This window comes from Alteromonas mediterranea DE (assembly GCF_000020585.3).
GTDB lineage: Bacteria > Pseudomonadota > Gammaproteobacteria > Enterobacterales > Alteromonadaceae > Alteromonas > Alteromonas mediterranea.
Genome location: NC_011138.3, coordinates 3,515,142 through 3,976,514 on the forward strand (window position 1 = coordinate 3,515,142; position 461,373 = coordinate 3,976,514).

Below are 461,373 nucleotides of genomic sequence, written 5' to 3' on the forward strand. Positions count from 1 at the left end.
TTTTCTAAGCACGACATCCACGCAAAGTGGTGCTGATCGCATTCTTTTTTATTCATAAACCCCTGCTGCAAAAGCACTAAGCGCACTTGATTTTCTTCCGTTTCTTCAAAGTGAACGTCCACGGATGTCATAACAGACTCTTCCATGTTATCTTCCCATGCCCAAGAAAAAGACAGCTGCTCGTTAGCTAAAATAAGCACGTATTCACCGGTCAACGACATTTCTATGCCACTCGGGTACATCATTTTGATGCGGTAGCGCCCACCACTTTTAAAGTCGATCATGACTTGAGTCACCATGCAATCGCCAGGCGCAAACCACTGAGAAAGGTATTCAGGCTCATGAAACGCCGCAAAAACAAAGGGCAATGATGCATCTAGGGTCACATCAATTTTAAACTCGTGCATAACGCCGCCTTAGTTACGTTTAACTGTTAAGGGTATTTTATTTATTACTGTACACCAAAGGCCTAAAAGCGCTAAGCCCTATGTCGCTTTGATGCAGATAAAAAAATCCCGAGCCCGCGTAAGGAAAGGCCCGGGAGAAGGAGAACATCCTCATAACGGTATCGACAGCTTACAGCATTTTCTTAAGCTTAAACGTACACTTATGCACCTTTCATGAGCGAATCCATACTGGCTTTGCTGCTAAAGTGCTGTGAACATACTCTTTCGCTTACCGAGACGTACAATGCGTCAATATCAGCGTTCGCCATAAACTTCTCACAAAAGCCTGGCGCATGCGGTTCAATAAAATGCTTTGCGGCTAGCATAAAATGGGCAATTAACTGTTTTACATTGTCAGTCCCCATGGCGATACGCATTGTTGTAAGCTCTATGCCTGCCTTTTTCTGTTCATCGCTACTTAGCTCAGAGTGAGACGTAAGTGCAGGACATAAGACTATCGTATTGTTTTGACCTATGCTTACCTGATGGCTAAATGCCGGCTCTAACGCATCGAAGAAACGCACGAATACATCGCGAGGCAAGTTTGCGGGAGCCATATCTACGGTGAACAGCGTACAAGGCCAGCCATGCGTATGCTGTTTTTCACGAAGCCCCGCGTTTTCATGCTCTGGCATTGCGTGGCAGTTCACCCTAATTTGATTATGCGCGTTAAGGAAAGAGGTAAAAACCTGAGTATTAATGACTTTGGTCATCATGCGCTGTTCAAGGGTTTTCATGCCATTTAGCACATCAAATGCTTTTTCAGAATCAAGAAACGCGCCTTTAATGTAGTACACATCCCAAAACATGGTCTCAGACCAGTCTACCCCATTGACTGAACTTCCTTTAGGCTGAAACATACGATGCCCCTCGCCTATTACAACCCCCGCCGTTGTTGCCCCGCTACCACACAAGTCCTTGGTGTAGCTGTGAATAACATAGTCAGGCCGTGCAGCTTTATTTTTGTGTTGCAGCGGCTGGTGAAGCACGGGCGTTGCCAGCGTGGAATCTAACATGACTAATGCATTTTGCGCATGGGCTAGCTCACAGATTCCTGGCACATCCAAAACGTAACCATGGGGGTTACAAGGCGACTCTAAATAAACATGCATGTTAGCGCCATTATCTAGGCGATCAGCATACTCCGCTTTGGTTTGCTGCATAAATTTCGCAAAGCTTTGCGTGTCGTAACCGTCAAACCATGCTATTTGAATATCCATTCTGTTTTGTCGAGCGAAATAATCGTGAAGCAGTTGATACACGCCGCCGTAAACGTTTCGAGAAACAATGAGTACATCGCCATGGCTCAATACATTAGACAAGCAGGCGTCTATTGCAGCCATACCCGAATTAAAGTTCCACGCCAAATAGTCAGCAGCATAAGGGCCAGCTTCCATATCAACAATCGCATTAGCGAGCGAGATGTTAGTAGGATTTAATAAACGCGAGTAAATTTGATGGGTAAACTCTTTACCGTGAAACGCATCGTCTACCCATTCAGTACAGGCATACACATAGGTTGCGGTTCTAACTACCACAGGTGTTGCCGAAAACAGCGCAGTCACGTTATCAAATAAAGGATAGTGCCCCTGAGAGCCACTTCCGCTTGATAAACTTTGGTAAGTTGCGCGAAATGGGTTTTGTAACGTATCCAAAATTTTAGCGATTTGAAAAGATAGAAACTTTTTAGCATTGAAATATGCCACTCGGTCTTCTTTATCGAGCCCTTGCAGCGTATTGCTGGTAATGTCCCACAGCTGCATCACGCTCGCATGGGCGCCGTATAAATGATGGGCCGTATTCGCAAGGGCTTTGCCATACTCGCTTGAGGCATCAATGCCAAAATGAGAAAGCTGTTCTTCCACCAAACCTTCGGTGGTTTCAGCTTTAGTCGTGTTACGCTTAGGCGAAAGCACTTTAGCATTTTTTACATCAACATCGGTTGATACGGAGTTTTGATAGTTATTTTCTGACTGCATGGCGATTCCATTGCGAATTGACTTCAGATACGCGTTAGCGCGCACCAACACTATTTACAAAAATGTAAAACTTAAATCACATTTTTAGAACAACTAGTGCGACGATTTTACGTCCATGCATAGGAAAGAAAAGTTTACTTTGGGAAGGATAAGCGAATGACAGTAAGGGGTTCAAAGATGATTAAGCTGACAATTTTAAGCGATGAGGCTCATGAGATTGCTAAAGCACTTCGCGACAAACTGGCTAATAATCAGACGTTCAGACGAGGGGATGGCCAGCCACTTATCGAGCTTGAATGCGTTACCCATCGCCCTGACGCGGTCGATGCAGAAAATGTGACCGTATTACTCGCCGACCCCGACCTTACCGCTTCTATCATTGATAAGTGTTCAACATTGGTCTGGTGCCAGTCAACCTGGGCGGGTAACGCCCCGCTTCTCAACGCCACTAAAACAGACTACAACCTAACTGGGCTAAAAGGTATTTTTGGCAAACTTATGCGTGAATACGTTTTTGCCTATTTACTTCAGCATGCCAGAAACACAAAGGCTTTTGAGCAAAACCAGCGCGCCGGTGTGCCGAAATGGGAAGCGTCGCAACGCATTCCCCTACATGGCCAAACACTAGGCGTTGCGGGGTTAGGCAGTATAGGCCAAGCACTTATTCCTGTCGCCCACGCTTTGGGTATGAAGGTTGTAGGCTTAACGAGAAGTGGCGACAATATAAAAGGGGTAGAAAAGGTGTACACACCAGACACTATCACAGCGTTTGCAAATGCATGCGATCACGTAGTGAATTTAATGCCAGATACACCTAGCACCCATAATTTACTGTCTAATGACTTTTTTAGCGCACTGAAAAGCCATAGTGTTTTCATTAACGCAGGACGGGGCAGCGCAGTTGATGATGAGGCGCTGCTTAATGCGCTTAATAGCGGCGCCTTTGCCCATGCTGTGCTCGATGTATTTCGCGAAGAGCCGTTAGATACAACACACCCCTTCTGGCACCACCCTAACATCACCATTACCGCCCATACCGCCGCTGAGTCTCAGCCAAGTGACGTGGCAGACGTGTTTCTAGACAATGCCAAGCGCTACCTTGAAGGCCAACCACTTAAATACCAATTTGACTTTTCCCGTGGGTACTAGAGGAAAACCTAGCTTCGAGGGTCTGTGGCGGTAACTTCAATACGGTTGTGATGCTGTTCATGAAACTCCAGCAGTTGAGGGTAATCCTTCATGTCGTGTAGTTCTCTAAAGAGCACCCAATCAATCATGGTGTACAAGCAAATCTCTGGGTATGTCCAGCCGCTGAAGCCACCTGCATCCAGTTGTTCGGATAATGCGCTAAGCACTGCTTCAATGCGCTCGTTTTGAAGTCTGAAGTACATCTTATCTTGGCTAATGTCGAAATCAGAACGCTTGAGTAACATCAGCTGTACAAATGAATCGTTAGCCGCATCGATTAAGGTCAACTGGTTCTCTTCTTCCCAACTCAAGCCTTCGTGATCCAGCTTGTCAGCGAGGTAGTTATAAATAATACGGGAGTCAAAAATCATTTGGCCGTCATCTTCGAGGCACGGAACTTTAAGCGTTGGGTTACGAGAGACGAGTAGTTCGCGATCTTCACCTGAGAATATTTGAAGGTTTAAAAACGCATGCTCCGTAGACGCCAACACAATACGAATACGGCGAACATAAGGAGAGGTGGTAGAGCCATACAGTTTCATAAACGCTGTCCTAAACAGTTATCGTCGATGAATCAAGTGTAGCCACGAAAAGTAAACAAAGGAAAGACGAAAAGTGCGACAACCGATAGGCATACAGAATGTTGCGATGTATACCTATCTAAGTCTTCGCGAGTACAACTCAATAGCGCTAAACGCTGAAGCTTGCGCCACAGCCACAGGTTGTAGTGGCATTTGGGTTCTGTACTAGGAATCGAGAACCTTCCAGCCCATCCACATAATCCACTACACCACCTACAAGATATTGTAAGCTCATAGGGTCAACCACCAAGGTCACGCTGTCTTTTTCAATGGTCATATCGCCTTCATTTACTTTCTCATCGAACGTGAAGCCGTATTGAAAGCCCGAACAACCACCACCTGTTACGTATACACGTAATTTCAAATCAGGATTTTCTTCTTCTGAAACAAGGGTTTTCACTTTCGCTGCGGCAGCGTCGGAAAACTCTATTGGCAACGCCGTTTCTACAGACATACCCACCTCTACATTAACCTAGTGCGATTGCACTTTGTGCTTGGCCGCAATTATCTAATACTTGCGGATAGTTAGCAATTATTGGGGCGAAACTTAACGATTCAACCGTATGCTACCCCATCTCTCATGGTTAAAGGGTAAAACGGAAAGTATCTGTTTAAAACCGCCAAACTGCTAACGCTTGTACGGTGTTGTCCTTTTCTTGCGTACCCAGCTTGTTGTTCCAGTACTGATATTCAATACCAAGAAACAACCTGTCTTTAACGTCAAAAAACGCATTTCCTGCATCCCAGCGTACTTGTGCTTGTGCCAATACCCACGATTCGACAGTGACGCCCGGTATTTCAGAAGAACGCTCATCGATATACTCAACGTGGCCTTCGATGTAGAAGTGTTGAGATTTAATCGCTAATGGATATCGCCAAGCAAGATCTAGCATCCAGCTGTCACCTTCTTTTGGTGCGCCGCCTGCGCTAATGCCTTCGCTGTCGTCTATGTACCCAGCAATCAGAAGGTTTAAAAATTGGAAGCCGTCTACATCTAAATGTAGCTGAACACCTGGTAAATACTTAAGTACATCTGACTCGGGAGCCATATTCACGCCCATAACAACACTAATATCTTTCAATACCCCGCCGTAGGTACTGTCAAAAAGAGCGTGGGTACTCAGGCTTGGATACCACTCAGCGTAGAGAGAGTCGTCGTCCTCGGTACTGGCATAGTCTACGAAGAAAAAATGTTGGCCGTACTCCCAACCACTGGCATGCTGAAACGTGACTATCGTTGTATCTGATGTGGTGCCCGACACGTCGGCGAAAGGCTGGTTTAACTTGCCTTGCTGAATATGAAGTTCATTTTCGCTCCAAAGCGATGCAAAAGAAGGAGAGGAGAAGAGCATAAGGAATAAAAGAAAGAACGTGTAAACATTGAACTGCATGTTCTAATCCTGATAGCTTAAATTGACAGGTAAGTGTAGACGTTCTTTTTATTTCTGCACGGCTGGTCGCGAAAAATTAATAAAAACACTTATAGAATGAAATTACTCATTGAATAGTAAGAGATTTATTATGATAGATGGCGCTAAAAAACCAACCACCCCAAGTCTTTTTGACGATTTTGGAAGTTCTCGTTTTAAAAGTAAGGATGAATACAAAAACGCACTTGTAAGCTATCAGGAAGCGTTATTCCACGTGCAGCAGTCCTATTATCATCAAAAGAAACGAGCGCTTATTGTCTTTGAGGGGTGGGATGCCTCGGGTAAAGGTGGTGCCATAAGGCGGCTAACAGAAAAACTAGATCCTAGAGGTGTTTCTGTTTTCCCAGTGGCTAAGCCTGCCCAATCAGATCAGGAAAAACACTTTTTATATCGTTTTTGGAAACACATCCCGCCCCCTGGTTCACTTCATATATTTGACCGCTCCCATTATGGTCGAGTGCTTGTGGAACGAGTGAACAGCCTTATTGAACGCCCTATTTGGCAGCGCAGCTACCGCGAAATTAACGAATTTGAGCAAACGCTGAGTGATAACGGCGTACGCATTGTAAAACTGTTTATGCATATATCATCTAAAGAACAAAGGGAACGTTTTGAAGAGAGGTTACATAACCCATTCAAACGCTGGAAGTTAACTGAAGAGGACTTACACAATCGTCGAATGCGAAACGAATATATTGCCGCCGCAAATGAAATGTTTAAACGCACCCACACGTCTTATGCGCCTTGGCATATTATTAATGGGGAATACAAATGGCAGGCGCGTATAGACGTACTTGAAACTATCGTCAACGCGCTAAGCGAAGGTGTTGAGGTTGCGCCTCCGCCTCTTGATGAAAACCTTATTGCCCAGGCTTCAAAGCAGCTTGATGTCGACGAAGCACTCATTGCGCAAGCTAGGCGTAGTGATTAGTTTTTACTCACTTTCACCGCCTAGCTTGCCAAGCAATTGATTCGTGACTTTGTAATACCTTCAGCTGTTGCTATCAGGTAATGTAACGTTCAATTCTAGTACGCTGCACTCGTCGTTATTGTCTAGCTGCACCGACACCTGGTCATCGGCAATAGTGACGTATTTACGGATAACCTGAATAATCTCTTGCTGCATCATGGGCAAATAGTCAGGCTCGGTGCGCTTCTTACGTTCATGGGCCACAATGATTTGTAACCGCTCCTTGGCAACCGCCGCAGTGCTCGGTTTTTGCTTCTTTTTGAGTAAGTCAAAAATGCCCATTACTTCCCTCCTAGCAGACGCTTAAAGAACCCTTTTTTCTCTGCATCAAGGAAACGATGTGGAACAGTTTCGCCTAGCAGACGTTTAACGGCGTCAGCATAAGCTTGTCCTGCGTTAGCCTCTTCGTCAAGAATAACCGGTTGCCCTTGGTTCGATGCTTTTAGCACTGATTCTGACTCTGGAATAACACCTAATAGTGGGATAGCGAGTATTTCTTCAACATCAGCAACACTCAGCATTTCGGCGCTTTCTACCCGAGACGGGTTGTAGCGGGTCAAAAGAAGGTGCTCTTTTACCGGCTCGCCTTTTTCAGCACGCATTGACTTGCTTTGTAAAATACCCAGGATTCTGTCTGAATCGCGCACTGATGATACCTCAGGGTTTGTAACCACAATGGCCTCGTCAGCAAAGTACAATGCCATTTGTGCGCCCTGCTCAATACCTGCTGGAGAGTCGCAGATAATAAACTCGAAGTCCTTTTTAAGTTCATCGAGTACGGCCTGAACACCATCAACGGTTAGGGCATCTTTATCACGGGTTTGAGAAGCCGGTAGAATAAACAAGTTTTCTGTGCGCTTGTCTTTAATAAGGGCCTGCTTAAGCGACGCTTCTTTATTAATAACATTCACAAAATCGTAAACAACACGACGCTCACAGCCCATGATCAGATCGAGGTTTCGCAAACCCACATCGAAGTCGATCACCACGGTTTTGTGCCCTGCTAATGCAAGCCCTGTACTAATTGCTGCACTTGATGTGGTTTTACCCACACCTCCCTTTCCTGAGGTTACTACGATAATCTTTGCCATCTATTCTTTCCTATTAGTGCGTACAAAGCATTAAGCCAACGGCTCTATACGTAACGTTTCTTCTTCTAAAAATACTTGCGCAGGTTTCTTCCAGCATTCACCTTTCACGGTTTCGTGCATAATGAATTGCCCTGCAATTGAAATTAGTTCTGCATCTAACGACTGACAAAATACGCGAGCGCCGGTATTTCCCTTTACGCCTGCGAGCGCACGGCCGCGCAGTGTCCCGTAAACATGGATGTTGCCATCGGCAAGCAGTTCGGCCCCTTCACTCACGGATGCCGTAACTACTAAGTCGCTTCCTTCTGCATAAACTTGCTGACCAGACCTTACCGGGCGGTTAATCACCTTGGCAGGCTTTAGCGTAGCTACAGCAGGCGGGCTTATCGCTTCAGCCTTTGCCGGTGCGGCCGGCTCATTATTTTGAGATTGGGCAGACTCCGCATCGCTGTTGGTTGTGCTTTCGCTTTTAACCTCAGCACTTTGCGCTGTTTTTTGTGAACGAAGCGTACTATCTGTGAATTTACTTTGACTTACATCGGCAAGACCTAAGTCATTAATCGTTGGTTTTAGCTCTGCCACTTCCCCTTTAACCGCCATAGGCTGTAGCTGTAACCTGCGACACAGTGCAACAAGTAGTTCGAATTCAGTGGCCGATAGGGGCTTAATGAGGTGCAATATCAGTGAGGAACGCGTGAAAAACTGTGGCGCACTGGCAACCTTCTGAGACAACTGAGCTTCAAAGTTATCTGGCTCAAAATCTAATACTTCTAACACAATACTGGTGAGCGTAGTGCCCTTCATGCGAAAGCAAGTTTCTGTCATTTTTTCTTCCCGAAAAGGTGTTGCTTGTGACTAAGCTTTAAAGCAAAACCTATTAGCGCAATATGTTGTTGCTGTCTAACGCAGCTGTATAAATCTTTCAGTGTGTCACTGTATCAAAAATTGCGTGTACATACAGCAACTGTGCGGTGTGTTTAACACGTTATTGGCATACTTTTATTTCAAAGACTAAGCCAAGAACATGCCAACAAGCGAATAGTTTTTACGCGGCAAGGGGGGCTAGCATTGTTGCTCAGGTTTTTACGGCGGCGTTAAGACGAAAAAGTGCGACTCTCGGTCGCACTTTTTCGCGTTTAGGGGCATGTTTTATATTTAAGGCCGGGTTAACTTTTCAGGGTCTAACAGTTGTACCAACTCGTCTCTGGGAATATCTGTCATCGCCTCGGCCACATCGATAACCGGCTTGTTTTCCTTATAAGCGGTTTTTGCAATTTCCGCAGCTTTAGCGTAGCCAATAACCGGGTTTAGGGCGGTTACAAGTACGGGGTTTCGATAAAGCGCTTCTTCTAAATTATCCTGGTTAACGGTAAACCCTTTAATCGCCTGTTCGCCGATAAGGCTTGCACTGTTGGTCATTAGCGACAAACTTGAAAGCAAGTTGGTCGCAATCATTGGCAGCATCACATTAAGCTCAAAGTTACCAGACTGGCCGCCCACGGTTATGGCCGCATCATTCCCAATAACCTGAGCAGAAGCCATCGCCACGGCTTCGGGAATTACCGGGTTCACCTTGCCAGGCATAATAGACGAGCCAGGCTGTAATGCCGGTAACGCTATTTCGCCAAGCCCAGCTAGCGGGCCGGAATTCATCCAGCGCAAATCGTTCGCGATTTTCATTAACGTCACCGCTAAGCTTTTCAGCGCACCAGATAAGGTTACCGCCGTATCCTGCGAGCCGATAAGTGCAAAAAAATTATCTGCTGGCGTAAACGGAATATCAGTAAGTTCTTTTAACGTTTCAGAAAACGCTGGGGCAAAGTCGGCATGGGCGTTTATCCCCGTCCCTACTGCGGTCCCCCCTTGGGCTAGGGTTTGAATTGCGGGCTGCACTGAGCGAAGGGTTGCTAGCTGCTGTTTTAACTGCGCCGACCACGCCATTAGGCTTTGGTCCATACGAACAGGCATAGCATCCATTAAATGTGTACGCCCTGTCTTGCAGTATTGCGCCACAGACTCTGCTTTGACTTCAATCACCTCAATTAAGCTTTCGACCGCAGGGATGAGTTCGCCCGATAGGGCAATTGCCGCACTTACATGAATGGTGGTGGGTATTACGTCGTTAGAACTTTGTCCATAGTTTACATGATCGTTGGGGTGTACTTTTTCATTCGCGTTACGTGAGGCTAGCTGCGCAATCACTTCGTTCGCATTCATGTTAGTACTCGTCCCAGAGCCGGTTTGAAACACATCTACCGGAAAGTGTACTAATACATCATCCATTGCTAAAAGTTCATCACACGCGTTAACGATGGCTTGCCCGCGGTCAACGGTTAGTGCTTCAAGTTTCATGTTTGCTTGCGCCGCTGCCTTTTTAACGGTGATGAGTGCGCGAATGAATGCCTCTGGCATTTGCTGACCGCTTACGGGGAAGTTGTTTATAGCCCGTTGCGTTTGCGCGCCATATAGTGCGTTTTTGGGTACTTCAAGCTCTCCCATGCTGTCGCGTTCTGTGCGTGTCGCTGTCATTACTCGTGTCCTTGTATTGATGAAAATGGTTGAAAACTTAGGTACTGCGCTTAGCAAGCTTCCCCTGCTTTGAACCTGCTCATATCTATTGTTATCCGTGCAAAGCCTATTCGATCACTCTTTTTACTCAATATAACGGTTTGCGTTTCATTCTGACCGCTATAAAGCTAACTAGCGCCTCGATAAAGCCAACTGATTAGCTTGATGTTTAATTGGCGCGGCAAGCAGCATATCACCTTGTGTACGTTTACTTGCCGTTACACGAATGAAAGTACATTGAGCATAGCACCAATAAAAACAAATGATAACCATTAGCATTTGATTTGATCTAGTGGTACGCTGATACGTATGTAAGGATGAACCATTTCGTTCCACCAATAGGTGTAATTCATCTAAATTCAAGGACATTATCTATGATTAAGAAGTTACTTGGAGGCGCTACGTTTCTTTTCTTCGCTTCAAGCGCTTTTGCAAATGACTGTGCTGTTACCGTAGAAAGTAACGACGCTATGCAATTTAATACGTCAAATGTGGTTATTCCAGCAAGCTGTGATGAGTTTACCGTCACGCTTAAACATACCGGTCAGTTACCGAAACAGTCTATGGGCCATAACTGGGTTATGACAGCCAAGGCAGATGGACAAGCTGTAGCAACCGACGGTATGAGCGCTGGTTTAGACAATAACTACATTAAGCCTAACGATGAGAGAGTCATTGGCGCTACAGAAATTATTGGCGGCGGTGAAGAAACCTCTACCACGTTTTCAGTAAAAGGGTTGAGTAAAGATGAAGACTATATGTTTTTCTGCTCTTTCCCAGGCCACATTGGCATAATGCAGGGAACGGTTACACTAGAAAGTTAATAGTAAAAACGTGTTGGCGCGCCAGTAAACCGGTGCGCCTTTATCATTATGACTGTATTACGCTAAGCTAACGCTTCTCGATACAGGCTTTAGTTATAGTCATTAACTTGGAATTATTCCACGCCAACAGAAAGCGCCTTATTCCAAGGTACGCTTAGCTCATAGTTATCTTTTCGCGTTTTATATTGATACACAGTGGTAGATAACTCGATGGTTTCAATATCTATATCGCCGGGAATGTTGAGCGTTAGGTTAACCGCTTGGAAAAAGCGAAAGCGGTATTTCACATCCTCACCCAATGCACCTGATTTACCCGATGTTAGCGTTACCGGCTCGCCATTTCGCTTCCCTGTAATCACAATTTTTACATTGCCATTTATTACCGCTTTCTTCTGCTTCGCCTGAAGTAACACCATTCTTAGCTGGTAAGTCTCTTCAGCGACGGGAAAGACTTCCACCCCCTCAATGGCAAAGCCTGCATCAACTTTTTCTGGGGCCATCACCCGCTCGTAAAAGCCTAATAGCTCTTGCTGCGCTTCTAGCTCTTTTTTCTGCTCACTTAAGGTGCTGGTAATTTTTTCTGCTTCTAGTTTTGATAATTCTATAGCCACTTCAAGTTGATTTACTCTCGTGATCAGGGTGTTATTTTCGCTAGACAAAATGGCAATAGTGTCTTGCTGGGCCTGTACTTTTTTATGGTCTCCCTCATCAATCATTCGGGCGAGTTTATAACCAAACCCCACCATGACTAACATAATAAGCGCCACCAGCAGTGACCATTTATAATTGCCTAGTACTTCTTTTAACTGATCTGTTGTCATCTTCTCTACATCTATAAAAAACACTCAGTGCTAAAGCGTTCTAAATATTATGAATTTTAAGTGTTTATGGTAAGCTGCTAGCTACGTTAATCAACTGTACCACAACATGCGCTTGCAGGCTTTAAGAGAGGAAGTAGCTCACCCACGCACATCCATTCAGTTGTGCATGCTGGGCATTGTAGGGGGAACCTGCGCGGCGCTTATCATTATATTGTTTCGGCTCTGTGTTGAGTGGCTACAAGAAACCGGCGTATCGTCGCTTCAAGCTGTGCTTACCTACGACTGGTTAGTTTGGCTTATCATGCCTTTTATCAGCGTAGGGTTAATACTGTTCATCGCATTTCTTACTGGCTTCAAGCATTACCGTCTGGGTATCCCCTTCGTTATACACAGGGTTAAGTATTATTACGGCTATGTACCACTTAGAACCACAATAAACCAGTTTTTTGGCGGCATGCTTGCCTTAGTGGGGGGCTTTGTTGTAGGAAGAGAAGGTCCATCGGTGCACATGGGCGCTTCTGGCAGTAGCTTTTTAGGGCAATGGCTTAGGCTGCCTTACAACAGTATACGTATTCTGGCTGGGTGCGGCATTGCTGCAGGTATCTCGGCATCGTTCAACACCCCATTTGCCGCCGTTATTTTTGTTATGGAAGTGGTGCTTCGAGAATACAAAATTCATATCTTTGTTCCCATTATGCTAGCGGCCGCCTGCGGCTCTGTACTGACCAGAATAGTGTTTGGCGAAGTGAACGAACTGTCGTTTTTATCTTTTAACGCGTTCAGCCAGTGGATGTACTTTTACTTGGTGCTGTTAGGTGTTTTACTGGGCATGTTGGCGGTGTTATTCAACAGCCAGTTAATGAGCGTTATGACCTGGTTTCGCCCCGTTTCTATGGTGTGGCGCTTAGTACTTGCCGCGCTAATAACCGGTACAATCGGTATGTTTATCCCCGAGGCGCTTGGTGCTAATTTTATAGACGTAGAGCATTTGTTTGATAGCTCTCCGGGCGCTTTACTACTGGTATCTACCCTAATATTCAAGGTGATACTGGCGGTGTTCGCTATTGGTTTGGGAATACCGGGGGGCATCATTGGCCCAGTGATGGTAATTGGCATGCTGGCAGGCGCGGTGTTGTTATTACCGCTTTCCTACTTTATCAACGTTCCTGAGTTTACCAACAGCTTCGCTTTACTGGGCATAGCCGGCATGCTGACTGCGGTTTTGCACGCCCCCCTTGCTGCCCTATCTGCGGTTATGGAGCTTTCATATAGCCCGCAAATAATTTTGCCCGCTATGCTTGTCATTGTGCCTGCTTACGTGACCTCAACGCAGTTTTTCGGTAACCGTTCCATATTCATCCGTCAGCTCGACTACCAGAACTTACCTTACGCCATTTCGTCTATTCGCGAGGCCCTTGAAAAAACCGGCGTACTTGCGGCCATGAACACAGAGTACAAACTTTTTCACGATGCACCAGAGGCTGCACTTTTCAACTACTTAGAAAGTAATCCAACAAAAATTGTCATTCAGAAGTCAAAGTTTGAAATAGATGTGCAGTATAAACTGGTCCAATACAATGTCAGCTTGGAACACGATGCATCTGCCTTAAACTATTATGATATGGAAGGCATAAGTGCGCAGTCCACACTGCACGAAGTGTATGAACATCTCAAAAATTCGCGCTCTGGCGCTGTTTATATTTACGATCAGGAGCTTAACGATATTATTGGCGTAGTTACGTGGAATATCCTGCAAAGCTTCTTACAAAAGGCTCATTACTAATATGTACATTTTATGGTTTAAGGCACTGCATATCTTTTTCATGTTGGCATGGATGGCCGGGTTATTTTATTTACCTAGGTTGTTTGTCTACCATGCCACCACACAATCTCAAGTGGTAAAGGATGAATTTAAGGTGATGGAACGCCGGTTGTGGTTCTTTGTTACACCATTCGCCTTGTTAACTCTGGCATTCGGCGTTGCGCTTATTGTCAGCTACGGGGGCACGTGGTTTAAAATGTCAGGGTGGCTTCATATAAAGTTACTGTTGTTGCTTGCTATTTACGGGTATCACTTCTATTTGTTTAAGTTAATGAAGCAATTCGCACGGGACGAAAACAGACACACGCCCCGTTTTTATCGTTTTTTAAATGAAGCGCCGGTATTAATTATTCTCGCTATCGTTTGTCTCGCGGTGGTGAAACCTTTTTAGGGGTAACGCTAAAGCAAACACGTAAAATATACGCGCTAGACAGCACTTAAGGAAACAGTACTTATGGAAACTGTACTGCCTAGCAATAGTTAAGTAACTAAACGTGATGTTGATGTACACATAGTCGCCGAGTAGACCCCACTTCTCGGTTTTAATGAATTGTTCAGATCGGAAGACTTACCATGGATGATAGTAATCAGCACCTTAAACATTTGCTAAAGCAAACCGACCTCGCCTTCAAGGCGCTTATGAGAGAGCCTGCTTCTAGCCTGCTTAACGAGCAATATGAAAAAGCGAAGCTAGAGCTAGACACCTATACCGCTTCGCTTAAGCACACGCTAAATCAACGTCAGTATCAACGGCAGCGTTAATTTACTGCAATCAGCTACAGCACCATATAATGCTTTTCATTAAGTTATTTTGGTATACATTTCAAATTGATTAGGTAAGGAACTTGCAAGCTCCCCTGAAAGGTTCGTGTAATCTGCGAGTACCGATGGCAACTGCTTTACAAGCAGCCCCATGTTGCCTTTGAGCTCCTTCGCTTGCTTCTCATTTCGATATGAAAGTGCTAATTCCACGTTCGCCAGTGTAGAAAACAACTTTAAACACCGTGATAACCTTGATTCCGCAGGCTCTGCCTGCTCAGATGAAGCCGGTTTATCGTCTGGAGGCACTTCTTTACTAGCAGTGCTGTTTTTCTCTAAGTGCTGCCATGCATCTTCCCACACCGGTTCTAACTGTTTATGCACCTGTAATAGTCCATTTAACCAATTTTCTAGTGCGGGGGATGGGTAGGCGCTACCTTCTATTTCTAACGTTTTTAGCAATTCGCAAGGAAGGGGAGACTTTTCTTGACGCATAAAGTCTAAATGCGCGCGCAGGCCGTTCATGAGAGCGTCGGCTAACTTATCTACATCTTTATCGACCAGTTGGCTGTTGCTAGACTGAATAAGCCAAGGCATCCATTGTTCCGGCATCGGAATTTCAGGCGCCGATGCCACAGCGAATATCATTCCATCAATATGATGGGGACTTGGCAGAACCTCTCTAAAGCTAGGTAATGAAACAATATCGCTGATTGTATTTATTGGAAACCCGTCATTCACCATTACAGTCCTATTTTAATTTGCGTTCTCTTTCATGAAACGGTAGTCTGCGCGGCCACTTTGCAAGGGGGCGTTTTTAAAGCCTTATATCATTCATATAAGGCATAAAGTAAAGCACGACACTTGCATTGGGCACGCGACAATAGGTTTAAAACCAATCTGTTACTGTATTGGTTTAGCGGTACTGTTGCGTGCTCGCCTACCTATTGTCATGATAGCAAAACTTAACTAAGAGTCGTTGCAATGGCAAAAGATAAATCAGGATATATCATCGCGGCCGCCTTTATAGGCCCTGGAACAGTAACTACAGCCAGTTTGGCGGGTGCAAACTTTGGTTTTCACCTGGTGTGGGCACTGCTATTTTCCATCTTCGCAACCATCGTACTGCAAGACATGGCCGCTCGATTAGGCGTGGCAAGTGGTCAGGGCTTAGCCAGCGCTATGAAAAATATGGCGTATAAACCTTGGCTTAAAAACGCATTTATTGTGTTAATTGTTAGCGCCATTGGTATTGGAAACGCCGCCTATGAATCAGGAAATTTAACCGGCGCGGCTATTGGCTTAGATGCCTTTATTAGTATCGGCATAGGTCCATGGGCCAGCATCCTCGGCACAATTGCCATTGTTTTGCTTTGGTCCGGAAGCTACAAATGGATTGAAACCGTGCTTGTTTACCTGGTATTTATCATGGCGGGCGTGTTTCTGGTTACGCTTTTAGTGGCCAAACCTGACATTGCAGTCATGTTTAGTCAGCTTCTTTCACCGCGCCTCGACGCAGACGCCATTACGACAGTACTTGCACTTATTGGCACCACTATTGTTCCTTACAATTTATTTCTACACGCCAGCCTTGTTGCCAAGTCATCTCGGGGCCAGAACAAACAGGACGCGGTAGTAGCCTGTCGCAATCAGTCGGCGAAAGCCATAAGCATGGGCGGGCTAATTACACTTATCGTAATGGCAACGGCTATGATGGCGTTTTTTAATCAAGCCGCCACTATGGATGCCTCGAATATGGGCGAGCAACTTAAGCCTGTACTAGGTGATAAAGCGCAGTGGTTCTTTGCGCTTGGGTTATTCGCAGCAGGCCTTACCAGTGCTATCACAGCACCATTGGCCGCAGCTTATGCCGTAACGGGGGCACTGGGGCTGTCTGACGACATGCAAAGCAAGAGCTTTAAAGCGGTATGGTTTATCATCATCGTGGTAGGCGTAAGTGTGGCAGCGCTGGGCTTTAAGCCCTTACCAGCAATCTTGTTTGCACAAGCTACTAATGCCCTTTTACTGCCTATTATTGCCATTTTCTTGTTGGTTGTTATGAATAAAAGCACCGCACTAGGCGAATTCAGGAATACGTGGAAGAGTAACCTAGCAGGCTTTGTTGTAGTGGGTACCGTTATTGGGCTAGGTTTGTATAAGCTCATTGGGGTGTTTAGCTAACGTCAAGAAAACAAGAAAGGGGCAGAGTAATTTAGCCCCTTTTTTGGGTTATCGTCGTGAGTAACCAAGGTAACTGTGAACCCATGTGACCGATAGCCTCGCTGCATATGAGAAGGGCCAAAGGCATACTTTGGCCCTTTTTAACAACGCTCATAAGTTAGAAAAGTACTCTTACCCCTTCTCTTAGCTGGCGAGGCGTTGAAGAATGTCTTGGAGCATGGATTTGCTGCAGCCAAAGTTAATTCTAAAGTGGTCGGCTTTATGGAAATCAATACCTGGAGATGGACCAACGCCCTTCTCTTGTGCCCATTGCTGAACATTTTCTACGCCTAACCCACTGGCATCTACCCAAGCTAAAAATGTCGCATCGGCTTTAAGCATACGCAGCCCGTCTATGCTGTTAATAGTGTTAAATACCATGTCTCTATTTTCGCGAAGGTATGCAATTTGCGCCTGGTGCCAGTCGTCACACTGGGTAAATGCCGCTTCAGTCGCTGCCAGTCCTAGCACAGTAACCCAGGGCACAATGCCCGCCGCCGCATTAGTAAATGACTGGCGCAGTTGCCTGTTAGGAATAATGGCGAATGACGTGCCCAAGCCTGCAATATTAAAGGTCTTACTTGCAGCCATCAGCGTAACGCTATTATCGGCAAGATTGACTTCACGCCCAGCGGGTATGTGCTGTTTGCCCTCTTCAAGAATTAGGTCACAGTGAATTTCATCTGAACAAAGCGTAACGTTATTTGCATTACAAATGTCGGCAATGCGATCTAACTCTTCTTTAGAAAGTACCGAACCCACAGGATTCATTGGGTTACACAGAATAAACAGCTTACATTTAGGGTCTGCCGCTTCTCGCTCTAGTGCATCAAAATCTAGTGTATAGCGCGCGCCTTCCACTTCGTTAATCGTCTCTGAGCTATCGCCGTTATCATGTTGAACCACCGTACCAATATCAACGCGCTCTAAGCCGTTTAGTTTAGGTGCAGCTAACAATGGCGGATAATTGGGGGTCTGGATAAGCACCTTATCCCCTGGCTCGCAGTAAGCCTTGCAGGCGACATTAAAGGCAGGAACTACACCTGGTGTCCACACAAGCCACTCAGGCTCGATTTCCCAATTGTGTTTATCTTTAAGCCACTTAACTACCGCCTGAATAGCGCCTTCGTGATGCGCGGGCAGTATGTATCCCATATTTCCGTGGTCTACATAGCTTGAGATGGCGTCTAGAATTGGCTGAGCACAACGAAATTCGGTATCAGCAACCCACGCAGGAATAATGTCTTTTCCTTTGTACTTTTGCCATTTAAACGAGAAGGTATCTTTTCGAGGGGGAGTATTATCGAATAACGTGCTCACTTTACATCCTGTTGCATAAAAACTTGTGGCACCAGTGTAGAAGTTTCCTGCGCTATAAACTAGGGGGAGTACGGTGAATTAACACAATTTTGCTATATCGAATTGAACTTAAATAGAGGCGAATCCATGTACCTCGTATAACTAACTCGCTTGTGATACTGCATCTTTGGACTTTTGAATTAACTCATCCATATTTAAAGGTTTAGCTAAAAATCCGGTCACTTGCAATTTACGGGCTTCCATCACTAATTCCTTATTAGGGTCTGCGGTAATGAGTAAAAAGGGCACGTCTAAGCCATACGCTTGACAAGTTTTTAATAAGCTTAACCCGTCATAGTCAGGCATTACCTGGTCGCTAATGATAAGGCTTATGGAATCTGTCGTTTGTTGGAGTAAAAAGTCTCTAGCGAACTTGCTGCGGGTAAACGGGTACACGGTAGCATCTAACTGCGTTTCCAACGCATCGGTGATAAGGTCGAGTGTAATAGGGTCATCTTCAACTACAGCTACTGAAAACACGTTTTTCCCCTTAAAAGTTAGTAGTTATTCACTATCATACAACGACTTAGATAATGAATTAAATCAATTGAACTTGCAGATGTAAGCATAGAAGTCATACGAGAGTTTGACCACTAACCTTTGGTCGATATTTGGGCCGTTGTGGCCGTATATAGCCCTAAATGCGAAATAGTAGCTCAACAAAAAATGCCAGCATAAGCTGGCATTTTAAAATGATATTTTTTGTCTTGTTTTATATTAAGACTTAGGCGCTCGTGACGCGCGCTTACGCTCGTTTTCAGTAAGAAGCTTCTTACGAATACGGATAGACTCAGGCGTAACTTCTACTAGTTCGTCATCGTCGATGAACTCAAGCGCTTGTTCAAGTGACATCTTGATTGGTGGAACTAGAGTTTGCGCTTCATCAGTACCCGATGCACGAACGTTCGTTAGCTGCTTACCTTTAAGTGCATTTACGGTAAGGTCGTTATCACGGCTGTGAATACCGATAACCATACCTTCGTAAACTTCTACACCGTGACCGATAAATAGGCGACCACGCTCTTGAAGGTTAAACAAGGCGTTGGTTAGTGCTTTACCGTTTGCGTTAGCAATTAGAACACCGTTCTTACGCTTACCAATGATACCGCCTTTGTACGGTCCGTAGTGATCGAACGTGTGGTAAAGCAGACCAGAACCCGACGTCATTGTCATGAATTCAGTTTGGAAACCAATTAGGCCGCGGCTTGGAATAACGAAGTCGATACGTACACGACCTTTGCCATCTGGAGACATGTCTGTCATTTCAGCTTTGCGAAGGCCAAGCTGTTCCATGATAGAGCCTTGGTGCTGCTCTTCACAGTCGATAGTCAGTGTTTCGTACGGCTCCTGCGTTTCGCCATCAACTTCTTTAAGGATTACTTCTGGACGAGATACAGCAAGTTCATAACCTTCACGACGCATATTCTCGATAAGAATACCTAAGTGAAGCTCACCACGACCAGACACGCGGAATTTATCAGGATCTGGCATTTCTTCTACGCGAAGCGCAACGTTGTGTACTAGCTCGTCTTTAAGACGCTCAAGAATGTTACGTGAAGTTACGTATTTACCTTCTTTACCAGCAAATGGTGAGGTGTTTACTTGGAACGTCATGGTTACGGTAGGCTCATCAACCGTTAGTGGCGGAAGCGCTTCTACAGTGTTCACATCACAAATCGTGTCGGAGATCTTAAGTTCGCCTAGACCTGTAATGGCAATAATGTCACCCGCGTGAGCAGATTCAACTTCGTGGCGAGCTAGACCAAGATAACCGTAAACTAGACCAACTTTACCATTGCGTTTTTCACCTTCAGCAGTCACCACGGTTACTTGCTGGTTAGGCTTAACAGACCCACGCTTAACACGACCAACACCGATTACGCCAACGTATGAGTTGTAATCAAGTTGAGAAATCTGCATTTGGAAAGGACCGTCGATGTCTGCATCTGGAGCAGAAACTTGTTCAACGATGGTTTCAAATAACGCCGTCATATCTTCTTTTGGCTCATCAGCGTCATGTGACGCCCAACCGTTAAGCGCTGAAGCGTATACAACTTGGAAATCAAGCTGCTCGTCCGTTGCACCTAAGTTGTCGAACAGGTCGAACACTTGGTCCATAACCCAGTCAGGACGTGCGCCTGGCTTATCAATTTTGTTGATAACAACAATAGGCTTAAGGCCTTGAGCAAACGCTTTTTGAGTTACAAAACGGGTTTGAGGCATTGGACCTTCTTGTGCATCTACAAGTAGAAGTACAGAGTCGGCCATTGACATAACGCGCTCTACTTCACCACCGAAGTCAGCGTGTCCTGGAGTATCTACAATGTTGATACGGTAGTCGTTCCAGTTAATCGCTGTGTTCTTAGCTAGGATGGTAATGCCACGTTCTTTCTCGATGTCATTCGAGTCCATTACGCGCTCTTCTTGCTCGCCTCGTGATTCAAGGGTGCCAGACTGCTGTAACAGTTTGTCTACCAAGGTGGTTTTACCGTGGTCAACGTGGGCGATGATTGCGATATTACGCAATTTACTAATATCAGTGGTATTCATGCTTATATAGAGCCTGTGTAAATCGATGCCAACTTAATTCGGGAATCGAATAAGTCTGCATTAGATTTGTTGCAAAAAAATGCAGATAGAAAAATTTGCGCGGATTGTACAGAAAAACCACGACGTTTGCGCATCTTTTTTTAATTAGAAGCAAGTTTTATCACTTTAACCCACCCAGTTTAAAAAACGACCACCTCTATTGCACCGAATTGATCAGATTCGGTGGTGATGTGCTACAAACTAATCTAGGCTAAATGACGTACAAACCAGTACAAAGCACCAAAAAGAAGCATGATTGCACATTTTTGGTGCATAAACTATCAAAAGGAAGTGATATATGCCTGTCTATGCCGCTGAAATCGGCATGCATATAGATGGCATGATAATCGCTTTCACTTTTTCCACTGTTGGAGTGAAGCTGATCATTCCGCATTTTTACATTAAACCTGGAGGACACGATGTCAGTAGATAAGGCATTAGAGCTGATTAAAGAAAGTGAAGCGAAGTTTGTAGATTTACGTTTTACCGATACTAAAGGTAAAGAACAACACGTATCTATCCCTGCGAGCGTTGTTGATGAAGAGTTTTTCGAAGAAGGTAAAATGTTCGACGGTTCTTCAATCGCTGGCTGGAAAGGCATCAACGAATCAGACATGGTTCTTCTTCCAGACGCAGACAGCTGCGTTGTAGACCCTTTCGCAGAAGAGACTCAGGTAAACATTCGCTGTGACATCGTTGAGCCTTCAACAATGGAAGGTTACGAGCGTGACCCACGTTCTGTTGCACGTCGCGCAGAAGAGTACTTGAAATCAACAGGTATCGGCGACACATGTTTCTTCGGCCCAGAGCCAGAATTTTTCCTTTTCGACGATGTTCGCTTCCACACTGACATGGCAGGCTCGTTCTACAAGATCGATTCATCAGAAGCCAAGTGGAACTCAGGTGAAGAGTTTGAAGGCGGTAACATGGCGCACCGTCCAGGCGTTAAAGGCGGTTACTTCCCAGTACCACCAGTAGACTCTGCACACGACATTCGTGCTGCTATGTGTATGGTAATGGAAGAAATGGGCCTTGTGATTGAAGCTCACCACCACGAAGTAGCCACAGCGGGTCAAAACGAAATTGCTTGCGAATTCAACACGCTAGTTAAAAAAGCGGATGAAATTCAAGTTTATAAGTATGTTGTGCACAACGTAGCACACGCATACGGCCAAACTGCGACCTTCATGCCTAAGCCACTTGTTGGTGATAACGGTTCTGGTATGCACTGCCACCAGTCTATCTCTAAAGATGGCGTAAACATCTTTGCGGGTGACAAGTACGCTGGTCTTTCTGAAGAAGCACTTTACTACATTGGCGGTATTATTAAGCACGCACGTGCAATCAACGCCTTTGCTAACGCTTCAACTAACTCATACAAGCGTCTAGTTCCTGGGTTCGAAGCGCCGGTAATGCTTGCATACTCTGCACGTAACCGCTCTGCGTCAATTCGTATCCCTCACGTAACGAGCGATAAAGCACGTCGTATCGAAGTACGTTTCCCTGACCCAACAGCTAACCCTTACCTTGCGTTCTCAGCAATGCTAATGGCTGGCCTTGACGGTATTAAGAACAAGATCCACCCTGGCGATGCGATGGATAAAGACTTGTACGACCTACCAGCAGAAGAAGCGGCTGAAATTCCAACTGTTGCAAGCTCGCTAGAAATGGCACTTGAAGCACTTGATAACGACCGTGACTTCCTTAAAGCGGGTGGCGTTATGACTGACGACATGATTGATGCATACATCGACCTTAAGTCTGAAGAAGTCACTAAACTTAACATGACAACTCACCCTGTTGAGTTCGACATGTACTACAGCTTGTAATTACACCCTGTATAGCAACTTATACTAAAGCCCGCTTTGCGGGCTTTTTTATGGCTGCTAGTTATCAACCACGTTTTCGAGCCTGTTATTTACTCAACATTTTGCTGCACTATAAGATCAATTAACTGTATCAGCGCCTACGTAATTTACTTCTGCGTGCAGTAGCTATTGCACTCTAAGCTTGTTCACACTATGTTAGTTACTAGCCCACTGTCGTCATGCTTAAGGCCTTCAGTGGAAATAAGGCTAAAACTTATGACTATCGCGAACAGGTAAACCACACGTGCGAAATAAAACGGGAAAGATATTCTTCATATTATTGCTATTAACCTCGGGCAATTTACCGTTTAACGTTTATTCTGCAGCGCAAAACCAAGCCAATGACCAACAAGCGTCAGAACGACCCGATGACGAAATGAATACCAGCGATTCCGCGACACCGTCAAACGCGCCACCAAAAATCTACAAAGTGGTGGATGAGAACGGCGTTATTACCTTTACCGATAAACCTCAGCCAAACGCAGAGCCCCTATCATTTGATGGTCAAACACAGAATGTTGTAAAGGCAGCAAAGGTTACACCTCCCCCGCCTGCGCCCCAGAAAGCCCCTAAGCCGAAGTATAAGGTGGTAATAAAAAATCCGGCCCCCGAAGCGACCATCCGCAACAACCTAGGTGATCTCACCATTTCAGCGGCTCAAACTGGTGCACCTAAAGCCCCAATTTACCGATTAATTTTTGACGACGCCCCAATAGCTAGCAACAGTTCTGGCATTTTTAAGCTATCCGGTATCCATCGTGGGGCACATACTTATAAAGTTGAACTAACTAACAATACGGGCAAGACTCTTGCATCGTCTCCAGTACAAACCCTGTACCTTCATCAGGCATCAGCGTTAATTAATAACTAATAGCGTGCAATCACTGCTTTGTAAGCGCACCACAGAGGTTCAGTAACAATAATTCATTGACCTCTTTCATTCGCGCAACGCATCAATGCAAGCTACAATGCACAATAATGGTGCAAAGGAGACGAGCTCGGATGCATTCAACCGAGTTAGAGACACAACAGCTAATTAATAGCCTTAATACCGCGTTAGTGATGGTGGATAATAAGCTGACTATTGTTTACGCCAACCATGCTGGCGAAGCCTTGTTTGAAACGGGCTTAAAGCAACTTATCGGGCACCCTCTTCAAGATTTTTTTCTGCCAGGCACAATAGAAACAACGCGCCTAAAAGCCGCAATAAGAAAAGGCGAAGACTTTACAGAAAATGAAATTAAATTAGCGTTCAGAGATAATCGCTATGTATCTGCCGACCTCACGGTGACGAACTTACATTTCGAAGACGGGCCTAGACTGCTTTTTGAAGTTAAAAAAATTGACCAACAAAAGCGTATCTCACGGGAAAACCTACAAAATGCACAGCATTATGCTGCTCGAGAGCTAGTGCGAGGACTGGCTCATGAAATTAAAAATCCGTTAGGCGGAATTCGTGGTGCAGCCCAGCTGTTAGAAAAAGAGCTATCAGAAGAGCATAAAGAATTTACCCGCATGATCATTGAGCAGTCTGATCGTTTGCGCAATTTGGTGGACCGTTTATTAGGGCCAAATTCACTTCCTAGATTTGAAGAAAGCAATGTGCATCAAGCGTTAGAGAAAATACGTAGCTTGATGCGCTTTGATTCAGACAACCCGATTACTATTGTGCGCGATTACGACCCGAGTATCCCCCCATTATTGCTTGATCCAGACATGATTCAACAGGCGGTACTCAACATTGTTCGCAACAGTGTACAGGCGCTAAACGAAAGTCAAACACCACATCCAGAAATTAGGTTGGTTACACGTATTGAGCGCCAAATGACAATTCAAACCAAACGGTATGCACTTGTCGCGAAAATAAAAATTATTGATAACGGCCCAGGTATACCTCCCGAAATAAAAGACACGCTTTTCTACCCCATGGTCACAAGTAAACAAAATGGCTCTGGGCTGGGTTTGTCTATTTCTCAAACCCTTATTAACCACCACGGCGGCAAAATAGATGTAGACAGCTACCCTGGTCACACTGAGTTCGTAATTTATCTACCAATAGATCGTAAGGAGACAGACGATGACGAATGAGTCTGTGTGGATTGTCGATGACGACAGTTCTATTCGTTGGGTGCTGCAAAAGGCCTTACAAGCAGCAGATATAAGCTGCTTAAGTTTTGAAAACCCTGAAGATTTATTGCTTCAACTTCAAAGCGGTCAAGCACCTGAAGTCATCATTTCAGATATTAGAATGCCACAAATGGACGGCATGGCATTACTGAACGAAGTGCATGCTTCGCACCCCATGCTGCCCGTTATCATTATGACGGCGCATTCGGATTTAGATAGCGCGGTTAACGCCTATCAAAAAGGCGCATTTGAATATTTGCCAAAGCCATTTGATATAGACGAGGCGGTAACGTTAACCCAGCGTGCGCTTGCTCATTCCAGAGAGCAATCCACGGTTTCCAAAGCGCAAGTCGAAGACGTGGTAACGGAAATTATTGGCGAAGCCCCTGCCATGCAGGAAGTGTTTCGTGCCATAGGTCGCCTGTCTCGCTCTTCAATCAGTGTGCTTATCAACGGTCAATCGGGTACGGGTAAAGAACTCGTCGCGCACGCTCTTCACAGGCACAGCCCCAGAGCCAGCAAACCCTTCATCGCCCTTAACATGGCCGCCATTCCAGCAGACCTTGTAGAGTCTGAGTTATTTGGCCACGAAAAAGGCGCGTTTACCGGCGCACAAGCCGCCCGCCAAGGCCGCTTTGAACAAGCCGACGGCGGTACATTATTTTTAGACGAAATTGGTGATATGCCTCTTGATGTGCAAACCCGCCTTTTGCGCGTGCTAGCCGATGGGCAGTTTTATCGCGTGGGTGGTCACCAGTCAGTAAGCGTGGACGTGCGCATCATCGCCGCCACACACCAAAACTTAGAACAAAGGGTTGCTGAAGGTAAGTTCAGGGAAGATTTATTTCACCGCCTAAATGTTATTCGCGTGCATCTTCCATCACTCAACGAACGCCGCGAAGATATTCCGCTGTTAACACGCCACTTCCTACGCCGCGCTGCCAAAGAACTTGATGTTGAAGCCAAGAGCATATCGAAAGACGCTGAGCGCGTAATGTCGCAGCTTCCCTGGCCTGGCAACGTAAGGCAACTAGAAAACGTATGCCGCTGGCTAACGGTTATGGCAAGTGGGCAAGAGGTCCTTCCCAGCGATCTACCTCCTGAAATCCACAGCGATAGTTCGATTGAAAAGCCAAGTGCAGAATCAGGTGACTGGCCAGACTTATTAGCAAGTTGGACCGACAAACAGCTGCGCGACGGCCATCACAACATCTTAAACGATGCCATGCTTACCTTTGAGCGCGTGATGCTTGAGCGCGCGCTACAGCATACCCACGGCCATAAACAAGACGCTGCTAAGCGGTTAGGTTGGGGGCGCAATACATTAACCAGAAAGCTTAAGGAGCTTGGCGTTAATTAACCATTTACTCCCTGAGCGTTTATATACCAAGCGCTAATGCACTTAATCATTATGCATTAGCGCTTACGTACACAGCGACCGCGAATTAGGCTACTGACCTTTGGTTAAAAGTGCCGTCATGCCTTGGTTAAACAATCTTACCCACTTCATACTGAACTGCCCTTTTGCGCTGCGGTTAATTTCAATCACTGCGTCTTTCTTAGATAGTACGTTATCTTCATTGTGCGCTCTCGGGTGCGTCATTGCATCGTAGGTATCAACAATGGCAAGTAGTTTGGCGCCATCGCAGATATCGTCTTCCTTAAGGCCAAGGGGATAGCCAGTACCGTCTGTGCGCTCGTGGTGCTGCATCACAATCTTGCGTGCCATGTCCCACTGGTCCAGGTGTTCCAATAGCCGAGCACTTTTGTAAACGTGGGAGCGCATAAGATTAAACTCAATCTCACTTAACGTGTCGCCTTTGTGCAGTAGTTTCAACGGCATAAAGGCCATTCCAAAATCATGGACATAGCTGGCAACAGCAAGCTGATCTTCATCAATGGGATTTTCAGCCACATCATTTATATACATAGCCAATTTCGCAATACGATCACCTCTACCAGCCCAATAGTCTGATCGACGCTCTATCGATTGCATTAGATCGCGAAAGAACAATATATCTTGTTTTTTCTCGCTACTAATATCTTTTGGAATACCCGTAGCCGCTAAGGTTGGTGGCTTTATTTGAACACGTTGCGGGTCGTCGTCGCTGCTTACAACATCAAGTGCGGGGTTAAGTAAAAGCACTGCTTCGGTAAGGCGCTTTTCATGATCAGCGGCATTATCAGGCGTAACTCGGCTAATTGCTAAGACGAGCTGATTATGAAGGCTATCATCATAGTCGGCTTTACCATTGGCCATAACATTTTCAACGAAGGCTTTTACCCTATCCATCGTTAGCAGCACTAAGTCACTCATGGTGCTGGTATAGGCAACCTGCCCTTTGCGAAGGTAGTCTAGTAGGTCTTCAACATGCTGTAGAAGCGGGATCATAGGCGAAAAGTTAACTAACCCCAAATCGCCTTTAATGGTATGAATTGAACGGAAAAGCGCGCGCTGCAACTCGTTATCTTCAGGGCGAAGCTCTAACTCAATCAACGTTTGCTCACTTGATTCATAGAGTTCGTTAATTTCCTCCATTAGGTCAGCAAGAATATCCTCTTCTAGGTCATCTGGAGTAAATGTCTGCATATTGTTAATTACCGAGTTAGGTTCGCTTAAGCTTTCTATTATTGTAATCGGGTATCGGCAAAATTTCCTCATACTAAAGGTGATAAACACAACGACTTTTTCAACTTATGACCGAATGCATCAATAGACCTATAAAAACTCATCGGACAAGTGTACGCTGAAACTTCATCTATACTGCGCGCGTCAATTGTATCTAGGAGTTGTTTTGATCGCTTTATTCCGCATCCCCGCACTATTTATCGGATTCTTACTAATAAACATCGTGTTGCTGCTTGTTTGTATTGTAAGGCCATTTCATAAAGATAATGTGCATGCTGCAGGTAGCCTATATTCGCTAATGGCGAAAATCGTTGGGCTTAAGATTATTATTAGAAAAGATCCTGCCGTAAAAATTAACGAACCTTATGTATTTATTGCTAATCACCAAAATAGTTTTGACGTCATCACCATATGCAAAGCGGCCCTACCGGGTGTGGTAACAATAGGCAAAAAAAGCCTTAAGTGGATACCTATTTTTGGTCAAATTTACTGGCTATCGGGCAATATAATGATAGACAGAAAAAATTCAGGTAAAGCCCGAAATACGCTGGATATTGCAGCTAAACGTATTGCGAAAAAGAAGACGTCAGTGTGGTTATTTCCAGAAGGTACGCGCAGTTATGGCCGTGGAATACTGCCTTTCAAACAAGGGGCCTTCCGGTTAGCAAAAACCACTAACGAATCCGTAGTTATGGTTACTGCAAGCAACCTACATAAAAAAGTAAAATGGAATCGCTGGGATAATGGCATTGTGCTCATTGATATTGCAGCTCCTCAGCCGCTTACCGACGCGCATACCATTAAAGAATGGATGACCCATTTCAACGATGAAATGAAACAAAAGTTCGACGCGCTCAATACTCAGGTCGATGAACTGGAAAAAAGCAGGTAAACTTGCGTCAAAATTGCTAATGAGTATTTATTATGAATCAGTTCGATGAAAGAGAAGAGTGGTACGCGTTTAACCAAGAAACCATCGATGCCCTTCTAGAAGATGGCAGTCAAGCCGATGCCGACTATACCATTGAGCATCACTTCGCGAGTACCGACTTTGACGTGCTTGAAAAAGCCGCCGTCGACGCCTTCAAAGCGGGCTTTGAAGTCACTGATGCAGAAGAGTTAATGTTAGATGATGGCGAAACCATTTTTTGTTTCGATGCCGTGGTAGAAAGAAAGCTTGATATTGAAAAGCTCAATGCCGACGCTGACGCGCTGCTCAAAATTGCCGATAAGCACGACGTTACCTACGACGGCTGGGGAACCTATTTTGAACCTCGCGAAGAGGGTGAGTATGAGGAAGAGGAACATCACCTGAACGATTAACCATCTTGGGTTACACCCGATTGCTGATTAAGCGTTAAGTTAGCCTTCAGCTTTTGTTCATCTTTTTCCGTCAACAATGACAGGGTCATTATCGATTGGAAAAGGATGGACAGATGAAGAATTTACTTTGTGCACTAACCACATACCCTGCTGTGGCGGCATTGCATCTAGCACTCGTTACACCTGTGCATGCAAGTACCGAACTTGAACCACAAACTAAGACCGTTGAATCGAAAGAGTATCGTTACGATAAGCCCTTTACTCCTTCAGCTTCTCTTGAGCCTAAAACCACAGGCATTGTAGAGAGCGACGAGACAGTATCACAACGTGTTGATGAAGCCACACAACAAAGCACTCACTTAGTCAAAACCCAAACACATACGCAGCATCTCGGCGTAAATAAATCTTCTAGCGATATCGTGGTAAGCAGTATTAACGAGTTTTGGATTTATGAAAGCTGGGTAACGCTAAGTCAGGACATCGACTATGATGGCTATCATTCAACATTTTCTATCGAATTTGATGCCGATACGATTTTCACACGAGCGCCAGTGTACGCCGTACTGTATTTAGGCAAGAATGATGTCTATGAAGCCATTCACGTCACTTCAGATTTCTACATCTACTCAGAAGACTCTACCGACACTTTTACCATAGAAAGTGCGTTAGTCTCTGGCTACCCGTCGGACGAGTACGATATTTTATTAGAGCTTTATGATGCGGACACTGAAATGCTTGTCGTCTTTACCGACCCTTATGATGACAGCGCACTGGCTTACCTTCCCCTTGAAAGTGAAAACCACGAATTTGTTCAAGAGGACACGATTGTCATCGTCGAGGAACATGGCGGTACTTGGACCTTTCTAACGTTGTGCTTGCTAAGCGGCATTGCACTTATCCGTAGAGCCTCAACAGCGCGTCGTTAATAAACCGCTACAAACGCGAATGTTTTTTTAAAAAGCTGTGCCAAGACACAGCTTATGGCTATTTCTTACACTAAAGTCTATTATATAAGTTAAACCTTCTCTATCAATTAACGTTGATTCGCCAATGTACCCATAAAAACAGTACATACTGACGCTTTCAATTGGTGTAATGCTATGAGCATCGACAATGTTAACTTGTTTAATCTTCTGGAAAATACGCACATTGGCGTGGTTATTCACAATGAATCAGGTGCCGTGGAGTACGCTAACCCTGCGGCGTTGGCAATTCTTAACCTAAACATAGAGCAACTCAAAGAAAAAAGCCTGGATGTGGACGCTTGGGAGTTCATAGATATGCAAAATCGTACAGTACCGTACAGCGAACTCCCCATCTCCAAGGTATTAAACGCTGGTAGTGCTATTAATGAACAGATATTAGGTACAACCCACCATGAAACGGGCCAGATTACATGGCTTAGCGTCAATGCCTACTCAGAGAAGTATGAAGTCAATGGCAAGACCCCGTCATTTGTGGTGGTTTACTTCGTTGATATTACGAAAAAAGTGAACAACTTTTCTTATAAAGATATCGTGCAAAACGCACAGGATATGATTTTAGTCACTGAAGCAAAAAATATTGATGCTCCACTTTCTCCCAAGATATTTTATGCGAATGAAGCATTGTGCAGGCATACAGAGTATACGCTTGAGGAACTAATTGGTAAAACGCCGCGAATATTTCAAGGCACACTTACCGACAAAGAGGCGACTCAGCGCATAAGGCAAGCGCTACTTGAGCACCGACCATGTACTGAAACACTGCTTAACTACACAAAAACAGGTAAGCCGTTTTGGGTTCAAATGAATATATTTCCACTCACAAATGACTATGGCGAAGTTACCCATTTCGCGGCGGTACAGCGCGATGTTAGCGAGACGAAGTTTCAAACCGAGCAATTAGATAAGCGAAACGCAGAACTTAAAAGAATTAAAGATAATTTAGAGCAGCTCGTTAATAACCGCACTAGGGAGCTGCGCTCTGCTAACCTGAAGCTAGAGAAATTAGCTTATGTTGACGCGCTAACACACATACCGAATAGAAGAGCATTTTTAGACAGCCTTAAAAAATTCCTACATCTTGCCTGCCGAAATAAACAGGCGATTTTAGTTGGTATTGCCGATGTCGATCATTTTAAATCGATCAATGATCAATTTGGCCATGCATTCGGTGATGATGTACTCGTTACTGTTGCACAAACTCTACAAAAGCTATTTCGTCAGGAAGATTGCATAGGACGAATTGGCGGAGAGGAGTTTGCATTCTGCATGTCGCTACCTACACCAAGGGCTGCCAACCAGTTGCTTGAAAGATTTCGCGAAACGATATGTCACCTTCATACCACCCAACCAATATTAAAAGGCCGAAACGTAACCGTGAGTATTGGCGCGGTGTATACGCAAAAAACGGAAAATACAGAGATAAAAGCATTACTTAAAGCCGCAGATGATGCGCTTTATAAAGCCAAAAATAGCGGTCGAAATGCTGTTGAATGTACGCTAGATGTAGATGTTTTGGTGACGCCCAAATTAGTAAAAGAATGTAATTAAGGGTACGAAATAACAAGCCCTACCTACTTTATAGAAAGCAAAGCCCCGCAAACGCTACGGTGAACAAGCATAAATGGGGCATGCAAAAGGTTTAGAGACTGTAACTAATTTTGTGTGCTGTCATCTGAGTGAATTGAAGTGTCCACGTCTTCTACTTCTACGACAACTTTTTCAACGAGTTTGACTCGCCCGTGACTGACTAATGCCTGCCTCAACACATACTCTATTTGCGCATTTACACTGCGTAAATCGTCGGCTGCCCACCGTTCCATGGCGGCAAGCACATTTTCATTTATCCTAAGTGGATACGCTTTTTTCTTTGCCAAAACAAAAACCTTATGCGCCGCAGTACGCTGCGGTACGCCACTGTGACGCGGTAGATACAAATGTGAATTAGTAAATTGTGCCTGTGTTAATCACAGGTTGCGTTGATTTATCGCCGCACAAGACGACTAAAAGGTTGCTTATCATTGTTGCTTTGCGCTCTTCATCAAGCTCAACTACGCCCTTTTCATTCAAACGTTGAAGAGCCATTTCTACGGTTCCTACCGCCCCATCAACAATTTGTTTTCGTGCAGCAACAATAGCCGATGCCTGTTGTCGTTGTAACATTGCACTGGCTATTTCTTGTGCGTAAGCAAGGTGACTAATACGAGACTCTAGAATAGTTATGCCCGCCTTGGCTAAACGAGCCTGTATTTCTTGCTGAAGGCGTTCTGATATTTCAAGTGGATGACTGCGAAGCGCCACTTCTGCTTGTTCGTCGTCTCGCGGATCATACGGAAAACTGCTCGCCATATTTCTAATAGCCGATTCACTTTGTATTCTTACAAAGCTTTCGTAATCATCAACATCAAATACTGCTTCTGCGGTATCTGTTACTTTCCACACCACTATGGATGCAATCTCGATAGGATTACCCTGATTGTCATTCACTTTAATTTTTGCGCTTTCAAAGTTACGAATGCGAAGTGAGATATTTACTTTGCGAAAAAATGGAATAGTCCAACGTAAACCCACATCCGACACCGTACCTACATAGCTGCCGAAAAAGGTCATCACTTTGGCCTGATTTGGCTGAACCATAAAGAAACCACTCCACAAGCTAGCTACTAATAGGCTTAGCACTCCACCGGCTTCTGCATTCCCTCCCACCGCATAGAAGAACGCAGCGCTTTGCGCCAGTAACAGTACGCCAATCATCAAATATCCATTTATTGAAAACCCATTCTTTTCTTGCATAGCTCTTACCTTTGATATCATTTTGATATCTTTATAATAGAAAAAAACGAATTTGACGAACAATGAAGTGTTTCCATATGTGTCAAAATAATTTCTATTTTTAACTTTCCATCAACATTTTTTGGTAACTCTATGAAATAGATGCCAGAATAAACACAGGTCATCGTTTATTATGGACGTACGCATATGCCTGAAAAATCTAATAGCGAAAACAGCGCTTCTCCTATTCGCCGAACCCTATTGAAAGGCGGTCTTGCCTTAGGTTTAACGGCAGGCGTTACGCCATTTGCCATCGGAAAAGCGAAACCCACCTTGCGGGTAATGGGTACCCACGTAACTCTTCAAGAGACTATTCGCCAGCGCGCTATGGAAGACTTAGGCATTAACATAGCGTTCGAACCCGGAGGCAGTGCTGCCGTCCTACAAAAAGCCTCCATGATCCCAACATCATTTGATTTATATGAGCAGTGGTCTAATAGCATAAACGTATTATGGCGAGCCCGTGCCATTCAGCCAATTGAAAAAAAGCGTCTTCAATATTGGGAAGAAATTAACGATTTAAGTAAAACCGGGAAACTAACCAAAAATGCGCGCATGGGCGCAGGCGATGCGCCTCATAAAATTTTAAACGTTCAAGATGATGGCACGTTAGGCGAAAACCACACTGATGGCATAAGCTTTCTACCCTACGTTCACAATGTAGACTCTTTCGGCTACGATACGTCGAATCTCCCTACCGAACTTCAAGGTCAAAAAGAAAGCTGGGGGTGGTTACTAGACAGCCGCTACTCTGGCAAAGTAGGCATTGTAAACGACCCAACCATTGGCTTGTTCGACTTGGCGTTAGCAGCCCAAGCTAAAGGCTTCATGCAGTTTCAAGATATAGGAGCTATGACTGAATACGAGCTCGATGACTTATTTAATCTCCTTATCGAGCTAACCCAGTTAAACCACTTTAATGGCTTTTGGACATCGGTGCCCGAATCTGTAGAATTTATGAAAAGTGGTCGTGTTGCCATAGAAAGTATGTTCTCGCCCGCAGTATCTGCACTTAACGGTCAAGATACCCCCGTTACATTCGCGGCACCGAAAGAAGGGTACCGCGGCTGGCACGGCGTAATGTGTTTATCCTCGGCAACGAATGGCAGAATGAAAGATGTTGCATATGAATACATGAACTGGTGGCTTTCTGGCTGGCCAGGCGCGTTTATCGCCAGACAGGGCTACTACATCTCAAATCCACAGCGCTCTGCGAAATATTTATCACAGGCAGAGTGGAACTATTGGTACGAAGGAAAGGTTGCCTCGGAAGCGTTAAAAGGAACCGATGGCAAGATAAGCGTTAAAAAGGGAGCACAGCGAACGGGGGGCAGCTATGAATCGCGACTCAGTAACGTTGCGGTTTGGAATACGGTTATGCCAACCTATGAATATAGCTTGCAGAAGTGGTACGAGTTTATTACCGCTTAAATCTACGAAATTGGCCATTCGCTAAATAAAATAAGGTCTCGACAGCTCACATGTTATCGTCAATTCGAATACAGCTTATCACGGTATTTCTTGCTTTGATCACCTTAATATTAGTGCAAGGTTTCATTGCTAGAAAAAACCAAGAGGTGCTGAACGAGGGAATTTCTTTTGCCTCAAAAGCCGTTAACGACGTAGGTATAGTAAAAGAATTAGAGCGTGATGTGGTAGACCTTCAGCGCAACGTACTTATCTTTAAAGAAAATGCCAGCAAATCTGCAATAACGCGGTTTAGTCGGCTCATGGTTACCATTAACGCGAAACTCGATAAGCTGGCACAGGTTGATGAAACGGGCGAACTGCAAGATGGAAACTATATCCTTACGAGGATGAAAGAGCACCTTAATGCCTATCAACAAAACTTCACCCAGGTTGTCGACGCGCGCTCAGAACGAGACAACTTAGTTGCAAGGGGGACCCTTTCAGATATCACGGCGCTCGAGGCAACCCTGAACGACGCCCAAACCCAAGGAAAAGTGTCACCTGCAATGGTAGAAGAGGCAAAAATAACACTGGTTCGAGCCGAAAATGCCATGTTGAAATATATAATGAAGCCTGACATGCAGTACATAAAATCTTTCAACGAAGCTGCGGACTCACTAAAAGAATTAAACCTTTCCTCGGAACAGAAACTTACGCAAAGAATTGAACGCCTTACCGATAGAATAAAGAACGACTTTTTTAAGTTAACGCAAATAACCCAGGGGAATTTATTTCTCGTCAATGTTGTTATGGCCGGCTCTGCTAACGAGTTTCTTTATCTAAGTGGAGAACTCGCGAAGAAAGTCAGTACCGACTCTGAGGTAATAACTAAGCGAACCTATCAAACTGCCGAACAAACTCAGCGCAATGGCGAACTTTTTTCATTTATCGCTATTTTGCTCGCATTCGCTGCCGCACTCTTTTCCACATTTCGAATTCTTGAACCCATACGCTCTATTACAGAAGTGTTCAATAAGCTTTCTAAAGGCATTCAGATATCTAATATACCGGGAAGTAGACGCAAGGACGAAATAGGTAAGCTCGCCAAAGCAGCGCTTGTTTTCAGCGACAAAAACCGCCAGACCGAAAAGCTCTTAGATGAGTCGCGTAGCATGAACTCGCAGTTAGAGGGCTTAAATAAAGCGTTAACTGAATCAAAAATAAAAGCAGAGAAAGCGACTGCCTCAAAAAGCATATTCCTTGCGAACATGAGCCACGAAATTCGAACGCCCATGAATGGCATTATTGGGCTAATTGAACTTGCTCAGCAACAAGAGCTATCGCCCACTGTAAGGGGCTACCTTGATAAAGCGGCATACTCAGGGCAAATTCTTATTAGTGTAATTAACGACATACTCGATTTTTCCAAGATAGAGGCTGGTAAGCTGAAAATAGAAGAGGTGAGCTTCTCTTTACATTCACTGTTCGATAATTTGATAGCCGTGATTGCGCTGCGCGCAAAAGAAAAGAACTTATCGGTTCATTTTAACGTTAACCCTATGCTCCCGCCTCAGGTCATTGGTGATCCTTTGCGCATTGCACAAATCATTATGAATATTGGCAACAATGCAGTGAAATTTACCGAGCAAGGACGCATTGAAATAGCCTTCGACGGGACGCTGAATGAAAAAGGCAACCGCCTTAACCTTACTATGCGTATTACCGACTCGGGTATCGGCATGAGTAAGGCTCAGTTAGACAAGATTTTCAAACCTTTCACTCAGGCTGATGGCTCTACCAACAGAAAATACGGCGGAACCGGTTTAGGGCTTGCGATTGTAAGTCAATTAACTGAACTGATGAACGGCCGAATTGATGCGTCATCGACAATGGGCAAAGGCAGCACCTTCGAGGTAAACCTTCCGCTTAGAGCATTTAAAAACCAGCCTGGCGTATTAGAACAAACGCCTCAACTTCCTGTTGGTAGCGTGTATGTGACTGATGCGCCCTTACTGCCCACCTCTTATTGTACGCAAATTCAGCTTTCGAGCGAGAATGTACTGACGCTTGAAGAGGCACAAAACACTCCTTCTTTACCCGACTATATTATTGTGGATATCCATGAGTTTGGTGCCTTTAGACAGAACATTAGCTGGCTAAACAGTCTACTCGACACAGGTAAATCTGTGGGGCTTGTCATGGAAAGTGCAGGTAGCGCATTACAAGCTAAATACGATACGCTTTGGAAAGGCCCGTTAATCATGCATCCTTTTACGCCTGCGCAGTTTGAGCGCTTTGTGAACCAGGTTATCTCTAAAGATTCGAATTACGAGGGACAACACTTTAATGAGGAAGCTGAAGAAACCCCACTTGAAGGCCACATATTGCTAGTAGAGGACAATAATATTAACCAACTCGTTACGGGTGAAATGCTTACTAACCTAGGGCTTACTTTTGACATTGCCGAAGACGGGAAGCAAGCGGTACAAAAACTAGAAAATGCACCTCAATACGACCTTGTGCTAATGGACGTACAAATGCCGGTAATGGACGGATATGAAGCGACCCGTCAACTTCGAGAGAGAGGCTTTACTGATGTTCCGATTATTGGCCTATCAGCAAATGCCATGAAAGAAGACCGGCAAAGTGCTATGGATGCCGGTATGAACGACTACTTAACAAAGCCGATTAAGCAAAAATCGTTAATTGGCATGCTCAGGCGATACCTTGTGAAGACGGAAAGGTAGGTATTCACCGCTATTTTATGCAACATCGTTAAATAGCGAACTAAACGTTGTGCTGCTTTTTTTCAGCAGCTAGGAAAATAACAAAGCACAAAAAAAGGTTGCCTTGGTTGGCAACCTTTTTCGCGTTTACTTCACTGTAATGGCTTACAGCGCTTTTATGGTGTCGAACTGCTCTTTAAGTTTGGCTAGGGCTTTTTCGCCCTCTTCTAACTTACCGCGTTCTTTTTCAATAACCGCTTCTGGTGCATTACTTACGAACTTCTCGTTACCTAATTTGCCACGAGTACGAGAAACATCTTTCTCGATTTTCTCCATGGCCTTAGTAATACGAGCAAGCTCTGCGTCTTTATCGATAAGCCCTGCCATTGGGATAAGAATTTCCATCTCGCCCACAAGCGCTGTGGCGCTGGCTGGTGCTTCTTCACCGTCTTTCAATATAGTTACGGTTTCAAGCTTAGAAAGCTTATCGAGGAACGCTTTAGCCGCATCAAGACGACGCGCGTCTTCATCGCTTACGTTTTTAAGTAGCGCGTTAAGCGGTTTGTTTGGCGAAATGTCCATTTCACCGCGGATATTACGAATACCCACGATAAACTTCTTCACCCACTCGATATCAGCAAGTACTTTGTCGTCTTGTTTTGCTGCATCAACCTCAGGGAATGCCTGAACCATAATGCTGGCGCCCTCTTCCACCTTAAGCGCACTTTGTGGCACAACGCGCTGCCAAATAGTGTCGGTGATAAATGGCATTAGCGGGTGCAACAAGCGAAGCAGGCTTTCAAGCACATTGATAAGCGTATGGCGTGTACCGCGCTTTTCAGCGTCGGTGCTGGCATCGTTGCTAAGCACAGGCTTAGTCAGCTCTAAGTACCAGTCGCAGAACTGGTTCCAGGTGAACTCGTAAACCGTTTGCGCAGCAATGTCGAAGCGGTAGTCTTCAAGGGCCTTTTCAAACTCAACCAGGGTTTGTTGGAACTTCGCCCAAATCCAGCGATCGGCCATGCTAAGTACCATTTCGCCACCGTCACGACCTGTGTCGTGCTCTTCTGTGTTCATCAATACGAAACGCGATGCATTCCAAATTTTGTTACAGAAGTTGCGGTAGCCTTCAACACGGGCCATATCAAAGTTGATGTCGCGGCTGGTTGACGCCATAGCAGCAAAGGTAAAGCGAAGTGCGTCTGTACCGTAAGCCTGAATACCGTCAGGGAACTGCTTACGCGTGCGCTTGGCAATCTTTTCAGCCAGCTGCGGCTGCATCATGCCTGCGGTACGCTTAGTGACTAGCGACTCAATATCAATACCATCAATCAAATCGATGGGGTCAAGCACGTTGCCCTTTGACTTTGACATTTTATCGCCGTTCTCATCGCGAATAAGACCAGTGATGTAGATATCTTTAAACGGAATTTTGCCGGTGAACTTCTTGGTCATCATGATCATTCTGGCAACCCAGAAGAAGATGATGTCAAAGCCAGTTACTAGCACTGAAGACGGTACGAAGGTTTCTAGATCTGGCGTTTCTTCTGGCCAGCCCATGGTCGCGAACGGCCATAGTGCACTTGAGAACCAGGTATCGAGTACATCGTCGTCTTGTGAAAGGGTTACCTCACTGCCAAGGCCGTGCTTTTCACGTACTTCTTCTTCGGTGCGGCCAACAAAAACCTTGCCGTTTTCGTCATACCACGCCGGAATACGGTGTCCCCACCACAGTTGACGTGAAATACACCAGTCTTGAATGTTGTGCATCCACTGGTAATAAGTTTTGTTCCAGTTCTCTGGCACAAAACGAATTTCACCGCTTTCCACTGCTTCAATAGCTGGCTTAGCAAGAGACTCAACGGCTACATACCACTGGTCAGTAAGGTATGGCTCGATAACCGCTCCGGTTCTGTCGCCACGCGGCACTTTAAGCTCGTGCGGCTCAATCTTAACCAACGAGCCTTGGGCTTCTAGGTCAGCAACAATTTGCTTACGCGCATCGAAGCGATCTAAACCGCGATACGCTTCTGGCGCATCATCGTTAATTTTCGCATCGTCGGTAAGAATGTTGATCATAGGTAGGTTGTGACGCTTACCCATGTCGTAGTCGTTAAAGTCGTGAGCTGGCGTAATTTTAACGCAGCCTGTACCGAATTCTTGGTCGACATAGTCATCGGCAATCACAGGAATTAAACGGCCAGTAATCGGCAGCTTAATTTCTTTGCCGATAAAGCGTTGATAACGCTCGTCATCGGGGTGAACCGCAACCGCTGTATCACCTAGCATGGTTTCAGGGCGGGTAGTGGCTACCACTAGCTCACCGCTACCGTCAGCTAACGGGTAGCGCATGTGCCACATGTGGCCGTCTTCTTCTTCGTTTAGTACTTCAAGATCAGATACTGCTGTGTGAAGCACTGGATCCCAGTTAACCAAACGCTTGCCACGGTAAATAAGGCCTTCTTCGTGTAGTTTAACGAACACTTCCGTTACGGCTTTAGACAGGTCTTCGTCCATGGTGAACACTTCGCGAGACCAGTCAGGTGACGTACCTAAACGGCGCATTTGACCGGTGATCGTTCCGCCGCTGTGCTCTTTCCATTCCCACACTTTCTTGATGAAGTCTTCGCGACCTAAATCGTGGCGCGTCTTGCCTTCAGCGTTAAGTTGGCGTTCTACCACCATCTGGGTAGCAATACCGGCGTGGTCAGTACCCACTTGCCATAGCGTATTGTCGCCCTTCATGCGGTGATAACGGGTTAAGGCGTCCATAATGGTTTGCTGGAAACCATGGCCCATGTGAAGGCTACCGGTAACGTTTGGTGGCGGAAGCAAAATACAATAAGGGTCGCCGCTACCTGAAGCTTTAAATAAACCCGCCTCTTCCCATGACTTGTAGCATTGCTGCTCGATGGACTGCGGTTCGAAGGTTTTATCCATTACACACTCTCAAATTGAAGCTAAACGCGAATGATTTATGCAGATTTAAACTGCATGTTGCATCCAGCTTGCTGATAGTTTTTGTATCTTACCCGCGCGGCCTGTTTGGCGTTCTCGTCCACGGGTACAAAATCGATGATTTGACGATGCTGGTTGGGTGAAGGCACCATACCGGACCCCACATTAACCACCATTTGTCGTCTGGCTACCTGCTCTGGCCGCCAACAAATTTCCACCGGCGTTCCTGATTGCGGCCCTTCACCATAAAGGTTATGGGGAACAAAACGGTCAGCCGGCAGCTGCCACAACAATTCATCAACTTCTTCAGCCTGCGCCTGTGTATCGCACAGCACGCTAATCTTTTGCTTATTGGCAAACGCTGAGGCAATAACTTCGCTGGCGCGGCCTGCCACACCATTGTCACTGCTGGTAAGTTGATAAAATATCACTTGTGGCATGAATGATTAGTCCTCTAACTTGATATCAGCGCGGTTCATTAGGAACTGAGACAGCATAGGCACTGGACGGCCTGTTGCGCCTTTGTTCTTACCACTGCGCCATGCCGTACCGGCAATATCAAGGTGAGCCCAGTTGTACTTCTTAGTGAAGCGCGACAAGAAACAACCCGCCGTAATTGACCCTGCTGGGCGACCACCAAGGTTCGTCATGTCGGCAAACGGGCTTTCAAGCTGCTCTTGGTAATCGTCCCATAGCGGTAGACGCCATGCGCGATCTGAGCTTTGCTCTGATGCATTAAGTAGCTCGTGAGCAAGCGGATTGTGCGTGCTCATCACGGCTGTTGCATGGTGACCAAGAGCAATAATGGCCGCGCCAGTTAGTGTGGCTACGTCAATCACTAGCTCTGGGTCGAAGCGCTCTACGTAGGTTAGCGCATCGCACAATACCAAACGACCTTCCGCATCAGTGTTTAGCACTTCAACGGTTTGACCCGACATGGTAGTTAGAATGTCACCCGGACGGTACGCTTTGCCATCTGGCATGTTTTCACAGCCTGCTAATACGCCAATAACGTTAATTGGCAGGTTAAGCGCCGCGATAGTGTGCATAGTACCTAGCACACCTGCCGCACCACCCATGTCGTACTTCATTTCATCCATGGCTTCGCCAGGCTTTATTGAAATACCGCCCGAATCAAACGTAAGGCCTTTACCTACAAGTACAATTGGCGCTTGATCAGCAGGACCACCGCGATGATGCATAATACTCATCATGCTTTCGTTGTCTGAACCACGACCAACAGCTAAATACGCTTGCATACCAAGCTCGGCCATTTGGGTTTCATCCACCACTTCAGCGGTTACGCTATCGTATTGGCTAGCCAGTTCTTGCGCTTGCTGCCACAGGTACGCTGGGTTACAGATATTTGGCGGCATGTTCGCCACGTCTTTGGTTACTTTGGCACCACGAGCAACGGCCAGGCCATGCTCAATGGCACGTTCACCCACGGTAAGTTCACGGCGAGTAGGCACGTTAAATACAATTTTACGCAGCGGACGACGAGGCTCGCCTTTTTTCGTTTTAAGCTGCATAAAGGTGTACAGCGTGTCTTCAGTTGCTTCTACCGCTTGGCGCACTTTCCAATAGGTATCGCGACCTTTAACGTGAAGCTCGGTTAAGAAGCACACCGCTTCCATTGACCCTGTTTCGTTCAAAGTTTGGATAGTTTTCGCGATAATGTTTTTGTACTGGCGCTCGTCTAATTCGCGCTCTTTACCACAACCGACTAAAAGCACGCGTTCGCTGAGTACGTTCGGTACATTGTGTAGCAACAACATTTGGCCCGCTTTACCTTCTAAGTCGCCGCGGCGCAACAAGTTGCTGATATAACCTTCACTGATTTCGTCTAGTTGTTCTGCCACTGCCGTAAGGCGGCGCGGCTCAAAGACGCCCACAACAATACATGCACTGCGTTGCTTTTCTGGACTGCCACTTTTTACACTAAACTCCACGATATCACCTCGCTTTTCGTCGTTTATAGTTTGCACGATGACTAAAAAATCACGTAACGTTTCGCGCTGCTTTATGTTTTAATACGCAGCATAACTTTTTAGTTCGCTGCAATTTACGCTAACACCTATTGAATATAGGTTAAATTTGCGTCAAAACACCATGCAAACGGTTTATGATTGCAGGCAAAACTTGTAAAAACGGTAAGTTTAAACAAAATTGTGCTTTCTTTCACTAAAATTCCTAATTTTCCGGAAGGGCTGAGATGCTGATATTCCGCTATTTACTTAAGGAAACGCTGAAATCTCAGTTAGCGATTTTCTTCATCCTAATGGCCATTTTTGTCACCCTGAGGTTTGTGCGCGTTTTAGGCGACGCATCAGACGGTGATATCCCTGCTGGCCTAGTACTTGGCTTCCTAGGCTTATACGCCCCTATTCTCTCATCATTGGTACTGCCCATCAGCGCTTATTTGGGGATCATGTTGGCGCACGGTAGGCTGTATGTAGACAGTGAAATGACCGTGATGCGCGCCTGCGGCATTAGCGAATGGTATGTCACGCGAGTGATGCTGTTCTTGTCGGTACTTATTATGATTGTGACCGGCGCTATTACCCTTTATTTCGCGCCGCTGGCTGCCGAGAACGAATATCAACTGCGCGAAAAAGCCCGTAACGAAGCGGGTATCTCCGCGCTTATGCCGGGTCGCTTCCAGCAAACGGGTAACGAAAAAGCGGTTATCTTTGTCCACGATGTAGACAAGAACGACAAGCTTCAACGGGTGTTTCTATCGCAAAACCAAACCAGCGATAGCGAAGGTGATGTGCGCGTAGTTTACGCCCAAACCGGCGAAGTGGCGAGCAACCCCGATGGCACCCGAAACCTTGTTTTGAAGCAAGGCGTGCAGTACGAAGGTATACAGTCTGAAAAGGCCTACCGCAAAGTTGAATTTGATGAATACCAAATTCAAATTGCCGATAAGCCTGCTGATGAAACCCGTCGTAAGGTAAGCGTGCTGCCCACCAGCGAACTGTGGGAAGACGACAGTATTGAAGCCAGAGCAGAGCTTCAATGGCGAATTGCTATTCCGCTGTCGATTCCATTTTTAATACTTATTGCGGTACCACTTAGCGCCGTCGACCCTCGACAGGGGCGATTTGGCAAGATGTTCCCCGCCATTTTGTTGTACTTGGGCTATTTCTTACTGTTGTTGGCCAGCAGACGTGTACTGGAAGACGGAAAGATGCCGCCCCAACTAGGACTGTGGTGGGTACATACCATTATGTTGATTATAGGCATTACGCTTATCGTGCGAGATAGGAAAACTGGCACGCAGTTACGCGCATGGATATTGGGGAAGAAATAAATGTTTAAGATCCTCGATTTATACATCGCTCGAACGCTACTAAGTACGATCACTGTCACGCTAAGCGTACTTATTGGCTTAAGCGCGTTAATCAAGTTCGTTGAACAGCTGCGTAAAATTGGTGAAGGCGATTACGACATGCTCGCCGCCTTTATCTACGTGTTATTAAGCCTTCCGCGAGACCTAGAACAATTCTTTCCCATGGCGACGTTGCTTGGCGGCCTTATTGGCATGGGCGTCTTGGCCAGCAATAGCGAACTGGTGGTAATGCAGGCTGCGGGCATGAGCCGCTGGAACATCATTAACTCGGCCATGAAGTCTACCCTTGTCATGATTTTAGCGGTCATGGCGGTGGGCGAATGGGTCACGCCGTTCAGCGAGACCAAAGCTAAACAACTACGCACTGAAGCGATTTCTGGGGGCAGTTTATTTTCATCTGACAAGCTTGTTTGGGCCAAAGACGGCGATAGGTTTGTGAGTATTGGTCAGGTTATCAGCCAAGACTCCCTTAAAGACGTGAGCATTTTTAACTTTAATTCAGACCTGTCACTACAAAGCATTACCTATGCAAAAAACAGCACATATGATGGCGATGGCTGGTGGTTAAGCAACGTAGAAGTCACACAGTTTACGGAAACGCAAGTCTCGGTTGATGACACCGACCGTATGCGCTGGAACTCAACGCTAACCCCAGATAAGTTAGGCATTGTAGCGGTTAAACCCGAGGCCTTATCCATTACTGGCCTGCTTGATTACGTAAATTACTTAGACAATAACGACCAAGACCCGTCTCGCTATGAATTGGCACTATGGCGAAAAATATTTCAGCCTATTTCAGTGGGCGTGATGTTGTTGATGGCGCTTTCGTTTATCTTCGGGCCGTTACGCAGCGTAACTATGGGAGCGCGCGTGATCATGGGCGTACTCACAGGCTTTGGTTTCTTTATTCTAAACGAGGTTTTCGGCCCAGTAAGTTTGGTTTACCAATTGCCGCCCTTCCTTGGCGCATTGCTACCAAGCCTGCTGTTTGCTGCTGTCGCCGGTGTGATGCTTAGACGTTGATAAAGCTATCGGCGCTCGGCTAGTTAAACGGTCAAGTCCTATAAAAAGAGGCATGTTGACGCCTCTTTTTTTATAACTTTTTAGCATCCTTTAATGCTTACAATGCGTTATCACCAGCTCTTATGGTCGTTCGCTTCTTTAGTCAGCTTCAACACTTCTGTTTGTGCCAAGCGGTCTTGCAGCGATTGCTTGTTCTTGTAATCAAACAAAACAAGCAAAGTCCCTAAGCCGCCCAACGACGCAACAAGGCGTATGAACAAACGTGGCCAGGACATTGGCTCTTCTACGGTGCTGTAAATACGTAAACGCCATGCACGCATGCCCAGCGTTTGCCCGCCTCTTCGCCAAAACCACAAGAAGAAACCCGCTATCCATAAACCTACCCAGGTCTGAATAAGCAGTTTATAGCCTGAAGAAGCTTGAATTAAGTCGGCAGGTTCAGCATAACCTTGCAGATCAAGCGCACCATTTTTCAACATAACAACCAAGGTTATTATCATCACCATAGCCGCACACATTCCAACAGCTGTGGCCACTAGCGTATCGTAAATCATTGCCAATAAGCGTCTAACGAATCCAGCTCGCTGAAGCGCCGAGCTATCCGATCCCGCGCTGTTTGTGCTTAACTCATCCTTACTCTTTGGGCGGTTAGATGAGGAGGAGTTCTTCTTAGCTTTTTTATCGTGACGCGCCACAGGTTTCTCTTTACTTCAATAAATGACAATGCGTATTTTGACACAAGCCGCAGATAGCTTAAACAATATAAATGACACTTACTGGCTTTTAATAAAGTTGCAACTACCCGGTTTGCCCCAAGAAAATTTACTGCTTTTTGCATCTAAGTGTCATTGTTAAGCGTTATTACAATTACAAATGGATGACGGAAGTAGATTGCGGTGACGAATATAACTCTAGTAAAAACACTTATAGCAAGTTCAATTGCATTTAGCATTTCCCCTGCATTGGCACTAGATGACCCAGAGGGAGATATCGAGCACATCAGAGTGCGTGGTGATGCTTCCATTAAGGACGGCGAGTTTATCTCCGCTTCACAGGGATGGGTTTCAGGCGATACGCTTATCGAGCGGCCAATGCTTCGCGCTGGTGAGATACTTGAGTTTATACCCGGCATGATGGTGACTCAGCACAGCGGTTCGGGAAAGGCCAATCAGTATTTCCTTCGCGGGTTTAATCTCGATCACGGAACCGACTTTACCGTAAGCGTAGACGGTATGCCTGTGAATATGCGAAGCCACGGTCACGGGCAGGGTTATAGCGACCTAAACTTCATCATTCCAGAATTTATAGACAACCTTAGCTACTTTAAAGGCACGTATTACGCCAACATTGGTGACTTTTCCAGCGCTGGCGGGGCGTTCTTCAACTTGCGAGACGCTCTTGAACAGAACCAGCTCTTTTTAGGCTTAGGTGAATATGGGTTCAAGCGCGCCGTTGCTTTGAATCAGTTTAACGCTGGTGAGAGTCGCGTTGTTACTGCTCTAGAGTATCAAACCTATGACGGCCCATGGACTGACGTTGACGAAGATGTAAAAAAGAAGAACGCACATATCCGTTATATTACGCCCTTGCTAGACGGCCAACTCACAGTAACAGGCATGGCTTACGACAACAGCTGGAATGGCGCTGATCAAGTTCCTGAGCGCGCTATTCAAAGCGGCTTAATAGACCGGCTTGGCTCTATCGACACTCAAGTGGGCGGTGAATCCTCTCGCTATAGTTTATCTGCAAACTATACCAGCGACACGTGGAACGCCTCGTTTTATGCTATCGATACCGACCTCAGCCTTTTTTCAAACTTCACTTACTTTTTAGATAACCCTGCTCTAGGCGATCAATTTGAGCAAGCTGACGACAGACAAATTTATGGTGGCGAACTATTTACCACCCTCCCCCTCGCTATTACCGAAGGCAGTAGCCTGACATTAGGCGGCCAGTGGCGTTTTGATGATATTGATAACGTAGGCTTGTACCGCACGCAAAACCTTCAGCGTTTTGGCACGATTCGAGAAGATGCCATAGAAAGCAACAGCTATGCGTTATTTGCTCAGTCAAACATTGTATTAAGTGATGCACTTAGTCTGTCATTAGGTGGTCGTTATGATTACTTAGATGTAAACGTCAATAGCGATGTAAACGCAAACAGCGGTAGTGCTGACGATGGTATTTTTACGTTAAAAGCAGGCCTGAAATACTTGTTGTCTGAACAGCTCACCGCGTTTGCCAATATCGGTCAGGGCTACCACTCAAACGACGCTCGGGGTGCAACCATCAGCGTAGATCCGGTAAGTGGGGATGCAACCGAACCTTCACCGCTATTAGTAAAGTCTCTTGGTTATGAAGCCGGAGTCAATTTTACCGATAACAAAACTTATAACGTATCAGCTGCATTGTGGCGACTAGAACTAGACAGTGAGCTGGTTTACGTCGGCGACGCAGGTTTTACCGAGGCGAGCCGCCCATCGGAAAGACACGGCATTGAAGTAAGTGCCTACTATTGGATTAGTCACCATGTTACAACTGATATTGAAGCCGCATGGACAAAAGCGAGGTTTAGCGACAGCGTAGAAGGCGAAGGCCGCCATATTGACGGTACAGTTCCGGGCGTTGTGAGCGCGGGCCTGACGTATTTTCAAAACAGCAACCAGCTTGGGTTTAGCTATACGCTGCGAGGTCGTTATTTAAGTTCTCGCACCGTTGAAAGCTTCGATAAAATTTCACCGCCATCAACGTTTTTAATGAATGCACAGGTCGCTTATCGTCAGCCTGAGTGGGACCTAACTTTAGAAGTGCTGAATGCCTTAGACAGTGACGACCATGACATCGACTACTTTTACGCATCAAGGCTGCCGGGCGAGCCAGACGAAGGCGTGGAAGATTTGCATTACCACCCTGTCGAACCAAGAAATGTTCGACTTACTTTTACCCTGAAATACTAACCAGATAATAGTATTCAATAGCCATAGCGGTGCTGGCACTCTCGAGTACCGTTATTTTTTATGTGATTGTTCAAAAAGAGTGCTAGTTTAAATACTTAGAGGCAAATATCTGTGTTAACAGCACGTCTCTTTGTGAAGACAGCCGTAACAATAAAAGGTAGGAGCAACGATGGAACATGAAACTTTGTTCCCTCTGCTGTGTAAAACGGCAGACGGCGACAAAAAAGCCTTCGCAGAGCTTTATAAGATAACCAGTCCGCAGCTTTATGCGGTTGCTTTAAAGCTGTTAAAGCGACCCGAGCTTGCCGATGAGGCCACACAAGATGCCTATATTAAAATCTGGCATAACGCAGGAAATTACCAGCGTGGAAAAGGCACAGTACTTACGTGGATGGTAAGCATTGCACGCTATCGCGCACTAGATTTAATTCGCTATCACAATGTGAGAAACGAAGTTGAGCTTCACGATGACGCGCCATCGGGCGTTGAAGCCACTCAAGCTGTTAAGCTAGGTGCTGAACAAGCAAAATTAGCGACCTGTTTAGATGAACTTGAGGGCCCCCAACGACAAGCTATTCACTTGGCTTACGTGAATGGCATGTCGCATCAAGAAGTGGTGAATCACTTAGCATCACCACTTGGTACAATTAAAAGCTGGATAAGACGAGGCTTGCAAAGTTTGCAGAGGTGCCTATCACTATGAATTATTTAAAAGAAGAACGCTTGAACGCGCTGGCAGCGGAATACGTTGTTGGCACCCTTCGCGGTAAAGCGCGCACGCGCTATCAAAAGTTGATGATGCAGTATCAGGCAGTGAGCGATGCTACAGCACAGTGGGAGCAATATTTAACCGGCTTTGCAGAAACCCTTCCTCCGGTTACACCACCTGCCAATGTATGGGAGAGCATTCAAATAAAGCTTGGACACGAAGCGGCTAACGACGCTGGTATCGCTACTGGTGTAAATACGCCGAGTGATTCGGGTCAGGTGCTCGACTTTGAGAAAGAAAAACAAAAACGCTGGAAAAATCTATCCTTTCTTTCTACCGCTGCCGCATTGGTGTTGGCAGTATTGCTTTTTGTTATGCAGCCTATACCTGCACCAGAGGTATCGCATATTGCCGTGGTCAACAATGCGGACAATACGCCTTTGTGGGTGATAGAGGTCTCTGACGAAACTATGAACGTAAAAGTGACAGACGCCTTTGTTGCACTTGCAGATAAAGATTATGAACTTTGGATGGTGCCAGCAAACGGTGAAGCCCCAATTTCGCTAGGCCTTATGCCTGAAGCTAATGGTGATACAAGAGTGACACCAGATATATTGCTTAGCCAAAGCATTGCAGCACTGGCAGTTAGCCTAGAGGCGCCAGGTGGCTCGGTAACGGGAGCTCCTACAGAAGTGCTTTATATCGCGCCTATTGTTTCAGTATAATTTTCAAGAAAAATCTTACACTTATAAAGGCCACGCATGTGGCCTTTCTTGCTTTTAACCTTTTATAAAAACTTTTCTCTATTTTTTTAAACATTTTTGCATCCAATCTAAAACCTCGGTCGTTTGGTCTTTTGAACTCATAAAAAACAGAGAGACCCAACATGATTCAATTCAAACGCAAAACTTTGTCTGTAGCCGTCGCTGTGACTTGTGCTGCCATTACCGCTGGTGCTATGGCTTCTAGTCACAGAGAAGCGCCTAATATTACGCGCCACCCAGCACTGGACAGCACTGACTTCTATGCTTTTAATAGCTACGAAGAAGGCCGTGAAGGTTACGTAACCTTCATCGCAAATTATATTCCACTACAAGATGCCTACGGCGGCCCTAACTATTTTGCTATGGACCCTAACGCACATTACGCCATCCATATAGATAGCGACGGTGATGCGGTTGAAGATATCAGCTTTGTTTTTAACTTTAACAATACGCTTGCTGCTGACAATGAAGGTATTGCGCTACCGGTTGGCCCAGAAGGCGAGCAAAAAATGGTGAAAGTACCGCTTAAAAACGTAGGGAGTATTAGCGCTGATGATTCAAGCGCTGCAAATTTCTCTGAAATGTATAGCCTGACGATGGTTAGTGGCGATATGCAAACAGGCACACGCACCACGTTAACGCCAGCTATGGGCGATATGTTTAAAAAGCCGCTAGATTATATCGGTAACAAAACCTTCACGAGCGAAGCTGAATACGCCCGCTATGCCGAGAGCTTTATTTATTCATTCAACATTCCAGGTTGTGACGACATGGCTAAGGTGTTTGTTGGACAACGTAAAGACCCCTTCGTAGTTAACTTGGGTAAAACATTCGACCTTGTGAACTATGTACCTGTTGAAGGTGACAGCTCGCCTGGTGCTGGTGATGGCGAAGGGTTCCCGGGCGGTATTACACAAAGCCCGATGAACGATGATTTGGGTGACAAAAACGTGACCGCGCTTTCTATTGAAGTGCCCTCAGCGTGTGTAACTGATGAAGGCAATGGCGTTATCGGCAGCTGGACAACAGCAAGCTTACCACAAGCGCGCATACTTAACCCAGATGCCACCTTTGAAAAGCCTGAAACGAATGGCGGTGCCATGACGCAAGTGTCTCGTTTAGGTAACCCACTGGTTAACGAACTCGTTATTGGCATTGGCGATAAAGACAAGTTCTCTACATCTCACCCAAGTGCTGACGGTCAGTTTGCTGATTATGTCACTCACCCTTCACTACCTGAATTGCTAAATATTCTGTTTAAAGATGCGGTGAATACTACGTTAGGTACTGATATCGAAACCCTTGCACCCACTAACTTCCCGCGTATGGACTTGGTTACTGCGTTTTTAACCGGCTTTCCGGGTGTGAACCAACAAGCTACCGTAACCGCGTCTGAAATGCTTCGTCTGAATACAGGTATTCCAGCAACGCCCGCTGAATCACAGTCTACATTTGGTGTAGCAGGTGATGACTTAGCTGGCTTCCCTAACGGTCGTCGTCCAGGTGATGACGTGGTAGATATCGCACTTCGCGTAGTGATGGGCCGCTTATGCTACCCCATTCCGGTTGCAGGTGAAGATACAGACCTAGGGCTTTGTGCCCCCGAAGATGCAAGTGTAGGTAACGTACCTTTCACTGATGGCGCACCTGTGGATGCAAGTATGATTGACAATTCATTCCCGTACCTTAAAACACCGCTTGCGGGTTCTGAATAGGGAGTACCATTATGCCCATTACAACGAGTTTTTTGAAAAATAGTGCTGGTCAACGCCATTCAGTTAACCAAAGACACACACATCGATTGTGGATAGTTTCATCGTTGGTTCTTGCACTATCAGGCTGCTTTGATAGCGACGATGATGACGACTATCAAGCACCTGAAGAGAATGTAGCACCAGTAGCCGTTGATGAAATGTTGACGACTCAGGCTGATATTGCTTTTGACGGAACCTTAACGGCGACGGATGAAGACGGCGACCCGCTAACGTTTGGCTTAGGAGAAAATGGCAGCTTAGGCAACGCCGAAGTGAATGCTGACGGTAGCTTTACGTACACGCCTAATGCTCAGGTAACAGGTAGCGACAGCTTTACCTTTACCGTTTCTGATGGTGTAAACCCTGAGGTTACAGCTACAGTTTCTGTAACTATAGAAGCACAGCAAGTGTCGTTGTCAAGCTATACCCGAGACGCCTTTAACCAAGCGCCGACCGATGAACCTTTACCGATAAACGGCAGAGAGTTCACCCAAGATGCTGACGATTCTACATTCGATGACTTGTTGATTGATCAATAACAAGTACCGAATGCGTGCATTCGCTAGCGGGTTACCAATAGCGAAGAACCCGTGTCAACCGTGAAGCCAGGGACGGCTTTTTTAAGGGAAACATTAATGAAGTTTATTAACACGTTTACTTTACGCTTTCTTATTGCTGGCTTAGGGCTCGTTTTACCGTCTGCAGGAAGTTACGCTAGCTCGCAAGATGAAGCCATGAGCTACGACACCGTTATTGCCACTTGGCAGCCGCGACATGAATCGATTGCGCACTTAAATGAAGCTGAAAAAATACTTACCTCAAGCCGATACTTAACGGCGGGTGGAGATGAAAGAGAACGCGTGACGCGTTTTACAAATAGGCTACGCAACAATTTCGACACATTGAACGCAGGCCAAAAAGAGCGCCTTATTATTCTAGAAGCCCGGCTTCTTCAAGGTGTACACAAGTTTGAGCAAGCCAAACAACACTTATCTCAAATAACACATTATCGCTCTCCTGCCGCGCAGTTGCTGCTGGCAGATATCAATATTCAACAGGGCAATACCGCACAAGCAAAGCACTATTGCGAGCAGCTAGTGGGCCAAACCAGTTTTTTAATTGCCTTTACCTGCATGGTAAATGCCGATTTCTCGGAAAAGAAAGACGCGAAATTGCTCGAAAAGCTCAACGCTTTCGAGACATACACAAGCGCAGCTAGACCTGATGAAAAACAGTGGTTTTATGAAGTACTGGCAGACATGTCACTTCAACTCGGTAACGCCGAAGAGGCCATTCGCTACCTAAATCAAACGGCGTTTAACGCCCTCCCAATCAGCGCATTACTGGTTTGGGCTGAAGCTCATTTTAAGCTAGGCGAGTTTGACACCATTACGAACACTTTAGCGGCAGCAGTTTCTGATATATCAACGGTGGATGATGGTTTACTTTTAAAGTGGGCTAAGGCAGAACGTGCTCAAGGCATTACGTCTTCAAACGTCCAATCTCGCTTAGCGAAAAATATGGAAATACGCGTATGGCGCGAAGATAGTTCCCATGCTGCACAGGTCGCCACCTACTTCTTAGAGGTGCAACCTAACTACGCACTCGCCTTAAAATTTGCCAAGCTTAACTGGGAATACGCACAAACAAACAACGACAAACAATTGCTTGAACGCGCCCAAAAGGCAGTGGATGCCTAATCCAACCAACTATTTCAGTGACCGAACCATGATTAGACTTATCGCATTTTTCATTCTTACCGCTCTCAGTTTTCAAACGGTTTCTCATGAGTTAAGTAACGGTTACTTAACGCTTAAAAGCGTGTCTGAAAATACACTTTCAGGGGAGCTTTTGTTAAAGCCTGAAGACATCGGCCGTGTTGCAGGCTTAGACGTTAATAATGACGGGAGTTTGACATGGGGCGAGGTCAACAGAAACCATAATCTGGCAAGTCGCTATATTCAGAATAACGTCAAGGTAAGCAATAGTGGCACTTACTGCGCCATAAACGTTGCATCGCCAAGCATGCGAGATATATCTGCCGAGTCGCTTCTGGTATATCCATTAGAAGTGAGTTGCGCGTATTTAGAAGAGGTGAGCGTACAGTACACGGGTATCGTTACAGACTTCCCGACCCACAAGTTGCTCACCTCCATAACCATAAACGATCAATCCTTCGTGTATGTGCTTGACAGTGAGCGCGCAGCCATTACTGTTTCAACCCAAGACAGCGTCTGGGTCTCTCAGTTTGGTGAAATGGTGTATCAAGGTATCTGGCATATTTTCATAGGGCTCGATCACATTCTCTTTTTAGTCGCTACACTGCTGACCGTAAACCTTTACAGAAAAAATAAGCGCTGGGTGAAAGAACAGAGCAAAAAGCTCATTTTTAAGAATACCGTAATTTTAGTAAGCACATTTACGCTGGCGCATTCAATCACCTTAACCGCTACGGCTCTTGACGTTATAACCCTTGATAGCCGTATTGTTGAACTAGGGATAGCTATTTCCGTCGCAATTACCGCACTAAACAATGTATACCCTATGATCATGCGGGTAGGCTTTATAACCTTTGGGTTTGGCCTGCTACATGGTATGGGCTTTGCCAGCGTATTTGGTGATTTAAATGCCCAAGCGGGGAGTTTAGTGATGAACGTGCTGGCCTTTAACTTAGGGGTTGAAATTGGTCAACTTGCCATTGTTGCTATACTTTTACCACTACTGTTAGCACTTCGAAGTGTGAAGGTTTACGCCAAAGCGATAATGCCAATTGCATCATCTATCATTGCCGTTGTTGCACTTAATTGGACATTGCAAAGATGGTAAAAGTGAATATCACACTGAACATTCAGCAAATAGCCAAGACAATATGCGGTATTGAACAATCTTTCGGCACTTAACGATAAAAACCATAAAAAGTAGTTGTATAGGCGCGCCGCATCGCTATAATGCCAAGCATTGATAGCATATCTATCTACGCCAGAGTGATGAAATTGGTAGACATGACGGATTCAAAATCCGTTGCTAGAAATAGCGTGCCGGTTCAAGTCCGGCCTCTGGTACCATTCTCTTTTTATTTACTAAGAAGAGAAACAATAAACCGACCTTGAGTCGGTTTTTTTGTGCCTGAACGAAATTGAATCGGCACGCCTAAAGCGCGCCGTCCGAGTGTCGGTCCAATCAAAGCCCGGCCTCTGGTACCATTCTCTTTTTATTTACTAAGAAGAGAAACAATAAACCGACCTTGAGTCGGTTTTTTTGTGCCTGTGGTTCTAACTTTCTCGTTAAACCACTCCCACAATAAACACCAGGCAAACCTTAACTATTTTTGGGTAGGTACGTTCAGCTCGGTCATCACTCAAACGCTATAAGTACATCCATGCGCTGGTGCAATATTCTAGCGACCTCTATTCCAGCTTCGGTTTGCCAATAATATACAATGTGCTTTTGCGCGGGAAAGCTTCTAGCCGTTTCAAACAGTTCAGGTCTGTTTCTTCCCAAAGTTGGAGTAGTCGCAATCTGAATCATAGTTTCATGTAGCAGCGACACGTATTTTTTCGCCTGAGACAGACCCCATTTTTCGATGGTCTTGGCGGATATGAGTCGCAAGTCTTCCTCAGCAAGCTCAGATAATTTATACCTTGCCATCGATTTCTTTGCTCACTTCAGCAAAAATATCCAGCGCAGACTTATCGGAAGTTTGCCCATCAGACAACTGTTTAAAGCCCTTGCCAACCTCTTCTCTTAGTATCTCAAGTTGCTGTTGTTTCGAAACATCTTTTTCAAACAACAACCGTAAACCATCTCTGATCACCTCGCTTGCAGATGTGTAAAGTCCTGATGCAACTTTTTCATTGATGCGTTTTTCAAATTCAGAGCCAAGAGTAACGTTCATAAACACCTCCACATGTTATGCTTATATTATGCGCATGTTATGATCATTTTGCTAATCTAAAGGTAGACTTTTTACAAAGTAGTACTAATTGCGCAAATTGGCTGGAATCTTGGTTGAGAATCAAAGTAGTTATGCAAAGAATTTGCAAAGTTTCTTTTTTGTCTGATAGGTAATTGATTTTATAAAACTAAAATAGCCACCGTCTTTTCAAAATCCGTTGCTAGCGATAGCGTGGCGGTTCAAGTCCGCCCACTGGTACCAAACATTAAACCAACTTTTCAGTTGGTTTTTTTGTATCTGAATTTCAACAAATCGCCACGCAAGCGTGTCGGCCGAGTGTCGGTCCAATCAAAGTCCGCCCACTGGTACCATCTCTTCTTTATGAAGTAGATACTGAAACCGGCTCTACACCATAAACGGGGGATCAGTATTTATCCTGTTCTATTAATTTGGGGTAAATCAGACGAGTAAATTAACTTCAAACAAAAGCTTTTTCAGGTCTTGTCTAGAATCAAAAACTAGAAGAAGAATGACTGTCTTTGTAGACTCTTCAACTCGGTAAAGCACCACATTATGACTATCGACAAGAAGCTGCCTGTATTCGGTTAACCCTAACTCCAGGAGCCTGTCACTATGAGGCGCAGAATACGGATTTCCAGAGAGTTGAGACTTAACTTTCGATTTAATAGCTCGCTTGGCCTCGTTTGCAACATTGTGATTAAATTTTCTGATTAAAAATGCATCCAGTTTTTTCAAACAAAGTTTAAAAACCGGTGTCACTTTTATGCTGTATTCAATCGTCGTCAAATGCTTCATCCAGATCCAATAGCCCGTTCTGTCGCGCTCTGCGTTCTGACAAATTTATGAGTTTTAATAATGCTATAGTTTGTTGCTGTTCTTCGTAGTCATTCGCATCCTGAATAACATACTTTGGCTTGCCATTTTGCGTGACCAAAATGGGGTTATCCAATTCCAGATGATTCGCATGTTCCTTCATGTAAGATACAGTTTGAGTTTTCATGACAATTTCTATTGGTCTAAATATAGACTTATTATAGTCCGATAGACGAAAAATGAAACGGATAGATTTCCGAGTGGACCGCAATATTTTTATGATATGCCTATACCGGAACATTTATTTAATACTTCATTTCGCACTGCCTAACAATTGAAGAAACCAAACAAACCAACTAAAGTCGCTCAACATTAACTCTTCAAAACTCCTTAAAGGCTTTAATTAATGAATATCGAACGGATGGAAACCAAGCAGCGCATGAGTCGCATTGTGAAGCACAATGGCGTTATCTACTTATGCGGTCAGGTGTGCGCAGATGCCACGCAAGATATTACTCACCAAACGCAAACCATGTTAGATAAAGTCGACAGTCTGCTTATACAGGCAGGCAGCGATAGAAAGCATATGCTTTCAGCGACCATTTACCTTAAAACCATGGATGATTTTGCGAAAATGAATGAGGTGTGGGACAACTGGGTACCAGAGGGTTACGCTCCGGCGCGAGCTTGTGTTACAGCCGATATGGCGCGTGAGGCTCTGCTTGTAGAAATCTCTGTTGTTGCTGCTGAGATTGCAGAATAAATATAGAAAGCAAGAACTGATTTTAGGCTATATGGTTATTGGTATGCCGTCATTCATAGAGCCAACTATGATAAATTTATCCGAATTTTCCTCGCCGTCATATCTCTGAAATAAATATCCTATAGCGTATAAGGTTCTCTGAAAGTGCTGTCACAAGCACTATCTCAAAATGCACATTGCTCCGATATGAGTTTTCATGAAGAAATTGAAACGCTATCAATACGAACGATATGCCATCCTCTGTCAACTCGCCTACCCCGATGCCGACGCACAATATCAGAAAATACTAGACCCTTTTCATGAACGTCAACTGGTCGACAAATACGGCAGAATGAGCGTAAGAATATTGTGGGTAGAAAACAAAAAAGAAGTCATTATTGTTTTTCGAGGTTCGTTAGGTTTTAAAGACTGGTTCGCTAATTTGTTTTTCATACCCTATAGATTACGTCAGTTGAACAGAAGCTTTTTTGTTCACTGGGGTTTTGCGAGACTACTTGCTCAGCCGATGTATTCAAGTACAAAGACCTCAGAGGACGCCTTACCGCTAAGAGAGTTACTCGTTAAAGTACTAGAGCCACTTCGCGCCCAAGGTAAACGCTTTTCGTTTATCGGCCATTCATCAGGCGGAGCGGTTGCTGTGCTCATGGCCGATTATTTCCAAAGGCGAGACCCTAAGTCGGTAAAAAGAGTGGTGACTTTCGGCCAACCGGCGGTGGGCACGCGCTCGTGGTACAAACATTACACGCTACACCACAGGACCTACCGTATTTGCTGCGACTTAGACGTAATCACCTTTATGCCGCCCTTCCCTTTTTACTTTTGGCACGTAGGTAAAATGCTTTGGTTGCACGACGACAAAATATATGAAAACACACCCACGCATAGGCGCTTTTTTATATCCCTTCAAAGTTGGTTGTTGCGCCCTATTACCTACCACTACATGCGAAAATATATCCGTAACAAGACATTGTTTGACGAGCATTAAAACGATCATTTTTGGCCATTTACGCGTAATTTAAATGAGTTAATACACGCATTCCCATCCAAATAAATTAGTTGGCAGGCGAGAGGAAAGATGGCTTCATTAATCGTAGAACGCGCAAGAGCAGCACTTAAAAACGCATTTGTCGGCGACGCACTCGCTATGCCGGTGCACTGGTTTTACAACCCTGCAGATATCTACAAAGCGTTTCCGTTAGGAATAGAGCAGTTTGAGGATGCGCCATCCTTTCATCCCTCTTCAATAATGTCGCTGCATTCCACACAACAAGGTGGCCGCGCAAACAAGGCATCAGCTAGCCAAAAAGAAATAGTGGGCGAGGTCATTCTTAAAGGGAAAAGGCAGTACTGGGGCAAAGACAATGTGCATTACCATCAGGGTATGAAAGCAGGTGAAAATACGCTTAATGCCCATTGCGCCCGCATTGTTCTGACCTGCGCACTTAAAGGTTATGACGCAGATGAGTTTTTAAACCAGTACATTAGCTTTATGCGCGCCGATGTGCCAAAACACCCTGACACATATGCCGAGTCTTATCACAGAGGTTTTTTCGCGAACCTTGAACAAGGCTGTCCTGCGGACAAATGTGGAGCGGTTACCCACGATACAGCTTCGATAGGGGCTTTTGTATCAGTAACACCTTTAGCGGTAGTAGAAGCAGCTAAGAATGCTGCGCTTGAAGATATAAAACGTGTGTGTCGTGAGCACCTCTACTTGACTCATCCCGATGAGTCGTTAGCTTCAGTGTGCGACTGCTATGTAGAGTTGATTTACAAATTGGTTCACCGCGAAGATGAATCATCCAAGGATATTTTAGAAGAGGTGTCGGGTAAGTCAGCAGGGCTGAACTTAGCTGAGCTTACGGCAAAGAACAAAAGCGATATTGAAGTTGTTGGACGTATGTATTCGCCGGCATGTTATATCTCAAACGCCTGGCCCGCCGTATTATACTTCGCTTATCGCTATGCTGATAATCCGAGAAAAGCACTGATGGCAAACGCCAACGTGGGTGGTGACAACGTGCATCGCGGTTTTGTTTTAGGGGCCATACTAGGTTTAATGCACGGGACAGAGATAACCCCATGGTTTAGCGAATTAACTGATACGAAAAAGCTAAACTCGCTAATCGATTCTATAGGCGTTGAATGACGCAGGCAAGAAGCTTCGTATAATCAAAACGAAGCGAACGCCAAACGTAGCATTACATGAACAACGAATTTTTGATGCTTCGCTTTTGCCCCTGTTGAGCTTGGTGGTAAAACCTTACAGCCTAACTGTTTGACCCGTTTTCGCCGCTTCAGATATGGCGTTAACAATCTTAATATCAGCAAGCCCTTCACTACCAGGTACCATTGGCTGTCGCCCAGTTAATATGGCTAGGGCGTCGTTATCCATTTGAAGTGTTTGCTGCATACCGTCAATAGGTGGCAGTGTTTTCCCATCAGATGTTGTACCCGTAACACCGTTGTAGCTCTGCATTGGCTTTAGCTGATACCAACCGTCTTCACACTCAGCTTTGAAATAATTAAACCCTTTTACTACGCTAGTGCCGCAATCGGCCACCAGTCCGTCACCAAAGTCCATGGTGAATAAGGTCGTTTCATCAACTTCAGCAAACTTGTTTGGGAAGCACTGTGGAGGATGGCTGCCGGTAACAGATAAAGGCTCTCGCCCCGTTAAAAAGCGTGCACTGTTTATCGCATAAACGCCCATGTCATAAAGGGCACCGCCTCCCATATGCTTTTTCATGCGCCAGTTGTCTGCCGCCCTACCTTGCCCGGCATAACCCGCAAAGCTCGATACCGCGGTTATATCCCCATAGGGTTTAGTCTCAAGGTATTGATGAAAAGTGCGTGTGTTGGGTTCGTGCTGCATGCGATAGCCAATAGACAAGGTCACATTATTTCTATTACAGGCATCAATGATAGCTTGGCACTCCTCACTATCCATGGCCATTGGCTTTTCACACCACACGTGCTTTCCTGTATTTGCAGCCTGCACAGCAAAGTCTTTGTGCGTACCTGTGGGCGTTACAACATAGATAACGTCAATATCGTCGTTGTTGGCTATTTCTGCCATAGAGCCGTATGTATATACGTTGGCGTCTTTAATGCCGTACTTTCTTTGCCACTTGGGAATTTTTTCTTCGCTACCTGTGATGATGCCTCGCAGCTCGCAATGTTCGGTGTGCTGTAGCGCAGGCGCTAATAAATTTGTGCTGTAATTGCCTAAGCCAAGCAAGGCTACGCCTAGTTTCTTCTTAGGTGTCTGAGCTAACAAATAAGGGCTGTGAGCAACGAGTAAACCCGAACCCGCTATTTGAAGAAAGTGACGACGAGTAATACGAGGCATTAGCCCTCTCCATAAGACAATAATCCATGTATGCTTTTAATAGTGCTTTACTTGTCTATACAGATCACACAAAGATGACTAAGAAGGATAAGAAAGCTCAGGATTGCGACTATGAATATTTAAAAGGTAATTAGTTCTTCGCTATTGCCTTAAAACATTATCTGTTGAAGTTTGTTCTTTCGTTTCATAATACTAAGTACTGAACTTTAAATATGAAATTTTCGTAATATTTGTATTCATAATTCATCACGTTTACGAATAATCGCGTATATTTCGCTTCTCACCCAAGGCTAAGACATGGATAACGCTGGCTCTACTACTGAAAAACAAAAAAAGAATTTAACTGGTGCGTACCCTAAAATAGCCAAGCAAACTAAGTTGCTGAACACCCTAGTAATCTTTGCTTTTATTTACACCATGTATTTGGCGAAATCTTTACTTATCCCATTGTTCTTTTCCGCTTTTATCGCATTACTGTTAAGCCCACTCGTTGCCATTGCTAGGAAAGTATTTGACCGCGGACTATCTCAGCAGGCGCACTAATTGTTCTATTGATAGCCCCATTCACATTGCTTACTGTAGAACTTGCTGAGCCGGCAGAGCGTTGGATGCATTCTCTGCCAAAAATAGCCGCCGAAATTAGCGAAGAAATAGAAGAAATTAGCAGTAGTATTGATGCCTATACTACACCTCCTGCAGCTGAACCAGTTGAAGAGGAACCCTCTATTTTCAACTGGTTTGGCGACGACGATTCCCCAAAGCTGCCCGTAGCTCAACCTGATACCTCAAATTCGGTTACCGACAAGATTAAACAAAGCGGTATTAATATGGGAATAACCTTGTTTAGCAACGCGCCATTCTTATTAGCTCAAGTCATGGCATGTGTTGTGTTGATTTTTTTCTTATTGGTTTTTGGCCCTAATCTGTTTCACGTTTTCATCAGAGATTTCCCGGTGGTTACCGACAAAAGACGAGCACTGGTATTAGTCGATCAAATTCAGCGAGAACTTTCTGCATATATAGTCACAATCAGTATCATAAACACCTGTTTAGGGCTGGCTACAGCTGGTGCATTTTACTATTTGAATATTGAAGACGCGCTTTTGTGGGGCGCCCTTGTTGCTTTAATGAATTTTGTTCCCTACCTGGGCGGTATCGCAAGTAGCATGGTGTTGCTAGTAGTAGGAGTTGTTCAGTTTGGACTTACCAGCAGCGCATTTCTTCCAGCCGGTGTCTTTTTGTTTTTAAATATTATTGAGTCTCAGTTGATTACCCCAGCCGTATTGGGGCGCAGTATGCAGCTCAACCCGCTAATAATAATTATTTGGATAGCTATTACAGGCTGGCTGTGGGGCGTGGTGGGCGTCTTACTCGCAGTGCCAATATTAATGTGCGTTAAAATTATTTTGGAAAATCTAGGCGTTTTTGACCACTGGATAAGGCTTCTTGAGTCGAAGTAATTTTTCTGTCGTTCGTAGAATAGAGAAACCTTAGACCACTAGCTGTTGTTTACGATCCTTATCAACAATAAAGGCCTAATGGACATTTTATACTCCGTTAGGCCTTTTTATATTGCCATCAAGTGCTAACTAAAACGTTATTACGCTGAGAATGAAACTACTTCCCTGTTTTAAGAGTTAGCCTAGGTTACCCCGCTCAGTAAAAATGAAAATACCGAATGATGGAAGCCTTACTTTCCTGTTATTTATATGAACAGACTGCGTACACAACCCGTCTGACCATGCAAATAAACAATGAGGGTCGACCGGCACCCCTGATAACTGATAATCATCTATGTCTTCGCCCCCCAGATGCAGATACACCCACACCGACTCATTGGCGATGTCATTGAAACGGCGATAACCCAAGACTTTGTTTTTACTGTCTCGATGAACAACCTCTGTATTTGCGCCAGTTAGCCCGGTGGTAGCTTTATCTTCACCTTTACGTAAGTTAACCAGTTCCGTGATTGCCTCCAAGTATTCATCAAAACTATTGCGCCGTGACCAATCCAAGTCTTTTGTATCGTTAAACCACCCCGTCTCTTTAAATTCTTGCCCTTGAAACAGCATAGGAATACCGGCGCTTGTAAGCACCAGCGTGGCTGCTAACACGCCTTTTTGACGCGCAAAATAATCGTCATCTACATTTCCAGGCGCAACTTCTTCGACAAGGCGAGCTTTACCGTTAGCCACTTCATCGTGAGATTCGGTATAGACAACTCTAGCAAAGGGGCTAGCGCTGTATTGTTTGCATAACGCATCGACGAGTACATCAAGATTGACGTTTTCATCATCAGATTGAGTTAGTACTTCACGTACTGGGTGTACAAATGCAGCGTCCCATTGCGCAGTGTAACCGCAGCCTCCACCGTCTAAGGGATCTGTAATGTAATCGTGCTGGTGGAGGTCTTCAGCAATTGTCATTTTTTCACCGCATGCGTGTTGAATGAACCCATTTATTCCCTTAATTAGCTCATAAGCTTCTGGAATATCATCTTCCCCTGAGTCTGCACCAGAGACGGTACGCATGAAAGGCACCATATCCATACGCAGCCCATCTGCTTTAAACTCTTGAAGCCACATTAAGGCATTGTCGGTAATATAATCTCTTACTTCTTGACGGCCATAGTCAGGTCGCGTGTCTCCCCATGGGGTAGCGGAGCGTTCGTCGTTGTAGAAATAAATTCCCCCCTTGTCGTTCTCGCTCCAGCCGTCAAACTGCCAAATATCCAAGTCGCTTGGGCCGAAATGGTTATATACAACGTCCATTATTACGCCTATGCCGTGTTTATGCGCGGCGTCGATAAAGCGTTTTAGGCCATCTGGCCCACCATAAGCTTCTTCAACGGCAAATGGGCATGCTGGGTTGTACCCCCAACTGATATCGCCAGCAAATTCATTTACTGGCATAAGCTCTATCATATTTACGCCTAGCGAAGCTAAGTAATCAAGCTTCTCTATGGCCGAGTCAAATGTACCTTGCTCACCGTTTTTGCGGTGAAATGTGCCAATATGAAGCTCATAGATTATTCGTTGATGAATTGGAGCAGGTTTAAAGTCTTCTACCTCCCATCTAAAGGCATCGTCATAAATAACGCTATTGCCTACACTATTGGTCATCAACCGTGCCCTAGGGTCGTTTTTTAAAACGCTATCACCTTTAGCATTAGTCACGTCATACTTGTATTCATGGCCACATTTAGCATCATCAGTTTCACACCACCACACACCGTTATCTTGCCTCTGCATACTGATACCAGGGCGATTCCAGTCATTAAAATCTCCAGTTAGTGAGACGCTTTGTGCATTAGGCGCCCATACGGAAAAACGATATCCAGTTTGTGTTTTTACTACACCTGGACCTATTGAATTCTCACACATTTTATTAGCGCTCCAACGCGAAGGAATGAATAAAAAAGAGGATTGCATCGCGTAATTAGCGACGACTCTAATAGAGTCCGTTAGTTGTGCAACTGAAGTGCCAATAATGAAAACCGCCAAGCCCATGTAAAGTGAGGGCTATTTTTATTGAGCTTTACATAGTCATCATTTTTTACCGTAGTTTTTACACATTGCTTGGTAAATTCGGTGGCTAGTGAGGTAGGTCGAGAGTAAGTACAAAGCTTAGTAAGGTCGGATACGCTGAAGATCGTTGAGGTTAGGTGTTACCTCAGTTGCTTAACGATACACGCAAAGCCAGTATTGCATAGCGATTTAAATCAATAACCGCTACGCACGGCTCCATCCAGTAAGGTGAAAGAATAAGTGGTAACTAAGGCGTTTCTACATAGGGAATGAAGCGCCCCAATACGATAACGCTCAACCATAGCACGATAGATAACCAGGCAACTATCGCTGCCTCAGCGCCCGCTGTCTGCACTTTGTGAGCATTGTCTAATTGCGGTTTTACCCTTTTTACAAAGTAAAGTGTGTTAACGCCTGCTAACCCAATAACTAGCATCTTAAGGCCAAAAGCGATGTTAACTAAGTACCGTCCGGGGTCGCCAATTACAAATAAAACGCCAGTTATCGCATTAATAGCAAACCCAATAAGGGCGAAGCGAAGAAATGATTCAACATGGTTTATTGGAATTTTTTTAGCAACACCTATAAGCCGTAAATCAACTATGAGCAAGGCCCCAAACAGCATGCTTAAGCCTAAAAAATGCGCCATTTCTAATACTGGAAATACTACAGCGTTATCCATAACAAAATGGTTTAGCTGGCTTGTTTGAAGTGTGTCGATGACACTAAATAAAAAAGCTTCCATCATTTTAGCCCTCTAACCCATATAGCCAATTAATCGGCCAGCGATAATAGCGGCGACCCAACACAATAGCGTAGCAATAGCCATGACGTGCTCCAATAGATTCACACACCCAGTTAAGAGATAATTATCTCAACTGGAGTGTATATGAAAACCCGAAAAAGCTACTCGAAAGAATTCAAACTGGATGCGGTGAGTCTGGTTACAGAACAAAATTACAAGATTACTGAGGCTGCTCGCAGTCTTGGTATCAGTGCCAATATGTTAGGCCGCTGGCTTAAAGAGCAAGAATCAGAAGGGGCTCACGCATTTCGTGGCAATGGTAAGTTGACGCCCGAGCAGGAAGAAATTCGCCAACTGCGAGCAGAGAATAAGCGCCTGAAAATGGAGAAAGAGATCTTAAAAAAGGCAACGGTCTTCTTTGCCAAAGAAACCAAGTAAAATACGGTTTCATCACCCAACATAAGAAGACCTGGCCGATTAGCCTGATGTGCGAGATTCTTGGTGTCAGTCGCTGTAATTACTATAGTGCCGTGCGACGCAAGGAACACATTGAACCGGATCCGCAACATGATGAGTTAATTGAGTGGGTACAGAAAGTAGCAGATGCCAGTGACTTTACCTATGGCGTAAGACGTATGAAACGCGCGTTGAATTCGCTTGGTTATCCGGTTGGAAAACAGCGAACGAGAGCCTTGATGAAAGAAGCTGGAGTGAGCGTCAGACGACGTAGAAAATACAAAGTCACGACTAACAGCGACCATCAGCAACCTGTCTTCGATAACGTGCTGTCACGCGACTTTGATGCTCAAAAGCCAGACCAGGCGTATGTCTCTGACATTACCTACATCTGGACGCAAGAAGGCTGGCTGTATCTGGCCGTAGTGATTGACTTATTCTCACGAAAAATCGTGGGCTGGAGTATGGCATCGCGGATGAATGCCCAGCTTGTGTGTGATGCCTTAACGATGGCTTTGTGGCAACGTAAACCTAAAGTGGGCCTGATACATCATTCGGATCGCGGCTCTCAATACGCAAGCCGACAATTTAGACAGTTACTGACGCAATACAAGGTAACAGGTAGCATGAGCAGGAAAGGTGATTGTTGGGACAATGCCGTCGTAGAAAGCTTCTTCGGCACATTGAAACAAGAGCGAGTGCAGTGGCGTCACTACCAGAGTCGCCGTGCTGCCCAGCAGGATATTCTGCAATACATCACTATGTTTTATAACAGTCAGCGAATGCACTCATATCTGGATTACAAGAGTCCAAATCAATATGAGGCTGACATGGCTAACTTACAAAAAGCGGCTTAACTGGGTTGTGTGATTTTGGTTGACCACGTCACCAAGGGCTTATGGCCTTTTCCGCAGTCGCTTCCTAAAATAATTGCCCTTTTCACCATCAACTTAGTCAGGACAAGGCCAAGAACTACTAGGCCAATTTTAATCCGAAAAGCCAGATTAAAATAAAGCTCAGAGGCGTTACCGAAGAACAGCGCGGTTCCAGATAAAAAATTAATTACGAAGCCTATAAGCCCTATCGACCAATAGGGAGCAAAGGACGAAAGAGGTATGGTTGAAGTAAACCCTATAACGCGCGCACACAACATCAGTGAAACGCCCACCATAATCGCCATACCTATGGCGTGTAGCGACAACACAATGGGATAGCCCCATTGTGTGCTAGATATGGTTATTCCAATTGTTGAATCTTCCAGCGAATACAGAAACCCTTTTGCAGTTTCGCTAGATTCAATGTTATTTTTGGTGGCTCGCGTTACGCCTACCCCACCTAAACTGTCAGATCCTCGTTCAGCAGTAAGATCTTCACATTCATAATCAATGAACTTGTCGTTGGTGAAGGTTACCTCGTCTTGCCCTTCCATTGGTGACGCTAAATACAGTGGGTCTGTTATCGTATATTTTCGGGACAAAACAGTGCCGTCTTCACTTAATGTAAAGCGCTCTACAATCGTCATTTGTGCACTGTTCTTAGCTGGAGAAGGAGGGCCTGGTCTTCCCTCGGGGCCTCTTGTTCCTGCTCTAGGTATACCTTGTTCACCAGACGGACGAGGTGGTCGCTTTGCTCTTTCTTGCCCCGGTGGCGGCCCACCTGGATTACCTCCAAGAGGCGCCATGATCCACCCTTCATCAAACCCTGTGGTTGTCACAACTAATTCATCACCTTCCCATTTTCCTGTCGAAAAACCTGCACGATTGGGCTGGTAATTAGCGGGCATCGTAGTGCCATCTAGATAGATAGTGCGCTTTAAATTCATAAAGCCATAAGTCAACGTAATACGTTTATCTGTTTGCTCAATATGATTGACCATCATATCGAACCACCAATCCATAATGATGTTAGTCGGCTTACATTGGTACCGTGGGTTATCAGCTGACGTCGCGCCTTCCACTGCTTTCTGCCCTGCAGGTGTAAGCATAGCTCTACTGCCTCCTCCACCAGGAGGGCCTTCTCCCGAACGAACCATTACCCAGTTACCAGCCATATTCAAAGAACCATCTTCGCGAAGGCGCTCTCGCGAACTCAGGTCTACGGTCTGTTCTAATGGCGCGGTGTTAAGATGGCCGTCCTCGTCATGATGCTCATCGTCGTGATGGAAGTCTTCTTCGTGCTCTTCAGCGTGATATTCTTTTGAGGGCTCGCCATCCAAAGCGCCTTCACTTGTTACAAGAACGTTTCCATTTTCATCAAACTCGCTGTTTCGAAATGCGACAACACCATTTTCAAACGTGATTTCTTTCATGTAACAGGTAGTAGGATCGGTTCTGTCAGGTGAACCTTTGATGGAAATGAAGCTACCCGTTTTAAAGAGCGACTGGGTCCAGCCCCTTCGCTTTAACAAAGAACCAGACTGTAATTCACATCTTTTGTTCGTAACCTTACCTGCTTCATCAATTGAGTCGAAATACACGTAAGCGTGAGGGTTAACAAGACGAACCCTAGTGATATTGCCGCTAAACTCGACCGTTGCATTGGTATCGAACTGTCCGCTACTTCCGTGGTGGGCGAATGCAGGAAATGCAATAAATAAGGCAAAAATTACGCACAGGCACTGAAGATTTAGTATTGCTTTTTCTTTGCTAAAAGACGTCGGTAGTGTCATTTTTAGTTCAACTGATGTTTGAAAAGAAGAGGGTTGAAAACTTGAAGGCTCACATATGAATGATAGTGAAAGATTGCTTCTGGAGCTATAAAGTGAATGTAAAGAACGTTTAAATTTAACGCTGTTTTTTGTAGTAAGAACTCGCCTATTTACCCACTGCTACCTGATAACAGAGTGTTTGAGTAAGGATTTTCGCTATATCGCTTTTCTTTTGCGAAGTGTTTTTATACCAGTATCTGCTCTAATTAAAGTCAAAGAATATTTAAAAACTCTACTAATGCTGTAACTTCTTCTTCCGTTAAGTTAAGTGGTTCGATAAGTGGTGTTGTTACAGGGAAAAAAGGATCGCTGGCTTTACTTCCTCTAGCCTTCGGTCTAAATCCGCCTGCATTATATTGCTCAATCATAGGGCGAAACTGTGTGAATAACCCGTTGTGCATCCAAGGCCCTGTATTGGAAACACCAAGTAAGGAAGGTGTTCTGAATTTTCCGATATCCTTAACATCTTGGGTAAATTCGCTTCTTCCTAAATCCTCAAAGCGCCTGCCATATAGATGAAACCCTGTAACGTGGAACTCGTTATCACTAAGTAACGCACCTTCATGGCACGTCATGCATTGCGCTTTGGTTCTGAAAAGATGTAACCCTTGAAGTTCGGAGTCAGAGAGCATGCTTTGCGCTTTCTCTGGCAACGTTTCAGCCAAAGTAATGAAGTGCTGGTATTTACTTTTAGGCGGTGGAATGGTTCTTTCAAACGCCACTAACGCCATTGCAAGCATAGGCGATGTTATATCTTCTCTTCCATATGCGTTTTTAAACAAACTTGGGTATATTGGAGATTCATTTAATCGCTTTAATGCGTCCGCAATAGGTAAATCCATTTCTATGGGGTTTTCAATAGGCTTTAACGCTTGCTCAGTGGCGCTCTGGGCCCGCCCATCCCAAAAAAAGCTTTCCCAGTGATCAATACCAAAAATAGGTGGCGTATTCCGTTTACCTACTTGCTTTCTAACTCCAGTGGCACTTCGCCTGCCATCTTGAAAGTGACGCTCGCTAAAATGGCAACTAGCACAACTTACGCTGTTATCACGAGATAACAGCGGGTCGTTGAATAACCTTTCGCCCAATGCAATTTGCTGGGAGGTGGCCAGAGGGGCTTTGGGTTTTAATGGAGCTAGGGCAATAGCGGGCTGGCCGTCCGCGGTTTCTGCTGTTGGCCAACTTTTTATCGGCTTTCCGTACATGTGCCTTAAGTTGTCATTGGCGAACGTCGAAAACGCCAAAAGAGCACAAATAATTAGTGGGATAACCCTTAATGCCATTGATAACCTACTTCAAACCAAATTGAACGACCAGTTTCAATACCTGATTCACCAGGCGCCACTGAATAGGTTCGCGAATCTAAAAGATTCTGAACATCTACTCTAAATCGAAGCGCATGGTCCCCAATTACCTCAGGCACCCAAGTAGCAGATGCATTAACTAGGAAGCGGCTAGGAACGTTAACCAACTGATACACTGGAACATTGAGCACCTCTTCACCGTCGCAAATAGAGCAAACACGTAAAAGCTGTCCGCTAGACTGTACATCGTCAGTAGCCACATAATCATCAAACGCTTGGCGATAGGAACCTGTTAAGCTAGTGGTAAACGTGTCTGTCCACCCTGTGGTCCACCCTACGTTAAATGCCAAAGGCTGTGAAAACTCAGTTTCAGCAAGACTTAAGTTGTTAAGCGTCGTTTCGACATAGGTATAGCCAGTTTCTTCATCTCCACTACGTAAGAAGATAAGCTCATCGATAGGCGCAACATCTACGTCTTCTTCATCGAAACTGACTTCTTCACTTATTTGGTAGGTGGTATTAAACCAAAAACTACTGGTATTAAATTGCCATGCCCACGAAAGCGAAATACGGTCGTTCTGACCTTTACCATTATTAGTTTGAGTACGATAGTAGTAACCGTCTTCCGGGTTATAAACGGGGTCACCGCTAACGGAAATCTGATCGCGACGCCAGCGTTTCACATACTCAATGGCATAGTTACCCCAATCGGTAGCCTGTTTCCAACCAAGTACAATCTCATCGTTAAAAGGCGTATCTAAGTTATCAAAACGATAACGATAGTCGCTGCCTCCAGATAAAGGCGACCAACCTTGAAGTTCACCATTTAAGGAAATGCTTCGGCGCTCCAGTTGATAGGGCAACTGTGCTTCTCGTACTGCGTAAGAAAGCAAATTGGTATCGTAGTAGCGGTTTGCACCAAAGGTAATAAGTTTATCCCCATCGCCAAACAATCGGTAACCACCACTAATTCGAGGAGCAATGTTTAAGTTTTGAAGGAAATCATCGTAGTCAGCCCGCAGTGCAGCATTCAATGTGACATCACCCAAATCCATACTGTCGGTAACGTGAAATGAAACATTTTGTACATTCACATCTATGTATTCTTCAGGGTAAACACTTCGCAACGCAAAATACTGAGGTGACGCAGTGACAATATTTGAATACGCCAATACGTGATCGGGGTTTGTAAAATCTAAAGACTCGCCAAGCTGTGCCTCTAAATCCTCTATAGTCATTGATGTGGTTAACGCTACGCAGTCAAATACCGCGCCGTTACAGTTTAGATTACTTATCCCTGTAATCGGCGAGTTATACACATAGGTATCGTAATATCGCTGACGCTCAAGCGATTCATTATTGTACTGAAATCCAGCTTTTATACTATGCTCAATATCTATCCAATTAAACTCATTAAACCTGACTAAATTATCAAAAAAGATGGTTTGTTGCGTTTTATCTAAATCTCCGTATCCACCTTGGTTAGACACTGCTGCTTCTTGGGTGGGATCACCTATCCCCCACTCTCTTCCGATAGCTTTAGCTCATGGATAGTAATGTGGGTTGGCAGAACGCGTATTGTAACTCTCTGCAAAGCTAAGCTTCGATTCAAGGGCAAATTTATCAAAACTATGCTCTACTTTAATACTACTGCTGAAGCCCCCGCCCTCTATTTCAAAGTCGCTATCAATAGCATTGGCTATAATGTCGTTACTTGTATACGGCGAATAATTAGCCGTTAGCGTAAGCTTGTCCACCCATAGGTTTCGTTGGGTCAGTTTAACGAGAACGTTCGCATTTTCACGTTCAGTGGCAACCGGTTGGTTTAGACTTAGTTTTGATATTTCACTGGTTGTGTAATTTGCCGACACCAGCAAGTGGTAGTATTCGTTAAGCGCTTTGGCAAAATTAACGTTTAATATCTGTTTTTCGAAAGCGGGCTCATCAGGCGCTTCTTCATTACCTTCGGTCACATCTTCAGCTAAAAAAGTTTCGTAGTTATTCCAGTCGCTTCGAGACGTTCGGTAGTTAAAACTAAACTCCGTTTCTTTGTAGCTTTCCCGCGTCTCGACATCAACCACACCTCCACTAAAACTGCCGTACTGAGCCGGCACATTGTTTGTGTAGACCGTAATATTATCTATATTTTGCTGATTAATGTTGAAGGTTTGCGTTGTACCTTCAACATCATTTATAAGTGTTGTATTTGAACGGTAAAAGCTTGGATCTTGACGGCTGTTGAAGTTCATACCATCTAGAAAAAAACCGGTTTGCCATGCCTCAGCGCCCATAATAGATACCCGTTGCGCTTTAATTTCACCTTGCTCTGATGCATCGTATTGTTCGCCGCCCAACACTACGCCAGGCAATAAGCCAAGTAACTCGGTAAAATCACCGCCCGTTCGCGGCGTATACTCTATGAAGTTTCTATCGAGCGTAAAACGCCCTTCCACTTCTGGCACTTGCAGGCCGATAAAACGTCCTTCAACTAAAATACGCTCCATTTTTTTAGCGTGTTCTTTTTCTTCCACACACGCCAAACGTTCAGCATCGGTCATCCTGTTCAACGCGTCTTCAGAAATGCAAACATCATTCTTAGGCGCAACTACATCTTGCTGCTGTTGGGCATTAACAAGCGGGGCGTTTGCTAATAACGACAACAGCAGCCCGCTAGGGGCTGCATATTTCATAGGAAGTTACCTTATGCTTAATCTTGATCTAAAGGGTTAAGATCGTTGGGATCTTCAATGCCATCGTTATCAGCGTCATTGTCCGTACTAAGTCCAGACTGCGAGATAGCGTCATCACTTGCATTTAATAAGAAGAAGTTAGGAAGACCGTCGTTGTCAGTATCTACATTGGCTATTGTCGATGCCGGGAAGTCATCTTGCGTCGCCATTGTTTCAGCTATAACAGCAAATAAGGCTTCGCTATCTGCGGTGGTGTAAATCTCGTTAAGCGCCAGCCACTGGGCATTTTCGTAATTGCCTAACCATGAAAATTGCTCAATGAATGACTCGTAAAAATCGACGTTTTCACTGTCTGCGAACTCAGATGTTGTTGCCAGCAAACTTTCTAGTAAGGAAGCGCTCGTGGCTTTTACACTACCTATAGCCTGTGCGTATTCTTCATTTTTTCCAGCATGTTTTTTAGTGGCAAGTAGTAGGTGGTCGACGTTTAAAAAGGCGTTGCTGTCATCTGGTTCGAACACCGCTTCAAGTTCACCAAGAATATCGTCTACCGCATCGACTTTGTCTTCAATTGTGGCAGCGCTGGCTACAGCATCTAGCGCTTGGTCTGCGACAGTAGAAAATAGAGAAGCAGCGGTTTCAAGCTCGCCTACCGACGCGAAAGTATTGGCAATATATATTCGGTATTCGAATAAACTATCAATATCTTCGCCACCTTCGGCTAGGGCCGCTACATTCTCTTGTGCGGTATACATAGCACTTTGCATACCTTCATCGTCACCCAAGGTACGATAAATTAACGCAGCATTGATATACGCGTTCATTTTTTGCGATTCAGAGGCTTGACTGTCTTCACCAAAATACGTATCCACAATGTTCAAACACGTGCCGTAAAGGGAGCCTGTTGTTTCACTATCACCACCAAACTCTGTAAAAAGCTCTACGAATCGGCTACAGCCGTAGTTTTCTACTAGTTTGTCTACGTTAAAACCAACATCGTCAAAATAGGCTTGTGTAGATAGCACGTTGATAGCCGCTGTGGTCACTTGTTGAGCTTCGGCATTTAGACCTGCATAGTGTAAAAACCATGCTGCACGCTTATCTAGAAAACCAACATCGTCCTGCTCTACTAACGCTTCAACCACGTATTCGGTATCACTGTAGGTTTCAGTAAAGGTGTAAGTAAGCGCATCAATAAGTGGGGCAATATCTTCGCTGTTAAATGCACTAGTTACAATGCTGTAAGCATAGTGATCGCGATAGGCTCTTTTAGTGTCAGAGTCTGTAGATCCTTCTTCCTCTTCAACTAACATTAACGGTAAATTACCAATAGTAGTCTCGGTAGAGTTTGCCGCAATATAGTCTGGATACAGTGCTGCAAAAGGACCAGCGAGGAAGCTAAGGCCGGTAGGGTAACGACGCAAGGTTTCTTCTGCGTAATCGGCCACGTTAACGCGGTAATCATCGTCGTAATCAGCGGTAACATACATGGATATGGCTTGTGCTAATAAGGTTTTTGCCTTGTCAGTAAGTGCTATTTGCTGATTATCATCACCAATCAAGCTAGCTGCGTAGGCAAAACGCGTTGCCTCGACTAGAAGGTAGGTTCGATTGGTAAAGTAGTTGTTTCCACCTACTTCGTTAAAACTTGTGGTCTCTGCAATATGCGTAGCATAATCTATTGCGGTAATAACTGATTCGTAGTTTATGTCAGACTGTTCTTCAGCATAGGCTTCAATGCGACTTGCCAACAAGTCGGTGGCTAGAACTCCAAACCTGCCGTGTGCGGTGGTACGCTCTTGCGTCAAATCTGACAATTCATCGGCGTAGGCCTGGGTTATGTTTAGCACAACCTTTGCAGAGTCAAAATCATTCGCCGCTATATAATCTTCTACAAGCTCCCGATAGAAGTTGGCTTCGCTTATGTGGACTCCCCCTTTGTCAACAACATTAACCGTCAATTAAAGAATAAATGCGTGCTTATGTACGAGCTCTAACAGGGGAGCTATCCCAGGCTCTATGATATTTACGCGGACTTGTTGTCAAATCTCGATAGCGAGCTCTAAGCTCTGAGCGAAGCACTGACTAAACAAGCTGATTTTCATCTTTTATTGAGCATTATTATTGTTGTGCAACAACCTCTATTAAGCAGCGAGTAGTTCTGCTTTGTACTCTGTTCCATTCGCTAACATAGCGAATGCCGTTCTGACTGTTTTATTTGCTAGCGCGACCGCTGTGCAGCGCTTACCTCTGCGTTCAACCATCTGCTGGATCCACATCTCTTTTTTGGTTTTTGCTGGTCGTCTCATCGCCTGATTCACCGCTGACATCGCTCCACTGACTAAGCAACTTCGTAGCATATTATTTTTAACATACTTGCCCACCGAGCCCAGTTTCACTTTACCACCCGAAGAGTGCTGAATGGGTGTTAAACCAATACAAGCAGATGCATCGCGACCTGTTTCAAATTGCCCCATCTCTCCACAGCCCAATGCCATGTATAGATTCACAGCGTTTAACGGACCAACACCTTCTAGGGCCTGCAGTGATTTACATGTTTCGTGTTCGTTTGCTGCTTTTTCTAAATATAAGTCGTACTGCTTTATTGATTCTATGCCCTGTTGGAGGTGTTGCCAGCTTGTATTGAGGGCTTGCCTAAAGACCACTGAAAAACCGTTTTCCGCGTCTTCCAAAACCGCTTCAACAACACCGCTAAGCCCCCCCTGACTGGGCGACACTCGGATATTAAACTCTAACAATAAAGATTTGATCTGTTGCTGCACTGCGACTTTATGTTTGACGGCCAGCTCTCGTAGACGGACCAAGGTTTGCAACTCCTGTTGCTCTTTTGATTTGCCATTGATGAAAGAAACATCGGTGAGTTGCGCTGCTTGTGCAACCGCTAAAGCATCGTTTTTATCAGTTTTTTGGTTTTGTCGCACACTGGCAACCAATTTTGCTGAAATTAATCGAGCATCGTGCCCAAATTCAAGCGCTTTTTGTTTCCAATAGTTTGAAGTACTACATGCCTCAAAAACAATTGTCATTGGTTTTGACGACGCTAGCCAAGAAGCAAATTCTGTCGGTGTCATTGCCTGGTTTGACTGCACCTTGTTGCGTTTACAAACGCAAACCTGAATTTCTTCTTTCGCTAAATCAACACCTGTGATTATATTGTGCATGTTGGACTCCGTGATATTTTTGTGTGAGAACTAAAATATTAACCCAGCTCAATGAGTTGGGGGAGTCCAATTATCTCGAACCTAGGTTGTCTAGACCAAGCGCGGCAACATACGCATTTTGCTGAACTACGGCTTCGGTTCTGAAAGTTTTTGCAGTATCGCTTTCACCGATTCTTTCTAATTCGTTTGCACTTAAGCGAAACGCTTCTGCTTTACCTGGGCGGGTGATAATTTTTTCGTTGATGGTTTGCAAACTTAAGTCTGCGAAGCCAGCGAGTGCATAACCAACGGCAATATTGATATAAGAATCTTCTGCTACTTCTGCGTCGGTAATAACAACTTCATCGTCAGCGCTATCGCTTTCAACCAAACTTTCGGCGTTGGCAATGTGTGAGTGAGAGGAAGCGTAATAGTAAGTCAGTTTGTCTTCATTACTCACATAAGAGGCGCCTAAATCGATAGTGCCTAATACTGGCTCACCAATGCCATCAGACACACTCACTATAAAGCTATCGTCAACCGTAGCAAGTTCATTCGCGACGAAAGTAAACGCCCCAGTGTCGCTATCAATTTCCACCAGACCTTGCTCAGGCTGAGTATGAACAGTAAACGTTAATGCATCGCCATCAACGTCTGTGGCGTCAATAACGCCCGTTGTTTCACCATTGCTAACAACAACAAGTTATGAGGTTTGAATAACAGGTAAATCGTTTACATTGGAAACGCTAAAAGTAAGTGTTGCAGTTACTGCTTCGATACTGTCAGATACTGTAATACTTGCTGTATCTTCACCAAAGAAGTCGGCACTCGGCGTATAAACAAAGCTTCCATCCTGGTTTACCGTCAAACTTCCATTAGTCTGGCTTGCCCCAACCGAATAGCCTAGTGTGTCACCGTCTGAGTCGGACGCCACCACAGTTCCTGTTACAGCATTATCCTCAAGGGTAGTTATGGATAGACTAGCTTGGCTTAAGCTAGGTGCGCTATTACCGCCACTTCCGCCACCGCATGCAGACAACGCTAAAACGGACGTAGCTAAACACGCCAGTTTTCCACTTATTCTTATTTTATTTTCTTTGTTTTGAACGAACTTAAGTGCCATGTATGCCAACTCCAACAAAAAGGAAGCGCATACTAATAAATAATACGAATGATATTAATTCTCATTTGAAATAAATTCAAATCTTTACATTCTTTATTGGAGAATCAAAAGTGGGAAACGAGGATTGTTCTTAGGCTGCCAAGGAGATGATATAAACTTGATATTACTAACCCCCATTTTTTCTAACAGTGCGGGAGTAACCGTCCACCCTCTTGCCTTTTGTTTAACCGCTGCTTTGACTAGATCTTTCGATAAACCAATTGTAAGCAACGCATGGTCGGTTGAAATACGCTTAAAGAATTGCTTTTCGCGGACAACAGATTTTCGTGTGATATCATCATAGTGTTGTCGAAGTTCTTGCCATTCTTTGCTTTTCTCTTCGCCCTCTAAGTGGCGTACCATGGCATTGATATCGCTATCCCGCCAATACGCAGAAGCCGCATCCCCGTGCCAACCCAATATTGCATTTTCACCAAGCCATTTGTTTTTGCCCGCAGTGAATACGTAGTTTGCGCATGAGGAAAAGCAAAATGTGTTCACTTTGACATCTAAATCATGTTCCAGAATAAACTCGCCTAAGTCCATTCCTAAATCCACATTGCCGCCACCACTAGTAATCACTAGGGTCGATGGCTTATCTACCGCTGCTTCATAAAGCGTAATTGCACGCTCATTGTTTTTTGCGGAAATGGGCCCTTCATACACAAGCTCTCGATTTTCAATAGATACACCTGCGGCAGCTTCATAAGAAAAAAGACCAACAGCAACAAGTACAAATAGCTTTAGAAAACGAGTTAAAAACATAAAAGGTGCCTTGGTATCGACAACGAAATACAGAACCTAACTTTTATTGACAAAGAGAAGCAATCAATAAGCCCTATACCGAAACAGAATCTCGCACTATGACCTTGCGCCATAAATCCGAACACTGCTCAACAAACTGTTTATGAATTGGATGAGATTGGTATTCATTTTGGGCCTCGATACTTTCAAAAAACATGAGCTCAGAAACATCAAAGGAATTATCAATAACATCGCGCTTTAAAGTATTGGCGGGTACACCAATATGAAGGGAATGAATTTGCGGTATAGCTTTTAAGGACTCTAAGCCAGCTATCAACTTCGCTCTATCTTCATTAGAGCCAGGATTATTAAGCCAAAAATAAACCATATGGAGTATGGGGGGAAGCATACTGTTTTTCATGCTCGAAGACTTAGCAGAGGCTGAAGGCAAAGAACTTGGAGAGCTGGCACTAGCAGGTAATACAGCAAAAGAAGCCAGTGCACCAGCACTCGTTACAAACTGTCTACGTTTTATATCTGTCATCTTTGATGCTCCATGGTTAAGCGTTTTATCGAAGATCTACTTACCATGGCACTATGATGCATTTGAAGCAACTATAGCCAGCTACTATTTAGAACAGCCAGCTATGGTCAAAACTACAGCAGCTACGACACCGCTTTGGGCACATTAAGCGCTTCCCGTGCATCATTAGTCAGTTTAACCAACGCTTTTCGTACATCTGTTGACGAAACACACAGCGCCTCAAAAGGGACAAACCACGTTTGTTTTTCTGTACCGCAATGCATGCCTTCTGGAAATACGCTATGCATTATTGGCTCTTCAACGTTAACACCCTTTTTGTGCTGCAAAATAAGCTGCATCGCGTCTTGATGATCTTCGTTCATATGGTTAATCATACTCTCTGGCGCGCCATGCCAGTCTTGGGCTTCAACACTCCAATAGACTTTATCAACCCAATGGATTTTTCCGAAACCACCGATAAAGCGTACTCGTTCAGTGCGTATAACGTAAAAATTAAAATCGTGGGTTTGCTCGTATTTTTTAGCTTGCGGAAACAAACGAAAATACTGCGCTTTCACGTCGTTTTGGTTCGCAAGCTCAGCACTTCCCATAATAGTAACGCGACCATTCGCCTGAGAGTCATCCTCACCGGCATCGAAAATAGTTAAGCTTACCTTGTCGTTCGCTTTAATATTGCGAGTGTGAAGCGCGATATCGCTAATATAGATAATTGCGTCACCGGCTGGCGTTAGGTAGTAAGGTACAACCGAACCAAAAGGGTAGCCGGGCATTGATGTTGAATGCGTGCCCAATACACCGCTGTGATGGGTGCGGCTTAGCTGTTTTGCTTGAAATGCAATATCTTGCATGCTCATGGTTAACTCCGTTCTTGTTTTTCGGTTTTCGCGAAAATTAATGCGTCACGAAAACTTGTTTTTGTTCGTTTTTAATTAGGTTTAGCTGGGTGTGATAGCACCGAGATAGCATATCGGTAGTAAGAACCCGCGCGGGTGGTCCGTCGGCTAAGCACCGCTTTTCACCCAGTAAAATCAGTCTGTCGCAGTAAGGGGAAATCAAATTAAGGTCGTGGCTTACACAAACGATGCACAGCCCTTTTTCTCGTAGCGCGACCAGTTGCTGCATTACCAGTTTCTGATGCCGTAAATCAAGCGCCGAGGTGGGCTCATCTAACAGCAAAAGCTTGCCTTCCAAGCTCTCGTTCTGATCACTTGGTAATATTTGAAGAACAGCCTTGGCCAGAAATATCCTTTGCCTTTCACCGCCTGACAAGGTTTGTATATTTCGAGCAAGCAAGTGTGTAATGTCAAACTGCTCAGCTACAAGATTAATTAGACGACTCTTTTGTTCTAACAACTCAATATGCTGATATCGCGCTAAGTGAAGTAGTTCATCGGCAATAAAACCAAAAGGCGTCGATGCGCTTTGTGCCATTACAGCACGCTGCAACGCTAAATGGTTTGCGCTTAGCGAACTTATCGCTTGCCCGCCAAGGGTTAGCTCTCCATTAAACGGCGTTTCTACACCACTAAGCATACTTAATAGCGTAGACTTACCACATCCGTTTTCACCGGCGATAGCGGTAAACTCAGCGGTGTGGAAAGAAAGCGATAGCGGCTCTAGCAAGCGCTTCTTACCTCTGGCAATGACAACATCTTTTAATGTAAGCAACTCAGTGTTTAACCGTTTGCCATTATCGCTTTGCTCTAGTCTTTCAATTTTCATATCAGCTACACCCCACCACTAAATATACGGCGCTGCTGCCACAGTAAGTAAAGGAAAAATGGCGCCCCTACTGCAGAGGTAACAATACCAATAGGTATCTCCATAGGTACAAACAGCGTTCGCGCAAGCGTATCGGCGACTATCAATAGTAGCGCCCCTGTTAGCGCACTGGCAGGAATTAGAACCTGGTGATTTACGCCAAAGATTGCCCTGCACATATGAGGCACCACCAAACCTACAAAGCCGATAATGCCGCACAGCGCTGTCGCTAATGCCACGGAAAACGCCACCAACCATAAAACCCTTTGTTTATAGCGCGTAACATTTAGCCCCATGTAGGCTGCTTCTTTTTCACCCAGTGCCATTAAGTTAAGGGCATTACGGGACTTCATTAACCCTGTAATAGCAATAAAACTCGCTAAAGCGACCAAACCACAAAGCGTCCAGCTTGCTCCGGCTAAACTCCCCATAGTCCAGTAGCTTATTTGGCGAAGCGCATCGTCGCTTGCCACGTAACTAATAGCCCCTATGACTGTGCCGGTTAATGCATTAATGGCTACCCCTGCCAAAATAAGCGCGGCTACTGAAACACCTTGCGGACCATTTGAAAACCGTAAGACCGTCCATACAGATAGTAGTGCTCCACCAAACGCCCACATGGCTACCCATACCGATTCAAGTGCAGGAAGAAGTGGAGGCACAATGGTCATACTCAGCGCCGCGGCGGCGGCTGCGCCACCGGCAATACCGATTAAGCCAGGGTCGGCGAGCGGATTGCGCACTAGACCCTGCATGGCGCAGCCAGATACGGCTAACAGCGCGCCAATAAGCATAGTCATGATCACCCTCGGCAACCTTATTTCAGACAGCACATACCAATGGGTGGTGTTTGCTGCCGTATTTTCTACCGTATTTTTTACCGTATTTCCGCCGCTAATGAAGTATCTAAGTTGCTGTTCAATATCAATTGGTAAACTGCCGCGGGTTAACCCCACATAAGCACAGATCAATAGCAACAAGAGCAGTATTCCCATGCCAATACGTTTTCGCTGTGCGCGGGCATTAATAAGCTGAAGTACCACAAGCACCGATGAGTAATCGCTTGGGTTATCACTGTGCTTAGCTGCGGAAGATAACTGCATTATTGACTCGTTCCACTGTAAGCAGTCTTTTGCGTTTGCTTAATTTCAATGGCTTTTTCTGCATACTCTGCAACATGCTGAAGCGCCACATAAAAACGCGGGGAAAGGCCCAAGCTTATGCTGCTATCCATGGCTTCAACTAGGCAGTGTTTACCAGCAAACGTGGTAGCTAACGCGTGATGTGTACAAAGGGCCTCCTTTTCACTTTTGCCACGAAGCATGTGCCCTGCTGCAATCACGATATCAGCGTTTTGCATAAGCACAGACTCTGCATCCATCACTTTGTAGCCTTTTACTGATTCTCCTATGTTAACGATTCCAAGAGTATCGAATAGCGCTTGAGGCACGGTATCTTTACCAGCTACCGTTATCCCTCTGTCATTGTTCGCCACCACAAAGAGCGCTTTGATTTGTGTGTTGAACGCAGAGGTTTTATCGGCGTACCGCGCTTTTTGTTGCTCTACCTTCTTTTCTATATGGTGGATTAGTTCAATAGCCTGCTCGCTAGAGGCAAGTTTTTTGCCAATGTCTAGCACCAAGGCTTTCAAGCCACTAAGGTTTTTATCCACTTCAAAAGTAGTAACGTCTACGCCGGCGTGGGCTATTTGTTCAAGCGCAACACTTGGGCCTGCTGCCTCAGCTCCTAATAGCATTGTGGGCTGTTGGGCCAATACCCCTTCCGTGCTAAGCTGACGAAAGTACCCAAGCTTAGTTAAACTTGCCGCTTGTTGTGGAAACATACTGGTGCTATCGGTCGCGATTACCCAGTCGCCTCGCCCTAACGCGAACACAATTTCCGTGATACTGCCACCAGCGGTAACAATTCGAGGTGATGCAGTTTGAGTCTCTTCCAAAGGGGCGCTAAACGCCCCTAGTGCAAACAAACTCCACCCTGCCATCACAGCAGAAATCGCTTTTGCGGCTATTGAAGAAAATGAAAGAGCGTGTTGCGACATTTTTACTCTCCACTTAAAGGGTCAGCGCGGAAACTATAGGCACCAGATGTCCCCTCTTCATCGTAATAGCTGGTAATTTGAAACTTATACGTGGTGTCGCCAGCCTGAATTAAATAAACCCCAAACTGTGAGTAAAGTAAGTGACTGGTGCTGTCGTAGAAATACCAGTTATTCGTACTCATCGCGTACTCACTGACCGTCTCTTCACTGAAACCATAATACTGCGCCGCTTCTGTGTCCACGCCGTTATACGTTTGTGCATCGGTGCGAAGTGCAGTGGCGTCATCCGCAATAGTCAGGGCAAATTCCCCCGCGCCGTCTGCACATGGAATAGATAAGTCCCAGCCGTCAGTTTGTGTAACCACTTGCTGCATATCGAAGTCAACGTAAACGGCGTCGCTACAACCTACCGCATCAACGGTGAGCGTAACTTCTTCAGCAAAGGTAGTTTGCCCATCAAGAACACTTTGATGCATAACGCCAAGGGTTATTTCGCCAATACCTCGCCCTTCAGTGACGATATCGGTAACGTGAAATTTTGTGTAGTTGCTGTCTGAAAACACGATGTAATACGTCTCTTCATTTGGCGTTACTACGTGAGTGGTAAAGTCGTAATTGTAAAAGGTATCGCCGATGACTTGGGTTTCTGTATCTGTGCTGAACGCTTCAGCTTCTGGGATATCGCTTTCGGTAACAGCCAAGTAGTCGTCTAGTTCACTGTCAGCGGTCGCATTTAGGAACAAGTCAGACACTGGCGCGCCAGTATCATCATAAAAGTCGCTGTTATTTCCAGTAAAATAAAAGCTTACTGGCGTGTCTTGATGCGTATTTAAAAACACATTAGTACGTTTAAAACCAATATCCCACGCAGTATCTGTCGCAGCTTCTTCATCGGTGAGCGTAAGCTGCGTTTGTGTATCTAAGTCAAAGTAAACTGCAACAGGTGCTGATGTCGAGCCCGTACTGTATGGCCCATAAATGGTTGCTTCTTCGTTTCCACCGTCAGAACTTCCATCATCCGAACCTCCGCTACCATCGGTTACTTCGTCAGGTGTTTCAACTGGGGTGTCATCGCTACTTGAGCTACCACAAGCAGTTAGGCCGAATGTCATAGCAAGCAATAACGCTAAATAGGTTTTGTTCATGTGTTTTCCTTATTTTAAATTCGCTGTGTTAAGCAGCGGGTTTTATTTATTGGTTTAATTTGTTGGTCTAATTTGTTGGTCTAGGTTTTTAACCTAAGTTTTTGGGCCGTTTTTTTGGCCCGATTTTTTTGGGGCCGTTTTTTTTGAAAGTGGGGCCTCGTCAGTTTGATATCTGTCGTTAGGTGTTTTTTTGTTCTCAAACGTTTTTTTCTATGCCGGTGCTTTCGTTTTATGGTTATTTCAATACTGGTAACTCACGCCCAAATACAATCGCCTTGCAGCAATGGGCCTTGCGTCGAAAGCCCCCGCTAAAAGTGCCTCGGTTGAGCGATGTTCATCGGTGAGGTTTTCAAGTCCGAGGCGCGCTTGCCACTGAGGCGTGAACTGGTGCTGTACGACCGCGTTTAGCGTGGTAAAGCTATCTTTCGCTATTGAGCTATAGCCAATAGAAGGTGACACATTTCCCTCATGCACACCGTAAAGCTGTAGACTGGTGTCGGTATGACTAAACTGATAGGTAACAGACGCTTTAACTAAGTGGGTAGGACGTTCAGGCAAGCGCTGCGAACTGCCGTCTTCGGAAACTAGGTAGCTGTAATTCAATTGCCACTGCCAATTGTCATCTTGCGCGCTAGCGCTTAAATCAGCACCGTACAGGGTGGCTTCATCGAGGTTCTTATAGACTGAAATATCCAAACCCGCGTCTTGCGATGCATCCACGTCTACCGCCGTGGTAATGAAATCATCAGCTTTGGTGTAATGAAGGTTAATATCGACCTGATATAACCAATCACTTTTGGTAGGCGTTAATCTAAGGTTTGTGCCTACGTTAGCATTTAGCGCTGTTTCAGGCGTAAGTGCGTCGTTGCCAAGCACCATATAACCTAAGTTACTGTGGTCGAATACGTAATAGCGCTCCTTAAGGTTAGGCACGCGATAGCTACTGCCCACGCCAGCACGAAGTTGCCAAGAAGTATTTTCAGCGTTAAATGACTGGCTTGCACTTGCTTTAAACGCGGTATGCCAGCCAAAATCAGAATCGTTTTGTATTCTTGCGCCCGCTAAAAGCTGGGTGTGGTTTTGCTGCCAGTTCCCTTGTAAATAAAGCTCGGCACTTTCACGACTTACATCATCAACTTCAACCGTGCCCGTGCTGAGGTTTAGCTGGTCCAGCGAGTCGCCATGTAAAACAACGCCGCCTACCCACTCAATATCTTTGGTGGAATAAATTTTCTGCGCTTCCATTTCCGCAAGCTGGATATCGGTTTGACGCAACCCGTTGCTGTTACCGCTTTCTTCATCATGTGAAAGATAGCGCGTATTGATATGCCAATCATATTGCTGCTCAAGGCGAAAATCGTGTTGCCACTGGGTTACGTTAGACAGATAGCTGATGATAGTGGCTTGACCGGGTATTGATGATTGAGGCTTGTCTTTTTGTTCATCCAACCACTGCCCCTTGTATTGCACGCTCACGCTATTTATCAATGTAGATAACGACATTTGCACGAAGGATTTGTCTACCGCGCCTCCATCTTGTGATGTAGTTTCGCCGTCGTAATCAAAACCCGGGTTGGTAATGTTCTGAGCCGTTATGCCAAGCTGCCAATCACTAATTGCTTTCGCAGCAGTTATCCTAGACGTGTGCCCGATTTCATCACCTTCAATTGCATCATCGGTAAAGTATGATGCCTCGTAGTCTGCTGAAAACTGCGACCCTTCCACCTTCTCGGTAATGATATTGATAACACCACCCATGGCAGAGCTGCCGAAAAGTACTGATGCCGCGCCACGCACTATTTCAATTTGTTTAATATTGGCAACGCTAATTTGGTCAAGGTCGACGGAAGAGCCTGTGGGAGAAATGATGGGCTGGCCGTTGATTAACACCAATACGTGATCGCCATTGAACCCGTTTAGCTGAACGTTGTAGCCGTCTTTTTGACTTCGCCTCACCACAACGCCCGGCATCACCTCAAGCACTTGGCGCAAGGTACCTTTACTTAGTCGCGCAATCTCCGCTTTATCTACTACATCAATTTTTACGGGCGAAGAAGCCAATAGTTTAGGTGTCCTAGTACCTGTCACCACAACGCGCTCAAGGGCATCTTCTGCTAATACTGGAAAAGACAAAGGAAGGCTAGCGGCTACCACAAAGAAAGGTACAAAGCGGGCTCGTTTCATTGATAATTCTTTTAATGCAAATGATAATGATTTGCGTTTAATCTTATTTATTTAAAACCTTTTTGCAAGGAAAATTGTTAACCGCTCTCATGAAAAATGTCTAAGCCTCTAATAAATAGGACTTTTAAAATGCTATTTAGAGGGTGAAAAAAGAAATTGAGGAGTAAACAAACTTGGCAAGATAATTGATTTACAAAGTAGATATTAAGGTAACAACAACGGGATTTTGACACTATGCGCCTACCTACTAAACAACTTATCAATAAAATCGAAAACTTGTCTAATGGCCTAACACCAGAGCAGCTAACAAGCTTTCTCGATATTATTGACGCTATGACGGCACTGGTTGAGGAAGCTGGAGAGTAAAAAGCTGCTAGCGACACCAAAAATAATAGCCCCAGTACAGGGTTGTCCGTATTCCACTAGACTAAGGTTTACAGTGTTCACTGCCTTCAAGTAAGAGCGCTATAGCAATACCAAGAATGATGAATATTCGTTTTTGCTCACTTGCAGTTCGTTTATGTTCGTTTTATGATACGTCCCAATTAAATGTACATGGGAAGTTGCGTCAGAATAAGAACTAAACGGCCTGTTAGTTAGATGGACAGTTAGTGCAATATTGCGCAACATAAAACGCTTTTCTGCCTTCATTTTCCCTAACATAACTCTGTCGTTTCTTTTTCTGCACAGCGCGTTGTACTGGTTAAAGATTTAAAGGATGAATTATGTTACCTCTCACGGAACCAACGCTTTTCCGCCAGTGTATTGCTGAATTCATAGGCACGGCGATTCTGATTTTCTTTGGTGTTGGTGCAGTTGCAGCACTGGTATTAACAGGTGCTTCGTTCGGTCAATGGGAAATAAGTATTGTCTGGGGGTTTGGCGTAGCTGTTGCCATTTATTGTACTGCTGGGGTTTCGGGTGCACATATTAATCCTGCGGTAACCATTGCGCTTGCTCTTTTTCATGGTTTTGAAAAGCACAAAGTAGGCCCCTTCATCCTTTCTCAGTTTCTGGGAGCATTCGCTGCTGCCGCACTTATCTACGGCTTATATCATCAACTTTTTACAGACTATGAACTTACTCACAACCTTTCGCGCGATAGTGTAGAGGCTCTGGCGACCGCCAGCATTTTTTCTACTTTTCCTCACGAAGCCCTTTCATTCTGGGGTGCCTTTGGCGTTGAATTCGTTATCACTGCAGTGTTGATGTTTGCAATACTGGCATTGGGCGATGAAAACAACGGTGCATCACGTGGAGCCATGAATCCGCTACTAATTGGTATTGTCATTGCTGTCATTGGCTCTTCTTTAGGGCCGTTGACCGGTTTTGCCATGAACCCAGCTCGCGATTTTGGTCCTAAGCTCTTTTCCTATATTGCGGGATGGGAGTATGCCCTTGATGGGGCGAAAGACATCCCCTACTTTATTGTGCCTATTGTAGCGCCTATATGTGGAGCATGCTTTGGCGCTTGGCTTTACCCTGTATTAATAGGCCGCTCTCTTTCCCAAGACAGTCGCGCCTGTACTATTCCTAGCGATTGCGAAACTTCCGTTGTTACACAAACTTCTCAAGAGAGTTTTGATAGAGGGTAAGCTGACTGTTGATATACGAGCGGCAATGGCCTATTTTACGCCGCAGTTGAATTTACAAAGAAGCATAGCGCGTGTTTTATTTAATAACAGTTACTGTCCTGTGGGCATTTTCCTTTTCGCTCATTGGCGAGTTTTTGGCTGGCTCAGTAGACAGTTATTTTGCTGTTTTGACACGCATTGTGCTCGCCACACTGGTTTTCCTTCCCTTTCTTAAGCCGGCATTATTAAACCTTAAACAAAAGGCGATCCTGGCGAGTTTAGGTGCTGTGCAGTTAGGGTTAATGTACATCTTCTTTTATCACGCATTTTTGTTTTTAAGCGTGCCAGAGGTGTTGCTTTTCACCATTTTCACACCGCTTTACGTAGCCATTTTAAACGACGCACTCTTTAAGCGCTTCACCCCGTTTTACTTGTTGTGTGCACTTATCGCTACCACAGGGGCTGCCATTATTCGTTTTAACGGCATTAGCGATAATTACTGGTTTGGCTTTGCCGTTGTTCAAGGTGCTAACCTTTCCTTTGCGCTAGGACAGGTGGGTTATAAAAAACTCACCTCCACCTTCAAAACACAAGTGCCCTATCACAACGTGTTTGCGTGGTTTTATTTAGGCGCACTGGCTATAGCACTACCTGCTTTCTTCATTTTTGGTAACACTAGCCAACTGCCGCAGAATGCTCAGCAGTGGGGCATATTGTTGTGGTTAGGTATCGTGGCATCGGGGCTTGGGTATTACTTTTGGAATCAAGGCGCGCTGAAAGTATCAGGAGGCACATTAGCCATCATGAACAACGCGCTTATTCCAGCAGGGCTGGTGGTTAATTTACTGCTTTGGCAAAAAGACACTGATTTTTCTCGTTTGTTTCTTGGCGGTGCCATCATTGCCATTGCGCTTTGGATGTCTCATCAATACAGCAAGAAACAGAAGCAGCTCTAAGCCTCAACAAAGCCGACTCTACGCAGGGCTATACTCGCTAATCATGGTGTAGTCTTTGCGCGGCCCTTTGACCTGCCATGTTGAGCGCCACACTGGCAACTTTGCGAAGTCATAGTGCACTACGTAGTTGTCATCGCCGCATAAGTGTTCGGCATTCGGGTTGCTCGCACTAAATGTATGAAAATAACGTTCATCGTCAAACAAAACATCGAACACACCATGCTGTGACTGTTGCCAAAAATAGCGGCGCTCGGCAGGCATAATGTTTCCATTTGGCGCGGTTACTTCGCCCTGCTCGTAATAATTCAGCGTCGGTTTCTCCCACGCAGGCTCCCAACAAAAAGCAGCTGTCCCAACAAACGAAAAAGTATCCCCGTTTTGCTGGATAATTTTCCGACGCAAATGCCAGCGCCCTGCGAAGTCGTCAAGATTCGCGGTGCCCTTAGAAGGCGCTGACAACGTCGATACGCTGGGGCTAGATGACACCTTAGAGCCTGTCATATAATACATCCTATCACTTCATAATTAATCAGACTAAGCAATAGTAAGCACTTACAATAAGAGTACTTCCCTACTACCAAAAATAGGTCACGGTAGCCGAATACTGATCGCCCCGCCCTGGCGTACCGGGAATTTCTTCAAAACGCTCATCCCACAAATTATCAACTGCCAGTACTAGGTTTAACCCTTCAATTTGAGCCGGTGAATAGGTGAGTGTAACGTGAGAGAAGAATGCCGAATCACTACCGTTTCTAAGCGCGTTGATTTCTTGCTTGCGCCACTCGTTGTCTATGCGAACTTCAACCGTATCAGTTGCAAACCACACCAATCCAAGGGTTGCTCTATGCGGTGGATAGTTTAGCGCGTAAAAACTCGCATCCACACCATCAATTCCATAGTCTTCCGACTTATCTAGATAGGTATAACTGGCAACCACATCCGCATTATCAAAGCGCTTAATAGCAATTAGTTCAAACCCTAGCGTCTCAATATCTACGGGGTTTGCGCTGCGTGCCGAGGTGGAATCGAAGCTGTAAGTCCAGTCGGTCAGCTCGTTATCCCAGCGATAGAAAACGGCGGTATCAACTTTCCATGATTGCTCATCAAACGACGCGCCAAACTCGAGGTTTTTACTCACCTCACGCTGTAGCTGATTATTACTTCTGAACAAGCCACTCGTGGTGCTGCCGCCCACTGCAGTATAGCCGGCCACTTGAGTCGCTTCTGCATACGAAAGATATAAACTGCGCGAGGCATTATCGCCAGTTTGCGTATACCAGTTAATATCGCCCACAAAAGACAGCCGATCTTCATCGCGATTAGTATCATCAAACGCGCCACCTAAGCGTACGGTAATCGACTCCTTAGTGTTTAGCTGGGTACGATACTCTGGCACCACACTAATGTTGTAGTAGTCGCGGGAAGTGAAGTTATTTTCTAGCGTGGTCGATTCAATGTCGTCTGCAGTAATTTGCGCGGAGTAGTTGATACCCAATCTTGGCGAGAGGTTGTGAGTACCAGAAAGCGCGAGTGATTTTACCTGCGTTTCGTGAAACGCCTGAAAACTTTCTGGGTTTTCGCGCGAAAATACATAGTGGTCATCGTTTTCCCTGTAATAAGTCGATACCTCAAAGGCACTTTCATTACCCTTTTCACCGTAGCGCTGGTTATGATTTAGCATCACCAAACGCGTTTCAATATCTTCGGTTTCGTTAACGTCAAAGGGCGTATACAAATTAGGCCAACCGAAGAACTTTTGCTGATAACCATAAAACAAGTCGGTTTGCGAACACTCGCTTGCTAACTGAACGCGACCTGACGCGCGTTCAAATTGGTGATCTCCATTGGCAATAGTGCCATCGCTTTCAGAGCGAGAATACTCTCCTTCCACACCCACAGACCAAGCTGGATAGCTTTTAAGCTGTTGTTTTACTGCGCCGTGAACGCGCTGCAAATTGAAGTTATTGTTGCCCACGCCAACAGATACACTGCCCGCCTCTTGAATAAGTTTCCAACCGAAGGACACCGTACCAACAGAGCTATTTACACCATAAAGCGCGTTATCAACACCGGTGAAAATACTCGGCTTAGTCAACATTTCTGGCGCAATAGGAATTTCGGCAAAATAGTGCCCCGTTTGCGGGTCGATTAGCGTTGCGCTTCCCACTCGAAAGCCGGTGTTCTCGAAGATACCACCGCGGATGGTGACATCGGCCTGTGCTTCGGCCATGTTTCTTGATTGCAAATCTACCCGCGGGTCGTATTCCAAATTTGAAATGGGTGAATTAAACGTACCAACCGGCTTGTTATTCGCAGTTGCCGCCCCTTCAATCGTAATTTTTTCGACGTTCGCTTCAGCCTTTTCTGTGGATATAACATCTACGCTTTCCATGGCGAAAACAGATAAAGGAAGCGCAGATAAAAATAGAGGAAATGTTTTATGAAACATTGAGTGTCCTAGTTCCTAGTGCTAGTTCATATTCACAAACGCTAAACGCTTTTCAGACACCTGACATTTGCAGGTGCGTAATACGTACTATCACCGATACAGACTTTTATTACGTCGGTTTATAGTGCGTAGTGTAATTTATGGTTAAGTGTTGGCTTATCGCTTAAATAAGGTCGCGAAGTGTATAGCATATGTGAGCATAGGAAAACGTCACTTCGCTGAGTTTAGACCAGTCTCCAACTATAAATCACCTCGCCAAAAAAAATGAGATAACATAACATCACCCATGTTTACAAACCCTGCTGAAGACTCGTTAAACCTTCTTATGCTTAACTCTAAAATACCGTTTTTGTTTTCGTTAGTTGGACTATCGGTGAATGCCGCTGCGCAAAGTAGTAAAAGTTCCCTTCAAGATGCTCACGATGAATTAGAGCACATCGAAGTAAAAAGACACTTTCAGCCTTATCGTGGTAACGTACCGCTTATCGACACGCCGCAAGCAATTGACCGAATTACCGCCGATACATTAGCAAATGAAGGGATCACACGCTTCATCGATGCACTGGATTTTGCGCCGACTATCGTAAGGCAAAACAACTCGGGCGGTATGTTCGATAGCTTTGCTATTCGTGGCTTTTCTGGCGATGAAAACAATCCGTCGGGGTATCTGATAAACGGCTTTAACGTACGTGGCTACAGCGGCAATAGAAGTACGGTTAACGTTCAAACTATTGAAGTAATGAAAGGGCCAGGCTCTGCCCTTTATGGGCAAGGCGAGCCTGGCGGTACCATCAACATCATCACCAAAAAACCGCAGTTTGAAGAGCAAGGCTACGTTCAAGCCACCGTCGGTAATTTTGATAAGAAGCACGTAGAGTTCGATTATACGAACGGCATTAGTTCAGATATGGCGTATCGCATTAACGGTTCGTACGAAGACTCTGATACTTATCGCGATAACGTGTTTTTCAAGAATTTAAACCTTAACCCTTCATTTATTTGGAACCTCTCTGGTCACACCAGCTTAAGTTATCAGATGGAAATCTTAGATCAGGAAAAGCCGCTTGATCGCGGTGTATTTATCTTAAATAACGACTTTGACGCTGTAGATGCCGAAGACTTTTACGGTGATATCAGAGACAGTGCCCATGAAGTTAAAGCCTTTGGACATCAGCTAGTGTTAAATCACGAGTTGAATCACAATTGGCATTTTCTTAGTGGCTTCGCCTACAGAGACTCTTCTTTTGAAGGGCAGTCTTCAGATACTGAACTGTCAGATGGTCGTCAGCTTTTGTATACCGACCCATCTGTACTTTCAAGGCAGCGACGAACCCGCGACTATCAAGCGCAAGACTTATCGCTACGCTTTGAATTAAGTGGCGTGGTGGATGTGGCAGGCTTTGTAAACAACGTCTTATTTGGTTTGGACTACTACAACTACCACATAGATACAGACTATCGTCGTTGGCGCACGGCGTGGGGCGCGGGTGATACCACGTATAGTATCGACCCTGAAAACCCAGACTACACTATTTTCAGACCTGACGTGACGCCCACTACACTCACCGCCGAAAAGCAAAAAGGGTTAGGATTTTATGCACAAGACGTTATAGAACTTACCGATGCCACCAAGCTTTTAGTCGGCTTTCGTGTGGACAAGTTCGAGCAAGACATTTTTAATAAGCTGAGCGAAGAAGGGCAAGAACAAGACCAAACGGAAGTGACGCCACGCTTCGGTTTTGTGTATGAAATCAATCACGCTGTAAGTCTATACACGAGCTATGCAGAAGGTTTCAGACCCAATCCAGGGCTTGATTCAGACCGCAACGCCTTTGACCCTGAAGAGACCACCTCTTTTGAGGTAGGTGCGAAGTGGGAAAACATCGCCGATAGGTTCTCAGGCAGCATTGCGATTTTTGATGCAGCAAAGACCAATATGCTAACCGCTGAACCTAACACGGGCTTTTCAGCCACGCTCGGTGAAGTTGAAAGCCAAGGGGTTGAATTTCAGTTAACCACTGACCTTACTTCAGACATTCGTCTTGATATGGCCTACGCATACATAGATGCTAAAACCGCGAATGAAGTCAACAACTTGGATTGGGGGGTGTCTATTCCAAAGGGTTCACGCTTAATCAATATTGCTAAACATTCGGGGTATATCTCGCTTAACCATTTCACCCGCGTATTTGAAAAAGAAGCGTTCTTTGGTGTGACCATGCGTTACGTGGGTGACCGCTTAGGCCAAACCACCGATCCAACATTCATCTTGCCGTCTTACACCCTTGTGAACCTTGCAGGGTCGGTGAATATTAGCGATGCGCTCTCTATGAGGTTTGACGTGAACAATCTGTTCGACAGGGATTACTTTGAGAACTCATACCACCAGCTTTGGACCATGCCCGGCTCACCGACTAACTATACGGTAAGCGTTAAGTACCAGTTCTAGCAGTTCATTGCGAACACTTTTTGTTTGAGCAATATTTTTCAACTGCGCTAGATACAGGTTTAAAACCGTAAATAAAAGCCGGAAGTGTCTTAATCACACTTCCGGCTTTTCGGTTTTATAGCTTCAGCAAGAATAAAATTCGCTCGCCTCGCTACAAACGCTCTAAATCAAACGTGCCTTGCTTTGACAGCTTTTCATTCAACGGTTTCACTTCTTCGCCAAACAAGGTTTCTAGCTGCACTTTATATTGCTGCCACTTTGACTCTAAGTCTTTCAATCGCTTCAGTGCACCAGCTTGTGCCGGCGCCCCCGTTCTGTCGAAGTTATCCATTAAGAAACGCACTTGTCTGTCGAGCATATTCGGCCAGTTAATATCATCCTCAAAGGTTTGATGTTTAGGCTGAATGACCAGTGCTTCCCAGTCGTCGATTGCACTAACAATGCGCTCGATAGATGCAGACACATTGCTTGCCAGCATGACGTTATCTTCCGATAACATCACTCAACTGCGCGCGCACATCACGGGCTTTTTGCAAGTGTGCAAACAAATCGTTTAACAAGGTTTCTGTTGCCTGAATGCTCTTTTCAACCACTTGAAGCTGCGCTTTGTCGGCCTCTTCTCTTGGGTCTGGAAGCACTTTAAACGCACGGGTTTGTGCCTGTTCACCCACGGTGATCTTCGCCTTGTAGTCGCCCGGCATCACGCGAGCACCTTTCCAACCGCCAAACAGTTTTACATTCTCAATGCAGTTTAGTGGCTCACGGCGAAGGTCCCACACGAACGTGTTGTACCCTGCTTTGGTCGATGGGTGTTTAAATTTGATAGGGCTGCGAACGTCTTCGTTACCTTTTGCGCATTTCTCAAATGCACTCGGTGCTGATGACAGTGTGCGAACCAGCTCGTTATCTGCATTAAATATGTCAATGCGTAGCGTTTGGTCTTCTTCTAATGCATCTTTCAGGTAATAGCGGAAAGTCGCGCCACGGGGTGGATTTTTCGCTTGTGGCTGATCGGTCATGCCGCCGCCAGATAACAAGCGAACGCCATCAACCGGTTCAAATTGAAATAGCGCTTCATCATCAAGGGACTTATGCACTTCGCGCAGGGGGCTAATGTCATCTAAAATCCAAAAGCCTCGCCCTTGCGTTGCAACAACCAGGTCGTCACCCTTTACCTGCATATCGGTGATCGACACCGGCGGAAGGTTTAAATCTAGCTCTTGCCAGTGTTTGCCGTCATCGAAGCTAATAAACATGCCGCTTTCTGTACCCGCGAACAGCATCCCTTCACGCTCTGTATCTTCACGCACAACACGTACAAAAGCGTCTTCAGGGAGCCCTTCGTCAATACGCTTCCAGCGCTTGCCGTAATTATCGGTTTTGTAGATGTAAGGTGTGTAGTCATTTAACTTATAGCCTGCTACCGCAACGTAAGCTCTGCCTTGTGCATGAGGGCTTAGCTCAATAGCATTAACCTGCGCTTCTTTATTATGTGGCGTAACATCTTTCCAGTTTTTACCTTCATCACGCGTAATATGAAGCTTACCGTCATCAGCACCAACCCAAAGCTCGCCTTTGTTAACCGCTGACTCAGCAATATAGAAAACCGTATTGTAGTATTCTGCCCCGGCTTGTTCATTGGTAATCGGCCCGCCGTTTAGCCCCTGTTTTTCAGGCTCGTTACGGGTTAAGTCTGGGCTGATTTCTTGCCAATTTACACCGCGGTCGGTGGTTTTTAAAATCATCTGCGTGCCGTAATACACCGTGCTAGGGTCGTGCTTTGAAACCAGCACTGGCGCATTCCAATTCGTGCGGTACTTTTGATCCCTCGCATTGCGTCCAAACACATACTCAGGGTAAGGCATGATGGGACGTGTAAGCCCGGTATCGCGGTTGTATTCGGTTAGTGTTCCATTAATGGTAGTGGCGTAAATAAGCGTTGGATCGTCAGGGTTAAACGCAATATGCGCACTTTCGCCACCGCCAACAGCAAACTGATCTTCTATACCCATACCGTCACCCCAGGTTTCAGACGGCGTTGCCATAGTTGAGTTGTCTTGCTGGCCGCCATACACATAGTAAGGGTTTAAGTTATCAGTGATTACACGATAAAACTGCGCCGTTGGCTGGTTGTAAATGCTTGACCACGATTCACCACCGTCGAAGGTAACCGTTGCGCCACCGTCATTAGCATTGATCATGTTTAAGCTGTTTTCCGGGTTTATCCACATATCGTGGGTGTCACCGTGGGGCAGAGATTTAATTTCGAAGGTTTTGCCGCCATCAATGGATTTATGCAGCTGCACATTCATCACATACAGGGTATTTTCATCTACCGGGTCAACCTTAATGTGGTTGTAATACCACGCGCGAGCTTTAAGAATATTGTCGCCGTTCATTAGCTCCCATGATTTACCTGCATCATCACTGCGATATAAACCGCCTTCATCAGCCTCGATAATGGCGTAGAGGCGCTTTGGGTTAGACGCAGCAATATCAACACCTACTTTACCAATAAGCTTAGGCAGGCCCTTTTCTAGCTTGTCCCAGCTTTCACCACCGTCTGTTGATTTGTAAAGGCCACCGCCCTCGCCGCCTGATTTAATAAACCAAGGCGTTCTGCCGTGATGCCACATGCTCGCATAAAGAATTCTGGGGTTGGTTGGGTCAATAGCCAAATCAGCTGCGCCCGTGTCGGCATTCACTTTTAATACGTGCTGCCATGTTTCGCCGCCATCCGTCGTTTTGAATATACCGCGCTCTTCATTCGGCCCCCAGATATTGCCCTGCACTGCCGCCCAAGCTATATCAGGATTAGTGGGGTGTATGCGAATTTTAGGGATTTGACCCCGTTTATCTAACCCCATCAGCTTCCAGTTTTCACCGCCGTCAGTAGATTTATAAACACCTTTTCCATGGCTTGTGGTTACACCTCGAATAGGGCCTTCACCAGTACCTACGTAAATAACGTTAGGGTCTGAAGGCGCAACCGCGATAGAACCAATACTGCCTACTTTAAATGTTTTATCGGATATAGCTTTCCACGATAAACCCGCGTTTTCGGTTTTCCACACACCGCCACCAGCGGTACCCATAAAATAAAGGTTGGTATTACCTTCAACCCCAGTGACCGCCACCGAGCGCCCGCCGCGATAAGGCCCAATGAAGCGATACTCCATTTTGTCGAAAAGTTCAGGGCTAACCGTATCTTCAAGTGCGAATGCAGAATGCGAGAAACTAGAAAGTGCACTTACGCAAATAGCAAGCGCAGCCACCATTTTCCCAGAAATCAGTCTCTGTGAAACCATAGAAAGTGCCTTGTCGTGTTTTTTATTTTTAATAAGAAGAACTTCTTATACTGCTTTGTTACAGTCGTTATGGCAAAAGTTTTTGTAGTAGGCGCGTGCCTGAATAAGCCATTGTCATAGTACTTGAACGATTTCATTGTGCATAAAGCGCCTTCCCCTCTACAATGAAAGGCACTAAGTTGTTACAGCGCCGATATTCATAGCTAACACTGTGTAAACCAACGCCCTATTGTTTAAAGAGACTTATTATGAGACTTCTACTTTCTGTTGCGCTCGCTACCATTTTTGCTGGCTGCGCCACCCTTTCTCAACTATCGGTTTATACCGTATCCAATGCTGAACTAGAGCAAGTGCTTGATAGCCAGATAAGTACATTACAAAAAAAGACATCACTTGCCGGTATACCTTTGTTTTTAGATGTTGAGGATATGACCGCAACCATAGGCCCAGATGGCAGAGACGTGGTGCAGTTAGGCGCTATTGCTACAGCCCGGGTGAGCGCGTTTGGTTTGAACTATCCGGCTAAAGTCAGCCTGTCTTTAGAAGGCACGCCTTATTACGATAGCGAAGAAAAGGCGATTTTTGTGCGCTCGCTATCGCTGCTTGACAGCACCATTGATGCGGGCGGCTTTAAAGGTAACCTAGCCCCGGTGAGCGGCGAGTTTATGCAGCTTATTAATGGGTACTTGTCGACTAACCCAGTTTACCGATTAGATTCTACCAATAAAGCCGTTAGCTTACTGTCAGCGGTGCCATTGCAGTTGAGCGTAGAGAACGGTCAGCTTGCGTTAAGACCCAAGCAGTAAGCGTTGAGCCTTAACCTACAACAAAGGTTTAGAACGATAATGTTTCGTTCAAATGAGGTATTGTTGCTTCCCATCCCTTTTCTTTAATGGCGCTACACAAGGTTTGTTTAGCGCCCTCTTCACCATGCACCAAGTATATCTTCGGTGTTTTTTCGAAATGCGATAGCCAATTGATAAGCTGAGATTGACTGGCATGGGCAGAAAACCCACCTAAGGTATGGATTTGCGCGCGAATAGCAATATCCTCTCCGGCCATTTTGATACGCGTTGCGCCATCTACCATTTTTCGCCCCGGCGTGCCCATGGCCTGAAAGCCAACAAAAATTACATGAGATTGCTTGCGCCACAGGTTTTGTTTTAAGTGGTGGCGAATACGCCCGCCGTTACACATACCGCTGCCGGCAATAATTATTGCGCCACTCACCACTTTATTAAGCGCAATCGATTCTTCTGTAGAGGTGGTATAACTCAAAATAGGCAACAAGGAGTGTAAGCTTTGGTTGTGGCTGTGTGCTCGCTCGGCACTTTCTTCAATAGCGTCGAAGTCCTCTTCGTTGTACACATCTTGATAGCGATGGTAAATTTCCGTAACTGCAATGGCCATAGGGCTGTCTAAATACACTTTTTGATGGGTAAGTTTGCCCTGCTGATACAGCTCGCCCAGGCGAAAAATTATCTCTTGGGTACGCCCTACTGCAAATGATGGAATAAGAATGTTGCCGCCATTCTCACTGGCTTCAAGAATAACCTGTTCAAACTCATCGAGCGTCTCTTCCATTGAACGGTGATTGCGGTCACCATAGGTAGATTCAAGAAGTACCACATCGGCTTCAGTAACGATATCTGGGTCGCGAAGTAATGCAGCCTGTGAATTTCCAAGGTCACCAGAAAAGACCAACTTTTTACTCTGCCCATTTTCAGTGATAAATATTTCCACTATCGCTGAACCCAGAATATGCCCCGCATCGGCAAAATTAATTTCAACGTCTTGCGTGATTTTACGTTTGGTATGATAGCGAGTCGATTTACACTGCTTCATAACGCCGTCCACTTCTTCTTGCCGGTACAAAGGTTCGATGAGCGGTTTACCCGAGCGCTGGCGGCGTTTATTTTCCCATTCGGCGTCGCGCTCTTGTAAAGAAGCCGCATCCTTTAACAGCACTTCTATTAGCTCAACGGTCGGCCGTGTCATGTAAATAGGCCCGCAATACCCTTCTCGTAACAAAATAGGTAAACGGCCAGAATGATCTAGGTGTGCATGGGATAGAATAACAGCGTCAACTTGACTCACATCGATAGGTAGAGGCTCGTGATTTTTAGCTTCTTCATCTCGCCTACCTTGGTACAGACCGCAATCTAAAAGCAAAGTACTATGCTCAGTTTTTAGTAGGTGCATAGATCCTGTCACCCCCTCCACCGCGCCTAAAAAAGTTAGTGTTGCCATACCCGTTTCCTATAGACGCTTAGCGTCATGTTCGTCGGTTCGCGTTCGATATGATTAGCGTCGCTACATTATCCCTTGCTTACCCGTTGTGTATTTTGCAGTGTTAATTATTCGGCGCTTCCAGTTTCTAACGTAATTCGGCTTTGCGCGCCTTCATAAACGTATAGATAAGAGTACAATGCATAAATGCTGGTTTCCTTGTTCTTGGTCAATAAGCAATGGGAATAATCACGGCACGCAAAGCAACGTAAATGAAAGGTGATGTGAGTGACAGAACGTATTAAGACAATAGATGAGTTCGCAAAGCACGTAGACTATTCGCTGCTAGAAAGCTTAAATTGCGACCCTCAAGCAACCCAAGATGGTAACGACCACAACCCTCGTCAAGTTTTCTCCGGTCACTATGTGCCGGTTACTCCGACCCCATTAACTTCGCCCAAATATATTGCGCACAGCGAGACCCTGTTTGCCGAATTAGGGTTAGACGACAGTTTGGCAACATCTAAAGCGTTCACGCAGCTCTTTTCAGGGGATATGTCAGCAGTACCTGCACCTATGAAACCATTTGGCTGGGCAACCGGCTACGCACTTTCTATTTACGGTACAGAGTACACACAGCAGTGCCCGTTTAGAACAGGTAACGGCTACGGCGACGGCAGAGCAATTTCTATCGTTGAAGCAGTATTAAACGGCAAACGTTGGGAAATGCAGTTAAAAGGTGCTGGTCGCACGCCTTATTGTCGCGGCGCAGACGGGCGCGCCGTATTGCGCTCAAGCGTGCGCGAATTTTTAGTGCAAGAACACATGCACGCGCTTGGCATTCCGACCTCACGTTCGCTGAGCTTGTTTATGTCTGAATCAGACTCGGTAGACAGGCCGTGGTATCGCGAAGGGTCTCATTCCTATGAACCTGAAGTGATGGTAGAAAATATCACAGCGATATCCACCCGCGTTGCACCGTCATTTTTACGCGTCGGGCAAATTGAGCTTTTTGCACGACGTGCGCGCTGTGATGAACATGAACATGCACGGGACGAATTAAAAGCCATCGTGATGCACCTTATCGAACGGGAGTACGCGAAAGAAATTGATACAACTGCTCCGCTAGAAGAGCAAGTGATTAGGCTTGCTGAGCTATTTCGAGACCGATTAACCAACCTTGTCTCACAGTGGGTGCGCGTGGGTTATTGCCAGGGCAATTTTAATAGCGATAACTGCGCAGCCGGAGGGTTTACGCTAGATTACGGGCCATTTGGTTTTTGTGAATTTTTTGAAGCAGACTATCAACCATGGACAGGCGGCGGCCGCCACTTCTCGTTTTTAAACCAACCGATAGCGGCGCAAAAGAACTTTGATATGTTCTGTCGCTCACTGATGACTTTACTTGAAGAGAACAGTGCTCAGCTATCACAGCTTAACGCTATTAATGATGGCTTTTCCGGCGTTATGGAACGGGCGATGGAGAGCATGTGGGCAACAAAACTTGGCCTTGCGAGCTACGACCACGACTTGCTTATCAAGCTGCTGCAATTAATGCTGCGCACTGGCGTCGACTACAATATGTTTTTTAGAGAGCTATCGTCGATACCTGAAGATATGGCGAGTTTGACGAAGAGCTTTTACTACCCGCCTAAAGCAGAGGTGATGACAGAATGGGAGGCTTGGTTGCAAAGCTGGCGTGAGCGGATTGAAAAGGACGCAGAAGCACAGGGCAATCAAACAAACGCTATTGCTACTATTGCAGAGAACATGCAGCAAGCAAACCCTAAATTCACATGGCGTGAATGGCTTATCGTACCTGCTTATAAAGCCGCAGAGAAAGGTGACTTTACTCAAATACACGAACTTCAGAACATCCTCACCGCGCCTTATGATGAGCAATCAGAAGAGGTAGAGAACAAGTATTACCAACTGCGCCCACTTGAATTTTTCAGTGCTGGCGGTGTTGCACACTACAGCTGCTCTTCGTAATAAAGAGCAGCTTTAATTTAGTTTACTTACAAAGAGTCGATAGATTCACTAGGCTCAGTAAACCATACTGGGCCCTCGTCGGTCATATAGAAGTGGTCTTCTAAGCGAATACCGAACTCGTTTGGCACCACTATCATAGGCTCGTTACTAAAACACATGCCAGGTGCTAACGGATGAGGATTGTCTTTAACCAAATACGGCCATTCGTGAATATCCATACCAATGCCATGCCCTGTTCGATGGGGCAAACCCGGTAAATTATAATCTGGCCCTAAGCCGTCTTTCGCTAAGCTATCTCGGGCGGCTTTATCCACGTCACCACAAGGTACACCGACCTTTGCAGCGTTAAATGCCGCAAGCTGAGCGCGCTTTTCGCTTTCCCATAGTGCACGCTGTTTATCTGTCGGCTCACCGAAACAATAGGTTCGAGTGATATCAGAGAGGTAGCCATGTACTTTACAGCCAGTATCAATCAATACTAAGTCGTTTTTCTTTAATACTTGCGGGTCTTTAACGCCGTGGGGAAACGAGGTTGCTTTACCAAACAGCACAATGCAAAAATAGTTACCGCTGGCCCCCACTTTCTTATGCGCATCGTTAATAAATGCTTCAACTTCTGTGGTGGAAATACCTTCATAAAGCATACTGGCAGTGGCTTTGTGCACAGCAAGGGTCATGTCCATGGCCCGCTGAATTAGCGCAAGCTCATTTTCTGACTTGTGCATGCGGCAATGCGCGGTAACCTCTGAACCATTCACAATTTGCCAAGGTTCATTCAGCACCTTGGTAAACCCATCAACAATAAAAAATTGGGTAGATTCATCAACGCCTAATTTTATGCCACCCGCCGTATTGACGGTATTCAGAATAGACATGGCAAGTGCGTAAGGGCTTTCGTGCTCTTGCCAACCGATAATATCCCCTTCCACTACTTTGCGTTCGTTCAAAGAGTCAATTTCAAACGCAGGAGCTAGGTAAACAACGTTCCCCTCTGCGGGTAGAAGCGCCCCCACTAAACGCTCACTGGCGTACCACTGCATGCCTGTAAAATACGCTAAGTTAGTGCCCGCGTTTAAGTAAAGCGCGCCTATGTCATGCTGTTGCATGTAATGCTGTGCTTTGGCAATTCGGGCCTGATACTCAGCAAGAGTGATGGGTGTTAGGTCGCCTGTCATGTCGACAAGACTATCTAGTGCTTGTTGTGCTGTCTTTGTGCCGATAACTGTGTTCATCAAAGCCCGCCTTAGGTCTGAAATTTTAAAACGGGCTCACTTTACAACACTCAAAAATAATGTCGAGATAGCAGTCGCTCCCCCGACAATTCGTTTAGTTCTTGCGTATTAATTAGATTACACGCCTCACAGCTTGAACTTTAAAGCGCGCCTTTCCATGCCTTTTCAGGCAGTAAATAAAGGCCCTTTTCACTCTTCGCACCTTCATTGACGATAAAGCCTATACCAGCAGCCATAACCGCTAACGTCACGTCAAACGCATTGATGCTGTCGCCATAGCCCGCGGTTAAGTTAAACATAGAACCATCAGCCAGCAAATAAAGCGTTTTATCACCCAGTTTATAAGCATTTACATAAGGCATTGGCTCGCTGTGGGACGCGTTGTTTTTAAGGTACGGCACATCGATTTCTTGCGCTACATGACCTACGTTTAAAATAAACGCCCCGTCTTTCATGCTGTCCAGGTGTTTCGAATTTACTACGCCGTAGGCACCTGTTGCTGTGGCAATAACATCAGCTTGGCTAGCAGCCTCGTCTAAACCAACCACTGGCCAACCGTCGTATTTCGCCTGAAGCGCTCTTGCAGGGTCAAGTTCCGCTACTTGAACCTGTGCCCCAAACGCTTTAGCCGATGCCGCCACGCCCTGCCCCACTAAACCATAACCAATTACGACAACCAGCTTTTCGTGCAGCGTTAAATGGGTGGTTTGGAAGAAGGTTTGCCATGCACTTAGGCCCACCATGTGCCTGTTGTGAAGGCCTTCTTTTACAGGCAAATCGTCCCAGTTAAAGATGGGGTAATTGGGCGCCATACCGTTTAGTCGGTTAATGCCTGATCCCGTTGCTTCTAACCCCGATATAATGCTAGGGACTGGCTTGTTTGCTTTTACGTTTTCATGCAGTCGGGTAGTGAGGTCCGCGCCCATTTCACATAAATGGGTAGGCTGCCACGCCAGTGCTTTATCGAATGATTCAGACCAGTCAGCATCGCTCATATCACGCCATGCGTGGGCTGTTGCCCCTTTATCAACTAAGTAAGAAACCACATCGTCTTGCACCGTGGTAGGGTTGCAGGTAGTAAGGAATATATCGCAGCCACGTGACAGCAGCCCTTCAACTAAAGGCGCCATCTTTAAGTCTAGGTGCATGTTACAAGCAAGTTTTACGTTAGACAGGTCAGGTAAAGAAGCGATAGCGTGGCGAGTGCGCGGCATATGCAGGCTGGCCCACGTCAACTCTGCTTGAAAATCTTTGTACATGAGAGACTTACCTAGAAAAAAAGAAAACAGAATAATACGTGAGATTTCTGTTTTTATAAATCAGCGATTACTCTTTCCTCTCATTCCAAAGCACAACTTTATTTCGCCCTTGGGCTTTGGCTAAGTAGAGCGCTTGATCAGCCTCTTTTATCAAAACGTTTAGATCATCTTCTCCCGGGTACGAGCCAGAAACGCCAATACTCACCGTCACCCTAACCAACTTATTAATATCATGGCTAAATAGATGTAGCCTTAAGTTCTCTGCAATTTGCTTGGCGTAATTAGCCCGGGTATTGGGTAAAAACACCAAAAATTCCTCACCGCCCCAGCGAAAGGTTATATCCGACCCTCTCACTTGGCCCTTTATCTCTTTAGCCACGTTTTGCAGCACTTTATCGCCCATATCGTGGCCAAATTTGTCGTTGATACGCTTAAGCCAGTCTAAATCGATAAGTAAAACCGACATGTGTTTATTACTGCGTTTTCCTAATTCCCAAATGGGATAGACCAAATCTTCAAATGCCCGTCGGTTGTAAAGCGAGGTGAGCGGGTCTAATCGCGCATCTCGTTCGGCACTCAAGCGTGCCTGTTGTACTTGCTTGTAATTGAAGGCCAGAGAAATCGACAGCAAAGACATTTCTAAAACCATACCAATTTCGATACCGCGAAATGCCCATTTCGAATAGCTCACTAGTCCCCACGTAGCGAGACTTGATACCGTCGCGCCCCCAGTTCCACAGAGTACCGCAGCAGAAAAAACTTAGCCAGTGTATCGCCATTTCTGTAAGCAAAAATACCGATAGCTAACATCCAAAGTGAAATTGTAGTTAGCACGACAAGTTGTGACATAACAGCGAAAGAACGGCTACCGACTAAAATAATCAATACTGCCAGCGCCCCTAACCCTCCGTAAATGTACTTCCTGTTTCAGTAAAGCTTAGGTAAGTAAAGTTGAGTGTTGAGAAACTCAATGGTCAACCGTACGGCGCTAAAAAGGTAAAAGAACATTAGCGTGGGCATAAGCCCCTGCTGAAGGAATACAGAGTCAGACCATACCCACCAAAAACCGTGCCCCGTATAGGTGAAATTAAAAGCCAGAAAAGAAAGAAGGTACAAGGAATATAGTAAATACCTTCGCTCTTTTAGGTAGCTATATAAAACCAAGTTATAAACCAAAAGAATAACCAATGAACCGTAAAGCGCACCATAGAAATAGGCGTTTTCAGTAGACTTGTCGTTGGCGATGACGGGCTGGCCTAGATAAACCGGAATGGTCATGGGGTCTTGAGATGAGAACCTGAAAACAACGATAGTTTGTTGCTGGGTAAATCGATAAAAAACGGAAGGCATTCTAGCGCGCTCGGCCCGCGCGCTGTGTATTTGGTTATCGCCCAATGTAACGTGATGCTTTCTTTCGCCGTTTTCAAAGAAATACACGTCAATATCGTCCAACCAAGCGTTGTCTATTTCTATGACTAAAGGCAAGAAAGGAAAACTTTCTGATAGATTATGGGGATCGCTCGTTACGGGTTCACCGTAGGTATTGATATCAACAGGCAAAACACCCCATATAGTGTTGTTCGTAAACCCATAACTCACTTGCCCTGATGTGTTTTTAGTGAGCAACCGGCCTTCATATTTAGCCATAACCTCTTCGGCAGAGAGTGCACTGCCACTTTCCTGCAACATCCACAGCTTGTCATTAACTAGCTGCATCCCTCCTGAAGGGTCTATGCTTTTCGCATGCGCAAGTTTGCACAATAGGATGCTAATAACAACAAAACCAGCGAAGAAAAGAAAAGCTCTCATATATCTATTCTTTCTAATGTCGGGGTAATCTGCGGGACGATTCTCAATAACAGCAAACCTAACTCTTAATAAATATTAACTTACGCTTATTAAACACGTTTGTGAATACTTATTAATCACAAGATGTGGGCCACTGCGCATTTTTCTTGTCGTATCTTGAAATTTCTCTTATGCATCAAAGAAGAACGTTGGCATACTGTGTTATCACGCGCTGCACTTCAGTTCAGCTCCAGATCATTCTCTTTGAAATCCAATAAAAGGCCTGGTTCTTTTTATGCTCAGCTTTGTCACCAGTACGGCTTTGTTGCTTAATTCAGAGAGAAGACATGCCTGTCCTATAGTGCTTGATTCTTAAACGATATACTGAGTTTCAGGCATACCTAACCCTGTAAGCTTATTCAGCGCCTTGATCATAGCGTAAGTCTCGCCAACTTGAGCGTTGTAGTTTCTCAGGCTTAATTTCCCACCTAACAACTGTTTCACTCGATACATTGCTGTCTCTGATAGCGAGCGCTTGTGATAGCCGTACTGCTTTTTCCACATCTTGTTCGAGCCGTAAAGCTTCTGACAACCTACCGCTAAATTGCGAGGATGCCCACGTTCCCAGAAGGCTGCCCCTTCTCGTGGCGGGATAAGCGGAACCGCTCGTTTGATTCGTATAGCATCATAGCAACCCTTTGTGTCATAAGCACCATCACCTGATATCTCAATGATTTTACGACGTGTCTGCTTTAGCAAGTTAGGGAGCACTTCGGCATCGGTTACGTTAGACAAACTCAGCTCTGCTGCGACGATTTCGTGGGTGTGCGTATCTACTGCGATGTGCAGCTTACGCCATACTTTGCGCTTCCCATCAGTACCATGCTTCTTGACCTTCCATTCACCTTCGCCATAAACCTTAAGACCAGTAGCACCAATGGCTAGATGTTGTATTGGTCCTCTGTTTTTGGTTTTAAATGAAACCTCAACTTCCTTAGCTCGGCGGCTTATACAGGTGTAGTGTGGGCAAACAAGCGGGATGTTAGCCAGCTTAAATACTGAGTCTAGAAAACCTTGCAGCGCTCTCAATGGCATAGAGAAAACGCGCTTCACCATCAGTGCGGTAGTAATGGCTAAGTCGCTGAATCGGCGAGGTCTACCACGCTTGCCTTGTTTGTTTTGCTTCCACTCGACTATCGCTTCCTCATCAATCCAAAAGGTCAGAGAACCACGGTTAATTAAGGCTTTATTGTACTGCTTCCAGTTAGTTGTTTTATAACGAGGTTTAGGCATGAGGCTACGACGATTGATGGGTGTAGCCGATCAGATCGTCGCTTCTTGATTTAGTTCCATCGATTTAAGCAACAAAGCCTCGAACATGCTGAAAAAGATGATTTTTAAATCTGGATGTCGCTTCAAAAAAATCTTGGCTAAAACAAGGCCACTTTCATTTGAAAGGTTTATGTCTAGGATTAAGATCTCAATGTCACTACTGGCTAATAAACGATGGGTTTGCGCGCCGTTTTCAGCATCAAAAATACGACAATCAGGCATCATGGCGTTAAGCAATGCTTTGTAGCCCTCTCTTACCACGGCGTGGTCGTCTACAATGAGGATATTCATGCGACATTTGCGCCTAACATAGGCGGCTCTTTTCTAAGTGTTAGAGAGAGCGACACGGCAACTCCGCCTTCATCGGGCGATGCGACGCTACAATTTGCGCCAATACAGCGTGCCCGACTTCGCATTGACGACATTCCAATATTTTCTACTATATGATTTCCAAGGCCTCGACCATTGTCTTTAACTGTCACAGTGACGCTATGCGTATCGCCAAAAATTTGAATGCTAACCTTTGTGGCTTTAGCATGTTTAATTACGTTGTTAATGGCTTCTTGAACAAAACGATAAAGGTGGATGTCGCGCTCGGTATCCTCCTGATACCGCTTCAGGTTAATTGATACGTCCCATTGAGTGCCAGGTTGCGCTACTTCTTGTTCATATACTAAGCGCTCAAGCGATGCCTGTAGCGATACTCTATCTAGTACAAGAGGGTGAAGGTGAGCCGTGAGTTTTCTTATAGCGTCACTTATTTGGTGTGACATCACCTGCACTTTCTGAGCCGAAAGCTCTACCACCGAACGCTCTTTAGTGTTGACTAGAATATACGCATGAGCTTTTATCGTAGTCAGCAATTGCCCCACGTTGTCGTGAAGCTCCCTGGCTAAATAGTTTCGCTCTTGCTCTTGAAGTAGCGCCAATTGTTTGTCGATTTTAATCAGCTGCTTTTCTTTGGCATCTAGCGCGCTTTTTAGCTGCTGGAATTGGTTAATTACCCTGTTCATTTCAGCAATATCTGAGTGAGGAAGCGGCTGTGTGGCTTTACCTTCTCGTAACTTCGAAAGCGCGTCGCCAAGCTGTTTTAATGGCACAAGCCGCTGCCTGACGGCAATGCTTAATGTAAACAGTAGTAAAACAAATGTTGCAAAGAAAAGGCCTGCCACTAAAGCAAAAAACGTAAGGTTTTGGGTTAACTCCGTATTCTCGAAAGGAGTGACAATAAGGTACTGATTCTCTTTTATGGGGATAATAACGGGCACTAATACATTTTGCTGGTTAACGGTGTTTACTTGAGTTTGGTCTGTGCTCAAGCGCCCTGAAAAGTATTTGGAAGATAAATGAGGACTTGGCTTAACAATAGCCTCAATGTCAGAAACAGGTACATTGCGTCTGACCATTTCCCGCACTTGGTTAAGTGCGCCTGTCATTTCTTCTTCAATATTGTTTTGTATATGAAAATAAACAAGACAGGTAAAGAGTAAAAAGCAGCTAATGAAAACGGCCACTATCGCTGTAGATATTTTTGTAAAACCCGACATGACTGCCTCTGCAACCCCTTTAATACAGAGCCATGCTATACAGGCCGCGGTGAAAAGCACATCCTGCAATAGGGGCGAATTCATCCTACCAAGGTAGGATAAATGCCCCTTTAAATAGTGGAACGTAGGGCTTAGTCAGTTCGCTTAATCAATAAATCGCGATTGGTAACGCTCAACCTTTTCTTGAAGCCACTGCGTAAAAACTTGGAAACGGGCTTGAGAGTGAGTTTCCTTGTGCGTTGCCAACCAGAATGTGCGCTTAATGTGAATGTCGTTCTCGATTAGCCTAACTAAACCTGGCTGAGTTTCAGCCATAAATTTAGGCAAAATGCCTACGCCAGCGCCATTAATAAGCATTTGATACTGCGCGTTAATACTGGTGCTGCGAAGCGCACTTAACTGTGACAAAGCGGTCTCTTCAATGAACTTTAATTGCGGCGCGTACACCAAATCGGGTACATAGCTGACGAGGTTATACGATGTTAAGTCCTGCAATGTTTCAGGCTTTCGTTCTTTGATAAGTGACCGGTGAGTATAAAGATAAAGATTGTAATCGGTAAGCTTTTGAGTCACTAACAAGCCTCTACTGGGCTTTTCCAACAGGATAGCCATATCGGCTTCCCGCTTATTCAGATTTAAAAAACCACTGGTTGCTACAAGCTCAATACTTATGCCCGGATACCGCTTTTTAAAATCTGGCAGTAAAGGCGCTAAAAACCAGCTACCAAACCCTTCTGAAACGCTCACTCGAATAGTACCGGCTAAGTGTGAACGCTCATCGCCCAGTTCATTTTGCGCTTCTAAAAAATAATGCTCGGCTTTCTCAATATACGTGACCAACTCTGTGCCATGAGTGGTAAGTACATAGCCTTTTTTGGTTAGCTCGAATAATTTACAATTTAAAGAATCTTCCAGCTTTTTTACACGACGAATGAGCGTTGTAGGATCTACCTTCATCCCCTTAGCTGCAATAGCTACCCGCCCATTTCTTGCCAAACCAAGAAATAACCGCATGTCATCCCAATTCACTTAAGCACCTGCATTTTTACAGCATCATACTGCAAGTATATGTATTGCTATTGCAAACACAAGGTTTCAATATTGTTAAAAATTACAGGAGCCAGATCATGAGAAAGATTGTTCACTTTATTGCAGGTAAAGACTTTGAAGATAGCAGTGAAAATACCGCATCGGTATTCGCGCCTAATACCGGTGAAGTTCAGGCAGAAGTAAGTCTAGCCAATGCTTCAACGCTAAGCCACGCTATAGAGACAGCCCAAGCTGCACAAGTTGAATGGGCGGCCACTAACCCTCAGCGACGTGCTCGTGTCATGTTTAAATTTAAAGAGCTCGTTGAAGCCAATCGCGACCGTCTAGCGGCGCTGTTATCAAGTGAGCACGGCAAAGTGTTGGTTGATGCGCAGGGTGATATTCAGCGTGGCCTTGAAGTTATCGAGTTTGCTTGCGGCATTCCTCATGCGCAAAAAGGTGAATACACGGAAGGCGCAGGTCCGGGCATAGACGTATACTCAATGCGCCAAGCGTTAGGCGTTGTTGCCGGTATCACCCCGTTTAATTTCCCAGCCATGATCCCTATGTGGATGTTCGGCGTGGCCATTGCCTGCGGTAATGCCTTTATATTAAAGCCATCAGAGCGCGATCCTTCTGTTCCTATTGAATTAGCGAAACTTATGATAGAAGCGGGCCTTCCTGCAGGCGTGCTTAACGTTGTTCACGGTAACAAAGAAGTGGTAGACAGAATTTTAGATGATCAAACCATTAAAGCAGTAAGCTTCGTGGGTTCTTCTGATATTGCTAACTACGTGTATGAGCGCGGCGCTCGTGCAGGAAAGCGGGTTCAAGCAATGGGCGGCGCGAAAAACCACGGTATCGTAATGCCTGATGCCGATCTTGATCAGGTGGTAACGGACTTGGTAGGTGCTGCCTATGGTAGCGCCGGTGAACGCTGTATGGCACTACCGGTTGTGGTTCCTGTCGGCGATGAAACCGCCGAAAAACTCAAAGCTAAACTTATTCCGGCTATCAAAAACATCATGGTAAGCCATAGCGAAGATCCTAACGCCCACTATGGCCCTGTCGTTACCGCCGCCCACAAAGAGCGCGTTGAAAGCTATATCGACCTTGCGATAGAAGAAGGCGCAGAGCTTGTTTACGACGGCAGAACAAGTCAAATCCCAAGTGACAGCCACGGCTATTTCATCGGGCCGACGTTCTTTGATCACGTAACTAAAAACATGCGCTCATACCAAGAAGAGATTTTTGGCCCCGTGCTGCAAATGGTTCGCGCCAAAGATTTCAATGAAGCCGTTAATTTAGCAAGTGACCATCAATACGGTAACGGCGTTGCTATGTACACCCGAAACGGTCATGCAGCACGTGAATTTGCACAGCGCGTTAACGTGGGAATGGTAGGTATCAACGTACCAATTCCAGTGCCGGTTGCCTACCATACATTTGGCGGCTGGAAACGCTCAGCCTTTGGCGATACTAATCAACACGGTATGGAAGGTGTGAAGTTCTGGACCAAGGTTAAGACCATTACGCAGCGCTGGCCTGATGGCTCAGATACGAACGACAACGCCTTTGTTATTCCAACCATGGGCTAAGCGAGGAGACTATCATGATCACTGTTGCATTTATTGGCCTAGGTAACATGGGCTCAGGCATGGCAGACAACCTTGTTAAACACAATTTCAAGGTAATGGCCTTTGATTTAAGCGAAGCGGCACTGGCAAAAGCCAAAGATGCAGGCTGTATTATTGCACAAAGTACCGAGCAAGCTGTATCTGAAGCTGACATCGTCATCACCATGCTGCCTGCGGGTAAACATGTTAAGGATATCTATTCAAATCAGATCCTCGATAACGTGCGTGACGGCACCTTATTAATTGACTGTTCGACCATCGATGTAGAAACGGCCAAAAGCGTGTCAGAGCTCGCTGAGAAAAAAGGCCTTAAGATGCTTGATGCCCCTGTATCAGGTGGTGTTGCCGCTGCTGCGAGCGGCACACTTACCTTTATGGTGGGAGGAGATGCTGACGCGTTCGATAAAGCCCAAGGCGCACTTGGCGCCATGGGTAAAAAGATTGTTCACGCAGGCGGCCACGGCGCAGGGCAAGCTGCGAAGATTTGTAACAACATGTTACTTGGCGCGACCATGATTGCGACGTGTGAAAGCTTCCAGCTCGCCCAGAAACTCGGGTTAGACGCGCAGGTATTCTTCGATATCGCGTCAAATGCCTCGGGTCAAACATGGTCAATGACCACCTACTGCCCTGTTAAAGGTGTAGGGCCACAAACCCCTGCTGATAACGATTTTGCCGGCGGTTTCGCTTCTGCACTTATGCTTAAAGATTTAGGTCTTGCCATGCAGGGCGCGAAGGGCGTAAATGCCCAAGTACCTATGGGTGAGCTTGCTGCAAAGTGGTTTGAAATGCATTGCGATGAAGGCAATGCAGGGATGGATTTCTCATCGATAATTAATCGACTGGCATAGTATATAAGCTTTTATGTTTCATTACGATGAGCGTAATAACGGGAAAAAAGCGCTGAGGTCAACACCCAGGTACTAGGGGATAATAAGGGAAAGCAAGTTTGCTTTCCCTTTATTTTACAAGGTGTAAAAACGGCTTTGCTACCTTTCCGGTTTTTGCAGCATATCGTCGTAAGCATCCATTTCCCAAGGAAGTTCCCCTGGACTGGTATCAAGGAAATGCAAGTAGCTTTCAAACTGATCCAAGATATCCTTAGCTATACTCACCTTTTCATAGCCATAAATATCGTAGGCTTGACCGCCGCGACGCAAGAACACTTCAGCGCGATAGTATTTCTCTGACTCATCATCTTCTGAGCGCACTTCAGCATAGCTGAAACCTGGGACTAAATACTCGGTTATGCGGATATCATAGATGAAGTCCATATGATCATGTCGTTCCACAGTGAAGGTCGCCCTTACCATGTCTTCATCAAATTCAACGTGCGCTTTCCACTCCCGTGCCTTAAGCGCAGACTGTACGTCTCTCATCGCTTCAGTCACCGTATTTTTAATGAAGTCATGAACCACGTCACGACTAGGGTATTCGACCATCGCCGCCAGTCGCCCTTTGAGGTTTGCCGCTCGACCGCGGTTTCTGTTCAATGTATTAGCTTGCAAGCTGCTATTTCTATAGCCTTCGATGACGAGCGCGCGCCAAAGACCGGCGGCAGCGATCAGCATGATAAAAGCAAATGGCAAAGCACTGGCTATAGTCATGGTTTGAAGGGCGTTGAGCCCACCCGCTAAAAGCAGTACCGCTGCGACCGTACCTTCTAAAAACGCCCAAAATATACGTTGCCATACAGGGCTTTCTTCTAGACCGCCAGATGCAAGAGAGTCAATAACTAACGATCCCGAATCTGATGACGTCACAAAAAAGGTGATGATAAGTAGTACCGTCAGCCCCGACATAATTGACGCACCAGGGAGCAGATCGTAAAGCTTGAATAAGGCAACGGCTTCGTTTTCTTGGACGTCGCTAATAAGTGTTGTCACGCCCTGATTCATTATTGCATTAAGGGCTGTATCACCAAACACTGAAAACCAAAGGAAGGTAAAAATAGTGGGCACCAGCATGACACCGAAAACAAACTGACGAATGGTTCGACCGCGACTAATTTTGGCGATGAACATTCCCACAAATGGTGCCCAGGCAATAGTCCAACCGAAAATAAACAGCGTCCAGTTACCAATCCAGTCGCTGCGACTGTAGGCCTGCAGATTAAAAGTACGCTCGACAATCCCGCTGATATAGCTTCCAGTGTTCTGAAGGAAGGTTTCCAGAATATGAATGGTTTCACCCATAATAAACACAGTACTCATAAGAGAGACTGCCAGTAGCATATTAATAATTGATAGCCGTTTTATGCCCTTATCCATCCCGGCAATAACCGATATAGTGGCTGCGATAGTCACAATAGCGATAGTGCCTACCTGCACCATGATATCGATTGGGATATCGCCAGAGAGATAATTGAGCCCTGCATTTATCTGCGTAACAGATAGCCCCAGCGTGGTAGCAATACCAAACAGAGTACCGAGAATAGCGAATACATCTACCGCGTGCCCAATAGGACCATAAATTTTATCACCTATTAGCGGATATAGCGCAGAGCGAATGGAAAGCGGGAGCCCGTGACGAAAGGCAAAGTACGCAAGAACGAGGCCCACAAGCCCGTAAATCGCCCATATATGAAACCCCCAGTGGAAAAACGCGATTTGCATTGCCTGTTTTGCTGCATCAACCGTTTCAGCGGCACCGGCTGGCGGTGATGAGTAGTGTAGTACTGGCTCTGCCACACCAAAGTAGAGCAGCGCCACCCCGTAGCCTGCCGAAAATAACATTGAAAACCATTCTGGGAAGCTGTATTGCGCTTCAGCGTGGTCGGGACCTAACTTGATATTTCCCCATCCCGACGCTGCAACCGAGACAATAAACACAAGGAAAATTGCCACTGATAACATATAAAACCAGCCAAAGGTCTGAGTTATCCAGGCTAACGTACTGCTGAAAGCTTCGCCGGCAAGTTCAGGGTCACTGATTGTTCCAATAACCAGAAGTAAAATGATCGCGACCGCGGGGATAAATACAGGAAGCAGAATGGTAGAGCTTTGTACTTTGCCTTTCATATCAAGTCCTTTTTAATTGACAGGAAAATCAAACCCTGCAACTACATAATAAACTTCTTTTTTCTACTGAAAGGTGGTTAGTTTGGTTCAGATTGGTTTACGTGATGGGTTGATAGAACATGAGGCGGCTGACCTTTGTTTAACACAAAAATCAGCAGCCTTGTCGTATTTAACGCTTAAGTTAAGCCTAATGGTTTCCGCCGCAGCATCCGCCGCTCTGCTCGGCCCAATTTTTACGCTTGGTGGTTTTACCTATGCCCGGGTTGAAGCTGTTGGTAGGGTCTAACTCTCGGTAGAAGTTTTTAAGCGCGTCTTTCGCAAAATATTCGTGCCCCACGTTATGTTCTGCTGGGTATTCCGCGTTTCTCGCGTCAAAGGTTTCTAAAATTTTGCCTTTCAGCAGTTTGGCATCGGCCCCTTTTTTCAATACGTAGTTTTGGTGCATAACATGGCAAAACAAGTGACCATAATAAAGCTTAGTGTCAATCTGGTCGTCTATTTCTTTAGGCAAAACTTCAAACCAATCTGGGTCATTACGGCGAAGCGCGACGTCGATGGTCATCATGGCGCCCACTTCTTTACTGTGCATCACGTGGTAGCGACCAATCGCGCCACCGGCAACAAAGCGGTGTAAAATTGCTTTATCCGCTTCTTCTTGCGTACACTCGAAATAGCTACCTTCATTCGTTTTGAAGAATTCATCAAGGTAGGCTTTAGCTTCTTCTACCCCGACGTTACTCATTTCCAAAATCCAATGATGTTGATACTTGTCTCTGTACTCTTCCATGCGCTTAGGCAGATGACTTGGGAACAAGTAGCTCATATATTGCATAACACGGTCTGACATTTTGTTGGGTAGAAAACCAAGTTTGTCGGTAAATGCGTCGAACTTGCGTTTAAAAGCAAATAGCTTCGGAATAAATTTCGCGCCAAGTTTACTGATAACGATAAACATATCTTTGCCATACTTTTTAGATACGTCATAGCAGTCGCGGTGCAGATATTCACCTGAATCAGGTAAGTTTTTAAATGTAGAAAGTATGTCGCGACGCACCTTAGTGAAAACCGCAGCATCGTTAGACCCTACGTAAAACACCTGTTTCTTTTCAGGTATAGGGAAAGTGTCTAGTCTCACGGCAAACACCGCGAGTTTACCTGCACAGCCTGAAGCTTCATGAAGTCTTCTGCCGTCATTATTGAAGCGAGAAGGTGTTTCTGAATCAACGTCTCGAACTCGTTCATCATACTCGTTGTCTGATGCACGAGCGTCAGGGTGCTGAACGTCAGCTTCTTTGTAACGTTTGTTCTCAAGATTATTCAGAATTTCTTCTGGCTCACTACCTAGGTTAATCCCCAGATTGTTTACCAAAGATAGATTGCCATTAGCGTCGATTTGGGCAAAAAGCGCAAGTTCGGTGTACGCTGGACCCCGTTTAACCAATGCGCCGCCAGAGTTATTACAAATACCGCCCACAATAGATGCGCCAATGCATGATGAACCAATCACCGAGTGAGGCTCGCGCCCGTAAGGCGCTAGCGTTTCTTCCAATCCAAAAAGGGTACTGCCCGCTAACCCTACGATTTGCTTACCGCTATCCACTAACTGTATGTCGTCAATACGCATGGTGCTGATAATAACCAGCGGTCTGTCATAGTCTTTACCATCTGGCGTAGAGCCACCGGTTAGGCCAGTATTAGCTGCCTGCATGATAACTGCAACGTCGGCCTCGACACATAATTTGAGCACTCGCCAAATTTCGACAAGCGTACCGGGTCGCACCACCGCAAGCGCCTCGCCTGCACCAAAGCGAAACCCTTTGGTGTACGGTTGCTTTTTCGCTTGATCAGTTAACAAATAGGCTTGCCCTACTACATCTCGTATAGATGCAATCAAAGACTGAGTGTCAACATTTACGGTCATGGCTCTCTCTATGTTTCAAATGGGAAGAAATAATGTGGTTATGAACTATACACTAACGCCAATTTTAACAAAGGGGGCGAGCGCTTTTTCTAGAGATAATTTACTTATATTTAATGCACTGTGCTAACCTCACTACTGCTATTACGCCGGTTAACTTCTATGGCATTTTTCGGCTACTTTATTTATTTCAAACGCTTAACTATTTTGGTATTTATAAAGTCGATAGGCACTAGGTATGGTAGGTGATTTAAAGCGTTAAGCCGTGAGGCTTTTAAGCCAAGCCTACAGGTCTTTTTCACTGTAACATTTTGTTACGCTTTGGTCGGTCAAGTAAGGCTAATGGAGTATTGTAAAGACCTTGTATAGTTCGTAAGGTTGACAATCACGAAAAGGAGCTTTCATGTCACATCACGCGTTCGTACTAACAAGAAACAGTTACGGCGAAAATACAAGAAGGGACGAAGCTTATGAACGATTCCTTAGTATTTTACCGTCGTGTGGATTCAGCGTTACCAGTGGTGCTATACACCCACCACGTAGCGTTTTAAACAATACCTATACCTTCTTTATAGATGCCCAGTATTGCGACTCAGTCGCCATGCTCAACTTGCCCGTTGTTAATGATTATCCCGATTTGAACAAAGTTATTTTCAATGTTCCACAAGCCGATGTTGATTTTCATTACGCTGCGCTTCAGCATGGAATAAACGGCATTTTCCATATAGAAGACAATTTGGAATTACTCGTTCGCGGGGTTCAGCAAGTGCAAGCAGGCAACAAATGGTATAGCCGGGAGATTATGAGCCGCTATATTGATGCCAATTTAGTGCCAAAAACTAAGCCGGTTGCTGCGCTTCAATCGTCAACTACAGTCCTAACCAAACGAGAACTAGCCATTACGCGCAAAATTGCAGATGGCGCGCAAAATCAAGAGATTGCGGATTGTTTACACATCAGCGTCAATACGGTGAAAACTCATGTGTACAGTATTTTCAGGAAAACTGACTGCCGCAACCGCGTAGAGCTCATTAAGTGGTTCGATCATCAGTTTAGTCAGCCTCAGCAAGTAAGTTATTAAGTACTCTCCTTACTTGCGTGTGGCGCCTACGCTTTAGCGCGCCATACGCCCCTTTCCATGCCCTGCAGTACCAATTCGGTCACCGCTTTTTCTATACTTTGCTTAACGCACTCGAACATAGGCTCATTGGTAGTATACCCTGTCTCAGCTTCAAGCAGGCGCTTTAGCGATACATACCTAAAGAGCCCAGCTCTTACTTCTTGGCTCAAGACTTTTTTAGAGGTAGAAACCGACACTAATACTTGCCCTGTTCTTACATCAACCGCCCGCATATAAATGGAGATCTGATCTTCCCGGAATAGTTCACTTGCGCCAATGCCAAAATATTCCACGCCAGCGCCCCCTGTACGAATGTTCGTATCGTAGCTGATTATACCGCCTTCAATAATGATTCTAGCCGTGGTAAGAGGGGGCAATTCACTACCGTTGCTTTCATCTGCACGGATAATTTTTCGCTCGGTAAGAATGTTTTGTAAACCTTCACGTTCTACAGGTAAGAACCACGATGTTTCACTCAAGGTTTGAACAAGAATCGACGTAGCACCTTGCGTCACAGCTGTAGAAAAAGAACTGGCCCCCGTACTGGGTTTGTACTGGCCTGTCTGGTCTCTAAACGCATAAACGGAAACGGGGATTTGCCCCATAGGTGCGGGTAAGCTTTTTACTTCCGAAAGGGTTTCGCTGTCTTTAATGATCCCTGCCGCAGTCGTATCTGGCGGCAGCGTGTTGGTAATTGATTGGCAGCCAGAAAGTGCTATAGCCAATAATAAAAATACGGTACTTCTCATGTGTTTCCCTACCCAAACCGTGGAATTTCGACAACCGTAACTTCACCTGTTAGCAGGTTAGTAATATTCACTACAATGCTATCAGGGTTACTGGTAATCAGCTCTACCTGAAAATCACCACTGACGAATATGCTGTCTTGGTTAAATATACTATCTATGGGGTTTCCATCTTCGTCATATTCCTGCTCGCCAAAGGCGATATCAGTAATTTCGCGAACAATACGATTAATGTACGCACGCTCAAGTGACTCTTGTAAGCGTTCATCATAAGAGCGCTCACTTAGCGGTGCGCTATGCGCATTCTGTGAATTAGCTTTGCTAAGTAAAAATGACCCATTAAGTGGGTTGCCACCAAACGATGGGTTAATAGGCTCATAGACCAACTCTGTCGCAAAGGCACTGAACTGAAATACAGCCCCCAAGGTTATTAATGCGGTGATTAACGTCCTTTTCTTCATTACCATTCATCCCCTGCTAAATCTGGGCTTCTACTATCTATACTTGCGTTAGCGACAGCGTCTAAGACTAAAACGATAGCCTGCTGAACTTTCTCATCTAACGGTACTTGGCGTCGCCCCATGTATGTCTGGTAAACCACTTTATTGTCGTATACCACAGAGAGTAATGTTCCTGCTTGCGGCACAATAATTTCTTTAACGACAAGGTTTTTACCCGAACTATCAGGAACTTCGCGCCAATATTGGCTAATTTTAGAGGCAAATTCATGACCCTGGCGGCTAATGCTGTTATCTAACAACAGTCCACCCAGCCGAATTTCTTCTGCATGAATCGGAGAAAAGAGCACACTAAAAAACAGCGTGAAAAGAGAGAAACGATACAAGTACTTCATTATTTTGAAAATAGGCCGGGCTTGTGCCCGGCTACTCGCGCTTACATTTGAACAACTGTAGCTACGTTGTAATCACCCACTTGCGTAACACTTACTGTGCCGCCGTTGCCAGTTATACTACCTGTTACTAGGTTGTCGTTACCCATTTGCGTTACTTCAAACGTGTTCATATCACCTGAAATAACAAACTGACCACCCATATCATCTGTTACCCAGTTACCTGCGCCTTCTTGCATAACGCTGATGACATTGTCGTTACCATTAACCAGTAAATCCAACAAGTTTAGTTCACCCGTTTGGGCAACCATAATCTCGTTGCCACTTGATGTGATATCACGCGCTAACTCAACTGACGCTATATTCTCATTACCTTCTTGAGACATTTCAATTAAGTTGGCATCTGCGACATACGCTGCATCACCAATACCGGCTTGCGCCAGCGCTAAGTTAGCATCACCGTCTTGTTCAATTTCGACGGTGTTAAACCAACCATCAAAGTTCACTGTACTTATTTCGTTGGCATCACCTACCTGCGTTAGGTCAAACTCATTGAACAAGCCAATAACGCCTGCGTAGGCTACATTTCCTTCACCCACTTGATTAATTTCAAACGTATTAACTCCCCCGCCAATCGTTTCAACTGTAGCAAGGTTAACATCGCCAATTTGGTCGATATTCACTTCGTTATCTGAGCCTTCGAACACACCTGTGGTAATCTCATTACCGTCACCGTCTTGTTCAAATTCAAGTACGTTGCCGTCGCCAACCATGTTCCAAGTAATAAGATTTTCATCACCGTCTTGGTCAACTTCAACCTCGTTATCAGAACCTACCACCGTTAAATCAGAAATGTTATAAAACCCGTCTTGGATGACATCAATAAGGTTGGCGTCGCCACTTAGTTCACGAACGTAAGACTCATGCCAGTCGCCACTTTGATCTACAAAGACAGTGTTATCGTTTCCTGCAATCGCATTGTTAGCCCAGTTACCACCATCACCTTGATACACAGATAACGTGTTGCCGCTACCCGCTATGCTGTTTATAGAGCGGCTGAAAATAAAGCCAAATGGTCCACCGTCGCCTAATTGAACAAGTGAAACTAGGTTATCATCGCCCTCGACAACGAACTCTGCCGTGCTGTCTAAACTATCTTGCTCAGACTCCAAGAAGTTTCCGTTACCAGTAACGCTTGCAAAAAAGGTGTTACCCGATTGCATTTGCGATGCAAGCACTTCGTTAGCGTCACCGGTTACCTCTACAACTATAGCGTTAAGGTCACCTTCTTGGCTTAGAACTGATTCATTACCTACTTCGTTCCCTTCTGGCGCCGTTTGGGTTAGCGTAATCTCATTACCTTCTGCTGCGGCAACGAAATCCGCTGAAGCATTAAAGTCGACTGATTTGCTCGCTGGAATCTCTTGAGCTGATGCCCACCCTGTCGCTGCTACTAAAAGCAATGCACTCGCTATTTTTGTTTTTTTCATTTTCACGTTTGTCTCCCTATGGCAATTGCATCATTCTTTGTATTGCGTGATGTTAATTACCATTTCGTTCCCTATCTGATAAACAGTAAAAGACTGCTCACCCAGTTGATTAACATTGGCTACATTGTCAAACCCATCTTGGATAATCTCGAAGTAATTGTTGTTGTTTTGCTGCAATAGATTCACGACATTTCCCTCACCAAGTTGGGTGATGATCGCTTCATTATTACTGCCATTTTGAACAACATTTGATAGGTTTGCGCCGTTACCGCTTTGAATGATGTTAGTTATGTTATTTAACCCAAACTGGCTGACAGAGATGAAGACCGTTTCATCATCTATCGTAATAGCTTGGGCATTCAGACTCATTGAAAGAGAAGATTCCACCATGTCGGAGCTTGTTGATAAATCGGACTGTTGGGCATAGACAGGAGAATTGACGGTTAGAAGACCACATACCGTTAACGCTAAAAACGCTGTGGCTTTTATTGCTCCTACGTATGTAGCGAATTGGTATTTTTTAACCTTTAACTTCTTGTCCATGTGAACGACTGCTTCCTTGATTAACAACAAAGGTGACCCTTCTATAAAACGCCTTAAAAGCGCGAGAATCCATCACTATTAAGTTGTATTTATTACAATCGAAATAACATCAGCATCGGTTTCACTGGTAATTTCGCGGCTCAAGCTAATACCTTAGTACTATTTTTGTTCAAAAAATACACACGGAAAGATTTATTGGTAAGACCTCTTTAAAGGTTTAAACACAACACCTCACGTAAGACGCCTGTCTAATAATTAAGTACCACTTCACCATTTATTTATATTCGAGTCCTAGTGGTTAAGTTGTATTTTTGTACTAATTTGTGCGTTAAAGGTGGCAGGTTTTCAAAATTGAGTTATAAGTTTTAATCGTTAGTTATATCAGACCGAGCGAGAAGATTTCGTGATAACAGCACTATTGCTAATTATGGAATCTAATTATGAAAACAAAGCCTTTTAAAACAGGCCTTTCAGCATTGTCATTAGCCCTACTTCCGCTAATGGCGTCTAGTCATGCACATGCCGCAACAGCCGAAGTCTTCGATGATAGCGTCATCGTGGTTTACAAAGAGAATGTAAGCAAAGCGGAAAAAATGCGTGCCCGTTCATCGGTGGGTGCTCGAATTAGCGACGCCAATAGAGATGAGATTGACGATCGCTTTTCGAACCTTCTAAATGGTCGTATCGCTAAGCTCCAGCTTCGCGGTAAATCTGTTAAAGATGCCATTGAAACACTCAAGAAAAACCCTGCCGTTAAAATTGCAGAACCAAATTACCTGTACCGTAAAGCACTTGTGCCGAACGACCCGTCTTACGGTGACTTGTGGGGGTTAAACAATACAGGCCAAGCCGGCGGTACTGACGACGTGGATATTGATGCGCCAGAAGCGTGGGATATCACCACCGGTGACAGTGACGTGGTGATCGGCGTAATAGATACGGGTGTTGATTACACCCATGAAGATATCGCTGACAATGCATGGATGAACCCAGGCGAAATACCAGGAAACGGCATTGATGACGACGGTAACGGATATATCGACGATGTATATGGTATCGATACTGCAAACGGAGATACCGATCCGATTGATGACGACTCTCACGGTACACACGTCGCAGGTACCATTGGTGCTGTAGGCGGTAACGGTATCGGCGTGGTGGGCGTAAACCATGACGTATCAATTGCTGCGTGTAAATTCTTAGGCGCCGATGGCACAGGCTCTACAGCAGGGGCTATAGAGTGTATTGATTACTTTACCGACTTAAAAGAAAACCGCGGCATAAACATTAAAGCGACCAATAATAGCTGGGGTGGCGGCGGCTATAGTGAAGCGCTAGAAACTGCCATTGAAGTCTCTGGGCAGGCAGGCATACTGTTCGTTGCTGCAGCGGGTAACGCAGGGTCAAACAACGACAACGTAGATAACTACCCGTCTAATTATGTGACGACGACTAACAGCTTGATGGCTGTTGCCAGTATCACGCGTAACGATAGCGATAGTGGCTATTCATACGGCATTGAAACCGTAGATATTGCCGCGCCGGGTTCGGCAATTTTATCAACAATTCCAGGCGATAGTTATGCGGCTTACTCAGGTACGTCGATGGCAACGCCTCACGTTGCTGGTGCCGCTGCGTTAGTATGGTCGCTAAACCCAGAGCTTACGCCTTCAGAAATGAAAGAGTTATTGATGGCAACCGGTGAAACCAGCCTATGGGCTGACGGGCGCACAGTGTCGGGCAACCGGTTGAATGTGCTAAATGCCCTTGAAGAAGCAGATCCTACGCCAGGCTTTAAGCTCGGTATTACGCCGGGCTCTGCTGAGATTGAAGCAGGCGAAGCTTATACCTTCACCATCGAAGTCGGTTCTATTGCTGGCTACGAGGAAGAAGTTCAGCTATCTCTTGCTGAAGAGAGCGACATTGCTTCCCTAAGTGCTAACACTGCGATGCCTGGCGATACTGTATTACTTATGGTTGAAACCGCTGAAGACACGCCGTGGGGACAGTACAGCTTTACCGTTAACGGCGTGAGTGGCGAGATTGAAAAGTCCAAGTCGGCAAACTTGTATGTTTACCCTCAAGGTCTCAATGACTTCCCTTATAATTACTCGGGCGACCCCGTTCCAACCCTTCCTAACGAAGAAGATCCGGATGATGTGGGCGTAGACCTTGTTATTAACATACCAGATGATTTAACCGTATTCGGTATGCAGGCTTCGGTAAATATTACTCATACCTATAGCGGTGACTTGGTGCTTTCGCTTACTTCTCCTCAAGGTACAACTACCGTTCTGCGCCAAAACCAAGGCGGCGGTACTGACGACATTATTGAAAGCTACGATACCGACGCATTTAACGGCGAAGTTGCTACAGGCGATTGGACACTGAACGTACTTGATACCTTTAATGGCGATAACGGAACAGTAAACGATTGGAGCCTAGTAGTTACTGGCATTGGAGAAGTAGGGCCAACACCGCCAAACGCAGTATTTACTTACGATGCTTCTGGCTTATCGGTCAGCTTTACTAACAACAGCAGTGACGTTAACGACGATATTGTTAGCTATAGCTGGGACTTTGGTGACGGCGCCACATCAACAGAAGAAAGCCCTACCCACGTATATGCGGGGACTGGTGCTTACGATGTCACGCTAACGGTAACTGATTCAGAGGGGCAGACAGATGTCGCTACTAAAACTGTAGCCGTTTCTGATAGCAACATTGTTGCAGAAATTGACCGCGCTATGCTGTCTCGTTTCGGTTCACTAAGAGTTGACTTATCTTACAGCGGCTCGATGGCAGATACTGTTATGATTTATCGCAACGGTGAATTGCTTGAGGAAGTGAGCAACACTGGTCGCTATCGCGACAGAAGTCGAGGTGTTCAACCTGGTGAATATACTTATATGGTATGTGACGAAACATCAGCATGCTCTGCGCCAGTGACGGTAAACCTTTAAGGTTTTCTGTTTTAGCGAGATATGCCAAATATTGTTTAATCAAAATATAGGTTAAACCCCATATTGAGCAACTGCCGGCCCATGGAAGGGCCGGCTTTTTTGTGCGCTTACTTAATTAAAAGGCAAACGCGCCTAAGTCATCGGCTTATTCACTATAAGCCAAATTCAACGTAAACTAGATGCATTAAGTATCAGCAAGAATTTTTCATGAATATACTGATCATTGACGATCATGAGATAGTACGGGACGGAATCAAAGCGCTCATTGAACAAGAGTATGGCTGGCACGTTGTTTATGCGGTAGATTCGATAGGGGCGCTTCCCTCCTACGCATCGTTTGATGAAGTCGATGTCGCCATTTTGGATATCTCACTGGTAAATGAAAGTGGCTTCGACACCCTGGTAAAGATTAAGCAGCAAGCGCCTTTTGTAAAATGCTTAATGCTTAGCATGTACGAACATGTCGGCTATATCAGCAAAGCGCTCGAACTTGGAGCCGACGGCTACGTAACGAAAAACGCAGCGACGAAAGAGTTAATGAACTCATTAGAGTCGCTGGAAAGAGATGAAAACTACTTAAGCTCTGATATTAGCAAGAAATTAGCATTTGGAGACAAGTGCTTAACCTCGCTCCTCACCGATAGAGAAAAAGAAATTTTTCTACTTTTGGCAAAAGGGTTTCAGCCCAAACAAATTGCCTACCACATCGATACCGCCCCCAAAACGGTCATGGTTCACAGAACGAATATTTATAAAAAATTAAACGTAACCTCTCAGTTCGGATTGCTAAGAATTGCATTGGAAATAGGTTACCTTGATGTTTACGATGTCATTAATGACGATGCATTAGTCAAAACCATTTGATGAGTTTGAAACCGTACATAAACACTTCGTTTTTGTTCATGGGGTTGATGTACACCGCCCTATTTCACAGCGTATGGCTAATCAGCACCCAGTTCGAAATAATTGCCAGTACGGTAAGCTGGTATTTGCCCGCAGGCGTCCGCTTTGCTGCGTTTATGCTACTTCCCTTACGAAGCTGGCCTATACTGCTTTTTTCAGAAAAACTCACTCACTTTGTTTTATTTCACCCTGGTGGAATACTCGATAACACCGCATTTTTAAGCGGTAGCTTAGGGTGGTATCTTGTTCATTTACTCCTATCACCCGCTTTACTTTGTACTAGCGTTTATATCTTCAGACGCTGTTTTAAAGCACCTTATATCAGCAACATAAACAGCACGCTTGCCACACTCGGGGTCGGTTTAATTATTAGTGTTGTACTTGGGGCCGTCTTTATTGGAAGAAGGGCGATAGAGCTTCAAACTGATATCACGGTGTTTTTTCCCCTACTTTTTGATTTCTCATTAGGTGACTTTGTCGGCCTCATCGTACTGTGCCCTCTTCTCTTTGTATTATACGATCGTGAGCACTTACACCGGGTCAACACCACCCTGTATTGGATAATTGGCGCTTGGCTATTCTTGCTGTTACTAAGTAGCTATGCCTATAGCCACGGGACGAATATTAGCTACCAAGTAAAATACCTTGCTGTATTCCCCGCGTTGTTCCTATCCTATCGCTATGCAGTTACGGGCAGCGCTTTATCCTGCTTATTAGTGGGGGTAACCGCCTTTGTTGTGGCAATTCAAAGCGATTTGTCTCCGCTTGAACATCAATTTTATATCATCGCGCTGTGTGTAAGCTGCCTTATTCTAGGCGCTTCGGTGAATCACGCTGAGCAGATGGGTGGCGAGCGATTAATGGGCCCTGTTTTTAAGAAGGTCACTCATTTCATTGGGCGCCCTCATAACGATGATGAGTTCGTTGAACTAGAAGTATACGCGGGCGGCATGGTTGCTGTTGAAGCTGAGCTAGTATTCGAGTTAGGAAAAGAAGTTACTCCAGGTTCAATTGATACTAAGGTGCCACTTAAACACCTAATTAACGCAGTCTATGCCGGCGTTGAAATAGCCTCAAGCCCGGTAATAGACTTAAATAGCTATGGACCTACTGCAATCATCAGCGATTTTGGGGTTAACCAAGGGATGGTCGTTGGCGCACCTATCGAGCAATGGGATTCAGTGATTGAGAACATACAGACCTCTGTATTTATCAACAATGAACATATTAACTCTGCCCCTTCTAACAACGTATTGCGTGGCCCTATGGCTGCCGTGGCATATTTAATTGATCAAGCTGCGGCACGCAACATTACGCTACCTAAAGGCTGTATGATTTGTTCTGGTGCTATCACCGGTGTTCACGACACCGTTGTCGGGGCTAGCGCTACGGTAAGCTTTGAGGGCATTGGCAACATCAACATGAAGTTAATTCCTGTCACGCCATAGCGTTTCTGACAAAGCGGTAATCCGATACGGTTAATTACCGCTTTTCTGCCTCCTTTTGTGCTACATTGTCGTTGATTTCACACATATTTTGACAGTTTTATGCATAAAATCTCTTTTGTTAATTTCTGCTTTTTAACCCGCTTAGCTGGCCTTATTAAACCCAATTCGAGGCAGCTTATCGTTATTGCTTCATTTTTTATACTTGGTGGTTGTGTGAGTACGCAAGATACAACCCCTTATGCATACATATCTTCTCCTTCGCCCTATCAAGATGTTGTGAGCGCTCAACAAAGCGCAGTTAAGCAAGACAAACTACTATTAGTTGTGCTTGGTGCACAGTGGTGCCACGACAGCACTGGCTTAGCTGAGCGCTTTTCAACTAAAGAGATGGATCTTATCTTACGTGCCCATTACGAAACCGTATTTGTTGATGTAGGAACGCTAGAAGACAGAAGAAATATTACCGAGCGGTTTGATTATCCAATTTACTACGCCACGCCTACCGTTATGGTTATTGAGCCCCAGTCAGGCGCCTTATTAAACAGAGCATCTATGGATATTTGGGGGCGCGCTGATAGTATTCCTTTGGCAGAATACATGGCGTATTTCTCACGCTTTCCAGCTATGACAACATCGCAAAAAGCGAAGTTAATCCATTGGAAAGCAACAGAAGAAGTTTCGTACAGAACTACAAAAAGTCTTAGTAAAACGAACTGAAATAACGCTAGATCCTGAAGGCGGTAACGGCGTTAATACTAAACCAGCACTTCGCCATTACCATCCTTTCTCTTGGGAGCGAAACTAACGCTGCCTGCTCCCAAAAGAACGGCAGTGCTGCGAGGCCTTCGTACAACACTAAGCCCCACTAGTTTCGTCTATTTAAGCCTTAGCACTCGATGCACTGCTTTGGTTTGACACGTTACTGCTTCGGCGCTTTGATGGGCGACGAGTACCATTGCCCTCAGAGCCAGTATTTCTTTGCCTAACAGGTTTACCACTCGTATTTCCTCGTCCATTGGATTTACTTGAGCGATTACCACCGTTTCCGCTTCTGTTATTTGTACTTTGCCCATTTCTTTTACTTTGCGCGCCTTTTTCACTCTGGCTGCTACCTTCACCTTGGGGGGCTTTCGGCTTTTTCGCTTTCTTGGGCTTTTTCGGTTTAGATAGCGTTGTAGGCGGTACAACTTGCTGAGGCTCAAACCCTTCTAGCGTTTCACGAGGAAGCAATTTTTGAATAAGTGTCTCTATATCTTTAAGATTCTGTAGCTCTTCGGCGCTAACAAATGACCAAGCTTGGCCGCTGGCACCAGCACGTCCAGTACGGCCTATTCTATGTACGTAGTCAGCTGCCGTATTTGGCAAATCAAGATTTACCACAATAGGTAATTCACTGATATCAATACCACGGGCCGCAATATCGGTGGCAACCAGTACTTTTATATCACCATTTTTGAAATCAGCGAGGGCTTTTGTTCTCGCCCCTTGGCTTTTATTACCATGTATAGCTGCACTAGGAATTTTTGACCGAGTCAACTTTTCTGCAATGCGGTTGGCGCCGTGTTTTGTGCGGCTAAATACGAGTACCTGTTCCCACTTTTGTTGTTTTATCAAACAAATAAGCGCAGTGGTTTTTTTTGATTTATCAATGGTCACTAGATGCTGCTCTACAGCATCGACGGTAGTGTTAGCCGGCGCGGTTGAAATACTTACCGGGTTGCGTGTAATGGTTTTGGCCAGCGTGGTTATTTCGTCAGAAAAGGTGGCTGAGAAAAGTAAGCTTTGACGGTCTTCAGGCAACAGTTTAAGCACTCTCTTAATATCGTGAATAAAGCCCATATCTAACATTCTGTCGGCTTCATCTAATACCAAAACTTCAAGTTGAGAAAACTTCACCGCGTTTTGCTGATATAAATCTAACAACCTGCCTGGTGTTGCGATAAGTACATCTACGCCTTTGCGTAACTTTATCATTTGAGGGTTAATGCCTACACCACCAAATACGACGGCTGTTTTTAACGGTAAAAACTCGCTAAATGCGCAAATACTTTCTTCAACTTGGGCAGCTAATTCACGAGTTGGCGTCAAAATAAGCGCCCTAACGTTATTAGCAGACACCTTTGGACCCGACATCAATCTTTGTAGAATTGGAAGGCCGAAACCCGCCGTTTTCCCGGTTCCCGTTTGCGCCGCTGCTAGCACATCCTTCCCTTCCAATACTTCTGGAATTGCCTTTTCTTGGATAGGTGATGGTGTGCTAAACCCACGTTTTTCAATAGCTTTCAACAAAGGTTCAGCGAGCCCTAATTGGGTAAATGACATTAATAAACTCCTGTCATGGGTATTTTAATAAAAGTTGCCTACCGCAAGGTATAAGCGCTAGTGCTTTATTGCTAACCGCGGGGGTTATAGATTACTGGGGAAACCTAAAGAGATACGCCATCGCCAACTTGGCTTACTGGTGTTTGAAATCAAGAAAAGAACGTATGTATTTACTCTTACAAATTGCGCGCGGAGTCTACCACTAAACGCCCCACGCCACCAGCGCATTTTTTGTTCAACTCTACCAATCATTGTTTTTGTTAAAGAAAGCTATTTGTTTAAAACGCCGCTTTTACTAAAAAAGTGTAAAAAGAAATCTATCACCTGCGAGTGCATCGTATTACGGCCTTTTTTAGACTAATTGCTGATGAATTACACAAGAAAAAAAGATAAAACGTCTATACTCAATGGGTATTGGAGATGTTTTAAATTTTGCTGATTTACGTTCTCTCAATGCACGCTTTCTTCCGGTATCAACGACAACTAGAGTTTTTTTCTTGAAAAGTCTTCGTTCTCAAATTTCTTTCAACACTGTCACATCAATCGCGATTATTAGCGCGTTGATCATTACCTTATCAATTTACGTTTATGAAAAACTCTACATTGAATTTGTATCTACCGAAGTTAATGCCATTGGTGAAAATATCTCGGTTGATCTTATTGATTATATCAATGAGCCTGCAGGCAGCTTTAATCAAACTGAAGTATTGCTTAGGCTAGATGAGTATGAGTATGCGGAAACGGCTTACATTTTCAATAGCCAAGGGGAGTTATTGAACGTTTACATCGGGCAAGCGGGTTTGAAGGCGCGAGCTAAACCTAACGCATTTGAAAGTAACGTAGACGGTAGCCAGATTTTTAAAATAGATACATCATCAAAGGCCTCTAATGCGCTAGAAGACGTCAATTCGATCACCGCCCTCGCACTGGGTCTACACCACATTAATAACAAAGTGGTAATGGTGAAAACAATAGGTGAACCCATATACCCGCTTGGAAAGTTTATCCTAATTTTCAATCTCCAAGAGGCCTTAAGAGATAGTCGAGAACGCTATATCACCTTAGTTGCCCCTTCCGTTGTTTTTCTTATTTGCCTCTCTCTTCTTGTCTCGGTAAGAGCCCAACGCAAGGTGTTCAGACCTCTCAATACCCTTATTAAAACCATGGATAGTGTGGTTGATGATAAAAATTACGATGTAAAAGTAGAAGAAACGGAGAGAAAAGAAACCTTGCCCTTTCTCGCGCTTTTAACAATATGATGGGCAACATACAGGCCGAATCTGAAGCCAATCAGCAAAAGAATGCATTGTTAGAAAAGCAGCAGTCACAGATGGAACGCCTTGCCAATTTCGACGCGCTCACCGGTTTACCTAATCGACAATTTTTAATGAAAATCCTGTCTAGTGAACTGACTAAGGCGCGAACGAACCGTAGTGAACTTGGCCTTCTTTTTGTGGATATTGATGGCTTTAAGTCTATTAATGACTCATTCGGCCATGATACCGGCGATAAATTTTTATTACATATAAGCGTGATCATGAGCAAGCTGCTTGACGAAGCCTATACGCTAGGTCGCTTGGGGGGCGATGAGTTTATTATAATAGCACCAGATATAGGTGACCCAAAGACGCTAGAAGATATGGCTGCCAAGCTTGTAGTCGCAGTGTCTCGTACCCATAATTTTAACACATTGCGATTAGACTCAGGCGTAAGTGTTGGGCTTGCCCTCGCCAGTGACTGTAACTATGAGCTTTCAAGCCTCATAACCAACGCAGACGTAGCAATGTACAAAGCCAAGGGCAGTGGTAAGGCGAGGTTTATGTGGTTCAACGAGGAAATGCTTGCCGACACTAAGCGAAAAGTACTCATCTCGACCCGTCTATCTAGTGCATTAGAAAATGATGCGTTTTATCTGGCTTATCAAGCAAAAGTCGACGCTGAACAAAATATCATAGGGTTCGAAACACTTTTGCGTTGGCATGATGATGTACTCGGTCACGTGTCGCCCGCAGAATTCATTCCAATTGCAGAGCAAACCGACAAGATTTCATTAATTAGTATGTGGATTATAAAGCGATTGGAAATTGAAGCCCCCCGCTTAATCAAGTCCTTCGGTTCGCAAATTATTATATCGATAAACTTGAGTCCACAAGACTTAAATAGCGAAAAGTTAACCCAATTCATATTGAAGGGAATGAGAGAAAACAAGCTACCGGCAAAAAACCTTGAGATTGAGATTACCGAAACCGCGTATATGAATAACTTCAACGTGGCTAATAGCTTTTTCGAATCGATTAAGCATTATGGTTGTCAGCTTGCGTTGGATGACTTCGGTACCGGTTACTCATCGCTAAGTTACTTGACCAAGTTTGATATCGACACATTGAAGATAGACAGAAGCTTCGTCAACAACATTGGCATTTCTGAGCAATCAGAACTCATCACAAAAACCATTATAAAAATGGCAAAAAGCTTAAACTTCTCGGTCTGTGCGGAAGGCGTAGAAACCCGAGAACAGGCGACATTTTTACTTCAAAATGGGTGTCATGCGCTTCAAGGGTTTCTTTACAGTAAGCCCATTCCCCTTGAAGACGTTTTAGCTACCTCACGAAGGCGCGCCTTATAAGCAAGGCGCTTCCGTTGTATGAGGCTGTTTAAAGACTTTCGTATATCACAGTTAGGTGTTCAGGCAATTCAGTTTCAGCAGGTATATACCCCACGGCACCTTTGTTGTTAGAAATATACGCTAGCATTGCTTCCAACGTATCGAACTCTTTCGGTGGGGTCATACGACCGCTAAAACGCATTTGTGCCCAATAAGATTGAATGCGAGATTCAGGCAGAGTAATGATCTTGGCATTAAAAATAGAGCGCAACCGGTTACCGGGCGCCATAGCAACCGGATGTAAGCCCATTCCCTGTGTATAACTATTATTCATAAAAAGCGTTCTTACATCTGCTTTGGTAAACGCTAAGCTACTTTCTGAAACATTAGCCACAACCCAAATATTGTCTTGGGCGATTGCGGCGCGAGCCCCTAGTAACAAAAGCACTATTAGCGTGTATCTAAACATTAAAATACCCACTCGAGTGCTACTTGGTAAAGCGTTGCGTTTCTATCAAAGCGCTGGTCATCAACTACAAAAAAAGAGGTTTTCCCTTCTTTGCCATCTAGAAAGGAGACTTCAGCCTTAAGCGCAACATTTGTCTTTACGTCCCATCTTGCGCCGAGCGTCCACGTATCGAGATCGTCGGTTGGAAAGTAACTATTTAACTCCTCAACCGCATAATAAAGCTGGTCGAGCGCGGGTGTGACACCTACGGGTATCGTATTCTCAACGGTATTAATTGACTGATTTGAAGCGGCATAAGTGATATGAAATAACACGCTTTCACAGTAATAACCGTACGAAACATAGAAGCTTTCTAAGTTAGCCAGAACGTCGATATCAGATGATACTTTCATCCATTCCCCGCTTAAGTACCAGTTTAGCGTGTCATAGCTCGCGCCAAGAAGAAAAGCACTAGCACTGTCATTGATTTCAAATCGCTCTGAGATATCGTCAAAACCTGCCGCTTTCAGCCCTTGAATGAGAGGCGCAATTTCATCTATTGATGTTTCTACCTTCGGACCTTTGATTGTCGCGGTTCTCAATTGAAAACCACCGTAATTCACTTCTATGACGCCGCCATAGAGTTCATCTACTTCAACTTCAACATCAATACCACTTGAGATGAGATTATCTTTATAGCCTCCATAATACGCTTCAAAATCGACCACAGCGTCGCCAAACGTTGCACGATAGCGGGAACTAACCCCTTCGTACTGAGAAAACATGTAGCTGCTATACAACTGCTGTGGGGCATTTATCCAAGGGTATGCAAACCCTACGTCAATAACATCAGAATACTTCAGAAAAGGGGTTCGTAAACGACCAACGTTAAACTGCCAGTCTTCGACTGGGGCATAGGTAAGATATAACCATTCGACGCCAGACTTTCGGTCTTGGTCTGTATGAAGTAAAAACTGAACGGAAGCTGATAACGTTGATGAAAACCCATAGTCAGCTTGTACAGCAATAAGCGATTTTTCAGAAAAACTGACGCCACTATCGTAACCTTCATAGGTGGCAAGATTTGTATCTAACTTCCCACCTACCGCCCTGGCAAAGCCCGAAAGTTCGAGTTTGTCAGTGCCACCCATTCCCTCTAACGAGAATAAGCATGCGACTGTGGCCATCACGGCTAGTAACGATTTGTTTAAGGACATTGTATTAACTTCTAAACAGCCAATAAGAGGGCTTTCGTACTGTAATGATAGAGCGTAACTGGCATATCAGTAAATGATAGTGGTAGTTTGCTAAATCGACAATAGAGACTTTAGACAAAAGAGCCGGCAACGATGCCGGCTCTTTTTCGTGCTTTATTTTATTCTGTCTTTTACCTATTAAACCTGTAGGCACGCCTGTGTAATAAGGTCCCATTGCTTATCTGCAACCCATTGCGGTTTAGCAACCCAGGTACCACCTGCAGCAAATACGTTATTTAATGCAAGGTAATCATTAAAGTTGTCGGGCGATACTCCACCGGTTGGGCAGAATCGTGTGTCTTTAAACAAACCTCCTACGGCTTTTAGAAAAGCCGCGCCGCCAGATAGTGACGCTGGAAACAATTTCATTTCTCTAAAGCCATGTTCTCTTGCCAGTACAATATCAGACACGTTTGACACACCAGGAAGCACAGGTAACCCCGATGCTACTAGCATGGTAAGCAAACGTTCAGTTACCGCTGGTGTAACAATAAAGTCTGCCCCGGCATTTATCGCGGCATCAAGTGATGCTTTATCAATGACGGTACCAGCACTAACAATCATGTGCGGCAACGCCGCTTTAATAGCGCTAATACATTTCGCAGAGTGCTCTGTGCGCAAAACCACTTCTACGGTCGTCAGTCCCGCTTCTGACATTGCGCGAGCGATCGCCACGCCGTCAGCTTCATTATCTGCTTGAATGATAGGAAGCAATTGTTGCTTGCCCATAACTTCTGATATCTTTTTCATGTATCGTCTCTTGATATTGAGCGGGCCATCTCGGCCTGAATTTTTTAGTTAACGCGTTCCAGGGCTAAGCGAGCGAAGGGGAAAAGGATGAAACTAAATCAGAGTAGGATGCTTTATCCACTATAGCCCCGGGATGTTGAATGACGAAGCCTGCACACTGGACGGCTTTTTTAACACAGCTTTCTGGTTTTTCGCCCGAGAGGTAAGCACCTAGGAAAACACCGTTAAAAGCGTCCCCTGCTGATGTTGTATCTACGACGTTTTTGACAGGCGTCAATCCCACTTCAGAGACTTCCCCCTCGGCATCCACCAGTGTTACCGCGCGACTTCCGTTTTTAATAACTAGCAGCTTGAAAGAAAACGGGGCTAAAAACGAAACAATTTCCTCTACTGATTCAAACCCGTATAAGAAGTTAAAATCTTCAAGCCCTGGTAAAGCGATATCTGCAACTTCAAACGCTTTTTCATATAAGGCTTTTGCATCGTTTCTGCCTTTCCACAACGCTGGCCGATGGTTCATGTCGAAAACTATTTGGGTGCCGCTGTCTTTAAGTTTGCCTAGAGGCTGTTGATCTTTGAACATTATTTGTTCAGCAGTACATTGGTAGCCACATCATCATGAATGCCAATGCGACTGTACTGCTATAGTTTCGAGCTAGCTTGTCGTATCTTGTTGATATTGCCCGGTACCTTTTTATCCTCAAAAACGCGTTTTCAACAAGATGCCTATATCGATACAGGCACCAGTCCATATCGTCATTACCTAATTTGTTATTTCGTTTGCGTGGAATATTGGCATCTGCTCCACTTTCTTCTACGTAAGCTCTAAAAGCTTCACTGTCATAGCCTTATCAGCACAAACAATATCGGCTTGTGGGGAGTTTATTATCAGACTTTGTGCATGTACGATGTCGTTCACTTGACCACCGGATAGTTCAAAATAAACGGGCAGGCCACCGCTATCTACCGCAAGGTGAATTTTCGTTGAGTTACCACCTCGACTTTTTCCGATGGCCTCATCTTGTTTACCCGCTGCACCGCTACTATCCTGATGCGCTTTAACTATACTACCATCAAGAAACAACCATTCTGGGTCACCCTCGGAGGCTAAGCTTTCAAATAACTTTTGCAATATGCCTTTCTTCGACCATAAATTAAATCGTCGGTAGACCGTATTCCAGAGACCAAATTCAGATGGCAAATCCCGCCACTGAATGCCGGTACGCATTCGGTAAAGTATGCCCTCCAGGGTATTTCGGTGCTCATATTTGTTATAGACTCTGCCACTCTCCTTTAGCAGTACTTTTAGGATTTCCCACGCATCATCTGTTAACATCGTTCTTGGCATAGCAACATTACGGTTAATTATTTTTGGCGAAACAATTATACCTCGTTGCTATGCCGGCTGCTTTTCATACAAAGATCAACAACCTCTAGCCCATAAGGACAATGTTTTGTCCCTGATGGGTTTAAATAATCTTGCGATTACCAGTTAACGAACGATGGTTCTACATCAATGTTAATTGGATTAATGGGGGTATATCCAGATTCCAACAGGCGATTAGAATAGACGGGCTTTACATTATCAGCAGTAGAAACTGTGATATGAAATACCTGTCCATTAGACCGTTCTTTTTTACCATCAACTGAAACAACTAAAGCTTGCGCTTTATCGTCAGAAGCAACACCGATAACTTGGACATTATTGGGATTGGAAGGTAAAGGGGAATTATTAGGAATACCAAAATCTACGGTTATATGGTGCATAAAGTGATTACAGTGAACTGGTGAAGCAATGCGCTTGATTTGTTCGGGTTTCACTAAATAGCAAGAATAAGCCATATCATTAGTCCTATTGTGTAAGAAAAAACATATAGGACTCACCTGTTTGGTGTGTCCCAAACAGGGTTTCGTTTTGCATAAAGCTGACGAAGAACGAAGCTTCGGTTTAAGATTTTTTTCCGTTAAAGTCTCTACTATTTTGTACAATGCACAATGTAGTTGAGACACAAGTGACTTCTGCGCGGGAGTTAAATGACCATAATGGCCATAAAAAAAGTGCTAACAGAAGTGTTTTGTTGATTTAAGTTTAGACGAACCTGCGGCGAAGGTAAATACCACCAGCACGATATTTCCCCTAATTCAGTAACTAATACAGATATAAAAAACTCATACTTTTAACGTCGCACTATCAAAGTCAGAATAAAACAAATATTATTTCTATCTAGGTAGCGCATAGCCGTATTCGATTAAGCAAAGGAATGACAATGGGCGCTTTTACTCTCATACCATTTGGATTACACCTGAAAAGCAATCAGGTAGTAGATGTTGGCAGCGTTCAAAACGGAATTAAGTGCGACTGTATATGCCCATCCTGCAAAACACCTTTAATAGCGCGACATGGTTCCATCAAAGAGTGGCACTTTGCTCACCAATCAAGAGACGTAAAAAAGAAAACAGTAAAACCCTGTGATTATTCCTTTGCTGTATCGGTAAGGTTAATGATGAAACAGTTATTTGAAGAAGGCGCGATGCTTTGTCTACCTGCCTATTTAAAAAGCTTATCTTCCACCATTCCGGGGTCGGAGCACCCATACTCACATCGATACACTTTGACTGAGGAAAAAGTGGTTCAGTTCGACATTGTGGAATCAGAACTGATGCGCAATGGCGTAATGGTAGATCTTGTTCTTAAGATTGGTTCGTTCGAACTGGTTGTGTACATTACGTATGATGGTCGACGTATACCAGAACAACTCAAAAGCCCAGAAAACAATTCTGGGGTAATAGAGTTTAATGTAATGTCTTTAATGCAGGCTTTTGAAGAAACCAAGTCTGGTCAATATAAAGACGCTCTCATTGAGTTCCTAGCGCGTTCGCACACCGGTAAATATTGGCACTATCACCCTAGAGAAGTACGATTTCAGCAACGCCACGATGAGTTTGTTTGTGAAAATAAAGAAACATTACTAGCTGATATCGACACTCCAAGAGGCATATATCAGAACACGAACATTTATACAGGGCCTGCGACTCATACTAACACGACAGAAATCGCGAACGCCTCCCCAAAAACCTTAAGTACTTCAAAACAACAATCACGCATTTATGCGCTCGAAAAAGGGTCCGAATCCGTTTACGTGTTATTAGGTAGTCACAAAGCTTCCTATGAAAACGGTGAAGGATTTCGTGAAAATACCATGGGAAAATACACTGACTTCAGAGAATCTATGCTCCACCTTTGCATAAAGTGCGAACAGAGCTGGGAGGGGAAATCAAACCTATGCAATCAATGCCAAAGTTTTGAGTACACGCGCTCTGTTTTTTAACTTCTACGGGGGTTAAGGGTGCCCATAGTTTGCAGATTCGTATCACTTTTTTATTTTAAGCTTCAAATTTAAAATCCTCGCTGTCCTTATCAAGGCCCTGAGCATAAAGCATTGCGTCTCGTTTCAACTCAGCAAATGCAGCTTTCGCCATGTTTAGCTTGCTTGCATCCATCTTCGTTTCATCAAATACACGTTTATACTTAGAAAAGAATTCACTCTGATTTTTCACATTGGTAGCGTTCGATATCATCTGCCAAAATTTCTTATCCATGAACTCACCTTCCCCCCAGATGAAGTATTGCTCTGCTATAACATAAATTTCTTCAATGCTATAAGCTCCTGTATCACTGGTAGAATCAATCATCACTGCGATCCATTCGGTGCCCGAAGCTGAGCCTAAACGCTTCTTTAACTCTTCAAAATCTTCGTTAACCATATTTTTTGAATAAATCCTTACCGGTTTCGATAGAGAGGCCAAGCAAAGTAAAATAAATAACAAGCTATGCCATCATTGGAAAGGTTAACGCCTTTATTGTACAAAGTTGCGCGGCCTACAATGAGCCATGAGATAAGTAATGGTCCAAACAAATACCCATACAGGAAAAAAGCTACCATAAACACAAACATCATTACCAAATATTCTTTCATAAATTCCTCAGTCAGGGATTACTTCAATTAAAAAGACTGCGGAATATGTAAAACTGGACATTGTGTGTATTTTTATTATTTTCCATTAGCTCGATTCACGCATTTCTGCGTGATTAACGATGTGATTTTTAGGTAATTCGTCATCAACAGGTGACACATCACGCATTAATTCATCACGCAGCGACGCAAGTTCATTTTTTGCACCAGTGTAAAACGCGTTTACCAACGCTTTTTCTTTATCATTTAAAGCGTGAACAAGCTTTGCTTTTTGTTCTTGGCCTAAGTCGATTAAGCGCTTATCGATGTACGTGAATGTGTTCATTGCTGCCTCGTGTTTCCCATTTGCCTATTTCAGTAAAAATTGACTTTTGGTAAGCCATCCAATTGCGTCTTGACCAGTGTACTCAACAAGAAACTTTTCCTTTGACTGATCATACTCAACGATTACAGCAGAGCCGTAATCAGTAATAATTTCCTTGCCATTTATATTCGGTGCCATGTCTCTGTTTCCAATATCGTTAATTAAGGCCAAAACGGACTTTTCAGCCAGTCAGTTACAACGCTCATCTGCTTTTCATCCAAGTGAGCAGCTGCTTCGATGAAGTCAAAATTAAATTGATTGTTACCGCACCATACACCCGCAGCAAACCTTGCCATTATTTGCTCACCTCTCGATGCAACTTCACAGTACTCATCAACACTGCTTGAAATAAGCTCCCTCTTGCTGAAGTCAAACAACGGCCATAGATAAGGCATTTCTTCTTCAATCCATGTGGCGAATCTAGCTTGGCTAGATGACAAAGAGGTATTGATTTCCATTGTGTTTCCTATATCAGCTTACTAACGCACGAACACGCGCTAAAGCTTCACTAATCACGTTCTGGGGCGCTTTTTCGATAAACTTGATGCCTCGATAGTCATAGTCAATTGTCTTTACCTGTTGGCATAGAACAACCCCTTTTGTTTGCGTTTTATCGCCCAAATTAACTTCAAAGCCATGCCCTCTTACCGTCGATGTAATTGGTGCAACCAGAGCAAGTTGGATCTGCTTGTTAAATGGCTCCGGTGACAACACCAAAGCTGGCCTTTTATGCGCTTGCTCATGACCAGCAGATGGATCGAAATCAGTGAAAACAATGTCACCGTGAACAGGAATATACTTCTTAACCACTACAGCGCCTCTTTGCCAACGGGCGAATCGTTCAACCACGCCTTATCATCATCATCCAAAGTCATTGTCTCGGGACTGCACTGAGCCAGCAGCTCATCAAGGGAATACTCTAGCTGACGCATAGGCTCAATGATAATCCGCCCATTTTCTGTTTTAACGTCAATCTTTTCGTTAACGTCAAGATCCAATTCCTTCAGCAACGCAGCAGGAATAATTACCCCTTTTGAATTACCATACTTGCGAATTACAGTTTCCATAACACCCCCTCCACGTACCAACAATGTTTATACATTAACACAATCAGCCAACGTTGCAACTTTGTTGGTACTTTAAATTGTTTAGACAAAAAAAGCGCCAATGGCGCTTATTTCCCATGCCTAAAATTGCACTTTTTCTGAAGAAAAATATACTTTAGTAGTCTAAACATTGCCACAATTGGAGCAATTAAAATGGGCGATGTCGGAGACTGAACAAAAAACGTCACTATATGAAAACTGTAGACTTCATAAAGGGCTAATATATCAGAAAAAAATGATGCAAAACGAGATAAACTAGCCAACCCAGAAGCAAATGAAAGGCGAATGACTTGAACGCCACTAGCAGGGCTGTGGGAGCAGCTTATTATCCATGCTTTTTGCCGACAAGAGGGATAACCTGATTGAAGAAGCCCTCTTATTTTCCTAAACAATGAATTTATCCCATTTCCCGTAGCTTGCTCTAATATGACCTTTTCGTAAACTCAACCCAATTAGCAATGCGCCACATAGCAAGCTTGAAACAACTGAAACCAGAGGGGCACCGAGCAGAAATGGCGTGGTAAATAATGCCAGGCCTAGAGGAACAAGCGCATAACGTACCATGCGCCCAGACTCGGCAGTAGCAGTAACAACGACTGTCAGGACCAGAGCGCCCACCACATGATCAGCATTGGCCATGCTGCCCTCTGCCCCCAGCGTCAGACGGGTGAACATCAGCCAAACTCCGATAGGAATGCAAAGCGCAAGATTCCAGGGTAAAGTAACGCCACCACCAATCATGTCTTTAAATACCGTGATGGGGCCCCGTTCAAACTCTCTTTCATCACCCTTCCAGGCTCCTGTATCAGTATCGCCGGTAAAGAAAATACGTAGCAATGGGCGACCTTGCTTTTTACGACGCCATAAGAATTCAGCAGTTGCCACCAGTTCATCCAGCGAATAAGGAATTTGAATCAGCATGGCTGCTGCACCAATCAGGCAAAGTGTACACCAGGTTCCAATAACGATGGGCTGAATAATAATGAAGAAAATCGACACCACGCCTAATGGCACAATCATGATGCCGAACAGCATTACCAACCAGGGCATGGTGCGCCAGCGGCGGGTTGACCCCATCAGGCCGGTAAGAATTTCCAGCGCATAAGTCATAGCACCTAACCCGGCGTCGGGAACCGGCCACGCCTCAGATACCTCAGATGTGATAATTTCTTCGGTGCCATTTTTCGGGTCACCGCCCCCGCCTGCAAAAAACGGTTCCCATACCGCGTCTATATGTCCTAACTGGAAGGCACACAAATAGCGTGAAATAAAAAAACCTACAAATGCGAGCAAAATAATAGGCATCCGTTGCACCCAGCTTGACGGATTAAACTCCCAACCGGGCGGAATATTGGGGCCGGTCTCCGCCGCTATTAGTGATACACCGGGCGTTGGCCGCGAGCACACGGCAAAAGCAATAATCAGCATGCCCACTAACGTGCCGTTCAGATAGGCCCCCGCCGTAGGAGCCCAGAACACCAACGGTGCAGAGAGCACCCAAAATCCGACAATTCCCGCGGCCCAGCGAGCCTGGCTCATTCGCCATGACAGACTTAAACCGGCAAACACCAGCAGTGCCAGACCCGACCCCATGTCACTAATCGTCATTGCGCGGCTTTCATACCCCAACAAAAATGGCGCGGTTAACAACCAGAACGCCAACCCGATATTCATAAAGTGGGCCCAAATAAAGTTGCTATGGGCGTCACGATAATGATCTTCGTGCTTTTCACGAATTGCGTTGGCGTTAACTTCTTTTTCCTTCGCCGTTTGCATCCAGTCTGGCAAAGTGATGCCATTGGCTTTATACCAACCTGGCGGATCTTTTTTCAGATTGTCAATTAACCGTTCCAGTGCATCATAAATGTGGTGCTGTGGTCGCCAATTTAACTGTTCCTTTACCCGGCTGAGATTAAGGTCATAATGATCACTTGATAAATCAATCATGAATGGTTTGATGAACGGCTTTTCACCATGATCAAAGGCGTCAGGTACCACCGGCTCGGTTTTTTCTTCCAGCCAAGCTCCAGGTTTAGCAACATACTCCGGTATTTCGATGGTGTTCCACTCTCGTTCACCATAAATCAAATGACCAATTCGATTTTGCAGCGCCTGATAACCCATTACGCTGTCTTCGCCGGCCAATAGTACATTTTCTTTGGGCACTTCATGGCGCTTTTTAACCAGCTCGGTAAACAATGACACCATATCGTCTTTATGCAAAAAAGCTTGTCCGGCCATTTTATCGCCCGAGTACACCCAACTCTTAAATTGCCGCTCGTAAATGCGGGCGATCTGATAGCTTAAAGTGGGAACAGCGGTGTGGTCATCGTACAAGCCTGCCATTCGTAACAGGGTATAGGGAATTTTGCCATGATGGCTGCGAATGGCTTCTTCGGCATCGGCTTTAGACTGCGGATAGGTCCAGCCGGGCTCAATGGGCGTATCCTCGATAATTTTTTCTCCAGGGACCCCTGCCCGATGAATGAGCATGGTGGAGGAATAGATGAAATGATCCACATCAAAGCGCTGCAGTTCGGTTAGAAAATCCGCCGTCCCCTTTACATTGAGAGCCTCATACAATGGGTTGTCTTCGCCCGAGAAATCATAATAGGCGGCAAGGTGAATCACGCAGGCAATATGACTGCCATGTTTTTCATGAATTTTATACAGCGCAAGGGAAATGGAGTCTTTGGAGGTAAAATCGCACTTGTAACTTTCATCGGCACTTTCGCAAGGTGTCAAATCCAACCCAATAAGGTGATAATCTTTTTTCAGCACCTCACAAAGTGCACTGCCTACGCCGCCAGATGCACCAGTTATCAGAACAATCCGCTTTTCTGCTGCTTGTTGTGCCATCAATAAGTCCTTGCCTGAAACCTAAAATTAAGAGGGTTACTATTTAGTAACGAATCAACCCGCGTTTCGGGTCATTGACAGAGAGAAAACGATGAAAATAGACAAAATCTAATCAACTTCGGCAATTTAGGGAAACGCGCCGCGTCTGCTTGATAATCGATAATGCGGCGGGACAGTGTAAAACTTGCGAACGACAGGAATATACTTTGTAGTAAAAACACGATTGGTTTGGGGAGCCATCATGCAAGGAGCCTTTGCTGCCACACCGCGTTGGTTAATAAATGCCATAGACTAATGATTTTAATTGAATAAGTAAGATTGCACGACCGCAAAATGAAATTTAATGTTTTCAATGCGCGAATAGGAATAAAACTTGATGGTTTAGAGTCTCGCAATACTTCCTTGCTGGCACACGGTGTCGGCGCCCATTTGGATAAGGAGCCTCTCATGTCATTTATCTCAGCCGGTCCTGCAGACCGCCTTGAAAACCTCAAACCTAAACGCGTTACCCTTAACGATACAGAAATTCTTCTCATTCGTGACGGTGAAAACGTTTATGCCAGCAGCGCCGATTGCCCTCATAAAGGTGCGCCTCTTGAAGATGGTGCAGTATGTCGAGGCAAGTTGGTTTGCCCATGGCATAAAGGCACTTTTGATATCGCCTCTGCTGATGTATGCGAGCCACCTGCACTAACAGGATTATCTCGGTATGCGGTTGAAATACGTGACGGCGAGGTACTTGTGGATCCCGAACAGGCCACCGACAGCACCGATAAACGACAAAACCGATTAACTGCAGTTAACGCACATTCTCATATTGTGATTGTCGGCGCTGGCGCAGCAGGCGCTGCCGCTCTGCAAAGTCTGGTGAACAATCGTTACCACGGTCGGATCACTGTTGTTGATCCAGAAGCAGATGCACCTTATGACCGAACACTGCTTACCAAAGCTGTGACAGCGGGCGACATGGAACCTGATGAGGTAGACCCCCTTGTTAATCAAGACGACATGGATATCACAGAAGTTACACGCCTAGTGGCTAAAGTATCCGGAATTGATACTGCCGCCCATCAAATTGAGCTATATGATGGTCAATCGTTGGCATACGATCGATTACTTATTGCCACAGGCGGGATCCCCGTCCGGCCGGATTTACCCGGCGTTAATTTGTTGGGGATCCATACGCTTCGAAATATTGAGCATGTGGAAAGTCTATTAGCTGACGTTGAAAACACGAACAATATTACCATTGTTGGCAACAGTTTTATTAGTCTGGAAGTGGCCGCTTCATTAAAGCAGCGTAGCGACAATATACGGGTAAAGGTTATCGCACCTGATGCGGTACCGTTTGAAAAACAATTTGGAACCCAAATCGGGCAGTATTTCCGTGATTTACACGAGAAGCATGACGTCGAGTTTGTCGAGGGCACAGTAAGTGGATTTCATGGTACTGAAAAAGTAGCCGCAGTGAAGCTGGAAAGTGGCGAAATGTTGGAAACCAATCTGGTGCTGCTAGCTACCGGCATAACGACTGATAAAGATTTACTCAATAGCTTTACATTAACGCACCAGGGATTGGTGAAAGTGAACGAATTCCTTGAAGCTGCTGAAGATGTCTATGCGGTGGGTGATATTACCAGCTATCCGTATAATGGCGAAGAAATGCACATTGAGCACTGGCGACTAGCCCAGCAGCATGGTCGTTGCGCAGCAGAAAATATACTCGCGAGCCTAGCCTACCCTGCCGAACGTAAAGCATTTGATCGCACCCCTTATTTCTGGACACAGCAATTTGATGTAAAGTTTGAATACGTAGGTCATGCAAAAGAGTGGGACGAAATCGAAGCGGTGGGCACACCGGAAGATGAACAATACCTCGCTGTTTTTCGCAAAGATGGTAAGGAAATCGCCGTTCTGGCTAAAGGTTATCCTCAGCTGACAGCAAAAATGGTGATTGAGATGGACGACCATGTTGCGCTGTCATCGCTAAAAGCTGTACTTGAAGCTGCTTAATTAACAAGCTTTGATTTGGTGACGAGAAAGCGCGTAATGGCGCGCTTTCTATGACAAGATTGCTAACTATTCTCCGAGGCCGGTAGTCCTCACGTACAAATCCTTCTGATTAAACAGTCAGCGATTTTCGTTGTAGCTGTCTATACCAGCGATGCCCCACCCAAAATGCTGCGGTGATGTAGGGCACTCCGCCTACTACCCACATGATAAGTCCCGCTAATTGCTGATCGGCAAGGTTGCGGGATTCACCGTAAAAAGGAGTGCTGCCAAAGGTAAGAAACGCACCTAAAAAGCCCGTGTGCATTAGCGTCACCAACAGTGCCAGCAACGCATAGGGAACATTACGGGTAAAGGCATGTAAGCAGGCCCACCAAAACCATACCGCCGATATCAGAAAGCAGGCGTGTTCGAATACGTGAATCCAGGGATTCTCCAACGCCAACATATAAAATTTCGGGATGTGCCAGAACCAGATCATCATACCGTGAAAGTAGGTGCATACCATCGGATATTGAGTGATTTTAAATGCATATTTCCATAATCTTTCCCCATATGCTCCACAAGCCCTGTAGAACTGTGGCAATGGCCGAGCCAAAGCGAAAGCTGGCGCTATTATTACCATCATAAACATATGCTGGGTCATATGCGCAGCAGAGCTATGTTCAGCCCATTCGTCCAACGGACCCAAAATGGTAAAAAAGGTGATCAAAATGGTGATATGAAATAGCCATCTCCGCCATGCAACTGCGGTAGCGTAGCGGCAGCCCCATACATAGATTATCCAGAATATCAGTACTATCACCGCCGTAAGGCTAGCGGAAAACGCGTCCTGGCCACCACTGGTAAAGGGGTTGTGCGCCCATGCACCGGTTGACCAAAACAATAACGTTGCTACGAGAATAATTAAATACATGGTGCCATCGCCAAAAGAGGAATGCCAACAGCCAGCGTCGAAATGGCCGAAGCAAGATAACTTGTCGCCGCTACACGCAGTAAAAAGCGCGACTCATTTTCTGCATTTGCCGCTACGTGCCACGACTTAAAGGCGCAAATTCCCAAATAGATAACAATAAGAAACGTAGGAATTAAAAAACTAAGGTTTATCCAATTAAATGGGCCCGCCTCGGCCGCAGGTTTAGCCAGCTGACAAGCCACCGCGACACCGCCATATGTAAATACAAACCAGAGCGCCCAAATCACAAACCCGGCCACAAGATGCCAAGGGTGCGCGCGGGAAACTTTCATTTAGCCTCCCATATTGTTGGTAAGATCAAAAAGCTTGCGAAGCTTAGCCAAAAAATAACAAGTGTAAACAACCACATGGGGCTCATTACGACAATTTCATAGGACAGCTTTGTACTGATGTAATCATAACTAACCCGCAGTGCCTGGAGCGTAGTGGTGATCACGCTGATGATACTGTGGAAAAGCAAAAAGGCCAGCATCACCAACAATACGGCATCATACGCATTAGTCGTAAATTGCAGGTCACTCGAAACAGTGATGAAAGCCAATAGTCCAACATGACCCATTCCACAGACTGAAACGAGCCAAAGCCACTTAGCGAGCGACTTCTCTTGCTCACAGCGCAAATAGCGATTCAGACGGCGATACAAAGTCACTGCAATGGTCAGTAACGCACCACTTAGCCCCATTAAAACCGGCGAAATTGCCGACACGTCAGGTAAGGTTTTATTTGGTGAAACTGTCCACAAATATAACCAACCGAAAAGCAGCGACAAATATAAGGTGCCGTCAGCTAACAGAGTCACACACATACCCCATAACCCTGGCCCGTCAAAGGTGCGCGAGTGCAGAGGCGGCTCTCCCCGGCTCGCTTCTTCATCCGTCAGTGGTGCCATCGTCTTGTGCGTGCCGTTCTCCCAACTCCAGCGTAAAAAGAAGCCTAGACCCAATATGGCGAAAAAGATGCCGACCATATACGCTTTAGACACCAGGCTGATGCACAACCCCGCCAGGGTAGCCGCACAAATTAGAGGCCACCACGAATGGCTGGGAATATGAATAACTTCTTTTAGCTTGCCACTAATCGCATCTGTTCCATACAGTTCCCGTCGCCCGTGCTTAATACTTTTTAAGCCATGTTCGCCAGCTGGAATGCTATTAATCAACGACGGGTCGTCCCATAGTGGATGACGTGATTTTACCTCAGGGATACTGGCAAAATTGTAAGATACCGGCGGCATGCCCGTGGCCCATTCCAATGTATCAGCTTGCCAAGGATTAGATGAAGCCTTTCGACCATATCGAAAATGTAGCGTCACATCTAAGACGAGCATTAAAATACCAATCGCGAGCACGAAGCCACCAATGGAAGAACTCAGATTTAACCAATCCCAGCCCAGGCCACTTTCGTAAGTAAACACTCGGCGTGGCATGCCCAACAGACCAGTTAGGTGCATGATCAGAAACGTTGAATTAAATCCGACAAACACCAAGCCAAACGCCCAGCGTCCCATTCTCATAGACGGCATTCGTCCGGAAAAATGGGGCAACCAGTAATATAGGGCGGCGATCAGCGGAAAGAACATACCGCCAATAAGCACATAATGAAAATGTGCCACTACAAAGTGCGTATCGTGCACCTGCCAGTCAAAGGGCACCAGTGCTAGCATCACACCTGTCAACCCACCGCAAACGAAGATAAACAAAAAGCCAAAAATCCATAGCATCGGCAGTTCAAACCGCACACGGCCTACCCACAATGTCGTTAACCAAACGAAAATCTGAATGCCTGTGGGAATCGCCACCAGCATGCTGGCAATGGAAAAAAATGCCTGGGCCAAATGAGGGATCCCAACGGTAAACATGTGGTGTACCCATAAGCCAAAACTGATAAACCCAGTGATGATTACTGATAACACAACCCAACGATATCCCACCAGAGGTCGACCCGCGAACACTGGCAATATAGTGGAGACCATACCCGCTGCCGGCAGAAAAATAATGTAAACCTCAGGATGGCCGAATAACCAGAACAAATGCTGCCATAAAATAGGGTCACCACCAGCGTTAGGATCAAAAAAAGGCATTTGCGCTGCCCGCTCAAGCTCTAACAGAATGCTAGCCAGAATCAGCGGAGGAAAACCGAACACGATCATTAACGCCATCGCGAGAATATACCAGCAGAAAATAGGCATTTTGCTCAAACTCATGCCCGGCGCTCTCGTACGCAAAATCGAGACGGTAAGCTCAATACCTGCCGATACTGCAGATATTTCCACAAAAGTCACTCCGAGTAGCCAGAAGTCTGAGCCCGCGCCGGCGGAATAGTCGTCGCTGGATAAGGGTGTGTACATAAACCAGCCCGAATTAGGCGCGATGCCTAGCACCAGACTTGACAGCAAAATCAACCCTCCAAAGAGGTAACAGTAATAGCCTAAGGCGCTCAAACGGGGAAAGACTAGATCGCGCGTGCCGATCATCTTTGGAATAAGATACATCGCCGCGCCTTCCAGAACCGGAATGGCAAACAAGAACATCATAATAGTGCCGTGCATAGTAAAAACCTGTGAATACAGGTCGGCAGTAATGAGTGTCTGACCTGGCAACGCCAATTGCGAGCGGATCAGCATTGCCAGCAAAATGCCTACGAGAAAAAAGATCACCCCGGTTAGCATGAATCGCTGACTGATAGAAGTATGGTTTACCGCTGCAAGATTGCCCCACCCAGGTAGGTTATCCCACACCTTGGCAAAATTTTTGTGTAGTTCTGATTTGCCATTCATTGTGTTTTACCTTGTTGGACGAGCCATGCATCAAACTTCTCAGCAGAATGAGCAATGACTTTAAAATGCATTTTAGCGTGAGAAAGGCCGCAATATTCGGCGCATTGGCCACCGAACTCACCTACTTCATCGGCTTGCAAACGCACGATGTTCGTGTGCCCCGGGATCGCATCAATCTTTCCCCCTAGCCGTGGCACCCAGAAGCCATGAATCACGTCCGCACTAGTCACATGAATATCAATTGGCGTATCGACAGGAATATGAATTTCATCTGTTAGTTCAATATCATGTTGCGGATAGGTTACATCCCACGCCCATTGTCTGGCATGCACATCAATTCGCACAGCGCGCTCATCTGCCCAAGGCAGCATAATATTCCCGGCTGGAATACCAAAAATGAGCAATACGGTTATGCCCACCGTGGGTAACACAATACCGCCCCACAAAACCATACGAGTAAGAACGCGTTTTACATCTGCATCGCTATATTTACGATTGCGTCGGAAGCTGGCATACCACCAGAGTGAGCAAATCCCCAGTAATACCACGACTCCAACCGTGAGCATGCCCCACCAGATTGTGGTAACCGCCTTGGCTGACGGACCTGCAGGGGCGAGAATGGAATACGGCTCACTGCAACCTGCCAACAATAAGGCACTGGCAGTGAAAAGATATTCTGTTACTCTATTTACCAAACTCACTCCTTAAACGGTATTTAGGATCTGATGCTTCTATGTCGAATTCAATAATCAGCAGCCGCGCTTCACTTAGGGGGCATGCACTACATCCAGCCCTGATCCATTTTCCCATCGCGTTTTTGCTCATACTCATTGTCACAGATACTGTATTTATCCTTACCAGCGATCCTTTCTGGGCTGAAGCCAGTTTTTGGCTTACTGCTGCTGGACTGGCATTTGGTGTTTTGGCCAGCCTTGCCGGTGCCATTGATGTTTTTACTGTACATATTATTCGCCATATTGTCGCAGCCTGGGCTCACGCCGTTCTAGCAGTAATGACGCTATCGCTGACCACATTTAACCTTACCTTACGCTTAGGCGATAACCCCGGCGAACTTATTAATCCCTGGGGAATCTATGTCAGCGTTCTAGCTGGCATCCTTATCGGTATTACTGGTTTTTTGGGCGCTCAACTGGTTTTTGCTTACGGCGTAGGTGTTAACGAGCCTCAAAATAGTGAACGCTAAGTTGAGCCCTAGATTGGCCATGGCACAAAACCAGGTGCAGCAGGTTTTGCCAGGACCACAAACAGTATGCTTCCGACGCAGCAAAATATCGCTATCAGAAAGTACCAGCTAAAGCCTGCCAGATAACGCATTTCCTGGCGTTCAAGGCGCGTTATCAGTAGCCCAAGGCTCGCGTGCAATATCACCAGTATCGTCACAATGGTTAGTTTCACCATCAGCCAGAAAGTAAGGGTGTCGTTTATTACAAAGACCAATGTTCCCGCAATAATAGAAATGATAGCCGCGGGCGAAGCCACATACGCGAATATCAGCCGCGCTACCGACCTCATTCCAAATGGAATATCGATAAAGTCTTCGCGCATTTTCGACTCAGTAGCAATTAAGATTGGCAAATACAACACGGTTGCCAACCAGATCAGAAGACCGAAGATGTGAAGACCTAAAAGCCAGAGCATGAGCAACCTTACATTTATTTCATAATACTAGTTACAGCACTCGCCCCTGAAATGGTTTAGAAAAAAATGAATTTTTGCGATCGCACGTGACGAAGTGAAGTTAGCCGATCCCTTATTAGAGAGTAAATGAACAATATAATTCCAACCTACGGTCAGCGGTAGAATATTTACTTGTAGATAAAAGTTACTGTACATACGATCTATACACAGTTTCTCAAAGAGCAGAGATGATAAAAAATGAAATGTTCCTCACTTAACGTTGGAGCCTTTTACAAGTTAAGTAAGAGTAGAATAAAGCCTAGAGGTTGTTGATCTTTGTATGAAAAGCAGCCGGCATAGCAACGAGGTATAATTGTTTCGCCAAAAATAATTAACCGTAATGTTGCTATGCCAAGAACGATGTTAACAGATGATGCGTGGGAAATCCTAAAAGTACTGCTAAAGGAGAGTGGCAGAGTCTATAACAAATATGAGCACCGAAATACCCTGGAGGGCATACTTTACCGAATGCGTACCGGCATTCAGTGGCGGGATTTGCCATCTGAATTTGGTCTCTGGAATACGGTCTACCGACGATTTAATTTATGGTCGAAGAAAGGCATATTGCAAAAGTTATTTGAAAGCTTAGCCTCCGAGGGTGACCCAGAATGGTTGTTTCTTGATGGTAGTATAGTTAAAGCGCATCAGGATAGTAGCGGTGCAGCGGGTAAACAAGATGAGGCCATCGGAAAAAGTCGAGGTGGTAACTCAACGAAAATTCACCTTGCGGTAGATAGCGGTGGCCTGCCCGTTTATTTTGAACTATCCGGTGGTCAAGTGAACGACATCGTACATGCACAAAGTCTGATAATAAACTCCCCACAAGCCGATATTGTTTGTGCTGATAAGGCTATGACAGTGAAGCTTTTAGAGCTTACGTAGAAGAAAGTGGAGCAGATGCCAATATTCCACGCAAACGAAATAACAAATTAGGTAATGACGATATGGACTGGTGCCTGTATCGATATAGGCATCTTGTTGAAAACGCGTTTTTGAGGATAAAAAGGTACCGGGCAATATCAACAAGATACGACAAGCTAGCTCGAAACTATAGCAGTACAGTCGCATTGGCATTCATGATGATGTGGCTACCAATGTACTGCTGAACAAATAATGTTCAAAGATCAACAGCCTCTAGTAAACGCCAAAATTTATTAAGATCTTCTCTGTTTAACACCGCCAGAGAAATTCCAGAAAAAAGGACCATATCCATGGCGGTAAGCGACGCTGTATCTGATTCATTTAATAACGACATCAAACCCTTTGCTGCAGAGTCATTTCGCCAATAGGTAAATGAACGCTCACCGCACGCATCAGTATAAATTTTGTAAAGCCCGATATGTTTGTCTGGGTGAGCATATAAAAAGCGCGTATTGATTGACTCACCTCGAGTAAATTCCAGCATCTCTTTAGAAAGCGGGTCACTCCCTATCGCACTAATAAAATAACTCTCTAATGCTGGGAATGTGCGTTTTAAATAAACGGCAGAATTAAAGGTATCGCCTGCAAAACCTTCCTGCAGTAAACCATCCACTTTTTTAAGTTCAGCCATGCACTCGCCAATAAAACCAACTCTCATATATTCCACCCTACGAACTCATAGCTTTGTATTATTTGCTTGTTTTAACGTTATTCGGCGCTGCTGCAAGCAACGCCAATTGACTTACTCTAATGACTATAATTACTGACACTGGCAGCCGTCTTTAGCCGTTAGAAAATCTATAATTGACGGCTTATCGGTGTTACTAAAGCTATTTTGGCTGAGCGTCGTTTGTGGCTCACCGACCGTGTGTTCAATGCGTACCTTCGCACTAGAGTCGAACTTATTATTTCGAATGTTTGTTTTTTGGACGCCATGAAGGAAGATGCTTGCTTTGCGCTTATTTCTTTTGCCGTGACCCACCTTGGTCAGCGTATTATCACTCAACGTTACTTTGGGCCCGAATGTACTCTCATCCGTCCCCCCACGATAAATCAAGGCTAGTGCTCCGCTCACGTTTTCAAAAACATTATTGCTAATGTTGAGTACTTCAACGTTGTAGATACCCAAGTCATCTTTTTCTTTATTGAACGCAAATACGTTTCCAGAAATTGTTTCAAAATGGCTGTTCGTCACAGAAAAATGCGTGGCAAAGCTTCGCGCACCAGCAGAGAAGAAATGAAAACTATGATTAATGTCTACATCGACCACTTTCACGTTATCCATGGTGAAGCGGTAGTTCGTTAACATGCCCCATTTTTTGGTACGAATTAGTGTATTGCCTGCCGCATCAGGCGCATCTGTGCCCGCTAAGGTTACCCTTTGAAGCGCTAAAGCCCCATTGTCGCTAATTTCGAATAATGCAGAGCGTTGGGGTAAAATCGTAACCAAGTCAGGTGAAGCCCCTTCTATAGACAATACCTTTTCAACCTTAATGATTTTTTCTTCGCTGTATTTGCCTTCACCTAAGACAAGCACATCTCCATCTTCGGCCTGGGTGACCGCGTCGAAAATAGTGTTTACACCGGGATCTACCCTTATTTCTTTACCCGATTTAAATGGCAATTCATATTCTTTCTTTTGATACCAGCTTGGGCCTACCTCATCTTTTGATAATGCTTTTACGCTATCGTCTGCACCTACTTGCATACCGTCAACAGTCACATTTGTTGATTCACCAATATCAGTGCGCTTGGTAAAACCCGCTTCAATCTGACTTTCAACGCTGTAATTAGCAATATTGTTCGAAAACGTTTTACCGCTAGTATCATCGAAGAAGCTGAATGTAGTGGGAACCCTGTTAGCAACAACAAGGTTTTTCGTAAATACGCTGTCTACTGGGGCGCTGAACGTTCTTCATCTGCGCCAGCGGCTAGCTGTATGTGAGAAACATCAATAAAGGTGTTGCCATGAAGGGTGTTCCCACCCGACTTAACACTAATAATCTCTACTTCGCCATTACATCTATCAAATACATTGTTCTCAACGCGAGTGAACGAGTTTTCTAATGAATAATGACTTGTGCCAATTCTTAGTGTTTCCCCGCCATTTGAGCCCAGTTCAGGTCGGTAGCCAAAGTAGTTATTGTCAATTTGGTGGTAATTTTCAGTGCTATCCGCACTATCTAGTCGCACAGCAACGGTAACGCCACGATTGCGCTTACCAGCAAGATAGGAGTGATCGAAGCGATTGTGTTTTCCATAAAGCGCAACCCAATAGTCACTCTCAAATTTATCGGGTTTTGAATAGTCTTCAATAACCACTTCGGTAACGCGGGTATGGTTTGCCACATCATCTTTATTTACTCGAAAGCTAATGACCGAGCCTGAAGGCGAATAACCATTTTTAAATACTAACCCTGATACCACCACGTGGCTTCCAGCAATTGCTAAGTTAGATTGACCAGAAAAAACCACCTCGCCTTTTGTTTCAGCACGCAAAGTAACAGGGGCTTGTTTGCTGCCTTGGGCCTGAAACTTAATTTCGAAATCGCGATACGTTCCGTTTTTAAAAACAATATCGTCTCCCGGACCTACCTGGCTAACAGCATCGTAATAGGATGCTTTAGAATCTACGAAAAAGTCTTCAGCGTTAACAGTCGAGTTTAGCGTCAACAAAGTAACAACGCCGACCGCTGACTTAAAGATACTCTTTAACTTCATACATCCCTCTCCTTGCCGAGCAAGTATTGAAATTTTATTGCTCTAACCGCATTAATTGGTCACGTTGTTTTGCAAAAACGCAATTATGCTGTTATTTATTTGTTACCGATTGTTTTAGGATCCAACCAAAAACAACCAATCTGTTTTACCAATAACTAAATAAATGTATTACCAATTAGACTTTTTATCGTTTAATAAGCGTTAGTATTAACGATACATAAGGGACTTTGCGCTTTGCGCTAGTTTCGATATACAATGGTCAGATAGAATTCTTTTACCAATTGTGTACCCTCTACTTGGTAAGCAACAGGCAAACAAGGGCTGTAAATATGAAGACTCGTCGTCTTTTCTGGAGCATCGTTGAGAAACTCGAGGCGCTAATTGATCAGGGGATTTATCCTGAAGGTAGTCGATTACCCGCTGAAAGAGAGCTTGCAGAAACTTATAATGTTAGTCGCCCTACCATTCGCGAGGCTATCATTGCTCTTGAAGTGCGCGAGCGCGTTGAAGTAAAGACGGGCTCTGGCGTTTATGTACTGCATCAAAAAAAGCCTGGTCAGGTAACCAAGCCTATCAGTGCATTTGAACTCACACAGGCCCGTGCATTGGTTGAAGGCGAAGCGGCAGCGCTTGCAGCAGCAACCATTTCTAGTGAAGAATTAGAGGCATTGAAGCAAACCTTGGTAGAGATGAAATCGCCAGAGAAAGCGGATGAAGCCGACCAACGCTTCCATCAGATTATTTCTCAAGCAACCCGCAACAATGCAATTATGTTGTCTGTTGAAAACTTATGGGCACTGCGTAGAAGCGTTCCACAAGTTATCGCTGCATATAGTGACGTGTGCTCCCAAGGTGAAGAGCAAAGGCTTCAAGAACATACGCTTATCTACGATGCTATAGAAAGTAAAGATTCGGCCGGTGCACGCCGTGCAATGCATCAGCATTTTAATCGTTTGATCAATGCATTATTTGACGCAAGTGAAGCAAAAGCACTTGAAGAAATTAAACGAAAAACAGATGAAACCAGAGGGCTCTATTCAATTGCTCATTTAAGACAGTAGTGACAGAAGGTTTTCTGATTGTAAAATAAAACAGGCTTCTTATTTCTAAGAAGCCTGTTTGCTTTGTAGGGTACTCTTATGAGTCACTGTTTTTATTATTTTGCTTTAAGGCGTAAGAGCAAAGTTCTACTTCGAGGTAAATATTGAACCTAAAATACGGCCCGACACTTCCCCAAAACTTGCTTAAACGCGTAGATAAGCTTGTTCACATTCCGCTTTCTCAAGCAGCAGAAAACCATTCCATACTACATTCCGGCCTTACCAGATGCCAACCAATAATTATTACCAATATTGATAACCTGTTATTTTTGTGGATCTTCACGACAAATTTTTTACGAGTCCGTAGAACTTTTTAAGCAAGCCCGTTCACGCCAATAAAATAAAAACAGAGTAAAATCAAAACTAAGAAAAATAAAATCAATAACTTAGGATAACCACCCTTTAGTTCAAAGCCTCAGTACTTTAGCGTCTTATGCACAATAACAAGCTAAGATACCTATATGACCAAAAAAGTTAAACCTAGTTATATGGCACAAAGGTAAGAAAAAGCTTTACCATGTTTGTTATAACAGATAAAAAGCGCGAAATTACTTTATGCGCTAATAACACTCACGCTTACGCTGTGATAACCAAGTGAAATTAAAAGATGAATGTTGAAAGTTTAACCCAACATGCTGAAGAAAAATTGGCTCTCGTGAAAGCATCAGTTATGTCTGATAGCTTTATTATTCAGCTGACAACCATAGCGGTAATATATTGCATAGCCTTTTTACTTGCCAGGCAAGTGAAGAAGCCGTTTAAGTTTACTAGAGAAAAGCCCGAGCAAGGTGCACACACGATGCATGGGTTTCTATATAACTTAGGTGAGGCTCTTTTCCCGCTTATCACTATAAGTATGCTAAAGCTGACCACTGTGCTAGGCGCTCAGTTTCAGTTTGACGCGTGGCTATTAGAAATAGCGGTTGTCGTGGCATTAATGCTGTTTGTGAACTCACTCATTACCGGCTTTGTTGAAAATAAAACCATTGCAGGGCTTATGCGATGGGTAGGTTTACCGATTTTATTTTTGCACCTTGTTGGCGTGCTACCACTTGTTACAACAGCGCTGGCGTCGATAGCGATTTCAGTAGGGAATGTTGAGGTTTCTGCCTATGGGGTGACCCGAGTAGTGTTGTTTGGCGGGCTGCTCTTTTGGTTAGGTCGAAGTTCAAATGCCATCGGTCAAGATATCATACGAAACCACAAGTCCCTTGATGTATCCACCAAAGAGGTATTCGCTAAGCTTTTCGAAGTAGCCCTTTTCTGTATCGTATTTTTATTGTTACTTAATGTCATGGGGATCAACCTCACTGCCCTCGCTGTTTTCGGCGGCGCGTTAGGCGTGGGTCTTGGTTTGGGGCTTCAATCTATCGCTTCAAACTTTATATCAGGCATTATCATATTGTTAGATAAGTCGCTAACCGTAGGTGACTATGTCGAGCTTGAAGACGGAAAAAAAGGCATCGTAAGAGAATTTAAAATGCGCTATGCCGTGCTTGAAACCTTCGACGGGAAAGATGTACTTGTACCCAACGAAAAATTCATCAGCTCTTTACTCATTAATTGGACGCACAAAAATCAAAAGCAGCGTTATCGTATCGACTTCTCGGTTGCGTACAAAACAGATATTCGCGCAATGGTAGAAATTATTAAAGATACCGTGGCGGCACACCCGCAAGTGATCAGTGGCGAAGACATTCCTTTTGAAGAACTACCAGACTGTGAAATAGATAGTTTTGGCGACTCGGGCGTGAACATGTTTGTTGAATTCTGGATGGAAGGAATAGACGACGGCAAGAATCGTGTGGGCGGTGATTTGTTGCTGGCCGTCTTTGAAACCTTACGTGAGCATAATATTGAAATTCCGTTCCCTCAACGGGAAGTTCGCGTTATCAACGAGCAAGATATCGGTATCAGAAATACCACTTCGTAAGTCATTGAGTATTACCTTCGCGCTTGACTAAAACCTTGCGCGAAGCGTATCCCACTGCCACTCTTGTGCAATTAACCCTAGCGCTTGTGTAAACTTCTCGTAGTCGTTTTGCCCCATGGCCGTCGCGACGGTTTTAAGTTGAGATTTGGCTCTTATAGCTTTCACCTGAAGCAGCTCAAGACGCTTATCTGCGCTTGCATCGAAGTTATCAACTAAGATTGCGTTCGCCTTATTTGAGGCTTCCCATGCGGTAATGACATAGCCAACCAGCTTGGTATACACGCCTACCATGCGTTTTCGCTCAAAAATGGGGTCAAATAAAGAACCTTGCAGAATTTTATGGAAACTGGCTTCGGTTTCGAAAACAACAGTGGCCTCAGCGTTTTTCAATTCCTCTAGCACGCTATGTAAAAGATGAATGTGCGTGACGGTATTCAGTTCATCAGAAGATAACGCGTTAATATCGTCACTTAACATTTCTAAATTTACTAAAGCACGTTGAAGACTGGCCATTAAGTTATGTCATGGATGGAAAAATAAGGTTCAGTGTAGCGAATTCGAACACAGTTTTCGACGATTACTCGATGGTTTTGATACTGATGACGTAAGCTTAATTTGAAAGCTGTACTTTCACCTAAAGCTAGAAAGAACAATGTGACTTTTGCTTCGCTTTTTTACAAAAGCCCTAGGTACTGTATGGGCAAAGCGGATGTTTAAAGCTTGTACAAGCTTAAGTAATAAAAACATTTGCATAAAAAAGGGGCCCTCCTAAAGTGAAGTGCCCCCTTTTGTTAGCTATCAAGCTACGAGTTAACGAGTTTGACTTACTTCGCTAGCTTCGCATTGAGGTCATGACGTAAATCAAAACGGTCTAGCGTCATTACTTTGGTCCAAGCATCGACGAAGTCTTCAACAAAGCGGGTTTTCGCATTGTCGTAAGCATACACTTCAGCAACCGCGCGTAATTCACTGTTTGAACCAAACACGAGGTCTACAGGTGTACCAGTATACATAACTTCGCCAGTACTTCTGTTAACGCCTTCATAAACAGAAGCATCATCGGTTTTTCTCCACTTAACGCCCATGTCTAGCAACGTTACGAAGAAGTCATTGTTAAGCGTGCCCACGTTATCGGTAAATACACCGTGGTTAGTGCCACCAGTGTTTGCACCTAGAGAACGCAGACCACCTAGTAGTACCGTCATTTCAGGCACGGTCAGGTTTAGCTGGTCAGCTTTATCTACTAGCATATCGGTTGGTGAGCGATAGCTTGCTTCTGCGTTGTAGTAGTTTCTAAACGCGTCTGCGGTTGGCTCAAGTAGCGAGAAAGAGTTAACGTCAGTTTGCTCTTGCGTGGCGTCAGTTCGACCTGGAACCACAGGTACGCTAACTTCAACACCAGCATCAGCAGCCGCTTTTTCGATAGCTGCAGCACCGCCAATAACAATCAAATCAGCAAGCGATACTTTCTTCTTCGAGAACATACGCGAGTTGTAATCTTCTTGTAGTTCTTTCAGTTTAGCTACTACTGCTTTAACCGTTTCTGGCTCGTTCGCTTCCCAGCTCATTTGAGGCTCTAGTGCGATACGCGCACCGTTTGCACCGCCACGTAAATCAGAAGCGCGGAAGCTTGACGCCCCAGCCCATGCTGTTTTAACCAGTTGCTGTACTGTTAAGCCGCTATCTAAAATATCAGCTTTAAGCTTTTTAACATCTTTGTCAGAAATGGTTTTGTAATCAGCTTTAGGCACAGGGTCTTGCCAGATAAAGTTTTCTCTAGGGATGTCGTTACCCAGGTAACGTTCCTTTGGACCCATGTCGCGGTGCGTTAGCTTAAACCATGCTTTTGCAAACGCCGTCTGATACTCTTTAGGGTCGGCTAAGAAACGTTCTGCAATTTTACGGTACTCAGGGTCATACTTAAGCGCAAGGTCAGCCGTTGTCATCACTGGTGGGTTTTTCTTACCTTCCACGTGTGCATCCGGAACTGATGTGTGTAGTGACTCATCAGTAGGGACCCATTGAATAGCGCCGGCTGGGCTGCGAGTTTGCTTCCATTCAAAGCCTAATAAGTTCTGAAGATATAAGCTTGTCCACTTAGTAGGTAATTGTGTCCACGCACCTTCAAGGCCACTAGTTACGGTATCTTCAGCGTTGCCTTTACCACAGTTGTTTTTCCAACCTAACCCCTGCTCTTCTAGGCCTGCACCACCTGGCTCAGCTTCTAAGCAGTCTGCTGGTTTGTGAGCACCGTGCATTTTACCGAATGTGTGACCACCAGCGATTAGCGCTACGGTTTCTTCATCATTCATAGCCATACGAGCAAACGCGGTACGAATATTTTTTGCCGAGCCCATTGGGTCAGGCACACCTTTAGGGCCTTCTGGGTTAACATAGATAAGACCCATGTGCGTTGCACCTAGTGGACGCTGAAGTTTGCCTTCACGCTCTTCACGATCGCTTGCAAGCATTTCTACTTCAGGGCCCCAATACACCATATCTGGTTCCCAGTCATCAGTACGACCGCCCGCAAAACCATAGGTGTCAAAACCCATGTTTTCCATACCTACTGTACCCGCTAGGATCATCAAGTCGCCCCAAGAAAGGCTTTCACCGTACTTTTGCTTGATTGGCCACAACAAGCGGCGTGCTTTGTCTAAATTTCCGTTGTCAGGCCAGCTGTTTAACGGATCGAAGCGCATTTGGCCACCATCGCCGCCGCCACGGCCGTCTAGCGTACGGTAGGTACCGGCACTATGCCATGAAAGACGAATAAAGAATGGTCCATAGTTTCCAAAGTCTGCTGGCCACCAATCTTGCGATGTAGTCAGAAGCTCATTGATGTCACTTTTAACTTGGTCAAGGTCAAGTTTAGAGAATGCCTTGGCGTAATCGAAATCTTCGCCAAGTGGGTTAGAGCGGTTGTCATGGTCCCTTAGCGGCGACAAATCAAGTTGATCTGGCCACCAAAATTGGTTGCTTTTCGGTTGAAAAGCTTTTGTCATGCCCGTGCCTTTTGCACCGGCTGGCTTACTAATTTGATCATTAGCAATCGCGCCTGTGGCACCTAGCGAAAGTGCTACAAGTGCAGATAGCGTGGTTTTTCTAAACCTGTTCATGTTCATGGTTTTTTCCCGTCTGAGTTTGTTTTCGTTATCAAATTGCGGCAATAGCGTTAAACCGCAACGGTTAACATTTTGTTTACCTTGTAAGCAATTAAAAGATAGACGGGCTTACGCTTTATTTACAGTTGATAAAATGAATTCAACTGATTGGAAAATCCAATCAATGTAAAAAGACTTTAAAATCTGACAGTTAACTATCAGATTTATTTAAACGGATAAAAAAACGTTACGACTAACGAAGCGTACATATTAGTTAGCTAAGTGTCGTGAATCTCTTTCAGAGGCTGGGAAAATTTTTCCCGTCTTGTTTTCAATAGCACGAGACACCTTTTGTTAAGTGATTAAATAACAGGCGGAAATGCTTATCTCTCTGTAAAGTTTTCTTTTCTTTGAAGGTAATTTTGCAATTTCTACCATGGCACAGCACTTGAAACACAAGTAGTGCAATAAATCACACATTAACTTCAATAAGAAGTCGATGGAATGTTATAGAAGTAATGAGGATGAACTTATGAAAAACACACTTAAGACACTTACTGGACTAGCAACTGTTGCCTCTATCAGTGCAATGGCTTCGTTTGGTGCCCATGCTCAGTCTAACCAGATTGAAGCAAAAGACAGTGGTTTTTACGTAGGTGGTAATTACGGTTACCTACGCGTTGAAGGTGAAGACGACTTCGACGACGACAAAGACGTATGGCAAGGCCTTGTAGGTTATAAGTTTAACGAATGGGTAGCGATTGAAGGTGGCTACGTCGACTTTGGCGATTACGGTAACGATATCGCTGGCGCTGAAACAGATGGTTACACCGCTGCTATCAAGGGTATTTTGCCACTTACCGAGCGCTTCTCGCTTTATGCTAAAGCGGGTCAGCTATGGTCAGAAACTGAATACAACTTTGCAGGCGTATCACGAGATAACGACGATGAAAGCTTGTTCGTTGGTGCAGGTCTTAGCTACGCGGTAACAAGTAATTTCTTAGTAAACGCTGAATACACCGTTTATGATACTGAATTGGACGCAGATGAAGCGTTCGATGATATCGACGATACCGATTTTGAGACCGATCTAAAACAAGCAAGCATTGGTGTTGAATACCGCTTCTAAGACACGCGCTTGTTAGCGCATAAACTTAGTTAAATAGTTACAAAGCCTTTGCCCTGTGCAAAGGCTTTGTGTTGTTTGTCAGCCATCTATTCGCTGAATGAGTTCCGTCCACTCTCGTATTTTCGAGACTGTCGCTTTCGCAAGATTATCAATATTTTAAGAAGAAAGTGGTGAATTCCCTGCCAAAGCTCTCACTTTATCTTGAAGCTAAAATCGCACCGTCGATGGGTATATAGATGTAGTTTTCTGCGTTTATAAGCTGTGAATATTAAACTCGGTACATTGTGAAAATCTTACAAGCTTTTCTTTCTACTACTACTTCATCTCGAAAAGAAAAAAGCACTTATTATTATATATCATATACTTATACGCCTCATCATTGTGTAGATATCAGGTATGAATTCTGCAGTCTCTAATAGAGATTAATAGAATGAATAACAGGTAAAAGCACATGCAATCAGGTAAGAGCATATTCCAACCAGGCCAAAACTGTTGGGTCGAAAGCAAGGCCCGTTTCTCTACGCCACTCATTGATTGCGGGAATTACTATAAGGCGTTGCACAGTTCAATAGTTAAAGCCAAGCACAGTATCTTTATTGTAGGCTGGGACATAGACAGCCGAATTCGCCTACTAAGAGGCGATGACGAAGCCAATAGCGAAGCCCCCAGTGTAATTAGTGACCTGCTAAAGTGGAAAGCTGAACAACTCCCCGATATTAAGATTTACCTATTGCGGTGGGATTCATCGTTGGCATTTTTCGCTCAGCGAGAAATGTGGGCGAAAGAAGTGTGGGAAGAGAAAACGCCGGATAACGTACAAACTGAACTTGATGGCACAATTCCCATGGGCGGTAGCCAGCATCAAAAAATCGTGGTTATCGACGATGAATTGGTGTTTTCAGGTGGAATGGACGTGTCGACAAATCGCTGGGACACTCGCGACCACCCGGTTGTATCTGAAGAGCGCGACGGCCCAGACGGCGAATATGGCCCCCTTCACGATGTGCAAATGGTATCAAGCGGTCCCGTAGTAGAAGACTTTGCAAAATTAGTTAGATGGCGCTGGCAGCGCGTAGCCGAAGAATCTCCTATTGATATGAGAGAAGACGCGCGGATTGATGATAATGCGCCCCTTCCTGATGCGTGGCCTGAAGATTACCCGCCGCTTTTTGAAAACGTAGAGTGTGCACTTGCCCGTACTATTCCGTTTATGGATGAAGTAGAGCCAGCGCAAGAAGTACGTCACATGCTGCTTGACCTTATCGGCGAAGCCGAATCTGTTATCTATATTGAAAACCAATTCACAACCCGACAGGAGATAGCCGAGGCGCTTAATAAGCAACTTAAGTTAAAGCCTAATCTTTCGGTCATTATTGTGAGCTCTTACGAGCCCAAAGGTAAGTTTGAATGCGAAGCTTTTTGGGCGAGTCGAATTGAATTTAAAGCGATCTTAGAAAAGGGCATCGACCCAGAGCGAGTGAAGCTAACCTACTCTTCCATTGAAGACATGCAAGGCCGCCGCGCTTATAAGCGAATTCATTCAAAAGTGATGACCATTGATAACAAATATCTTGTGATCGGCTCTTCGAATTTAAGCAACCGCTCTATGACCTTAGATACAGAAATAGACACAGTGTTGTTTGGCAATAGCAAGGAAAATCAAGGCTGTATTGAACAGGTGCGTAATGATTTACTTGCTGAGCACACCGGCAGAGATATTGCCGACATGCCGGCTATTTTCGATAACGATTCACCGGTTGAAGCCTTAATGCAGGGGCAAATTGCACATGGCTATGTGCTAACTGAAGTACGTGATGAAGTTTTCACCGAACACTCCGGCCAAAATATGTTTCGTGCACTCTCAGATCCAGAAGAACCTTTGATCTCGGTGCCAACTTTTGATGGCGCGGCCCTACCTGCTCGCAATCCAAGACGTCGAAGCATTATGATTTTGATAGGTCTTGCAATAATTGCCGTGCTAGGTGGGTTAATGTTTTGGGCGAGTCAATCCATTCCGTGGTTGAGCTCGGACAGCATCAATGCCTTTTTAGAAAAAAGCAGGGGCACTTACTTTGCGTTACCCACGGTCCTATTAGTCTATGTTGTTGGCGGTATACTGTTCTTCCCGGTCACCGTACTATCACTGGCTGTCGCCGCTATTTTCGGTCCAATTTGGGGCCCTATTTACGGCATCATGGGGGCACTTATGAGCTCAGCCATTATGTTCGGTGTAGGCAAGCTATCGGGTAATGCTGGGCTTAGAAAAATAGGCGGCCCTAAGGTCGCGGCGGTCGATGAAAAACTGAAACGCAGCGGCATAGTTGGCGTAGCAGCTATCCGGATGTTGCCTGTGGCGCCCTTTAGTTTAGTTAACTTGGTAGCGGGTATTTCGTCAATAGGGATCTTCCAATTCTTGGTAGGGACGTTTTTAGGTATGTTTCCTCCCATGATTGCTAAAGGCTTAGTGGGTGATTCCATCGCGCAAATTTGGCAGAACCCATCGCCTGAAACAATCAGCTATTTAGTTGGCGGTATTGTACTGTGGGGCTTAATGATCTGGGGCTCACAAAAATTCGCTCGATTCTATCAAGCCCGTAAAGAAGCGAAAAGCGACAGCGAAAATGAAGATAGCAGTAGTAAAAGTGAGGTAGAAAAATGTGCCGCATAGTGACTTATAATATTCACAGCGGAATAGGTAGAGACAAAAAGCAAGATTACAAACGCATTGGGCAGTTTCTCGCAAGCAGCGGTGCCGATGTCGTGTTGCTGCAGGAAATGGACACCCGCCCTCCCGAGCGAGATACCGCACAAGATGTTAGAGACATATGTGCCGAAAATACCTTTAAGCTTATACCTTCGCCAGCCATCAGAGAAGCTGATGGCTGGTATGGCAACGCTATACTCACTCGCTACGACGTTTTATCAAACGACACGGTTGATGTAAGCCAAAGCGGGCGACAACCGAGAAATGTGCAAATTGTCGAATTAAAAACAGAGAAAACGCCGCTTACTGTCGTGAATACGCATAAGGGACTAAAAAAACTGGAGCGGCGCTCACAGTTCTCTTTGCTTCATGAGCACCTTTCTCAGCGTCTCAAGGAAAAGCAAACCCCGTTAGTACTGGCTGGAGATTTCAATGAATGGCAGTTTTTTTCTAAAGCATTTAAAGGTTTGAATTCTTTGCTTTTTCAACAAAAAGTCGGCGCTACATTTCCTAGCCATTTCCCCGTCTTTTCGTTAGATAGAGTTTGGGTTACCGATGATATAAAAGTTAAAGCCTGTAGGAAGCTTAAGAATGCTAAAACCAGAGTATATTCCGATCATCTGCCTGTGCTTATCGATATAGAATTGCCTGAATCTCCTGACTAATGACCTGGTTAATCACCCAGCTAGCAAGGTTTAGACAGGGCGTAATATTATGCCGATTGGGCAATAAACGTCGATGACGCAAATTCTAGCGTGCCGCACCAGTGGTTAAGGGTATTTTCTTGCGCCACTACCTGTCTTATAACATCAATGATATGGCCAATGTCTTGCGTCAACTTAACCTGTTTATTGGTTGCCGCTAAGACCGTTCGGTGCATTTCAGGCTGAGTGATTTTAAGCGTGGATACCAGCCCCGATTCTCTAAGGTGAAAGATAGCTGAAGTGGGCAAAATCATTACGCCTTCTCCCTGCATAACCTGTCTTAACCCCGTCATAAGCTGCCCCGAATAAGCCAGATCGTGCTTTAAACTTACCCCCGTCGCTTTTTCATAATCAGCGATAAGCTGGCCTAAGGCGTCTTTATTGCCTGGAGATAAAAGCGGCAGCTCGCTTATCTCCCAAAACTTGATGAACGACTTTTCTCTTAGCTCGGCGTACTGAGAATAGGCCGGTGAAGCGGTGAAAACCAAGTGTAATTCTTCTTGAATAAGCGGCGTTAGGTTCATGAACCTAGGTTCAATAGCCTGTTGGTAGGTCAGCGCGATGTCCACCTGCTTAGATTCAAGCCAATCATTGATAGTGTAAGAAGGCCCGGTACTGATCTCTACTTTTACGTGTTTGTGATTTTTTGTAATTTCAGTTAATAACGGCAGTGAAAGTACATTGCCAATTGAAGGCAGCATACCAATCTTAATTTTTTTGTGCTGTGCCGGGTGAAATGCCTCCATGGCTAACTTTACATTATCTATTTCATCTGCAATTTTCTCGGCGTGCTTGTAAAATACTTTTCCCGCAGGCGTAAGGTTAACCCCAGAAAAGCTTCTTTCAAGTAACGTGGCTTTTACTTCCCTTTCTAAACTTGCTATTTGCTGACTTATAGCCGGCTGCGCTATATCTAACGCTCTGGCGGCAGCCGCAATACTTCCCTTTTGTACCGTCGTTATAAAATAATGCAGCTGTTTAGAATGCACTCGTCCCCCTTAATAAACCCGCAGCAAATATAGATTGCGCTTGGCCCCAAATCGATTGATTTGACAGTATGCGCACTGTGGTTTAACGCAAGCTATATGCCATTCCACTCAGTTATATGCAGAAAATTTGTAAAAATTGCGGGGAAATGGGAGAGACAAAAAATCTGATGCAGCTTAATACTTAAGTCTAACACCAAGTAAAATGGGCCGTTCGCTTAGGGTCAATACTTTTCTTATACCCCTGAATATTCTTCTTTCTTCCGCGAGCGCGAAAGAGTTTTTAGCCTAGACCCTGTACACGAGTTACACAACAACAATAACAAGATGCAATACGCATCAATGTGGTGCTCGTGCGTGCCTAAAAAGAGTGCAGATTTAAACAATCCACATTCACAAATTAAGTAGCAATAAGCACGATTGGGAACACTGATGAAACAAAAGAAACTCCACACTGCAGTACGTTACGCACTTACCGGGTTAACCCTTTTTACCACGTCAATGCTTGCACAAGCGCAAGAAGTTACAGAAGAAACCGCCGAAGCGAAAGACTTAGAACGCATCGCCGTTGTTGGGGCGCGAGGCGCGCCACGGTCGGTGACCAGTTCTCCTGTGCCGGTTGATGTATTAACCGCAGAAGACGTAGAGGCAGTAGCTTTTACCGATATGAACAACGTTCTTATGACCTTGGTTCCCTCTTACTCCGTTGGCCGTCAGCCTATATCTGACGGTGGAACCTTTATTCGCCCCGCAACACTTCGTGGCATGCCTACCGATAAAACCTTGGTACTGGTTAACTCTAAGCGACGCCATAGAGCAGCACTTGTTTCTATTGGCGGCTCGGGTACACAGGGCCCAGACATTGCAACTATCCCCACAGCAGCCATTAAAACGGTAGAAGTACTTCGAGACGGCGCGGCAGCGCAATACGGTTCAGATGCTATCGCTGGTGTTATTAACTTCCAGCTTAAAGACAACACGGAAGGCGGTTCTTTTACCGCTGATTATGGCACGTACTATGAAGGTGACGGTGACCAAATAACCGTTACCGGCAATAAAGGTTTTGCCCTTGGTGACGATGGCTTTTTAAGTATCTCAGCAGAATATTCAGATAGCGAAGCAACATTTAGGGGTGAACAGTATTGTGAGCCGTGGTTCTGTGTTGACGAGCAATCAGAACAGTATATTGCCGATGCAACAGCCATGGCCAATAGTGTACATGGTTCAGACGTGGTACAGCCGTGGGGACAACCGAATACAAGCGGTACGCGGGTATTTGTGAATGCGGGCTACGCCTTGTCCCCTGAAGCTGAGCTTTATGCTTTTGGTAACTACTCAGAAAGTGAAGGCGATGGTTCGTTCTACTATCGCTATCCAGGCAACGGTACAATTGAAGATATTCGCCTTGAAGACGGCTCTATCTGGAACCCAACCGAATTCTTTCCCGGAGGATTTACGCCGCGCTTCTTTGGTGACGTAACCGATTACTCTTTTGTAGGCGGTATCAAAGGTATGTCGGGCGACCTTACCTATGATATTAGTGGACGTTACGGAAATAATGAAATTTCCTATACCCTTGCCAATACAATAAACCCATCATTAGGCAACATGTCACCCACCTCTTTCGAGCCGGGCGACCTCACCAATGAAGAAACACAAATACAAGCTGACTTTACCTACGACCTTAGCGAGTACGTTCTTGCCTTTGGCGCAAGTTACTTAGATGAGTCATATGAAATATCTGAAGGTGAAGAAGCATCGTACTTTGCCGGTCCTTACGCAACGTCCGACCCTTACGGATTCTGTGACGGAACCACAGCAACGGCTGCGGGCCTATCTGTCATTGCAGCAGGTTCCTCACTAGATTGTTCTGACCCAGACGACGCCGTTTATACTGTAGTAGGCGTTGGCTCTAACGGCTTCCCTGGATACTCTCCAGATTACTCAGGTTCGTACGAACGTGACTCCTATGCCGTTTATACCGACATTTCAGGTGATATTACCGATGAACTTTTTGCCCAGGCAGCACTGCGATATGAGGATTATTCGGACTTTGGTTCTGAGGTGGTATACAAAGTCGCAGGGTTCTACCAACTAACGGATGATGTAGGCTTTAGATCGTCATTTGGTACAGGTTTTAGAGCGCCTACACCCGGCCAGCAAGGCACAACTAACGTTTCTACTCGCTTGCCAGATGGCTTCCCTGTTGCAACAGGTTTATTCCCAGCGGGTGGTGATGTAGCGCAAGCCCTTGGTGCCGAAGCGCTCTCGCCTGAAAAGTCGACTAACTTCACGTTGGGTATGACTGCTAACTACGGCGACTTAACGCTTACTGTCGACTACTACAACATTAAGCTAGAAGACCGACTTTACTCGGTTTCTACACGCGATGTTTCAACCACAGTGGTCAGCGACCCTGACGCCGATGGCTATGATGCATACCAAAACTACCTTGCGCTTTCAGGTGCGAATGTATCGGGCGCCGAATCTATTGGTGGCGTGTTCTTCTTCCAAAACGCCTTCGATACGGTAACCGAAGGGGTCGACGTAGTTGCCACCTACAAAATGGAGTCTAAATACGGCGCTACAGTGTTAACCGGCTCTGTGAACTACAACAAAACAGAGTTTGACTCTGACCCTAGTGAATACCTTGATGCTGAAGATCAGTTCGACTTTGAAAACAGTCGCCCTGAAATGCGCGGTGTGTTCTCAGTGACACATAGCTACGACGTATGGTCTGCCGTTGCTCGCTTGAGTTATTTCGGCGAGTACGAAAATGCGGGTAGCGATGATGGAGAAAACGCGACGAGTATTCAAACATTCGGCGATGAGTTCATGTTCGATATTGAAGGGTCTTATCTCATTAACGAAAACCTCACGTTATCAGTAGGCGTGAGAAATCTCTTCGATAACTACCCCGACGTTAGCACTAATGGCGACGCCTGTTGTGGTGAAGTTTATGACTCTGGCTCGGTTGTCGATTGGCAAGGGGGGTATTATTACACCCGACTCGCCGCTCGCTTCTAATGCACTCTCGCTAACACCGACTGTTGTCGGTGTTAGCGTTTTAATTAACTGTATATAAGAAAAACGTTAAAGGTCACTCATGTTTTTAGCTAGCGTTTTAATTAACTGTATATAAGAAAAACGTTAAAGGTCACTCATGTTTTTAGCTGTTTTAAGCGGAGAAGAAAGCAGATGGAATTAGAACTACTGTGGTTTGTAGTTACTTTATGTATTACCGGTACTATTGCAGGCATTACAGCAGGCCTATTTGGTAATGGCGGTGGGTTTGTGGTTGTGCCGGCATTGCTTGCCGTTTTTCCCTTTTTTACTCCCCCTTCAGAAGCATTGGTTAAAGTTGCAATAGGGACGTCTTTAGCGTCTATCGTTGTTTCTAGTGCTCGGTCTGTGATGGCGCACCGTGCGAAAGGCGCTGTTGATTTTGACATTCTTCGCTCGTGGAGTATATGGCTTATTCTTGGCGTTGGCGGTGGGTTACTGATTGCTAACAACTCAAGCGCCAACGGGCTAACCGTTGTATTCGCTGCAGGCGTTCTACTATATTCGGTCTATTTTCTTTTCCCTGAGTTCGTCGTGCGACCCGGGCTTGTTTTCAACATGCCTAAGGGTATTGGTAAAGCTGTGCTGGCGTTTGTACTCGGCGGCTTTTCTGCATTACTTGGTATAGGCGGCGGCACCCCTACTGTTATCACCATGGTTATGTGTCAGCGAACCATACAGCAAGCGGTAGCAACCGCAGCTGGCGTAGGCTTTTTAATTGGTCTTCCAGGTGCGATAGGCTTTTTGTTCATGAAGCATCCCGACACTGCCTCACTTCCGGTAGGCACCATCGGTTACATCAATATTCCCGCCCTTGTTGCAATTAGTATTGGTGCGATCTTCACCGCGCCAATTGGCGCCAAGATGGCGCACAACTTCAGCGAGAAGAAGTTAAAACGCTTATTTGGTATTTACCTCGTTATTGTATCGAGCGCCATGTTTTATAAAGCCATATAAATAGTTTAAAAAGGAGAAAAACCGTGAGTTATAACCGTTCAAGACGTTTATTTATCGGTGGCTCTGTAGCCGCGTCGGCGATAGGCGCAAGTGGATTAAGCAATCTAGTTAGTGCGCAGTCTGTAGAAGCCGCTGCGAGTCAGCCCGCTGTTATATACGGCCCAAAGCCAGGCGTTGCAAAGCTCAATGCCAATGAAAACCCTTTTGGCCCAAGCCCTGCAGCACTAGAAGCAATTGCCACCGCGTCAGCCCAAGGTGGCGCTTATTATGCGTACCCCGCCGCTATGACACTTCTCGATATGATTGCAGAACGTCACGGCATTACGCGTAAGCATATTTCATTGAGTGCGGGTTCAAGCCCAATACTGTCTTATGCCGCCGTTGCAGCGAGTAAAAATGGAAAAATTCTTGGCCCAGATCTCTTTTGGGATACTACCTCTAAAGCCCCTGAAAAGCAGGGTGCACCCGAGATAATGAGAATTGCCAACACCGCCGAACTCGATATTGACCTTGATGCGATGTACGCCGCCATCGATGACTCAATTGGAATGGTACATATTTGTAATCCAAACAATCCGACCGGTAAAGTACTCGACCCTAATAAGCTACGAGATTTCTGCATAAAAGCATCTAAGAAAACCCTCGTATTGGTTGATGAAGCCTATAATGAACTTATCGACGAACCGCCAAAGCACACCATGATCCCGCTGGTTAAAGCCGGCCATAATGTCATTGTTGCGCGTACGTTTTCTAAAATCTACGGCCTTGCAGGCATGCGAGTTGGTTACCTCATCGCCTCTGAAGAAAACACTGAATGGATTAATCGCTATGGAATGGGCGGATATACATTAAACCAAGCCGGTCTTGCCGCCGCAATTGCTAGCTACAACGATGATGCCTTTTTAACTTTTTCAAAAGAAAAAATTTATGAGGGTAAGGCAATGGTTATGGACGCGGTTAAAGCCAACGGTTTGACGGCACTGCCATCAAGTACTAACTTTATTTTCGTGAACTTAGGCGATGGTAACGCTGAGTATTTTCGCCAAGCGATGGCTGAGAAAGACGTGCTAATACGAGGAATTTATCGCACTTACCATAATTGGTCGCGCGTAAGTATGGGTAAAATCGCCGACGTTAAACGTTATGTTGATGCCATGCCCGCGGCACTCGATAAGATGTACACCATGCAAAATACCTAAAATGTTGTGGTGTGTACCGGGTGTCGGTTCACACCCTTACTTCCCCCCTACAATTAACGCTTTATTCAATTCAACTAAAAGTCTAATACGCACAAAAGTCACCTCTGTCATATACTCAAGATGTTGTATTGCTGCTCATCGCCCCCCGAGCAATAAAATTTAAAGGTATTGTTGCAGTAACGCTAAAACTGCACATACTTTACTAAAACGGCATATCACAAAAATGCCAATAAAGGAGGCTGTAAATGTCACTTTCTGTCTTAGTTGCTGATGATTCAAAACTGTCGAGGCGTAGCGTTATACGGGCACTTCCCGAAGATCTTGAATACAATATTACTGAAGCAACCAATGGCCAAGAAGCTATAGATGCCTTATCAGAGAGTAACTTTGCGCTCGTTCTATTAGATCTCACTATGCCTGAAGTAGACGGTGTAGGCGTATTAGAGTTTCTGCACGAAAAGACAGACGCGCCGAATGTCATTGTTATCAGCGCAGACTTTCAACCTGAAAAGCAAAAAATTGTTTTATCTCTCGGAGCTAAGCGTTTTCTTCGCAAACCCTTAGATAAAGAAGAATTAGCAATGACGCTGTTTGAGTTGGGGTATCTATGAGCATCGTATTACCACTAGATGAAGAGCAAAGAGATGCGCTTCAGGAATTGCTGAATATTTCTATGGGGCAAGCGGCAAACTCGCTCGCTCAGTTAATTGAAACCAAGATAGATATTTCTATTCCCAAAATTTCGGCAGTCACCCCTACACAACTGTATGGACTATTGTTTGAAACTGAAGGGGCTTTTTACACCCGCCAGTCGTTTTTAGGAGACGTTCACGGTGAAGTGATGTCCGTACTCTCTCAGGCGGGTTTGACAGAAGTTGCCACCTTGATGGATTACGAAGACCCATTAAGTGAAGAGGACATTCAGGAAATTATATTAGAACTGTGCAACATCTTAGCGGGGGCTTGCTTAGCGGGTCTTTCGGAACAATTAGAGCTGACGACTAACTTGAATATGCCTACCCTGTTTCAACCCGATAAGAGCAATTTCGACGATTTAAAGTGGCAACATAGTTTAGTCATGGAAGTCCAATTCGTTATTGCTATCTCTTCGTTTAGCATGCGCGTGGTTTTCTGCCTCGACGATGAATCGCTTGCTCGAATAAAAAATACGCTGGATGAGTTGCTCGCATAATGTTTGAACAGCTGGTAGGTAAATTACCTGTCGGAATAGGCATAGTTGATGAGCAGTTTAACGTTGTTTACTTGAATGATTTTTTTCTAGATAGACTGCCTCACGATTTGCGAGACTGCTACAAAGACACACCGGTTACAGACCTATTCCAAGGGCAAGCGAAGTTTTTAAAACGCAGATTAAAATCGGTGTTTGTGCTGCAGCACCCAAGCTTTAGTTACTGGGAGCAGCGCCCTCATATATTTCCATTTAAAAGCTCTCGCCCCATTACGGGTGAAGAAACGCAGATGTATCAGAATATGGAAATTCTCCCCATCAAAGACAAAAGTTCAGGTCAGAAGTTAGCGTGTATCTTCTTACAAGATGTTACAGCCCAGGCTAGCTACTTTAGAGCGCAGCAAAAACTGTCTGAAGCGCTAAAAAAAGAACATGAAGCTCAACGAAAGCTCATTCGTAAACTTGACACAGCACAAAGCCAACTTATTCAGGCTGAAAAAATGGCGTCTACCGGGCAACTTGCGGCTGGGATTGCCCATGAGATCAATAACCCGGTTGGTTTTGTTAACGCAAATCTAAATACTTTAGGACAATACGCGTCTCACCTAATCTCTATCTGTGATGGTGTTTATGCACAGCTTGAACAGTTTAACGACGAACTTAAAGAGCAAATCGACGCCTTATTTCAATCGAATCACTACGACTTGTTAAAAGAAGACATCACAGAGTTAATTGAAGAATCTACCGATGGCCTCACCCGAGTAAAAGACATTGTTGAAAACCTTAAAAACTTTTCTTTGAAAAATACAGAAGGGGTTCGAACTGTCGATGTGTGCACAATATGCAACCAATTGATTACGCTAATTTCAGCGCAATATAGTGCGCCACACTATAAGTTTGAATGTGAGCACGAAAAAGTCGAGGTGATGGGAAACCCCGGGCCTTTGAAACAAGCCTTAATGAACGTCATGATTAACGCGGCTCAAGCCATTGAAACGAAAGGGTTTGTAAAATTGAGTGTTATCGAAAAAGGAGATTCGGTAGTGATTAAAATTCTCGATTCAGGGTGCGGTATTCCAGTTAAGCACCGAAAGCGGCTGTTTGAGCCTTTTTTCACTACAAAACCTGAGGGACAAGGCCAGGGGTTAGGGTTATCCGTAGCCTATACCGCGATAGAACAGCACCAAGGTAAGATATCGATAAGCAGCAAAGAAAATAAAGGAACCGTAGTGGAAATAACCATTCCCAAACAGTTATCTTGCTTGGAAAATGAGAGTATAGACAGTGAGCTCGATAGCCCACTCACGCCCTAATTCATGCATTTAACTCTCGGGTTAAGCAGGCTAAACACACCCTTGAGCATTCTCTATCGTCTTGAAAGTTAACTAGCGAGCTGCTTGGTCTGGTTTGCTTTGAACTCAAACTGCCCTTTGCTATTTACACTTCGACTGATCACCCCTTGGTTCAGTAAGTAGTTTAAGTGCGACAAACACTCGGCCACAGCGAACACCATATTTCGGCTAGATAGTTTCCGTTTGAACAGCACCGGCAACAAATTAACGGCAGTTTGCGGCTGTTCACACGCATTTACCAATGCGTTTAAATGGTCATGGTGATGAGCTAACAGGGTGTCGACGCGCTCATGAAGGCCAATGAACGGAAGCTTATGAGCAGGTAGAACTGTGGCATCCTTTGGCAGTGATTTGAATTTGGGTAGCGTATTAAGATAATCATCTAACGTATTAGCATCGGGCTCAGTGGAATATGCGCCTATATTGGGGGTGATAATGGGTAAAATATGATCCCCTGAAATCAAAATATTTTTTTGTTCGCTATATAAACAAGCGTGCTCGGGAGAGTGACCGCGCCCAATCATGACCTTCCATTGATTATCACCTAACGCTAATTCCATCTGGTCTTTAAGCCTGGTATAGCTAATGGGTAACGGCGACACTACACTGCTGTAGCCGTTGCCCTCTGTCGCTGTCAGCTTCTCAATCATTACCTCGTCAAGGCCGGCGCGCTGGTAGTAAAGCACGTCTCTTTCATTTGTAGCTCCGTTCCTCCCAGCCGCAAATGCGCGAGCAGTGAAATACTCGGTTTGCGTCATGTAAAACGGAACCTTAAAAGTGTCGGCTATCCAGCCTGCCAGACCCACATGGTCAGGGTGCAAGTGCGTCACTATAACCCCAACTATAGGGCCGTCCAGCTGCTCGAAAATACGCTGCCATAATGACTTGGTGGTAGTCGTTCCTATACCAGTATCGACCACTACCCAGCCCCCGTCCCCCCGAATTAGGTAAAGGTTTATATGGTCTAATTCAAAAGGTAGAGGCATGGTCAGCCACAGTACGCCTTCGGCAATTTCGATTAGCTTACCCGGCTCAACCTGTTTCTCGTAAAGATATTCCATATCGCCCTCACCTACTTTACTTATGCTTACCGCTTTCGCATACGCTTGTTGTGTAAGCTTGTTTGTATTAGTTTGGTTCTAACCCGCCCTGTATTGAAAAACAAACATATCTGTCGAATAGAGATCTATAGGAGTTGGTGATAACAAACGGTATACTCGCTCCTGATGCTTGTTATAGCGCTTGATAAACGTAATTAACGCATTATTACCTTCACTCATTAAACGCCTTTCACTCAAACGGACACATGCAAGCTTCATCAATTCAGCAAGGATTTATACTCAATAAAGGTACCTTCACACTACGTGGCAAAGTCTACGTAGAACTGTGGGTTAAAACGCCGACAGGTACCGTTAGGTTAATATCTGCGCCCCAAGCCCCCACGTGTTTTGTGGCATTGGAGCATGTTGAAGCGTTACAGAGCATCGCACAACGGGTTCCGGCCACATTAGACATTAAGAATGACGGCTTTAATACGCTAGAACAAAAGCAAGTGGCCACGGTTAAAACCGCGACTGAGTCTCACATGCACCAGCTACGTCAGCTTGCACGAGAGGCAAATATTGTACTGTACGAAGCCGACATCCGTGTGGCTGATCGCTATTTAATGGAAAGGTTTGTGTATGGCGCGGTTGAATTTATCGGGCCTAACGCCGGCGCTGATAGCTCACCGACAACAGTAATTGAAAATGCACAAATACGCCCCTGTCACTTTCGAACACGCTTCTCTTCTCTAAGCATAGATATTGAGTGTGACGAACATGAAATGCTGTTTAGTATTGCTTTAGCCGGTGAAGGGGTAAACCTTGTGCTCCTTGTTTGCCCACCAACTTTTGAAAAGCGGGGTGTGGAGCAGCGAAACGACAAGCCATACCAACTACTAGTGCTTAATTCGGAAAAAGAGCTACTACACGCGTTTTTTCACCATGTTACCTCCTACGACCCCGACATTATTTTAGGATGGAATGTTAAGCAGTTCGACATGGCAGTACTTGCTCGAAGGGCCAAAGCGAATAGACTCAAATTTACCCTTGGCCGCCATGAACGCGAAGCTTCAGTCAGACAATGGGAAGATCAAACCTTGGTTGATGTACCAGGGCGCTGTGTAATAGATGGCATTGAAGCACTTAAAACAATGACCTATCAGTTTGAGTCGTTCTCGTTAGATAACGTTTCAGAGGCACTGTTAGGTGAAAACAAACTTATTCAAGAGACCGACAAATTAGCGGCGATAAAACGTTTATATCATGAAGACCCCATTGCGCTGGCCGACTATAACTATAAAGACACGGAGCTGGTAAACCGCATACAGGAGCAAACCCAATTTATCGACTTCCTCGCGTTGCGAAGCATACTGACGGGGTTGGATATGACGAGGCCCGGCGGGTCGGTGGCGGCATTTTTGAACGTATACTTACCTAAACTTCATCGCAAATCTTATATTGCTGGCGTTAGACCTGAAAATGGCGGGTTAGCGAGCCCAGGTGGCTATGTCATGCGGTCACAGCCTGGCCTCTACAAAGATGTATTAGTTCTCGACTTTAAAAGTCTATACCCTTCTATTATACGTACATTCAAAATTGACCCCATGGGGTTGGCTGAAGGATTGAAATCGCCTAAACATGCTATAGAAGGGTTCAAAGGCGCGGTATTCAGTCGTACCTCCCACTTTTTGCCTACTATCATTGAGAACTTATGGTTGCAGCGTGACGAGGCGAAAAAGCAAAAGGATGCACCTCGTTCACAAGCGATTAAAATATTAATGAATTCGTTTTACGGTGTACTAGGTAGTGGTGGCTGCCCCTTTTACGATCCCCGCCTTGCGAGTTCTATCACTTTACGTGGACATGAGATCATGCAAACCACTGCCGGATGGATAGAAGAACTCGGTTATACCGTCATTTACGGTGATACCGACTCGACCTTTGTTCACGTAGAAGGTAACGGCACATTGGGTACGCCCACAGAAACGGGTATTAAGCTTGCACAAATCATCAACGAAAAATGGTCGGCACTACTTAAAGACCGCTATGACATTGCTTGTCACTTAGAGATTGAATTCGAGTCTCACTTTTCAACGTTTTTTATGCCTACGATTAGGGGCTCTACCGAAGGAAGTAAAAAACGTTACGCGGGAATGAAAGACGGACAACTAACCTTTAAAGGCTTAGAAAACGTGCGCTCAGACTGGACAACTCTGGCTAAAACGTTTCAATACGAACTGTACGAACGGGTATTCACTGGTCAACCTGTAGAGAGCTATATAAGTGACATGCTAAACGCGGTTAAAGCAGGGGAACTTGATGATGATTTAGTGTACAAAAAGCGCTTAAGAAAACCGTTGTCTTCTTATATTAAATCACTTCCCCCCCATGTAAAAGCTGCGCGGCGAGCTGATGAGCATTTTAAAGAGCAAGGGTTGCCATTGCGCTATCAAACAAACACAACAATTGCCTATGTGATTACAGTTCAAGGCCCGCAGACTGTGGAAACCGCGTTCGTCCCCCTTGACTATGATCATTATATCGAAAAGCAAATAAAGCCTATTGCGGAAAGCATACTACCTCTTATCTCGTTAAACTTTGAACAGATTGCTAACGATCAACTTACCTTATTCTAGCGTTAGCTTGCGTATGAAGATCTTTCATGCTGCGTGACAATTTAACAAAAATATTACACTCCTCGCACAGTCAAAAAACCGTTTTTCTCATTTATTTCATTAGCTTATTTCATTGGCACGACAAGTGAATAAAAGATAAGTGAGTAGCTAAATAGGTTTGATCGAAGTTTTTACTTCAATCAACATGCGTTCAATTTAGTGGTTAGGGCAATTGATCGCCCGTGTTCGCAAAGAGAAACAGAAGGAGTTTGATTATGAAGATCACAAAGTTAAGTATGATTACTAGTGCTGTTGTCGCTGCTACACTGTCAACATCAGCATTTGCAGGTCACCATGAAGAAAAGATCACTATGGGCTTCAACGCACTCGATAAAGACAGCAATGGTTACATTGTTGGCTCAGAGTCATCAGGTGCTATCGACAGCAAATTGGTCTCTAAAATGGACACTGATGGAGATAGCATGGTTAGCCGTACAGAATTCAACACGTTTGTTGATGAGAAACCGTCAATGTTTAGCGACGAGATTATCACTCAAGTACAGACAGAAGGAACCAATGACGCGGCGCTAACTGAGAAAGGCAACCCTGAGCTCTTTTCTAAAGCAGATAACGAAATGATCTCAGAAAAGAATAAGGAGTTGCGTACTGAAATGTCAGCGACCGCAAACGCTAAGTTCACTGAAATCGACATGGATAGCGACGGCAAAATCAGCGAGACCGAACTTGACGTAGCGGACGTTGAAGGCGACTTTGAATCGATGGATGAAGATGGTGATTCATATATTACGCGCATGGAATACCGCACCTATTTTGAAGAAATCGAATCAGAATAGTTCGGCGTAAATTTGTTGTAGTTTCCCGATTTTATGCCCCGCTAACTAAGCGGGGCTTTTTTTGCTTAATAGGTCTTTCCTGTATGAGAGACAGTGCTTTAGACCTCATTTCTTTATTATCACCTGCGACGAAATACAAAATATTGTCGCTGAACGACGCCATATAAGACTAACATCTTGTCGACAAAACCCACTTGCAACAATATTGTTAATAATTATTAAAATATATGTTTACCACGCTATTTTTTTAGCGTTTTACGTGTGTATTTTAAACGCGCTATTAATTTGAATAGCGTACCTCAAAACTAACAGTGTTTCTCTACAGCAGATGCGTACGCGCATGGAGGCAAATTATGATGGAATCAGACAGCTTACCTAACACTTCGTTTCCTCTTCCAAAAAGTGAGTTTATAGGGCCTAAGAATGCAGAACTAACTTCACTGACGATTGGTCAGTACTTCAAAAGAGTTGTCGACAATTACACAGACCACCCAGCCATTGTTGTTCGACATCAGAACATTAATTGGACGTATAAAGAGTACTGGCTTCAAATCGAACGAGTAGCGTGTGGATTGCTTGCTAACGGTGTAGAACCAGGTGATAGAGTAGGTATTTGGTCACCCAACAATATAGAGTGGTCTATTGTGCAAATGGCTACAGCACGTATTGGCGCAATAATGGTGTGCCTAAATCCAGCTTACCGCCCAAATGAACTCGCGTTTGCCATAAATAATGTTCAGGTTAAATACCTTGTCATGGCCCAATCTTTTAAACAGTCTAACTACGTAGCGATGTTAAAAGAACTTGCCCCTGAAATAGAGGATGATAGAAACGACTCCCTAGCGCAGCCACTTTCTCTTTCAATGTTACCGTCACTTAAGTTTATCTACACTATAGGTGACCAACCAGTAGACGGACTACTCCCCTTTTCAGCCCTGCAGAGAGAGCCGACAGAGTCATTGCGTATTAAACTTACAGAGATAGAAGCTGAACTGAGCGCAGACGATAACATTAATATTCAGTTTACTTCTGGGACCACAGGAAACCCTAAGGGCGCTACGTTAACACACCGAAATATTCTCAATAACGGATTACTTGTGGCCCAAGCCATGCGCTTCACACACAAAGATAAGCTATGTATACCCGTTCCGCTTTACCATTGCTTTGGAATGGTGTTGGGTAATTTGGTGTGCTTAGCATCTGGGGCTTGTGCCGTCTTTCCTGGTGAATCATTCGCCCCTGAAACTACACTTCGTACTGTGGAGGAAGAAAAATGCACCGCGTTGCATGGGGTTCCAACTATGTTTATCGCTGAGCTAGAGCTACCGAACTTTAAAGAATTTGATTTATCGACATTACGGACGGGAGTAATGGCTGGCAGTACTTGCCCAGAAGAGCTTATGCGCAAAGTGCATAGTGAGTTCAATATGACCGAAGTGGTTATAGGTTACGGACAAACGGAATGCAGCCCTATTAATCATATTACCGACATAGACTCCCCTTTCGAGAAGCAAGTGAAGACCGTAGGCCGTGCAATGCCTCATACTGAAGTTAAAATTATTGACGCTAAGGGTAATACGTTACCAATTGGTGAGCCAGGAGAAATTTGCGCGAAAGGTTATTGTGTAATGAAAGGCTACTGGGGAGATGAAGCTAAGACAAAAGCAACGATTGATGATGAAGGTTGGTTACACTCTGGTGACCTCGGTGAAATGGACGACGAAGGATATGTCACCATAGTAGGACGGATAAAAGATATGATCATCCGCGGTGGTGAAAATATCTATCCGCGAGAGATAGAAGAGGTATTGTATCAACACAACGACGTATCTGATGCCGCCGTATTTGGTATTCCAGACGATAGATACGGAGAACAAGTTTGTCTTTGGATAAAAGCTAAAGAAAATCGTCACATTGATGAAGAAAAGATACGTGAGTATCTTAAGTCTAAGCTAGCTTACTTTAAGGTTCCAAAATACATAAATGTAGTACAAGACTATCCCATGACGGTCACAGGCAAACTACAGAAGTTTAAAATGCGCGAACACATGATAGAAACACTGAAGAAACAAGCATTAAAAACTGAAGCATAACCCCATAATTTCCTTTCTCCCAAACACAAAAAACCCGCCGTTAGGCGGGTTTAGTGGTGCAAAATCGTGACGCTCTTTGTCGCGACTTTTGCGCAAGGAAGACACACAGTACCCTCAGTTTTTGACTACAGAGTACTCGCTTTGCTTCCTAACGAATAATGGTGGCAGCCATAGCGATACGGTACCACCTGACTCCATTCCGAACTCAGAAGTGAAACGTATTAGCGCCGATGGTAGTGTGGGGTTTCCCCATGTGAGAGTAGGACACTGCCAGGTCGGAAAAACTTTTAGTGCAGAATCACGATGCTTTTTGTCGTGCTGCTCTTTTTAATAACTACGCGCAAGGAGGACCAACAGTACTCTTTAGAGTCTATTTAATCATCGTTGCTTAATAACTAACAAATCGGAAAGTTTAATATTAATTCAATCAGTGAGTAACTACTTTTTACTCTATCTTGCTTTTAGCTTGTCTTTGCTTACAACGCCAACTTCACACCGAAGCCTTTTAGGCGTTGTTTAAGTGACGAAGCGTATACGGTGGATGCCTTGGCAGTTAGAGGCGATGAAGGACGTGTAAGTCTGCGAAAAGCTGTGGTGAGCCGACAAAATGCATTTGAGCCACAGATGTCCGAATGGGGAAACCCACCTATTTATAGGTATCGTTAACTGAATACATAGGTTAACGAGGCAAACGAGGGGAACTGAAACATCTAAGTACCCTTAGGAAAAGAAATCAACCGAGATTCCCCTAGTAGCGGCGAGCGAACGGGGAGCAGCCCTTAAGCTGTTTAGAATTTAGTGGAATCCTTTGGGAAGAGGAGCGATACAAGGTGATAGCCCTGTACACGACGGATTCTTTACAGTGAAATCGAGTAGGTCGGGACACGTGTTATCTTGACTGAATATGGGGGGACCATCCTCCAAGGCTAAATACTCCTAACTGACCGATAGTGAACCAGTACCGTGAGGGAAAGGCGAAAAGAACCCCTGTGAGGGGAGTGAAATAGAACCTGAAACCGTATACGTACAAGCAGTGGGAGCCCTTCGGGGTGACTGCGTACCTTTTGTATAATGGGTCAGCGACTTATATTTAGTAGCAAGGTTAAGCGAATAGCGGAGCCGTAGCGAAAGCGAGTGTTAACTGCGCGTTGAGTTGCTAGGTATAGACCCGAAACCCGGTGATCTAGCCATGAGCAGGTTGAAGGTTGAGTAACATCAACTGGAGGACCGAACCCACTGACGTTGAAAAGTCAGGGGATGACTTGTGGCTGGGGGTGAAAGGCCAATCAAACCGGGAGATAGCTGGTTCTCCCCGAAATCTATTTAGGTAGAGCCTCGGACGAATTCCATTGGGGGTAGAGCACTGTTAAGGCTAGGGGGTCATCCCGACTTACCAACCCTTTGCAAACTCCGAATACCAATGAGAACTATCCGGGAGACACACGGCGGGTGCTAACGTCCGTCGTGGAGAGGGAAACAACCCAGACCGCCAGCTAAGGTCCCAAAATATTGCTAAGTGGGAAACGATGTGGGAAGGCACAGACAGCTAGGAGGTTGGCTTAGAAGCAGCCACCCTTTAAAGAAAGCGTAATAGCTCACTAGTCGAGTCGGCCTGCGCGGAAGATGTAACGGGGCTAAGCAATATACCGAAGCTGCGGCAGCAAGTTTACATGCTGGGTAGGGGAGCGTTGTGTAAGTGGATGAAGGTGAGTTGTAAAGCTTGCTGGACATATCACAAGTGCGAATGCTGACATGAGTAACGATAATGGGAGTGAAAAACTCCCACGCCGGAAGACCAAGGTTTCCTGTCCCATGCTAATCAGGGCAGGGTAAGTCGGCCCCTAAGGCGAGGCAGAAATGCGTAGTCGATGGGAAACGGATTAATATTTCCGTACTTATATAATCAGTGATGGAGGGACGGAGAAGGCTAGGCAAGCTTGGCGTTGGTTGTCCAAGTGAAAGTGTGTAGGCTAGTGACTTAGGTAAATCCGGGTCGCTCTTTAAAAGAGAATGCCGAGACACGAGACGAGCTCCCAAGGGAGTGAAGTTGTTGATGCCCTGCTTCCAGGAAAAGCTTCTAAACTTATGATTATATGAACCGTACCCCAAACCGACACAGGTGGTCAGGTAGAGAATACTAAGGCGCTTGAGAGAACTCGGGTGAAGGAACTCGGCAAAATTGTACCGTAACTTCGGGAGAAGGTACGCCTCTGTTTGTGAACACTTTACGTGGTAAGCAAATGGAGGCCGCAGTGACCAGGTGGCTGGGACTGTTTATTAAAAACACAGCACTCTGCAAACTCGTAAGAGGACGTATAGGGTGTGACACCTGCCCGGTGCCGGAAGGTTAATTGATGGGGTTAGTCCTCGGACGAAGCTCTTGATCGAAGCCCCGGTAAACGGCGGCCGTAACTATAACGGTCCTAAGGTAGCGAAATTCCTTGTCGGGTAAGTTCCGACCTGCACGAATGGTGTAACCATGGCCACGCTGTCTCCACCCGAGACTCAGTGAAATTGAAATCGCAGTGAAGATGCTGTGTACCCGCACCTAGACGGAAAGACCCCGTGAACCTTTACTACAGCTTGGCACTGAACATTGAACCTACATGTGTAGGATAGGTGGGAGGCTTTGAAGCACAGTCGCTAGATTGTGTGGAGCCGTCCTTGAAATACCACCCTTGTATGTTTGATGTTCTAACATTGGCCCCTTATCGGGGTTGTGGACAGTGTCTGGTGGGTAGTTTGACTGGGGCGGTCTCCTCCCAAATAGTAACGGAGGAGCACGAAGGTTAGCTAATCACGGTCGGACATCGTGAGGTTAGTGCAATGGCATAAGCTAGCTTAACTGCGAGACAGACACGTCGAGCAGGTACGAAAGTAGGTCATAGTGATCCGGTGGTTCTGTATGGAAGGGCCATCGCTCAACGGATAAAAGGTACTCCGGGGATAACAGGCTGATACCGCCCAAGAGTTCATATCGACGGCGGTGTTTGGCACCTCGATGTCGGCTCATCACATCCTGGGGCTGAAGTCGGTCCCAAGGGTATGGCTGTTCGCCATTTAAAGTGGTACGCGAGCTGGGTTTAGAACGTCGTGAGACAGTTCGGTCCCTATCTGGTGTGGGCGTTGGATGATTGATGGGAGCTGCTCCTAGTACGAGAGGACCGGAGTGGACGAACCGCTGGTGTTCGGGTTGTCATGCCAATGGCATTGCCCGGTAGCTATGTTCGGAACGGATAACCGCTGAAAGCATCTAAGCGGGAAGCCGGCCCAAAGATGAGATGGTTAAGCCTCTCGGGCAATTAGTACAGGTTAGCTTAACGCCTTACAACGCTTCCACACCCTGCCTATCAACGTCATCGTCTATAACAACCCTTCCAGACCTTAAAGGTCAGGGATGACCATACAACCCTAAAAAGCCTTGAGTATCGGCCTCATGTCCGCCTTTTGAATTCGGACAAGGGTAATGTTGCATGCATGACAAGCTAATCGGAAGAATTGCCTTGCTATCAATCAATGTTGATAACAAGCAATTCAAGTCAAGTAGAGTAAAAAGTACGTCTTTCGACTTCTCAGTTACTCAATTTTGATTGATTACTATTAATATCAGCTTTCCAAATTGTTAAAGAACTATCGTGCAAAATCATGACGCTTTTTGTCATGACTTTTGCGCAAGGAGGACCTACATTACTCTTTAAAGTATCGTAAATGCTCCCTCAGGGTAAAAAACCCTAATCAATGCTTACTGAAACAGTAAATATTCATTAGGATTTCGGGTCCAACGTGACACAAGAATTGGTAGGCTTGGGCAGACTTGAACTGCCGACCTCACCCTTATCAGGGGTGCGCTCTAACCAGCTGAGCTACAAGCCTTCAGTATACTGCACTTAAACGTTGTTTAAGCTCAGATTCAAGTAGATGGTGGAGCTAAGCAGGATCGAACTGCTGACCTCCTGAATGCAAATCAGGCGCTCTCCCAGCTGAGCTATAGCCCCATAAACTTGTGTCGTTCTTCATTTTTAAACAAGACTATCTGTGTAGGCACTGCATCAAGTGCGTCTATCGACGTAATGGTAAGGAGAGTTTGATCATGGCTCAGATTGAACGCTGGCGGCAGGCCTAACACATGCAAGTCGAACGGTAACAGGAAGTGCTTGCACTTCGCTGACGAGTGGCGGACGGGTGAGTAATGCTTGGGAACTTGCCTTTGCGAGGGGGATAACAGTTGGAAACGACTGCTAATACCGCATAACGTCTACGGACCAAACGGGGCTTACGCTCCGGCGCAAGAGAGGCCCAAGTGAGATTAGCTAGTTGGTATGTAAAGCTTACCAAGGCAACGATCTCTAGCTGTCTGAGAGGAAGATCAGCCACACTGGAACTGAGACACGGTCCAGACTCCTACGGGAGGCAGCAGTGGGGAATATTGCACAATGGGGGAAACCCTGATGCAGCCATGCCGCGTGTGTGAAGAAGGCCTTCGGGTTGTAAAGCACTTTCAGTTGTGAGGAAAAGTTAGTAGTTAATACCTGCTAGCCGTGACGTTAACAACAGAAGAAGCACCGGCTAACTCCGTGCCAGCAGCCGCGGTAATACGGAGGGTGCGAGCGTTAATCGGAATTACTGGGCGTAAAGCGCACGCAGGCGGTTTGTTAAGCTAGATGTGAAAGCCCCGGGCTCAACCTGGGATGGTCATTTAGAACTGGCAGACTAGAGTCTTGGAGAGGGGAGTGGAATTCCAGGTGTAGCGGTGAAATGCGTAGATATCTGGAGGAACATCAGTGGCGAAGGCGACTCCCTGGCCAAAGACTGACGCTCATGTGCGAAAGTGTGGGTAGCGAACAGGATTAGATACCCTGGTAGTCCACACCGTAAACGCTGTCTACTAGCTGTTTGTGACTTTAAGTCGTGAGTAGCGAAGCTAACGCGATAAGTAGACCGCCTGGGGAGTACGGCCGCAAGGTTAAAACTCAAATGAATTGACGGGGGCCCGCACAAGCGGTGGAGCATGTGGTTTAATTCGATGCAACGCGAAGAACCTTACCTACACTTGACATGCAGAGAACTTTCCAGAGATGGATTGGTGCCTTCGGGAACTCTGACACAGGTGCTGCATGGCTGTCGTCAGCTCGTGTCGTGAGATGTTGGGTTAAGTCCCGCAACGAGCGCAACCCTTGTCCTTAGTTGCCAGCATTCAGTTGGGCACTCTAAGGAGACTGCCGGTGACAAACCGGAGGAAGGTGGGGACGACGTCAAGTCATCATGGCCCTTACGTGTAGGGCTACACACGTGCTACAATGGCATTTACAGAGGGAAGCGAGACAGTGATGTGGAGCGGACCCCTTAAAGAATGTCGTAGTCCGGATTGGAGTCTGCAACTCGACTCCATGAAGTCGGAATCGCTAGTAATCGCAGGTCAGAATACTGCGGTGAATACGTTCCCGGGCCTTGTACACACCGCCCGTCACACCATGGGAGTGGGATGCAAAAGAAGTAGTTAGTCTAACCTTCGGGAGGACGATTACCACTTTGTGTTTCATGACTGGGGTGAAGTCGTAACAAGGTAACCCTAGGGGAACCTGGGGTTGGATCACCTTCAATTAAAGCGAAGCGCGTTGCTTCTTAGTGGCTCACCCTGTTCGAGTGAGGTGCGCATTTTACATCGTTTGTTTTCGATGTCAACCTTGTTTTTAAACTTTTTATTTGCTTGAAAACTTGGTTTTGCACTTGTTGCTAAGTTGACTTTGTTTTTCTCGAAGCCCCCTCAGAACGTGGAGCGCATTATAGATACCTGATGAGAAAGATCAACAGTTAAATTGGTTTTTTTTNGCTTTTTAGCACACTTTTGAGGTTAACCGCTCATTTCTGCATCATATCTACAAGCTCAATGCATCTTTCGGCTAGTTTTTTCACATTTTATTGTTCTAATTGTTACAAATGAGTAAACTGTATACAGCCTCCAACCCCATAATAAACAATAGAAAGGTAGGTATATGAAAGTAGGCTTTATTCAATGCGCCGTTATAAGCGCTATTTTTGCAATTGCAGGTTACTTGTTGTTTTCTTCTGCTAGTTTAAACGTTCATGTTCCACTAACCGTATCAGCAGCTCTGTTGATAAGCGGTATCGTCACTCCATGGCTAGCGTCTCTTATTCAAAGTCCATCTTCCTCAGATGCCAGAGCACACTCTAATGAAGGATCGATAGAAACCTTGTATGTAGGTAATTTGCCTTATCGAGCAAATGAAAACGCTGTGAAGGAATACTTCAGCAGTTTTATTGAAGTACAGTCAGTTCGGCTAATGAAGGATCGAAAAACGGGAAAGCGAAAAGGTTACGGTTTTATTGAAGTTGTTACCGATGACTTAAGTAGCGTTATAGATAAGACGAACGATTCTATTTTTCAAGAGCGTACATTGAAGGTTCGCCCAGCGAAAGATAAAGTCCATCACGAATAGTCTTCATTCGCATGTAAAAAAGCCCGGTTAGCATTTGCTCCGGGCTTTTTCATATGAGGAAGGTTTAAGACTCGCTGGCTTCTAAAGATTGCGGTAGTCCGTCTAGTAAAGTCTGATTAAAAGATCGAAATCTATTAATAGCGGATATCAAGTCAGGCACCTGCACATCTTTCATTTCATTTATTAATCCAGCAATTAACGCATTGTAGTCTTCGCTACTTGCTAGCTTATTCTCTGCATTAGCAAACGTATCCATCATCTTTTCTAGATACTGGGCAACTGGACTTACTACGTTACCGTATTTAGCATTATCGCTATTACCCTCATTATAATGCTGGATGTTCTCGTATGTCTTTAGCACTTCAGTTTGTGTGGTTCTATTAAGCTGCAGTGCGTAACCCACCAGTTCTTTATCGTCAAAGCCTAAACTCAATGCTTCTTCATATGCTTTATCGATATCACCATTATAAAAGGTATCAGCTAAGTCTTGAACTTGACCCACTAAATTCGCAATAGACTCTAGTTCACCTTCATCAAGTTCTCCTTTGAGGGAAAAACTGATTCCGCTTCGTTCATAGTACTGATAAGAAGTCTGTTGAGAATAAGCCGCTGTACTTTCAGTGTCACTCTGTTGGTCTAACTCTCCTGAACTATCTTGTTGCTCTTGTGAGATCTGCGCTTGATAGCTTAACTGTTGAGACGCTTTAAAAGACTGTAAGCTTTCAAAACTAAAGCTGACTTCATCGCCGTCTTTTGTCCGTATCATCAAGCTTCCGCTCTTTTCTTCTGATGCCGCTACTGCATTTAGTGTGGATATGGAGACAGCGTTAGGCTGCTGACGACCAAAGATATCGGTTTCAAGATCATTGATTCCCGTATCAATGAGATCGCGGCTTTTTGTCATGCCCTGCTCTATCTCATCATTCATGAAACCCGCTAAATCTTTTTCTGCCATGGCAAAACCACGACTTACGCCTTCTCTCGCCTGACTAAATAAACCATTTAGCTTTTCTTCACTTGCTCCACCATCGGCGGCCCCGCGAATTACACCGCCAACAAACTTAAGTACATTTCTAGCCACCTTTTCGAAGTCGAATAACTTAGAAGATTCTTCGTCCAGCGCTTTTCCTTTCGTTTCTTGCGGCTTTTGTCCGTCAATCTCTAACGCTTGGTTCAGGTTACTGCTCACTACCCGTAAACCTATACTCGTTTGACTGCTTGAAACAGATACAGACGCCGCTTGCTGCTTAGAAAACTCTGCTGCTTGTTGCAACCCATCTTGCTGCAACTGCTTTTTCAATACTTCATTCGGGTGAACCGTCGCTTTCTGTTCAGCTTTTTGCTCGACCTTTTGATCGCCCATGAAAGCTTTAATTTGACCCACGTTCATAATTTGATCCTCACTATCCTCTTTCTTATTATCGGCGACGATTCAGTATTGTTTAATTTTAATACAGCTTTTTTTATACGATTTTTATAGAAGTAACTAGCGCTTGTTGCAGTTATTTTATAAGGGACTACAATTCGCGACCTCAACTATCAATGGAGAATTTTATGTCGGCCGATGAACAACAACGTTATCAAGCGCAGTTAGACGAAAAAGTAGATCGTCTTTCGGCGTTACTTTCTCCATTTAATGCGCCTAAAACTTCGGTTTACCCATCACAGCCTACTCACTATCGTATGCGCGCAGAATTTAGGGTGTGGCACGAGGGCGACGACCTCTTTCACATCATGTTTGATCAGGAAACAAAAGAAAAATATCGCGTAGATAGTTTCCCTCCCGCGTGCAAAACAATTAACGATGCGATGGAAAAGCTACTAAACGAAATTCGCCCTAATGAAATACTAAGAAAGAAGTTGTTTCAGATAGATTACCTTTCAGCGCTATCTGGTGAACTCGTTATTAGCCTTTTATACCATCGCCAGTTAGATGATGAATGGGAAGCTGCCGCAAAGTCTCTTAAAAGTACGTTGGAAACGCACTTCCCGAAAGTGAATATTATTGGCCGTGCAAGAAAACAAAAACGCATTATCGACAACGATTTTGTTATTGAGCGTTTGCCAGTAAAGGGTAATGAGTTCGTATTCAAGCATATCGAGAACAGCTTTACTCAGCCTAATGCTGAAGTAAATTGTAAGATGATTGAATGGGCTCTGGACTGCGTTAAGCCTCTATCTGGTGATCTATTGGAAATGTACTGCGGTGCCGGTAACTTCTCATTACCGCTGGCCCTTCACTTCGATAACGTAGTGGGTACTGAAATAGCGAAACCCTCGGTACAAGCAGCGCAGTTTAATATTGAACAAAACAGACTGCACAATGTAAAAATTGTCAGGTTAGCTGCAGAAGAATTTACGCAAGCTATGAAAGGAAAGCGTACGTTTAGCCGATTAGAGGGTATCGATCTTAGCGAGTATAACTTTACGACTGTACTCGTCGATCCACCAAGAGCTGGGTTAGATGAAGATTCATTAAGAATGATTCAAGATTACGACAATATTGTGTATATCTCTTGTAACCCTGAAACCTTAGCGCAAAACCTTGAACTATTGAGTGAAACTCATGACGTCGCTCAATCGGCACTATTTGATCAATTTCCTTTCACCCATCATATTGAGGCAGGTGTTTTACTTACACGCAAAGGCTAGTTTGCGTGTAAGTTTTCAGTATCATAACATTCCTATAATACTGTTGGTGCTAGCTTTTCTGGGTAGCACCTACTTGAACAAAGCGAAGTTGAGCTTTGACTTTTTCGCCAATTTCCTTGCGTAGCTTTTCATCAGCTTCTAACGCCTCAGCGCCTGCACTAAATACTAGCCTCACCATGGCGTCAGCTTGAAGTTGTGCACAGGAATACTCCACACCTTGCTGCTCAATGATGTAGTCAGTGAGTTCGTCTATGAAGTGTTGAATTTCTCTGAATACTGCTAGCCGGTAGGCAGACGACGTGCCAGTATGCTCACGCAGTAATAAACGGAAAACGTTTGTATTGGCCGCAATGAACTCCATAAAGGTTTCAACAGAGGTATGGATAACACCGCCCCCTGACGCGATACGTCGTCTTGCCTGACGCATAAGCTGACGCAATGCTAAACCCGCTTCATCCACCAGCGTTAAACCCAGCTCATCCATATCTTTAAAGTGCCTATAAAAAGACGTAGGTGCAATGCCTGCTTCTCTGGCGACTTCACGCAAGCTGATTGCCGACAAACTACGGTTTTCGTCTAGCAGTGAAAAAGCAGCATGGATGATATTTTGGCGGGTTTTTAATTTCTGTTCTTGTCGACTCACATTTGCAACCTATGTTGATTAACGTTCAATGGCCCGATGATTTGCAGCACTTTACGATGTAAATTCTGCATCATCTGAATAGCCATTAATGAAATCAAACTTCTTACATCAAGGACTAGCGTGCGTAGTTTATCGCAACACACGCTAATGGGGAAAGAGAAACAAAATCATCTCTTTTATAAACAAGGGCTAAGCATTAATTAGTTTACTTTACCTGCATTTTATCCACCCTCGGCTATAATTAAACTTTACACATGTAAGCAGAACTTATCTGGGTTTTGCTTGCCTGAAGCCTCGTAAAACGATAAATTAGCGAACAGATGTAAGCCAAGTTGTATAAAATGAAAAAACCTCCTCTTATCCTAACTAATGCGCTGGTATTTATAATATCTGGCGCAATAGCATTTATTGGTGTGCCGCTATGGGTGGCGTATCAAGGCATTGATTGGGCAGAAATTGGTACTGCTATATTTCTGTTCTACTTTACCGGCATGTCGATTACTGCTGGTTATCACCGTCTGTGGTCTCACAAGACCTACGATGCAAACATTGTTGTGCGTGTCATTCTTGCTATCGGCGGCGCTATGGCCTTGCAGAATAGTATTTTGCATTGGTCTTCTGATCACCGTGTGCATCACCGCCATGTAGACGACAACGACAAAGATCCTTACTCTGCAAAGAAAGGGCTTTGGTTCGCGCACATCGGCTGGATGTTACGCGAGTATCAAGCTAAGCGTTACGATGACTACAGCAACTGTAAAGACCTGCAAAAAGATAGCGTGGTGATGTGGCAGCACAAATACTACTTACCTATCGTACTCGCTGCTAACTTTGGCATTACTGGTCTATTAGGCTATTTGAACGGCGACGTAATGGGCATGATTTTAGTAGCGGGCGTTCTTCGGTTGGTGCTAGTTCATCATGTTACGTTTTTTATTAATTCTCTGGCCCATTTTTGGGGTAGTCAGCCTTATACCGATAAAAATACGGCGCGAGATAATGGCGTTTTAGCTTTCTTCACGTTTGGCGAGGGTTATCACAACTACCACCATATCTTTGAATACGATTACCGCAACGGCATTCGTTGGTATCAGTTTGATCCTACTAAATGGCTAATCAAAGGGCTGTCTTATGTAGGTTTAACGTCGAACCTTCGCAAAGTACCTGAAGAGCGCATCGAAAAGGCACTGGCGGCCATGCAGCTTCAAAGGGCTAGTGAGAAAGTATCGGTACTGCCCAACGCTGAAGAAATGATGCACACTATTCAAGAAGAGTACGACCTGCTTATGCAGCGAATGAGTGAATACTACGCGACGAAAAAGCGCGTGATGCGTGTTAAGCAACGCACCTTAAAACGCAGTATTGAAGGGTTAGAACTTGCATATAAGTACAAAGAACTGAAGCACGCGTTTGCTGTGCAGAAAGAAAAATGGACACATTTGCAAAGCTTATCGTTACAAATGGCCTAGCCCCTAACTTTCTGTAAATTAAGTTTTGGAAAAACCACATAAGTGCCTGCTTATGTGGTTTTTTTTATCCTATAGTTGGAATTACAAGACAACTAAGGTAGTACTATATTTATAGCAACTTCTTAAACGGTTTATGCCGTTGCGAAGTTGGCGCGCATTTACGATGTCGCCACCTCACCAGTCGTTACACAATAGGAAAGTAAAATGGCAGCTAAGCAAAAACAGAAATCACCTTCTTATCATTATGACGCGATCGTTATTGGTACGGGTCCTGGCGGAGAAGGTGTTGCTATGCAACTTGCCAAGGCCGGTAAAAAAGTGGCTGTTGTAGAGCGCTATGAAGCGGTGGGTGGAGGCTGTACGCATTGGGGAACCATCCCCTCGAAAGCGCTTCGTCATTCAGTTAGCCGGCTCATTGAGTACACCTCATCGCCTCTGTTTGCCGATAACCATTTAAGCAAGAGCCTTACGTTCTCAGATATCATGCGTCATGCCAGTGGCGTTGTGAAAAGCCAAACACGCCTTCGCTCTTCCTTTTACGATAGAAACCGGGTGACACTGTTTTACGGCGAAGCAAGCTTTGTTGATGCGCATACTTTAGAGATAACGCGTGAAGATGGTTCAAAAGACACGGTTACTGCAGCGCAAATAGCTATCGCTACTGGTTCCCGTCCCTACTGCCCGAAAGACATCGATTTTAATCATCCAAGGGTTTATAACTCAGATACCATTTTGTCGTTAGATCACGACCCTAAATCCATCATAATCTACGGTGCGGGTGTTATCGGTTCTGAATATGCCAGCATTTTTAGAGGGTTAGGTGTTAAAGTTGATCTGGTTAACATGCGCGATCGCTTACTTTCATTTCTAGATGATGAAATTTCCGACGCCCTGAGTTACCACTTATGGAATAACGGCGTTCTCATTCGCCACAACGAAACGTATTCATCGGTCGAAACGTTAGATGACTCTGTGATTTTAAACCTTGAATCAGGTAAGCGAATGCGAGCAGACTGTTTACTGTTTGCTAACGGGCGTACGGGTAACACCGATACCCTTAAGCTGGAGAATGTTGGTCTTAAAGCAGACAACAGAGGGCAACTGCGCGTAAACGAAAACTATCAGACAGAGATAGATAATATCTATGCCGTCGGTGATGTCATTGGCTACCCTAGTTTAGCATCAGCGGCATATAACCAAGGCCGGTTTGCAGCAGAAGCCATGCTTGGAATAAGCACTCATTCAGCGCTTGTTGCCGATATCCCTTCCGGTATTTACACTATTCCGGAAATAAGCTCCGTAGGCAAGACAGAGCAGGAGTTAACAGCCGCTAAAGTGCCTTATGAAGTAGGACGAGCACAGTTCAAGCATTTGGCTAGAGCACAAATTGCGTCCACGCAAACCGGTAGTCTTAAGATTCTCTTTCATCGTGAAACAAAAGAAATTTTGGGCATTCACTGCTTCGGAGAGCGTGCCTCAGAAATTGTGCACATCGGGCAAGCTATCATGCAGCAAAAAGGTGAAGGTAATACCATTGACTACTTCGTTAATACCACATTTAACTATCCGACTATGGCTGAAGCCTATCGCGTTGCAGCGATAAACGGCTTGAACAGGATTTTCTAACAGGCACAAAAAAGCCGGCGAAATTGTCGCCGGCTTATATGCGTTAACTAAAAACTAGTTACGGTTCGCAGCAAGCGCGTTTAGCGAATCTTTATGTGCTACGATGTCGATGTGCATATTTTCTTGATCGAATGTCATTGTCGCAATAGCGTAGTCACCCTGACTTTCGCTTGCAATGTCGATAAGCTTTGCCTGTGCATCACGGAAACGAATGTTATTGTCGATTTGGCTCGACATACATTGGTTGTTCATTTCGAGTGTTTTCGCATCCATGCAATCGAAAAGCTGGTTGCTACCAGATTCCGCATGCGCAATACCAAAGGCTGCTGATAGAGCTAATGTTAGTACTACTTTACGCATGTTTCTTCTCCTGTGTTACAGTCTTTCACTGTCACTATTAAACATACTGTATATACATTAGATAGTCAAATTGAGATCATAGTTTTGTGACAAAAGTATTACAACGAGAAATATTTGGAGAAAAAAGTGAAAGGGCACGATGAACTGGCAGCAGAAGCGAGAAATTGCGCCTTATGCGCTCAGTACCTTCCTCACACTCCTAACCCTATTTTCAGTACGGCAAAATTTGCCAAAGTACTTATTATTGGTCAAGCACCTGGGTTGAAGGCTCATGAAAGTGGCATTGCCTTTAACGATGCAAGCGGTGATAGACTGCGTAGCTGGCTGTCAGTATCAAAACCTACCTTTTACAACCCTAAACTCATTTCTATTCTGCCTATGGGATTTTGTTTCCCGGGATACAAAAACGGTGCGGATGCTCCACCCCGAAAAGAGTGCGCGCCTACTTGGCATCAGGCTTTCCTGTCACAAATAAGGCCAGAACTCACGGTCTATATTGGCCGTTACGCGCAGCAATACTATTTGCCCGAATATAAAAATTTAACAGACGCCGTTTACACTACGTTTGCAGCGAACGCCGGTCACGTCGCTTTACCTCACCCGTCGGGCAGAAATAACCGCTGGCTCGCAAAAAATAAGTGGTTTGAGGAAGAAAGCCTGCCGATGCTCCAACACTATGTTTCGAACGCGTTACAAAACTAATCGTGGTTCTCTAAAAACGCTAAAAGCGCGTCAAACGGCATGGGTTTCGCGTAAAGGTAACCTTGCGCCTCATCACAGCCTAACTTAATCATGTAGCTAGCCTGCTCTCTTTTTTCCACGCCTTCCGCAATGGTTAATAAGCCTAGTTTATTACCTAAGGTAACAATTGTTTCAGCCAGCACTGCACTCGCACCTGGCTTAATATCTTTTACAAAAGAGCGGTCTACCTTCAGTCGGTCTAGAGGTAACTGCTGCAAGTAACTCATTGATGAAAAACCGGTGCCGAAGTCATCTATCGCTATTTTCACCCCAAATTCTTTTAGCGAGCGTAATGCATCAATCACTATTTGAGGCTCATCCATAACAACACTCTCTGTAATTTCCAGCTCTAGACGGCTGGGATCACAGTTAGCATTTGACAGGGCGTGCTTTACCTTTTCTACAAATAACCTATCTCGGAATTGCGGAATAGAAATGTTGACTGCTACGCGTAGGTGGCCATAGTTTTTTTCTTTCAATGCTTGAAGACGGCGGCACGACTCTTCTAATACCCATTCACCAATATCTACGATGAGGCCAGAATACTCTGCGAGGGGTACAAAGATCGCCGGTGAGATATACCCACCATCGCCATCAGGCCACCGCAGTAAACCTTCCATACCCACTACTTTTTCGTTTAGTAAATCTATTTGCGGTTGAAACCAAAGCTCTAGCTTTCGTGCAGCGAAATCACTTCTAAGACGACGGATCATATCGAGACGCCAGGTTGTCTGGTCTTCAATGTCTTTCGCGTAATATTCAAAGTTATCTGTAAGGTTTTTCTTAGCGCGGTTTAAGGCAATATTGGTACGCTTTAAAATTTCAATACCAATATTGCGTTTGTTATCTAACTTACAAAATCCAAGTGTCACGTTTACTGGAAGTGTGTGATCGCCGACTTTAAAAGACGATTGAAAGATAGCGTTAATCGCTTCTGGACAAACCAATTCATCGGGACCAATCAGCCCAAATACGTCCGCACCAATACGGCCTTTTTTAACCAATCCATCGAAAGAAGTTTGAAAACGACCACTAATAGCCCGCAGTAATTCGTTTCCCACTTCCTGGCCTAACCCGTCATTAACGTCTGAAAAGTGATTAACATCGATAAGGGCCACACTGCAGTTTTCCCCGGCGAATAGGTGGGGCTTATCCAACATGTTAATAAATTCGTTGCGATTTGGAAGGCGCGTTAGCCAGTCACGAAACGCTGCATTTCTTAGCTCGTGGAAAAGGTTTACGTTTTCATATCCCACGGAAATGCTCGATAAGAAAACTTCCAGCAAATGCTTGTCAAGCTCGCTTATTTCATGAGTCTGGCGCACGTATACTGCAGCCTCAAAGCCCGCTCTACTGATATAAAGTACCGAGCAGCTTGGCTCGAAAATATGCTTTTTAAGCCGTAAACAGCGAACGACGTTTTCTTCTATTTCTATATTTTTAACGTCGGCTACTGGATGATTAATAAACTTAGCATACTCACCCGCTGCACCTAAAACGTAAACTTCAGAATCATCCCTGTCGAGCAATGAACCTGCTCTTGCACATAACAAGCCTTCTGAATCGAGCCCAATTAAAGAACTTATTTGAGTAACGACACCTTCGCAGAATTCTTTTACGGAATGTTCTTCAAACAGGTTAGCCGAGGAGGTAATAATTTTCTCCAAGCCTGCGCGGCTTTGGCTAATGGTAATAATTTGTTGATAAGAACGCAGAGAAGAGATAATAGTTGTTAGTAGTTTTGCTCGAGTGAGCTCTGTCTTGGTTTTATAGTCATTGATATCGTAGACTTTTATGACTTGCTCTTCGGGCGCATATCCTGGCTGACCCGTGCGCAGGATTATTCTCGGCTCGAACAACTTCATATCCTCACGGATGTACTTAACTACATCGAAACCAGCGTCATCGGTTTCCATGACCACGTCGAGCAAGATAATAGCAATACTGTTGCTATATTCATGAAGTAACGCTTTAGCCTGCTTTGCTGAATAAGCGTGGATAAAGTTTAATTTGCGATCGTTTACGACAAGGTCAGACAGCGCAAGGCGCGTAACCGTGTGAATCTCTTCATCATCGTCAACAATGAGAATGTTCCAATCTTTGCCCAAGAGAACTTGCTCTTCAACTGAACCATCGTCATCTAAAAAAATCAATTCGTCGTTATCGTAATCCATTGCCGACATTACCGCTCATTTCCTCGAAACACACAAAACAAGAACGTATTACTCATAGTCTAAAGCGACGATTACATTGATATATAGGTTACGCAATGCAATAGTGCTCTCATGTCACATGCCATTTTACATTCAGTCATTTAACCATTTATGAAGATTACACCCCAGCATTTTCCTCAAGAGGTAGAAAAACCACGGCAAGCGGGAAATGACAGCGCCAAGACTACGGCTGAACAAGCTACTGCAGAAAAAGCGGCCGGTACAGTGAAAGCTGATGCTAGTCGTCAACGCATGCTTTCGTGGTTCGCACGAGTAGGTATCAGCCCCTCGTTGATGTCTTCTGATCCAAAGAAGCAAAAACATGCATTGGAACGAAGAAAACAAATTTTAGAAACACAAAAAGCGAGCAATCTTCAAGCTGTTTTAAATATAGCACTAAATGTGACAATCAACGAACAAACTAGCGATAATCTTGACCCTGATTGGTTTTTCGCATTTAGTACCATGGCTGAAGAGATTTACAGCCAGCCCATGCAGGAATTATGGGGTAAAATTTTCGCAGTGGAAGTCGCACGGCCCGGTAGCTTTTCTTTAAGAACACTTCAGCTATTAAAAACGCTCACACATCGCGACGCTAAAGTGTTTAATAAAGCCGTTAATATCGCCAGCCGCAGAAATAACGACGCAGTACCGCGTATATTGGTGGGCTATCACAAACGCAAGGGGCTGCTCTCGCTGTTTAAACGCCCCGTGCCAGAGCAAATAAATTTAGCTACAGTTGGATTAAGTTATCCCGACTTATTGTCGTTACAAGAAATGAAGTTAATTTACGCCAGCGAGATTGAAAGTGGCGTATATGCCGAAGGGCAACAGGTTACATGGCGGTGTGTGAATGAGAATATGACCTTAACCTGTAAAACCTCCGATGTTGCACTGGTGTATTACAAGTTCACCTCTGTAGGTAGCGAGCTTTACAAACTTGTCACCAAATCACCCAACAACGCTTACCTTCAAGAATTAAAGGCGGTATTAGGCGAGGTATTTAACATAAGCTAAATACCATCACCAAACTCGTGTAAACCGCATTCACGTTTTAACCCAAAGAAACGGGTATCTTGTTCACTCATTCCTTCTTGAAGAGATTGCGTGGTGTGCCAGTCACCAATAGACACGTAACCCTGCTCCCATAGCGGATGATAGGACAACTCGTTATCTTTAAGATAATAGTGCAAGTCCTTGTTGCTCCAATCGATAATAGGGTAAAGCTTAAACTGCTGCCCTACCTTTTGCAGCACAGGCAATTTTCCTCGGGTATCAGACTGGCTTCGGCGTAATCCCGCGAACCAGGTTCCCGCATTCAACTCGCGTAACGCACGCTGCATTGGCTCAACTTTGTTCAATTTATTGTATTTCTCAATACCTTCAACACCTTGTTCCCAAAGCCTGCCAAACCTCGCCTCTTGCCACGCGGATGACATGTCAGCACGATAAACATGTAAGTTTAGGTTTAGCTTTTCTACAAGCTCATCAATGAACTTGTAGGTTTCTGGGAACAGATAGCCAGTATCGGTAAGCACAACCGGAATATCCGGCTGTACCTGCGTAAGCATGTGCAGCATAACTGCCGATTGCGCTCCGAAGCTCGAAGACACAATATGTGTATCTGGCAAGTTATTGAGCGCCCAAGCTACTCGCTGTTGCGCTGTCGTTTTTTCCAACATGTCATTGATATCAGCAAGGGCTTCCTTGCTGATATCAAGCGTAAGCGGCTGCTGCTTTTCTGCTGTACTATTGGTCATAGAAATCCCGTGCGGAGTCTACTACTGGTTTGACAACACCAGCGCGAACAACATAATCACCAAAAGCTTCTCCTGAATCACGCTCTTTAGCCCACTGGCCAAGCAGCGTATCAAGCTCTGCCATGATTTCTTGCTCGCTTATATTTTCTCGATACATACGCGGAATACGCGTACCTTCGCGGTTACCACCTAAGTGAAGGTTGTACTTACCCGGCCCTTTTCCTACCAGGCCAACTTCTGAAAGCATGGCGCGACCACAGCCGTTCGGGCAGCCTGTCACGCGGAAGATAACGCTATCTTCTTCAAGACCGTGCTTGGCAAGTAAGCCTTCTAGTTCGGTAACGGCATCAGGTAGATAACGTTCTGCCTCTGCCATGGCTAGCGGACAGGTTGGCAATGCAACACAGGCCATAGAGTCTAAGCGCTGATTAGAAATTGATGGCGCTATTAGTCCATGTTCACGCGCCAGGGCTTCTATCTTGTCTTTGTCTTGTGGCGGAACCCCAGCAATAATCAAGTTCTGGTTTGCAGTTAAACGGAAATCCCCTTTATGAATTTTGGCAATTTCTGCACAGCCCGTTTTTAGCGTTTTACCTGGGTAATCTAAAATACGACCATTTTCGATAAACACGGTAAGGTGGTATTTACCATCAATCCCTTCTACCCAGCCAAATCGGTCGCCACGGTCAGTAAACTCGTAAGGGCGGCTCTCTTGGAATGTTACGCCCGCGCGCTTTTCTACTTCCGCTTTAAAGTTATCTACACCAACGCGCTCTAACGTATATTTTGTCTTCGCGTTTTTACGATTAACTCGGTTACCCCAGTCACGCTGAGTTGTGACAACCGCAGCGGCTACGTCTAGCGTATTTTCCAGCGGTATAAACCCAAAGTCAGACGCTTTACGCGGATACGTGCTCTTGTCGCCGTGGGTCATTGCAAGGCCACCACCAACAAGTACGTTGAAGCCAACTAGCTGCCCGTTTTCCGCAATGGCAACAAAGTTAAGGTCGTTTGCGTGAACGTCTACATCGTTTTGCGGCGGAATAACTACCGTTGTTTTAAACTTACGCGGTAAGTAGTTGTCACCCAAAATAGGTTCAACAGGCTTTTCGGTTGTTTCAACTTTTTCGCCGTCTAGCCAAATTTCGGCATAGGCACGAGTTTTAGGAAGTAAGTGCTCACTTATCTTTTTAGCCCACTCATAAGCGTGCAAGTGCAACTCTGATTCCACAGGGTTAGAGGTACACAGCACGTTTCGGTTTACGTCACCAGCAGTTGCGATAGAGTCGATACCGACCTTATTCAAGGTTTGGTGCATTAATTTTATCTGTGGCTTTAACACGCCGTGAAACTGGAACGTTTGACGGGTAGTTAAACGGATGCTGCCGTACATTGTATGGTCGTCTGCAAACTTATCGATGGCTAGCCACTGATCAGGGGTAATAACACCACCGGGTAGACGCGCACGTAGCATAACGTTGTGAAGCGGCTCTAGCTTCTGTTTAGCACGTTCAGCGCGAATATCGCGATCGTCTTGTTGATACATACCGTGAAAACGAATTAGCTGGAAGTTATCAGCCGTAAAGCCACCAGTAAGATCATCTTTTAGATCTGTCGTGATAGTGCCGCGCAAGTTGTTGCTTTCGCGCTTTAAGCGCTCGTTGTCAGCCAGTTTGCCCTCAACGATAAATGGTGATTTTTCGTTACTCATTAATAGACATCCTTCTGATAACGCTTCGCTTTTCGTAACTCTACAATATAGGCTTTGGCATCGGCTTCTGACTTACCGCCGTGCTCTTGCACTATAGTAATTAGGGCATTTTCAACATCTTTCGCCATGTGCATTGCATCGCCACACACATAGAAATGTGCGCCCTGTTCTAGCCATTCGTACACCTCTTTACCGTGTTCAAGTAAACGGTGTTGAACGTATACTTTCTCTTCCTGATCACGGGAGAACGCCAGCGTAATTTTATCTAGCAGGCCTTCTTTAACGTAACCTTGCCACTCTACTTGATACAAGAAATCTTGCGTAAAGTGTGGGTTGCCAAAGAACAACCAGTTTTTGCCTTCAGCGCCTTGTACGTCACGCTCTTGCATAAACGATCTAAACGGTGCAATACCTGTGCCTGGTCCCACCATAATAACAGGAGTATTCGGATCAGCCGGCAAGCGGAAGTTGTCGTTGTTTTCAACAAACACATCAACTTCACCGTTTTCCTCTAAATACTCACAAAGGAAACCCGACGCACCACCTTGGTGACGATGGCCGAACGCTTCATAATCAACGTGCGCCACAGTTAAATGAACTTCTTCTTCAACTTCTGCTTGGCTTGACGCAATTGAATACAAGCGTGGGGTAAGCGGGCGAAGTGCTTCAACCAGCTGCTGTTCTGAAATCTTACCTGGGTGGTCGCGAGCAATATCGATAATCTGACGCTCGGCCATATAAGTGCGAAGCTGCGCTTTATCTTCCATGAGCGTCGCTAGCGTTTCAGAGCCTGTTGCTGCTTGGTACGACTTAATAAAGTTAGGGTAGCTTAACGTTAATTCTAGCTTTGAAGTTAATGCATCAGTAAGTGACATAGTTGCGTCACCCACAGTTACCTCTGCATCACCGTTTAACGACAATATGCTAATAAGTTCAGATACTAACGACGGCGCATTTTTAAACCAAACACCAAGCGCATCGCCTGGTTGGTAAGTAATGCCGCTATCCTCTAAGCTTATTTCGATATGGCGGATGTCTTTGATTGAATCACGCCCTGTGATTTTTTGAGACTCAATTAAGGTTGCTTTGAACGGTGCCTTTTTGGTGTAAGTTTGCGCCGCAACACCTTGCACTGCTGCGCCAGTTTGTGCCGCTACCGCAGTTTGCGGTGCTGCACTAAAGTCTTCTTTTAACGACTCGATTAATTTAGCTAACCACGCTTGTGCTTCAGCTTCATAATCAACATCACAGTCAAGACGCTCAATAATCGCTTTGCCACCCAGTTTACCTAGGCGCTCATCAAAATCTTTACCTGTCTGGCAAAAGAACTCGTAACTGCTGTCACCTAACCCCACTACAGCATATTTGGTATTGGCAAGTTTTGGCGCTTTCTTGCCTGCCAAAAACTCGTGCAGTTCAATGGCATCATCCGGTGCATCGCCTTCCCCGTGAGTACTAACAAATACTGCAACGTGGGTTTCCGACTTCAAGTTACGTGGCTTGTAATCTGCCATGCTAACTAGCTTGCTGTTGAAGCCCGCTTCTTCAGCTTTAGCTTGACACTGAGCCGCTAAACCTTTTGCGTTACCGGTTTGCGACCCGTACAAAATAGTAAGCGTTGGCGCGTCACCAGCACCGACTGCTGGAGCACTTTGCAATGCTGGTGCAATCGAACCGCCTTGTGCAGCCGCCATGCCTGCTGCATAGCCACTTACCCAAGTAAGTTGATCACGATTTAAGCCTGCAATGGCTTGCGTAATCGCATTCCACTGCTGTTCGTTTAATACCGCGCCTGGCGCTGAGTTCGAATTAGAATCTTGTGACATAGTCTTTTAGCCTTTTATCAATGGCGCTAAGGCTAACGGCTTTCTACAAGAAGAGAAAAGAATAAATGAAACTTTTTTATTACTGAAAGTGCTAATGACACTATGAATAAGTAATAACGGGAAGAAATTACGCTTACTCATAGCAAAAGGGCGTGAACTGCAAAAGCAGTCACGCCCTTTAAAATCAATACCTAACGACTAGAAATGAAGCTCTAAACCAGCAAATACACCGTCAAATTCCATGTCTGCATACACGTCATCAAGGTCTTCTATATCTACTGTTACGTTTCTGTAACCCACCTGAAGTGTCATATCAACGGCTAAACTTTCAATAAACGAATATTGAACGGCTGCTTGATAGTCACTTAACTCGTGATCGTCAAACGACAAATAGCTACCTTCAAAGTACGCTGACAAACCGGTAAAAGGTAAGCCTAACTGAACTTTGGAATAGGCCATAGGCACAATACCTGAAAACTCTGCTGAACCGCTTGTATCACTCGCTGTATCAACGACAAATAATGCTCCGTCGATATATTTTGCATTCACACCGAGGTCAAAGCTTACTAAGTCATTATCAAACAGCTCGTAGTACAGAATAAAGTCTGTTGCATCTAACTCTATATCTGTATTTACCGTCGTACTTTCAGAAAACAGTTCGCCATCAAACGTGAACGTTGAATCTAGCGTTGTGGTACCTGAATTGTCTAGCGTAGTGTGGTTAACCTTAACGTTAGGCAAGAAAGGCACTGGATGTTCAAAGGCAATATATAGCGCCGTATTGGTCTCATCATCAAAATTAAAGTCGGCTGTGTTATTGCTATCAGCAAAGCCACCTTGGGTATCGGTTTGCCAAACTTGAGCACCAACATAAACGCCTGCGATAGTGTCTGCTTGAGATGAAACTGAAAATAATGCGCATCCCAATGCGGCAGCTATAAGACCTTTTTTCATTAATTATCCTTGATTAAGAAGTTCTGATATTTCAATTAAAGCAGCGTTTGCGCGAGAAATATAGTTTGCCATCACTAGAGAGTGATTCGCTAACATACCAAAGCCACTGCCATTTAAAATCATCGGACTGAATACAGACTGTTGTGTTGCTTCCAGTTCGCGAATAATTTGCTGAAGACTCACTAATGCGTTCTTATCTTCAAGCACATCGTTAAATTCAATTTCTACAGCTTTAAGGAAATGTAGTAGAGCCCATGTTGCCCCACGCGCTTCATAAAAATTATTATCTAACTTCCACCAGCTTGTCTGAACAACGCGTTGGTTGATGCTAGGCGTAGATTGTTTCGCATTAGCATCGCCAGCTAAATCTGTATTAATTCTAGCAGATCCTACGCTGGCACTTAATCTTTGTGAATAACTACCTAGGCGTTTTTCTACCTGCTTCAACCATTCGCGCAGATTGTCTGCACGCGTATAAAATTGACTATCTGAATTTCGCGTGTTTGCCAGCTCGTCGCGGTATTTTTTCAGAAGCTCAATACCTTCAGCATAGCTAGATTCAGAAGACGGTAATGCCCAACTTTTATGGTCCATATTAAATTTGGGATGAGCTTTAGTAAGGTAAGGGTTTTCAATCGATTGAGACTGTGAGCGGCTAAAGTCTTTGCGCATTGAAAGCGCTAAGTCGCGCACCATCTCCAATGCTCCAAACTCCCACGCTGGCATATTGTCTAAAAAGACGCTAGGGGGAATAACGTCATTTGAAAGATAACCACCAGGTTTATTAAGCAAGGTTTCAGACACGTCTATCATGGTGGTTGTAAGTGTATAACCCGCAATATTCGTTGGGTTTTCTACTGATGAGTTTTGTTCTAAACGCTTTCTTATATCAAAAGTATCTGGCGAAAGGCTCCAATACCACCCGATAAGCCAGAACAGAAGAAAAATCACCACAGCGACAATCGCTATCCGTTTTGAGTTAATTGATTGTCTCATCTAAACACCAACCTTCCTGTTAAATAGCAAATAGCCGAGCACCGTCAGCTATTTGAGTTTATTAATACTATGCGAATAATGCGTAACCTTTATGACGGCTACTTATATATCACCATTTTTTACTACGTTAACACAATTTAAATCTATTTATATTAGTTATAAAGTATGGTGCATACTTTGATCATTTCGCTGCTTATACGCGGCAGAGTTCCGATTTTTCAACGCATATAGCGCAATAACGATAAGAATTATGGGCCAAAATGCACTAACGCCCACAACTAATAAAGCTAAAAACCCTGCGCTTAGGGCTAATAGTATTGTTCCCATCACACTCACCGCTACCACGAAACCCACAATGGCTAGTACTACGCCAATAAGCGACAGAACCGCTACGTTCTCCCAAGGGCTTAAAAGCTGGTCAGACATAATAATATGCATGCCCAGCCAGCTATCAACTAAGCTACCTAAGCAATTCACCAATATAATGGCTATCACCAATGCAATCAGAAAGTTTTTCATTACACTAGCCTCGGTAATAAGATAACCGCAGCAACATACGCAACAAGCGTAATAGGTGTGGCCATAAACAGCCCCAACACCGCCGCCGCTCTTACCCATACTGCGTCTATATCAAAATAGCGTGCAACGCCTGCACACACACCAGAAATAATTCCAGCATCAAGATCTCTATAAATACGTTTCTGCGTCGGTACTTTCATCATTTTCTCCAAAAATTCTTAATTTCGACAGTCACAATACGGGGCGGCGGTACTCAAGGTCGCTTAAGCGACCTTGCTCTTTTTAAGCTCAGCCAACTCCCTTTCAATTGTTTCATCTGCCTGCATTGCATCGAACTCAGCCTGAAGAGAGGTCGCTTCACTTGATTTAGTTAAGTCATAAGCATCGACTTGAGCTTCTAAGTGATCGATTCGCTGTTCGTAATTTTCAAAGCGTGTCATGGCATCATCTATCTTACTTTCATGATCCGCTTGCTTAACTTTTAAGCGTGTTTGCGCTGAATTTTTTCGTTGAACTAAGGTTTTTTGCTTCGCTTTGGCTTCTGCCAGTTTTGTGTTCAGTCTTGCAGTATCACCTTGGATTTTTTCAATGCTGTCGGCCAAATGACCTTCTTGCTCTTCAAGGGATGTCAGTTTCACTACATACTTCTGCTTTTCCATTAGCGCTGCTTTAGCTAATGACTCTTTATCGTTGTTCATCGCAATCTGAGCTTTGTGTTGCCAGCCATCCACTTCTTTTTTCGCAGCGTCAATATGTCGCGCTAACGTTTTTTGCTGTGCGATATAGCGGGCGGCATCGGTGCGAACTTCAACTAACGTTTCTTCCATTTCCTGAATGATCAAGCGAATAATTTTTTCAGGATCTTCAGCTTTGTCTAACATTGCGTTGATATTTGCTTGAACAATATCGTTAATGCGCGAAAACATACCCATGATTATTTCTCCGTTCAAAATAGTATTTTGGTTTCCAGCATTTCTTGTTTATCTGATCCGACGCTGGTTGCCACTGACTGAGTTCTTCTCAACACCATAACTATTACAATCACTGTGCCAGTTATTTAACCCATTGTTTTATATGATATTTAATTAAAATAAAAGAAAACAAGACTGCATACTTAACGACCAGATGCAACTTGTTAGTTTTTTTGACCAACAAATTCGTTAATTTGACCACGAGCAAAAACTGTTGCGATGCCTACCCTTTTTCAAGTTATTACAGGTACAAAAAAAGCGCCCTATGGCGCTCTCTTAAACTAAGTATCAATTTAGTCGGCATCGTCTTCGTTGGCTTCGCCATTAGTCGGTGTAGCGACAACAAGGTCGGTTACACTCACCTTACCGCTGCCCTGCAACTCTTGTGGGCTCAGTTCGAAATGGTAAGTGGTGTTTGCAACTGCTTGATACACATCGGCTTTAATTTCTTGCGTTGTTGCGGCTACCGCATTTGATACAACATTGGTTAAAAACGACTGTAGCACTGACTCTTCTGCATTTGCTACGCTGCTTGCCATGGTTGCTGTTAGTAAAGTTGCTGCGATTAGTGAAGTTTTCATAATTTCCCTCTGAGTTAGTCAGTGCAACAACACGCCGTTGTTGCGATACTTAGAGGATTGCGAGAGCTGTGCCAAGATCTCAAAACCTATTAACACCCTGATTTTAATAAACTAAATAAAAAAGCCCGCCATAAGGCGAGCTTCTTAAAATTGAACAAATATTAAACTTTGGTCAAAACTACTAAAACGTTAGTCTTTTTGACTATTATATTCGGCCACTTCTCGTTGGGCACTTTCTACTGCATCCAGTGCGTTAAGGAGCAAATTCGGATCTGGGTTTTTGCCTGTACCATTTTGACTAAGATATCTGCGCCATATACGCCCACCCGCTTGGCCCTGATACAGCCCCAAAATATGACGGGCTGCATGCCACGGTTTAAAGTAAGGGTCTTCTTGGCGTTCAATATATTGCTGCATTTGAAGTACTATCTCACGACGTGACAGACTCTGTGCATTAGCATCACCAAATATGTCCTTATCAACGCTCGACATGATATATGGGTTTGCGTAAACCTCACGTCCCACCATAACACCATCTACGCTTTCCAACTGCTGTTGGGTTTCAGCAAGTGTTTTAATACCACCGTTAATACTAATCGATAATTCAGGGCGGGCTTGTTTAAGGCGGTGAACGCGCGGATAATTTAACGGCGGAATTTCGCGATTTTCTTTCGGACTTAGCCCTTGCAACCAGGCTTTTCGTGCGTGAACAATGAATGTATCACAGCCAGCGTCGGCGACCGTATCAATAAACCGAGCAAAGTCTTCATCTTCGTCCATGTCATCAATACCAATTCTACATTTTACGGTTACAGGAATATCAACAGCAGACTGCATAGCTTTAACGCAGTTTGCTACAACTTCTGGCTGCGCCATTAAACACGCGCCAAAGCTGCCGTTTTTTACTCGGTCACTTGGACAGCCCACATTAATGTTCACTTCATCGTAGCCGCGCTCTTGAGATAATTCTGCGCACTTGGCCATGTCAGACGGATCGCTTCCACCAAGCTGTACCGCGATAGGATGCTCTTCTTTGTTGTACCCTAAATAGTCGCCTTTACCGTAAATGATCGCCCCTGTTGTAACCATTTCCGTATATAAAAGCGTATGCTTAGACATTAAACGTAAAAAATAGCGACAATGCCTGTCTGTCCAATCCAGCATTGGGGCAACAGAGAAGCGCCTGTCGATAGCAGGCCTAACACAATTCCCATTTAAAACTTTAATATCAGGCACTTACAGCATTCCTCAAATAATCACCAATGCCAAAAGCATTGGACTTTTCACGGTTTTTAGTCCCCATTAAGGGAACGCGGTGCCCAAATGGTGGAATAATTTTCCGCTTTGGCGCACCCTCTACAATGGGTCAAATAAGATGGCTAATATTACCATAAGTAAGGGGACGAGAAAAAATGGAGTTTCCTATACTGCAAGGGTTAGGCAGAAGCAAAGTGGCATTATTACGTTTTCTAAAAGTAAAACATTCAATACTAAGTCAGCGGCTAACAAATGGGCGAAAGAAACCGCTCATAAGGTGGAAAATAATACAAAAGACGAGCCGTATTCCTACATCGATATCTCTGTAGGAGAGTTAATTCAAAATTATATTAAAGCCAAAGATGGTTCAGATAAGCCTTTAGGACGAACGGCGCGATACAGTCTGAATCAACTATGCCGCTATCCTATCGCAAAGGTAATTGCTAGTAGATTGAATTCAAATGACATCGTTGACTTTTGTATTGAGCGCAGAAAAAAGACTGCTTCACAAACAATATCTATAGATGTGAGCTGTTTAAGAAAGGTACTGCGAGTTGCAAGGTCAATGTTTCACGTAGCCGCTGATGACAGTGCTGTGATAAACGCATACCCCGCTCTTCACGATTTAAAGCTAATTGCTAAGTCAAATAGACGTAACCGACGAGTCAGCGCTGATGAATATTCAGCGCTTCTCAAAGAATTTCAAAAAATGTCTTATCACCACTGTAACGAGATCCCCTACACAGATATGTTCATGATGTCTTTACTAACGTGTTGTCGTATTGGTGAACTTTGTGAGCTTAAATGGAAAGACCTGAATGTAGAGCAACGCCATATTTTAGTGAGAAACCGGAAAAGTCCTAGCGGTTCACAAAACAACAATTCGATATTACCGCTTTTAGGGGAAAGTCTCTCTATCATACTTAAACAACCAAAGTTAGAAGAGCGTATATTTCCATATAACTCTAGAAGCGTCACAGCTGGTTTTCGACGCGCTCGTAAACGACTTGGAATAGTAGACTTACGATATCATGACCTTAGGCGTGAAGGAGCTAGTCGTTTAATTGAAGCAGGAATGTCAGTAGAAGAGACATCACGAATAACTGGGCATAAAGATTTAAACATACTGTGGAATGTGTATGTCTCGATTACACCAGAGCACATTCAAAGTCGCTTTGAAAAATTAAGAACGCTCACTTAATAAACAAATCGTTCAAATAACAAACCTCCGGTAATCGTTTTCAAACTAATCCTTCCGATTTAATGGTTACCGCACAATTTTTGATTTTTGGTGTATAAAATACGTGATCTCTTTTTTTTAGTTAATGAGATCACGTTATATGCATAAGAAATTCCGCGTTAAAACTAATGGCCGTATCCAGGCAATTATCGAGAATCGCGCTAAAGATGCGATTGTAAAGTCCAAGTCAAAAACTTTCGCTAGCAGAGCGGAAGCAGAAGCTTGGGCAGCAAATATGTTTGTGGTGATGGAGAGACAATACCAGCAAGCTATAGGCCAAGTGAATGAGCTTTCAGAAACTCAGCTAAAGCGAGTCGTTTTTAGAAACCACCAGCCTAAGTTAGACGCAAAATCGTCAGTTAAAGACGTTATCAACGCCTATTTAGACTATACAAACTCAATGCCATTGCCCGCTTCAAGTACAACACAAGATGCACTGCGTACAGTTTGTAAATATCAACTCGCTAATTATCCGCTCTGCTTCGTCGGCTATGAGACCCTAGAACAATACTGTAAAGAGCGAAACGCCACGTGCAGCTCGTCAACTACTCGTATCGAAATCAGTTCGTTGAAACGGGCGTTAAGAGAATTACGTGAAATGAACAAGTTTTCAAAAGCTACTGAGAGCGAACAGCTAGAAGCACACTTTGAGAGCAGTTACGCAACGCTAAAGAAAAATGGATTAATTTCCGACTCGAAGTCTCGCAACAGAAGAATTAAAGACCGGAACGAGCTTAGAAGGCTTCTTAGCTCTGCGCAGGAATTTTCCAGCCGAAACAAAAGTGGCGTTAGATATGATTACCTTATTCTTCTATATATCGAAACGACGCTACGCGCATCTGAACTTCTATCATTACGCTGGGAGGATATCGATTTTAACAGGCACCGCTTTACTGTTGCAGTCGGAAAAAATGTTCGTCCAGGCACAAATGGAACGAGAGAAGCACCTAGAATAGTCCGTAACCGTTCACCAGGGCCCTATTGACAGTTAGTAATATTTATTTTCAATGATCGTGGGGATCCTATTGATTGATCCCGCCAGTCTGTCAGAGTGGTTTCATGCCACGTAAAAAGCAGCCCACAAAGCCACCTGTCGCTACTAATCTCGATGATGCCAATGAGCTCATTAGTACACTCTGGGACAGGCTAAATGACCTCGAAGACCGACTGAATCAAAACAGTCGTAATTCATCGCGCCCGCCATCGTCTAATGGGCCGGGGGCGTCCTCTTCTGCGCCAGCTAAAAAGCCGACAGGCCGTAAGCGCGGTGCGCAATCCGGCCATAAAGGCAGTAAGCGGATGCTGGCCGATACCGTTGATGAGACGCGCACCTATTATCCCGACGATACTTGTGCTTGCGGTGGTACTATTACTATCAGTGATTCACCGTATCGCCGCCATCAGGTTTTTGATATTCCTTCTCAGGCTTTCTCTGTGGTTGAACATCAGTTACATCAGGGTCAGTGTTGTCAGTGCAGCAAAACGGTAAAAGCAACGCTACCTGACAACGTGAATCAGGGACAGATGGGCAATAACCTGCTGGCATATGTGGCAATGCAGTCCGGTCAGTTTCACCAGAGTATCAGTAAAATCCAGCAACAGCTCGAACAGAACTTCGGCTTATCGTTCAGTCGCGGTGCTATCTCTGAAGCGCAGGGCCGGGTTAGTTCAGTACTGACGCCAGCGTATCAGGATATCAAAGAGATGATGCGCACTGAGGCGGTGGTACACTGCGATGAAACCCGTCATCAGCGTGGTAACGAAAACCGCTGGATGTGGCAGGTATGCACAGCAGAATTATCATGCTTTATGACGCACTTCTCACGTGGCGCCTGGGCGGCAAAGAAACTACTCGGCGATAATCCGGAAAACATTGTTGTTACTGACCAGTATGCCGGTTATCACTACATCGATTCAGACCACCGTCAATTGTGCTGGGCGCATATCTTAAGAAACATGAATGCGCTGGCGGAAAGCTGGGGTACGAACAAGACTTATGGAACGACGTTAGTCAGGCTCATTCGCATACTGTTCCGGCTGCAACACCGGTATGAGAGTAACGCACTAAGTGAAAAGCGATACCTGGACCGGATGGAAAAACTACGCATCGCCTGGCGAGAGCAACTTGAACTGGCATCAAGACGCTGTGTGACTCCCCGCTATCAGAACCGGTGTAAGCTACTGCTAAAACACGATGACATGTGCTGGGTATTCCTCAGTCACGATGGCGTCCCTCTCACTAACAATGAAGCCGAGCGTTCATTGCGAAGCTATGTGCTGTGGCGAAAAGGCAGCTATGGTGTGTGGTCTCACCGAGGGGAACTGTTCAGACAACGTATACTCACCATCGTCGAAACCTGCCGGAAACAAAAGCTGAATCCACTGAATTGGCTCCGCGCCATTCTCGAAGCGACGCTGAACAAAACGTCCTATCCTCTGCTCGACGACTTCAAAGCTGCCTGTCAATAGGGCCTTGGTGAACGGTTACGAATAGTCCCTCTCACAAAGCGTGCTCACAGAATCTTAAAAACACTAAAAGGTGATGGTGAGAGCACTGGTTTAGTTTTCAATATGACTACTAAATATCTGACGACTCTATTCCCGAGAATCAAAGCACATGCAGGTATAACTGGGCTTCAACTCAGAGACCTGCGGCGTGAGGGCGTATCACGAATGGTTGAGAAGGGGTATAGCGTGTTACAGATTGCTGTTTTTACTGGTCATAGGGACATCGATATGATCGTAAAAATTTACAACGCTGCTCAAGCAGTAAATATTGCCAGAAGGTAGTATATGCGTTAAGGCTTCTTAAAAAGAACATTGGCTCTGATGATGATAATCTCTCTACAGTGTAAAGCAGGTAACTTTTGAATCAATAAGAATATTCAGCTTAAGACTTGGAACAGACCGCCAATATCTCAATAAGTCGTAAACAAGAAGGTGTGGCATTGCCACACCTTTGTGCGCTATTTACATACCGACTTACTGTATTTTCTTCCTGAGTTGACAGCTCTTCTCAAACCATAAAAGATTTCATATCGAACTCCCTCTTTCACCTTTGGTGATAGGTTAGAAAAATTTCGATCTCGAAAACTCCAGTGAATGAAAGGGCTGTCTCCATCTGAGTCTTCAATAAAGCAAATCACATTGAGATCAAATAGAAATTGTAAAAAGTCATTTGCTGTATCCATAAACCTAGGAACAGGTTTATCGGTTGTTTTTATAAATTCAATTAGATTACCATGAACAGCTGTGTATTCGTCATAGTTGAACCGCGTTTGCCCCTTGAGTAATTCAAAGAACTTAAGAAAGAACTCATAATCATCGCTTGTATAATAGAAAGAAATTTGATCTTTTATTTCTCCCAAAAGGTGGTCTGAAAGCTTTCTTTTAAATTCTGAGCTATCAAAATCAGAAAATGAATGTGAAACTTTATTAAGCTCATGCTTTTCCAGTGCATTTTCTTTTAAAAATTCAAGCATCATAATAATGTCACGAGGTCGATAGAATGAATAACGTAGAAAGCCAATGAACGATGAATCATCATAGCGTTTCGACGTTTGCATCTTATATGGAAAATATGAATGCCAAGAATCGCCGAGATTTAATAAACAGGACTTATCAGTTGCAGTTTGTTGGGAATAAAGTAACTGATCCACTAATTTAAATAACGATGATGTAGAGAAATTCTCATAAGTAGTTCGCCAATCCAGATACACCGAGTTTGTTCTTAGCTTTGTATTCTGATTCTGAAGTCCAATCGACGAAAAGATATCAGGCCTAACCAATAGGACTATCTTTAACCTTCCTTTAGAGTCATTAATAGTAGGAAAGAAGTCATTATTTAATTGCCATATAGCATTTGCTAAACCTTTAACACAGTCGAGATATTCAGGAAAATCAATTCCTGAGGGTCTAATATCAATACCATCGATGAATAACGTGTGATTAACTGATAGTTTCAGTTCTCCTAAAGCTTTTTCAAAACTTTTTTGTATGTAAAGCAAATTGGTCTGAAAGCGACTTTCAGAGAAACTTATCGATTCTTTTTGTTCACCAGATGCTTTTGCGTGTTTACTCAGGTACTCTGCTGCGACTTTAGATTCTTGTACAAATTGCAATGCATGAATTATTTCCGGACTAAACGCATGGAGATAGTATTCATCTATCGCGTTTTGTAAACTCCTAAACTTAATGAATTTAGGTATTACACCTTCTTCTTTTTCAGATATTTGTTTAGATAGCATTAGCAGAAGGATTACTCTCCATATATTAGTGTAATCAGATAGATCTAAATGCTTTTCTTTCTTAAGAGAAACAAATTTTTGATATTCAGTCTCCCTTATGAATTTTATATCACATGCATGATTATTGATTCTATTATTACTTAAATATACCGCGTATGCGGTCTTTCCCGCACCTTTTTCGCCAATCAAGAAAGAAATCTCTGGCTCGAGAATATCGTCAACATAGTTGTCAGAGAGAAAAGTTTTAGTAAACTTTTCTTTGAACTCTCTCCTTCTGTAGTTTTCTGCATCTGGAAAACTGTATTCTAATTCCGTCACTGGTTTCATAAATTCTATCCTTAGGTAAAGTCTAAAAATGAGGGGCACTTGCCGTATATGTTTTTAAATAGAGGTGGCGATATATCCAGATTAAATGTAATCCTTCACCATTAGCGAAACTATTGCAAACATTTTCTTTCCTCAGCAAACTACTATTTTATAAACACATTTTCCCGATGGAATAGAAGATAAGGCTTGTGGCGCTCTTCGATATTAACTGACAGGTCTTCACATATACCAAAGGCTTGCGCTGATTCAAATTTTTTTGAAATCAATATTGAACCATCGTTCTTAAAGCTTATTAGACCTTGATCAAAAGCCCTATCGATATTGGGCGATAACAAGAATCCGTTATATACGTCTAGCCTCTCTTTATTGTCACAAACAGACCAAGGTTTTATATGAGATGCAATTAATAGCTCAAGTTTGTCTGCGCCGCTTACTGCACATGCTTTCCAATACGATATTAGAGATTTTCTGAATTCTCCTTGCCCACATCTCGCATCTATTAATTGCTTTCGAAGCGTTCGGTTAATTTGCGTTCGTTCAATATCTTCGATATCAGCTAAGGTGCCTAGAGCACTACTAGCTCTGAAGGTAAACGGTATTAATTCCTCAAAGTTATAGCTTTCCTCAACCTGTTCATCGCTCAATGATGTGATAGTGACGGACGCTCTATCCTTTTCAGGATCAAGTTTGTTATAAGAAAGGAGACAGTCGGGATTTCCTGGGCGGTGTTCAAAGTGGGCTGGGTCTTTACCCTCTTTCATCAACACTATGTTGCTATGGCATATATGGCAGCGGCGAATAACATCTTTGCTGCGCTCATAATGCCTTAAGTTTGATACTGGTATGTATCTCCAATCACCGCAAATAAACGCTTCACATATTTCTTTGCCAAGCTCTAAAATATTATCTTCCATACTCTCGTCTTCCTTGATGTTTGATTCATCATAACTCTTTGATTTCTAATTCTCCGGCATAGAGTTAGAATAACGCACTAGTTACTTGCATATCGTAGGCGCTATTTTCAAAGGATGCCAATTACTGATGTATTTTTTCTCAAAAATTAGAGTTTTATTCTTTTGTATTTTTTTGAACGGTTGTGTTTCATTCCCTAGCAATTTCCCACCTATGGACTCAAAAGAGTACCTAGTTATCCCCAAAGTATTAAAGGTCAATAATCCTTTCAATACCCATTACGTAGGCGAAGGTAGATATAAACTAATGGGAACCATAGATGATGAGCGATTCTACAAGCCTCAAGATCCTACTCTTTTCAGTCATGACCCGATGCGATACTTAAGGGTTAATGTCCATAAGAAGAATGAGGTCTGTGTACTTTATGTTGACCTAGTCAATTGTATAGAAACTGAATACGAAATAATTAACAGCGAAATAGAGCAATAATAGTTACCTAGGGTTAATCTTTTTGGAGCTATATCTGATAACGCTCAAGTTAAGCTACCTAGCTTTAGGCTAAAAAATGCCCGTACTTTGCGGGCAAAATTTTGAGGACATAAGGAGCGCTGACTAGTTGTCAGTCTTAATATATTTTTTATCAACTTTTCGATAGCGGGTAGTAGCCAGATAGCCAAAGCCGAAAGAAATAACAACACTAATAAAGCAGTCTGAAATACAGTCATCTACCAATCGCTATCGAAAACAGACACGTCATTGCAGCCAAAGTCATCAAAACCATTATCCATCGATGAGCCGTCGCATATCCAATCGGTATCGGAGTGGATATCCATTCCACAGCTCAAATCATTACCCACTGAGCAATCATCATCTAAAAGGCTTGGTTCAGAAAAGCCTGACAAATCGGTTCCTCTTGGATTTCCTTCGACGTCAATTATACCTGGGCAACCCTTAATTCCGCTTGAAATCAACGGCAATCCGGTGGCTTCATTTACCCCGCATATTTCCATCTCGTGTTCATCGGTAAAATCAGCGGCAATAGCACCCTCACCGTCGTCAGCGCAGTGTCCGAATAATTTAAAGCTCAGTAATGACATCAATTTTTCCTCATTTTCAAATATTAACTGCTCTATTGAAAGTTAATGAAAAATGTGGCATTTTCAATTTCATTGACTGCAACGTTCAGCAACAATGATATTGCAGCTTAACTTCGTAAATCCTCTTACCTTCTCTTTTATTTTTTCACCTTATTTGGCTTTTACGGCACAAAAATCGTTGTCGCGACAACTAGAAATTCAAACGAATTGGAGCAAAAGCGACGTCTTACTTATGCAGAATACACACTTCGTTTGAGCGAATGTATTGTCTAACAAACGTTGTACACAAAAAAACGTAAATTATGCTTTTAGCTCAAACTGACGTTCTGAAAGCGAAGCGTAAGCATCACAGCGAATTGCAAATTCGTCTGTAAAAACGCTCGTTGTGAGACAACGTAGTAGCTCGCGTAGAAAGAGAATTGCGAAGCACATTTGATTACGTAGCAAGCGCATGTTCGCAGCTGCGAACTACCCCCTGTTTTGTTTTGCCCTAGCAAAATTTGATGAATAGGGCGAAAGCGCTATGAATCAAACCCCTTGCCGCGAGCGACGCTAGCGTAACGAATAGCTGTGTATGAAATACATAGATATGAGAGGAAAAATGGGGGGTAGTGCGCAGCACAAGAACATGCGCCGTTAGCGTTAGTGCTAGCCGCAATTGCGGCGTAGAGTCACTGCGTTGACGAACGTCAACATCAGCAGTGACGTGCACTATAAGCGTGTTAGCTCACAACAAGTGTTGTGAGCGTAGTCCTTAACACTAGTTTTTTAATTGGGAGATTAATAGGGGCGAGCAAGCAGTCATGATATCCCGACATAAAAACCAACAAATACATCTTCTAATTCAATATTTCTCGCCGTTTGAGCCTTTTTTCTAATGACTAATTTTAGATTTAAGGGAGAAATCATGTCTGAAAGTCGTATTACTAAAAGTATTCTTGAACGCTACGAAATCTACTTCAATATTGATATGCAATATCGACTTGCGCCAAGTAATATTCAACGCAGTCGCAATAAAATACGTTTTGCACTAATAAATGCAGCTCGATTCGGATTTATATCAGCGCTAGTCTGTGAGCAGGTCTGGGGAGTAACACGGGCCAAAGCTCTAGAATTTTTAGGTAAGCTTGTTTCTCAAGGATACCTGGCGTTAGTCCAAACAGAACGAGCTGCGGATAGACGAATTTATGTTTTAACTCACACAGGTGCTCAGTTTGCATCTGAAATGATGCGGCTGGATGTGCCATTTCGCTCAGCTAAAGAGCCGATAACACAGGTGAATCAAAATGCGATAATGCATGACTGCGTTTTAAGTTTTGTTCTGAACGGAGGGATTAATAATAAAACCTCAGAAGGTTTAGCAAAGCCACTTTGGACTTCGTTTTTAACAGAAATGGAATTCAAAAGACTGAATCCATCTGCAACGGTAAAAAACGTGGATGGCTTGGTGTTACTGCCGACTGGAGAAGTCGCTGCTATAGAGCTTGAGGCATCTTTCAAACGAAAGAGTCAGCACGAAACGACCCTGCTAAAACTCAAGGATTCGCTTATCAGCGAAAGTCCTCTATACGATAAAGTATTTATCATCACTTGCTCAGAACGCATCAATGCTGATACTCAGCGCTTCTATAAACAACTGTTGGAAGAGCTTCCTAATCGTATTGATAGAAAAACGAAACAGCCGTTATTAACTCAGCATAACGCCGCTTTGCTTCGTGAGAGAATTATCTTTAGAACTAAGTTTATAGCCCCAATCGAGCAGACTTTTTATCGGTAGAAATAGAAAAAAGAGCACCATTGGGTGCTCTAAATAATTACTTCTGAAATTTCTTACGAAGCCTCACTTCTTGTAGATAAATTGCAAGAGCTATCAGATATATTAGCAATATATACATAGCCCCCTTAAGTCCAACGAATGGGTATGAGCTATGCGCCTCAAACCCAGTGATCATTTGAAATATCCAAATAACAAAAATTATGTCTCCGATACTCATCAAAAATTTAGTAATCATGTCTAATGCCATGATGACGATTTGTTGTTGCTTAGTCATTTGTCCTCCTAAATTGTATATGACTCGCAACAACAAGTAGGAACACACAGGGAAAATTATGGCGATAAAAGCGGGCACTAAGTGCCCGCAATAATTTTGCGTCATTCATCATCGCTCATACAGCGCAGCACTAGTGCTGCCAGTAGAGCAAAAAATGCTGATGCGATTACACAAACGATGTTGTAGTAAAAATAATCATTCAACTCTAAGTTAATCTGTTCCCTAGACTTCCATCCTAAATAGAAAGCAATTGTGTCGTGTACCAATGGGAACACAGCAAACGCTAGGAATGTGTAACCTAGATTCATAGTGTTTTTCGAAAAACTGATTAGCGTGTTGAATGTAACTTCTTTTTTGATGTTCATATTAATATCCCTAGTTAGTCCTAACGATACCTAGGCTTACCAGAGGGAAATTTCTTAGACAAAAGAAAAAGCAAGCATCGAAATGCCTGCTTTTTTTCCATTTTTTGCTCTGCCGATCATCAGATATCTCTCAAGCAGCGCATTCGTGCTGAGATATCAACCAACGAACCTAGCGTTGGCTCTTCACTGCAAATACAACAAGGTAAGCAGCCGGAAACCTTTGATGGCATCCAATCACGTTGCGAATTCTAGGAAATTCGCGGGTTGGCAGTTTACGAAGTGATGGTTGAGCACACTTTTTTCTGCTTTGTCCTTAAATAGAAATACGACCATACGAGGGTAATTTGCGCCAATCTTTCCCTGCTAAATTCACTTAAAGGCTTTAACAAATCCGCAGTCTGTATGTTCCAGGCTCTAAGCTTGCTGTTTTTATTGAAATTCCAGGCTTCACATTATTAGCAATTGCCGATAACAGAGAAAGTTGCTCTTGTGGCATTTTACTACCAATAACAATTTCGAGTAGGGCATCGGCAGAATATACGTGCTTATTAGTTTTTAAATGAGACATAAACCTAACCTCATTTTCATAATCCCACGAAGGAGATTTTGTTGAAAATACTCTGGCTGCTTTATCTACATACTCGAAGTTTTCTACACCAGGCATTACACCAGTAGAAATAAACTCCTCAAGGCTTAGAGAACTCGGTGAATCCTGATACCTGACGTCAATAGAAGCTACTGAATGGTTCTCAATGGAATTAAAATCTTCTCCCAACTGCTCAAGATCGAATACAAGGCAATAACCTCGTAATCCATCAGCATAATGTGACCACATCAGGTTTTCATAAATAGGGTCTCTTTCTGCCGTACACTTTGAGAAACATCCCATCATCATATTAGAATAGACATTAATCACACTATCTAAGCTTTGCTTTACTAGCGCGTGAAATAACTGCTCATTAGTCACGGAATTTTCGTCTAGTCCCATTGATTTAAGCATCTCTAAATACCGCTCGGCACCGATATCCTCTTTGGATTTAAAAGTAGTCTGTTTTAGAGCTTGCTCAACCAGCTTTGGCGGAATCTTCTCATCCAAGAGGAACGCACCTTCAAACGGGTCATTAAAGTCTTTAGTCTTGCTAAACCAAATATAATTATTTTGAAGTGCGGTCAGGCTATAGGTATCAAACGAACGAAATTTATATAATTTCATAATCCCCCAGTTGGTCTTAAGACTTACTCCCCTACCGCCATTTTCTCAATGCCTTTCAATGTATCTCTTATCTGAATTGCCTCATCCAGCGAGAACACGCCTGTTATCCCCTCATAGTGAATGTCACTAAAAGGCGGTTGTGCTAACTGTTTAGCACTCATCACGCCGTTTTGCGTCAGATAATCGATGATTGTGTTGATAAATCGCAGTTGCTGGGCATTAAACTTCGCCTCATCCAAGTAGTCTGCGAAAGCTTCTTTTGCTGCGCCTCTGTCCATTCCAACCAACTCACGAATGAATACACCAAGGCTCTTATCTGGGTGAATTGTTTCTTGGTACTGCGTGAGGTCACCGATACCACTCACTGCCATCAACTTAACGTCTAATTCGTCTAAATCCAGACGCGTGATAGGCAAGTTTTTGCGAAGTCTAGTGATGGTCAGGTTGTCTTGGTTTTCTTTGATATAAGACTCAACGCGTTTTCTATATAGCTGAAGTTCATTGCCACTGGTTGGAACATAGATGCCTTCATTCTCATTAACGCTCAGAAGCTCATCTTGAAAGTTAGTGTAAACGTAGCCCGTGCCTTCCTTATCCATGAAGCGCATGAGCAGTCGAAGGCGTTTTCTTGTCTGTTCCAACTCATCTAGCGTAAGATCTGTCCAGAAATTGGCAGACTGAATATACTCAAGCCATTCCACTTCTTCAGCTATCGCAGGAACACTTGTCTTGCTTTCTAACTTCGCAGCAATGTTTACGAGTTTATCGCGGTAGTAGTCGCTGATACCTGTTTTCTCGACCATTGCTAATTGCATAGTAAGTAGCATATGGTCGAAACGCAGCGCTAGTTCCTCGTCTTTCTCTCGCGGCTCTATTGGTTCTGCTTCAGTGGGTAAGTCAGAGATATGCTTTTGAATCTCGCCCACATTTTCATCTGTTAAGTGCTGCCAGGTCTCTGGCTTCTGGTATTTCTCCACTACTTTTCGTCGTGGCCGAACAATAAAGTTGTCCAGATTCATACCCGCTACGCGGTTTTGTAAATTTTCTACCAGTGAGCGTTGCAGTTCTGCCCCGTCGGTGCCGAACTGTTCATTGCTTTTCAGGTGCTGAGACAGAATCAGACGTTTCTCAAAAATAGCTTGTGAGAGGGTTTTACTGCCTGAATCCTTTGCTCCTTCAGGCTGCATTTCGAAATATTCAAAGTTTTTGCAACAGTCGAAGACTTTGAAGAATACCTTATCGTCATCTGGCCCGAATAAACTCTCACAAAGCCTTGTTCCCCGCCCTAGCATTTGAAGAAACTTCACTTTGGATTTTATTACTTTGAAGAACATCAAATTGACGACTTCAGGCACGTCAACACCTGTATCTAGCATGTCTACAGAGACCGCAATAGAAAGTGGGCAATTGGGATCGGCGGGCTTCTTCTCGCCTTTGAATTCTTCTATAAGTGAGTCGGCATATTTCTCTTTATAGGTGATAACTCTGGCAAGCTTCCCTTTATATTTGGGGTAGTTTGCATTAATACGGTCTACAACAAATTCTGCGTGTTTATTGTTGGCGGCAAAAATAATAGTTTTACCCAACCGCTCACCTCCAGCAACACGTATGCCTCGCTCAAACAACACTTCTAGAGCTTTATCTACTGTGGGTTTGTTGAATAGGAACTTGTTTACTTCACTTGGCAGAACTTCATCTCGCTCAACAAGCTCTTCTTTGCTTTCCCACTCTTCTTTCTCATCTTTGCTTAGATCGCTGTATTTAATACCTTCGCGAATAAAGCCCAAATCGACAGCTACATCTTTTGGCGGCACTAGCTTTTTATCAGCAATCGCCTCTTCAAGTTCATAAGCATAGGTGGGATCGCCGTCAGGCTGGTCAAAAATGTCGTAAGTGTTCTTATCAATATCAGACTTAGGTGTTGCGGTTAAGCCAAGTAACAACGCATCGAAGTATTCGAAAATATATCGGTACTTCTTATAAATACTGCGGTGAGCTTCATCTACGATAACCAGGTCAAAATGACCGATACCAAACAAACGGTCTCGGGCATCAACACTCAACAAGTTCATCATCGTATTATAGGTTGATAAATAAAGCCTTCCACGTAGTGTATCGGTGGCAGATGTAAGTATTTCAGGCGATGTTTTGGGCAAGAGTTTAGAGAACTCTTTCTTTGCTTGATTTACCAGTGCATTTCGGTCAGCCAAAAATAAGACATTTTTCACCCAACCTGCACGCATTAACACATCCACTAACGCGATAGTTGTTCGTGTTTTACCTGTACCTGTTGCCATTACCAGCAGCGACCTGCGCTGGTTTAACGTGAAGCGTTCGCACACACTTTGGATTGCGAGGGTTTGATACGGTCGATCTTTACCTGCAATGTCGGAATTAATAGCAACACCTGGAAGTGGAACCCTAAGTGCCCGCCTATCAATGATACGCTGCATTTCATCGCGGTTGTGAAACCCCTGAACTGCTCTTGGAGGCTGCTGTGTGTCGTCCCAAAAGTGAATTTCATAACCGTTGGTGTAGTAAATGAGTGGGCGCTGGCCGTATGCTTTTTCTAAACAGTCGGCATAGAGTACCGCTTGTTGTCTGCCCTGCGTAGCATCGACAGTGGTACGTTTTGACTCAACAACCGCTAATGGCTTCCCATCGCTACCCCATAGCACATTATCGACGTACCCAACTCCTTTATTGTTGGGCATTCCCAATACTTTGAATTCCACGGTGTTGGGTTTTGTTACGTCCCAGCCTGCTTCTTTCAGGTATTGGTCGATAATGAACTTACGGGTTTCGGCTTCATTATAATTGTGGCTATCTTTAACTTGCTGGTTTTGCTTTTTGTCTTCAGCAACTTTAGCTTTATGAGCTTCCAGCTCTTTTTTTAACGCTTCATTTTCTGCCAGTAACTGGTCTTGTCGTTCTTTGTGCTTCTCATCGCGCTCAGACAGCTGCTTTTGCAGTGCTTTAAGCTGCTTAGCACTGTTCATCACCAGGTTTGCATCTACCTGAACAGTGTTTGGAATTTTCGCTGTATCAAAAAGCTGGTCGGTAGGTGGCTTATTAGAGGTATACGTACGATAAAACCAATACAGGAAGTGATGTAGCTCTTTTAAGGTTTGAATGCTTTCTGCGGCGCTAACTTTACGCTCGCTGTGTACAGCATTATTCCCTGCACGCTGAACCGCTTTGATTTTGGGAAAAACGTTACTGCCCAGGCTGCGCTTGAAATCAGGGTCGTTGATAAGAGTGTTGAGAGAGTTATCGTACTTTGGTTCTTGCAACCAGCTGTCGAACTCGAACATCCACTTTACAGTGCGCTCCAGCGTGTAACGGCTGTAGAAGCAGCTGGAACGCGGTTCAGCGTTTACTTGTTGCTCAGCGATTACCGCATGTTCGTGAAGTTGGGGCCACTCTTTTAAAAATTCGAAGTTCGACATCAGCGTTCCTTGCTATTACATCCTTATGCTACATCTTTTAAGTCAAGTTCGCCTTTGAAAGCGCGTTGCATTAGAGAATTAAAATGAGCATTTGCTTGTTCTTGCTGCTCAAAATTCGCTTCCTTCAAAGCTTTTAGTTCGTCAATAATTCGTAAGAAAGATTGCTGTTTCCCTATGCTTTCATCTGGGATGGGTAATCCTTTCAATTGTGTAATGTTGATGGACGCTAAGTTAGTTGTTTTTTTAGCACACTTTAAAAAATACTGTTTCACAAATGGTGTTTGTAGGTAATAGGCAAAAAACTCAGAAATGTATCTATCACAAAGTCGAACTCTAAACACATGGTTCTGGTGAATGCAATTTGCTATTTGTCCAGACCATATTGCACCTCGCCCTAGCTTGTCAAAGTCGCCGCCCTCTGTCATAAGAACATCCCCAGCTTTCAGCTGGTACTTTTCAAAATCTTTAGCCTTGACAGTTATATCTTTAATTTCTGATAAGTCCAAGTACCCGTCTTGCACATTAGCGACACGCATATAAGGCACAGTAGTTAGTTTATGACCTTCAAGCTTTTGACCTTTTGTAACCCCAGAACGAACATCTGCGACTTCGCCAAGGCTACTTTTCAATGACATAGCATCTTTTCTATAGTCACCAAACATATCCAAAAACACAGACTGCGCGAGTGAGTTTAGTTCTTGCTCCATTTGCTGGCTTTGTTGGCGCAAGTTATCTGCTTTTTCGAGTACCGCCGCTATTTGCTTTTGAATGGGTAGCGGTGGCACGGGAACCAAAAGCGAGTTTAAGTGAACTTTACTTACGTGTGGAATAGTCGCACCTGTGCAGTTATTCCTAATTTCCTTGAATTTACTCTGTAAAAAGCGCCCTAGGTAGTTAGTGTCAATGTGAGGAATGATTACTTTTAACCGTGCCAAGGTACTACCAATCAGCCCCTCTAAACCGTACCCTATAGTCCCAGCATTTGCACCGTCCCACGCAATGATTACATCACTCGGCTCAACAAAAGTTCCTTTGTCATCATCTGTATACTTAATTAGGTTGTCATTTCGAAGATCATCTATTTGGATATAGCGGTTGTTCGTCACACTCTTTACCAAGTTGTGTTTCTTTCCCTTGGATATCTTTACGATATTTTCCAGTGTTAGTGTCGGCCATGTCACAGTAAGGCCTCCAGGTCGGCTATTCCCTTGTCCATTTCAGCTTGGAGTGCTTTAATTCTCTTTAAAATCACCTGAGGAGACTCATATTCAACCTCTTCATACACCACTTCTTTGTAGCGATTAATAGAAAGGTCATAGCCATTTGATTGAATGTCAGATAACGGCACGAAGAAGCTTTGTTCAGTTCGCTCACGACCAATTTCATTTTGTAAATGCTGCCACCGGAATAGCACATCTGGAATGTTATTGAGTTTATGATTTTCAAGCTCCGAAGGTGCCTGGCCCTTCTCAAGGTTTTCACCTTCAGCCGCTTTATAGTCAATAGCATCAGCTTCGGTTGTTAGGGCTTGCTCTTTGATAAGGGGCGTACGTTTATCATCAAGAGAAAAGCCGTCAGCCTGCATGTCATAAAACCACACGTTATCGGTGCCGCCATCATTGGTTTTAGTGAAAAACAGAATTGCAGTCGATACTCCCGCGTACGGCTTGAACACTCCTGAAGGTAGCGATACTACTGCTTCTAGTTTGTGCTCTTCAACCAGTGTTTTGCGAATTTCTTTATGCGACTTGGTAGAGCCGAATAAAACACCATCAGGAACAACTACCGCAGCGCGTCCACCAGGCTGAAGCATTCGAAGAATAAGTGCTAGAAAAAGTAGCTCTGTTTTTTCAGATGGGCCTTTTTTCTTTTTCTTGTTTCCTTCTTCGTCAGTTTCTGTTTTAGCTGTGGCTTTCTTAGGTGTTTTACCTAACGCGGTAAGTAAGTCCGGCGCTAGATCATCATAAGACACGCTGCCTTTAAATGGTGGGTTTGCCAAGATGAGTGTGAATTTGTCTTTGATGTTATGCTCGCCTTGGTCGCTTAGGCTGTCGCGATATTCAACAACTGGGTGCTCTACACCATGCAGCATTAAGTTCATAGCCCCAATTCGCAGCATATGCTGGTCGAAGTCATAGGCGTTAAACATTTGGTTGTGGAAGTGCTTTGAGTTTTCTGGGCGCATTAGCGCACCACCCTGAGTATTACGCACATACTCTTCAGCTGCCATAAGGAAACCACAGGTGCCGGATGCTGGGTCGCAGATAACGTCTGACTTATTGCCATCTAGTTTTGGCGCTGTCATTTGAACCATCATCTGAATGATGTGACGCGGTGTTCTGAACTGACCGTTAGTGCCTGAGCTTTGTAACTTGCTGAGCATGTATTCATACAAATCACCTTTAGTATCTCTATCGTCCATGTCGATTTTATCAATCATGGTAACAACGCGATCCAATAGGCCAGCGGTAGGCACCATAAAGATGGCATCTCGCATGTGTTTAGCAAAGGTTGTATCTTCACCGTTTATCGTCTTAATGAAGGGAAAAATCTTGTCGCGAACCAGCTCGAACATAACTTGTGGATCTTGGTTCTTGAATTTGCTCCAGCGATAGCTGTCTTGCTCAGTGCCGAAAATCGGCTTTTCGATTTCGGTTTCCATGACCAGCGCGTTCTTTACACGAGCCGTGTGTATTTCGTCTAAACGACGAATAAACAGAAGATAAGTGAACTGTTCGATAACTGAGATAGGGTTGGTGATACCACCCGTCCAGAAGGCTTCCCAGATTTCATCAACTTGATTTTTTAGTTTGCCTGTTAGCATTACTCGATAATTGCCTTTTACTGATTTGAACTTTAAGAGCTTTGTTAAATTCTCAAATTTTCACGATGTGACTATCGTTAAAAGTCGTATTTCTTTTTCAAATTATTAAGCTGGCTCCAATCTAAGTAACCTCGGCTCTGAAGTTGACCGACAACAATACCTGGAGCTATTCCTTGAGTTTTAGCAAATTGACAGATACTACTTTCACTAAAATCAGAGTTAGAGACAAATAATGAGAAATCCTTTCTGGGTATAAGATAATTTGCAGCGAATTCATCCGCCTCTTTTTCCTTAAACCTATTTTCTTCAGTATGATAACTATCCTCACTCAAGGGATTTGCTTTGCCATTATTGTCGATAAACTGTTCTTTTCTTCCATGCAAAAGAATGTGACCAGCTTCATGATAAAAATTGAACCAAAACTTATCATCGCGTTTACCTCTTAGACTCAGTTGAATCATTGCCTTATTTTTATCCAACCACCGAGCAGCTCCACTTGTAGATACTTTCTTAATCTCAGGCACGCAGACAACTGCAACACCAGCTTCTGCGCAGATTTCTTGCAGCTTTATTCTCATATCGGAAAATTCTTCAACGGTAAGCTTGCGGCAGTTTAATAGGGCATCTTTAAATTTCTTTGCATCAAACGGAGAACATTTAATCTGGTGTGCTAAAAGCTCACCTCTACGTAACCAAGCCAATATATGTAAATGGCTTTGTTGAAACTTTTCAGACGTTCTGTAACTTACTTCTAACTGAGACCAAACTTGAGGAATTTGCTTTTTACTTGCCACACCAAAAAACCGATACAATTCTTTCAATTGCTCTAGCCTGTCAGTAAATTGCTCTATCCATCGCTCTTTTATTAAACACTTCAGATCTAATTCATCCAAAAAGCTAATCTCTTTACTGAGAAGTTCATCATTCTCGCCTTTTGCTTTATGAATTTGATATTGAGAATCCAGTCCGAGCCAATAGGATGCCGATTTCCCTAATACACACTCTAAAATAACGGCTGTTTCCGAAGATATTGAGGCACTTCCCTTAATAATCGAATTAATCGTTTTCGCTGTAATACCAGATCTTTTCGCAAGCTCAGCTTGAGTCATTCCTTTCACCTCAAGCTCTTCTTCCAGAAATATACCTGGATGGTATGAATAGTCTGGATTGAACTCACTGTGTTGATTTGTCATGCTTTCGCACTCCCAATCTTTTCAATTTTGATACTTGTAATTTTCTCCCAATCATTGGGGTCATTACTTGCTAACGTCAAATCGCACGTGAAGGTGAGATTGAGATCTCTTCCCACCGGAACCTTAAATAGATTTGAATAATTTCGATCACAACTGCATTTCATTGGTGCGCTTCCTTCTGGCGAAAACTCGTTCAAGCTTTCCGCTGCTGCTAGTTGTGTTAATCGCCTACCGAGTATACTTGCTGTCTTAGTGTCGAAACGATTTTCCAGATTTACTTTGCTATTGCACAACTCTCGCAGCTCACTGCTAATAAATTGAATGTTCAATCACTCCTCCAGGACAATAGCCCAACTACTCGATAATATCACAATCCAAATATTTAACAATAATTCCAGAATTAATTTAATGGAAGTATTTGGTAATTTTTTTGTTGCGAATTGGATTTACCCGATCTAGGATAGATCAAGAATTGCAACATCAGATCCGTAGCCTTGTTGCAATCCTTGATTACTAAACAACTAATGAGGAAAAATTATGGCAACAAATGGTAAATCAGGTGACAACCGCCGACATGGTGCAGTGAGAGACCGCTCTCAAACGCAAACGCCTAGCGGCCATTGGGTTAAACGAGATGCGGATACAGGGAGATTTATGGATGTGAAAACATCAAGCACCGACCCATTCAAGGGCGTAAGGAAAGAAAAGTAGATGAATTATTTCATCTACTTTCTCTGAAGTGTGAATAGTCATCTACCAAATGGCTATTCGGGGCAATACGTCGGAGGATTCATGCCCCCTCAGTCTTGCTTAACATCCTGCAAAGATGAAATTTAAGCATAAACACAGCTACTTCAGATTACAAGAATTTCCTCCTACCCATCGAAGGTTTGCGCTTTCGAGAACTCAACTCAAACGGCTACTCGTAACGAGTATTAGCTTAATTTTTATAATTTGGAGGGTGCGCTATGCAACCTAGTATTCAGCAAGACCATTCGAAGAAAAAAGATAAGATCTTCGAAATTATTGTGAACGGAAGGATGAAATCTGTAGAAGATAAATTCCTAACATTCGTAGAGATCGTCAAATTGGCATTTGGTGAATTCAAAGAATGTCAAAATCAGATATATACCATGACTTTCAAACGTGGAGTCGGAAAAAAAGAGGGTAGCCTGGTTTTGGGCGATAAAGTCAGGATCAAAGATGGAGTGATTTTCAATGTCACAGCAACTAATAAATCTTAGCCCTGATTTACTCAGGCTCCAAAACGAAGGTTATGAAATAACTGTCAAAGACGCACATGCTGTTATTTCTAACATTCCATACGTCGATAGCAGTAAGCAAATCAGGTTTGGCACTTTAGTGTCAGACCTGACCCTTCGGGGCAACATAACGTGTAGACCTTCAAGCCACGTGATGTATTTTCTGGGTGTCCAACCTTGCAATAAAGATGGTTCTCCAATTCAACAGATAATACATAGTTGCAGAAAAGTTCGATTGACTACTGATATATCGCCAGACATGTCATTTTCGAACAAACCACGCAGTGGTTATACTGACTACTATCATAAATTCACTCAATATATATCCATAATTACTGCACCAGCCTACTCGCTAGACCCCAACGTTAAGGCTAAAACGTTCAAGCCTGTACTTACTCCTGAAGAATCTGAAGTATTTAATTACATCGATACCAATTCAGGTAGAGCGGGTATTACTGCTATATCGTCAACATTGAAAGAACAGAAAATCGGCGTTATCGGTTTAGGCGGAACAGGTTCTTACATTTTAGATTTCGTAGCAAAAACCCCAGTGCAAGAAATTCATTTGTTCGATGCGGATGACTTCGTTCAGCACAATGCATTTAGGTCACCTGGAGCGGCATCGCTTTCAGAATTACGGGAAAGACAATCCAAGGTAGACTATCACAAATCTCGCTATCAAAAGATGCACAGGGGAATTGTTAGTCATGCCTGCTTCATTGATGAAGACAATGTAGATATGCTGCGTGGCCTCGATTTTGTATTTATTAGTATTGATGAAGGCTCTGCAAAGAAAGTCATTTTTAATTACCTGACTGCTCAGAAAATTGCTTTCGTTGACGTAGGAATAGGGATTGAAGTTGCTAATGACAAATTAACAGGCATCCTAAGGACAACCCTCAGTACACCTGATAAAAATTCCCATGTTGATAACTATGTTCCCTATCAAACTGGAGAAGAAGACGAATATGCCTCTAACATTCAGATATCTGAGCTAAATGCTCTTAACGCCGTACTTGCCGTTATTAAATGGAAAAAGGTTTGTGGCTATTATCACGACCACATTAAAGAATATAACTCTACGTATACGATAAATGCGCATATGTTAGTTGGGGAGGAAGAATTTGCAGCATAAATTCGTAGACCTCATACCTGACGAGATATCGCCTGATACATTGTTTATATCTCTGGAGTACGGCACTTGTGTTCATTTATGTGGATGTGGTTGTAAAAACGAAGTTGTAACTCCGCTAAGTCCGTCAGACTGGAAGCTTACTTATGATGGGGAAACGATATCGTTGCATCCATCGATAGGTAACTGGTCTTTCGATTGCAGATCACATTATTTTGTAAAAAATAATAAAATCTCATGGTGCAAATATTCTGGTGATGCATTGACGCGGAAGGCTCAGCGAGCTTTGGAGCAACCAAAGAATAAATCTGTATTTAGTAAACTCAAGCAGCTATACAACAGATACTTTTGTTAGTTTGTAAAAGATAAGCAACTCCAGTAGGAGTTGCTTAGTTTTATTTGAGAAGCTTCAGCCATCTGGCTTTGCACGCGTAGAGCCAAGTTTCAGAATCTATGCCGAAAATCACTTCGATCTCATCAGAAAAAAAGCTTAAGAACGTTTTTATATCGCTATGGTAATACAGTAACACCTTCAATGCTGAGGATTTCTCCCTGTACTTACCGCCCCCATCGGCTAGTTCCTCTTCTATAGCTTTGCTGATTGAGATCCCCAACCAGCGACCTACATTATCTCTGTGCAGATAAATATACCTATCGTAACTTACAGTTATCTGAGCATTGTCTTCGGACGCGGTTGCTAGCAATAAAATTGTAGAGTCGTCTCCGACAAATGGTGAGCGGGACTGCCGTACATATTTTCTTACGATGCTTTGCTTGCTGTCTTTCATGTAAATGTTCCTCTTTTTGACCTCAGGAATAATTAGGTATTCGATAGGGAAATTATTCGTCGCCCTTTTCAAACTCAAAATTCATTTGCCCAGAGAAAAAATCTAAATCGTCTTCAGTCCACTCGGCATAAAGCTCAGGCTCGCTCAATACAACGCCGATGAGTTCACGTATCACGGGAAAATATGCAGGATTCGACACAATGTGATTTTGCAAAATGACATTCATAATAACGTCTTCGATATGCTGATTGTTTCTGTACTGACTTCCATCGAACTCATCTCGATAAGCCATAAATGCATTTGCCATGTTATTAAAAATTTCGGATACGATTGCGGAGCATAGATATGTATTTGTAGTCATGAATTTTCCTTTTTGTTGTTATTCATAATTACTTAGTCTCCCTATCAGAAAAATTTCCCTATTACTGACTTATTAAAAGATAAGACTAACTAGGAAAGGAAATAAGACATGACGCATCTATCAGTTGTTGAACAGCCAAAGTATTGCATCTCAGATGATGAGGACTACATTGCTTTATACGAGAACGAAGGCTCGTATATCTATTACGTGAGAAATTATGCAGCTCAAACTGAGTTTCTGCTGCTAAGCATGGATTTAGTGATGTCTTTGGACGAGAAGTTAAGAACCGTAGCGGGCGTTTATTTCACACCCAACTTTTCGGTTTTGAAGCATTTCGAGTCAGAGGTTACACAACACGTACTTACAAGTGCACTTTTGCCTCACTTTCATTACTTGTTCAACTGTAGTGTTTCAAAGTTCATCAAAAGACTTTGAACTACTGAAGCCAGCTTTTCGCTGGCTTTATTTATACCTAACAGGCAAGTGCAAAGCCTTCTCCCCTGTTGTTTTCCCCTCGTAAACGCTTCGATGAATCGCGACGAAGCTCAATAGTTCAACTTCAAACAACAACATGCTAGCTCCTAACTAATAGCCACCAAACTTAATTTTTCAAACAATTTTTTGATTTTAAGGCGCTTTGTGTATGCCTAATCGCTAACATTTACCAAGAAGTAAGTTTTGAGAATGTCTTCGCTCACATCGCAGATTATTTTCACAAAAGCGCAAATGAGGTTGTGTTTATTTCTCGCTTTTCCAAATACACTTTTAACTGTCAGAACAAAATGAGGCTGTACTCGATGGTAACCACTTTATTTTCATTACTGGTTCAACAATTCAATAATGCGTATGTACAACCAAGTGATATCTCAACGTGGTTTGCAGCGAAACCTGCTTCGAAGACGCTTCTTACCGATCTGGCAAAGTATTTCGCACAGTCTAAGGAATTGGATTGTGATATTTCGTTGATGCAAGTGGCTAAGGATTTAGTCGCAAGCAAGTCAGCTAAACTGAGTACCCAAAAAAACATGCAAGATAACAGTCTTCACGAACAGTCTGTGGATGCGCTAAACGCGTTAATGTCTAAACATCAACTTGCCACCCTTTTCTTTCAGCAGCTAGGCAATCGCGCTGTTGTTCCCTTTGCTGAGGCCGCTAAGCTTTTCCAAATTGCGCCAAGTTCGGCGGAAGCAAAGCTGAAAAGCGGAGCTTATAAAGATTTGTGCTACATGGAAGTCGAGAAAGAAAATCGCAAATCTCGTCCCTTGGTAAGCGTGCTAGATCTAGCTGACTACTTTTACAAAAAGAGGGAGGTAGTGGTTCTGGGGGATAGTTCGACTGATTAGATTCAAGCCTAAATTGGCTAAATAGTTGATACATGAAATTTGTTGAAACATACGTTATCAAAATAGCGCTTATGTTTCCGGTATTTGTAACGAGTACGGCCCTCTGAAAGAAGCCTTGCTGTATGAAAAGGGAAGCTTAGCTTCCCTTTCAACAACTATTAATCTTCATCATCCTCGCCACGATATTCATCGTTATTTGGATTCAGTTGGTCAGCATGATTGTCCAAGCTATCCCAATAAGCATCGTTGTTTGGGTTCATGCTGTCGCTTCTGTCGTCATTCGATGTTCTACTCATTATTTTTTACCCCTATTTTGTTGAATCAGCTTTCCACGGTTGCCCATCGCTTGGTCGTACTGCCTATTCGTTCCAGATGTACCTTTATTACGATTGGTCATGTTCGCTGAGTTGTCTTTAGGTTTAATATTTGACATAAGAGCTTCTCCTTGTTTGTTGCTCGATGTGTATTCTGCTTTAATACAATCATCAAAAAAGGGACATTTGAGTGAAATATGTTTGGGGATAAACAAGATATAGGTTTGATGTTTCACGGCCTGCCAAGGCTTTTGATCGATGCATCAAAGCTCATCGAAAGTGAGGCTGATTTTATCGTTAAGTGTGCACGGCTTTTTACTGGCAAAGACACTTATACCCATGACCAACAGTTATTTAGAAATATCAGGGCCGGAACTTCAACAGTCGATGATGTAGTAAATTTTTTTACCCACCTTCCTCATAAAAAAAAGCCTGTCTTCTCTTGGCAACCTGAGTACCAGAAGGGAGATATTGTCGGGGATTGGATCATCATCCGCTCATGGGTAAGCGGATTTCGTCACGCTTTAGATGAAGAAGATAAAGACATTAAGGACATACTGCTATTTATCGAGGAACACTGTGAGGCTGAGCGAGCTTTTCTGCGTGAATGTAAAAAGGGAGCTTCGCGGGAGGCACTGTATCAATATATATCAATATGGTTAACCGTGAACCAAGAAGTGATGGAAGAAAACTCGCTTAAAGCCGACATTACATTCCTCACTCGCATAACGCTTTATTGGTGCATTGTCCTTGAAAAAATTGCTGCAATCTGGATTCATCAAGAGAAACCTAAATTAATTAACTCGATCATGCCGACGCTGGACAAAGATAAGAGTGAGTTTTCTCACAGCAATGAAAAGTTGCTGTCCAAATTCAAAAAAGAATACGAGCGTATCCACCATGAGGGCAAGACTAAGCCTTGGACTCATTTTTACAAACATATTGCGGTTATGAAACAGCAAGATGATGAGTTAGGTAAAGACTGTATACCAGATACCGTTGATCCCGATGTGGAGGCAATTAAGCAGCAGTTTAAACGGTGGAGGAAAGATAGCCTCTTCACGTTTAGTGCGTTCAGGAAGAACCTACTCGTTTCTTATTACTCATTTGGGGATTCTAAAAAGGAGCTGGAGGCTTTTCTCATTTATCTCATATCTAACTGCCTGACTTCAGTTCAGATGACACTGGTTAAAAGGTGCAACAAGAGGGAAGATACCGAACAACTACTTACTCATATTGAAGCTGAGTTCGCTAAGGTAGAGGAAGTCAGGGATCTCGTGGAAAAGCGCTTCCAGCATTATATCAAAAACGGAACACTCCAACCTTGATATGTCGTCGAATTCAATTAGCATGGTTTTGCGAGACTTTCGCACTAACGCAGGGACTAATAGGTGGAATCATATTGAGGGAGCGCTGCTTAAAACCTTATATTTAAAGGGCTAGAGAAGAACTGCTCGTACAATCCAGCATTGGAGCGACAGAGAATTTACGATTGAAAGAGATGTCAGACATAGACATTAAAACCTTGATTAATATGTAAAAAAGTAAATCTCATCGCATTTTTACCGATTTCAAAATTAGTGACATTTCCGTGTTATTCCGTCGATTTATCCCTTAGAGGGACACAGTAGGAATACAAAAATATGGCTTTTACTCAATCAACAAGCGGCTTCGCGGAGAACGAACTGTATATTCTACTTCTGTAAAGCAGAAAAACAAAGGCAAGATAGTTTTCTCCAAGTCTAAAACATTCACTTCACCCTCGTCGTGCGCCTCTTAGCATCCAAAATAAAAAGTCACCATATTGAACGTCACTGTTTGGCTTGTGCAGCAAACTTACGCTCATTGATGACTGCAAGATTTACATGAACCAAAATGAACGCCTTCTTTTCCACTTTCTTATAGCGGTATGAACGCGAGATGAGAAAGACAGTGCAGCATTCAATTACATTGAAGCTGCCTACATGTTCGAGGAAAAAGAGCGATAGCTCTTACTAAACTTTCTAGCGGCCCCTTTCTCCCCTAAAAATTTTAGACATGGACGTCTTCTTGTTCATTATTTTGTACTGTTCAATAATAGTGAACACCAAAGATAAATGAACAAATGGACAGCTCACGCGATGGCTGGACGCTTATCCGTACAACATGGATGCACAGGACTATGACGATATGAAAGCCATGGTGTTTCACCGGCTACTGATAAGCCCCCACCCGCTAGTAAGTGTCACGAAGGTTTGAGTTTGAGAAGATATTATAATAATAAGTGGCAGACCAAGTAAGCATCATAAACCCCGTGAGCGATATAGCGTCAATCAAAAGCGCTAACTCTTGTTGGGGCGTTACCGATAAACTGCCTAAGGTAGTAAAGCTGCTAGCTGCTACGTGAAGGAAGTCTAAGGGCAATAGAACAGTATCACCTTGAAAGCCATTTAAACCAACGATGTCGAATGCGAAATACAACATAAGTGCGTACCATAATATTTCTATTATATGAATTAAGAAGAGGAAAATAACCACGGATACACTCATGAAAAAATGCGACGTAAAACGCCTTGAAAACCGTGTAATCGTTCTTAATCCCCAATAGTGAAAGATGATGATTACGACCGTACTGAATAGCGATAAAAATAGGCTAGTGGCAAGCAACATTATTCACCCACCGCTTCTTCAAGCTGCCGATTTTGCATACAGTTCATTGCTATCTTTTTGGCAAAGCTGGCACATGAATCTAACCCAGGCACGTTAATGTACCAAGGCGTTGCATACGCCGACCCTATAAAGACTCCGGTTGATTTTCCATTACGCAATAACTCATGTGAATGGGAAATACTTAAATCTGTTAGGATTTTATCACACGCGTATGTTTTATCTTTATCAGAAAACTCGATGAGCTTTTTCAGGGTTGCAAGCTTATCAGCCTTACCAAGAACCCCTTTAGCGTCTACCGTTATTGAACGTGAATGCGACGTTTCGTTCTTTCTTACACTATGGCTTTGCTCTACGTGTAAAATCCCATTTTCATAAAGCGCGATTAGTTTGCTAGCACTGTCGCTCGGAATAGATGCAAAAGAGGCACTAAGCAAAGGCTTTATATCCTGATAATTTGCCAAAAATTCTTTTAGCAGTAATGGCGACTGCTGAATGTAGTCTACCCCTGCTGCCATTATTGCTGGCCAATCAGACTCTTTAGTCTTACTACTTAGTGCGAGAAGTTCGGTTTTAAGTTTTGAAAAAGGATGACCTATCGACTCGCGCTGAGTGAGAAAACCCAATGCCTTTGAAAATGACATACCGGCTATTTGCCTATGGGTTTCAGGTAGTTCTTCTTTAAACAAAGGAAGTAATCGGTAGCGATAAAAGCTTTCAATATTACTTACGCGGATATTAGTGGGTTGTTCTAACTTTTCTCCCCCGTCTTTTATGCTTTTTTGCGCACACTAAACGAGGAGACCGCACAGAAAGGCTAATAACAACTTACTGAAACAGCGCTGCTTTTTGCTAGGTGCTTACCACTATTATGCTTTTAGCGTATTTCAAAGTTTTCAAATTGGGGCTATTGTATAGAGTAGGACTTAAAAATTATTAGCATAGATAAATATGTGATAGCCGTTTTTTGCATGCCTGATGCAAATAAACCGCGCCCTTGGAGACATTTTATGGCGGACAAGAAGCCGAAGGACCAGCAAGCGCAAGACGTTAACGAAACCCAAAGCGCCCCTCAACCAGCAGACGAACTTGCTCAATTAAGAGAAATTTTGTTTGGTCAAACTAACCGTGCTTTTCGCGCAGATCTGTCTGCCCTTGAGTCACGCGTTAACGACAGCTTTGCAAAACTGAATACACATCTTGATGATCAGTTTAACGATATACGTAAGCTTATCGATCAACAAATCTCTGAACTTTCTAATCAATTGGCCAGTGCTAATGACAATCACAGTAATGTTCAAGAGCAGCTTCAAAATACGACTGATAAATTACAAAGTGAGCTGGAAATAGCTGAAACTGCAGCGAAAAGTGACAATGACGCGCTTGAAGCTCATGTTGTTAAGGAGCTTGAATCCTTGGATAACTTGTTTAGCAAACGCCATCAAGAATTGCTGGAAAAACTTCAGCAGGTAACGAGCGAGCTTTCAGAAAGTAAAACCGACAGGAAAACACTGGCGAACCTACTTTCAACTATGGCTACCAACCTCGCCACAGATAGCTAATTAATGACTGACAAGGGAGCACCAGCTGATTTGCCTGACAACTCACTGGATAAAGTCAGAGAGCTGCTTATTGGGCGAGACGACAAGTTTGTTCAAGAGAAGCTTAATAACGATGCAAAGGGCTTTGTAAGTAGTGTTGTTTCAGAAGCATTGTTTGAGCGTGAAACCAAAGATGGCTCAGTGAACAAGGTACTTGTCCCTCTGGTTGAAAAGTCTTTGCACCGCTCCATAGAGGCAAACAGTGAGAAAATTGTAGGCACGCTTTATCCCCTTGTTGGCACATTGGTAAGAAAAGCGGTTTCGTCGTTTTTGATTGAATTCGTAGAACGAACCAACGCGCTTATTGAACACAGCCTAAGTCCGAAGAGTATCTCGTGGCGATTTAGAGCATGGCAGTCGGGTATCAAGTATTCTGAATACGTTGCCTCACAAATCTATCAATATCAGGTTCAGCAGCTTCTGGTTATTCATAGAGAGACCGGAACACTTCTTCACAGTATTTCATCAGATCCTGATAAAGAAAAAGATGCCGATCTCATTTCTTCCATGCTAGTTGCCATTAATGATTTTGTGGCCGACGCTTTTGGCGTAACAAGCACGGAATCAGAAAACGAGCTTGGTGAAATCAAAACAGAAGATTTCACATTACTTATTAAAATTGGCCCCCAGGCTCTACTTGTGGCGGCAGTAACAGGCAGCGTTCCGCCCGAAGTGCGCGGCAAGCTGCAGCAGACGCTAGAAGAGTTTCACCACTTTTACCAACAGCCCTTAGTCAACTATGACGGTGATAACGCCCCCTTTGATGGCTGCGAAACTATTTTGGCCGACTGCTTGGTAAGTGAAAGAAAAGAAGGCGAAGGTAAGAAATCGAAGCGCCTTATCGGCGGCGTTGTACTTCTAGCAATGCTGTTCGCGATAGTTATTCTATCATTTATGCGGCTATCGCTGACTGTATTAAAAAGCGATTTACACGAGCTTGTGCCTCCACCTGGTGTCATCCTTACCGACACTTATATTTCAAACGGAAAAGTACACGCAAAGGTGCTACGAGATCCCGCCGCCACCAGCATTAACCAGTGGTTTAGCGAAAGTGATATTGACTTATCCAGAGTGATTGTTAGTGAAGAGCCGTTTGTCTCGCTCAAATCCCATGTGATATTGCGTAAACTCGAAACGCTGGTTAATGCGTTGCACTTAAGTGAAACAGAAACCTTGTCGCTTAACGCTAAAGAGGATAATAACGCAGTGATTTCGGGAAGCGTATTCGCCTCAACCGCTCAGCGCTTTACCCAACGAATGGGGCGTATTCCAGGTATTTCGTCAATTCATGTAGATACGGATGCGCTTAACGTAAAAGCAGCCCATCAAATCGACAATGCTGTTATACAAAAAGCGGCGCTAAACCGGTTAGTTAATAAAATTTCTTCGCAAACTGTACTTTTTGCTACTAACCAACAAGTGCTTTCTGAAGTACAGTTAGCCAAATTAGAATCACTGGCTAACGAAATAAAGCAACTTTTATCTCTTGCCAACAAAACCAATACGGTTGTTAGCATTATGGTAATGGGTGCCAGTGACAACTCAGGTTCAAGTGCACGAAATCGTGAGCTTAGCCAAAAACGCGCAGAGAATGTTGTGAATTCATTAATTTCACTTGGTGTAGAAAGTGATATCCTTATACCTGTAAGCTTAGGAGAGCTACCATTGCAAAACGCATCAATGGGACGTTCAGTTATGTTAAACGTATTAATATCCAGTGAGCTGTAGTAAGGAAACTTTTCAGTGATACAGAAAAAAGTTTGTATTTTAGGACCTACTGGTGTTGGAAAAACAAGCCTAATCAAGCAGTTCGTCGAAGGTATTTTCTCTGAAAAGTACAAGACCACTATTGGTGTAAAAATAGACAAGAAGCAAGTCAATAAAGAGGGACGCGGTGTTCAGCTTCTGCTTTGGGATTTAGAAGGTATCGACAGATACTGTGGTTTCAACCCTCGATACCTTAGAGGGGCCAGCGCCTACATCGTTGTGGTAGACCAGACCCGTTCTCAATCTTTGCTTGAAGGCATGGAAATTTTAGAACTCGCCAAAGAACACTACCCTGACATTCCTGCATTTTTCGTTGTTAATAAAACCGACCTTCCAACAAGTTGGCATTGGAGTGAGGAAGAGCTAAACACTTATGCTCAGAAATTTACTTCGCTTACAAAAACCAGCGCAAAAACCGGTGAAAATGTAGAGAACTTATTTAGTACCATTGCGTTTTGGTAGGAGATTGCCATGGATATTCATTTATTAAATGCGTTAGGCATTACGAATTGCGCTTTATTCAAGTGCAGTGCTGAAGAAGAATTAGAGTGCCTAACCCCAGAATTACCATGGCTTCCTCACGTTGTCACATTAGACGAAAAAAACCGGCTACAAAAAAAGCATATCCCCTCCATTTTCCTAGATGATTTCTTTCTAGATGCCGGTGAGGTGTGGAAAGGCGATACCTCTTTTACCTTGTCTTCAGGCTTTTGGACAGAACAAAATGAAAAGCAGGTACTACGTCTTGAGGCACTAGCGATTAATAGCGAATCTGGCTCGCGCTACTTAGTAGTTAAAAACATTGAAGAACAATTCGACGAAAAGCGAAAAACCCTGCAAGCCGCAAGAGAGCTATTGTTAAGCCACCACGAAATCGTTGGTCAGCATGAATATATAAGGCACAAATTAAACAGTGTGCTTCGCAAAAATAAACGAATGCAGAAATTGGTTCCTCCTATTCAACAAGCAATTCACAACCTTGAAACAGGTGTGGTTATTCTTGATGATAAGGGCGGTTTAGTTCTTGATAACAAAGCCTCTCATAGGCTTCTTCTTTGCAGCAGTACAACACCAAGCTCAATCCGCGTAGGTGAGCTATTAAAAGGTATCGATGCCCCCGCCTCTTTCTTACCAACTCTTGTGAAGAAAAAAGCCCCTTGGCAGGGAGAGCTTTATTGGCAGCCGGTGGACGAATACAAAGTCTGGCTTCAAGTTACCATTCACCCAGTGTTACAGGGAGATGAGCTGACGCACTGGGTTTACCTGTTTACTGATATTACACATATTCACAATAAAGAAGAGAGCGTATTAACCGCTAGCGGAATGGACTCGCTAACCAAGGTTGCCAATCGGAATCTGTTTACTGATACCGTAAAACGTCTTGTGCAAGAGGAAACGGCATTCAAGCTTTTCATTATTGATATTTGCGGTTTCAAGAGAATAAATGAAGCGCTTAGCTATCAGTCAGGAGATGAGATCCTCAAGTCCTTCGCGCTTCGCCTGCAGGCCTTCGTCGGCAATAGCGGCTTTATAGCAAGAATTGGCAGTAACGAATTCGCCCTAGTGAAACGTGAAGATACGTTTAAGAATGAATCGAGCGAGCAGTACGTAAAAAACCTTATTCAAAAGTTAACCCAAACCTATACCGTCCTTAATGGAAGCGAGCCAAACTTAGGGGTGAATATTGGTGAAGCTAACTACCCTGCCCACTGCAGTTCGTCTGAGGGTCTGCTTCAGTGTGCTGATATTGCCTTACAGGCATCTAAATATCAGGGGCGTAATACTGCGCTAACTTATAGCGAAGAGTTACATAAACAGCACTTCGCCATTAATGAACTTGAAAACCAGCTTCGCAAAGCGATAGACGAAAACCAGCTAAAGCTTTTTTTACAGCCTATCGTCGATTTAACCACAGGTAAAATTGTTAAATGTGAAGCCTTGGCACGTTGGATTACGCCCGAGGGAAAATTTATTTCCCCTGAAGTATTTATTCCACTAGCGGAGAAAAGCGAGCTCATCTTCCCCTTTGGTGAGTGGCTTATCAATGAAGCGTGTAATGCGATTGACGCCTTAAAAGGGGCCAATTTAGGCATCCGTTTAGCAATTAACATCTCGGGCCGACAAGTCTCAGACTTGGCCTTGCTTAACCAAATTAAGAACGCACTTGAAGACCATCAGCTGCCGGGCTCAAACCTGTCAATTGAACTTACCGAAAGCGTGTTGGTAGAAAGTTTAGATGTGGTTTCGGTTCTGTTGAACGAACTTCGCGGGATGGGGATTACCGTATCGATTGATGACTTTGGAACAGGCTTCAGTTCACTCGTGTATTTGAAAAAGCTGCCAATTGACGAACTTAAAATTGACCGCTCGTTTGTAAGTGAACTTGAAAAAAACACCGACGACCAAGCCATTGTGCAAGCTATTTTAGGTTTAGCACATAACCTGAATATAAAAATCATCGCTGAAGGGATTGAGACCCAGCAGCAGCAAGACTTTTTACAAAGTCATCAATGTGCGTATGGTCAAGGGTATTTATACCAACGCCCCGTCGCTATAAAGGAATTTATTTCGCTAGCGCAAAAGCTTAAATAAACAGGCAATGACTTACACCATCTCTTACCCTATCTACAAATAAAAAAGCCGAAGACCGCGATTTACATCGCCGTTCTTCGGCTTTCCACATTCGAAATATTGTTAAATAAGGCCCATATGCCCCGCGTGGAACTCTAAGTGTTCTTCAATAAATGAAGCGATGAAGAAATAGCTGTGATCATAACCTTCATGCATGTTTAGCGTTAACTGGGTGTCTGATTGCTGTGCAGCATGCACTAACGTTTGCGGCTTTAGTTGCTCGTGTAAAAACTCATCTTTTGTGCCTTGCTCAACTAAAAGCGGCACGCTGTGTGTTTTACTTGCAAGTAACACAGAAGCGTCATAATCCTTCCACGTTTCTTTATCATCGCCTAAGTAACGGCCAAGCGCCTTTTGTCCCCACGGACAATCAGATGGGTTTGATATAGGGCTAAAAGCAGACACAGATACAAATTTATTCGGATTACGCATGCCGATAACTAAGGCACCGTGCCCCCCCATAGAATGGCCACTAATGGCTCGCTCTTTAGTAACAGGGAACTCACTTTCAATAAGCGCAGGCAATTCATCAACAATGTAGTTATACATGTTATAATGCGTATTCCACGGTGCTTGAGTAGCGTTTACGTAGAATCCAGCGCCTAGGCCGAAATCATAAGATCCTTCATCATCATCAGGTACACCTTCTCCTCGAGGTGATGTATCTGGTGCGACTATTGCCATACCGAGCTCGGCCGCTAGTTTCATTGCTCCTGCTTTCTGCATGAAGTTTTGGTCGGTACAGGTCAACCCCGACAGCCAATACAATACTGGCACTGGCTTCTCTTTCGAAGCGAAAGGGGGAAGAAATATCGCGAATGTCATATCGCACTGTGTTGTTTCAGCTTTGTGGGTGTAGCGTAAATGACGCCCCCCAAATGCTCTATTTTCGCCAATAAGTTCCATTTCAGCTCCTTAAATTCGTAAATTTGCACCTTTATTGTGGAATCAGTAAAGGCTCTATCGGATTTTAGATCAAGTTCGTTTACACTAAGCGCCTAATTTTTGAGGTAAGTACAATGGTAAAAGCACTGCTGCATCATATTGTTGGCACTATTTCGGTCATTTTTTATTTTTTAAACACAGTTTTGTGGTCTACGCCTATTTTTATATTGGCAGTTTTTAAACTCATCCCTATCGCCCCGTGGCGGCGTTTCATTTCTTATTTACTCGACGCATGCGCCACCGCGTGGATAGGCGTCAATAATATTAATCAGCGCATTAGTGGACGCACAAAGTGGCAAGTAAACGGGCTGGAAAAACTGACTCGAAAAGATTGGTACCTCGTTGTTGCTAACCATCAATCTTGGGTCGATATCCTCGTTCTTCAACGTGTATTTAACCGAAAGATTCCTTTTCTGAAGTTTTTCCTCAAAAAAGAGCTTATTTATGTGCCCATTTTAGGTCTTACCTGGTGGGCGCTCGATTTTCCATTCATGCGTCGTTACTCGAAGTCTTTCATTGCTAAAAATCCGCACCTGAAAGGTAAAGATATGGAAACCACCCGCAAAGCGTGTGAAAAATTTCGCAATAAGCCGGTAAGTATAATGAACTTCGTAGAAGGCACGCGTTTCACCACAGCCAAGCATGATAGACAGAACTCTCCGTTTGAGCACTTGCTAAAGCCTAAAGCCGGCGGTATTGCTTTTGTGTTGTCGGCCATGGGCGACCAGCTACATAAACTTATTGACGTTACCATCGACTATCCTAATGGGGTCCCCTCGTTTTGGGATTTCGTAAGCGGTAAAGTTCGCGACATTCGCGTGAATATTGATGTGATGCCAGTAAAAGAGATTATGGACAATGGGGTTTTCAACGACAGCTATTTTGATGACCCACAAGTGCGTGCCCGCTTTCAGACATGGCTAAATGAGCGTTGGCATGCCAAAGATCAACGTTTAGCATCACTTAACGCAACTCAGAAACCATTATGATCCGTCTAGTACTTGCGCCTTTTATCTTCGTTTTACATACCACACTGCAAATTCTTAACTTAGCTTTGTGGGGTGGGCTTATTATTCTATTGGGTTTGGTAAAGCTTTTATTGCCGAACGGAAAAATTAGAACAGCGTGGAATAAGGTCATGCACGCGCTGATGTTTAGCTTTGGCCGCATTAGTGTCATATTGATTCGCCTATTCAACAAGGTCGACATTGTGTGCTCTGTTCACGGCACGCTTTCTAAAGATAGCTGGTATCTTATTATCGCGAACCACCTAAGCTACCTCGATATCATTTTACTTATTGAATTCGCTACACACCGTATTCCAGCGCCCAAGTTTTTCTTAAAGAAAGAGCTTATCTGGCTGCCTTTTGTAGGGCTTGGCGCGTGGGCACTTGATATGCCTTTCATGCACAGGTATACCCGTGCTTATTTAGAGAAGCACCCTGAAAAAAGGGGAAAGGATCTGGAAACCACTAAAGCGTATTGTGAAAAGTTCAGAACCGTGCCGACTACAGTGATAAATTTTGTTGAAGGAACACGCTTTACATCACAGAAGCACCTTTCAAAGCAAAGCCCCTATGTCAACTTACTTCCACCTAAGGCGGGGGGCGTGTCTTTCGCCTTATCAGCCATGGGCGAGTTATTTACGAACGTACTGGATATTTCTTTGCTCTACCCTGAAAATAAACGTCATCCGATGATGGCAATGTTAAGCGGCCAGATGACTAAAATTGTTATTGATGTAAACGTAACGCCTGTACCCGAGTTACAACAGCAGTCAGAACGTACAGAGTCTGAATTTCGTCTTTATTTCCAAAACTGGTTAAATAGCTTATGGAAAAATAAAGACAACCGCATAAAGCAATTATTGGAGTCATAAATAATGGAAGTGAGTGCTTCAGTACGCGATTACTTTATACACTTGGTAAACGACGTTTTCCCAAACTTAACCACTGAGGACCCGCTTTATACAGTGCTTGCACTAGGGTCTACCCTGATAATTGCAGCGTTCATTTATATTATTGCGCGGTTATTAGTACGCCCGCAAATTGCTAGCTGGGTTTACAAGTCTAATAATAAATGGGACAACGCGCTTCAAGAGCATGGCTTCTTTAGACCTTTAATGCACCTCTTCCCTGCGCTATTCATCTACGTTGCCACTCCAGTACTTATCGATGATGAAGCCGTCATGCACGGTATGGTAATCAAAAGTGCTCAGCTGTATATGCTTTACAGTGGCTTACTCGCTTTGTACGCCATGCTAAGCACAGTAGAAGACGTTTACAACGCCTCAGCCCTTTCCCGACGAGCCCCGATTACAGGGTTCATTCAGGTGACTAAACTTGCCTTTGCAATCATTACTATACTGCTGAGTATTTCTTTAATAGTCGATAGAAGTCCGTTGCTTATTGTATCGGGCCTAACCGCTATTGCCGCGGTGCTGTTATTGATATTCAGAGACACTATTTTAGGTTTTGTGGCCGGTATACAGATTGCCGCCAACCGCATGTTTAATACCGGTGATTGGATAGCCATGCCGAAATACGAAGTTGACGGTGAAATACTTGAAATAGGCTTAACCAATGTAAAGGTACAAAACTGGGACAAAACAATCTCGACACTACCTACTTATAGCCTTACTACTGAAGCGGTGAAGAACTGGCGAGGCATGCAGGAGTCCGGCGGCCGCAGAATTAAGCGCGCCATTTATATTGATGTGCACTCTATCAAACTCTGCGACAAAGATATGTTAGACCGCTTTTCAAAAATTCGTTATATCAACGAATATATCGATAAAAAGAAAAACGAACTGCGTGCTTATCACAGGGATTACTCCATTGATGAGTCGGATTTACTCAATAACCGCAAGCTAACCAATATCGGTACGTTTAGAGCCTACTTAGAAGCCTATTTGCGCAAGCATGCGAATATCAACCAAGAGCTTACGCTTATGGTTAGGCAGCTTCCCCCTAATGAGCTAGGTTTGCCCTTAGAAATTTATTGCTTTAGCGCAGAAAAAGAATGGGTCAAATACGAGAAAGTACAGTCGGATATTTTCGACCACGTCATGGCCATGCTTGACCTGTTCGACCTACGCGCCTACCAGCGAGACGGTCACCTCTCGCTTTTAGCCCACCGCGAGCACAGTGCCTATCAGCAAGAGGCAAAGGTGAACGCCAGGCAAGGTGCTGATAATAGTGCCAAGCAAAGTACAAGTGAAAGTTCTGATGGAAGTGCCGATGAAAGTGCCGATGAAAGGACAGAGCGTAGTGTAAACACGCCTGCAGAGCCTCACAGCACGCCGAAAGCGTAACCATCAATAACTGTTTTACAGACGTAAAAAAACCGGCTTTGAAGCCGGTTTTTTCATAACGCTTTTTGCTTAAGCTAAGGCATAGGCCATCAGCATGCAAAGCACCAAACCTGTAACGCCAAAAAAACCGTACTCGATTTTTTCCTGCATACCTTCAGCACCTGCTTTAGCAGTCATAAAGCCCATAACGATGCTGCTTAGCCCTAGCGTAAAGGCAATTAGCGCAACACCAAACATAATTGCATTAATCCAATCAGCCATTGTGATAACCCCTTAAAATTATTGGGGGTATTATGCACCAATAATTAAGATTTGAACATGCTTGGATGGGTTTAAATATGCCGTAAAAGGCATAAATTGATCTTAGTCAAAATGGCTAATTTATTATTATATTCGCCAAAAAATGAAGCCGCCTATATTTCCCGCCCTCTCAAAAAAACATAACCCACTGAAAAATATAATCTTTAAATTATGGCAAGAGCATTGCTCTATTCTTTGCAAACAGGCTATCGCCGCCGCTTTTAGCAAGCCCTGGCTATACCGAACTACATTTTGCACGCGCACTACCGTGTTATTAGTGAAATAAGGAATGAACAATGTCTAACAAACTATTACTTTCAGTTGTCATCACCAGCGCTTTAATCAGTGGACAGGCACTTGCACACGATAAGAACTTTCAGACCACCAGCTGTGATATGGAGCTTGATGGTCACATTCAATACTATCAAGGCGAGTTAACCGTAACCATGGATAATGGCTCGGTGATGAGCATAGACGCTCAACACAATATGACCGTTAACGGCGAAGCTGTGTCGCTTAATCGCGAGCAAAAAAAGTGGGTGGGTGAATACTACGACAATATAGATATGGCCATTCCAATGACACTGAACATTGCCAGTGAAGGTTTAGAGATTGCTAATGTCGCGGTAACTGAAGTATTCACAGAGCTCCTTGGCGGCGACCAAATGGGCGACGACTTTCGTGAACTCTTTGACTCGCTCGACGCTAAGCTCAACACCTCATTTTATGATGAAGCGGGTAATATCCGTGTCGATTCAACCAAGTTCGATGAGCCAGGTTGGTTTGACGAAAGCTGGGAACAAGAATTTGAAACACAGATAGAGTCATTGATTAGCGAGTCGATAGGCAGAATTTTAATAGCCGTAGGTACTCAGATGCTATGGGAAGGCGGCGATATGTCTGAATTCGAAGAAAAAATGGAACGTTGGGGTGAAGACCTAGAATATCGTCTTGAGAGTCAAGCCGCCGCATTAGAAGAAAAAGGCGATGCTTTGTGTAAAGTGTTGAAACAGGCTGATTATGCTGAAGGAAAAATGCAGGCGTCAATTGCCGGGCTTGAAGAGCTGAACCTGTTAGATATCGATGGTCATGCAGAAATGATGATGTAATAGCCCTTCGTATCAAAACCATTAACATCTATAAAGCCAATGATGGGTAACGCCCATAGTTGGCTTTTTTCGCAAGTCCGCCCCCTATACTCGTGTATTAACCCCGTTTAAACCTTTGCGCTTTTAGTGCCGCTTTTTAAGGCAATCAGTAAAACGACTTACGTATTGATAAAAGCAAGGCTTTGCAAATTAATGTAATCTACGGCTATTAAACAAAGGGTATTGAGACTATGACGCTAAATTTAGTAATTACGGGTTATGGATGGTTAGCCGGGTATGTTGGCGAAGCACTTAACGATGATTTCAATATTGTCGGCACAAGTAGAAGTCGGGACAAATGCCATGCGTTACAAGCGCAAGGTATCGAAGCACTTGAATATGCGCTAGGAGATAACACCAAGCCCCTTGAACGCTATTTACCTAATGCAACCTTATTACTCAATGTACCGCCCGGCCGACGAAGCACCAATTTAGACGCCTTTACAAAGCACATGCTGTCATTAATAGATAGCGCGATCAGGGCGGGCGTTGGGCATATTGTTTTTATCAGTACGACCTCGGTTTACGGTGATAATACTGATGAGACATTGACAGCGCAGGCCCCAACCAACCCTCAAACTGCGTCGGCAAAAGCGCATGTAGCAATAGAGCAATATTTACTGTCACTGCGAGAGCAAATTAACGTAAGTATTGTGCGGTTAGCGGGCTTGGTTGGCCCAGACCGTCACCCGGCCCGTTCGTTAAGTGGACGTCAGCTAGAAGCGGGTAATAAAAGAATAAACCTGGTTCACGTTTTTGATATCGTTAAGGCGCTTGGCGAAATTATTCGCTGTACCCCACTGAATGACACGATACATCTGTGTAGTTTGTCTCACCCCAAACGGGGGCTGTACTATGTTGAGGCTGCTAAAGCCATGGGTATTGAGCCGCCTGATTTTACAGGGACCGACGCTGAGCCTGGCGGGAAAGTAATTGACGCCCGCGAATGCTGGGCGCAGTTAGGTATTACGCCCGAGTTCGCTGACCCCTATCGCATGTTCTAAATCAATAAAAAACGGCAAGCCCGTTACCAAGCTTGCCGTTTTTGTTTAGATGTAATGTGTGAAGCGGTTTACCCGAAAAGGTTAAACCCAAAATATTTCACTGCGACTGTGTTTATAAAAATAACAAGCAGAATTAACGGTATAAAGGTTTTAAGCGACACATCTACATACTTTTCAAACCAGCTACCCTTGTATCCGCTGCTACCTTCTTCCAAAGACGCGTTGAAGTTAGCGCTCTTCCAACGGTAAATAACAAACAAGCAAATAAGTAAGCCGTTGAGCGGTAAAATAGTGTCGTAGAACACGTCGTAAATCACATCAAACAAAGACTTATCTGCCCCTGCGTAGTGCATAAACGAAGTCAACATATCCACTTTACCGAACGATAATGCGCTCAAAATGGCTAACACAATCATAATACTGCCTAAAGAGCCTAGCGCCCATTTGCGACTTACGCCTTTCTCGTCCATCAATGCCGCAACCGGTACTTCAAAAATAGATACCAGTGAAGTAATTGCTGCGAAGAACACAAGCAAGAAGAACAAGCTCGCTACAATCGACGCACCGAGATACCCGATTGAATCTTGTAACGCGAGAAAGATACTCGGTAGGTAAGTAAAGATCATGCCAACCGAAGACTCACTTAAATCATCAGGGTTAATATCTGGGTTAAAGGAGAAGATAGCCGGAAGAATCATTAACCCCGCAGTAAATGCAACCGCCGTATCGGTTAATGCAACCAATTTGGCCGAGTTAGGCACATCCGCTCGTTTATCAATATAGCTTCCGTAAGTGATCAGAATACCCATACCTAACGACAGCGAAAAGAAGGCTTGCGACAAGGCGCCGTTGACAACTTCAGCCGTGATTTTTGAAAACTCAGGCACGATATAGAACTTAACCCCAGCCATGGCATTTTCTCGGGTCAGTACAAACACTACCAAGCCAATGAGCATAACAAAGAGTGCTGGCATAAGCAGCTTTGCCGCTTTTTCGATGCCTTCTTTTACCCCGCCTTGAAGTATGAGGTACACCACCCCAACCACAACTGCCATATAGGCGAAGATTGCCTCTGAGTTAATAAACAGCACAAAGGTTTCGGGGTTAGCGAGTTTGTCTAAGTTTCCGCTTACCGCTTCAAACAAATAGCCAAAAAGCCACACGGTGATAACCATGTAGAAAACGGCAATCATGAAAGGTGTAGCAATGGCTAACCAACCTGCGACCTTCCATTTTTTTTCGTTACCGCTGATATCGCTGTACGCGCCTAATGGGTCTTTTTTAGCATGGCGTCCTACTGACATTTCCGCCAGCATAACCGGCAAACATATCGCAAAAACGAAAATGGCGTACATTAACAAAAATGCGCCGCCGCCGTTTTTAGCTGCACCGACAGGGAAACCAACCAAATTACCAATGCCTACTGCAGAACCGGCAGCAGCCAAAATAAAACCTATGCGCGATCCGAACTGTTCTCTGGCCCCGCTCATATCCCTTCCTCTCGTTGAGTTATTGTTATAGCAGTTCGCAATAAAAACCCGACACCTGTTGTATGTCGAAGGTTAATGCCATGCGAACTGGTATTATTTTATTATCAGGATGGCGTTCTGTTATTATGACTCACGTGTGGCGTCAACGCGTTGTATTGCAACCTTTATGGGCTTATCAATACGCTGCACCAATCCCAAAAATAGCATGGTAACAGCAGTGAAATAAAAAGTCTTGATGTTGAACTTGTTGAAATGATGAAAGACCGTATCACCAAGTTACCACTTCACCGTTCCAGTCGATAAAATGGCAAACTTGCTCTCTATCTAGTTGAGAAAGGTGCGTAATAAGCTGTTTCGCCGTAAACTCAGGGGTAAATAGTTTCTTAGCAGCGACATTCTTTTGAAAAGGCTTTGAAAGCCCGGTATCAACGGTGCCCGGGTGATAGCAAACCAGCATTGTATTTTTTACTCTACGCTTGTATTCAACCGATGCGGTTTTAACAAACATGTTAAGTGCGGCTTTCGACGCGCGATAGCCATACCAGCCACCCAAGCCGTTATCAGAAATACTGCCCACACGTGCACTTAGACATACAAGGGTCGAGCCTTCTTTGCTCACGATATTAACAAGGTGTTTTAGCCACAGCGCAGGCGTAATGCTGTTAGTACCAAAATACGCCGACAGTGCCGCTTCGTTTATATCCTCTAAACGCTTTTCCGGGTGAATGGCGTTTTCCTCGTTATGCAAAAAACCCGTGGTTATCACCACAGCGCTTATCACTACCCCCTGCTGCGCTAACTGCTGTACAAACTCACCTATGTGTTTATCGTCCTGCGTTGAGATTTGATAATATGTGACACTTTCTGTTTGCTCAAAGTCTGAAGCCGGCGCACGGCTTACCGCGATAACGTCATTGCCCATTGAGCGGTATTGGTCAACTAGCGCAGCCCCAATTCCCCCAGAAGCCCCAACAACTAACACCTTATTTTTCATTGGGCTCTCCTGGTATACAGCGGTCGCACTGGCGTTTTTTGCCCGTCAGCAAATAAGAAATAGTGTATCTATGCTTCGCGAAAACGTTATAAAAGGCATCGGCCACGTGGCGAATAAGCGGCCAACGAAGGGGCGCGTAAAGCCAGCCTACACCAACCGCTTTCCACGCCTCATGGGTGACATCGAGGCCGGTTATCAAGGTACCATCATCACGAAGTCCATGTATTCTGGCATTAAGCGCGTGCCAGTCTAGCGCGGGATAGCGAATAGAAAAATCAGGCGACTGAATATCAACCAGCGTTAGCTTGTTGTGTTTATCTCGTTTTGCTAGGTGTCGCATCTCTGCGATACATAAGGGGCAATAGCCGTCATAGAAAATGATCACTTTTTACTACCTCTACTACATAGAACGCATCGATAATGGCTGTTTTGCCCGAACAGGCAAAATCAATAACCCTCACTGGAGCCGTAATCTATCGTAAAACTCATCACGCGCATTTGGAGCGTCAAGCTTAAAACCTTTTGCGATGACATCACATTATTCTTATTTAATATTCGTTTATACGATAAAAAAACACGCTTGGATGACTTGTGTTGAAGGCGGGGCGCACCCACACTACAACCATAGATTATGAGAGGTTTTATTATGGCAAATTTACAAGTCGCGACTTTGGCGGGCGGATGCTTTTGGTGTATCGAATCAGCGTTTAACACCGTTGAGGGTGTAGAAAAAGCTATTTCTGGCTATGCTGGGGGCGAAAAAGCCGATCCAACTTATGAAGAAGTATGCACCGGTACTACCGGCCACGCCGAGGTAGTACAGGTAACCTTCGATGCAGATAGCATTAGCTATCGCGAAATATTGGAAATTTTCTTTGCGTTGCACAACCCTACACAGCTTAACCGGCAGGGTAACGACGTAGGCCCACAATATCGCAGTGCGGTTTTCTATCACAACGCCGAGCAAAAGGCTGAAGCTGAGAAAATCATCGCAGAAATTACTGAAGAAGAAATCTGGCCTGACCCAGTAGTTACGGAAATCGTAGAGATAAACAATTACTACGATGCCGAAGACTATCATCAGGATTACTTCAAAAATAACCCGCAAAACCAGTACTGTTCAATGGTGGTTGCGCCGAAACTGGCGAAGTTTAAGAAAACCTTTGCTTCTCGTCTGCGCAGTGACGCGTAACGAGAATCAGCGCGAATAACGCTGGTCCCGTTTTAATAAAAAAAGGTTGCTTTATTGGTGCTAGCAACCTTTTTTATGTGTCAGCGCTAACACTGATTTATTTAAACCACGCGTTATTTATCTTAAGTGGAAATAATAGAGGCGCTAAATCTTCATATCGGCTTAAGTGAGCATCACACGTCGCGTTTTTTAAGTAGTTCTTTTCCCAAGGATCGTTAATGATCCACAGGGTATCTTTAATGACCACCACCCCTTCCATCGATGCATTATCCATGGTGTACTGCTCGCAATTCTCGTCGCCGGCAACATCAAAGGTAATAGGTATGCGTTTGGTTGGCTTTTTACCGCTGACATCAATTACCCAAAGTTCATTGTCATTTCTTGCAGCCCCCAGCAAATACGACGCGCCTGTTGTGTGCGTGTAGAAGGTTAATCCGTTGATAGGATGATTACCAGATGTAAACCGGGGTAGCTGCAAACTAGGTTCACTTAGCGCTGCAAAGTCACTGGATTCAAAAAAACCGTCATCAACATTCAGCGAGAAAATTCTTGGCTGGCCGGCCTTGTCCTTCTCTAACCCTAAATACAAGGTACCGTCGTCGGCCATGGCAAGACCTTCAATACCGTCGTTAGGAAAATTACCCACTTCAAGTGCTAGAGGAAATTGGAGTGGACGCACATTTGACATTTCTACTGTGCCATTATCTTTGCGGGTAAGCTTGACCAGCAAGGTGGGATAGTCTGTTGAACCGGTATCCTCATACTTGGTTTCACACCGTGGACTTAATGCTCCGGTGCGTGTGGCATCTTCGGTTACCGTATAAATCACATCGGTATTTCTGGGGTCTACGGCTAATGCTTCCAAATCAGGCTGCTCACTAAGATAGCTGAAAAAGCAGCTTCTACGCACACTTCTGGCAAACGAAAAACGCTCGCTCGATACGCTAAGTGTGGCGGTTTCTGGCGCAATAGTGTGTAGCTTTAATTGTTGCGTAGCGTCTGCGCTTGCATCGGCAATAGTGACAAGTTCACCATCAATTTCTACTAATCCCGATGTTTGGGGATCAAACATTACCCTACCATTTTGATCTAAAATCCAGCTTCCCACGGTAACTTCTGTTAAGTCTTGGGGCTCTGGCGTAATAATCACGTCTTGGGGCTCGCTGCAGGCGCTCAGCAGCAATGCTGTAACCACAGCACTCGTTAAGTGTTTAAGCATGTTGTGAAGTCCTGTCTCTATTTAACCGACTGTGGGCAAAATAAAAATTTGTAAGGGAGTATATCGAGCATACCGTTTATGCACAAAAAAGGGTAAGGTTATGACGATATTTTACAGTACTCATAACAACATGCGTAAAAGGTAATGCGCAAAGACCCACTGCGTTATTTGTGGCTTACGCGTTGTATGCACCGTGCTTGTTGATTACAGCTATATCGATAACATTGAAGGAGAACGTCATTTCTACGCAGCACTTGCCCCTCGTCATAGCAGGGCCCATCGTGAGAAAAGTTACATCTAACCTTTGTTATATTTGGGTAGTAACCAGTTCGGATGATGCACCTTCATTAACCTTGTCACATGATGAAGCGCCGATTGACGGCGACCGCCAAAGCGAAACCATTTGCGTAGGCACGCACGCGTTCATCCATTTACTTTCATTTTCAGCCTCCAAACCATTTGACGATAGCGCTCGGGTATCTTACCAACTTCACTTCGATAACAAGGAACACCAGGCCAGGTGGCACAAAGAGCAGCAAGCGCTTCTGTACACAGGGCAATCGACGTTAAGTTTTCACTTTACCGAAACGCCAAAGACTATCTTACACGGCTCGTGTCGCAAGCCGCATTTTCACAGTGACGATGCGTTAGCGCAGGTAGACACGCTTCATGAACATGCCTTTGGACAAAAAAGTAGCTTCCCTGATCTGTTGCTGATGACAGGGGATCAGATATACGCCGATGATGTTGCAGGCCCTATGCTTAAAGCCATACATAGCGTGATCGCTCGTTTAGGCCTGTTTCATGAGACACTGGAGGGCGCAGTGGTAAGTAATACGCAAGAACTTGCTACACACCCTCACGGCTATTATGAACGCGAGCAACTACTGCCGCAGATTTCGACAAACACGGTATTGTCATCTCTTTTCTTTGGTGCGAAAAAGAAGCCCGTGTTCACATCGGTAAACGCGCAAAACCACCTGATCGGCAGCGCAGAAATCATTGCCATGTACTTATTGGTGTGGTCCGACACACTGTGGGCCGAAATAACGATTGATAAAGACGGTATTCCCGACAAATACAGCGCAACTTTTGATAAAGAAAATGAAGCACTTAAAGGCTTTGTAAAGCAACTGCCGCAGGTGCGACGCGCGCTTGCCCACATTCCAACCTACATGATCTTTGACGATCACGACGTAACCGATGACTGGAATTTAACCCGCGGCTGGGAACAAGAGGTTTACGGCAACCCATTGTCTAAACGCATGATAGGCAACGCGCTTATTGGCTACCTACTCTGTCAAGGCTGGGGAAACGCTCCTAAAAAAGTGACGGCGCTAATAGAAAAACTAAAACAGTCTACAGGTGAGCAAGGTATAGCTCAGCATGATGAGATCATTGACGACCTACTCGATTTTGACCAGTGGCACTATCGCCTTGATACAACACCGCCTATAGAAGTTTTAGATACGCGAACCCAGCGATGGCGCTCAGAATCTGACATGAATAAACCTTCCGGCTTAATGGATTGGGAAGCGCTGTGCGACTTTCAACACTCCATTATTGGAAAAGAGTCGGTTATTGTTGTTTCTGCCGCTCCGATTTACGGCGTAAAAGTTATCGAGGCCATTCAAAAAGTGTTTACCTTTTTTGGTAAAGCCCTCACCGTGGATGCTGAGAACTGGATGGCCCATAAAGGTACGGCAAACGTAATGCTCAACATTTTTAGGCATTACAAAACGCCACCTGAGTTCATCATATTATCTGGCGACGTACACTATTCTTTCGTGTACGACGTACGGCTGCGTTTTCGTCGCAACAGCCCTCATATCACGCAATTCACCTGTAGCGGTTTAAAAAACGCCTTCCCCGATGGATTGATCAAATGGCTAGATAGACTAAACCGCATTCTTTATCGCTCTAAATCGCCATTGAACCTTTTTACTCGTCGAAGAAATATGTCGGTAAAAGCAAGAGAGCCAAGTATGGGGTATGGCGAATTATTCAACGGATGTGCAATAGGCGTATTAAAAATTTCACATAAAAACACCGATGTGCAGTGCAAGGCTTTGTTGAGCAACGGTAAAGAGGTAGAATTCCCCACTTCAAAAAACGATTAGTTGAAAAGAGGTATCTAATGAGTGATAGCGCACTGTCAATCGGGTTATTTTACGGCTCTACAACCTGCTATACCGAAATGGCGGCAGAAAAGATTCAAGCGCAGCTCAATAGCCTTTTTGACGAAGACATCGTTGATTTGCACAATATTAGAGATGTCAGTTTAACGCGCACCGCAGAATACGACATTATTATATTTGGCATTTCAACGTGGGATTTCGGTGAACTTCAGGAAGATTGGGAGTCACACTGGGAAGAGGTTCACGGCTTAGACCTGTCTGGCAAAACCATTGCGTTATTTGGCCTTGGCGATCAGCTTGGGTATGGAGAATGGTTTCAAGATGCACTAGGTATGCTTCACGATGCAATTGTACCCTCAGGCAGCAATATCGTGGGCTATTGGCCAAATGAAGGCTATGAATTCACGGCCTCAAAAGCGCTAACTGAAGACAAAACCCAGTTCGTTGGCTTATCACTAGATGATGAAAATCAATACGACAAAACCGATGCGCGTATTGAAGCATGGTGTGAGAAATTACTGGTCTCTATGGCCTAACTCCTGTTAAAAACGGACACAAACGTTGGACAATAAAGGCCGCCTACATCAGCAGTTTTATCGCAATAGCCCAAGTCATAGGGATGGCGCAGACGTTTCCTTTCAAGACATTCGCAAACTGTTCAATTTTGCCACCATCACGGTTGGCCGATGGGTAACCGCTGAAGAACAGCAGATCGCAGCGAATCTTTTTTTTGATGCCCTTTACGATCTAGTTGCGATCTTAAATATAAATGAACAGGTGCTCTCGCTAAACGGATCCCTTTCTCTTGCGTTTGGCAGTGGCGGCCAAAAACACAGCAGCGCGCATTACAATAGTGCAAAGCGACAGCTTGCCTTGGCGAAAAACGCGGGTGCCGGTGCGTTGGCTCATGAGTGGTTTCACGCGTTCGACCACTACATTGCGCCTCGTATGTTTGAAGGCATAGCTGCAGGCAGTTTTGCAACACAGGCGTGGCTAGACAATGCGCCTATGAACCCTCATCCATTGAATCAAAAATTGAGCGATTGCTTCTCACTTTTGTTTTTAAATGATCAAAAAAGGCCAAATGAGTACTTTGTACGATCCGTAGAAGCTGATCGCGCGCTAAAAATGTATTATTATGCTATGCCTCAGGAGATGGCTGCCCGAGCATTTGAAGCCTGTATTCAAGATCACGAGATCAAAAATGCGTTTTTGGTGCAAGGTACAAAAAAATCAACGGAAGCTAGACTTGGCATTTATCCTCATGGTAACTTGCGTACATCACTCAACCAGGCATTGATGTTGTATTTTTACCAATTAGGTGTCGCTATTTCACGCAAACAAACCTAGTTTGTTGTTTTATTACCGTGAAACTGAGTATTTTTTCAACAACAAGTGTTAATGAGCACACTGTTTTTATACAAAAGTCTGTATATTTTTGTAACAAGCAGTATACTAAATGGCTCGAACGTAACAGAAGAAAGAAGACGAGATGAAAAGAAAAAAGCATACCTCGGCTGAAGACGAGGCTCAGATTGATATGACCCCCATGTTGGACATCGTGTTCATCATGTTGATTTTCTTCATCGTAACGACCTCGTTCGTGAAAGAGAAAGGTTTAGACGTAAACCGTCCAGAAGACAATCAAGCTAAAAACGATAAGCCTTCAAAAGCGCTTTCTATTCGTATTGATGCTGATGGCTCAATCATGATGGGTGGCCGTGAAGTAGACATTCGTCGTGTGGTTGCAAACACGCAAACATACCTAGCGGAAAACAACACGGATTCAGCTGCTATCCAGGCTCACGAAGATAGCGAGCACGGTACTGTGGTAGAGGTTATGAACCAAGTTAAAATCGCAGGTATCGAAAAAGTATCTGTTTTGGTTAAGAAGAGCAGCTAAAGCTCGGTCTTAACCAAGCGAAAATTAAGAAAAGCCACCTTCGGGTGGCTTTTTTCGTATAGGACCTTATACCAAAGTATCTCTTGTGCTATCGCATGAATTTTGTTCAGATCGTACCATTCGGTGTGTCTGGAAAACCCATGTTGAAACTCGGTTCCAGACTCGGATGTCACTGGAGCCATTATGCACAAAAAAATACTTTATACTGCTGTAGTTGCAGCGGTTATGTCAGCGCCCCAGGTGTCTGCAGCAACAATAGAACTAAGCGAAGCGTTCAACTATAACGCCTTTATCTTCGAAAACTTTGAAGGCGAACGCTCTGACGTTGAAGGCCGTCTGGCCGTTGGCGGCGAAATGAACGTAACCGATTTTAATGTCGGTTTGCTGCTATCACCGAGTGTGTCCGAGTCTGCGTTGTCTGTAGGCGGCAATCTTCATTTCACTCGAGGTGACGTACACGGCGGTCCTACGACTGTATCTGGCATGGTGTTTGGCTCCGAACTGACTTTCGATAACGCCCTCAACGCTCAGCAAACCGTTAACCTTATTAACTCGACCGTCGAGTCTGGTGGTATTACCTCTCAAGGCGACGTAAAACTTGGTAACTCAAAAGTGGTTTCAGGTGATGTTCACGCTAACACGGTAATACTTGGCGGGCCTAATAGCGTCTACGACAGTGCGAGCAATACCAGTGAATATGGTTCACAGGTTGAAAATGGCAATGTATTCGCGGAATCTAACGTTGAGCTTGATAGCAGTGAAGTTAACGGCGTAGTAACGCTCAACGACGTTAATAATTTTACTCCTCTTAACGAGTCAAGTGCAGCGGCCGTTGAGCAAGACACTGTCAGCAAGGCTGTTGTTGAAAACGTTGACTTCAATGCTATTGCTTCTGAAGTTACGGCGCAATCTCAAGCGTTTGCATCAATGACGTCGAATGGCACCACAACGTTGACATGTACAGATGCCAACGATCCTAACACAGCGGTAGTGTGTTCCGACCCGAACACCGCCAAAGTGAATACCATCACCTTTTCTGGGTCTGATGATATTAATATCTATGACGTTGACTCAAGTTGGTTTAGTGCGGCCGACAAAGGTATCGTTTACGATTTCTCTACCACCAGCTATAACATTATTAATGTATATGGTGAGTCGGTCGAGTTGTTTAATACGGGCTTTTTCAATACTGCGTTCACGCAAGAAAACGAATACTTTAGAGAAAATGGCCAATACAGAGACAACGATAATAACAAAGGCCAGCGTCACGATGGTCTTTATACCAACAATATTCTGTTTAACTTCGTCGATGCTGATTTTCTTACGCTACACAGCGTAGGTGTTAAGGGTAGCGTACTGGCCCCTTACGCAGAACTAAGCTTTTATAATGGCCACGTAGACGGCAATGTGATTGCTAATAGTTTAGTTACACCACTAGTAGAATTGATAAACGATGAAGGTGAAACCTACATGGCGCCAACAGGCCAAATAAATAACTACCAGTTTGGTGCTATCAACGTTAGCGAACCTGCCTCCATTGCCCTGTTATTTGGAGCGAGTTTCCTTATGTTAGCCAGACGTAGAAAGAACCAGGCGTAAAAAGGTCAGCGAGACATTGAAATGACGTCGTTAACCGCAGGCATAGCGGCTTTACAGTGCAAAGCCGCTAAGTCTGGGCGAAGACAGTAACAGTTCATCACTTGTCACGCCTGTACCTTGCCCTTCTCGCCACCTTATTTGAATACCGGCTTCAAACGCCTGATACTCAACTGCGAAGGCCTTACCGATGTAGCCCGCCACAATCCAATTGTTACTGAAGCGATACTGCCCTTCAGCCATCAGGTTTCCGCTTAAGCCTGTATCAGAGCTTTCGCCAAGCGTTTTGTTATTATCTTCGGATGAAGCAGCTCCACCAATAGGAAAGCGCAGATCGTCGTCTTGTTCAACACGGGAGAGTGCAAGAGAGCTACGCAGCTTCACTTGCCAGTTTAAGGCTTCAAGGGTTAGCAACTCTGAATAGCCACCAATACTTACAAACTGGCTTGGGCTAAAGTACCCCCCGTTGCCTATGGTAAACCCGCTTAAGTTTTTATCGTAGCTCGTGTAGCTTAAAAACGGCCCTACACGCCAATAATCAAGCTGAGATGACACCACACTAGCAATATCATAGCTAACATCACCACGAAGCGATAGCGCGCTATTATCGGCAACCCGCTCGCCTTCTAAGCGGCTGATTTGCGCGGTGCCGGCAACTGACATGTTATCAGCTATTGAATGCGCCACTAACCCTCTTACTCCGCTTTCTATCACAAAGCCCCAAGGCTTCTGGTGGTCTGCATTGAAAGTACCGGTTTGGCTTAACAAGCTGTCTTCTTTCGCTTTTCTAAACAAGGTTGCCGCAACCGTCGTACTGGTAAGAAACTTGGTTGCCGATAGCTGGCCTGTTACTTTGGCGTCAACAGGTTGGTCGAACATGGCGTATTCGAGATTGGCATAAAAGTTAAAGCTAGGCGCCTGATAATTCACCTCGCCGCGAAGCCCTATGTCCTCAAAACCACTAATGCCTGTAAAAGTATTACTTAACTGCCTATCGCCAAACCAATCTCCGCTTTGTGGACTGCCGCTGTAGAACTGCTTATAGTCTAGGGACACCTGCCATAGCCAATTGTCATAACCGCTGCCAATGCCTACATAATGTGAAAAGACGTCGAAATTACCAAGCCCTTCGTCCCCGCTGCGGCTACGCGTAGTCACGCCATACAGCGCGCTAATCCCCTCTTTGTACTGCGCCGCAGTTACCCGTTCATCGTTGCTGTTATAAGCAAGTAAAAATTGCTTTCGCGGCCACGCGCTGCGTGTAACCCGCTGCTGCTGTATTGCTTTTACCGCAGTAAACTTTAGCGCTAACCGGTTAAGCTCAGACTCGTTATATTGATTTAGGGTCACCAGTTCATTAGCAATAACGGTATCATCGGGCGATACAACAAGCACATTTTCAAAAGCGTTGGTGGCTTTGCCAGTGTCCTGAAGCGCTTTTGCCGCCCACCCTATTAGCGCTTGCTCATCAACATTGAGAGGCCGCAAACGGGAGAGCTTTTCACCCGCCTCAATACTTTGCTTATAGCGCCTTAGGTCATAAAACTTTGCCTGACGGCTGGCAAGCGCATCCGCGCATCGCCTAATAAAAGCTTCTTTGCTTAATTGACAGGCCAGCTCAAATGCTTTGTCTTGCGCCTCTTCACTTCTTTGCGCAGTAAGGGCTAAATAACGACCTTCATTGTCGTTAACTAAGCGAAACAAAGCGTCAGCAAATTTGAAATCTTTCTTGTCGTACTGCTGCCAAGCTGCGCCCTGTAACACTTCTTTCGCGTAGCCGCTGTTATCAGCATTAAGGTACTGTTCTAGCGCCTCAACATCTCGCAGCGCAAGTGATTGCTGTAGCTTCACACCAGTCACACTGTTTAGCCCTTGCTGGGCAGACTGTTTATCGATATCGCGAACCGACGATTGTAACGCCAGTGCGAACTGCTGCTCAGCAGTCTTTAGTATTCCTTTATCTACAGCTGTCCAACCCATGAGCAGATAAAAGTCGGTACGCTTTAGCTGTTTGCTTAGCGCAGCCAAGGTTTCAATCTTTTGTTTTGATGTGTTAGCGCGCGCTTTAGGCGTTAGTTGGGCAAACTGCTCCAAAGGCAAAGACTTTGAGAGTGGCTTTTGCGGTTGAAATGCCTTATTTGTCTGTTCCTTTTGCAAAGCGTTACTTGCTGACTCAGAGGACGTCGCAATAGGTACTGCGGGAGCGGGTTTAAGCCTGCCGTTTATCCTGTCTAACTCTCTCTTTACTTCTTCAGGCACATCCCAAGTAGGATAACTGTTTTTTAAACGCCTATATTCGTCGTTCGCCTGTTTAATTTGCTTTTCGTTAATGTGATACCAAAGCCCCGTTAAGTCAGGCTGCGCATTGGGCGCGGGAAGTAAGCCTAAATCTTTTTCTTTATAGGTTGTTTTGGTTTGTCCGAAAGCCTGTTGTGGCAGGTAGGAGATACTTACCGCTCCTAATACCACAAATAAGATACGGGGGGTAAAGCGCGTTTTCACGATGCGTTATCCGACACCGCTAGCATAGAGAGCAGCGTTAAACTGGCCGAGTAATAGTCCATCTTGCGATTAACTGTTGGCCACACTGGTTCTTCAGATTTCATAAGGTACTTGACGGCTAACTTCACCGACTGCATGCCGGGTGTCATCTCATATTCAGCGGTTTGCTCGGTAAGTAGATTAACAGTGGCTGGAGTAGGCGTTTTAGCCCACCATTGATAATAGGGCGCAAAAAGTTCTTCGGCTAATGCCGCGTTGTCTCGGACCTGTACGGACCATGCCAACTGCAGCGGAATGCGAATAGCGTTAAAGCCAAACTCTGCAGATACCACGTTGGTTAGGGTGAGCTCACCGGATAAACCTGACTTTGCTGAACCACTATTGCGGGGTTCAAAACGCACCCAGTCGCTTGGCAGTTGATAGGATGAAAATTGCATGTTCGAAAGCAAAGTAAGCCCAGTTTGATGGAGCTTTTGCCATCGCGACGGTGTATTGGATAAGGCAGATAAATCTGTAAGTGCGGGAAAAACCCAGTATGACAGATTAAGCTGGAGGCTCTTTTGCCCCTCGCTTTGTGAGGTGAAGCCGTACTCACCAGGTAGTAACATCACGCTACCTTGATGCTCTACCAACAGCTTTTGCTCTACAGCCTGAACAATCTTACCCGCTTCGTCTTGATATCCCTTTATTCCCCATTTTTCACTGGCCCGTAACAAGGCCCATGCAATTAAAATCTCGCCATCTGATGCATTATTCGGGTCGTCTATACACGACTCCGAATTATCGGCACATGGGCGATATCGCCAGCTGAAAAGCCCATCGCTGCGCAAAAGCGTGCGCTGGGTCCAGTGCCATAGGGCATCGAAGGTATCTTTGTCGTCGGCTGCTACAGCGAATAACATGCCATAACCTTGCCCTTCGCTGTGCGACACCTCATCGTTTCCCGTATCTACCACACGCCCGCCGTCGATAAATAGCGCTTTATACGCCATAAATTGCGATTTAAAAGCATTGTCTTCTTTTGTGGAGCACGACACTAACAATAGGGTTAGTGCTATCGCCAGCAGCGTTTTTGTTGCCTTAAATCCGGTTACCATGAGTCTTGTACTTGTTTATTTCTGCGCTTAAGTAATAGGTAGATAATTAAGCTTACCACGAAGACAGTAACGACAAACCCAATCAACCAATACCAAGGGTTGTTAGAAAGCCATAGTCTTAAATGCAGCCAGTTATCGTCAGCTGCACCTACTTCGTATTTGTCATTTACTTGCATAACAAGTGACGGTGATAGTGCATCTTTCCACGCAAAGAAATCGCCTGCCATTTGGCCCCACATTGAAAGACTAACAAGCTCAGTCACTCTTGTTTGCAACAGCTCAGGGGTTTGCGCAGCAACAATGAATAAGGTGTCGGTTTGCGATGAGGTTGGGTGCGCTTGCGCGGTCAAAATCGCCTGCTCACCTAAATCATTTTTTTGTACAGTCTGACCATTTGTTCGCATTTCTTTAAAAGACTCATCGCCGGTTACGGTGCGAATATGGTTATACAAATTATTCTGCAGTCGATAAGACCAGCGTTTCGTGGCCTCTATGGCAGTACTAAATTCAGACTGTTCTAGTTGCGAAAGGGTTTCTGGCGTGCCCAAAACGATTATCGAGCCCTCTTTCGTTACCTCACTACCCATTGCTATTTGAACATTTAGCAAAGGTACTTGTGCGACCTGCGCTAACTTTGCGGAAAGGGTAAGGGCTGTATCTAAATACTGCTCTGAAGGAATGGTAATCGTTGAAGCAGGGGCAGTTTTAAAACGGGCAAACGGGTACGCAGTTTCAGCGAATAATGCTAAGTTCGGCTGTACAGCTACATTACCTGCATTGGGTAATTCTATAGATGAAGAATCAACAAGCTGGAATACTAGGTGTTTTCCTGCAACATCATCACAAGGCACTCCGGCAAGCGGCGCGTTCAAAGCGACATCAAAATCAATATAGTTTACGCCGCCTTTAAAGAACCGCGCAGGCACTCGAAGCTGGTAGTCTCTGAAAGACTGGCCGTTCTCATTGTTTAGCGACAAGCCGTGAACCAATTCGTCGTTTACACTTACATTCATCACCGAGCCAGGTCCAAAACCCGCGCCATAGCCAAAATTGAGCAGTAAATTGACGCTCGCATTTTCCGGTACATAGAAATCAGCAGGCAGCCTGAACGACACCCGCTTATTAAAACTTCCCTCCCCTCTAAACTGTGACGTAGATGCGCCAAGTTGTTGGAAAAAATAACGATTATCGGGGGTAAGTACTCGATTGCGTTGAAGCGTGTCTGCGTCCATTTGAGTTTGAGAAAGCACGGTTACCTGGGAAATTGGATTAATAGCATCATCCATTATCGCCAGCGCTTTTGCTGCTTCTAGTACTTCACTTTGGGTAGTACCACTCACAATAAGTCGGTAACTTGCAGGCACTATCACTTTATTGTCCGTAATAAATGCTGGAGTGCGTTGGGCTTTAAGAAACGCACCGTCAATTTGGTTAATTACTTCATTAGATAATACCGGCGATAGCGCTTCTACAGTGCCTACCAATACGTGAACCGGTTGTTTGGGTTTTGCCGTTAAATACCAAGCCGAACGTTCATAACGGGCTATGTTTTGTTCGTTCCACTCGCTATTTTCAGTTTCATCTAACTGAGGTAACACATATCCGTCATCAAAAGTGTCGCTCTCTATGATAAGTGGCTGATACTGGTTTCTAAGCGCCAAGGCTTGCGCCACAATAGGGAGCGCTTGCTGTTTTAGCTCACTGTCAGCCTCGCGTGCGGTATAGAGTTGCACGCCTCTCTGTCCGCCAATACCGGGGTTAAAAAAGCCGCTAAGTTCATCTAGCATAAAGCGTGTTTCAGCAGTTGAAGCGTCAATTTTCAATGTGGAGGTATAGGCATTTATTTCACTCCACAACTCAGGCGCACTACCATCTACACATTGCTCAGCATAATGCTGACTTACCGCCAGTGTTAGGGTATTGAAACCCGCGCGCCACAGCGTATTAGGAATTTCTATCTCTGACACTAGCGATGGTCTATCCGGATCAAATGCTACCTGTCCTATCGTCGCATTATTAAACCTGACATAAAGTTGAGAGCGTTTTTTTATCAGTGCTTGAGAGCTCATCACCTCTAATCTTAACTGCGCGCTGTTAATGTTGGTAACTGAACTTAATGGGATCGAGATGTCCAGCGAAGCAGATTTTCCCTCAAGGCGTACGGTACCGTCACCACCAAAAAAATCCGTCAACCGATATGTCTCGGTTTGCGCCGCTAGGGTTAACGACATGCACAAACACAAGGTGAAAATAAGGTATTTTTTTATCATTAACTATCCTTTGCCGCTTTAGGTAGTAACCCTAATTGGCTAGCGAATTTCCCCATTAATACAAGCATATGTAATAAAACAGGCTTTAGCCCAACTTTTAATACGTGTTTAGCGCCAAACCAGTAAGAAATAGGTCTGGTTCTGCGTCGCTGAAAAGCTAACCAGCGCAAACTGTCACAAAGCGCAAACGCGATAGCCTCACTTTTTTGTTCTTCAGTTTCTGGTGTAAAGCGCACCCGAAGTATTTTTGATTTACTGTCGTAGTGAAGTACAACAATAGCGATGTGTACGTTTTTATTAAGTGCATGGCTCCATGACGTTAGCGTTGCCCTTTCTGGCACGAACGCTCCCTCACCTTTTAGTTTTAGCCTTGCACCGCCTAACGAAAGGTCAACTAAGTCACCCACCCAAGCTTCATCACTATTTGTCTTAATCACCACGCTATTGGTGGCGGGCAGGCGAGCCTGACTTCTTACCTGTTTACGCTCTAAAAGTACACTTAGCACTGACAGAAGTATTAGTAAATTAAAGACATTCCAGAGCAACACCACTAATGTGAGCTCTCGGGTTAACGGCTCGGTGATAAACTTATACACACCGCTTCCCAATGCAAAAGTAATGACAAGTATTGCCCAGTAAAAGACGTTAGAAAGGGGCGACACGAAGGTTCTTTCTAAGCTCTCCCCTTTTGGGGTTACAACGAAAGAGGGTGCACGTGGTTTTAAGAAGACTTTTACTAGCGCGTTTAGCGTAAACGCACATTGCAATATTTCGTAGAGCTCAGACACTAGCGGCCATCGTGTTCGCCCAAAAAGCATGGTAGATATCATGTAGGTAGCGATGACGTGTGGCAGTGTATAGGCAAAGATTTCAAGTATGGAGGCATGGTACACCTGTAGACCAAACACAAGGTACGCCAAAGGCATAAATAAAAAGATGATACGAGCAAAGGGGAATAACCAGAACATGATTGAGCTCATGTAGCCCACTCGCTGATACCATTTTAGCCCTTCTGCTTTAAAAGGCTTTTTCAGTAATAAAATTTGGGTCATACCCTGTGCCCAGCGCATGCGCTGCTGAATAAAAGCATCGAAGGTCTCGGGCGCAAGGCCGCTAACCATGGGTCTATCGACATAAACCGACTCGTAGCCCATTTTATGAAGGTCCAATGCGGTTTCGGCATCTTCGGTAATAGACTCACCTGATATACCGCCTACCAAATCTAAATGCTTACGGCGCATAAGTGCGGCTGAACCACAAAAAAACGAGCTGCCCCAATAATCTAAGCCTTTTTGGATAGTGCCATAAAACATATCATTTTCTGATGGCATACGGCTGAATGCTGAAAAATAGTTACGCTCTACAGGGTCGGGATTCGCCATAAAGTGCGGGGTTTGAACAAGAAATACTTTCTCGTTTTTAAGCATCCAAGGCACGGTTCTATCAAGGAAGTCCGATGTAGGTACGTGATCTGCGTCTAGGATCACTATTAGGTCGCCATGGGTGTTTTGTATTGCGCTATTAACGTTACCCGCTTTGGCAAACTCATTTTTTGCCCGAGTGTGATAGGTAATACCTAAGCGTTCACACAGTGCCTGTAAATCCTGTCTACGCTGCTTCGCTTGAGCGGCTGAAATCGGGTTGTCTGCATTGATTTTTTGATCCGTCCCTCCATCATCCAGCAAATGGATATGCAGTTTCTCTTTAGGATAATCCAGCATTTTTGCTGCGCGGATAGTGACTTCTAATATTTCTTCATCTTCGTTATAGCTAGGAATCATAACATCGACACTAGGCAACGTAGATTTATCCATTCCTTCCAAAGAAAGTAAAGGTCGGCTTAAAGGGAACGCATTGACAATAGCGCCTAACACAGAGGTGATGCCTGCATAGATTTCAGCGGCGAAAAGTAGCCACACTGCAATCATCGATAAAACATCGGAATAGGTCAGTGTGTAAAGGCCCCGCCACAGTAAATACCTAACACTAAGCGCGATTGCTAGAACAAGGGCAACAACGCGAAATAAGTGTTGATACTTTTGAGTGTGCCTCGCTTCTTTACTGCAAAGCGATACAAAAATAAGAACGACTATCGAAGAAAGGAGCTGGCCAAGCGCATCCATGGGCGCTAACAAAAGCGCCCCTAGAAAAAGAGACGCAACTAAGAGTACTACTATCAGCTTAGAGGTATAGTGATGTCTATAAGTTTGCGAATAATCCAAGTTTGCGATCCAATATGTGTATTTGCGTTACACTTGCATAGTTCGCCCTGTTTATTAACGTCATCTTACCGTCCACGATCTCAACTTCGTGGTTACTTTTATAAAACAAGCTAGAGATGTGATCTCTGCGTTTTCTGTTACTTTTTGAAACTAAGAACCATGCCGGATACGTTGCTACGCCAAAGGCTGCAACGGCGATCAAGCCATAAAAAGCGACCGGCGACATGGAAGGTGCCACGTACAGGGAAAATAAAAACATAGCCATACTTAGTACCGTAAATATACCAGTAATTTTACGTAAGCGTATAACTTTAATAAGATTATTTTCGGCGTCTAACAGTAACGTCAAACGCTTTTTCCAAAGCTTTTCCGTCTCCAGGTTAGTACGCGCTTCCACTAATCGAGGCTTGTTGCTCGCGGGTGTCGCTTGTCTGAAATGTTGTGCTCGTTCAAAAACATTTACCGCGACACCAGCGTTAATGGCGCTTTGAAATGACTGTTCAAGCAGTTCAGACTGACCAAATTGTTTTGCATTATCGACTAGTTTCACGGCGCACAACCCTCTCATTACTACACGACAAGTTTACTTCTGCACACCCGGAGGAAAAATTGCTGAAACCATACTTACTGATTGATAATGATACGCTTACATACGCAAAATAAAATTGAACTTTAGCTCATTAAACTTTGGTATAAACCTTATAGAATAAGGGATAGCGCATTTCCCACAGGTTTTTAAAGCTGAACTTTCCTGGCTAAATTTCGAACTTTTAAACCCTGAAAAAAGGAGGGGTATTAGACTAATTGATAAGAAGGATATGCTTGTTTTTTAGGTGTTCGGCTTGCGCAGCTTACTTAAAATACTTATTAGGTTACTGACGTTAAAAACGGTACCAAAGATGCTCCCTACAGATATTGCGTAAACAAGCCCAAGGGTTTCAGCAACAAGAAAAACTTTTCGTATGGTATGCGTATTACGAATAACAAGAGATCCTACCGTAAAAATTAATGAGGATGCATAAGCGATAAAAATGATCCAACCGTGCTCTAGCACAAACCACTCATAAGCGAGAAACCCAATATTTACCGCCACGAAGGCAAACAAGATGGTGTTACTTCGGTGCTTGATGGCAATAAAGTTACGAACGCTGGCAAGCAAGGTACCGACTCCGGCGGCCATGGCATCAAGCATGAAAAAGTGCGCACTTAGCGCAGCTAGCGCAAAAGCCGAAATAAGTAGGTATTTGTCTACATGGCTTTGTCTATATCCAATAAAGTTTAAAACAACAGCTATCGCACCAAACGCTTCTGCAACAATATTCATTTTCTACTGCTCGTTAAAATTTCAAATAAAAAGGCTGACAAAGGGCTTTGTATTCGTGGGTATATTGGCCCTGTTCATCTTTTATAGTGAGTGTTTGCCTGCTATCTGCAGCGATTGATGCCAAGACATGTTGGCGGTTTAAACCCGCTAAACCTGAAGCACGTTTTGTGAAGTGAAACACACAAAGGTAAGGTGCTTTTTCTGACGAGTGCCTTACATACATTATTTTTTTTAATGCAAAACCACAGGACAGCGCAATCTCAATGACATTATCTTCTATAGAAGATGGGTACACGCAGTACATACTTCCTAACTCAACAAGCATTGCACTGGCTCGCTTAAAAAGTTCATTCGGATTAAGTGAAGACGTTTGTCTTGCTAGGTTTCGCTTTTCCGGCTGCGTGCTATAAGCCTTGGTCTCTTGATGTGGCGTATCAAAATAAGGGGGGTTTGTGATAATCATATCGTACTGATATGGCGCTTCAAACGTCTTGATATCGCTATGATGTATAAATAGCTGTTTTGACCACTTCGCGTTTTGAAAATTAAAAGCGGCTTGTGATGCAGCGCCTTCATTAATCTCTATGGCATCAATGCAGGCCAAAGCTTGGGCTTTTTGCGCCATCATCAGCGCTAAAATACCGCTTCCCGTTCCTATATCTACTATGCGCTGGGCAGAGTTAGGCTCAGCCCAGCTTCCTAGAATAAGGCTGTCTGTGTTCACTTTCATTGCACATTTGTCTTGAGCAACCGTAAATTGTTTGCAGCGAAACATAAGAAGGTAGACATTATCCTGTCATTAAAAGCCGCGCATTCTATACCATGATAACCAGCGCTTCACGTTAAGGTTGTGACATTTCATTACCAGCGCTGTAACGACATCATGTTTCTCGCTACATCAACGGCGTGAACCGGCCGGTATTTTTTCAATGGCCCTTTCATCAGGCTTTGCCAGATAGGCGCGGTTTTCTGCGCAATATCTTCAAGGGTGCGCGACTCATCTCGATTGCCTAACAACAGTGACGGCCTAACTGCTGATGCATGGGGCAGCTGAGGCATGCGCATAATGGCATTTTCTAACTCGCCTTTTACCCTCAAATAAAAATTACTACTTTTAGCATCGGCCCCCACCGACGAAACCCAAACGAAGCTATTCGCACGCTGCGCCCGAGTTAACTGCGCCGCTACGTGGACATATTCAAAATCCACCCGCCGAAACGCTTGCTTGGACCCCGCTTTTTTAAGCGTTGTGCCCAAGCAGCAATAGACATGATCTACGCTAAAGTAGCCTTGGTAATCCTGAAGATGATCAAAGTCGATCACCACGGGTTTTAACCTATTGTGTGGGTCCTTAAACATCTGCGATGACAGTGGTTTTCTGACCAAGCAGGTTACTTCACTATACCGTCTATCCTGTAACAGCATGTTTACGAGCGTTCGTCCTACTAAACCTGTCGCTCCTAGCACCATTGCGGATTTCATACGTCGCACCTTGTATCATAAATTGATATAACTACAATCAAACCTTCGACAGTCAAATATGCAGATAAAAATGAAAAAAGCCCTTTTAATTGGAGCCGCTATGCTCTCTACTGCTTTAAACGCTGAAACGCTCACTATTGAGCGCATTTTCTCCTCCCCTTCTCTTGATGGCAATGCGCCTCGCGCTTTAAAAGTATCGCCTGATGGAGAGCGTGTAACTTTCCTTAAAGGGAAACAAACTGATTATGAACGCTTGGACCTTTGGGAATACCACATTGAGAGTGGTGAAACTCGCATGCTGTTCGACTCTAACGATTTACAAAGTGGCGAAGAAGTGCTTTCTGACGAAGAAAAAGCGCGCCGCGAACGTATGCGTTTATCAGGCAGCGGTATTGTAAGCTACCAATGGTCAGACGATGGCAAAGCCTTATTATTTCCGCTAGGCGGTGACGTGTTTTACCACAAGCTTGGCGAGAAAGGTGCCAAGCAGCTGCTCGATACAGAAGCTTTTGAAACCGACATCAAGCTTTCGCCTAAAGGCAACTACATTTCGTTTATTCGCGACCAGAACCTTTACGTAAAGCACATTGCATCAGGTAAAGAAACCGCCATCACCAAAGAAGGTGGCGGCAATATAAAATTCGGTATGGCAGAGTTTGTGGCACAGGAAGAAATGGGCCGCATGACAGGCTACTGGTGGTCGCCAGATGAAAGCAAGATTGCATTTACCAAGGTGGATGAAAGCCCGGTCGACGTGATCACACGTTCTGAAATTTATGCTGACGACATCAAACTTATTGAACAAAAGTACCCGAAAGCGGGCACGCCAAACGTATTGGTGGAACTTGCTATTCAAGACATCAGTTCTGGCGATCGCACGTGGGTAGATTTAGGTGATGACAAAGACATTTATTTTGCCCGTGGTAAGTGGATGCCAAACAGCAGTACCTTTACTTATCAGTGGCAAACCCGCGACCAGCAAACCCTTGAACTTCGCGCTTTTGACATAACAGAAAGCAAGCAAAAGGTGCTGTTAACCGAATCGAGTGATACGTGGGTAAACCTGCACGACGACCTATACTTCTTAAAAGAGCAAGGCCAATTCATTTGGGCTTCAGAGCGCGATGGCTTCAAGCACCTTTACCTCTTCGACAATAACGGTAAATTAGTTAAGCAATTAACGAAGGGTGACTGGGTAGTAGACAGTGTAGAAGCCATCGACACAGCAAATAACCGTTTGTACTTCTCTGGACGTAAAGACACGCCACTGGAAAGCCATGTATATAGTGTGTCGCTAGATGGCGGGGATATAACTCGCGTGACTGAGCTTGGTGCTTATCACAGCGCTGCGTTTAGCAAAGATGCTTCTATTTTTATTGACCGTTTCTCAACCATAAATTCACCTGCCCAGGTTAGCCTTAACAGCGCAACCGGCGGGCGAATTACTTGGCTTGAAGAAAACAAGGTTGAAGAAGGCCACCCGCTGCACGCCTATATGGATAGCTGGACAGCCCCTGAATTTGGTGACATTACCACCAAAGATGGCGCAACCCTCAAATACCGTATTTACACGCCAGAAAGTGCAAAGCAAAACCCTAAGCAAAAACACCCTGTTATTGTTTACCTTTACGGCGGCCCGCACGCACAAGTTGTAACAAACAGCTGGGCGGGCAACCGTGGTTTGCTGTTCCAACACTGGGTTGACCAAGGTTATGTGGTGTTTACGCTAGACAACCGCGGCTCTAACTATCGCGGCAAGGGTTTTGAAGATCCTATCTACAAAAAAATGGGCTTTATTGAGGTTGAAGACCAAGTGGCAGGCGTAGAGTTCTTGCGCACCCTTCCCTATGTAGATGCGAAGCGCATTGGCGTACACGGCCACAGCTACGGTGGCTACATGACCCTAATGACCATGTTTAAAGCGGGCGATTACTTTGCGGCCGGTGTGTCAGGCGCACCAGTCACCGACTGGCGCTTGTACGACACCCACTATACAGAGCGCTACATGGGCAACCCAAATACGGATGACGATGCTTACACTGCGTCTTCAGTATTCCCTTACGCAAAAGACCTAAAAGGCGACCTTTTGATTTACCACGGCATGGCTGACGATAACGTACTGTTCACCCACTCGACCATGCTGTACAAACACCTTCAAGACTTGGCAATTCCGTTTGAAACTATGGACTACCCAGGAAAGAAACACAGTATTCGTGGAAAACAAACGGGCATTCACTTATACAAAACTGTCACCAATTTCTTTAATAGAAATTTAAAAGACTAAGCTAAGAGTAAGTGAAGCAATAAAAAAGCGATGCCTTGTGAAAGCGCATCGCTTTTTTAATGGGTTTTACAAAATGGCTTGGCGGTATACAAAATGCAATACCCACAAAGGGGCACCATATTTGCCGTTATTAGCTAAACATCTGGGTTGCTAGGTTTTGCTGTACCGCCTGCGCTGATGACGCACTCAGCTCTATTTCAACTGGATCGGCTTTACCCGACAACCAAATTTTAAGCTCAGCGTCGGTATCAAAATGCCCCGCCGTTTCAACAATAAACTGGGTAATCGATTTATAGGGAATTGAGTGGTAGTTTACTTTGCGCCCTGTAAGGCCTTGCTTATCAATAAGAATTAAACGCTTATTAGTGAACACGCTTAAATCGCGCACTAATTTGAACGCAGAAGTAACCGTCTCATTAGCCGCTAAAATGGGGGTGAGTTCTTCTTGAACATCTGCAGCGCTTGTTTCGCTTGCATTACCCATAATGGTATCAAATAAACCCATAACTATTTCCTTTTAGGCAGAGGCAAGCTTTACTCGCCATTGAACTCTATGCGCCAGTGGTTTGGGTTTATCCAAAGCAAAACCTTGGCCATAATCGACCTTCAGCTTTCGCAGTACTTCTGCTGTCGCATTGTCCACCACAAACTCAGCAACGGTTTGCTTACCCATGCTGTGCGCAATGTTATTAATTGCCGTTACTGTAGCATGATCAATAGGATCGTGAACGATATTTCGAACAAAGGACCCGTCAATTTTGACGTAATCCACGTCTAAGTTCTTTAAATACGTGAAGGAGGACATACCCGCGCCGAAGTCATCAAGGGCAAAGCTACACCCGATATCACGTAATGTAGAAATAAAATGTTTTGCCGCATTTAAGTTAGTTACCGCGGTTGTTTCGGTTATTTCAAAACATATTTTTTCGGCGGGTACCGTGGTACTTTGCATTCGCTGCGCGATTTTATGCAGCGCCATTTCATCGCCAAGCGTGATCCCCGACAGATTAATCGCTACCTTACCTACATTGTCGATATGCGCAGGGTTGCTTTCCAACGTTTTTAAGGTGTTATCGACAACCCATAAATCCACTTTGTTCATCAACCCGTGGCGTTCTGCTAAAGGTATGAATAACCCGGGGCTAATAAGCCCACTCTCTTTAGAGTTTAAACGAAGTAAAATTTCATAATGCTGTAAGTGAGCACCTTGCTCTTCTTGCGGCACTGTAAGCGGCATAATCGCCTGGCTATACAACTCGAACCCGTCGTGTTGCAGTGCTTTATGCAGTGCATGCAATACTTGGTTTTCACTGTCGTCTATCGCCATTTGACTGTCGTTTTCTCGGAACACAAAGTAGCGATTGCGCCCAAGGTGCTTGGCTTTATAACAGGCATTATCTGCTGCCTTAATCAATGCTTCAGCGCTTTGAGTACTTTCGTTTATTTCTATTACACCAATGCTGGCACCAACGAAAAAGAGTTTATCGTCATATACGAAGCGGTAATTTGAAACGGCAAGCAAAAGTTTATCTAAACACTGGGTAACCTCATCCAAACTTTGGTTACGAAATATAATGCAGAACTCGTCGCCTCCTATGCGAGCCAGTAAATCTTGGCCATTTACAAATTGCCTAAAAATAGTCGATATCTCTTTTAGTAACTTGTCGCCCGCCGGGTGCCCACAGCTATCGTTAACCAATTTAAAACGGTCCATGTCGATAAAACACATAACGCTAGGCTTTGCAGGCTCCCTGTGTAGATTAATTGCCGTCACATTGGTTTTGCTATTTATGCCACCGCTTTTACCGGTAACACTGAATGGGGTGTACTCAGCGCTGTCATTGGTATGTAGTAAAATTTCGCGTAATTGCGCATCGAACGCGTAACGGTTGAGTAACCCTGTCAGCTGATCGTGATTCGCTTGAAAAAACACTTCCTCCTGTAACACCAACTCTTTTGTTACATCGCGGGCAATACCTTCAATGGCAATTAATGCGCCCGCGTCATCTAATATTGGCGTATCGGAGAACTCCAGCACTACGGATTTGCCACCGCTACTTTGATAGTGAACCAGATAGGGCTCGGGCTTGTTTCCTCTTGCTATTATTTCGCGGATTTCAAAAGTTTCATCGGGAACTTGGCGAACGTATTTAGGCTCGTTTTTACAAAACGTTTCTTGAGCATATCCCAATATTTTTTCAAGGCCCGCACTTACGTAAATAAACGTGTGATCGACCGTTTTGGTGTAAACAAAGTGTCGGTGCATACCATCGACCAAACGCCGGTATTTTTCCTCACTGCGTTTCAAATCCTGCTGAGCTTTAAAACGTTCAGTTACGTCTCTGACTGTAATCGCGATGTTATTTGCCGCTTTTACCACCTGTATTTTAAGCCATTCAGGGGCAACTTTATCGCTTGTTAAAGGAAGGTGCGACTCGTAAGGCACCCCAGTTTCTGCAACACTTTGCACATGCTTGGGTATGTCATGAAGCTCTAGGTAACGCATTTGCTCAGAAAGCGTCATAGCGTGCAGAACATCACAGGCCCCTCGAAATAAGTATCGACTGTAGGAGTTTGATTCTACTAACACAAAGTCTTCATCAGACGGTTGGTATATCAACAACGCATCCAAAGACGCCTCGCTAGCGGTTAAATACCTCTGTTGGCTATCTGATAAACTCACCGCCCCTTTTAGCTGCTTATGCAATACATAACTCACCAAGGCAGTCATGATCAAACCAATAACGATAACCAGCATACCCGTATTGTAGGGGCTCAGTTGAGATTGCATAGAGAGGGTAAAATCACGCGTAATGAAGGAAAACGGCGCGAGTGAAACTTGTGTGCCGTCGTTAACAAGTACGCCGCTTTCAAATAATATGGCATTGTCAGCCGCCAACTTAAAGTTAAATTGGGGCCCCACTAACTCGCCTAACATGACGCCTAAAATAGACTGAACATCGAACCCTGCTATTAGATACCCGTGCTCCGGCTCTTGAGGGCTGATAGCTCTGCCAATAAGAATATGATGATGCTGAGTCTGAGGAGAAAAAATAAGCGTACTTTCAAATTTTTCAGACATCGAGGAAATAGTCAGACCTAACTCGCTCATCGGTTCCCCAACTAAACGGTTATCCAGTCGCGTTTTAACCCCTGAATTTGGGGTAGCAATCCACTCTATATTGCCCTTCGCGTTAACAAACGCTAGCGATGAATATCCTTTTTGCATTCCCATAAGCGAAAGCGCTTGGGCATTAAACCAGTCTACCTGGTTCGGTTCAAACGTAGGCCAATTTCTCATTACGTTGTGAAGGGCTTGAATACGCTCGGTAGAAAAGACCTCTAAGCTGATTTTGACTTGCTCAGCCACTGTATTTGCCTTAGAGACTCGGGCCGCACGTTCTTCACTTTGAATGGATACACCCGCAGATACGAAAACGAGGGTGAGAAAAAGGAAAAGCACCGTAGGGAATGCATATATACGATGGTTAATTCTGCTCAGCATTTGCGTATCTCCGGTAAATCGCCGAGATAGACTAAAGTAGAATTATGAAACAAATGTGAATTGCCTTATATACAATATGTTGTAGGCTCTGGCGAAAAATGAACACATCTGGCACTGTAGGGGATTAGTATCAAAATAGATAAAGCATCGCTAACCATAGAGCGCTAATGAATGAGTAGCACACCTAACTTTGACAGTATTAAACTCGCTTACGAGCGGATCAAAAAAGACGTAAAACACACGCCTATAGTGGAATCATCTTTACTTAACCACTGGTTAGGCCACCGTATCCTATTTAAAGCCGAGTGCTTACAGACGATCGGCGCGTTTAAGCTTCGCGGCGCCATGAATTTCCTCGCCCGTTTACAAGAAGAAGGTCGCCTTCCAAAACACGTGGTTGCAAATAGTTCGGGTAATCATGCGCAGGCGGTAGCCTATGCAGCTGCACACTTTGGTATTAAGGCAACAATTTTTGCCAGTGAAACTATTTCCCCTATTAAAGCCGCTGCCACGCAAAGCTATGGTGGTGAACTAAAGTTGTTTCCCACTCGTCCAGAGGCCGACGCTGCGGTAAAAGAAGCATCAAAAGCCCCTGATACGGTCTGGATCCCGCCGTTTAATCACGAAGATATTGTAGCCGGACAAGGCACTGCAGCACTTGAGGCTCTCAATGAGGTGGGTAAGGTAGACGCTGTATTTGCTCCCTGCGGTGGTGGTGGCTTGTTGTCAGGTACTCTGTTGGCAACACGCACATTGCAACCTGATGCACTTGTCATTGGCGCAGAACCCGCTGAAGCCAATGATGCTTCTATGTCGCTTCAAGCAGGTGAAATTGTTGCTTTAGACTATTCGCCTAACACCCTTGCCGATGGCGCAGCCACACCATCTGTTGGTGATGTTACGTTTCCTTTACTTCAAGAGCTTGATGATTTTTATGAAGTGGACGAGGTGCAAATTGCTTATTGGACGCAATGGCTGCACCATCTACTAAAGCTTCACATTGAGCCTACTTGCGCTATGACTATGGCGGCGGTTGCCGCATGGGCCGCCAATACGACACCAGGGCAAACCGCTTTAGTGATGTTATCTGGGGGCAACATTAGCCAAGCTTCCATGGCAAAAATTTGGGAACGTGACTTTTTGCTACAGCCACCTATCATCGACTTTGAAGAATTAAACGAAGAATAAAAATCATGAAGACAAGACAGAAATTAACTATGACTCCAACACTATTGAATACTCATCCTGCAAAGCGAGTAATGGGCGTTGTTGCCTCTGCCGCACTCATGGCTGCCCTGTCTATGGGAGCTTCTCAGGCTGCAACGCTTGTAAATAACGTGAAAGGTTACACGCTTAATGAAAGCGGCAAGCTCATCACGTTTTCTAACCTTGTTATAGATGAAGGCAAGGTAGTGGCACTAAACGTAGAAAAAGACAACCACCGTATTGATGAAACCATAAATGGCAACGGAAAGGTGATGCTGCCAGGGCTAATAGATGCACACGGTCACTTGCTAGGCTTAGGTGCAAACTTACTCGAAGTGAACTTGCGAGAAAGCAGCAGCGCCCAAGATGCCGCCAAAATGGTGGCCGACTACGCTTTTGCCAATGCACAACAAGATTGGATTACAGGGCGTGGCTGGAACCAAGAATTATGGTCTGACAGGGCCTTTCCAACAGCGGCCGACTTAGACAACGTCGTATCTGACCGCCCCGTTTTTCTTACCCGTGTAGACGGTCACGCGGCGTGGGTCAACACTAAAGCCATGGAATTAGCGGGCATTACTAAAGACACTCAATCACCCGTTGGCGGTGAAATTATCAAAGATGCAAACGGCAACCCTACTGGCGTGTTCATTGATAACGCATCTTTATTAATAGAAGAGCATTTACCCAAAGCCAGTAACGCCATATATGCCCAACAGCTCGACGCAGCTGGTGAGCACTTACTTGCTAATGGCATCACGTCAATGCATGATGCCGGCGTCGGCAGAGAGGTTTATGACTTCTATTTAAAAGAGGCCGTTGAGGGCGATTTACCGGTACGTATTTACGCTATGATAAGCGCAACAGAACCCGAGCTTTCGACCATGTTGGGTAACGGCCCTATTCGCGACGAAGACGACTTTTTGTATATTCGCTCGGTTAAAGCTTATGGCGATGGCGCGCTAGGTAGCCGAGGTGCAGCGCTTCTTGCGCCCTATTCCGATGCCCCACACCAGCATGGTTTATTACTGACTCAACCTGAAGACATGACGCAGCTTTTCACCACCGTTATAGGCGCAGGATTTCAGCTTAACTATCACGCCATTGGCGATAAAGCGAACCACGTAGCGCTAAATGAATTTGAAACTACCTTTGGCAATATTGGCGGCAGCGAACTCCGCCATCGTATTGAGCATGCGCAAGTAATTGCACCCGATGATTTGGCCCGCTTTGCCAAGTTAAAAGTGCTACCTTCTATGCAGCCAACGCATGCCACCAGTGATAAGAACATGGCCGAAGATCGCATAGGCAAAGAACGTATGAAAGGCGCCTATGCATGGAAAACGTTGCTAGATTCAGGCATTGCGCTGCCACTAGGTTCTGACTTTCCAGTAGAGTTAGCCAACCCCTTTTACGGCCTTCACGCGGCGGTAACCCGTCAAGACAGAAACAACCAGCCAGTAAAAGGCTGGTATGCTCACGAGGCTCTAACCGTTGAGCAAGCGTTTAAAGGCTTTACGTTAGATGCGGCATACGCTGGGCATATGGAAGACACACTAGGTACGCTAACGCCAGGAAAATGGGCCGACTTTATCTTAGTGGACCAAGATATCTTCACCATTGATGCGAAGGACATTTGGAAAACCGAAGTGCACGCTACGTACGTGGCAGGCAAGCAAGTATTTGCCCAATAACCGCGAGTGTAGTGCGTAAATGAGCAATTCAAACAAAGGCCTTTTAAGCAAAGGAATTGGCGGTGTAGGTGCCGCCCTCTTAGTGCTAAACGGCCTTATTGGGGCGGGAATTTTTGCCCTACCAGCCAAAATGGCCGCTGAATTAGGTGCGTTCAGCCCTTACATCTTTTTGATTTTTGGCGCCCTGATGCTTGCTGTGGTGTGGTGCTTTGGGCAGCTAGCCGTCTTGTATCAAGAAACCGGCGGGCCAGTGATTTATGCCCGCAAAGGCTTCGGTGATGCCGCCGCGTTTCAAACTGGCTTTATTTACTATTTAGCCCGCGCAACCGCTATCGCGGCCAATATGCACGTGCTGTTACTTTACGCAGGGTATGTTTGGCCTGAGCTAAACGCAGGGATAGGTAAGTCTCTGGCCATTATTGCACTAACAGCAACGCTGATCTTTGTGAATATTGTGGGTTTAAAAGCTGCGATGCGGGCACTAGACACCATTTCAGTGTTAAAGCTTTTGCCCTTTGCCGCTCTTATCGGTATAGGCTATTGGCAGTTAGATTTTAGCCTCGAGTCTGACTCGTCAATGTCAAACACGCTACCGGCTTTTGATACCATTTCAGCTGGTGCCCTACTTACGCTTTACGCCTTTATAGGGTTTGAAACTGTGGTGGTAACCAGTGGAGAAACGAATTCACCGAAAAAAACCATACCTCGGGCCCTAATGTTAACCGTGTCAGGTATTGCACTGTTTTACTTTTGCGTGCAGTGGTTGTACTGGCATACGGTAGGCGCAGCAAAGCCCGATAGCGCGCCGTTGATTGCCCTTGCCGATATGATTTTTGGCGAAACCGGTGCGCTTATTATGACGCTAACTGCTGTGGTGTCTGTTGCAGGTAACTTGCTTGCCAATATGATTTCTACCTCTCGGCTAACGTTTTCCATGGCGCATCAGTCGCTTATTCCGGGCAAACTGGGCAAGCCGTGGTTAGGCAAAGTACACGGAACGTTTGCTACACCTTACATCTCCATATTGGTATTGGGTATTTTCGCCGGCATGATGGCGCTAAGCGGAAGTTTCGTGTGGCTGGCCATTGCGAGTGTTCTGGCAAGGTTAGTGGTGTACGCAATGTGTGTGTTGGTGCTCATTAAGGCGCAGAATCAGTTAACGCTTCCGGTTAACCTTATTAAGCGCGTGTTGCCTTTTTTAGCGCTTGCGGTGTGCGCGTGGTCTGTTACACAATCTTCAACCCATGCATGGTTATTTTTAGTGGGCGAACTCGTTATTGGCGCAGTGCTTTATGTCGTCCTACACAACAATGCTTCAAAAGGTTAAAAAGTGGAAATTCAAGTTATACCCGTTACCCCGTTTGCTCAAAACTGCTCATTAATTTGGGACTCATCTACTATGCTAGGGGCTTTTGTTGACCCTGGTGGCGACATTGAAAAGCTGATAAGCGCAGCTTCGAACAAAGGCGTCAATATAGAGAAGATCATTTTGACTCATGGTCACCTAGATCATGTGGGCGGTACGGTTGCTATTGCCGAACATTACAATGTACCTATTGTAGGGCCGCATGTGGGTGATAAGTTTTGGTTAGATGCCCTAATGCAGCAAAGCCAAATGTTTGGGTTTCCACCGGCACAGTCTTTTGCTCCTACCGAGTGGTTAAACGACAACGATACCATTTCAGTTGGAACCTTAACGCTGGACGTTCTGCACTGCCCTGGGCACACACCGGGCCATGTTGTATTAGTAGAGCGCACAAGCAATAAGGTGATTGTGGGGGACGTCATTTTTGCAGGCTCTATTGGCCGCACCGATTTTCCGCAAGGAAATCACCAGCAGCTTATCGATTCTATTAAGCAGAAGATAATGGTGTTACCCGATGATATGACCATTTATCCCGGCCACGGCCCGACGACTACCATAGCCACAGAGAAAGCCACAAACCCGTATGTTTCTGGGCAGTTTGGGTAACGTTGATGTAGTGAGTGCGTATTAAAAAGCGAGGTACGCTTATATCAGAAGCGCCCTCGCCTTTTTCGTATTTAGTCGGTATTTGGTCGTTAGCTGCCCTTGTTAACCACAGGTGTTAACTCAAATTACAGCTAGGTTAACTGCCACGCGCTTATTCGTAAGCACCGCTTGCGTAGTGTAATTCATAGCTGTGGCTATAAATTTCAAGGATGTTGCCAAACGGGTCTTCCATGTAAATCATGCGGTATGGTTTTTCACCTGGGTAATAGTAACGTGGCGCTTTCATGCGTTTTTTGCCACCACCAGCAACAATTTTCTCGGCCAAACCTTCAACATCAGGGTCTTGAACACAGAAGTGAAAAATACCGGTTTTCCAGTATTCAAAGTTATTTTCTGGGTTTTCCTGATTGCTAAACTCAAAGATTTCAACGCCTACACGGTCACCCGTTGAAAGGTGTGCAATACGGAACTTGCCCCAGCCTGCGCCAAAGACATCGGTACACATTTCACCAATAGCCGAGTCGTCTTCTACTATTTCGGTTGGCTTCATAATAAGGTACCAGCCAAGCACTTCGGTGTAGAACTTAACTGCGGCTTCCAAATCGGGCACCGAAATGCCAATGTGTGAAAACGTACGTGGATACGGTGTTTTTACTGCTTCAGTCATCACTTACTCCTTTGTAGTACAAGTATTCAAAATGGCTTAAACGCACGGTTTATCTCAGTGGCCTTACGGCAAGTGATAGCGCGTTTAAGTGAACGTGGGCACATAGTAGCTAGACAAGCATAAAACATGAAATTATCATTATTTCTTAAAATGATAATTTGAATTTATAGCGTTATGATTAATCCAATTTGGCTGGATACCTTTATCACCTTAGTTGAAGCAGGAAATTTTACACGTACGGCGGAACAGCGCTTTATGACGCAACCCGGGGTGAGCCAGCACATAAAAAAGCTAGAAGATGTTTGCAATTGCGAGTTAGTAATTCGGTTAGGTAAAGGCATTCAGCTTACCGAACAAGGCCAGCGCGTTTATCACTACGCAAAAAGTCAGCAAGCCCAAGCGCAAGATTTTATTGCTAGCTTAAAGTTCGACGCGTCGTATGAAGGAAAATGCGTAGTGGCGTGTTCTGGCGCAATTGCTCAGCGTATTTACCCTGCGCTAATTAGCCTTCAAAAACAGCATAGTGCACTTAATATTCACGTTGAAGTGGCGCCCCGCAGAACGATTTTGTCAGGCATTGCCAACAATACCCTTGAGCTTGGTATTGTCACCAACATGCCAGACACAAAAGATGTGCAAAGCGAATACTTAGGCGAAGAGCCGCTGGGGCTTATTCTGCCTCGTGCGCTGCTTGGTTCAGACCTTGCAACTTCGGATAACGCAAAAAGCGCTGACGTTGGTCTTCAAAAAGCTGACGATGATCTGCAAAAAGCTGACGGCTCTATCAAAAACGTTGTCACGACATTAGGGCTTATTAACCACCCGGATGCCATGCACTATGTACAGCGTTACTTTAACGATTGCGGTGAAGCTGACCTTGCCAGCATTAACCCAAATCAGCTTCACCACACCGGCTACATTAATCAACTTTCGCAAATACTATTGCCTGTGAGTGAAGGACTGGGTTTTACCGTACTGCCTACAAGCACGCTAAACTTTGTCAGCTTTGCCGAAAAGCTCGCTGTATACCAAGCTAAAAACGATGTAACCGAGCCACTGTACAGCGTTCAAACCCCACATAGTACGCTTCCCGCCCGCTATGAAATCGTTAAAAAGAAAATCTCCCAAGTACTGGGGTCAGACTCTGCCCCCACAATTCGTAATTAGTCGTGCAGCGAGGGATCCGGTGCTACCATCTCAGCTTCTTTTTTATGTTCAGGCACATCCACTTTACCCGAGGCTATCACCTCGCCCTCTTGCCAAAGCTTCCATTCGCCCCGTTCGTATATATCCCACTGTTCGTCATTCGTTAACGGTTCTGTCGCGATAATACTCACCACATCCTTTGGCGTGGTTTCAGCGGCAAAATCAATTTCTACTTCGACATCACTTAAACAAGCCGGGCCAAAAGGCGCTCTACGGGTAATGCTAGCTAGCTTTGTACTACAAAACGTAAATAACCAGTCGCCATTACTTAGCAAACAGTTAAACACACCTTGCTGCGCATACTCTTTTGAAAGCGCCACCAGCGTTTCGGCTAACTGCTCAGGCATAGCGTCTCGGGAAAGGTTTTGCCTAACATTATTCATAATGTCGCAGAAAAGCTCTTCGCTATCGGTATCTCCAACCGCTTCGTAAATACCTATTCGGCGTGAGAAGTTAGGGAGTTGACCGTTGTGAGCAAACACCCAATACCGCCCCCACAGTTCGCGAGTAAAGGGGTGTGTATTAGCTAAATTGATGTTGCCCACGTTAGCCTGGCGGATATGGCAAATGGCGTTTTTACTTTTTATAGGAAGCTTCGAGACAAAATCTGCAATAGGCGATGTGGCGCAAGGCTCAGGGTCGTGAAACATTCGCACGCCTTTACCTTCGTAAAAGGCAACGCCCCAGCCATCTTTGTGCGGCCCCGTTTCACCACCGCGGCGAGTTAGACCGGTAAAGCTAAAACATAGGTCTGTGGGAGTGTTCGCACTCATGCCTAAAAGTTCACACACAGCGTTTATTACCTCTAGCAGTTATCTCATAAAGTACGTTGAGAATACGCAAGCTATCGAGTCTTATCAATTCGACCTTAGGTAGGAATATCAATTTTTCCCTAAGATTCCAGCTTTGTGCAACAGTTCGACAAAGATTTGAGGCAGAGTACTTTTTGACGAAATGTACTCTGCCCCCGTAACTTTTATGCGGCTTTTACTTTAGTGTTGGCTTCAGGTTGTGAAGCTTTGGTTTCTAATTGAGGGTCGACGCTACTTGGCTCACTTAGAGTTTGGCTATCGCGTACGTTCTTTTGTACCGTGATGGCGGCAAACAGGCTAAGCGTAAACGCCATGCCGAAAAAGCCTTTCTCACTTAGTAAAAGCTCGGCATTCAGCAATCCAATAACTAACAGTACTATGGCTGATCCGGTAGCTACCGCTGAAGCTAAAAAGTATGCTTTGGTTGTGGGAACACCTTCCATTTTATCGCGTACCGTTTTTTGCAAGCTTACCACTGAAAATAGGCCAAATAGCATAATAGTGAAGTAATAACCTTTTTCGTTAAGGGCCATAGGTGCGTTGTACAAACCTATGAAATACGCACCTACGCCTACGATTAGTGCTGCTAGTGACGCAATTCGAAACGCTTTAGTGGGTTTATTCATGTTTTGCATAGTAAAACTCCTAAATATTCTTTATTTGACCCGTATGGGTAAACGTAACGGCCTTGTTCATTAAATCGTACTTTTGCATATAGCGAGCAAGGCTTCCGAAAGTGGTGGTTTCTACCTTGCGACCGTGGTCTGACAAAGTTACGCCATCACTGAACATACTTGCCAAACCAAGTTTCGCGCGGCTCATATGTACTTTTTGCGGTGTAAAATACGCTTTCGCATTAACCTTTAGCTGTGCAACATCGGTCGTTGAGTACATGGCTGCGTTCAATACATCAAGGGTATACTCGGTGCAGTTTTGGCGTTCACTATTAAACGGGTTCGCCACCACTGAATATCGAGAATTATGAAGTAGCTTAGCTTTGTCATCGCGGTATAGGTTGATTAAAGCCTGCTGCACTTCTACTGACGGAATAATAATTCCCGCTTCCAGCGCATAAGCACTCCAGAAAAAATCAACAGGGTAGTCAGTAATTAAATGACTTTCGCCCTGCTCTTCAGCGTCTTGATATAAATTGTGTATGGCATAGCCTTTCGCCGTATTACCATCACTTAGCTGAATGCTTGAATAAATAGCAATTGCGGTATGGGTAAAGCGAATTCCTTTCGGCATATCTTCAATAGGTCTGCCACGTCTTGCAATAATAAACGCCCGCGCGCCTTCACTAGCCGCATACTTTTCTACATCTTTTGAAAAGGTCGCAATTGCTTCTGGCGTAAAGGTGGGCTTACCATGTTGCTGGCTCCCCGCGTATGCCTGGTGAAAACCAGACATTAATAGTACAAGGGCAAACCCGATTGAAGTTAAGTAGGCTTTCATGTTTAACCTACCGCTTAGGATTAGTTGTGGTTGTGATCACTTTGGTTTTAGTAGTAACCACTTGGTTTGGAGCGGGGTCTGCAGTAATAATGGTTTCGGTTATCACCAAAGGCTGATCATGCGCCACTGAAGATTGATGGCTTGCCCGATGAAGATTGCGAGCACTTTCATTCACAGCGCTTTCTACCACCGCGCTTCCGGCAACAACCACACTCCCTGTCAATACCACTGGTACTGCCACGACCGCACTCGCTACCGAAGCTGTTGTCGCTAAACCTTCGGAGGCAGCTAACACACTGTGCTTACTGGCTTTACCGCTATGGTCTATAGAATCATCTGCCATTGCTGAATGGGAAAGAAGCGCACTACTGAGTAATGCAGTTAACATCAATGTTGAACGTGTATTTTTCATATCACTTGCTCCTGTTTGTTAAGACAAGGTTTGCCTGAACACGTACTACACTAGAACCAAGAATAAATTTCGTAAACCAAAATGATTAATGTAGTATTAAATTACACCACAAGTATAAAAAAGTAATACCATGAGCCAAATTAGCCTTGTATACGACACCTTGAAGCAGTGCTTACGCGAACAGCGACTCACCTATAAGCAGCTGGCAGAAACACTCAATGTGAGCGAGGCTAGCGTGAAGCGTAATTTCTCGTTACAAGCATTTAGTCTTGATAAATTGGAGCAGATTTGTGAGTGCTTACATTTGTCGTTAAGCGATTTATTCAGTCTTTCACAAAAGCAACAAGAGAAAATTTCACAGCTATCTGAACAGCAAGAAATGGAACTGCTCGCTAACCCTAAGTTACTGCTTGCCGCGGTGTGTGTAAGAGACGGTTGGCGCTTTTCAGAACTGATCAAGCATTACGATATTGATGAAGTGGAAGGCATTAAACTAATGACAACCCTCGATAGACTGAAGCTTATCGAACTGTTGCCAAACAACCATTATAAGCTGCTTATTGCCCAAGATTTTCGATGGATCCCCGGCGGACCACTAGAAAAGTTTATGGAACAGGAAGTGATGGTGAAGTTTATGGATCCGAAGAAGAACGAACCGTGGATGTTTCGCTTTTACTTGCGAGGGCGCTATTCACAGAGCTCGGTTTCTATTATTCAGCGGCGTTTAGAGCAGCTTCGGCAAGAAGCAGCAAAACTGAGTAGCGAAGATAATGACTTACCTATTGAAGAGCGCCAACATGTGGGGTTACTTATGGCCATGCGGCCTTGGGAGCCTTCGCTTTTTGAAAACATGAAGCGAAAATAACCCCTTGAAGTATATTTGGGGGTCAGAGTACATTTCGTAGAAAAGTACTCTGACCCCACGGCCTTAAAGAAATGTACCCTGACCCCATTATTAAGAGGCGCTTCTTGCCTGTATGGTATCTGGTACTCTGTTGGACAGCAGCAGGTATACGACACTGGCGATTATTAACCCTACGAACCACGCGTAGGCGTAAAGCGTATCGAAAATGGCTGGTACGCTGTCTACAAACCCTGCCGCGTGCATAAAGCCGGGTATATTAGGCAAAATACCAACGACAAGTGCAGCTACACCCGCCATGTTCCAACCGTTGTTCGCACCGTATTCACCTGAATGTTGAAACAGCGCATCAATATTTAGCGTCGATTTTCTCAAAATGAAATAGTCGGCAATTAGAATACCTGCGATGGGGCCGAGGAGCGCTGAATATCCGGTTAACCAGGTGAACAAATACCCACCGGCGGTTTCAAGCAGCTTCCAAGGGAAAATAGCTACACCAATTCCCGCGGTGATATATCCGCCCATTCTAAAGCTAATTTTCGAAGGTGCCATATTTGAAAAACCGTAGGCAGGGGCAACCATATTCGCAGCGAGATTAGTGGTTAGTGTCGCAAGGGCTAGTGCGGCAAGGGCAAACACAACCCCCATGCCGCCCATTCGACCAGCAAGAGCGACAGGGTCCCAGATGGCTTCGCCATAAATGGTTACAGTTGCCGAGGTAACCGCTACGCCAATGAAGGCAAACAGTGCCATGGGTAAAGGTAAGCCAATAGCTTGCCCTAGCATCTGATCTTTCTGTGATTTAGCAAAGCGAGTGAAGTCGGGGATATTTAAAGCCATAGTCGCCCAAAAACCCACCATGGATGTAAGACCTGCGAAAAAAGCAGACCAAAACTGCCCTTCTTTAGCGCCACCTTCTACAAACTGTGACGGCGTGGATAGCATTTCACCAAAACCACCCGCGTTAATGTATGCCCAAGTAAGAAGCGCTAAGCCCATTAAGATCAAAAATGGTGCAGCGAAGGTTTCGAGCCAGCGTATAGACTCGGTACCGTGTTTTATAAATACCAAGTGCATCGCCCAGAAGGCAAAGAAGCATAACGTTTGAGTGATATCTATTCCTAAAACAGGGAGTGTTTGACCTACAAAGGCATCGCCGCTAATACTGTTTAAAATAACGTAGATGGCACTTCCCCCCACCCAAGTATTTATTCCAAACCACCCACATGCTACGAGGCCTCGTGCTAACGCGGGTATTTTCGCCCCCTTGGTGCCAAAAGCACTACGTAGCAATACAGGAAAAGGTAAGCCGTATTTCGCGCCCGCGTGGCCAATTAACATCATGGGAACGAGCACGATGATATTGCCTAACAGCACCGTAATCACTGCCTGATACCAATTCATGCCTTCAGACACTAGCCCGGCAGATAAGAGATAAGTAGGTACGCACACCACCATGGCGACCCACAATGCCGCATAGTCTTTCCACCCCCAGGTTCTTGTTGCTTTGCTGGTTGGCGCTAAGTCCTCGTTCCATAAATCGCCATCGTAATGGGAAGGTTTTGTCATGGGTTGATTGTTGGTGTTATCCACGATCTCTTTCCTTGTTGAGTTTGTAGTGCTCATAGTGGCATTTAACAAACGTTGTTTCTTGATAAAAAGTCGCTCTGCGCGAAGTCGTTTACTTACGTTTAGCTTAATAAAATACAGCGTCTTTGCCTGTAAAACTGAAAGAAAAGCAAAAACACTGCCGTTTCGCGTGCTTTGATAAAGCGATACCTACATACCGTTTTGTACTTTTGGTATCTCTCCTAATCACGTGTGTTTTTTGGAGCTAAATTTGGCGCTTCATTCAATTGGAATAAAGCGCATTACTACTCAAATTAAAAATTACGCCTTACCGTTACGCCATAGGTTCTGGGTTTTGCATAAGATATTTGCGATGTACCATAAAAGCCCGTCACGTCAAAACCAATAAGCTCATGGTCTGAGTCGAACAGGTTATCTACGTAGGCAGCCAAGCTCCATTTGTCTTGCCCGTCAACCCAGGTTAAACGGGTATCGGCAGTGGCATAGCTATCAATTTCATGAGCGGTAAAATTACGCGCGTTGTGAAAGGTTTCTGATTGATAGCTAGCTGACAATTGCGCCGCCATATTGCCGTTAAAGGCATCCCAGTTATAGCGAAGCATGGCAGACGCCTGAAATTCAGGGGTAAATGGCGGTGTGGTATCAGCAAAATAGCCAGAGGCCACCTCTAAGTCTTCAACCACCGCATCGGTATAAGAGAAATTCACCATGACATCTACGCTGTCTGCTGGCGTTAAAAAGACCTCTAGTTCCACACCACTAAATGACGCTTCTTCATTGGTAACCACACCCGCGTTATTTACCCACGAAAACGATTGGTAATCGCTGTAGTCATAGTAAAAAACATTGGCATTAAACACGCCGCTTCCCTGCATAAAGCTGTGCTTTAAGCCAGCTTCGTATGAAGTCAGCTCTTCAGGTTCATAAAAGCTAAATCCACCTAATAGTGGTGCATTGAAACTGCCCGCTTTTACACCTCGATTTATACCGGCGTAGTAAAGACTATTGCCCACGCTATACTCTAATTGGAGTTTAGCTGACCATAAGTTTTGATCGTTTTGTTCATCCATTACCTCTAACGAGGCCGTGCTAGTATCAATTTCTATAATGCGATCGTTGGTATTTTCATTCTGATACACATTACCCAAAAAGTCTTTGTTCTCGCGGGTATAGCGCAAGCCGCCCACTAAAACAAGGTCATCGGTTAAGCTATAGTCTACCTGTCCGAATACAGAGTAAGAATCAGTTTCAAGCGATACTAACGTATTGTTTTCTTCGCCACCTAAAAAGAAGGTAGTGGGTGAACCCGCTAACCCTTGACTGTAATCCGTATCGATAGAAAGGTAATAAAGCCCTCCAACCCACTTTAAGTCGGCAGTTTCACCTGAAAAGCGAAACTCTTGGCTTAACTGTTCGATGGTGCTATTTGACTGGAAGATAAGCTCAGGAGACGCCGTTTGGTCAGAATCAAGACCAACAGTACGCTTGAATTCTTTATAATCTGACATCGCAAAGAAATCGAAGCTTTCAAAGGCATAGTCTAGTGTTGCCGCCAAGCCTTTTGACTTGATTTTGTTTTGATCGTCAAAGGCAAAGTCTTTATTTACCTTATTGCCCGAACCGTCAGGGTCAAAGTTACCGTTGAAATCACCACCTTGCACTGGGCGGAAGGGGTCGCCATTAAAATTACCATCTACGCACACACCCGCTTGAATAGTGTCACAGCCTAGAGGATCGTCGGCTGCGAAAATGACATCTATCACATTGCCTGCGGCATCTTTTACTTCTGTGGTATTTACCACCTGATACGGGCCTTCACTTTTGGTGGTATCAGACCAGTTACCGCTTAGAAGTAAGGTGCCTTCCTCGCCAATATCAAACATCAGCTGGGCACGAAACGCTTTAGTATCGTCGTTGTAGCCGTCTTCTCCGCCGCCTACTGAACCCAAGCGCGTATCGGGTGCTGCACCGTCTTCATAAATATTTTCGAGTATTTCACCTTGCTGATTGGTAAACCCAGAAAAGCGACCATAAATGCCATCTGCTATTTCCCCAGATATTGCCCCTTCAAAACGATATTGTTCGAAACGGGCTGCGGTAAACTCTGCATAGCCCTCGGTGTCAGCAGTAGGTTTTGCGGTAATGGTATTTACCAGCCCGCCCGTGGCGTTTCTGCCAAACAATGTCCCCTGCGGACCTTTTAAAATTTCTATACGGGCTACGTCGAATAAGCCAAAGGTTTGTGCTTGGGTACTTGCTAAATATCCGCCGTCCACATAGACCGCCACCGGCGCTTCAGCCAAGTCAGCGTAGTCGTTTTGCACCACGCCTCGAATATTGAAAATAGCGCGCTGGCCACCAATATCACCGGCTAGCGACACACCTGGGGTAAAGGCGATAAGCTCGGTACTGCTCTCAAGGCCCAGCGCTTCTAATTGCTCGCCTGAAAAGGCGGTAATAGCAATACCCACATCGCTTATATTCTCGTTGCGCTTTTGCGCGGTAACTTCAATACTTTCCCAAACATTCTCTGCAGCAAAGGCTGCTGGCGCACTTAACGCCATCCCAACGGTTAACGCCAGCAGACGCTTGTGTGTATTTAACGTATGCATGTTTTACTCTCGTTTATAGTTCTTTTGACAAGCCTTGCGGCGGTGTTGTCCCGATATTTTTTTAAGAGTAACGGTCGACGTGAACTGCTTATCGATTGCCACTAGGGTGCAAACCTAAGGCAGGACTGGAGAGGAACTGCCAAAGGTTTGCGGGTTTAAATTGTTATTATTAATGGCTTAGTGTTAAGCCTGGTTCTAGGCGTAATTTGTTCTGCTTTTTCCCAGCTAACGTTAGCTTTTACGACAAGGTTTTCTTAGCGAACTAACCGTTTTTTCGAAAAAACGCCTTGCTAGCTAGGAAAAGAAAAGCTCACTCCTTCTCGAACGCCACTTGAAGGCCAACGCTGGGTGATAGTTTTGCGCTTGGTATAAAAGCGAACGCCGTCTGGGCCGTATGCATGAAGGTCACCAAACAGTGAACGCTTCCATCCGCCAAAACTGTGATAAGAAACGGGTACCGGCAGCGGTACGTTAATACCTACCATGCCCACTTGAATGTTGTCAGAAAAGTAACGGGCAGCTTCGCCATCCCGTGTGAATATGCAGGTGCCGTTGCCGTATTCATGCTCGTCGATGAGCTGCATGGCTTGCTGCATACTTTCAACGCGCATCACCTGAAGCACTGGGCCAAAGATTTCCGCTTTATAACTGGTCATTTCCGGCGTGACGTTATCGATAAGGGTTGCGCCCAAGAAAAATCCGGTTTCATAGCCTTCAACGGTGGGGCTTCGCCCATCCACCACCACGTTAGCGCCTTGCTCAGCGGCACTCGTGATATAACCTTCTACTTTCTCTTTGTGCTGTAGAGTAATAAGCGGGCCAAAATCGTTAGAGGCATCGTCAAATGCCCCCACTTTCAAGCCTTTCATGGCTGTTTGCATTTTATCTACGATTTTGTCGGCCACCTCATCGCCCACCGCTACCACTACTGATAACGCCATACAGCGTTCTCCGGAAGAACCGAAAGCTGCGCCAAGCAACTGGTTTACCGCGTTATCAATGTCAGCATCTGGCATAACAATAGCGTGGTTTTTAGCACCGCCTAAGGCTTGGCAGCGCTTGCCGTTCGCGTTTGCTTTTGAATAGATGTATTCAGCAATAGGCGTAGAGCCTACAAAACTCACCGCTTTAATGCGTTCATCATCAAGAATTTGATCAACGGCTTCTTTATCGCCATTCACCACATTAAATACGCCATCAGGTAGCCCGGCTTCTTTGAGTAGCTTAGCTAAGAAAATAGCGCAGCTTGGGTCGCGCTCTGAAGGCTTAAGTACAAATGTATTTCCGCACACTATGGCAAGCGGGAACATCCAAAGCGGCACCATAGCGGGAAAGTTGAATGGCGTAATGCCGGCAACCACACCAAGAGGCTGAAACTCACTCCACGAATCGATGCTTGGCCCAACATTCTTACTGTGCTCGCCTTTAAGCAACTGTGGTGCACCACAGGCAAACTCTACGTTCTCGATACCACGCTGCAGTTCTCCTGCCGCATCGTGGCTTATTTTTCCGTGCTCCGCGCCAATTAGCGCGGTTATCTCTTCAGCATGCTCTTCCAGTAAACTTTTGAATTTAAACATGATGCGAGCGCGCTTGCTAACCGGGGTATTCCGCCATTGAGGGAACGCTTGCTGTGCGCTCACAATGGCATCGTTCACCGTGGCTTTCGATGCCAGTAAAACCAGTTTTTCTGCTTCCCCCGTTGCCGGGTTATAGACATCTTGCATGCGCCCTTTGGGCGTACAGGTTTCACCATTTATAAAGTGGCCTACTACTTTCATTTCAAATCTAATCCTTTAGTTATGCGTCTTTACACGCGCTGTGATAGCCGCGCTGATAATATAAGAGTGCGTCGGCCTCTGGGTCTTGCTTAATGTCTACCACCTGGCAGAAAAGCACATCGTGTGTGGCCACACTTTTTACATCTGTGATAATGCAGTCAAAGCTAACCGCCGCATCCGCTAACCGCGGGCAGCCGGTTGCAGACTCTACCCACTCACCAATTTGAAAGCGTTCATTCATGGGCGCTTTGCCACCAAAGGTATTAGAAATAGATTGATGCTGGGAAGTCAGCGTGTTGATAACCAAGTGCGTGCTGTTTTTAAACACCTGATGCACAGAGGCGCTTCGGTTTAAGCACACTAACAGTGTGGCGGGGTTGTCGCTTACGCTGCACACCGCGGTGGCGGTAAAGCCTGCTCGCCCCTCTGGGCCATTTGTTGTAACGACATTTACGGCTGCCGCTAAGCTAGACATGCCTTGACGGTACGCCTCTGAGGTTACCGGGGGAAGCACTTCCGTTACTGCGTTTTTTATTGCGGTAATAGTCATACGTATATCCTTTTTCGTTAGCGTTACAGTATTTGACAAGCTTGTTCGAAGCTTAAGCGAGGCAAACGTTTGTGCACTTTCTTTCCATCGCCATAGCCAATGTTAAGTAAGAAGTTCACCTTCCACGTGCTATCGGAAAAGAATGTGTCGTTAAGTAATTTGGGGTTAAAGCCAGACATGGCACCGGCATCAAGACCTAGTGCACGCGCAGCACTAATGAGATAAGCGCCCTGCATTGAACTGTTTCGCATCGCGGTTTCATAAGCCGCTTCTGGGCTTGAGGTAAACCAGCTCTTAGCATCCGCATAAGGAAATAGCGTAGGTAACTCTTCATAGAACTCTTCATCGTAAGCCACGATAACCGTACAAGGTGCGGTCATGGTTTGCTCAACATTACCGCTTGAAAGACAAGGTTTGAGTTTCTCCCGCCCTTCATCTGACGTAATAAAAACAAAGCGCGCCGGGCTGCAGTTTGCCGATGTCGAGCCTACTTTCACTAAGTCATAAAGTTGCTTTAGCACGGCCTCATCTATCTTTTTATCTAGCCAGATGGTGTGGGTGTGTGCATCACTAAATAGCTGGGCTAGACCACTTTCGCTAATAGGGTCTTTTGTTCCAATTTCAGTTGTCTCTGATACCGTCATTTCAAATTCTTTCCAGTGTTTTAAGTTGTTCGGCAAAGTCTTAAATGACTTTGATAGCAACGCTTGTGTAGGAGCACGGCTTGCGACTACGCTACGCGCTGCAAATATTCCAATACCAATTTATTAAATGCATCAGGCACAGTAATGCTTGAGGCATGACCGCCATATTCCATCACCGACAGTTCGGCATTAGGCATGCGGTCTACTAACATCTGAGAGCGCTGCCAGGGCACTAGGGTGTCGTCTTTGTTCGCCAGCGCAAATGTTGGCGTGGTGATGCCCTTTAACTTGTCATCAATATCAAACGTGCTAAGTGCGCCAATACGAGCAAGCAAGTTATTCACGTTGGGAAAGTGGTTAAGCAACTGTGCCTCTTCCTCTTCCAAGTGCTCGGCGTTTTGGGCTATCCAGTCAGGCGGAAACAGCAGTAACGCCTGTAGCTGTAGGTACATATCTTTTCTATCTGCTGCCAATAAGGCTTTGCGTATGTCAAAGCAGCGCAGCGTGTGCGGGTTTGGGCTACTCCATGCGTTTACTAGAACCATGCTTTTAAGCAAATCAGGCTGAGTTAACGCAAGCTGAAGCCCTACCAAGCCACCAAGCGCGTGACCAACGAAGTGACATTGCTGCACCTCAAGTTTTTTCAGCAGTACATCGAGTTCATCCGCCATGTGCAAAATGCTGTATTCACTGCACAAATCAGCCTCGCTCTTATTGGTACCAAGCTGGTCGTAAGTGATCACTCGATAGTGTTGAGTAAAGTCAGCCAATTGGGGCTGCCAAAACTTAGCTGCCCCGCCTAGCCCCGAACTAAAAACAACGGTTGGCGCGTCGGGCGACGTTAGACCATGTATTTCGTAATGTGTCTTGCCGCGCATTTCGCTTTTCATACTGGTGCCGCCGGCCTGCATTTCAGAAGGCATAGAGCTCACCTACATAGAACCAGTGGGCACAGTTAGCGGGGAGTCCAAACATAACCGCTTACCCTATGTGTGCTGTAGAGGCAATTTCTATTAAGGCTTCCGGCTTTACCAGGCCTACCTTAATGCAATAGCGCGCTGGCTTTTCACCCGGGAAGTATTCAGCATACACTTTGTTTACCGCCGCATAGTCGTCCCAATCTGTAATGAATATAGAGTTAAAGGTTACATCTTCCATGGTGCCACCGGCTTCTTGAATAACGCTCTTGATGGTTTCTAACACGTGGCGTGTTTGCGCTTCGGCATCGCCCACGTGAACCACGTCATTGTTTTCGTCAAACGGTAACGTACCCGACACATATAAAATGTTGTCAGCCATAGACCCTGGAACAAAAGGGGCTATCGGTGTAGACGTACCGGCTGGAATAATCGCTTTCTTTGGCATGTTTTCATCCTTCTCGTTGCGCTATCTATGCATTGCTACTTTGCTTAGTGCTTATAAATGGTTTCTTTCAATTTGTGCTTAGTGCTTTACCGCGCTGCTTTGTTGTACGTGGCGAGCCTTGGCCAATAAAACACCGCCTAACGCGCCCCTTCAAACACTTCACAGAACTGGGCTGTGGTAGATACCCATCCGAAGAACGTTTGAATATTAAAAAGTGAGGCTTCATGAATGTCTGGCGGGCCGGCTTGATAGGCTGCATCAGCAAGTACTACCCCAAAATACTCTAAGTGAAATCCATCGCGTAAGGTGGATTCCACGCACACATTGGTGGCAATGCCGGTAAACACCAGGTTACGGATACCGCGGGCCCGCAGCATGCTGTCTAAATTGGTATTGTAAAAGCCGCTGTAGCGGGTCTTGGGAATAACGATATCGCCCTCTTGCGGCTTAAGGGCGTCTACAAGGGCGTAGTCCCACGTTCCTTTGGCGAGCAAACTGCCTTTTAATTCTGGCTGTTTGCGCATGGTTTTAAGGGCATTCGATTTGTACCAGTTAGGTGAACCGGGGCCGCCAGCCTCTTTATAATCGGCATCCCAACCGTTTTGTAAAAAGACTACTGGCATACCTGCGGCGCGAGCGGTATCCAGCACCTTGACGGTATTGGCTATCACAGGTTTGGTCGTTGACACATCAAACCCAGCCTTATCTAAATACCCGTTTTTACTGGCGTATGCGTTTTGTAAATCCACTACGATAACGGCGGTTTCACTGGGGTTTAACGTTAAAGGTTCAGGTTTAGCGGGCAATACAGGCTGCCCGGTTTGGCGTTCCTGAAAACAGCCTGAGACTTCAAACACATCACCGGCAGACATTAGGCAGCTCCTGATGTGTTTAGCAGGTGCTGGCGCGACTTCATCAGTGGCTGAATTTTAGTGCCGAAATCATCCATACCTTTTAAGAAATCATCAAACGTTAGCAGTACCCCTTCACAACCCGGAACCGTTGCGATTTCATCTAGCATAGAAGCGACTGATTCATAAGAGCCAACGAGCGTACCCATATTCAGGTTTACCGCTGAGGTTGGGTTGGTCATGTCTCGAATGTTAGTGTCTTTGCCCGACTTTTTATCAGCCGCACCCTGCGTTGCCATCCAATCTAACGCCGACTGATCTTTACCCTCTTTATAACTTTCCCATTTAGCCATGGCGGCTTCGTCGGTTTCATCAGCAATAACCATGACGAGTACAGCGGAGCCTACGCTGCGACCGTGTTTTTCAGCCGCCTCGGTTAAGCGCGCAGCGGTTGGAGCAAATGCGGTAGGTGTATTCACACCTTTACCAAAGCAGAAGTTATAGTCGGCGTGACGGGCCGAGAAATCCATGCCCGCGGCACTTTGCCCTGCACAAATAAGCGGTATTTTGCGCTGTGGTTTAGGCAGCATTCGGCAGTCATCCATTTGGAAGTGCTCGCCTTTAAAATCACTTTTTCCCGTTTCCCACAACTCTTTAACCACCTTGATGTATTCATCAAGGTACTCATAGCGATTACCAAAGAATTCGTCGCCAGGCCACATGCCCATTTGGGAGTACTCGGGGCGCTGCCACCCGGTAACTAAGTTCACGCCAAAGCGGCCGTTAGAAATGGAATCGATAGTGGTTGCCATACGCGCCATAATCGCTGGCGGTAAAACTAACGTGGCGGCTGTGGCATATAGCTGAATTTTTGAAGTGACGGCAGCAAGACCGGCCATTAGGGTGAACGATTCTAAGTTGTAATCCCAAAACTCCGTTTCACCGCCAAATCCTCGTAACTTGATCATCGAGAGTGCGAAATCCATATCGTACTTTTCAGCCTTCATCACAATCTCTTTGTTGAGATCGAACGTTGGTTTGAACTGAGGTGAATTTTTAGAAATTAACCAGCCGTTGTTACCAATTGGAATAAATACACCAATATCCATGTTGTTCCCTCTGCTTGTATGCGTTTTGAGCTGTTTAAACAGCTTTTTGTCAGGTTGCCGAGTTCAAAAATTTGAAGAGGCGGTACAAAGACTGAACAGCATAAAACAGGCCAATTAATTTACTTGTTAATTTTCAACACCTTAATAGGATACCAAGTTTAAAATGGACCTTTTGGTTCAATTTGAAACATCCAGTCCAGTGCAGGTGAACTTATTTGGTGCAATTTTGTGCAAAGCGGTTTATCGCTACACTAACTCCGCGTAAACTAGGTATATGAATATAAAATGCTGCAGTTAAGAAGTGATGAAGTCTGAAGGTAAAGCAATTCCAAAACCAGCCCGCGCATTTAGCCCCACGGCCCAAAAGCGCCGAGAAAAAGCACTGAAGGAAAAGCGCGCTCGAATTATGCAGGCAGCCCTTACGTTGTTTTCAAAAAATGGAGTAAGCGGAACAACGGTGGAACAAATATCCGAGCTAGCCAACGTATCGAAAAGCAACTTACTTTATTATTTTAAAAGCAAAGATGGGCTGTATTTATCAGTGATCACTCACCTTCTAGATGTGTGGTTAAGTCCCCTACAAAGCTTTTCTGCAGAGCAAGAGCCTATAGAAACGTTAAGAGAGTACATTAAAGTTAAGCTTGAAATGTCGCGAGACAACCCCGCCGAATCCAAGCTTTTTTGTATGGAAGTAGTACAAGGTGCACCGCTTTTGATCAAAGAATTAGAGACACCGCTTAAAGTCTTGCTCGACGCCAAAAGCGCCGTAATCAATGAGTGGATTACTGCAGGTAAACTCAATGCAGTAGAGCCCGTTCATTTAATATTTAGCATCTGGGCCATAACTCAACATTACGCAGACTTCAGTGTTCAGATAAAGGCCGTGACTGGCAACGATTTAAGCGACCCCGTTTTTTTTGAAAGCACCTTAAAGAACATTCAGCATATTATTTTAGATGGCTTGCAGCCCCACTAATTGCTATATGGGCAACAGCGAGGAGCTTTCCTTCAAGAATTTTTCAAGACGCTCGATGTTGCTTATCACAACCCCGCCATAGCGCTTTTCAAGGAGTTGCATGTCATATAATTTAGTGAGCGACTTATGCGCGGTAAGTACTGTAACGCCAAGCCTTTCGGCATAATCACTTTGGCGCAAAGGTATGAAGTCGCGTCGAGAGGTTAAATGCGCCTGGTAAATGAGTTTGGCTAACTGAACGTGAGTGGGTAAACGGCGAATATCATCCAGCCTCTCTAACGCGGCGTGTAGCTTTATTGCTAAAGAACGTGTAATAAAAGCAGCAATAGCAGGATGTTGGCTTACCAGTGAATGAAATGCAGGCTCGGGAATTTGTAATATTTTACATTCAGTTAGCGCTTGGGCGTGGTGTGTTCTAGCAAGTGATGCATACAAAGTAAACTCGCCAAAGGTGTCTCCCCTGCGCAAAATCGTTGTAATTTGATAGCTGCCATCTAAGCCATAGTTTCCTATTTTCACCTCTCCCGAGACAACGATAGACAGCCCTTTATTCTTGCTCCCTCTATCATGAATTGTAGTGCTAGCCGCATAGGCTTTAACGTTACCGTAAGGCATACAGTTATCAAGGTAGTCGTCGGGCATCACCGTTTGCGCTATACCGTGAATGTAAGACATACGACTCCAAAACTATACTTGTATATATTCTTGAATGTTAACTCAATGTAAATTGCTCGACAACATTCAAATAGCAGGTAATAAAATAATGAATTATCAGTGGGCAATTTTGGCGGTGTTCATCACCTTTGCGCTGTTGGAAGCAAAAAACGGTAAGCTATTTAAAAAGTCCAGCGAAGTCAGTGATGATGGGAAGGTAGAGCTTATCGGTACGTTGCTGTTGTTTGTGGTAACCCAACCTTTTGTCCTGTTTAGTTCTGCCGCCATCATGGCGTTAGCCTTTCCTCAGCTTCAAGGTGCACTTGCCGACTCGCCGGTCCTTATACACATCGCGCTGCTATTGATATTCGATGACATGATGCAATACTGGTGGCATAGACTATCTCACTCCACGCGCTTTCTTTATAACTTGCACAGGGCTCACCACAACGCCAAATACATGAGCGTTCGCATCATCTACAGGAACAACTTTTTCTATTACCTGTTTATGCCTTCACTTTGGTTTTCTGGTGCACTGATTTATTTAGGGCTAGGGTGGACTTACGCATTCTATTTGGTGGTCAAGCTTACCGTAATCACAGGCGCACACGCCGAGTGGAAATGGGATAGATTGCTATATCAAACGCCATGGCTACATCCCATAGCTTGGGTGGTAGAGCGCACAATATCTACCCCTTCGACACACAGTGCCCACCATGGCTTAAAAGCGGATGATGGCATTACCAACTACAAAGGTAATTATGGAAATCTGTTATTCTTTTGGGATGTGCTATTTGGTACCGCTAAAATCACGCGCCAATATCCTGCGCAATACGGCATAGAAGGCATGTTTTACGCTAACTGGAAAGAGCAACTGATATGGCCGCTATATAAGACGCCGAGAAAGCCAAAGCGTGTACAAACGGAAACTGTCCACACACATGCACCACCGCCCGCCTCAGAATCACAAACAATATGCCATGCTGTAAAAGGCAAGGCCTAATTTGGTATAAACGAGCTATGGGGTCAGAGTAATCACTCTGCCCCCATAATCTATTAAGTTCGTGGTAAACTAACTGCTCGAACTTAGACAAAACAGCGACACGTTATGAACCAACAACCCAATAACCCACTTCACGGCTTAACCCTAGAGAAAATCGTCACTCAACTTCACGAACGATACGGGTGGGATGGGTTGTATTACCGAATCAAGGTGAACTGCTTTAACAACGACCCCTCGATTAAATCGTCGCTCAAATTTTTAAGAAAAACACAGTGGGCAAGGGATAAAGTAGAGCAACTTTACATTCAAACGTTTAGTGATAAATAGCTAACAGGGCAGCGTTTTACACTGACCCCATTTTTTTACGCAGTAGCGCTTAGGCGTCTTTATAGAGCGTAGCTATCCACTTTTCTTCATTGATAAAGTTCCAACTCCAATCAGACCATTTATCTTCTAGGCCCATGGTTTTGACTTCATCGAGAGTCTTTCCGTCTTGTTTAAGCGCTTTGACGTAGTTAAACGTCTCGCTGATCATGCTTAAAAACGCAGTGTATTCCTGCTTGTTGCTGATATCACCGTGACCAGGAATAATGACGGTGTCATCGTCAATTTTGGCTAGCAGTTGTTTAACTGAATCCATATAACCTTCTACGTTTCCACCTGCTCCTTGATCAATATAAGGAAAGCGTCCATTGAAGAATAGGTCTCCAGTGTGCATTACATTAGGTTGCTCGAACCACACTACACTGTCACCATCTGTATGCCCTACTGCTAAGTGCATCACATGAAGGGTTTCACCATTAAAATAAATTTTAATGCCATCTTCATAAGTAATGGTGGGGAGCGCTTCTGGTTTTACTTTTTCATCATCGGCTAAACGCACGCGAACGTTTTCATGGGCTAGAATAGTCGCCCCTTTATGGCTATGGAAAAACGCATTAGAACCCGTGTGATCGCCGTGGTAATGGGTATTGATCACGTACTTTGGTTTATCGCTGCCAAGCTGCCCTAGTTGCGCCGCTATCTTCTCAGCCAGTGGCGCAAATTGGTCATCGATGATTAGCACCCCATCTTCCCCGGCCGAAACGCCAATATTGCCCCCTGCACCCGTAAGCATGTGCACAGAGCCTTTAATCGCTGTTGCTTTAACTTCGACATCGGCAAATCTATCTTGCGCAATGGCAGTGTTAAACGGTGAAAGTGCCAATGGGCTCGCGGCAATAAGCGCAGCCAAAATATGGGTTTTAAAACGAGGTACAGTTTTCATTATTATTTCCTTGTTAGAAGCCTGTTTAAATAAGACCTCTTACACTATGACCCAATTTCACAATTAGATCATTTTTTCATCATCAGGGATCTCGCCTACGTATTCAAAACGAGGAAGCGTTTGCCCGCCTTTTTCCACCGTTTCGAAAAACATTTCCAGTGGACGCACCCACAGCGCTTTTTCGCCGTAGCACGGACGATAAACCACAAGCTTACTTTCATCTTCTGAATGGGTAGCAATTTCATATACATCATATAAGTTCCCTTTGTAGTGCTTATAGCGACCGGGGGTTTTAAGTTGTTTAGCGTTCATAACGTCCTTCTCGAAAAATTGAGTCAAATATTAAAGGTCAGTTAGCCTTCGCTTTACATTAAAGGTTAACAATAGCGCGCTGCTAAGTACTTTCAAAAGGCAAAACCAGCTGTTGTGTTGATTGGTCGGCGGCGAGGCCTATGTGAACGCCCACAAGTCGAATACCCCGCCCTGTTGCTCGTTCAAAGGCTTCCTGCATGAGTGTACGAAAATACGCTTCATCAAGGGTTGCACAGCGATGCTCGACCGTGGTTAGCTGAAAGTCATTGAACTTAAGCTTCACGCCCTGCGTGCGAATGCGTACCGGTTTACCCGTTCGCTTTTTGTGATTATCCATTCGCTCTTGAAGCTTTTCAAACAAGTGGGGCAAGAAGTCGATACATTCATCAAGTGTATGTATATCATCACTTAGCGTGCGCTCTACCCCTATAGACTTGCGCTCTCGAGATACTGACAACTCACGCTCATCGATGCCATGAGCCCGCTCCCACAGCACACTACCAAATTTGCCCAGTTCTTTTTGAATACGCTCGAAAGGATACTGACGAACGTCATTGCAGGTATTAAGCCCCATGCGCTGCAGCTTTTGCATGGTAACTTTGCCAACGCCCGGAATTTTCTTTAGCGGCATGTCGCGTACAAACGCATCGAGTTTGTCGGGAGTTATCACGCAGATGCCGTCGGGTTTGTTTTCGTCACTGGCCACTTTTGCCACAAACTTGCAGGGGGCCACGCCCGCGGAAGCAGTAAGACCTAACTCGCTTTGAATACGCGCGCGTATCTCTTCGGCAATTAACGTAGCGCTGCCCCCACAAAACTCGCTATTGGTGACATCTAGGTAGGCTTCATCTAATGATAAGGGCTCGATAAGGTCAGTATAGTCTGCAAAGATTTTACGTATTTTTTGTGATTCAGCGGCGTATACGTCCATGCGCCCTTTCACTAAAGTAAGATTAGGGCATAGTTTTACAGCATACGCGGTGGCCATCGCTGAACGCACCCCATATTTACGGGCGGGATAATTACAGGTAGAAATAACCCCTCGACGGTCGGCACTGCCGCCAATCGCAATGGGAATATCGCGCAAAGCTGGGTTGTCGCGCATTTCAACTGCGGCGTAAAAACAATCCATGTCGACGTGGATAATTTTTCGCATTGTCCGCCTTCATTCTTTAGCTTTAAACGTAAAACTGTACAAAAAGACAGTATATTACTAATAACGTTGAATTACACTAGTTCGTTATGGATTCTAAATAGAATTGATGGCTCGCACGCATAGTTCACGGCTGTGTTAAAAAAACAAAAATAGCGCTGTCGATTAGCATCTAACAGCGCTTTTAGATTTTAAGCCAACGAAAGGCGAAGCATTACAAAATTTGGTTCTGCTTCCACTCGTTTAGCTTTTTCTGGCGGGCTTCTTCTTTTTCCATGCGTGACTTTTTACGATCACACGGTTCTGGGCAATCACAGGCTTTCTCAATACCTAGTGCACCTAAGCCACCGCAACTTCCAGAAATAGATTTTTTCTGAACTAGGTAGCCAACGGCCATGGCCAAAACCATAGTAAGAAAGAAACCGAAAGCGAGAATAAATGTAGACATCGCTACCCCCTAATTATGAACTGTGACCAGTTTATCAAATTCTGGCGACGCATACTCCTCAAATCCGTCATCGGTGCGACGAATGAGGAATACGGCAAGCTGTTCTTGCTCGGCGATCGCTATCGCTTGCTCCCACCCCATAACATTGAACGCGGTAGCTAGACCGTCTGATGTCATAGATGAAGGGTGGACAACGGTTACCGATACCAAATTATGCGAAATAGGTTTACCGGTAGTTGGGTCTATTAGGTGCGAATAACGAACCCCGTCTTCTTCGTAATAGTTACGATAGTCGCCCGACGTAGCAACCGCGTTTTCACCTATTGAGACAACTTTTTGAACTGCGCGTTCAGTAGTAACCGGCTTTTCAATAGCGATAAGCCACTCGCTGCCGTCGCCACGTTCACCTTTCACGCGCATTTCACCGCCTATTTCTACAAGGTAGTTTTCAATACCGTGCTTTTCAAGGATCTCTGCCACTTCATCTACACCAAAACCTTTGGCTATGGTCGATAAATCGACGTAGAGCATGGGGTGGCTTTTTTTGAGACCGGTTGGCGTGGTCGACAGTTTCTGATAACCCACATAGTCTCTAATTTCGTCGATCTCCCCTTGGCTTGGTACTTTCTCGGGGCGTTTTGTTGGGCCAAACCCCCACAAGTTCACCAAAGGGCCCACCGTTACATCAAGCACACCTCCGCTTAAGCTAGCTAAACGCAACGCTTCATTAACCACGGTCAAAGTGTCTGGCGATACGGCAAAGTTATCGGTATAGCGATACTGATTGAACCTTGAAAGTTCTGATGTAGGGTCATACGTTGACATCATCTTGTTTACTTCAACAAGACGTGCGTCTATTTCAGCCTGTAACCCTTCTACCGGCTCCTTACCTACAAGGTATTTAACGTTGTAGGTTGTACCCATTGTTTGGCCCTGAAGATGTACTACAGGCGCTTTTTCATCACTACAGCTTGCAAGTACTAATATGCCTATTGCAAAAAAAGCGAGAAAAATTCGAATTGCGAAACGAATCACGATGTTGTCCTTAGCTAATTTGCACATTTTTCACTAACAATGTGCATTAAGCGTTTTGCTTCAACAAAAAAGGGGCTTGCGCCCCTTTTATTATGCTTAACTTTTTAAGCGATTAGCTTAGCCACCGAAGTCATCTAGCATGATGTTTTCGTCCTCAACACCTAGCTCTTTAAGCATGTTGATTACAGCCGCGTTCATCATAGGTGGTCCACACATGTAGAACTCACAGTCTTCTGGTGCAGGGTGATCTTTCAAGTAGTTCTCAAGAAGTACTTGGTGAATGAACCCTGTGTAACCTTCCCAGTTGTCCTCTGGCTGAGGATCTGAAAGTGCTACGTGCCACTCAAAGTTATCGTTTTCTGCTGCTAGCTCGTCGAAGTCTTCGGTATAGAACATTTCACGAAGTGAACGTGCACCGTACCAGAAGCTCATCTTACGCTTAGACTTAAGGCGACGAAGCTGATCGAAAATGTGTGAACGCATTGGGGCCATACCCGCACCACCACCTACGAATACCATTTCGTTTTCAGTTTCCTTCGCGAAGAATTCACCGAATGGACCAGAGATAGTCGCTTTGTCACCTTCTTTCAGGCTCCAAATGTACGATGACATTTTACCAGCAGGAAGGCTTAGGTTATTAGGTGGCGGCGTAGCGATACGCACGTTCAGCATAATAATACCTTCTTCTTCTGGGTAGTTCGCCATTGAGTACGCACGAATGGTCTCTTCGTCTACTTTAGACTCAATGTCAAAGAAGCCAAAGCGCTCCCAGTCACCGCGATATTCTTCAGGAATATCGAACTCTTTGTACTTAACGTGGTGAGCTGGTGCTTCAATCTGAATGTAACCACCCGCACGGAAGGGCACGCTTTCACCGTTAGGAATTTTAAGCTTAAGCTCTTTGATGAAGGTAGCTTTGTTATCGTTAGAGATAACTTCACAATCCCACTTCTTAACACCAAATACTGACTCTTCTAGCTCGATTTCCATGTCTTGCTTAATAGCAACCTGACATGAAAGACGGCAACCTTCGCGCGCTTCACCTTTAGTGATGTGGTCTAGTTCAGTTGGAAGGATCTCACCACCACCTGAGTGTACGTCTACACGACACTGACCACATGAACCACCGCCACCACACGCAGAAGATACGAAGTATCCTGCATCAGCTAGAGCACCAAGTAGCTTGCCACCCGGTGCAGTTTTGATTGCTTTGTCTGGGTCACCATTAATAGTGATAGTGACATCACCACTTGGTACCAATTTAGACTTGGCAAACATGATAATAAATACCAGCGCTAGAACGATGGCAATGAACATGCCGACGCCTAGATATATTTCTACATTATTCATTTATATGCTCCCGAGCTTTCTTACAGCTGAATACCAGTGAATGACTGGAAGCCTAGTGCCATTAGACCCGCGATCATGAATACAGAACCTAGACCACGAACACCATCTGGCATATCAGCATATTTAAGCTTTTCACGTACTGCCGCAAGCAACACAATTGCAATTGCCCAGCCAATACCACTTCCTACGCCGTAAACAACGCTTTCGGTCAGGTTATATTCACGCTGTACTGCAAACGCTACACCACCGAAGATTGCACAGTTAACGGTAATAAGCGGAAGGAAGATACCTAGTGCGTTATAAAGCGCTGGGAAGAACTTATCTAAGCTCATCTCTAGGATCTGTACCAATGCCGCGATAACACCGATAAAGGTTAGGAAGTTAAGGAAGCTTAAGTCAGCTTCTGGGAAACCTGCCCACGCTAATGCGCCTGGAGCAAGAATGTTTACATAAATAATTTGGTTAACCGGAACCGAGATACCTAGTACCACGATTACCGCTACGCCAAGACCCATAGCAGTTTTAACTTTCTTAGATACCGCAAGGAAGGTACACATACCTAAGAATAGTGATAACGCCATGTTCTCAACAAAGATTGAGCGAACAAATAACGACAAATAATGTTCCATGACTTACTCCTTAGGCTCTACTTGCTCAGGACGGATAGTACGGATAACCCAAATCATACCGCCGATTAAGAAGAATGAGCTGAATGGTAAAATTAACAAACCATTACCTTGGTACCAGCCACCGTTTTGAACCAGTGGAAGGATTTCGAAACCTAAAATAGTACCGAAACCAAATAGCTCTTTAATTGTACCAATAACAATCAGGATGAAAGAGTAGCCTAAGCCGTTACCAATACCATCAAGGAAGCTCATTAGAGGTGGGCTCTTCATGGCGTAAGCTTCAGCACGACCCATTACGATACAGTTAGTAATAATCAGACCAACGAATACCGACAGCTGCTTCGATATTTCATACGAATACGCTTTCAGAATTTGGTCAACAACGATTACCAACGATGCAATGATGGTCATCTGGATAATAATTCGAACGCTAGATGGAATCTGGTTACGAATTAGTGAAATAAACAAGTTTGAGAACGCTACAACGCTGGTAAGCGCAAGCGACATTACCAATGCTGTTTCCAGCTTAGTGGTAATTGCCAGTGCTGAACAGATACCCAATACCTGTAGGGCGATCGGGTTGTTGTCCAGGATTGGCCCAAAGAGGGCCTTTTTCATTTCTTTAGTATCTGCCATGAGACTTCCCTTATGAACGCCATGCTTGGTTCTTCAGGAACTGGCCGAAGCCTTGCTCGCCTACCCAGTAACGAATAGTGTTTTCAACACCGTTGCTGGTTAGGGTTGCACCTGAAAGCGCATCGATAGTGTGAGGATTGCTAGGGTTAGCATTTTTCACTACGCGAATAGCAACTTCGCCATTCTCGTAAAGCTCTTTGCCGTCCCATTTGTCCTGCCAAGCAGGGTTTTGCACTTCACCACCTAGTCCTGGCGTTTCTTTTTGCTGATAGTAAATAAGCTCGCGAACCGTTTGGCCGTCTGCATCTATCGCTAAGAATCCGTACATAAGATCCCAAAGACCGCTACCGTGAACAGGAAGGATGATACGAGATACATCACCTGCTTCGTTGCGCACTAAGTAAACACTTGCCACGTTAGGGCGACGTTGGAAACCTACATTGCTGTTAGTTACCTTTGTGCTGTACTCAGTCTGCTTAGCAGCTTTATACATGTCGTAATCTGGCGCAGGCGCTTCAACAAACGTGCCTTCTTCAAGATTAACGTAACGCTGCTCTACTCGCTCGCTGTACGTGCTTTCGATAGCGTTATTGCTCATGCCCATTTCGTAAAGGCCTGCAGCATTAAGAATGTTGCTCTTTTTATCAAGAGCCGCGTTTGTTTGCTGTAGAGAGCGAAGGCCAACAGCCGCGCCAGAAACAACAATTGAACAAACCAAACATACGGCTACTACTACACCGATAGTTTTGCCTAAAGATTCTTTCTTAGCCGACACGTGCTACCCTCCGCTTGATGTTGCTTTGTGCGACGAAATAGTCGAACAGTGGCGCCCACAAGTTAGCAAACAGAATTGCTAGCATTACACCTTCAGGGAAGGCTGGGTTTAGGACGCGGATTAGTACCGTCATGAAACCAATGAAGATACCGTAAGCCCACTTGCCTTGGTTTGTGAACGATGCAGACACCGGGTCTGTCGCCATAAAGAACATACCAAACGCAAGACCACCAACAACAAAGTGCCAATGTGCAGGCATTGCAAACATAGGGTTAGTGTCGCTGCCAATTAAGTTTAGCAAGGTTGCGAAGAACGCTACACCAATCGCTACACCAGCAACAATTCGCCAGCTTGCTATACGCATGTACATGATGAACAAGCCACCAAGAATAATAGCTAGTGTAGATACCTCACCTGCTGAGCCCGCGATAGTACCGATGAAGCTATCCATCCACTGCGTCATATCAGCGTAGTCTAGGTTGCCCCAAGCGGCTTGGCTAAGAGACGTTGCACCCGAATAACCATCTGCTGCTACCCATACTTGGTCACCTGAGATTTGTGCAGGGTACGCAAAGTAAAGGAAAGCACGACCAGACAGAGCTGGGTTAAGGAAGTTACGACCTGTACCACCGAATACTTCTTTAGCAATAACAACACCAAAGGTAATACCTAGTGCTACTTGCCATAGAGGAATCGTGGCTGGAAGTGTTAGTGCAAACAGCACTGATGTTACGAAGAAACCTTCGTTTACTTCGTGCTTACGCACAGAAGCGAACAGTACTTCCCAGAAACCACCAACAGCAAACGTTACTGCATAAATAGGTAGCCAGAAACATGCACCGTAGAAGAACAGGCCTAATATGCCAGCGTTTGTCAAATCACCGCCTAGTGCAGTGAAAAGCCCCGCCTGCCATGTGTCAGGCAGTGTTCCTGCGCCAGCAGCAATAGCTTCTTGCGCTTGAAAACCAATGTTGTACATACCGAAGAACATAGCTGGGAATGTTGCCATCCATACCATGATCATGATGCGTTTAAGGTCAATGCTGTCACGCACGTGCGTGTTCGCTTTGTTTACCTTACCTGGCGTATAAAAAATGGTAGCCGCAGCTTCGTAAAGCGCATACCACTTTTCATGCTTACCACCCGGCTCGAAATCCGGTTCAATTTTTTCTAAATACGCTTTTAAACCCATGACTTAACCCTCTTTCTCTATCGTGGTCAAACAGTCGCGTAAGATAGGAGCGTAGTTGTATTTGCCAGGGCATACGTAAGTACACAATGCCAAATCTTCTTCGTCCAACTCTAAGCAACCCAACGTCTGAGCACCGTCAGTATCACCAGAAATCAGGTCCCTAAGCAGAAGCGTAGGAATGATATCTAGGGGCATAACGCGTTCGTAATTACCAATTGGAACCATAGAACGTTCTGAACCATTGGTAGTTGTTGTCATATCAAATTTCTTGCTACCACTTAGGTGACCTAAGTAAGCACGAGTCACTGAGTGTTGGTTTGAACCAGGCATGATCCAACCGAACAATTTCTTCTCGCGACCTTCTTTTAATAGTGAAACTTGTGTGTGGAAACGACCTAGGAATCCGTGTACACCCATCGCCGTAGTACCACTAAGTACTGAGCCTGAGATAACACGTACTTCACCGTCTACTTGCTCGCTAGCAGTTAGTTCGGTTAAGTCTGCGCCAATTACAGTGCGCACTAAGCGTGGGTTGGTTGCAGCAGGACCTGCAAGTGAAATAACACGACGGTTATCTAACTCGCCAGAGGTCAGCAATGCACCAATCGCCATTACGTCTTGGTAGTTGATGTGCCAAACCGTTTTGTTCATGCCAGCAGAATCAAGGAAGTGGATGTGAGTACCCGGTAGGCCCGCAGGGTGAGGACCACCAAATTCTTCAACATCAACTGCCGCATCGCCAGTAGCAACAGAAGCACCTGCCGCTTTACAAACGTAAGTCTTGCCACCGCTCAATTGCGCTAACGCTTTAAGACCATTTACGAAATCGTCTTGGCGCTCAGCAATTACCACTGCAGGATCTGCTGCTAGTGGATTAGTATCCATTGCTGTAACGAAAATTGAGTTTGGAACAGAGTCTAACTGAGGCGATTTGCTGAATGGACGGGTGCGTAACGCTGTCCACATGCCTGACTCTACAAGGATTGACTGAAGTTGCTCACGTGTTGCACTCGCGATCTGGTCAGCTGCAATTTTGTCAAATGTCACAGCATCGCTGCCGTTTACTTTGATAACTACAGACTGAAGAACACGTTTTGCACCACGGTTAACCTCTACCACTTCACCCGCAGCTGGCGCAGTGAATTTAACGCCAGGGTTCTTTTTGTCTTCAAAAAGTACCTGACCTTTCTTCACTACATCGCCAACTTGGACGTGCATGGTAGGGCGCATACCCACATATTCTTCTCCCAGAATGGCAACGCGCGTTGCAGCAGATGCATCAGCAATCTCCTGCTTTGGCGCTCCCTCAATTGGGAGGTCGAGACCTTTCTTGATTTTTATCATATGTAATTGCACTACTCTAATAGAAATACCCTTTTGCATGACCGCAGAAATCCTGCCTGTCAGCATGCAAAAACGCACTATTAACAGGTGTTAAACACCTTTTCGTTGTTGATTGATGGAACTTGCAATGCCGCGGTCAGCCTGTTATGAAGCCGCAACGCATAATTCCTTTTGCGGGCATTTTGTTCGCCCAATATTTATAGACCACCAGCAGAAAATTACACTTATTATTATTGTTGTGTAGCGGTAATCGCTACTGCTGTATAGGCAGAGGCAGAAAAGGCCCCCACTTAATTTCGGGATTTTAGCATTAACCCATACGTTTGTGCCACGCTATTTCAAGATAAAGGCAAATTTTTCTACAATTTAATGTAAACCTTTGGTCTTATTCATTTACATTTTTACCGCTGACACCCCATATCGGCTTGCAATAAAGCACAAAAAAGCCGTCAAATCAGACGGCTTTTGCACAGATAGCACTAGGTTAATTAATGGTAAGTTTAAGTTTTACCACTTAACCAGTGGGTCAACTTCACTGTCGTAATCAACACTGGAAATGTCAAAACCGAATAGTTTTAAGAACTCGTGGTGGTAACCTTTGTAGTCACTTAAGTCATGGAAGTTCTCTTGTGTCACCTGATCCCATAGCGCTTTAATTTTTGCTTGGGTAGCGTCGTTGGTTTCTTTGCCGTCCATGCGATAGCGATTTGCTTCATCTAGCGTAGGAGTATTTCCAAACAGGCATTGTGTGAATAAACCATGAATTTGTTCAATACACCCTTCGTGTGTCCCCTCTTCTTTCATCACTTTGTAAATAAGTGAAATATACAGAGGCATTACGGGAATGGCAGAACTTGCCTGCGTTACCAGTGCTTTTAGTGAACTTACGTTTGCTTGTACAAGCAAGTCACTGTTTTTACCAATAATAGCAGCAGCAGCGCGATCTAGGTCTTCTTTTGCCTTACCGATAGTTGCTTGACCGTAGATAGGCCATGTAAGCTCTTTACCGATATAGGTATATGCGGTGGTTTTACAGCCTTCTGCAAGCACATCGGCTTCACGCAAAAAGTCCATCCAACGCTCCCAATCTTCGCCGCCCATCACTTTAATGGTGTTAAGGATCTCGTCGTCGTTGGCTGGCTCAAGCGCCACTTCATGCACTTTATCTTTATCTGTGTCGTAAGTTTTTGTGGTGTATGCCTCGCCTACTGGCTTAAGCGTCGACTTGTAGGTCACACCAGTTTCTGGGTCGGTTCTGCGCGGAGACGCAAGGCTATAAATAACCAAGTCGACCTTGCCCATTTCGGCTTTGATTTTTTCGATAGCTTCGTTTTTGATCTCATCAGAAAAAGCATCGCCGTTTATTGTATCTGCATACAAGCCTTTCCCTTTGGCTTTTTCGTGGAACGCCGCAGTGTTATACCAACCAGCAGTACCCGTTTTGCGCTCCGTTGGTGCTCTTTCAAAGCACACACCTAGTGTTTTAGCACCATAACCAAAGGCAGATGTGATGCGCGACGCTAAGCCATAGCCTGTTGAGCTACCAATAACCAGTACATTTTTAGGGCCTTCGCCTAAGTCACCTTTTGCTTCTACATAAGCAATCTGTTCATCAACCGCTTTAGCACAGCCCACTGGGTGCGCGTTTGTACAAATGAAGCCTCTCACTTTAGGCTTGATAACCATAATAATTTTCCTTATTTGAGCGTGGGGCTATTGTAATGCCGAAGCCACTGATAACAACTCGGAGCAGATGGAAGCCTGCCGATCTTTAATACAATTTTGTCAGCATATCGCATACATGCATTCTCACCAACAGAACATAGTAGCATCACATATTTATATTTGAAAAAGCGAAACACAAACAACCTCAGATTATGAGTGAACTGTTTGTTTACAAACTAAGCCTCAGAAAAGTAAAAGAAATAGGCTAGAAGATAGAAAGGAGTAAAGGATTTAACAAAGAAGAATACAGGTATTCACAGGAGTACCATTGGGCACTCCTGTGAAGAAATCATTAACCTAGAACGTCAAGAAGTTCTACGTCAAAGATCAGGGTGCTGTAAGGTGCAATAGCTGCGCCAGCGCCTTGCTCACCGTAAGCTAGGTCGTGTGGTACGTATAGACGATACTTTGAACCTGCTTTCATAAGTTGAAGTGCTTCAGTCCAACCTTTGATTACGCCGCCTACTGGGAATTCAGCTGGCTGACCACGCTCGTAAGAGCTATCAAACGTAGTACCGTTTATAAGCGTACCGTGGTAGTGAACACGTACTGTGCTAGAAGCATCTGGTGTCTCGCCGTCACCTTCAGTAACAACTTCGTATTGAAGACCAGATTCAGTTACCGTAACTTCATCACGCTTCGCGTTTTCTTCAAGGTACTTTGTGCCTTCTTCAATAACCGCTTTGCTCGCTTCTTCTTTAGCTGCTTGCATACGCTTGTGAATTTCGCCGAACGCATCACGTAGCGTGTCGTTATCAACCTGAGGGGCTTGACCCGCGAATGCGTCTTTTAGGCCAGCTACAACTGCATCGATTGCCAAACCGTCGAAAGGGTTTGATTGCAATTGTTGACCCATTTGAAAACCAATGCCGTAACTTGCTTGGGTTTCTACTGTATTGAATGTATCAGTCACAAGAACTCCTGAAATTAAATTACAAATGCAGTACAAATTTCAAACAAAACGCTTAGTGCGAGAATGTTTCTGCATTTTCCGGTGCAAGAGTGTATCACACCACAAAATATCTTGCTTTGAGCAATGTTAACTAGGGTGCAAAAGTATCAAAATGTTGTAAATTATAACCTAAAGTGGTTAGACAAGACGCAAAGGACACAGTATGGTTAGCCCATATATTTAGGAGGATAGCATGCAAACACACTACGATGCTGAACTGAAAGATACCGTTCGATACCTTGGTAAAACCCTTGGTGAAACAATCAAAAATCAATTAGGTCAGGAGTGGCTAGACCGGATTGAAAAGATTCGAAAAGGCGGCCGAGCTTCTTATCAGGGAGACGCTACTTGTAGCGAAGAACTGAAAGAAACTTTCAAAACAATGTCTGACAGCGATTTGCTTACTGTTGGTCGTGCCTTCGCACAATTCTTGAACCTAGGTAATATTGCCGAGCAAGAATACAACGCGGCAATGAATGTTGATGCATCTATTGATGCCCTTTTCAAACACCTAGATAAAGCAGAACTTACCGCAGATAAAGTACAAGACGCGGTTGCAAAGCTGAACATCGACCTTGTTCTTACCGCTCACCCTACTGAAGTAACACGCCGTACACTCATTCACAAGCATAAAGAACTTGCTGACTGTCTTCAGGCAGTGCATCAAGCCTCGCTTAGCGATGTTGAGCGCAAAAAAATTGAAACGCGTATTGCCGATCTTATCGCGCAGGCGTGGCACACTGAAGAAATTCGTTCCGTTCGCCCGACGCCTGTTGATGAAGCGCGTTGGGGCTTCTCGGTTATTGAAAACTCGCTATGGGAAGCCGTACCTGACTTTATGCGCGAGCTTGATGGCCGCTTAAACGAAGACTACGACGTATCGCTACCGCTAGACGCGTCACCCGTACAATTTAGCTCGTGGATGGGCGGCGACAGAGACGGTAACCCATTTGTTACTTCAAAAGTAACTGAGCAAGTACTGCTGCTGGCAAGAAAACGTGCAGCTAAACTTTTCGCGCTAGACCTTGATCGTTTGCAAGTCGAGCTATCAATGTACGATTGCAACGACGAACTACGCGACAAAGTAGGCGATGCAAACGAACCGTACCGCGCCCTACTTCGCCCGCTGGTAAACAAGTTTATTGCGACTCGCGATGGCATTGCCGACTACTTGGCCGGCAAGAATCCAGACACGTCTAACTGGATTGAAAGCGACGACGAGCTTATCGAGCCGCTAATGCTTTGCTACCAGTCATTAATCGACTGCGGTATGCAAGTAGTGGCAAACGGCCTTCTACTAGATACTATCCGTCGTGCTCGTGTATTCGGTATTCACCTTCTTCGCCTTGACGTACGTCAAGATTCTGAGCGTCACGCCGACGTATTTAGTGAGCTAACTCGCTACCTAGGTTTAGGCGATTACGCACAGTGGAGCGAAGCCGACAAGCAAGCGTTCTTATTACGTGAGCTTGGCTCGAAACGTCCGTTATTCCCAGCGCAATGGGATGCATCTGACGATGTAAAAGAAGTGCTAGATACCTGTAAGGTGATTGCGAAACACAGCAAGCACGGCTTCGGTATCTACATTATCTCTATGGCAAGTGAGCCATCGGATGTCATGGCGGTTCAGCTGCTTCTTCAAGAAAGCGGTGTAGACTGGCCGATGCCGGTAGCACCACTATTTGAAACGCTTGACGATTTGAACAACTCACCAGATGTAATGCGCAAACTCCTGTCTATCGACTGGTATCGCGGTTACGTGAAGGGCCGTCAGTTCGTTATGATCGGTTACTCTGATTCAGCGAAAGATGCAGGCGCATTGGCTGCTGGCTGGGCACAGTATCAGTCGCAAGAAGCATTGGTTGCCATTGCAGAAGAGTTCGACGTAAGCCTAACCCTGTTCCACGGACGTGGCGGTACGATTGGTCGTGGTGGATTGCCAGCACATGCGGCAATTTACTCACAGCCTCCTGGCTCACTAGAAGGCGGTTTCCGCGTAACAGAACAGGGCGAAACTATTCGCTATAAGTTCGGTATGCCAAAACTGGCTAAACGCAGCCTAGGTATTTACGCCAGCGCCATTATTGAAGCCATGTTGTTCCCACCTCCGGCACCAAAAGAAGAGTGGCGTGAGCTTATTACCACCATGGCAGCGCAAGGTCGTGATAACTACCGTGCAACTGTACGTCACGATGAAGAGTTTGTACCTTACTTCCGCGTGGCTACTCCAGAGCAAGAGCTAGGTAAACTACCTCTAGGCAGCCGCCCTGCTAAGCGTAAACCACAAGGCGGAATTGAGAGCTTACGTGCTATCCCATGGATCTTCGCTTGGGCACAGACACGTTTAGTGCTGCCAAGCTGGTTGGGCGTTATGCGCGCTATTGATAGCGTGAAGACTCCTGAGAACGAGAAAGTGGTTAACGAGATGTTCAGCGAATGGCCGTTCTATCGTTCACGCCTTTCTATGTTAGACATGGTGTTCCACAAAGCTGACCCACGCATTAGCGAAGCTTATGATGAGCGCTTGGTACCCAAAGAACTTAAACACTTTGGTGAAGCATTGCGTAGCGAGCTTAAAGAAAGCATCTCTTCACTGCTGGCTATCACAGGCGATGACGACATTATGAAGAACGACCCGCAGGGTAAGGAATCGATGGAGATCCGCGCAGGATACCTTCAGCCGCTTCATTACCTGCAAATTGAGCTTCTAGATCGTATCCGTAAAGCCGGTGACGATGCGCAGAACACCAGTCTAGAACGTGCCATGATGGTTACCATTGCCGGTATTGCTATCGGCATGCGTAACACGGGTTAAGACCCGTATTAGCGAAGCGCTTGAATTGACGCAAATAGCTTTTTTATGTTGGTCGCCATTCGCTTCGCTAAGTAATAAAACGAAAAAAGCCCGCGTCATCATGAAGCGGGCTTTTTGTTACTTAAGTGTTTTTACTTACACTAAAGATAAGCACTAACAGGTAAGGTCGAAGCGGTCTGCGTTCATCACCTTTGTCCACGCGGCAACAAAGTCCTTAATAAACTTCTCTTTGCTGTCATCTTGCGCGTATAGCTCAGCATATGCGCGCAATACAGAGTTTGAACCAAACACTAGGTCAAAACGCGTAGCGGTAAACACTTCATCACCTGACGCTCTGTCGACAATAGCGTAGCTATTTTTCCCGGTCGGCTTCCATGTGTATTTCATGTCGGTAAGATTTACGAAGAAATCTGTGCTCAATGCGCCTACGTTATCGGTAAATACACCGTGCTTACTTTCGCCGTAGTTAGTGCCAATCATACGCATGCCGCCTACGAGTACCGTCATTTCTTTCGCTGTTAAACCAAGTAACTGGGTTTTATCTAGCATTAGCTCTTCAGGTTTAACCACGTAGTCTTTTTGAAGATAGTTTCTGTAGCCGTCAGCAATTGGCTCTAGTGGCTCAAAAGATTCAGCATCGGTCATGATGGGGTTGTAGCGCTTTGATGGGTCTTCAATATCAATAGGCTTCTCTTCCTCTTTAATATTGATAGGTTCCCACTGCTCGGCACCGGCTGGCGAATTTTTTCAATACCTGCACCTTCTGGATCTGGCCCTAATGCTTCGGCACTGCCATTACCGTGACATTTACCTACCGTATGACCACCGGCGGCTAATGCAACAGTTTCTTCATCATTCATTGCCATGCGCGCAAAGGTTTCACGTACATGGGCAGCGGTTTTAAGCGGGTCAGGCTTGCCATCAACCCCCTCAGGGTTTACGTAAACAAGGCCCATACTTTCATAGGCAATAGTGCCTGCTAGGACAAATAAATCAGCACAGCTCAGTTTGTTGCCATACTTCTTTTTAATTGGCCAAAGCAAACGGCGAGCTTTATCTAAGTTAACGTTGTCTGGCCACGAGTTTAGAGGCGCAAAACGCTGGTTACCTGTTGAAGCGTTACCTCTGCCACCGCAAACGGGCAGTAATCAACAACCAGAGCATTCGCTTAGCAATATTCTTCCCTCCAATCACTCAAATAGCTTTAATCATGAAAAAAAACCGTTATCTTATTTATCGACATAACAATTTCATAAAGGACTAAACATGCATTTGCTACCGGCCTTAGCAGGTTTATTGTTGGGGATTTCGACATTAAGTTTACAAGCGAAACCGCTATCACTGTCACCCGGATTGTGGGAAGGAATTAGTGAAGATGAAATGCAGTATAAACTTCTCCAAATAAACGATAGCGGCGAACATTTTCTTTATGAAATCCACATACCTTCAGGCCTGAGGTACGCCAAACGCTCAGCCTTTAGTGATGAGGATATATCCTGTAAAGAGAACCGATGTACGATCAGTACCATTATCGAAGAAGACGTAACCCGTTCGCTTACTCTGTCCCCTTACCTAGACACCAGCTTTACCGCGCTTGAATCAAACTACAATGACAATAAAGGCTTACTTTCCACTAGTTACCGACTCATAAAACAAGAATCTAGCTCAACGCCTCGCAAGTTTTTCGAGAAATACGGTACTTTGCTAAACAATGCGGAACGCGCAAACGACGAGACGCCGTACGGTTTGTGGGTGGGCATTTTACATTATTTAGATAAACCAGAATTGGCTCTTCTTCAGTTGTATGAAGATAGACAAGGGTCGCTCACGGTTTTCAGAAAAGGGGAGACGAGTGAATTGGCTGTTAGCACACAGATCTCACCGAAAAATATCTCGCTTCAATACCCTATTGTTGAAATAACCACTTCCCACGCGACTTTTGCTACCCATCTTTTCCTTATGTCTGAAGGCAATAGCGTATTAAAAGGTTACGCTTACGCTGTACATAAAGGTGTAACTTTAGATGCCGGTGAAATCAGGCTTTTCGATATCACGAAATATCTTTCACTTAACTAATACACAAAGGTCGTAACAGAACCTTTAATCGCTGGGGTGATAAGAGCTGATAATAAAGTGGAAACTTGATGTGAAGTCTGAGAACGTAATTAAAATGTAGGCTCTCCACCGCAGAGAAGCGGTGGCGAAGCCTACAGGGAAGTATTCACGGCGTGCCTACGTTCAAAGGCCCGCCAATGATACTCACCGATTAGCCGTTTACGAAGTCAACGCCTAGCTTGATGTCGCCACGTAGGCCTTCAAGCATGTCGTTTTTCGCTTTTTCTTCGAATGCGCTAAGCTCGCCGTATGGCAAGATTTCTTCAACACCGTTTGCGCCAAGGCGTACTGGGTGTGCGAAGAATGCTGCGTCGTCGCTGTCGTCAGTTTGTACGTAAGTGTACTCAACCACATTCTCACCTTGCATTGCTGCAACTAGAGATAGACAGAAGCGTGCTGCTGCTTGACCCATTGAAAGAGTTGCAGAACCGCCGCCCGCTTTTGCTTCAACCACTTCAGTACCCGCATTCTGGATACGAGTGGTTAGGCTAGATACTTCTTCGTCTGTGAACTCTACGCCTTCAACTTGTGAAAGAAGAGGAAGGATTGTAGTACCAGAGTGACCACCGATTACCGGTACGTGCACTGAAGATACGTCAACATCTTTAAGTTCAGCAACAAACGTTTCAGCGCGGATAACGTCAAGTGTCGTTACACCGAAAAGCTTATTCTTGTCGTAAACGCCTTTTGCTTTTAGCGTTTCAGCTGCAATCGCAACAGTAGTGTTAACTGGGTTAGTGATGATACCAACACACGCGTTCGGGCAGTTATCAGCTACACCTTCGATTAGGTTTTTAACAATGCCGGCGTTGATGTTGAACAGATCAGAACGATCCATACCTGGCTTACGAGGCATACCCGCTGGAATTAGAACAACGTCTGCTCCAGTTAGTGCATCAGCTAGGTCATCTTTACCGTGACCGGTTACTTTTACCGCAGTGGGGATGTGGCTCAAATCAACGGCAACACCAGGAACAACTGGCGCTACGTCGTAAAGCGCTAAATCTGAACCTGCTGGCAATTGTGTTTTCAACAACAAAGACAGCGCCTGACCAATACCACCGGCAGCACCTAACACGGCTACTTTCATACCATTTCTCCTATGGGATTACTTCACGTATTTAAACGGAACGTCACACTAATGCAACGCGGGGGAAAACTCAATCACCGGATCGTCTTATTAACGTTATTTATGGCGATTTTATCTCGATATTCATTATCATGAATGATTATGCAAAGAAATTGCGCAAAGTCTACCTGTACGGCACAATATGGGCATAACAAATAAAATTCACCACACATAAACCCTCAGAAAAGAAAAGAGCGCTAATGGCAAACGCAAAACAAGAGCAACTCATCAAGGCTTTTAAAGAGATTCTTAAAGCGGAAAGTTATGGTTCACAAGGCGAAATTGTTGACGCATTAAAAGCACAAGGCTTTGACAATATCAGTCAGTCTAAAATTTCAAGAATGTTAAGTAAATTTGGGGCTGTGAGAACGCGCAACGCGCGCGGTGATATGGTTTACTGCCTTCCCCCTGAGTTAGGTATGCCTACGGCTAAAAGCCCCCTCAAACAGCTTGTATTAGACATTGTGCACAACAACGTGATGGTCATCATAAGAACTAGTCCAGGTGCAGCTCAACTTATCGCCCGCTTACTTGACTCGCTAAGTAAAAAAGATGGCGTGTTAGGTACAATCGCTGGTGATGATACCATTTTCATCGCTCCCGCTGATGTCACTAAAATTGAAGAATTAAGACAGCGCGTAGAAGATTTATTTGAGAATGTCTAGCCAGGGCGCTAAAAGCTAGGCAACCGAAAACAAGAAACCGCATACATGATGCGGTTTCCAACTACATTACAAATTAAAACGTTCTTAAGATAGAAGTTTGATCAATGCATCGGCTGCAGGACGTGACGATGGCGGGTTTTGCCCCGTCACCAACAATCCATCTGTACAGACTTTAACAGCAAAATCATCCGCGCTTTCATACTTACCGCCCTTTTTAACTAGCTCGTCTTCAACCAGATAAGGGACTACGTCAGTAAGCTCCATCGCAGCTTCTTCGCTATTTGAGAAGCCAGTAACCTGCTTGCCATCAACCAAATATTTGCCATCTGGCGTCTTAACATCTTTTAGCACGATGGGCGCGTGGCACACAGCCCCAACGGGTTTATTGGCTGCGATAGTGTCTTCAATCAATTTAATGGAATGCGCATTATCTGATAAGTCCCATAGCGGACCATGACCGCCCGGGTAGAAGACAGCGTCAAACTCATCTGCACGTACATCTTCTAGCGGAATAGTAGACGCTATGGCGCTTCGAGCCAGCTCATCTTTCGTGTATCGAATCGAATCGTCCGTCATTGCGTCGTCTGCAAGACTATTGGGGTCAATCGGTACCTGGCCGCCCATCGGTGACGCTAAGGTGATTGTATATCCCTCATCTTTAAATGCGTAGTATGGCGCAGCGAACTCTTCTAGCCACATGCCGGTTTTCTCGCCGGTGTCACCCATAATTTCGTGAGACGTCATTACCATTAGCATACGTTTTGACATAAGCCCTCCTTGCGAGCATCTAAAAATTTATCATGTGTTTGTTCGTTCAATGGAGAGACTTAGATCATAAGCAAAGACTATGCGCGCTCAGTAACAGGTGTGTGAGATAAATCGCAGGCATAAAAAAGTGCCACTTCCAGTTAAGGAGAGTGGCACCTAACACTACAACTTGTAGTTAGTGTTTACTACTTCTTAAAAGCGGTAGTTAACACCTACGCGGATTTCCCAAAGAGAAGGACCGCGAGATACGCTCTGCTCTGGTCTTGAGAACGCGCTGTACTCGTATTGACCTGCGTCATTGAAGTCCGCAGCAATAACTTCATCACCGCCGAAGCTACCTTGACGGAAGTCACCCCATTGGTCGTTGATTAAGTTGGTCAAGTTTTCGATTACGAAGAACGCGCTTGCTGTATGACCTTCATAGAAGCCAGGTAGCTCTTGAGATACACGTAGGTCAGCTTTAAACCACCAATCAGCAGTTTCACTGTTACGCTCAAGGATCTCGCCGCGCTCAAAGCCGTTATCTTCAACCCAACGGTTGAACTGTCTTTGAGCTTCTTCCGCAGTTTGAAGTACATCACCATCACGGTTTGTCTGATCAACAAACACTACGTTCGGATCGTTTACTTCAGGAATGTAAATAAGCTGACGAGCAAATACACCATCCCAAGGGAACGCTGAGTTGTTGCTGTGAACGTAAGAGAAAGGCTTACCTTCGTTAGCCGTTGCAAACAAGTTGAAACGTGTTGCATAACCGTCAAAGAACTCTGCAGTATAACCTAGTGAGAAGTTAAAGCGGTTGCCAACAGCGTAGTCAGACGTTGCCGCAGACGGGTTGTTAGGATCGCTTGTTGCAAAGTTAGCGTAGTTTGAGAACGCTACTGCGCTTGTCATTGGGTTAGCATCTTCTGCGTCAACATAAGCGTATGAAGCGCCCATATCGAAGCCATTATCCCACTCTTTGCTTACGCCGATTGAAAGAACAAGTGAACTACCGTCATCACCTGAATCAACATTACCTAGAATGAAGTCCTGCGTTTCATTACGACCTGAGTCAATATTGGTGTAGATTGGGCGACCATCGAAACGGTTTTCACCGTTGTAAACAATGTTCGCATCTCTAACTATTGCTGAATCTTGGCGATCGGTATAGATCATGTCAGCGTTAATTAGGTAGTCATTTTCAGTTACATAGGTGAAACCTAACGCGTATTTCCACTCAGAAGGAATCTCAAAGTCTGGGTCAGTTGCGTTAGTGTTACCGTCACCATCCGTTAGGCTAGTGTTCGCTACTACGTCAAATAGCTCTTGTGGTACGTCGTAAATCGGACGACCTTGACCAGTTAGCTCTAGGTCAAACAATGAAGTAGTGCCACTTACGAAGCCATTGATTTGACGTTCACGAGTACCAATGTTCGTTACACCGTCGTTAGAGTATGCATTTGAGATCCAAACGTTAGGGTTACCACCAGAGTAAAGACCTAAACCACCGCGTAGTTCTAAGCTTTCGTTAACTGTGTAGGTAAAGCCGAAACGTGGCTGAAGAAGGTCAATACCATCTACGTTTGCAGTGTTGGCAAAACCATAACGCTCAGTGAAGTTTTCGTTCAAACGAGGCGTATCGTCAGAGCCGTATGTATCATAACGAAGACCAGCCATGATTTTGAGGTCGTCAGTTAGGTAGAACTCGTCTTGTACGTAATAGGTAGTTACGTCGAATGCAAAAGAAGCACCAGCATCCGCTGGGTTGTTTGTACCCGCAGAGTTGTTGTAGTAGATACGATCAACAAGACCAGCTTCGAAGTCAGCGATGCTGTCGAAACGGTATTCACCTACAGTTTGCTGCATAAACAGGTTAAATACGTCAGTTTCTTCGTATTCAACACCAGCCGTAATTTCGTGGTCACCCCAGAAATAAGTACCCGCTAGTTTAAAGTTAAATACTTCATAGTTAAGGTCGTTAGACTGACGAGAGTCATCTGGACCGATGTAGATAGTTCCACCGTTATCAGTTCTGATTTGCGCTTCAGCGAAGCCAGAAGCTGCGTCTAGTGACTGTTGACGGTTATCTAGGTCAGTGTGGCCAATACGAAGCTCTGTTGAAAAGTCATCAGTCCAGTTTGAGTATAGTGAACCTACAACAGTAGTTAGTTCAGCGCCTCGCTCGTAGAAGTGATTACTTAAAGAAAGTCTTGAAGAACCGCCGTCAGATTGGCTTACGCTAAAACCGTCGTTCCAGTTATATACTAATGAAGCACGGTGGTCTGCGTTAATGTTCCAGTCTAGTTTAATAAGAATTTTTTCGTCTTCAACTGGCGCAGAACCCGGTGTACCGCCTACATCATAGCCATACACGTCTTGCGCAATTTGTGAAACCTGACTGATGTCGTCTTGAGTTACACGACTACCCAGCGCGTTGTAATCATAAAGCTGAACACCTTCAAGCTTTTCGTAAGCTGCGAAAAGGAACAGGCTATCTTTAATTAGTGGAAGACCAACGTTGAAACCGTAACGTTTTTCTGTGTAGTTACCGTTGTCACGCTCTACACTGTCAACTTCGTCGCCGCGGTAAGAATCAGACGTAAAGTCGTAGAAAACACCACCGTGAACTTCGTTAGTACCTGATTTAGTTACTGCGTTGATGTTACACGCAGTGAAACCACCGTACTCAACGTCAAACGGAGCAAGCTCAACGGCTACCTGTTGGATAGCGTCGTAAGAGAAAGGCATACGCTCGGTTGGGAAGCCGTTGCTGTTAAGACCGAAGTTGTCATTCATGCGAATACCATCTAGGGTCAAGCTGTTGTTACGCGGGCTTGCACCACCACAGCTAATCGAGTCGTTGAAGCTTTCATCAACGAAAACACGAGGGTCAACACGCACGATATCACCGATGCTACGGTTAATAGCTGGTGTATTTTCTAGCGCCTCTAAGTTGAATACAGTCTGTGGGCCTGTTGCACCAAACGCTGTCGCTGTTAATGCGCTACCGCTTACAGAGATAACTTCAATATCACTTGCGTCTTCTAGCGTAAGGTTAACGCCGAATGGGTTACCTAGCTCTAGGAATACGCTATCGATAGTGGTGTCTTGGTATTCGTCAGAGTCAACTACGACTCTGTAAGGACCGCCAACGCGAAGGCCACGAAGGTTGAACGTACCGTTAGCGCCAACAACCACTTCACGGGCTGTGCCAGTAGGTTCGTGAATAACAGTAACAGATGTTCCCGCAGCAGGTGCACCTGTAGGGGTAAGGATGCGGCCTTCCATTGCAGATGACGTTTCTTGCGCCATTGCAGTGGTCGACAAACCGATTGACAGCGCAACCGCAGCCGCAATGCGACTGAATTTAGCTGATGAGCTCATGTGTGTGTTTCCCTTTTTGTTTAAAATTCTTTTTTACTCGGCCTAGTGTAGTGCAAAAAGTTCTACATAAAACCAATGACTATCACTGAACCCGACAAATTGTCGTAAAGGTTCGTGTCAAATTTATTACAATTTTACATTTTTATTTAACAGCAATCGCCCGAGGCTAGTGAGTTTGCAAAAAATTACCTGACCACATGGTCAAGTTAATTTACTTGTTATTATTATTGTCAATTTGCGACGAATAGCTGAATCTATTCTTGCCACATATGCGACTAATAAACAGCGTTTAATAAAAATCAGGTTTACCTATAAAAATTAGCCATTTTTCATATAGTTAACACCTTAAAATAAATTTACCTATTGCAATAAATAACCTTAACTGATGAAATCACTTTATAAATCGTTAATTCATTTGGTCGTTTTTTTGACGAATTTCAGAATTGTTGCTTCCGGAAAATGGATAATTTTTATGTTAGCCGCCATCTTGTGCGGTTCGATAAACTATTTTCAAAATTCCGTTTCTTATAGTGACATCGCCCCTCAAACTGGTCAATATTTAACCTGCAAAACCGAACTTGTAGGAAATATTGACGTTTTTTCAGTCTATGTTACCGATGGACGCATTGCCGAAATGGCAAGGCAACGGTTGTGTAATGATGAAACGATAAAACGGCAATACGGTGAAGTGAAAGTAACCATCGGCCAGAGTGATTATGATACGTTCCGATACATTAACCATGGCGTCGTCGATTTAGCGCTCGTTAAAAGTAATGTGGTAAACGCCTTCGGCGCAGACCAAATATATGGTTTAACTAAAATTGCTTCCCACCCAGATTACTCTGCGTTCTTTATAGCGTTAAGAGAGCGCCCTCAGTTATCCAAAGAATACCTATTGGGAAAGCGAATTGGGTTACTTGACTACCCTAGCAGTCGATCAGGACACATTGTTCCTAAAACAGTTTTGCAGAACTTGGGGTTAAGCGATAACAATGTAAATATCGTCTACTACAGTTCGCACCAAGAGTTAAGGCGGGCCCTGCTTGCGGGTGAGATTGATATTATTTCTTCGTATTGGGCACAAGAAGACAAAGATAGCTTTTCTAGAAACTATGCCACTCCCCTTCAAGAGAGCGTAAGCGGTATGCAGTGGTTCTTAAAAATGCAAACTCAGAACACCGACTTATTCTGCGCGATGCAAAGCGTTGTACACGAAATAGCCATGGCCCATCCTCGCCCCTATTACAAAACTATTACATTGGAAGAGGGGTGTAATTAATGGGTAATAAACAGCTTCACTTTAAGTCCAAGCCATTTATCGCATTAAATTTGGTTGTTCTAATAGCACTTCTCCAATGCATTGCGCTGACAGCTCAGCTATTGTCTTATCAAGCTTCCATTCATCGAGCGCTAGACAAGGTAGAGCGCAGAATTAGTCTAGACAGTGCGTTTTTAGATGTAGGAAATAACACGTTAAATACGCCGGTTAATCAATTTGCAATCTTTCGCTATCTTGGCAGATTAAACGCTACACTCAAAGATGAAGGATACCCTGTCCTCGTAAGAGAGATACAAGGGGTGGTTACAACGAAAGAAGACTTTAGCCAGTATCCAAAACTTGTCACCACAAGCTTTAAAAACGCCGAGCAAGAAATCACGGTAGAAATGCGAGGCAAAAGCCTTTTAAGTGCACTATCGTTCAGTTGGGCTGCACTAGCATTATCAATGCTTCTTACCCCTTTCTTCGCGGTATCAAACCTAACTAAAAAGCGTCGCGCAATAGTAGAAGAGATAATTCCACCTACGCCTAAATTAGTCATCAACCTCAAAGAAAAGACAATTTCCAATGGTATCGATGACAAAGCCGTTACACTACAAAATAAACCGTTATGCTTTTACACCGCACTGGTTAAATATTGCATCGAGCACCCTGGCGAGCCGCTTCCCCCCCATAAAGACGTGCCAACTGAATTGCTCGCCTTAGCGAATAAAAGCTTCGGTCGACTGATAGAACTGGGCCATACCAAGCGTAAACGCCCAGATTTCAACGCGAACCTTGATAAAACGCTCAGTGAAGTACGCGCGGCGCTTGATGAGGTGTTCGTTGGCTATTCTGAAGAAAAAGAAACGTATTACCCACCTAGGGCACAGGGCGAAGGGTCGCGTTCGAAACAACACTCTTACGCGTTACCATCTATAAGAGAAGAGGATATTGAAATTATTGGAAATTAACTAAAAACTGACCACTTGGAGAACTTTTTGTTATTTTTTGCTAATTAAGTAAACAGCCTGCAATACCTTGAAAATACGATAAAGTTCTAGCAAAGACCGATCCAAAATCTGATAACTTGCGAATATGGCATTGATTCGCGAGGCCTAAACGCGTATCTTTGCACCAACAAAACCAGCTTTATAGTACTATGCAATCGCCACTTATTATTGCCATTTCTGGGGCTTCGGGCTCTGGGAAGTCTCTTTTTACAAAAAATTTGTTCAACGGCTTCAGTGCCCAAGGACGTCCCGTTCAAGTGCTGCGCGAAGATCACTACTATCGTGCGCAAGATCATCTTCCCATGGAGCAGCGTGAGAAGAACAATTATGATCACCCCAACGCCTTTGAACATGAGCTTTTAAAAGCGCACTTACAAGCATTGCGTGACGGTCAACCTATCGACTACCCACATTATTGCTATAAAACGCACACACGTTTACCTGAAACGGAGCGTTTAAACCCCGCACCGGTAATAATACTTGAAGGTATCATGTTGCTAGCCCGTACCGACTTACTACCCTTGTACGACGTTAAAATTTTCATCGATACCCCACTAGATATTTGTTTAATGCGCAGAATGATGCGTGACCTTAAAGAACGTGGTCGCAGTATTGAATCTGTGGCAAAACAGTACGAAGAGACTGTTAAGCCAATGTATCATCAATTTATCGAACCTAGCCGCTTCACTGCCGACGTAGTAGTGACGCAAGGTGGCAAAAACCAAATTGCATTAGATGTGATTAAATCACACATTCAGCAAGCGCTTCTTTAAGGGAACATTACTATGGTAAGTTTACTGGGCATAGCCGTCCTTCTGGGTATTGCTTTCGCGTTATCCTCCGCAAAACGCAGTATTAATCTGCGCACTGTAGGCGGCGCATTTGCTATTCAAGCATCGGTTGGCGCCTTTGTCCTGTACTCGGAACCTGGTAAAGAAGTCTTGTTAAGCGCGACAAAATTTGTCGCCAATATTATTGCCTACAGCCAAGAAGGGATTAATTTTCTATTTGGCCCTATTGGCGACAAATCGATAGCGTTTATTTTCGCCTTTAACGTGCTTCCTGTTATCGTGTTTTTCTCAGCCCTAATTGCGGTCTTATACCACCTTAAGGTAATGGGCATTGTTATTAAGGTGATTGGTGGCTTTCTACAAAAAGCGCTAGGCACAAGTCGTCCTGAGTCTATGTCGTCAGCGGCCAATATTTTTGTCGGCCAAACTGAGGCGCCGTTAGTCGTTCGCCCATTCATCCCACACATGACCCGTTCTGAGCTTTTCGCCATTATGGTGGGGGGCCTTGCTTCCATTGCAGGCTCTGTAATGGCAGGTTACGCCGGCATGGGTGTAGAGCTTAAATATTTACTTGCAGCCAGCTTTATGGCGGCACCGGGTGGCTTATTGATGGCAAAGATCATTTTGCCTGAAACAACCAAACCCAACGAAGATTTACATGACGTAGACGCGGAAGATACCGGCTACGCCAATGTATTTGATGCAGCCGCCAGCGGCGCCGCATCAGGCATGCAGCTTGCGTTAAACGTAGGTGCAATGCTACTTGCTTTTATAGCACTTATTGCCATGTTCAACGGTCTTATAGGCTGGACAGCAGGGTTATTTGGCTATGAAAACGTAACGTTTGAAGGGATCCTGGGTTATGTGCTTCAACCTCTTGCATGGGCAATCGGCGTTCCATGGGAAGAAGCGCAACTTGCAGGCAGCTTTATTGGACAGAAGATGGTGGTAAACGAGTTCGTTGCCTATCTCAACTTCTTAGAAAGCCAAGAACAGCTGTCTGAAGCATCTCAGGCCATTATCACCTTTGCACTTTGTGGTTTTGCAAACTTCTCTTCTATCGCCATTTTGATGGGTGGAATTGGTGCTATGGCACCAACACGCAGAAAAGAAATTGCGAGACTGGGGTTAAAAGCTGTTATTGCTGCAACGTTATCAAACTTAATGAGCGCCGCGCTAGCGGGCTTTTACCTCTCTCTTGGTTAAATTTCATTAAATTAGACCAGTTGGTCAAGAAAATACTAGACTAACTGGTCAGGTTTATGTACATTACGCGCAAATTCATCGCGGGGTTGATTTGTATCAATTTCTGCGACTTTTTTCTGTAGCCCGTCTACCTTTATAATGCCGCAGTCAATATATACGGGATAAAGTTATGCAATTAGTTGCTGTAGATTACCAAGCGGACAACGCTCAAGAAGAATTCGTGAAGTCACTTCGCGAAACCGGGTTCGGTGTTTTAAAAAACCACCCTATCCAGCAGTCATTGGTTCAAGGTATTTACGATAATTGGCAGGCCTTCTTCGACAGTGAACAGAAGAATGATTACCTGTACAACAAAGGTAAACAAGACGGATTTTTCCCTCAGAGTGTTTCTGAGGTAGCCAAAGGCTTTACGAAAAAAGATATTAAAGAGTATTACCATTTTTATCCGTGGGGTCAGTGCCCAGACACACTACGCCCTCAGATTTCTCAATACTATGAGGAAGCAAATGGCTTAGCGAAAGAAGTTACTAGGCTGGATAGAAAAATACTCTCCTTCAGAAGGTGAGCGGTAAGTACAGTCAACCGCTAGGTGACATGATCAAAGACTCAGATCAAACCTTGCTACGTATACTGCACTACCCACCACTTAAAGGTGATGAAGAAGTTGACGCAATCCGCGCTGCTGCACACGAAGATATTAATTTAATTACTATCTTACCTGCAGCCAATGAGCCTGGACTGCAAGTACAAGCTAAAGACGGTAGTTGGTTAGAGGTTCCTTGTGACTTCGGGAATTTGATTGTGAATATCGGCGATATGCTTCAAGAAGCATCAGGCGGATATTTCCCATCAACTACACACAGGGTAGTAAACCCGGACGGTGCAGACATGACGAAATCTCGTATCTCGTTACCACTGTTCTTACACCCTAGACCAGATGTTGTTCTTTCAGAACGTCATACTGCAGGGTCATACCTGCAAGAGCGCCTTCGTGAGCTGGGCGTTATATAAATTAAGTTCCTTTTGTAGTGTTATTCTTTGCCGCAGCTAGTCTGCGGCTTTTTTTTGCCCTCGCATTAGCGACTAGCCAACGACGCTAATTTAGACGAATAACGCTGTTTTTCTTGCTCGTTCGGAGAATGCTTAACTGCGTGCTTAAGATAACGCGTTGCTTTACTCACATCACCTAGCTCATGAAATGCTTTTGCCATTCCAAACAATAGTTCATGACGTGCGTTATCAAGCCTAAGCCCTCGCTCGTAATGGGTTATTGCCACATCGGCTTTTCCAGCCTCGAAGGCCTGCTCACCTAAGATATAGTGATAAAACGGGTTATTTTTACGTTTAGCCTCTACCATTTGAGTTATCTTTAGGGCCGCATCATCTTTATTTTGATAGGTATAAAGAATCGATAAGTTTTCCCAAGCCGTTAAGTTTTCATCGTCCAGTGCTAACGCATGCTTGTAGGCCAACTCAGCTTGCTCGTACTCATCAACCATTCGGTACAAAACGCCCAAATTTACCCAGGTCTGCTGTAACGCAGGGGAGATTTTGGCTGCGGCTCTAAAATAGCTGTAGGCTCGGGTATAACTGTTCGCCACTAAAGCGTCAGCGCCCTTATTGTTGTAAAACATAGCTATAACCTTGTCTCTCGATACTGCCTTTCTTGGGAAGTAATTGCGTAACATTTGAGGGTCGAAATCTACATCTGCCCACGTTCCGCCAACCGAGGCTACAGGGCTTTCATTAGGTAGTGAAATACGCAAATTAATATGCCCGTTAAGCAAGCTAAATCCTTCACGGCGAGTCCAATACTCTGGGATATCTACTTCATAAAAAGTGGCGGTAAGCCCAACGTGTTCAGCTAACGCCAGAGTCATAATAGACAATGAAAGGCAATTGGCAGCGCGGTTATTAAACGTGGTATTTGCTGTAGTATTGGCACTGTTTCGATAAAGCATCCCGCGGTCAGAATGATCGAAAATGGCCTTTACTAACCCTTTCACATTTTTTTGTAAAATGCTTTTTTCATGCACGGCTTTTTCTGCAAATTGCTGTGCGTCTTCATCTAAGTAAAAAATCTCTTCGGGCGGCTCGACGGGAAACAAACTAAAAGAGGGAAAGAGGCTATCGTTTAATAATATTGGTGTAGCATCTGCCTGATTGTTATTAGTAGACGTGCACCCACCAACTACAAAACAAAACAGTATTGTTACAAGAATTCGAGCATTCATAATAGGCACCTTTTTATTTACTCGATAGCCTAAATTATAGCACTCGCAACAAATTTCACATTTTATTTACAACCCCAAATGTTAGCCCCTCACCGCAAAAGAACGTATTTGTTGGCTTTTAAAACCGCGTAAACAAGTCGAAGCGCTGAAAATTTGGTGCTTCGCTTCATCTTTTATTGCGAACTCTTCTAATGCGCGTGGCGTAGGTATTAACGCTAACTTTTTTGAGCATTAATGTGCTCGCATTTCAAAAATATCAAATCTGCTGAAAAGGAGTTCGTATGTTCGCTGTCTATACCTATAGCATTGCCGGCCTGTTACTGATTATTTTTACTGTGTTTGTTCAAAACATCGTGGCCGCCATTGCACACAGAAGACAATCCCAGTATATCCCGGGTAAAGTTAGTGATGAGTTAAGTCATGATAGTTTTGTATTTAGAAGCCACCGAACCTTTCATAATTCGTTAGAGAACGTACACCAATTTACGCTTCCTGCCATTCTATGCATGTTTTTAGGCGCACCAACAACGCTATTAGCGTTACTAATATGGATATATGCATTATGCCGAATAATGCATATGGGGCTATACTACGCAATAGCTACGGAAAAAAACCCTAGCCCCAGAAGCTATTTCTACATGATTGGCGTGCTTTGTACAGTTGGCGTGTTTGGACTTGCGATTTTCCAATTATTTATGTAGGAACGCTGCAACTATGTAAATAATGTGAACCAAATGGTTCAATATTCAACTTATGATTAATCTACAATTGCTTCGTTGAGGAGTAATGTGTGTTATGGAAGTCATCACCCGCACTGAGGAGCGAGCGTGTATATTGAGCAAGTTGGCGAGCGTACTTTAAAAGATTGTAAAGTGCTTATCGTTGACGACCAAGCCAGCAGCAGACTTGTACTGGAAACATTACTTGAGGACACGGTTCCCTGTACTTCTGTGAGTTCAGGACAGGAGGCTATTGAGTACTGTAAGTTTCACACGCCTGATTTAATCTTAATGGACGTGTCAATGCCTGAACTCGATGGGCATCAAACCACCGCGCTTCTAAGGAGTAAGCCTTTATGCGCTCACATCCCTATCATTTTTGTTACTTCATCGAGTACCGATGAAGAAGAGACTCGGTGCTGGGACTCTGGATGCGTTGATTTTGTGGTGAAACCTGTAAATGCATGTACTCTACGGAACCGAGTGAAATCACATATTAATCATAAGCTGAGGAACGACCTGCTCGAAAAGCTCATTTATGTAGACAAACTAACTGGTGCGTACAATCGGCACTACCTTGATGACTACCTTCCTCGGCTAGTAAAAGATGAGCTTCGAACCTCTACTCCCCTTGCCTTAGTCATATTCGACATCGATCATTTCAAACTCTTTAATGATATGTATGGCCATTTAGACGGCGATAGTTGTTTATGGAAGGTCAGCAAGACCATTAATGATGCGCTGCTACGCCCCATGGATAAGCTGGTAAGAATTGGCGGCGAAGAGTTTCTGGTCATATTGCCTAACACTGATGTGGAAGGGGCAACAGCAGTGACCGAGCGTCTGCTGAAAACTGTTTACGATTTAAATATTCCACACTCTGCATCTGGATACGGGCGCATTACACTAAGCGCAGGGCTCGCCATTAAACATGATGATGCTAGCAAAACAATCGACCATGTCATGCTGGAAGCCGATAAGAATTTATATGCGGCAAAAACATCTGGAAGAAACCAATTGAAAGCGCCTTCGGTAGTGATAAAAAGCATTTCTGAAAATCACCACGCCCATCTTCCAATCAAAAGTCAAAGCGAGTAGCTCAGCCTAATTGATATTGACCCACAGCCTTGGTATGAAGCAATGCCTTTAATGAGTCTTCGCCGGTAACCCCTAATTCGTTTAGTTGGGCAAAAAATAACTGTAACGTGGCTAACGCATCGTCTAATGCATTGTGGGCGGGAAAGGCGGGTAAGTCTAAGCGCTGCCGACACACCGTAAGCGTAGCGCTATTATTAGGAAGAACCTGATGTTGTTTGTTTAACTGATATAGCGCCAGTTGTAGGGTATCAATGTAAATCACCTCTACTGTTTGTAAATTATTCTGCTTGAACGCCCGGTCAAGTGCCATTAGGTCAAGTTTAGCGTTATGAAATATCAGAATATTACGCTTTAGTAGTGGCAGTAAGTGACGCAGTGCTTCGTCAAGCTCCTCTCCTCTCTCTAATATGTCTTGCGTTAAACCATGAATGACCGGGCTTTGCCCTAAGTCGGCACGTGTATTAATTACATGATATCCGCTTGATGCAAGAGAAATTCGCATCCCCTTACCTTCCACATAACCCAATGAGGTTATTTGTGTTTTAGACGGCTGCAGGGAGGTAAGTTCTAAATCGATAGCGGCAAATGAAGTCTTACCTACATAGCGTTCTCGAAGCTTTGCTTTAAACCTGTTTTTATCGAAAAACACTGAGGCGCACGCTTGTATAAACTGCTTTATCATCGCATTTAACCTACGCCGCCAGAAAACTTCATTACCATTGCCTGATTGGTTCTATCTATGGCTTTAAACGCAGCTTTAAGCTGATGTTTTTCTATGGACGATAGACTCGATATCGACACTCTATTGTCGGTCACTTTATTTTCCAACTGATGACGCCAGCGCAATCTGTTTAAGAAAAGCCAAATGTCGCGCAAATTAGTGGCATCTCGTTTTGACAGTTGAGAGCGAGATGATAATGCGTCTAAACGAGCAAGGGTATTAGGTAGTGTGATCCCGTCCGCCAATGCATAAATACGGGCTATATTATTAATTAACGCTACCGCTCGGGTTTTAAGGTCAATGACATCCTTTTCTTTTTGTTTGTCGTTTTTCGCTTTTTCATAAATAAACTTCTGAAACATCGATAACGGAACAGAAATCTCATTACTGTGTCTTGCCAGAGCAGCCAAAAACATGTTTTGTTGCATAAGAGGAGCGCGCTGTTTTTGTAGCTGCTTAAACAAGCTGACGTCACCTGCGGCGCAGCGCACGTCAAGAAAGATATTAAAGTGCATGATGGCGTCTTTTGTCGGTGCCTTTACCCAGTGCCGTGCCTCCTCTATGGCCTCGTCTAGTGACAGCCGAAGCGCGGGATTACTGGCCATTATGTTGCCATCGCACAACTTTATGCCGCACTTTGCTAGGCCATTGCAAACATATTCCGACATCTTGGAAAAGTAGTCAGCCTGCGCTTTAGTCGGGGCCTTTGCCAATAACAAGCCGTTGTCTTGATCTGAGCCCATTGTTTGATCTTCTCTTGCCTGAGAACCATACACAAGCCAAGCAAACATCATAGGGGCTTTGCCGTTGGCTTGTTGAAAAAAGCCAATCAACTTTCTTGTCATAATGTCGGTGGCCTGAGACAAAATTTTTCCGGCGATATCATAATCCCCCGCTTTTTTTGCGTGAGCAGCAAAGTAGTGAGGTAGCTGCCAGGACAGCCGAGTCAATTCATACAAGTTTTCAGCTTTACTAAGCTCGCCAATAATGAAGAGAACGTTGCCCCTTTGATGGCGAATAATATCACTCGCCGTTACCATACCTAAGGGCACCAGTGACTGATGATCGATAACGGGCAGGTGATGGATATTTTTTTCTGTCATTAGTGCTAGCGCATCAAACAAAGTCCTATTTCCAGTTATTTGCGCAGGGCTTTGCGTCATAATTTCACTTACCGGCAAATGGGTATCTAACGAAGCCGCAACCACCCGGGATCTCAAGTCGCGATCGGTAACAATGCCGGTAAGCTTGTCATTCTGTGTTACCAACAATGACGACACTTTTTGCGTTGTCATTAGCTGTGCCGCCGCTGAAATCGACGTATCTGCATTTACCGATACAGGCGCTTTTTCAATAACATCACACAGCCCTTTATATAGCCACATTGAATTAGTATCAGAAATAGCATGACTCTGCAGGGCGTTGTCTCTTAACCCATTAAAGAATTGTCGTATCGCCGGCTGCTCAAATAAGGGCGAAACAGCCGATGCATCGAAACGATAAACGAGCCCAGGGCTGTCTACACTGATACTTAACGGGAAGGAGCGCTGCTCCATGATCCCCGCATAGCCAAAGTAGTCGCCTTCACTTAAATGACGCAAAGGCGCATCTGAATCTTGAATAGAGAACTGCCCACCTTGTATAAGAAAAAGTGCGTTATTTTCTTGGTAAAGGTCGCTAACATTCTCGGAAGTAACGTAAATAAGCTCGGTGTGCTTAACTAGCTCCAATTTCTGTTCTTTATCAAGCACATCGAAAGGCGCAGACGTATTTAAGAAGTCTTCCACTTGTTTAGCCATTGCCGTCATAGCCGTCGTCCAATTTTTAAGACAAAAAAGAAAAAACCAACCTACTCACTTTCGCCAGTAGATTGGTTTTATTTGCTAAAGCCTATCTGAAGGCATTATCCATTTAGTGAGCTGACGCTTCGCCCGCACCTTTCGGGTAACGAATGCTTTCAACCAGCTCTTGGATTTCTTCAGGTGCTTCATCGGTTGCTTTAAACACTAGGAACGCCACAATGAAGTTCACCAGCATACCTACCGTGCCAATGCCCTCTGGCGAAATACCGAACCACCAGTTATCAGGCGTATTGGCTGCTGGGTTTACAAACTTGAAGTAAATGATGTAAGCCGCAGTAAAGGCAATACCTGAAATCATGCCTGCAATGGCCCCTTTATCATTCATGCGTTTGCTGAATATACCCATGATGATAGCGGGGAAGAAACTCGACGCAGCCAAGCCGAAGGCAAAGGCGACCACCTGAGCCACAAAGCCGGGCGGATTAATACCGAAGTAGCCCGCGATAACAATTGCCACCCCCGCAGCTAACCTCGCATACATAAGCTCGGCTTTATCGGTAATATTTGGCATGAAGTTTCGCTTCAACAAATCGTGAGATACAGAGGTGGAAATTACCAACAGCAAGCCTGCCGATGTAGAAAGGGCTGCTGCCACTCCCCCCGCTGCAACCAACGCAATTACCCATGCTGGTAGGTTTGCAATTTCAGGGTTTGCCAATACCATGATGTCGCGGTCAACTTTCATTTCGTTGCGCTCATCACCCGAATAGAACATCTTGCCATCGCCGTTTTTATCTTCAAAGGCGATTAGCCCAGTCTGTTCCCAGTTTTTAATCCAAGACGGCGCTTCTGCGTAGCTGGTTCCTGTCATTTCAGGGCCATTAATGGTTTCAATCATATTGACCCGAGCGAATGCCGCTAGCGAAGGAGCAGTGGTATACAAGATAGCAATGAACGCCAATGCATAACCTGCTGATTTACGTGCATCATGAACTTTAGGCACAGTGAAGAAACGAACGATAACGTGTGGAAGACCCGCTGTACCCACCATAAGTGCAAAGGTAATAAAGAATACGTCTATGGTACTTTTGGTACCGGATGTGTATTCATTAAACCCAAGTTCGACGGATAAATTATCGAGCTTTTGCAGCATATGGACGCCGGAGCCGTCAGCAAGTGTGGCACCGAACCCTGTTTGCGGCAGGATGTGGCCTGTCACCATCATAGAGATAAATACCGCTGGTACAATGTAAGCGAATATCATTACGCAGTACTGTGCTACCTGAGTATAGGTAATGCCTTTCATGCCGCCCAATACGGTGTAAAAGAACACGATAACCATACCGATAACCACACCAGATACGATGTCTACTTCTAAGAAACGGCTAAATACCACACCGACCCCACGCATTTGGCCTGCCACGTATGTGAAACAAACAAAGATTGCGCAGAATACAGCCACCGTACGTGCCGTTTGAGAGTAGTAACGATCACCGATGAAATCAGGCACCGTAAATTTGCCGAACTTACGTAAATAAGGTGCTAAACAGAGTGCTAACAATACATAACCGCCGGTCCAGCCCATAAGGTAGACGGCGCCGTCATAGCCCATAAATGAGATAAGCCCAGCCATAGAGATGAAAGACGCTGCCGACATCCAATCTGCTGCGGTAGCCATACCGTTCATCACAGGTGGCACGCCGCCACCAGCAACGTAAAAGTCGTTAGTAGACCCAGCGCGAGCCCAAATTGCAATTGCAATGTAAAGCGCAAAAGAAGCGCCAACAATAATAAATGTTAAAGTTTGAACGTCCATGCTTTACTCCTCATCTACGCCGTAGCGTTTATCCATGGCGTTCATCTTTGCCATATAGACAAAGATCAATGCAACAAATACGTAAATTGCGCCCTGTTGTGCAAACCAGAAGCCTAATTTAAAGCCAAAGAACTGAATTTCATTTAAGATATCGACAAACAGTATGCCGGCACCAAATGATACGATGAACCAAACGACTAAAAGCTTGGCAAGAAGTGATAAATTCTCCTTCCAATACGCTTTTTTGTCCTCTTCGTTTCTAAATGCCATTGTTTCACCCTCATGTCAGGTTAACTAGTTGTTATGATTTTACAATTCCCTAACGCTCGGCTTTGTTAACGTTATTGCTGTGATTCGGTCTTTATCAAATGAAAGAACAAAGCAGCAAAAGTCAAGCATCTAGGAGGTCGGCTATTACTCTAGTCCTGCATCATGAAATTCAAAATGAGACCATGGTCGTAGGTAGACCATGGTCGAAATGGTTATAATAGCAACAGCATTGTTAAATCTTCGTTAAAAGGAATGTTATGGTTTTTGGTTGGGTAACGCTTGCAGTTCTGTATCTCTTCTTACTATTTTCATTAGCGAGTTGGGGCGAAAAGAATTCACCTACTGCCCGCGCACTCACCTCTCACCCGGCTATTTATTCACTCGCGCTCGCTATTTACTGTACGGCTTGGACGTTCTTTGGAATGGTAGGCCAAGCAAGTCGAGACACATGGATTTACCTTCCCATTATGCTTGGTCCCATTTTGGTTTATGTATTGGGGTATAAGTTTATTTATAAGCTGACCTTGGTGAGTAAAAAGCAACATATCACCACCATCTCAGACTTTATTGCTTCACGTTATGGGAAGCGCCAAACCGTTGCGTTAGTAGTAACACTTATTGCTTTATTGGCCACCATTCCCTATATCGCACTTCAGTTGAAGGCCGTTGGGGCGACTTTCCAGTTGTTAACGCAACAACCAAACAGCAACGGCATTATTATTGCCGCCACCGGCTTCATTGCCGCTTTTGCTATTTACTTTGGCACACGCCAAACCGATGTCACTGAATACCGCCGGGGCTTGATGTTAGCCATAGCATTCGAATCGACCATCAAATTACTGGCTTTGGTGCTAGTGGCTGCGGTTGGGTATAGTGCATGGAAACGAACCCAGTCAGGGCCGTTTTTTGAAAGTTTTACTAATGAAATCGCCCTCTCTCAGTTTGGCTCGTTCAGCTTTATTGCACAAACGATCATGGCTGCCGCTGCAATAGTGTGTTTACCCCGCCAGTTCCACGTTGCCATTATCGACAATTTAAGCCTTGGGCATTTGCGCACTGCGCGTTGGCTCTTTCCCTTATACCTTACTGTTATTTCCGCCGTGATCCCGATAATTGCTATCGCGGGCAAAGCGATCTTCGCCAACCAAGGCATAGAGCCCGACTCTTACGTGTTATCACTGGCCGTATTTTCCGAGTCGGTACTGCTTCAGGTTATTGTATTTGTGGGCGGGTTGTCCGCGGCAACGGCGATGATCATTGTCGCTACGCTAACCCTTAGCACTATGTTAACTAACGATGTTATTTTACCTCGCATATTAGCGTTTACGGGCAACACAGATGACAAAAAGGACGTATCGAGAAAGATTCGTTTAATTCGCCGTATTGTTATAGCGTTTATTCTACTTATGGCGTTTTTATACCACCAGCAAATGACCAGCAGCCGCTCTCTTCACTCTATCGGCTTAATTGCCTTCTCGCTGGTTATTCAGCTAATGCCTGCCATTGTGGGCGGGCTGTATTGGAAGCGGGCTCATGCACACGGGGTATATGCAGGCCTAATGGTAGGCTTAGTTATTTGGGTGCTGTGGCTAGTGCTTCCCATTGTGAGCGAGCAAGTATCGCAAATGGAGCAAAACGAGTTAATCAGCCAAGGCGCCATGATTAGCTTGGCGGCAAATAGCTTTGTGTACATTTTATTTTCTCACTTCGCGCCCCAGCGTCTTATCGATCGCATTCAAGCCGAAGCCTTTGTATCTCCCGCTATATCCAGCAGTAACACAGTAAAAACCCAGGCAACGAACGTAACAGTATCAGACCTTATTACTTTACTTTCTACCTTCATGGGATCTGGTCGGTGTGAGCAGTTGCTAGACCAATACCAGCACCTTAATAACTGTCAATTGAAGCATGACGACACGCCTAATGAATCCTTTTTATCCTTCTGCGAGCGTGCATTAGGTGGTGTTATTGGCGCATCGAGCGCAAAAGTGCTGCTAGACAGCGCGTTACGTGGTAAAAAAATGGACTTCACTGAGGTTATCAACTTCTTTGATGACACCACGCAGGCGATGCAATTTAATATGACCGCGCTTTTAACGTCGCTTGAAAACATGGATCAAGGAATCAGCGTTGTCGACAAGCATTTAAACTTAGTAGCGTGGAACAAGCGCTACGCTAATCTCTACCCTTACCCCGACAACTTACTTGCGGTGGGTACCCCGATAGAAAAGCTCATTCGATACAATGCCGCTCAGGGTGAATTTGGTACAGATAACGTAGATAGCGAAGTTGAAAAACGTCTCTCACATTTGCGCTCGGGCATGCCTCACCGCTTTACCCGCCAGCGCAAAGATGGCCGAGTTATTGAAATGGTCGGCAACCCGCTACCTGGTGGCGGCTTCGTAACAAGTTTCAACGACATAACAGGGCATGTGGAAATTCAGCAGGCTCTAGAAGAGTCGAATATAGATCTTGAAGCGCGAATTAAAAAGCGTACTGAAGAAGTGCATTCAATTAACGCCGAGTTACGTCTTGAAATTGAACGTCGCTCTGAAGCAGAAAAAGAGCTGATAAGAGCAAGAAAAGCGGCCGAAGATGCTAACGCCAGTAAAACCCGGTTCTTGGCGCTCGCCAGTCACGACGTTCTGCAGCCGTTGAACGCGGCAAAGCTTTATGTCAGTGCGCTAGAAGAGCAAGAGCTACCCGAATCGTCCCACGCCATTATTCAGAAACTTGGACACAGCGTTACGTCGAGCGAAACACTGATTGGTACACTGTTAGATATTGCACGTTTAGATCAGGGCGAGATGAAACCGGATATTGAATCTATTGATATTACGGCACTACTTTCCCCGCTGATAGACGAAATGGCCATGCGAGCCAAAGAAAAAGGCTTGGGCTTTAAAGCCATTATGCGTCCCTGCTGGGTTAGAGCAGACAAAACCTATTTGTATCGAATAACTCAAAATTTGCTATCAAATGCTGTGAAATACACTGAAAAGGGGCGCGTTTTATTTATTGTAAAACCAATAAAAAACACCGTTCATTTTAAAATTCTCGATACGGGCATAGGTATATCTGCCGATAAAAAAGACAGTATCTTCGGCGACTTTTTCCGTGCAAACGAGAGTAAAGAGCACGGCTTGGGGCTGGGCTTAGGGGTAGTAAGGCGCCTAAGCCTTCAACTAAACAGCGATATCCAAGTCATGTCACAAATAGGGAAAGGCAGTTGTTTTACGTTTACGCTCGAGAAAGCCGAACCCAAACGGGTATCGAGTATTGTATCGAAACCTCGCGGCACCACCTTCACGGGTATGGACGTTCTGTGTGTGGACGATCAAAAAGAAAACCTTGATGCCATGAAAACCCTTTTGCAAAAGTGGGGGATTAACGTTGCCCTTGCCAACAACTGGGATGATGCACTAACCCTGTGTAAGACAATTCAGCCGCAAATTCTGTTAATGGATTATCAGCTTAGCCACGACAGCGAGAAAAACGGATTAGCGCTGATAGAGGAAATTAGGCACAGGCTTAACATTGTGGTGCCAGCCGCTTTGATAACCGCAACCCCCGATGAGAGCTTGGTCACACAATGTAAAGCGCAGGGCGTAAACTTTTTGGCAAAGCCACTTAAACCCGCCAAACTCCGTGCCCTTCTTCAAAGTATGACGCGCTATATTAGGGAAGCAAAAAACGTTTAGCTTTAATTGTGGGCACCTTTAGTTACGAATTAGAGAAACTCTTCGTGAGCTTTACTATCTTCTGTTTTCACAACAGCGGTTTCACTCGAAGATTTTGCCACTATCTTACCCATTGAGCCCCATTTTTGTTTAGGGTTCAGCAACACTGGGCGAGTAAGAATTAAATTATTCGGGTACATCAGTGTTTCACGCTCTGCTGTAACCAGGCGTGTACTAAATGGGCCCACGTCAGCAATAATTCCTTCAATATAGTTATCCCCGTCAAGCACGCGAACATAGTTCCCTCTGCGATAAGCCACATTCGTCAACAAAATAAAATAAGCGGTAATGTTACTAATGAGTGACCAGCTGGCAAAAAGCGCGACACCTGTTACCGTAATAATGGACGTGGACAGCACCAACAAGCCTGAAAAATCAATTCCCCACGCAAGCAAAAGGAGCGCAAGAGAAACAGTGGCAACGATAACCCGCGCGGCAAACAAGCCTTTAAGGGCACTATGGGATTTAAGCTTAGACTTTTCGATATTGCTTTCTAGCTTTGGCAATAATTTGCGAGACATGCCCAAATAAAACAACAGCACCACGCCACTCCACACGGCATTTGACTGGTATTGCGTCAACCACGTCAAAAACCCATGCCACCATTCATTCATCACAGTAAACCCTTAATTTTTATAGCGCTATTTATGTCAAACGCGCGAAGATTGCCGACATAAGACGCCGACGCGTCTTCATGCTAACGTGAATAACTCACGAGTTCATGCATTAAAAGCAATCGACACAACAAGAATTATTCGTAAGACAGTGTTAAATACTTCTATTAGTATGCGCGCAAAATGACGTACCTAGTGATGCCTGTCGCATTATATTGTTCTCGCTTGCTCACAGCGTGCCCGTTGAGGGCAAAGAATGAGGGCAAAGTGAAAGTGATAATACACCATCAATAAAAACGACACCTCGCATCGACAGAGTGTGATATTCACGCTTTAATAACACTAGCTGGGTCAAAAAAACGACAACTTTTAAACTACAGGTTTTTATAATGCGTATTGCAATTCTTTCAAGAAACCCTCGCCTTTACTCTACTTCACGCTTAGTTGAAGCCGGTCAGGCTCGAGGGCATGACGTTGACGTTATCGACACCATGCACTGTTACATGGATATCACCAGTGCGCGTCCATCTGTACGCTACCACGGTAAAAAACTTCCCTATTACGATGCGGTTATCCCTCGTATTGGAGCGTCGGTGAGTTTTTACGGTACGTCGGTAGTGCGCCAGTTTGAGATGATGGGGACGTATAGCCTTAATGAGTCGGTCGCGATTAGCCGCTCTCGCGATAAGCTGCGTTCCCTACAACTTTTATCACGCAAAGGCATTGGCATGCCTAGAACGGGGTTTGCTCACCACCCAGATAAAATTGACGATGTTATTAAAACTGTAGGCGGCGCACCGGTGGTGATTAAGCTTCTAGAAGGTACCCAAGGTATCGGTGTGGTGTTGGCAGATACACAGAAAGCGGCAGAGTCGATCATCGAAGCATTCATGGGGTTAAACGCCAGTATTCTAGTGCAAGAGTTTATTAAAGAAGCAGGCGGAAGCGACATTCGCTGCTTTGTAGTGGGCGGCAAAGTGGTCGCGGCGATGAAGCGCCAAGCGGCACCGGGAGAATTTCGCTCTAACCTTCACCGCGGTGGGCAAGCAAGCTTAGTGCGCTTAAGTCCCGCTGAGCGAAAAACGGCAGTCGATGCGGCGAAAACAATGGGTCTAAATTGCTGTGGGGTAGACATTCTGCGCTCAAACAATGGCCCGGTCGTCATGGAGGTCAACTCGTCGCCAGGATTAGAAGGTATAGAAAAAGCCACCACGAAAGATGTGGCCAGCATGATCATTGAATTTATTGAAAAAAGTGCAGAGCCGCATAAAACCAAAACCCGAGGAAAGGGCTAACCCTTTTTTACCTTTGCTTTGCAATAACCTACTTATAGGAAAACGTGAGTGGTAAACGATGTGCTAACAATTGGGGGTGAGAGCATTGCCCCTGGCGAAACAAAAAAGATTGAGTTAGAAATGCCGCCGCTTTATACGGCTACTAACATGAGCATTCCGGTGTATGTAAGACGTGGAAAGCGACCGGGCCCTACTATGTTTGTAAGTGCAGCCATTCATGGCGATGAACTAAACGGGATAGAAATCGTGGGGCGTTTAATTCGTTCAAAAGCGATTGAGCGCATTAGGGGTACATTAATTGCGGTACCTATGGTTAACGTATATGGCGTACTCAATCAGTCTCGCTATTTACCAGACCGACGGGATTTAAACCGCAGTTTTCCAGGAAGCAAAAAAGGTTCTTTGGCCGGCCGTTTAGCGAACTTATTTTTTAAAGAAGTCGTAAGCAAGTGTGATGTAGGAATAGACCTTCACACTGGTGCAATACACCGCAGTAACCTTCCCCAGATTCGCGCCGATTTAGACGATGCAGCCGTGCTGGAAATGGCCAAAGCATTTGGTGTTCCTGTGTTACTCAATGCAGAATTACGGGACGGATCATTGCGAGAAGCGGCCAGCGCAAACGGTGTTAAAATCTTACTTTACGAGGCCGGGCAAGCACTGCGCTACGATGAGTTCTCTATACGAGCAGGTGTAAAAGGCATTATTAACACCATGCGTCATTTAGGCATGCTCAATAAAAGCCGCAGTAAGGGTCATAGCATTGAACGTTTTATCGCCAGACAGAGCGGCTGGGTTCGTGCCCCGGAAAGCGGGTTTGTTACGCACTTAGCACAACTTGGCGATCATGTGGAAAAGGGTGACAAGCTGGCTATCATTGCAGACCCGTTTGGCAACTATCTAGATAGTATTGTCAGTCCTGCAGAAGGGGTCGTCATTGGTAAACAAAATATTCCACTCACTCAAGAAGGTGAAGCGATTTATCACATTGCATACTTCTCTGAGCCTGATACCGTTGCAGAACACGTAGAGTTATTGCAAGACAATTTATTGCCACAAGAACAAGACCCTGGTTTATAAAATTGGTATAACAATAAATGAACAATAAAAAAATCGTTGGTGCGGTAGAGCTGTGTGACCTACCCAAACTTGCTATTACTGACCTGAATGTGCGCGTGGATACGGGCGCAGCCACGTCTTCGTTACATGTAGACAATATCGAAGAATTTGAGCAAAACGGTGAGCTTTGGATTACCTTCGATATCCATCCAGATATTCACAACGTTGAGCGAGTGGTGCGCAGAGAAGCGCGAGTGGAAGGAAAGAAACGAGTCAAAAGCTCTACGGCTACACGGGAAAAGCGCTATGTGATAATTACGCCTATAATAATGGATGGGTACCAGTGGGATATACAGTTAACCCTTACTGACCGCTCTGAAATGACGTATCTTATGTTACTTGGACGCGAAGCAATGAGCGGGCATTTTATTGTCGACCCAGAGCACGATTTTTTGCTTACGGGAAGAGACTAATTATCACCACGCGTTGAAAGGCCAGACGATAGGTGGTGGGCTTCACCGGAATAAATAAAGTGAACTTTATGGACATGTGGACTAAACAACTAGGGTGGGTCGCGTTACTACTAAGTACTGTGACGTCTTTCACTATTAGTGCTCAAGAAGTCGTGGCGAGTAAGGTTCAAAGTGAGCTACCCCACACTGTTATTCGGCTGCCAAATGTTCATCCCGGCAGAGATGCCGTGTACGCGTATGCAAAAACACTTTTAGCAGAGTCGTTACGTGTTACAAAGGCCCAATATGGCACATTTGAGCTTTTAGTCAGCGACCAAGAAACAGCGCAAGAGCGTCAATTGCGAAGCCTTGAACACAATATGCTAGACGTAACCTGGAGTGTGACCTCTAAAGAACGGGAACGTCAGTTTTTGCCTATCCGTATCCCTATTATGGCCGGGCTTTTTGGTAAACGAGCTCTATTTGTAAAGGCAGGTGACACTCGATTAAAAGGCGTGGAAACCCTTCAGGATTTACAAGCTTTCAGAGCCGTCTTGGGCTATGACTGGCCCGATACAAAAATTTTTCGCGCCAACGATATCCCAGTATTAGAAACCACATACCGCGCCTCTTTCCGTATTGTATCGGAAGGCTTTGCAGACATGTTTCCTCGTAGCGTAATGGAAATTCATGAAGAGGCCCAAGATGATACCCTTTCACGTGATCTCGTCATAGATCAAAACCTTATCATTGCTTACCCAAGCCCCATATTTTTCTTCGTAAGTAGCGATAACCAAGCGTTGGCTAACCGTATTACCGAAGGTTTACTGACTTTGTTTGAAACGGGTAAATTTCAGGCGCTATTAGTGGCAAATGCTAATTTTAAGCAGGGCATGTCGCTTATTGAAGAGCGAACCGTGATAGGCATTGAAAACCCATTTTTGAGTGAACAAAGCCGTTTGGCGCTAGAGAAGTTTCTTCCCGAGTTTTCTGCGTCAAAGCCTTTAGAAGATTTTGAGGCTACTGAGATGGCGGTTCCAGTTCAAGTTGAGAAGCAATAAGCACCGCCTGCGTGCGATTATTTATTCCTAGCTTTTTGAAGATAGCCGTAACGTGGGCTTTCACGGTAGCCTCAGCAATATCTAAGTTAAAGCCAATTTGCTTATTCAACAACCCATCTCGCATGTAACACAATACTTTGTATTGCGATGGGGTAAGCGATGCTACCTTATCTGCTAACTCAGAAAACGCTTCGTTCACTTCATCAACATTTTCACTTAAGTTTTCAGGTAACCATACGTCGCCATCTAAAATCGCTTCTACGGCATTAGCAATGTCTTGTGCACTGGCAGTTTTAGGGATAAAGCCAAGTGCGCCAACACTAATTATTTTCGAGATGAGAGTGGTATCTTCGGTTCCCGACACGACTGCAACGGGAAGTTCAGGAAAGAGTTTACGAATGTGCAATAAGCCGAACAAATCATTGCTGCCCGGCATATGTAAATCGAGTAACAGCAAATCGATATCCTCGTTATTAAGAATATCGACTGTGGTGGTTAAGTCGCCAGCCTCTTTAAGCGTTAAGGCTGGCAATGACAACGATAACGCGCCTCTTAGTGCATCGCGATACAGCGGATGATCATCAGCGATTAGAAGGGTTATCATTGTCTATATCCTTAGTTTTACTTATTTAGACGTTCCTCTATCAGTGTATCAACAACCGACGGATCCGCCAATGTAGAAGTGTCACCTAATTGCTCGTGCTCGTTAGCCGCGATTTTTCTAAGAATGCGGCGCATAATTTTACCCGAGCGGGTTTTGGGTAAACCGTGTGACCACTGAATCATATCGGGCGTGGCTATTGGACTAAGCTCTTGGCGTACCCACGCTTTAAGCTCTTTGGTTAGCGCTTCGTCTGCTTCAACCCCTTCATTTGGTGTCACGTAAACGTAAATGCCCTGCCCTTTAATATCGTGAGGAAAACCTACTACCGCAGCTTCCGCCACTTTAGGATGAGCAACCAGCGCACTTTCAATTTCTGCGGTGCCTAGGCGGTGACCTGACACGTTTAACACGTCATCTACGCGGCCAGTGATCCAATAGAAACCATCTTCATCACAGCGGGCACCGTCACCGGTAAAGTACACCCCTTTGTATGCACTAAAATACGTATTGATAAAACGCTGATGGTCGCCGTATACCGTGCGCGCTTGGCTTGGCCAACTGTCTTTAATCACCAAGTTACCTTCGGCCGCTCCCTCTAACTCTTTGCCATCTGCATCAAACAACGCCGGCTGAATACCAAAGAAAGGGCGACTGGCTGAGCCTGGTTTTAATTCCGTCGCACCGGGTAGTGGTAAAATCATGTGACCACCGGTTTCGGTTTGCCACCACGTATCGATAATGGGGCAGCGGCCTTGACCAATCACGCGGTGATACCATTCCCACGCTTCAGGGTTAATCGGCTCACCCACGGTGCCAAGTAAACGCAGTGATGATAAATCGCAACCTTCAGCGGGCGCATCGCCGTGAGCCATTAGCGCACGAATAGCCGTAGGCGCAGTGTAAAGGCTATTTACTTTGTACTTCTCTACCACTTGAGCAATGCGCTTAACATCTGGGTACGTCGGAACCCCCTCAAAAAAGACTTGCGAAGCGGCGTTAACCATAGGGCCGTACACCATGTAGCTGTGGCCTGTAATCCAACCCACATCAGCCGTACACCAGTAAACATCATCGTCTTTATAGTCGAATGCATATTTAAAGGTCATGGCAGAATACAACAGGTACCCCCCTGTGGTATGCACCACGCCTTTGGGCGTTCCCGTTGAACCTGATGTATAAAGAATAAATAGCGGGTCTTCCGCGTTCATTACCTCTGGCTCACACTGGGCAGACATGCCGTCTACGGCATCTTGCCACCACACATCATGCTTTTCGTTCCAATCAACGTCACCACCAGTAAGTTTATGGACCAGTACGTGAGTAATCGACGGGCATGCATCGCCTGCCAGCGCTTTATCTACATTCGCTTTTAAGGGAATGCTTCTTCCAGCACGGCGTCCTTCATCAGCCGTAATAACGACTTTTGCACTGCTGTCGTTAATGCGATCGGCAATGGCGTTTGGCGAGAAGCCGCCAAAGATCACCGAGTGAACAGCCCCTATTCGGGCACAGGCAAGCATAGCGTAAGCCGCCTCTGGCACCATTGGCATATAGATAGCTACACGGTCACCTTTTGCTACGCCCATGCCTTTCAGTGCATTCGCTAACTTACATACTTCGTAGTGCACTTCTTGGTAGGTAATATCTTGACTATCTTCAGGAGAGTCACCTTCCCAATGAAAGGCAACCTTAGTGGCATTATTAGCAAGATGGCGGTCGATACAGTTATAGCTGGCGTTTAGCTCACCGTCTTCAAACCATTTGATAGACACGTCGTTTTCACCAAAATGCGTGTTTTTAATTTTGGTTGGCTTTTGGTACCACTCAAGAATAGACGCATGTTCGCCCCAAAACGCTTCGGGTTGATCTATAGATTGCTTGTACATTTCGTCATATTGCGACGCATTAAGATGTGTAGACTGAAGGATATTCTCAGGTACAGGATAAGTTTTGCCGGCGGTCATAAAGATTGCCTCCAATATCAATAATGTAAAATTCTTGTTGTATGGTGAAACACTCTAGCCATTCACTCACAAAGCAAAATGAGACTTTGGTCTTAACAACCTCCTACTTAGGTTCTCGTAACGAAGAATTAGTGTAAAAATACTGCGACTATAGTCTTATGCGACCATAGGCTTATTTAATTTTGAAATAATACGTACACAATCAGCAATGTTAACGTTGAATTTACATTTATTTAACCACATTTTGGAACAGACACGATGAAAGCTAAAATAAAAAATACGGCTACCGCGGTAGCATTGTGCCTAGCGGCATCTAGCGGCGCGGCGCAAGCAGCAACAATCGGCGACACAAGTGTGAAATTCACAGGCTATATCAAAGTCGATGCGATGGTAAGCGACTACTCTGACGGCACCATTGCCTCGGGAAGCGTAGGCCGCGACTTTTACATTCCTTCACTAACTCCGGTTGGTGGCGTTGACGAAGACCCACAATTTGATGCCCACATCAGAACCTCACGATTCCGCTTTGCAACGTCAACGCCTACGGCTGAAGGCGATACCATAAACGGTGTATTCGAACTCGACTTCCTTGTAACTAGCGGCGGTGATGAGCGAATCAGTAACTCCTACACTCCGCGAGTACGCCACGCGTACTTAACTTACAAGAATTGGTTGGTGGGCCAAACATGGACGACCTTTATGGACGTAGGTTCATTACCAGAATCACTTGATTTTATTGGTACCACTGACGGCATCACCTTTGCCCGTCAAGTCATGGTGAGATACACCAACGGCGGGCTGCAGATTGCGTTAGAAAATCCTGAGTCGACTATCACCCCCTTGGGAGGTGGCGGTCGTATAACAAGTGACGATAGCAGCGTGCCTGATTTAGTAGCAGCTTACACGTCCAAACAAGATTGGGGTTATGTAAAAGTGGCAGGCTTACTTCGCCAGCTTTCCTACGATAACGCCGCAGGAATTGATGCAGATGAAACCAGCTTCGGCGTATCAGTTACCGGTAAATACAACTTGGCAAATGGCGATGACATCCGCTTCACGTTCAATTCAGGTAAAGGTCTAGGACGATATTCAGCCCTTAACGCTGCCAATGGCGCTGTACTGACAGAAAGTGGCGACCTTGAAGCAATCGACTCTACCGGTTACGGCATTGCGTATCGCCACAAGTGGAGCGATAAAGCGCGCAGCAGCATCATGTTTTCAGCATTTGAGGCTGATAATGACGCAACGCTTACGGGGATGGCAGTAACCGAAAGCACATACAGTACACGCGTTAACTACTTATACTCGCCAACAAAAGCACTGACCGTGGGCGCAGAGTACGCATTTGCTCATCGTGAAGTTGAAGCAGGTTTAGAAGGTGATATGAATCGCTTCCAAGTTTCAGCGAAGTATGCGTTTTAATTCAGCCTTTCAATAGACCCTATGAAAACGGCGCCTGCGCCGTTTTCATCATTCCCTCGACGTACTACATCGTAGTAAAAATAATCCCCAATGGCATGATAAAGAACAAGCCACCTATGTAGGCTGCTCCATACATTTTACGCTCTGCTGCTATAACAGATAATTGATAGGAAAGGTTAAGCGGAATGTTACGCAATAGCGGAAAGCCGTAAATAAGCGTTACGCCCAGTACATTGTAAATCAGATGAACAAAAGCAATTTGTAATGCAAACCCACTATTTACTCCCACTACGCCTAGTGCCGCGATTAGCGCAGTAATGCAGGTACCAATATTGGCACCTAAGGTGAACGGGTAGATGTCTTTTGCCTTTAGAATACCGCTGCCAACCAAAGGCACCATGAGCGATGTGGTTGTTGATGACGATTGCACTAACACAGTCATTACCGCACCTGATGCAATGCCGGAAAGTGGCCCTTTACCAATGCTAGTATGCAATAGCGCTTTAGCCTTCCCCACCATGAGCGATTTCATAATTTTGCCCATATAGGTGATAGAAAACATAATAAGCCCAATACCCAAAATAATCTTAGCCACGCCAGGGTAAATAGAAGGCAAAAATGAAAATACGTGGGTAGCAAGGTCGGTAACAGGTTGGGTTGCCACTTTTATTGGGTTAACACCATCAACCCCAATGGCTTGTCCGGTATGAAAAATTGCGACCATTTGAGCGCTTAAATATTCCAAAATACCAAATGCCATTTCTAAGGGTAAAAATATCAGCACTGATAACACGTTAAAAAAATCGTGTATGGTGGCGGCGTTAAAGGCCCGTTGAAATTCTTCTTTTCTTGCTACGTGGCCTAGGCTCACCAGGGTGTTAGTAATACTTGTACCAATATTAGCTCCCATCATCATGGGTATCGCAATAGTAATAGGTAAACCACCGGCTACCATGCCCACAATAATAGACGTGACCGTACTAGAAGATTGAATAAGTGCAGTGGATACCATGCCAATAATTAACCCCATCACAGGGTTAGAAGCGAAGCTAAAAAGCGCTTTGGCATGATCGCCAGTGGCAAATTTGAACCCGCTGCCAATCATACTAACAGCAAGTAACATAACGTAAACTAGGAGCACTAAGAGTAACCACTGACGCCAATTATGTGTTTTTTGAAGGGCGTCGTTCTGGGCTAGCTGTGGGTCGGTCATTGACATAATACGCACGGTTTAATACATGAAAAGGCCATAGTATGACGTGCGTATTACACAAAAATGACGGGAGTACGCATGCCTCCCGCCAGTTCTAATGGGCTATGAGGGGCTTAGAAGCCCATAGGATATTGCCTTAGCACACTGTGAACGTCATCTAAGGTTTCTTGAGAAAGCGATAAGTCGAACGCATCAATATTCTCTTTTAGCTGGGGCATCGTTGTTGCGCCGATAATAGTAGAAGTGACGCCAGGGACCTGCTGACACCAGGCTAACGCAAGTTGAGACGGCGTAATTCCGGCCTTTTTGGCAATCTGCATGTACTCAGCGGTGGCAGCCTGCGCCGGCGGCTTATCTCTAAATAGTCCCATTCGCTGTGCTAATGTCCACCGGCTTCCTTCAGGACGCGCCCCCTTTTGATATTTACCGCTTAACATTCCCGTTGCTAAAGGCGACCAGGGCAAATAAGCAATATTCTCTAGTTCACACATTTCTATCAGATACGGCCAATCTTTTGCGTGAAGTAGACTAAATTCATTTTGAATGGAAACAGGAAGTGGGATATCCATTTCATTACATAGCATCAAAAATGTGTGAATTCCCCATGGCGTATCATCCGACAATCCCCAATGCCTTATTTTTCCTTCATCAAGGGCGCGCTTAATTCCGGTTAGTATATCTCGCATACCATCAAGTTCTTGCTCCCTATTGGTCTTCGTAGGGTTCGCGCCATCAGGCCAGTGCTTACCAAAGTGAGGGGTGACTCGATTAGGCCAATGAAGTTGATAAACATCGATATAATCGGTATTCAGGCGTTCTAATGAATACGTTAACGCATTGGCGATTGCATCGGCGGTAATAGGCCCTGCATTGCGAATATACTTTAAACCGCTACCTGCAATTTTAGTCATCAGTACAATATCAGCGCGCTTTGACGGGTTGCGCGAGAGCCAATTCCCGATCACGCGCTCTGTATCGCCGTACGTATCAACATTGGGCGGCACTGGGTACATTTCTGCGGTATCGATAAAATTAACGCCTTTATCAAGGGCGTATGCTAGTTGCTCATCTGCGTCTTGCTGAGTGTTTTGAATACCCCATGTCATTGTACCTAAACACACGTCAGACACTTGTAAATCGCTAGTTCCTAAGCGGTTAAACTTCATTTTGCTTCTACCTTTTAATGCAATAATGAGTTGACCGCTTACATTAGAAAACCTTCGTTTAAGAACTACGGGCTTTTTTAGTGGCCAACTCGGCTTCTACACTGGCTAGTCGTGCCTCGATATCTCTCTTTGACTCAACCATTTCATTTGCCAGTTCAGCAAGTGATTTCAACTCTGCAAACCCTAACTTTCTTGTATCAATCATCTGATACTGGCGCTTACAGCGATAAAAGAATGTTAGAAAGTTAACAAAAGCGCGATGAAATGTCGCAAAACTCTTGATCAAAACAAGAATTAATACGACAGACGTAAGCGCTGCTATACTAAGACTGTAAATACGCACCTGCCCTTCTTGTTGTTCAATAACAGGTTGAAGTGCGGCATCCACACCTTTTAATTGCGTTTCAACATTATGCGCGCTTTGTCTAAATTCATTTCTTAAACCTTCGTTATGAGTGACACCTAATGTAATAACGCCGTCAACAAGCCCTATCAGCGCTTCGCGATACTGCACTATCGTGCCACGTACCGCAGGGTCATTTTGGTATTTAGCAGAAAATTGTGCACTCATATCTTTTATTTGCTTAGCGTAATAGCCTTCTCGGGTGATTTGAAAGTTGCGCGTGGCTAACTGCATAGTAGTGAGCTGTTCGATTGCTTGAGCTTTTTGCGCAAGCGGCCCCTCAGCCAAGGCATTCTCTAGCGCTAAGATACGGCCTCTCAACCCGTCGTTTTGTGTTAAACCAATGCGCTCTTGAACAAGTACCACCTGTTGAAATGCACCACTGTATGCCTCAATTGATGTAGAGAGGCTTTCAACATCAGCCACGGGCAACTTATATTCATTGAACAAGGGAATAAGCGTAGTTAAACGCCCTTTGAAAAGATAAGACTGTTCAAGAAAGTCATCGAAATAAGACGTATCGTGGCGTAATAGAAAGTCTTTTTCATGCCTTCGCATTTGAAGTAAATCCTGCCCCATTCTTAGTAGAACATCTCGCTGCTGATTTAAGCTAATTAACTGCTGCGTAAAGTAGTGTTGGCTTACCACCAAAACCCCCATACCTATCACGCATATCAGGGTCATTAACACTAGCCTAGATTTAATTGAATCGAATTTCATGACTCACTCCTCTGGGGAGAAAAACGAACACTAGGAATATAAGCAAAAACTAATAAAACGCAAAAAACACATTAACATACGTCACAAATATAGATGTTTAATACGCGTTTTATCATTAAACCTTTGTAGCATTTTTGAACGTTCTGCTGTTACTTTAGATATTGTCACCAAAAGAGGAAGCTGCAAAAAAATAAAAAATGCAGCAAATAACGATCTCATAGTGAACCCACTTCTATATTCTTATGGGCTTAGTATTGAACTAGCTGTATAGAATACAAATAGGGCGTTCCCCCCTAGTTATATTCTATGCTATTTAATACGGTTGATTTCATCGAGGTTCTCACAGCTGTACTCCTACATGAAGGTTGGTACGAGGTTTAGGGGCTTTCACTTCTACGCATACTTGGTCGCCGTAATAGTTGTCAGCGTAATTGCACTGCGTACGAATAGGTTGATTAATAGTGGAGGAAACACGGTGGCTATTCGCCATTGTTAGTCTTTTTAATAGTGTGCTCATTTAGCTCTCCTTGTTAAGTTGAAAGCATTATTATTGATTTAGTAAAACTATTAAAACGAGATAAGTTGATTCAGTCGACAGACTTTAAAGATTATAAAGATGCTAGTTAATCGAATTTATTTATGAGCGAAAGAAATGTGGGCGTAAGCGTTGGGAGGGGTTACGCGTAGGAAAGCGTTGAGCTAATGTAAAGTACTATAAGGAGCAGCGTTTATTTATAACGCTGCTCCTACACCTTCTAGAGAAAAAACCTTAAGCATCTAGCCATGGGCCAGTAATCGCCAACGTTTTAGTAGGTGAGTAAATATTGACGAAAAGTGTTTTGCCGTTAGGCGAAAAGCACGCACCAGCAAGCTCAGTTTGCGCATGTAATTTAGCAAAGTTGTACACTTCTCCGCTTGGCGTAACACCGCGCAAATGGTTATCGACAATGTCGGTGTACTGGTCTTCACACACCAATAAATGCCCGTTTGGACACACCGTTAAATTATCGCCAAAGTTGTACAGGTTCTTATCTTCACTTTCTAAAAACAGCTGAAGCTTGTCTTGTTTTCCATCTGCAGATGGAACAAGCTTCATCACCTGACCTAGCTGCTTTTGCCCGCCATTGGTACAGCAGAAATAAAGCTCATCTTCGCCCCAATGTATGCCTTCACCACGAGCGAAAAGCGCAGCACCTTTATCATGCCCTTGCACGCGTAAATCATCACTAGGGCTTTCTGGGTTGTCTAACGCGACCCACTCGACATCGAACCATGTAGCTACTGGCATATCGTTGTCATTCCAGTTACGTGTATCGAACTGAAGCTTATTTTTTACGACTAAGGCTTCTAACTGGCCGCCAGCCGCCAAGTTGCCGTACTCTTCAGGTACAAAGCGATAAAGCAAGCTATCGCCTCTATCTTCGGTTAGATAAACAATGCCGGTTTTAGGATCTACACACGCGGCTTCGTGGTTAAAGCGCCCCATTGCTTTCAGCGGCTTAGCTTCTATCAGTGAGTCGGCACTTGCAGGTACTTCAAATATATAGCCGTGATCTTTGTTTACCACATCGCCATTAGGGCCGTAAGGACGGTCTACCGATTCTTCACACGTAAGCCATGTGCCCCAGGGCGTAATGCCACCAGAACAGTTTCTTACCGTTCCAGCAAGGCTAATGAACTCTCGCTCTACCGTTTGCGTGGTAAGGTTGTACACCATCGTTGTAGTGCCACCCGGCAAAGCAACCCCGTTATGGTAATTGTCGTAGGCCAGCGAGCTAGTATGCTTTTGGATAGACGGTGGCTGAGCACTTAAATGTTTGGGGTGCAATTCGTGGTTACGAATAAGCGCTACTTTGTCGCTGGTATCGTCTATAGGTAGACACCCCATACCATCCGCTCTATCAGGTACGTGCATGCCATCTGACATCGCATTGCCAAGACTAGATATTACCTTGTAGCTAAAGCCTTTAGGTAAATCGAGGAGCTTTTGGGGGTCAGCAACAAGCGCGCCATAACCTTCACTAATTGGCATAGACGCCAAATTCGACGTCTTACCAAAAGCACTGGTTGCAAGACCACCAAATGCCAAAGAGCCCATTATAAATTGACGTCGTGTAATCATAAAAATCTCTTACTGCGCTAAATTTTAATATTATCGTTAGATATTGTTACACTATAACAACATGGACTAATCAAACTAGCAAGAGTGCCATTCTCGAAAACGATAAACAGCGAGTAAAACACGCTTAAGACTGGATAATACTGTAAACGGTAATCGCAAATATTTTCTTAAACCTAAGGAAGTGTTGGGTTTTGCTTAAGCTCTGCCCAATAGGCTTCCGGCTCTGGACGTGAAAAGTAATAGCCTTGAAATCTTTCACAGCCTTTACCTTTCAGATAGTTTAACTGCTCTACAGTCTCCACACCTTCTGCAATGCAGGTCACATTAAGCGCTTTTGCCATTTCGAGGATTGCATCAACAATCTGCGCCGCTTTTCCATCAAAATCTTTACCTATGTCATCCACAAAATATTTATCTATTTTAAGTTCACTAATAGGAAGCACTTTCAGGTATGCGAGGCTGGAATAGCCCGTACCGAAATCATCAATTGAAAAACGAAAGCCGAATTTCGCCAGTTCAAGCATAGTTTCCTTAACCAGCTCAATATCTACGACTAAAGCGGTTTCTGTTAATTCCAGCATTAACCTATGAGGTGGAATGCCGAATTGATTTACGCGAGAAAGTAGCGAATTTATAAAGTCTGGCATAACAATTTGTCTAGCACTGATGTTGATCGCAATAGTGGTATTTAAGCCGGCCTTTACAAAGTTACTCATCACGTTCAGCGTTTTTCGTAAAACAATGTCGCCTATTTCGCAGATAGCATAGCTCTCTTCGGCGATAGGAATAAATTCGCCAGGGCTTACCGGACCTAACTCTTTCGAGTACCACCGCACTAGAGCCTCGAAAGAAGAGACAGTTCCATCATGGGTAACTTGGGGTTGAAGCACTATTGATAATTCATCGCTTTCTATTGCTTGTTCAAGCTTAGATTTTATATCTAAGTAACGGTCGAATTCTTTAAACCCATCCTCTGATATATGACAAAGACCAAAAGGCGCCGACTTTTTTGCCCTTTTAACAGCCTGTTCGATTACATTGATGATTGACTCAAAACTTTGACCTTGCGGGTTAAAGATAGCACTGCCGAGTGACGCAGTAAGAGACCATTTCACTGAATTTATGACAATATCGAAATGACGTGGACTAAGGAGTGCACTTTCCACTAAGCTCGCATCGAATTTATGGAGATCTTCTTTTCTATAGGTTTTCTTCGACAACACGACAAAACTATCGCCACCGTACTTAAATATCTCATAATCATGACCGATGACGAAGAGCAACTGCTCGGCGACTTTTCTTATGGCATAGTTTCCGTTACCAAAGCCGAACCGCGTGTTAATTTGCGCCATATTATCGATATCTAGCAACAAAATGTGTATATATTCTTGATTCATTGATGCGCGCAGCATCAAATCTTTAAAACGTTGATGAAACCACTGTTGATTTCGAAGGTGTGTAACAGGGTCAGTATAAGCGAGGTTATAAATTGTATCCTGCGCTTCTATGCGTTCACTAATATCTCTAATAACACCTATAAAGCCCTTCTCACCCAGATCGCTACTTTCAGACAATGACAGCTCCATCTGAAAGATATCGCCATTCTTTCGCTTAGCAGGAAGCTGCCGGCCTACTCCTATAATTTTGCCTACCCCAGTCTCCATATAGTTACGCATATAAAAAGCATGGTTAGAGGCGTAAGGCTCTGGCATTAATACCTCTACGGATTGAGCGAGTAACTCGCCTCGGGTGTAACCAAACATTTTAAGCGCAACGTCGTTACAATGTGTGATTGTGCCCCTGGTGTCGATACTAAATACAGCATCATTGATATTATTCAAAATGCTTTGAATTTTCTTAGCCCGGTCTGCACTGAGAATTAGCGCTGTTTTATATTCGGTAATATCTTCGAATGCACCAAAAAGACGCTTAACCGCGCCGTTTTTGTAAAGCTCAGCCTTCCCAGAAGCTCTTACCCATCTAACAGAACTGGACGAATCGATAATTTGGCACTGAATGTCATAGGGGCACTGCTTATAGCGTAAATTTTCGAAGGCGAATGTAAGCTCGGCAAGATAATCAGGCGCAATAAAATCGAGTGCTTTTTGTATGTTTATCTCACTATCAATTGGCAAATCGTGAATTCGATAGGTCTCCGGTGACCATATCAACTTTTCAGTTTCGGGGTAGAATTCCCAAGACCCCGTGTGCGACATACGACTTATTTCATCAATAAGCGACAAGTTATGGGCAGTTTTTGTCGCAAAAAAGTCTTTTTGAAACTGCGTAGAAAACAGCTTGGCCTGAAGTGAAAAAACTTGTAGCCACTCAGAGATGTCTTTTTTCGGCGTTTTAAACACAGCGACGAGTACGCCAATATCACGAAGTTTTTCGTTAAAAAGCCCGGCGCCTAAATACCCTTCGGCGTTAAGCGCCTTAAGGGTTTGATCTTCGGAAAAATGGACACAAACGTCTGACTCATAACCACACGGCCCTGTTATTAAGACGCTTTCACAAGGAGAGCCTTTCAGCTCATATTCCATTTGTGGAATCGATGAGTTATGCGATAACCCTATCAACACAGAAATACTATGTGCTTTTTTGACACCTAAAAAAAGATAGTCAGCCTGCAGTAACTCATTGAACTCTATTAAGTCTTGCTCATAGGCACTGCGATTTTCCAAGATAATCGCACTGAACTCCGATTCGTTTAAAACTGACTCGAATGACATTGCTTTATAAAACCTTAATGTAAGACTAAACCGAAGCTTGCCACTTCGCACTAACGAAAGAAAGACATGGCAATGATAAATTTCAGATTTATCAATACCTAAGCTTAGCTAAACTTTCGATTAAAGCTACCCACTAGCCTTATCCATGTTAAACAACTGCTCGCTAAATCCCGCCATAGAATGAATGCGGTGCAGAAGCCGCTAACACAAAAGATAGGATGGCTTTACGGCGTGTTAATCCCCTTCTTTCCAAACTTCTTGCCATGCCGATTAAGGAGAGAGTGAAGCCCCATCAAAAACTGATCGCAGTAGGGACGCTGATTGATGCCGCCAAAGATGGATTTACGGTGCGTTTCTGCCTCTCCGTACAGGCTCAATAGATGCAAAAGGGGGGCTTGTTCACTCTAGAACTCTCAGCTGCATAGAAGCAGCTGCGAAGCNNCCCCATGGATGGGTTTACGGCGTGTTTCGGAGGGCATACACTGCGCGCACTTTCCAAAAGGCATATCGAGTAGGGTGAGGCGTCACCGCCTCATCCCTCTCACAGAACCGTACATACGGGCCTCGTATACGGCTCATGTACATAGTTATTTAGCGTAATGGCTAAACACATATCCCGTTGCAACATTCTCCAAGTTCATTAGCCCGAGCTCATCGAACCAACTGTTTGGCATCGCATAGCTTGCTAAGGGGCTGCGTGCACTGCACCAACTCGTCATGTTGATGTGGGCAAACCGACCTTTATAACCATGCTGTCTTAGCCAGCGATGGAGGCGGCTCGCCTTCTTCCATAACTTGAGTTGAATACTGCGCAAGCGGCGTCTTAGCCAGCTTGCTATTTGCTTAAATGCCCTGCTCGCATTGGCTATCTTGAAGTAATAACTGAACCCTCTTAGCAGTGGGTTTAGTGCATTGATGACTGATTGCAGCGGCATTCCGCCATTGCGTTTCGTCATCTGCTTGAGCTTCGCCTTAAACGCGGTGAGTTTCTTGGGCTGGATGCGGGTATGTTTCGTCCCGATTTCAACGCCAAGGAACTTCACACCATCGTCACTGTGTGTGATATGTGTTTTCTCCGTGTTTACGCTGAGCTTTAGCTTTCCTTCTAAGATATGTGTGGCTTGTGCTTTGGCATTCTCTGCCGCTGTACGACTGCAACACAAGATAAGGATATCATCAGCATAGCGCACTATTCTGTGTCCCCGCTGTTTCATTTCCTCATCGAACGCATCCAGATAGATGTTCGCTATCAGTGGGCTTATTACCCCACCCTGCGGACTGCCTGTTTCTGTTGCTGCCAATGNCCATCNACCATNACCCCACTTTNTANGAACTGAGNAATNAGNCTCAGCACGCTNCCATCACGNACCCGTCTTTTNATGCTCTTAATGATAAGCGTATGGTCCAGCTTATCNAAGCACTTCGACAGGTCCATNTCCACNACNTGNTGACGCCTNTATCGACGGATNAACATNGTGGCTTTNTTNATNGCATCGTGACAGCTCCGCTTCGGNCTATAACCAAAGCTNGATGGNTGGAACTGNTCTTCGAAGATGGGNGTNAGGAGGTCATTNAAGCANTGTTGAACNACNCTATCCCTNACNGTTGGGATACCCAANAGACGCTCNCCGCCNCCGTCTTTCGGGATAANNACCCGNCTTACCGGTTGCGNTTGATAGCGTTTGGTTTTGAGTTCNAGAAGAAGCTGCGNNAGTTCATTATCCAGATTTGAGGCAAACGCGCTCAGGCTCTGCCCATCTATTCCGGCCGCNCCTTTCGCTTTGANTACCTTTTTAAANCCCTTGAACAGNCTNGCTTTATTAAGCANGTGACCGTACAAACTATAATAAACCCGCACGCTTCTCCTCGAAGATGGTGTGCTGTGTGGGGGCCGATGACTTCTTTTCGTGTTGGTCTATTTCACATGGTGGTAGAGCGTGCTAGCCCAATGGCAATCTACTCAACGTTCCCACATTACTCCNATGTACCGTTTCGTAGCCAGTCCGTCGCTTCCGCGACAAACCAAGTACGAAGACGTCGATAGCTAGTCGATTCGTGTACCACTAAAAAAAAACATCTGCTCATCACAGACTTACTATGTACTTCCGCCCTTCGCCATCCTAATCAGCTTTTGGCTGATAAGAACGCCATCAAACACTGCTGATGGTCAGCTCGGTTTTANCCTCCACACCATTACTGGCTTTCACAGGCCGAACTTTANTCACTACTACGGCGTCATCTGCCACCTCACACCAACACCTACCTTGAGTCGCCTCTCGCATAGATGCTTCTGGCTCATAACCAGAGACGGTGCCAGGCTTCCCCAGTTACTGNNCTGNCNCCCTGTTAGAAATCCCACCCTCAANCACAAAACAGGACTGACNGAGTATCGGGCTTCACGCTATTTTGCACGCTTACCCTCCTGTCTTGCCGAATCAGGTTCACTTGCGTTGTGTACCTCTAACTTCCTATGGCTTCCTTCGGNCCCTGCCGTTGGCCAACAACGCCCTTGCCATTCGGATTATCTTCCCCTCAGTCAGGGTGATTCAGGTTTCTTTCAACCTGACGGGTTTGCCAGCTTCGCTGGGCAAACAAAAAAGCGCACCTAAGTGCGCTTTTTTTGGCTTATGTTGCTAAGTCTAGATTAGTCTAGGATCTTAGATACAACACCAGCACCTACTGTACGACCACCTTCACGGATTGCGAAACGAAGACCTTCTTCCATCGCGATCGGAGCAATTAGCTCAACTTTAAATTTAAGGTTGTCACCAGGCATTACCATTTCTACGCCTTCTGGAAGCTCTACAGCACCAGTTACGTCAGTTGTACGGAAGTAGAACTGTGGACGGTAGCCTTTGAAGAATGGAGTATGACGACCACCTTCATCTTTAGACAGTACGTATACTTCTGCTTCGAAGTTAACGTGTGGAGTGATTGAACCAGGCTTAGCTAGTACTTGACCACGTTCAACTTCATCACGCTTAGTACCACGTAGAAGAACACCAACGTTCTCACCTGCACGGCCTTCGTCAAGAAGCTTACGGAACATCTCAACACCAGTACAAGTAGTCTTAGTCGTATCTTTGATACCTACGATTTCTACTTCTTCACCAACCTTGATGATACCTTGCTCAACACGACCCGTTACAACAGTACCACGGCCTGAGATTGAGAATACATCTTCAATTGGAAGGATGAACGGCTTGTCGATTGCACGCTCTGGCTCTGGGATGTATGAATCAAGCGCTTCACCAAGCTCGATGATTTTCTTTTCCCACTCTGCGTCGCCTTCAAGCGCTTTAAGAGCTGAACCTTGGATAACTGGTAGGTCATCACCTGGGAATTCGTATTCGTTAAGAAGTTCACGAACTTCCATTTCTACTAGCTCTAGAAGCTCTTCATCATCAACCATGTCACATTTGTTCATGAATACGATGATGTAAGGGATACCAACCTGACGACCAAGTAGGATGTGCTCACGAGTCTGTGGCATAGGGCCATCAGTCGCAGCTACTACTAGGATACCACCGTCCATCTGAGCAGCACCAGTGATCATGTTTTTAACGTAATCAGCGTGTCCTGGGCAGTCTACGTGTGCGTAGTGACGAGTAGGCGTGTCATATTCTACGTGTGAAGTAGAAATGGTGATACCACGAGCTTTCTCTTCAGGCGCGTTATCGATTTGATCGAAAGCCTGAGCAGAACCGCCGTAAGTTTTAGAAAGAACTGTAGTGATAGCTGCAGTTAGGGTAGTTTTACCGTGGTCAACGTGGCCGATTGTACCCACGTTTACGTGGGGTTTCGTACGTTCAAACTTTTCTTTTGCCATTTCTATTATCCCAGCAAAGTTACATTAAAAAATTTAGAAATTTTACATGAGCTGGGGAGAAATAAACTGGTGCTGATAGGCAGATTTGAACTGCCGACCTCACCCTTACCAAGGGTGCGCTCTACCAACTGAGCTATATCAGCACTGATTTGGAGCGGGCAGCGGGAATCGAACCCGCATCATCAGCTTGGAAGGCTGAGGTAATAGCCATTATACGATGCCCGCAATCCTAATTCTCTGGCCACCTCATAGAGAAAGTGGTGGAGGGGGCAGGATTCGAACCTGCGAAGGCTGAGCCGGCAGATTTACAGTCTGCTCCCGTTGACCGCTTGGGTACCCCTCCAGATTGATGGTGCCGACTGCCGGAATCGAACTGGCGACCTACTGATTACAAGTCAGTTGCTCTACCAACTGAGCTAAGTCGGCACTACATCAAGTGGGTGCGCATTCTAGAGTATTGTTTAACTCTGTGCAAGTGTCTTTTTGAAAATTTTTCAATTTTCTTTTTTGACCATTTTTTCAACTAATCAAAAACTTACGCCGGCGTTCCCTTTAAAAGTTCACTTCGAGCGTAGCGGGCAAGACCCTGCATCACCAAATGAGCGAGGCGCATGTTATCAGCAGATTTTAAGAATGCAAACACTTTTTTGTCTCCACCCCCTAAAATAATGTCAAAATCGGTTTGTTTGCTTGATATGTAATCAATCGCGCTCAAATAAACACCATATAGGGCGGCATGACACCCTGTTGCCACACAATCTTCTGTGTCTGTCCCAACCCCAAAGGTGGTTGGAATTTCATCATTTGCGAACACTTTTTTAGTTGAAGCGACCAATGCATTACGCATTACTTGAAAACCAGGTACGATCCAACCGCCTAAATGTTGACCATCTACCACAAAATCAACCGTTATTGCCGTACCCACATCCATAACAAAAAATGCTTTTTTTGATTTTTCTGCAGCGCAGACCATGGCAAGCCATCGATCAACGCCCATTTTTTGAACATTGTCGTAACTATTTTTTATGCCGAAGGCTTCTTTTTCTGTGTGCTTTTCTACAAAGGTAATATTTCGTTCATTGCACATGGTGAATATTTCATCAACCAGCTCCTGGTTTCTCACAGAAGCTATATATAAATGAGAAATATTTTTCTGAGAATCGATAAAAGAGAAAAGAGAATTGGCATCTTCGCATGCATTAGGCTCTTCTTCTGCATGACAAAGCAGTGAATATTTTATTCGGGTGTTACCGATATCCACTAATATGACGTGGTTTTCTTCAATGTTATTCATATTTTTGGTTTCATTCGCAATGTAATGAGTAAAACGAACGGAAAGAATTCTATTTAAAAATCACAAAGATGAACTACGAAGTACTTTTATTATAAAAATGGCCAAAATCTTCGTAGCCCAGATATAAAATAAAACGTTAATTGCCTCTAAGGCTAACTTCGCCACCATGGAATCGCGTAATACCGTCTTGTGTTTCAACAAGTAGTGCGCCGCTGGCGTCCACTCCCCTGTCAATTCCAGAAAATCGCTTCTCGCCCATCTGCAAAACAATACGTTTATCGGCGTATAGGTCTAACGCTTCCCAATACGCAGTGAAAGGACCAAACCCTTGCTGGGTAAATTTCGGTAAATAAGACCAAAGCGACTTAATTATTTCTGCCGCTAAGGCGTTTCTATCAGGAATAGTACCTAGGTAAGAGGCTAGATCGCTATGAGGCTGCCCTACATCATACTGATTATCAGGTACACATACATTTAAACCAATACCGATAACACTGTGCGCCGTTGCGCCAATCTGGCCTTCTACTTCAATTAATACACCGGCAAGCTTTTTGCCTTGTAGATAAATATCGTTCGGCCATTTCAATTCGGCATCTTCAACACCAAATTCTTTTAATGCATCGCAAACGGCTAACCCCACTAGCAAAGAAAGACCCGCCATGCTTTGGTAACCATCAGGGAAAGACCAGTACATAGAGAAAGTTAGACTACCACCAACAGGGGCTAACCAAGAACGGCCGTGGCGACCGCGCCCATCGGTTTGAATTTCGGCGAAGACGACATCGCCGTTTTCAAGATCTTCCCGTTTACTCGCAATACGTTTTTTCATTTCCGTATTGGTAGAGGGCAATACGGACTCCACATCGATGACCGCGCGTTTTGTATTGCCTAAATGTCGTTTAATACTGTCAGCACTTAACAATGGGAACCCTCGTTCTAATCGGTAGCCTTTACCTTTCACTTTAAATACATCCAACCCCCAATCGGCAAGCTGGGAAATGTGGCCCGCTACCGCGGTTCTTGATAAACCGACCTGCTGAGCAATGGTTTCACCTGAGTGAAAATGGCCGTCAGACAACAAAGCGAGTATATGTTTTCTTATAGCTTTTGATGCTTGTCTCATAGCGAAATAAGTCCTTTGCTTCCTAATAAGCGCACTTCTGGTTCGAGCGTAACGCCAAACTTATCATGTACGCTTGCTATGATATTTTTTGCCATGGTAATTAAATCTTCTCCGGTGGCACCACCTAAGTTAGTTAGTACCAATGGCTGTGTAGGGTGGCAGCGTACTTTATTTAACGTCTTGCCTTTAAATCCTGCTTGGTCGATAAGCCACGCTGCAGGGATTTTTATCAATTCTTCGTTTTTCTTAGTGTTATCTTGCTGTTTTAGGGTAACGCCTAAATCACTCGTTTCAGTTGGCGGCGTTACCTTATCAGTTATAACAAAGTGCGGGACAACGTCGTAATCTTTTTGAATACTGTGAAATACCGACGTCGGTACTACGGGGTTCTTGAAGAAACTTCCTGCATTACCTAAAACGTTTGGGTCGGGCAACTTGCTCTTTCTTATCTCTATTACCTTACTATACACCTTTTCAGGCGTAGGCTCGGAAAGTGCGGCCAATTCGCCGTAGCTAGTTTCAAGTTCATAGTCTTTCGGAAGCTTAAAATTAACATGGGTAATAAGCACTTTATTGGCTAATGCATGTTTAAACACACTATCTCTGTAGCCAAACTGGCAATCTTCTTTGTTAAGCAGAACTTGCTCACCCGTTTCTAATAATACACATTCTACTTTATCAATGAGGGCATTAACCTCTCGCCCGTAAGCACCGATGTTCTGAATAGGACATGCCCCTACTGAGCCTGGTATCAGTGCTAAGTTTTCGAATCCATACCACTTTTCTTCCATACAAAGCGTTACAAACTCATGCCAGTTTTCGCCTGCGCCTACCCTTAGATAATGGTGACTTTCAGTATCGAAGTGACTAATACCCTTTATTTCATTAACCAGTACAGTACCGTCGAAGTCTTTTGTAAAAATAGAATTGCTTCCACCGCCTAATATGTAAACCGCGTTATCGGCGCTTTGTTTTATTGAGTTGTATAGGGATAAAAAAGAAGGGACGTCGACAAACGACTCAATAGAATTACACGATGCTGAAAGACCAAACGTGCTGTAACTTTGTAATGAAGGCATATTATTTTACGAACCGCGAACAATCCGCTAATGGTAGGGTAACAAGGGCCCAAATAAAAGCGTAAAGACGCAATAATATTAGCGGTAGGGAATTACTGCGCTTGTGCTTTATAACCTATACGAAACCCGCCCCAGTGTTTACCGTTCACATAAATAGGGGCTGATAAATCATGCATAACTTCTCCCGTATCTCGTTTATAGGTTTGAAGTAGAAACGTTGAGGTATTAGCACCACAGCGGCTTCCTGTCTTATCATCAAATATCCGTTTTGTTCGGTTATTTGCAAGGTCAGTGTCATAATTACCCGTAAGCGGCTGACTGAACTTCTTATTATGGGTGGGGAAGTAGCCATTTTTATCAACCGCGCCAGCATAAATTATGAAATCGTGCGCTGTTAGCAAAGGCTCTTGAATTTCGGGTAATATCTTATCGGTGAATTTATCGAAAGGTGTCGTGTGCTTTAACGGGTTAGTGTTTGTAATGGGCGTATAGTCGAAGCTAAATAATTGCGACTCGGCAATGTCGCCCGCTTTAATAGCCTGTTCGAATCGTTTACCTATGGTTTTCGCTGTACTTATCGCAATATCTCTTACTTCGCTATTTCTGTCGTTTACGTCAAAACTTTCTAATAGCCTAAAAATATCTTCCGCTTGGCTGCTAAGAGATAAGGCTTGCGCTGAAACGTCAGAAAGATCGCGCTCCAAATTACCCGTAGTTTGATGAAGTTGTAGAATATTGGCGCTGATACCTGCGCTGTGCTCTGCATTATCCTCTACCATACCCTGCATTGCCTCCATAGAGTCCCGGGCTTTAGTAGATAACAAGCTTGAATGAGATATAGCCGCTTCACTCTCCTGTAGCTTAGCGTTCATATCGTCACTTGAACTAAGTACTTTATCCATAGTAGCTACCGCTTTTTGGCTACTGGTATTCATATCCTGAAGCAAAGTTTCAATTCCAGACGTTGCATCTGTCGTTTTCTTTGCGAGTTCCCTGACTTCGTCAGCAACTACAGCAAAACCACGGCCTTGTTCGCCAGCCCTAGCGGCTTCAATTGCTGCATTTAACGCGAGCATATTCGTTTGATCGGCCAACTGATTAATGGTGTTAGTGATTGTACTTATACCTTCAGCTTTGCTTTTTAAGGTAATGAGCGCGTCAGATGACGCATTGATATTTTTAACTAACTGCTGTTGTTGGTTTAACACTTCTTTTAGCGACGTACTTCCAAACTGTGTTTTCTCATCAGACTCATTCATAGATGAAGAGGCTGTTTTGGCTAATGCATCTAACTGACTAGACGACGACTCTAAATGTTGTAGCCTGCCGCTCATTTCACCAATATTAGCGACTTGTTCTTTAAAAGCGTTTGCTAGTTGCTCCAAAAAAAACGAAATAGAGGCACCGCCAATTGCGATATTGCTGGCGGCGTGACTGACCTTGGTTGCATCAGTTTGCGACGACGGAGGTTGACTCGATGAAAGGCTGTCATCCCCTACTCCTTCAGAAAACGCATTCGTTTTTCCGCTGCCTAGCGTTTTATTAAAAATGAAAGACGCTAAAAGAATAGTAAAAAAGGTGACAGCAGTAGAAATCAGGACGCTCATGGTTAGAAACGACATCACTACATTTATCAGCCCTGCGACAACAGCTAACACCAAATAATTCATCAAGCACACTTAACATTTTATTAACACAAGACAAATGTAGAGCGATCTTTGCTATTAATCTATAAGCGATTAGTAGTATAGAGAAAATGAAGAGGCAGAAAGCAAAAAACCCGCCGTTAGGCGGGTTTGGGACCTGGCAGTGTCCTACTCTCACATGGGGAAACCCCACACTACCATCGGCGCTAATACGTTTCACTTCTGAGTTCGGAATGGAATCAGGTGGTACCGTATCGCTATGGCTGCCACACTGATAACAATTTGGGAAAGATAATATTAATTCAATCAGTGAGTAACTACTTTTTACTCTATCTTGCTTTTAGCTCGTCTTTGCTTACAACGCCAACTTCTCTTCGAAGCCTTTTAGGCGTTGTTGATGGTTAAGCCTCTCGGGCAATTAGTACAGGTTAGCTTAACGCCTTACAACGCTTCCACACCCTGCCTATCAACGTCATCGTCTATAACAACCCTTCCAGACCTTAAAGGTCAGGGATGACTCATCTTTGGGCCGGCTTCCCGCTTAGATGCTTTCAGCGGTTATCCGTTCCGAACATAGCTACCGGGCAATGCCATTGGCATGACAACCCGAACACCAGCGGTTCGTCCACTCCGGTCCTCTCGTACTAGGAGCAGCTCCCATCAATCATCCAACGCCCACACCAGATAGGGACCGAACTGTCTCACGACGTTCTAAACCCAGCTCGCGTACCACTTTAAATGGCGAACAGCCATACCCTTGGGACCGACTTCAGCCCCAGGATGTGATGAGCCGACATCGAGGTGCCAAACACCGCCGTCGATATGAACTCTTGGGCGGTATCAGCCTGTTATCCCCGGAGTACCTTTTATCCGTTGAGCGATGGCCCTTCCATACAGAACCACCGGATCACTATGACCTACTTTCGTACCTGCTCGACGTGTCTGTCTCGCAGTTAAGCTAGCTTATGCCATTGCACTAACCTCACGATGTCCGACCGTGATTAGCTAACCTTCGTGCTCCTCCGTTACTATTTGGGAGGAGACCGCCCCAGTCAAACTACCCACCAGACACTGTCCACAACCCCGATAAAGGGCCAATGTTAGAACATCAAACATACAAGGGTGGTATTTCAAGGACGGCTCCACACAATCTAGCGACTGTGCTTCAAAGCCTCCCACCTATCCTACACATGTAGGTTCAATGTTCAGTGCCAAGCTGTAGTAAAGGTTCACGGGGTCTTTCCGTCTAGGTGCGGGTACACAGCATCTTCACTGCGATTTCAATTTCACTGAGTCTCGGGTGGAGACAGCGTGGCCATGGTTACACCATTCGTGCAGGTCGGAACTTACCCGACAAGGAATTTCGCTACCTTAGGACCGTTATAGTTACGGCCGCCGTTTACCGGGGCTTCGATCAAGAGCTTCGTCCGAGGACTAACCCCATCAATTAACCTTCCGGCACCGGGCAGGTGTCACACCCTATACGTCCTCTTACGAGTTTGCAGAGTGCTGTGTTTTTAATAAACAGTCCCAGCCACCTGGTCACTGCGGCCTCCATTTGCTTACCACGTAAAGTGTTCACAAACAGAGGCGTACCTTCTCCCGAAGTTACGGTACAATTTTGCCGAGTTCCTTCACCCGAGTTCTCTCAAGCGCCTTAGTATTCTCTACCTGACCACCTGTGTCGGTTTGGGGTACGGTTCATATAATCATAAGTTTAGAAGCTTTTCCTGGAAGCAGGGCATCAACAACTTCACTCCCTTGGGAGCTCGTCTCGTGTCTCGGCCTTCTCTTTTAAAGAGCGACCCGGATTTACCTAAGTCACTAGCCTACACACTTTCACTTGGACAACCAACGCCAAGCTTGCCTAGCCTTCTCCGTCCCTCCATCACTGATTATATAAGTACGGAAATATTAATCCGTTTCCCATCGACTACGCATTTCTGCCTCGCCTTAGGGGCCGACTTACCCTGCCCTGATTAGCATGGGACAGGAAACCTTGGTCTTCCGGCGTGGGAGTTTTTCACTCCCATTATCGTTACTCATGTCAGCATTCGCACTTGTGATATGTCCAGCAAGCTTTACAACTCACCTTCATCCACTTACACAACGCTCCCCTACCCAGCATGTAAACATGCTGCCGCAGCTTCGGTATATTGCTTAGCCCCGTTACATCTTCCGCGCAGGCCGACTCGACTAGTGAGCTATTACGCTTTCTTTAAAGGGTGGCTGCTTCTAAGCCAACCTCCTAGCTGTCTGTGCCTTCCCACATCGTTTCCCACTTAGCAATATTTTGGGACCTTAGCTGGCGGTCTGGGTTGTTTCCCTCTCCACGACGGACGTTAGCACCCGCCGTGTGTCTCCCGGATAGTTCTCATTGGTATTCGGAGTTTGCAAAGGGTTGGTAAGTCGGGATGACCCCCTAGCCTTAACAGTGCTCTACCCCCAATGGAATTCGTCCGAGGCTCTACCTAAATAGATTTCGGGGAGAACCAGCTATCTCCCGGTTTGATTGGCCTTTCACCCCCAGCCACAAGTCATCCCCTGACTTTTCAACGTCAGTGGGTTCGGTCCTCCAGTTGATGTTACTCAACCTTCAACCTGCTCATGGCTAGATCACCGGGTTTCGGGTCTATACCTAGCAACTCAACGCGCAGTTAACACTCGCTTTCGCTACGGCTCCGCTATTCGCTTAACCTTGCTACTAAATATAAGTCGCTGACCCATTATACAAAAGGTACGCAGTCACCCCGAAGGGCTCCCACTGCTTGTACGTATACGGTTTCAGGTTCTATTTCACTCCCCTCACAGGGGTTCTTTTCGCCTTTCCCTCACGGTACTGGTTCACTATCGGTCAGTTAGGAGTATTTAGCCTTGGAGGATGGTCCCCCCATATTCAGTCAAGATAACACGTGTCCCGACCTACTCGATTTCACTGTAAAGAATCCGTCGTGTACAGGGCTATCACCTTGTATCGCTCCTCTTCCCAAAGGATTCCACTAAATTCTAAACAGCTTAAGGGCTGCTCCCCGTTCGCTCGCCGCTACTAGGGGAATCTCGGTTGATTTCTTTTCCTAAGGGTACTTAGATGTTTCAGTTCCCCTCGTTTGCCTCGTTAACCTATGTATTCAGTTAACGATACCTATAAATAGGTGGGTTTCCCCATTCGGACATCTGTGGCTCAAATGCATTTTGTCGGCTCACCACAGCTTTTCGCAGACTTACACGTCCTTCATCGCCTCTAACTGCCAAGGCATCCACCGTATACGCTTCGTCACTTAACAAGCTAATCGGAAGAATTGCCTTGCTATCAATCAATGTTGATAACAAGCAATTCAAGTCAAGTAGAGTAAAAAGTACGTCTTTCGACTTCTCAGTTACTCAATTTTGATTGATTACTATTAATATCAGCTTTCCAAATTGTTAAAGAACTATCGTGCAAAATCATGACGCTTTTTGTCATGACTTTTGCGCAAGGAGGACCTACATTACTCTTTAAAGTATCGTAAATGCTCCCTCAGGGTAAAAAAACCTAATCAATGCTTACTGAAACAGTAAATATTCATTAGGATTTCGGGTCCAACGTGACACGTTTCCACCTTTGTTACCTTCCTTTCTTAAAGCAAGGAAATGGTAGGCTTGGGCAGACTTGAACTGCCGACCTCACCCTTATCAGGGGTGCGCTCTAACCAGCTGAGCTACAAGCCTATTTTTCAAGCCGGTCGGCGTTGTGACCTCACCGCTCTTATTCGAGGGCAGGGCTGCAACCATCCGAGCTACAAGCCTTCAGTAAACTTCGCTTATGCAAGCTCAGTGTCAAGTAGATGGTGGAGCTAAGCAGGATCGAACTGCTGACCTCCTGAATGCAAATCAGGCGCTCTCCCAGCTGAGCTATAGCCCCATAAACTTGTGTCGTTCTTCATTTTTAAACAAGACTATCTGTGTAGGCACTGCATCAAGTGCGTCTATCGACGTAATGGTAAGGAGGTGATCCAACCCCAGGTTCCCCTAGGGTTACCTTGTTACGACTTCACCCCAGTCATGAAACAAATTGAACAAAGTGGTAATCGTCCTCCCGAAGGTTAGACTAACTACTTCTTTTGCATCCCACTCCCATGGTGTGACGGGCGGTGTGTACAAGGCCCGGGAACGTATTCACCGCAGTATTCTGACCTGCGATTACTAGCGATTCCGACTTCATGGAGTCGAGTTGCAGACTCCAATCCGGACTACGACATTCTTTAAGGGGTCCGCTCCACATCACTGTCTCGCTTCCCTCTGTAAATGCCATTGTAGCACGTGTGTAGCCCTACACGTAAGGGCCATGATGACTTGACGTCGTCCCCACCTTCCTCCGGTTTGTCACCGGCAGTCTCCTTAGAGTGCCCAACTTAAGGCTGGCAACTAAGGACAAGGGTTGCGCTCGTTGCGGGACTTAACCCAACATCTCACGACACGAGCTGACGACAGCCATGCAGCACCTGTGTCAGAGTTCCCGAAGGCACCAATCCATCTCTGGAAAGTTCTCTGCATGTCAAGTGTAGGTAAGGTTCTTCGCGTTGCATCGAATTAAACCACATGCTCCACCGCTTGTGCGGGCCCCCGTCAATTCATTTGAGTTTTAACCTTGCGGCCGTACTCCCCAGGCGGTCTACTTATCGCGTTAGCTTCGCTACTCACGACTTAAAGTCACAAACAGCTAGTAGACAGCGTTTACGGTGTGGACTACCAGGGTATCTAATCCTGTTCGCTACCCACACTTTCGCACATGAGCGTCAGTCTTTGGCCAGGGAGTCGCCTTCGCCACTGATGTTCCTCCAGATATCTACGCATTTCACCGCTACACCTGGAATTCCACTCCCCTCTCCAAGACTCTAGTCTGCCAGTTCTAAATGACCATCCCAGGTTGAGCCCGGGGCTTTCACATCTAGCTTAACAAACCGCCTGCGTGCGCTTTACGCCCAGTAATTCCGATTAACGCTCGCACCCTCCGTATTACCGCGGCTGCTGGCACGGAGTTAGCCGGTGCTTCTTCTGTTGTTAACGTCACGGCTAGCAGGTATTAACTACTAACTTTTCCTCACAACTGAAAGTGCTTTACAACCCGAAGGCCTTCTTCACACACGCGGCATGGCTGCATCAGGGTTTCCCCCATTGTGCAATATTCCCCACTGCTGCCTCCCGTAGGAGTCTGGACCGTGTCTCAGTTCCAGTGTGGCTGATCTTCCTCTCAGAACAGCTAGAGATCGTTGCCTTGGTAAGCCTTTACCTTACCAACTAGCTAATCTCACTTGGGCCTCTCTTTGCGCCGGAGCCTAAGCCCCGTTTGGTCCGTAGACGTTATGCGGTATTAGCAGTCGTTTCCAACTGTTATCCCCCTCGCAAAGGCAAGTTCCCAAGCATTACTCACCCGTCCGCCACTCGTCAGCGATTAGCAAGCTAATCCTGTTACCGTTCGACTTGCATGTGTTAGGCCTGCCGCCAGCGTTCAATCTGAGCCATGATCAAACTCTGAACTAACCGTCTATTTTTCATTCAAATGTGATAATTAGTAGACAATATGGACTAATTACTAATAGGATGGGTGTTCAGATCCTATAAAGTAGTCGTTCTTAAAGTAGTATTTGATCCTGCCGTTATTATATTGAAACTTGATGTTGAAGGTTGCGTAAAGGAATACGTATGAGAATGTATATAAGCGTAAACGGCCTACGCTTTGTATTCTTCATAAATGTATTAATACTGGTTGTGTCAAAAATTGACTACGCAATAATTATAAAGGTGGGTTTATGTTACGAACTCTTTCATTGCTTTCAGCGGCAATGCTAGCCTCACAGGTTAGTCATGTGGCAATGGCACAAGACGCTTCTTCAAACGAAGTCGCTCAGCCAACCACTTCAGTAAGCATAGAATCATCCGCTGAAGCATCTAATCGCTTTCAAACAGCCTTTTTGCGACGCCAGGTCGATCAAACCATGTCTGTAGGACGTGCCATTAGCTCTATCGCTGGCCATTATCCGCAAGAAATAGTCTCTATTGTCGATATCGCATTAGACACGTATCCAGATAAGTATCGAGAAATCGTCTTTGCTGCAATATCAGCACAACCTTCTTCTACCGAGGAAATTGTTCAGCTTGCAATAGAAAAAGAAGTCAGCAGCTGCCCCAACATTGTTCAGCTAGCTATTAAAGCAGAACCAACTTATGTCGATTTCGTTGTTCATGCAGCAGCGGTTTCAACCCCTGAAGAATTAGATGAGATAGTACGTGTTGCTGTTCTTACTCAACCTGATGCAGCAGACAGTATTGTTCAAACACTCTCGCAGGAGCACCCGAACAAAATTGTTGAGATTATGACAAGCGCGCTTAATGCCGTTCCTTTCGTTGGAGAGTATGTGGTAGATGCATTATTAGCGGTCTTCCCTAACGAAGCGCAAATGGTAGTGGAAACAGCCGTAAGAGAATCATCTCATCAACGTGAACAGGTAATACGTATATTAAGCACCGCACAACATGCGGGTGTTTCTCAAGATAAGTTAAAAGAATACGCGATGTCGGCAGGTTTATCAGAAGAAGACTTTAATAGTGCGGTTAGTAATTAGCCTTTATAGCGCTTTATCCATATAAACAAGCGGCGTACTGATAGTTCAATACGCCGTTTTTCTTTTTCGGCTTGTGTTGGTCTTGCAAACAACCGGTATTTATCACCTAAAACCCTGTTCGCTTTCTCTCGCTTTTATCTCTCGTTATTCTCTGTAGCTGTTATCTCTAGACACTTGGCCGTTAACGCCTACTTATTAAATGAATAAAGCATAGCGGCTTCTTTATATAGCATCAGTTCTGCTTTTAACAAATCTACCCTGGCTTTGATCTCTTTCATCTTCGCTTTAATTTCGTTTTGAGCACGGGCATTTAAAACAAACATATCACTGTCGCCAGCATCGAAGCGCGTCTTCTCTACCTTAGATAAAGTTTTGGCTAATGCAGCGTTTTCGCTTTGCAGCGATACAATGTCTTTTGCCTGCCCCCAATACACCAGCGCTTGTTCAAAGCGTTGCGCTATTGCTTGCTCGGTAGACGTGAGTTTGTGCGCCAGCTCTCGTTGCTTTGACTGAAGCTGTGCACGTTCCGCTTTGGCCTTTCTGTTACCCAAAGGGTAAGAAAAAGACAACCCAACTTTTGTTTCTGTACCTTCAAGGGTTTGTGAACCCGCCCCCACATCTCTGGCGATAGAGGCGGTAAGGTCAAGTTTAGGTAACAACGCGTTGTCAGCAAGCGCCACTTTATTTTCTACCACCTGCTGCTCTAACTTCATAACATCCAGTTCGGGATGCTCGCGCAGCGCATTGCGCAGTGTGACAAGTTGACCGTTGCCCACCCAATATGGCCAGTTAATGTCTTTTGGTGGTTTATCGCTTTTGACCGCTTGCATGTCACCGCTTGGCGAACGCCAGTAAAAAGACAGCATTTGCGCATGCATATCCCGCTTTTGTTTTAGTTCAGCCAAGGTTAAACGCTGCTGTAGCAAGTTTGCTTTGAACTCGGTTAGCACGATACTGGCTAAATCGCCTTTTTCTACCCGTGTAACCAAGGCTTTTTCACGTTCAAAAGCGGTATTAAGCAATTCGGTTACCGCGTCTATTTGCAGGGCACTTTCATACCACGCGATATACTCACTTACCCCTTTATATACAAAGTCATTAATTAGACTGCTTGCTAATGCTTGCCATTGGGATGACGCTAGCCCCGCATTTCTTAGCGCGGTTCGGCGTTTGTCTATTTCGCGGTTTTGTAGCAATGACATGGCAATGCCAACACTTGCTTCTCCGCCAGATAGCGTATCGTAATATCCTTCGTAGCTAGGGAAATCACCACCTGCGATGCGGTACTCACCGAAAACCGAGGCATTGTAATCCTCTATGGGGTTAGTAAAGCGCTGGGTTAAATTGGTTCCATCGTAATAACCTGATACGCGGCTTTTCGTTTTCTGTTCTATAAAAGGGTCGAAACTGCTTCTGGCAATTTCAAGTTCAGCCGCGGCTTGGTAGTTACCTTCATTTATCGCAAGCACATAAGGGTGATAATTCACCATGCTTTCTATTAACCCTTCTATAGAAGGTGCGGGCTGTGTAGTTTGACTTTGCGCCAGTACCTTAGCACTGCTAACGCTGCCCAAAAGCGCGAGTGCCAATAATAACGAGATAAAGCTTCGCGCTACCATATTGATGCTCCAGAACCTTTACCACCGCTTGAAGGTGATTCTTGAGTTGGCAGCGGCGGGAAGTTATTCAGCTGTCGCCACATTTCGTAACCCAGGCGTACCTCTTCCAATAACACCCACGCTTTTACGCGGCTACCTAAACGGGCCGAACTTTCTGCTGGCCATGGAATATCTGACTCATCTGGGCGTATCCAAACGTTGAAGTCGCCCATAGCATTTGCCACTGGCTCAACGTAGACCACTTCACCACCAAAGGTACCAATTGCGCTGCCGGGCCAGCCGCTAAACTGAAACACTGGCCAGCCTTCAAACTGCAAGCGCGCTTTTGCGCCCGGCTTTACTAATGGCGCATCTAACCCTCTTACGGTAACACGCACACTACGCTTCGCATCGGCAGGAATAAATTGGCCTAGGATGTCTCCTGATTTCACGAAAGTAGACACACCTCCAGATAATAAACGCACCACAGTGCCATCCACCGGCGCGAGCTTTGTTTGCGTAGATTGGCGAGACAAGATCATGCTGGCCTCGTTTATTTCAGAAACAGACGCTGCGGCTTTAGCACGTAGCTCTTGCACTTTAATTTCGGCTTGCTCTACTTCTTTGCGCGATACCAGCCCCTGCGCTTCAAGTGACTTCTGACGGGCTAAGTTGTTCTCAGCATTTCTTACCGCCGTTTCATTCGCTTGATTCTTTAGGTTGGCGGCAGATAGCTGAGACTGAAGCTTTTCAAGGCGCTGTGCATCAATATCGATAAGCGTAACGATAGGGTCGCCCGCCTTCACCTGCTGCCCTTCCCTCACATGCCACTGCTTTACCTGTCCATCAACAAGCGCGTTGATAGGTTGGGTTCTGTCTTTCGGGTCGAGTGAGTCCACCATGCCTGTGCCATAAGCGGTTTGGATCCAAGGCGTGAAGTACAGTATTAAGCCAGCAGCAAGCACTAAAAAAATAATCACGCCAGTGACTACCCGGTGTAGCTTTGGCACGTGCAAAGAAGGTAACGACTTAATGTTGTCTAAAAAGCGACGTTCTGCGTTATTCACTTATTCCCCCCCCTTATTTGCGTTCTTGGTATCGCTTTGCACATCTAAACTCACTGGCGCTACCCCATCATTGTATTCGCTAAGCATAGCGGTGGCATTGTCGTGCAGATGTATCACGCCGTCGAAGCATTCGGGTATTGGGATGTTTGAAAAGTACATTACCGTAAAATCGTACTTGGTTAAGCGGTTTAGAAGGCGCGCGCGAAGTTCAATAGGGATCGCATCAAAGTGTTGATTCAATATCAATAATTTAGGTTTGGCGATAATGGCAGCAGCCAGTTTAAGTAATAAGAACTCAAGCGGCTGCAATGGCGCGCCCAATACAGACACTTTCGTTTGAAGGCCCTCGGGCAAGCCGTCAATTGTCTTGGTCATTTCCACTTCTTCAAGCGCTGCGCGAATATCGGCAATGGTGGCCTGTGGGTGAGCGAGCTTTAAGTAACGCTCTATCGACACTTCAATAATCAGCGAGCGATCTAAGATAGTCACCGCTTGCCTTAGCTCGTGGGTGTCGTAATCGTTAAGGCTTAATTCACCCAATAAAATATCGCCCGACTTAACCCTGTCGTACTGCTTCAATAAACCTACAAGCTGCTTTTGAACCCAGCTTTTATCTGTAGTCACAAAGTACTTAGTGCCAGGTTCGAATACCACATTTAATTGGCAGGTATCGTTACCGTGTTTAAGTTCGACGTCGTTAAATACCAGTTTTGATGATGCGGGTACATGTTCTGACGCATTAAGCTCTTCTTGCGGCATAGCTAAAGCTCCACCTAGCTTTTCGGCTGCTCCGTAAAGTTCGTAATAAAGCTTTAAGTATTGAGTGAAGCGAGATAAACCAAAGAATACGGCTGACATAACCAGCTCAGCGGCAACTAGCTGACCAATAGACAGTTCACCTTGTACCACCAGTACACCGCCAATACCCAATAAAGAAGCACTGGCTACGGCATACATTAATAAGAACATGACCACCTGCGAGAACGTGTAATGAAAATGGTTTTTATGCTTTTGCACATAGTCACTGATGTAACCTTCGGTACTGCGCCCGGCGTACTCGACATGATCTGCCGACTTAAAGAACTCGTGAGCAATAGCAATATCGTGAAGCCACTTGGCCGAGTCGTATTTCGCGTGAGATAACTCGATAGCAGTGCGCTTAGCGCCGCGGCCCCAAATTTTCCACACCGCATACATGGTAAGTAAAAGCACCACGTTAAACGCGAACAACGCCGGGTGGTAAAAGGATACCAGAGTGAAGCCCACCAGCATCTGCAATACCAAGGCAAAGCCGTCGATCATCAAAGACGGGATATTCTTTTGAAACGTCATAATGTCGAAATAGCGCTGGGTTATGCTGACGTTTTGACGCCCTTCAAAAAAGCTATGGGGCGCGAGAATAGTTTTAAGACCGATGTCGGCAGTTAAACGCGCGTAAACCTTTCGCTCGTAAAACTCCATCACCCGCATACGAAGGGCGCTAAACACACCTGATATAAATAAAGTAAGAAACAAGACAACAGCTAGGATGACCACTGCTCGGGTTGAGCCTATATTTGCGATACTGTTGATTAGGGTTTGCACTGCAATTGGCACTGCCAATGTCATTAAACTAATTGCAACACCGTAGGCAATAGCAACCCAGAAAAAGCCAGCCTCGGGTTTTAGTAGCGAAAAAAGCGTTTTTCGCGTTTTGCGTAAATTTATTGGTTTAGCCATAGTTATGTCTTCAATATACCGCTAGCTTAGAAAAGTGAGAAACGCGCTGTTCTTGATTGTGGGTAACAGCAACAATAATTAGTGTATTTCAATACTGAGTTAGAATAAATCTGTTATACTCTGAATACTTCATCGAAAATAATTGCGTTTATAAATTATGGGATCAGAGTACATTTCCTGCCCTTCTTCTATTTTGTAAAATTATGCATCACCTAAACTACCATCATTTATACTATTTTTATCTGGTCGCCCGCGAGGGCAGTATTGCTAAGGCAGCCAAGTTACTTCACGTTACTCCTCAAACGGTTAGCGGGCAACTTAGTACCTTCGAAAACCAGCTTGGCTATGCCCTATTCGACAGAATAAACAAGCGGCTATACCTCAACGCGAGAGGTAAAGTTACCTATCAGTATGCCAGTGAAATATTTCATAAAGGTAATCAACTGGCTGAAATACTTAACAATAGCGATGAAGTGAATACGAAAGAATTCGTAATAGGTATTACAAACGGTATTCCAAAAGTGCTTTTTTACGATTTTGTTCACGACATCATGCGTCGGTTTTCTCATGTGAAGTATGTAATTAAAGAAGACAGCTTCGATGGATTACTGAAAGAGCTGGCCATTAACGCTATCGACTTTATTGTTGCAGACCGCGGCATAGCGCCGGGTACGCAAATTAGCGCCAATAGCTTTTTCTTAGGTGAAAGCTCGTTAAGTTTTTTTGCGAAATCACCACTTAGTGAAGAACAAACCTTTCCTGACTGTTTAAATCAGATGCCGTTACTTATCCAAGGCAACACGTCGGGGATACGACAAGCATTAACTAGCTGGCTTGAAACCGAACAGCTTTACCCAAAAATTGTGGCCGAGTTCGATGATACCGCTTTATTGAAGCTATTTGGCAGCGAAGACTTTGGCGTGTTCTGCGCACCATCGGCTATTTCGAAACACGTTGAAGAGCAATATGGTGTGCATTGTATTGGCAACGCGAATACGCTCAACGAACGATACTACGCTATTACAGGTAAAAGCCGTGCTGACTATACGATTAGTGAGGCGATTGTTGAATCGGCCAGGGAGATTCTAGCGTGACGTGTGGGCTCTGGACGCCTGGATTAGGAGCCATAGAAATTGAGGGGCAGAGTATCAACACTGCCCCTGAGGTATCCCCACAATTTAAAGCATGCTTCTTCCCCGCCGGGTATGTGTAAGCGTGAGGCTTAATGGCAGGAGTTGAATTGGCGTGGATTTTATTTTGAATTTTGGGGTTTGGGAAGTTTTTTGTGAATGATCTTTGATGATTAAAGATACCGCAGCACTGACACGATAGGCATTTAGTTTGGCTCCTTGTCAGATTTTTGATCTACAAGCGTTAGATATAAATGAGTTGAGGACGTGATTGCAACTGTTGTTTTTTTGAACTACCATTATAGCTAAGTTTAGCTAAGTTCATTAGAGGTGTTGTATGCAGGCCAATATGCATGAGGCAAAAAGTAAGTTATCCCAACTTGTCGAACGGGCAGAGGCCGGTGAAGAAGTTGTTATCGCCAAGTCGGGAAAACCAGTAGTGAAACTAGTGCCTTTTAAAACAGAAAAAAAACGCATTTTTGGGCAATTCAAAGGCCAGGTTCATACGACTGAAGACTTCGACTCGAAAGAGGTTAATGAAGATATAGCAGATATGTTCGGTTTGTAATGAAAAGAATATTACTCGATACCCACGTTTTAATTTGGTGGATGAACGGAGATGAGCAATTAGGTCATAACGCTCAAAAGCATATCTCTAATACTGAAAACGCCATTTATATCAGCGCCGCGTCTGTTTGGGAAATGTCGATAAAACAGCAGCTGGGAAAACTTACGGTACCAGACGATATTGAGTCGCTTATCGAAGAGTTAGGTTTTAGCGCATTACCTATCAATTTATTTCATAGCCAGCAAGCAGGAAGGCTGCCAATGCACCACCGCGATCCATTTGACAGAATGCTGATCGCCCAAGCTCAAGCTGAAGGGCTGCAGATTTTAACGAAGGACGAACACTTTCCCGCTTACGGGGTTAGATTGATTAACGCTTTAAAGTGATGGCTGAACTGGTGTTTTAACTTTATATAAATTGTGGGATGAGAGTAGCTGCTCTGACCCCACAATTTTGATTTAGTCGGCGTTGAACAAGTCGCGGCTGTAAACTTTGTCGAGTACGTCTTCAATATCGCCCGTTACACGGTTGGCTACGATAACATCAGAGATTTTCTTAAACTCTTCTAGGTCGTTTACTACGCGTGAGTTAAAGAAATCATCTTCTTTGAGTACAGGCTCGTATACTACCACTTCAATACCTTTCGCTTTAATGCGCTTCATGATGCCTTGAATCGCACTGGCGCGGAAATTGTCTGAACCAGTCTTCATGATAAGGCGGTAGATGCCAACAATCTTAGGACCGCGGCTTACAATTGAATCAGCAATAAAGTCTTTACGGGTACGGTTAGCATCTACAATGGCCTGAATCATGTTGTTAGGCACTTCACTGTAGTTCGCAAGTAACTGCTTAGTATCTTTTGGTAGGCAGTAACCACCATAACCAAAGCTTGGGTTATTGTAGTGCTTACCAATGCGAGGGTCTAAGCCTACACCTTCAATAATTTGTTTGGTGTCTAAGCCATTTCGTTCTGCATAGCTATCCAACTCGTTGAAATAAGCCACACGCATGGCTAAGTAAGTATTAGCAAAAAGCTTAATGGCTTCAGCTTCAGTGCTGTCAGTAAACAACACTTCGATTTCTTCTTTAATCGCGCCTTGCTCAAGCAATTTAGCGAATACTTCAGCGCGTTCGCTACGTTCACCCACAATAATGCGGCTAGGGTGAAGGTTATCGTAAAGTGCTTTACCTTCACGTAAGAACTCTGGAGAGAAGATTAGATTTTCAGTACCGAAACGTGCTTTTGCGTCTTTAGTGAACCCTACTGGCACGGTCGATTTAACAATCATCACTGCATCAGGGTTAATTTCCATTACCGTTTTGATAACCGCTTCTACACTACCTGTGTTGAAGTAGTTCGTTTGCGGGTCGTAATCCGTTGGCGTTGCAATAACCACATAATCGGCATCTTTATATGCTACCTGTGCATCTAACGTAGCTTCAAGATTAAGCTCTTTAGTCGTTAGGTACTCAGAAATCTCTTTGTCTTCAATTGGAGACTTTTTGTTATTCAGCATCTCGACCTTTTCAGGTACCAAGTCGACTGCTTTCACTTCATTGTGTTGTGCAAGTAACACGGCATTTGATAAGCCTACGTACCCAGTACCTGCTACTGCTATTTTGTACTTTGCTAGCGTACTTTCCATTTATGGTTTCTCCAATCCTATTAACTATCAGCGATAGAAATATTTATTAAAATTTTCTCGCTATATATTGCCAGAGTTTTTTGAAAATCTCATGAATAATGCATCATAAAGGTGCTCAATTTGATATAGCGCTGACGACTCGGTGCATCTCGCCGCCCAACTACAACGTTTTATCATTAAGCTTTAGTGGTATGGTTCTCTATAAGCAACAATCACACCACCAAGAATATTGCATTCGAAAACAAAAAAGCCTCAGCATACTAAGTAAGCTGAGGCCTAAAAACTAATAAGAGCTAACTAACTCCCCGTGCCTAAACGCTCGCCTTGATAACTACCGTCAAGCACAGCTTTCCACCAGCCTTCATTCGCTAAATACCATTCAACGGTTTTACGAATGCCGCTTTCAAAGGTTTCTTGTGGTTTCCATCCTAGCTCACGTTCAATCTTACTGGCATCAATGGCATAGCGCATATCGTGACCTGGGCGGTCTTGAACGTAAGTGATCTGCTCGGCGTATTTGCTTTCTTTCGGCTTAACTTCATCCAAAATAGTGCAAATAGTTTGCACCACTTCAATGTTTTGTTTTTCGTTATGCCCACCAATATTGTAGGTTTCACCAATTTCACCGTTTAGCGCAACCACAACTAATGCGCGCGCATGGTCTTCAACATACAGCCAGTCGCGAATTTGGTTACCTTTGCCATACACTGGCAGCGGCTTGCCCGCTAGCGCATTTAAAATAACTAACGGTATTAGCTTTTCAGGGAAATGATACGGCCCATAGTTATTTGAGCAATTAGTTACTAATGTTGGTAGCTTATAGGTACGCAGCCACGAACGTACTAGCTGATCAGAACTTGCTTTACTCGCTGAATAAGGAGAACTTGGTGCATACGGGGTAGTTTCCGTAAACAATGGAAGCTCTGTGCCTGGCTCAACTTCATCAGGGTGAGGAAGGTCGCCGTATACTTCATCAGTAGAAATATGGTGGAACTTAAACCCTGCTTTTTTATCGCCTTCCAGTTCAGACCAATATGCTCTTGCTTGTTCAAGCAACGTGTACGTTCCAACTACATTGGTTTGAATAAACTCACCAGGGCCATCAATAGAACGGTCTACGTGAGATTCTGCAGCCAAGTGCATAATGATATCTGGCCGGTGCGTGTTGAACACGCGCTTTACTTTTTCAGCATCACAAATATCAACTTGTTCAAAGCTATAGCGGTCGCTGCTTGAAACGGGTGTTAATGATTCTAAATTACCCGCGTAAGTTAGCTTGTCTAAATTCACTACCGTGTGATCAGTATCATTTATAAGATGGCGTACTACTGCGGAGCCAATAAAGCCTGCACCACCTGTTACTAAAATTGTTTTGCTCATGTTTTATTTACCAAACTTGAATTGAGTGTTGCGGCTTATTGAGCCGCTTTAAGCTCGTCCATCATGGAAGACAACTGCTTGCGCCAATGGGTTGGGTTGCAGGTTGCAAACGCTTCACGTGCGCTTTGTTTGTCCAACACGCTATAATGAGGGCGTTTAGCTGGCGTAGGATACTGGCTACTTGGAATAGGCAATACAGGAATTGCACTTTCTAACAACCCTTTTTCAAGCCCTAACTCTTGAATAGCTAGTGCAAAGTCGTACCAACTGGCCACGCCTTCGTCAGTCCAGTGATACACACCTACTGTTTTGTTTTTAGCTGCACTGACGCAGGCATCCGCCAACCCTTTCGCCCAGGTAGGCGTACCTATTTGGTCGTCTATTACCGTAAGCTGAGGCTTATCTGCCATTAGCTTAAGCATGGTTTTTACAAAATTATTGCCATGGGCGGAATACACCCATGCTGTACGAATTAAGCAACTTGCTTCAGGCAATATATCGAGTAACGCCTTTTCCCCATCTGCTTTTGTTTTGCCATAAGCCCCCTGCGGTTCTATAGGGTCGCTAGGCAGGTATGGCGAGCCTTTATGCCCATTAAATACGTAGTCGGTAGATACATGCACTACAAATGCACCAGCTTTTTTGCAGTACTTAGCTAAGTTTTCTACTGCAGTAGCATTAATTGCATGGCATAACTCTTGTTCTTCCTCTGCTTTATCTACGGCAGTGTAGGCGGCGGCATTGATGATGACATCAGGCGCTAATTGAGACAGCGTTTCTGATAACACATCAAATTTAGTGATATCTGTATCTTCCGGTCCAAGACAAATAGTATCTTCACCCAATATACGCACCAACTCGTAAGACAACTGCCCAGCATTTCCAATAACTACAATTTTCATTGTTATCCTTTTAAGCCTTAATAATTAAAACGTAGGTGCGTCAACAAATGCCAACCCAGCTTCGTCTTTCCCTGAAAGTGAAGGTTTTTCGCCATTCACTAAAGGCCAGTCGATATTTAACGTTGAGTCGTTGTACTTAACTGATATTTCAGATTCCGGGTGGTAATAGTCTGTACACTTATACACGAACTCAGCATTTTCGCTTGTTACGTAGAAACCGTGAGCAAAGCCCGCAGGTACCCATAACTGACGTTTATTCTCAGCTGATAACGTCACCCCAACCCACTTACCGTAAGTAGGTGAGTCTTTACGCATATCTACGGCTACATCGTACACTTCGCCGCTAACTACACGCACCAATTTGCCTTGGGTTTGCTCTATTTGATAATGAAGGCCGCGAAGAATACCTTGGCTAGATTTAGAGTGGTTATCTTGAACAAAATCTACATCTGCGCATTCTTTCTTAAACCAATCGGTGCGAAAGGTTTCTAGGAAAAAACCACGCTCGTCTCCAAATACTTTAGGCTCAATGATTTTTACGTCAGGGATGTCTGTCTTAATTACTTGCATTTACTTTCCGTACAAACTGGCAGTTTAAAATAAGAAGAAAGGTGGCAGTGCCACCTTTTACAATTTGATATGAAGCTAGATTTTAACTCTATCGTTAATGACTTTTAGCAGGTAATCGCCATAACCACTTTTCTTGAGTGGTGCCGCTAGCTTTTCAAGTTGCTCAGCATTGATATAGCCCATTCTATAGGCCACTTCTTCTGGGCAACATACTTTCAAGCCTTGGCGTTTTTCGATAGCCGCCACAAAGTTTGCAGCATCGAGTAGAGAATCAAGCGTACCTGTATCCAACCATGCTGAACCGCGCCCCATTAGCTCTACTTTGAGGCTGCCATCTTGAAGATATAAGTTGTTCAAGTCAGTAATTTCAAGTTCACCTCTATGAGAGGGCTTAACTTCTTTGGCGAAGTCCACTACGCGGTTGTCATAGTAGTAAAGACCCGTTACCGCATAGTTTGATTTAGGAACAGCGGGCTTTTCCTCGATGGAAAGTGCATTCCAGTCATCGTCGAAATCAACTACACCATAACGTTCTGGGTCGTTAACGTGATATCCAAACACCGTTGCACCGTGCTCTTGTTTAAACGCATTCTGCAAAGACAACTTTAAGTCGTGGCCGTAATAAATGTTGTCGCCAAGAACCAGCGAACAGCTATCGTTTCCAATAAACTCTTCGCCTATAAGAAACGCCTGTGCCAAGCCATCTGCCGAGGGCTGTACCGCGTATTGAATATTCATTCCTAACGCCGAGCCATCACCGATAAGGTCGATAAACCTTTGCTGCTCTTCGGGCGTGGTGATAATGAGTACATCGCGAATGCCCGACATCATTAACGTGGTTAACGGATAAAAAATCATCGGCTTGTCGTAAACAGGCATTAGCTGCTTACTAACCACCTTAGTTAACGGGTGCAAACGTGTGCCAGATCCGCCAGCTAATATTATTCCCTTTCTCATTGTTAGAGCCTTAACAAATTAGATTTAAAAATAAGTGTTCCACCCCGCAGTATATGACTTCCCCCCCCCAGTTTAAAGTGCAAGTTCTTATTCAGGCATAGACTCACAAGTAATTTTATTACAGAATACTCATGCATTTTATAATTAAAACCAGTAATAATTTGGAAGTTAAAACGAGATGACCGATAAAGATCAAATTTTCAATGGAATGAAAGACGAATTTTCGTCACTTCGTTCGGAAGAAAGAGCTGAATACTTGCTAGAAAAAGTAGCTGAGTTATACGCAATCATAAACAGCCAACAAGCTCACATCAACAAGCTCGAAAAGGCTGTGTACGACAGTGAACTGTTCTTCAACTTACCAGAAGTTACACTGATGACGAGAAGTAAGTTGCCGAGAGTGCTCATTGATGCCAACGATGTGGTCCCTGTTGGCGACAATTTTTATGAGGCGGAAGCTTATGGTGGCGGCGGTCATTACCGCTGGACCGGCCCTGAACGACTTAACAATTTTCATGTACCCGTTGATAGAACACAAGAAAAAACCCTGCGTATTTCCATTGTAAATGCAATCAAGCCAGAAATACTGAACTCAATTAAATTGTACGTAGATGGTGAATTAGTCAGCTATGACTTCGAAAAAAGAAATGAAGGTATTGAACTTATTGCTGCTTTGCCCGTGAGTTCAAGGGCTCAAGATACCTTAATAAGCCTGTTTATTCCCCATTTGTTTTCACCTTCTGAGGTGAAGCCAGAATCGTCTGATAACAGAAAGTTAGGTATTGCCTTCCACAAATTGGAGGTTCTATAAAATGCCTCTTATTTCGGTTGTTATCTGCACATATAATCGCTACGAAGTTTTGAAAAAGGCTGTTAATAGCCTTACACAGCAAACGCTAGATGACGATAAGTTTGAGATTCTCATTATTGATAACACGCCAAATGCTGAAACAGGTGAAGGTGCATCAGTAAAGAGAGATTTCGAATCAATTAAGAACTTAACTTACGTATTCGAAAAAACTCCAGGCTTATCTAATGCTCGTAATGTCGGTTACAAACTAGCGAAATCTCCTTACATATCTTACCTAGACGACGATGCAATCGCCTCTCAAGTTTGGGTTGAAGAAGTGTTAAATGCCTTTGAAAGTTTCGACAATGTAGGCGTCGTGGGTGGTCGTATCGCACCTATTTGGGAAATCCCAAGACCTTCCTGGCTTGGCGACGCACTAGTAGGAAACGTTTCGGTTGTTGACTGGGGCGGCGAATTAAGAGTAGCTGATAGTAATGAATGGTTTGCCGGTGCAAATATCTCATTCGCTAAAAAGGTGTTAGAAGCAGCTGGTGGTTTCAGTACAAATTTAGGCCGGAAAGGTGGCGGTCAAGTTTTACTATCTAACGAAGAGAGTGAATTAATAAACTTCGTCAAGCAAAGTGAATACATAGAAGTCTACAACCCTAAAGCAAGTGTAGACCATCTAGTTGAGAAAAAACGTTTAACACGAGACTGGTTTAGACGCCGCTCCGCATGGCAAGCTGCTTCGGATTTTATGATGAACCCTTCCGAAGCTGAAAAAAACCTTGCCGACCAGCTTACTAATATAAAAGATTACTTGTGTAGCCTTCCTCCGAGATACCGTAATTTACAAGGCCTATATTTCGCAACAGACGATGCGGGTGAATTTCAATGGCAGCTTTCAGCTATATATGCGAACACTATTCTAACCCTTGCAGGCTTCGATGGACTTGAAGGAATTGAAGATGGAAAAGAATAAAGCATTAAGAGCGTTAGTAGTCGCCCCCACCCCCACTTGGCCTTTGAACTATGGAAATAGGAAAAGGATTTACAGCGTTTGTTCTAAACTTCAATCTTTGGGCTTTGAGATTCATTATGTTCATTATGCAAGCGAGGGGGATTGGCGAGACTATACACCTGTCGAAACACGCAAAAAAATGGACGAACAATGGGAGCTAGTCGACCACGTGTGGCCTTCCAAACCTTTGCATGATTGGCCAAAAGAAGGTGACGACCATCACATAGATGAATGGTGGGACTGGGCACTAGAAAATCACCTATCTAAAACATTCGCCGCTCGTGAATATGATGTTTGTATTGTCAACTATACATGGCTAAGCAAAGCACTTGAGTTAGCACCAGAAAAGACCTACAAAGTCCTCGACACACATGACAAATTTAGTGGTAGACGTGAGCTACTCGCCAGTCAGGGGATAGGCAAAGAATTCTTCCATACCACTGAAGATCAGGAAGTAATTGCGTTGGACCGAGCTGATTTAGTTTGGGCAATTAAAGAAGAAGAAGAAGCTGATTTCAAAAATATGGGGACAAAAGCTAAGGTTTCTACACTTCTGCATATTGACGACAGGAGAGAAGCGTCTACTCCAAGCACTGAAGAAGGGGTAAAGTTCGGTTTCATTGGTGCGAACAATAATATTAACAGAGTTAATATTTTAAGATTTATAGAGCGTGCTACGCCAATTTTTAAGAAATATTGTGCCCCGCTAACTGTTGAAATAGCCGGCTCTATTTGTAATGAAATTGAAGTTCAAGATAACCCATTTTTTAAGACCGTTGGCTATGTAGACAGTATCGACCAATTTTATGATGGTATTCACGCTGCTATCATCCCAATGGAATTTTCAACAGGATTAAAAATTAAGGTTGCGGAAGCCCTATCGCATACGAAACCAATGTTTTCGCATAAGCACGCTATGGAAGGATTTACCGCGTGCCATGACTTTCATGAGCTTACATCATTTGAAGAAATGGCATTGGCAATGACTGACTGTTCTTACGCATCGGATGAGCTAATTTATCTTTCAGATGCATCAGCAAAATCTCATAAAGTCACTGAGCAAAAAATCTGGGATGAACTTTCAGAGCTCAAAGAAGACATTCTTAAGCGCAAGCAAGTTTTCGTTTTATTGCCAAGTGAATATGGTATGAAAAACAAACTGGCTCACTACATAGCACAAGCTAAGATTGATCTATGTAATTGGAACTTTAAAGATGCTTCTTACTTTGTGGTTGGAAAGCCAACAGAGGGCCGCCCTCATTCAAACTTTATAAAGTTTGTTGAAGCCAATGACTTAGAAGCGACTATTGCAAATCAGAAACCGACTACACTACTAAATCTAAGTGAAAACTTCCCCGATATCAAAATAGGAGCTAACACATTAGTTATCTCACTTATTCCAATCGAATCAGATAAAGTTAAGAGTAAGCTAACATACAAATCTTACAATAGTGTTGTAGATAAACACTACTTTCCTTCTCTAGGGCACATCCATTTAGATTTAGAGATTACGAAACAAAAAATTAAAGAGTGTTGGGTAATAGGAAGTTCGAATACCTCAACTGCTGACCAATTCATATCTCTTTTAGCTGGTGAAACGACAGTGCGTTATATAGATATAGAAACACTAAGTGATATTGATAGGTTATTTACAGTATCATCTGGCTTACCAAAAATCATTATAAATACAAAGAGTGATTGCGATCTCTCCTATAGTGAGCAAATAATGCTAGAAATTGCAGAAAAATACGATATCGAAATAAGAAATATCACTCACAACCAGCTGATGTTATTAAAAAGAAGTAATGAGAAAAGTAACTACGATGGACAATTCTTCCCCTCTTGGGAAGAGTTTTTACAAAATAATTTTTCCCTTAGTAATCACAGCTTTTAAACCAAACGACTGGGTAACTTCTCGTAACTAAGAAAATTTTTTTCAAAAGGTAAAGTATGAAATATCACATTCTCGTCGGGACACACCACAAAACAGGAACAGTGTGGATGCATGGCGTTTTTCACAGATTAAGTAAATTGATTGGTTGCGAAATGTTTAACATTTCCGATGAGCACCTAGCAAAGACCGAAAGTGAAAAGCTCGAATATTTAAAACGAACTGAAGAATCAACCAAAAATCAAATAATTTATGACCATCATAGCAAGTTTCCATTAAACAAAATTGACTGTTCAAGTTTTCGTGGAATTCGAATGGTTAGAGATCCCAGGGATTTAATAATATCATCAGCAAAATATCATTGTTGGTCTGATGAGGCGTGGCTTCATGTTCCTTTGGATAAATTTAATGGTAAGACTTATGCCGAAGAAATAAACACACTGGAAACCTTTGAAGAGAAAATGTTGTTTGAAATGGATAATTCCGCTGGTGGACAAATCGAGACCATGACTAAATTTGATGGTATGGGTGTCGTAAAGACCATTCGATATGAGGATTTTATAAATGATATTGAATTACATAACTGGTTTGCTATAAGTGATTTTCTAGGCCTCGAAAGTGAAGAAAAAATTCACTCATTAAGAGCTTTCTATGACAACTCTGTGTTTGGTAAAAAACAAAAAACCGGACACATTCAAAACGGTAAGGCAGAACAATATAAAAGTATTTTCACACCAGAGCTTAATAAAGTATTTGAATCAAAATTCCCCAATGCGCTTGCAAAATTAGGTTATTTATAATTATGCAAATTGAAGACAACTATATTCTTAAACAGCCCGCAAAAAAATCAGATATTACTGTCGTAGTTTTCTCTGCAGTGGACTGTTTACCTGGACAATTCCATTCTGTCAAAGCTCTTCAAAACTTCGATGTAAATAAAGTATTTGTAAATTGCGAAAATAACAGCTGGTATATTGAAGGCATACCGGGGCTTGGCCGTTCATGGAAAGAAGCCGCAACAAAATTATACGAGATTGCTCAAAAATTAACAGAAACTGGTTCAGGCACTGTTCTGTACTTTGGTGGCTCTATGGGAGGAACGGGAGCACTTCTATATGGGCTTTATTCTAAAGTGGACGCAATCATATCTACTGGTTCAGAAGCTACTTTTTTTAAAAAAGGTAGCTATTCGGCAAACAAGTTCGCTGGAAGTGAGAAGATACAAATTGATTGGAGCAAACTAATCTCAGGCTATAACGGCAACCTTCTCATGTTATATGGAGACTTGGAGAACGTCGATCGCGAAGCATCCCTAGAATTCACTTCAATCGATGAGAAGTTTGAGGACGCCATTTACAACATAAAAAATTATGGTCATAGGGTTCCTGTTTTCATAGCTGAAAAATTTGGCATAAAGAAATTTATTGAGCTTTTTCTGCAAGAGCCTGAAACTATTATTAACAAAATTGGTAATCTAAATGACTAACAGAGACGACGATATCGAGAAAGCACTTTCTCTTCGGTTAAGTCAAAATGCAAAAAAAATGAATTACACGCTACCAATTGACATGTTTGATTGCTTGAGGAACACATCATGTAGCATCATCAATGGGTCTGAGAGAAAAGTCGTTTCTCCTAGCGGTGACTTTAAAGACATTAGGTGGGAAAAAGACACTAACAAATTTTTTACTCCAGTAAATTCGGGACTGGAGAAGAGAGTCGTTCCTTTCGCTAATTACTTGTTAAAAAGCAAAATTTATAAACAAGTATTGGTTAACTTTAATGACGCTGAAGGTCATGACTATTCTAGATTGCTTCCAAGTAATTTGACCTTTCAAGGCCCGATACAGTATGCACGAACCAAGAGCCAACGGGACTATGTAACTTTATTCCCACTAGGTAAATCATTTATGGGTCTCGGCTCAAGAAATGTTCCATTAGAGAGAGATGACTTACCATTTGAGAAAAAAAAGGATACTCTTGTTTGGAGGGGCGCACCTTCGGGCGTTTACTTTACAAATTTCAACGAAAAGAAGTCAGCAAGAAATACCGTTTATGAAAAAGCTCCCCACACTCACTTCTCCAAGTTTGCACGACTATCACTAATTCCAGAACTATCAAAGAAACCAGAGTTTAATGTCGGTTTTACGGCGCCTAGCAATGATAACTATCGCAAGCTTGTTGATTACTTGAAAGTCAATCTACCAACTTCTTTTAGCCCAAAGATGAATATTGCAGATCAGCGTGCTTATAAATACCTCCTTGCGATAGATGGCAATGATATTCCTTCTAATATCTTCTGGGCACTTATGAGTAACTCAGTGGTCTTAAAAGTCGAAAGCGAATGGGAAACAGCGCTGTGCGCTGGTCTAGAGCCTTGGGTTCATTATGTTCCGGTTACCAATGTTGAATCTATAGAGAAGGCAATAAACTTTTTAAATGACAACATCGATTTATGTAAAACCATAATTAATAATGCACATAATTACATGTCATTTCATATGGATTTAAAATATAGAAGAATATTAGATTATCTAACAGTTAATGAGTACTGCAAGAATTTAATAGACACTACCCATATAACTGATGATTATTGTTTTTTTACAAGTGATGGAAAGTTGTAATGCAAAAATTTCAAGTAGCTTTGAGCTTAGGAACAAACTGCCAAAGTCGCTATAATATATCTAAAGCAGTATACGAACGCCAAGGCAAAAACCCGAGCGAATTGGTTCTAGGTGAAAATCGAAAAAATGTTGAAGATTACGGCACATTTTATTTTGATTGGTCAATCACACCAATACAAGGCTTAGTTAAAACACTTGATGCCGAGTTTCATGGCGCGTTTGAATTAGAAAATTTAGAACTTTGCGATGAACCGAATAACAAGAAAAGTGTTGTTGATAACTTTAATGGCCTAATATATCCCCATAGTTTTCCCGGCTCAAACGATGGTACATTAACAGAGTTGTCATTAAGAGAACTGTACCCTCAACTAAAGAATAAGTTTAATTATCTTGCAGATAAGACTCTTGAAACTCTATGTTCAAATAAAGAAAAATTACTTATCTGCAACTTTAATGAACCAACTAGTGCTGTCCTGGAATTATGTAATTTTGTTAATCAACGATATAAGAACTTTAAATTAATACTGATACCCCACAACAATAGAGGACTATACGATAACGGCATTAAAGGCAAGCTATCGAATTTCGCAAATGTTGAAGTTCACGAAATGCCTTACTCTCCTTATCCAGGAGCTTATACTGACTGGAAAAAAATTCTTGATCAGTACGACTTTAATATTGGTTAATTAGTATGAATCGCATAGATGTGTTTTTTCACGAGGCTCGACGGTATTAATGTTAAATTTTTTATAAAATTAAGCTTTTAATCGACCTTCCCCCCAAATAACACCATGCCCTTTGATGAGATTTCCAATAAACTGGAGACGATGGAAATCTCAAAATGAAAAAACACTACCACGAAGATCAAATTATCAAGGCCTTCAAGCCGTAAGAAAACTTGTCGCCCGCTATTTGATTGATGTGTTTAAACTCAGTTAACGGGTGGCTTGTAAGCCTGCTGTTGTTAGCAGAACAGGATTTCGCTACTGCCAAAAAGATAACAGTTCGTTTACGTCTGCAGCAACAGGCGTCGCACAGTATCCGCGATACGGCTATTTAATGCTTCAAGGTTTGCGCAAAGGAGAAGGCCTGGTTGTTAATCGCAAGCATACTTATCGCCTTTATACCGAAGAAGCGCTACAGGTATACACTTAGAAGCGTAAAAAGCTAGCACGACCAAGACAGCCGATAGAGTTGCCTTCAGCACCGAATCAACGCTTGTCCATTGATTTTGTTTCAGACCAACTAAGCTGCGGTAGACGGTTTCGTGTTCTGAACGTGGTTGATGACTTCTCTAGAGAAATGGTTGGCCAACTTGTGTCAGTTTCGATTAGCGGACGAGAAGTCGCCCGTTTTCTCAGCCAACTGATTGAGCTACGGGGAAAGCCTAAAAAGGTAATTAGCGACAACGGCACAGAATTCAGCAGCAAGGCGATGTTCTTCTGTAGTAAAGAAACAGGTATAGAAGTTGGATTTATCCAGCAGCCAGTCCTAAGCAGAATGCATTTGTCGAAAGCTTAAACGGCAAATTTAGAAATGAATGCCTGAACCAACACTGGTTCAGAACTCTAGATGAAGCCAGATATGAAATTGATCTATGGCGCGAACATTACAATAACGTTCGACAACATAGTTCACTGAATTACCTGCCGCCTGTTGAGTATGCAAAATGGCTAGCATAATATAAAAAATCTCATCGAGAGAGTGGTGCTAGTTCAGGGAGAAGATCAGATGTTCGCTTCCGATTTACTGTGTTCATTAATGCAGGTCATCACATATTCGAACACGTTGAGTTCATCATTAGCTTTAGCGGTTTCGATGATGCTTTAGAGAAGTCTGGACGACTCACTTCTCTTCGTTGTTATTGCTGCATGGTTATTCTCCTTAACAAAAAGAGAACACCATGCCGTAGCTAACTTATGAATTAAATGTGGGGATTGTCGGACGGACACGCGCACTGAATTATATGCCACCTGTTGAGTATGCGATACAGGCAGCATAATATGAAACATCTCATCGAGAAAGTGGTGCTTGTACAGGGGAAAGGTCAATAACCGTCAAATTCCCTTGGTAATTAGCGGATACGAAAGAATCGCTTGGTGTTAACAGCTGAGAAGAACTTAGCTCAAATCTAATCTGACAGCGGCTCTTGAAAAAACGGGGATCTGTCAGATCAAATCTGAGCTAGTACAAATTAGGCGAGGTTTACAGAAGCTTTAAACTTGAGTTACTTTAAAGCATGCTCACTACCATAAGACCTTTTTAATTTTTGGTCTTTGGAAAGAAGTTCTCTAAAATACCACTTGTCTGCACCCAAAGAATAGTTCTTATGAACGCTTTCTCTATGCTCAGCTACAAGAAACTGTTCGGGGTGAATTACAGATAGAATTGGATTAACCAACGTGTTTGCAGGTAGCAACTCTAAAACTTTATTTCGAACGAACAACATACAATTTTGCTTGTACCACCAACATACACGACTATCGTACCAGATATCAGCACGAAGCAAGTCTACGGGGATGAACTCTTGTTCACGAAAAAATCTGGCCCAATACTCTAACCAATTCTCATTGATATGCCCATGCCCCCCTTGATAGGGGATAGCCGCAGAGAACAATACAATATCGGAAGTTGATGTTAGCTTGGTTACAAAATCTGAGGCGACCTCTTCAGGTAAATGCTCTGCGACCTCGAGTGACATAGCAAGGTCAAATTTTTCTCCAGGAATATTAGCTCTTGATGGAATAGATAAGTCATTTGGCAGAAATTCATCTTGCTTTATCATCAGACGATCTCTAGGGACGTATTCGCCATCTGTACCACAGACATGCTTAAAGCCCACTTCCTTTGCAGCAGCAAGCCAGCTCCCAACTCCACATCCAAAATCAATTATCGAGTTCTGTTGTATTTTTACTCCGAGTTTTTGTCTTAGCAAAGCTAATACAACAAGAGCGCTTTCATAACTTTCCTTGCATTGTAAGTCATAAAAAGCGTCATTGTAGATACTTTTTTCCATAATACTTTATCCTTAATAGCCCTTTAAACGGGAGAAATTAATTTAACTACCTGATTTACAACTTACTTCTCAAAGATTCAATATATCGATAAACAGCTGTTTCACTTGACATCAAATTGAGAAAATAGCTTAAGTCGTCTTTAGCCTTGGCTTCAGCAAATACCTTTTCTCTCATTACAGACATTTTACGACGCTGACGAAGCAACTCTACTCTCCAGTAGGTTAGGTTAACCTTTTTAGGGTCAATTCTTTTACTTGGAAAGCTGCGTCCTTCCTGTTCATCATCTTGCGTTCTAACTACTAATCCATGTCTTCTATGTGAAATACCACCGAACTGAGTCTGTATAATTTCATTTAAGAATAAATTCTCGGTAGTTAGTTCACCGCGTGCACCACCATTTTCGAACAGCTTAGTTAATTCTGGATTCCTAGATAAGGCTATGTTACTTCCTCTTCACTCGTCGCCAAAAACGATATCTGCAGTCTCAGCGGAAATGTCGTCGCAATAATTACACGCATTAGGTTGAAAGAAAGCATATCTCCAATCTGTATAACAAGCTCGACGGTTACGCAGCTCTCACTACTGCTTAAAATCGTAAAATTTTTGTTTATCTATATTATTATTTATTTTCTATCCACTAGTTACAAATGCTTCTTTTATAGTTTCAAAACCAATCTCTTTGTACCTTGTAAAGCTTCGTTCAATAAACTGTGTTAGCGACAAAACATTTCCACCACGAGAGTCTGGCTGCTTAAAAACCATTGGTAGCACTATATTAGCCTCATGGTATTCAGCAATTTCTTTGTAAACTGGCCACCACGCAGCGGTGCTGAGGTAGTTGGTAAAAAAGGCCGATGGGAATTCTGAATATGCGATCCCAGCATACTCGCATAATCTACATGTAAATTTATAGAGCACTTCGGGCGTAGGATGATTCATAGTATATAAGGAGGGTTTAGACAACACTAACTGCAGGAACTCTTCACCAAATTGAATATCAGAAGATTTATCTCTAGCAAGCAGTTCACACTTGCTTTTGTTGAACTCCTCAAAAAAACCTAAATCTTTGTAAGTTTTTTCATTAAATAATGCAATAGTTTCTTCTACGCTAAATCCGCTAATGAAAGAATTTAAAACAATCTTTGAATGGTAATCACCTAACGGAGACAATATTCTCTTGCCCATCGAGCCAAGATAAGTGATATCGGGGTGAAAACCAGAAAAAAAAAGATTTGTGATAGTAAAGACTTTAGCTTTCGCGACCGCTTTGAGTTTTAGCGTCGATATCTCACCGAATCTTTCACCTAAGTTGAAAGTGAAGATTACTGCATTTTCATCGTTAACTATTTCTTTGAGGTTTGTTAACGCTTTATTGTATTGCTCAGTGCCGAGTAAGTGAGCAGGTACATTTACGATTTCGCTACACCCAGAAATTATTCTCATGTAGTTTGAGATTGCCTGAGTTTGACAGTTAGCAATAATTGCGATTTTCATTATTTTCCTATATTTACGGCTTCGTGAAGAGTATCAATGTTGCAAAAACGAATGCTCACGAAGTAGAGGCCAATCTCAAACCTCTATGTTAACCTCTAACAGCGTTTTATTGATTTTCTCAAGTGAACCAGCGACGTTGCCCCTCGGTGAAGACTTTTCAGCTTGAAGCCACTTTTTGACATCCTTTTCTACAAAAATTTTTGCTAAACACTTGTCTATGAGTATTTGACTGTTGAACAATCGTGACACTCCGTAACGAAGCAAATCCCAGTCAGGGATAGTGATCCCTGTTTCGGGGCAATCTTTTCCTGCCACATTTAGGCCAAACACTAAAGTTCCAATGTCCAAGTACTCTAACGATTTAATTCGCTCTTTTAAGAAATTAACCGCTAATTTTGTACCAGTCCTTCTATTTAAAATAGTTACACGGGCTTTGATTCGACCAAGTAACTGAAGGGTATGTAAAGCACTGCCTTCACTGAATACCAACTCTTCCGCTTGTGAATAGATTCGAAGTTGTTCCAACACTGAAACAGACTCTGGCCTTAAAACCTTAAAGCCCAGTGAGCTAAATATGTCTTCAAGATAAGCTTCGCCAGCAATTTTACCGTGTTTCATTGCTGCTCTAGAAACATAATACTTCCCACCTTGTTTACAGTAGGTGTTTAAATTTAAGCTTACAAAGCGTTCTAAAACATTAAAGTAGCCGACGCTATTTGTTAATATTCCCGCTTGCTCAGCTTGAGGGGCCACAAACAACTTCTTGACCTTAATAGCCTCACTAACTATGACTACGTTAGACAGTGAAATCTTAAACCATTGAAATATATCTCTAAGCCACTGAGGTAAATCCCAGACTGTTTTAATTCCCGTCCGTGGGTGAACTGCAAAACATAGTTTCTTGTTATCACCGAGCTCATTTAAATAATATGGCAAACGCATTAAAAAATCAGAAATCATATGCCCATAGTGCAGCGTTACAGGGCCACACCACAACAAATCAGCAGCTAATTCTTGGTATTTATTGGGGGCTACTGGAACTTCATCCGATGGTTTGCCCCCCCTGCAGTACCTTACTTCTAACTGACTTTCCCAGGTAGGAAATATAGGCCCGCCTCTATGAAAAGACATACCTCTCGGATTGTCTAAAAGCTCAGAAAATGGAACGACAATAATATTTTGAAATTCCTTTAATTCAGTCGAGAAAGTCATCGTGATTAATCTTGCCCCAACATTTCGTACTGAAAAGTCGTGAAGTCACGCTCGTAAAAGCTATTGATCAATTGAGCGCTCTCAGATGAAAGTCCACTATAACTTTTTTCACCTGAACTCTCGTTAAGTTTCTTTACTTCCCTATTATTTCTATATGGCAAAGACAAAAGCTCTTTTATATCTTCAATACTAGACTCTAAGTTTTCTAGCTTGCCTACAAAGTTAACTAGAAGATTATTATTTTTATCGCATAACCAGTGTGTTTGTGGAAAAAATATATTGTCTGGTCCAGGTCTTCGTTTCCAAACTTCTGAACGTACAAAGCTATCGAAATCTTCAAAAGAAGAGAGCTTTTCTTTCAGGTCTTCAGGGGTTCCCCCCCATTGCCTTAAAAAATTAAAAGTCGATAGCAGTCTATCTGCTGGATGCCGTACTATGGAAAAAGTAAAAAACCTTGACCAGTCTTTCGTCCCTAAAACGGCTTTAAGTTCATTGGCTGGTATATGCTTATAAAGCCCAAACTTATTTCGATACAATGGCTGTAGCTTTTCGCCAAAAGCCGTCCCACCAATTTCAAGATCACAGTAGTTTGTATATGCAGAAAATGTATTTGTTACAGATGTACCGGCTGCCTTTGGTACATGAATAAATACAAATCCGAATGTATTGTTAATTATTGCCACTTATAACTCGTCCATTCGTACAGAGGTAAAAACCCCGACAGATTCAAAAATTGTCCTCATCCTCTTAACACCGTTATGATAAGAGAAGTTTTCTCTTGCTAGTAATTCACTATTTTCGCTGAATCGCTTCCAAAGCGCTTCATCATCGTAAAGTTTTATTACGGCTTTTACCCATTCTTCGGCTGTATTTGCGATTAACGTATTTATACCGTTCGTTAAACCAGTTCCCTCCGCTGCAACATCCGTTAGAACAGTTGGCGTGGCATAGGCTAATGCGTCCAATACTTTCCCTTTTATTCCCGCGCCAGAGAGAAGTGGCGCAATGAAAATACGATGCTCGTTATAAACTTTATCTAGCGATTCAGCGAAACCTACTATATCGACATTATCACAAGCAAACTGTTTAAACTCCTTTGGCATTTTGCTGCCATATACAGTAAACGTAATGTCAGGTCTAACCGCCTTTAACTTAGGCATCACCTGTTCAACCATAAACTCTACAGCTTCAACATTTGGCTTGTGACCATAACCACCTAAAAATGCAATTCCACTTCTATCTGAGAAACCTTTGCCCGAAGGCTTTGGGTCGACTACCCATGGGGTTGTGTGCATGTTGCATGTTTTAGCTAAGTGGCTCGATATTACAGCTTGTTCTGTAGTGTTGTACGTTAGAATAGCATCAACCGCTTCACACACCGCCAACTCTTCATCACGAGTTAATAATGCTTCATCCATTGCTTCTTGATCGTTTTTTAGAAGAGCCGCTCTCATTTCTCTTAGGAAATGGAGGTCGGCATTATTAAATAGAACAGGCTTATTTTCTGCTTTTATACGTTCTATGTAATTTTTCGCTACTTCATAACGCGTTATATAGACCGCATCCATTTCCTCTAGTCTACGGTCTAAAACATCGTCCAATGAGTAATAAAAAGGAACGTAGAGCACCTCTACTCCCATATTCTGTAGCTTTTTGGTATGAAGTCCCATAATGGCAAGATTTTGAGGCACAAAAGTAACCTTAAAACCAAGAGCTATCATCATTTCTATTTCTTTCAGCGCGGCATGGCTTCCTGCATCAACCCCTTCCATTGGTGTTGCATAATCGATTACTAGAACTCTTTGCTCAATGTTGCGGTCTTTTTCTAAATGTAAGTTTGATAACGAAGGTTTTGTACCGTGTTTGTAAGAGTTGAACCAAGCTCTTCGAAAAGTGGCTTCGTTTACTTTTTGGTATTGCTTTAAACCCTTCGACACATCGGTTCCATGTGACTGACCTTCAAAATGAATTACTTCTGAGTGCGGAACGTAAAGTACTTTGTACCCTGCTTCTCTCACTTTGAATGACAGATCAGTATCTTCATAGTAACAAGGCGCATATTCTTCGCTAAATCGACCTACCTTTTCCCAAACATTACGGGAAATGCACAATGCAGCTCCGGTAACGTAATCGACTTGCCGGACATAATTCCAAGAGCAATCGTATGGATTAGCGTTTCTTCCAGCATTCCAAGGTTCACCGTTAGACCAGACTATTCCTCCAGCTTCTTGAAGAGTACCGTCAAGGTTCAACAATTTAGACCCCGTCATCCCAACACTTGAGTCAGCTTCATGCTGGCTTACAAGTTCGTCTAACCACAAGCTTTTCACCTCGGTATCGTTGTTTAAGAATACAATATAATCGCCTGATGCAATCTCTGTAGCCTTGTTACAACTTTTAAGAAAACGTAGATTCTCGGTGTTTCTAGAAACTTTGAGGTTAGTTATGATTTCTTCCGCTCGGCTAGTTTCGTCAGTAGAACAGTCGTCGGCTAGAATGACTTCATAAGGTGTTTTGTTGAAGGCTAATAATATTGAAGCGATGCAGTGATAAGTAAGTGAAAACTTATTATATGCGGGTACAATAATTGACACTTTAGGGTTTTCAAAGCTAGGCAAGGTTAGATTAGGAAAGTTTTTTCGCCCCTCATAACCTTCTACTAACACATTATGCGCCGTACTTAAGCTCTCAATATCTACTTTTCTCTCTTTATCATGCAACTGAAGAGTTAATGATTCGTATCTTGCGTCTGCACTCGGAGGTTTACTGATATAATGGGGAATTCTTCTACTATGGTTCAAATACTCCCATGGGGTGAGCACAGGGTCGCCCTGAATTTCTAGCTTTCCACAAAACCCTGGCTCACCATATATGAAGGCCACAACGGTGTGTTTTGCATTATCTAAAAACTTTGCAGGAACGTATATATAACCAAAGCTAGTGTCTTTGGAGCTATCGCATTCGTAATGACCTATTATCTCATTTGCTACCCTGAACGCTAGGGTGAAGACCCCTTGAGTCACTTGCTTGTTTCGAATGATAAAAGATAACTTGTTGCCGACAAGGCTTTCTAAAGCAACTGCAGCTCGACTAAGCGTATTTGAAACTTTAAATGCAGAGGTAGCGACTTTTTTATCCGTGGCTTTATCCTTGATTACGATCGCACTTTCTTTTCTCAAAAGTTCATTGTTCAGGACTAGACTAAAACCGTGCGCCCCTTTATTGATATTATTTACAATTAAGTCCTCTCGGAACTCATTCGCCACTCCAGTCCCTAGTAACTGACCAGCTTCATCGCATGCTACGATCTCTAGTGGATTTTCATCATCTAAGTTCGCAGCCCAACCTCTCAAGATTCCGCCTTCAAAACTATCTATGTGGCCTGCCAAATTTTTATTTGTCATCGTATTCCCTACAAACTATTTGTTCTTTACTACAAGAGGCTCTGCGTATTGAAAAACCGGAGTTCAACTCGTTTTTCCAAAAACAAAAGTACGATAGTCTATTCGTATGTACTGTGTTCTTCAATAATAACGTTGAACTGCACTTACAGTGGCTCTCGCTTATTTTAACTTAATATAAAAAAGGAAAAGTCAATCGGATTTATTTCTGGTAACTCTATGAATTAAGTTTCTTTGTAATTTTTGCTTTAAGCTTTTTGATTACAGGACCATGAGGGCGCTCTCTAATAGCAGCGTTTATGATGCTCTCAGCATCTAAATAATCGCCTCTTCTATACATTAGGTCTGCAATATCGCGTAAGAACTCGGCTTTCTCATAGTTTGGCATCCTGTCAATTTGCATTTGTGAGAACCACTCTGAACTTTTCACCTCAAATTCCAAATTAAAAAATTCAGCCAGTTTAAATATCTCAAAATGAACTGACCTTTCACTTAGTTTAATCGCGAGCTTCTTTCTCAACTCATCGAAGAGTTCTGGTTCTCTTTCTGACATTTCTGTAAGCAACTGGAATATTTGGATATTCAATTGCATTGCGTTCAGAGGTGATGCTTTAACTTTTTCTAATTTCGACAGACTACGTATCTTGGAAATTACCGCCTCTACTTGATATTTAAAGTTTGATTCTGTTGTTTTTTCCAGTCGATAGTACAAATCCTTCGAAACACGACTTTCTATATCATGCTGTTCAACCTGCTTATCAGCAAAACTCTGTAAATATATATCAACCTTGTCGTTAATATCTTTCAACTCATCTGACAACACGAAATTCAACATCCGCTTTAGCTCTAGTGCACTTAAGGGGTAACTTCGATTTACAAACTTATTTTCTATAATGAAATTATTTTCGACTTGTTTATGGTCAAGTCCTAGCGATATTAAAAAAAGCTTTTGAATTGGTAACGTCTTTAAAGTAGCTTCGCAATAGCTCACTAGTGTTATCTTATTGTGGTCATACTCTCCCAACCATCTCGCATGAGCTTCACTAGTTAAAAAGCCGCTTGGGCTTTCCAATTGCACTTTGCAGTAACTGGTGATATCCGTCGTTAAGAAGTGCCTTTTTACTAACTGATTATAATTCGAGTATAAAGCCTCTAGGGGAGCTCTATAAAAAACTACTACTTTATACTTTAAGTTACCGAGTATAACCGTCAGCTTGTCTGGAGAATAGAAAATCGACTCCGCTGAAAGTAGAAGTACGCAATTATCGTCTTTTGCTTCTTTGACGTAATTACCGAGAATCGTAGCAGCGTCATCTAGCCTATTTTCGATTAAAGCTTGCCCTAATGATGAATGCCCCCCAGATATTCCATTTTTATCCACACCGTGATTAGGGTAGTAAAGCCCATGCTCTTTCAGCGTTTCTCTGTTTTCGAGGCAAAATTTTTGAATTGCTGTCGATCCAGTTTTTGGAGCGCCAATGTGAAAAATAACATCTTCATTCGTTACAGAGGAGAAACTCGGTAACTCAATATATGATTTGCGTTTGAAAATCGACTTCATGTTTTCAGTTGCGAGTTAAAACTTCGGCAGCATGTTAGGCCCTAATGAATATATAGTAAGTGTATCAGTTTTAGGGGTTCCTTCACACGCTCCCTTTAATGCGCTAGATAAAAAGACAACCACTCCCGCTCCTGAGAATTAAGTGCGTTTTGTTGGGGCTGCCTATACATCTCTACATTCCAAGCCTCGTACAAACTTTTGAGTTCTTCTGCTTTGTCTGGCATGTCTGAAATTAAATTGCTGGAAACTGCCTCGTCTGAAGCCATATCAAATAAAAACTCGTGCTCTGCGCCCATTTTAAGGTACTTATAGTTTCCAAGACGAACTGCTGACTGATTCCAAAAACGCCAAAAAAGCGGGCGATTCATAAGAGCGCTCGTGTCAAAACCTTGAGTTGGAAAAATATCAACACCGTCGAGTTCTGATAAGACAGTTTCAGAAGCACCTGCACGTTTAATTGCAGAGTACAGCACATCTAAGCTAATAACAGGCTCATCTATAACGGTATTGCTTTGAAGCTTTTCGGGCCAATGGACGATAAAGGGCACTTTTATCCCCCCATCAGTCAACATACCTTTCTCACCCAGCAATGGCGCATTCAATGAACCGTTCCAAGCCTCTTTTTCTGCTATGGGAGCATCAGTAAAGTCGAGTCCTATTGGAGCACCATTGTCACTGATAAAAGCGATAATAGTGTTTTCCAGTATTCCATATTCTTCAAGCTTAGATACTATGCTACCTACACCTGCATCTACTGCGTACATCATTGCCAACGCGTATCTTCGCCGATTAGATGACTGCTCAGGGAACAGTGATAAGTAATCTTCCGTTGCCTCTAAAGGTACATGTGGTGCGTAATGAGCAACATGAAGATAAAACGGCTCATCGTGATTTATATCTATAAATTGCGTCGCTGCGTCTGAAACGACATCTAACCTGTAGTCAGAATTACTTATCCAGCCCAACTGAGTTTGATTGCCCTTAAGGTCATAGTTAGCCCAGTAACGGTTTGCGTAACCGAAATAATTGTATTTATAACCTTTTGATGACGGGTAATATCGCTCCTTTAGCGATGAAGGTAACCTTCCTAGGTTAAACTCACTTATGGGTGTATCAGGAAAGTTTTCTTTAAACCATGGCTTTGAATTTTGATCTATTTCAAGGTGCCACTTGCCAACCATTCCTGTTGTATAACCAAGGTCAGAATAACGGTCTCCCATGGTGACCACATTTTCAGGTATTGGTGTATATCGGTTGTCATCTACTCCAAATCGTTGTTGATAAACACCAGTAACCATTCCCGCTCGCGAGGGTGTGCATTGGGGGGCAGTTATGTAGCCGTTAGAAAATAGCACCCCATTAGCCGCTAACTTGTCTATATTAGGCGTGTTGATGTCGTTAACAATGTTATGGGCACCGATATCAGCATATCCTTGGTCGTCAGTGAAAATGACAATTAGATTTGGCTTGGAAGGAAGTATTAAAGACTGCGCGCTGACATTAAATTTCGTTCCTGCTTCATTTACTAGGTTTGCTGTAATACTAAATGATGTGCGCTTACGTACTTGGGGCGCAATAAAACTGAACTTGCCTTCACTGGTATCCACTATATTTAGCGAAGCTTCCAATGATGTACTCCACGACTCTACAGTTACCTTTTGCGGATTGCTGTTATTAGAGGCGTTTACAGTTAAGATGATTGTGTCATCAGAAACAATCTCTTGTGGTAAAGTTATTGAATAAGAGCGACTTAATTGCTCCTGTTCAGACACCGTTGGTGGGGACGATTGAGAGTCGCCGCCACATGAAGCTACACATAATAAAACTAAAAAAAACAAGCCACGCAACGTTACAGCATCCATACTTTAATTCCAAATTCGGCGAATAACACCTCACCAGTATTCTTGTATTATTGATTGGCGAATTATCTAGCGTCAATAATAAAAATAGTAGTTACAAATAATTCGCTGTTTTATTGATCTTTAATAGATTCTATTTCTTCAAGAAACTCATTTTCTTCATCAGTATTTACCCAAGGTTCACGCTTGTGAGCATCTTTGCTTATTTTTTTCTTCAGCGCTCTGTTTTTTTCTAACTGCTCGGGATTTTTGAAAGTTGGTGCGTCATCAGAATTTAAGCCAGTGTTGATTGCAGGGTACACCCAGTGTTTTTCCGTGCTGCCATTGTACCCCTGCCGGATGAACCTCTCTGTCCACTCGACATGTCCGGCACCATAGCCACTAAACCTTGGATCCAAGTACCCTATATTATCCATTGCATCCTTGCTACAAGCTGTACATTGCCCTGTTACCAACCTGCAAAGATACGGTAAAGTACTCGATCCAGTACCAGAAACCACTGCATCTTCTTTTTTGATTATTCGCTTATGCGCATAATTAATGTGACCCCATAAAAGCGCAGCAATCACCCACTCTTTTTGCCAGTTTTCTTTATTCGGCCGACAGTCGTCCTCTAGCAAAATTAAAACATCAACTTTTTTGACTTCGTTGAGATAATACAAAGCCCTGTTTTTGTTTCGCACAACGCCTTTATTCGCACAATAAGTATGAGGTACGTTATTTTGTTGACACCATTCTACTGTATCGTCTTTACTGCCGTCGTCAGCAACAACAAGTTGATAATCACCTGTTGTGAAGGCTTTGATGGCTTCGACAGTTTTTGCTAAATGGTCTTTTCTATTGTATGTGATAACTCCAATGCCTACATTAAGCGTTGCAATATATTCCTCTGATATTGATTCAAACAATTCAGATATAACCGGCCCGTCTGGACGAAGCATTTTAGCTCTTGCTATTAACCAAAAGCTTGTACTCTTATTAACAGTTCTAAAAAGTATCGCTAAGTCTCTGAAAATCTCAGGGGCCAAATTTTCATGCATAATGAATTCATTAACTGGAAAATCTGCGTGATTCAATATTAATGTAACTAGTGAAGTGACGTCAGTAGATGATGCACAACGAGAAACTAGTGCTTTTGCTGTATCTAAAGACACTCTGATTTTGATGTGATTATCAAGATCCTTACTTTTTATGCCAAGGAGCCTAGTGAGTTCTTTATTACCTTTTTTTATTTCTTGTATGATAAAGGCAAGTTCAGAGCCCTTTAGGGGGGAAACATCTTCTTTAACGAGGCTTCGAATACTGATACCCATACCAGCCTTTTTGTTATTGGTCTCTTTACTTACAAATTTAAAGTAAGGTTTCACCCGTTGCTTTCGTTTGCCGGCTTCTTTGAGAAGGCCTAATCTTTTCAAAAAGTTTTTCATTTCAAAGTAATTTTCATAACTGGTCTTAGCTAACCTATGTGCTTTAAAATTGGACTATCGAGGCTTGTTTCGATAGAAACTCTATGTCGCCTCCCTGCTAGCAGGCTATAAGCCTGATTAGTACAAAGAGAAACCATCAAATCACTCTTACAGACTCGCATAACAACACGTTCAGATTAAAATTATCCAACCGTACCTTCAAACAGAACGACCTGAGTTTTCTGTTCAACGACTTTAACACTCTGCCCCGTTCTAAAACTGCTCGGGTATCTATACGTCTTTCCTATGAAACCACTTCGGTGAATATTCCGCTCAGCCGCAACAGGTCTATAGTCCGAGATTCTAATCTCATCTACAATATCACCGTCGAGCATCACATCAGCTGTAAGTGCTTCTTCATTCTCAAAACAACATGCCCATATGTTGAAAAGCTTCCCATTGTCTTTGGGTGCTATATGAAGCTCTCCGTAACGTACAATAGGCAACTCTTTTTTAAAGAGGCTTTGGTGCAAATCAAATCTCCTTAAGGCGTACTCGTACAGCTTAAAGTCCTGTGCATTCTCTTGTTTAATTAATGAGAGTTCATCTTCACTCAATATGTATTCACTTGAAGATTTGGAAGCGTTTTTGTTTATATCGAGTTCTTTAATGTCAGTGTTATAGTAAAAGTTGAAAAGCTCTAATGACTCGCGATAGCGTTCGGTAATTCCGATAAAGCCAATTGCATCGTTCCAAATACCACTTAACGCCTTTGATTGCATGTTTGCAAATCGGCTCTCCTTGATAAAGCTTTCAAAACTTCCTCTATAACCGTGCAGCCTTGAAAAGTGTTCGTAGTGAGAGCGAACTTGTTGAGCTGGATTACGAACAAAAGTAACAACACTTTTAGTATTAAAAAACGGGGCGTATTTGGGATAAATGACATGCCCGGATAAAAACTTAGCGTTTTGTTTAAAGCTTTGCGCAGCTAAGTACCTATCTTTTAATTCATATTCATATTTTATTATATCTGGATGAGTCTCTTGATTACCTTGGCCATAATCATAATAAGTAGCATCAGAGCCAAAGTACTGCTCTGCAGCTACTCGGAAACTAGATCCAGCAGTTTTTGGGATATGGATAAAAAATAATGGAAAATCGTTTTTCATAATACTTCTAAAATTCAGTTACTATTTAAGCGAAAAGTTTTCATGTGTATTGGACAAATTAGGGTTATAAGCGGTGTCATTGCACAATAGCGTTTTCCACTTATCCTTCATATAATCACTTTCTTTGTTAAATCGCGCCACCTTCTCCGGCGTATCTTCTTCACCGCGACTTATTGATTCATGATGATAAAGCTCGGCCCATGGTGTGAATAAGTTTCGGTAACCTGCGGTATGAACTTTTAAGCAAAAATCCACATCATTAAAGGCCACTGTTAAGTCTTGCTCGTTTAATCCGCCAACTTCTTCAAACACAGACTTACGGACTAGTAAGCATGCTGCTGTAACTGCGGACATATTTTGAACAAGATGAAGGCGCGTAAAATAACCAGGTTCGCTCTTATGAAAGTACTTGTGAGAGTGACCGGCAACCCCACCAATGCCAAGTATTACACCAGCGTGTTGAATAGTATCGTTAGGATAATAAAGCTTCGCACCTACACAGCCAATTTCAGGCCTTAGAGCATGCGACATCATCTCTGATAGCCATTCTTCGTTTATAACTTCAATATCGTTGTTAATTAAGCCAACTACTTCACCTTGGGCTTGCGAAACTGCAAAATTGTTAATCGCAGAATAGTTAAACGGCTTGTCCCATTTCAAGACTCTGAAATTAGCTTTGGTACTATTGTACTCACTGAAGAGACCCAATGTCTTATCACAGGTCGTTTGGTTATCTACAACAATAATTTCGAAGTTCTTGTATGACGTCTTTTCATAAATAGACTCTAAACACTGCTTTAAAATGTCATAACCATCTCTTGTAGGAATGACCAAGCTAACGAGTGGTTGCTCATCTGGCAACGCCCAATTAACTTTATACGTATTTGGGTACTTACCTTTTTCCACTGAAGCATTCTGGCCTGATTGGTCAAGAAAGTCCTTTATAGCTTCAATGCCCGCATCGGTCGTATAAGACTTAGCTGAAGCATTCGAGGCTGTCGAGTTCTCAATAACGCGCCAGTGGTAAAGAATGAAAGGTAAATGTACAACTTCATCATGCTTAAGGCCGGCGGTCGCACGCAATAGTAAATCGTGATCTTGCGAACCTTCCACACCAACCCTAAATCCACCTATCTCTTTAAGCACACTTGTTTTGTACACTACCGGGTGACATATGTAGTTTTGGCTTAATAGTAAATCGGGGTTCCAATCAGGTTTAAAGTGTGGCTGATGACGATTACCCTGCTCGTCTACTTTATCTTCGTCGCCATAAAGCACTTTCGCGTTTGTGTTATCTGTTAAAGCTTTTGCAAAGAAGGATAGCGTGTGAGCAGGTAACGTATCGTCATGGTCAAGCAGTAAAACGTAATCGCTAGTTACCATGCTTAAAGCGGCGTTACTTGCTTTAGATATATGCCCGTTTTCGCTCAGCAAGTTCAGTTTTATATTGGCGTGCTTTTGTGCGTACGATTTTAAAGTACTGATAGTTTCGGCGTTGGTCGACGCATCGTCGGCAATACATAGTTCCCAATTTTTGTGAGTTTGCTGCAGAACAGAATCGATACACTCTTTTAAATAAATAGGGTCAGTATTGTAAGTAGGAAGAATAATAGAAAATTTCACTTCAGATTGCGCTTGAGTGAAAGTTTGCTTCATTTTCTCTAATGCACGCGGCTCGTCGAACTCTACCCAAAGCGGATAGCTTTTTTCCATAACACCTGTGGTAAAGGTTTTATTGTATTCTTCGTATACTGTCTCTATTAACGTTCCACCGTTAAGCTTACGATTTGTATCAAGGTATTCTTCTACATCATCGACATGACTGAGCAGCTTATATAGCCTTTGTTTCATGTGCCGCATGGCAATGAAAGACGGCACCTTCGAAATCATGAAAGTATTCATGGTGAACTCGGTTTCCGCCTCACAGGGGTCAAAGCGAAGCATGCTATTGTTACTTTCAAGATAGAAAAGGCGGTTCACGAATTTGGTGCTGTGCCAAGGTACGTCAACGGTGGCTAGTTCGCCTTTCTGTAAGTTGGAGTACAGCTTTCCAACATGCGACTGATGGTTTGCTTCAGTGATTTTTACACGAAGAAGATACCAGCCTTTTGAAAAGTTTCGTGAAGGTATTCGGCGAGCAGGATGAATAATAAACTGTGGGTCATCACCGGTTGTCACCCAGCTTGAGCCATTATTTTCAGACGTGGTTTCAGTCAACTGGTGGTGAGGGACAATGATTAACTTTTTGGCTAGCCGATATGCTAATCGTTTGAGATTAGATGGCTTTAGTACTTTTGATAACAAAATGCGTAAACACCCTATTCCTATGCAATGCTAAACTGCTTTCCTTAATATTGCATGGTTCAGCTACTGAGCATGCAAACCAGCTATTGCCGCTAATAATAACCTATTTCAAATAGTGGCAACATAGGATATTCGTCATTTTCACTTTTAGAGAGTGCTCTGGATAAGAAAAAAGCACCTTACGGTGCTTTTTCAAAGTCTTATTCTAAGTTATTTGGCTACACGCCCATATCTATCAGAAAAACGCACAATATCGTCTTCTCCAAGATATGCACCTGACTGAACTTCAATAAGCTCTAGAGGGATCTTTCCAGGGTTTTCTAACGCATGAACCGCACCAATGGGAATGTAGACCGACTCGTTTTCGGTAACTAGCTGTGTTTCTTCATTGATGGTTACGTTTGCACTACCCGATACTACAATCCAGTGTTCAGCGCGGTGATGGTGCATTTGAACCGATAATTTCTCACCAGGCTTAACCGTAATGCGTTTTACTTGGAAGCGGGCGCCGCTGTCGATAGAATCATAGCTTCCCCATGGGCGGAATACTTCACGGTGGAATTCAAACTCTGGGCGATGCTCTGCTTTAAGTTTGTTTACGACCGTTTTAATGCTTTGCGCGTCATCCTTATGGGCAACCATTACGGCATCTTTGGTTTCTACTACGATAACATCTTCTAGCCCGATAACAGAAACCAAACGCTGTTCAGCATTTACGTAACTGTTTTTGGTGTTTTCTAGAATAGTATCGCCTACAGTAGCATTGCCGTTTTCATCTTTCTCAGCAGTTTCCCATAGCGAAGACCAGCTACCTACATCGCTCCAGCCTGCGTCTAATGGGACCATAGCTGCGCTATCCGTTTTTTCCATAACTGCATAATCGATTGAATCGTCTGGGCAAGTCGCAAATATATCGTGGTCAACACGGATAAAATCCAAATCTGGTGTTTCCGTGTCGATAGCACGCTTACACACGTCTAGCATTTCAGGGTTATATTTTTCTAGCTCTTCCAAATAACGGCTTGCTTTAAACATAAACATGCCGCTATTCCAGTAGTAACTGCCAGAATCTACATACTCTTTTGCAGTTTCCAAAGCAGGCTTTTCTACAAACTGTGCAACTTCAAAACCTTCGCCCACTTGCTCACCAGCTTTGATATAACCATACCCTGTATGTGGCTGGTCTGGAACAATACCGAAAGTAACAAGTTTGCCCTGCTCTGCAAGCTTTTCGGCTTTGGCAATAGCAGTGTGAAATGCTTGGTTATCTTTAATAAGATGGTCAGCGGCCAATACAAGAAGAACAGGATCTTCGCCTTTAATTGTGGCGTGTAGCGCCGCTAATGCAATTGCCGGTGCCGTATTACGGCCAACGGGCTCTAGAAGAATACCGCCGTGTTGGATATCTTTTTGGCGAAGCTGTTCCGCAACTAAAAAGCGATGTGCATCGTTACAAATGAATATTGGGTTTTGAGCTGGTGTGCCTTTTAAGCGTGTTATCGTATCTTGCAGCATAGTGCTGTCTGATGTAAGAGACAAAAACTGCTTTGGAAGCGCTGCACGAGATTTAGGCCATAAGCGACTACCTGAGCCGCCAGCTAATACTACTGGTTTCATTTGTAATATCCTTGATGTGTGGGTGCTTGGCCCACGTCCTGATAATTATATATTCGGCGAATAGTATACAAAGGATTGTATTGCGATTAAATGGCAAAAACTAGGTAGCAATAAAAATAGGGCGAAGTTCATCACTTTTGCCCTATTTTTTTCGTATTGTTTAGTGTTTATCTAATAACTACTCAGCGCGAATAAGGGCCAACACTTCTTTAGTTTTTTCTTCCATTAATGAAATATCGCCTTTGCTCTCTACATTAAGACGAATTACTGGCTCGGTATTCGATTTACGTAAATTAAAGCGCCAATCGTCAAACTCTAAACCTAGTCCATCAGTAGTATCAACGACACTCGCCAAGGGTTGGTATTTGTTTGTCACTCGTTCTAGCGCTGCATCAGCATCTTTAAGTTTACTGTTTATCTCGCCTGAAGAAGGGAAGGCTTTTATTCGCTCTTTCACCATGCTGGCTAAAGTTTGCTGTTTTACGCACACAAGTTCTGCAATTAATAACCAAGGGATCATGCCTGAATCACAGTAGGCGAAGTCGCGAAAGTAATGGTGTGCACTCATTTCGCCGCCGTAAATGGCATCCTCTTTTCGCATTCTTTCTTTAATAAATGCATGGCCAGTTTTTGACTTAATTGGTGTACCGCCTGCGTTTACCACTATGTCTTCAGTATTCCAATACACGCGTGGGTCATAAATTATTCTACTGTCGGTATTCTTCTCAATAAATGCCTCAGCAAGAAGGCCAACTATGTAGTATCCCTCAATAAACTCGCCGTCTGCATCAAATAAAAAACAACGGTCGAAATCGCCATCCCATGCAATACCAAAATCGGCACCTGAGGCTTTTACTGCATCGGCGGTGTCGGCACGGTTTTCTGGTAAAAGTGGATTAGGAATACCATTTGGAAAAGTGCCGTCTGCGTTGTGGTGAACTTTAACGAATTCGACAGGCACGTTTTGTCTGTGCATCTCTTGCTCAATGGCATCAAGCGCTGGACCAGCCGCACCATTACCTGCGTTAACCACTATTTTAAGGCGGGTAAAATTACTAAGCTCAATGTATGACAGCATGTGAGCCACATAATATTTCATGCACGATTGTTTAAGGTACTGATCAGTTTCTTCTAGCTTCTCTGGTTGTATATGCGCTTGCCCGTTGAAAAAAGCCTCAGCATCTATAAACGCGTCCGAAGTATAATGAGATAGACGACCTGAAACGAACTCCTCGCTCAATGCCTCGGCTCGAACTTTAATTGCGTTTAAACCTGTATCGCCACTTATAGGAACCGAACCGGCTTTAACGAGCTTCATGCCATTGTAGTTTATTGGATTATGGCTTGCAGTAACTTCTATGCCACCGTCGACACCAAGATGTTTGGTAGCAAAATATACCTCCTCTGTGCCAGCCATCCCAATATCAGTCACTTTCGCACCGGCATCAATCAACCCTGCGCTTAGTGCTAGCTTTAAGGGTGTAGAGGTTAAGCGAACGTCGCTGCCAACCACTACCGTTTTTGCACTCAACTCTGCAGCAAACGCGTAGCCAATTCTGTATGCCACTTCTTCAGTAAGTTGCGTATTTAGTTCACCTCGAATGTCATAGGCCTTAAAGCACGTAATCTGGCTTCCCATCTTTTGTATTTTCCTTGGTTTTTGCTTGTGGATAGATTTACAAAGCTTTTAACGTGTTCTTACGTCAAAAAGCATACGTTGATTCTACTATAAACCCTGGGGGTAAAGTATATAACGCCTACTTTGTTGAAATGAGTTATGCTTCTATCTATCACCTATAGAGCCCAACAACCCCAAAACCTGCTCATCACTGGACTTAGCCTGGACCCTTACAGAAATACTCGCTTGCTCTACGATTTGCGCCTGTGTTGATTTAGCAGTTTCTTCTGCAAAGTCAGTATCGAGAATTTGAGACCGGGCTGCCATTAGGCCTTCGTGCATACGGTCATTAAGTTTGAGAGCCGACTCCATTTGATTCATTTTGGCGCCGTAAAACGCACGACTCTCGCTAACATACGCTAGGGCATCATCTATTTGCTGTAACGAGACTTCTGCATTTTCAAAAGTTAGCACATCGCTTTCAACCATATTTAGGTCAGATAAACCCACTGGCGTTTTTGCAAGGTTAATGTAGTCCGTACCTTCGCTTAAAGAATTGGTGGCGGTAATGTCAACTGGGCCGGCTTCAAAGCTGTTTCCACCGCTTCCGGGAGAACCCAGCGTATCCCAATCTACTGTAGCATCAAATACACCTTGCCCCACTACTGAAATAATGAGTGGCTCGTTAGTGTTATCAATGGTTAGGGTTTCTGTTGTTACCCCTGGATGTTGGTCGCCTGAGAAGGTGAATGTTGTTCCGTTAATTGTGCCTGAGCCATTGGTTATTAACGAACTGCTGTCGTAGCTTGCCGTTGGGGTATACCCTTCTTGGGTTAAAAATAAAAGGCTTTTAATGTCGCTTCCCGAACCTACACCGTTAATAGACCATACATTATCTGAGAGAGGCGTACCGACCAAGTGCCTACCGCTTGTGGTAAAAACCTGAAGATCGTCATCTAGTGAAAAACTATCAATATTTATAGAGATGTTTGTAGAGCCTGCCGGAATGTAAGCAATGGAACGCAGCCCGCTATTTAGGCGCGTTGGAATGCCCTTTACAAAGGTATCACCTATGGATGATACATTATCAGACAACAAGTCGTTATCGCCTAGCAAGGGCAAACGATTGAATGCTTCCGTGTTGTAGGCAATGCCATTGAGCGCGTTTTTCAATTGCTGGAATTCTTTATCTAGTGCTCGCCTATCAGCATCTGTGTTGATGCCGTTTTGAGACTGCATCGCTAATTGCCGCATACGCTGCAATATATCGGCAGACTCTTGCAGCCCCCCTTCTGCTATTTGCGCATAGCTAATGCCGTCATTTAAGTTACGGCGAAGTTGATTTTTGGCAATGGACTCTGACGTTAAACGGTTGGAAATTTGTAAGCCAGCACTGTCATCTACAGCACTATTTATTCTAAGCCCTGAACTTAGCCGTTCATACGCTGTAGACAGCGTTTTACTAAACACTGGGTTTGATGATAGCGATTGCGTGAACGATGAAACGGTTAACATAAACTTCCTTGCTATGAAAAACTGAAATACATAAATTACGAAAAACTAGCAGAGAACAACGTTTTCAATGCACGGTTTGAATACTTACTTAAAGATTTTCTGTAAACAAAATAGCAAGCAACAAGCCAAAGTGATGAATAGACGTTTAAAAAATTAGATTTAGTTGATTGGTACAAATCAAAATGAGGTAAAGTGAAGGGACTCTGACCCCATTATTCTTTGGGCACAAAAAAAGGGGCCTGAGTTTTCACTCAGGCCCCTTTTTCTAATCGAGTATTAATTACTCTTCAGTTGCTTCTACTGCTTCTTCTTCAGCTTCTACAACTGGACGGTCAACTAGCTCAACATATGCCATTGGGGCATTGTCGCCAGCACGGAAACCGCATTTAAGAATGCGAGTGTAGCCGCCTGGACGAGCTTCGTAACGAGGACCAAGCTCGTTGAATAGTTTACCTACAACCTCTTTGTCACCAGTGCGGGCGAAAGCTAGACGGCGGTTTGCAACGCTGTCTTCTTTAGCCATAGTGATTAGAGGCTCGATTACGCGACGTAATTCTTTCGCTTTTGGTAACGTAGTTTTGATCACTTCGTGCTTGACCAAAGAACCGGCCATGTTTTTGAACATAGCTTGACGATGGCTGCTGTTGCGATTCAACTGACGACCACTCTTACGATGGCGCATAGTTTTATCCTTCTCTACAAATCAGTTTGATAAAAACCTGATTAATCTTTTTCAGCGATGCTCTCTGGCGGCCAGTTTTCTAGGCGCATACCTAGAGAAAGACCACGAGATGCTAGAACATCTTTGATTTCAGTTAGCGATTTCTTACCAAGGTTTGGCGTTTTAAGTAGCTCAACCTCAGTGCGCTGTACCAGGTCACCAATGTACTGGATAGCTTCTGCTTTCAAACAGTTTGCAGAACGTACTGTCAGCTCTAGGTCATCTACTGGACGAAGCAGAATCGGATCGAATTCTGGCTTCTCTTCTTTCGCTTCTGGCTCAGACACATCACGTAGGTCTACGAATGCATCTAGCTGTTCAGCTAGGATAGTAGCAGAACGGCGGATCGCTTCTTCAGGATCCAAAGTACCGTTCGTCTCCATGTCGATGATTAGTTTGTCTAGGTCTGTGCGTTGTTCAACACGAGCAGACTCTACACTGTAAGCAATACGTTCAACTGGGCTGTATGAAGCGTCTACTAACAAACGACCAATTGGACGATCATCTTCTTCAGAGGAGCGACGGGTAGAAGCTGGTACATAACCGCGACCCATTTCTACTTTAATGCGCATGCTGATTTCAGCTTCGCCAGTTAAAGTACAAATAACGTGGTCAGGGTTTGTAATTTCTACGTCGCCATCATGCTGAATATCACCAGCAACAACAGGGCCAGCGCCAGATTTCACTAGAGTTAGGGTTGCCTCAGTTTTACCTTCAAGGCGAACCGCTAAACCTTTAAGATTTAGCAAGATTTCAATTACGTCTTCCTGAACACCTTCTTTGGTGCTGTACTCGTGAAGAACGCCGTCAATTTCTACCTCGGTAACTGCACATCCTGGCATAGATGACAGTAAAATACGACGTAGGGCGTTACCTAGAGTATGGCCAAAGCCGCGCTCTAGTGGTTCCAAAGTTACTTTGGCACGAGTAGGAGAAACGTTTTCGATCTCAACTAATCTCGGTTTTAGGAATTCAGTCACAGAACCCACAATGCTTCCTCTTTAGTTAGCTTTACTTAGAGTAAAGTTCGACGATCAACTGTTCGTTAATTTCCGCAGACAGGTCAGTTCTTTCAGGAACGCGCTTGAAAGTGCCTTCCATTTTGCTGCTGTCTACTTCAATCCAGGTTGGCTTCTCACGTTGGTCAGCCAGTTCCAAAGCAGCCACGATACGCGCTTGCTTCTTAGCTTTTTCACGAACAGAAACCACGTCTTCGGCAGAAACGTTAAACGATGGGATGTTCACAACTTGACCATTTACCATGATCGCCTTGTGGCTAACTAGCTGACGTGCTTCAGCACGTGTGCTAGCGAAACCCATACGGTAAACTACGTTATCAAGACGCTGTTCTAAAAGCTGTAGCAAGTTTTCACCTGTGTTACCTTTTAGACGTGCAGCTTCTTTATAGTAGTTGCGGAATTGCTTTTCCAGTACGCCGTACATACGACGAACTTTTTGTTTTTCACGCAGCTGAACACCGTAGTCAGACAGACGGCCACGACGGGCACCGTGCTGACCAGGCGCTGTATCGATTTTACATTTAGAATCGATTGCGCGAACGCCGCTTTTTAGGAACAGGTCAGTTCCTTCGCGACGGCTAAGTTTGAGTTTTGGACCCAAATATCTTGCCATGATCTTTCTCCAACTGTCCGTCGATTAAACGCGACGTTTTTTCGGTGGACGACAACCGTTGTGAGGAATAGGGGTCACATCGGTAATGTTTGTGATCTTATAACCTGTAGCGTTAAGAGCACGGATCGCAGACTCACGGCCTGGACCTGGACCTTTAACGAATACTTCAAGGTTCTTAAGACCGTATTCTTGTGCAGCAACACCTGCACGCTCAGCAGCTACCTGTGCAGCAAATGGGGTAGATTTACGTGAACCACGGAAACCAGAACCACCAGATGTCGCCCATGCTAGTGCATTGCCTGAACGGTCTGTAATAGTCACAATTGTGTTGTTGAAAGACGCATGGATATGAGCCATTCCGTCTGCAACCTGACGTTTAGCGCGCTTACGCGTGCTACGAGCTGGTGCTTTAGCCATAACTTACTCCCCGTTTACTTCTTAATTGGCTTACGAGGACCTTTACGGGTACGCGCATTAGTTTTAGTGCGCTGACCACGTAGAGGCAAGCTACGACGGTGGCGAATACCACGGAAGCAACCCAGGTCCATCAAACGTTTGATGCTCATAGAGACTTCACGGCGTAAGTCACCTTCAACGGTGAATTTAGCCACTTCGTCACGAAGCTTATCAATAGTAGCTTCGTCTAGCTCTTTGATTTTTGTATTTTCTGCAACACCAGCACCCGCACAAATGCTTTTCGCACGTGTGGGACCAACGCCATAGATCGCTTGGATAGCGATTACAGCATGCTTGTGCTCAGGAATGTTAATGCCAGCGATACGGGCCATTAACAGCACTCCTCTTGTTTATTTGTCGACGACCTAAAAAGCCCGATAGGATACTTATCCGTCGACTAAATTGCAAATTTAGGTTCAAAATACTTTTAAACAAAACTAGCAGAACCTGACAAGTATAATTCAGGTTCTGCTTACTTAGCTTTGTAAATATTCTGTACCGCTTTGATTAGCCCTGACGCTGCTTATGCTTTGGGTCAGAACTGCAAATTACACGCACAACACCGTTGCGCTTGATAACTTTACAGTTACGGCAAATCTTTTTTACTGATGCACGAACTTTCATTACATCTTTCCCCTTTCTATCAATATTAAGGGGCTAACTTATCGGCCGTAGCCTTTAAGGTTAGCTTTCTTCAGCACAGACTCATATTGACTAGACATCAAATGTGTCTGTACTTGTGCCATAAAGTCCATGATAACTACTACGATAATGAGAAGCGACGTACCACCGAAGTAGAACGGCACATTCCAAGCAATTAGCATGAATTCAGGCACTAAACAAATAAAGGTTATGTACAGTGCGCCAGCCAGTGTAAGGCGAGTCATTACCTTGTCAATGTATCGTGACGTTTGCTCACCCGGGCGGATGCCTGGGATGAACGCGCCAGACTTCTTCAAGTTATCTGCTGTATCACGCGGGTTGAAAACCAACGCCGTGTAGAAGAAGCAGAAGAAGATAATCGCAGCTGCGTATAACATCACGTACAGCGGTTGACCAGGAGATAGCATAAGCGCTACATCTTGCAACCACGCTGTTGATTCATTCTGTCCGAACCATCCTGCGATGGTACCCGGGAACAGAATAATGCTAGAAGCAAAGATTGGTGGAATTACACCAGCAATGTTGACTTTCAGCGGTAAATGGGTGCTTTGCGCAGCAAAAACCTGACGGCCTTGCTGACGTTTTGCGTAGTTTACCACAATTCTGCGCTGTCCGCGCTCTACAAATACAACTAGGTATGTAAGAGCGATAACAATTGCGCCAATCAACAGTAGGAACAACAAGTTAATGTCGCCCTGCCTTGCTTGTTCCGCAGTCTGACCTATCGCTGTTGGCAGACCGGCAACAATACCAGCAAAAATCAATATAGAGATACCGTTACCAATACCTCGTTCGGTAATTTGCTCACCCAACCACATAAGGAACATAGTTCCTGTGACTAGGCTCACTACTGCCGTAAAGTAGAATCCGAAGCCAGGGTTTATCACCAATCCATTAATCAGGTTAGGCAAACCAGTCGAAATTCCAATTGATTGGAAGATAGCCAATACAAGCGTTAGATAACGCGTGTACTGACTAATTTTACGACGGCCTGCTTCGCCTTCTTTTTTAAGCTCCACCATCGGTGGGTGAACCACCGAGAGCAACTGCATGATAATGGATGCAGTAATGTATGGCATAATGCCCAAAGCCAGAACGGATGCACGCTCAAGCGCACCACCAGAGAACATGTTGAACATTTCTACAATGGTGCCTTTTTGTTGCTCGAACAAGTCAGCAAGTACCGCTGGATCGATGCCAGGGATAGGAACGTAAGAACCTAGTCTGAATACAACAATCGCACCAAGTACGAACAACAATCTTGCCTTAAGCTCACTCAAGCCGCTTTTAGCGCCTGAATCCAATCCTGGTTTAGCCATCTAGCTTATTCCTCTACTTTACCGCCAGCAGCTTCAATCGCTTCTTTAGCGCCTTTAGTAACCTTTAACCCGCTTACTGTAACAGCGCGTGAAACTTCACCGCTCTTTACAACTTTAACGAACTGGATTTCTTTCTTAACAAGTCCAGCTGCTTTTAAAGTCTCAAGAGACGCAGTATCACCATCAACCTTCGCGATTTCAGCAAGAGTTACTTGATCAGTAACAAAGCTCTTGCGTGAAGTGAAACCGAACTTAGGAAGACGACGCTGGATAGGCATCTGACCACCTTCGAATCCTGGCTTAACACGGCCACCTGAACGGCTTTTTTGACCTTTGTGACCTACGCCACCTGTTTTACCAAGACCTGAGCCGATACCACGACCAGAACGCTTACCAGTAGGCTTTGAACCTTCGGCTGGAGAAATTGTATTTAAACGCATGTCTTACTCCTCCACTATCTCAACCATGTAATGTACACGGTTGATCATGCCACGAACGGCTGGGGTATCTTCCAGTTCACGAACATGGTTGATTTTACGAAGGCCTAAACCTTTAAGCGTAGCTTTGTGCTTTGGCAGACGGCCAATTGCACTTTTAGTTTGCTTTACTTTAATCGTTGCCATGTCTGATTACCCCAAAATTTCTTCTACAGACAATCCACGCTTCGCAGCAACTTTCGCCGGGCTATTCATTTCTGTTAGCGCGTTGATTGTTGCACGTACAACGTTGATTGGGTTTGTAGAGCCGTAACATTTTGAAAGTACGTTTTGTACACCAGCTACTTCAAGTACTGCACGCATCGCACCACCGGCAATAATACCGGTACCTTCAGATGCTGGTTGCATGTAAACTTTAGAGCCAGAGTGACGACCTTTAATCGGGTGCTGTAACGTGTGACCGTTAAGGTCTACGTCAACCATGTTGCGACGTGCCTTTTCCATTGCTTTTTGGATTGCAGCAGGTACTTCACGTGCCTTACCGTAACCAAAACCAACGCGACCGTTACCGTCACCCACTACTGTCAATGCAGTGAAACTAAAGATTCGACCACCTTTAACCACTTTAGAAACGCGGTTTACAGCGATCAATTTCTCTAGAAATTCACCATTTTGAACGTCTTGTTTAGCCATTATAAACTCCTAGAACTGAAGACCAGCTTCGCGAGCTGCATCAGCTAATGCTTTAACGCGACCGTGGTATTGGAAACCACTGCGATCGAAAGCCACTGTTTTAATGCCTTTCTCAAGCGCGCGCTCTGCGATTGCTTTACCGACTACCGTCGCTGCTTCAGCGTTACCTGTAGACTTAAGATCTTTTGCAAGATCTTTCTCAACAGTTGAAGCCGCTGCCAACACTTCAGAACCGCATGGTGCGATTAGCTGAGCGTAGATGTGGCGAGGTGTACGGTTTACTACCAAGCGATGCGCGGCCAGTTCACGAATTTTTGCTCGTGCGCGAGTTGCGCGACGAATGCGAGCTGTTTTCTTATCCATCGTATCACCCACCTACTTTTTCTTAGCTTCTTTACGACGTACGTTTTCGTCAGCATAACGTACACCTTTGCCTTTGTAAGGCTCTGGTGGACGGTAACCGCGAATGTTCGCCGCAACCTGACCAACCACCTGCTTATCGGCGCCTTTCACGACGATTTCAGTTTGGCTAGGAGTTTCAACCGTAATGCCTTCAGGCATTTCGTATACTACAGGATGAGAGAAACCTAGCGTAAGGTTAAGTTTGCTACCTTGTGCTTGTGCACGGTAACCAACACCTAGAAGCGTAAGTTTTTTCTCGAAACCTTGTGAAACACCTTGAACCATTGCATTTAGGATAGAGCGAACAGTACCAGCCTGTGCCCAGCTATCAGCAAAACCTTCACGTGGAAGTGCTTTAAGTTGGTTCTCTTCCTGTGCAACTTCTACAGCGTCGTTAAATACGCGGGTCAAAGTGCCTTTACTACCTTTTACAGTAACTTCTTGACCAGAGATAGAAACTTCTACACCTGATACAACGTCTACTGGGGCTTTTGCTATACGTGACATTTCAACTCCTCCGTTATGCTACATAACCGATGATCTCACCGCCCATGCCAGCGTTACGCGCTGCACGGTCAGTCATCACACCTTTAGAAGTCGACACGATAGCTACGCCTAAACCACCCATAACCTTTGGAAGCTCATCTTTTTTCTTATAGATGCGCAGACCAGGACGGCTTACACGTTCGATAGTGTCAATTACTTGCTTGCCTTCGAAGTACTTAAGCGTAACTTCTAAAACAGGCTTAACGTCACCAGAAGCAGCGAAGTCAGTGATATAACCTTCTGCTTTCAATACTTCACAAATTGCAACGCGAAGTTTTGAAGAAGGCATAGTCACAGAAACTTTCTGTGCCATCTGGCCGTTACGGATGCGGGTAAACATATCCGCGATAGGATCTTGCATGCTCATTATCAGCTACTCCTTACCAGCTGGCTTTCTTAAGGCCAGGGACTTCACCGCGCATCGCTGCTTCGCGAAGCTTAATACGGCTAAGACCGAATTTGCGTAGGTAACCATGTGGACGACCAGTTACACGGCAACGGTTACGTTGACGTGAAGAACTAGAGTCACGTGGCAGTTGTTGTAGCTTCAGAACAGCGTCCCAACGCTCTTCTTCAGAAACGTTAACATCGCTGATAATCGCTTTAAGTGCGGCGCGCTTCTCAGCGTACTTAGCTACTAGCTTAGTACGCTTAGCTTCGCGTGCCTTCATTGATTCTTTTGCCATAACCCTACACCCCTACTTTTTGAATGGGAAGTTAAACGCGTCCAGCAGAGCACGTGCTTCGTCATTAGTATTCGCACTGGTAGTGATAGTAATATCCATACCGCGAACCTTATCCACTTTATCGAAATCGATTTCAGGGAAAATGATTTGCTCACGCACGCCCATGCTGTAGTTACCACGTCCGTCGAATGATTTAGGATTCAAACCACGGAAATCGCGAACACGTGGAATAGCGATTGAAATCAAACGCTCAAGGAACTCCCACATACGCTCGCCGCGTAGGGTTACTTTACAGCCAATCGGATAACCTTCACGGATTTTAAAACCCGCTACTGATTTTCTTGCAACTGTGACTACAGGCTTCTGACCGGCGATAGCCGTCATGTCAGCTTGAGCATTCTCAAGTACCTTTTTGTCAGCAACTGCTTCACCTAAACCCATGTTTAGAGTGATTTTTTCAATCCGAGGGACTTGCATGACGCTTTTGTATCCGAACTGCTTAGCAAGTTCAGCTACTACTGTTTCTTTATAGAAATCATGCAGTTTCGCCATCGTACTCTCCAATATAATTAAACAAGTTCGCCGTTAGACTTGAAGAAACGTACTTTCTTCTCATCTTCGAAACGGAAACCAACGCGATCTGCTTTGCCCGTTGCCGGGTTAACAATCGCAACATTAGAAACGTGAATAGAAGCTTCTTTCTCAACAATGCCACCAGCTACGCCCAGTTGTGGGTTTGGCTTAGTGTGCTTCTTGACGAGATTAACGCCTTCTACAATTACACGGTTATCAGCAATAAGCACGCGAAGAACTTTGCCTTGCTTGCCTTTGTCTTTACCCGCTAATACGACTACTTCATCATCACGACGAATTTTATTAGCCATTATCGTGACTCCTTATAGTACCTCTGGGGCCAATGAGATGATTTTCATGAAGTTTTCACTTCTCAACTCACGGGTAACCGGGCCAAAGATACGCGTACCAATTGGTTGCTTGTTAGCATTAAGCATAACAGCCGCGTTACCGTCAAAACGGATGGTAGAACCATCTGCACGACGAACGCCTTTTCTAGTACGCACCACCACTGCGTTCAGTACGTCACCTTTTTTAACTTTACCGCGAGGAATTGCTTCCTTAACAGTAACTTTGATGATGTCACCGATACCTGCATAACGGCGATGCGAGCCACCAAGAACCTTAATACACTGAACCCTGCGAGCGCCGCTGTTGTCTGCAACGTCCAGGTTAGTTTGCATTTGGATCATGTTAGTGCTCCGCTCTTAAATTAAGACTCTCCCGAGTCGTTAGTGCTGCTAAAAACAACTGGATATCGTTGCTTTTATGTACATACCCCCATAAAAAGGGCGCGAAATAATAACAGAAAACTTTGGGAAGTGATAGCGGTAAATTGAATTATTTTTAAACTATGTGAGCAATAAAAAAGCCCCGACTAAAAGCCGGGGCTGATAACCACGTCATAGGTTATCAAGCAGGATCTTTTAATACGGTTGTACGACCTTGTAATTGCTTACTCAAATGCCTGAAAACGCACTCTTTCAACCGACTTACACCAACAGGCTTAGGTATGAAGTCATTCATACCACTTTTCAAGCATTTTTCTTTATCGCCGGTTAATACATTTGCGGTTAAAGCAATTATCGGCACGTCTTTAGTTTGTTTACCCAAGGCACGAATTTTTTGTGTCGCTTCTAGCCCGCCCATCACCGGCATATGGCAGTCCATAAAAATCATTGCGTAGGGCGTTTTCTCGGCCAGTGAATGTTTTACTTTATCCACGGCCTCTACACCATTAACTGCGACCTCACTGGGCAGCCCCACTTCCCTAAGCTGCTCTTTAATCACGAGCTGATTGATTTCGTTATCTTCCACAACTAGGGCTTTTAACGTGCTTAATTCTTGTCGTGTAGGCGTATACGAGTAATCATGCCCACATGCTTTTTCAGCAATAGCACCTGCGTTCGCGTCATCAAGCGTTAATGTCACTGTAAACCGCGCACCAATGCCAATATTACTCGACACCTCTATTTTTCCGCCGTAATGCTCAACAATCTGCTTAACGATAGTAAGCCCCAAGCCTGTACCGCCGTAGCGTCTTTGCATAGAGTTTTCAGCTTGCATAAAGGGGGAAAAGATAATTTTTTGCTGCTGCTCGCTAATGCCAATGCCTGAATCTGTCACAATTAACTTAACTCGGTATCGACCTTTTCCATAACGGGTGCATTTGGTATCGACGGTGATTTTTCCTTCCTTGGTAAACTTTATTGCATTATTGAGCAAGTTGATAAGGATCTGACCTATACGCAGTTTGTCTGCAATAAAGGTTTTACTATTGAGCGCAGTAGTACTGATAATGAGTTCAAGGCCTTTTTCTTTCGCCAATCGCGAAAACATAGGAACCTGCTCTTCAATCACCTCCGCTAAATTAGTAGGTGCTTCTTCAAATGAAATATTTCCTGAATCTATTTTAGAGAAGTCCAATATGTCGTTAACAATACCTAGAAGCGCATCAGCGCTTTGCATGGCAATAGACGCAAGCTCGTGTTGCTTAGAGTTCAACGATGAGCTCAACAAGGCTTCCAGCATCCCCTGCACACCGTGAATGGGCGTTCTTATTTCATGGCTCATATTAGCTAAAAATTCACTACGAGCCTTTAAGGCGCTTTCCGCCATATTGGTTTTGTGCTGCAACTCTGCTTTATCTAGATGCATTTGCGTGACATCAAGGGTGGCACCTATTACTTTAACGCAGCGCCCCCCTTCAAATACCGGGATGAGCTCGACTCTCTAACCAGCGGGTTTCGCCAGTGTCTGTGCGCACCTCTAATTCGTACGCAAAGTCTTCGTCAGACTTCATCATTTGTGTGAATTGCTCTAAGTAAATCTTGCGCTGTGTATCGTCTACAATGAATTTGGTGATATCTTCGGGCTTCAGAATTTTATCACCATGAACGTGCAGCATACGTCTTAGCGCGCCAGACCAGGTTATCGCCCGTGTTTCTACATTAAGTTCCCACGTGCCAACGCCCGCTAGGTTCGCTACTTGATTGAGTAATGAGTTTCGCTCTGTCAGCACCGCTTTTTGTGCATTAAGATTATTGAGAGCCTGCTGCCTTTCAAGTTCGTTTCCAACCCATGATGCAAGCAACAGCAAATAGTCTAGCTCTAAATTGGAAAAAGGTGCTTCCCTTGGGTCAAGCGAAGAGAAGTTAACCGTGCCGAAAAACGCACCAGAAACATAAATAGGCGACGCCAAATAACTTTTAAGCGTGTATTTTTCGAAACAAGGGTGGGAAGCACCCGGCGAGACATCAATATTATGATAAGCAATGAATGAATTCGATTTTACAACATCAGCACAGTAGGTTTCAGTTAAGCTGAAAAGAGAATCTACCTGAATGTTGTTTTCTGGTGTTACCACGCTAAGCACGCTGTATTGTTCGCCGCGTATATTACTTACAATCCCTGTTTCTAACCCGAGAATTTCCGTGCCCATGCGCAGCAAGCTCTCGAGTTTTTTATCTAACGACAATGAATGGTCATTAGATATTGTTTGTAGTTCTTTTATGATACTCATGAGGAATAATGCCTTCCCGGACTGCAATAAAAAAGGCCAGTGCGTTAACACTGACCTTTTAAATTTACGAAAGATTTCTGGAGATGAAAGTTTTCGCCCTTATCAATTAGTATAATAAATAAACTAATCTATTAATAAAGCACGTTAATTTCATATCCCGTAGGCGTATCTGCTGGCTCTACGGTTACGATGTAGTTCTCTTCTTCGGTAAAACCGAACAGTGCTGTTCTATCAAGTAACACTTGCTCTTCATTATCGTCTTCGTAAACCGCAATCACTTCATAATAGTCAGAGGGAAGCACTTCACTTGTGCTCTCGGCGAACTCGAGGTTTTGCACATCGTATTCAGCGGTATCTATGGTTTCGTCGTTTCTTACTAAATAAAAATCGACGTCATCAAAATCGCTCACAAGGTTGATAAAGTTTACGGTTTTATCGTACGCCTGAGGTAAGCCACTTTCCACGAAGGTTGCCGCCCCTAATACATTGTTAGTGTTGTAAATTAGCACCGCTTTACTTTCGCCTTGATTAAGGGTGATAAGTTTATTGCTAAGCGCAGTAACCGCGCCTGATGGATCAGTAACTGTTACGCGGTAGTCACCATAGCGAATAGCGCTGAACTCCGATAACTCGCCTGCGGCAAGGGTAAAGCTTACATCTTCTTCATCGGTATTGCCGCCAAAGGTAACGCTAAGCTCAGCATCTAGGTTGGTTGAGTTATAAATACGATACTGCGAATCGGCCTCAACATCTGTAAGTGCAGTAACGGTAGAAGAGTTAAGAATAGTGTCTACCACTAACCCTTCTTGAATTGCTCCACTTACATCGCGAAGGCTCATTACGTATTCGGTTTCGTATACAAAGTCTAGGGTTTGCGATTCAAATACAACCTCGTCGCTACCTAGCTCTGTAAGATAAATGGTGTACTCGCCTTCATCGAAATAGTCGCTGTCATCGTCTGCATCCCAGTAGTTTAACTCGGTCATATCGCCTGTTGTTACTGTGCCTAAGAAGTTGGCTGCTTCAAACGGGTCGCCCGACTCACTCATATAAAAATCATAGGATGAGTCATCCACCGCAACTGAAAGCGCAAATAGTCGGAAGTGATCTTCCATTGTTTCGCGCTCATACGAGTAAACGTTGAAAGTAGGGGCATTAAAATCACCGCTCATCACCACAATGGTTTTGTGGCCTACTTCGAGGTCTACGGTAATCTCATCAATATACACTTCTTGATCATCAGAGTCGGTGCGTATGAATTCTAGTTCTAGCTCACCATCATCCATTGAAAACATAGACGTTGTATCACCAAACTGGGCCGAGCCGAAGCTATCGCCATCAACTTCACGCATTTCTACGTTAGCACCATTTGGCGAGGCATTGTAAAACTGAATGTAAGCGTAGGAGTAATCTGAACTGCTGCTGTCAGAGCCACCACATGCGGTGAGCCCAAGCAGTGCTACAAGTCCTATTGCTACTGCGCGGAACCCAGTCCCACTAAGCAAAGATTGAGAGGTCAATTGCATAAATTGAATGTCCTTAGAAATTGTTCTTTTGTTGGATAAACGCCTGCGTTTAAGCAAATAGGCACACGTTGGGAGTGCTTTACAGGGCACGCACAATACAATGATATGGCTAAGTTAGAAGGGGTTAGTTCGGGGCTTTACACTATCTTTGCAAAGCTGACCATTCTTTATCAAAGCTTTACAATTTGATGCATAAAAAGGTTGTATTCGTAATTTAGACGGGGCGAAAAAAAGCCTGCATAAGCAGGCTTTAACTGTGTCTTAGGGAGACGGGATTACTTACTCATATGAGTATGATAGTGTCACACCGCTGTATGACGAATAAGCGCGAATACCAATGTGCCATGTGCCTGACGCTGGCGCGTCGAATGTACATACTTCGCTGTTGCCATTTTGATAAGGACGACAATCATAGCTATTCGTTTCTGGCTGTGAGCCAAACTTCACGTATAGATCGGCATCGCCTGAACCACCAGAGGTACGAATAGTCATCTGCGTTACACCTTCAGGAATCGTCCAAGTGTAGCGGTCCCAGTTTCTGCGCGTACCTGAAAGGCCGGTTAGCTGACCTGATACTGGTTCTACGCCAGGCTCAGAGCCGCCACCGCCACCAGTACCGCCACCGGCACAACCGTTGGTGTTAAGGTAGTTGTAGGCATCAGCAAGCTGCATTAAGCCATAACCGTAGAAGTTATCACGACCCGCACTGCCTTTATCTTCTGCCGTTGCATTAAGTGCACTACGAATTTGGTTGTTTGAACACTGCGGGAAGTAGCTCCATACTAGTGCTGCACCACCAGCTACGTGTGGCGTTGCCATTGATGTACCGCTTAAAGAAGCATAGGTGTTAGTAGGGTATGTCGACTGGACCGCACTGCCCGGTGCCGCAATTTCCACTTGGTCGTTATATTGGCTGTAGCTTGCACGATTTTCATTTGAGTCTACCGCCGCTACCGACATAACTGCATCGTAAGACGCTGGGTATGATTTTGCACTATTGCCGTCGTTACCCGCCGCAGCCACTAGCAACATGCCTGCATCGGTAAAGCTTTGCATTGCATTGCGCTCGGTGGTTGAAGAGCTGCCGCCACCTAAGCTCATGTTAACCACATTTGAGCCTGCATCCTGACACTGGGTAATGGCATCGATAAGGTCAGAGGCATAGGTCCACTGACCATTATCGTTAAAAATCTTAACGATGTGCATGTTAACACCCGGGTATACACCTACCACACCTTCGTTATTATCGTATGCTGCAATGGTGCCCGCTACGTGGGTACCGTGACCGTTACCATCGTTGTACCAGTTACCTACGGCACTATTGTTTGCCTGACCTGTTACACCATCGTTTGTGCCCGGAAGGTCTGGGTGACCTAGATTATAGCCAGTATCGATAATACATACTTTGCGCGCCGTGGTATCTGACTGGCCGAACTGGTTTGCCTGTACCATGGTGTAGCCGTAAGGCGTAGTTTGCGCCATAGGCTTACGACGTACGTCAACCTCAATACTTTCTACGTTAGGATTGTTGCGAAGCTTGTTGAGCGCCGACTTACTCATGGTCGCCGCTACCATTTTGTGCTTTTTAAGCTCTTTTTTGATAGCGCCGCCGGCTTTGCGAACCTCTGACTTTGCAGATGCGATATCGAAAGGCTTTTTACCTTTTACTTTGGCACTTGAGATTTGACCTTTACCTTTTAATGCACTCACCTCAACCGTTTCGCTTACCATTTCGTCTTTGAACTTAATGATGTAGCGCTGTTGTTCGGTAGTTACCAAACGGTCAACCGTTAGACGTTTGCCTATTGCTTGCTTCAAAGATTGAGGTTTTTCTTTCACTTTTACCAGCCCTTCGCCGGCAGCCATTGCAGAATTACCCATTAAGCCAAGTGATACAGCTAGTGCAGCTGCAGTTAGACATGTGTGTTTCTTATTAAACTTTGAGTTCAAAATTTATTTCCTGTTTTATCTGTCTTATTAACTTCAGCACTTTTTTGTCCCGTGCTTTTGAAGCTATTTGTTATTAAATGACATACAGGTATAACCATTACCTCATACGAAAAGCTCATCCATGACAACCGACGCAACTGCGTTGCAACGACCTACCCGTTTGTCAGGTGTGTAGATAGCGAGTAATACCTCGCGAATCTACTGAGCTCATATTAGGCGGCTAATCAATGAGTTGAGTATATAACCTCAACCTTGATGAGTATTTTTCATACCTTTTACGATACGTTGAAACACCAACAATTACGATGCAAGCCGCCATAGCTGTGCGCTATGAGCACATTCATGTTAGGAATAAAAATTCATAATTAACATTTATTTTACAATTTGAAATGTAACAAAATATTAATCACCTGTTTAGCTTTTTTTATTAAACGAATCCAGCAGTGATTTGTAGATTTCTTGGTCTGGTTTTATTTAATTGGCTGAGCCATTAAGCAATGCAATATTTCAAGACTGGTTAGTAGATATTTTATTTAGTTTGGCGTTGACGAGAGGAAGTTGCTGTGCGCTCGGGCATGAGGTTTAGATACTTATCACCCAGCGGCAATGCAATGGCGGTGTAAAAAAGATCACTACTTAAAAGATAATATGCTAATTTATAAATGAAAAAGCCCACGCTATAAGCGTAGGCTCGTTCGAGTCTTATGTCTTTGGTGGGCTGCTTAAGCAGGGATATCCAAAGCTCTCGTTTGAGATCGTAAGTAATCGAACACCAATTGTCAAATGGTTAATTAAAGGGAATGATTTGTGCCGTACCAGTCTATAGAAAATACGTTGTCTCTGAGCCGATTAACAACGTTTAGAAATGCGGTAGTAAAAAAAATAGGAAATGACTGCACTGCTACAACTCTTAAGCTCTACGAATGGAACGCACAGCTTTCTTCCGTGATGTTCTTCCCGCTTCACATATATGAAGTCGTTTTAAGGAATGCGGTTTCTGAGGCTATATCAATGCGCTACGGCAATGACTGGCCAACAAACGTCGTATTCCAAAATTCATTGCCCTACAAAGACAAGCAAGACTTAGTACGACTAACTCAAGATTATCAAGGTGTAGGTAAACTTTTGCCAGAGCTGAAACTGAGTTGGTATGAAAACATGCTGGCAAAAAGACATGAGGGGCGTATTTGGAAGCCTTTTATCAAACAAGTCTTTCCCAACTCAACGGAAAATACAGTATCTACCATTCGAAACACACTGAAAAACGGTTGCGACATAATCAGGAAGCAACGCAATAGAATTGCTCACCATGAGCCTATTTTTAATCAGCCTACATTAACCCAGCTACTGCCGTTAATTGAAGAAGCCGTGTCATGGCGATGCAAGAAAACCGTCGCTTGGCTTAGAGCTCAAGAAAAAGCGACAGAACTACTAAACAACCCTATTTTTTAATATAAATACTCGTGATAGCAACGGATTGCTACTAACTTATTGCTTGGCAACCATATGCAACGGTTGACGCAACCAAAAGTGCTATTTCAGACAACCAAGCACAGTTTGCATAGATTAAGTAAATATTCTAAAAAGAAAAAAGGCGCTCAACAATCTTTCTGCGTGCCTTTAACATTTCTTGTTTTGGAAGCTCTCGCGTCGCGTTCAAACGCTTAGGGAGCATTACAAACCACGCTGTCTCACTATCTCGTATAGGCAAACGCCTGTTGCTACCGACACATTAAGGCTTGTTACGCTGCCTGCCATAGGCAACTTAACCAGTTCGTCGCAGGTTTCTTTTGTTAATCGACGCATACCTTTACCTTCTGCCCCCATAACAAGCGCAGTCGAGCCTTTTAAGTCTACATCGTACAAGGTTTTGTCGGTCTCACCCGCTGTGCCCACAATCCATAGCCCCTTATCTTGAAGGTGCTTCAAGGTTCTGGCCAGGTTCGTGATTTGAATAAGTGGAACCACTTCAGCTGCACCACAGGCCACTTTTCTTACTGTGCCGTTTAGACTTGCTGATTTATCTTTCGGTACTACTACCGCGTGCACCCCTGCTCCATCTGCAGTACGCAGGCACGCACCTAGATTATGCGGGTCGGTAACACCGTCTAGTACCAAGATTAAAGGCTGCGCTTCGCTTTCTAAAATTTTGTCTAAGTCAGCTTCATCTAGCACGCGGGCTGGTTTCGCTCTTGCTACCACGCCTTGGTGTTGCTCACCGCTTACTTTGTCATCTAGCGCTTTGCGCTGGCTAAACTGAACAGAGATACCAAAACGGCGGGCTTGGTTAACAATGTTGGTCAAGCGGTCATCGTTCCGACCTTTTAAAACCCACACTTCCATTACACGCTCTGGCTCTTTTTCGAGTACCGACTGCATAGCATGTAAACCGTATAACCATTCTTGCTGCGCCATTTAACGCTTACCTCTTTTATTCAATGACAATGTTTTGCCGCTGTTGCTACTTTTTGCGCTACCGCGACTTGACGACTTTCCACCGCTACGACTGGGCGAATTTGAACCACCTTTGCCTTTGCTCCCCTTCTTATCAGAACGGGAGTCTTTACCAGAGCGGGGTTTATTATCAAAGCGAGTAGGTTTGTCTGAAGACTTTTTAACTGTCTTCACTTTTACCTTCTTACCTTTAGTGCTGCGCAGCATAGACTTATCGAGTAATAAATCAATCTTTCTTTCATCAAGGTTTACTGCCGCAACGGTTACCTCGACTGTGTCGCCCAGTCTGAACTGACGATGGCCCGACTCACCTACCAACGCTTGTTTCACATCATCATAGTGATAATAGTCGTCATCGAGTGACGTAATATGCACTAACCCGTCGATATGGTATTCCGTTAAGCGAATGAATAAACCGAAATTAGTGACCGAGCTGACTACCCCTTCAAAAGTGTCACCTACGTGATCTAACATAAACTCGCACTTGAGCCAGTCGGCCACATCGCGGGTAGCATCATCAGCGCGGCGTTCTGTCATTGAACACTGTTCACCAAGCTGCTCAATTTCCTCTACTGTGTAGTTTTTAGCACCGCTTACCGCTTTTTTACCCTGCTGTTTAGCAATAATGCCTTTTAATGCACGGTGTACCACTAAATCAGGGTAACGACGGATAGGTGATGTAAAGTGCGCGTAAGCTTCTAACGCCAAGCCAAAGTGCCCTACGTTTTCGCCATCGTAAACCGCTTGTTTCATCGAGCGTAGCAGCATGGTTTGAATAAGCTCTTCGTCTACTCGACCACGGGTTTTAAGCACCACGTCGGTAAATGCGGCTGGCTCGGCATCTTCTACAATGGCATGAGGGATACCAATTTCACTTAAGTAGCTGGTAAAAGCGGTAAGCCTGTCGGCGTCTGGTTTGTCGTGCACACGATATAGCGCTGGCGCCTCATGCTTTTCAAGCGTAAGAGCCGCACTCACGTTTGCCATGATCATGCACTCTTCAATAAGCTTGTGCGCGTCGTTACGCACCAGCGGCACAATATTTTCAATCTTGCGCTGGGCATTGAATACAAACTTCACTTCTTGGGTTTCAAACTCAATAGCCCCGCGTTTGGCTCGGGCTTTTTTAAGCGCGCGATAAAGATCATGCAAATTGCGAAGGTGTGGGACATGAGGCTCGTAACGCTGATGTAGCTCTTTGTCGCCTTGTAATATGCCCCACACCTTGTTGTAGGTAAGACGGGCATGAGAGTTCATCACTGCTTCATAGAACTGAAACTCTTCTAGCTTCCCTTGGGCGCTGATCGTCATTTCACACACCATACAAAGCCGGTCGACTTCAGGGTTCAGTGAACACAGTCCATTCGACAACACCTCAGGTAACATAGGGATAACTTGGTCGGGGAAATACACTGAGTTTCCGCGCTGTTGCGCTTCATCATCAAGGGCAGAGCCCGTTCTTACGTAATGGCTTACATCCGCAATGGCTACCCAGAGCTGCCAGCCGCCATCGTCTAGCGGTTCACAATATACTGCGTCATCGAAGTCGCGGGCGTCTTCACCATCAATGGTAACAAGGGGAAGTTGGCGCAAGTCGATGCGGCCTTCTTTGGCTTCATCGGGCACCTGATCGGTAAGCTTTTCCACTTGTTTGGTTACGCCATTTGGCCACTGGTGCGGAATGTCAAACGTGCGAAGTGCCATTTCTATTTCCATACCTGGCGCCATATGCTCACCGAGTACTTCAACAATTTTTCCCACGGGGTTCATTTTACGGCGGGGGCGTTGGGAGAGTTCTACTACAACCACCTGCCCCATGCGCGCACCGTTGGTACTTTCTGGTGGAATAACAATTTCATGCTGAAGGCGGCTATCATCTGGCACAACCATGCCAAAACCTTGCTCTACGAAATAGCGCCCGACTATTGGCTCGCTTCTTGGCTCAATAACTTGGGTAATAAAGGCTTCTTTTCTACCGCGACGGTCGGTGCCGCTAATGCGCGCTTCAACCACGTCATCGTGTAAAAACAAATTCATTTGCCCAGCACTGATAAATAAGTCACCACTTTTATCTTCAGGACGCAGAAAGCCGTAACCATCTCGGTGGCCAATAATGCGGCCTTTTATGATTTCATCACGGTTTTGAAGTATGTATTTTTTCTGTTTGGTGAACTGTACTTGCCCTTCGCGCTCCATGGCGCGTAAGCGGCGCTGTATACCTATTCGGGCTTCTTCGTCGAACGCGTTCACCAAGTTACAAATATCAAGAAACGACAAAGGCTTGTCGTGTTCTTTTAGTAAACTCATTAAATATTCGCGGCTTGCTACCGGGTTGTCGTACTTCTCTTTCTCGCGCTGATAATGCGGATCGTCACTCATGTATTTATAAATTACCTTTTATTTTGTTTACTCAGTAAGCCTTAACCTGCCGCTGACGGGCGTTGCTCTGCTAGTTAATATTCAAACAACTCGTCGTCTGACATCTCAACTAACGTGCTCCTAAAGCTTACTTTATTTGTTCAAGACTTTTTTATTGTGGTACGCCTTAAAAAATACGTACAAGAAATTTTGATTCATAGATTGTTAGACACACTTACCAAATTTGGTTCATGTGGTTATTTGCTGCACAGTATAACAGTATTTACGGTAAAACATTGGGAGTAATTAAGGCGTGCTGAATTTTGCGGTTTATTGTAATGCAAGCGAAGTTATTACCGTGCTAGGCAATATCTTTTCTTCAATGTCTATAAGCTAATAAGGTTAAAGGGCGCAAGCTCACGTAAGTTATACATACACAGTATAAAAGTTGAAACACCCGCTAGTATATTGGTTTTAAGCTGGGTTTACTTTTTGCGGTTCGATACAAGTCGTAGGCAACCTGATAATGCATCCAAGCCTTGGCACTTATACCGCTTACCGCTTACCGCTTCAAGCTTGCGCGCGAACTCGACAGTTAAATTAGAATGCCCGTTAACAAATCGCGATAAATGTTTAGTCGAGACTTCTAAGCATTGCGCAACCTCTGATTGCTTCAAGGGTGACTTTGCCATGCATCTGCGTTTAAATACTTCGCCCGGATGGGGCCTCTTAAGATGCTCGGGCCGTGATGCTCGCTCTCCTGCTTCAATTAATGCGCAGCCCCTATCACCTTTAGATTCAATGCCTATGTGCATACTTTGTCTCATGGGTTGTACTCTCTATAATCCAGACTGAAACAGTCACCATCGTTGAAATAGCAAGTTACCGCTCCACAAGGCTCTACGCTATTAACTGTAATAGTCACGTACCAAAGTTCGCTTTCTTCGGATCGTACTGCACCGATATCTAGCAAATCAGATATTTGTGATGCAGCGTCTAAATCAAACAACGCATTCCAGACTTCATGACGATATGCTAACACAAGCCATTCATCGTAATCAGATAGCCACATTAAAAGTAGCTTTTGATGTAGGAAGCTTACAATTGCCATCTAACCACCCATAGAAGATTACCACAGAGGTAATCTCACCTCAAAAATATGTTTATATTTTAATCGAACAGGGTTGTGTAAACTTCAATCTAACGTCCAGTTATCGATTCAGTTCAGCCTGACATCTCGATGTCACAAACAATCAGTATAAAAATGGGTTTTCATTTTTGTTGTATGAGCGTTCAACAAAACAATTAATACACTATTTACCCTACCAACTTTATAAAGAGCAGGCATATGGATAGAAGAACGTTTATTAGGCTGTCGTCATTCGCGGGTGCGAGCGTGGCAGTATCTACTGGGCTAGCGGGGTGTACAGTTAGCACGTCAGCAAACAGTCAGCCTCAAACTAAATCGGAATTTACCCATGGCGTGGCCAGTGGCGACCCGTTAAAAGATGCAGTGATCATTTGGACTCGCGCGGTTCCTACATCAAGCTCGGCTTTAGTTAAAGCCGATATTTTGTGGGAAATGGCAAGCGATGCAGCATTTACCGACGTGGTAAGTAGCGGAGTCGTTGAGGCTAAAGCGACACATGACTTTACCGTAAAAGTAGATGTGTCAGGTCTTCAGCCTGCAAGCAAATACTTTTATCGCTTCAGAAGTGCGAATAATGTGAGCCCTGTTGGCGAAACTCGCACATTGCCGGAAGCAGACGTTTCTAAGGTCACATTCGGCATATTTTCTTGCTCGAACTACCCTGCCGGCTTTTTCACGCCTTATATGGAAGCCGCCAAAGATGACAACATGGATTATGTACTGCATTTGGGCGACTACATATATGAGTACGATGGAAAGGGTTACGCCACCGAACATGCCAAAGAGATTGGCCGAACCTATGCGCCAGATAACGATACCGAGCTATATACGCTAACCGACTACCGAAACCGCTACGCGTTGTATCGCACCGACGAAGGGTTGCTTGCGCTGCATCAAAACAAGCCTTTTATTGTGGTTTGGGATGATCACGAAATTACTAACGACACTTACAAAGACGGTGCGGAAAATCACCAAGCAGACGAAGGTGATTTTTATGAACGTCGCGCTGCGGCAGTGCAAGCCTATTATGAGTGGCTGCCTATTCGCCCACCATTTGGCACTGAACGTTTAGAAATCTACCGTCAGTTTACCTTTGGCAACCTGCTTGATTTATACATGCTTGATACCCGCGTTTTAGCCCGGGATAAGCAGCTTGAATACGCCAACTATCGCGACGCTGAAACTAAAGCTTTTGACCAAGCAGGCTTTATGAAAGATATCAGTGATCCTAGTCGTGGGCTTTTAGGTGAAACCCAGCGCAACTGGCTGCATTCATCTATGCAGCAAAGTCAGGCAAAATGGCAGGTGTTAGGCCAACAGCTATTAATAGGCCGCATGCTTTTCCCTGTATCGATATTTAACGGCGTTGAGCGTAAAGAAATACCTGCTCATGTACATAGGCTTGCGAATATCAAACGCAAACAAAAGCAAGGTGCAGCACTCAGTGAGCAAGAGCTTGCACTTATCAATACGGTAATGCCCTACAATTTAGACGCATGGGACGGCTACCCCGTTGAACGGGAACAGGTTCTCATGCAGCTAAAATCCATCGGCAAACCCGTTATAGCTCTAGCAGGCGATACTCATAATGCATGGCACAATAAGTTAACCCTCAAAGACGGAACGGAAGTGGGTGTTGAACTTGCCACCTCTGGGGTGACGTCACCCGGCATGGAACATTATTTAAGTATGGATGATGAAATGGCAGAAACACTTGCTGATGACCTTCCCCTTCTTATTGATGATTTACAGTATTGTAATCTTCACCAGCGCGGCTTTATGACATTGACCGTTAGCGAGGATGAAGCTAAAGCGACCTGGCACTATGTGGATGCGATTTTGACCAAGGCTGGAAAGGTGGTTAACACGCATAGCTTTGAGATTAAGGCATAGCTTTCTACAATTTTATAAGCGTGTATAGGCTTGAGCCTATACACGTTATTTTTACAAGAAGAAACCACAAACGCTATGTTACAAGTCGCACAATGAACTTAGTGCTTTCCACAAACAGTTTGTTTTTAATCTGCGCAGGGCCATTGCTGAGCATCATGAAGAACACGTAGTATTTCGATGCAATTTGTAATGATGTTTTCTCGATATATAACGATAAACGGCAGGCCATTAATCACAAGTTCACGCGTATTCTTCAATCGGCCATGACGGCCCGCTCTAGGATGTTCCGATAAGACTAGGTGCGAACTATCAATAATATTCATGACAACGTCAATAGCTACAGAGGGGCTATTTTCTTGAGCAATATGAGCTTCAATTTTCTCTAAATCGGTACCTGCAAGATCAGTCCATTTGAGCTGCACGCTTAGCCTCCCACTTAGCTTTGACATCAGTATGGTCGGTCAAACGTCCCTCATCAGCGGCTTTCACTCCTTTTTCCACCTCTTGGATAAACCATTCTTCGCGAGCAACAAACTGCTTGATGGCTTCGGCCATCAGCCACGCCCTAGGTCTATCCATCGCCTTAGCCATTTCGCCTACACGTGCAAGTGTTTCATCATCTAATCTCACTGAGGTAGCTTTTAAAGGCATGCAGATTCTCCGAGGTTCTTAAAGAATCTTTATTGTAACTGCACTAGCATTAAATGTCTTCTTTCGCTTTTCATCAACAAAGACAGAGTGAAAGACATTATAGTTAAATTGCACCAACTAAAAACAGAGTCTCTGATACTCCTTCTTGTAATCCATATAATTTAAATTACGTCCTATTCCCATCAAAATAGGGGCATATTGACGGAAATAGGTACTCTCTTATTCTTTACTTCTAGAACGCGTAATAAACACGCACACCAGCAATGCGTGGCATGCCGCGAACAAAGGTCGGAATCCCCAAGCCACCGCCCGTATTACCAGCATCAATCAAGAATTCTTTATCAAACAGGTTGTTCACGTAAAACTCATAGGCAAACTTGCTGTTGTCTTGAAGCAGCTTCACCGATACATCAGTCAGTGAGTAAGTATCTTGAGAAAGACCAGGGTAATTACTGCTTTCAAAGAACACCTCAGACTGGAAACTGGTAAGCCAGTTAACATCAATGTCGAAGTTATTCATGTTGAATACTTTGTTAATGTTAATTGCACCGCTTACCTCAGGTGCTAAACGAAACTTGTTACCGCCGTATTCAAATGGCGAACCATCGGCAGTGTCGTTAGCAAATTCTGCGTCTAAGAAACCAAGGCTTGCGGTTAAAGTTAGCGTGTCGCTGTAATTGTAGGTAGCCATACCCTCGATGCCCGACATGGTCGAGTCGCCCACTGTTACAGTAATCGACTGCAAGGTTTCTGCATCGGTAAAGCTTTGCTGATAGTCACTGTACTCGTAGGTAAAAATGGCACCCGAGAACAGGAAGTTTGCGCTTTGATACTTAACACCCAGATCGTAGCTGTCTACTATTTCAGGTTTAGTAACATTAACGCCACCCGCATTAGCATCAACCACTGGTGAACGGCGGCCCTTGGCGTAGTTCGCATACAAGTTCCAGTTATTGTTCACATCGTAACTTACCGCAAAGCGTGGCAAGGTATCGTCAAAGTCGCGCTCGGCATCGAAAGTAAACGCGCCGTCTGCGGTAGTAAAGGTATTACGGGTATAGCGGGTTTCATCAATGTAACGTACACCGGCAGTTACATTGATATCGTCGGTAACAAAGTAAGATATTTCCGCGACATAAGAGGCAATGTCTAGCTCGGCTTCAAATATGAACGGCCCTTGTATGAAAATAGGCGGTAGCGCAGGGTTTGAAATAGGTGAACCGTCGGCATTAAATAGCTGTGATACCAACATAGCACGCAGCGCTTCTATTTCTTCTAATGATGCATTGGTTGCAATGTTTTGGTTCAGCGGAATGTTTGAGGTGGCCTCAAGCTGTGCTTTTACCGCATCGAAGGTACCACGTACAAATGGGTCGACCATTACATAATAGGGCAAAATAGAATCGTCTTGAGTAATAGACGCACCTACAAACGCGGCCAATTTATCACCCGAGTCATACACTAAACGCATTGACGCACCTTTAAGCGTGGCGTCGTTATCAAAGTAGGCATCTTGAATACGCAAAGCAGAACCATCAGCGTCAAAGCCTTCGCTTACTTCTACATCTTTATAGTAGGCATCGGCGTGTAGGCTAAGCATTTGGTTGAAATCGTAGTTAATGGTTAAGTCATAAGCTTGAAGCGTTCGTTCAATACCTAGTTCACTGCCTAAGCTAAATTCGGCATCAGTAAAAGGGCTAGTATCTCCGCCATTGGGAGCGATAGAGCCTGATTTGAAGGCAATGCCCGGCTGGTCGTTGTACTCCATTGCTGCACGCGCAATGATTTCTAACTTATCATAGCTTGCAAGCCAGGTTGCGCGAAGAGCTTGCACCGATACACCTTGAAGGTCTTCACTATTGCACGGTACCTCTTCACCTAAATGGTTATACATGTTTGCATTACCATAGTAAGAATCAGCGCTACAGGCATTATTTTCTACAATGCCGTCCATTTCACGATAAAGCCCAGCTATACGAAAACTGTGGTTGTCGTTAATAGGCTGGTTATACATAAACTCAAGTTCTTGGCCCTGCTCTGAGTTATAGCCAACCTGCACTTTGCCTTCCTGTTCAAAGGTCGGAAGGTTAGAGTGAATGCTTACCGCACCGTTTGCTGCCGCCACACCGAAAAGCGTCGGCTGAGGGCCTTTTAACACTTCAACGCGAGCAATATCGTAAAGTGCAACACTTGCTACGGTTTTCTTGCTGATATCAAAGCCATCTTGATATACCGAGATGCGAGGCGTCGCCGATACCGATGACACATCGTCGGTTACACCGCGAATGTTGAACGACGGTAAGCTTACCGCTTGCTCCTGAATTTGAACGTTTGGCAATATACGAGAAAGCTCATCAAGTTCCATGATATTGGTGCGCTCTAAGAATTCGCTACCAATGACATCCATGGTCACTGGCACATCCATAACAGACTGCTCGCGCATTTGCGCGGTAACGGTAATTTCTTCTATGTAGTCATTCTCGTTTGCTGTATCAGGCGCTACTTCTTGTGCCATTGCCGCGCTCGATAGTGCTAAAGCAATGGTTGTCGCTAGCAAAGTGCGTGGGTAAACAGATAGTGGGTACAGAGGGCGCATCAAATCATTCCTTTCGTGTGCTTATTGGGTGCTTTATGTATTTTTATAAGCATTTCACCGACAGATTGGCGACATTGCTTATTGTTTAGATATATCAAAGCCAAAGAATGTAGAGCGCTTTTGAGACGGTTCGATGAACCATACATGACAAGTTGGAGGCAATTTTGTGACAGCGACTTCTTGCCTCGCTCTATACCAAAATTCAGTTGTTACGCAGTAACGGGTTATATAAATTTTGTGGAATTAATGCGCAACAAAAGTTATCACAAAAAACGCCCCTTTGAATCAAAGAGCAAACTAAGTACACTCATTCCACGTAGGACAGAAATAACTTTTAACTAAAAGCGAAATGGAGACTGCAATGAAAAAATTAATGATGGCTACAGCTATTGGCGCTGCGACCCTATTAAGTGCTTGTAGTGCAGAGCACGGCACTACGCAATGTACTACTGCACCTGAAGCTGAATGGCAAAATCAAGATGCGTTTCAGGCGCAACTGCTAGCGCAAGGCTACAAAATTAATGAGTTTAAAGTAACAGACGGCAACTGCTACGAAATCTATGGTTTTGATAAAGAAGAAAACAAAGTAGAAATTTACTTCAACCCAGTTGATGGCAGCATTGTTAAAGAAGAAAAACACTAAGTTTAGTAAACGACAAACACATCGTTTGCTTTAATGCTTGATAAAAACGCTGCAGGGATACTGCAGCGTTTTTTGTTTTAAACAGAGTAAGCCATATTATGAGTACAACAAAAGACACGCCTTCAGATATTTATATTTGGGATTGGGTTGTGCGCATTTGTCACTGGGGTATTGTTGCTGCTTTTATTACCAACTACTTTATTGTAGAGCCGGGCCGGCTTTATCATGAAATAGCAGGGTACGCTGGGGTGTCGTTTATTCTACTACGACTTGCTTGGGGCACGCTTCAACAACAAAAGGCGCTGAATAAGAGTGGAGAAATCCCTTACGCTAGTTTTGCCAGCGTATCTTTGAGTAAAAAGGCTTTTATCGAGCACTTTCACCATTTACAGCAAAAGAAAATCCCCACCAGGCACGGTCATAACCCTTTCGGTTGGCTAATGATATTTGCCGTATTCACTCTATTCTTAGGTTTAGGCATTACCGGCTTTATGATGGAAGAGATAGACGCCATGTTTGGCAACAGCACGTTGGAATGGATACACAGCATTATGGCCGATGTGCTTTACGCCTGCGTTTTAGTGCATATTGCGGCAGTGTTTTTAGTACAGTACTTAGGGAATGTTCAGCTTATTCGCCCTATGCTTACCGGGTGGCGAAAACGATAGTGTCTACCCCTTCACCCTGCGGAACGTTTTTGCTCAGTATTTTCCGTGGGTTCACAATAGCTATGCATAACCTTTTAGGCTCAATAACAACAAGTGGACGGTGCGTGACAGCTCTAACTATCCATTGGGCGCTTAGCTTGACGCACCGCTTTCGGGTGCATTAGCTTTTCTAAACGCGCTAGATAAGATGAAATTTTTTGATGCTGTTTTTTATCGTTTGTGACCGAGTTATAAAGCCAGTGATACGCATCTTCGTAATCGTAGGGGCTACCGTAACCTTCTAAAAACAACTCAACCAATCGAATTTGCGCTTTTAGGTTTTTAAGTGCAGCGGCTTCGCGTAAATACACCACGGCGCGAGACTTATCTTGTTGTACCAACGTGCCTTTTGCGTAATAACGCCCCAGTTGTTCAAGGGCGGCGGGCAAACCTTGGTTCGCAGCATCTTCCATATAACCAATGCCTCGCGACGGCGCCGCATCAACACACACACCCCAAGCCAACATGTCGCCCCATAAAAATTGGTACGCCGGAATTTTAAGTACGTCTGCTCGCGCTTCAATATCTTGTACTAGCTGGCACCTGTCAGCCACCACCTTGTCTAGATGCGTATTAGCGTTAATCATGTCAATTAACGCGTCTTGGCTGTATAGCTGAACTGCACGCAGCTCTTCTACGGTTTCCCCCTCAAGAGCGTGAGCAGAGAACCCCGTTACCGAAACACAGATAAATAAAGCGGTAGATAGAATACGTTTCATAGCTAAGGAGTAAATATTGATTGCACTGTCTTAGTTAACTTATCGGCTTAGTATAGATTATCTTAACTAAGACATGCCTTTCTTTACGAAAATTGTGCGCTATCAGCTACAACGTTTTTTACCCCTGCACTTTCCGTGGCGCCTATATATCCATATAACAGCAGGTTACGTGTTAATTAATGACTACTTTTCCTGGGGCACAATGCCGATTGGATATGACGAGCGTGATCGGCAAGATCGATACCCAAGTCGGTGAGATAGCCGCCATCGGGCTGAGTTATAAGCCCCTTGGCATAAAGTCGAGACGCGGCGTTTACCATGCTTTGGCTAGCATCGTGATGAATCTTTAGGCCCTGAAGTAAACTGTCTGTAGGAAACTTCAATAACAAATTTAGCTCGTCTAGCATGTCCTGATCGAATGAACTCATGTAACCACCTTAGGCGAAAGGGTTTGTTAATTTCTATAACACTTTGCTATCTCACACCTAAATAGCACCTCTGTAAAGATTAATTTGTCTGTAAAACGTTTAATCTTGTATTCGTGTCGCTTACTGATCGGACTTTCACGCTAAATAGTATATTCTTGCCATAAATAAAGTGTGTGGATACGCCAAACAGATGAAGTACAAAGATTTACGCGACTTTATTCGCCAGCTCGAAGCTAAAGGTGAATTGGTACGCATTAGCCAGCCCATTGATACCGACCTTGAAATGACGGAAATTGCCGACCGTACGCTGCGTGCTGGTGGCCCTGCGCTGTTGTTTGAAAACCCTAAAAACCACGATATGCCTGTACTGGCAAACTTGTTTGGTACGCCTGAGCGTGTCGCCATGGGTATGGGGCAAGAATCGGTAGAAGCCCTTCGTGAAGTTGGCAAGCTGCTGGCTTACTTAAAAGAGCCTGAGCCGCCGAAAGGGCTTAAAGATCTCTGGGAAAAGCTGCCGGTATTTAAGCAGGTACTGAATATGCCTGCTAAAGTGCTAAAAAAAGCGCCGTGTCAGGAAGTGGTGCTTACCGGTGACGATGTAGACTTGTCAAAAATTCCTGTGCAGCGCTGCTGGCCCGGTGATGCCGCGCCTTTGGTAACCTGGGGGTTAAGCGTTACGAAAGGGCCACACAAAAAACGCCAGAATTTGGGTATTTACCGTCAGCAGGTGATTGGCAAAAACAAACTTATTATGCGCTGGCTATCACACCGCGGCGGCGCCCTTGATTTTCGCGAGTGGTGTCAAACCCATCCGGGCGAACCCTACCCTGTGTCTGTGGCGCTCGGTGCAGATCCAGCCACCATTTTAGGTGCGGTTACTCCTGTACCGGATACGCTTTCAGAATATGCTTTTGCAGGCTTACTTCGCGGTGATAAAACCGAAGTGGTTAAGTCTATCAGTAACGATTTGCAGGTACCTGCCAGCGCAGAGATTGTGCTTGAAGGTTATATCGCGCAAGATGAAACCGCACCGGAAGGCCCTTACGGCGATCACACTGGGTATTACAATGAAGTCGACGACTTCCCTGTGTTTACCGTTACCCATATTACTCACCGTAAAGACCCTATTTATCATTCAACTTATACCGGTCGTCCGCCAGACGAGCCGGCTATTTTAGGGGTGGCGCTAAACGAAGTGTTTGTGCCTATTTTGCAAAAGCAATTTCCTGAGATAGTGGATTTCTACTTACCACCTGAAGGCTGTTCCTATCGCATGGCGGTAGTAACCATGAAGAAACAGTATCCTGGTCATGCGAAACGGGTGATGATGGGGGTATGGTCGTTCTTGCGTCAGTTTATGTACACCAAATTTGTGATAGTGTGCGATGACGACGTTAATGCGCGCGACTGGAACGATGTTATTTGGGCCATTACTACCCGTATGGACCCCGCCCGCGATACGGTAATGATAGAAAATACGCCTATCGATTATTTGGACTTTGCCTCACCCGTTTCAGGGCTAGGCTCTAAAATGGGGATGGACGCTACCAATAAGATGCCGGGCGAGACCGACCGCGAATGGGGTGTGCCTATTGTAATGGACGAAGGCGTTAAAAAACGCGTTGATGATATTTGGGACAGTCTTGGTATTATGTAGCGACTATTTTAAACGCTATTTATTTTGTATTAAAACATGCGCTTTTCTTAAAGCGCGTGTAAAGGCGACACGCTAAGCAAGAAGGTTAGAAGAGAATACATGTCAGAAATTAAGTGTAAGGTTGCAAGCATCACGCCTTTAACCGAAGTGGTACAAAAAGTTGAATTAACGCCAGAGAGTCCTGTTGAGTTTAAAGCGGGTCAGTACGCTATGGTCGTAATGGGCGAAAAAGATATGCGTCCATTTTCTATTGCCAATGCCGCGTTTGATAATGGCCGCATTGAATTACATATCGGCGCAGAGCCAGGTAATAGCTATGCAGGCGAAGTGCTAGAGCGTATGCGCGCTGATGGTGAAATCACGGTAAATGTGGGTAATGGCAATGCCTTTTTGCAAAGCAACGGCCTGCCTATGGTGCTTATTGCTGGCGGTACGGGTTTCTCGTATACCTACTCGATTCTGCAAGAGCACCTTAATAGCGGCGACAAAACGCCAGTTACCCTTTATTGGGGTGGAAAGCACGCATCGGACTTGTATTTAGCCGATAAGCTAACTGCACTAGCTGATGCTAACGAGCACTTCACGTTTGTGCCAGTTGTTGAGTTTGCCTGCGACGAATGGAAAGGCAGAACCGGTTGGGTGCATCACGCGGTGATGGCTGACCACGCTGGCTTTGCCAATATTCAGGTTTACGTTGCCGGTCGTTTTGAAATGGCGAAGGTCGTGCGCGATGACTTTACTCAGCGCGGCTTGAAAGTAGAGAACTTGTTTGGCGACGCGTTTGCGTTTATATAAGCCAATTATAGGCGGGGCTTGTTAATACCTAGCGCCATCGAAATGTCGGTGGCGTTTTATTATCAGCAATGAGGTTCAATCATTCCTTCAATTTCCTGAGCCGCTTTGTCAAAGGTAAATACACTAGTAAGGTTGAGCTTATTTCGCTGCGCGTGACGCTTTGCTTTATTGATAACAAGCGCATCAGGGAAGTCTGCTTGTTTCGTTTTCCCACCCGCCTTGATCGGTTTCGCATTAGTAAAGTCTTTTAATGCAGCCCACACTGCCAAACTATCCTCAAACACAAGATTTGGCTCAGCAAATAACGCATGGATAACCTGTATAACTTTATCTTTATTAAGGTTATAACGCCTTCCTTTTAAGGTCCATACGGTTTCAATTAGTACTACATCTGTAATCAAGACTTTTTCAGAGCCCAAAATTAATTGGCTTGCTTGTATAGCTTGCTTCTCGTCATCTTGTAGCAAGTAACGCAGCAAGACATTTGTGTCTATCGCTATCATTTTTCAATTGCGCTCTGAAGAGATGCTTGGTCACTATAACTGCTATTCACAGTTATGTTTTTCAAAAGCCCTCTTGCCGCTCCAGCTTGTTTCTTAACGATTGAAATAACGCCTTGTCTATCAACAAAACTCTCAACATCGTCGCCCGCATTAATGTTAGCAATGCTGCATAGTTCTGCCGGCAGGGTTATTTGCCTCTTCATGCTTACTTTAGCCATAGTTCTCCAGCCTCGATGTCTATTCACTGTTTGCTAAGCATACAACAATCTTTACTTTTTACCAAAAAGTAAAGATTGTATAATTTTAGAGCTTGCGATAGTTGGTTGGTTTACGTCGTTTACTCCAATTGTAGCTTTGTCGCGTATTGATTATGGTGAAAAGATAAACGCTGGAGAGAATAATGATAAAAAACCTATCCCCACAGTCTAGACTAAGAACTAAAGCCACAAGTCTTCTGGCATCTACCGTATTTTTAAGTAGCGCTGTTTCTTTCACAGTTCACGCCCAAACCGAACAGCAGCAAGCACTTTACGATATAGCCAAAAACGTCTCTGCCGAAAACATCGAAAAAGACATTACTACGCTGGTCAACTTTGGCACTCGTCACACCCTTTCTGAAACCGAATCTGACACCCGCGGCATTGGTGCAGCGCGACGCTGGATAAAGTCTGAATTTGATAAAATTTCCGCCGCGTGCGGGGGTTGTTTAGAGGTGTATTATCAGTCAGAGGTAATCAGCGGTGAAAAGCGTATTCCCGACCCTGTTGAAGTGGTAAGCGTCATTGCTATTCAGCGCGGTACGACCGACCCAGATCGCTACGTGATCATGTCTGGCGATATCGACTCGCGGGTGTCTGATGTAATGGATTTCACGTCTGATTCACCGGGTGCAAATGACAACGCTTCTGGTGTTGCGGGTACTCTTGAAGCCGCGCGCGTTTTATCGAAACACAAGTTTAACGGCAGCATTGTTTATGCCGCGCTAGCCGGTGAAGAACAAGGTTTATTTGGCGGGCGCATTATGGCGAAGCAAGCCAAAGAAGACGGCTGGCGAATTAAAGCCGTGCTAAATAACGACATGATTGGCAATATCGAAGGCGTTAACGGTGTTATTAACAACACCACTGCCCGTATTTTTGCTGAAGGTACTCGCGTAACTGAAACAGAAAAAGAAGCGCGCATGCGTCGCTTCACGGGCGGCGAAGTTGACTCGCCTAGCCGTAACCTTGCCCGCTACATTGATAAAATTGCCGATAAGTATATTGAGAACTTAGATACCATGGTGATTTATCGCTTAGACCGATTTGGTCGTGGCGGCCACCATCGCCCGTTTAACGATTTGGGTTATCCGGGTATTCGTATTATGGAAACCAACGAAAACTATACCCGTCAGCATCAGGACCTGCGCGTAGAAGACGGTATAGCCTACGGCGACACCCTTGACGGCGTAAACTTCGATTATGCAGCCAAACTCACAGGACTTAATGCGGTATCGCTTGCGGCCATGGCATGGGCTCCAAACCCACCCGCTAATGTGGAAATTGCTGGCGCTGTGCAGCCTTCTACTACCCTTAAATGGGATGCGCTAGATACCGAACAAAACCCGCAGTTAAAAGGGTATAAAATATACTGGCGTCATACTGATGCACCTCAGTGGGAATACAGTAAATATGTGGGTAACGTAACCGAAGCGACGCTTGAGAATGTTGTTATAGACAACTACTTCTTTGGTGTTGCCAGCGTCAACAAAGATGGCGTTGAAAGCGTGGTAGTGTATCCGGGCCCAGCCGGAAGTTTTGGTGAATAAACACACTTAACGCTCGGGTTCTGAAACTTAAGCACTTCAATATGCAAAATATTGATGCTGCTTAAGTTTTGTTAATTTAAAGCTTTATCTCTTTATTGGAATAAAGTGCTTAACTGCATTACAGTGTAGTAAATGCATAATGGCAGTAGGGAGATTTTTTTGGGTAAATTCAGCGCGTTCCCGTTTACTCGTTTTACTCGAACCTTAGGTACACTAGGGCTTAGCTGTGCGCTTTATTTTTCTCACACCTTTACACTTCACGCAGCACCCCTTACGCTCGCCGCGTCATCTTTTGAAACCTATATCAGCGATGATGGAGAGCCCGCCAGAATTAATGCACTCTTAGCAGCGATATTTCAAAAGGCTAACCTTGATGTTGAACTACGGGTTATGCGCAGCGCATTTTTAGGCAGTTCGGTACTTACCGGCAAAGTCGATGGTGAATTCGCTTTTGTAGATTTAGGGGAAACCACCAGCCACTTGGTACTTTCTGACATTTATCTGCCTATTTACCTGTACGCTGTCAGCAAGAGCCCCGACGTTGAAGAAGTCAGGTTATTCCCCCACTTGAAAGATAACCGGGTAGCTATTGAAAATCGCTTTGCTAATACGCCTTCATTTAGGTTACTTAAAAACATAAAGTGGTCGCGTAACCCCAGTACCTTCGACGCCTTCCGCCAACTAGCGGACGACCGGGCACCGTTTCTTATTACAACGCAGTTACTTGCCCGTGAGCTTAATATTTTACTAGCAAACGATAACGAGGAAACCTTACATTACTCGGCCAAGTCTTTAGCTAAAACGGGGTTTCAGTTAGCAATAAATAAAAACGTGGCAAACGCAGAACGTTTGATGAAGCAATTTAATGAAACCGTTTTAGCAATGCAAGATAGCGGTAAGTTTAACAAGCCTCTTGCCATCGCGTGGTTAACAAAAGACGTAAACAATGACGGCGCGGCCGACTTTATTGGTCACAGTAGTATTACTGCGGCATCAGATTTACTAAGCACCGCCTATTCGTTAGACGGTAAACCTACGTCAGATGACAGCGTGTTCTACATTGATGGTGAAGTTTTTGACTCATTTGATGAAGCTAAGGCTGCACTTAACATACAGAAAAGCCCAGTTAAGCAAGAGTCGCAGTTAGACAAAACCACCTACCAGCGGTTATTGCAACGCTGGTAGTGGTTGTTCGCGAATGTTTCTTTGTCACAAATTGGAAGTTTCGGGCATATACATTTCTAAAATAGTCAGTAGCTCTTCCCCGTCCACCGGCTTAGAAACATAGTTGCTAAAGCCTGCTTTGAGCGCTTTAACTCTGTCTGATGTATATGCATAGGCGGTTAGCGCTACAGCATTTAGCTTGGCAATTTCAGGATTTTGGCTAGCGCGCATTTTCAATACCAACCCCAAGCCGTCCAATTCAGGCATACCGATATCAGAAAGCAATAAGTCGAAGGCTTCAGGTATGTCGTTCAGCTCTTTCCACGCCAGCAGCCCGTTTTTCACCACGTTTACTCGAGCGCCATTAGATTCTAAAAATAGTTTTATGAAGTCGCGCGCGTCCTGTTCGTCTTCGGCAACCAAAATTCGAAGGCCATTTAAACGCAGTGACTCAGTCAAATCGCTAATTTCAGTATTTTTGGTTTCAACGATATCATCGTGCAAGCTTAACGGAGCGATAGGTAGCGTAATGTTGAAACTGGTGCCTGTATTGGGTCCATCACTGTGGACTTGAATTTCGCCGCCGTGCATCTCCACCAAGCTTTTGACAATTGATAAACCTAGCCCCAAGCCGTGCTTGTTATGCGAGTCTTTGCCTTGGTAAAAGCGCTCAAAAACATGGGCTACCTGCTCCTGAGTCATTCCTTTCCCATTATCTTTTACACGCAAAGTATAATTGGAATGCTCCCTCCTACCACGTACGTGTACCGTACCGCCTTTGGAAGTAAATTTAAGCGCGTTGCTCAATAGGTTGTTAATAACCTGCTTAATACGTAAGTTGTCGCCTAAAATCTGAGTATGCTCATCTTCACAGCTAATAGATAGCTGAATATTCTTACTGGCAAACCCCGCTTCAAACGATTTCGCTACCTCTGAGATAGAAGAAGCGATATTCAAAGAATGGGTGCTCAGTTTCATCGTGCCTGAAATAATGCGTGATAAGTCGAGAATGTCATTGATAAGCGCAGCTTGTGTAGAAGCAGCACGCTTAATCACCCCTAATGCATCAGTCATTCTATCGACGTTTGATACATCCATTAGCGCTAAGTCTGTCCAACCTACAATAGAATTAAGCGGGGAGCGCAGCTCGTGAGATATACTCGCCAGAAACTGATCTTTGGCTTTATCTAGCTCTTCTAGCTTACTTATCTGTTTGTCCAATGACGCTTTCAAGCTTAGCGCATAAGGAATAAATAGATGATCAAACCCTTCTATAATTAGCTTGTCATCTTCGCTCCATTCGACTGACTCATCAGCCACACTCTGCAAATACATGTCAAAAGAGTTGCGTGGTGTAAGCGACTTTCCAACGTCTTTTTTCGCCGCTTCTTTACCGGCCCAACGAATTGTTTTATCGCGCTGTTCACGGAACCACACTGTGAAGTACCCAAGCTTAGCCGACACGCAGGAGATATACATACCCCGTATACCATTTAAAGCACAACCATCCGACACTTCATTGGCTAAACGATTTACTGCTAACGACTGCTCAGAGTCGATAATTGAGTATTTATTGAGTAGCTGCGTAAGGGTTTTCTCTGACGGGGTTTTACCCACATAGTAATTACCCGTTGGCGTAATTACCGCCATACCACAGGCATCAGCCACGTCGAGTAAAGCGGTTTCTTTTTGAGAAATAGCCTCAAGCGGATTAGAGTAAGATGTAAGTTGATGCACGATATTGTTCAGCTTTCGCTGGCGCATCTGGAACTGCTCTTTTCTAGTGTGAAGTGCTTTGGTGTGCATTTGCCAAGCATAAAGGTGTCCAAGGGACTCACACACTAAGCGTTTCTTTTGATCGATGTACTTAGGCTCACTGTTGTGACATGCTAGCAAGCCCCATAGTTTACCCTCAAATACTAACGACACAGAAAATGAAGAGCGTATGCCCATATTTTTTAAGTATTCGATATGAACAGGAGAGACAGACCTCACCATGGACATAGACAAATCTAATGGCGGGCGCTCGGCTTCGAGTATTGAGGGTTGCAATGGTGTAGGCTGCTCCTCGACATCAAATACACATCGCACCCGGTTTTTCAGATAGAGTTCGCGCGCTTGTTTAGGAATGTCAGAGGCAGGAAACTTTAACCCCTTAAATGAACGAGAAATTGACTCACAGGCTTCACCTATGACCTCCCCGCAATATGCATCATCAAATTGATAAACCATCACCGAGTCGAAGCCGATATACTGTTTAAATACCTTCGCTATTGCATCTGCAACATCGCCAATCGACTCTTTATCGTCGACGTTAGGTAGTAGCGCGCGAATGTCAACATCCATCGGCACCCACTGCTGCGCGGCCTCATAACTTAGCTGTGGTGTTGGCTCTAGCTCTATCACTAATAGCCCGTTAGAGTCGAAGGCTACACCGCTGCCCTCTTTTTCCCAGTTATCAAGCCACAATGCATTTTTTGCAAACTTCCACTGATAAGCATGGCGAACACTTTCGCCTTTTAACGCATTGTGAATAGTTTTAAACGTGGGCGCATCCGGAGAAGGAATATCAATGAGTTCGGTAACAAGCGTTTCACCTGCAACAATCTCTACTTTGAATAAATCTTTTATGTTCTCACTGAATACTTGTACTTTTTTGGTATCGGGATTTATCGCGATTACGTAACCGAAACTTTGAACGCTTTCGATAAGATGAATAGCTTCGTCTTCGCAGTTTTGAAGTGAAGACTGAGAAATGTGATTTTGATGCATTACCTTACGCCGAGAAATAAAGAAAGCGTGCTTTCATGGTTGGAGTGTTGAACGTTGTCACGATAACAACTTACCAAGAAAAAATCATTCAATATCGAAGAAACTCGCCTAATTAAGAAACACTAATCTGTGAATTAAAAAAAGCTAACAGAGCCAAATAAAACTTGTATTTTTTGATCTGGCGCAATAAACTTTCAGTAAATTCTGAAACTTCTGGAATATAAAAATGAAGATGACGCCTTTAATTACTTCTGCTGTTATGCACTTTGGCGAAATGGGAAGTCGCTGGGGTTTTAATAGAACGGTGGGGCAAATACTTGCTCTTATTGTTCTTAATGAAGAGCCAATTTCGGCACAGGAGATTGCTGACGCGCTGAATATCTCCAGAGGCAATACAAGTATGGGCTTAAAAGAGCTTCAGTCGTGGCGTTTGGTTAAGCAGCACCATGTTCCAGGCGAAAGGAAAGAATTTTTTGTGCCTGCAGGTGATATCTGGACATTGGCTAACCGGGTATTTGAAGAGCGCAGGAAGCGAGAGATAGATCCAACCATGAGCTTACTTCGGGATTTGTTACTCGATGCACCTGCCAATGAAAAAGAAGCAAACGCTCAACATAAACTGAACGAAATTCACGATTTACTCGAATCAATTACGGCATGGTCCGAAGAGCTTCAAAATCTTGGACCAGAAAAGCTTAACACGCTGATGAAGCTAGGTTCTGGCGTAGGCCGTATGCTTGAGCTTAAGGACAAGCTACTTCCAGGAAAAAACAGCGTTAACTAAGGGGGCTCTCTGTGGATGCATTCTTGCTGTCTCGTTTACAATTTGCGTTAAATATTAGTTTCCATATTTTATTTCCAACCATCACTATGGCAATGGGATGGTTTTTATTTTACTTCAAACTGCGCTCTAACATTTCAGGTCATCCTGTATGGATGCGTATGTATCGTTTTTGGGTACGTGTTTTTGCGCTAAGCTTCGCCTTAGGCGTAGTAAGCGGCGTTACCATGTCATTTCAGTTTGGTACTAACTGGCCAGGCTTTATGGAAAAAGTCGGCAATGTGGCAGGCCCCCTGTTAGGCTACGAGGTACTTACCGCCTTTTTCTTAGAAGCTACTTTTCTTGGCATTATGCTATTTGGCATACGCCGGGTGCCCAATTGGCTGCATACTGCATCTACTCTTATCGTAGCGCTTGGCACCACAACTTCAGCGTTTTGGATATTAGCACTAAATAGCTGGATGCAAACTCCACAAGGCTTCGAGGTAGTTGATGGCGTTGTGTATGCCACAAACTGGAAAGAAATTATCTTCAACCCCTCTTTCCCCTACCGCTTTGTACACATGATGTTGGCATCGGGCCTAACCGCTAGTTTTTTAATTGCCGGCTTGTCTGCTTATCGCATGTTAAAAGGTGACGACAAATTAGCCCCTAAACTTGCGCTTAAGACAGCAACTTACACAGCAGCAGTGTTAATTCCGCTACAAATATTTGCAGGCGACATGCACGGTTTAAATACCCTTGAACATCAACCGCAAAAAGTAGCGGCAATGGAAGGGCTTTGGGAAACCACTGAAGGTGCCCCCTTGCTACTTTTCGCCATACCCGATGAGGAAAGCAAAGAGAACCATTTTGAAATTCCCATTCCTTATGGCGCAAGTTTGATTCTTACTCACGAGCTTAAAGGCGAGATTAAAGGGCTTAATGAGTTCGAGGGAGAGCATCCGCCAGTTGCCCCTGTATTTTTTGGTTTTAGAGTCATGGTGGGCATGGGCATGTTGATGCTTGCTGTCTCGTGGCTGGGTAGTCTTTATCTTATGCGCAATAAAGCGTTTCCTCTGTGGCTTAAGCGCACGTTTGCGGGCATGGCGTTTAGCGGTTGGATAGCGACCCTTGCCGGTTGGTACGTGACCGAGATTGGAAGGCAACCTTACTTAGTCAGCGGCGTATTGAAAACCGCTGATGCGGTAACCCAGCTACCGCCTGGTAATATTGCCCTATCGTTTACGCTGTACTTGGTTATTTATACGGTCTTGCTAATAGCATACATGGGAACCTTAATGCTGATGTGTAGAAGAGCCGTAGAAATTGAAGAAATTACTACTGAGGAACGGGAAGTGGCTAAAGCAAAAATGCAGCCCAGCGAACCCGATCCTAGTACGGTTTAGGGAGAGCCATTATGTTTGAGAATGTATCAGCTGAAATGCTTGGTAATATTTACGTGGGTCTTCTTGGGCTATCGGTAATGCTGTATGCCATTTTGGACGGCTATGATTTGGGCGTGGGCGTATTAATCCCGCCTCGTACCGAGGCGTTTCGCGATGATATGATAGCGTCTATTGGGCCCTATTGGGATGCGAATGAAACATGGTTGGTGCTCGCTATTGGATTGCTCTTAATTGCCTTTCCTGAAGCACATAGCGAGTTTCTACAAACCTTGTACCTACCGGCCACATTTATGCTGCTAGGCTTAATACTGCGCGGGGTTGCGTTCGACTTTCGAGCAAAAGTGGTGCAGGTTAAAAAACGTAAATGGGACTTGGTGTTCAAATACGGTTCGTTACTAACCACTCTTGCTCAAGGTTATATGCTGGGTATTTACGTGACCGGGCTTCGCACTGATATATGGGCGCAAGGCTTTGCACTTTTAGCCGCTTTTGGTGTAACCGCGGCTTACGCTTTTATCGGGTCTTGCTGGTTAATTTTAAAAACCGAAGGTGAACTTCAGCAAAAAGCATACTACTGGGCACGCAGAGGATTAGGCGTTCTCGCCGTTGGCATTATTGCAGTAAGTATTGCTAATCTTACGCTGCATGATGATGTTAGGGCGCTATGGCTATCTGCGCCATGGGGATATGTGTTATTCGCTATTCCTTTGGCTAGCTTTGCTTTATTAGCACTATGCGGGGTGTTATTGAAAAAGTTACCCGATGCTAATGGTAAGGGCGAGTGGCTACCCTTCTTTATAGCGTTGCTTGTGTTTTTATTGTGCTTTAGCGCCTTTGCAATAAGTTACTATCCGTTCATTATTCCTGGGCAAATGACGGTTTCAGAGGCATTAAGCGATGCTAACTCTCTGAGGTTTCTACTAGTAGGTGTAGTCATTGTCGTGCCGATCATTCTTGCCTATACCGCGATGGTTTATAAGATCTTTTCAGGTAAGTCTGAAAAACTATCGTATTATTAACCGCAGGTTGATTGCCTGAAGAACGCAATGATCAAACGGCGTTAGGAAGATTGCTGCAGTTCGCGATCTTCAATCAGTTCTAGCAATAGTGAACATCACTGAGAGTCAGTGGTGTTCACTTTCTCTTCAACGCTATACTAAATATGTGTGATAGCGATCTTATACTTGCTTAAAACCCTTAATTGGCAGTGTTCACCCGCTGTGGTGTGTTTCCACAAACGCACCCCTTGCCTAATGTTTTAAAAATGATCCTTTCACCGAGATAAAGTATACCAATAACTAATAGTGTTAGATCTAATTAAGTCTACACTTAGGTGGTAAACAAAACTTAATGCTGAAAAGCTGCTAATATTTTGTTGACATCAAACTGTAATATTACTATATTTCATTTGGGGAATTTTTTAATAGAAGGAGCCAATATTATGGAAAACGTATTCCATTCAATCTCACGGTTCTTCAAGCGCGCGCACCCCTATCCGGTAGCTCATTATATCGGCCGCAAAAATGCGCAGCGTATCTTAGGATGTAAAATCAAAAAGAAATCCAAGATATTCGCCGAACAGCACGTTGAAGACCAAAATCATTAAATTTATATGGGGCCCGTAAAACCGGCCTCATTTTTTATGGTTTCTCATGTTCCTATAGCTAAAGGTGGTTGAGCGGCACCGATGTAGTATATTTGATTTGCTCCATAGCGAAGCTAGAGGTAACGTCTGAAAACTCAAGACCGTTCACAAGGCGTTTGTAGAAGTGGTCAAAGCAGTCCATGTCGGTTACCAAAACTTTCAGCAAGTAATCGTATTCCCCCGACATACGGTAGCACTCTACCACCTCATCAAAAGAAGCCGCGTGTTTAGCAAAAGACGCTAGCCATTTTCCATCGTGCCGCCCGGCTTTTACTTGTACAAACACGGTCATCGTTAGGCCTAACTGCCTGGCCTGCAATAGGGCTACTCGCTTAGAAATAATCCCCTTTTCTTCAAGCTTTTGAATGCGGCGCCAGCATGGCGTTACGGTTAAACCCACTTGTTCGGCAATCTCTGCAACGGGCATGTCGCCATTGTGTTGCAGCAACCCTAAAATTGCCTTGTCCGTAGCATCTATTCCGTTTTGTTTATCATTGCGCATGGTGATGTATTGTTCTCATACAAATATTATTGGGCGTACGTTGGCGTAGAGCTTACCCATTCTTTGATATGCCGGGCCTTTCTAAAGGCGTGCTAGCGGCTTTCTATACCCCCTATCTTAAATCCACCACGGCTGACTAAAGTCTATATTTTCCGGCGCAATCTCGTATTGAAACGGCGGCGTAAACACGCTCCAAAACGCGTCTTCAAGATCTTTATCTACTATCTGTAGTTGACCGCTTTCGCGATAGCCACTTAGCAACGCCTTATAGGCATCAATAGGCATTTGAGGGTTAGATTGTCGAAAGATAACGCGCCCGCCGAATTCCTTGAACATAGCTTTTTCTGCTTGGTACTGCATAACTTGTTTCGCCGCTACTTCTTCTATGGATTTAGACGCGCCTTCACCGGAGAATTGATCGCCAAACTTTTCTGTAAACTTGCTGACAAGCGCTTGGTTTAACGTGATGCCTTTTTGCGCAGCATAATCATTTAAAACCAATTCATAAATTCTATTAGACGCATTTACGCGAATAAGGTAGTTGAGCATTTCACCGTAACTTTCTTTGGCCTGCGCTTTTATTTCTTTACGCTCTTTTTCGCTAGGCATCACATCCGCACGTGTTACACGGGTTTTAAGCACAATGGCTAAAACATTTTTCTCTGCCTGTTGCTCTGCGACCGGTTCTGCGTTGGCAAACTGTGGGGTGAGTAACAAAGACGCGCTAAGTAATGAAAAAAGAAAGCCAGATATAATGCGCATGACATACTCCCTTAAAATATCTGTAAAGAAGATAATTGGTACGGTGAGTAAAGCATTAAAGACTATCATCGCGCAACACTTGTAACCCGAAGGGTATAAACGCGGTAGATGAAGTGTCATTGAGAAAGGTGTTCAGGGCGTAGTTTGCGAGAAAGAATTTAAACCGCAACAAACCCGAGCTTTTATACTCGTGATGAGCAATAAGCCCTTTGAATAGGAATAGAAAGAAAAACGGCGGTCAAATGACCGCCGTTTTTGAATTCTTAGATAGCTTGCACGTTAGCAGCTTGAAGACCTTTTTGACCTTCTTCAACTTCAAATTCTACTCGCTGACCTTCTGGAAGCGTTTTGTAACCGTCAGAGATAATCGCACGGAAATGAACGAATACGTCCTTGCCGCCATTATCTTGTGTTAGAAAACCGTAACCTTTATCAGCGTTGAACCACTTAACTGTGCCTGTAACTTTAGACATGTCGTATAGACCTCAAATATCGTATTAAATTGCGCATAAGCGCGTGTAACTTAGTTTCTTTAGAGTCTTCAAATGGGCGGAGTATTGGGTCTTACTTACGAATGGACAAACAACTTACAACAAATTACCGGGTAACTCGAGTGGTTTTACATATAGCAAATAATACAAAATCGCGTCTATCTAAAGACTTTGGCTAAGAGCCAATAGCACTATAACACTCTTCGGGATAATTAATACACAAATTAATCACTAAACTGCGGATTTCATAAATATTTCACCGCAGCGTAACAAAAATTAGAGCCCTTTTCGCCAAGCCAAGTACCAACAAACAGCGCCAACAACGCCACTTATTGCAGGGAAATACCACGATAAGTCGTAAAGTGGCAATACTGCTGATATCAGAACAAAGGTCGCGCCCACCACACTAAGGTGAGTGGTCTGAGTTGTTTTCTTTTGCTCTTGAAGGAGTGCTAAATGTGCCCTTTGCTGCTGTAATGGCAGCCGTTTCATCTGCTGTAAACTGTCATAAAGCAGGTCTGGCATTTCAGGCAGTTTTTCCGACCAAAACGGCAGGTTGTCTTTTACCTTGCCCATCATGGCAGTAAAGCCTATTTGCTCTTTCATCCAGTTTTCGAGAAACGGCTTTGCGGTTTTCCATAAATCTAGCTGAGGGTAAAGCTGCCTGCCCAATCCTTCGATATACAGTAGCGTTTTCTGCAGCAGCACTAACTGTGGTTGAACCACCATGTTGAAACGACGCGCGGTATTAAAAAGCTGCAATAGCACGTTACCAAAAGAAATTTCGGCAAGTGGCTTTTGGAAAATTGGCTCACACACCGTGCGTATAGCCATTTCAAATTCATCAATGTTGGTATCTTGAGGTACCCACCCCGAATCGGCGTGAAGTTGCGCCACTTTGCGATAATCGCGATTGAAAAACGCAATAAAGTTTTCTGCCAGGTAGCGTTTGTCCTCACGATTAAGAGTGCCCACAATACCAAAGTCGATAGCAATATACTTGGGGTTTTCAGGGTGCTCGGTTGACACAAAAATGTTGCCTGGGTGCATATCGGCGTGGAAAAAACTGTCGCGGAAAACTTGCGTAAAAAACACTTCTACGCCGCGTTCCGCCAGCTTTTTCATATTGGTATTCTGGGTAAGTAGTGCATCGATATTTGAAATGGGCAGGCCGTATATGCGTTCCATGACCAATACGTTACTTCTACAGTAGTCGCTGTATATCTTAGGTACATATAGTGCGTCAGAGCCTTCAAAATTGCGGCCTAGTTGAATACCGTTGGCTGACTCTCGAAGAAGATCTAATTCATCCACTATGGTTTTACGGTACTCCACTACCACCTCAACAGGGCGAAGGCGCTTCCCGTCAGGCAGCCATCGTTGCAGTACATTAGCCAAGCTAAAAAGTAACTCCATATCGGCCACAATGGTGTCGCGGATATCAGGTCGCAGCACCTTTACAACAACGTCTTCATTGTTGTGTTTAAGCTTTGCCGCATGCACTTGTGCAATAGAAGCAGACGCGAGCGGAGATGTTTCAAACTCGCTGAATAATTCATTTAAATCTTTGAGGCCTAACGCCTGCCTAATAATGTCTTGGGCAGCATCTGATGAGAATGGCGGTACTTTGTCTTGTAATCGGGCAAGCTCGTTAGCGATGGCGGGAGGCAAAAGGTCGCGACGAGTAGAAAGCATTTGACCAAACTTGATAAAGACGGGGCCAAGATTTTGTAGCGCAAGGGTGATACGCTCCCCTGCCGATTTACCTTTGTGTTTGTTTCTTACCCAAAAAATGGAATGACGCATAGCACGTGCGTACCAGGGTAACCACTTTGCTGGAATTAAATCGTCTAAGCCATGTTCCAACAATACCTTGTTAATTCGGTATAACCTAACAATACGCATCTATGAGCCTGTTTCTTTTAATCTTACTTTAACTTTTCTTCGAGTCGACGTAATCGGGCGTCTGCGCTTTCGGTCCTATCACGCAGTGCATTAACTTCATCGCTAAAATGCATAACGGCCAGCTTGTGGGCCGCTAGCTGTTTTTCTTCTACTACAGCATTGCCCAATACACTTGCTACTGAAGACAGTGCCGATAGCGCTTTTTCGTGCACGGCTTTGGCCGTTTTCACCGTTTGATGCGCAACCACATCATTGGTTTTTTGCGCCAGTAGTTCTTCAACATCTATATCAAGCTGCTGAAACAGTGCACTAACCTGCTGGGCTACATTAAGCTCGCCCTCTAAAAATAGGGCTTTTTGCTGTATGAGGCGGGTTAACTGACTGGTTTCTTTAAGCTCGGGCAAGGTTTGTAGCGATGTTTTAATGCAGCAATCTTTAGGGCCAAGGGCGGCAACGGCATCGTCGAACGAGCCTTGCTCAGTTAACACATCGACACGCTCTGAAAATGACAATGTTATGCCATAGGGGAGCGGCGAAATGAACGCAGACAATCTGGCCCCGTAGAGCGACTTTAGCCTTTTCTGGCTAGTCTCATCTAACGACAACAGCTTATTAATTATCGATTCAGCAGTCGCGGCAACAAGCGCAGAGGTAGGCATTAAAACTTATATCCTCTGTGCAGCGCTACGATTCCCCCGGTTAGGTTCTGATAATCGCACTGTTCAAAACCGGCTTGTTCAAACATGCCTTTTAGGGTTTCTTGATCTGGATGCATACGAATACTTTCCGCAAGGTATTGGTAGCTTTCTGCATCGTTCGCCACTAGCTGCCCCATTTTAGGCAAAATGTGAAACGAATACATATCGTAAAGCTTGCTAAGCTGCTCGGTAGTAGGCTTTGAAAATTCGAGAACGAGTAGCCTTCCACCCGGCTTTAACACGCGATAAATAGAATTGAGCGCATTTTGCTTTTCTGTAACGTTGCGAAGACCAAATGCCATGGTCACTACGTCGAAATGGTTGTCTGGAAACGGCAAGGCTTCAGCGTCAGCTTGCACATAATCGATGTTGCTTACCAAGCCGCGGTCGCGAAGTTTATCGCGCCCTACTTTAAGCATAGAAAGGTTTATATCAGCAAGCGTAACCCGACCGGTTGGGCCCACAAGGCGAGAAAATTTAGCCGTAAGGTCGCCTGTTCCACCGGCAATATCCAATACTTTATTGCCTGCTCGTACACCACTACAATCAATTGTGAAGCGTTTCCACAAGCGATGCACTCCCATAGACATAAGGTCGTTCATGACGTCGTACTTCGCTGCAACAGAGTCGAAAACGTTGGCGACCAAAGACGCTTTCTGTCCCTTATCTACCTGTTTAAAACCAAAGTGTGTCGTTTGCTCGGTCGCAGTGTCTACTTGCGTAGCGGGAGTCTGATTGTCGCTCATGACAGTCCTGTAATTTGAATATTTTTCTTAATGCTGAAGTGTATAGGAATGTGTAGCCAAGCAAAAGCTTTATGCCCCACTTGTGCGTTAGGCATAGAGCTTTGCGTTGGGCCTCTAAGCAGGCCTGTTATTCGTACCCCAGCTATAGGCTACAATAGCACTTATTTCTTGAAGCGAACGCCCACTTTCTTTATGCCACTGCGCAAACGCGGCATTAGCGGCAGTTAACGACTTTTTAGACGTTAGGCCGCCGTCAACAATATCGTGTTTGCGCAAATAATCTTCAACATCGCGAGAGAATAAAAAGGTATCTATTCCCAATGCACGTAACATGTAAGGGCCCGTATTTCCGCCTAAGCGTGCGCCGCGCTTTTTCAAAAACGCCCAAAGCTCGGTTATGTTTTCTTTGCCAAAACTTGCAACAAACTTACCGAAGCTACCGTGCTCCATAGTCACATCTTTTATCATCATGGCGTTGTCGCGCACCGTCATGACTTTCTTGTAGTTGCGCACAATACGCTTATCTGATGCTTTTTGCTCTAGCATTTCATCGGGCATTAACAGTACTTTGTCGGTATTAAAGCCGAAAAATACGGTTTCAAAGTCTGGCCATTTTTGCTCGATCACCCGCCACACAAAGCCCGACTTGAAGACTTGCTTGGTCATGGCGGCCAGGAAACGGTCGTCGGGTATAGCTTCAACTTCAGCTTTTGAAAGCGGCGCTTGAAGCATAGCCTCAAGCGCCCTTTCTCCGCCCTTGCGCTCACATGCACGGCGGTAAATAGATTGAAAAGACTCTGCCTTAGAACCTGCCATAGCTACTTAGCCCTTAATACCACTATGACGCAACAGCGCATCTACCTTAGGCTCGCGCCCTCTAAAGGCCACAAATAAATCCATGGGTGGTTTGCTGCCGCCCATTTCTAAGATGTTTTCCAGAAAGGCTTTGCCGGTATCTCGATTGAAGATACCGTCTTCCTCGAACTTGCTATACGCATCGGCAGAAAGTACTTCTGCCCACTTATAGCTGTAATACCCCGCAGCGTAACCACCTGCAAAAATATGACCAAAGCCATTTTGAAAACGGTTGAACGATGGTGGAATAACCACAGCGACTTCTTCACGCACTTTATCTAGCGTACCCTGTACATCAACGTCGCCGCCTTTTTCGCTATGCAGTAGAAAATCGAAAAGACTGAATTCAAGCTGACGTACCATTTGCATAGCCGATTGATAATCTCTGGCTGCGAGCATACGGTCTAACAAGTCCGCAGGTAATGGCTCTCCTGTTTCATAGTGACCTGAAATAAAGTTAAGCGCGTCTTCTTCCCAGCACCAGTTTTCCAAAAACTGGCTAGGCAGCTCTACGGCATCCCAAGGTACACCGTTTATACCCGATACGCCGGCAACGCGCATTTTAGTGAGCATGTGGTGAATACCATGGCCAAATTCATGGAATAGGGTAACCACTTCATCGTGAGTAAATAAAGCAGGCTTGTCGCCTACCGGCGCATTGAAGTTACAGGTTAGGTACGCTACCGGTAATTGTAATTCACCATTCATTGTTTCACGACGCACGCGGCATTCGTCCATCCACGCGCCGCCGCGTTTTTTCGCACGGGCATAAAGATCTAAATAGAAGCTGCCGCGTAGAGCATCTGCATCATCGGTAATGGTGAAATAGCGCACGTCTTTATGCCAAGTATCTATGCCAGGCTGTTCGATAATTTTTAAACCATACAGACGATGAACAACCTCAAATAAGCCCGACAGCACTTTGTCTTCTGGGAAATACGGGCGTAGCATTTCATCAGAGATGGTGTACTTTTCCTGCTTAAGCTTTTCGCTGTAATAGGGTAAATCCCATGCTGCAAGCTCCGTTACGCCATGCTTGTCTCTTGCATAGGCTTTCACTTCTTCAAGCTCGCGCTCCGCTTGTAGTTTAGACTTGGCGGCCAAATCGCGCAAAAAGCCAATAACTTGATCTGTCGAGTCTGCCATTTTGGTAGCCAGCGAACGCTCTGCGTAGCTAGAGAAACCCAGTAACTCAGCCAGTTCGGTACGCAGCGTTAGGGTTTCTTTGATGATATCTGTGTTATCCCACTTACCTGCATTTGGGCCTTGTTCCGAGGCTTTAGTTGAATAAGCGCGGTACATTTCTTCGCGCAGTTCGCGGTTGTCAGCATACAGCATAACGGGCAAGTAAGAGGGGATATCAAGGGTGAATAGCCAACCCTGAAGGTCTTTTTGATGAGCAGCTTGAGCCGCAGCCTCTAGGGCAGACTCTGGCATGCCGGCTAATTCAGCTTCGTCGGTCACATGTTTTGTCCAGCCCATAGTCGCGTCCATCACGTTATTAGAAAACGTCGATGACAGCTCGCTTAGCTTAGCTTGGATTTCCGCAAAGCGTTTCTTCTGTTCTACGGGCAATGCTACGCCAGAAAGGGTGAAATCACGCACAGCGTTTTCTATGACTTTTTGCTGCTCTTCGCTTAGGGATTCAAATTCGTCAGATGCCTTAAGCTCAGCATAAGCATTATACAAACCTTCATGCTGCCCTACCCACGTTCCGTACTCTGATAAAAGCGGTAGGCAGGCATCGTGCGCATCGCGCAGCTCATCGCTGCTTACCACACTGTTCATGTGAGATACCGGCGAAAACATTTTGCTTAAACGGTCATCGACTTCTTCAAGGCGAAGCACCAGGTTCTTGTAAGAATAATCTTTTGAAGCCACCACTTCCTCGATTTCACTCTTACATGCTGCAATAGCTTTTTCTACAGCAGGCTTAATAGTGTCTGGTTCAATCGCGGAAAAAATAGGTAGTCCATCTACCTTTTCAATTGCAGGGGTTGTCATAATTTTTTCACTCTTAACACATTGATAGAATAATGATGGGGCTTCACTGATTAAAAGCAAGCTATTGTTTAGCCTGCTGTTGACCTATCTTGATACTACTTCTAGTCTTACGGTTAGGATCAGGACATCGCGTTGCCCCTGTTGAGGGCATAGAGGTAACGCTCGTTATAACGAAATGCTTTTATATGTCGCGTTTGCGAAAACCAAAGCTGTCACAAATGTCACATTTCATCCTTTTGTCTACTTTGTCTCCTCCTTATATGCAGACTATAATTCCGTTTATTATTTCAACAAGGCAAAGCCATGAAAACGTTAACCTCAGGCGAGATAGCCTCATACTGCGACGTCAATCTACGCACCGTCATTCGATGGATTGAAAGCGGCAAGCTTAAGGGTTTTAAACTTCCCGGCCGTGGTAACAATAGAGTGCTGGTTGAAGACTTTGTTGAGTTTCTTGAGCGCCATGACATGCCAATTCCAGATGCGTTAAGAGGCGTTGCGTCACCGTCTATTCTTATCGTCGATGACGAAATGCCTGTTGCCAAGTCGATTCAGCGGGTTGCCCGGCGCGCAGGCTTCGACTCCTTCATTGCTACAGGCGGCTTCCAAGCGGGAATAATGCTTAGTCAGTACGAACCCAAGGTTATGACCTTAGATTTAAGTATGCCGGGAATGGATGGTTACAGCGTTATCGAGTTTACGCGGGACCAAAGCAAGTACAAAGATTTAAAGATAGTCGTTATCTCTGCTTTAGATGATATTAGCCTTCAGCGCGCACTAGAGATAGGCGCAGATGCCACTCTTCAAAAGCCTTTCTCAAATCACGACCTAACATCAACACTAGAACAGTTTATGTCTATGTAGTGTAACAACAAAGGAGGTTATATGGGCAGTTCAATACACCGCATTGTCATAACGCTATGTTTTGTTTTTAGTACTTTTTCAGTAAATGCCAAGCCTCTAACATTCGGTGTAGTCCCCCAACAGTCAGCAAAGAAGATGGCTGAAAATTGGCAGCCGTTAATAGATTATCTCAGTACGTATACCGGTCTTAGTATAGAGTTTAAGACTGCTAAAGACATTCCTACCTTTGAAGCCAATCTGGCCAAAGGAGCATACGATATCGCTTACATGAACCCTTATCACTTCGTTGTTTTTAACGAAACGGCGGGCTACCGTGCGCTTGCTCATCAACGAAACAAAAAAATTCAAGGGCTCATCGTGGTAGAAAAAGACAGCCCCATACAATCTTTAAGTGAATTATCCGGTACTGAGATAGCGTTTCCTGCACCCGCGGCGTTTGCGGCTACTATTATTACTAGTGCCTATCTTCGCAAAAATAACATCGCATTCATTCCACGCTATGTGAACTCTCACGATTCAGTTTACCTAGCCGTTCAGCGCAAGTTCTTTAAAGCCGGCGGAGGTATTTTGCGCACGCTCAATGTAGCGCCCGACGAGGTACGAAGCGACCTTCGCGTGCTTTGGAAAAGCCAAGGTTATACGCCTCATCCCATCGCAACAAGCCCAAACATGGCGCAAGGTGACAGACAGGCTATTCTTAATGGGTTAATGGCGTTATCCAACGACACCAGCAAATCGTCAGTTCTAAAACGTATCGGGTTAAGTGGTTTTATAGCTTCCAACGACAGTGATTGGGACGACGTACGCGCGTTAGGTATTGCGTCGCTCTCTAGACCACACTTGTGAGTTATTGAATTATGAGGCTGTCGCTACGATTTAAAACAATTACCGGCGTTGCATCGATTGCAGCCCTGCTGCTATTGGTACTGATCATTACGGTATTTCAACTGTTAAACGATCTGGTTGACAATAATGTGCAAAAGTCTGCCGATACCAGCGTCGCTTTATTTGTTTCTACAACGAAAAACGCCTTTCTAAGTTACGACCTTGCTTCCCTTGATGCTGATGTATCCGAAATATTAACCAACCCCAATATTTCTTACGTAAAAGTTAAGGACAAGCTAGGTAACGTGTTTGTTGGCAAGGGGAATCAACAAGCGCTAAATCGCCCTTTCGTTGCGGACGATTCGGTGTCAGAAGCAGATGATGGCATCTATGATACGCGCGCGCCCATCATGGTAAATAATTCCCTTTACGGCTATGTAGAAATTGGCTTGAACATCGCCTCTGTTACCGAATCGGTATCTCGTGTTAAAAACTGGACGCTTACGCTAGCCCTCATGGAGTTTATCCTCGTTGGCTTGTGCTCGTATATCTTGGGTTCATACCTGATGTCGCAACTTCGCCAGTTACATCAGGGTGCGAAGCATCTTGGCGATGCAGTAAAAAACAATGACTACAGGGAAGTCTTTGTTCCTGTTCGCGGTAATGACGAATTAAGCGAACTGGCTGAGGCCTTCAATCAATTAGTAGAGCGTTTAAAAGAAGAGCATGAGCAAAGGCAGCGTGCACAGGATGAACTGAAGGAACTCAACACCCTGCTCGAAGAAAAAGTGCAGGACAGAACCGCCCTATTGCACCAAAAGAATTTTCAGCTAGAAGAAGCCAACAAAGACCTTAAAGAAACACAGGTTCAATTACTTCAAGCGGAGAAAATGGCATCGGTCGGTCAGCTAGCTGCCGGGGTAGCTCATGAAATTAATAACCCAGTTGGGTTTGTTAGTAGCAATATCTCTACATTAAGCGAGTATGTTGCCACATATCAAATGGTATTTTCTCAAATAAACGTGGTAATAGCGGCTGAAAATGAACAAGCGCGACTTAAAGCACTTACTGAACTAAAAAGCATGCTCGCCAATCAAGACATGGCTTTTATTAACGAAGATATTGCAGAGTTATTAACCGACTCCCGTGAGGGGCTACAACGAGTGGCTGAGATAGTAAAAGGTCTTAAGATTTTCTCACGGGTTGATAGCGATCATATGCAACAGCACAACATTAATGACTGCGTACGTACTACGCTGGCTATGGTTAACAATCAGCTGAAATATATTTGTACTGTAGAAACCCACTTGGGCAGAGTACCAGATATTCCCATGAACGTTGGCAAGGTGTCTCAAGTTGTTACCAACCTGCTGATTAATGCTGGACAAGCAATTGAAGCCACTGGCAAAAATGGTAAAGTGATAATTACTACCTGTACGTTAAACGGCTTTGTTGAACTGCGTGTTGAAGACTCAGGGTGCGGCATTCCCCCTAGCCATTTAGATAAGCTCTTCAACCCGTTTTTTACAACCAAGCCCGAAGGCCAAGGCACGGGGCTAGGTCTTTCCATTTCATTTGGCATTGCTCAAGAGCACGGTGGCACATTGTCAGCAAGCAGTGTAGAAGGCGAAGGTAGCACGTTCACCCTTGCACTCCCTGTTGAGCCTGCTCCGTCAGTTCCCCTCATGGAAAAAGAGAGTGAATAATGAGAAAGCAAATAGTGTTAACAAGCGCCATTGCATGTAATAGTTATTGCGTCGCCTATAAGGATAATGATTTATGACAGAGCCTAAAGAATCAGCCACAACCTATACGGTGCTTTTTGTCGACGACGAACCTAACATTCTTCGTGCAATTAAGCGCGCGCTCTTCACTATGGATATTACTCTGCTTCTTGCAGATAGTGGCGCAAAAGCTCTTGAGCTTATGAGTGCGAACGAGGTTCACGTGGTTATTTCAGACATGAAAATGCCACAAATGTCTGGTGCGGAGCTGTTAGAGCAAGTCGCCATCAACTATCCAGAAACCTTTAGGGTAGTGCTTACCGGTTACGCAGATATTGAGTCAACCATAAAAGCCGTAAATCAAGGAAAAATACATCGTTATTTGCAAAAGCCCTGGGACAACCAAGAGTTAATTTCGGTTGTTGAAGAGGGGTTAGAGCGAGTTAAGCTTAAGACCGAAAACTTGCGCCTGCAGAAGCTTACGCGACTACAAAATAGAAAACTAAGAGACGTCAATACCTCGTTAGAGCAAGTGGTACAAAAACGTACTCGGCAAATAAAAGCAGCACTCAATAAAATTGAAAAGCACAATATAGCGATGGAGCAAGTGCTGTTTAATGTGATAAGCATTAACCCCAACATTGACGGCAAGTTTGCCATTGAAGTAAGTGAACTGGCTTCAAAACTTGCGCGTATTGCACGCTTAGAAAAAGATGAGATAAAGCATGTCCGCTATGCAGGGTTAATATGCGAGCTTGGGCTTTTAGGGTTAGAAACTGAAGATTTCAAGGCGCCCTTTTCAAAGCTGAAATACCAACAGCAACAAAATTATTTATCGCAAACAAAACAAGCCGCTTTAATACTGGCTCCAGCCCATGAACTTCATCAGGTTTCAGACATTATTGAGTTTCAGTTCGAACACTATAATGGCTCAGGGCTTTACAACAAAGTAGCTAAAGAAATTCCAGCAGGGGCGCGTATTTTAGCCATAGCACGTGACTATTGGCGCTTAGTTACTGGGCGTATGAGTGGTATCGAAATGAGCCCGCGTGACGCTAAACTTGAAATGAAAAAACACAGAAATACCCGCTACGACGGTGAATTCCTAGATCTTCTTCTTGAAGCTGAAGACGTTACAACATCGAAGCTGCTTTCGACCTCGTTGAAAGCGTCACAATTAAAAGCAGGCATGACCCTTGCCCAAAATCTTTATAACGACAGCCATATCCTTATACTTCCTGAAGGTCATATATTCAACGATGCTACAATACAAAAATTGGTACACTTTGAAGAAGAGCGCGGTAAAGCATTTAGCATTCAAATAGAACCAGAAGGCCCTTCTGACACTATAAGTGACTAGGCTTGAAATACTGCGTATTGCCATTGGGTAAGATAATGACGCACATAAAGATTATCTTGCTCGACCTTTTATTTGGATTGGCTATCCCCATTGTTAAATAAACTGAAATTCCTTGAAGCGAGTTCCGGTCTTTAGAATACTGTTCTAAATGAAGCGCGGATGCGTTGAATTTGCTTCGCGAGCATATTGCGTAACTACAACGCATTACGTAAAGATTCATGCTCGCCTAACCCACAGAAAAGGCTTTTTGTATGACACATTTTGATTATATTTGTATTGGTGGTGGTAGCGGCGGTATTGCATCTGCCAACCGTGCGGCAAAACACGGTAAAAAAGCAGCCATCATTGAAGCAAAAGATATCGGCGGTACCTGCGTAAACGTGGGCTGTGTGCCTAAAAAAGCCATGTGGTACGGAGCGCAAGTCGCTGAAGCCATCCATCGCTATGCGCCAGAGTATGGCTTTGATTTGTCAGTTAACCATTTTAGCTGGGACAGCCTTATCGCTAGCCGACAGGCTTACATTGAGCGTATTCACGCTTCTTACGACCGCGCACTTACAGCAAACGACGTGACGCTTATTCGTGGCTTCGCAAAATTTATCGATAACAACACGGTAGAAGTCAACGGCGAACAATATACTGCTGATCATATTACTATTGCCGTTGGCGGTCGCCCGACTATTCCTGATATTGAAGGTGCCGAACACGGCATTGATTCTGACGGATTCTTCGCACTAAAAGAGCAGCCAAAGCGCGCGGTAGTTGTGGGTGCAGGTTATATAGGCGTAGAACTAGCCGGCGTACTTCACGCACTGGGTACAGAGTCTCATCTTGTGGTTCGCAAACACGCACCACTTAGAAATTTCGACCCTATCATTCACGAAACCTTGGTGGATATGATCCACGCCGAAGGGTGTAAACTGCACGATCACGCCAGCGTCGAGAAAGTTGAAAAAGCGGAAAACGGTGAGCTTTCTATTTATTTAACTAACGGTGAAGTACTTGAAGCCGACTGCCTTATTTGGGCTATTGGCCGCCAGCCGTCAACCGATAAAATTGATATAGAAAACACCGATGTAGAGTTAAACGACGACGGTACCATTAAGGTAGATAAATACCAAAACACTACGGCAAAGAATGTGTATGCGGTAGGCGATATAACCGGAGAAGCAGAGCTTACTCCGGTGGCAGTTAAAGCGGGCCGTTTGTTAAGCGAGCGCTTATTTAATGGGCAAAAAGATGCGCACATGGATTACTCGCTTATTCCTACCGTTGTGTTTAGTCACCCGCCAATCGGCACCATTGGTTTAACAGAGCCAGAGGCTATTGAAAAATACGGTGAAGACGATATTAAGGTGTATACCTCAAGCTTTGCGTCTATGTACACAGCAGTCACCCGTCACCGTCAAATGACGAAGATGAAGCTAGTATGTGCTGGTAAAGACGAAAAAGTTGTTGGCCTACACGGTATTGGCCACGGTATGGATGAGATTCTGCAAGGTTTTGCTGTTGCCATAAAAATGGGCGCGACCAAAGCTGACTTTGATGCGTGTGTGGCCATTCACCCTACCAGCGCGGAAGAATTCGTTACCATGACCTAGGGCGTTTAAACTAAGGGGTTAGCTACCCCACCGACGCATGCTTGCGCTGTAGTGAGAACATGGGTTATTAGGTAAAAAATCGCATTTAAAAAACCGGCTTTTACTTTGCGGTAAAAGCCGGTTTTTTATGCGCACTAACTTACTTTTTCAAGTTCTACAGGTACACCGTTTAACACCGCGTTACCAGACAGTTCATCCACCTGCATGTGGTCGGTAAGAATATTGGTATTTACCCCCGGATGCTGACTTGCCACAGACAACTTAATGCCTTTTTTGTTGTGTCCCCACCCGTGCGGGATAGATACCACACCAGGCATGATCGCATCGGTGATTTCAGCCTCTATCGTTAACTCGCCAACCCGCGATTTCACCTTTACCTCATCACCATTTTCAATACCGTATTTAACGCCGTCATCGGGATGCAGTTGCATCGTGCAGCGATTATTGCCTTTCACCATACGCGGGCTATTGTGAATCCACGAGTTGTTGGTTTTAATATGCCGGCGGCCAATTAAAACAAGGGGTTGCGCGTGGCTTTGCTTATCAAAGAAGTGTGCGTTAACCCTGTCTATATCCGCCATAAAATAATCAAAATCTAAATTTATTTTTTTATTTTCATGGAAAAGCGCAAAAGGTAAAGACGGCTGAAGCGGGCCAAGATCTATACCGTGTGGGTTTGCTTTAAGCTTTTTAAGCGTTAGGCCGTGCGCAGTACTGCCTTCTTTTTCCGTATCGCTGTCATTAACACCGTTTTGAAAAGCACCTCGCTTATCACCGTATAGACCGGTCTGTAACAAGTCGTCCACCACGCCTTTTGGCTGCTTGCTCCAAAGCGCAGCATAGTGCGCTGTGCTCCTACCGTTTAATTTGTCGATTCGCTCAGCTAACGATAAATAAATTTGCCAGTCGGTAAGTTGGTCTGCATCTGTATCCACCACCGCTTCGGAGTACTTCGCAAAGTTTCGCACCGCGAAGTTGT

402 protein-coding genes, 9 tRNA genes, 6 rRNA genes and 3 pseudogenes (2 of these 420 running past the window's edge) are annotated in these 461,373 nt (G+C 44.5%); 157 read left to right on the forward strand and 263 right to left on the reverse strand.

Going from position 1 to position 461,373, the window contains the following annotated elements; all coding sequences use genetic code 11:
- Both MADE_RS15575 and MADE_RS15580 read right to left on the reverse strand, forming a co-directional pair.
- Positions 1 to 407: the 5' portion of an SRPBCC family protein gene (locus MADE_RS15575; protein ID WP_012519597.1), read on the reverse strand. 40 nt of this gene lie to the left of the window's left edge; 407 of the gene's 447 nt are visible here — the first part of the coding sequence; its start codon is at positions 405 to 407; the stop codon falls past the left edge of the window.
- 200 nt (positions 408 to 607) lie between these two features.
- Positions 608 to 2,425, reverse strand: a complete 1,818-nt coding sequence (locus MADE_RS15580) for a trans-sulfuration enzyme family protein (protein WP_012519598.1) — start codon at positions 2,423 to 2,425, stop codon at positions 608 to 610.
- A 156-nt stretch (positions 2,426 to 2,581) separates the two neighbouring features.
- Here MADE_RS15580 and MADE_RS15585 point away from each other — a divergent pair, with 156 nt between their 5' ends.
- On the forward strand, positions 2,582 to 3,574 hold the full coding sequence (locus tag MADE_RS15585; protein ID WP_023559874.1) for a D-2-hydroxyacid dehydrogenase: 993 nt from the start codon (positions 2,582 to 2,584) through the stop codon (positions 3,572 to 3,574).
- Positions 3,575 to 3,582: 8 nt separating this feature from the next.
- Here MADE_RS15585 and MADE_RS15590 read toward each other — a convergent pair whose 3' ends face one another.
- The 3 genes from MADE_RS15590 to MADE_RS15600 form a co-directional block, all read right to left on the reverse strand.
- Positions 3,583 to 4,155 (reverse strand): glutathione S-transferase family protein, encoded by a 573-nt coding sequence (locus tag MADE_RS15590; RefSeq protein WP_012519600.1) that lies wholly within the window; start codon positions 4,153 to 4,155, stop codon positions 3,583 to 3,585.
- Between the two features lie 148 nt (positions 4,156 to 4,303).
- Entirely contained in the window at positions 4,304 to 4,648 is a 345-nt protein-coding gene (gene erpA / locus MADE_RS15595; RefSeq protein ID WP_012519601.1) for an iron-sulfur cluster insertion protein ErpA, read from the reverse strand.
- Positions 4,649 to 4,805: 157 nt separating this feature from the next.
- Entirely contained in the window at positions 4,806 to 5,585 is a 780-nt protein-coding gene (locus MADE_RS15600; protein ID WP_012519602.1) for a hypothetical protein, read from the reverse strand.
- A 130-nt stretch (positions 5,586 to 5,715) separates the two neighbouring features.
- Between MADE_RS15600 and MADE_RS15605 the strand changes: the two genes are divergently transcribed.
- Positions 5,716 to 6,555 (forward strand): polyphosphate kinase 2 family protein, encoded by an 840-nt coding sequence (locus tag MADE_RS15605; protein WP_012519603.1) that lies wholly within the window; start codon positions 5,716 to 5,718, stop codon positions 6,553 to 6,555.
- 60 nt (positions 6,556 to 6,615) lie between these two features.
- Here the strand turns inward: MADE_RS15605 and minE are convergent, their stop codons facing one another.
- From minE to MADE_RS15625, 4 genes are all read right to left on the reverse strand, one after another.
- Entirely contained in the window at positions 6,616 to 6,876 is a 261-nt protein-coding gene (gene minE, locus MADE_RS15610; RefSeq protein WP_012519604.1) for a cell division topological specificity factor MinE, read from the reverse strand.
- On the reverse strand, positions 6,876 to 7,685 hold the full coding sequence (gene minD / locus MADE_RS15615; protein WP_012519605.1) for a septum site-determining protein MinD: 810 nt from the start codon (positions 7,683 to 7,685) through the stop codon (positions 6,876 to 6,878). Before minD ends, minE begins: the two co-directional genes overlap by 1 nt.
- A 30-nt stretch (positions 7,686 to 7,715) precedes the next feature.
- Positions 7,716 to 8,510 carry a septum site-determining protein MinC gene (gene minC, locus MADE_RS15620; protein ID WP_012519606.1) on the reverse strand — a complete coding sequence of 265 codons (795 nt, stop codon included), beginning with the start codon at positions 8,508 to 8,510 and terminating at the stop codon, positions 7,716 to 7,718.
- Between the two features lie 330 nt (positions 8,511 to 8,840).
- Complete coding sequence (locus tag MADE_RS15625) at positions 8,841 to 10,214, reverse strand: class II fumarate hydratase (RefSeq protein ID WP_012519607.1); 1,374 nt, start codon at positions 10,212 to 10,214, stop codon at positions 8,841 to 8,843.
- 413 nt (positions 10,215 to 10,627) lie between these two features.
- Between MADE_RS15625 and azu the strand changes: the two genes are divergently transcribed.
- Positions 10,628 to 11,077: an azurin gene (gene azu / locus MADE_RS15630; RefSeq protein WP_012519608.1), complete on the forward strand. Its 450-nt coding sequence runs from the start codon at positions 10,628 to 10,630 to the stop codon at positions 11,075 to 11,077.
- A 113-nt stretch (positions 11,078 to 11,190) separates the two neighbouring features.
- On the opposite strand, the gene MADE_RS15635 is transcribed toward azu, so the two are convergent.
- A complete protein-coding gene (locus MADE_RS15635; protein WP_012519609.1) occupies positions 11,191 to 11,898 on the reverse strand; it encodes a DUF6776 family protein in 708 nt (235 codons plus the stop codon).
- Between the two features lie 106 nt (positions 11,899 to 12,004).
- Between MADE_RS15635 and MADE_RS15640 the strand changes: the two genes are divergently transcribed.
- The 3 genes from MADE_RS15640 to MADE_RS15650 all read left to right on the forward strand — a co-directional run bounded on the left by MADE_RS15640 (position 12,005) and on the right by MADE_RS15650 (position 14,482).
- Positions 12,005 to 13,681, forward strand: coding sequence for a chloride channel protein (locus tag MADE_RS15640; RefSeq protein WP_023559875.1), 1,677 nt, complete (start codon positions 12,005 to 12,007; stop codon positions 13,679 to 13,681).
- A gap of 1 nt (position 13,682) precedes the next feature.
- On the forward strand, positions 13,683 to 14,111 hold the full coding sequence (locus MADE_RS15645; RefSeq protein ID WP_012519611.1) for a CopD family protein: 429 nt from the start codon (positions 13,683 to 13,685) through the stop codon (positions 14,109 to 14,111).
- A gap of 182 nt (positions 14,112 to 14,293) precedes the next feature.
- Positions 14,294 to 14,482, forward strand: a complete 189-nt coding sequence (locus tag MADE_RS15650; RefSeq protein WP_012519612.1) for a hypothetical protein — start codon at positions 14,294 to 14,296, stop codon at positions 14,480 to 14,482.
- Positions 14,483 to 14,521: 39 nt separating this feature from the next.
- Here the strand turns inward: MADE_RS15650 and MADE_RS15655 are convergent, their stop codons facing one another.
- Positions 14,522 to 15,223: a UPF0149 family protein gene (locus MADE_RS15655; RefSeq protein ID WP_012519613.1), complete on the reverse strand. Its 702-nt coding sequence runs from the start codon at positions 15,221 to 15,223 to the stop codon at positions 14,522 to 14,524.
- Positions 15,224 to 15,463: 240 nt separating this feature from the next.
- Between MADE_RS15655 and MADE_RS15660 the strand changes: the two genes are divergently transcribed.
- Entirely contained in the window at positions 15,464 to 16,660 is a 1,197-nt protein-coding gene (locus MADE_RS15660; protein ID WP_012519614.1) for an Nramp family divalent metal transporter, read from the forward strand.
- 183 nt (positions 16,661 to 16,843) lie between these two features.
- Here MADE_RS15660 and MADE_RS15665 read toward each other — a convergent pair whose 3' ends face one another.
- From MADE_RS15665 to typA, 3 genes are all read right to left on the reverse strand, one after another.
- Positions 16,844 to 18,019: a MalY/PatB family protein gene (locus MADE_RS15665; RefSeq protein WP_012519615.1), complete on the reverse strand. Its 1,176-nt coding sequence runs from the start codon at positions 18,017 to 18,019 to the stop codon at positions 16,844 to 16,846.
- A 141-nt stretch (positions 18,020 to 18,160) separates the two neighbouring features.
- On the reverse strand, positions 18,161 to 18,538 hold the full coding sequence (locus MADE_RS15670) for a response regulator (protein WP_012519616.1): 378 nt from the start codon (positions 18,536 to 18,538) through the stop codon (positions 18,161 to 18,163).
- Positions 18,539 to 18,775: 237 nt separating this feature from the next.
- A complete protein-coding gene (gene typA / locus MADE_RS15675; RefSeq protein WP_012519617.1) occupies positions 18,776 to 20,608 on the reverse strand; it encodes a translational GTPase TypA in 1,833 nt (610 codons plus the stop codon).
- A 458-nt stretch (positions 20,609 to 21,066) separates the two neighbouring features.
- Between typA and glnA the strand changes: the two genes are divergently transcribed.
- From glnA to glnG, 4 genes are all read left to right on the forward strand, one after another.
- Positions 21,067 to 22,476, forward strand: a complete 1,410-nt coding sequence (gene glnA / locus MADE_RS15680) for a glutamate--ammonia ligase (protein WP_012519619.1) — start codon at positions 21,067 to 21,069, stop codon at positions 22,474 to 22,476.
- Positions 22,477 to 22,759: 283 nt separating this feature from the next.
- The gene (locus MADE_RS15685; protein ID WP_012519620.1) at positions 22,760 to 23,386 is read left to right on the forward strand and encodes a DUF4124 domain-containing protein; all 627 of its coding nucleotides are present in this window, start codon (positions 22,760 to 22,762) and stop codon (positions 23,384 to 23,386) included.
- Between the two features lie 131 nt (positions 23,387 to 23,517).
- On the forward strand, positions 23,518 to 24,603 hold the full coding sequence (gene glnL / locus MADE_RS15690) for a nitrogen regulation protein NR(II) (RefSeq protein ID WP_012519621.1): 1,086 nt from the start codon (positions 23,518 to 23,520) through the stop codon (positions 24,601 to 24,603).
- A complete protein-coding gene (glnG, locus tag MADE_RS15695) occupies positions 24,593 to 26,002 on the forward strand; it encodes a nitrogen regulation protein NR(I) (RefSeq protein WP_012519622.1) in 1,410 nt (469 codons plus the stop codon). Before glnL ends, glnG begins: the two co-directional genes overlap by 11 nt.
- A gap of 90 nt (positions 26,003 to 26,092) precedes the next feature.
- Here glnG and MADE_RS15700 read toward each other — a convergent pair whose 3' ends face one another.
- Complete coding sequence (locus MADE_RS15700) at positions 26,093 to 27,232, reverse strand: HD-GYP domain-containing protein (protein ID WP_012519623.1); 1,140 nt, start codon at positions 27,230 to 27,232, stop codon at positions 26,093 to 26,095.
- Between the two features lie 205 nt (positions 27,233 to 27,437).
- Here MADE_RS15700 and MADE_RS15705 point away from each other — a divergent pair, with 205 nt between their 5' ends.
- From MADE_RS15705 to MADE_RS15720, 4 genes are all read left to right on the forward strand, one after another.
- Positions 27,438 to 28,163, forward strand: a complete 726-nt coding sequence (locus MADE_RS15705; protein ID WP_012519624.1) for a 1-acylglycerol-3-phosphate O-acyltransferase — start codon at positions 27,438 to 27,440, stop codon at positions 28,161 to 28,163.
- Between the two features lie 32 nt (positions 28,164 to 28,195).
- On the forward strand, positions 28,196 to 28,594 hold the full coding sequence (rraB, locus tag MADE_RS15710; protein ID WP_012519625.1) for a ribonuclease E inhibitor RraB: 399 nt from the start codon (positions 28,196 to 28,198) through the stop codon (positions 28,592 to 28,594).
- Positions 28,595 to 28,707: 113 nt separating this feature from the next.
- On the forward strand, positions 28,708 to 29,520 hold the full coding sequence (locus MADE_RS15715; RefSeq protein ID WP_012519626.1) for a choice-of-anchor H family protein: 813 nt from the start codon (positions 28,708 to 28,710) through the stop codon (positions 29,518 to 29,520).
- A gap of 174 nt (positions 29,521 to 29,694) precedes the next feature.
- Positions 29,695 to 31,128: a sensor domain-containing diguanylate cyclase gene (locus MADE_RS15720; protein WP_012519627.1), complete on the forward strand. Its 1,434-nt coding sequence runs from the start codon at positions 29,695 to 29,697 to the stop codon at positions 31,126 to 31,128.
- Between the two features lie 104 nt (positions 31,129 to 31,232).
- On the opposite strand, the gene MADE_RS15725 is transcribed toward MADE_RS15720, so the two are convergent.
- The gene (locus tag MADE_RS15725; RefSeq protein ID WP_012519628.1) at positions 31,233 to 31,454 is read right to left on the reverse strand and encodes a type II toxin-antitoxin system antitoxin; all 222 of its coding nucleotides are present in this window, start codon (positions 31,452 to 31,454) and stop codon (positions 31,233 to 31,235) included.
- A 67-nt stretch (positions 31,455 to 31,521) separates the two neighbouring features.
- Positions 31,522 to 32,370: an SPFH domain-containing protein gene (locus MADE_RS15730; protein WP_012519629.1), complete on the reverse strand. Its 849-nt coding sequence runs from the start codon at positions 32,368 to 32,370 to the stop codon at positions 31,522 to 31,524.
- Between the two features lie 186 nt (positions 32,371 to 32,556).
- Here MADE_RS15730 and MADE_RS15735 point away from each other — a divergent pair, with 186 nt between their 5' ends.
- Both MADE_RS15735 and MADE_RS15740 read left to right on the forward strand, forming a co-directional pair.
- The gene (locus tag MADE_RS15735) at positions 32,557 to 33,840 is read left to right on the forward strand and encodes an ABC transporter substrate-binding protein (RefSeq protein WP_012519630.1); all 1,284 of its coding nucleotides are present in this window, start codon (positions 32,557 to 32,559) and stop codon (positions 33,838 to 33,840) included.
- A 50-nt stretch (positions 33,841 to 33,890) separates the two neighbouring features.
- On the forward strand, positions 33,891 to 36,566 hold the full coding sequence (locus MADE_RS15740; RefSeq protein WP_012519631.1) for a response regulator: 2,676 nt from the start codon (positions 33,891 to 33,893) through the stop codon (positions 36,564 to 36,566).
- A 144-nt stretch (positions 36,567 to 36,710) separates the two neighbouring features.
- Here MADE_RS15740 and MADE_RS15745 read toward each other — a convergent pair whose 3' ends face one another.
- From MADE_RS15745 to pepA, 3 genes are read right to left on the reverse strand one after another with little or no spacing between them, the layout of a single operon-like run.
- Entirely contained in the window at positions 36,711 to 39,485 is a 2,775-nt protein-coding gene (locus MADE_RS15745) for a valine--tRNA ligase (RefSeq protein WP_012519632.1), read from the reverse strand.
- Positions 39,486 to 39,520: 35 nt separating this feature from the next.
- On the reverse strand, positions 39,521 to 39,943 hold the full coding sequence (locus tag MADE_RS15750; protein WP_012519633.1) for a DNA polymerase III subunit chi: 423 nt from the start codon (positions 39,941 to 39,943) through the stop codon (positions 39,521 to 39,523).
- A 6-nt stretch (positions 39,944 to 39,949) separates the two neighbouring features.
- Entirely contained in the window at positions 39,950 to 41,455 is a 1,506-nt protein-coding gene (pepA, locus tag MADE_RS15755; RefSeq protein ID WP_012519634.1) for a leucyl aminopeptidase, read from the reverse strand.
- Positions 41,456 to 41,718: 263 nt separating this feature from the next.
- Here pepA and lptF point away from each other — a divergent pair, with 263 nt between their 5' ends.
- Both lptF and lptG read left to right on the forward strand, forming a co-directional pair.
- Complete coding sequence (gene lptF, locus MADE_RS15760) at positions 41,719 to 42,819, forward strand: LPS export ABC transporter permease LptF (RefSeq protein WP_012519635.1); 1,101 nt, start codon at positions 41,719 to 41,721, stop codon at positions 42,817 to 42,819.
- Entirely contained in the window at positions 42,820 to 43,881 is a 1,062-nt protein-coding gene (gene lptG, locus MADE_RS15765; protein ID WP_012519636.1) for an LPS export ABC transporter permease LptG, read from the forward strand.
- 110 nt (positions 43,882 to 43,991) lie between these two features.
- On the opposite strand, the gene MADE_RS15770 is transcribed toward lptG, so the two are convergent.
- The gene (locus MADE_RS15770) at positions 43,992 to 44,576 is read right to left on the reverse strand and encodes an RDD family protein (protein ID WP_012519637.1); all 585 of its coding nucleotides are present in this window, start codon (positions 44,574 to 44,576) and stop codon (positions 43,992 to 43,994) included.
- 201 nt (positions 44,577 to 44,777) lie between these two features.
- On the opposite strand from MADE_RS15770, the gene MADE_RS15775 reads away from it, so the two are divergent.
- The 8 genes from MADE_RS15775 (at position 44,778) to MADE_RS15815 (ending at position 53,130) form a co-directional block, all read left to right on the forward strand.
- Positions 44,778 to 46,838 carry a TonB-dependent receptor gene (locus tag MADE_RS15775; protein WP_012519638.1) on the forward strand — a complete coding sequence of 687 codons (2,061 nt, stop codon included), beginning with the start codon at positions 44,778 to 44,780 and terminating at the stop codon, positions 46,836 to 46,838.
- 169 nt (positions 46,839 to 47,007) lie between these two features.
- The gene (locus tag MADE_RS15780) at positions 47,008 to 47,541 is read left to right on the forward strand and encodes a sigma-70 family RNA polymerase sigma factor (protein WP_012519639.1); all 534 of its coding nucleotides are present in this window, start codon (positions 47,008 to 47,010) and stop codon (positions 47,539 to 47,541) included.
- Positions 47,538 to 48,272, forward strand: coding sequence for an anti-sigma factor (locus MADE_RS15785; RefSeq protein ID WP_012519640.1), 735 nt, complete (start codon positions 47,538 to 47,540; stop codon positions 48,270 to 48,272). The genes MADE_RS15780 and MADE_RS15785 overlap by 4 nt, the downstream gene beginning before the upstream one ends.
- A 161-nt stretch (positions 48,273 to 48,433) precedes the next feature.
- The gene (locus MADE_RS15795; RefSeq protein WP_012519641.1) at positions 48,434 to 50,026 is read left to right on the forward strand and encodes a DUF4331 domain-containing protein; all 1,593 of its coding nucleotides are present in this window, start codon (positions 48,434 to 48,436) and stop codon (positions 50,024 to 50,026) included.
- 11 nt (positions 50,027 to 50,037) lie between these two features.
- Positions 50,038 to 50,604: an Ig-like domain-containing protein gene (locus MADE_RS15800; protein ID WP_012519642.1), complete on the forward strand. Its 567-nt coding sequence runs from the start codon at positions 50,038 to 50,040 to the stop codon at positions 50,602 to 50,604.
- Positions 50,605 to 50,700: 96 nt separating this feature from the next.
- Positions 50,701 to 51,765 (forward strand): tetratricopeptide repeat protein, encoded by a 1,065-nt coding sequence (locus tag MADE_RS15805; protein ID WP_012519643.1) that lies wholly within the window; start codon positions 50,701 to 50,703, stop codon positions 51,763 to 51,765.
- Positions 51,758 to 52,891 (forward strand): HupE/UreJ family protein, encoded by a 1,134-nt coding sequence (locus MADE_RS15810; RefSeq protein ID WP_012519644.1) that lies wholly within the window; start codon positions 51,758 to 51,760, stop codon positions 52,889 to 52,891. The genes MADE_RS15805 and MADE_RS15810 overlap by 8 nt, the downstream gene beginning before the upstream one ends.
- Before the next feature lie 152 nt (positions 52,892 to 53,043).
- Positions 53,044 to 53,130: transfer RNA gene (locus MADE_RS15815), tRNA-Leu, on the forward strand.
- A 289-nt stretch (positions 53,131 to 53,419) separates the two neighbouring features.
- Here the strand turns inward: MADE_RS15815 and MADE_RS15820 are convergent.
- From MADE_RS15820 to MADE_RS15835, 4 genes are all read right to left on the reverse strand, one after another.
- The gene (locus MADE_RS15820; RefSeq protein ID WP_012519645.1) at positions 53,420 to 53,713 is read right to left on the reverse strand and encodes a type II toxin-antitoxin system RelE/ParE family toxin; all 294 of its coding nucleotides are present in this window, start codon (positions 53,711 to 53,713) and stop codon (positions 53,420 to 53,422) included.
- Positions 53,700 to 53,960 carry a type II toxin-antitoxin system ParD family antitoxin gene (locus MADE_RS15825; protein WP_012519646.1) on the reverse strand — a complete coding sequence of 87 codons (261 nt, stop codon included), beginning with the start codon at positions 53,958 to 53,960 and terminating at the stop codon, positions 53,700 to 53,702. Before MADE_RS15825 ends, MADE_RS15820 begins: the two co-directional genes overlap by 14 nt.
- Before the next feature lie 459 nt (positions 53,961 to 54,419).
- Positions 54,420 to 54,776 carry a type II toxin-antitoxin system RelE/ParE family toxin gene (locus tag MADE_RS15830; RefSeq protein WP_012519647.1) on the reverse strand — a complete coding sequence of 119 codons (357 nt, stop codon included), beginning with the start codon at positions 54,774 to 54,776 and terminating at the stop codon, positions 54,420 to 54,422.
- Complete coding sequence (locus MADE_RS15835) at positions 54,754 to 54,981, reverse strand: type II toxin-antitoxin system prevent-host-death family antitoxin (protein ID WP_012519648.1); 228 nt, start codon at positions 54,979 to 54,981, stop codon at positions 54,754 to 54,756. The genes MADE_RS15830 and MADE_RS15835 overlap by 23 nt, the downstream gene beginning before the upstream one ends.
- 219 nt (positions 54,982 to 55,200) lie before the next feature.
- On the opposite strand from MADE_RS15835, the gene MADE_RS15840 reads away from it, so the two are divergent.
- From MADE_RS15840 to MADE_RS15850, 3 genes are all read left to right on the forward strand, one after another.
- A complete protein-coding gene (locus MADE_RS15840) occupies positions 55,201 to 55,557 on the forward strand; it encodes a RidA family protein (protein ID WP_012519649.1) in 357 nt (118 codons plus the stop codon).
- A gap of 196 nt (positions 55,558 to 55,753) precedes the next feature.
- The gene (locus MADE_RS15845; protein WP_012519650.1) at positions 55,754 to 56,542 is read left to right on the forward strand and encodes a lipase family protein; all 789 of its coding nucleotides are present in this window, start codon (positions 55,754 to 55,756) and stop codon (positions 56,540 to 56,542) included.
- A 90-nt stretch (positions 56,543 to 56,632) separates the two neighbouring features.
- Positions 56,633 to 57,706, forward strand: a complete 1,074-nt coding sequence (locus MADE_RS15850) for an ADP-ribosylglycohydrolase family protein (RefSeq protein WP_012519651.1) — start codon at positions 56,633 to 56,635, stop codon at positions 57,704 to 57,706.
- A 114-nt stretch (positions 57,707 to 57,820) separates the two neighbouring features.
- Here MADE_RS15850 and MADE_RS15855 read toward each other — a convergent pair whose 3' ends face one another.
- Positions 57,821 to 58,909, reverse strand: coding sequence for a Gfo/Idh/MocA family protein (locus MADE_RS15855; protein WP_012519652.1), 1,089 nt, complete (start codon positions 58,907 to 58,909; stop codon positions 57,821 to 57,823).
- A gap of 297 nt (positions 58,910 to 59,206) precedes the next feature.
- Here MADE_RS15855 and MADE_RS20960 point away from each other — a divergent pair, with 297 nt between their 5' ends.
- Together MADE_RS20960 and MADE_RS15860 are read left to right on the forward strand one after the other, a co-directional pair.
- Positions 59,207 to 59,452, forward strand: a complete 246-nt coding sequence (locus MADE_RS20960) for a hypothetical protein (RefSeq protein WP_012519653.1) — start codon at positions 59,207 to 59,209, stop codon at positions 59,450 to 59,452.
- An 8-nt stretch (positions 59,453 to 59,460) separates the two neighbouring features.
- Positions 59,461 to 60,369: an AI-2E family transporter gene (locus tag MADE_RS15860; RefSeq protein ID WP_012519654.1), complete on the forward strand. Its 909-nt coding sequence runs from the start codon at positions 59,461 to 59,463 to the stop codon at positions 60,367 to 60,369.
- 177 nt (positions 60,370 to 60,546) lie between these two features.
- On the opposite strand, the gene MADE_RS15865 is transcribed toward MADE_RS15860, so the two are convergent.
- Together MADE_RS15865 and MADE_RS15870 are read right to left on the reverse strand one after the other, a co-directional pair.
- The gene (locus MADE_RS15865; protein ID WP_041912953.1) at positions 60,547 to 62,292 is read right to left on the reverse strand and encodes an alpha-amylase family glycosyl hydrolase; all 1,746 of its coding nucleotides are present in this window, start codon (positions 62,290 to 62,292) and stop codon (positions 60,547 to 60,549) included.
- 391 nt (positions 62,293 to 62,683) lie between these two features.
- Complete coding sequence (locus MADE_RS15870; protein WP_232363067.1) at positions 62,684 to 63,184, reverse strand: DUF6644 family protein; 501 nt, start codon at positions 63,182 to 63,184, stop codon at positions 62,684 to 62,686.
- A 141-nt stretch (positions 63,185 to 63,325) separates the two neighbouring features.
- Between MADE_RS15870 and MADE_RS15880 the strand changes: the two genes are divergently transcribed.
- Positions 63,326 to 64,494 (forward strand): IS3-like element ISAma1 family transposase gene (locus tag MADE_RS15880; RefSeq protein WP_085929700.1). Its coding sequence is split into 2 segments (ribosomal slippage): positions 63,326 to 63,575 and positions 63,575 to 64,494, totalling 1,170 coding nucleotides; the frame shifts between segments, so codons are not numbered across the junction.
- Here the strand turns inward: MADE_RS15880 and MADE_RS15885 are convergent.
- From MADE_RS15885 to MADE_RS15960, 16 genes are all read right to left on the reverse strand, one after another.
- The gene (locus MADE_RS15885; RefSeq protein ID WP_012519657.1) at positions 64,491 to 66,305 is read right to left on the reverse strand and encodes a DUF6152 family protein; all 1,815 of its coding nucleotides are present in this window, start codon (positions 66,303 to 66,305) and stop codon (positions 64,491 to 64,493) included. The genes MADE_RS15880 and MADE_RS15885 overlap by 4 nt on opposite strands.
- Positions 66,306 to 66,556: 251 nt before the next feature.
- The gene (locus tag MADE_RS15890; protein ID WP_012519658.1) at positions 66,557 to 67,627 is read right to left on the reverse strand and encodes a cytochrome-c peroxidase; all 1,071 of its coding nucleotides are present in this window, start codon (positions 67,625 to 67,627) and stop codon (positions 66,557 to 66,559) included.
- On the reverse strand, positions 67,618 to 69,138 hold the full coding sequence (locus tag MADE_RS15895) for a TonB-dependent receptor (protein ID WP_023559880.1): 1,521 nt from the start codon (positions 69,136 to 69,138) through the stop codon (positions 67,618 to 67,620). Before MADE_RS15895 ends, MADE_RS15890 begins: the two co-directional genes overlap by 10 nt.
- Before the next feature lie 54 nt (positions 69,139 to 69,192).
- A complete protein-coding gene (locus tag MADE_RS15900) occupies positions 69,193 to 70,338 on the reverse strand; it encodes a TonB-dependent receptor plug domain-containing protein (RefSeq protein WP_023559881.1) in 1,146 nt (381 codons plus the stop codon).
- A 17-nt stretch (positions 70,339 to 70,355) separates the two neighbouring features.
- Entirely contained in the window at positions 70,356 to 72,299 is a 1,944-nt protein-coding gene (locus tag MADE_RS15905; protein WP_012519659.1) for a hypothetical protein, read from the reverse strand.
- A gap of 183 nt (positions 72,300 to 72,482) precedes the next feature.
- Positions 72,483 to 73,520, reverse strand: coding sequence for an IS110 family RNA-guided transposase (locus tag MADE_RS15910; RefSeq protein ID WP_012519660.1), 1,038 nt, complete (start codon positions 73,518 to 73,520; stop codon positions 72,483 to 72,485).
- Positions 73,521 to 73,590: 70 nt separating this feature from the next.
- Positions 73,591 to 74,166: an Ig-like domain-containing protein gene (locus MADE_RS15915; RefSeq protein ID WP_158318461.1), complete on the reverse strand. Its 576-nt coding sequence runs from the start codon at positions 74,164 to 74,166 to the stop codon at positions 73,591 to 73,593.
- A gap of 36 nt (positions 74,167 to 74,202) precedes the next feature.
- Entirely contained in the window at positions 74,203 to 74,622 is a 420-nt protein-coding gene (locus MADE_RS15920; protein WP_012519662.1) for a cadherin-like domain-containing protein, read from the reverse strand.
- 93 nt (positions 74,623 to 74,715) lie between these two features.
- The gene (locus tag MADE_RS15925) at positions 74,716 to 75,426 is read right to left on the reverse strand and encodes a hypothetical protein (protein WP_012519663.1); all 711 of its coding nucleotides are present in this window, start codon (positions 75,424 to 75,426) and stop codon (positions 74,716 to 74,718) included.
- Positions 75,427 to 75,499: 73 nt separating this feature from the next.
- On the reverse strand, positions 75,500 to 75,949 hold the full coding sequence (locus MADE_RS15930) for a Dabb family protein (RefSeq protein WP_023559882.1): 450 nt from the start codon (positions 75,947 to 75,949) through the stop codon (positions 75,500 to 75,502).
- A gap of 122 nt (positions 75,950 to 76,071) precedes the next feature.
- Positions 76,072 to 76,803, reverse strand: a complete 732-nt coding sequence (locus tag MADE_RS15935) for a HugZ family pyridoxamine 5'-phosphate oxidase (protein ID WP_012519666.1) — start codon at positions 76,801 to 76,803, stop codon at positions 76,072 to 76,074.
- 37 nt (positions 76,804 to 76,840) lie between these two features.
- On the reverse strand, positions 76,841 to 77,671 hold the full coding sequence (locus MADE_RS15940) for an ABC transporter ATP-binding protein (RefSeq protein WP_012519667.1): 831 nt from the start codon (positions 77,669 to 77,671) through the stop codon (positions 76,841 to 76,843).
- A gap of 5 nt (positions 77,672 to 77,676) precedes the next feature.
- Positions 77,677 to 78,813: a FecCD family ABC transporter permease gene (locus MADE_RS15945; protein ID WP_012519668.1), complete on the reverse strand. Its 1,137-nt coding sequence runs from the start codon at positions 78,811 to 78,813 to the stop codon at positions 77,677 to 77,679.
- Positions 78,813 to 79,769 carry a heme/hemin ABC transporter substrate-binding protein gene (locus MADE_RS15950; RefSeq protein WP_012519669.1) on the reverse strand — a complete coding sequence of 319 codons (957 nt, stop codon included), beginning with the start codon at positions 79,767 to 79,769 and terminating at the stop codon, positions 78,813 to 78,815. Before MADE_RS15950 ends, MADE_RS15945 begins: the two co-directional genes overlap by 1 nt.
- A 2-nt stretch (positions 79,770 to 79,771) precedes the next feature.
- Positions 79,772 to 80,914, reverse strand: a complete 1,143-nt coding sequence (locus MADE_RS15955; protein ID WP_012519670.1) for an HmuY family protein — start codon at positions 80,912 to 80,914, stop codon at positions 79,772 to 79,774.
- A 240-nt stretch (positions 80,915 to 81,154) separates the two neighbouring features.
- Complete coding sequence (locus MADE_RS15960; RefSeq protein ID WP_012519671.1) at positions 81,155 to 83,098, reverse strand: TonB-dependent receptor plug domain-containing protein; 1,944 nt, start codon at positions 83,096 to 83,098, stop codon at positions 81,155 to 81,157.
- Positions 83,099 to 83,332: 234 nt separating this feature from the next.
- On the opposite strand from MADE_RS15960, the gene MADE_RS21090 reads away from it, so the two are divergent.
- From MADE_RS21090 to MADE_RS15975, 3 genes are all read left to right on the forward strand, one after another.
- Positions 83,333 to 83,464: a hypothetical protein gene (locus MADE_RS21090; RefSeq protein WP_012519672.1), complete on the forward strand. Its 132-nt coding sequence runs from the start codon at positions 83,333 to 83,335 to the stop codon at positions 83,462 to 83,464.
- A gap of 359 nt (positions 83,465 to 83,823) precedes the next feature.
- Positions 83,824 to 84,693 (forward strand): MIP/aquaporin family protein, encoded by an 870-nt coding sequence (locus tag MADE_RS15970; protein ID WP_012519673.1) that lies wholly within the window; start codon positions 83,824 to 83,826, stop codon positions 84,691 to 84,693.
- 71 nt (positions 84,694 to 84,764) lie between these two features.
- Positions 84,765 to 85,628, forward strand: coding sequence for an EamA family transporter (locus MADE_RS15975; RefSeq protein ID WP_012519674.1), 864 nt, complete (start codon positions 84,765 to 84,767; stop codon positions 85,626 to 85,628).
- An 18-nt stretch (positions 85,629 to 85,646) separates the two neighbouring features.
- Here MADE_RS15975 and MADE_RS15980 read toward each other — a convergent pair whose 3' ends face one another.
- On the reverse strand, positions 85,647 to 86,129 hold the full coding sequence (locus MADE_RS15980) for a DUF6314 family protein (RefSeq protein ID WP_012519675.1): 483 nt from the start codon (positions 86,127 to 86,129) through the stop codon (positions 85,647 to 85,649).
- Between the two features lie 73 nt (positions 86,130 to 86,202).
- Positions 86,203 to 88,077 (reverse strand): TonB-dependent receptor plug domain-containing protein, encoded by a 1,875-nt coding sequence (locus tag MADE_RS15985; protein ID WP_012519676.1) that lies wholly within the window; start codon positions 88,075 to 88,077, stop codon positions 86,203 to 86,205.
- 286 nt (positions 88,078 to 88,363) lie between these two features.
- On the opposite strand from MADE_RS15985, the gene MADE_RS15990 reads away from it, so the two are divergent.
- Positions 88,364 to 90,526 (forward strand): TonB-dependent siderophore receptor, encoded by a 2,163-nt coding sequence (locus tag MADE_RS15990; protein ID WP_012519677.1) that lies wholly within the window; start codon positions 88,364 to 88,366, stop codon positions 90,524 to 90,526.
- 151 nt (positions 90,527 to 90,677) lie between these two features.
- Here MADE_RS15990 and MADE_RS20965 read toward each other — a convergent pair whose 3' ends face one another.
- Together MADE_RS20965 and MADE_RS15995 are read right to left on the reverse strand one after the other, a co-directional pair.
- Positions 90,678 to 91,004 (reverse strand): hypothetical protein, encoded by a 327-nt coding sequence (locus MADE_RS20965; RefSeq protein WP_232363068.1) that lies wholly within the window; start codon positions 91,002 to 91,004, stop codon positions 90,678 to 90,680.
- Positions 91,005 to 91,008: 4 nt separating this feature from the next.
- On the reverse strand, positions 91,009 to 93,834 hold the full coding sequence (locus MADE_RS15995) for a WD40/YVTN/BNR-like repeat-containing protein (RefSeq protein ID WP_012519679.1): 2,826 nt from the start codon (positions 93,832 to 93,834) through the stop codon (positions 91,009 to 91,011).
- A gap of 248 nt (positions 93,835 to 94,082) precedes the next feature.
- Here MADE_RS15995 and MADE_RS16000 point away from each other — a divergent pair, with 248 nt between their 5' ends.
- Positions 94,083 to 94,640 carry a YceB family lipoprotein gene (locus MADE_RS16000; RefSeq protein ID WP_012519680.1) on the forward strand — a complete coding sequence of 186 codons (558 nt, stop codon included), beginning with the start codon at positions 94,083 to 94,085 and terminating at the stop codon, positions 94,638 to 94,640.
- Between the two features lie 28 nt (positions 94,641 to 94,668).
- Here MADE_RS16000 and MADE_RS16005 read toward each other — a convergent pair whose 3' ends face one another.
- Positions 94,669 to 96,084, reverse strand: coding sequence for an MBL fold metallo-hydrolase RNA specificity domain-containing protein (locus MADE_RS16005; RefSeq protein ID WP_012519681.1), 1,416 nt, complete (start codon positions 96,082 to 96,084; stop codon positions 94,669 to 94,671).
- Positions 96,085 to 96,351: 267 nt separating this feature from the next.
- Here MADE_RS16005 and MADE_RS16010 point away from each other — a divergent pair, with 267 nt between their 5' ends.
- Positions 96,352 to 98,055: a protein adenylyltransferase SelO gene (locus tag MADE_RS16010; protein ID WP_012519682.1), complete on the forward strand. Its 1,704-nt coding sequence runs from the start codon at positions 96,352 to 96,354 to the stop codon at positions 98,053 to 98,055.
- A 26-nt stretch (positions 98,056 to 98,081) separates the two neighbouring features.
- Here the strand turns inward: MADE_RS16010 and MADE_RS16015 are convergent, their stop codons facing one another.
- The 8 genes from MADE_RS16015 to MADE_RS16045 form a co-directional block, all read right to left on the reverse strand.
- Positions 98,082 to 99,287, reverse strand: coding sequence for a M24 family metallopeptidase (locus tag MADE_RS16015; RefSeq protein WP_012519683.1), 1,206 nt, complete (start codon positions 99,285 to 99,287; stop codon positions 98,082 to 98,084).
- A 140-nt stretch (positions 99,288 to 99,427) separates the two neighbouring features.
- The gene (locus MADE_RS16020) at positions 99,428 to 100,546 is read right to left on the reverse strand and encodes an adenosylhomocysteinase (RefSeq protein ID WP_012519684.1); all 1,119 of its coding nucleotides are present in this window, start codon (positions 100,544 to 100,546) and stop codon (positions 99,428 to 99,430) included.
- Between the two features lie 67 nt (positions 100,547 to 100,613).
- Positions 100,614 to 101,237, reverse strand: coding sequence for a GGDEF domain-containing protein (locus MADE_RS20970; RefSeq protein ID WP_232363069.1), 624 nt, complete (start codon positions 101,235 to 101,237; stop codon positions 100,614 to 100,616).
- 236 nt (positions 101,238 to 101,473) lie between these two features.
- A complete protein-coding gene (locus MADE_RS20975; protein ID WP_232363070.1) occupies positions 101,474 to 102,355 on the reverse strand; it encodes a 7TM diverse intracellular signaling domain-containing protein in 882 nt (293 codons plus the stop codon).
- A gap of 351 nt (positions 102,356 to 102,706) precedes the next feature.
- The gene (locus tag MADE_RS16030; RefSeq protein WP_012519685.1) at positions 102,707 to 103,627 is read right to left on the reverse strand and encodes an IS5 family transposase; all 921 of its coding nucleotides are present in this window, start codon (positions 103,625 to 103,627) and stop codon (positions 102,707 to 102,709) included.
- 30 nt (positions 103,628 to 103,657) lie between these two features.
- Positions 103,658 to 103,957, reverse strand: coding sequence for a response regulator (locus MADE_RS16035; protein WP_012519686.1), 300 nt, complete (start codon positions 103,955 to 103,957; stop codon positions 103,658 to 103,660).
- Positions 103,954 to 105,213, reverse strand: coding sequence for a sensor histidine kinase (locus MADE_RS16040; protein WP_041912957.1), 1,260 nt, complete (start codon positions 105,211 to 105,213; stop codon positions 103,954 to 103,956). The genes MADE_RS16035 and MADE_RS16040 overlap by 4 nt, the downstream gene beginning before the upstream one ends.
- A 144-nt stretch (positions 105,214 to 105,357) precedes the next feature.
- Positions 105,358 to 106,242: a LysR family transcriptional regulator gene (locus MADE_RS16045; RefSeq protein WP_023559883.1), complete on the reverse strand. Its 885-nt coding sequence runs from the start codon at positions 106,240 to 106,242 to the stop codon at positions 105,358 to 105,360.
- Positions 106,243 to 106,340: 98 nt separating this feature from the next.
- On the opposite strand from MADE_RS16045, the gene MADE_RS16050 reads away from it, so the two are divergent.
- Together MADE_RS16050 and mmsB are read left to right on the forward strand one after the other, a co-directional pair.
- Positions 106,341 to 107,840: a CoA-acylating methylmalonate-semialdehyde dehydrogenase gene (locus tag MADE_RS16050; protein WP_012519689.1), complete on the forward strand. Its 1,500-nt coding sequence runs from the start codon at positions 106,341 to 106,343 to the stop codon at positions 107,838 to 107,840.
- 14 nt (positions 107,841 to 107,854) lie between these two features.
- Positions 107,855 to 108,730 carry a 3-hydroxyisobutyrate dehydrogenase gene (mmsB, locus tag MADE_RS16055; RefSeq protein WP_012519690.1) on the forward strand — a complete coding sequence of 292 codons (876 nt, stop codon included), beginning with the start codon at positions 107,855 to 107,857 and terminating at the stop codon, positions 108,728 to 108,730.
- Between the two features lie 138 nt (positions 108,731 to 108,868).
- On the opposite strand, the gene MADE_RS16060 is transcribed toward mmsB, so the two are convergent.
- Positions 108,869 to 110,899, reverse strand: a complete 2,031-nt coding sequence (locus tag MADE_RS16060) for a BCCT family transporter (protein WP_012519691.1) — start codon at positions 110,897 to 110,899, stop codon at positions 108,869 to 108,871.
- Positions 110,900 to 111,086: 187 nt separating this feature from the next.
- The gene (dld, locus tag MADE_RS16065) at positions 111,087 to 112,820 is read right to left on the reverse strand and encodes a D-lactate dehydrogenase (protein ID WP_012519692.1); all 1,734 of its coding nucleotides are present in this window, start codon (positions 112,818 to 112,820) and stop codon (positions 111,087 to 111,089) included.
- Positions 112,821 to 113,220: 400 nt separating this feature from the next.
- On the opposite strand from dld, the gene MADE_RS16070 reads away from it, so the two are divergent.
- Positions 113,221 to 113,898 (forward strand): helix-turn-helix transcriptional regulator, encoded by a 678-nt coding sequence (locus MADE_RS16070; RefSeq protein ID WP_012519693.1) that lies wholly within the window; start codon positions 113,221 to 113,223, stop codon positions 113,896 to 113,898.
- 26 nt (positions 113,899 to 113,924) lie between these two features.
- Here MADE_RS16070 and MADE_RS16075 read toward each other — a convergent pair whose 3' ends face one another.
- The 5 genes from MADE_RS16075 to MADE_RS16095 are packed head-to-tail and all read right to left on the reverse strand — an operon-like array spanning position 113,925 to position 117,566.
- Entirely contained in the window at positions 113,925 to 114,686 is a 762-nt protein-coding gene (locus tag MADE_RS16075) for a CsgG/HfaB family protein (RefSeq protein WP_012519694.1), read from the reverse strand.
- Positions 114,687 to 114,694: 8 nt separating this feature from the next.
- Positions 114,695 to 115,150, reverse strand: coding sequence for a curli assembly protein CsgF (locus MADE_RS16080; protein ID WP_023559884.1), 456 nt, complete (start codon positions 115,148 to 115,150; stop codon positions 114,695 to 114,697).
- Positions 115,144 to 115,536, reverse strand: a complete 393-nt coding sequence (locus MADE_RS16085) for a CsgE family curli-type amyloid fiber assembly protein (RefSeq protein WP_012519696.1) — start codon at positions 115,534 to 115,536, stop codon at positions 115,144 to 115,146. Before MADE_RS16085 ends, MADE_RS16080 begins: the two co-directional genes overlap by 7 nt.
- A gap of 41 nt (positions 115,537 to 115,577) precedes the next feature.
- Positions 115,578 to 117,023 (reverse strand): curlin, encoded by a 1,446-nt coding sequence (locus MADE_RS16090; RefSeq protein ID WP_012519697.1) that lies wholly within the window; start codon positions 117,021 to 117,023, stop codon positions 115,578 to 115,580.
- A 30-nt stretch (positions 117,024 to 117,053) separates the two neighbouring features.
- Positions 117,054 to 117,566: a minor curlin subunit CsgB gene (locus MADE_RS16095; protein WP_012519698.1), complete on the reverse strand. Its 513-nt coding sequence runs from the start codon at positions 117,564 to 117,566 to the stop codon at positions 117,054 to 117,056.
- A 440-nt stretch (positions 117,567 to 118,006) separates the two neighbouring features.
- Here MADE_RS16095 and MADE_RS16100 point away from each other — a divergent pair, with 440 nt between their 5' ends.
- The 4 genes from MADE_RS16100 (at position 118,007) to MADE_RS16115 (ending at position 123,597) form a co-directional block, all read left to right on the forward strand.
- Positions 118,007 to 120,529, forward strand: coding sequence for a S8 family serine peptidase (locus MADE_RS16100; RefSeq protein ID WP_012519699.1), 2,523 nt, complete (start codon positions 118,007 to 118,009; stop codon positions 120,527 to 120,529).
- A 207-nt stretch (positions 120,530 to 120,736) separates the two neighbouring features.
- Positions 120,737 to 121,393 (forward strand): response regulator, encoded by a 657-nt coding sequence (locus tag MADE_RS16105; RefSeq protein WP_012519700.1) that lies wholly within the window; start codon positions 120,737 to 120,739, stop codon positions 121,391 to 121,393.
- Between the two features lie 47 nt (positions 121,394 to 121,440).
- Positions 121,441 to 122,880, forward strand: coding sequence for an MASE1 domain-containing protein (locus MADE_RS16110; RefSeq protein WP_012519701.1), 1,440 nt, complete (start codon positions 121,441 to 121,443; stop codon positions 122,878 to 122,880).
- 213 nt (positions 122,881 to 123,093) lie between these two features.
- Positions 123,094 to 123,597 (forward strand): thioredoxin family protein, encoded by a 504-nt coding sequence (locus tag MADE_RS16115; RefSeq protein ID WP_232363071.1) that lies wholly within the window; start codon positions 123,094 to 123,096, stop codon positions 123,595 to 123,597.
- A 162-nt stretch (positions 123,598 to 123,759) separates the two neighbouring features.
- On the opposite strand, the gene MADE_RS16120 is transcribed toward MADE_RS16115, so the two are convergent.
- Positions 123,760 to 125,202 carry a DEAD/DEAH box helicase gene (locus MADE_RS16120; RefSeq protein WP_012519703.1) on the reverse strand — a complete coding sequence of 481 codons (1,443 nt, stop codon included), beginning with the start codon at positions 125,200 to 125,202 and terminating at the stop codon, positions 123,760 to 123,762.
- A gap of 497 nt (positions 125,203 to 125,699) precedes the next feature.
- On the opposite strand from MADE_RS16120, the gene MADE_RS20980 reads away from it, so the two are divergent.
- Together MADE_RS20980 and MADE_RS20985 are read left to right on the forward strand one after the other, a co-directional pair.
- Positions 125,700 to 126,461 (forward strand): hypothetical protein, encoded by a 762-nt coding sequence (locus tag MADE_RS20980; RefSeq protein WP_232363072.1) that lies wholly within the window; start codon positions 125,700 to 125,702, stop codon positions 126,459 to 126,461.
- Positions 126,458 to 127,828, forward strand: a complete 1,371-nt coding sequence (locus MADE_RS20985; RefSeq protein ID WP_012519705.1) for a putative bifunctional diguanylate cyclase/phosphodiesterase — start codon at positions 126,458 to 126,460, stop codon at positions 127,826 to 127,828. Before MADE_RS20980 ends, MADE_RS20985 begins: the two co-directional genes overlap by 4 nt.
- Positions 127,829 to 127,856: 28 nt before the next feature.
- Here MADE_RS20985 and MADE_RS16130 read toward each other — a convergent pair whose 3' ends face one another.
- From MADE_RS16130 to MADE_RS16155, 6 genes are all read right to left on the reverse strand, one after another.
- Positions 127,857 to 128,276, reverse strand: a complete 420-nt coding sequence (locus MADE_RS16130; protein WP_012519706.1) for a hypothetical protein — start codon at positions 128,274 to 128,276, stop codon at positions 127,857 to 127,859.
- Positions 128,276 to 129,472 (reverse strand): hypothetical protein, encoded by a 1,197-nt coding sequence (locus tag MADE_RS16135; protein ID WP_012519707.1) that lies wholly within the window; start codon positions 129,470 to 129,472, stop codon positions 128,276 to 128,278. The genes MADE_RS16130 and MADE_RS16135 overlap by 1 nt, the downstream gene beginning before the upstream one ends.
- Before the next feature lie 177 nt (positions 129,473 to 129,649).
- Positions 129,650 to 130,261 carry a bifunctional 4-hydroxy-2-oxoglutarate aldolase/2-dehydro-3-deoxy-phosphogluconate aldolase gene (gene eda, locus MADE_RS16140; protein ID WP_012519708.1) on the reverse strand — a complete coding sequence of 204 codons (612 nt, stop codon included), beginning with the start codon at positions 130,259 to 130,261 and terminating at the stop codon, positions 129,650 to 129,652.
- Between the two features lie 64 nt (positions 130,262 to 130,325).
- A complete protein-coding gene (locus tag MADE_RS16145) occupies positions 130,326 to 130,844 on the reverse strand; it encodes a PfkB family carbohydrate kinase (RefSeq protein WP_012519709.1) in 519 nt (172 codons plus the stop codon).
- A 7-nt stretch (positions 130,845 to 130,851) separates the two neighbouring features.
- Positions 130,852 to 131,609, reverse strand: a protein-coding gene (locus tag MADE_RS16150) for an IS5 family transposase (RefSeq protein WP_123325976.1) whose coding sequence is annotated in 2 segments (ribosomal slippage) — positions 130,852 to 131,111 and positions 131,111 to 131,609 — 759 coding nt in all. Because the reading frame shifts where the segments join, the coding sequence is not laid out codon by codon here.
- Positions 131,610 to 131,746: 137 nt separating this feature from the next.
- Complete coding sequence (locus MADE_RS16155; RefSeq protein WP_012519712.1) at positions 131,747 to 132,103, reverse strand: hypothetical protein; 357 nt, start codon at positions 132,101 to 132,103, stop codon at positions 131,747 to 131,749.
- Between the two features lie 425 nt (positions 132,104 to 132,528).
- Between MADE_RS16155 and MADE_RS16160 the strand changes: the two genes are divergently transcribed.
- The gene (locus MADE_RS16160; protein ID WP_012519713.1) at positions 132,529 to 133,590 is read left to right on the forward strand and encodes a competence protein CoiA family protein; all 1,062 of its coding nucleotides are present in this window, start codon (positions 132,529 to 132,531) and stop codon (positions 133,588 to 133,590) included.
- 55 nt (positions 133,591 to 133,645) lie between these two features.
- Here MADE_RS16160 and MADE_RS16165 read toward each other — a convergent pair whose 3' ends face one another.
- From MADE_RS16165 to MADE_RS16190, 7 genes are all read right to left on the reverse strand, one after another.
- A complete protein-coding gene (locus MADE_RS16165) occupies positions 133,646 to 134,026 on the reverse strand; it encodes a hypothetical protein (protein WP_012519714.1) in 381 nt (126 codons plus the stop codon).
- 297 nt (positions 134,027 to 134,323) lie between these two features.
- Positions 134,324 to 134,560 carry a hypothetical protein gene (locus MADE_RS16170; protein ID WP_012519715.1) on the reverse strand — a complete coding sequence of 79 codons (237 nt, stop codon included), beginning with the start codon at positions 134,558 to 134,560 and terminating at the stop codon, positions 134,324 to 134,326.
- Positions 134,561 to 134,584: 24 nt separating this feature from the next.
- The gene (locus MADE_RS20720; RefSeq protein WP_012519716.1) at positions 134,585 to 134,737 is read right to left on the reverse strand and encodes a hypothetical protein; all 153 of its coding nucleotides are present in this window, start codon (positions 134,735 to 134,737) and stop codon (positions 134,585 to 134,587) included.
- A gap of 23 nt (positions 134,738 to 134,760) precedes the next feature.
- Positions 134,761 to 135,057: a hypothetical protein gene (locus MADE_RS16175; protein ID WP_012519717.1), complete on the reverse strand. Its 297-nt coding sequence runs from the start codon at positions 135,055 to 135,057 to the stop codon at positions 134,761 to 134,763.
- A 13-nt stretch (positions 135,058 to 135,070) separates the two neighbouring features.
- Entirely contained in the window at positions 135,071 to 135,409 is a 339-nt protein-coding gene (locus MADE_RS16180; protein WP_012519718.1) for a type II toxin-antitoxin system PemK/MazF family toxin, read from the reverse strand.
- Positions 135,409 to 135,666 carry an AbrB/MazE/SpoVT family DNA-binding domain-containing protein gene (locus tag MADE_RS16185; protein WP_012519719.1) on the reverse strand — a complete coding sequence of 86 codons (258 nt, stop codon included), beginning with the start codon at positions 135,664 to 135,666 and terminating at the stop codon, positions 135,409 to 135,411. Before MADE_RS16185 ends, MADE_RS16180 begins: the two co-directional genes overlap by 1 nt.
- A gap of 423 nt (positions 135,667 to 136,089) precedes the next feature.
- The gene (locus tag MADE_RS16190) at positions 136,090 to 138,564 is read right to left on the reverse strand and encodes a vitamin K epoxide reductase family protein (RefSeq protein WP_012519720.1); all 2,475 of its coding nucleotides are present in this window, start codon (positions 138,562 to 138,564) and stop codon (positions 136,090 to 136,092) included.
- A 447-nt stretch (positions 138,565 to 139,011) separates the two neighbouring features.
- Here MADE_RS16190 and MADE_RS16195 point away from each other — a divergent pair, with 447 nt between their 5' ends.
- The gene (locus MADE_RS16195; RefSeq protein WP_012519721.1) at positions 139,012 to 140,577 is read left to right on the forward strand and encodes an FAD-dependent oxidoreductase; all 1,566 of its coding nucleotides are present in this window, start codon (positions 139,012 to 139,014) and stop codon (positions 140,575 to 140,577) included.
- A 109-nt stretch (positions 140,578 to 140,686) separates the two neighbouring features.
- On the opposite strand, the gene MADE_RS16200 is transcribed toward MADE_RS16195, so the two are convergent.
- Genes MADE_RS16200 through coxB form a run of 4 tightly spaced genes read right to left on the reverse strand, consistent with a single transcriptional unit; the run spans position 140,687 to position 145,021 of the window.
- The gene (locus MADE_RS16200; RefSeq protein WP_012519722.1) at positions 140,687 to 141,490 is read right to left on the reverse strand and encodes a cytochrome c oxidase assembly protein; all 804 of its coding nucleotides are present in this window, start codon (positions 141,488 to 141,490) and stop codon (positions 140,687 to 140,689) included.
- Positions 141,481 to 141,822 (reverse strand): hypothetical protein, encoded by a 342-nt coding sequence (locus tag MADE_RS16205; RefSeq protein WP_012519723.1) that lies wholly within the window; start codon positions 141,820 to 141,822, stop codon positions 141,481 to 141,483. The genes MADE_RS16200 and MADE_RS16205 overlap by 10 nt, the downstream gene beginning before the upstream one ends.
- Complete coding sequence (gene ctaD / locus MADE_RS16210; protein WP_012519724.1) at positions 141,819 to 144,326, reverse strand: cytochrome c oxidase subunit I; 2,508 nt, start codon at positions 144,324 to 144,326, stop codon at positions 141,819 to 141,821. The genes MADE_RS16205 and ctaD overlap by 4 nt, the downstream gene beginning before the upstream one ends.
- Positions 144,323 to 145,021: a cytochrome c oxidase subunit II gene (gene coxB / locus MADE_RS16215; RefSeq protein WP_012519725.1), complete on the reverse strand. Its 699-nt coding sequence runs from the start codon at positions 145,019 to 145,021 to the stop codon at positions 144,323 to 144,325. Before coxB ends, ctaD begins: the two co-directional genes overlap by 4 nt.
- A 38-nt stretch (positions 145,022 to 145,059) precedes the next feature.
- On the opposite strand from coxB, the gene MADE_RS16220 reads away from it, so the two are divergent.
- Positions 145,060 to 145,530, forward strand: coding sequence for a DUF2231 domain-containing protein (locus tag MADE_RS16220; protein WP_012519726.1), 471 nt, complete (start codon positions 145,060 to 145,062; stop codon positions 145,528 to 145,530).
- A gap of 8 nt (positions 145,531 to 145,538) precedes the next feature.
- On the opposite strand, the gene MADE_RS16225 is transcribed toward MADE_RS16220, so the two are convergent.
- Entirely contained in the window at positions 145,539 to 145,985 is a 447-nt protein-coding gene (locus tag MADE_RS16225) for a CopD family protein (protein ID WP_012519727.1), read from the reverse strand.
- A gap of 387 nt (positions 145,986 to 146,372) precedes the next feature.
- Here MADE_RS16225 and MADE_RS16230 point away from each other — a divergent pair.
- Positions 146,373 to 147,130 (forward strand): IS5 family transposase gene (locus MADE_RS16230; protein WP_123325976.1). Its coding sequence is split into 2 segments (ribosomal slippage): positions 146,373 to 146,871 and positions 146,871 to 147,130, totalling 759 coding nucleotides; the frame shifts between segments, so codons are not numbered across the junction.
- Between the two features lie 11 nt (positions 147,131 to 147,141).
- Here MADE_RS16230 and MADE_RS16235 read toward each other — a convergent pair.
- The 3 genes from MADE_RS16235 to MADE_RS20440 form a co-directional block, all read right to left on the reverse strand.
- Positions 147,142 to 147,603: a PfkB family carbohydrate kinase gene (locus MADE_RS16235; protein WP_012519728.1), complete on the reverse strand. Its 462-nt coding sequence runs from the start codon at positions 147,601 to 147,603 to the stop codon at positions 147,142 to 147,144.
- 102 nt (positions 147,604 to 147,705) lie between these two features.
- A complete protein-coding gene (locus tag MADE_RS20435) occupies positions 147,706 to 148,668 on the reverse strand; it encodes a right-handed parallel beta-helix repeat-containing protein (RefSeq protein WP_023559888.1) in 963 nt (320 codons plus the stop codon).
- Between the two features lie 170 nt (positions 148,669 to 148,838).
- Positions 148,839 to 149,666 carry a polysaccharide lyase 6 family protein gene (locus MADE_RS20440; protein WP_023559889.1) on the reverse strand — a complete coding sequence of 276 codons (828 nt, stop codon included), beginning with the start codon at positions 149,664 to 149,666 and terminating at the stop codon, positions 148,839 to 148,841.
- Positions 149,667 to 149,995: 329 nt separating this feature from the next.
- On the opposite strand from MADE_RS20440, the gene MADE_RS16245 reads away from it, so the two are divergent.
- Entirely contained in the window at positions 149,996 to 150,727 is a 732-nt protein-coding gene (locus MADE_RS16245) for a FadR/GntR family transcriptional regulator (protein ID WP_012519729.1), read from the forward strand.
- A 646-nt stretch (positions 150,728 to 151,373) separates the two neighbouring features.
- Positions 151,374 to 152,699: a mechanosensitive ion channel family protein gene (locus MADE_RS16250; protein WP_012519730.1), complete on the forward strand. Its 1,326-nt coding sequence runs from the start codon at positions 151,374 to 151,376 to the stop codon at positions 152,697 to 152,699.
- A gap of 27 nt (positions 152,700 to 152,726) precedes the next feature.
- Here the strand turns inward: MADE_RS16250 and MADE_RS16255 are convergent, their stop codons facing one another.
- A complete protein-coding gene (locus tag MADE_RS16255) occupies positions 152,727 to 153,176 on the reverse strand; it encodes a hypothetical protein (RefSeq protein ID WP_232363073.1) in 450 nt (149 codons plus the stop codon).
- Between the two features lie 347 nt (positions 153,177 to 153,523).
- Positions 153,524 to 155,824, reverse strand: coding sequence for a catalase/peroxidase HPI (gene katG, locus MADE_RS16260; RefSeq protein WP_012519733.1), 2,301 nt, complete (start codon positions 155,822 to 155,824; stop codon positions 153,524 to 153,526).
- Positions 155,825 to 156,335: 511 nt separating this feature from the next.
- On the opposite strand from katG, the gene MADE_RS16265 reads away from it, so the two are divergent.
- The 3 genes from MADE_RS16265 (at position 156,336) to MADE_RS16275 (ending at position 160,301) form a co-directional block, all read left to right on the forward strand.
- Positions 156,336 to 156,932 carry a porin family protein gene (locus tag MADE_RS16265; RefSeq protein ID WP_012519734.1) on the forward strand — a complete coding sequence of 199 codons (597 nt, stop codon included), beginning with the start codon at positions 156,336 to 156,338 and terminating at the stop codon, positions 156,930 to 156,932.
- A 451-nt stretch (positions 156,933 to 157,383) separates the two neighbouring features.
- A complete protein-coding gene (locus MADE_RS16270; RefSeq protein ID WP_012519735.1) occupies positions 157,384 to 159,600 on the forward strand; it encodes a VTT domain-containing protein in 2,217 nt (738 codons plus the stop codon).
- On the forward strand, positions 159,588 to 160,301 hold the full coding sequence (locus tag MADE_RS16275; RefSeq protein WP_012519736.1) for an endonuclease/exonuclease/phosphatase family protein: 714 nt from the start codon (positions 159,588 to 159,590) through the stop codon (positions 160,299 to 160,301). The genes MADE_RS16270 and MADE_RS16275 overlap by 13 nt, the downstream gene beginning before the upstream one ends.
- A gap of 47 nt (positions 160,302 to 160,348) precedes the next feature.
- Here the strand turns inward: MADE_RS16275 and MADE_RS16280 are convergent, their stop codons facing one another.
- Positions 160,349 to 161,329, reverse strand: a complete 981-nt coding sequence (locus MADE_RS16280; protein ID WP_012519737.1) for a LysR family transcriptional regulator — start codon at positions 161,327 to 161,329, stop codon at positions 160,349 to 160,351.
- Between the two features lie 429 nt (positions 161,330 to 161,758).
- Here MADE_RS16280 and MADE_RS16285 point away from each other — a divergent pair, with 429 nt between their 5' ends.
- From MADE_RS16285 to MADE_RS16310, 6 genes are all read left to right on the forward strand, one after another.
- Positions 161,759 to 164,353: a TonB-dependent receptor plug domain-containing protein gene (locus MADE_RS16285; protein ID WP_012519738.1), complete on the forward strand. Its 2,595-nt coding sequence runs from the start codon at positions 161,759 to 161,761 to the stop codon at positions 164,351 to 164,353.
- Between the two features lie 171 nt (positions 164,354 to 164,524).
- Complete coding sequence (locus MADE_RS16290; protein ID WP_012519739.1) at positions 164,525 to 165,346, forward strand: sulfite exporter TauE/SafE family protein; 822 nt, start codon at positions 164,525 to 164,527, stop codon at positions 165,344 to 165,346.
- A gap of 23 nt (positions 165,347 to 165,369) precedes the next feature.
- Positions 165,370 to 166,545: a pyridoxal phosphate-dependent aminotransferase gene (locus tag MADE_RS16295; RefSeq protein ID WP_012519740.1), complete on the forward strand. Its 1,176-nt coding sequence runs from the start codon at positions 165,370 to 165,372 to the stop codon at positions 166,543 to 166,545.
- A gap of 245 nt (positions 166,546 to 166,790) precedes the next feature.
- The gene (locus MADE_RS16300; protein WP_012519741.1) at positions 166,791 to 167,156 is read left to right on the forward strand and encodes a response regulator; all 366 of its coding nucleotides are present in this window, start codon (positions 166,791 to 166,793) and stop codon (positions 167,154 to 167,156) included.
- Positions 167,153 to 167,737, forward strand: a complete 585-nt coding sequence (locus MADE_RS16305) for a chemotaxis protein CheX (RefSeq protein WP_012519742.1) — start codon at positions 167,153 to 167,155, stop codon at positions 167,735 to 167,737. The genes MADE_RS16300 and MADE_RS16305 overlap by 4 nt, the downstream gene beginning before the upstream one ends.
- A complete protein-coding gene (locus MADE_RS16310) occupies positions 167,737 to 169,047 on the forward strand; it encodes a sensor histidine kinase (protein ID WP_012519743.1) in 1,311 nt (436 codons plus the stop codon). Before MADE_RS16305 ends, MADE_RS16310 begins: the two co-directional genes overlap by 1 nt.
- A gap of 68 nt (positions 169,048 to 169,115) precedes the next feature.
- Here the strand turns inward: MADE_RS16310 and MADE_RS16315 are convergent, their stop codons facing one another.
- Positions 169,116 to 170,147, reverse strand: coding sequence for an MBL fold metallo-hydrolase (locus MADE_RS16315; protein WP_012519744.1), 1,032 nt, complete (start codon positions 170,145 to 170,147; stop codon positions 169,116 to 169,118).
- Positions 170,148 to 170,392: 245 nt separating this feature from the next.
- On the opposite strand from MADE_RS16315, the gene MADE_RS16320 reads away from it, so the two are divergent.
- The 5 genes from MADE_RS16320 to MADE_RS21260 all read left to right on the forward strand — a co-directional run bounded on the left by MADE_RS16320 (position 170,393) and on the right by MADE_RS21260 (position 179,083).
- Positions 170,393 to 172,765, forward strand: coding sequence for a DNA polymerase II (locus MADE_RS16320; RefSeq protein ID WP_012519745.1), 2,373 nt, complete (start codon positions 170,393 to 170,395; stop codon positions 172,763 to 172,765).
- A gap of 254 nt (positions 172,766 to 173,019) precedes the next feature.
- Positions 173,020 to 173,598, forward strand: coding sequence for an EF-hand domain-containing protein (locus MADE_RS16325; RefSeq protein ID WP_012519746.1), 579 nt, complete (start codon positions 173,020 to 173,022; stop codon positions 173,596 to 173,598).
- A gap of 353 nt (positions 173,599 to 173,951) precedes the next feature.
- Positions 173,952 to 175,691, forward strand: a complete 1,740-nt coding sequence (locus MADE_RS16330; RefSeq protein WP_012519747.1) for an AMP-binding protein — start codon at positions 173,952 to 173,954, stop codon at positions 175,689 to 175,691.
- Between the two features lie 160 nt (positions 175,692 to 175,851).
- Positions 175,852 to 175,967: ribosomal RNA gene (gene rrf, locus MADE_RS16335) — 5S ribosomal RNA — on the forward strand.
- Positions 175,968 to 176,205: 238 nt separating this feature from the next.
- A 23S ribosomal RNA gene (locus MADE_RS21260) occupies positions 176,206 to 179,083 on the forward strand.
- Positions 179,084 to 179,487: 404 nt separating this feature from the next.
- On the opposite strand, the gene MADE_RS16345 is transcribed toward MADE_RS21260, so the two are convergent.
- Both MADE_RS16345 and MADE_RS16350 read right to left on the reverse strand, forming a co-directional pair.
- Positions 179,488 to 179,564: transfer RNA gene (locus MADE_RS16345), tRNA-Ile, on the reverse strand.
- Positions 179,565 to 179,610: 46 nt separating this feature from the next.
- Positions 179,611 to 179,686 (reverse strand) — tRNA-Ala (locus MADE_RS16350).
- Between the two features lie 77 nt (positions 179,687 to 179,763).
- On the opposite strand from MADE_RS16350, the gene MADE_RS16355 reads away from it, so the two are divergent.
- Together MADE_RS16355 and MADE_RS16360 are read left to right on the forward strand one after the other, a co-directional pair.
- A 16S ribosomal RNA gene (locus MADE_RS16355) occupies positions 179,764 to 181,292 on the forward strand.
- 392 nt (positions 181,293 to 181,684) lie between these two features.
- Complete coding sequence (locus tag MADE_RS16360; protein ID WP_012519748.1) at positions 181,685 to 182,149, forward strand: RNA recognition motif domain-containing protein; 465 nt, start codon at positions 181,685 to 181,687, stop codon at positions 182,147 to 182,149.
- A gap of 64 nt (positions 182,150 to 182,213) precedes the next feature.
- Here the strand turns inward: MADE_RS16360 and MADE_RS16365 are convergent, their stop codons facing one another.
- Complete coding sequence (locus tag MADE_RS16365; protein WP_012519749.1) at positions 182,214 to 183,539, reverse strand: DUF5610 domain-containing protein; 1,326 nt, start codon at positions 183,537 to 183,539, stop codon at positions 182,214 to 182,216.
- Positions 183,540 to 183,703: 164 nt separating this feature from the next.
- Between MADE_RS16365 and trmA the strand changes: the two genes are divergently transcribed.
- Positions 183,704 to 184,801: a tRNA (uridine(54)-C5)-methyltransferase TrmA gene (gene trmA / locus MADE_RS16370; RefSeq protein WP_012519750.1), complete on the forward strand. Its 1,098-nt coding sequence runs from the start codon at positions 183,704 to 183,706 to the stop codon at positions 184,799 to 184,801.
- Between the two features lie 49 nt (positions 184,802 to 184,850).
- Here the strand turns inward: trmA and fabR are convergent, their stop codons facing one another.
- The gene (fabR, locus tag MADE_RS16375) at positions 184,851 to 185,444 is read right to left on the reverse strand and encodes an HTH-type transcriptional repressor FabR (protein ID WP_012519751.1); all 594 of its coding nucleotides are present in this window, start codon (positions 185,442 to 185,444) and stop codon (positions 184,851 to 184,853) included.
- A gap of 341 nt (positions 185,445 to 185,785) precedes the next feature.
- Here fabR and MADE_RS16380 point away from each other — a divergent pair, with 341 nt between their 5' ends.
- Together MADE_RS16380 and sthA are read left to right on the forward strand one after the other, a co-directional pair.
- On the forward strand, positions 185,786 to 186,913 hold the full coding sequence (locus tag MADE_RS16380; protein ID WP_012519752.1) for an acyl-CoA desaturase: 1,128 nt from the start codon (positions 185,786 to 185,788) through the stop codon (positions 186,911 to 186,913).
- Between the two features lie 204 nt (positions 186,914 to 187,117).
- The gene (sthA, locus tag MADE_RS16385) at positions 187,118 to 188,539 is read left to right on the forward strand and encodes a Si-specific NAD(P)(+) transhydrogenase (protein ID WP_012519753.1); all 1,422 of its coding nucleotides are present in this window, start codon (positions 187,118 to 187,120) and stop codon (positions 188,537 to 188,539) included.
- Between the two features lie 54 nt (positions 188,540 to 188,593).
- On the opposite strand, the gene MADE_RS16390 is transcribed toward sthA, so the two are convergent.
- A complete protein-coding gene (locus MADE_RS16390; RefSeq protein WP_012519754.1) occupies positions 188,594 to 188,899 on the reverse strand; it encodes a hypothetical protein in 306 nt (101 codons plus the stop codon).
- A 114-nt stretch (positions 188,900 to 189,013) separates the two neighbouring features.
- On the opposite strand from MADE_RS16390, the gene MADE_RS16395 reads away from it, so the two are divergent.
- Positions 189,014 to 189,601 carry a uracil-DNA glycosylase family protein gene (locus MADE_RS16395; protein WP_012519755.1) on the forward strand — a complete coding sequence of 196 codons (588 nt, stop codon included), beginning with the start codon at positions 189,014 to 189,016 and terminating at the stop codon, positions 189,599 to 189,601.
- On the opposite strand, the gene MADE_RS16400 is transcribed toward MADE_RS16395, so the two are convergent.
- A complete protein-coding gene (locus MADE_RS16400; RefSeq protein ID WP_012519756.1) occupies positions 189,598 to 191,823 on the reverse strand; it encodes a bifunctional diguanylate cyclase/phosphodiesterase in 2,226 nt (741 codons plus the stop codon). The genes MADE_RS16395 and MADE_RS16400 overlap by 4 nt on opposite strands.
- A 141-nt stretch (positions 191,824 to 191,964) precedes the next feature.
- On the opposite strand from MADE_RS16400, the gene MADE_RS16405 reads away from it, so the two are divergent.
- Positions 191,965 to 192,870, forward strand: coding sequence for a TIGR03899 family protein (locus MADE_RS16405; RefSeq protein WP_012519757.1), 906 nt, complete (start codon positions 191,965 to 191,967; stop codon positions 192,868 to 192,870).
- Here the strand turns inward: MADE_RS16405 and MADE_RS16410 are convergent.
- The 10 genes from MADE_RS16410 to dusA all read right to left on the reverse strand — a co-directional run bounded on the left by MADE_RS16410 (position 192,867) and on the right by dusA (position 202,335).
- The gene (locus tag MADE_RS16410) at positions 192,867 to 193,613 is read right to left on the reverse strand and encodes a phosphoadenylyl-sulfate reductase (protein ID WP_012519758.1); all 747 of its coding nucleotides are present in this window, start codon (positions 193,611 to 193,613) and stop codon (positions 192,867 to 192,869) included. The two genes, MADE_RS16405 and MADE_RS16410, sit on opposite strands and share 4 nt — an antisense overlap.
- Positions 193,603 to 195,324 (reverse strand): assimilatory sulfite reductase (NADPH) hemoprotein subunit, encoded by a 1,722-nt coding sequence (cysI, locus tag MADE_RS16415; protein WP_012519759.1) that lies wholly within the window; start codon positions 195,322 to 195,324, stop codon positions 193,603 to 193,605. Before cysI ends, MADE_RS16410 begins: the two co-directional genes overlap by 11 nt.
- A complete protein-coding gene (locus MADE_RS16420; RefSeq protein WP_012519760.1) occupies positions 195,324 to 197,150 on the reverse strand; it encodes an assimilatory sulfite reductase (NADPH) flavoprotein subunit in 1,827 nt (608 codons plus the stop codon). Before MADE_RS16420 ends, cysI begins: the two co-directional genes overlap by 1 nt.
- Positions 197,151 to 197,348: 198 nt before the next feature.
- Positions 197,349 to 198,104 (reverse strand): TIGR04219 family outer membrane beta-barrel protein, encoded by a 756-nt coding sequence (locus MADE_RS16425; RefSeq protein WP_012519761.1) that lies wholly within the window; start codon positions 198,102 to 198,104, stop codon positions 197,349 to 197,351.
- A gap of 3 nt (positions 198,105 to 198,107) precedes the next feature.
- Positions 198,108 to 199,100: a DUF2333 family protein gene (locus MADE_RS16430; RefSeq protein WP_012519762.1), complete on the reverse strand. Its 993-nt coding sequence runs from the start codon at positions 199,098 to 199,100 to the stop codon at positions 198,108 to 198,110.
- A 156-nt stretch (positions 199,101 to 199,256) separates the two neighbouring features.
- On the reverse strand, positions 199,257 to 199,619 hold the full coding sequence (locus MADE_RS16435; RefSeq protein WP_012519763.1) for a hypothetical protein: 363 nt from the start codon (positions 199,617 to 199,619) through the stop codon (positions 199,257 to 199,259).
- Positions 199,619 to 199,819, reverse strand: coding sequence for a PspC domain-containing protein (locus MADE_RS16440; RefSeq protein WP_012519764.1), 201 nt, complete (start codon positions 199,817 to 199,819; stop codon positions 199,619 to 199,621). Before MADE_RS16440 ends, MADE_RS16435 begins: the two co-directional genes overlap by 1 nt.
- A gap of 63 nt (positions 199,820 to 199,882) precedes the next feature.
- Positions 199,883 to 200,551 carry a phage shock protein PspA gene (gene pspA, locus MADE_RS16445; RefSeq protein WP_012519765.1) on the reverse strand — a complete coding sequence of 223 codons (669 nt, stop codon included), beginning with the start codon at positions 200,549 to 200,551 and terminating at the stop codon, positions 199,883 to 199,885.
- Between the two features lie 332 nt (positions 200,552 to 200,883).
- Positions 200,884 to 201,171 (reverse strand): hypothetical protein, encoded by a 288-nt coding sequence (locus tag MADE_RS16450; RefSeq protein WP_012519766.1) that lies wholly within the window; start codon positions 201,169 to 201,171, stop codon positions 200,884 to 200,886.
- 189 nt (positions 201,172 to 201,360) lie between these two features.
- The gene (gene dusA, locus MADE_RS16455; protein ID WP_232363128.1) at positions 201,361 to 202,335 is read right to left on the reverse strand and encodes a tRNA dihydrouridine(20/20a) synthase DusA; all 975 of its coding nucleotides are present in this window, start codon (positions 202,333 to 202,335) and stop codon (positions 201,361 to 201,363) included.
- A 211-nt stretch (positions 202,336 to 202,546) separates the two neighbouring features.
- On the opposite strand from dusA, the gene MADE_RS16460 reads away from it, so the two are divergent.
- The 4 genes from MADE_RS16460 to MADE_RS21235 all read left to right on the forward strand — a co-directional run bounded on the left by MADE_RS16460 (position 202,547) and on the right by MADE_RS21235 (position 206,458).
- The gene (locus tag MADE_RS16460) at positions 202,547 to 203,629 is read left to right on the forward strand and encodes a tyrosine-type recombinase/integrase (protein WP_012519768.1); all 1,083 of its coding nucleotides are present in this window, start codon (positions 202,547 to 202,549) and stop codon (positions 203,627 to 203,629) included.
- Between the two features lie 139 nt (positions 203,630 to 203,768).
- On the forward strand, positions 203,769 to 204,653 hold the full coding sequence (locus MADE_RS16465) for a site-specific integrase (RefSeq protein WP_012519769.1): 885 nt from the start codon (positions 203,769 to 203,771) through the stop codon (positions 204,651 to 204,653).
- Positions 204,654 to 204,727: 74 nt separating this feature from the next.
- A complete protein-coding gene (locus MADE_RS16470) occupies positions 204,728 to 206,137 on the forward strand; it encodes an IS66-like element ISAma4 family transposase (RefSeq protein WP_012518755.1) in 1,410 nt (469 codons plus the stop codon).
- 51 nt (positions 206,138 to 206,188) lie between these two features.
- Positions 206,189 to 206,458 (forward strand): tyrosine-type recombinase/integrase, encoded by a 270-nt coding sequence (locus MADE_RS21235; RefSeq protein WP_417871255.1) that lies wholly within the window; start codon positions 206,189 to 206,191, stop codon positions 206,456 to 206,458.
- A 176-nt stretch (positions 206,459 to 206,634) separates the two neighbouring features.
- Here the strand turns inward: MADE_RS21235 and MADE_RS16480 are convergent, their stop codons facing one another.
- From MADE_RS16480 to MADE_RS16495, 3 genes are all read right to left on the reverse strand, one after another.
- Positions 206,635 to 208,242, reverse strand: a complete 1,608-nt coding sequence (locus MADE_RS16480) for a P-loop ATPase, Sll1717 family (RefSeq protein WP_012519771.1) — start codon at positions 208,240 to 208,242, stop codon at positions 206,635 to 206,637.
- Positions 208,243 to 208,385: 143 nt separating this feature from the next.
- Positions 208,386 to 209,156 carry an HNH endonuclease gene (locus MADE_RS20045; protein WP_012519772.1) on the reverse strand — a complete coding sequence of 257 codons (771 nt, stop codon included), beginning with the start codon at positions 209,154 to 209,156 and terminating at the stop codon, positions 208,386 to 208,388.
- Between the two features lie 723 nt (positions 209,157 to 209,879).
- The gene (locus MADE_RS16495) at positions 209,880 to 210,251 is read right to left on the reverse strand and encodes a hypothetical protein (protein ID WP_012519774.1); all 372 of its coding nucleotides are present in this window, start codon (positions 210,249 to 210,251) and stop codon (positions 209,880 to 209,882) included.
- A 907-nt stretch (positions 210,252 to 211,158) separates the two neighbouring features.
- Here MADE_RS16495 and MADE_RS16500 point away from each other — a divergent pair.
- Positions 211,159 to 212,028, forward strand: coding sequence for a hypothetical protein (locus MADE_RS16500; RefSeq protein WP_012519775.1), 870 nt, complete (start codon positions 211,159 to 211,161; stop codon positions 212,026 to 212,028).
- Between the two features lie 37 nt (positions 212,029 to 212,065).
- Here the strand turns inward: MADE_RS16500 and MADE_RS16505 are convergent, their stop codons facing one another.
- From MADE_RS16505 to MADE_RS16535, 7 genes are all read right to left on the reverse strand, one after another.
- Positions 212,066 to 212,302, reverse strand: coding sequence for a hypothetical protein (locus MADE_RS16505; RefSeq protein ID WP_012519776.1), 237 nt, complete (start codon positions 212,300 to 212,302; stop codon positions 212,066 to 212,068).
- A gap of 101 nt (positions 212,303 to 212,403) precedes the next feature.
- Entirely contained in the window at positions 212,404 to 212,667 is a 264-nt protein-coding gene (locus MADE_RS16510; RefSeq protein ID WP_012519777.1) for an SPRY domain-containing protein, read from the reverse strand.
- 382 nt (positions 212,668 to 213,049) lie between these two features.
- Positions 213,050 to 213,880, reverse strand: a complete 831-nt coding sequence (locus MADE_RS16515; protein ID WP_012519778.1) for a DUF2971 domain-containing protein — start codon at positions 213,878 to 213,880, stop codon at positions 213,050 to 213,052.
- A 23-nt stretch (positions 213,881 to 213,903) separates the two neighbouring features.
- Entirely contained in the window at positions 213,904 to 217,329 is a 3,426-nt protein-coding gene (locus tag MADE_RS16520) for a DEAD/DEAH box helicase family protein (RefSeq protein WP_012519779.1), read from the reverse strand.
- Between the two features lie 23 nt (positions 217,330 to 217,352).
- Positions 217,353 to 218,510, reverse strand: coding sequence for a restriction endonuclease subunit S (locus MADE_RS16525; protein WP_080663246.1), 1,158 nt, complete (start codon positions 218,508 to 218,510; stop codon positions 217,353 to 217,355).
- A complete protein-coding gene (locus tag MADE_RS16530) occupies positions 218,507 to 220,153 on the reverse strand; it encodes a type I restriction-modification system subunit M (protein WP_012519781.1) in 1,647 nt (548 codons plus the stop codon). Before MADE_RS16530 ends, MADE_RS16525 begins: the two co-directional genes overlap by 4 nt.
- A 77-nt stretch (positions 220,154 to 220,230) precedes the next feature.
- Entirely contained in the window at positions 220,231 to 221,346 is a 1,116-nt protein-coding gene (locus MADE_RS16535; RefSeq protein WP_012519782.1) for a HigA family addiction module antitoxin, read from the reverse strand.
- A gap of 537 nt (positions 221,347 to 221,883) precedes the next feature.
- On the opposite strand from MADE_RS16535, the gene MADE_RS20725 reads away from it, so the two are divergent.
- The 4 genes from MADE_RS20725 to MADE_RS20990 all read left to right on the forward strand — a co-directional run bounded on the left by MADE_RS20725 (position 221,884) and on the right by MADE_RS20990 (position 224,095).
- Positions 221,884 to 222,057: a hypothetical protein gene (locus MADE_RS20725; protein WP_012519784.1), complete on the forward strand. Its 174-nt coding sequence runs from the start codon at positions 221,884 to 221,886 to the stop codon at positions 222,055 to 222,057.
- A 257-nt stretch (positions 222,058 to 222,314) separates the two neighbouring features.
- Positions 222,315 to 222,590 (forward strand): multiubiquitin domain-containing protein, encoded by a 276-nt coding sequence (locus MADE_RS16545; protein WP_012519785.1) that lies wholly within the window; start codon positions 222,315 to 222,317, stop codon positions 222,588 to 222,590.
- Positions 222,565 to 223,743, forward strand: a complete 1,179-nt coding sequence (locus MADE_RS16550) for a ThiF family adenylyltransferase (protein ID WP_012519786.1) — start codon at positions 222,565 to 222,567, stop codon at positions 223,741 to 223,743. Before MADE_RS16545 ends, MADE_RS16550 begins: the two co-directional genes overlap by 26 nt.
- 40 nt (positions 223,744 to 223,783) lie before the next feature.
- On the forward strand, positions 223,784 to 224,095 hold the full coding sequence (locus MADE_RS20990) for a ubiquitination-like system serine protease family protein (RefSeq protein ID WP_232363129.1): 312 nt from the start codon (positions 223,784 to 223,786) through the stop codon (positions 224,093 to 224,095).
- Between the two features lie 40 nt (positions 224,096 to 224,135).
- On the opposite strand, the gene MADE_RS16555 is transcribed toward MADE_RS20990, so the two are convergent.
- Together MADE_RS16555 and MADE_RS16560 are read right to left on the reverse strand one after the other, a co-directional pair.
- Positions 224,136 to 224,528 (reverse strand): hypothetical protein, encoded by a 393-nt coding sequence (locus MADE_RS16555; RefSeq protein ID WP_012519787.1) that lies wholly within the window; start codon positions 224,526 to 224,528, stop codon positions 224,136 to 224,138.
- A gap of 52 nt (positions 224,529 to 224,580) precedes the next feature.
- On the reverse strand, positions 224,581 to 224,889 hold the full coding sequence (locus MADE_RS16560; protein ID WP_012519788.1) for a hypothetical protein: 309 nt from the start codon (positions 224,887 to 224,889) through the stop codon (positions 224,581 to 224,583).
- A 108-nt stretch (positions 224,890 to 224,997) separates the two neighbouring features.
- Between MADE_RS16560 and MADE_RS16565 the strand changes: the two genes are divergently transcribed.
- Positions 224,998 to 225,324 (forward strand): hypothetical protein, encoded by a 327-nt coding sequence (locus tag MADE_RS16565; RefSeq protein WP_012519789.1) that lies wholly within the window; start codon positions 224,998 to 225,000, stop codon positions 225,322 to 225,324.
- A 362-nt stretch (positions 225,325 to 225,686) separates the two neighbouring features.
- Positions 225,687 to 226,232 carry a hypothetical protein gene (locus MADE_RS16570; RefSeq protein WP_012519790.1) on the forward strand — a complete coding sequence of 182 codons (546 nt, stop codon included), beginning with the start codon at positions 225,687 to 225,689 and terminating at the stop codon, positions 226,230 to 226,232.
- Positions 226,233 to 226,390: 158 nt separating this feature from the next.
- On the opposite strand, the gene MADE_RS20730 is transcribed toward MADE_RS16570, so the two are convergent.
- Both MADE_RS20730 and MADE_RS20735 read right to left on the reverse strand, forming a co-directional pair.
- Positions 226,391 to 226,528 carry a hypothetical protein gene (locus MADE_RS20730; protein ID WP_012519791.1) on the reverse strand — a complete coding sequence of 46 codons (138 nt, stop codon included), beginning with the start codon at positions 226,526 to 226,528 and terminating at the stop codon, positions 226,391 to 226,393.
- Positions 226,528 to 226,665 (reverse strand): hypothetical protein, encoded by a 138-nt coding sequence (locus MADE_RS20735; protein WP_012519792.1) that lies wholly within the window; start codon positions 226,663 to 226,665, stop codon positions 226,528 to 226,530. The genes MADE_RS20730 and MADE_RS20735 overlap by 1 nt, the downstream gene beginning before the upstream one ends.
- A gap of 78 nt (positions 226,666 to 226,743) precedes the next feature.
- On the opposite strand from MADE_RS20735, the gene MADE_RS16575 reads away from it, so the two are divergent.
- Positions 226,744 to 227,874, forward strand: a complete 1,131-nt coding sequence (locus tag MADE_RS16575) for a hypothetical protein (protein ID WP_012519793.1) — start codon at positions 226,744 to 226,746, stop codon at positions 227,872 to 227,874.
- Positions 227,875 to 228,760: 886 nt separating this feature from the next.
- Here MADE_RS16575 and MADE_RS16580 read toward each other — a convergent pair.
- Positions 228,761 to 229,009 carry a hypothetical protein gene (locus MADE_RS16580; protein WP_012519794.1) on the reverse strand — a complete coding sequence of 83 codons (249 nt, stop codon included), beginning with the start codon at positions 229,007 to 229,009 and terminating at the stop codon, positions 228,761 to 228,763.
- 185 nt (positions 229,010 to 229,194) lie between these two features.
- Positions 229,195 to 229,836, reverse strand: coding sequence for a hypothetical protein (locus MADE_RS16585; protein ID WP_012519795.1), 642 nt, complete (start codon positions 229,834 to 229,836; stop codon positions 229,195 to 229,197).
- 366 nt (positions 229,837 to 230,202) lie between these two features.
- Between MADE_RS16585 and MADE_RS16590 the strand changes: the two genes are divergently transcribed.
- Genes MADE_RS16590 through MADE_RS16605 form a run of 4 tightly spaced genes read left to right on the forward strand, consistent with a single transcriptional unit; the run spans position 230,203 to position 235,152 of the window.
- Positions 230,203 to 230,754, forward strand: coding sequence for a hypothetical protein (locus MADE_RS16590; RefSeq protein ID WP_012519796.1), 552 nt, complete (start codon positions 230,203 to 230,205; stop codon positions 230,752 to 230,754).
- Between the two features lie 3 nt (positions 230,755 to 230,757).
- Positions 230,758 to 232,521, forward strand: coding sequence for an OmpA family protein (locus MADE_RS16595; protein WP_012519797.1), 1,764 nt, complete (start codon positions 230,758 to 230,760; stop codon positions 232,519 to 232,521).
- Positions 232,522 to 232,536: 15 nt separating this feature from the next.
- Positions 232,537 to 233,022 carry a Rab family GTPase gene (locus MADE_RS16600; RefSeq protein WP_012519798.1) on the forward strand — a complete coding sequence of 162 codons (486 nt, stop codon included), beginning with the start codon at positions 232,537 to 232,539 and terminating at the stop codon, positions 233,020 to 233,022.
- A 9-nt stretch (positions 233,023 to 233,031) separates the two neighbouring features.
- On the forward strand, positions 233,032 to 235,152 hold the full coding sequence (locus MADE_RS16605; protein WP_012519799.1) for a sensor domain-containing protein: 2,121 nt from the start codon (positions 233,032 to 233,034) through the stop codon (positions 235,150 to 235,152).
- 102 nt (positions 235,153 to 235,254) lie between these two features.
- Here MADE_RS16605 and fghA read toward each other — a convergent pair whose 3' ends face one another.
- The gene (fghA, locus tag MADE_RS16610; protein ID WP_012519800.1) at positions 235,255 to 236,097 is read right to left on the reverse strand and encodes an S-formylglutathione hydrolase; all 843 of its coding nucleotides are present in this window, start codon (positions 236,095 to 236,097) and stop codon (positions 235,255 to 235,257) included.
- Positions 236,098 to 236,210: 113 nt separating this feature from the next.
- Here fghA and MADE_RS16615 point away from each other — a divergent pair, with 113 nt between their 5' ends.
- Genes MADE_RS16615 through MADE_RS16625 form a run of 3 tightly spaced genes read left to right on the forward strand, consistent with a single transcriptional unit; the run spans position 236,211 to position 239,449 of the window.
- Complete coding sequence (locus MADE_RS16615; RefSeq protein ID WP_012519801.1) at positions 236,211 to 237,125, forward strand: acyltransferase; 915 nt, start codon at positions 236,211 to 236,213, stop codon at positions 237,123 to 237,125.
- Complete coding sequence (locus tag MADE_RS16620) at positions 237,122 to 238,015, forward strand: acyltransferase (RefSeq protein WP_012519802.1); 894 nt, start codon at positions 237,122 to 237,124, stop codon at positions 238,013 to 238,015. The genes MADE_RS16615 and MADE_RS16620 overlap by 4 nt, the downstream gene beginning before the upstream one ends.
- A 3-nt stretch (positions 238,016 to 238,018) precedes the next feature.
- Positions 238,019 to 239,449 carry a mechanosensitive ion channel family protein gene (locus MADE_RS16625; RefSeq protein ID WP_012519803.1) on the forward strand — a complete coding sequence of 477 codons (1,431 nt, stop codon included), beginning with the start codon at positions 238,019 to 238,021 and terminating at the stop codon, positions 239,447 to 239,449.
- Positions 239,450 to 239,518: 69 nt separating this feature from the next.
- On the opposite strand, the gene MADE_RS16630 is transcribed toward MADE_RS16625, so the two are convergent.
- The gene (locus tag MADE_RS16630; protein ID WP_012519804.1) at positions 239,519 to 239,710 is read right to left on the reverse strand and encodes a hypothetical protein; all 192 of its coding nucleotides are present in this window, start codon (positions 239,708 to 239,710) and stop codon (positions 239,519 to 239,521) included.
- Between the two features lie 335 nt (positions 239,711 to 240,045).
- Here MADE_RS16630 and MADE_RS16635 point away from each other — a divergent pair, with 335 nt between their 5' ends.
- Both MADE_RS16635 and MADE_RS16640 read left to right on the forward strand, forming a co-directional pair.
- Positions 240,046 to 240,858, forward strand: coding sequence for a DUF2884 family protein (locus tag MADE_RS16635; protein ID WP_012519805.1), 813 nt, complete (start codon positions 240,046 to 240,048; stop codon positions 240,856 to 240,858).
- 230 nt (positions 240,859 to 241,088) lie between these two features.
- Complete coding sequence (locus MADE_RS16640; RefSeq protein ID WP_012519806.1) at positions 241,089 to 241,901, forward strand: NAD-dependent epimerase/dehydratase family protein; 813 nt, start codon at positions 241,089 to 241,091, stop codon at positions 241,899 to 241,901.
- 68 nt (positions 241,902 to 241,969) lie between these two features.
- On the opposite strand, the gene MADE_RS16645 is transcribed toward MADE_RS16640, so the two are convergent.
- The 3 genes from MADE_RS16645 to MADE_RS16655 form a co-directional block, all read right to left on the reverse strand.
- Positions 241,970 to 243,391, reverse strand: coding sequence for a sodium-dependent transporter (locus MADE_RS16645; protein ID WP_012519807.1), 1,422 nt, complete (start codon positions 243,389 to 243,391; stop codon positions 241,970 to 241,972).
- A 268-nt stretch (positions 243,392 to 243,659) separates the two neighbouring features.
- A complete protein-coding gene (locus tag MADE_RS16650) occupies positions 243,660 to 244,385 on the reverse strand; it encodes an SDR family NAD(P)-dependent oxidoreductase (RefSeq protein ID WP_012519808.1) in 726 nt (241 codons plus the stop codon).
- The gene (locus MADE_RS16655) at positions 244,375 to 244,770 is read right to left on the reverse strand and encodes a thiol-disulfide oxidoreductase DCC family protein (RefSeq protein ID WP_012519809.1); all 396 of its coding nucleotides are present in this window, start codon (positions 244,768 to 244,770) and stop codon (positions 244,375 to 244,377) included. Before MADE_RS16655 ends, MADE_RS16650 begins: the two co-directional genes overlap by 11 nt.
- Before the next feature lie 261 nt (positions 244,771 to 245,031).
- Here MADE_RS16655 and msrA point away from each other — a divergent pair, with 261 nt between their 5' ends.
- On the forward strand, positions 245,032 to 245,577 hold the full coding sequence (gene msrA, locus MADE_RS16660) for a peptide-methionine (S)-S-oxide reductase MsrA (protein WP_012519810.1): 546 nt from the start codon (positions 245,032 to 245,034) through the stop codon (positions 245,575 to 245,577).
- 97 nt (positions 245,578 to 245,674) lie between these two features.
- Here the strand turns inward: msrA and MADE_RS16665 are convergent, their stop codons facing one another.
- On the reverse strand, positions 245,675 to 246,796 hold the full coding sequence (locus tag MADE_RS16665) for a hypothetical protein (protein WP_012519811.1): 1,122 nt from the start codon (positions 246,794 to 246,796) through the stop codon (positions 245,675 to 245,677).
- Between the two features lie 254 nt (positions 246,797 to 247,050).
- On the opposite strand from MADE_RS16665, the gene MADE_RS16670 reads away from it, so the two are divergent.
- The 5 genes from MADE_RS16670 to MADE_RS16695 all read left to right on the forward strand — a co-directional run bounded on the left by MADE_RS16670 (position 247,051) and on the right by MADE_RS16695 (position 252,436).
- A complete protein-coding gene (locus MADE_RS16670; RefSeq protein WP_023559895.1) occupies positions 247,051 to 248,916 on the forward strand; it encodes a metallophosphoesterase family protein in 1,866 nt (621 codons plus the stop codon).
- 17 nt (positions 248,917 to 248,933) lie between these two features.
- On the forward strand, positions 248,934 to 249,470 hold the full coding sequence (fldB, locus tag MADE_RS16675; RefSeq protein ID WP_012519814.1) for a flavodoxin FldB: 537 nt from the start codon (positions 248,934 to 248,936) through the stop codon (positions 249,468 to 249,470).
- Between the two features lie 25 nt (positions 249,471 to 249,495).
- Entirely contained in the window at positions 249,496 to 250,284 is a 789-nt protein-coding gene (locus MADE_RS16680) for a CLCA_X family protein (protein WP_012519815.1), read from the forward strand.
- 142 nt (positions 250,285 to 250,426) lie between these two features.
- Positions 250,427 to 250,837 carry an ExbD/TolR family protein gene (locus tag MADE_RS16685; RefSeq protein ID WP_015068094.1) on the forward strand — a complete coding sequence of 137 codons (411 nt, stop codon included), beginning with the start codon at positions 250,427 to 250,429 and terminating at the stop codon, positions 250,835 to 250,837.
- 183 nt (positions 250,838 to 251,020) lie between these two features.
- Positions 251,021 to 252,436 (forward strand): collagen-binding domain-containing protein, encoded by a 1,416-nt coding sequence (locus MADE_RS16695; protein WP_020746611.1) that lies wholly within the window; start codon positions 251,021 to 251,023, stop codon positions 252,434 to 252,436.
- Between the two features lie 51 nt (positions 252,437 to 252,487).
- Here the strand turns inward: MADE_RS16695 and MADE_RS16700 are convergent, their stop codons facing one another.
- The 8 genes from MADE_RS16700 to MADE_RS16735 form a co-directional block, all read right to left on the reverse strand.
- Positions 252,488 to 254,935 carry a cellulose synthase subunit BcsC-related outer membrane protein gene (locus MADE_RS16700; RefSeq protein WP_023559896.1) on the reverse strand — a complete coding sequence of 816 codons (2,448 nt, stop codon included), beginning with the start codon at positions 254,933 to 254,935 and terminating at the stop codon, positions 252,488 to 252,490.
- Positions 254,932 to 256,032, reverse strand: a complete 1,101-nt coding sequence (locus MADE_RS16705; RefSeq protein ID WP_020746612.1) for a family 8 glycosyl hydrolase — start codon at positions 256,030 to 256,032, stop codon at positions 254,932 to 254,934. Before MADE_RS16705 ends, MADE_RS16700 begins: the two co-directional genes overlap by 4 nt.
- A complete protein-coding gene (locus tag MADE_RS16710) occupies positions 256,026 to 258,302 on the reverse strand; it encodes a cellulose biosynthesis cyclic di-GMP-binding regulatory protein BcsB (protein WP_023559897.1) in 2,277 nt (758 codons plus the stop codon). The genes MADE_RS16705 and MADE_RS16710 overlap by 7 nt, the downstream gene beginning before the upstream one ends.
- Positions 258,302 to 260,524: a UDP-forming cellulose synthase catalytic subunit gene (gene bcsA / locus MADE_RS16715; RefSeq protein ID WP_041912780.1), complete on the reverse strand. Its 2,223-nt coding sequence runs from the start codon at positions 260,522 to 260,524 to the stop codon at positions 258,302 to 258,304. The genes MADE_RS16710 and bcsA overlap by 1 nt, the downstream gene beginning before the upstream one ends.
- The gene (locus tag MADE_RS16720; protein ID WP_023559898.1) at positions 260,502 to 261,074 is read right to left on the reverse strand and encodes a hypothetical protein; all 573 of its coding nucleotides are present in this window, start codon (positions 261,072 to 261,074) and stop codon (positions 260,502 to 260,504) included. Before MADE_RS16720 ends, bcsA begins: the two co-directional genes overlap by 23 nt.
- Before the next feature lie 279 nt (positions 261,075 to 261,353).
- Positions 261,354 to 261,848 carry a YgjV family protein gene (locus tag MADE_RS16725; protein WP_015068102.1) on the reverse strand — a complete coding sequence of 165 codons (495 nt, stop codon included), beginning with the start codon at positions 261,846 to 261,848 and terminating at the stop codon, positions 261,354 to 261,356.
- Between the two features lie 13 nt (positions 261,849 to 261,861).
- Positions 261,862 to 262,578, reverse strand: a complete 717-nt coding sequence (locus tag MADE_RS16730) for a tRNA1(Val) (adenine(37)-N6)-methyltransferase (protein ID WP_041912964.1) — start codon at positions 262,576 to 262,578, stop codon at positions 261,862 to 261,864.
- Between the two features lie 131 nt (positions 262,579 to 262,709).
- The gene (locus MADE_RS16735; RefSeq protein ID WP_020746615.1) at positions 262,710 to 263,330 is read right to left on the reverse strand and encodes an NAD(P)H-binding protein; all 621 of its coding nucleotides are present in this window, start codon (positions 263,328 to 263,330) and stop codon (positions 262,710 to 262,712) included.
- 70 nt (positions 263,331 to 263,400) lie between these two features.
- On the opposite strand from MADE_RS16735, the gene MADE_RS16740 reads away from it, so the two are divergent.
- Positions 263,401 to 265,614, forward strand: coding sequence for a S9 family peptidase (locus tag MADE_RS16740; RefSeq protein ID WP_020746616.1), 2,214 nt, complete (start codon positions 263,401 to 263,403; stop codon positions 265,612 to 265,614).
- A gap of 130 nt (positions 265,615 to 265,744) precedes the next feature.
- On the opposite strand, the gene MADE_RS16745 is transcribed toward MADE_RS16740, so the two are convergent.
- Together MADE_RS16745 and MADE_RS16750 are read right to left on the reverse strand one after the other, a co-directional pair.
- Positions 265,745 to 266,119 (reverse strand): PH domain-containing protein, encoded by a 375-nt coding sequence (locus MADE_RS16745; protein ID WP_015068106.1) that lies wholly within the window; start codon positions 266,117 to 266,119, stop codon positions 265,745 to 265,747.
- Positions 266,120 to 266,131: 12 nt separating this feature from the next.
- Positions 266,132 to 269,119 (reverse strand): putative bifunctional diguanylate cyclase/phosphodiesterase, encoded by a 2,988-nt coding sequence (locus MADE_RS16750; protein ID WP_023559900.1) that lies wholly within the window; start codon positions 269,117 to 269,119, stop codon positions 266,132 to 266,134.
- Positions 269,120 to 269,290: 171 nt separating this feature from the next.
- On the opposite strand from MADE_RS16750, the gene MADE_RS16755 reads away from it, so the two are divergent.
- From MADE_RS16755 to MADE_RS16770, 4 genes are all read left to right on the forward strand, one after another.
- On the forward strand, positions 269,291 to 270,307 hold the full coding sequence (locus MADE_RS16755; RefSeq protein ID WP_023559901.1) for a serine/threonine dehydratase: 1,017 nt from the start codon (positions 269,291 to 269,293) through the stop codon (positions 270,305 to 270,307).
- 71 nt (positions 270,308 to 270,378) lie between these two features.
- Positions 270,379 to 272,019 (forward strand): amidohydrolase, encoded by a 1,641-nt coding sequence (locus tag MADE_RS16760; RefSeq protein ID WP_023559902.1) that lies wholly within the window; start codon positions 270,379 to 270,381, stop codon positions 272,017 to 272,019.
- A gap of 19 nt (positions 272,020 to 272,038) precedes the next feature.
- Entirely contained in the window at positions 272,039 to 273,346 is a 1,308-nt protein-coding gene (locus MADE_RS16765) for an APC family permease (RefSeq protein ID WP_023559903.1), read from the forward strand.
- A 3-nt stretch (positions 273,347 to 273,349) separates the two neighbouring features.
- Complete coding sequence (locus tag MADE_RS16770; RefSeq protein WP_023559904.1) at positions 273,350 to 273,991, forward strand: MBL fold metallo-hydrolase; 642 nt, start codon at positions 273,350 to 273,352, stop codon at positions 273,989 to 273,991.
- Positions 273,992 to 274,142: 151 nt separating this feature from the next.
- On the opposite strand, the gene MADE_RS16775 is transcribed toward MADE_RS16770, so the two are convergent.
- Positions 274,143 to 274,658 carry a lactoylglutathione lyase family protein gene (locus tag MADE_RS16775; RefSeq protein WP_023559905.1) on the reverse strand — a complete coding sequence of 172 codons (516 nt, stop codon included), beginning with the start codon at positions 274,656 to 274,658 and terminating at the stop codon, positions 274,143 to 274,145.
- Between the two features lie 174 nt (positions 274,659 to 274,832).
- On the opposite strand from MADE_RS16775, the gene MADE_RS16780 reads away from it, so the two are divergent.
- Positions 274,833 to 275,825, forward strand: coding sequence for a LysR family transcriptional regulator (locus tag MADE_RS16780; RefSeq protein WP_023559906.1), 993 nt, complete (start codon positions 274,833 to 274,835; stop codon positions 275,823 to 275,825).
- On the opposite strand, the gene MADE_RS16785 is transcribed toward MADE_RS16780, so the two are convergent.
- The 4 genes from MADE_RS16785 to MADE_RS16800 form a co-directional block, all read right to left on the reverse strand.
- Positions 275,822 to 276,655, reverse strand: coding sequence for a class II glutamine amidotransferase (locus MADE_RS16785; protein ID WP_015068115.1), 834 nt, complete (start codon positions 276,653 to 276,655; stop codon positions 275,822 to 275,824). The two genes, MADE_RS16780 and MADE_RS16785, sit on opposite strands and share 4 nt — an antisense overlap.
- A 185-nt stretch (positions 276,656 to 276,840) precedes the next feature.
- On the reverse strand, positions 276,841 to 277,311 hold the full coding sequence (gene yiaA / locus MADE_RS16790; protein ID WP_015068116.1) for an inner membrane protein YiaA: 471 nt from the start codon (positions 277,309 to 277,311) through the stop codon (positions 276,841 to 276,843).
- 10 nt (positions 277,312 to 277,321) lie between these two features.
- A complete protein-coding gene (locus MADE_RS16795) occupies positions 277,322 to 278,131 on the reverse strand; it encodes a DUF2145 domain-containing protein (RefSeq protein WP_023559907.1) in 810 nt (269 codons plus the stop codon).
- A 7-nt stretch (positions 278,132 to 278,138) separates the two neighbouring features.
- The gene (locus tag MADE_RS16800; RefSeq protein ID WP_023559908.1) at positions 278,139 to 278,543 is read right to left on the reverse strand and encodes a hypothetical protein; all 405 of its coding nucleotides are present in this window, start codon (positions 278,541 to 278,543) and stop codon (positions 278,139 to 278,141) included.
- A gap of 130 nt (positions 278,544 to 278,673) precedes the next feature.
- Here MADE_RS16800 and MADE_RS16805 point away from each other — a divergent pair, with 130 nt between their 5' ends.
- The gene (locus tag MADE_RS16805; RefSeq protein ID WP_015068119.1) at positions 278,674 to 279,408 is read left to right on the forward strand and encodes a helix-turn-helix domain-containing protein; all 735 of its coding nucleotides are present in this window, start codon (positions 278,674 to 278,676) and stop codon (positions 279,406 to 279,408) included.
- Between the two features lie 90 nt (positions 279,409 to 279,498).
- Here the strand turns inward: MADE_RS16805 and MADE_RS16810 are convergent, their stop codons facing one another.
- The 9 genes from MADE_RS16810 to rutA form a co-directional block, all read right to left on the reverse strand.
- Complete coding sequence (locus MADE_RS16810) at positions 279,499 to 280,998, reverse strand: NCS1 family nucleobase:cation symporter-1 (protein WP_023559909.1); 1,500 nt, start codon at positions 280,996 to 280,998, stop codon at positions 279,499 to 279,501.
- A gap of 290 nt (positions 280,999 to 281,288) precedes the next feature.
- Positions 281,289 to 283,607, reverse strand: a complete 2,319-nt coding sequence (locus MADE_RS16815; RefSeq protein ID WP_023559910.1) for a TonB-dependent receptor — start codon at positions 283,605 to 283,607, stop codon at positions 281,289 to 281,291.
- A 290-nt stretch (positions 283,608 to 283,897) separates the two neighbouring features.
- The gene (locus MADE_RS16820) at positions 283,898 to 285,388 is read right to left on the reverse strand and encodes a CoA-acylating methylmalonate-semialdehyde dehydrogenase (RefSeq protein ID WP_023559911.1); all 1,491 of its coding nucleotides are present in this window, start codon (positions 285,386 to 285,388) and stop codon (positions 283,898 to 283,900) included.
- Between the two features lie 19 nt (positions 285,389 to 285,407).
- Complete coding sequence (locus MADE_RS16825) at positions 285,408 to 285,938, reverse strand: flavin reductase (protein ID WP_023559912.1); 531 nt, start codon at positions 285,936 to 285,938, stop codon at positions 285,408 to 285,410.
- Between the two features lie 23 nt (positions 285,939 to 285,961).
- Positions 285,962 to 286,582, reverse strand: coding sequence for a malonic semialdehyde reductase (locus tag MADE_RS16830; protein ID WP_023559913.1), 621 nt, complete (start codon positions 286,580 to 286,582; stop codon positions 285,962 to 285,964).
- 86 nt (positions 286,583 to 286,668) lie between these two features.
- On the reverse strand, positions 286,669 to 287,505 hold the full coding sequence (rutD, locus tag MADE_RS16835; protein ID WP_023559914.1) for a pyrimidine utilization protein D: 837 nt from the start codon (positions 287,503 to 287,505) through the stop codon (positions 286,669 to 286,671).
- A gap of 58 nt (positions 287,506 to 287,563) precedes the next feature.
- Entirely contained in the window at positions 287,564 to 287,947 is a 384-nt protein-coding gene (gene rutC / locus MADE_RS16840) for a pyrimidine utilization protein C (RefSeq protein WP_020746630.1), read from the reverse strand.
- A gap of 137 nt (positions 287,948 to 288,084) precedes the next feature.
- Positions 288,085 to 288,819 (reverse strand): pyrimidine utilization protein B, encoded by a 735-nt coding sequence (rutB, locus tag MADE_RS16845; RefSeq protein ID WP_023559915.1) that lies wholly within the window; start codon positions 288,817 to 288,819, stop codon positions 288,085 to 288,087.
- A complete protein-coding gene (gene rutA, locus MADE_RS16850) occupies positions 288,819 to 289,907 on the reverse strand; it encodes a pyrimidine utilization protein A (protein WP_023559916.1) in 1,089 nt (362 codons plus the stop codon). Before rutA ends, rutB begins: the two co-directional genes overlap by 1 nt.
- 304 nt (positions 289,908 to 290,211) lie before the next feature.
- Here rutA and rutR point away from each other — a divergent pair, with 304 nt between their 5' ends.
- Positions 290,212 to 290,883 (forward strand): HTH-type transcriptional regulator RutR, encoded by a 672-nt coding sequence (rutR, locus tag MADE_RS16855; protein WP_023559917.1) that lies wholly within the window; start codon positions 290,212 to 290,214, stop codon positions 290,881 to 290,883.
- Positions 290,884 to 290,886: 3 nt separating this feature from the next.
- Here the strand turns inward: rutR and MADE_RS16860 are convergent, their stop codons facing one another.
- Positions 290,887 to 291,558 (reverse strand): Crp/Fnr family transcriptional regulator, encoded by a 672-nt coding sequence (locus MADE_RS16860; protein ID WP_023559918.1) that lies wholly within the window; start codon positions 291,556 to 291,558, stop codon positions 290,887 to 290,889.
- An 88-nt stretch (positions 291,559 to 291,646) separates the two neighbouring features.
- Between MADE_RS16860 and MADE_RS16865 the strand changes: the two genes are divergently transcribed.
- Both MADE_RS16865 and MADE_RS16870 read left to right on the forward strand, forming a co-directional pair.
- Positions 291,647 to 292,540, forward strand: a complete 894-nt coding sequence (locus tag MADE_RS16865) for a sterol desaturase family protein (protein WP_020746634.1) — start codon at positions 291,647 to 291,649, stop codon at positions 292,538 to 292,540.
- 105 nt (positions 292,541 to 292,645) lie between these two features.
- The gene (locus MADE_RS16870; RefSeq protein WP_015068132.1) at positions 292,646 to 292,867 is read left to right on the forward strand and encodes a VF530 family protein; all 222 of its coding nucleotides are present in this window, start codon (positions 292,646 to 292,648) and stop codon (positions 292,865 to 292,867) included.
- A 49-nt stretch (positions 292,868 to 292,916) separates the two neighbouring features.
- Here the strand turns inward: MADE_RS16870 and MADE_RS16875 are convergent, their stop codons facing one another.
- From MADE_RS16875 to MADE_RS16935, 13 genes are all read right to left on the reverse strand, one after another.
- Positions 292,917 to 293,807 (reverse strand): MBL fold metallo-hydrolase, encoded by an 891-nt coding sequence (locus MADE_RS16875; protein ID WP_020746635.1) that lies wholly within the window; start codon positions 293,805 to 293,807, stop codon positions 292,917 to 292,919.
- A 63-nt stretch (positions 293,808 to 293,870) separates the two neighbouring features.
- The gene (locus MADE_RS16880; protein WP_020746636.1) at positions 293,871 to 294,119 is read right to left on the reverse strand and encodes a DUF1653 domain-containing protein; all 249 of its coding nucleotides are present in this window, start codon (positions 294,117 to 294,119) and stop codon (positions 293,871 to 293,873) included.
- A gap of 82 nt (positions 294,120 to 294,201) precedes the next feature.
- On the reverse strand, positions 294,202 to 295,275 hold the full coding sequence (gene dinB / locus MADE_RS16885; RefSeq protein WP_023559919.1) for a DNA polymerase IV: 1,074 nt from the start codon (positions 295,273 to 295,275) through the stop codon (positions 294,202 to 294,204).
- 211 nt (positions 295,276 to 295,486) lie between these two features.
- Positions 295,487 to 295,720: a (Na+)-NQR maturation NqrM gene (gene nqrM / locus MADE_RS16890; protein WP_020746637.1), complete on the reverse strand. Its 234-nt coding sequence runs from the start codon at positions 295,718 to 295,720 to the stop codon at positions 295,487 to 295,489.
- Positions 295,721 to 295,729: 9 nt separating this feature from the next.
- A complete protein-coding gene (locus MADE_RS16895; RefSeq protein ID WP_023559920.1) occupies positions 295,730 to 296,755 on the reverse strand; it encodes an FAD:protein FMN transferase in 1,026 nt (341 codons plus the stop codon).
- Between the two features lie 117 nt (positions 296,756 to 296,872).
- Entirely contained in the window at positions 296,873 to 298,105 is a 1,233-nt protein-coding gene (nqrF, locus tag MADE_RS16900; RefSeq protein ID WP_015068137.1) for an NADH:ubiquinone reductase (Na(+)-transporting) subunit F, read from the reverse strand.
- Between the two features lie 20 nt (positions 298,106 to 298,125).
- Positions 298,126 to 298,734: an NADH:ubiquinone reductase (Na(+)-transporting) subunit E gene (gene nqrE / locus MADE_RS16905; RefSeq protein ID WP_015068138.1), complete on the reverse strand. Its 609-nt coding sequence runs from the start codon at positions 298,732 to 298,734 to the stop codon at positions 298,126 to 298,128.
- 3 nt (positions 298,735 to 298,737) lie between these two features.
- Entirely contained in the window at positions 298,738 to 299,370 is a 633-nt protein-coding gene (locus MADE_RS16910) for an NADH:ubiquinone reductase (Na(+)-transporting) subunit D (RefSeq protein ID WP_015068139.1), read from the reverse strand.
- Positions 299,371 to 299,380: 10 nt separating this feature from the next.
- The gene (locus MADE_RS16915; protein WP_015068140.1) at positions 299,381 to 300,145 is read right to left on the reverse strand and encodes a Na(+)-translocating NADH-quinone reductase subunit C; all 765 of its coding nucleotides are present in this window, start codon (positions 300,143 to 300,145) and stop codon (positions 299,381 to 299,383) included.
- Entirely contained in the window at positions 300,135 to 301,337 is a 1,203-nt protein-coding gene (locus MADE_RS16920) for an NADH:ubiquinone reductase (Na(+)-transporting) subunit B (protein ID WP_015068141.1), read from the reverse strand. The genes MADE_RS16915 and MADE_RS16920 overlap by 11 nt, the downstream gene beginning before the upstream one ends.
- A gap of 3 nt (positions 301,338 to 301,340) precedes the next feature.
- Positions 301,341 to 302,681, reverse strand: a complete 1,341-nt coding sequence (locus MADE_RS16925; RefSeq protein ID WP_015068142.1) for a Na(+)-translocating NADH-quinone reductase subunit A — start codon at positions 302,679 to 302,681, stop codon at positions 301,341 to 301,343.
- A 507-nt stretch (positions 302,682 to 303,188) separates the two neighbouring features.
- Positions 303,189 to 304,367 carry an enoyl-ACP reductase FabV gene (gene fabV, locus MADE_RS16930; RefSeq protein WP_015068143.1) on the reverse strand — a complete coding sequence of 393 codons (1,179 nt, stop codon included), beginning with the start codon at positions 304,365 to 304,367 and terminating at the stop codon, positions 303,189 to 303,191.
- A 331-nt stretch (positions 304,368 to 304,698) separates the two neighbouring features.
- Entirely contained in the window at positions 304,699 to 305,319 is a 621-nt protein-coding gene (locus MADE_RS16935) for an FKBP-type peptidyl-prolyl cis-trans isomerase (protein ID WP_015068144.1), read from the reverse strand.
- A gap of 232 nt (positions 305,320 to 305,551) precedes the next feature.
- Between MADE_RS16935 and ppc the strand changes: the two genes are divergently transcribed.
- Entirely contained in the window at positions 305,552 to 308,173 is a 2,622-nt protein-coding gene (gene ppc / locus MADE_RS16940; protein ID WP_015068145.1) for a phosphoenolpyruvate carboxylase, read from the forward strand.
- A gap of 153 nt (positions 308,174 to 308,326) precedes the next feature.
- Here the strand turns inward: ppc and MADE_RS20375 are convergent.
- A pseudogene (locus tag MADE_RS20375) lies at positions 308,327 to 309,303 on the reverse strand (peroxidase family protein); the annotation flags it as partial.
- A 136-nt stretch (positions 309,304 to 309,439) separates the two neighbouring features.
- Here MADE_RS20375 and MADE_RS16950 point away from each other — a divergent pair.
- Positions 309,440 to 310,249 (forward strand): hypothetical protein, encoded by an 810-nt coding sequence (locus tag MADE_RS16950; protein WP_015068148.1) that lies wholly within the window; start codon positions 309,440 to 309,442, stop codon positions 310,247 to 310,249.
- Between the two features lie 190 nt (positions 310,250 to 310,439).
- Here MADE_RS16950 and mdh read toward each other — a convergent pair whose 3' ends face one another.
- Positions 310,440 to 311,378, reverse strand: a complete 939-nt coding sequence (mdh, locus tag MADE_RS16955) for a malate dehydrogenase (protein WP_015068149.1) — start codon at positions 311,376 to 311,378, stop codon at positions 310,440 to 310,442.
- Between the two features lie 239 nt (positions 311,379 to 311,617).
- Between mdh and argR the strand changes: the two genes are divergently transcribed.
- Entirely contained in the window at positions 311,618 to 312,082 is a 465-nt protein-coding gene (gene argR, locus MADE_RS16960; RefSeq protein WP_015068150.1) for a transcriptional regulator ArgR, read from the forward strand.
- 84 nt (positions 312,083 to 312,166) lie between these two features.
- Here the strand turns inward: argR and MADE_RS16965 are convergent, their stop codons facing one another.
- Positions 312,167 to 312,850, reverse strand: a complete 684-nt coding sequence (locus tag MADE_RS16965) for a type 1 glutamine amidotransferase domain-containing protein (protein ID WP_015068151.1) — start codon at positions 312,848 to 312,850, stop codon at positions 312,167 to 312,169.
- 192 nt (positions 312,851 to 313,042) lie between these two features.
- Entirely contained in the window at positions 313,043 to 316,216 is a 3,174-nt protein-coding gene (locus MADE_RS16970; RefSeq protein WP_015068152.1) for a TonB-dependent receptor, read from the reverse strand.
- A 385-nt stretch (positions 316,217 to 316,601) separates the two neighbouring features.
- On the opposite strand from MADE_RS16970, the gene MADE_RS16975 reads away from it, so the two are divergent.
- The 5 genes and pseudogenes from MADE_RS16975 to MADE_RS16995 all read left to right on the forward strand — a co-directional run bounded on the left by MADE_RS16975 (position 316,602) and on the right by MADE_RS16995 (position 321,495).
- Positions 316,602 to 317,495, forward strand: coding sequence for a PhnD/SsuA/transferrin family substrate-binding protein (locus MADE_RS16975; RefSeq protein ID WP_023559922.1), 894 nt, complete (start codon positions 316,602 to 316,604; stop codon positions 317,493 to 317,495).
- Positions 317,495 to 318,448: a hypothetical protein gene (locus MADE_RS16980; protein ID WP_015068154.1), complete on the forward strand. Its 954-nt coding sequence runs from the start codon at positions 317,495 to 317,497 to the stop codon at positions 318,446 to 318,448. The genes MADE_RS16975 and MADE_RS16980 overlap by 1 nt, the downstream gene beginning before the upstream one ends.
- A gap of 188 nt (positions 318,449 to 318,636) precedes the next feature.
- Entirely contained in the window at positions 318,637 to 319,260 is a 624-nt protein-coding gene (gene udk, locus MADE_RS16985) for a uridine kinase (RefSeq protein WP_014950808.1), read from the forward strand.
- 12 nt (positions 319,261 to 319,272) lie between these two features.
- Positions 319,273 to 320,484 carry a NupC/NupG family nucleoside CNT transporter gene (locus MADE_RS16990; RefSeq protein ID WP_015068155.1) on the forward strand — a complete coding sequence of 404 codons (1,212 nt, stop codon included), beginning with the start codon at positions 319,273 to 319,275 and terminating at the stop codon, positions 320,482 to 320,484.
- Between the two features lie 169 nt (positions 320,485 to 320,653).
- A pseudogene (locus MADE_RS16995) lies at positions 320,654 to 321,495 on the forward strand (isopenicillin N synthase family dioxygenase).
- 65 nt (positions 321,496 to 321,560) lie between these two features.
- Here MADE_RS16995 and MADE_RS17000 read toward each other — a convergent pair.
- Positions 321,561 to 322,718 carry a tetratricopeptide repeat protein gene (locus MADE_RS17000; protein ID WP_015068157.1) on the reverse strand — a complete coding sequence of 386 codons (1,158 nt, stop codon included), beginning with the start codon at positions 322,716 to 322,718 and terminating at the stop codon, positions 321,561 to 321,563.
- Between the two features lie 281 nt (positions 322,719 to 322,999).
- Here MADE_RS17000 and MADE_RS17005 point away from each other — a divergent pair, with 281 nt between their 5' ends.
- Together MADE_RS17005 and MADE_RS17010 are read left to right on the forward strand one after the other, a co-directional pair.
- Positions 323,000 to 323,419, forward strand: a complete 420-nt coding sequence (locus MADE_RS17005) for an MAPEG family protein (protein WP_020744348.1) — start codon at positions 323,000 to 323,002, stop codon at positions 323,417 to 323,419.
- A 126-nt stretch (positions 323,420 to 323,545) separates the two neighbouring features.
- Positions 323,546 to 324,535: a GGDEF domain-containing response regulator gene (locus MADE_RS17010; protein WP_020744349.1), complete on the forward strand. Its 990-nt coding sequence runs from the start codon at positions 323,546 to 323,548 to the stop codon at positions 324,533 to 324,535.
- Between the two features lies 1 nt (position 324,536).
- Here the strand turns inward: MADE_RS17010 and MADE_RS17015 are convergent, their stop codons facing one another.
- From MADE_RS17015 to MADE_RS17030, 4 genes are all read right to left on the reverse strand, one after another.
- On the reverse strand, positions 324,537 to 325,217 hold the full coding sequence (locus MADE_RS17015) for a 3'-5' exonuclease (RefSeq protein ID WP_015068160.1): 681 nt from the start codon (positions 325,215 to 325,217) through the stop codon (positions 324,537 to 324,539).
- Between the two features lie 5 nt (positions 325,218 to 325,222).
- Complete coding sequence (locus tag MADE_RS17020; protein WP_020744350.1) at positions 325,223 to 327,064, reverse strand: DUF294 nucleotidyltransferase-like domain-containing protein; 1,842 nt, start codon at positions 327,062 to 327,064, stop codon at positions 325,223 to 325,225.
- Positions 327,065 to 327,167: 103 nt separating this feature from the next.
- Positions 327,168 to 328,874: a sodium:solute symporter family protein gene (locus MADE_RS17025; protein ID WP_015068162.1), complete on the reverse strand. Its 1,707-nt coding sequence runs from the start codon at positions 328,872 to 328,874 to the stop codon at positions 327,168 to 327,170.
- 3 nt (positions 328,875 to 328,877) lie between these two features.
- Positions 328,878 to 329,144: a DUF4212 domain-containing protein gene (locus MADE_RS17030; protein ID WP_015068163.1), complete on the reverse strand. Its 267-nt coding sequence runs from the start codon at positions 329,142 to 329,144 to the stop codon at positions 328,878 to 328,880.
- A gap of 257 nt (positions 329,145 to 329,401) precedes the next feature.
- On the opposite strand from MADE_RS17030, the gene MADE_RS17035 reads away from it, so the two are divergent.
- Positions 329,402 to 332,845 carry a PAS domain-containing hybrid sensor histidine kinase/response regulator gene (locus MADE_RS17035; protein ID WP_015068164.1) on the forward strand — a complete coding sequence of 1,148 codons (3,444 nt, stop codon included), beginning with the start codon at positions 329,402 to 329,404 and terminating at the stop codon, positions 332,843 to 332,845.
- Between the two features lie 29 nt (positions 332,846 to 332,874).
- On the opposite strand, the gene MADE_RS17040 is transcribed toward MADE_RS17035, so the two are convergent.
- A complete protein-coding gene (locus MADE_RS17040; protein WP_015068165.1) occupies positions 332,875 to 333,498 on the reverse strand; it encodes a mechanosensitive ion channel domain-containing protein in 624 nt (207 codons plus the stop codon).
- 389 nt (positions 333,499 to 333,887) lie between these two features.
- On the opposite strand from MADE_RS17040, the gene rimK reads away from it, so the two are divergent.
- The 4 genes from rimK to MADE_RS17060 all read left to right on the forward strand — a co-directional run bounded on the left by rimK (position 333,888) and on the right by MADE_RS17060 (position 337,365).
- The gene (gene rimK, locus MADE_RS17045) at positions 333,888 to 334,793 is read left to right on the forward strand and encodes a 30S ribosomal protein S6--L-glutamate ligase (RefSeq protein ID WP_020744352.1); all 906 of its coding nucleotides are present in this window, start codon (positions 333,888 to 333,890) and stop codon (positions 334,791 to 334,793) included.
- Between the two features lie 48 nt (positions 334,794 to 334,841).
- Positions 334,842 to 335,873 (forward strand): succinylglutamate desuccinylase/aspartoacylase family protein, encoded by a 1,032-nt coding sequence (locus tag MADE_RS17050; protein WP_023559923.1) that lies wholly within the window; start codon positions 334,842 to 334,844, stop codon positions 335,871 to 335,873.
- A 17-nt stretch (positions 335,874 to 335,890) separates the two neighbouring features.
- Positions 335,891 to 336,325: an ATP-dependent zinc protease family protein gene (locus MADE_RS17055; protein ID WP_020744354.1), complete on the forward strand. Its 435-nt coding sequence runs from the start codon at positions 335,891 to 335,893 to the stop codon at positions 336,323 to 336,325.
- 68 nt (positions 336,326 to 336,393) lie between these two features.
- Positions 336,394 to 337,365 (forward strand): type 2 periplasmic-binding domain-containing protein, encoded by a 972-nt coding sequence (locus tag MADE_RS17060; RefSeq protein WP_020746644.1) that lies wholly within the window; start codon positions 336,394 to 336,396, stop codon positions 337,363 to 337,365.
- Here MADE_RS17060 and MADE_RS17065 read toward each other — a convergent pair.
- Together MADE_RS17065 and acs are read right to left on the reverse strand one after the other, a co-directional pair.
- Complete coding sequence (locus MADE_RS17065) at positions 337,325 to 337,969, reverse strand: response regulator transcription factor (RefSeq protein ID WP_015068170.1); 645 nt, start codon at positions 337,967 to 337,969, stop codon at positions 337,325 to 337,327. The two genes, MADE_RS17060 and MADE_RS17065, sit on opposite strands and share 41 nt — an antisense overlap.
- A 17-nt stretch (positions 337,970 to 337,986) precedes the next feature.
- The gene (acs, locus tag MADE_RS17070; RefSeq protein WP_020744356.1) at positions 337,987 to 339,933 is read right to left on the reverse strand and encodes an acetate--CoA ligase; all 1,947 of its coding nucleotides are present in this window, start codon (positions 339,931 to 339,933) and stop codon (positions 337,987 to 337,989) included.
- Between the two features lie 258 nt (positions 339,934 to 340,191).
- Between acs and MADE_RS17075 the strand changes: the two genes are divergently transcribed.
- Positions 340,192 to 341,355: a DcaP family trimeric outer membrane transporter gene (locus MADE_RS17075; RefSeq protein WP_023559924.1), complete on the forward strand. Its 1,164-nt coding sequence runs from the start codon at positions 340,192 to 340,194 to the stop codon at positions 341,353 to 341,355.
- Positions 341,356 to 341,419: 64 nt separating this feature from the next.
- Here the strand turns inward: MADE_RS17075 and MADE_RS17080 are convergent, their stop codons facing one another.
- The 21 genes from MADE_RS17080 to MADE_RS17175 form a co-directional block, all read right to left on the reverse strand.
- Positions 341,420 to 342,574 (reverse strand): Na/Pi symporter, encoded by a 1,155-nt coding sequence (locus MADE_RS17080; RefSeq protein ID WP_020744834.1) that lies wholly within the window; start codon positions 342,572 to 342,574, stop codon positions 341,420 to 341,422.
- A gap of 107 nt (positions 342,575 to 342,681) precedes the next feature.
- A complete protein-coding gene (locus tag MADE_RS17085) occupies positions 342,682 to 343,734 on the reverse strand; it encodes an aldo/keto reductase (RefSeq protein WP_015068174.1) in 1,053 nt (350 codons plus the stop codon).
- 58 nt (positions 343,735 to 343,792) lie between these two features.
- Positions 343,793 to 344,857, reverse strand: a complete 1,065-nt coding sequence (locus MADE_RS17090) for a hypothetical protein (protein WP_015068175.1) — start codon at positions 344,855 to 344,857, stop codon at positions 343,793 to 343,795.
- A 340-nt stretch (positions 344,858 to 345,197) separates the two neighbouring features.
- On the reverse strand, positions 345,198 to 345,374 hold the full coding sequence (locus MADE_RS20620) for a hypothetical protein (protein ID WP_023559925.1): 177 nt from the start codon (positions 345,372 to 345,374) through the stop codon (positions 345,198 to 345,200).
- 252 nt (positions 345,375 to 345,626) lie between these two features.
- Complete coding sequence (locus MADE_RS17095) at positions 345,627 to 346,979, reverse strand: alkaline phosphatase PhoX (protein ID WP_015068176.1); 1,353 nt, start codon at positions 346,977 to 346,979, stop codon at positions 345,627 to 345,629.
- A 173-nt stretch (positions 346,980 to 347,152) separates the two neighbouring features.
- Entirely contained in the window at positions 347,153 to 349,711 is a 2,559-nt protein-coding gene (locus MADE_RS17100) for a sensor domain-containing protein (protein WP_023559926.1), read from the reverse strand.
- A 587-nt stretch (positions 349,712 to 350,298) separates the two neighbouring features.
- On the reverse strand, positions 350,299 to 351,012 hold the full coding sequence (locus MADE_RS21060) for a reverse transcriptase domain-containing protein (RefSeq protein ID WP_023559928.1): 714 nt from the start codon (positions 351,010 to 351,012) through the stop codon (positions 350,299 to 350,301).
- A gap of 1,343 nt (positions 351,013 to 352,355) precedes the next feature.
- Positions 352,356 to 353,540, reverse strand: coding sequence for an elongation factor Tu (tuf, locus tag MADE_RS17110; protein WP_012519826.1), 1,185 nt, complete (start codon positions 353,538 to 353,540; stop codon positions 352,356 to 352,358).
- A gap of 67 nt (positions 353,541 to 353,607) precedes the next feature.
- Positions 353,608 to 353,683, reverse strand: a tRNA-Thr gene (locus tag MADE_RS17115).
- A gap of 7 nt (positions 353,684 to 353,690) precedes the next feature.
- A tRNA-Gly gene (locus tag MADE_RS17120) sits at positions 353,691 to 353,765 on the reverse strand.
- Positions 353,766 to 353,798: 33 nt separating this feature from the next.
- A tRNA-Tyr gene (locus tag MADE_RS17125) sits at positions 353,799 to 353,883 on the reverse strand.
- A gap of 7 nt (positions 353,884 to 353,890) precedes the next feature.
- Positions 353,891 to 353,966, reverse strand: a tRNA-Thr gene (locus MADE_RS17130).
- A gap of 109 nt (positions 353,967 to 354,075) precedes the next feature.
- On the reverse strand, positions 354,076 to 354,834 hold the full coding sequence (locus MADE_RS17135) for a type III pantothenate kinase (RefSeq protein ID WP_012519824.1): 759 nt from the start codon (positions 354,832 to 354,834) through the stop codon (positions 354,076 to 354,078).
- 136 nt (positions 354,835 to 354,970) lie between these two features.
- A complete protein-coding gene (birA, locus tag MADE_RS17140; RefSeq protein ID WP_012519823.1) occupies positions 354,971 to 355,957 on the reverse strand; it encodes a bifunctional biotin--[acetyl-CoA-carboxylase] ligase/biotin operon repressor BirA in 987 nt (328 codons plus the stop codon).
- A complete protein-coding gene (murB, locus tag MADE_RS17145) occupies positions 355,954 to 357,036 on the reverse strand; it encodes a UDP-N-acetylmuramate dehydrogenase (protein ID WP_012519822.1) in 1,083 nt (360 codons plus the stop codon). The genes birA and murB overlap by 4 nt, the downstream gene beginning before the upstream one ends.
- 92 nt (positions 357,037 to 357,128) lie before the next feature.
- Complete coding sequence (locus tag MADE_RS17150) at positions 357,129 to 358,706, reverse strand: methyl-accepting chemotaxis protein (RefSeq protein WP_012519821.1); 1,578 nt, start codon at positions 358,704 to 358,706, stop codon at positions 357,129 to 357,131.
- 131 nt (positions 358,707 to 358,837) lie between these two features.
- Positions 358,838 to 358,953: ribosomal RNA gene (gene rrf / locus MADE_RS17155) — 5S ribosomal RNA — on the reverse strand.
- A 126-nt stretch (positions 358,954 to 359,079) separates the two neighbouring features.
- Positions 359,080 to 361,966, reverse strand: a 23S ribosomal RNA gene (locus MADE_RS17160).
- A gap of 347 nt (positions 361,967 to 362,313) precedes the next feature.
- Positions 362,314 to 362,390, reverse strand: a tRNA-Ile gene (locus MADE_RS17165).
- 117 nt (positions 362,391 to 362,507) lie between these two features.
- A tRNA-Ala gene (locus MADE_RS17170) sits at positions 362,508 to 362,583 on the reverse strand.
- 79 nt (positions 362,584 to 362,662) lie between these two features.
- Positions 362,663 to 364,202: ribosomal RNA gene (locus MADE_RS17175) — 16S ribosomal RNA — on the reverse strand.
- A gap of 269 nt (positions 364,203 to 364,471) precedes the next feature.
- Here MADE_RS17175 and MADE_RS17180 point away from each other — a divergent pair.
- The gene (locus MADE_RS17180; RefSeq protein ID WP_023559929.1) at positions 364,472 to 365,284 is read left to right on the forward strand and encodes a hypothetical protein; all 813 of its coding nucleotides are present in this window, start codon (positions 364,472 to 364,474) and stop codon (positions 365,282 to 365,284) included.
- Positions 365,285 to 365,472: 188 nt separating this feature from the next.
- Here MADE_RS17180 and MADE_RS17185 read toward each other — a convergent pair whose 3' ends face one another.
- The 3 genes from MADE_RS17185 to MADE_RS17195 are packed head-to-tail and all read right to left on the reverse strand — an operon-like array spanning position 365,473 to position 369,668.
- Complete coding sequence (locus MADE_RS17185) at positions 365,473 to 366,903, reverse strand: TolC family protein (RefSeq protein WP_023559930.1); 1,431 nt, start codon at positions 366,901 to 366,903, stop codon at positions 365,473 to 365,475.
- Complete coding sequence (locus tag MADE_RS17190; RefSeq protein WP_023559931.1) at positions 366,897 to 367,949, reverse strand: HlyD family secretion protein; 1,053 nt, start codon at positions 367,947 to 367,949, stop codon at positions 366,897 to 366,899. Before MADE_RS17190 ends, MADE_RS17185 begins: the two co-directional genes overlap by 7 nt.
- On the reverse strand, positions 367,950 to 369,668 hold the full coding sequence (locus MADE_RS17195; protein WP_023559932.1) for an ABC transporter transmembrane domain-containing protein: 1,719 nt from the start codon (positions 369,666 to 369,668) through the stop codon (positions 367,950 to 367,952).
- A 203-nt stretch (positions 369,669 to 369,871) separates the two neighbouring features.
- Here MADE_RS17195 and MADE_RS17200 point away from each other — a divergent pair, with 203 nt between their 5' ends.
- From MADE_RS17200 to MADE_RS17210, 3 genes are all read left to right on the forward strand, one after another.
- A complete protein-coding gene (locus MADE_RS17200; RefSeq protein WP_023559933.1) occupies positions 369,872 to 370,762 on the forward strand; it encodes a LysR family transcriptional regulator in 891 nt (296 codons plus the stop codon).
- 373 nt (positions 370,763 to 371,135) lie between these two features.
- Positions 371,136 to 371,366: a type II toxin-antitoxin system Phd/YefM family antitoxin gene (locus MADE_RS17205; RefSeq protein WP_023559934.1), complete on the forward strand. Its 231-nt coding sequence runs from the start codon at positions 371,136 to 371,138 to the stop codon at positions 371,364 to 371,366.
- Positions 371,366 to 371,752 (forward strand): type II toxin-antitoxin system VapC family toxin, encoded by a 387-nt coding sequence (locus tag MADE_RS17210; RefSeq protein WP_014980410.1) that lies wholly within the window; start codon positions 371,366 to 371,368, stop codon positions 371,750 to 371,752. The genes MADE_RS17205 and MADE_RS17210 overlap by 1 nt, the downstream gene beginning before the upstream one ends.
- Positions 371,753 to 371,824: 72 nt before the next feature.
- Here MADE_RS17210 and MADE_RS17215 read toward each other — a convergent pair whose 3' ends face one another.
- The 5 genes from MADE_RS17215 to rfbA all read right to left on the reverse strand — a co-directional run bounded on the left by MADE_RS17215 (position 371,825) and on the right by rfbA (position 376,821).
- Entirely contained in the window at positions 371,825 to 373,012 is a 1,188-nt protein-coding gene (locus MADE_RS17215) for a nucleotide sugar dehydrogenase (protein ID WP_012519185.1), read from the reverse strand.
- Positions 373,013 to 373,309: 297 nt separating this feature from the next.
- A complete protein-coding gene (rfbB, locus tag MADE_RS17220) occupies positions 373,310 to 374,392 on the reverse strand; it encodes a dTDP-glucose 4,6-dehydratase (protein WP_012519186.1) in 1,083 nt (360 codons plus the stop codon).
- A gap of 35 nt (positions 374,393 to 374,427) precedes the next feature.
- Positions 374,428 to 375,294 carry a dTDP-4-dehydrorhamnose reductase gene (gene rfbD, locus MADE_RS17225; protein ID WP_012519187.1) on the reverse strand — a complete coding sequence of 289 codons (867 nt, stop codon included), beginning with the start codon at positions 375,292 to 375,294 and terminating at the stop codon, positions 374,428 to 374,430.
- 24 nt (positions 375,295 to 375,318) lie between these two features.
- Positions 375,319 to 375,864, reverse strand: a complete 546-nt coding sequence (gene rfbC, locus MADE_RS17230; protein ID WP_012519188.1) for a dTDP-4-dehydrorhamnose 3,5-epimerase — start codon at positions 375,862 to 375,864, stop codon at positions 375,319 to 375,321.
- A gap of 75 nt (positions 375,865 to 375,939) precedes the next feature.
- Positions 375,940 to 376,821: a glucose-1-phosphate thymidylyltransferase RfbA gene (gene rfbA / locus MADE_RS17235; protein ID WP_012519189.1), complete on the reverse strand. Its 882-nt coding sequence runs from the start codon at positions 376,819 to 376,821 to the stop codon at positions 375,940 to 375,942.
- A gap of 178 nt (positions 376,822 to 376,999) precedes the next feature.
- On the opposite strand from rfbA, the gene MADE_RS17240 reads away from it, so the two are divergent.
- The 8 genes and pseudogenes from MADE_RS17240 to MADE_RS21005 form a co-directional block, all read left to right on the forward strand.
- Positions 377,000 to 377,632 carry a hypothetical protein gene (locus MADE_RS17240; RefSeq protein WP_012519190.1) on the forward strand — a complete coding sequence of 211 codons (633 nt, stop codon included), beginning with the start codon at positions 377,000 to 377,002 and terminating at the stop codon, positions 377,630 to 377,632.
- Position 377,633: 1 nt separating this feature from the next.
- Positions 377,634 to 378,593, forward strand: a complete 960-nt coding sequence (locus tag MADE_RS17245) for a glycosyltransferase family 2 protein (RefSeq protein WP_012519191.1) — start codon at positions 377,634 to 377,636, stop codon at positions 378,591 to 378,593.
- On the forward strand, positions 378,580 to 380,526 hold the full coding sequence (locus tag MADE_RS17250; protein WP_012519192.1) for a glycosyltransferase: 1,947 nt from the start codon (positions 378,580 to 378,582) through the stop codon (positions 380,524 to 380,526). Before MADE_RS17245 ends, MADE_RS17250 begins: the two co-directional genes overlap by 14 nt.
- Positions 380,527 to 380,582: 56 nt before the next feature.
- A complete protein-coding gene (locus MADE_RS17255) occupies positions 380,583 to 381,323 on the forward strand; it encodes a sulfotransferase domain-containing protein (RefSeq protein ID WP_148291034.1) in 741 nt (246 codons plus the stop codon).
- Between the two features lie 2 nt (positions 381,324 to 381,325).
- Positions 381,326 to 382,009, forward strand: coding sequence for a hypothetical protein (locus MADE_RS17260; protein WP_012519194.1), 684 nt, complete (start codon positions 381,326 to 381,328; stop codon positions 382,007 to 382,009).
- Complete coding sequence (locus MADE_RS17265; protein WP_012519195.1) at positions 382,002 to 383,147, forward strand: glycosyl transferase family 90; 1,146 nt, start codon at positions 382,002 to 382,004, stop codon at positions 383,145 to 383,147. The genes MADE_RS17260 and MADE_RS17265 overlap by 8 nt, the downstream gene beginning before the upstream one ends.
- Positions 383,147 to 383,833, forward strand: a complete 687-nt coding sequence (locus MADE_RS17270; RefSeq protein WP_012519196.1) for a hypothetical protein — start codon at positions 383,147 to 383,149, stop codon at positions 383,831 to 383,833. Before MADE_RS17265 ends, MADE_RS17270 begins: the two co-directional genes overlap by 1 nt.
- A gap of 199 nt (positions 383,834 to 384,032) precedes the next feature.
- Positions 384,033 to 384,829, forward strand: a pseudogene (locus tag MADE_RS21005) (IS3 family transposase); the annotation flags it as partial.
- Between the two features lie 545 nt (positions 384,830 to 385,374).
- Here MADE_RS21005 and MADE_RS17280 read toward each other — a convergent pair.
- From MADE_RS17280 to MADE_RS17445, 35 genes are all read right to left on the reverse strand, one after another.
- Positions 385,375 to 386,163 (reverse strand): methyltransferase domain-containing protein, encoded by a 789-nt coding sequence (locus MADE_RS17280; RefSeq protein WP_012519199.1) that lies wholly within the window; start codon positions 386,161 to 386,163, stop codon positions 385,375 to 385,377.
- A gap of 454 nt (positions 386,164 to 386,617) precedes the next feature.
- On the reverse strand, positions 386,618 to 386,737 hold the full coding sequence (locus MADE_RS21240; protein ID WP_354003125.1) for a Coenzyme F420 hydrogenase/dehydrogenase, beta subunit C-terminal domain: 120 nt from the start codon (positions 386,735 to 386,737) through the stop codon (positions 386,618 to 386,620).
- A gap of 57 nt (positions 386,738 to 386,794) precedes the next feature.
- Positions 386,795 to 387,658: a WcbI family polysaccharide biosynthesis putative acetyltransferase gene (locus MADE_RS17285; protein ID WP_012519200.1), complete on the reverse strand. Its 864-nt coding sequence runs from the start codon at positions 387,656 to 387,658 to the stop codon at positions 386,795 to 386,797.
- A gap of 75 nt (positions 387,659 to 387,733) precedes the next feature.
- The gene (locus tag MADE_RS17290) at positions 387,734 to 388,870 is read right to left on the reverse strand and encodes a glycosyltransferase 61 family protein (RefSeq protein ID WP_012519201.1); all 1,137 of its coding nucleotides are present in this window, start codon (positions 388,868 to 388,870) and stop codon (positions 387,734 to 387,736) included.
- 5 nt (positions 388,871 to 388,875) lie between these two features.
- Positions 388,876 to 389,553: a sulfotransferase family 2 domain-containing protein gene (locus MADE_RS17295; RefSeq protein ID WP_012519202.1), complete on the reverse strand. Its 678-nt coding sequence runs from the start codon at positions 389,551 to 389,553 to the stop codon at positions 388,876 to 388,878.
- Positions 389,554 to 392,274: a glycosyltransferase gene (locus MADE_RS17300; protein WP_023559937.1), complete on the reverse strand. Its 2,721-nt coding sequence runs from the start codon at positions 392,272 to 392,274 to the stop codon at positions 389,554 to 389,556. It abuts the gene before it with no gap.
- A 214-nt stretch (positions 392,275 to 392,488) separates the two neighbouring features.
- Positions 392,489 to 393,832, reverse strand: coding sequence for a hypothetical protein (locus tag MADE_RS17305; RefSeq protein ID WP_012519204.1), 1,344 nt, complete (start codon positions 393,830 to 393,832; stop codon positions 392,489 to 392,491).
- Between the two features lie 95 nt (positions 393,833 to 393,927).
- Positions 393,928 to 395,694, reverse strand: coding sequence for a sulfatase-like hydrolase/transferase (locus tag MADE_RS17310; RefSeq protein ID WP_023559938.1), 1,767 nt, complete (start codon positions 395,692 to 395,694; stop codon positions 393,928 to 393,930).
- A gap of 110 nt (positions 395,695 to 395,804) precedes the next feature.
- Entirely contained in the window at positions 395,805 to 397,118 is a 1,314-nt protein-coding gene (locus tag MADE_RS17315; RefSeq protein WP_012519206.1) for a glycosyltransferase family 2 protein, read from the reverse strand.
- Positions 397,119 to 397,300: 182 nt separating this feature from the next.
- Complete coding sequence (locus tag MADE_RS17320) at positions 397,301 to 398,266, reverse strand: hypothetical protein (protein WP_012519207.1); 966 nt, start codon at positions 398,264 to 398,266, stop codon at positions 397,301 to 397,303.
- Between the two features lie 21 nt (positions 398,267 to 398,287).
- Positions 398,288 to 400,570 carry a glycosyltransferase family 2 protein gene (locus MADE_RS17325; RefSeq protein ID WP_012519208.1) on the reverse strand — a complete coding sequence of 761 codons (2,283 nt, stop codon included), beginning with the start codon at positions 400,568 to 400,570 and terminating at the stop codon, positions 398,288 to 398,290.
- Positions 400,571 to 400,780: 210 nt separating this feature from the next.
- On the reverse strand, positions 400,781 to 402,187 hold the full coding sequence (locus MADE_RS17330; protein ID WP_012519209.1) for a mannose-1-phosphate guanylyltransferase/mannose-6-phosphate isomerase: 1,407 nt from the start codon (positions 402,185 to 402,187) through the stop codon (positions 400,781 to 400,783).
- Positions 402,188 to 402,365: 178 nt separating this feature from the next.
- Positions 402,366 to 403,826 carry a phosphohexomutase domain-containing protein gene (locus MADE_RS17335; RefSeq protein ID WP_012519210.1) on the reverse strand — a complete coding sequence of 487 codons (1,461 nt, stop codon included), beginning with the start codon at positions 403,824 to 403,826 and terminating at the stop codon, positions 402,366 to 402,368.
- A gap of 144 nt (positions 403,827 to 403,970) precedes the next feature.
- On the reverse strand, positions 403,971 to 405,320 hold the full coding sequence (locus tag MADE_RS17340; protein ID WP_012519211.1) for a flagellin N-terminal helical domain-containing protein: 1,350 nt from the start codon (positions 405,318 to 405,320) through the stop codon (positions 403,971 to 403,973).
- A 280-nt stretch (positions 405,321 to 405,600) separates the two neighbouring features.
- A complete protein-coding gene (gene rplQ, locus MADE_RS17345; RefSeq protein ID WP_012519212.1) occupies positions 405,601 to 406,002 on the reverse strand; it encodes a 50S ribosomal protein L17 in 402 nt (133 codons plus the stop codon).
- Positions 406,003 to 406,043: 41 nt separating this feature from the next.
- Positions 406,044 to 407,033, reverse strand: coding sequence for a DNA-directed RNA polymerase subunit alpha (locus MADE_RS17350; RefSeq protein ID WP_039226687.1), 990 nt, complete (start codon positions 407,031 to 407,033; stop codon positions 406,044 to 406,046).
- Between the two features lie 19 nt (positions 407,034 to 407,052).
- A complete protein-coding gene (gene rpsD / locus MADE_RS17355) occupies positions 407,053 to 407,673 on the reverse strand; it encodes a 30S ribosomal protein S4 (protein WP_012519214.1) in 621 nt (206 codons plus the stop codon).
- A gap of 24 nt (positions 407,674 to 407,697) precedes the next feature.
- Complete coding sequence (gene rpsK, locus MADE_RS17360) at positions 407,698 to 408,090, reverse strand: 30S ribosomal protein S11 (RefSeq protein ID WP_012519215.1); 393 nt, start codon at positions 408,088 to 408,090, stop codon at positions 407,698 to 407,700.
- Between the two features lie 14 nt (positions 408,091 to 408,104).
- Positions 408,105 to 408,461, reverse strand: a complete 357-nt coding sequence (gene rpsM / locus MADE_RS17365) for a 30S ribosomal protein S13 (protein ID WP_012519216.1) — start codon at positions 408,459 to 408,461, stop codon at positions 408,105 to 408,107.
- A gap of 175 nt (positions 408,462 to 408,636) precedes the next feature.
- A complete protein-coding gene (rpmJ, locus tag MADE_RS17370; RefSeq protein WP_012519217.1) occupies positions 408,637 to 408,753 on the reverse strand; it encodes a 50S ribosomal protein L36 in 117 nt (38 codons plus the stop codon).
- A 38-nt stretch (positions 408,754 to 408,791) separates the two neighbouring features.
- Positions 408,792 to 410,111 carry a preprotein translocase subunit SecY gene (secY, locus tag MADE_RS17375; protein ID WP_012519218.1) on the reverse strand — a complete coding sequence of 440 codons (1,320 nt, stop codon included), beginning with the start codon at positions 410,109 to 410,111 and terminating at the stop codon, positions 408,792 to 408,794.
- Between the two features lie 5 nt (positions 410,112 to 410,116).
- Positions 410,117 to 410,551 (reverse strand): 50S ribosomal protein L15, encoded by a 435-nt coding sequence (rplO, locus tag MADE_RS17380; RefSeq protein ID WP_012519219.1) that lies wholly within the window; start codon positions 410,549 to 410,551, stop codon positions 410,117 to 410,119.
- Positions 410,552 to 410,554: 3 nt separating this feature from the next.
- Entirely contained in the window at positions 410,555 to 410,734 is a 180-nt protein-coding gene (gene rpmD / locus MADE_RS17385; protein ID WP_012519220.1) for a 50S ribosomal protein L30, read from the reverse strand.
- A gap of 6 nt (positions 410,735 to 410,740) precedes the next feature.
- Complete coding sequence (rpsE, locus tag MADE_RS17390; protein ID WP_012519221.1) at positions 410,741 to 411,241, reverse strand: 30S ribosomal protein S5; 501 nt, start codon at positions 411,239 to 411,241, stop codon at positions 410,741 to 410,743.
- Positions 411,242 to 411,250: 9 nt separating this feature from the next.
- The gene (gene rplR, locus MADE_RS17395) at positions 411,251 to 411,604 is read right to left on the reverse strand and encodes a 50S ribosomal protein L18 (protein ID WP_014950908.1); all 354 of its coding nucleotides are present in this window, start codon (positions 411,602 to 411,604) and stop codon (positions 411,251 to 411,253) included.
- Between the two features lie 12 nt (positions 411,605 to 411,616).
- A complete protein-coding gene (gene rplF, locus MADE_RS17400; protein ID WP_012519223.1) occupies positions 411,617 to 412,150 on the reverse strand; it encodes a 50S ribosomal protein L6 in 534 nt (177 codons plus the stop codon).
- A gap of 13 nt (positions 412,151 to 412,163) precedes the next feature.
- The gene (rpsH, locus tag MADE_RS17405; RefSeq protein ID WP_012519224.1) at positions 412,164 to 412,556 is read right to left on the reverse strand and encodes a 30S ribosomal protein S8; all 393 of its coding nucleotides are present in this window, start codon (positions 412,554 to 412,556) and stop codon (positions 412,164 to 412,166) included.
- 13 nt (positions 412,557 to 412,569) lie between these two features.
- A complete protein-coding gene (rpsN, locus tag MADE_RS17410) occupies positions 412,570 to 412,875 on the reverse strand; it encodes a 30S ribosomal protein S14 (protein WP_012519225.1) in 306 nt (101 codons plus the stop codon).
- A gap of 12 nt (positions 412,876 to 412,887) precedes the next feature.
- Positions 412,888 to 413,427 carry a 50S ribosomal protein L5 gene (gene rplE / locus MADE_RS17415; protein WP_012519226.1) on the reverse strand — a complete coding sequence of 180 codons (540 nt, stop codon included), beginning with the start codon at positions 413,425 to 413,427 and terminating at the stop codon, positions 412,888 to 412,890.
- Between the two features lie 17 nt (positions 413,428 to 413,444).
- On the reverse strand, positions 413,445 to 413,759 hold the full coding sequence (rplX, locus tag MADE_RS17420) for a 50S ribosomal protein L24 (protein ID WP_012519227.1): 315 nt from the start codon (positions 413,757 to 413,759) through the stop codon (positions 413,445 to 413,447).
- Between the two features lie 12 nt (positions 413,760 to 413,771).
- Positions 413,772 to 414,140, reverse strand: coding sequence for a 50S ribosomal protein L14 (rplN, locus tag MADE_RS17425; RefSeq protein ID WP_012519228.1), 369 nt, complete (start codon positions 414,138 to 414,140; stop codon positions 413,772 to 413,774).
- Positions 414,141 to 414,360: 220 nt separating this feature from the next.
- Entirely contained in the window at positions 414,361 to 415,605 is a 1,245-nt protein-coding gene (locus tag MADE_RS21010) for an ATP-binding protein (protein WP_232363074.1), read from the reverse strand.
- 49 nt (positions 415,606 to 415,654) lie between these two features.
- Complete coding sequence (locus MADE_RS21015; RefSeq protein WP_012519934.1) at positions 415,655 to 416,470, reverse strand: GAF domain-containing protein; 816 nt, start codon at positions 416,468 to 416,470, stop codon at positions 415,655 to 415,657.
- A gap of 131 nt (positions 416,471 to 416,601) precedes the next feature.
- Positions 416,602 to 417,996, reverse strand: coding sequence for a DUF4397 domain-containing protein (locus MADE_RS17440; protein WP_012519933.1), 1,395 nt, complete (start codon positions 417,994 to 417,996; stop codon positions 416,602 to 416,604).
- A 279-nt stretch (positions 417,997 to 418,275) separates the two neighbouring features.
- Complete coding sequence (locus tag MADE_RS17445; protein WP_012519932.1) at positions 418,276 to 419,946, reverse strand: S8 family serine peptidase; 1,671 nt, start codon at positions 419,944 to 419,946, stop codon at positions 418,276 to 418,278.
- A gap of 807 nt (positions 419,947 to 420,753) precedes the next feature.
- On the opposite strand from MADE_RS17445, the gene MADE_RS17450 reads away from it, so the two are divergent.
- On the forward strand, positions 420,754 to 421,398 hold the full coding sequence (locus tag MADE_RS17450) for an Abi family protein (protein ID WP_012519931.1): 645 nt from the start codon (positions 420,754 to 420,756) through the stop codon (positions 421,396 to 421,398).
- Between the two features lie 222 nt (positions 421,399 to 421,620).
- Here the strand turns inward: MADE_RS17450 and rlmB are convergent, their stop codons facing one another.
- The 4 genes from rlmB to MADE_RS17470 form a co-directional block, all read right to left on the reverse strand.
- The gene (rlmB, locus tag MADE_RS17455; protein WP_023559941.1) at positions 421,621 to 422,361 is read right to left on the reverse strand and encodes a 23S rRNA (guanosine(2251)-2'-O)-methyltransferase RlmB; all 741 of its coding nucleotides are present in this window, start codon (positions 422,359 to 422,361) and stop codon (positions 421,621 to 421,623) included.
- A complete protein-coding gene (rnr, locus tag MADE_RS17460) occupies positions 422,362 to 424,779 on the reverse strand; it encodes a ribonuclease R (RefSeq protein WP_012519929.1) in 2,418 nt (805 codons plus the stop codon).
- Positions 424,780 to 425,243: 464 nt separating this feature from the next.
- Positions 425,244 to 425,585 (reverse strand): helix-turn-helix transcriptional regulator, encoded by a 342-nt coding sequence (locus MADE_RS17465; RefSeq protein ID WP_012519928.1) that lies wholly within the window; start codon positions 425,583 to 425,585, stop codon positions 425,244 to 425,246.
- Positions 425,582 to 425,869: a hypothetical protein gene (locus tag MADE_RS17470; protein WP_012519927.1), complete on the reverse strand. Its 288-nt coding sequence runs from the start codon at positions 425,867 to 425,869 to the stop codon at positions 425,582 to 425,584. The genes MADE_RS17465 and MADE_RS17470 overlap by 4 nt, the downstream gene beginning before the upstream one ends.
- Positions 425,870 to 426,106: 237 nt before the next feature.
- On the opposite strand from MADE_RS17470, the gene MADE_RS17475 reads away from it, so the two are divergent.
- Complete coding sequence (locus tag MADE_RS17475; protein ID WP_012519926.1) at positions 426,107 to 427,801, forward strand: alkaline phosphatase D family protein; 1,695 nt, start codon at positions 426,107 to 426,109, stop codon at positions 427,799 to 427,801.
- Positions 427,802 to 427,926: 125 nt separating this feature from the next.
- On the opposite strand, the gene MADE_RS17480 is transcribed toward MADE_RS17475, so the two are convergent.
- The 3 genes from MADE_RS17480 to MADE_RS17490 all read right to left on the reverse strand — a co-directional run bounded on the left by MADE_RS17480 (position 427,927) and on the right by MADE_RS17490 (position 431,048).
- Positions 427,927 to 428,223 carry a type II toxin-antitoxin system RelE/ParE family toxin gene (locus MADE_RS17480; RefSeq protein ID WP_012519925.1) on the reverse strand — a complete coding sequence of 99 codons (297 nt, stop codon included), beginning with the start codon at positions 428,221 to 428,223 and terminating at the stop codon, positions 427,927 to 427,929.
- Positions 428,204 to 428,452: a CopG family ribbon-helix-helix protein gene (locus MADE_RS17485; RefSeq protein WP_012519924.1), complete on the reverse strand. Its 249-nt coding sequence runs from the start codon at positions 428,450 to 428,452 to the stop codon at positions 428,204 to 428,206. The genes MADE_RS17480 and MADE_RS17485 overlap by 20 nt, the downstream gene beginning before the upstream one ends.
- 232 nt (positions 428,453 to 428,684) lie before the next feature.
- Positions 428,685 to 431,048, reverse strand: a complete 2,364-nt coding sequence (locus tag MADE_RS17490; RefSeq protein ID WP_012519923.1) for a TonB-dependent receptor — start codon at positions 431,046 to 431,048, stop codon at positions 428,685 to 428,687.
- A gap of 361 nt (positions 431,049 to 431,409) precedes the next feature.
- Here MADE_RS17490 and MADE_RS17495 point away from each other — a divergent pair, with 361 nt between their 5' ends.
- Both MADE_RS17495 and MADE_RS17500 read left to right on the forward strand, forming a co-directional pair.
- Positions 431,410 to 431,691, forward strand: coding sequence for a PepSY domain-containing protein (locus tag MADE_RS17495; protein ID WP_012519922.1), 282 nt, complete (start codon positions 431,410 to 431,412; stop codon positions 431,689 to 431,691).
- A 98-nt stretch (positions 431,692 to 431,789) separates the two neighbouring features.
- On the forward strand, positions 431,790 to 432,359 hold the full coding sequence (locus tag MADE_RS17500) for a cytochrome b/b6 domain-containing protein (protein ID WP_012519921.1): 570 nt from the start codon (positions 431,790 to 431,792) through the stop codon (positions 432,357 to 432,359).
- A gap of 113 nt (positions 432,360 to 432,472) precedes the next feature.
- Here the strand turns inward: MADE_RS17500 and MADE_RS17505 are convergent, their stop codons facing one another.
- On the reverse strand, positions 432,473 to 433,117 hold the full coding sequence (locus tag MADE_RS17505) for a tetratricopeptide repeat protein (RefSeq protein WP_012519920.1): 645 nt from the start codon (positions 433,115 to 433,117) through the stop codon (positions 432,473 to 432,475).
- 176 nt (positions 433,118 to 433,293) lie between these two features.
- Positions 433,294 to 433,545 (reverse strand): TIGR02647 family protein, encoded by a 252-nt coding sequence (locus MADE_RS17510; RefSeq protein ID WP_012519919.1) that lies wholly within the window; start codon positions 433,543 to 433,545, stop codon positions 433,294 to 433,296.
- 190 nt (positions 433,546 to 433,735) lie between these two features.
- Here MADE_RS17510 and ubiD point away from each other — a divergent pair, with 190 nt between their 5' ends.
- Entirely contained in the window at positions 433,736 to 435,202 is a 1,467-nt protein-coding gene (ubiD, locus tag MADE_RS17515; protein WP_012519918.1) for a 4-hydroxy-3-polyprenylbenzoate decarboxylase, read from the forward strand.
- Positions 435,203 to 435,301: 99 nt separating this feature from the next.
- Positions 435,302 to 435,997 carry an NAD(P)H-flavin reductase gene (gene fre / locus MADE_RS17520; RefSeq protein ID WP_012519917.1) on the forward strand — a complete coding sequence of 232 codons (696 nt, stop codon included), beginning with the start codon at positions 435,302 to 435,304 and terminating at the stop codon, positions 435,995 to 435,997.
- Positions 435,998 to 436,059: 62 nt separating this feature from the next.
- Here the strand turns inward: fre and MADE_RS17525 are convergent, their stop codons facing one another.
- Positions 436,060 to 436,500, reverse strand: a complete 441-nt coding sequence (locus MADE_RS17525; protein ID WP_012519916.1) for a PIN domain-containing protein — start codon at positions 436,498 to 436,500, stop codon at positions 436,060 to 436,062.
- Positions 436,497 to 436,718, reverse strand: coding sequence for an AbrB/MazE/SpoVT family DNA-binding domain-containing protein (locus MADE_RS17530; protein WP_012519915.1), 222 nt, complete (start codon positions 436,716 to 436,718; stop codon positions 436,497 to 436,499). The genes MADE_RS17525 and MADE_RS17530 overlap by 4 nt, the downstream gene beginning before the upstream one ends.
- A 182-nt stretch (positions 436,719 to 436,900) precedes the next feature.
- On the opposite strand from MADE_RS17530, the gene MADE_RS17535 reads away from it, so the two are divergent.
- Both MADE_RS17535 and MADE_RS17540 read left to right on the forward strand, forming a co-directional pair.
- Entirely contained in the window at positions 436,901 to 438,307 is a 1,407-nt protein-coding gene (locus tag MADE_RS17535) for a M28 family metallopeptidase (RefSeq protein ID WP_012519914.1), read from the forward strand.
- A gap of 159 nt (positions 438,308 to 438,466) precedes the next feature.
- On the forward strand, positions 438,467 to 439,492 hold the full coding sequence (locus MADE_RS17540) for a substrate-binding periplasmic protein (protein ID WP_012519913.1): 1,026 nt from the start codon (positions 438,467 to 438,469) through the stop codon (positions 439,490 to 439,492).
- 24 nt (positions 439,493 to 439,516) lie between these two features.
- Here the strand turns inward: MADE_RS17540 and MADE_RS17545 are convergent, their stop codons facing one another.
- A complete protein-coding gene (locus tag MADE_RS17545; protein ID WP_012519912.1) occupies positions 439,517 to 442,243 on the reverse strand; it encodes an ATP-binding protein in 2,727 nt (908 codons plus the stop codon).
- 226 nt (positions 442,244 to 442,469) lie between these two features.
- Between MADE_RS17545 and MADE_RS17550 the strand changes: the two genes are divergently transcribed.
- The 4 genes from MADE_RS17550 to MADE_RS20740 all read left to right on the forward strand — a co-directional run bounded on the left by MADE_RS17550 (position 442,470) and on the right by MADE_RS20740 (position 446,018).
- A complete protein-coding gene (locus tag MADE_RS17550; protein WP_012519911.1) occupies positions 442,470 to 443,027 on the forward strand; it encodes a GbsR/MarR family transcriptional regulator in 558 nt (185 codons plus the stop codon).
- Positions 443,028 to 443,038: 11 nt separating this feature from the next.
- Positions 443,039 to 444,412, forward strand: a complete 1,374-nt coding sequence (locus MADE_RS17555) for a cytochrome ubiquinol oxidase subunit I (protein WP_012519910.1) — start codon at positions 443,039 to 443,041, stop codon at positions 444,410 to 444,412.
- A gap of 11 nt (positions 444,413 to 444,423) precedes the next feature.
- On the forward strand, positions 444,424 to 445,431 hold the full coding sequence (locus MADE_RS17560; protein WP_012519909.1) for a cytochrome d ubiquinol oxidase subunit II: 1,008 nt from the start codon (positions 444,424 to 444,426) through the stop codon (positions 445,429 to 445,431).
- A 422-nt stretch (positions 445,432 to 445,853) separates the two neighbouring features.
- Positions 445,854 to 446,018 carry a hypothetical protein gene (locus MADE_RS20740; protein WP_012519908.1) on the forward strand — a complete coding sequence of 55 codons (165 nt, stop codon included), beginning with the start codon at positions 445,854 to 445,856 and terminating at the stop codon, positions 446,016 to 446,018.
- Positions 446,019 to 446,076: 58 nt separating this feature from the next.
- Here MADE_RS20740 and MADE_RS17565 read toward each other — a convergent pair whose 3' ends face one another.
- The 8 genes from MADE_RS17565 to prlC form a co-directional block, all read right to left on the reverse strand.
- Positions 446,077 to 446,559 (reverse strand): Lrp/AsnC family transcriptional regulator, encoded by a 483-nt coding sequence (locus tag MADE_RS17565; RefSeq protein ID WP_012519907.1) that lies wholly within the window; start codon positions 446,557 to 446,559, stop codon positions 446,077 to 446,079.
- A gap of 117 nt (positions 446,560 to 446,676) precedes the next feature.
- Positions 446,677 to 447,321, reverse strand: coding sequence for a hypothetical protein (locus MADE_RS17570; RefSeq protein ID WP_012519906.1), 645 nt, complete (start codon positions 447,319 to 447,321; stop codon positions 446,677 to 446,679).
- A gap of 263 nt (positions 447,322 to 447,584) precedes the next feature.
- The gene (gene cspE / locus MADE_RS17575) at positions 447,585 to 447,794 is read right to left on the reverse strand and encodes a transcription antiterminator/RNA stability regulator CspE (RefSeq protein WP_012519905.1); all 210 of its coding nucleotides are present in this window, start codon (positions 447,792 to 447,794) and stop codon (positions 447,585 to 447,587) included.
- A 294-nt stretch (positions 447,795 to 448,088) separates the two neighbouring features.
- Positions 448,089 to 449,717, reverse strand: coding sequence for a ubiquinone biosynthesis regulatory protein kinase UbiB (gene ubiB / locus MADE_RS17580; protein WP_012519904.1), 1,629 nt, complete (start codon positions 449,715 to 449,717; stop codon positions 448,089 to 448,091).
- Positions 449,718 to 449,740: 23 nt separating this feature from the next.
- Positions 449,741 to 450,376, reverse strand: coding sequence for a ubiquinone biosynthesis accessory factor UbiJ (locus MADE_RS17585; protein WP_012519903.1), 636 nt, complete (start codon positions 450,374 to 450,376; stop codon positions 449,741 to 449,743).
- The gene (ubiE, locus tag MADE_RS17590; protein WP_012519902.1) at positions 450,376 to 451,161 is read right to left on the reverse strand and encodes a bifunctional demethylmenaquinone methyltransferase/2-methoxy-6-polyprenyl-1,4-benzoquinol methylase UbiE; all 786 of its coding nucleotides are present in this window, start codon (positions 451,159 to 451,161) and stop codon (positions 450,376 to 450,378) included. Before ubiE ends, MADE_RS17585 begins: the two co-directional genes overlap by 1 nt.
- Before the next feature lie 114 nt (positions 451,162 to 451,275).
- Positions 451,276 to 451,977 (reverse strand): DNA-3-methyladenine glycosylase I, encoded by a 702-nt coding sequence (locus MADE_RS17595; protein WP_012519901.1) that lies wholly within the window; start codon positions 451,975 to 451,977, stop codon positions 451,276 to 451,278.
- Between the two features lie 6 nt (positions 451,978 to 451,983).
- Positions 451,984 to 454,020 (reverse strand): oligopeptidase A, encoded by a 2,037-nt coding sequence (gene prlC / locus MADE_RS17600; protein ID WP_012519900.1) that lies wholly within the window; start codon positions 454,018 to 454,020, stop codon positions 451,984 to 451,986.
- 303 nt (positions 454,021 to 454,323) lie between these two features.
- Here prlC and MADE_RS17605 point away from each other — a divergent pair, with 303 nt between their 5' ends.
- From MADE_RS17605 to gorA, 5 genes are all read left to right on the forward strand, one after another.
- A complete protein-coding gene (locus tag MADE_RS17605; protein WP_012519899.1) occupies positions 454,324 to 454,884 on the forward strand; it encodes a response regulator in 561 nt (186 codons plus the stop codon).
- Between the two features lie 21 nt (positions 454,885 to 454,905).
- Complete coding sequence (locus MADE_RS17610; RefSeq protein ID WP_012519898.1) at positions 454,906 to 455,730, forward strand: phosphate/phosphite/phosphonate ABC transporter substrate-binding protein; 825 nt, start codon at positions 454,906 to 454,908, stop codon at positions 455,728 to 455,730.
- Between the two features lie 11 nt (positions 455,731 to 455,741).
- Entirely contained in the window at positions 455,742 to 457,415 is a 1,674-nt protein-coding gene (locus MADE_RS17615; RefSeq protein ID WP_012519897.1) for a HAMP domain-containing sensor histidine kinase, read from the forward strand.
- Positions 457,416 to 457,488: 73 nt separating this feature from the next.
- Complete coding sequence (gene nosR, locus MADE_RS17620; protein WP_012519896.1) at positions 457,489 to 458,793, forward strand: response regulator c-di-GMP phosphodiesterase, NosR family; 1,305 nt, start codon at positions 457,489 to 457,491, stop codon at positions 458,791 to 458,793.
- A gap of 251 nt (positions 458,794 to 459,044) precedes the next feature.
- Positions 459,045 to 460,394 (forward strand): glutathione-disulfide reductase, encoded by a 1,350-nt coding sequence (gene gorA / locus MADE_RS17625; protein ID WP_012519895.1) that lies wholly within the window; start codon positions 459,045 to 459,047, stop codon positions 460,392 to 460,394.
- Positions 460,395 to 460,528: 134 nt separating this feature from the next.
- On the opposite strand, the gene MADE_RS17630 is transcribed toward gorA, so the two are convergent.
- Positions 460,529 to 461,373 carry the end of a molybdopterin oxidoreductase family protein gene (locus MADE_RS17630; protein WP_012519894.1) on the reverse strand. The gene runs 1,345 nt beyond the window's last position, so the window shows 845 of its 2,190 coding nt (coding positions 1,346-2,190); the start codon falls outside the window, past its right edge; it ends in the stop codon at positions 460,529 to 460,531.

Excerpts from the sequence above, each read along its gene's own strand:
- MADE_RS15580 (WP_012519598.1), bottom strand. The coding sequence starts at position 2,425 with ATGCAGTCAGAAAATAACTATCAAAACTCCGTATCAACCGATGTTGAT.
- MADE_RS15585 (WP_023559874.1), top strand. The coding sequence starts at position 2,582 with ATGACAGTAAGGGGTTCAAAGATGATTAAGCTGACAATTTTAAGCGAT.
- MADE_RS15590 (WP_012519600.1), bottom strand. The coding sequence starts at position 4,155 with ATGAAACTGTATGGCTCTACCACCTCTCCTTATGTTCGCCGTATTCGT.
- erpA (WP_012519601.1), bottom strand. The coding sequence starts at position 4,648 with ATGTCTGTAGAAACGGCGTTGCCAATAGAGTTTTCCGACGCTGCCGCA.
- MADE_RS15600 (WP_012519602.1), bottom strand. The coding sequence starts at position 5,585 with ATGCAGTTCAATGTTTACACGTTCTTTCTTTTATTCCTTATGCTCTTC.
- MADE_RS15605 (WP_012519603.1), top strand. The coding sequence starts at position 5,716 with ATGATAGATGGCGCTAAAAAACCAACCACCCCAAGTCTTTTTGACGAT.
- minE (WP_012519604.1), bottom strand. The coding sequence starts at position 6,876 with ATGGGCATTTTTGACTTACTCAAAAAGAAGCAAAAACCGAGCACTGCG.
- minD (WP_012519605.1), bottom strand. The coding sequence starts at position 7,685 with ATGGCAAAGATTATCGTAGTAACCTCAGGAAAGGGAGGTGTGGGTAAA.
- minC (WP_012519606.1), bottom strand. The coding sequence starts at position 8,510 with ATGACAGAAACTTGCTTTCGCATGAAGGGCACTACGCTCACCAGTATT.
- MADE_RS15625 (WP_012519607.1), bottom strand. The coding sequence starts at position 10,214 with ATGACAGCGACACGCACAGAACGCGACAGCATGGGAGAGCTTGAAGTA.
- azu (WP_012519608.1), top strand. The coding sequence starts at position 10,628 with ATGATTAAGAAGTTACTTGGAGGCGCTACGTTTCTTTTCTTCGCTTCA.
- MADE_RS15635 (WP_012519609.1), bottom strand. The coding sequence starts at position 11,898 with ATGACAACAGATCAGTTAAAAGAAGTACTAGGCAATTATAAATGGTCA.
- MADE_RS15640 (WP_023559875.1), top strand. The coding sequence starts at position 12,005 with ATGCGCTTGCAGGCTTTAAGAGAGGAAGTAGCTCACCCACGCACATCC.
- MADE_RS15645 (WP_012519611.1), top strand. The coding sequence starts at position 13,683 with ATGTACATTTTATGGTTTAAGGCACTGCATATCTTTTTCATGTTGGCA.
- MADE_RS15650 (WP_012519612.1), top strand. The coding sequence starts at position 14,294 with ATGGATGATAGTAATCAGCACCTTAAACATTTGCTAAAGCAAACCGAC.
- MADE_RS15655 (WP_012519613.1), bottom strand. The coding sequence starts at position 15,223 with ATGGTGAATGACGGGTTTCCAATAAATACAATCAGCGATATTGTTTCA.
- MADE_RS15660 (WP_012519614.1), top strand. The coding sequence starts at position 15,464 with ATGGCAAAAGATAAATCAGGATATATCATCGCGGCCGCCTTTATAGGC.
- typA (WP_012519617.1), bottom strand. The coding sequence starts at position 20,608 with ATGAATACCACTGATATTAGTAAATTGCGTAATATCGCAATCATCGCC.
- glnA (WP_012519619.1), top strand. The coding sequence starts at position 21,067 with ATGTCAGTAGATAAGGCATTAGAGCTGATTAAAGAAAGTGAAGCGAAG.
- glnL (WP_012519621.1), top strand. The coding sequence starts at position 23,518 with ATGCATTCAACCGAGTTAGAGACACAACAGCTAATTAATAGCCTTAAT.
- glnG (WP_012519622.1), top strand. The coding sequence starts at position 24,593 with ATGACGAATGAGTCTGTGTGGATTGTCGATGACGACAGTTCTATTCGT.
- MADE_RS15700 (WP_012519623.1), bottom strand. The coding sequence starts at position 27,232 with ATGCAGACATTTACTCCAGATGACCTAGAAGAGGATATTCTTGCTGAC.
- rraB (WP_012519625.1), top strand. The coding sequence starts at position 28,196 with ATGAATCAGTTCGATGAAAGAGAAGAGTGGTACGCGTTTAACCAAGAA.
- MADE_RS15715 (WP_012519626.1), top strand. The coding sequence starts at position 28,708 with ATGAAGAATTTACTTTGTGCACTAACCACATACCCTGCTGTGGCGGCA.
- MADE_RS15720 (WP_012519627.1), top strand. The coding sequence starts at position 29,695 with ATGAGCATCGACAATGTTAACTTGTTTAATCTTCTGGAAAATACGCAC.
- MADE_RS15730 (WP_012519629.1), bottom strand. The coding sequence starts at position 32,370 with ATGCAAGAAAAGAATGGGTTTTCAATAAATGGATATTTGATGATTGGC.
- MADE_RS15735 (WP_012519630.1), top strand. The coding sequence starts at position 32,557 with ATGCCTGAAAAATCTAATAGCGAAAACAGCGCTTCTCCTATTCGCCGA.
- MADE_RS15740 (WP_012519631.1), top strand. The coding sequence starts at position 33,891 with ATGTTATCGTCAATTCGAATACAGCTTATCACGGTATTTCTTGCTTTG.
- MADE_RS15745 (WP_012519632.1), bottom strand. The coding sequence starts at position 39,485 with ATGGATAAAACCTTCGAACCGCAGTCCATCGAGCAGCAATGCTACAAG.
- MADE_RS15750 (WP_012519633.1), bottom strand. The coding sequence starts at position 39,943 with ATGCCACAAGTGATATTTTATCAACTTACCAGCAGTGACAATGGTGTG.
- lptF (WP_012519635.1), top strand. The coding sequence starts at position 41,719 with ATGCTGATATTCCGCTATTTACTTAAGGAAACGCTGAAATCTCAGTTA.
- lptG (WP_012519636.1), top strand. The coding sequence starts at position 42,820 with ATGTTTAAGATCCTCGATTTATACATCGCTCGAACGCTACTAAGTACG.
- MADE_RS15780 (WP_012519639.1), top strand. The coding sequence starts at position 47,008 with ATGGAACATGAAACTTTGTTCCCTCTGCTGTGTAAAACGGCAGACGGC.
- MADE_RS15785 (WP_012519640.1), top strand. The coding sequence starts at position 47,538 with ATGAATTATTTAAAAGAAGAACGCTTGAACGCGCTGGCAGCGGAATAC.
- MADE_RS15795 (WP_012519641.1), top strand. The coding sequence starts at position 48,434 with ATGATTCAATTCAAACGCAAAACTTTGTCTGTAGCCGTCGCTGTGACT.
- MADE_RS15800 (WP_012519642.1), top strand. The coding sequence starts at position 50,038 with ATGCCCATTACAACGAGTTTTTTGAAAAATAGTGCTGGTCAACGCCAT.
- MADE_RS15805 (WP_012519643.1), top strand. The coding sequence starts at position 50,701 with ATGAAGTTTATTAACACGTTTACTTTACGCTTTCTTATTGCTGGCTTA.
- MADE_RS15810 (WP_012519644.1), top strand. The coding sequence starts at position 51,758 with ATGCCTAATCCAACCAACTATTTCAGTGACCGAACCATGATTAGACTT.
- MADE_RS15820 (WP_012519645.1), bottom strand. The coding sequence starts at position 53,713 with ATGGCAAGGTATAAATTATCTGAGCTTGCTGAGGAAGACTTGCGACTC.
- MADE_RS15825 (WP_012519646.1), bottom strand. The coding sequence starts at position 53,960 with ATGAACGTTACTCTTGGCTCTGAATTTGAAAAACGCATCAATGAAAAA.
- MADE_RS15830 (WP_012519647.1), bottom strand. The coding sequence starts at position 54,776 with ATGAAGCATTTGACGACGATTGAATACAGCATAAAAGTGACACCGGTT.
- MADE_RS15835 (WP_012519648.1), bottom strand. The coding sequence starts at position 54,981 with ATGAAAACTCAAACTGTATCTTACATGAAGGAACATGCGAATCATCTG.
- MADE_RS15840 (WP_012519649.1), top strand. The coding sequence starts at position 55,201 with ATGAATATCGAACGGATGGAAACCAAGCAGCGCATGAGTCGCATTGTG.
- MADE_RS15845 (WP_012519650.1), top strand. The coding sequence starts at position 55,754 with ATGAAGAAATTGAAACGCTATCAATACGAACGATATGCCATCCTCTGT.
- MADE_RS15850 (WP_012519651.1), top strand. The coding sequence starts at position 56,633 with ATGGCTTCATTAATCGTAGAACGCGCAAGAGCAGCACTTAAAAACGCA.
- MADE_RS15855 (WP_012519652.1), bottom strand. The coding sequence starts at position 58,909 with ATGCCTCGTATTACTCGTCGTCACTTTCTTCAAATAGCGGGTTCGGGT.
- MADE_RS20960 (WP_012519653.1), top strand. The coding sequence starts at position 59,207 with ATGGATAACGCTGGCTCTACTACTGAAAAACAAAAAAAGAATTTAACT.
- MADE_RS15865 (WP_041912953.1), bottom strand. The coding sequence starts at position 62,292 with ATGTGTGAGAATTCAATAGGTCCAGGTGTAGTAAAAACACAAACTGGA.
- MADE_RS15870 (WP_232363067.1), bottom strand. The coding sequence starts at position 63,184 with ATGATGGAAGCTTTTTTATTTAGTGTCATCGACACACTTCAAACAAGC.
- MADE_RS15885 (WP_012519657.1), bottom strand. The coding sequence starts at position 66,305 with ATGACACTACCGACGTCTTTTAGCAAAGAAAAAGCAATACTAAATCTT.
- MADE_RS15890 (WP_012519658.1), bottom strand. The coding sequence starts at position 67,627 with ATGGCATTAAGGGTTATCCCACTAATTATTTGTGCTCTTTTGGCGTTT.
- MADE_RS15900 (WP_023559881.1), bottom strand. The coding sequence starts at position 70,338 with ATGAAATATGCAGCCCCTAGCGGGCTGCTGTTGTCGTTATTAGCAAAC.
- MADE_RS15910 (WP_012519660.1), bottom strand. The coding sequence starts at position 73,520 with ATGCACAATATAATCACAGGTGTTGATTTAGCGAAAGAAGAAATTCAG.
- MADE_RS15920 (WP_012519662.1), bottom strand. The coding sequence starts at position 74,622 with ATGGCACTTAAGTTCGTTCAAAACAAAGAAAATAAAATAAGAATAAGT.
- MADE_RS15925 (WP_012519663.1), bottom strand. The coding sequence starts at position 75,426 with ATGTTTTTAACTCGTTTTCTAAAGCTATTTGTACTTGTTGCTGTTGGT.
- MADE_RS15930 (WP_023559882.1), bottom strand. The coding sequence starts at position 75,949 with ATGACAGATATAAAACGTAGACAGTTTGTAACGAGTGCTGGTGCACTG.
- MADE_RS15935 (WP_012519666.1), bottom strand. The coding sequence starts at position 76,803 with ATGAGCATGCAAGATATTGCATTTCAAGCAAAACAGCTAAGCCGCACC.
- MADE_RS15940 (WP_012519667.1), bottom strand. The coding sequence starts at position 77,671 with ATGAAAATTGAAAGACTAGAGCAAAGCGATAATGGCAAACGGTTAAAC.
- MADE_RS15945 (WP_012519668.1), bottom strand. The coding sequence starts at position 78,813 with ATGCAGTTATCTTCCGCAGCTAAGCACAGTGATAACCCAAGCGATTAC.
- MADE_RS15950 (WP_012519669.1), bottom strand. The coding sequence starts at position 79,769 with ATGTCGCAACACGCTCTTTCATTTTCTTCAATAGCCGCAAAAGCGATT.
- MADE_RS15955 (WP_012519670.1), bottom strand. The coding sequence starts at position 80,914 with ATGAACAAAACCTATTTAGCGTTATTGCTTGCTATGACATTCGGCCTA.
- MADE_RS15960 (WP_012519671.1), bottom strand. The coding sequence starts at position 83,098 with ATGAAACGAGCCCGCTTTGTACCTTTCTTTGTGGTAGCCGCTAGCCTT.
- MADE_RS21090 (WP_012519672.1), top strand. The coding sequence starts at position 83,333 with ATGCGCCTACCTACTAAACAACTTATCAATAAAATCGAAAACTTGTCT.
- MADE_RS15970 (WP_012519673.1), top strand. The coding sequence starts at position 83,824 with ATGTTACCTCTCACGGAACCAACGCTTTTCCGCCAGTGTATTGCTGAA.
- MADE_RS15980 (WP_012519675.1), bottom strand. The coding sequence starts at position 86,129 with ATGACAGGCTCTAAGGTGTCATCTAGCCCCAGCGTATCGACGTTGTCA.
- MADE_RS15985 (WP_012519676.1), bottom strand. The coding sequence starts at position 88,077 with ATGTTTCATAAAACATTTCCTCTATTTTTATCTGCGCTTCCTTTATCT.
- MADE_RS15990 (WP_012519677.1), top strand. The coding sequence starts at position 88,364 with ATGTTTACAAACCCTGCTGAAGACTCGTTAAACCTTCTTATGCTTAAC.
- MADE_RS20965 (WP_232363068.1), bottom strand. The coding sequence starts at position 91,004 with ATGCTGGCAAGCAATGTGTCTGCATCTATCGAGCGCATTGTTAGTGCA.
- MADE_RS15995 (WP_012519679.1), bottom strand. The coding sequence starts at position 93,834 with ATGGTTTCACAGAGACTGATTTCTGGGAAAATGGTGGCTGCGCTTGCT.
- MADE_RS16000 (WP_012519680.1), top strand. The coding sequence starts at position 94,083 with ATGAGACTTCTACTTTCTGTTGCGCTCGCTACCATTTTTGCTGGCTGC.
- MADE_RS16005 (WP_012519681.1), bottom strand. The coding sequence starts at position 96,084 with ATGGCAACACTAACTTTTTTAGGCGCGGTGGAGGGGGTGACAGGATCT.
- MADE_RS16015 (WP_012519683.1), bottom strand. The coding sequence starts at position 99,287 with ATGAACACAGTTATCGGCACAAAGACAGCACAACAAGCACTAGATAGT.
- MADE_RS16020 (WP_012519684.1), bottom strand. The coding sequence starts at position 100,546 with ATGTACAAAGATTTTCAAGCAGAGTTGACGTGGGCCAGCCTGCATATG.
- MADE_RS20975 (WP_232363070.1), bottom strand. The coding sequence starts at position 102,355 with ATGAGAGCTTTTCTTTTCTTCGCTGGTTTTGTTGTTATTAGCATCCTA.
- MADE_RS16030 (WP_012519685.1), bottom strand. The coding sequence starts at position 103,627 with ATGCCTAAACCTCGTTATAAAACAACTAACTGGAAGCAGTACAATAAA.
- MADE_RS16035 (WP_012519686.1), bottom strand. The coding sequence starts at position 103,957 with ATGAATATCCTCATTGTAGACGACCACGCCGTGGTAAGAGAGGGCTAC.
- MADE_RS16040 (WP_041912957.1), bottom strand. The coding sequence starts at position 105,213 with ATGTCGGGTTTTACAAAAATATCTACAGCGATAGTGGCCGTTTTCATT.
- MADE_RS16050 (WP_012519689.1), top strand. The coding sequence starts at position 106,341 with ATGAGAAAGATTGTTCACTTTATTGCAGGTAAAGACTTTGAAGATAGC.
- mmsB (WP_012519690.1), top strand. The coding sequence starts at position 107,855 with ATGATCACTGTTGCATTTATTGGCCTAGGTAACATGGGCTCAGGCATG.
- MADE_RS16060 (WP_012519691.1), bottom strand. The coding sequence starts at position 110,899 with ATGAAAGGCAAAGTACAAAGCTCTACCATTCTGCTTCCTGTATTTATC.
- dld (WP_012519692.1), bottom strand. The coding sequence starts at position 112,820 with ATGACCGTAAATGTTGACACTCAGTCTTTGATTGCATCTATACGAGAT.
- MADE_RS16070 (WP_012519693.1), top strand. The coding sequence starts at position 113,221 with ATGTCACATCACGCGTTCGTACTAACAAGAAACAGTTACGGCGAAAAT.
- MADE_RS16075 (WP_012519694.1), bottom strand. The coding sequence starts at position 114,686 with ATGAGAAGTACCGTATTTTTATTATTGGCTATAGCACTTTCTGGCTGC.
- MADE_RS16080 (WP_023559884.1), bottom strand. The coding sequence starts at position 115,150 with ATGGTAATGAAGAAAAGGACGTTAATCACCGCATTAATAACCTTGGGG.
- MADE_RS16085 (WP_012519696.1), bottom strand. The coding sequence starts at position 115,536 with ATGAAGTACTTGTATCGTTTCTCTCTTTTCACGCTGTTTTTTAGTGTG.
- MADE_RS16090 (WP_012519697.1), bottom strand. The coding sequence starts at position 117,023 with ATGAAAAAAACAAAAATAGCGAGTGCATTGCTTTTAGTAGCAGCGACA.
- MADE_RS16095 (WP_012519698.1), bottom strand. The coding sequence starts at position 117,566 with ATGGACAAGAAGTTAAAGGTTAAAAAATACCAATTCGCTACATACGTA.
- MADE_RS16100 (WP_012519699.1), top strand. The coding sequence starts at position 118,007 with ATGAAAACAAAGCCTTTTAAAACAGGCCTTTCAGCATTGTCATTAGCC.
- MADE_RS16105 (WP_012519700.1), top strand. The coding sequence starts at position 120,737 with ATGAATATACTGATCATTGACGATCATGAGATAGTACGGGACGGAATC.
- MADE_RS16110 (WP_012519701.1), top strand. The coding sequence starts at position 121,441 with ATGTACACCGCCCTATTTCACAGCGTATGGCTAATCAGCACCCAGTTC.
- MADE_RS16120 (WP_012519703.1), bottom strand. The coding sequence starts at position 125,202 with ATGTCATTTACCCAATTAGGGCTCGCTGAACCTTTGTTGAAAGCTATT.
- MADE_RS20985 (WP_012519705.1), top strand. The coding sequence starts at position 126,458 with ATGATGGGCAACATACAGGCCGAATCTGAAGCCAATCAGCAAAAGAAT.
- MADE_RS16130 (WP_012519706.1), bottom strand. The coding sequence starts at position 128,276 with ATGTTTAGATACACGCTAATAGTGCTTTTGTTACTAGGGGCTCGCGCC.
- MADE_RS16135 (WP_012519707.1), bottom strand. The coding sequence starts at position 129,472 with ATGTCCTTAAACAAATCGTTACTAGCCGTGATGGCCACAGTCGCATGC.
- eda (WP_012519708.1), bottom strand. The coding sequence starts at position 130,261 with ATGAAAAAGATATCAGAAGTTATGGGCAAGCAACAATTGCTTCCTATC.
- MADE_RS16145 (WP_012519709.1), bottom strand. The coding sequence starts at position 130,844 with ATGTTCAAAGATCAACAGCCTCTAGGCAAACTTAAAGACAGCGGCACC.
- MADE_RS16155 (WP_012519712.1), bottom strand. The coding sequence starts at position 132,103 with ATGGCTTATTCTTGCTATTTAGTGAAACCCGAACAAATCAAGCGCATT.
- MADE_RS16160 (WP_012519713.1), top strand. The coding sequence starts at position 132,529 with ATGGGCGCTTTTACTCTCATACCATTTGGATTACACCTGAAAAGCAAT.
- MADE_RS16165 (WP_012519714.1), bottom strand. The coding sequence starts at position 134,026 with ATGGTTAACGAAGATTTTGAAGAGTTAAAGAAGCGTTTAGGCTCAGCT.
- MADE_RS16170 (WP_012519715.1), bottom strand. The coding sequence starts at position 134,560 with ATGAACACATTCACGTACATCGATAAGCGCTTAATCGACTTAGGCCAA.
- MADE_RS20720 (WP_012519716.1), bottom strand. The coding sequence starts at position 134,737 with ATGGCACCGAATATAAATGGCAAGGAAATTATTACTGATTACGGCTCT.
- MADE_RS16175 (WP_012519717.1), bottom strand. The coding sequence starts at position 135,057 with ATGGAAATCAATACCTCTTTGTCATCTAGCCAAGCTAGATTCGCCACA.
- MADE_RS16185 (WP_012519719.1), bottom strand. The coding sequence starts at position 135,666 with ATGGAAACTGTAATTCGCAAGTATGGTAATTCAAAAGGGGTAATTATT.
- MADE_RS16190 (WP_012519720.1), bottom strand. The coding sequence starts at position 138,564 with ATGGCACAACAAGCAGCAGAAAAGCGGATTGTTCTGATAACTGGTGCA.
- MADE_RS16195 (WP_012519721.1), top strand. The coding sequence starts at position 139,012 with ATGTCATTTATCTCAGCCGGTCCTGCAGACCGCCTTGAAAACCTCAAA.
- MADE_RS16200 (WP_012519722.1), bottom strand. The coding sequence starts at position 141,490 with ATGTATTTAATTATTCTCGTAGCAACGTTATTGTTTTGGTCAACCGGT.
- MADE_RS16205 (WP_012519723.1), bottom strand. The coding sequence starts at position 141,822 with ATGAAAGTTTCCCGCGCGCACCCTTGGCATCTTGTGGCCGGGTTTGTG.
- ctaD (WP_012519724.1), bottom strand. The coding sequence starts at position 144,326 with ATGAATGGCAAATCAGAACTACACAAAAATTTTGCCAAGGTGTGGGAT.
- MADE_RS16220 (WP_012519726.1), top strand. The coding sequence starts at position 145,060 with ATGTCGAATTCAATAATCAGCAGCCGCGCTTCACTTAGGGGGCATGCA.
- MADE_RS16225 (WP_012519727.1), bottom strand. The coding sequence starts at position 145,985 with ATGCTCTGGCTTTTAGGTCTTCACATCTTCGGTCTTCTGATCTGGTTG.
- MADE_RS16235 (WP_012519728.1), bottom strand. The coding sequence starts at position 147,603 with ATGAGAGTTGGTTTTATTGGCGAGTGCATGGCTGAACTTAAAAAAGTG.
- MADE_RS20440 (WP_023559889.1), bottom strand. The coding sequence starts at position 149,666 with ATGAAGTTAAAGAGTATCTTTAAGTCAGCGGTCGGCGTTGTTACTTTG.
- MADE_RS16245 (WP_012519729.1), top strand. The coding sequence starts at position 149,996 with ATGAAGACTCGTCGTCTTTTCTGGAGCATCGTTGAGAAACTCGAGGCG.
- MADE_RS16250 (WP_012519730.1), top strand. The coding sequence starts at position 151,374 with ATGAATGTTGAAAGTTTAACCCAACATGCTGAAGAAAAATTGGCTCTC.
- MADE_RS16255 (WP_232363073.1), bottom strand. The coding sequence starts at position 153,176 with ATGTTAAGTGACGATATTAACGCGTTATCTTCTGATGAACTGAATACC.
- katG (WP_012519733.1), bottom strand. The coding sequence starts at position 155,824 with ATGAACATGAACAGGTTTAGAAAAACCACGCTATCTGCACTTGTAGCA.
- MADE_RS16265 (WP_012519734.1), top strand. The coding sequence starts at position 156,336 with ATGAAAAACACACTTAAGACACTTACTGGACTAGCAACTGTTGCCTCT.
- MADE_RS16270 (WP_012519735.1), top strand. The coding sequence starts at position 157,384 with ATGCAATCAGGTAAGAGCATATTCCAACCAGGCCAAAACTGTTGGGTC.
- MADE_RS16275 (WP_012519736.1), top strand. The coding sequence starts at position 159,588 with ATGTGCCGCATAGTGACTTATAATATTCACAGCGGAATAGGTAGAGAC.
- MADE_RS16285 (WP_012519738.1), top strand. The coding sequence starts at position 161,759 with ATGAAACAAAAGAAACTCCACACTGCAGTACGTTACGCACTTACCGGG.
- MADE_RS16290 (WP_012519739.1), top strand. The coding sequence starts at position 164,525 with ATGGAATTAGAACTACTGTGGTTTGTAGTTACTTTATGTATTACCGGT.
- MADE_RS16300 (WP_012519741.1), top strand. The coding sequence starts at position 166,791 with ATGTCACTTTCTGTCTTAGTTGCTGATGATTCAAAACTGTCGAGGCGT.
- MADE_RS16305 (WP_012519742.1), top strand. The coding sequence starts at position 167,153 with ATGAGCATCGTATTACCACTAGATGAAGAGCAAAGAGATGCGCTTCAG.
- MADE_RS16310 (WP_012519743.1), top strand. The coding sequence starts at position 167,737 with ATGTTTGAACAGCTGGTAGGTAAATTACCTGTCGGAATAGGCATAGTT.
- MADE_RS16315 (WP_012519744.1), bottom strand. The coding sequence starts at position 170,147 with ATGGAATATCTTTACGAGAAACAGGTTGAGCCGGGTAAGCTAATCGAA.
- MADE_RS16320 (WP_012519745.1), top strand. The coding sequence starts at position 170,393 with ATGCAAGCTTCATCAATTCAGCAAGGATTTATACTCAATAAAGGTACC.
- MADE_RS16325 (WP_012519746.1), top strand. The coding sequence starts at position 173,020 with ATGAAGATCACAAAGTTAAGTATGATTACTAGTGCTGTTGTCGCTGCT.
- MADE_RS16330 (WP_012519747.1), top strand. The coding sequence starts at position 173,952 with ATGATGGAATCAGACAGCTTACCTAACACTTCGTTTCCTCTTCCAAAA.
- MADE_RS16360 (WP_012519748.1), top strand. The coding sequence starts at position 181,685 with ATGAAAGTAGGCTTTATTCAATGCGCCGTTATAAGCGCTATTTTTGCA.
- MADE_RS16365 (WP_012519749.1), bottom strand. The coding sequence starts at position 183,539 with ATGAACGTGGGTCAAATTAAAGCTTTCATGGGCGATCAAAAGGTCGAG.
- trmA (WP_012519750.1), top strand. The coding sequence starts at position 183,704 with ATGTCGGCCGATGAACAACAACGTTATCAAGCGCAGTTAGACGAAAAA.
- MADE_RS16380 (WP_012519752.1), top strand. The coding sequence starts at position 185,786 with ATGAAAAAACCTCCTCTTATCCTAACTAATGCGCTGGTATTTATAATA.
- sthA (WP_012519753.1), top strand. The coding sequence starts at position 187,118 with ATGGCAGCTAAGCAAAAACAGAAATCACCTTCTTATCATTATGACGCG.
- MADE_RS16390 (WP_012519754.1), bottom strand. The coding sequence starts at position 188,899 with ATGCGTAAAGTAGTACTAACATTAGCTCTATCAGCAGCCTTTGGTATT.
- MADE_RS16400 (WP_012519756.1), bottom strand. The coding sequence starts at position 191,823 with ATGTCGGCAATGGATTACGATAACGACGAATTGATTTTTTTAGATGAC.
- MADE_RS16405 (WP_012519757.1), top strand. The coding sequence starts at position 191,965 with ATGAAGATTACACCCCAGCATTTTCCTCAAGAGGTAGAAAAACCACGG.
- MADE_RS16410 (WP_012519758.1), bottom strand. The coding sequence starts at position 193,613 with ATGACCAATAGTACAGCAGAAAAGCAGCAGCCGCTTACGCTTGATATC.
- cysI (WP_012519759.1), bottom strand. The coding sequence starts at position 195,324 with ATGAGTAACGAAAAATCACCATTTATCGTTGAGGGCAAACTGGCTGAC.
- MADE_RS16420 (WP_012519760.1), bottom strand. The coding sequence starts at position 197,150 with ATGTCACAAGATTCTAATTCGAACTCAGCGCCAGGCGCGGTATTAAAC.
- MADE_RS16425 (WP_012519761.1), bottom strand. The coding sequence starts at position 198,104 with ATGAAAAAAGGTCTTATAGCTGCCGCATTGGGATGCGCATTATTTTCA.
- MADE_RS16430 (WP_012519762.1), bottom strand. The coding sequence starts at position 199,100 with ATGAGACAATCAATTAACTCAAAACGGATAGCGATTGTCGCTGTGGTG.
- MADE_RS16435 (WP_012519763.1), bottom strand. The coding sequence starts at position 199,619 with ATGAAAAACTTTCTGATTGCATTGGTGATAGCCATTATATTGGTGAAT.
- MADE_RS16440 (WP_012519764.1), bottom strand. The coding sequence starts at position 199,819 with ATGAAAGTACCGACGCAGAAACGTATTTATAGAGATCTTGATGCTGGA.
- pspA (WP_012519765.1), bottom strand. The coding sequence starts at position 200,551 with ATGGGTATGTTTTCGCGCATTAACGATATTGTTCAAGCAAATATCAAC.
- MADE_RS16450 (WP_012519766.1), bottom strand. The coding sequence starts at position 201,171 with ATGAAAACTTCACTAATCGCAGCAACTTTACTAACAGCAACCATGGCA.
- dusA (WP_232363128.1), bottom strand. The coding sequence starts at position 202,335 with ATGCTGGATTGGACAGACAGGCATTGTCGCTATTTTTTACGTTTAATG.
- MADE_RS16460 (WP_012519768.1), top strand. The coding sequence starts at position 202,547 with ATGGCTAATATTACCATAAGTAAGGGGACGAGAAAAAATGGAGTTTCC.
- MADE_RS16465 (WP_012519769.1), top strand. The coding sequence starts at position 203,769 with ATGCATAAGAAATTCCGCGTTAAAACTAATGGCCGTATCCAGGCAATT.
- MADE_RS16470 (WP_012518755.1), top strand. The coding sequence starts at position 204,728 with ATGCCACGTAAAAAGCAGCCCACAAAGCCACCTGTCGCTACTAATCTC.
- MADE_RS16480 (WP_012519771.1), bottom strand. The coding sequence starts at position 208,242 with ATGAAACCAGTGACGGAATTAGAATACAGTTTTCCAGATGCAGAAAAC.
- MADE_RS20045 (WP_012519772.1), bottom strand. The coding sequence starts at position 209,156 with ATGGAAGATAATATTTTAGAGCTTGGCAAAGAAATATGTGAAGCGTTT.
- MADE_RS16495 (WP_012519774.1), bottom strand. The coding sequence starts at position 210,251 with ATGTCATTACTGAGCTTTAAATTATTCGGACACTGCGCTGACGACGGT.
- MADE_RS16500 (WP_012519775.1), top strand. The coding sequence starts at position 211,159 with ATGTCTGAAAGTCGTATTACTAAAAGTATTCTTGAACGCTACGAAATC.
- MADE_RS16505 (WP_012519776.1), bottom strand. The coding sequence starts at position 212,302 with ATGACTAAGCAACAACAAATCGTCATCATGGCATTAGACATGATTACT.
- MADE_RS16510 (WP_012519777.1), bottom strand. The coding sequence starts at position 212,667 with ATGAACATCAAAAAAGAAGTTACATTCAACACGCTAATCAGTTTTTCG.
- MADE_RS16515 (WP_012519778.1), bottom strand. The coding sequence starts at position 213,880 with ATGAAATTATATAAATTTCGTTCGTTTGATACCTATAGCCTGACCGCA.
- MADE_RS16520 (WP_012519779.1), bottom strand. The coding sequence starts at position 217,329 with ATGTCGAACTTCGAATTTTTAAAAGAGTGGCCCCAACTTCACGAACAT.
- MADE_RS16530 (WP_012519781.1), bottom strand. The coding sequence starts at position 220,153 with ATGCTAACAGGCAAACTAAAAAATCAAGTTGATGAAATCTGGGAAGCC.
- MADE_RS16535 (WP_012519782.1), bottom strand. The coding sequence starts at position 221,346 with ATGACAAATCAACACAGTGAGTTCAATCCAGACTATTCATACCATCCA.
- MADE_RS20725 (WP_012519784.1), top strand. The coding sequence starts at position 221,884 with ATGGCAACAAATGGTAAATCAGGTGACAACCGCCGACATGGTGCAGTG.
- MADE_RS16545 (WP_012519785.1), top strand. The coding sequence starts at position 222,315 with ATGCAACCTAGTATTCAGCAAGACCATTCGAAGAAAAAAGATAAGATC.
- MADE_RS16550 (WP_012519786.1), top strand. The coding sequence starts at position 222,565 with ATGTCACAGCAACTAATAAATCTTAGCCCTGATTTACTCAGGCTCCAA.
- MADE_RS16555 (WP_012519787.1), bottom strand. The coding sequence starts at position 224,528 with ATGAAAGACAGCAAGCAAAGCATCGTAAGAAAATATGTACGGCAGTCC.
- MADE_RS16560 (WP_012519788.1), bottom strand. The coding sequence starts at position 224,889 with ATGACTACAAATACATATCTATGCTCCGCAATCGTATCCGAAATTTTT.
- MADE_RS16565 (WP_012519789.1), top strand. The coding sequence starts at position 224,998 with ATGACGCATCTATCAGTTGTTGAACAGCCAAAGTATTGCATCTCAGAT.
- MADE_RS16570 (WP_012519790.1), top strand. The coding sequence starts at position 225,687 with ATGGTAACCACTTTATTTTCATTACTGGTTCAACAATTCAATAATGCG.
- MADE_RS20730 (WP_012519791.1), bottom strand. The coding sequence starts at position 226,528 with ATGAGTAGAACATCGAATGACGACAGAAGCGACAGCATGAACCCAAAC.
- MADE_RS20735 (WP_012519792.1), bottom strand. The coding sequence starts at position 226,665 with ATGTCAAATATTAAACCTAAAGACAACTCAGCGAACATGACCAATCGT.
- MADE_RS16575 (WP_012519793.1), top strand. The coding sequence starts at position 226,744 with ATGTTTGGGGATAAACAAGATATAGGTTTGATGTTTCACGGCCTGCCA.
- MADE_RS16580 (WP_012519794.1), bottom strand. The coding sequence starts at position 229,009 with ATGTTGTATTTCGCATTCGACATCGTTGGTTTAAATGGCTTTCAAGGT.
- MADE_RS16585 (WP_012519795.1), bottom strand. The coding sequence starts at position 229,836 with ATGTCATTTTCAAAGGCATTGGGTTTTCTCACTCAGCGCGAGTCGATA.
- MADE_RS16590 (WP_012519796.1), top strand. The coding sequence starts at position 230,203 with ATGGCGGACAAGAAGCCGAAGGACCAGCAAGCGCAAGACGTTAACGAA.
- MADE_RS16595 (WP_012519797.1), top strand. The coding sequence starts at position 230,758 with ATGACTGACAAGGGAGCACCAGCTGATTTGCCTGACAACTCACTGGAT.
- MADE_RS16605 (WP_012519799.1), top strand. The coding sequence starts at position 233,032 with ATGGATATTCATTTATTAAATGCGTTAGGCATTACGAATTGCGCTTTA.
- fghA (WP_012519800.1), bottom strand. The coding sequence starts at position 236,097 with ATGGAACTTATTGGCGAAAATAGAGCATTTGGGGGGCGTCATTTACGC.
- MADE_RS16615 (WP_012519801.1), top strand. The coding sequence starts at position 236,211 with ATGGTAAAAGCACTGCTGCATCATATTGTTGGCACTATTTCGGTCATT.
- MADE_RS16620 (WP_012519802.1), top strand. The coding sequence starts at position 237,122 with ATGATCCGTCTAGTACTTGCGCCTTTTATCTTCGTTTTACATACCACA.
- MADE_RS16625 (WP_012519803.1), top strand. The coding sequence starts at position 238,019 with ATGGAAGTGAGTGCTTCAGTACGCGATTACTTTATACACTTGGTAAAC.
- MADE_RS16630 (WP_012519804.1), bottom strand. The coding sequence starts at position 239,710 with ATGGCTGATTGGATTAATGCAATTATGTTTGGTGTTGCGCTAATTGCC.
- MADE_RS16635 (WP_012519805.1), top strand. The coding sequence starts at position 240,046 with ATGTCTAACAAACTATTACTTTCAGTTGTCATCACCAGCGCTTTAATC.
- MADE_RS16640 (WP_012519806.1), top strand. The coding sequence starts at position 241,089 with ATGACGCTAAATTTAGTAATTACGGGTTATGGATGGTTAGCCGGGTAT.
- MADE_RS16645 (WP_012519807.1), bottom strand. The coding sequence starts at position 243,391 with ATGAGCGGGGCCAGAGAACAGTTCGGATCGCGCATAGGTTTTATTTTG.
- MADE_RS16650 (WP_012519808.1), bottom strand. The coding sequence starts at position 244,385 with ATGAAAAATAAGGTGTTAGTTGTTGGGGCTTCTGGGGGAATTGGGGCT.
- msrA (WP_012519810.1), top strand. The coding sequence starts at position 245,032 with ATGGCAAATTTACAAGTCGCGACTTTGGCGGGCGGATGCTTTTGGTGT.
- MADE_RS16665 (WP_012519811.1), bottom strand. The coding sequence starts at position 246,796 with ATGCTTAAACACTTAACGAGTGCTGTGGTTACAGCATTGCTGCTGAGC.
- fldB (WP_012519814.1), top strand. The coding sequence starts at position 248,934 with ATGAGTGATAGCGCACTGTCAATCGGGTTATTTTACGGCTCTACAACC.
- MADE_RS16685 (WP_015068094.1), top strand. The coding sequence starts at position 250,427 with ATGAAAAGAAAAAAGCATACCTCGGCTGAAGACGAGGCTCAGATTGAT.
- MADE_RS16695 (WP_020746611.1), top strand. The coding sequence starts at position 251,021 with ATGCACAAAAAAATACTTTATACTGCTGTAGTTGCAGCGGTTATGTCA.
- MADE_RS16705 (WP_020746612.1), bottom strand. The coding sequence starts at position 256,032 with ATGGTAACCGGATTTAAGGCAACAAAAACGCTGCTGGCGATAGCACTA.
- MADE_RS16710 (WP_023559897.1), bottom strand. The coding sequence starts at position 258,302 with ATGATAAAAAAATACCTTATTTTCACCTTGTGTTTGTGCATGTCGTTA.
- MADE_RS16725 (WP_015068102.1), bottom strand. The coding sequence starts at position 261,848 with ATGAATATTGTTGCAGAAGCGTTTGGTGCGATAGCTGTTGTTTTAAAC.
- MADE_RS16730 (WP_041912964.1), bottom strand. The coding sequence starts at position 262,578 with ATGAAAGTGAACACAGACAGCCTTATTCTAGGAAGCTGGGCTGAGCCT.
- MADE_RS16735 (WP_020746615.1), bottom strand. The coding sequence starts at position 263,330 with ATGAAATCCGCAATGGTGCTAGGAGCGACAGGTTTAGTAGGACGAACG.
- MADE_RS16740 (WP_020746616.1), top strand. The coding sequence starts at position 263,401 with ATGAAAAAAGCCCTTTTAATTGGAGCCGCTATGCTCTCTACTGCTTTA.
- MADE_RS16745 (WP_015068106.1), bottom strand. The coding sequence starts at position 266,119 with ATGGGTTTATTTGATACCATTATGGGTAATGCAAGCGAAACAAGCGCT.
- MADE_RS16750 (WP_023559900.1), bottom strand. The coding sequence starts at position 269,119 with ATGCTGAGCAGAATTAACCATCGTATATATGCATTCCCTACGGTGCTT.
- MADE_RS16755 (WP_023559901.1), top strand. The coding sequence starts at position 269,291 with ATGAGTAGCACACCTAACTTTGACAGTATTAAACTCGCTTACGAGCGG.
- MADE_RS16760 (WP_023559902.1), top strand. The coding sequence starts at position 270,379 with ATGGGCGTTGTTGCCTCTGCCGCACTCATGGCTGCCCTGTCTATGGGA.
- MADE_RS16765 (WP_023559903.1), top strand. The coding sequence starts at position 272,039 with ATGAGCAATTCAAACAAAGGCCTTTTAAGCAAAGGAATTGGCGGTGTA.
- MADE_RS16775 (WP_023559905.1), bottom strand. The coding sequence starts at position 274,658 with ATGACTGAAGCAGTAAAAACACCGTATCCACGTACGTTTTCACACATT.
- MADE_RS16780 (WP_023559906.1), top strand. The coding sequence starts at position 274,833 with ATGATTAATCCAATTTGGCTGGATACCTTTATCACCTTAGTTGAAGCA.
- yiaA (WP_015068116.1), bottom strand. The coding sequence starts at position 277,311 with ATGCAAAACATGAATAAACCCACTAAAGCGTTTCGAATTGCGTCACTA.
- MADE_RS16795 (WP_023559907.1), bottom strand. The coding sequence starts at position 278,131 with ATGAAAGCCTACTTAACTTCAATCGGGTTTGCCCTTGTACTATTAATG.
- MADE_RS16800 (WP_023559908.1), bottom strand. The coding sequence starts at position 278,543 with ATGAAAAATACACGTTCAACATTGATGTTAACTGCATTACTCAGTAGT.
- MADE_RS16805 (WP_015068119.1), top strand. The coding sequence starts at position 278,674 with ATGAGCCAAATTAGCCTTGTATACGACACCTTGAAGCAGTGCTTACGC.
- MADE_RS16815 (WP_023559910.1), bottom strand. The coding sequence starts at position 283,607 with ATGCATACGTTAAATACACACAAGCGTCTGCTGGCGTTAACCGTTGGG.
- MADE_RS16820 (WP_023559911.1), bottom strand. The coding sequence starts at position 285,388 with ATGAAAGTAGTAGGCCACTTTATAAATGGTGAAACCTGTACGCCCAAA.
- MADE_RS16825 (WP_023559912.1), bottom strand. The coding sequence starts at position 285,938 with ATGACTATTACCGCAATAAAAAACGCAGTAACGGAAGTGCTTCCCCCG.
- MADE_RS16830 (WP_023559913.1), bottom strand. The coding sequence starts at position 286,582 with ATGACGGTATCAGAGACAACTGAAATTGGAACAAAAGACCCTATTAGC.
- rutD (WP_023559914.1), bottom strand. The coding sequence starts at position 287,505 with ATGCCTTCTGAAATGCAGGCCGGCGGCACCAGTATGAAAAGCGAAATG.
- rutC (WP_020746630.1), bottom strand. The coding sequence starts at position 287,947 with ATGCCAAAGAAAGCGATTATTCCAGCCGGTACGTCTACACCGATAGCC.
- rutB (WP_023559915.1), bottom strand. The coding sequence starts at position 288,819 with ATGTCTGCCGGTGATGTGTTTGAAGTCTCAGGCTGTTTTCAGGAACGC.
- rutA (WP_023559916.1), bottom strand. The coding sequence starts at position 289,907 with ATGGATATTGGTGTATTTATTCCAATTGGTAACAACGGCTGGTTAATT.
- rutR (WP_023559917.1), top strand. The coding sequence starts at position 290,212 with ATGAAGTCTGAAGGTAAAGCAATTCCAAAACCAGCCCGCGCATTTAGC.
- MADE_RS16860 (WP_023559918.1), bottom strand. The coding sequence starts at position 291,558 with ATGTCTTACATTCACGGTATAGCGCAAACGGTGATGCCCGACGACTAC.
- MADE_RS16865 (WP_020746634.1), top strand. The coding sequence starts at position 291,647 with ATGAATTATCAGTGGGCAATTTTGGCGGTGTTCATCACCTTTGCGCTG.
- MADE_RS16870 (WP_015068132.1), top strand. The coding sequence starts at position 292,646 with ATGAACCAACAACCCAATAACCCACTTCACGGCTTAACCCTAGAGAAA.
- MADE_RS16875 (WP_020746635.1), bottom strand. The coding sequence starts at position 293,807 with ATGAAAACTGTACCTCGTTTTAAAACCCATATTTTGGCTGCGCTTATT.
- MADE_RS16880 (WP_020746636.1), bottom strand. The coding sequence starts at position 294,119 with ATGAACGCTAAACAACTTAAAACCCCCGGTCGCTATAAGCACTACAAA.
- dinB (WP_023559919.1), bottom strand. The coding sequence starts at position 295,275 with ATGCGAAAAATTATCCACGTCGACATGGATTGTTTTTACGCCGCAGTT.
- nqrM (WP_020746637.1), bottom strand. The coding sequence starts at position 295,720 with ATGTCTACATTTATTCTCGCTTTCGGTTTCTTTCTTACTATGGTTTTG.
- nqrF (WP_015068137.1), bottom strand. The coding sequence starts at position 298,105 with ATGAATAATGTAGAAATATATCTAGGCGTCGGCATGTTCATTGCCATC.
- nqrE (WP_015068138.1), bottom strand. The coding sequence starts at position 298,734 with ATGGAACATTATTTGTCGTTATTTGTTCGCTCAATCTTTGTTGAGAAC.
- MADE_RS16910 (WP_015068139.1), bottom strand. The coding sequence starts at position 299,370 with ATGGCAGATACTAAAGAAATGAAAAAGGCCCTCTTTGGGCCAATCCTG.
- MADE_RS16920 (WP_015068141.1), bottom strand. The coding sequence starts at position 301,337 with ATGGGTTTAAAAGCGTATTTAGAAAAAATTGAACCGGATTTCGAGCCG.
- MADE_RS16925 (WP_015068142.1), bottom strand. The coding sequence starts at position 302,681 with ATGATAAAAATCAAGAAAGGTCTCGACCTCCCAATTGAGGGAGCGCCA.
- fabV (WP_015068143.1), bottom strand. The coding sequence starts at position 304,367 with ATGGTTATCAAGCCTAAAGTGAGAGGCTTCATTTGTACAAACGCGCAC.
- ppc (WP_015068145.1), top strand. The coding sequence starts at position 305,552 with ATGCAAACACACTACGATGCTGAACTGAAAGATACCGTTCGATACCTT.
- MADE_RS16950 (WP_015068148.1), top strand. The coding sequence starts at position 309,440 with ATGCATTTGCTACCGGCCTTAGCAGGTTTATTGTTGGGGATTTCGACA.
- mdh (WP_015068149.1), bottom strand. The coding sequence starts at position 311,378 with ATGAAAGTAGCCGTGTTAGGTGCTGCCGGTGGTATTGGTCAGGCGCTG.
- argR (WP_015068150.1), top strand. The coding sequence starts at position 311,618 with ATGGCAAACGCAAAACAAGAGCAACTCATCAAGGCTTTTAAAGAGATT.
- MADE_RS16965 (WP_015068151.1), bottom strand. The coding sequence starts at position 312,850 with ATGTCAAAACGTATGCTAATGGTAATGACGTCTCACGAAATTATGGGT.
- MADE_RS16970 (WP_015068152.1), bottom strand. The coding sequence starts at position 316,216 with ATGAGCTCATCAGCTAAATTCAGTCGCATTGCGGCTGCGGTTGCGCTG.
- MADE_RS16975 (WP_023559922.1), top strand. The coding sequence starts at position 316,602 with ATGAAATCACTTTATAAATCGTTAATTCATTTGGTCGTTTTTTTGACG.
- MADE_RS16980 (WP_015068154.1), top strand. The coding sequence starts at position 317,495 with ATGGGTAATAAACAGCTTCACTTTAAGTCCAAGCCATTTATCGCATTA.
- udk (WP_014950808.1), top strand. The coding sequence starts at position 318,637 with ATGCAATCGCCACTTATTATTGCCATTTCTGGGGCTTCGGGCTCTGGG.
- MADE_RS16990 (WP_015068155.1), top strand. The coding sequence starts at position 319,273 with ATGGTAAGTTTACTGGGCATAGCCGTCCTTCTGGGTATTGCTTTCGCG.
- MADE_RS17000 (WP_015068157.1), bottom strand. The coding sequence starts at position 322,718 with ATGAATGCTCGAATTCTTGTAACAATACTGTTTTGTTTTGTAGTTGGT.
- MADE_RS17005 (WP_020744348.1), top strand. The coding sequence starts at position 323,000 with ATGTTCGCTGTCTATACCTATAGCATTGCCGGCCTGTTACTGATTATT.
- MADE_RS17015 (WP_015068160.1), bottom strand. The coding sequence starts at position 325,217 with ATGATAAAGCAGTTTATACAAGCGTGCGCCTCAGTGTTTTTCGATAAA.
- MADE_RS17020 (WP_020744350.1), bottom strand. The coding sequence starts at position 327,064 with ATGACGGCAATGGCTAAACAAGTGGAAGACTTCTTAAATACGTCTGCG.
- MADE_RS17025 (WP_015068162.1), bottom strand. The coding sequence starts at position 328,874 with ATGGACGTTCAAACTTTAACATTTATTATTGTTGGCGCTTCTTTTGCG.
- MADE_RS17030 (WP_015068163.1), bottom strand. The coding sequence starts at position 329,144 with ATGGCATTTAGAAACGAAGAGGACAAAAAAGCGTATTGGAAGGAGAAT.
- MADE_RS17035 (WP_015068164.1), top strand. The coding sequence starts at position 329,402 with ATGGTTTTTGGTTGGGTAACGCTTGCAGTTCTGTATCTCTTCTTACTA.
- MADE_RS17040 (WP_015068165.1), bottom strand. The coding sequence starts at position 333,498 with ATGAATGAATGGTGGCATGGGTTTTTGACGTGGTTGACGCAATACCAG.
- rimK (WP_020744352.1), top strand. The coding sequence starts at position 333,888 with ATGCGTATTGCAATTCTTTCAAGAAACCCTCGCCTTTACTCTACTTCA.
- MADE_RS17055 (WP_020744354.1), top strand. The coding sequence starts at position 335,891 with ATGAACAATAAAAAAATCGTTGGTGCGGTAGAGCTGTGTGACCTACCC.
- MADE_RS17060 (WP_020746644.1), top strand. The coding sequence starts at position 336,394 with ATGGACATGTGGACTAAACAACTAGGGTGGGTCGCGTTACTACTAAGT.
- MADE_RS17065 (WP_015068170.1), bottom strand. The coding sequence starts at position 337,969 with ATGATAACCCTTCTAATCGCTGATGATCATCCGCTGTATCGCGATGCA.
- acs (WP_020744356.1), bottom strand. The coding sequence starts at position 339,933 with ATGACCGCCGGCAAAACTTATCCTGTACCTGAGAATATCCTTCAGTCT.
- MADE_RS17075 (WP_023559924.1), top strand. The coding sequence starts at position 340,192 with ATGAAAGCTAAAATAAAAAATACGGCTACCGCGGTAGCATTGTGCCTA.
- MADE_RS17080 (WP_020744834.1), bottom strand. The coding sequence starts at position 342,574 with ATGTCAATGACCGACCCACAGCTAGCCCAGAACGACGCCCTTCAAAAA.
- MADE_RS17085 (WP_015068174.1), bottom strand. The coding sequence starts at position 343,734 with ATGAAGTTTAACCGCTTAGGAACTAGCGATTTACAAGTGTCTGACGTG.
- MADE_RS17090 (WP_015068175.1), bottom strand. The coding sequence starts at position 344,857 with ATGAAATTCGATTCAATTAAATCTAGGCTAGTGTTAATGACCCTGATA.
- MADE_RS20620 (WP_023559925.1), bottom strand. The coding sequence starts at position 345,374 with ATGAGCACACTATTAAAAAGACTAACAATGGCGAATAGCCACCGTGTT.
- MADE_RS17095 (WP_015068176.1), bottom strand. The coding sequence starts at position 346,979 with ATGATTACACGACGTCAATTTATAATGGGCTCTTTGGCATTTGGTGGT.
- MADE_RS17100 (WP_023559926.1), bottom strand. The coding sequence starts at position 349,711 with ATGTCATTCGAGTCAGTTTTAAACGAATCGGAGTTCAGTGCGATTATC.
- tuf (WP_012519826.1), bottom strand. The coding sequence starts at position 353,540 with ATGGCAAAAGAAAAGTTTGAACGTACGAAACCCCACGTAAACGTGGGT.
- MADE_RS17135 (WP_012519824.1), bottom strand. The coding sequence starts at position 354,834 with ATGAATAACATTGAAGAAAACCACGTCATATTAGTGGATATCGGTAAC.
- birA (WP_012519823.1), bottom strand. The coding sequence starts at position 355,957 with ATGAGACAAGCATCAAAAGCTATAAGAAAACATATACTCGCTTTGTTG.
- murB (WP_012519822.1), bottom strand. The coding sequence starts at position 357,036 with ATGCCTTCATTACAAAGTTACAGCACGTTTGGTCTTTCAGCATCGTGT.
- MADE_RS17150 (WP_012519821.1), bottom strand. The coding sequence starts at position 358,706 with ATGAATTATTTGGTGTTAGCTGTTGTCGCAGGGCTGATAAATGTAGTG.
- MADE_RS17180 (WP_023559929.1), top strand. The coding sequence starts at position 364,472 with ATGTTACGAACTCTTTCATTGCTTTCAGCGGCAATGCTAGCCTCACAG.
- MADE_RS17185 (WP_023559930.1), bottom strand. The coding sequence starts at position 366,903 with ATGGTAGCGCGAAGCTTTATCTCGTTATTATTGGCACTCGCGCTTTTG.
- MADE_RS17195 (WP_023559932.1), bottom strand. The coding sequence starts at position 369,668 with ATGGCTAAACCAATAAATTTACGCAAAACGCGAAAAACGCTTTTTTCG.
- MADE_RS17200 (WP_023559933.1), top strand. The coding sequence starts at position 369,872 with ATGCATCACCTAAACTACCATCATTTATACTATTTTTATCTGGTCGCC.
- MADE_RS17205 (WP_023559934.1), top strand. The coding sequence starts at position 371,136 with ATGCAGGCCAATATGCATGAGGCAAAAAGTAAGTTATCCCAACTTGTC.
- MADE_RS17210 (WP_014980410.1), top strand. The coding sequence starts at position 371,366 with ATGAAAAGAATATTACTCGATACCCACGTTTTAATTTGGTGGATGAAC.
- MADE_RS17215 (WP_012519185.1), bottom strand. The coding sequence starts at position 373,012 with ATGGAAAGTACGCTAGCAAAGTACAAAATAGCAGTAGCAGGTACTGGG.
- rfbB (WP_012519186.1), bottom strand. The coding sequence starts at position 374,392 with ATGAGCAAAACAATTTTAGTAACAGGTGGTGCAGGCTTTATTGGCTCC.
- rfbD (WP_012519187.1), bottom strand. The coding sequence starts at position 375,294 with ATGAAAATTGTAGTTATTGGAAATGCTGGGCAGTTGTCTTACGAGTTG.
- rfbC (WP_012519188.1), bottom strand. The coding sequence starts at position 375,864 with ATGCAAGTAATTAAGACAGACATCCCTGACGTAAAAATCATTGAGCCT.
- rfbA (WP_012519189.1), bottom strand. The coding sequence starts at position 376,821 with ATGAGAAAGGGAATAATATTAGCTGGCGGATCTGGCACACGTTTGCAC.
- MADE_RS17240 (WP_012519190.1), top strand. The coding sequence starts at position 377,000 with ATGACCGATAAAGATCAAATTTTCAATGGAATGAAAGACGAATTTTCG.
- MADE_RS17245 (WP_012519191.1), top strand. The coding sequence starts at position 377,634 with ATGCCTCTTATTTCGGTTGTTATCTGCACATATAATCGCTACGAAGTT.
- MADE_RS17250 (WP_012519192.1), top strand. The coding sequence starts at position 378,580 with ATGGAAAAGAATAAAGCATTAAGAGCGTTAGTAGTCGCCCCCACCCCC.
- MADE_RS17255 (WP_148291034.1), top strand. The coding sequence starts at position 380,583 with ATGAAATATCACATTCTCGTCGGGACACACCACAAAACAGGAACAGTG.
- MADE_RS17260 (WP_012519194.1), top strand. The coding sequence starts at position 381,326 with ATGCAAATTGAAGACAACTATATTCTTAAACAGCCCGCAAAAAAATCA.
- MADE_RS17265 (WP_012519195.1), top strand. The coding sequence starts at position 382,002 with ATGACTAACAGAGACGACGATATCGAGAAAGCACTTTCTCTTCGGTTA.
- MADE_RS17270 (WP_012519196.1), top strand. The coding sequence starts at position 383,147 with ATGCAAAAATTTCAAGTAGCTTTGAGCTTAGGAACAAACTGCCAAAGT.
- MADE_RS17280 (WP_012519199.1), bottom strand. The coding sequence starts at position 386,163 with ATGGAAAAAAGTATCTACAATGACGCTTTTTATGACTTACAATGCAAG.
- MADE_RS17285 (WP_012519200.1), bottom strand. The coding sequence starts at position 387,658 with ATGAAAATCGCAATTATTGCTAACTGTCAAACTCAGGCAATCTCAAAC.
- MADE_RS17290 (WP_012519201.1), bottom strand. The coding sequence starts at position 388,870 with ATGACTTTCTCGACTGAATTAAAGGAATTTCAAAATATTATTGTCGTT.
- MADE_RS17300 (WP_023559937.1), bottom strand. The coding sequence starts at position 392,274 with ATGACAAATAAAAATTTGGCAGGCCACATAGATAGTTTTGAAGGCGGA.
- MADE_RS17305 (WP_012519204.1), bottom strand. The coding sequence starts at position 393,832 with ATGAAGTCGATTTTCAAACGCAAATCATATATTGAGTTACCGAGTTTC.
- MADE_RS17310 (WP_023559938.1), bottom strand. The coding sequence starts at position 395,694 with ATGGATGCTGTAACGTTGCGTGGCTTGTTTTTTTTAGTTTTATTATGT.
- MADE_RS17315 (WP_012519206.1), bottom strand. The coding sequence starts at position 397,118 with ATGAAAAACTTTTTGAAAAGATTAGGCCTTCTCAAAGAAGCCGGCAAA.
- MADE_RS17320 (WP_012519207.1), bottom strand. The coding sequence starts at position 398,266 with ATGAAAAACGATTTTCCATTATTTTTTATCCATATCCCAAAAACTGCT.
- MADE_RS17330 (WP_012519209.1), bottom strand. The coding sequence starts at position 402,187 with ATGAAACCAGTAGTATTAGCTGGCGGCTCAGGTAGTCGCTTATGGCCT.
- MADE_RS17335 (WP_012519210.1), bottom strand. The coding sequence starts at position 403,826 with ATGGGAAGCCAGATTACGTGCTTTAAGGCCTATGACATTCGAGGTGAA.
- MADE_RS17340 (WP_012519211.1), bottom strand. The coding sequence starts at position 405,320 with ATGTTAACCGTTTCATCGTTCACGCAATCGCTATCATCAAACCCAGTG.
- rplQ (WP_012519212.1), bottom strand. The coding sequence starts at position 406,002 with ATGCGCCATCGTAAGAGTGGTCGTCAGTTGAATCGCAACAGCAGCCAT.
- rpsD (WP_012519214.1), bottom strand. The coding sequence starts at position 407,673 with ATGGCAAGATATTTGGGTCCAAAACTCAAACTTAGCCGTCGCGAAGGA.
- rpsK (WP_012519215.1), bottom strand. The coding sequence starts at position 408,090 with ATGGCTAAAGCACCAGCTCGTAGCACGCGTAAGCGCGCTAAACGTCAG.
- rpsM (WP_012519216.1), bottom strand. The coding sequence starts at position 408,461 with ATGGCCCGTATCGCTGGCATTAACATTCCTGAGCACAAGCATGCTGTA.
- rpmJ (WP_012519217.1), bottom strand. The coding sequence starts at position 408,753 with ATGAAAGTTCGTGCATCAGTAAAAAAGATTTGCCGTAACTGTAAAGTT.
- secY (WP_012519218.1), bottom strand. The coding sequence starts at position 410,111 with ATGGCTAAACCAGGATTGGATTCAGGCGCTAAAAGCGGCTTGAGTGAG.
- rplO (WP_012519219.1), bottom strand. The coding sequence starts at position 410,551 with ATGCGTTTAAATACAATTTCTCCAGCCGAAGGTTCAAAGCCTACTGGT.
- rpmD (WP_012519220.1), bottom strand. The coding sequence starts at position 410,734 with ATGGCAACGATTAAAGTAAAGCAAACTAAAAGTGCAATTGGCCGTCTG.
- rpsE (WP_012519221.1), bottom strand. The coding sequence starts at position 411,241 with ATGGCTAAACAAGACGTTCAAAATGGTGAATTTCTAGAGAAATTGATC.
- rplR (WP_014950908.1), bottom strand. The coding sequence starts at position 411,604 with ATGGATAAGAAAACAGCTCGCATTCGTCGCGCAACTCGCGCACGAGCA.
- rplF (WP_012519223.1), bottom strand. The coding sequence starts at position 412,150 with ATGTCACGTATAGCAAAAGCCCCAGTAGACGTTGTATCAGGTGTAGAA.
- rpsH (WP_012519224.1), bottom strand. The coding sequence starts at position 412,556 with ATGAGCATGCAAGATCCTATCGCGGATATGTTTACCCGCATCCGTAAC.
- rpsN (WP_012519225.1), bottom strand. The coding sequence starts at position 412,875 with ATGGCAAAAGAATCAATGAAGGCACGCGAAGCTAAGCGTACTAAGCTA.
- rplE (WP_012519226.1), bottom strand. The coding sequence starts at position 413,427 with ATGGCGAAACTGCATGATTTCTATAAAGAAACAGTAGTAGCTGAACTT.
- rplX (WP_012519227.1), bottom strand. The coding sequence starts at position 413,759 with ATGGCTAATAAAATTCGTCGTGATGATGAAGTAGTCGTATTAGCGGGT.
- rplN (WP_012519228.1), bottom strand. The coding sequence starts at position 414,140 with ATGATCCAAATGCAAACTAACCTGGACGTTGCAGACAACAGCGGCGCT.
- MADE_RS21010 (WP_232363074.1), bottom strand. The coding sequence starts at position 415,605 with ATGCATCTAGATAAAGCAGAGTTGCAGCACAAAACCAATATGGCGGAA.
- MADE_RS21015 (WP_012519934.1), bottom strand. The coding sequence starts at position 416,470 with ATGAGTATCATAAAAGAACTACAAACAATATCTAATGACCATTCATTG.
- MADE_RS17440 (WP_012519933.1), bottom strand. The coding sequence starts at position 417,996 with ATGCAATTGACCTCTCAATCTTTGCTTAGTGGGACTGGGTTCCGCGCA.
- rlmB (WP_023559941.1), bottom strand. The coding sequence starts at position 422,361 with ATGGCGCAGCAAGAATGGTTATACGGTTTACATGCTATGCAGTCGGTA.
- rnr (WP_012519929.1), bottom strand. The coding sequence starts at position 424,779 with ATGAGTGACGATCCGCATTATCAGCGCGAGAAAGAGAAGTACGACAAC.
- MADE_RS17465 (WP_012519928.1), bottom strand. The coding sequence starts at position 425,585 with ATGAGACAAAGTATGCACATAGGCATTGAATCTAAAGGTGATAGGGGC.
- MADE_RS17470 (WP_012519927.1), bottom strand. The coding sequence starts at position 425,869 with ATGGCAATTGTAAGCTTCCTACATCAAAAGCTACTTTTAATGTGGCTA.
- MADE_RS17475 (WP_012519926.1), top strand. The coding sequence starts at position 426,107 with ATGGATAGAAGAACGTTTATTAGGCTGTCGTCATTCGCGGGTGCGAGC.
- MADE_RS17485 (WP_012519924.1), bottom strand. The coding sequence starts at position 428,452 with ATGCCTTTAAAAGCTACCTCAGTGAGATTAGATGATGAAACACTTGCA.
- MADE_RS17490 (WP_012519923.1), bottom strand. The coding sequence starts at position 431,048 with ATGCGCCCTCTGTACCCACTATCTGTTTACCCACGCACTTTGCTAGCG.
- MADE_RS17495 (WP_012519922.1), top strand. The coding sequence starts at position 431,410 with ATGAAAAAATTAATGATGGCTACAGCTATTGGCGCTGCGACCCTATTA.
- MADE_RS17500 (WP_012519921.1), top strand. The coding sequence starts at position 431,790 with ATGAGTACAACAAAAGACACGCCTTCAGATATTTATATTTGGGATTGG.
- MADE_RS17505 (WP_012519920.1), bottom strand. The coding sequence starts at position 433,117 with ATGAAACGTATTCTATCTACCGCTTTATTTATCTGTGTTTCGGTAACG.
- MADE_RS17510 (WP_012519919.1), bottom strand. The coding sequence starts at position 433,545 with ATGAGTTCATTCGATCAGGACATGCTAGACGAGCTAAATTTGTTATTG.
- ubiD (WP_012519918.1), top strand. The coding sequence starts at position 433,736 with ATGAAGTACAAAGATTTACGCGACTTTATTCGCCAGCTCGAAGCTAAA.
- fre (WP_012519917.1), top strand. The coding sequence starts at position 435,302 with ATGTCAGAAATTAAGTGTAAGGTTGCAAGCATCACGCCTTTAACCGAA.
- MADE_RS17525 (WP_012519916.1), bottom strand. The coding sequence starts at position 436,500 with ATGATAGCGATAGACACAAATGTCTTGCTGCGTTACTTGCTACAAGAT.
- MADE_RS17530 (WP_012519915.1), bottom strand. The coding sequence starts at position 436,718 with ATGGCTAAAGTAAGCATGAAGAGGCAAATAACCCTGCCGGCAGAACTA.
- MADE_RS17535 (WP_012519914.1), top strand. The coding sequence starts at position 436,901 with ATGATAAAAAACCTATCCCCACAGTCTAGACTAAGAACTAAAGCCACA.
- MADE_RS17545 (WP_012519912.1), bottom strand. The coding sequence starts at position 442,243 with ATGCATCAAAATCACATTTCTCAGTCTTCACTTCAAAACTGCGAAGAC.
- MADE_RS17550 (WP_012519911.1), top strand. The coding sequence starts at position 442,470 with ATGAAGATGACGCCTTTAATTACTTCTGCTGTTATGCACTTTGGCGAA.
- MADE_RS17560 (WP_012519909.1), top strand. The coding sequence starts at position 444,424 with ATGTTTGAGAATGTATCAGCTGAAATGCTTGGTAATATTTACGTGGGT.
- MADE_RS20740 (WP_012519908.1), top strand. The coding sequence starts at position 445,854 with ATGGAAAACGTATTCCATTCAATCTCACGGTTCTTCAAGCGCGCGCAC.
- MADE_RS17565 (WP_012519907.1), bottom strand. The coding sequence starts at position 446,559 with ATGCGCAATGATAAACAAAACGGAATAGATGCTACGGACAAGGCAATT.
- MADE_RS17570 (WP_012519906.1), bottom strand. The coding sequence starts at position 447,321 with ATGCGCATTATATCTGGCTTTCTTTTTTCATTACTTAGCGCGTCTTTG.
- cspE (WP_012519905.1), bottom strand. The coding sequence starts at position 447,794 with ATGTCTAAAGTTACAGGCACAGTTAAGTGGTTCAACGCTGATAAAGGT.
- ubiB (WP_012519904.1), bottom strand. The coding sequence starts at position 449,717 with ATGCGTATTGTTAGGTTATACCGAATTAACAAGGTATTGTTGGAACAT.
- MADE_RS17585 (WP_012519903.1), bottom strand. The coding sequence starts at position 450,376 with ATGCCTACCTCTGCGCTTGTTGCCGCGACTGCTGAATCGATAATTAAT.
- ubiE (WP_012519902.1), bottom strand. The coding sequence starts at position 451,161 with ATGAGCGACAATCAGACTCCCGCTACGCAAGTAGACACTGCGACCGAG.
- MADE_RS17595 (WP_012519901.1), bottom strand. The coding sequence starts at position 451,977 with ATGGCAGGTTCTAAGGCAGAGTCTTTTCAATCTATTTACCGCCGTGCA.
- prlC (WP_012519900.1), bottom strand. The coding sequence starts at position 454,020 with ATGACAACCCCTGCAATTGAAAAGGTAGATGGACTACCTATTTTTTCC.
- MADE_RS17605 (WP_012519899.1), top strand. The coding sequence starts at position 454,324 with ATGAAAACGTTAACCTCAGGCGAGATAGCCTCATACTGCGACGTCAAT.
- MADE_RS17610 (WP_012519898.1), top strand. The coding sequence starts at position 454,906 with ATGGGCAGTTCAATACACCGCATTGTCATAACGCTATGTTTTGTTTTT.
- MADE_RS17615 (WP_012519897.1), top strand. The coding sequence starts at position 455,742 with ATGAGGCTGTCGCTACGATTTAAAACAATTACCGGCGTTGCATCGATT.
- nosR (WP_012519896.1), top strand. The coding sequence starts at position 457,489 with ATGACAGAGCCTAAAGAATCAGCCACAACCTATACGGTGCTTTTTGTC.
- gorA (WP_012519895.1), top strand. The coding sequence starts at position 459,045 with ATGACACATTTTGATTATATTTGTATTGGTGGTGGTAGCGGCGGTATT.